Genomic DNA, 426,987 nt, shown 5'->3' with positions numbered 1-426,987 from the left:
TACCGCATCGGCGAGTTTGTGCAGGAGCGGGCGGCGGGGCATTCGCGTCGTTCGGTCAAGGCGCTTCTGGCGGCACGCCCGAGCACCGCCCATGAAATGCTTGATGACGGCACTACGCGGGACGTCCAGCCAGAAGATCTTGGCCCCGGCAGCCACATCCTTGTACGCCCCGGCGAAAAAATCCCGCTTGACGGTACCGTGCTTGAAGGCAACTCGCAAGTGGATACCTCGCCTCTCACGGGTGAATCCGTGCCGCTTCTTCTGAAGCCCGGCAGTCGCGCTCTTGCAGGCACTATCAATCTTAATGGTGCGATCCGCATGGAAGTGACTGCGCCTTTTGCCGAGTCATCCATCGCGCGAATTCTGGAAATGGTGGAAAACGCAGCTGCGCGTAAAGCTCCTACCGAACGCTTCATCACCCGCATGGCTCGCTGGTATACCCCTGCCGTAACCGGCCTTGCCCTGCTTGTAGCTGTGGTGCCGCCCATTATAGGGCTGGGTGATTTTTCACAGTGGCTTTACCGTGCTCTGGTGCTTCTGGTGATTTCCTGCCCCTGCGCCCTGCTCATATCCATCCCGCTCGGCTACTTTGGCGGCATAGGAGCAGCATCCCGCCGGGGGATACTCATCAAGGGCGGCGCTGTGCTGGACAAGCTGCGTGATATCCGCGTGGCAGCTCTGGACAAAACCGGCACTCTTACCGAAGGAGTATTTGAAGTCAACGCCGTACTGCCGGCCCTTGGAACGGACTCCACTGAGCTGTTGCAGGCTGCTGCCCTGGCCGAAAGCCGTTCGAACCACCCCATTGCCCGCTCTGTAATCAGAGCTGCGGAACATGCCAATATCGTTACCGATGATTCGACCATCACGGCGATGCGTGAAATTCCCGGTAAAGGTGTTGAGGCAACCACATACGACACTACCCTTCTGGCCGGAAATGCCGCCCTCATGGAAGCCAACGGCATTGCACCACAAGCAGTAGACATGCCCGGCAGTATTGTTCAGGTGGCTCGCAACGGCCGCCTGCTTGGCGCACTCGTGGTTGCTGACCGCCTCAAATCACAATCGCCTGAAGCCATTGAACAACTGCGGCATCTGGGAGTGAATACCATAGCCATGCTGACTGGCGACCGTGAAGAGCAGGCCCTTCCTGTGGCCCAGAGGCTCGGCCTGGATGTTCTCAAGGCAGGGTTGCTGCCCGAAGGAAAAGCCGAGGCCCTTGAATCTCTTGGCCCGGTAGAAAACACCATCTTTGTGGGAGACGGCATCAACGATGCTCCTGTTCTGGCCACAGCGGGGGTGGGGGTCGCCATGGGTGGACTTGGCTCGGAAGCGGCCATTGAAACTGCTGATGTTGTGATTCTTGACGACAATCCCGCACGCCTGCCCGAACTGCTGCGCATTGCCCGCCGCACACGCACCATTGTGTGGCAGAACATTATTATGGCTCTCGGCATCAAGAGCCTGTTCATGGGGCTTGGCATCGTGGGCCTTTCCGGCCTGTGGGAAGCCGTATTCGCAGACGTGGGCGTAGCTCTTATGGCCGTGCTCAACGCAGCGCGCGCCGGAAAGATTGAACAATAAAAGAAGCCGGAGGGCAGGAAACATATTGAAATGTCCTGCCCTCCGGCGTCCATTGCACATTGGCAAGAGCGGCCGCGCTTCGCGCGGTTTCAGGCTGAATTATTCTCAACGCCATACCCCGCCGTTTCAAGAACCATGAGGGCCGTGGCCAGCCGGTCCTGCTTTACCAGCACATAGTCGGTATCAAAAGTAGACACCGCAAAAATACTGACCCCGGCCTGGGCCAACACCGTCGACAGGCCAGCCAGTACCCCTGTAAGGCAGAAGTCCAGCTGTCCAGCCACACGAAACGCTCGCCAGCCGTCTTCGCGCGCCTCACACGGTCGGGGGACATCTTCCTGCAAGCAGACCACAGAAAGCTCGGCATCCGTTTTACTCACAAAAAGCCACTGGACTGTCAGGTCCACTGCCGACATGTCGGACACTTTGCAGATAGAAAACTCGCCCGGCAACACCTGAAGTATCATGTGCTCTCCAATTGTCACGAACCGCCGCCACACCGGCAAAGCAACTTTGAGCGGATGTGTACGGCAGGTGTTGTTTCATCCCGTCCCACCGTGCTTCTCCCTGTCCCGAATGTCCGGCCGCGTGAACACTGTGTGGGGGGGGCACCACAGCTTGCCGATGCTAAAAAGAAATGGGGACACGAAACGGTCTGACAGCCGCGAGGCAAGCCGCAAAACTCCGCCTGCTTGCAAGAAACTTCCGGTTGCGTATCAGGAAAGCAGCAATTTCAGGTGGGTATAAGCCCGTGCGGTGGCCATACGGCCACGCGGAGTACGTTTGAGAAAACCGCACTGGATAAGGTACGGTTCATAAATATCTTCAATTGTGCGCACTTCTTCAGAACAGGCGACCGCCAGCGTTTTTATGCCTACCGGGCCGCCATCATAGTGTTTAATAAGTACTTCCAAGAGTTTACGGTCCATCTGATCCAGACCGTGCTCATCCACGTCCATGCGCTTGAGCGCAACGGAGGCTTCATGTCCGTTCACCTGCCCGTTGCCGTGCACAAGAGCAAAATCTCGTACGCGACGTAGCAGTCGGTTGGCAATACGCGGCGTGCCACGTGAACGGCGCCCTATTTCCTCCGCACCATCAGGCGTGATGGTCACACCGAGAATGCGGGCGGTTCGCTGCACCACCCGGGCCAGATCAGCCGAACTGTAATACTCAAGCCGTGCCACAATACCGAAACGGTCGCGCAAAGGGGAAGAAATAAGCCCCATGCGCGTGGTGGCTCCCACCAGGGTAAAGGGTTCAAGGTCAATCTTCACGGTGCGGGCCGCTGGTCCCTGACCGATAACCAGATCAAGCTTGAAGTCCTCCATGGCCGGATACAGCACTTCTTCAACCGCGATGGGCATGCGATGAATTTCATCAACAAAAAGAATATCGTGGCTGCCAAGATTTGTGAGAATAGCGGCTAAATCGCCACTGCGTTCAAGCACCGGCCCTGAAGTACACACAAGGTTGACGCCAAGCTCCGTGGCCATGATCTGGGCAAGCGTAGTCTTGCCCAAGCCGGGGTTGCCGTAAAAAAGCGTATGATCAAGCGCTTTGCCACGTTCACGGGCAGCGTCTAAGTAGACGCGCAGGTTGGCCCGCAGGTCATCCTGACCGATAAAATCTTCCAGACTGCGCGGCCGTACGCTTTCATCAATATTGACGGCCCCCTGGGGCTGACAAGTTTCCGCCATCAGGCTCTCCCCCTGGCCAGGGCCTTCAAGGCAGCCCTGAGCGCGCCGGTCACATCCAGATCAGGTTCTTCATGCAGCAGCTTTTTGACCATCGGGGCACACTCATCTTCAGCGTAGCCCAGGTTGGCAAGGCCATCGAGCACATCCCTGAAGACGGATCCCGGCCTTTCCCCCGTGGAAGCCAGCACCGCAGCCTGCGGAACATCATCCACCTTGAGTTTGTATTTAAGTTCCAGAAAAACATGCTGCGCGGTTTTCTTGCCGATGCCCGAAACACGGGTGAGGGCCATCACGTCTTCTTCAAACACGATGCGTCGCAGATCTTCGGGCCTGTAAATGGAAAGAATGGACAAAGCGGTACGCGCTCCCACCTTGGATATGGATATGAGTACCTCAAACGTCTGCCGCTCTTCAAAAGTGGCAAATCCGAAAAGTTCAAGCGCGTCTTCGCGCACGGCGAGACTGGTATACAGGGCAAGGTGCTCTCCCCGGCCTGGCAGGACGGACAGGGTATGCGCAGGCAAGGCCACTGCATAGCCCACGCCGTTTTCGGTAATGAGCAGACAGGTGTTGCCCCATGTTTCGGCCAGGCGGCCCTCAAGATAGGCTATCATGGATTCCTTGCGGGTCAGATGGATAATACCGGCAGCACAGCCCCACAGGTGCGCATACCGCAGCCAGCATAACCGAATGCCCTGTTTTTTCAAATAGGCCCCACCGGGCTTCAGCCGCCGATGCCTACCATCTGCCTGGCGGCCACCTCGTCTCCGGAGCGGTTTGCCAGCAATTCCGCTCCCACAGGTTTTTCCGTGCAGGCCTTACGTATGGTCCGCTCAATATCGGCGTCTGTCATGGCAGGGTCGCGCAAAAAATGGCGCAAGGCATACTCCCTGTCATCAAAAAGACAGGTGCGCAGATTGCCATCGCTAGTGAGTCGCAGCCGATTGCAGGAGCCGCAAAAATGGCAGCTGACTGCGGTAATAAAACCGAGACGCCCCTTGCCGCCTTTCACCCGGAACATACGGGCGGGACCGGCCTCGGCCCTGTCTTCTTTTTCGGGGACAAGGCGTACCCGACGTTCCGCTTCGGCGCGGATATCCGCAGCCGGCCAGAATGTGCCGGCATTCCAGAGCGTTCCGCTGCCCATAGGCATGAATTCAATAAAACGCAGGTCAATGGGCATGGTTCGTACCGCGTGGACAAAGTCGTCCATCTGCCCGTCATTGACGCCCCGCATGGCCACGGCGTTCACCTTTACCCTGATGCCCGCAGACAGCAGCCTGTCCAGTGCCGACAACACGGCAGGCTGCATGTCGCGCCCCGTAACCTTGGCGAAAGTTTCCCGGTCAAAGCTGTCCAGAGACAAGTTGACGGCTTTGACCCCCACCTGACGCAACAGCGGAATATGTGGCTCAAGCAAGGTTCCGTTGGTAGTAAGGCGCAGGTCCATATCCGGAAAACGCGAGTGCAGCATATATAAAAAGCCGTCACAGCCTTTTCGCGCGAACGGCTCCCCCCCGGTCAGGCGCACCTTGGTCACCCCAAGGCGAGCCATAATGCCGACCATACGCGCCATTTCCTCATACCGCAGCACCTGCGTATGTGGAATACAGGTCTGTCTGGCATTGCTGCAGCAGTACATGCAGCGCAGATTACAACGATCCGTGACGGAAAGTCGCAAATAACGCACAACACGGCCATGGCCGTCCACCAGAGGCGCAGGAGCAGAAAAGTCTGCCCGCTCGCAAGCTGTCCCCACGCCTTCTTCAACATCATGCCTGTTGCCAAGAAGCGGAAATGGATTTACATCTGCCTGCATGAAATACCTGCTTATGGGAGCGGCCCTCGCGGGCAGCCTGAGTTTTTCCCTGTGTGTCCCCCCGGAAATCCGGGCTTGGGATGGTTTTGACGCTGCCTCCACCGACCTTGTAGAAGTAAACCCCGACCGTGTCCCTTCGCCGGGCGAAACGGTGGATGTGCGCAATTACGACACTGACACCACCGAAACCTGCCTGGTGGAAAGCGTTTCCCGTAATGCGCGCACGGTGGAACTGGTGGTACGAACCTCCGCGGGGGCAACCCGTACCCTTGTAATGGAAGGCCGGTAAAAAACAGGCGGGAAGCGGCCGTTCAGGCCGCCCCCCGAACCTTACTGGCTGATTCCGCCGTCCGAGCCGCGTTCATAGCCGGGCAACAGAATACTGGCACTTTCGGCCTGTCCCTGCCCTTTGGGACATTCGGACTGAAGGTGGCAGATTTCGCAGCCGCCGCGGAAAGGAAAATGCGTAACAACTGCATAGCGGCGCATAAGCACCGACGAACCGGGCCTGTATTCAAGGCCCATTTTTTCCAGAGCCGCGCGCAGTGCTTCCGTGGGCCGGGGCGATGGAGCACAGCCGGCATCTTCCACCTGAGGCAGCATAGCCTGCACAGCGCTCATGCACATAAACTGGGCGAGATTGTTGATCATAAACCCGTCAGATGCTGATTTTTCCCAAGCCTCGTCCACATCGACCTCGATGGATTCCGGCAGCCAGACCGCAAGATATGATATCTTGCCTGTAAAGATTTCACACACCTTCAACTGCGGCAGCCACTGGCCCCACAATTCGACCAGGCGCTCCAGCACCGCCCCCCCGAGCCGTTTTTCCTGGCTCATGACCATGAAGCCTTCCATGTCAAAATAGGGCTGGATGTCGTGTGTCTTTACACTGGCCTCGTTGCCCGCACTGTTAACCTCGCTCACATGCGCTCCTTGGAAGAAAAATACGCGGCAACACGCCGCCAAAGCAATACGCCCACATCCGTCAACCAGACGCGCGTACTCCCCGACTGATAGTTTAACCAAGGGACGGGCATCGTCAAGGGCCATGCGCGCAAATACCGTCGGCTTCATACAAACGCGCCATCATGTACCGGCGGCTGCGAAACGGCCGGTTCACGGTTTTACGCGCTCCTGACCGTCATGCCCGGCTTTACTTGGCAGGACAGCTTTTTTATCATATGCCTTTGCCCCATACGTCATGAACGAAGAAAAGGAATCCGTATGAACAAAGCCAACGCACACCCCGCCAAAATCCGCTACAGGTACAAAATGGACGAAGACGCCCGCCTGCAAACGGCCCACGGCGTATGGGGGGGCATCAACCCCCAGGGCGAAATAGAAATGAATTTTTATCATGAAAGCGACTCACTGCCCGCTTTTTCCGAGCAGCTTGTGGCTCCTGACGGCTCCATCGGGCACGAAATGATCCCGGGCGAAGAAGATGCGCGTGAAGTTACCCGCTGCATCCACAGCCGCATACTGCTCAATTACCATACCGCCCGCGCCGTGCTGGACTGGCTGGAAGACCGCGTGGCCGCTCTGGAAGAAGAAGAGGCCTCCGGCATGTACGAGGCAGACCTGGACATTGAACAATAGTAATCATGATCGAAAAATCTTATCATATCATTACGTTCGGCTGCCAGATGAACGTGCACGACTCCCAGTGGCTGGGCCGTGCCCTCACAGCTCGCGGGTTTGTTGAAGCTGCACTTGAAGATGCGCAGGTGGTGGTTGTCAATACCTGTTCCGTGCGTGAAAAACCGGAACAAAAGGTCATGAGCGCCCTTGGCCGCATCCGCCACGTTACTGGCGGCAATCCCGATGTGCTGGTAGGGGTCGCAGGCTGCGTGGCGCAGCAATTGGGTGAAGGGTTTTTCAGCAAGGAAAGCCAGGTGCGCCTGGTGGCGGGCAGCGACGGCATAAGCGGTGCGCCCGCAGCAATCGAACGCCTGCTGGAAGAGCCGACCCTGCACTTGTCATTGCTGGATTTCACCAGCCACTATATCGAACGCGAGGCCGGTCCGGGAACATCCGGATCCTCCTCAGGCCCGGTGGCCTTTGTCAACATCATGCAAGGCTGCGACAACTTTTGCGCGTATTGCATTGTTCCCTTTACCCGGGGACGCCAGAAATCGCGCTCGGCAGCCGCTATCCTTGATGAATGCCGCGCCGTGCTCGAGCGGGGCGCGCGCGAGATCACACTGCTGGGGCAGAATGTCAATGCCTTCGGCCAGGATAAAAGCGGCGATGGAACAAGCTTTGCACAGCTTTTACGCCAGGTGGCCGGTCTGCCCGGGCTTGAGCGCCTGCGCTATGTCACCCCTCACCCCAAGGATATGGGACCGGAAGACGTAGCCGCTTTTGCGGAATTGCCCCAGCTATGCCCCCGTCTGCACCTTCCCCTGCAGGCCGGATCAGATGTGGTACTCAGGAGCATGCGCCGCCGGTACGACAGCGCGGCATTCTTGCGCCTTGTGGACGATCTGCGCGCCGCAAGGCCGGACCTCGCCCTGTCCACTGACCTGATTGTGGCTTTTCCCGGTGAAACGGAAGAAGACTTTCAGGACACACTTGCCATGATGCGTGCCTGCAACTTCATGTCCAGCTTTTCTTTCATATATTCCGACAGGCCTGGAGCCAGGGCCGCGCTTTTTCCAGGTAAAATCGCTCCGGACGTGGCCCAGGACAGGCTGCGGCGGCTTCAGGCCCTCCAGGACGACCTGGGAGCACGCTGGCTGGCGGCCCGGGTTGAAAACAGGGACAAGACAACCCTGCTCATGGAAGGCCCAAGCCCCAAACCGGGCGAAAGTGCCGAACCAAGCTGGCAGGGGCGTGACCCGTACGGAGTACCGGTGCATGTACCGTTGCCCGCCGGGGCTGATCACACAGGTTTTCTGGTGCAAACCGTCATTACAGAGGCCAAGAAGCACAGCCTGCTGGCCGTGCGCACGGGGGAGCCATGGTAGAGATGCGTGTTTTCGGCCTGACCATTGACCCGCAGACCAAAACCCCCATCGTGATACTGCGCGAAATGGAAGGAGAGACCGTACTGCCCGTCTGGGTGGGGGCAATGGAAGCCATGGCCGTTTCGCTTGTACTCAATAAAGAAAACCTGCCCCGGCCCCTTACGCACGATCTTTTGCTTATGGCACTGAGGGCGCTCAAGGCCGGGCTTGTCAAAGTGGAAATCACCGATCTCAAGGATGGGGTATTTTTTGCCCTGCTGGTGCTGCAAGGCCCCGGCGGGCGCGTACGTGTGGACTGCCGCCCTTCGGATGCCATAGCTCTGGCCATGCGGGCCGAAGCACCGATCATGGTCAACGAGGACGTGCTGCGCCGTGCCGCCGAAGCTCAGGAAAAAGCCGAACAGCGCCTGCATGAGGAAGTCCTTTCCCCTGTGCCTGACGCCGCTACCGACATGGTGCGCAAGGCCGGGGCGCGCAAAGAGGCAGACATGCTGCACAGCCGGCTGCTGCACGGCACGGTTCTTTCTGATGATATTGATCCGGAAGAAGAACGCCGCTTTCGTGAAATGCTGCGTTCGCTTGAACCCATCTCACGGCGAAAAATGTAGGAAAACGGCTTTTCCATAAGCTTTCTAGAAAACTTTCAATGCCACCTAACATAAAGTTTTTATTTAATTAACAAGCAAAAACACTTCCCGGCCCGGCCTAAAGCTTTTTAGCTCCGCTCCGATAGGCTGCCTAGTGGGGAAGAAAAGTATGCTGGACTATCGCCTGTTCAAAGAAATTAATGATCTCTTCGCCGCAGGGCGCCACGACAAGGCGCGACGGCTGCTCATGGAAGTGCAGTCACGCGGCATTGCCCTGCACGATGAGATAAGCATGCTTAAGGTACGCCTGAAAAATCTGGAAGATGCCATCTGTCTTGCCGAAACACTGACCCTTGAAAAAGGGTTTTACTGGCTGTCTGCCGGTGGATTGCGCCAAGGTCCCTTCTGCCCTCGCTGCTATGAATACGAAGGCGGACTCATTCGCCTGGAGCGCGCCCGTGGCTCCCTGTGTTGCCCCTATTGTCATGCGACCTATCAGGGAATTCAGAATGAGGCGGAATACAGCAGTAATGCCGCAGGCAGACAGGCCCGCATTATCCCTTTTGCCCGCTGAGGCCCTTGCCTATACGCCATCATCCCTGTAGCATTCAGTACAGGAGCACGGCGGCAACAGCCCCTTCGCCTCCAGGAACTCTCCCTGTCCGCCAAGGAATGACATGACCCGCCCCGCCGGCCTGAACATACTCCTTCTCTGCGAAAATGAATCGCTGTCAAGCCTTGACCGTCGTGCCCTGCGAGAGGCCGGAGCCAGCCGGGTTGAATGCATGACCTCAGGCATAGAGGCTGCCCGAATGCTGGCAGGCCTCGATGCTTCCGGCCCTGGTTTCACGCCTGACATCGTAGTTTGCTCCCAAAAACTGGCTGATATGGATGGCGAACAGTTTTGTGCCATCCTGCGGCTGCACCCCCTGCTTCTCGGACTGCCCATTCTTCTTCTGCTGCCCAATGACAGTGAGGCCGAGCAACTCAGAACCCTGGGATGTGGAGCCAGCGCCCTTCTTGCGCGCCCCTACTCCATCAATGTGCTGAAAACGCACCTGGATTCACTTGCCGCCACGGCATCAGGCACGCAGCAGTTGCAGGCTGCCCGGCAATACACGGATACCAGTGCTTTTGATCAGGCCCTTGATACCTATGGCATGCTGCTCAAGCCAGTGCGCCAGCCCGAGGATTATTTTCGCGTAGGCATGCAGTGCCTGCAACAGCGGCAGTGGAATACGGCCATCAACGCTTTTCAGCGTGCTTTGGGCGGCGCCCTTATCCAGGGACAGGCTCAGCTCGGCATGGCCGTGGCGTGGAAGGGCAAGGGCGATATGGCCCGCTATCGTCACTACCTTGGCCTTGCCGCAACGACCTTTGTGCGGGCTAAAAACTGGCATCGCGCGCGGGCAGTCTATGCGGGTCTGCTCAGGGAAGACCCCGAAGCAAAAAACCCTTTTCTGTCCGAATCTTTTCAGCTCATACGGCAGGAAAGATACGATGAGGCCGCAGAAGTACTATCCCACGGGCATGAGCTTATCCCCCGCCGTCAGATGACTGAACGTCTGGCCCAGACCTGCCTGAGCGCCGACCAGCCACAGCACATGCTGGAAAAGCTGGAAGACAGCCTTGGCCGCATCATGGGAGCCGCCGCCGGAACACTGGCTGACGACATACGGGCCAATCTGGAAGGTCTGGCCCGCCAGCAGGAAGAAAAACGCCGACAGGAAGCGGCGGAAACGCAGTGGCGCGCCACACGTCAGGCGGCCCGGCAACGTGAAAATGCCGAACAGGCTGAAGCCGCCAGGGCAATGGAAAACTCGCAACCAGCTGGAACCGTTACAGGCCGGTCCGGCAGCGCGGCATCAGACGCCGTTTCCCGGTCAAATTCCGCGGACGCAGTGCCGCGCGAAACGAGTTCCCATCCGTTACCTGTCCCGCCGTGGGGGCACGATCAGGATCAGGTTGGAGCGGCGCGTTTCATGCAAACACCTTCAGACGCCCGGCAGCATGCACAGGGCAGGAACACGCTTGAAGAAATCAGTGAGGAGCCGGTTCTGGAACCACTGAGTGAAGCCGAGGGAACAAGCGGCCTGTTCAACAGCAAACCAGGACTCAACGAACTGTTGTCCGTCATGAAATATACTTGGAAAATGGCCCGCCTCCGCAAACAGTGACCTTTCCATGCCAGCCCGACGCGCCTGTCGAAGGATTGTCGCGCAGGCGGCCTGCCTCATCGCCTTATGCGGCTGAACACCACCTGCGGTGCAAGACTGTGCAGAAAGCGCACTCGCGACAGGTAGCACAGAGCGCCGAAGCCCAAAGCTACAATATAGGCAATCCAGAAACCCTCAGCTCCCAGATACGGCACAATAATATTGGTGCGTGCCAGCGTGAAGCCCAGGGGCAGGCCAATGACCCAGTAGGCAATAAAACAGATGACGGAAATAACACGTGTATCGTTATAGCCCCGCAAAATTCCTATACCTGTGACCTGAAGGCCATCCACCACCTGATAGGCCGCCTGAAAAAGCAACAGGTGCATGGCCAAAGCAGTTACTTCCGGATTGTCCGTATAAATGCGCACGATATTCTGCCGGAACGATATGGTGATGGCAGCAATTATCAGGGCAAAAACAACGCTGAGTACAAGGGCCGTACGCGCGGCCATTCTGGCTCGTTCCAGGTCCTGTGCGCCCAGGCAGCGGCCCACGCGGATCGTCACGGTCATGCAAAGAGAAAGCGGAACCATAAAGGCCAGTGAACCGAAGTTGAGGGCGATCTGGTGTCCAGCCACCATAATGGTCCCCAAGGGGGCCAGCAGGATGGCGCTGAGAGCGAAAAGTGAAACCTCAAAGAACAAGGCCAGAGCGCCAGGCATGCCGATGCGTAAAATCCGCCAGATCAGGGGTGCATCAAAACGCGGCAGGCAGTTTTCCTGTGCTTCCCGGGCAGGTTTTTCACCCGTTTTTCTGCAGTTACGCCAAAGTGGCATAAATAACGGGCGCACCTGGGCACATTGCGGGTCCCGGTGCAAATAAAAAAACATACCCAGTGCCATAGACCAAAAACTTATGGCCGTAGCTACCCCACAACCAACGCCGCCCAGTTCGGGCATGCCGAATTTGCCGTAAATAAAGATAAAATTACAAGGTATGTTTACGGTCAGGCCAAGCATACCGATGATCATGGCTGGCCGGGTGCGGGCAAAGCCCTCAAGAAAACTGCGCAAGTTCACAAACAGCATGAAGCCCGGCAGCCCCCACATGATGGCCCGCAAAAAGCCTCCGGAAATGTGCGCCATTTCCGGATTCAGGCCAAATGATTCCATATTCCAAGAAATTGTATAAAAAAGGCTCATCAGAACGATGCTCAGCCCCAAGGTCAGCCACAAGCCCTGCCGCAATAAATGGGCCGCCTTTTCAGGCCTGCCCGCCCCGACAACCTGTGCGCTCAGGGGCGGCAAGGCCAGCAGGCAACCGATACCCAACAGGGATATGGGAACCCATACGCTGCTGCCAACGGCCACAGCGGCCATGTGCTCGGCGCTATACTGCCCGGCCATGGCGGTATCAACAAATGTCATGCCGGTCTGTGAAAGCTGCGCAATAAAAATCGGCAGGCCGATACTGTAAAAACGGCGGGCTTCTGCAAAAGAAAAATATTTCTGAAACATGTGAGGTATGGGGGTTGTGGGTAGTTCGCGAAGTGCAGCGGCAAGCCGCTGCAAGTCCGGCAGACAAAAAAGACCGACCTGGAAACGGTACTGCCGCAATCGCCAGCACTGCGAACGATAAAGGAAGTATTTTTCCCGTGCGCCGCTTAGAAAACTATAGCGTAAAAAATGATGACATATCCAAGGAACAGTTCAGCCTTCCCGGCGGCTCTCCTTAAAATACGGCCATGCAGCACGGCTGTTTCGCCCGTTCAGGCAGGCATACGACTGTGTTGCAAACCCTGAACGCGCCACAAGGCCGCATCACACGCCCCGCTGAAAACAAGAACGCTTGCGCTGGACTCCGGCTGGCAGGTGGTGAAGTCTTCATCACTTTTGCAATGCCATATTCTGCTGCCAGCGGCCTGTCAGCAGCGTGACGCAAAAGCAATATTCAGACTTCTACCGAAAAAGTAAACCGCTTCGATTTTCTCACGTTGTGCTGCGCCTAACGCGCCTCCCGGCCGCATCCGCCTTGTTGTAAAAATACGGTACTTTTCAGTATATCTTAGCGTAAAAACAGCCCTTCCGCCGGCAGTTTTTTTCCTGAAAGCTCCGCAGCCCGACCTACAAGATGCTCGATGGCCCTACGCCCTTCACCACCAAGGTCAAGGCTGAAATTCGTCACAAATGTTTTGATATGTGCCTGTGTAACGCTGTCTGTCATTTCCTGCGCATGTGCGCACACGTACTGCCTTGAGGCTTCGGGGTGCGCGTTGGCGTGTGCCAGGCTGCCGGTAATGGCTCCCTGTACGCGCCGCGCGAGCGGCAACGGCACATCACGCCGCACAGCAATGGCTCCCAGCGGCAGGGGCAAATGAAATTCGCTTTCCCACCATTGGCCCAGATCAAGCACCTTGGTCAAACCCAGTTTTTCGTAAGTAAAGCGCCCCTCATGAATAACAAGCCCCATGTCCGCTTCACCCCGCGCCACGGCGGGCATCACATCGCTGAAAAGCATTTCGCGCCGTGCCCCTTGAAAACCGCCATGCAAGGTAAGCAGAAGGTTGGCAGTGGTCAACACCCCCGGCACTGCCACAGTGGCGTTTCTCCATTCCTGGGGCGAAAGTTTTTTTCGCGCAACAACCAGTGGTCCGCATCCCCAGCCAAGTGCAGCGCCGGAAGACAGCAGGGCGTAGCTATCCATAATTTCAGCTACCACACCAAGGGATATCTTGGTCACCTCAAGCTGTCCCCGACGGGCAAGGGTATTCAGTTCTTCCACATCAGCCATATGGGGTTTCAGAGCTGCCGGGGCCGGTACAAGGCCGTGCAGAAGAGCGTGAAAAATATAGGTGTCATTGGGACAGGGCGAAAGCCCCAACCCTAAAGACTGGAAACCGTTTTGTGGAAAAGCTGAAGACATATATTCCTCACATTGACAGCTTGCGGCGGGCGGCCTACTCTGCTTGCGGCCCTTCCGGCCCAATCAACCCCACAGGATTTCATCATGTTAGACGCTGCATACTACGCCGCACTGGGCCTTTCGTCCATCCATGAAAAAGTGCTTTCAGGGCAGCGGCTGAGCTTTGAAGACGGCCTTGCCCTGTTCCATTGTCCCGACGTTACCGCCGTGGGAGCGCTGGCTCTGCATGTGCGCTGCCGTTTGCACGGACACAAGGCTTTTTACGTGGTAAACCGGCAGATCAACTATACCAATGTTTGTGTCAACGGCTGTACGTTTTGCGCTTTCCGGCGAGATGAGGAAAACGAAGCAGGCGCGTTTGCCCTGAGCCTTGATGACGTGCTGGACCGCCTGCGCGACGCGGACTCTACCCCACTGCACCTTGACGAACTGCACATAGTGGGCGGCTGCCACCCCACGCGGCCTCTTGCGTGGTTTGAAGACATGATACGCGCCGTGCGGCATTTTAATCCAAACTTGCCTGTAAAAGCTTTTACGGCTGTGGAGATTGAACATTTCTCACGGCTTGAAGGCATCAGCACCCTTGAGGTTCTTCGACGGCTTCAGGCAGCCGGGCTGGTCATGATGCCAGGCGGTGGCGCGGAAATATTTGATGAAGAACTGCGCCCGCAGATTTGTCCTCACAAGGCCGATGCAACCGCATGGCTGCGCATTTCCGGCGAAGCACACAGCCTGGGCATCAAGACCAACTGCACCATGCTCTACGGCCACCTGGAAACCTACGAACACCGGATCGACCACCTTTGTCGCCTGCGTGAGCAGCAGGATAAAAGCGGCGGCTTCACCTGCTTTATTCCGCTGCCCTTCCTCACAGAAAACAGCCGGCTCAAGCTGCCGGAAGACAAAGTTGGCCCGCAGCGCGGCCTTGACCAGTTGCGCACGGTGGCAGTCTCCCGCCTTATGCTGGACAATATTCCCCACCTTAAAGCCTACTGGATAATGATGGGCCACAAACTGGCCCCCCTGGCCCTGTGGTACGGCGCCGATGATTTGGATGGAACCATCATCGAAGAACGCATCGGCCATATGGCTGGCGCCCAGTCGGCGCAAGGCATGACCATTGCCGAACTGGAGCATGTCATCCGCGCCTCGGGCTTTACGCCTGTTCGCCGTAACGCCACGTTTAACACCCTCAATGATACCGACAGTCCGGAGGCGCGCCAGTGAGCACCTTTTCCCCCGCACACAGCCCCTTTGTCATGCATGGCGAACAAGATAAGGATTTTGCCGATGTGCGCGAAGCCGCAGCCCTGGCCGCAGCCGGTCAACGGCTTGACCGCAGCGCCGCAGAAATTCTGTATTACAAGGCCGACCTTCACACACTCGCGCAGCTTGCTCATGCCATGCGCTTGCGCCTGCATCCTGACCCCGTGGTTACATATGTAGGCGACCGCAACATCAATTATTCGAACGTATGCGTGTGCGCCTGCCGATTCTGCGCTTTTTTCCGCGCCCCGGATCACGAAGACTGTTACGTCATAAGCCGGGATGAAATGAGCCGCAAAGTGGAAGAAACGTTGGCTCTCGGCGGTACGCAGATATTGCTCCAGGGCGGTCACCACCCCGACCTGCCGCTGGAATGGTATGAAGATCTTTTACGCTGGCTGAGGCAGACGTGGCCGCAGCTGCATATTCATGCCTTTTCACCACCGGAAATATTCTTCTGGGCTGAAAAATTCGATATTTCTGTTGCCGAAGTGCTGCGCCGCCTGAAAGAGGCCGGTCTGCATTCCCTGCCGGGCGGCGGGGCTGAAATCCTGCATACTGGCATACGCGCCCAGGTTTCACCCAATAAATGCACTGCTGAGCAATGGCTCGATGTTATGGAAGAAGCGCACAAGCTGGGGCTGCGCACCACCGCCACAATGATGTTCGGCCATGAGGAAAAAGCCTCGCACAGATTGGACCATCTTTTTGCAGTGCGTGAGGTACAGGATCGCACCCACGGTTTTACCGCATTCATTCCCTGGACCTTCCAGCCTGCCCACACACGTATCGAGGTCCCCCCCCTGCCTGCCCCGGCCTACTTGCGCCTGCTGGCAGTTTCGCGTCTTGTGCTGGACAACGTGCCCAACATCCAGTCCTCCTGGGTGACCATGGGGCCACAGGTGGCCCAGTTGGCTCTTTTTTACGGGGCCAACGACTTCGGATCCCTGATGATCGAAGAAAACGTGGTGGCTGCGGCAGGCGTATCCTATCATATGAGCCGGGCCGATATTCACAAGGTCATCCACGCTGCGGGCTTCACCCCCATACAGCGCACCATGGACTACAGGGCTGTAGACCCGCAACCGGATGTGAAACTGTAACAGGACGGACCATAGCGGGAAAAGGTGTGCCCGGGCGTTTTGCCCATTGCAGGCAAACCTTTCCGCGCCGGATTTTGCGGCGTTTGCTCGCCAGGCAGACGCCGCTCACTTCAGCAAGGGTATCACCATGACCAGTGTCACGCCGCAGCCTGTGCTGCGCATGGGCCGCATAGGCTATCTCAATGTGCTGCCCATCTATCATCCCCTGGAAGCGGGCCTGTTGCCCCACGATTTTGAACTGGTATCCGGGCCGCCAGCCCTGCTCAACAACATGATGGCTCGCGGCGAACTGCATGTTTCGTCCACATCCTGCTTTGAATACGCCTGCCGCCCCGAACGCTACTATCTGGTGGAAGACCTTTCCATTGGCTCACGCGGGCCAGTCATGAGCGTGCTGCTGCTCTCCCGCGTGCCTTTAGACCAGCTGAACGGTGCAGAAATCCTCATCAGCGGAGAAACGCATACTTCTGTGGCCCTGCTGCGGCTGCTCATGCGCGACCGCTACAAGCTTGATGTGAGCTATACCACAGGACAGGTCACCCCTGCCGTGCGCAGCAGTGATCCGCCCACTGCTTTTCTGGCCATTGGGGACGAGGCCTTGCGGTTGCGCAACCATCCGGACTATCCCTATCGCCTTGACCTGGCCGAAGCATGGCGTGACTGGACAGGTCTGCCTTTTATTTTCGGCCTGTGGGTGGTAAGCCGCGCAGCGGCAGATGCAGGGCTGTTTACCAGCGATCCGGGCGAACTGCTGCGGCAGGGACGAAGCTGGAGCTTTGCCAATATGGATGTGATTCTTGACCTGACAGCCCACGGCTGCCCGCTGAACCGGGACGAACTGGCCTTTTACTACAGCAAGGGACTTGTCTACAGCCTGGGCGAAGAAGAACAACGCGGCCTTATGCTCTTTTATGAAAAACTGGCTGCCGCCGGGATAATTCCCTCTGCACCGCCGCTGGAGTTTTTCAGGCTATAGCTTGGCAGAACATCTACTGCCCCGGCGGAGGAACCACAGTCAGATCCGATAACTGCCCGACCTTTCAAGACTTACGTTTTTTGCCCGCACAGACGCGGATGACACTGCTTACCTGAAAACATGACAAAGAGGCTCCCCGCTGTGGCAGGGAGCCTCTTTCATGAAAAAGCCCCAGCATAAACGCAGACGAACGCCTGCCTACGACAGTTTTTTTGCCAGTAACTCGTTCACCAGGGCCGGATTGGCCTTGCCCTTGGTGGTGCGCATGATCTGACCCACAAAAAAACTGATGAGTTTGGTTTTGCCGCCTCTGTATGCTTCCACCTCGGCGGGATTGGCCGCAATAACCGCGTCCACGGCTTCTTCCAACGCCGAAGAGTCGGATATCTGCACAAGCCCTTTTTCTTTCACATACCTTTCGGGCATGACGCCTGTTTCAAACAGGTCGCCAAAAATATCATTGGCAATTTTGGAGCTGATCAGCCCCTGGTCCACAATGCGCACCAGTTCTGCCAGCGCTTCGGGCTTCATGTTCCATGCGGCCGGATCCGCCGCGTTGACGCCCCGGCTGTTACATTCGCGCAGCAATGGGCCAAGCATGAAGTTTGCCGCTTTGCGGGCATCAGAAAGACCGGCGGCGGATTCAAAAAAATCCGCCAGACCACGGCTTTGCACCAGCACTTCAACTTCCGCAGCGGGCAAGCCTGTCATCTCCACAAACCGCGCGGCCCTGGCCTTGGGCAGTTCGGGCAGTTCTGCTTTCCAGCGTTCCATGTCCGAATCAGAAATCTCTATGGGCAGGATGTCCGGGTCAGGGAAGTAACGGTAGTCATGTGCCTCTTCCTTGCTGCGCATGGAGGCAGTAATATTTTTTACCGCATCGTAAAGGCGTGTTTCCTGTACGACTTTTTCGCCGTCATCCAGAAGGTCTTGCTGGCGCGCCATTTCGCATTCAATAGCGCGCTGCACGTTACGGAACGAATTAAGATTTTTCAGTTCCGTACGGGTGCCGAATTCCTTCGCCCCCACGGGCCGCAAAGAGACGTTGGCATCACAGCGAAAGCTGCCTTCTTCCATGTTGCCGTCGCACACGCCAAGATAGGTAACAATGGCATACAGGTCCTTGAGGTAGGCGACAGCTTCAGCCGCAGAGCGCATATCAGGGTCGGAGACTATTTCCACCAGCGGCGTACCGGCCCTGTTCAGGTCCACGTAGCTGATGTTCTCTCCCTGAGCGTGTATGTTTTTGCCCGCGTCGTTTTCCATATGAATGCGGGTAATGCCCACTCTTTTGCAGACGCCATCCACTTCAATGTCCAGGTGCCCGTGCTTGCAGATGGGCAGTTCAAACTGCGATATCTGATACCCTGCGGGCAGGTCCGGATAAAAATAGTTTTTACGCGCGAAAATGGAGCGCGGATTGATGGTGCAGCCTGTAGCAAGGCCCACCAGCGTGGCGAAATGTATGGCCTGTCCGTTAGGCACGGGCAACGATCCGGGCATGCCGGAGCATACTTCGCACACATTGGAGTTCGGAGGCTGGCCGAAGGTTGTCGGGCAGGAACAGAACAGTTTGGAGGCCGTGGCCAGTTGCACATGCACTTCCAGGCCGATAACGGCTTCATAAACGGCCATAAGTCAACTCACTCCCTGTAAAGTAATCAGCTCTGATGAGGAATGCTCGCGTCAAAATACTTGCCCACCCCGTATTCTCCCCGGCGGAAGAAAAGTCTGGGTTCAGGCCCAATGAGCTGCATTTCACGGTTTTTGCTCTGTACATCAAGTGCGATGCGCATTTCTTTAGTGCAGCCCGTCGAATAGGTAGAATCTTTTCCAGACCATTGCGGAGGCACCTTTCGCCCCAACAGGGCAAAGCTTTCCTCAATATCTTCAACTGTCTGAAAACGCCACACATCTATGAGGCCGCTGCGTTGCACGCGTTCCCACATATACATGAGGTCATCCCCGTCCATACCTTCGATAAAATGCTCGGCGGGGTTGATAATCAGAATATTATCCATTTTTTTACGCAGATTGTCTACAAAAGCATGCACAAGGCTGATGGCCGTTGACGTTTCACCGGGTATGCTACCGATAACGCAACTGTAGAACATGATGGTTCGCCCGTGGCTCTTGGCTTCGCGCATGCCCGCGATGATGGTTTCTGCCTGGGCCGCAATGGCGTCTTCGCTGAATTTGCGCGCCCCCCGGGCGTGCTTGCGCAATTTGATATGAAAGCCGTTGCTGTCACGCCAGTAACAGACAATATCGCGTGTAAACTCCTGACTGGTGCCCAGCAGCACATCCGCCGCGCGCCAGCCCTTGCCGAGGACCAGATCCGCCTCTTTCCAGGCTCGTGAAAACGTGACCGACACACGATACAGGTTAAGCCTTTCGCGTGTACCATCGCCGATTACCACAAGCCGATGCTCACGCAGATGCCGCAGCAGCTCGTTTTTGCTCAGCTTGTTTTGCCGCAACACTATGCCGCCACGCAGCCAGGGCCTGAGCGAAGGATCTGTTTCCACATCATCAAGCGTAGGCGCAAAAAAATAAAACCCGGACTTCACCGCGAAAATGACCCTGTGCCCCATGCGGATAAGGCTTTGTGCCATAACAAGGTCGAACAGCACGCCGCCGTCAGCATCGCATAAAAACAGCACTGTACCCGAACGTCCGGCATTGGCCTCAAAATACAGGCGCAGGCTTTCACAGTCTGTCTGGGCTTCTTCCATAGCCCTGCGCACTTCCCCGCCAGAAGGTTTTTTTTCAAGCCAGTCACGGGACATGGCCGAAAGGCAGAGCAGCCGCGCCATCTCCACATAATCCATACTGCGGCGGGCGATGGATATTCCTTTGGGCATCGATCCGCCCGGCATGGCTTCAAGATTCTCGTGAATTTCGGGCAATGCCAGCATTTCCTGCTGGCTGCCGGTTGATTCGCGACGGCGCTCTTCCCACGGGTCGTCTGTCATATGCCCCTGGGCAAGCACAAGGCTGGTCATCCGCTTGACCAGGCGTGACGGAATCAGGGTATGTTGCGCGATATACTGTGAAAAACGGTAACGGCAAAACTGCAAAATGCGCCGCTGCTGCGCCTTGTCGGGAACAAACGAGCGTACCAGCCGCGCGATAATGCGCCACGAGCGGTTATACTGATTGCGCAGTTCGGCTGAAGGGGTTCCGGCGCAGAGCATTGAAAAAGTGGCGTCCGAACAGGGCAAGTACACCTGATCCTGATCCATGTGCACCATAAAAGCCATCTGCTCCGGGCTTGCGATAATATCGGGATTCATGCGGTACGCAAGATTGTTATCCATGAGCATGCTGTACAGCCATGCATCAAAACGAACATTTTGTCCCAGACGGATATCGCACACCTTTGCAGGCGCAAGAGCCTTGTTCACAGCATTTCCCCCGTACAGTTCCCCACAGATCCCTGCAAGACAAAACCTCGGCTGCGCAGGCGCTCAAAAAAGCATGTGCCTTCTCCCATAAAACGCACTGCCGCAGGCAGGCCGGAAATACGCACAAGGTCGTCTTTTTTCAGTTTATGCCCTTCCTGCCCGTCCACCGTAAGATAGCAGTCCGTAGAGCCGCGCAAGATCTGAAGTTCTATGTCTGTCGATCCGGGAAATACCATGGGGGAAATAGTATTCAAAAAAGGACACACAGGCGTGAAGCCGATGGCATCCATAGCAGGATAAAGAAGCGGGCCGCCAGCGGATACGCTGTAGCCCGAACTGCCCACAGGCGTACACAATATGATGCCGTCGCTGCGCAACGACCCCATGCGTTGCCCGTCAACCCATATATCAAGGCAGACCAGCCTGGACAGGGAACCCCGGCTGACAACCACGTCATTAACCGCCGCCCCGCCCTGAATTTCTTCGCCGTCGCGTACAAGCGACCAGCTAAGTGCCATACAGGAGCGAACCGGCTCGTGTCCATCCAGACATTCGGCAAGCTTTTCGCGCCAGTTTTCCGGCTGGGCATCTGTAAGAAAACCGACACGCCCGAAGTTGATACCCAGCACCGGCACATCACTGCCCACAAGGCGCCGGGCGACCCCGAGCATGGTGCCGTCACCGCCAAGCACCACAACAAAGTCAAGGGCATCCGTGTAAAGGGAAGAGTCCAGCCCGGCCTCTACAAGATGTGCTTTGTGACCACGCTCTTCAAGCCACGCGCGAATTTCTTCACCCAGTTGGGCGGCGCGTTCGTGGCGGGCCTTGCAGACCAGTAGAATGTGGCGCTTGAGTTGATTTTGCATAAGGTGACAATTTACGTTATCAAGGCTCTTACCGCAAGCCCGCCGGCCTTACTTGTCAGGGCCGGCGCTTTGACATATGAACAGAAACTTCCTAGCCAAAATCACATAACAAGGCCGCAACAGCCATGAACGACAGCGCTCTTGACATCATAACCGCCCATGCGCGTGACGGCGCCCGGCTGAGGGAAACTTTTTTTGCGGAACAAGCGCCAATGTTGCGGGAAACAGCCCTGCGCATTGCAGCCTGTCTTGCTCGGGGCGGAAAAATCCTGCTCTGCGGCAATGGCGGCAGCGCAGCAGATGCACAGCACCTTGCGGCGGAGTTTGTGAACCGCTTTCTTGTGGACAGGCCTGCCCTGCCGGCTCTGGCCCTTACCACCGACACCTCGGCCCTTACCGCCATTGCCAATGATATGGACTTCAGCCAGGTATTTTCACGCCAGGTGGAGGCACTGGGCCGCAAGGGAGACATTCTTGTAGGCATATCCACCTCCGGCAACAGCCCCAATGTGCTGGCCGCCCTTGAGGCTGCCCGCCGGATAGGCATGCTTACGCTGGGCTTTACGGGCAGGGGCGGAGGCCGTATGGCCGCGCTCTGCCACATGCTCGTGGACGTGGCAAATCCGAGCACTCCCCTTATACAGGAAATTCACATTACTGCCGGACATTTACTGTGCCAGCTGACTGATTATTACCTTTTTGAAAATGTGGCGGCACTTGCGCCCTATTTGCACGCAGACACCGTAAACGAGGATTGATCATGCCCATCTATGAGTACAGTTGCGAAAAATGCAGCCGGGATTTCGAAGAACTGGTTTTTGACGATACTTCTCCGGCCTGCCCGCATTGCGGCTCTCACGCAACCCATAAGCTCATGTCCTGCTGCGCCCGCCACGGCGGCTCTCACCCTGGCGACTACGCGCCCACGTCCGGCGGCGGAGGCGGCTGCGCCGGGTGCTCCGGCGGCAACTGCGCGAGCTGCGGTCATTAGGCGGTACCATCATGCGTAATACCCTTACCATTGCTACACGCGGCAGCCGTCTGGCCCTTTGGCAGGCCGAACACGTCAAAAGCTGCCTCCAGGCCATCAGGCCCGGTCTCGAGATCCGCCTTAATGTCATAAAAACAAAGGGGGACATCATTCTTGATGTTCCACTGGCAAAGGTCGGCGGCAAGGGACTCTTTGTTAAGGAAATTGAAGAAGCCCTGCTCAACGGCGAGGCGGACCTGGCCGTTCACAGCATGAAAGACGTACCCATGGAACTGCCTGAAGGGCTGATTCTCGGCTGCGTACCTCCGCGTGAAGATCCTACAGACTGTCTGCTTTCGCACAAATATGATTCTGTAGCGGCCCTGCCCCCCAACGCCTGCGTGGGGACGAGCAGCCTGCGCCGTCAGTCCCAGTTGCTGGCCCAGCGGCCGGACCTTCGCATTGAAAGCCTGCGCGGCAATGTGGATACGCGCCTGCGCAAACTGCAGGAAGGCATGTATGACGCCATCATCCTTGCCTCTGCGGGCCTGAACCGGCTGGGGCTTTCCGCGCCGCACATGCACGCTCTTGACCCACATACTTTTTTGCCCGCAGTGGGCCAGGGAGCGCTGGGCATTGAGTGCCGCGAAAACGATTATGAACTTTTCACCCTGCTGGCCGAGATGGAAGACAGCGCTACCCGTGTATGCGTTGAGGCCGAACGCGGATTTCTGGCCGGGCTTGAAGGCGGCTGCCAGGTTCCCATTGCCGGCCACGCCCGCCTGCTGGACGATGACACCCTCCGCCTCGAAGGTCTGGTGGCCGAAGTTGACGGCAGCCGCATTTTGCGTTGCAGCAAGGACGGGCACACCTCTCAGGCGCGCCGGTGGGGCCTTGAACTTGCCGGGGAAATTCTTGAGCAGGGCGGCAAAGGCATTCTCGAAAAACTTTATCGACAGTCATAGGTATACTACATAGATATGTCCAAAATCTCTCCCCTGCCCGAATCCAGACTGCATGCTGCCATGGACCCAGCCCGCATCCCCTGGGATGACAGCCATGCCATCCCTCCGCTGCGCAACGGGCGCAAAAATCCCTTCCAGCCCCGTGCCATGCAGGCGCTGGACCTTGCCCTGCAGATCAAGGCCCGCGGCTATCATATCTACCTTTCCGGCGAGGCTGATCTGGGCCGCACCCGTATGCTTCTTGACTATTTGCGCCCGCAGGCCCGTAAAGCTCCCACCCCGCCGGACCTTGTCTACGTGCATAACTTTCAGGATCCGGACCACCCCCTGCTTTTTTCCCTGCCTGCGGGCCTGGGGAAAAAATTCAGGCAACACATGGTGGAGATGGTGGATGCCGTCGTCAAGGAGCTGCCCCGCAGGTTTGAGGCCAGCACGTACCTGAAGCGCCGGGCCAAGCTCGTGGACAAATTCCAGACAGCCCGCATGGGCCTGCTGCGCAAAATGAACTCGGTAGCTGTGGACAAGGGCTTCAACCTGGATATGGATGAAAACGGGGGGCTTACGCTCTACCCCCTTGTCGAGGGTAAAAGGCTCAATGAAGAAGAGTTTGACAACCTGGACAGCACCATCCGCCTCAAGCTGAAAAGCCGCGGCGACAACCTGGTGCAGTCCATGGCCGGCCTTATGCGCCAGCTGAACAAGGCTGAAGAAAGCTTTCAGGATGACGAGCGCGGCCTTGAGCGCGAAGCCATGGGACAAGTGCTCGATGCCCTGTTTACCCCACTTGAACAGCGCCTGCTCAAGGCATGCCCTGGTAATGAGCTGGCCGCCTACTTTACGGCCATGCGCGAAGACATGCTGAAAAATACCGAGGCGTTTCTGCACAGGGACGGCGTACCGCCCTCCCTTACCGGAGATTCGCACGGCGGCCCCAGCGCAGACATGGTCCTGTATCGCTATGCCGTAAACGTGCTGGTGGATAACAGCAAGCAGGAAGGCGCTCCCATTGTGGTCGATGACCATCCCACGGCCGTGAACCTTCTGGGCTGTATTGAACGCGAATCAGAAATGGGCGCGCTTGTCACGGACTTCACCCTGATCCGTGCAGGGAGCCTGCACAAGGCCAATGGCGGCTTTCTGGTACTGCACGTCGAAGACCTTTTGCAGCATCCCACAGCCTGGGAAGGACTCTTACGTGCCCTGCGCTCTGATCAGGCGCGCATTGAAGATACCGGCGAAGCACCGGACACCGCCATCCGGACCAAGGGGCTCAGCCCCGACCCTCTGCCCCTTGACCTCAAGGTTGTGCTCGTGGGCGGCGAAGAACTGTATGAAGGGCTGCTCGTCAATGACGACCGCTTTCCAAAGCTTTTTCGCATCAAGGCGCACATGGCGGATGAAACAGAGCGTAATGCGGCAAACATCCGTCATTATCTCGGCCATATCGCGCACATCATACGGGGTTGCGAGCTTCCCCCCTTTGATCGCACGGCCCTGGCATGGCTCGTGGATCTGGGGTCACACCTTTGCGAAGATCAACGCCGCCTTTCGCTCAAGTTTCCCCTGTTGCGCGAATTGATGATAGAGGCCTCTGCTCTGGCGCGCATAAAGGGGGCCGCTGCTGTCAGCGCGCCCGTCATGGAAGAAACCCATGCCGCGCGCATTTATCGAGCCAATCTTGTGGAAGAAGTTTTCATGGAAGAATACGACCGCGAGCTCATCAAGGTGCGCACGTCCGGCACAGCCGTGGGCCAGGTCAACGGCCTTTCAGTAACCTGGCATGGAAACTTTGAGTTCGGCCTGCCTCACTGCATTTCATGTACTGTAGGCGTGGGACACGAAGGTATTATCGACCTTGAGCGTGAGGCGGAGCTTGGCGGGCCCATTCACACCAAGGCCATGATGATCATAAAAAGCTACCTCACCGACCTTTTTGCCCGCAAAAAACCTCTTGTTCTTTCCGGCTCTCTGTATTTTGAGCAGAGCTATGCGGGAATTGAAGGCGATTCCGCCTCGGGCGCGGAACTGGTGGCCCTGCTTTCGGCTCTGGCCGATGTTCCCGTACGGCTTGATCTGGCTTTTACGGGTGCAGTCAGCCATGCGGGCCAGATCATGGCTGTGGGCGGCGTCACACGCAAGGTGGAGGGCTTTTATAAAGTCTGTGCCAGACACGGTCTGACCGGCACCCAGGGAGTCATCATTCCCTACGATAATGTAGACCACCTCATGCTCTCACCCGATGTTCTCCGGGCAGTGGAAAACAAACAGTTCAGCATTTACGCAGTGCGTCGCATTGAAGAGGCCCTGCTGTTACTTACCGGCCTTGCCGCAGGTCGCAGACTGAAAAATGGTGGTTTTTCACGCGGCAGCCTGTATGACCTCGTAGACAAAAGACTTGAACAACTGGGCGATTACGCACAAAATGCGTTCAGGAGAAGCAAACGCAGCTGATTTTTCATACACATGGCGGATCACAAGGCACTGCAGTATTGACTTTACATGTTTTTACAGATAATACATTTAACTATAAGTAAGTAATCAAAGGACTATCCAACCTGTTCCTGCGAAGATCATGATGAATAAAAGCAAAAAAGAAGCGTTGCTCCAGGCGGCCAAGGATCTGTTTGGCGAGTGTGGCTATGTAGAAACCACTTTCAAAAAGATTTCCGACAGGGCAGGGGTCGCGCTAGGCCTGCTGACCCACCATTACGGCAACAAGGAAAAGCTTTTTCTGGCATCCGGCCTTGATGTGCTGGAGCATTTTCTGCAAAAGCTGCGTCAGGCCACTGCCGATGCCGATTCAGGCTTTGACGGCGTCATGCGTTTTTGCAAGGCATATCTTGATTTTTCCATTGACAAGGATTCCAACTGGCTGGTGCTTGTACGATGTTCGCCGTACAGCGACATGAAAACCAAGACAGACCGTGACACTATGGATTCCATGTTTTCACAGGTGCATCAGGAGCTGGAAAAAGTCATTTCCCGCGGCATCGAAGACGGCAGCCTGGTTACGGTGGACAGCAAGTCCACAGCTCAGGTGATTATTTCACTTATGGTAGGCGCCAACCGCACACGGGTTCTCACTCCGTATGCCGCGCCGACATTGTACAAAGATGTACTGGATTTTGTAGCCCGTTCCATAAAGGCCTGAGGCATTTTTGCGCAGCCCTGCGGCCTGCTCTGTTGACAGCAAAGTAAAGAACAGATAAGCAAAACGTATGAAGCTAACAACCGCCATCTGCTATTTTCGATATTATTTTACCGGAGTCAGCAACTGACCCCAGGATACGCGGATATTTGGCAAAATTGCTTACAAGGTACCACAGCCGCCGACCATAGGGGTCGGCGGCTTTTTTTATCTGCGCCTTTTATTGCCGGAGGGCCAATGGATCTTGTTTCGACCCTACTGTTGACGGACGCCGCCGTGCGTATTGCCATGACACTACTCGCCGGTTCCTTTGTTCTGGCGCTTGTTACCCTGGTACGCCAGGTCCAAAGAGGATAAGCCATGTTTGGCGACGCTCTCATATGGCTTGGTTACATAGCCGTCTTCATCTGGCTGGCGCGAAAAGGGCGCGGACACGACGCCATGGCAACAGGGCGCGTAGGTTTCGTCATTCAGGCACTTGCCTACGTGGCGACATATATTTCCGCCGTGGCCCTGGTGGGCTTCGGCGGACTTTCGTATATGTACGGCATGCAGATGCTCCTGGTGGCCGCAGGCAACGTATGGCTCGGCACATGGCTCGTGTACCGCTATCTGGCATGGCCGACCAGGGTTTGCCAGCGCAATCTTCAGGCCCGTACGCCGACACAGCTTATTGCCAAAGGACACAAAAGCCCGTTGCTGGGCAAGGCGCTTGCCCTGATTTTTGCCGTATTCCTTGGCGTGTATGCTTCTGCAGTCATCAAGGGCGCAGCCCTTATGCTGGCCCAGATATTGCCTGTGCCTGTCTGGGCGCTGATCTGGATAGCAGCCGTGGTCGTAGGGGTGGTGGTTTTTATAGGTGGACTGCGCGGCGTTCTCTACACTGAAGCCATGCAGGGCATTGTCATGCTGGTGGGGATTGTGCTGCTTATAGGAGCCGTACTCAGCAAGGTTGGCGGCCCCATTGAGGGCATGGCACAGCTGGCGCAGTTGCCGCCGACCCCCATGGCAAATGCAGGGTTTCTTGCCCTTTCTTCCGGCGAACAGGGCTGGTTCATCATATCACTGGTCATGGTTACTTCCGTGGCGGTATGGGCGCAACCGCAGATGATGCAACGGCACTTCGCGCTCAACTCGCCCCGCCAGATAAACCGCATCACCCCTCTGGCCATGCTGGTACTTACTGTTCTTGTGGGCGGAACGTATTTTGTAGCGGCATTGTCACGCCTTATCCTGCCAGATGTTGCCTCGGCAGATGACGTAGTGCCGCACCTTGTCAAAATGCTTATGCCCGATGTGGGGCTTCAGCTTTTCGTGCTGGCGATTGTTTCGGCCTCCCTGTCCACAGCAACAGCCCTTTTTCACATTGCCGTATCAGCCATTGCCGAAGACTTGCCCGGCCGTCCCGCCACACGTTTTTCATGGTTCATCGGCATTGTATTCTGCGTATTGATTTCCGGTGGCAGCGCCCAGATCAAGGGGCAGCTTATCGCCCTGCTGTGCACTACCAGTTGGAGCATCGTCGGCGCTACGGTTCTTACAAGCTATGTAGCCCTTGTCCGTTTCGGCAAACGCAGCCCCATAGCCGCATGGCTGAGCTGCGGCCTTGGTTTTGCTTCATGTCTGCTCTGGTATCTGCTGGCCAACAAAGGCGTATCCCCCACTCCTGTGCTGGGAATGCAGGCAGCCCTCATCCCCCCTTTCTTTGTGGGTATAGCCTTTTCGCTTATGGGCTGGTTTATTGGTTGGGCACTGGACCGGGAAGGACGCAAAGCTTCCACGTTCTGGCCGGCGCCCAATGCATGACCAGCATACCGCTTCTGATAGGCCGGGGAAACCCGGCTTTTTTATTAAAAAGTACGTTAGCTGGGCATTGAGGCTGGCGAGATCTACCGACTTCTGCTATCTCTGGCGGGCCGCCACCGAAACTGGCTGCGGCCAGTCCGGATTCATTTATGCTATTTCTGTTGCACAGCGGCGATATTTTTCAATAACGCACGATCCTGCGAGCATTTTTGATGAGATCTTCTTTGGTACGCGATTCTTTTATTGTTGGTGCAGCGTTATTTTCCATGCTGTTTGGCGCAGGAAACGTCGTTTTTCCACCCTACATCGGCCTTACTGCAGGTCCGGAATGGTTTTTAGGCTTTATCTGTTACTATATGGCTGATGTCGGCCTGGCCTTACTTGCCATCTACGCCATGCTTGCCTCTTCGTGCATTGATAATGAAGAAGGCATCATGCACAGGCTGGGGCGTACAGCAGCCATGCTTATGATGTGCGCCATAATTCTCTGCATAGGCCCCCTGCTTGCCATTCCCCGCACGGGAGCCACGGCATTTGCCATCTCCTTCGCGCCGCTGGGTTATTCCTCCAAGGGCGTCAGCGCGGCCAAGATACTTTATTCCATAGTTTTCTTCGGCATATCCACCCTGTTGGCCTTTCGGGAGTCCAACATGGTAGATGTAATTGCCCGCTACCTTTCGCCCATAAAAATCGGGGGCTTCCTGCTTATCGTGGCCGCGGCTTTTGTTATGCCCATCGGGCCGGTAAGCGACGTTGTTCGCGATGATAACGTGGCGTGGCACAGCATACTTTCAGGTTATCAGACGCTGGACGTTATGGCGGCTCTGGTTTTTGGACTTATTATCGTAAACGCCCTGAAGGCCAAAGGGTACGAAAGCGGCAGACAAAAGGCGCTGTCTGTGGGCATAGCAAGCCTCGTGGCAGGCGCTCTGCTCTTCGTCATCTATTGCGGGCTTTGCTATCTTGGGGCAACAGGATCCACCTACTATCCAGTAGAAACGGAAAAAGGCGCCCTGGTCACCCACCTGGTGGGCCGGCTTTTCGGCAGCGCAAGCACCATATTGCTGGCAATTATTGTAACAGTCGCCTGCATGGCCACCTCTGTGGCCCTCATCGGAACCACGGGAACCTTCATCTCACGCTTCAGCAAGGGGCGGCTCAGTTATAAAAGCATCGTGGTGGGAACCGGCCTTTTCAGCATGGTTGTTTCCAACTTCGGCCTCGACAACATCATTGCTTTTGCCGCGCCCATTCTGACTTTTTTATACCCGGGAACACTTGCAGTCATTATTCTTTCCCTTTTTGACCGTCATATAGACAATGACAATATATTCCGTTTTGCCACGGCCGGAGCGCTACTGGCCAGCGGGGTGACCGTGCTGGAAGAATGGGGTTTGCCCCTGGATATCACACGGCACCTTCCCTTTGATTCCTCAGGGCTGAGCTGGGTAGTGCCGGCCTGCGTTTTTGGCATCATCGGCTACTTTGTCCGCCGTCCCAAAAAATCTTCCACCCATTAAAAAATTTTACCGTGAGCCGTGTGCACAGGCTGTCGGTCTGCGTCCGAAAATCCTCCTGCACATATATAATTCTGGCGCACAGGTTTTCGTCCCATACAGGTGAATCCCTGTGGACCAATGAAAGTTTCAGTACGGCATGGGCAGGGCACGCGCTGCATGACTGGACCACCAAAAGGCCGCTCCAGGCAGATCCGCACAAAAGAGCGCCAGTTCCTTGAGGCGAATCTCGATACCCGGCGGAAAAGGCGCTTTGAAAACGCTTCTGGAGCTGTCACAAAATAAAAAATCTCGCAGCAGCCGCTAGGGGACAGCGTGGACACGCACGCGCTTTTTCCCGGCGCGACCCGCATCATCCACTACACGAAGCTCAATGTCACCGGGTACGGCTCGCCATAAAAAGACCTCGCCCGGCACTCCCTTGCCCAGATAACGGCCGTTGACAAACCAGTGCAGGGTTTTCACACCGGCATCGGCGTGAGCCATAAAAACCATGTTTTCATGGCCCGGACTGCTCAGGCTCAGTTTGTAGGTCAGACCATCCTTGGGCAGCACTATACGTGGCGCTTCGCCCGTAATCATGTTTTCACGCCCGCATTCGAGGGCAAAAGGCGGCGGTTCGGGCTTGGGCATTCCGGCTCTTGCAAACATCTGCGCCATATCCGTGGGCCAGAATTCCCATATACGCACCTCCGTACGGTCTGCCTGTGGCATGCAGGCCCGCAGCCCCGTTTGCCTGTCTATGAGTATGGGACGGAATACACCGGAAGAAGCCAGCGGCGATACTCCCGGTATAAACCACGTTTTAACCGTATCTTCGCACAGAGATGTGTCCAGGTCTCCGGTTGCCGCGCAAACCTCCACACGCTCCAGATTAAGCCCGTGCGCAGGCTCCGCCTGATAGTCCTGCAACGGTTCGGCCATTGCGATGTCACGGGCTATCTGCGTAAACAACGGCACGGCGCTGATGCCGCCCACAAGCAGCGGATTGGGCTTGTTATCAAAATTGCCGAGCCAAACCACAAGAACATACGGCCCGACAATACCTGCGGCCCACGCATCCCGAAAACCGTTCGAGGTGCCAGTTTTAAGGCGCAAGGGCAACACTGTCCCCCCCTGCGAACGGACAAGGCGATCCGGATTCCCGTCCTCCAGCATGGCGAGGGCAACATACGACGCTTCCGGCGACAGCAGGGGCAGAGCAATCGCCGTGCGCCTGTCGCCCTGCAGCATGTGCAATGGACGCCAAACCCCCTTATTGGCAAGCATGGCGTAAAGTCCGGCAAGCTCACGCATGCTTACCTCTGCCCCGCCAAGCACCAGACTCAAGCCATAATGCTCTTCGCCGGATGCGAAATTCACACCGGCCCTGCTCAAAAACTCATAAAAACCAGGCTGTCTCAAGCGGGCAGCCAGGGCAATGGCAGGCACATTGCGGCTGGCCCTCAACGCTTCACTCGCGCTGACAGGCCCTCGAAAACTGCCGTCGTAATTTTCAGGATCATAACCAGAAAAACTGCGTGGCGTATCGGCCAACAAGGTCAAGGGGTGGATAAGCCCCTGATCCAGAGCCAAGGCATAGATAAAAGGCTTGAGTGTAGAGCCGGGCGAACGCCGCGCCCTGGTTCCGTCTACCTGCCCCATAATGGCAGCATTGAAAAAATCTGCAGAACCGGCAAGGGCCCGCACTTCCATACTGGGCCAATGAAGCAGCATCGCCGCCCCGTTAACAAGGCCGTAATCATGCCGTCTTGCGGTAAACAAACGTAGCTGGCGCTCAAGACGGCGCTGACTTGCCGGGTCCAGCGTGGTGTGCAGAGTGTCACTGCCATCCTGCTGCAAAAGCTCGGTGCTCAAATGGGGGGCTGTAAAGGGCAAATTTTCGGGTCCGTATACGCGCAAGGGCGCATGTTCTTGACGGCCATGCCAGACAGCCTCAAGGCGGCTGAACGCGTCCATGAAATGTGTATTATCCCCGGCAGGCCGCCGCCGCACAGGATTCTGCGGCACCAGCATAAGGGCAGTGCTTTCTCCGGGGGTCAGCTGCTCCGGAATCTTGTGAAAATACACCATTGCCGCAGCCCCAAGACCTTCAACATTACCCCCGTAAGGCGCAAGATTGAAGTAGGCTTCAAGTATCTCTTCCTTGCTGAAATGCCATTCCAGTTGCAAGGCCAGAGCGATCTGCCACAGCTTTGCGCCAATTTTTCCCGTTTCCAGCCCATGTGTCAGCCGCGCTACCTGCATGGTGATGGTGGATCCGCCCATAATGCGTCGGCCTGCCAACAGACCAAATCCGGCGCGGGCAAGAGCCAGGACATTGACCCCCGGATGCTGCCAGTAATAACGGTCTTCATAACGCAAAACCGAATCCACGGCAGCGGGCGGAATATCTGACAAGCGCGTACGTATACGATATTTTTGATCTTTGGAAAGACTCAGGCGCATGAGGCCACCTTTACCATCATAGACCACGCGCGAAAAGCCGATGCCATCCAGGGGGTATTTGCACGGGGCATGGTGCAGCCAGAGCAAAGCCGCCCCCAGAACGGCAATCAGCGAGGCAAAATACCAGCGTGCCGGACGGAATAGCCGCCACAAACTGTGCCCGCCCCGACTCATGCCGGATGCTCCCGAACCTGTTGGCCTGGCGGATGTTCTCTGGTCCCCGAAGGAAGTTGAAACCATTGCGGCTCTGCTTTTAATTTCTTTTTTCTGCATGGTCCTGGCCGCGGTACACTTTTTATGAAGCAGGTTTTTATACGCCCGTGCTCTCCGGAAAATGATTCTCCGGGCGCATGGTCCTCCTCATTTCTGATCGGAGGGAGCACAGAGGGTACAGATTGGGGAGATGTCAAAAAAGGCCACCTGCATTTATGCCCCCTGCCCGGCGCGGTTCCAAAACATCCGCGCCGGGCAGGAAACAATTTTCAAACATGCAGCCGATTGAGGTTTATTCGATATTCACATGCCCACCGCCCAGGCGGGCATTGGTAGCAGGCTCGTACATGGCCTCAGCCGTGGCCGAGGGCAGCACAAAACGACCGCGGGTGGCGGCCCTGACCTTATAGGTAAAAGTACGTGCCTGCGGACCTGTATTTACAAAAAAGATTCCTCTGTCCTCACGCCGCTCGTGACGGATGAGTCCTTCCTGTGGCTCCGTGGATTCAGATTTTTCCAGTACAGGTTCAAATCCGCCCGGCAACAAGTCCACCACGACTACATTGGTGAACTCGGCAGGCGAGCGCAGACTCAACTCCACAGTGAGCACTTCGCCAAGTCTGGCACTGGTGACATTTTCTCCCCTGCTGTTGACGTAGCGCCGCTGCAACTCAAGGCCGCTGGAGGCGGGGGTGAGCGGCTTGCGTTCAAAGCCTTCGGCCGCCACATGCAGATTCCAGCCCTTGTCGCCCTTTGGCACGCTTGCCCGATAATTGAGGCAGCCCGGAGCATCAAGCGTGAGGACAGATGACCCCACGCTGTCTTGTGGTTCCAGTGCGGAAAATCCCTGGGCATAGCTTGTGCAAGCCAGGGAGATCCCTTCGGGAGCGGGCGCATCCTGTCCCGCCAGCATGACCAGCGCACGAGAAATAAGCCCCATGTCCACTGTGGTTGCAGCAGTGTTAAAAGCTTCATCCAACAGAGCATCCGTATTCACCTGCTGGCGCTTTTCAGGAAAATGCCGCAAGACTACAGCCGCATGCAAGGCCGCCGCTGCGCCCTGCCCCAGCATGGAGTCGCCTGTTGCCGCAATGAACGCCGAAGGCATCAGTTGCTCTGCGCGGCGCTTCAAACGCAGCATGTCGTAGCAATCGGCCAGCAGCACGGCCACCAGATCACTTTCCCAGCCATCGGTATTTTCCCTGAACCACTGCTCCAGCCGCTCCACTTCCTGCGTCATGATGCGCCCGTCACGTAACAGAACCCATGCCCCATAGACTTTGATGCGCCCGTCGTTTGCATCTACCGGAGAACGCCGTACCGTGTTCTCGAGCGAATCAAGAATATTTCTTGTCAATCCTTCAGGTACGACAACGCCGCTTTCCCGCAAGGTGAGCAGAAAATCCCCGGCATAGGCGGTAACAAAATCATTGGTCGGGGACCCGGGCCAGAGGCTTATCCCCTCATAATAGCTGAAGTTGCTGCGTATAGTATCCAGTGCGGCGCTGATAACGGCATTGCCGCGCTTGGCAAGTATTTCTGGAGAAGTACGCGGGCTGCTGAGCGCCTGTTTGCGCAATTCCGGCACGGCAAGCAGGGCCACATACGGCATGGCCCGGCTGATAAGCTGTTCGGTGCAACCGTAAGGATAGGTATCCAGACGCGCCAGCAATGCGCGCAAGCCAAGAACGGGCAGCGCCGATACAGTGGCCTGCCCCCGGGCCTCGTAAGGATAAAGATCACGGTTTACAGGTATGTCCATATCGCCATCAAGAGCAACGACCTTCTCCGTACGAATCCGTGGCGCGGGCGGACGCACAGACAGGCTCTGCCTGCGCATACTGCTGCCCGCTTTTTCTTTTCCTGCCAACGTAGCGGTAAAGCGAACATCGGCGGAACCCAGCACGTCCTGCGCCCGCATACGAAAGCGCAAGACTGCCTCGCCATTTTCATTGACAGCAACCGGCTGCGGCTTCTGCCCGCTCAAAAAAACCAGCTCCGGTCCGCAATCCATAGTTACGGACACCCTGGCATCCTTGCCGCTGCCTTCTACCGTATTGGCTATGACCAGCGCGGCGTCAAACTCATCGCCTGGCGCCACGGCCAGAGGCAGAAGCGGCTTCAGGATAAGCGTACCCCGTACCTCCATATCCGCACGGGCGCTTCCCGCAGTGGACCGTCCATCGTGGACCGGAGTACTGCCGACAGCCATAATCCGAATGCGGCCACTCACATACGCCGGTACATCAAAGCTGATCTCTGTTCCCTCAGCGCTGACCGCGCTTACCTCCTGCCAGAAAGCAAAAGGGGGTTCGCCACGCCTTTTGAACGGATTGAGAAAACGCCCCCCCGCACCGGCCATATCCCCGCCGAAACCGGGAATACGCCCCTGCAGTCTTGCATGATCAGGCATAAGAAGGTCAAGAGCCTGCATGGTGGAAACATCAAGAGCGCGGTCTCCGAGCAGTTCACGCAACGGATCCGGCGTGGCAAAGCCGGTGATCTGCAACACGCCCTCATCAACCGCAAAAAGCACAGCTTTGCCGGGCACGCGCGATGTCAGGCGCACTGTTGCCTTTTCGCCGGGCAACACCCGCTCGGGGGCAGTGATTTTCAAACCCATATCACGCCGATTCATGCCGACGGTAAACGGCGCCACCCCATACGTATGGGGATTCATATACACAGCCTCTGAATCCAGAGAGCGGACAAAGGACACGTTGACATAACCGCGCCCCTCAAACTGTTCGGGAATCTGTATCTCCTGTACGCTTTCTCCGGCTTGTGCCGTAAACCACGCATGAGCCAGTACATTTTCCCTTTCAATGGTAATGAGTCCGGTTCCTGAGTAGGGCGTGGAAAGGCTCATTTTTATGGTTTCGCCGGGCTGATAATGCTCTTTTTCAAGTTTGAGCCGCAGGTTGCCTTTTGCCAGCGACGCAGTGGAGAGTCCGGACGGATCCGCCAGCCTGTTGCCTGCCACAGAATACGGAATAAGCGCCAGTATGTTGCCGTTTGCCTGGCGCACGGTCACAAGAAAATCGCCGGCCTCGGACGTGGGCATGGGCCAGGACAAACCCTGCGGACTCAGGTTCACAGTCTGTTGTGTTATTTCCGTATCCACGGGGGTGGCGTCATAATGGTATTCGCCCCGGGCGTCAGTAACCAGGCTGTTGACGTAGCGCCGGGCCGAAAAAACAATCTCGGCATCACGCAGAGCAACCGGCGCAAGGTCATTGTTGACCGCCACAAGGCGCAACGAGGCGCGGGAATTTTGCGGCACATATTCCAGATTGTTGGCCTGCTCTTCTCCTTTATAGCCAAGAGCCACCTCCAGAGGCGAAAACAGGGCCGACAACTGGCGGGTCACCGCCCTGCCCCCTTCAGGTTCAAAACCGTCGATCATCAGGGTTCCGTAAAAAGTATTTCCCTGAAGCCTGTCGAGAGGAAGAGGCAAACGGGCAATGCCCTTGCTGCTGGTAAAGGCATCGGGCAGATCCATGTACTGATCCTGCGCGCCGGAAGGCGAAGCGTCATAAAAAGCATAATCTTCGTATCCCGGAAAACGCAGCATTCCCTTGCGGGCATGAAAGGCCGTTTGGATACGATGATCGGCCGCCGGTTCGCCATAAAGGTTGTCCAGCCTGGCGACGGCCACGGCAGGCGAAGCCCCCATGCCCGTGCGGATCCATCCCTTGGGAGCGACCGGCTCAAAAGAAGTGGACAGGGCCAGTGTGTCGGGCTGGAATTCTTCGACACGTGTGGATGTTCCGCCGAGCACAGGACCGCTTGCGCCGGAACCGGGCTTGCCCGAAGCCAGGCGGATGTCCAGGCGATACTGGCCCACGGCGGCGTCTTCGGTGCTCTTCCAGGTGAAGTGCTGCAAGCCTTCAGCCCCCAATGTGAACGGACGGCGCATGACTTCGGCACCGGTGGGGCTGACAAGCACCGCCTCCAGAGGCAGGTCCTGCGGCAGTGGCTGCCAGTCGAACCGGCGCACGATGCAGCCGAAATGCAATTTTTCTCCGGGTAGATACAGGCCGCGCTGGCTGAAGACAGAAGCACTCAGGCCATTACCCGCGGCGTGGCGTCCGGACACGGAAAAGTTGCTGTAGTCCACATTACGGGCGTTGTCGTCAAGAGAAAGCCAGGCCATATCCTGCCCACCGGGAACAGCAGCCAGCGCTACAACAGCCACAGGCCGTTTTTCACGCTCAAGCCCCACGACGGACGGCAGATCCGCCCTGCCCTGTGTGTTGGTAAACGCGCTGCATACAGGCAGTCCATTAGCCCCCAAAAGGCGTACTTCGATATTGGCCGCAGGTTTGCCGGTACCCAGGTTTTGCACAAATACCGCACGGGTGCCGTCAGAAGCAGTTTTTACACTCAGCCCCATATCAGTAACAAGCAACAGGCGCGAAACTTCGGCCACTTGTCTGTCTGCCTTGTGCCCCGTAACAGTCATACGCATAAGGCCGTGTTTCGGACCATTCTGGCCGCGCAAAAGAGGCGCCAGATCCAGAACGCCAAAAAAGGCTTCTCCCGGCATCTTCGTGCCGCCCAAACCGCGCATGTCCAGATGGCCCTGAACAGCATCGCTCATAACAGTAAAGTCCGATGCATTTTCTTCAAATCCGGAATCTTTTGCCAAAAGAGCCAGAAAAGGATCGCGCACCCGTTCAGCCCGCCACTCTATGCCGGTCAGGCCTACGGCATAAATATCAAGTTTTTTGTCGCCGCTGAGTGTGAGTATGTTGCCGGGTTGCAGAAACGCCAGTTCAGCGCCCAAAGGAGGCGCGGTGAGTATGAAGCGGCGCGCCTCCGTGAGCGACAGCCCCCCTGTGGACACAAGTCCACTTTTTATAGATGCCAGCAGCCCGCGTCCCGCACCTGCCGGTATGCGCAGCGTAATGGTATCCGAGGCTTCATCTGCTGGCTGGAGAAGCTGCAGTTGCAGTTTTTCGCCCCGCTTGATGTCGTTGGTGCTGATGGCGGGCATTTTTGTCCAGTCGGCTTCCTGCCCAGCCTCCGGGGTGATTTTTTCGGGTAACTGGACCACCTCAAGGTGACGCAGCAGTTCTGAAGGCAGGACACGCAGGCTGGTTTTCACAACCAGATGAAATTCTTTTTCCAGACTCTGACCGTACGCGGTTTTCACGGTCACATCCTGAATATTCATGATGCGGTCGCGACCGACCACTGCAAACAGCGCTTCCACATTTCCCGCACCGGCTTTTCCGGCGAGCCGGACAATACGCTTGCCGTCTTTTTCAATAAAGCCGGGCAGTCCCTGCACACGCAGCACAGCAGCGGCGTTGTCCCCCGGCAGGGACATGACCGGGGCGGAAACCACCACTTCAGTACGTCTTTCATTCCAGATGAACCGCGGCGCACCGAAAGACAAGCCACTTTTGGTATTACTGGCCCGAAGGCTGATGTCTTTTTCCGTATTTTGCGGATTGACCGGCCATATAAAATACACAGGCACGGAAATGGCGTGAGCCCCCTTTGCAGAAGGATCTGTCCAGAACGTTTCCTTGCCGATTCGCGCGGCCTGGGGTTGCGTAGTGTATGTTAGCTGACGGTTGACCGAAAAACGCGATGGCAGGGATACCTTTTCAAGGGAGATTGTGTAGGTGGTCTCCGGGCGCAGATGTTTTTCAGGTGTAAAGGTCATGCTCGACCCATGCTGCCAGCGCCATTCACCCGGCGTTTCCGGGGTCATGCGTACCCCTTCCACCAGTGTTCCGGGCTGCCCGGCGGGCGGGCCGGAGCACTGGCGCGACCAGTCCGCGCCGTACTGTTTTTTGCAGCGCTCCACATCCACGTCAAAGCTTATGGACAGCCCTTCTGCCTGCCGCCAGTTGTCTTCTTCAGGCAGGCTGGTTCGCGCAACCCGATAGGCAGGCCCGGCCAGAGCCACGGCGGCAGTACATAAAAGCAGGCCGAAAAGGGCAAGGCCGGATACAAAATATTTTTGAAACATAGTGTGTTATCTCCAAGGGTATGCGAAACCACAGGACACTGTCTATTTACTGCTGCCAGGCGGCTAATGTTTCTGTGATGATTCCATCAAGGGCAGCCAGACTGTGGCCATCGTCAGTCTCATGGATGCGGGCATGGTTTTTCCAGTACGCGCGTGCTTCTGCCGGATCCAGCAGGGTATCGGCACGACCAAGCACCACCAGACGCTCCACGAAAGCTTTGCGCGCATCGGAAAAAATAGCATAGCTGTCACACATCTCATCAGTGAATTCCCAGCGCTGCCCGCCATGAAAGCAGGTATTGGGTCCCACAAACTGCCGCAGGGCTTGAGCGGGCCGCACCACAGGGTTGAAGAGCGCGCAATTACAGGCAAGCAACGCCGAAAGCTGGGAAGCATAAAAACCGCCAAGCGAAGATCCTACGAGAACCAGCGGTCCTGCCTCTTCCGCGCGCAAGGCCGCTACCTGCCCCTGCAAGTGTGCAAGGTTTTCGGGAAAAAGCCCGCTGGACGGATACCTCAGCGCATGGGCATTGGGAAAAACGCGCCGCAGCAAACCAAAAGTATTGCTGGCAGGGCTGGAGTTGAAACCATGTACATAGGCGATCATACTGACCCTTTTATAAATTTTGATACAAAGACCGCTGCGGGACAGGTGGCTCGTTGCCATGAATCAAACTGCCGTAAGAACGTGGCTGGCCGGAAATTTTTTCTGGGCGTCGTCGGGCGAGATGCAGGCGTGCCCGATAACGCAACTCTTTGCATGACAGGCACCGTGGCAGGGGAAGAAGTTTTCTTCAACGGTAATCAGAATATCTCCTGATATTATTCATGTCAAACAAGGACACCGGATACACAGCATCATACCGATACGGCGTAAAGCGCGGTACGGTAAAAATATGGAAGTATCCCGCCAGCCGTCCGTTTTTTAACGATATGGATTTTATGCCGCAATAAGGTCGAGGGCTTCCAATACACGCCAAAACAACCCGTTTCGGAACCACTACCCCAATATAGGAGCTGCCTTTCCGAAACGGGTTGTCATAAAAGAAGCAAAAATGTCACAGTCCCACTGCAAGTGACAAGGGCATTTTGCATGTTACGGTCAGAGCAGTACTGTTTTGAGTTGCCTGGTGTCCTCGTGAACAGACATTTACGGGGTGCAATGCAGTTTGTCTATACTGTTGCTCCGAAGGGAATATCCTACTCAAATACCCTAGAAGAGTCCTGTTACCTTGCCGGTCTCCACGTCCACATCAATGTTGCGGAAAGCCGGTTTTGAACCGGTCCCCGGCATCAGGCTGATATCGCCGGACACCGGGGCAACAAGCCCCGCGCCGCCAAAGAAAAGCACATCGCGCACATGCAGCCTCCAGCCCTTGGGAACGCCCTTGAGCGCAGGCTTGTCAGACAGGGAATATTGGGTCTTCACCATGCAGACGCCCAGTTCATCAGCATCGGGTCTTTCCTGCAAATCTTTGAGGCGCTGGGCTGCAAGCGGCTCAAACTCCACTCCGTCAGCCCCGTAAACCTCCTGAGCAATGGTCGTGATGCGCTCGGTAAGAGGCGAATTCCAATTGTAGAGCGGCCGGAATTCGTTCTTTTCATTGCAGGCGTCCGTAACGGCGTCAGCAAGTTCCAGAGCGCCCTCTCCGCCTTTTTCCCAGTGCTCCGACAGGGCTACCCTTGCTCCGGCCTGCTCGCAAATGCGACGGATGGCGTCGACCTCTGCCTTAGTATCGGTATGGAACTTATTGATGCAGACCACTGCGGGTACGCCCGAACGCCGTACAATGCCCAGATGATGCAGCAGGTTGGCGCATCCGGCTTCCACAAGGCCCACGTCTTCACGGGTATAGGGCTCTGGCAGTGCCTGACCGGGTTTGGGCTGGGGAGCACCACCGTGATTTTTGAGCGCCCGCACTGTAGCCACAACAACAGCTGCGTCAGGCACAAGGCCGCTATAATGGCATTTGAGGTTCCAGAATTTTTCGTAGCCCATTTCTGCAGCAAAGCCGGATTCCGTCACATGATAGTCGCTGAGTTTGAGCGCCACCCTGTCGGCAATGACCGAACTTTGCCCAAGGGCAATATTGGCAAAAGGCCCGGTATGCACAAAAACGGGCTGCCCTTCAATGGTCTGGATAAGGTTGGGTTTGGCGGCCTCTACCAGCCAGGCAGTCATGGCCCCGGCAACGCCCAGGTCGCTGGTGGTCACAGGCTTGCCGTTGCGGTCATGTGCCAGCACCATCCGTCCCATCCGCTCGCGCAGGTCGCGCAGGTCGCGGGCAATGGAAAGGATGCACATAACTTCAGAGGCAACGGTAATGTCAAAGTGCGAACGCATCATGAAACCATCATTACGTCGCCCATCACCCTCGATGCCGATAATGATGTTGCGCAGGGCCTGAACACAAAAATCCATGACCCAGCCGGTATTGATTCTGGTGGGGTCGATATTCAGACGCGCCATACCCGAAAGTTTTTCCAGCGTGGCATCGTCATAATTGCGCTCATGCTGCATGCGCGATGTCAAAGCCGTCATGCCCAGGTTGTGGGCCGCGCCCACGGCATGGAGGTCGCCGGTAAAATTGAGAGAATAGGGGGTCAGCGGAATGCATTGCGAAAGCCCGCCGCCTGCGGCGGAGCCTTTCATACCCATGGTGGGTCCGCCGGAAGGTTGACGGATAGCCGCTGAAGAACGCCGCCCGCGTCGTGCAAGACCCTGCACAAGGCCGATGGTGGTTGTAGACTTGCCCTCCCCCAAAGGCGTGGGGGTGATAGCAGTAACATCAATATACTTTCCGTTGGGGCGGTCTTTTAGCCGCTGCATCACGGCCTGCTGCTCAACCTTGCCCATATAATGCCCATACGGCAGCAGTTCAGCCTTTTCAAGGCCCAGTTCTGCAGCAAGGGTTTCAACGGTTTTCATGCTGGATTCCGCATCAAGAGCGATTTTCCAGTCAGGGTGCTTGGTAGGATCCAAAGTCATGGCAGCTCCATATCGTTGTTGCATGTTCTATGGCACGTTCCGGCGGGTATGGCTGCCCGCCCGTAAGAGCAGTTTCGCTTTGGGACAGTCGCCTATGCCGATGTTTTCGGTCTTGCAGCGCCCGCGCCGCGAAGACAGAGCATTGTATCAAAACAGCCAACCTGAAAAACTGAATATATGTTCCGGATACAAAACATTTCAACCTTGAACGGGCATCGCCGCAATTCCCTAGAGCGCTCGCTTAGACGCTTGACAGCACCACGACACAATTTGCTGTTCTCACCTGCAGTCATTCCGCCAATCGACAGTCAGACGTACGCCTCTGTGGCGGGCATCTGCCCTTCCAGTCATCAGGACAAGGTAAAAAGGACGGCCCCAGCATCATGCCACTCCAGTAAAACCATCTTCAGACGCCATCCGCACTGTCCGCCCTATCCTTGCGGGACACGCCGCCGTGCGCTATGCTGTCCGCGCCTTCAACGGCACTTCATCGACAGGGGGATACATGAGACTTACTGCCAGACACGGCAGACTTGCCCTGACTTTACGCGTATTGCACCTGGGGCGTGACCTGCAGGTCATATGCAGCGGAGGCCAGGCCCACATCGGCGCTGTGGCTGTGGCAAGCCCCCAGTCCACACGGGAAACAGGAAATCATGTCCAAAACCTGATAAGCCTGCCCGGACACCGCGAAGATATCCTGGCAGCCCGGATGGCGCGCCACTTGGCCGATGCGCTGGACTGCACGGTGTGTGTGAGCGCCGGCATTCATTTTGAATGTATCACCAAAGAAGAAATAGAGCGAGTGCTCAACCTGGCCGCGACCCTGACAGGCCGCTGTATAACCAGGTTGAGACAACCCGCGAAGGACTGCCATGTTGACTGTTAACGATTTGGAAAAGCTTGAAAAATACATCAAATCCGGCCAACTGGAGCAAGATTTTAAAGACGGCTGCGAAAATGACCGTTTTTATCTTCTTGAACTGCTTGAAAAGCTCATGGACGTTTCAGAACTGGCAGATGCGGCGGCCACGAGGCTCATATTCCGTGGCCTGCCTGTACCTCCGCCTCCTTCTCTACAGACTGGGGAGAACGGCGCGCCGCCACAAGACTCATAAACAAAGAAAACGCCAAGCCCGCAAAACTCCAGTCACTATTGCCCGTGAGTGCAGCTGTCAACCCCATCAGGCCCCCGCCAAGAATGGCCACAGCCATGCCCCAGGGCCTGAACTGCACCTTACCATGCAGCAACATGCCTATAAAAACCGGCGGCACAACGCCACAAACATAAATATCGTTTGCCATAAGCAGCAAAGCAAGAATCCCTCTACCGGGCAGCGCCAGGGCAAGTCCCATCAAACCGAGAAAAATCAAGCAGATGCGGCATGTTTTCACACCGGGTTTACGCAAAATATCATTGCTGCACACAGAGGCGGCAGTGATCAGGCATGAATCCGCAGCAGAAAAAATGGCGCTGAAAATGCCCAGCAGAATGAGTGTGGCAGCCCACGCTGGCAGATGGGACAAAAGGGCCGTGGTCAATACCTGTTCCGGCGGTGTTCCCGCAGGAACCAGGTCTCGGCAGGATATGCCGAGAATAACTATAAGGGCTGCGGTAAACGTCAGCCCCACAGCAGCCATCAAGCCTCCTTTGCGGGCGGCGTGTTCATCGCGGGCGCTGAGCATTCTGCCGAAAAGCATGGGGCATACCACGTAGCTGCCGCCGAGAATGCAAAGAAAATAACGCAGTTTTGATGCGGGGAACTGCTCATTGAGAACTTCAACCTGCACGGCAGTAATGGCCTCGCCGCCGCCCAGATGCAGTGTAAGCAGCAAGGCCGTCAGCAAGGACAAGAGCAGAATGCCGAACTGCCAGATATCCGTCTTCATTACTGAAGCCTGCCCCCCGGCCAGAGTATGTCCCACAAGCACAGCCGCCCCCACAAGCATAGCTACATTTTTGTCAATCCCCGCCAACGGCGCAATAATTGTAGCCAGTGCGCTGAACTGGGCTGCCAGGATCGCCAGCCATGCCGTCACGATAATGACCGATGCCAGCGGACGGCTGGGCGCGCCAAGAAATGTGGTGAGCATTTCCGGCATGGTTATGGCCCCGCTGCGGCGTACCTTACGGGCCAGAAAAAGACTCAGCAAGACAAGGCCCGCTGCACCGGACAAAAGCCACCATATGGCCGGAGTTCCCACTTGCCAGGCCAGTCCGGCCATGCCCATAGTGGCCGATCCCCCCACGCACGAAGCAACAATGGACAGGGCAACCACGTTGGCGGAGCTGCGCCGGCCATTGACAAAGTACGTTTCCTTATCGGGGGCGCGCCGCGCCGTAATCCAGGCCAGAAGAAACAGTACCGCAATATAGATCAGAAGAAATATCACGACAAATGCGCCCCCTGGCGCAGGGCTTCCTCTACCGCAGCACACAGCCGGAGTGTATCCCCGGCGGGAGTCACATAAGGCGGCATAAGGTAGATAAGCCGGTTAAAGGGACGCAGCCACACCCCCTGATCCACAAAAAAAGCCTGTAGCGTGCGCGTGTTGACAGGCTCCTTCATCTCCACCACCCCTATTGCGCCCAACACACGAACATGGGCCACGCCGGGCATATCCCTGCACGGGGCAAGACCTGTGCGCAGGTCGCGCTCAATATCTCCCACCTGTTGCCGCCATCTGCCGGAAGAAAGCAGGTCCAGACTGGCCCCCGCCACAGCGCAGGCCAGAGCATTGGCCATGAAGGTAGGCCCGTGCATGAACACCCCGCCATCCCGGCAGATGCCCTCGGCAACACGCTTGTTGCACACTGTGGCGGCAAGGGTGAGTACCCCCCCCGTAAGAGCTTTGCCGCAGCAAAGGATATCCGGACTGATGCCGGCCCATTCAGCCGCGAACATTTTGCCCGTGCGTCCGAAGCCAGTGGCAATTTCATCAAAGATAAGCAGCGTATCGGCATCGCGGCACAACTGCGCCAACCCGCGCAGATACTCCGGATGATAAAACCACATGCCCCCTGCTCCCTGTACCACAGGCTCAAGAATAACGGCAGCGATCTTTTTGCCGTGCTGTTCAAGCATCTGACGAGCATTGTCCAGACTGGCCGGGTCAAAGGGCTGATCAAATCCGCAGGAAGGCTGCTCCATAAAAAGCTGACGAGGCAGCATGCCTGCAAACAGACCGTGCATACCGGTCACAGGATCACATACAGACATGGCCCCGATAGTATCACCGTGATAGCCGCCGCGCGGAGTCAGAAAACAGGTACGCCCGGTTTCCCCCCGGGCATACTGGTATTGCAGCGCCATTTTGAGAGCAACGTCAACGGCTACAGAGCCGGAATCGGAAAAAAAGACGCGCTCAAGACCTTCGGGCATAAGCCCGAGCAGCCTTTCGGCCAATGCCACGGCAGGCTCATGCGTAAGCCCCCCGAACATGACGTGAGGCATGCGCCCGGCCTGTACGCGCAGGGCGTCAAGCAGGTGCGGGTTGTTGTAACCGTGCACAGCCGCCCACCACGAAGACATGCCGTCCACAAGCTCTCTGCCGTCTGCCAGAACAATACGGTTTGCCCAGGTGCGTCGCACGGCATTAAGCGGAGGAAAATCCAGGGCTGAGGCATAAGGATGCCAGACTGCTGCCCTGTCCCTGCGTACCAGATTCTGCTCTTCCGAAGATGCCTGCCCGCCGGCGAGGGCAGGTTCGGACCATGCCTGAGCCATGCGCAAGGCCACAGGAGTCAACAAACGGGCCAGTTTGTCCCACCCACCTTCGTCCAGATTTTTCAGACGCGGCAATTCTACCACCGGCGCATCACTGCCGGTCCGACCAAGCCGGTGACGCAGAATACGGGCGTTGTCCGCCAGCATGGCTGCGATATCAACTCCGGGGCATCCGGCATCGGGGTCGACCGAAGGAACAAGCGCAAGCCCTGCCAGTTCAAGCCCGCTGTGACGCAGCGCATCAATGGAAAGAAGAATATGGTTCAGGCAGCCAAGGTAGTTGCCGCCCACAAGAAAAACAGGCAAGCCCAGAACTGCCATAAGATCCAGCATATCTTCATCTTCGTTGAGCGGCACACGCAGGCCGCCTGCTCCTTCCAGCAAAAGGGCCCGGGCCGGAACAGTCGCCCAGTGGGCAAGAATATCCCCACGCAGGCTCATGCAATCCAATTTTTTTCCTTCCCGCGCAGCGGCAAGGTGTGGTGAGGCGGGCAGTTCAAAACAATGCAGCATTGCCGCAGGCTGCAGTCTGCCTGTGGAGGCGACTCCCGCCACTGCGGCTGTATACACGGCCGCATCAGATTGTGCTGAAACGGCATGTGCGCTTGCAGGGATCCCTGTCTGCACCGGTTTGACAGCCTGAACGGGCATACGCATCTGCCGCAAGGCGCGCAACAAAGCGCCCGCGCACACTGTTTTACCCACGTCCGTACCTGATCCCGCCACAAAAACGCCGCGCAAAGGTTCGCACATGTGGTCAGGGCAACATTTTTCAACAGCTCTGGTCACAATCAACCTCCAGACCAAGAGAATCAATCATGGCAAGATCATCAACCAGGCCGCGGCCCTGAGTAGTCAGGTAATCGCCAGTCATCAGAGCATTCGCCCCGGCTGCAAAAATTTCTTTCTGCCGCGCCCCCAGCACCAGCGGTCGGCCTCCGCAGATGCGCAAGGTAGCCGTGGGCAGTATGTGCCTGAAAACAGCCACAATGCGCAAGGCTTCTCCGGCTGTAAGCGGCGGCTGGCCCGCGAGCGGCGTTTCCGGGTGAGGATGCAGAAAATTCATGGGCACATGCGTCACCCCCAGCGACTTGAGGGCAAAAGCAAAATCTATACGGTCACGCCAGCTTTCTCCAAGGCCGAACAGGCCACCTGTGCAGGCCGTCATACCTGCGCCGAACACACGTTCCACCGTTGCTTTGCGCTGGTCCCATGTTTGTGTGGTACAGATGCTGGGATAATACCGGCGGGAAGTTTCAAGATTATGGTGATATCGGTCAAGACCGATATCCATCAATTGTGCAAGCTGAACGGCAGAAAGCTTGCCCAGGGATGCACAAACACGTTTGAGTACATACTCCGGCAGGGAGCGCAGCACTCCCAGCAAACGGTCAAATTCCTCACCGCTAAGTGCCCCGCCACTGGTAACCACACCTATGCGCGCTACGGGTTGCGTGGCCAGCGCCAGGATTCGCCCTCGCAGCTCATCGTCGGGCAAAAGGGAAAAGGTTTCAATTGGGGTATGGTTATGTTTGCTCTGTGAACAAAAACGGCAATCCATGCCACAGTTGCCGCTACGTGCATTGATGATGGCACAAAGCGTTATCCTGTTGTCAAAAGTCGCTCTGCGCAATTGCGTAGCTCCGACAAAAAGCTCATCTTCCGGAAGCGATACAAGCTTCAGTGCCTCGGCGGGATTTGCCGCCGTATAAAGTTCTGTCATAACCCGATCCTGGGAATCTGAAGACGGCGAACAGCCTGCCTGCGCCGCGCCTCGCAGCAATTAGAGCAATTAACGCTTCAAATGATTGTTTAACGGTCGGCAAAAAGGCGCATCCGAAAAACTGCCAAGCCAGATTACGTTACCCTGCCCTGCGCGGTGTAGCGGATGCCCGCAGCCAGATATTTTACAGCTTCAACCGTTGCTCCAAGAAGTTACGGACAAAGTAGCATCTTCATTTATTTGCGCGGTTGAAGCCCGAGTGAGCATTGCAAAAAGCAGTATACATACATTTTCAACCTATTATGCTCCGGACCATAAACCCTTACGCCACGGGCCGTTGCGCCACAGCGACACTGCCCGGCCTGGCTGCAGGATACAAAAAGCCCGCCTGACGGCGGGCCGATAAGCAAACGCTATTGGGCTTTACGCCTCTTTTCCCACAATTTCATGTCTTTCATTTTTTTGCGGCGTTCACGCTGAAGAGCCTTGCAAACAAGGGGGGCATCCTTCTTGAAACCCCATTTTTCGCGGTATTCGGCAGTCGTCATATCATGACCGGCGAGATGACGCTTGGTCAGAATCTTGAAGCTCTTGCCACATTCAAGGCAGGTGACGGACTTTTCCTTGACGGACTTGCGGCCTTCCTGAGCCATTTCCGCACTGTCCATTTCGGAAGGAGCTTCACCTTCGGCAACAGCGCGGATGCCGAGAGCGACCTTTTGTATAAAGGTTGCGATCTCTTCTTCGCTCATCACGCGCACACCAGCTTGTGCCCTGGTAATTTCCAGGGCTTCTTTCAAATAATCGTCCATAATTACCCCTTATGGTCATCTTAATGATCCGCTGAATACGCACTGTAAAAGGCGCATTTGTTTTCAAAACAGATCAGTTTTTTTAAATCCAGAGTTCCAATTGGCAGAACATACACATGCCTTATTATTTCGTCAATGTAGCAATGCCCATAAAAAAAAACATTTTACAAACATTATTATAGGTATTTGAAGCAGTTTTTTACTTTTGCCGCGCCATAGACCAAAATTTTATGCGCCACTAGTATCTTTAACTTACAACGGCCGCCCAAAACACATGTTTTGGACGGCCGTTGCCATGCTGGTTGTATGCAATAAAAACTGATTATTAATAATAGATCAGTTCATCTTGAAAACATCATATCTTGATGCAGTGCCAAGAAAACGTTGATCCATAAACTGCCAGCGCACATTTTGCATATACGGGTCAGCAAGGCCTTTCAGGTTTTCAGGAACAGGCCCCACCACAAAGGCATTGCGGGCGCGCTGTTCAAAAGCTATCAGCTGGTCAGTCTGCCCGATGGTCAGCACTTCGAGAAATTCCATCTGCGGCGGCAGCGGTTCACGATACTCAAGAATAATCTTGTCGGCATTGAAGTTAAACCGTGAGGTAAAGCTGCGCACAAGCCAGCGCACCGGGGGCCCGTCCGGCTGTACACCGGCCAGCAGGGCAAAAGGATCACGCGAGCTGTCCGCGATGAAAGTGCAGGCGACAAATGTTGTATCGCCTATAACCTCATTGGCCTGATCCACACTGAAGGGCGGCGTGGAGTCGCTGTTCCAGTACCAGCCCTGCGACAGTTCAACCTGGGCTACGATAGCCAAGGACGAGCGCGGCTGCCCCTGACCATAAGCCGCCATCCAGACCGACACCGGCAGGCCGCCCATAACACCGGTCCAGTCCAGGTTGACCTGCCCCTGGCCTCCGGCAATAAGCGGCATATCCTTGACTCCCAGACTGATGGCCGGACGGGCGGTGGACACATAGGTCGGCCCGACCATTCCCCGCTGTAGAGCGGCAGTACAGCCGGTGGTAAACACCAGCAGCAGAGCCAGAAAACAGATTTGACGCATTCTTTTCATATGATCTCCCTTCGGGTCATGCTGCCACGCAACATACGGGGCTGATGCACTATACCGGTAAGCATGCTTTCTGAAAAGCCAACAAGAGGCGGTACGGCGCTTCTCGGACCGGTTGCCGGCACGTCAGGCAGATCGCCACGCGGCATCGACCTACTGTGCAGCCGCCGGGGCGGAGGCGGCCTTTCCTTCTTCCCGAGCCTGCCCCGGCGCAGGCTGCCCGGCCTCCGAAGAACCGCCGGGCAAAAAGTTTTGCAAGTCGCGTGAAACCTCAAATGTTCGCAGTTCTCCTGCCGCCGCCTGGGCAAAAGGAGAGTTTGGATAGTTGCGTACCACATCTTCCAGCAATGCCTGAGCGCGTGCCGCATCCCCGAGCTTGCGGTACAGGCGTGCCTCACGAAAGCGCAGGCCGGGATATTCTGGCGATTCGGGAGACGCGTAGGCATTATAGCGCCCCACCCACTCCAGTGCCTCCGGAACCCGGTTGGCAACTTCACTGATATCCATAAGTGCGGCCATGGCATCCTTGATGCGCTGCGGGTCAGCCTTGTCCGAACGCTCTTCCTGAAGTCGGGTAAAAAGATCTATGACCTTACGGTTCAGTTCGTAGGAATCTTTTATATCCTTGCGCTGCTCGGCATCGCGGGCCAAAAAATATGTTGCATAGGCCCGCTGGTAAAGCGGTATATCCTGCCGGTCGGCCAACTGCGCCCACATGGCGAGTGCAGGCCCGGTCAGATTGAGGTTTTGTGCGGACAGCGCCAAGGCATAATCAAGCTGGTTGCGCAACTGCCTGTTCATGGGCCAGGTAGAAACCAGCTTTCCCAGATCCAGCACTTTGTCCCACGCGCCAGCCTTGAGATAACGGTTGAAAAATTCTGTAAAAGCAGCTTCGCCGTAATTGGGGTCCATAGGACTTTTCAGAAATTCTGCCATCATCCCCAAGGCTGCGGCTTCATCCCCGCGTTCCAGCATGCCCTGGGCAAGCGCGTAACGCATACGTGGGTCAAGCGCTCCATAGCGTTCACGCACCAGGGGAAAGCCATTCCATAAAATCAGGATACGCCCGTAATTGCCCTCTGCCAATGAATTGTTCAATTCCTGCTGAAAAGACGCCCAGATAAGATCTTTGGCCTGGGGGACATTGGCGTTTTCAGGATAAGCGTCAATAAAATCAGCAGCTTTTCCCATGGCTTCTGTATATTTTTTATCCCAGTAGAGCCACATGGCCTCTTTCAGGCGGGCCAGAACAGCCGCAGGCGCGGTTCTGGAAGAAGCCGCGAGGTCAGTATATACTTTCCAGAGGGCACCGCCCTGATCCTTTGCAAAGACCGCGCTCATTTCAGTATAGCTGATGGGTGAATCGTAGATGCCTTTTTCCGCCAGGCGCAAACGGGCCACCGAGGCAGATGCCGTACCCGCAAACACCCGTTCCACATAGCGATACACAAATTCAGCGCTGATCCAGCCCCCCTGACGGGCATACATATCGCCGAGGCGCAGCAAAAGCTCGTCATTACCCTCATGTCCGGGAACAAGATTGTAGTACAGCCAGTATAGGCCAAGCGCAGGCCCGGTCTTGCCGAGAGCCTCATCATTGCCCGCTTGCAAAAGCAGAAAAGACGGTTCGTCAATATAATAGCGCGGCCAGCGCTTGCTTATAAAATCGAGAATAAGTTGGGCATGTTGAAATTTTTTCTGCCTGTTGAAGGCTTCCGCCAATCCGACGGAGGCTTCCTGCAGGTAGGAAGATTCTGGGTATTTATCCAGCACCATAGAAAAGGACTGTTCTGCCCTTTCATCAAGACCTCTTTTGAGCTGTGCCTTGCCAAGAGCGGTGAACCCCTGGGCAACACCGGGATAGTCCGGGTAGCGGCGCAAAAGGGCAACAATATAACCGCCGGCATCAACGAGGTTGCCCACATTGACATTGGCCAGCCCCAGACGCAGCAGCGCCTCGGGCACACGGGGCGAACGCAGGTTGGCGTTCATCGCTTCGCTGGTGGAGGATACAATCGCCTCATATCCTGCCAGAGGATTATCCACATACCGCGCCCATGTGCAGTCGCTGATGTAGTACAGGGCTTTTTCAAGCATTTCCGGATGCAGTCCCGGCAGACTTCTGAGTTTTTCCAGCTGGGGCAGAGCTTCAATATACTTGCGTTCACGAATAAGCCTTTCGGCTTCTTCCATAACGATTTCCGGATTAATGGGCCTGGGAACGGGATTTCCCTGCTCGTCCACATAGATTACCGGGCGTTCCTCCGGCTCCTTGGATACTTCTTCTTCGGGCTGCCGGGCAGCGGGAATCCCCACGGTCTGCTCGTTGACCTTGCCGGAGACAGTACCAGCCTCAGAACGCTTCCCCTGTCCGGACGTGGCCGGATCAGAAGCAGCCGTTCCTCCCGGCGTAGCTGCGATTCCTGCAGAGGACGCATTCCGCACGGAACCTGAGACAACAGCCCCCCCAGCCGCCGCAGGGCTTACAGACTGATGACCAGTATCAGGCGTACTTCCTGCGCCGAGGGAAGTTCGCCCCGCCTCCATCTGCCTTCCGGCAGCAGGATCAATGGCGGCGTCTTTACCGACAGGTGTATCACCAGTTTCGCGGGCCGCTCCCTGCTCTCGTTCTCCGGTCAGGGGGGCGGCGCCATCCGGCTTCACAGGCTGTGTTACGGTTGAAAGCGCCCTGCTTTCCGGCCAGTCTTCGGGACCGCCGGTATTTACCTTGCCAACCACCGCCTGCCGCCCCATCGGGCTGCTCGGGCCGCCTTGTACAGCAGATTCACGGGAGGCCGCATGAGCTTCAGAGAGCGGCCAGAAACTCCAGAAGCCGCCCACAGGTTTTTTTTTCGGAAACGCCTGCGCACCACGAGGCAGCCCGGCGGCAAAAAACTCTATATCCAGCCTGTCCGGAGCAGGTCGGCGCACAATGCTCGATGCCTGGGTGGAAAGCTCAACGTGCAACTGGCCACTGACAAGTTCTACAGCTTTGACAAGCGCCCCCATGGCGGGCGCATGCCCGGCCCGGACCAGCGGAGACAAAGGTGCGTCTGAAGAGTTAATGTAAAAAATTAACTTTCTGTCACCCGCAGAGACCATCTCTGTCTCCTGCACAGGAGCATCAAAGTGCAAACGCAGCTTCTCAACCCCTGTTCCCGGCGAAAACCAGCTCCAGGTGAGCGCCTGCGCAGAAGACGGAGCAAAAAAAACCATGCTCAGCAACAGGAAAAAAAAGACGGGTATACGACTCTGCCGAGAGAAGAAACGGCTGATGCTTAGGATTGCGCCGGTATGGGCGGAAGGTTGAATACGGCCTGTGCCGGTAAAAAAAATCATGTTCACGTGCGCTTCGCGAAGAGGGTTGAAAGTCAGGAACCGTTATGCGTAATGCAACATATATACCATCACGCATTGCGCTTTTTGAGTTTCTCAATAAGAGTCGTACGCTTGATGCCCAGTAGTTCTGCCGCCTGATTCTTGACGCCCAGAGCTTTATCCAGTGCTTCATCAATAAGGCGCCCTTCAATGGCATCAAGAAAATCTTTCAGAGTCAGACCACGCGCTTCCAGCACGCTCAAGTCAGGCCAGACAAAAGTACCCGCCTGCTGGCCCGCTCCATTGTCCGGCGCGGCAGCGGAGGCTGCCGCCATTTTTTCATTTTCAACCGCATCCATCCCCGTAGAGGGCGCAGCGGCAACAATATTTTCGACAGCACCTGCTTCATCAGCACCTGCGGCAATATCTTCCACTTCCGGCAGGGATGCAATATCTCCTACCTGGTCAAGTATCTTGCCGGGCAGGTCCTGCGGGTGTACCACATCCCCATCTACAAGAATGCTCAACCGTTCCATGAAATTTTCAAGCTCGCGCACATTGCCGGGCCAGGTGTAGGCAGAAAGCACACGGCGCGCATCATCGTCAAGGACAAGAACCGGGCGCTTTTTCTTGCCGCAAAAATGGGTCAGAAAGTGCCGCGCCAGCACGAGCACATCACCCCCTCTTTCACGCAGGGGCGGCAGGTGCAGCGGGATGACATTGAGGCGATAATAAAGGTCTTCGCGAAAGCGCCCGGCAGCCACCTCAGCTTCAAGGTCACGGTTGGTGGCCGCCACAATGCGTACGTCCACTTTTTTGCTGCCACTTCCCCCAACGCGTTCGATCTCCTTTTCCTGGAGCACCCGCAATATCTTGACCTGAAGGCTCAGGTCCATTTCGCCTATTTCGTCAAGAAATATCGTGCCGCCGTCGGCCAGCTCAAAACGCCCCGGACGGGAACGAATGGCGTGTGTAAATGCTCCCTTTTCATGTCCGAAAAGTTCACTTTCAAGCAATTCTTTAGGTATGGCTCCGCAGTTGATGGGAACAAAGGGCTTATCTTCGCGGCTGCTGTTGGAGTGCAGGGCGCGCACCAGCAATTCCTTGCCTGTTCCGGATTCCCCGGTTACAAGCACAGTGCTGTCGGTAGGCGCAACCTTGCCGAGAACTTTAAAAACCTCTGCCAGGCTTGTGCTCTGGCCAATAATGCCGTCTGTATTCAACGCCATGAATTTTTCTCCACCAGTAATCCTTTCTTGTGTCAATACACTGACGCGAACAGGATTACCAGTAAAAAAGCTGTTTTGACATTCCGTTTAACCAACCTGTGCATCAATGAACAAAAACTCTGCAATGCCTGCCCTGCCGCCTCTTCCCCCCTGTCCGCTGGATCAGGAGAGGCAACATCTGCTTGCTGCCCTTGAGCAAAACTGCGGGCTTGTACTCAGTGCCAGCCCTGGTGCGGGTAAAAGCAGCAGGGTTCCCCTGTGGTTGCTCGCCGCCCCGTGGCTCCGCGGGCGCAACGTACTGCTGCTTGAACCGCGCCGCGTGGCGGCCCGTGCCCTTGCCCGGTACATGGCCGCCCTGTTGGGCGAAAATGTGGGGCACACTGTGGGCTTGCGCATGCGCGACGAAAATCGCACCGGTCCGCACACACGCATTGAAGTCGTCACTGAGGGGGTGCTCACCCGCATGCTGCAAGAGCAGCCGGATCTGCCCGCCACTGCTTGCGTAATTTTTGACGAATTTCACGAGCGGTCGCTTGCTGCCGATATGGGACTGGCGCTTTGCCTGGAGAGCCGGGCGGTTCTCAGGCCGGACCTGCGCCTCGTGGTCATGTCTGCCACCCTGGACGTTCAGGCTGTGTCCGACCTGATGGGGCAATGCCCTGCAATTCATAGTCCCGGCCGCTGCCATCCGGTGGATCTGCACTACCTGCCCCACACACTTCAGACAGGCGGAAAAATTTCATCAGCAGGCGGGTCTTTTGCATTGTGGCAGCATATGGCCAGCGTCATTCTTACACTATTGCAAAAAGAGCCGGGCAGCCTGCTGGCTTTCTTGCCCGGCGCTGGTGAAATCCGCCAGACAGCCTCTTTTCTGGAGGAACGTCTACCCCCGGACGTGCTGCTCCATTCGCTTCACGGCAATCTGTCCGCAGCGCAACAGGATGCAGCCATTGCCCCGGCCCCGCCGGGCAAACGCAAGGTAGTGCTTGCTACTTCGATTGCCGAAACCTCTCTGACCATCGAAGGCGTGCGAATGGTCGTGGATGCAGGGCTTGCGCGCCTTTCACGCTTTGCCCCCGCCAGCGGCCTTTCCCGCCTGGTGACGGAGCGTGTTTCTCTGGCCGGGGCGGATCAGCGTACCGGCCGCGCCGGACGGACAGAACCAGGTATTTGTTGTCGCCTGTGGGCCAAGGAAGAAGAAAAAGGCATGCGCCCCCACATCCGCCCGGAGATACTCGATGCAGACCTCACCGGGCTTTTGCTGCAATTGGCGGCATGGGGTGCATCTGACCCTTCAGCCATGCCCTGGCTTGATGCTCCGCCGTTGCCGCACCTTGCCGTCGCCAGACAATGCCTTGAGCTTCTGGGGGCCTTTACCCCTGCCGGAAAACCTACAGATCTCGGGCTTCGCATGGCCGCTCTGCCGCTTGAACCAAGATCTGCGCGCATGCTCCTGTGGGGCGCGCAGCACGGGCATGGCCCACTGGCCTGCTGCCTGGCCGCGCTGCTTGAAGAAAGAGATCCTTTGGCCAACGCCCAGCGCCCCGAAAAACGCGGGCAACGGGACTGGCGCCAGACAGACAGCGATCTGGCGCTTCGTCTTGACTGGTTGTGCCGTTCCCCGCACCAGGGCGCAACTGCTCCGGCCCGGGAGCATGCCCGTCAGCGCGTGCGACGCCAAAGTCTGCGCCTGACCCGGCTTCTTGCGCAAATCATGAAAACGGATCACGACCCCAGTCCCATCCCGGACCATAAGCAAAACGCTGCATCGGGCCTGTTCGCCGATGCTCTTGCCGATGTCAGCGCTCTGGGCTTACTGACAGCCGTGGCGTGGCCTGAATACGTTGCCATGCTCCAGCCCGGAGGGCAAAAAGGGGATATTGGCGCACCAATGCGCACATATCTCATGCGCAGTGGAAGAGCGGCGCGCCTGCTCCAAACAGACTCCCTCGCACGTAGTGAATTTCTGGCAGTGGCCCAGGTAGACGGCACGCTGCCTCATGGCCGTATTCGCCTTGCCGCTGCACTGTCCGGCACGGATATGGAAGAGCTTTTCTCCTCACAAGCAGTTCAGACGGATATCACATGTGTCACTGAGGCCGGGCAGGTCACTGCCCGCCGCCAACGCAGACTCGGGGCTATTGTGCTGGAAGACATTCCTCTGCCACGGCCCGAACCGGAACACATCGTCGCTGCCCTGTGTGCTCACGTACGCGAGCGCGGCCTCACCTGTCTGCCCTGGAACGTCCAAAGCCTCCAGTGGCGGGCGCGTGTGGCCCTGCTGCATGAGCTGGAGCCGGATGCCTGGCCCGCTGTAAGCGACGCGGCCCTGCTGGGCAGCCTGGAAGCATGGCTCGGCCCATTTATGACAAATTGTACATCGCTGGCCGCCCTGTCAGCCGAAACATTTTCTGCTGCCCTGCACAGCCTTCTTTTGGGAAATGGCGGTCGTCTGCTGGACAGGCTTGCCCCCACGCACTGGCAAGCGCCCTCCGGCGCACAACGCCCCATAACATATGGTGAAGAAGGCGGTCCGGCGCTGGATGTAAAATTGCAGGAAATGTTCGGCTGTGTGGACACGCCGTGCATCGCCGGAGGGCGCGTTCCCCTGCTGTTGCGGCTCAATTCTCCTGCCGGCCGCCCCCTGCAGGTCACGCGCGACCTGGCGCATTTCTGGCGTAACGGCTACCCCGCAGTACGCGGAGAAATGCGGGGACGCTATCCCAGACATCCCTGGCCCGAAGATCCTCTGACAGCAACGGCCACGGCGCTGACCAAGAAAAAGCTGGCCGCATCGGGCAAAAAATAAAGCTCGCTGTGCCTCTACAGATCTGGCTCTGCACATGTGCATATGCATGCCGCCTTATGACTCGCCGGGACCGGCCGGGAAAAAGTCCAGCCAGGCCAAGCCGAAGCGTAACAGGCAGAACACATGTTCCGAAGCACGCAATCCGCATCCCGCCCGCCGGGCATGACAGTATCCGGCAACCTCTCCCGCTGCCCGTTCAGTCAAAGGCTCCCTGCTCCAGCAGCATACCGACAAAGCCACGGGCGCGCTGCTCACTGTAATAGAGACCGCCGGGCTGCACAAAGCCCACATGTCCGCCGTGGGCCGCGACTTCGAGATGCAGGTGTGGGCTGGCTTCCGCGGCATCCCACGGGTAGCACGATGGAGCACAGAAAGGATCGTCCGCCGCAAGCAGCAGATATGTGGGAACAGTGATGTTGGGCAGGTCAGGTAGCACTGTATTTTTTTCCCAGTAGTCGCTGGCTGACGAAAAGCCGAAGGCCGGCGCAGTAAAGCGGCTGTCAAATTCCGAAAAGGTGCGGATGCCCTCAATGCCCTCAACCGAAGGGTAGCCGGGAAAACGCCCGGCATTGTACTGCACTTTTTTGCGCAACGTTCTCAAAAAATACCACATGTACAGGCGGCAGGCCGGGCCGTCCATAACAGGGGCAGCAGCAGAAAGATCGCACGGCACAGACACGGCAACAGCCCCCTTTATCAGAGGCGATATCTGCCCCCGACCGAGATAACGGCATATCTGGTTTCCCCCCATGCTGAACCCTGTCAGCAGCAGCGGCCGGTCAAACATTTCTGCAAAGCGCACTACCGTGGAAAGGTCTTCTGTTTCCCCCATATGGTATAGACGCGAGGTGCGGCCAGGCTCGCCCGAGCAGGAGCGCATGTTCCAGGCAAGCACATCAAGGCCCAAAGACCGCAGGACAGCACCCATGCCAAGCACATACTTGCGGCGGCTGTTGCCTTCAAGCCCGTGGGATATTATGGCTATGCCGCGCCCTTGCCCGAAATTGCCGCCGCGTGCTTTCACGGCGGGCTGCATGTCTACATCCAGAAAATCCCCGTCAGGCGTTTCAATGCGCTGCCGCCGCGTATCCGGCGGAAGGTCGGGATACGGACGAAAAAGCACAGGCCACATGGTGTTGGCATGGGGATTTGTTACATACCAGGGGCAGGTATAGCGTGAATCAAGTATCGGCATGGTTTTCTCAACAGGTGTATTTTATTGCTGAACATCAATTGAACATCTTGGCAGACCGTCCGGCCTCGTATACCTTCAGTGTATGCAAAAAACCAGTTTACACAGCTCCTCTCCAAAAAACCTGCTAGATGCCATGACCACGTCCAGCAACCCTGTTCCTGCACCTGCGCGCGTTCCGTACGGCCTTGCCGGAACAAAAAAACATGTGGATGAAAGCCAGGCGGACGTGCTTGTTCTGGGCGCGGGAGCTTCCGGACTTATCTGCGCACGGGAAGCCGCAGGAAGGGGCTTGCGTGTAACCGTACTTGAGCGCGGTGCTGTTCCGGCGCGCAAGCTTGCCATCAGCGGCGGCGGAAAAGCCAACTTTACCAACCGCCGCGTGACTTCGCAGGACTACCGCTGTGATGGTCCCGAAGGCAGCGATTTTTGCGCCCCGGCCCTGCAGGCTTTCGCCCCGGCCGCCATACAGCGCATGGTCCGGCAGTGGCGTCTGCCTTTTGAAGAAAGAGAACACGGCCAGCTTTTTCTGACTGTACCCGCACAAAAACTGGTCCAGGCTCTTATGACAGACTGCCGTCAGCGCGGCTGTCGTATCGAATTCGATAGTCCTGTGGAAACGCTAAGTTTTTCAGACGGTATTTTTGTAGTGCATACTCCTGCCAGAGTGTGGCGCGCCCCTGCCGTAGTGCTGGCCATGGGCAGCCCCGCCTGGCCCCAGGCAGGGGGAAGCGGGCACGGCTACAGGCTTGCCCAGCAGTTGGGGCACAGCCTGGTACCGCCGTGCCCGGCCCTGACCCCCCTGTTGCTGCCTCAGGGACACATTCTCACCAGCCTGTCTGGCATCAGCCTGCCTGTTCGCATTTCTGCAGAAACGCATCACTGGCAGGACCACCTGCTATTCACGCACAGCGGCCTCAGCGGACCGGCCGCGCTCAAGGCTTCGCTGTTTTGGGAAAGCGGAATGCAGATTCGCGTAAATTTTCTTCCCGACAGTGGCTTCAAAGCCCTGCTGGATGCGCCAGAAGCCGGAAAGCAGACCCCACGGACCCTGTTGGGGCGTCTTTTGCCCCAACGCCTTGCGGATGCGCTGCTGCCACAGGAAAATGCGCGAAAAAAAATTGCGGAGCTTTCACGCGCGACACGCAACAGCCTAGTGGAGTCTGTACACGCTCATAGCCTTTTGCCGGTAGGGGCCGCAGGACTCAAAAAGGCGGAAGCCTGCCGCGGCGGTGTGCAGACCGGCGAAATAAACGCGCAAACCATGCAAAGCCGTCTTTGTCCGGGCCTGTTCATCACTGGCGAACTGCTGGATGTAACGGGCCTTCTGGGCGGCTACAATCTGCATTGGGCCTGGGCCAGCGGCATGGCTGCAGGAAAGGCTCTGCCCTTGCCCGCAGTACAGTGCGGCAGCTAGCGTGTCGAAGCTTTGCCCGCATGCATCCCCACGTTTTTACAAAGCTCGCTTCGGCACCAAACAGCCCGGGCACCTGGCCGGGCAGCCTGCCCCCGTAGCCCTTCGGGCCGGTGGCAGAGCCTTGCGCCTTCGTGGCGAATATCTGCTGGTACAGCCGTCAGAGTTATTTTAGCGCATTCAACTTTGAAAAAGTGTACATGCACTAACGCTGCCCGCGAGTGCAGTATGCCGCAACACAGCGTTGATTCTGCCGAAAGTACAATTTTGGGCAGAATGGTAACTTTAACATATGAAGCATTTCAACGTTAATCTGCTCTGGAATGAAATGTCTTTAAAAGTCTTTTGAAAATACTTGAAACCGCCCTTCAACTACTTCAAATACGGTTACAGTAAACATTTTCCAAAAAATTTTCCATGGCGTCATCAGCCTGCCTGATATAGTCCTGCAGGGGAAATTCTGCCCCACACCCGGGGCAACGCATAAAAACTTCATGACACGTGCGAACGATGTGCAATTTGTCCGGACAGTTGGGACAGGCGATGGTAGTTTTGGCATCGCGGGAAGCAAAAAAAGACATGATATCTCACGAGGTAAAATATTGCTGTAAGGTGAGCCTGCAAACACACGCACCACGCCTGACGTAAAAACGGGCGTGTGGCGTAGCGCGGTGCCGCTGCCGGGCTGTTTAACCATCCCCGACTGCATGTTGTCAAATCCGCCCCGGTCCAGTGTGCATACCGCGTCCCGGATCAGGCCGCCCTGCCAACCTGACCTGCCGGCTAGGGCCAGAGCACAAATAAGGTTCAAAATCTTATGCAGCTTCAAGGCGCTAGACAGCCATGACGCCAAAGCGTCGCGTCATGTTGCGTACTGGCCGTTAACGATAGCTACCGGCCAAGGCCGCAGCAGACCACGCGAAGGGTATTTTGCCCACCAGCATCCGAAACAAGCCGGAGGGGCATGTCCACGCTCCCGATGCGTGGTATGCCTGCGGCTGAACGGCCTGCCCACAGCTTTGCCGCAGCGGGACTTGCCGTATAGTACGACTTTGCAGTATCATTAGAGAAGTGACAACTTCCCTTAAACTTTTATCAGGAGGCCGTGACATGCAACGGCGCGCATACCTTCCTCTTGTTTGTATCCTTGTGGGCGGCCTGCTTTTTTCGGGTTGTACCAGCCGCTATGGCGAGCAAAGAACCAAGGTAAATTACTATCCCCAGTGCTATGAGCCTGTGGCACAACTGCGAAAAGATGAAAACAGCACCGGCAAGAGCACTGCTGCGGGCGCTGCGGGGGGAGCCCTGCTGGGGGCGCTTATTGGCGGCCTGGCGACCGGAAAGGTCGAAGGCGCTCTGGCGGGTGCCGTGGCTGGCGGCGCGGCAGGCGCGGTGGGCGGAAATATTTACGGCAAATCCCAGGAAAGACAGCGTGACGCCGCCTATCTTGCGGAATACAACCGGCAGATGGGCGCAGAAGCAGCCAGCATGAACCGGGCAACAGCCGCGGCCAAGCTTGCCACCAAGTGTTATGACCAGCAGTTCAAGCTGGCCGTCGACCAGTACCGGGCCGGACAGATCACCCGCCTCGAACTGCAGGACCGGTACAATGAAATCCGCAGCGGTCTTGAAGAAACAGCCTATATTCTTAAAGACACCTCTTCGGCCATGGCCCAGAGAAACAGCGAATACGAACGTGTTCTGGCTTCGGACTACACGGCAAGCCAGCCCGCTTCGCCTGCGGCTTCCACGCCCAAGAAAAAGCCTGCCGTCAGGCAGGCCAGCATTTCTCCTCAGGCGTTGGAATGGAAGTCTTCGCGCAAGGAGCTTGAAAGCACACGCAGCGATGTTGATGCCCGTATGAGCAGTTACGAAGAAACTGTAAATAACCTGCTTGGATAATTTCATGTTTGCGCTGCCTCTTGATTTGCTCCAGAGGCAGCGCAAACATTTCCCTGCGGTCTTTTCCGCGGAGTTGCCATGAGTCAAACGCCCAATCCAGCCCCACCGGGGCAGTCCGCGCCATCGGAAGCTCCGGAGGCCCCCCCGCAGCCCTGGTTCCGGCGTCCCTTTTTCTGGGGACTGCTGCTCTTTCTGGCTCTGCTGCTTCTCGCCGCATGGCTTTTTGGGAAGCAGTGGCAGGAAGCTGAAAGCCGCAAGGCAGAGGCGGCAGCGCAACTTGCCGAACGGCAACTGCAAAACCAGGCCCGACAGGATTTTATTGAAAAGCTGCGCCTGCTTCTCAAGGAAGAGCCGTGTGAGGTGCAGCGCCGCCTTCCTCTTTTGCCCCCCCCCGCCGGTGTGGCCTGGCCGCCTCTGCCCGATTCCGCCACAGGAGCCGGAGGCGTAGCCGCCCCCCCCAACGCTGCACCAGCACAGTCGCGGAGCACTCGTCCGGTGTCGCCGCCCCAAGACTTTGCCGCCCTTATGGAACAGGCCACGGTACTTGTTCTGGCCATGCAGCCCGAGGGGCTTTCTATGGGATCGGGCTTTTTTGTAACTTCGGGACATGTGGTAACCAACGCGCACGTGGTTGGCCCTGCGGGCAAGGCCGTCATTGTCAGCAAAGCCACAGGCGCGCCCCTTGCTGCCCGTGTTCTGCAGGCAACGCAAAGCGCGGGACGTGACTTTGCGGTGCTTGCCGTCGAAAATGGCCCGGGCATCACGCCACTCCCGCTAACCACTGAAGTCTGGCGCACGGAAAAAGTCAGCGCATGGGGCTTTCCCGGGGCCGTGACCAACGATGACCCCAAATTTCTGGCCCTGCTCAAGGGTAATGACGCGGCAGCGCCCGAGGTGGTTTATACCGAAGGTGTGGTCAGCGTCATACTTGAACGCAACCCGCCCCTCATTGTGCATACGGCTACCGTGTCACAGGGCAACAGCGGCGGACCGCTGGTCAACGACAAGGGCGAAGTGGTCGGCATCAATACGTTCATCAAGCTGGACGACGGATCTTACAGGCAGTCCAGCCTGGCTATTGTAAGCGCCAGCCTTGCGGATTTTCTGCGTGCTGCGGGAGTTCCCTTTACTCTTGCTGCGCCCACGGCATCAGGTCAGGAGAAATCCTCCGTGCCGGAACAGACGGCACAAAAAGGCGCCGCCCAGGCCGCCGGAAACGAGCAGGGAGGCAAGCCATGAGCATACGTATAGCTGTAAGCATGCGTGGCCCCATGCGGGCGCTTGCCAGTCAGGGCATACTCGCCACAGATTGCCACGCCCAACTCAAAGCCATACTGCTGCAAAAGCTGGGTCCGGAACATGCCGCCCTGCTGGCTGAGCCGCAACATGATGCCGAAGGCAGCAGCGTGGACTGGTATGCTGAAGGGCAAGGCCCCGCGATTGCCCTTAAAGATCTTCCGGAAGAAGATGCCAATACCCTGCGCGCCAGGGCGACCTCTCTGGCCAATGATATCGCCGCTCTCTCAGGTACGCTTACTTCTGATGCACAGGCCCGCCAAGCGCTCTCGGGCCAGTTGCTGCGTCTTGCCCTGCAACACCCATCGGATGGTGATATCTGGTCTGTGAACGGGCAGCCTGTACTTGTCAACTGGGGCTTTGCCCCAGGCAGTGCAGGAGCCTTGCCTCAGGACCTGACCCGACTGGGCGCTGCACTGCCCCCGCCGCCAGTGCCACCTGTTCCCGCCCCGGCAGCCGGAGCGGGCTGCCTGCCCTGGCTCTTGCCCCTGCTTCTGCTTTTGCTTTTACTCTGGCTTCTCGGTGCGGCACTGGGTCTTTTCCCCTCCCCCCTGCCTGCGGGCTGCCTGCCTGTGGACCGCAAAAATCTTGTGGCCGAAGAACAGCGAGCTGCGGCTCTGGATGACGAACTGGCGCTCTTGTGGAGCCAGCTTTTGGAGCGGGCAGCGCTGTGCAAACCCGTAAAACCTGCTCCCGTCCAGGAAGAAAAGGAAGAGCCGGTGGCCCCCCTGCCGGAACCTGAAATAGTAGAGCCATTCCTGGGTGAGACCCCACCGGCACCCAAGCCTGTGCCGCAGCCCAAACCGGAAAAACCCAAGGAACAGCCCAAACCTGTGGAGCCTCCCAGGCAACCGGAAAAACCCAAGAAAAAAAACGAGGACCTGACCATCCCGCAGGATGCCGCCAAAAAGAACGATCTGAGTTTTCTTGAAGGCTGCTGGACCAGCGAAACCGGCCTGTATTCGCACCCGTCCAACGAGCCTATTGTGGCGGAGTACTGCTTTGATAAAAAAGGCAAGGGCCGCCGCTTTGTGCGCGAGCGCAACGGGCAGGTCTGCAGCGGGTCCGCAAATGCCCGTTTTCAGGGCAACAGGCTGAATTTTGAATCCGACCAGGCCAGATGCCCCCGTGGCGGCACATATGTTCCCCAAAAGGTGGAATGCACCGGCAGTGAAAACACAACCCAGTGCAAGGGCAGAGAACTGGGCGCGGGCAATAATAAATGGGACGCCCGCTTCAGAAGGAAATAAGCATGAACGTCATACCCCGTTATCTTTCCCCTGTGAGCATCATTCCCGGTGGTTGCCCACAGTTTCTGGATTTTGCCCTGCAGGAGGAATCCATACGCAGAGTGCGCCGCTATTTCAGGGAAGAAAAAAAGAATCAGGGCGATGTGGACGGGCGGTATACCCACTATTTACGCTGCCTGGCAGAAGCGGAAAGCGGCTTCATCGACCAGTTGACAGGTCAGCCCTGCGATGAAGACTATAGTGTTGAAGCCCGACGTGCCGTGGAGATATGGGAAGGGCACTGGCTGCCCATCCCCTTTCTGCGCACGCTCGATCAGGCATGGCCTGATGGCGGCAAGCGTTTTGAATGCGGCCCCTCCAACTGGGCGCGGGCGCGCGTCATGCATTCCGACCGCCACCCGGGCCAGTTACGCATTGTGCTGGCATTCGATACCAATGTGGAGCAACGCCCGGCCGAAGGCGACGCCTACCACGCCCTGTCTCCGCAGGATGTGGCGGCCCACGGGCATTTCATGCTGGCGCACCTGGTCCGTGACAACTCGTGGTTTCTCAATGCGGCGTGGGTTGACGAATGGCTGAACGGCATTTTTGACAGCTGGCGTCAGGCCCAGCACCGGAGGCGCGGTTCGTGGAAAGACGATACCCCCTACGTGCTTGAGCATCTGGCCTGTTACCTCACCTGGCTCGACATCGTACGCATGGCCCTCAATGACTTGGCTGCGCAGGTCATCAATCCCGACCGCGATACCCCTGTGGACGTGGACCTTGTGCTGGATATCGGCAATTCGCGTACCACAGGCATTCTGGTTGAAACCCTGCCTCAGCGCGTTACAAACCTTAACGACAGCTATCTTCTGGAATTACGGGACCTGAGCCAGCCGGAGAACATCTACTCCGACCCCTTTGAAACCCGTGTGGAATTTGTGGATGCGGCCTTTGGCAACGATGCCCTTTCACGTCGTTCGGGCAGGCAGTCGCCCGCCTTTGCCTGGCCTTCGGCAGTGCGCATCGGTCCCGAAGCCGCGCGCCTTGCCACCCAGGCTGTGTGCGCCGAAGGCACAACCGGCATGTCCAGCCCCAAGCGCTACCTGTGGGACGAACGCCCCTGGCAGCAAAGTTGGCGCTACAATACGGGCGGCAAGGCCGAACCAATGGTGAGCCGCGGTCTATTCCCCCGCCAGCTCAATCCGCTGGGGACCCCCCTGGCCTGCTTTGACGACCCCTTGTTCAAAAAAAACCCGGCCCTGCAAAAGCAGCAGGCCGAACCCATTTTTGAATCTCTGTTCACGCGTTCGTCGCTCATGCTCTTCATGCTGGGCGAAATTCTCACGCAGGCCCTTGTCACCATAAACTCTCCGGCCACCCGCGCCCGCAGGGAGCTGCCCAACCTGCCCCGCCGTCTGCGCAGGCTCATCTTTACCGTCCCCACAGCCATGCCTGTGGCTGAAAAACGTATTTTTCGCCGATGGGTCGTGTGGGCCGTGCGGGTTGTATGGAACGCGCTGGGATGGGAACAGTGGTATGCGCCCAAAATGCTTGCGCGAGGCCAGGGCGGCGACTACCGCCAAAGCCCGCAGGTTCGTTGCGATTGGGACGAAGCCAGCTGCTCGCAGCTTGTCTTGCTGTACAACGAACTGGCCGTAAAGCAGCATGGCGACGCGCACCACCTTTTCCGCCTTTTGGGCAGACCGCGCCCATCCTGCCAGGGCAGACCCTGCATACGCATGGGCTCCATTGACATTGGCGGCGGCACCACAGACCTGTCCATAACAACCTATGAGCTTGCCAGCGGCGAAGGCGATACCGCCCGCATCGTGCCGCACACGGAGTTCAGGGACGGCTTCAATATCGCCGGAGACGAAGTTCTGCGCGAGGTTGTGGCCAATCATGTCATTCCGGCCATAGGGCAGGCGCTGGTGCAACAGGGCCTTGCAGAGCCACGTGCCCTTCTGGGCCAACTCTTCGGGCGTGATTCCATCGGCATGTCGCAGGAAGACCGCAACACCCGTGTGCGCCTTGTACGGCAAATTGCCGTTCCCGTTGCACTGGGGCTTCTGGCGGCCTGCGAAAACCCGGACATACGGCATGCCAGCTATACCTGCGCCCTGCGGGATTTCTTTGAGCCTGATCTGCTGCATGAGCCGAGTGCGGCCCTGCCCGCAGCGCAAACCGAAGGCGAAGGCGTAATTTACGAACCTGCCGCCCTTGCACCACGCCCGCAGGCCGCCATTTTACGGGCAGTAGAGGGCATGGTGCGCCGGGGGGCACCCTTCATCCAGAACTTCAACATTCTGGATGTTCCCATTGTGATCAGCCCCGCCGCTGTGGACGTGACCATACGCGCCACCCTTGGCCCGACCCTGTCTGCCCTGTGCGAAATGGTGCATATGTACGACTGCGATGTACTGCTGCTCACGGGACGGCCCAGCTCCTGGAACGGTGTGGTGGCCTCGGTTCTTGCCAAACTGCCTGTGCCGCCGGACAGGATCATCCCCATGCGCAGCTATCACGCCGGATCCTGGTATCCCTTTGCAGATGCGCAGGGCCGCATCACAGACCCCAAAACCACGGTGGTCGTAGGAGCGATCCTCTGTGCGCTGGCCGATGGACACCTTGAAGGCTTTTCTTTTGACTCCGGCGCGCTGCGGCTCACCTCCACAGCCCGTTACATCGGTGAGATGGACATCAACAGCCAGCTCAAAAAGCCCAAGGTCTGGTTTACTGTGAATGTGGACAGCAATGAAGGCACCGAACAGATACGCCGTGTGGCCTTCAGCGGGCCGCTTTCCATCGGCTACCGGCAACTGGACGCGGAGCGTTGGCCCACAACGCGCTACCATCTGCTTACCTTTGCCAACGAAGACGCGCGCGCCAGAGCTTCCGGCCGCCTGCCCTATGAAGTGGAAGTGCGCCTGACTGTAGAAGATGTGTGGGACGATGCCCCACGCACCGATGACGAAAAAGACCGCAGCGAAGGCGAATTCAGCATTATTTCCATTGTGGACAGCCAGGGACGTGGCGTAGACAGGCGCGATCTTGAAATACGCCTGCAAACACTGAAGCTGGACGAAGGCTACTGGCTGGACACCGGCATTGTGACCGATGCCGGCTAAGCGAGGCAACTAGTTATGGTTATGCAGCAGGATATGGACCTTGCGCGGCAGTGCCGCCAACTGGCGGATACAGCCGGACAGGCCGGAACATGGCTTCAGGACAATGCCGGACTTGTGGGTGGCGAAAAAAACGCCCTTCTCAGGGATATGCGCCACGCAATCCGCTTTTTCGGCAAGTGCGGGCAAGCGGCAGAACGCAAAATGTGCGTGGGCGTGTTCGGGCCAAGCCAGTCCGGCAAGTCATACCTTATCTCAGCGCTCGCCAGTGACGCCAATGGAACGCTGCTGGCCGACTTTTGCGGTGAAAGTCATGATTTTCTGAAAAAAATCAACCCCGAAGGCGGTAAAGAATCCACCGGGCTTGTCACGCGCTTCACCACAAGCCAGCCTGAAGGGCTTTCGCCGGAATTTCCCATCCGCCTGCGCCTGCTTTCTGAAACCGACGTGGCCCGCGTACTGGCCAACACCTACTATGCAGACTGCGACCATCAGGATGCTCCCGCAGCCGAGGCGCTTGTCAAGGCTCTGGACGCCATTGAGGCCGCCGCACCCGCGGCTCCTGTTGCGGACGGGCTGAGCGCTGATGATGTGGAAGATCTGCGTGACTATGTAAACAAGAATTTCAGTTCGCGCCCGCGGGTGCAGATGCTCCAGAACGGCTACTGGACCCGGGCAGCCGCCCTGGCCCCTCGGTTGGACACAGCGGGCCGCGCCCGTCTCTTTGGCCTCATCTGGGATGAAGTGGAAGAGTTTCAGTCCGTTTATCTGCAATTATGCGATGCGCTGCACAGTCTGGGCAATCCTGCCGAGGTCAACTGCCCTCTTGCGGCCCTTATACCGCGTGAGCGGAGCATCATTGATGTGGAGCGGTTGCGCGGCCTCAGGCAAAGTACGGATGACATGCTGCCCATTCTTGCGCCCAACGGCCGCACGGTCAGCCTGCCCAGGGCTGTGGTCACGGCGCTTACGGCCGAGATCACCATCTTCATGCGTGAAAAACCCGATGATTTTTTTGACCATACCGACTTGCTGGACTTTCCCGGTTATCGTTCGCGTTACAAATTCACCAATCTTCGCGAAGCTCTTGCCAGCAAGGAAGACATGCTCAAGGAGCTTTTTCTGCGCGGTAAGGTGGCATACCTTTTTGAGCGCTACCGTGAAGAAAAAGAGCTGACCAGCATGCTCCTGTGCATCGCACCCGGCCCGCAGGAGGTGCACGACCTGCCGCACGCCGTCTACGAGTGGATATGCTCCACTCACGGCGAAAAACCCTCAAGCCGTGCGGGCAAGGATCCGGCCCTTTTTTTCGTGCTTACCAAGATGGACATGGAGTTTGAAAAAAAGAAAGGTTCGCCCTCAGTAGAAACCCGCTGGACGACCCGACTGGAATCATCGTTGGTAAAATTCTTCGGTCAAGTGCATGACTGGCCGGAAAACTGGGACGGTATCCATCAGTTCAGCAATGTTTTTCTTCTGCGTAATCCCAATTTCACCTGCGAAGCCATATTTGACTATACAGGCGGGCGCGAAACAGGAATCCGCCAGGACCAGACCGCCTTTGTAGAAGAGGTGCGCCAGGCTTTTCTGCAGTCGCCTCTGGTGCAGCGCCATGTGGCCGGGGCGGAAAAGGTCTGGCAGGCGGCCATGACCCTCAACGACGGCGGCGTAAGCCTTCTGCGCGACAGCCTGCGCCCCCTGTGCAATCCCGAACTTAAACGGCAGCAGATCAGTGTAAGCCTTGATGAGAAAAAAGAGCAGCTTCTGGCACGCCTTGCCCCGTTTTACCGTACAGACGACCGTGAAGAACTGCGCCGCCAAAAAGAGCAGCTTTCACGCACCCTGGTCACCTTGCTGGCCAAGGTTGCAGAAAAACAGCTTTTTGGTGATTTTTTACGCCGCCTGCAGGTTCGCGATTACGACCTGTATGAACTATGCCTCAACGCCCGCCAGATGCCCGAACAGGGGCAGCCGCAGGCAAGCGTTCAGGTAGTGGGAACCCGTGTTTCGGCTGACGATATTCTTGGAGATATTTTCGGCGACAACACCGAAAGCACGCCTGCAGCAGCCAAGCCAAGCGAGCAGGAGCAGGCCAGGGATATGGCCGGAGTCTTCACTTCGCTTGTTATGGAACACTGGATAGGCCGCCTGCGTGACCTGTCCGCTTCCGCCGAGGCACGCAGCCAGCTTGGCCTCCCGGCACTGGAGCTTGATCAGCTGTGTCATGAGATCATCCTGGCGGCCGCACGCTGCCGCCTGCGCGAAAACCTTGAAGAGCAGTTGCGTCGGGGTACATCGTACAGCAATATCGCTCGCGAACGCCTGGTCTGGAAACAGGTAAGTCTGGCCGCAGACGCCATCAACGCCTTTGTTGACTGGCTGGGCTTTGACCCGCGCTTCAAGGATCAGAGCCAGCGCACCATCCTTTTTGGCGGCAAGAGCGTCAGCCTGTTTGATCCGCCACAGCCCATCATGGGCGAACCGCGTATAGGCGAGCAGGAAGCGCCCTATGACCGCCTCTGGTATACTGACTGGTTGCGAGCCCTGGCCTACAGCATCACGGCCAATGTGGACTTTGACGGCCAGCAGACTCTGGATCCGGAACAAAACAACCGCCTGCGCGACATCTTGCAGGTTTTCAAGGGATAATCTATGCGAGCCAGCATTGCAGCGGACCCGGAGCGCGGTCCCGGATACGGCATTATTGAAATCGAGGGGGCTGGCGACATCCTTTCCCCTTCTTTTACCCTGCAAAGAGCCTCGGACGGCAAATGCCTTTCGTCCGGCGGCTGGCAGGAAAGTGAAACAGCCATAAGCCCGCAGTCGTGGAATACAGACGACAGCAAGCTGCGCCTGCACGTAGGGCCTGAAGTCATAGACGAACTGGACAGCCTTGACGCCTACCGCATCAGTCTGCCCGGGCAGGGGGCTTGCGCTATGGCCGTGGGCAGACTCATATATTCCAGTATCAGCGGCGGCCAGGGCATGGGCGGGTTCAGCGCACCGGAAGCCCCGGCTGCGGTTTCTGATCCTGATCCCGATCCCATATCGGTTACTCCGCCGGAACTCGCTCCTGAACCGGAGCCGGAACCGGAAGCTCCTCTGGCGGAACAGCCCTTGCAAATGGCGCACGAAACAGGGGCCGGCCATAGTGGGCGGGGAAAAACAGCTATCGCTATGGGCGTGCTGGCACTACTGCTTTGCGCCGGACTTGCCGTGTGGTGGTTTGTACTGCGTGAGCCGGAAGGTCCCCCGCTGCCGCAACCTCCCGGTCAGTCTGCCTCAAACTCCGCTTCCGGCGCGCAGAGTGCAGAAAATGGTGCTGCGCCCAAATCACCTCTGGCAACTGCCCGTGAACAGTTGCGTGGAGAAGCCCTGCCCGATGTGAGTCTGGCCATGGCCAAACCCATGCGAAAGGCCGATGCAAGCCCCGAAGAGTGCGATGCCGCTTTTTTGCTGCTTGAAGACGCTGCCCAGAAAGGCAATGCCGAAGCAATGCTGCTGGTGGGAGAGTATTATGATCCTACAGCTTCCCTGCCCCGGGGCAGTATTCCTGTGGACATGACCCAGGCCAGACGCTGGTACGATGAAGCCCTGCACAAAGGGCACGACAAGGCGCTGCCTCAGGCTGCCCTGGACAGGCTCAAGGAATACGCCAAAGCTGAAGAAGCCAGGGGCAACGCCGAAGCACGCGCCCTGCTGCAAAGCTGGAACTGATTTTCGCTGTTCCGGCGCAGGCAGCCCTTTTACCGGCAGATCCGGTGATATTCAGGCTGCAACCGCGCCGATGCTGTCAATATAAAACGGAGTCCGGGAGGATACCCGCCATGCGCCCCACCACCATCATATCTTGCCGTCATTGTATGTTCGGTGCTCTGTCCGGCATAGCGGCCTGCTCTCTTGCACTGTTTTTTTTTATGGTTGCCGGAAATATCTTTGCTGCATCACATGTACAGGCTGCGCCCCTGTTACTGGAAGGTAAAAAAACGCTTTTCCAGCGGGTGGTCAGTCACCCAGGGGCACGCCTCATGGCCGGCCCTGCGGCAGACGCCGCAGTGGTAAAGGAAAACGTAACACCTTTTACCGTTTTTTACGTTTACGCCCGCAATGAGGGCTGGCTTCAGGTCGGGGCAGGCGCCGCCGCCCCCGAAGGCTGGCTGGAAACGACCAGGGCAACAGACTGGAACCAGTCCCTCACCCTGCTCTTCACGCCGCGCACAGGCCGCGACCCGGTGCTTTTCTTCAAAACAGAAAACGCGCTGAATGACGTCTGCGCCGCTCCGGATATGGACGCGCGTCTGGACAAACTCAATGCCGAATCTGCCAGCCTGCTGCAAGGCGGCAAAATTCCGCCAAACGATTTTCCCGTGCTGGCCAGCGAACCTGCGGACGCAACCGGGGCGGTTTCAGAAAAGCGGTTTTATCTCATGCCCATTCTGGACATGAAGGACCCCTTTGACGGGGTAAAGTTTCTGCGCGTGGCTTCCATCGACCCCGGCGGCATGCCGGGCAGCCAGAGTGGCAAAAGCGGCCCGCCCAAAACAGGCATAGCCCTTGTCATAGATACCACAATTTCCATGAAGCCGTACATAGATCAAAGCCTTAACGTGGTGCGCCAGATATACGACAAAATTGAACAGGACAAGCTGGAAGACAACGTGGGTTTTGCTGTGGTTGCTTTTCGCAACAGCACAAAAGCCACTCCAGGTCTAAGCTATGTTGCTGAAGTTGTAAGCGATTTCACTACGGCAAAAAACCGTAAAAGCCTTGAAGAAAAGCTCTCCAAGGTGCAGGAAGCCACCGTCTCCAGCCACGACTTCAATGAAGACTCCCTGGCAGGCGTGTACAAGGCCGTAGAGACCCTCAACTGGGGTGATTATTCCTCGCGGCTCATCCTGCTCATTACCGATGCCGGTCCTCTCAAAAGCACGGACAAATACGCCTCTGTCAGTATGGGTCCCAGTGAGCTCAATGATTTTGCGCGGCAAAAAGGCATCTGGATATCCATCCTGCACATCAAAAGCCCCGGCGGAGCCAAAAACCACGCCTACGCTGAACAGAATTACCGCGCCCTGAGCAAACTCTCGGGCAATCGCTCAAACTATCAGGTGGTTGCCGCGCCCACAGCCGCAGCCGGGGCCAAGCAGTTTGCTGAGGTCGCCAAAGTGCTGGCCACAGGCATGGTGGATATGGTCAAAAACACTGCCTTGGGCAAAGTCATGACCAAACCAAAAGACGAAAAACCGCAAAAACTTACTGCCGAGGAAGAAGCCGCCCGTCTTGCCGCCACCCTGGGCTATGCCATGCAACTGGAATATCTTGGCAAGGCGCGTGAAAATCAGGCGCCCAGCGTCGTCAGTTCGTGGATTGCCGATATGGATCTCAAACGTCTTGCCAGGAGCGAGCAAAGCCCCAGCGTTGAGGTGGCCGTACTGCTGACCAAAAACCAGCTCAATGACCTGAGCGCCCAGATCAAGGCTGTCATTGACAGTGCGGAGCGCACCAAAAAAACCGACTCGCGCGATTTCTTTCAGGGAGTGCTCTCTGCCTCCACGCGCATGGCCCGCGATCCCAATATGCCGACGCAGGGGAAAAATCTGGCGCAACTGGGTGTGCTGGCGGAATTTCTGGATGGGCTGCCCTACAAGAGCGACATCATGCTGTTGCGCGAAGAAGACTGGTATCGCATGAGCGTGGGCGAGCAGACGGCCTTTATCAACAGGCTCAAGTCACGCCTGGCCCGCTATGAAGAGTACGACCGCGACCGCGCCAACTGGGAAAGCTTCGGCCAGCCCAATCCCGGCGACTGGGTATACCGTGTACCTTTGAGCATGCTGCCCTAGACTGAGTCTGACAAGGCCTTCATATGGATAATCAGGTTTTTTCCCTGCGGCAGATAAGCAAAAGCCGCCCCGGCGCTGAAGGCTTCAGCCTGCATGTGGAACGTCTTGATATTCCCCGCAGTGGCCTGCTGGCGCTGGTGGGACCCAGCGGTTGCGGCAAGAGCACGGCTCTGGACTTACTGGCCTGCATACTCCGTCCCGATGTGCCTCCGGGTATGAGTACCGAAAAGGAGCAGCGCTTTCTGTTCAGCCCTGATCCGCATGACAACATTGATGTGTTGCAGGCCTGGCGCGCGGGCGGCCCCAACGCCCTTGCCCTGCTTCGCCAGCGCCACCTGGGCTATGTATTGCAGACCGGCGGACTGCTGCCCTTTCTTACAGCCGGCGATAATATTCTTCTGCGCTGCCGCAGCCTGGGCTGCTTGGAAGAACGCAGGCCGCAGGTGCAGGCAATTGTGGAAGGGCTTGGTATCGGACGTCTGCTTGACCAGTATCCGGGAACGCTGTCGGTCGGCGAACGCCAGCGGGCGGCCATTGCCGCCGCTCTGGCCCACGGTCCCGGCGTGGTGCTGGCCGATGAGCCTACGGCAGCCCTTGACCCCATGCATGCCCGCAACGCCCTACGCATTTTTACCGATCTGGCCCGTAAACTGCAAATTACCGTGATAATGGTAACGCATAACCTCGAAATGGCTGTAGAAGCGGGTTTCACCCCGGTGCAAGTCATCCCCGAAGAAAGCGGAAAAGGCATCGTATCACGCATTGACCACGCGGCAGACTCAGGCGCGCCCCGCAGCAGGCCCCGCGATCGGGAACCCCGGGAGGTCCAGGCATGAGCCGCCGCCTCAATGCTTCCGGTCGTTTTCCGGCTCTGACGCAGATGCTCCGCCTTTCCTGGCGGGACTACGCGCGGGAAAAGCTGCTCTCCGCCTGCGCTATTCTGGGACTTGCCGCAGTGCTCACACCGCTGCTGGTGCTTTATGGTGTCAAGTTCGGCGTTATGCAGACGCTGACGGACAGGTTAGTCAACGAACCGCGCAATCTTGAGATATCACCAGTGCTCAGCGGACGTTTTCCGCAGCAGTATCTTGATGATCTGGCCGCACACCAGGACGTGTCCTTTGTGCTCGCCCGTACGCGCTCCATTGCCGCCACTATGGACCTGACAGCCGGTGACGGACCCCGAAAGACGAATCTGCTGGTCTCGCTCGAGCCAACGGCCCCGGGTGATCCCCTTCTGCGACGCTATGATGCCGCGGTACCGGGCATGCCACAAAACGCGGCTACTGAGGCCATCGGCATATCCCTTTCAACCCCCGCAGCAGAAAAGCTGCATGTGACAACCGGAGACACGCTTTCCGGCAGGGTGGAACGCCGCCTGAACGGTCAGGCACAAAGCGTACGCGTTCCCCTGCGCGTTGTTTCCGTTCTGCCCCTTGCGGCCCAGCAGAAGGACGTGGCCTTTATTCCTTTTTCCCTGCTTGAAGCCACCGAAGATTACCGTGATGGCCGCGCAGTGCCTGAACTGGGAATACAAAACGGCTGGACCGGCGAGGAACGACCGCAAGAGGCGCGCCTCTATCCCGGCTTTCGGCTTTACGCCAAGGACCTGGACGCTGTCATGCGCCTGCGTCAGGCCTTTGCCCAACAAGGGCTGGAAGTTTACACCCATGCCGAAGAAATAGAGCAGGTCAACAGCCTGTCCCAGGCCCTCAATCTCGTCTTTGCTCTTATCTGTGCGGCTACGGCTGCCGGCTTTCTCGCATCTACTACCAGCAGCACGCTTGCCAGTGTAAAACGCAAAGAACGCACACTGGGCCTGCTGAGCCTGGCAGGCTTTACCACCGGTCAGCTCATGCTACTGCCTCTTGTGCAGGCACTGCTTACCGCCCTTCTCGGCACAGGCCTCGCATCAGGAATGTATACACTGGCGGCGCTGGTCATCAATCAGCTTTTCAGCGCCAGCCTCAGCGGCATGGAACAGGTCTGCCGCCTGCTGCCTCAACATTTTTTCATTGCCTTTGCCGCAGTGGCCGGACTTGCCGTGGCTGCGGCGCTGGGACCGGCACTGCGGGCCGCGCGCATCGAACCTTCGGAGGTCATCCGTGAAATATAAATACCGGCATTTTTCGGTACGCGTTGTCTTGGTCCGCCTTGCCCTGCTGGTCTGCCTGTTCGGCGCGAGCATGCCGATGGATCGCGCCGAAGCCGCCCTGGCCCGCAAAGGTGAGCTGACTGTTGCAGACGCCTGCAATCCCAAACCTGCGGCTGACGATATCCTGCTGCCCATGCCCTGTGGACTCAACATGGCTTTCAAGCTGGTGGCCGTGCCTGCCAAAGGACTTTTGTGGGATATGCCCATGCGCCCTGGTGTGGACGACAGCGCCAACACAAGCCGTGCGTTCTATGACCGCCGCTATAATACCGCACTTTCCGGCGCGTTTACCCTTGAAGATCTGCCGCCGGACTGGCGCAGGCTTGCCCCCAGGGGACAGAACTACTTTTATCTTGTGGCAAAGTATGAAGTCTCCAACCTGCAATGGCAGGCCGTCATGGATGCGTCCTGCCCCGCCGCCCATCCACCTGCAGCCAGCGCCGCAAAGCCGGTGACAGATATAAGCTGGTATGATGCCGTGGACTTCACCCGCAAGTATACCGCCTGGCTTTTGCAAAACTCGCCGCAGTCCCTCCCCCGCTTTTCCGGCGACAGCCGTAATGTGGGTTTTGTGCGCCTGCCTACGGAAACGGAATGGGAATACGCCGCCCGAGGTGGGCATATGGCAGGCAGCCAGCAACTCCTGCAAGAAGATTTCTTTGCTCTGCCGCCCGAGGCCAGCAAGGCCGACTACGCCGTTTATCGGCCGGAAGGCGCGGCCAGGGCAGAAGAAACCGCCAACATCGGCTCACGCAAACCCAATCCTCTGGGTATATACGACACCGCAGGCAATGCGGCTGAAATGGTTCTGGACGCCTTTCGCTTTTCACTGGCCGGAAGACTGCACGGCTCGGCGGGCGGTTTTGTGCGCAAGGGTGGTTCCTTTCTTTCCGGCGAAGCGGAAATTTTACCCGGCCGGCGTGAAGAAACTCCGTTCTTCATGGCCGACGGTCCGGCTCATGCCCGCGATATGGGCTTTCGCCCCGTCATTTCTGGCATTAATACTCCGGGAGGGCCACGCCCCCAGGAACTGCTGACAGAATGGGGCAAAGCCGGAGAATCAATGGAAGCTGCGGGCTACGATACGAAGGCCGCGCGCAATCCTCTTGAAGAGCTGGACCGGCTGCTGGCATCCGCCCCCAATGAGGCAGTGAAAAAAAACCTTCAGGAACTGCGCAATACTATTAAAGAAAACAATATCATGCTTGAGCGGCAGAAGCAGATGGAAGCGCAATCGCTCATACGCACCGGCGTGTACATGACAGAAACCATCCGCAACTACTCCATTCGCAGAAAATCTCTGCAATCCCAGTTAGATGGTATGCAAAGAGACAGTAAGGCAGCCAAGGGCGCCGAACTTGAAAAACTGCGTCAGATAATGGATACTGCCCGCAGAGGACTTGCCATGCTGGACACCAGCCTTGACAAGTCTCTGACCTTTTATCGCAGCAAGGTGGAAGACGGTGCGCAAATGGCACCGGAAACACTGTCAGCAGCTTATGATTCTCTGAACAAGGATTTCAGCGGCAGTGACCCCTTCAACGAAAATATGCGGCGCAATCTTGATCTGTACCGCAAACATGTTGACTTGTTTCACAAAAACAAAACATTGCCGCGAGAGGTCATGCAAAAAGAAATTCTAGAACGTCGCTTCCAGTAGCCAAAGGAGTGCTAACATGGCTGAAAAACTGCGCATAGGTTGGATTGGAACCGGGGTTATGGGTTTGTCCATGGCCGGTCACCTGCAGGATGCGGGGCATAACCTGACCGTGTACAACCGCACCCGTGCCAAGGCCGACCCGCTGCTTGCCAAGGGCGCTCAATGGGCCGATACGCCGCGTCAGGCGGCAGCCAATGCCGATGTGGTTTTCACTATTGTCGGCTATCCGCAGGATGTGGAAAGCGTCATCCTGGGCGAAGAAGGCGTATTGCAGGGCCTGCCCTCGGGCGGCATTGTCTGCGACATGAGCACTTCAAGCCCTTCTCTGGCCGAACGCATCGCCGAGGCAGCCCTGCTGCAGAGCTGCCTGTCACTGGACGCCCCTGTAACAGGCGGCGATGTGGGCGCACGCAACGCGACCCTCTCCATCTTTGTCGGCGGCGATAAGGATGGCTATGAAAGGCTTGAAAGCTGCTTTAAAAGCATGGGAAAAAACATTCTGCACTGCGGTGGCCCCGGTTTTGGTCAAAAAGCCAAGCTGGCCAATCAGGTTGCCATTGCCGGCGTGATGTTCAGCGTGTGCGAATCCTGCCTTTTTGCGCAGGAAGCCGGCCTGGATGTGGTCCAGTGGCTGGAACTGGTAGTTATGGGCGCGGCGGGCAGCAAAGCTATGGATACCCTGGGGCGGCGCATTCTCAAAAACGACTTTGCCCCGGGCTTTTTTATCAACCACTTCATCAAAGACCTTGGGCTCTGCCTTGAAGAATGCCGTCGCATGCAGATCGTACTGCCCGGCATAGGCCTGGCCGAAGAACTGTACCGCAGTATGCAGGCAAGAGGACAGGGCAACCTGGGAACCCAGGCACTTATTGACTGCCTTGCCTCCCTTTCAGGCAAGCACTGGCAGCAACACAGCTCATAAAAGGCTTTTTCCCGCCCGACGGCTCTCTCCGCCGGGCGGTTTCGTTTCTTCGTGACGTGCCTGCGCCCTCTGCTTTTTGGGCCAACCAGCCAATGGAGGCCGCCATGACATCATTTGCTCCCCAAACCCCCTTACAAGATACGGCATTGCAGCCTTACAGTTTTTTTCTGCAGCAAAGGGGCAAGATATTTTCGACAGAATTGGCCCGCATCACAAAACAGTACGGCTCATTGCGGGCCTACGCCAATCTGCACCACAAGCTTGGTGTACATAAAGTCAGGGATGCCGAAGGCCGCAGCTTCTGGCAGCTGCGCGAGTATATGCCCCATGCGGCGGCCTTGTGGCTGACGACCGATACGCTCAACTTTCAGCGCCACGTCCATTTTCAGTTTATCCCCCAGGCAAAAGGCTTTTTTGAACTGTTTGTGCCCGAAGAAGCGCTCCACCACGGAAGCTATATGGAGCTGCGTGTGCAGCCCGGCAATGCCGCCGATGGAGATCGCGCCCTGCGCCGGGTTCCGGCTTTTGCCAACTGGGTGGAACAAGATACGGTCATGCCCGGCCAGTGGTGCGCCCGGCTCTGGCTGCCGGAAAAAGCTTTTCGCTTTACACACCAACCCCCGGACAGGCAGCCTTTTCCACGTATTTACGAAGCACATGTGGGCATGGCCCAATCCTCTCTGCAGCGCAGTACGAACAGCGTGGGCAGCTATGCGGCCTTTGTCGCGCACGTTTTGCCGCGTATACGTGAATGCGGCTATACCGCAGTCCAGCTTATGGGCATTCTGGAACACCCGCTCTACCGTTCTTTTGGCTATCAGGTCAGCAGTTATTTTGCGCCATCCTCCCGCTATGGAACTCCCGACGAATTCAAGTCCCTTGTGGACGCGGCGCATGGTCTCGGCCTTGCCGTCATCCTTGATATTCCGCATGCCCATGCCTGCCCCAATACCGAGCAGGGGCTCGCCCGCTACGACGGAAGCGATTATTTTTTCAGCGGCACACTGAATCAGTGGGGTACGCCGTCGTTTGACTTCAGCCAGGAGATGACGCGCCGTTTTCTGCTCTCCAACTGCCGCTACTGGCTTGAAGAATACCGCATAGACGGTTTTCGTTCCGATGCTGTGGGCAACATCCTGTACCTTGATCACGGTATGGATGACGATTTTTCCCATGTAAGCCGCTGCTTCTACGACAAGGACGGCAAACCGCGCGGCAATACGTACGGCGAACTGTATCTGGCCCTGTCCAACACCCTGACGCACCAGATATGCCCCTCTGCCATAACCATTGCCGAAGAATTTTCCGGCATGCCCGGCCTCACCTGTTCCCCGGAACAGGGCGGGCTCGGCTTTGACTACCGCTTTGCCATGGGCATACCCGACTATTGGGCAAAATGTGTCATCAGCCCACACGATATGGGCAGCATGTGGCATGAAATGACCAATCACAGGCCGTATGACCGTACCATCAGCTATGTGGAATGCCACGACCAGTGCATAAACGGCAAAGATGCCATGATCTGGCGGCTGCTCGGCGAGCGTATGTACAGCCACATGGCTGTTGCAACAGACAGTTGGGACGTATCACGCGGACTCGCTTTTTACCGTCTCATGCGCCTTATTACGCTGGCTGCTGCTGACGCGGGCTATCTCAGCTTTATGGGCAACGAATTTGGACACCCCGAATGGCTTGATGCGGAAAACTATGCCCACAGGCAGTGGCACCTGGCTCAGGCTCCTGACCTTAAGTACAGCTTCCTGGCCGCCTGGGACAAAGCGCAGATGCTGGAACTGGTTCAACCGCACCTGAACAGTTTTAGGCAACCTCCTCTTTTCCGTTTTATTCATGAAGAGAAACGATTGCTGGCCTTTGAGCGGGGGCAGCTGCTTTTTGCCTTTAACTTTCATGAACTTGATGCCCAAAAAAATCTGACGTTTGCCGTTTCTCCCGGTAAGTATGTCGAACTGCTGTCCTCGGATGAAAAGCGTTTCGCCGGGCACGGTAATCTTGACATATCCGGCCAGCCTGTAGAACATTTTACCCAACCGCTGGCCGATCGCCATGAGGGAGACATCCACCTGTATCTGCCCCCTTTGGTTGGTTTGGTATTGCTGAGAAAAAATAATTTAAAAAAAGATTGACAGAACAAGTGGTTCAGCGTAGTTATCTTTCTCGCGTCGGGATGTAGCGCAGCCTGGGAGCGCACTTGAATGGGGTTCAAGGGGTCGAAGGTTCAAATCCTTTCATCCCGACCAGAAAGTTTAGGGCTTACGATGAAAATCGTAAGCCCTTTTCTGTTCTGCGCATTTTTTGGGGTGCCGCCACTCAACATCTTTGCCTTGCGGCGCATGACGGCACTGCTAGGTGCTGTTTCTAAATAACATCTCGACTTTTCGTCGGTGCTGCTTTTGTTTTTCCATGAGCAGACACGACATTTCCGATGAAAAGTGGGCCATAATCAGGCCTATGCTGGCGAAGACCGGTACTGAAACCAGAGGACGCAAACGTAAAGACGACCGCCTGATATTTAATGCTATCCTGTGGATTATGAAAACAGGCGCACCGTGGCGGGACTTGCATCCGGAGTTTGGGCCTTGGAACACAGTCAGCGCCGGCGCTGGCGGCCTTTCCATAACAGGAGGAAGCGCTTTTGCCGGAGTCCACGCGGAAAGCGGCGGCGCAAACGACATTATCAGCCATGGGGCCATAAATATCAAAGGACATCATGGCCTTCAGGCCGACGGAAGCAACAATCTTGTCACCGCTCACAACGGCGAGGTGACCATTGCCGGTTCGGGTGGGAGCTACGTCGAACCCGGTTCCGGCATACATGCCGTCAATGGTGGTACAAATACAATCACCGGAAACGCCCCGCTGACCGTTGCAATTACCGCCACCGGGGCCACTGCTGAAAAGGCCATTGCCATGTGGGCCGATGGTGGCGGCTCTGTAAACTACATCACCGGCCATTCCCGGGCAGGAGGCCCGGGCGACAGCGTCACCCTCACCGCCAATAACGGCCAGGGCATCGCCATGCAGGCTGAAAATGGCGGTAAAAAATATCATTACCACCGGCGCGGGCAACGACAGCGTGCTCATCAACGGCGCTGTCAAGGGCAACGGCAATGAAATCAATCTGGGCGGCGGCGACAACACCCTCACCATCAACGGCGCGGTGCAAACCGGCAGCCTGAACGTGATCGCTGCCGGTGGAACCTACACCCTGGTACTTCAGGCATCCAATGCCGAAAACTTTGCCGCCCGCTACGGAGACTGGCTCAACGCCATTGGCTCTGACCCGCTTATTGCAGGCGGCATGACGGGCATCAGCTTTGAAGGTCTTAGCTTCTCCCCCCTGCCCACGGATTTTCTGTCAATCTTCAATGACCTTCTGTGGGCTCTGCATGATGGCGGCACTTCCATTGAGCCGCCGGAGCTTGTCACCCAACTGCATGACCCCGCCGCACCCTTTGCCACGCCTTTGGCTGCAACGCTTGCGGAAACCGACGCAGAGCATCACACGCAGGACGCGCAGCATGCCGCGCAAGATTCGGCACAGGACACGACGTGGACCGCTCACGACGGTCCGACGCTTCTGGCGGATGACAGTCTGAATGCCGCCTTTAATGCGCAAACGGATAATGCCGGGACTCAGACGGATGTTTTTGAACCTGATGCTACAGCACAGACACGCTTTGCTATGGACGAAGAGGAAGAAGGACAGGTTCAGCCGCTTTTCGTCTTTCTGGACGACCATGCCACAGATACGTCCGCAAGCATGTTCCTTGAAGAGGGAGATGACGCCCTGCATAACGGCTATCTCGGCAACGAAGGGGAAAACAGCGGCGATTTTGCCGGGGTCCATACCTCCATCACCCTGACGTACGGCGATGAAAGCCTCGACAGCCTGTTTACAGCCGCGGGCGGACAAGACACAGAAAAAGGCGGAACCGGCCTTGAAGGCGACGCATTGCATGGCATGGGTCTGGCGGACATGAATACGGCTCTTGACCAGAATCCCCTCGCCGGGTCTGAGGCAACCGGTGGCTCTGCCGCCGTTGCCGGGGGCGTTGTCACAGGAACAAACGAAACCGGCAACGTCCCCAGCGTTATGGACTCCTGCCAGGAAGCCACGGACAGCGCCGCAAGAGAAATGACAAGCTGCTAGCCAGAAGGATATTACAGGCTGTTCACTCTTTTCATTCCCCGATCTGGGCCGCCGGAACGGCAGCGCTATGGATCAAGAAAAGAGTGAACAGCCATAAAAACACATCAGCTATGCACGTAACAAGCACCGCCTGCGATGACACTGCGAGACACCACTGACGCCCCTATCCTGGCGCTCATCCGTCCGCCAATCATCTGATGCCGTTCTTACAGCCTGTTGCGACAGCAAGTCTTCCGACAACCACACAACGGGCCGCCACGGTTTACAGCCGTGACTGTCCTGCCGCTGAAGCAGGCGTCTGCCGTCAGCCGGATAATATCAGGACTCTGGCCTGGAAGCGTCATGGCGCGGCTATCTGGAAAAGCTGCAAAGGTTAACTGGCGGGCTGCTGTCGGTCCAGATAACAGCTCTGAGTATCTGGAAATCAATGCATCTCAAGCACCTTTGCCTGGCGGCGCATCTGAAGTGCCGCAACGCAGGCTCGCAGGATGCAGCACGGCTTTCATTTGCGCTTGAACGGCAAAAGATCATGCTGCACAGGTAAATCCCAAGGCATTTTGTAATAAGAACCTAGGATGCGTCGTGCGAATTCCATAACCGTATGGCTGAAGAAGCGCTTATAGACCAGCGTAATGGACCATTTCCGCATTCACACACCACACGGTACAGGTCGCGTGTACGGCCAATTGGCCGTGATGTTTCAATTTTTGTTGATAATTTACCGCACTTGATACACGGACGAATCACAATTGGCGAATTTTCTTTATCCATGAGGCGAGAATAATAAATGCAAGAAATCCAGTCAAAGGTTGTTTCATTGAAATAGCAACATCTATATTTAAATTTTAACATGCTATGCAGTCACATCATATGTTGCAAGATCGTGTCACTTATTCTTGCTATTTTTGACTCGCAGAAACGCACAATCCGGCTGAAAAAGCTGTATACAGTAAAAAACTCAAAAAACGTTCATGGCACACGCACCGCCCTTTTCCCTTAGCGACCGCATGACAGATCAGCAAGCTGATAGCGCTTTCAGCACAAAATCTGCCCGTTCGATAACACTTGCCCAGGGCAACAGCGAAACCGTATAGCCCAGAAACGGATAGACGCGCCGGAGCCGCTCAAACTCGACCAGCGCCGCGCTCATATCGTGGCGACGCTCCGAGTCATGCACATAGATTTCGGGCCATGGCGGAGCGAGAAAAACGCGCGGATGATAACGATACCCCTGTTTAAGCCGATCAAGAATGTTATCGCCCGTCAGCTCATGCAGCGCTGCTGCCGCGTCGATCAGGCTGCGATCAAAGAATACCCATTGTGCTTTGCTTCGCGGTGCATGGGCGTAGTCAGCCAGGGCCGCATCAATAACTCGCCGCAAAAATGCCGCCATGTCGAGCCACGGCAGGGCTTGCCCGCCGGAATCTGCTTCTTCCTTGACGATACGCCGACCGGGTTCTTCGACAACACAATACTTTCGACGCTGCAACTCTGCCAGCAATGTTGACTTGCCACCGCCCGAGCAGCCGGAAATAATGACGAAACGATTCATATGCCATATCCACTATTGTAAAAGAGCATGTTGATTATTCAAACCGGCAGCATGAATCTGCCTTGCCGCATGTGACATCTGTTCTCAACAAACCGCTGGTACTTGACACTGCACGGTTTATTCATGAATGTGCGCCCAGTATCCGGCAAAAATAAACTTTTCCTGCTCACGCCCAAGAAGGTTCCACGGAGATTTTCATGCAGGTTTCAGACAGTCCCTTGCTTCAAGCCGACTGGCAGGCCATCCAGACCTTTGAACCGGGTGACCCCAATGAAAATCCGTGGGTTCAGGGCCGCCCCGGTCCCGAACTGTTAGAAATTTCAGCCTATGACACCGCCTGGCCACAAACTTACCTACAACTGTACAGGCAAATTACCAAAACCATGAAAAACAGAGCGCTGGCCGTGGAGCACATTGGCGCGACCGCTGTGCCGTATCTGCCAGCTAAACCTGTAATCGACATTGATCTCATCGTGGCCGCCCCCGAGGATGAAGCCAGCTATATTCCTGCGCTTCAAGCGCTTGGGTATGTGCTGACCGTCCGTGAGCGCTCATGGTATGGGCATCGAATGTTGAGACTGCAAAGCCCGCGAGTAAACCTGCATGTCTTTGGGCCAGCCTGCCCCGAGCATGCACGGCATTGCCTGTTTCGTGACTGGTTACGCGAACATGAAGATGATCGCCAGCGCTATGCGGAGGCCAAACTCACGGCGGGCCAAGGTGAACACTCTGTAATTGCTTACAATGAAAAAAAGCAGGCGGTCCTGCGTGATGTTTACAGTCGCCTGTTTACGGCTGGCCCCAGGCCCTGAAACCCTGCGGTTTGTCCCGCCACGGCAAATGAGCTGCAACTAATCAACATCCTGACTTTACCGAATAACAGAGTCTGACTTTCATTGTGCCTTGATCCTACTGCATTGCGACTGTGCTGTGAGAGTTGCGCCAACCCCAAGCCATTTTTACCCCGCCCCTTGCAACGCGAACTGGCACGAAAGGACGATGCAAAGCTTGCTGATGCAAATAACCTCTATGGAGTTTTTAATGAGTAAAGCAACCCTGCACCCGGCAATACCGGACGATGCGCGAGAGTGTCTGCGCATTCGTGCCCTGACCCGCGAAAATGCGTTTTCTGAACAGGAGCTTGCCGCCCTGGGCATTACAGAACAAAGCTGGCGCGCGGGCATCGAAGATGGCAGTTGCCCCGGCTATATAGCCCGCGTTGACGGGCAGATGGCCGGGTACTGCTTCGCCGACCGTGAGAGTGGAGAAATCATGGTGCTGGCGTTGCTGCCGCGTCATGAAAACCAGGGGTTGGGGCGCATGCTGTTGACGCAGATGGTCAAAGACATGCATCACCGTGGTTTTAAACGACTTTTTCTGGCTTGCAACAGTGACTCCAAAGTACGTTCCTATGGCTTCTACCGACATCTTGGCTGGAAAGAAACCGGCCAGCGCGATGACCACGGCGATGACATCCTGGAGTATCGCTTGGATCAGTAAACTGCCCGACGTTAGCGCAACAGGCACACGACAGGCGGTCACCGTGGACCATGCGGCAGAAAAGACCATCCTTTTCAAGCAATCGCTCTGAACAAAAAAATAATGACTGGCTCGACCGTCAATGAAGCGCACTCCGTGCCTGTTCAGACAACTGAAGGCACTGGCCTTGAGAAGGCTTAATACCTTGATATTTTCCGGGGCGGCAATGTGCTCGTTGTTGGTCCTCAATATGGACGGAAACTCTGGCATGGCCTGAATCAAGCGCACATCTCGGTAAACAAAAAGCCCCCATGGCGGATTTACCATAAGGGCTTTCCGGTGGGATATTTTTCTTTTGTGCGCGGCCGCTACATGGCGACTTTGCGCAGGATGCCCGAAGGAATCATCGTATCCTCCGTCTGGCGCTCAAAGACAAAGCCGTACGGCTCCGCCTCGCGCGCCACATCGTCAAGGCTTATGGTCTGCCAGGTGTATTCGGCGTGACGTTCAAGTATCACGACATTGTTTCTGACAATTTGATATGTGGAAACCCACTTTTCTCGCAGACCGTCAACCGGGATGCCCTCAGCCCAGGCATGGTAGGTATTCTGCCCCATGGCTACTTCAGCCACGTGTATTTTTTCAACGGGCTGCGGTTTGTCGATCATCATTACATCAAAAAGCACCAGTCCACCCGGCGACATATGTGCCGCCAATCGTGCCCAGAAGGCGCGCCGCGCCGCGTCATCCATGAGACCTATGCAGGCAAGAAAAAGTACAGCCCTGACTCGTTCCGGTAGTTCAGCAGCCTCAAAGGTGGAAGGGATCACTGTCACCCGCCGCTGTAAACCCTCTGTTTGCATGATGCGCGACACAAGCACGGCGCGCATGGTTGGCGAGGGTTCCACCGCAAAGATATCCACGCCGGGCAAAACTTCTGCTGCGGCCACAACACCGTGTCCTGTACCTGCGCCGATGTCCAAAACCGCTCCCTCCACATCCGCAACACGTGACAGGGCTTCCAAAAAATTCTTCCTGCGCTCCCACAGCCTTCCCGACATTACATCATAGAATTCGCCGGCATCAGCATACATCTCTTTCGTTGTTTCCATACTGTCTCCTCTCAAGTGAAATTAGTATTCCCCCTCGTCTAGCCAGGGACAGGGTTTTTGAAGCCGATGCTCGGAGCCAGTGCCTTCCCATGACATATATATCAAAATTTTACCTCCAGCAGTTGAATTTTTTCCATCTGAACCCAGGTGTTCATTGCCACGGCAATGGCGCTGCCGTCCGCAAGAAGGCCGTGACGCACAAACCACTGTTGTCCCAAAAGTTGTACGGATTTTACCGCATCATCCGACGTGCGCTTGATGCACAATTTTTTGAGTGCGTAACCAAGACCGATGCCGTTGGCCTTGGTCACGGCCTCTTTGACAGCCCACACCAGGGCCGCTGAGGCAGGGCTATCCGCCCGGATGCAGTCCAGAGGGTGCATGATCTCGCTCATTGGAAAATCCGCCAGCTCAATGGCAGCCTGCACATCGAACCCCAGTGCATTGGCCTTGGCAGCAGCAATGCCGCCCCACTCGCCACTGTGAGAGAGGTTGAAGGTAAAAAGTCCGGTAAACTCCTTAAGGTAGGGTTTATTGTTCCAACCCGTACCAAAGTTCATCCGTTCAGGCTGGATGCCTGTAAATGCCGCACAGACACGACGCTTAAGAAAATGCGTTGTTCTGAATCTCTGACGGTCCTCCTGCCTGATGAATTTTGCTTCTCGCGCCCTTTCTTCAGTGGAGAGGTGCTCGTCTTCAATCCGGACCGCCAAGCCTCTGTTCGCTATAACCACGACAGGAGCCTGCTCCGGATCAAGGGCTGCCATTGTGGCATCCATAACTGCTATAGAGTCATGATGCCCGCATTCGAAGTCGCCGCAGCTAGGCATTTTCATTTTGCGCCTTCCACGATTTTGCATAAAGACCGTCAGCCATAAGAAGCTCAACGTGCGCCCCGTGCTCCCTGATTTCTCCTTTGTCCAGAACGAAAATTTCATCGGCGTCGTGAACCGTCCAAAGTCGGTGCGCAATCACAATGGTTGTTTTTCCACGGCAAAGGTTGGCGAGCGCCTGTTGGACTGCGGCTTCATTTTCCAGATCAAGGCTGGACGTGGCCTCATCAAGAATCAGCACAGGAGCATCCTTCAAAATGGCACGAGCTATCGCTATTCGCTGGCGTTCACCGCCGGAAAGTGCCACATCGCCACCCTCCAGCAAAGTGTCATACCCCTGGGGCAACAGCATGATGCGCTCATGAATACAGGCAGCCTTCGCCGCCGCCATCACGCTCTCCATTGGCGCGTCCGCCCTGCCGAGGCGTATATTGTCCGCCACCGACATAGGAAAAAGAAAAACGTCCTGCAGCACCATGCTGACTGTCCTGTGCAGTGTTGGCTCATCAATATCCCTGACATCTACATTACCTATCCGCACAACGCCTTCTTTTACATCCCAAAGGCGTGCAATCAGGGCTGCAAGTGTGCTCTTGCCGGAACCGGATGGCCCCACAAGCGCAACCATGCTCCCCGGCCTGACATGCAGGGAAATACTGCGGATGACATCGGTATCACCATAACCAAAGGATACATTTCGCACTTCAATGGAACCGTCTTCAGGGCTTTGCCCCTGAGTTGCCTGCGGCATGACCGGCTCGTCCAAAACCTGGCGGATACGGTTGATGATGGTGCCCACAAAACGCATTTCCGCCAGATAGGGGCCGAATTCATTGATGGCCATTGCCAGGCGCAAGGTCAGAAGAACTACCACGAAATAACTGGCCGGGCTGCCGCCCCAGGTCGCGAACTGCATGCTTGCAACGCCGATGGCCAAGGCCGCACCAATAAAGATGACAAGGTTGAACAGCAACAGGGCCGGAGCCGGAGCCACTTCTGTTTTTATTGACTGGTCGCGATAGTGCTCAAGAGAACGCAATGTGGCGGCATACCGCTGGCAAAGCGGGTCAAAGAATCGTAAATCCCTTGCTCCGGTGGCAATTTCAAGCACATTTACTGCCGCTGTTTGCCGGGCTGCGGCGATTTTTTTTGCCGCACCGTCCAACAGCCGATAGGCCAGCGGCACGCTCAGCATGGCCACCGGCAATGCCAGCAAAAGTACAAGGGCGCTGGCCCAATTAAGCCAGAGCAACAAAAGCCAGAGCAGGACAGGAAAAGCTGTGCCTGCCACCACGCAACCCCATACGGTTGTGACAATATCCTGATACATGCTGAACTGCGCGGTCATGAGTTCAGCCCAGGCTCCATCACGCTGTAAAAGCACACGCCCAAGCGGCAGCCTGGCCAGGTGGTTGGCAAGAAAAAGTCTGGCGTGTGAAACCATTGCGTAGGTTGCATCAAAATTGGCGTTGAGCGCCCGCATCTTGAAAACAAGGCCCAGCAAAAAACCCGCAATGCCAAAGACAAGCACCACTGCCGCCGCCACAGCCCCATCCCCGCCCTCAAGAACATAGGGTAGCGCCAGCGCCGCCAGAAACCAGGGCAAAGCCTCAGCGCAGGCGCCCAGGGACGCATAGAGAACGCCCCTGACCATATTGCCGTCGCGGTATTCCGTAAGATCAAAACCGAGATATTCGCGTATCATACCTCTCCCCTCACGCGCTCTCTGCCGAGCCGCCACGAATTTGACCGCCTCTGCAGGGACCATAGATTTTGATAGATTGCAGAACGTGCCAGCAGTTCTTCATGCGTTCCCTTTTCTTCAAGGGAACCGCCAACAATAAGGAGAGTGGAATCGGCATTTTCAATTTCGTGCAGACGGTGCGAAATGGCAAAAACGGTTCTGCCCGCCATCAGCCGGTTCAAGCTGCGTGACACATCCTTGGCCGCAATGGGGTCGAGGTGGGCGGTGGCCTCATCAAGAATCAGAATGGGCGCATTTTTCAAAAAAGCACGTGCGATGGCTATACGCTGCTGCTCGCCGCCGGAAAGGCCAAAGCCCTTATCCCCCACAGGGGTATCCAGCCCCAGGGGTAAAACCGTCAACATTTCTGTGCAGCCTGCCGCTTCCACAGCCTGAAGCAGTTCGTCTTCCGTCGCATCCGGTCTGGCCAGAAGGATGTTTTCGCGGATAGTGCCGTGAAAAAGAAAAGCATCCTGAAAAACAATGCTGATGAGACGCTGGAACAGTTGTGGGGGAATGGAGCGGATATCCTGTCCACCAATAAGAACACGGCCAGCAGAAACGTCATCAAGACGTGCCAGAAGTCTTGCCAGGGTTGTCTTCCCTGAACCGGACGGACCGGTCACCGTAGTGATGCGGCCCTGCGGCAGCGTAAAACTTACATCCTGTAGTATAGTAACGTCGTCTCCCGAGCCGGATTTCACCCGGTAGGAGACGTTTTCAAAAATAATTTCAGCACCTGCGACGGACTGGGGCGAAGCCGGCTCGTCAAACACGGGCAGATTTTGCACAGCCTGAATCTGGGCTGCTCCGGCCTGAAATATCCGCAGGGCCGACAGGCTCATCATGACCTTGGTAAGGGGAAGAAGCATGACTCCACTGACTGCCGTGGCAAAAAGCAGATCCGAAGCTGTAAGCGAACCCGATGCGTAAAACAGGAGTGCGAAGGGCAACACCACCAGCAGCGGAGTCGTCATGGCCAGGCCGAAAAGGGAATAAGGCATGGCGCAGACACGGGTTACGTCTCCCGCCAGCCTGCCAATGGCAAAAATACTGTCTGTCACTTCTTCAAGAGAATCCGCCTGACGGTTGAAAGCCCGCAATGTGGCCAGTCCTCTGACGTAGGAAAGAAGCGCGGAAGAAGCCCTGCCATCCGCCTGTACCCAGCGCACGAAAAGTTCCGGCGATGACCTTGCAATCCGCCCCTGGGCCCACACCCCGAGCGCGAGCATGACAAGAGAGGCCAGTGCAAGCCGCCAGTCGATCCAGAACAGCAACGCCACGCACACCAGCGACAGAAACAATCCGGCTACCGCATCGGGAATGGTGTGGGCCAGGATGCCGTTGAGACGCCCCACCTCATCCATAACAGCCCGGCTCAAGTGGCTGTTTTTCCCTTCCACTGCCACAGGAACAACCGATTTTATCCGCTCCACAAGCTGGCTGCGCAGACGGCACTCTGACCGAAACCCGGCCAGATGGCCGAGTATGGTTACTCCCCCTTGCGCCAGAAAGCGCAAAACCACGGCCCCAAAGATTCCTCCTGTCAGCCAGAGAATGGTATTCACCTGGGGCGTATCGCTCATGGCTTCTCCGGCCATATGCCAGATCAGGATAAAAGGTACAATTTCAAGCAATGCAGCAAAGCAGGCAAGCAAAAGCGTCACCGAAAGTTTGCCCCACTCCGGCATGGCAGCCTGCCAGTAGACAGTAAGCGGGCTTTGCATTTTTTCTGGCGCAGTAGACATCATTTTCCCTTTTTGCGGAATATTCTGAACTGTTTTTCGCCAATGGCATTGCGAAATTCCATATCTTCAACCCCTTCATCAATCGTTTCGGCATTGCAAAGTATGGCTACCTTGCCCACATGATTATTTTTCAACTCTTCAACAGCGTCTTCAAACCTGTCCAACGAAAACGCACTACTGAGCTCCGGCATGATCAATCCCTTGCATATGAGATCATTAGCCCGCGCAGCTTCATTCCAGGAGGCGCAGTGGGAACCGATAATGCGCTTGCCGTACATCCAGAGATACCGGTTGTCGTAGAGGTGGTCATAACCAGTTGTGGACCCGCAGGTGACAATGCGCCCCCGGTTGGCAGCCACAAATACGCTGGCGTAAAACGTGCCGCGCCCCGGATGCTCAAAAACCACATCCGGCGCCTTGCCTCCGTTGGCCTGCAATACTTCACGCCGAAAGCGCACAAGACGCCGCATATCAGGTGTACCGTCGTCATTGACGAATTCGTTTTCTTCGTTGGGGCGAACAATCACCGCGCGGCAACCAAGCGCCCTCACCAGCTCGGCCTTTTCTTCGGAAGAAACGACAGCAACAGGAAAAGCCCCGGTTCTGAGCGCATACTGCACAGCCATGCTGCCGATGCCGCCGCTGGCTCCCCAGATAAGCACGCTCTCGCCAATTTTAATCTGCGCCCCGTTGGGCGAGATCAGCATTCTGTACACAGTGGAATTGGCCCCTGGCAGAGCCGCCGCTTCGGCCCAGGAAAGATGCCTGGGTTTAGGCAGAACCTGAGTTGCACGGATAAGGCAATAATCCGAGAAAGAACCGAAATTTGTTTCGTAACCCCATATGCGGCTGTGATCGTCAAACAGGTAGTCTTCCATTGCCTCTGGTGACTGATGATTGAACACCACGGGATAAACAACGATGTGATCGCCGGGGCGGCAGTTTGTAACGCCTTCGCCCACCTTGACCACTATGCCTGCGCCATCGCTGCCCATGATCTGGTAGTCGAGATTATGACGGACTGCGTCAGGATCAAGTTTGGCAAATCTCGCCAGACGGTCGAACGTGCTCACCGGTTTGCGTTTCAGCGCCCACAGGGTGTTGAAATTAAGAGCTCCGGCCATAACCTTTACAAGCACCTCGCCCGTACCGGGAACAGGAATGGGGATATCACGCTCAACGTGAATGGCGGCCCTGAGGCGCTCGTCTTCATCGGCAATTGCCATGAGCTTTTCATCTTCAGCTTTATAGAGCACCACAGCCCGCATGACTTTCTGTTTTTCAAGGGGCGTAATGGCATCTGAAACACTACTCAAACTGTTCATGGGCCGCTCCTTTATAAAATTTTCAGATGGTCAAAAACACTGCGCATAACAAGCTCGGAATGCGTCTGGATGAAAAAATGCCCTCCCGGCATCATGTGCATTTCCCACGAGGCCGCGGCAAAGCGTTCCCACTCCGCCACCACCTCCACGGGAACAACGTGGTCATCCAGACCGGCAAAGGCGACTATTGGCACGTGGATAGGACGCACCGGCTTTGGAGCCCAAGTTTCCAGCACGGTATAGTCCGCCCGGATGATGGGTTCAAAAAGTGCCATCAGCTCTTCATGCTCCAGAATTTCCTTGGGCACGCCACCGGTCTTAAAAATGAAAGACCTGAACGCATCTGAGGGAAGATCCCGGCAGGGAGGCCACCAGTTTTCGTGCGTGGGTTCCGATGCGCTGACAAAAAGGCACTCGGGCAAAGGCAAGCCTTCGCCCTGATGACGTATCGCCCACTCCGCAGCAACGGTTCCGCCCATTGAATGGCCGAAAAAGGCGTGACGATGCCCGATCCAGCATTGCGCGGCCTCCTGCAAACCGTCGATAAGCGAAGACATGTCCGTCAGGAGCTCTTCAGCCATGCGTGTGCCGTGACCGGGCATCTGCACCCGGCAGACAACCACGCCTGCCGGAGCATGTTGCTGCCATTGCCTGAAAAGGGCCGCATGCCCGCCTGCGAAATGCAGGCAGAACAGGATCAGGTCATCTGGGCCGGGTTTCTTGTCAAAGATAAGCCAGGGGCTGGTTTCAGGCATGCTGCTCTTCCCCGTCCGCTTCGTACCAGTCAATCAGCCGCCCTATCCACTCAAGCAGCTGCTTGCGCTTCAGGCAGTTGGCGTGATTACCCGGTGAAGATATCTTGTGAGCGAACCTTGCCCGTGAATTCCAGAATTCAAAGCCCATGCCCTGTCCGGTGATTTCCTGGCTTTCCACAAAGGTGAAGGGCACGTCAGTTTCGCGGTATTCCGCGTTTTCGAGGATGGCGCACAGCCTGCCAAGGTTCTCAAGCAGCTCTGGCGAGGAGTGTCCGGCCATACCCATCACTATGCCTTCCAGAGAGTCTGGCGCCTTATGGATGCCTGGGGGAAGCGGCATGCAGTCGATCAGGATCAACCTGTCGACCACACGGCCAAGTTTGCGCAGCCGGTCTGCAGCCAGCCAGACCAGCAACCCGCCTGCGCAGTAACCGGCCAACCTCAGAGGGCCTTGCGGTTGCGTAAGGGAAATGTGGCGGCTGATGCGCTCAATGACGGTTTCCAGAGTATCCTTGTCCTTGGGAAGGACAGACACGGTTTTGACGCGGCCCAAAGGCCAGTATCGGGCAAATTCGTGAAAGCTGCTTCCGTCGGTGACAGCGTCGCCAAGGCAGAACAGCACGTCTGAAGATCCGGAATCGCGCAAGGTAGCCACATCGGACTGAACGTGCGCGTCCAGCGACTTTGCCATTTCACGCACAACGGGCTGATCGAATACCGTCTGGATTGAGAGCTTGATGCCGTACCGGCGTTTCAACAGTGTTTCAGCCCGCACGGCGGCAAGAGAATCCGCCCCGAGAGCGAACACGTTGTCCGAAGCCGTCACGGCAACTCCCAGCACTTCGCCCCAGATATCGCAAAGCATGGTTTCGGAAGGCGAACCGCTGGAACGTGTTTCAGGCGAAGCCGTACGCCTGTCTCCAGCGCAGAGCTCAATCAGCTCCGACCGGTCGACCTTTCCATTGGGCGTAAGGGGCATGCGCTCGATCACGTCGACAGAAGCCGGAATCATATACCGGGGGAGCCTTGCCTCAAGAAACAGCCGCACTGCCGCTTCTGACGGGCGGCGGCCCCCGTCTGCAGGCACGATAAAGGCGGCAAGCTGACGAGATTTGGCCAACACCACGGCGCAATGACCCACTTCGGGCATGGCTGCAAGAGCAGCCTCAACATCACCAAGCTCAATGCGGAACCCGCCCACCTTCACCTGCGAATCCGCACGGCCAAGAAATTCGATTTCGCCATCAGCATGCCTGACGCCCAGGTCTCCCGTCCGGTACAGCCTTTTCTGCGTAACAGGATGCCGTATGAAGCTTTTTTCCGTTTTTTCCTTATTATGCAGATAGCCCAGCGCAAGGGCTGCGCCGCCTATATACAGCTCGCCTGCAACGCCTCGGGGGCAGAAGCGCAGGTCGTCGTGCAGCACATGAAAGCTTTGCCCGGCAAGCGCCTTGCCATACGGCACACTTTGCCAGCCCGGTTGCGGATCGTCCGGCAGCATTTCATGGCAGATAGACCAGATGCCCGCCTCTGTCGCGCCGCCCAGGCTTACCATCCAGGCATGGGGAAAAAGCTCCGCGCTTTTTCCGGGCAGGCTCAGGGGAATACGGTCACCGCTCAAAAGAACCAGCCGGGGCGACCTGTCAGGCAATTCCCCGGACTCCAGCAGCATCTGCCAGAACATGGGTACAGAGTTCCAAACCGTAACGTCGTGCTCTTCCATCAGGCGCCGCCAGACATCCGGGGTTCGAACCTCGCCTTCAGCCGGAATGACAACAGCGCCTCCGGCAGTCCAGATGCCGAAGAAATCGTACACCGACAGATCGAATGTAAGAGACGACAAAGCCAGCACCCTGTCAGCCCATGTCACGGTGAAGCGGCGATTGATTTCCGCAATGGTGACCATCGCTCCGGCGTGGCTCATCATAACGCCTTTCGGCGTTCCGGTTGTACCCGAAGTAAAGATGACGTAGGCAAGACTGTCGGGACTGGCCTGGAGGAACTTATCCGGCACAACAGCATGTGAAGCGGTTTCGCCGATGGTTAACAGCCGGATATCATTCCAGGACTCTGGTTTTTCCGTAGATAGCGCGACAATGCAAACCGGCCTTGCTTCTTCAAGCACGGCCCGGCGTCGCAAAAGCGGCCAGTTGGGATCAATGGGCACATAGGCAGCACCGGCAAACAGCACGCCGAGCACGGCTGCAGCCTGACGCCAGCCCTTGGGCAGCGCCACCGCCACAAGAGGCGTATCTTCTCCGGCGGCAGCAAGCACCTTGCCCAGCCGATCAGCCAGACCAGCGGCTACACTGAAAAGCTCCGCATAGGTAAGGCTGCGCTCGCCATCAACAACCGCCAGACGGTCAGGCTGTTCCCCGAAGTTTCGCAAAAATCCCGCATGCAGCAGCCCGGCAACAGCCCCAGCCTGTACGGATGCCTCTTCTTCCGGCACCTGCGCGGCGGGCGAAAAATCGCCCCAGGCTGTAGCGTCTTCGGCAAGACGTTCAAGCAGGCGACAATAAGCCCCGAACATGCTGCCGACCATACCTTCAGGAAACAGCTCTTCAACCGTATCCCAATAAATACTCAGTGTTCCGTCGCGGTCATGAACGTGGTTGTCTATCCAGACCTGCGGCGTCTGGCTGATATTGTAAATCTCGCGGCCCAGCGAGGAAAATCCGGCAATGGAAGAAGCAAACCCCGTATCGGCCATTTTTGCCAAGCCAAAGGTGCTGGTAAAGACCACCGGCATCCGCACGGATTCTGCTGACGCACCGTCACGGATTTTGCGCCGCATAACCTCAACACCGCTCATCTGGCAGAACTTCAGCCCGTCAAACGTCCTCTGCTGAACAGCCTTTACCTTGTCCGCAAAGGATTTGCTCCTGCCCGTTTCGCAACGCACCAGCACACTTGAGGTAAATTCGCCCACCACATTGTTGATATCCGGATGCACAGGAAGCCGGGTAAAAACAGGCGCGTTCACGGTCAAATCGGGCGAACGGCTCCACAGACCTAGAACTTCCGCATAGGCGGCCAAAAGCACGGAAGAAAATGTTACGCCATGCCGCCCTGCGGCTGCCTTCAGGGCTTCCCAGACAGCAGGATTCATACGGTAGTCGTGCCGCACGAACCGTGGCTTACTGATGGATGCCGGATCCTTTGCCAGAGGCAGCGCCGGTGCCGGTGGCAGATGCCTGGCCTCTTCCTTCCAGTAGGTTTCCGCCTCGTGAAAAGCCTCCGTCGCCCGGTAGCGGTCCACCGCCGAAACGTAATCCCGAAAGGAGACAGCCTCCACCGGCAATGAAAGTTCCGGATCGTGGTAGAGCGATGCCCATTGGGCAAGGAGTATGCTGATGCTCCGGCCATCCATTACGACATTGTCCATGAGCACATGAAGACGCCGCACATCGCCAGAAAGCAGAGAAACTTCAATATCGAAAAGTGGCCAGACCGCAGGGTCGTGCACTTTGTGCGAAAGGCGGTCGCGCACCGCCTGAAGGGCCTCCTGCTGCTCGGCCTCAGGCCGATTTTCCAGATCATGAACCGTTATTCTGAACGGGGGTGTTTTTTCGAGCACCCGTTGCAATCCTTCCTCTTCGATAATTGTTCTCAGCGTATCGTGCCGGTCAATCAGCCGCTGCCAGGCCTCTTCAAGACGCGGCACATCCAGAGTTTCGCAGTCAAACTCTATATATCCCTGGCAAGCGGTATTCCCCAAGGCCATCCCCTGACGGCGGCCAACCCAGTAGGCTCTCTGCACGTCTGTCAGACGAAAAGGCTCATATTTTTTTTCCGGCTCGGGAATGAGCAGATCAGCGAGAGCACTTGCCGTTGCAGTTTCCAGCTTCAAGTCAGGCAGCAGCTTTGCGGCCATTTTTTCAATACAAAAATCCTGCAACAAGCTGCTGGGAGAAATCTTGATGCCCAGAGCCTTTTCAAGACCATCGGACATTTCGATAAACATCAGCGAATCAACACCCAGATCGAAAAGGCTGACCGTATGGTCAACGGCCTCGGGCGCGATCTTCAAAAGCTCGGCAAACCTGCCCGTGAGCCATCGTTCCAGCAATGCGCGCCGTTCAGCTTCTTCGGCTGCGCCCCGAAGCGAAGCGAGAACATCCTGCCGGGCAGAAGCAGTATCCTGAGCCGGACTGATACTGGAAGACACACGGTTTTCCGCTTCTGCACGGGCACTGCCTGCAACATTTTTGAAATATGCCGGAGCGCGGTGCCCGAACTGGCGCATCAACCGTGCCCAGTCAACCTTCATGACAGCCAGATGCGAAACATCGCGCTCCTGTACGGCTGCCAGAAGTGCCAATGCTTCAGAGGGGGCAAGGCTATGAAGCCCGCCATTTCTGAGATGATCGGCCTGCGCCGGGTCCGAAACCGTGCCCACATCCTTCCAGGCCCCCCAACTGATGGAAAGCGCAGGCAAGCCCTGCCCTTTCCGCCAGACCGCCAGCGCGTCCAGATATGTGTTGGCGGCCACATAGTGCGGCAGGCTGTAGGCCGGCACCACACTTACAGAAGAAGAAAACAGCACCATCTGGTCCAGATGCATCCGCCGGGCAATGGACAACCGATGAAGATTCCACGCGCCCTGTACCTTGGGAGCCAAAATCTGGCGGAAAGCATCCCACGGCGCACGCTCATCAGCATCATGCACCCTTTTGACCACCGCGCAGTGGTAAATGCCCCGCACTGGAGCACTCTCCTCCAAAGAGCCAACAGCCCGGTCAAGGGCAGCATAATCTGTGACGTCCACCTGGACGGCAACGACTGTGCACTCCTGTTTTTCGAATCCGGAAAGTATGCCCGCTGTCACAGTGTCCGGAGCATGACGGCTGACAAGCGCTATATTGCGAAAGCCTTTTGCCGCAAGCTCTTCAGCCAGCGTAAGGCCAATGCCGCCAAGCCCCCCAACAATCACCTGCCAGCCCGTCTTGTCGGGAGAAGCATTGTTCAGGGGAAAATCGGAAACAGCGCAACGCTCCAGTCTCGGCACCAGCCACTGGTCGTCCGCGATGGCATTAAGTTCCTCGCTGGAGCCGCTTTGCAGAACATCAAAGACCGTTTCCACCGCACGCGCCGTTTTGTCCGCAAGATCAAACTGCTTGAGATGGAATTCGGGATGTCCCATTTCCACCACGCGGTTCATTCCCCAAAAGGCCGCCTGCTGGGGATGCAGCACCTTTGCTGCAGCTCCCCAGGTCAGGGAAATCCAGTTCCATTCCACACCTGGGCAATCTGCGGAGGTAAATTCTGCGAGCAGCTTCAGCAGCCCGCCGCAAAGACGCTCCTGCTCTACGCAATCGTGAGATGGTTCAGTTTCGCTCATGGCCCTGGCATCAAGAACTGTGCAGAGGGAATGGCCGCGCGTCCATTCCTGCAAATCAGCCGCCGTCAGAGATTCCGGCACATGCCGCACAAGCAGCCCACGCTGCTGCGCCGCCGTTTCAAAAAGCGGCACGTCGCCATTGCCGGCCAGAAGCAGAACCATACCCAGCGATACGCTGCCGCCCATAACTTTTTTAGGCTTCCAGACAGTCTGGTAAGTACAATTTCGGGGAAGCGCCACATCCATATCCATATGGTCGGCCTGAGTCCGCCGACGGGCCGAAATTACCCTGTCGGGCAACACGGCGGACCTCTGCCCTTCATGCGGCAGTATGCGTACATCCTCAAACCCGTTGGACGCCAGGATATCTTTCCACAGGTCATTGGAGGCCATAGGCTGAATGCCGCGCACGTCCCTGTCCGTGATATTCGGCAGAAGAAGCCCGGTAGTGATTTCACCCAAAAAATTGGCCCGCGTGATCTCATAAAGAAGAAGCAATCCGCCTGGCCGCAAAAGGGAAGACGCATGCCGAACCGCCTGAGTCAGATCCTCCGCAGCGTGCAGCACGTTGGCAGCAATGACGATGTCGTGAATACCGGTTTCAAAACCCTGCTTTTCAGGACTTTCTTCCATATTGAAAATGCCCGTTCGCAGAAAATCGTATTCGCCAAAGCGCTCTTGCGCCTGCCGCAAAAATACCGGGGAAACATCCGTGAACGTGTAAGAAGCCCTGTTTGGCGGCAGCAAGGGTAAAATACGCTCTGTTGTGGCGGCAGTTCCACCGCCGATTTCAAAAATGCGAACGGCTCCTCCAGATGCGGCGCAAGCCAGCCATTCGCGCACGTGTTCCCGCACAAGGCTGTTAAAGTATGTAGAATTGGGCAGTTCAGAGTACACCCGGCGAGCGCCGCTCAAATCCCCTTTGGGCATGAACGTTTCACGCAGGTCAAGCCGCCCTTGCAACAGATCCGGCAGATGGTCCACGGTTGAAACAACCATCTGCTTCATGGCGCCCCAGGCATCCCAGACAGACTGCGTGGCTCCTTTAAGTGCGTCGAACCGCGCGTCTGAAATCTCCTCAAGGTTCAGGTAGCAATCTCCTTCACTTTGCAGCATTCCCCTTTCGTGCAATGCCTCCACAAGTCTTTCAGCAAGCTGTGAAAACCGGGAAGGAATACGCATGGCTTCCAGCGCGCCAGCCAGCGTTGCCCTGGCGGGAAAGCCAAGACGGGCGAACGCGCGCGCCACCCCTGCCGCGCAAAGATTTTCAAGTAAAACTTCTCGTTGCGCCAACAACTCCGGCTCCAGAATATACTCGGCTGAAACGGCCATTCTGGCCGCCGCAGCCTGAGCGGAACTGACGGGGTCAGATGGCACCCACTCACGGCGATGGGCAAGGGCATGGCAATGCTCGGTCCGGCTGAAGGGCGTAAGCGGTATCTTCGCCATTCTTCCCGCAAGCAAAAATCCCCAACGCACGGATCCGCCCGCTTCATACGCTTCGGCTACTTTGCGCAAAAACAGGACGCTGTTTTCCTGTACGCTGTCCCCGGGCACAAACTGCAGCTCATGGGCGTCTATCCCGATTTCCCGGCAGATATCGGCCAGCACATCCGTGCAGAAATTTTGCTGCGCCAGAGCCGCCTCAACAGTCAAGGAGGCCGAAACTGCCTGTCGCTTTACAACTGTGCGGATTTTTTCAAACGAAACGCAGAGGCAATGCAAAAATTCCGCTGCCGGGAAATTCGGATTTTTCAGAGATGTTTTCCCGGCCGGATCTGCCCCATCTGCCCTGTCTTCTCGCGTTTTTTCCTTCAGAGCACGAAGAATATCTTCACGCGTCTGCCCAACCACTGCCGTGCGGCAGGCGAAGTGATTGCGCCGGCAGGCAGCTGTCCAGCAGGCATCAGCGACATTTTCACAATTTTCCAGGCAGGCCTGCCATGCTTGCATCAAGATGCGCAAGGCTTCTGGCGTGGGGGCGGAGAGCGGCAGGATAAAAGGTCCGGTTCCCGCATTCGCACCCCGGTTTTCCCTTTTTGGAGCTTCTTCCAGAATCACCGACACGTTGGTTCCGCCAAAGCCAAAAGCGTTTGCAACGGCAAAGCGCTTGTCCGCATTCCACGCGACAGCTTTTTTCCTGATGACAAAAGGAGTTTCATGCAGGCGCAGGCCGGGATTGGGCGTATTGAATCCGGCAACTGGCGGTAGTTCCTTGTATTCAAGGGCGAGCATGGCCTCCAGAAATCCGGCGACCCCGGCTGCCGCGTCAAGATGGCCGATGTTGGCCTTGACCGCTCCCAAGGTGCAGCTTTCTGTTTGCGCCGTTTCAAAAACCCGGGCCAGGGCCTCCACTTCTATGGGGTCCCCGATGGCTGTCGCAGTGCCATGCGTTGAAACGAATCCCACCTCTTCCGCCCCAACACCGCTTACCGCCAGAGCCTCGGATATGATGGAGGCCTCTCCCCGAACCGAAGGAGCCGTGTATCCGGCCTTATCCGATCCATCATTGTTAACGGCGGTTCCCCGGATAATGGCGCGAACAAGATCACCGTCCTTGAGCGCCACATCAAGGGGTTTGAGCAAAATAACGCCGACGCCATTGCCGTTGACAGTTCCGTCAGCCAACGCGTCAAAAGGGCGGCACACGCCGCTCCGCGAAAGAATAAGCCCTTCGCGGTAATGGTAGCCTTCCGTTTGCGGCAGAGTAATGGAAACCCCGCCCGCCAAGGCCATATCGCATTCACCGGCAAGCAGGCTCTGGCAGGCCAGATGAATGGCTGTAAGCGACGATGAGCATGCCGTCTGCACCGTAAGGCTGGGGCCTGTCAGGTTCAATAGGTTGGAAACCCGCGTGGCGAGGTAATCGCGGTCATTGCCGATGGCCATTTGCAGCGCTTCAGTCACACGTGCCGTGCCAGCTCCCAGAATGGCTGACGGCAAATAGGAGCTATGGCTGGCCGAAGCATACACGCCAATACGGCGGTCAGGCGAATCAAAGGCATACCCGGCTTCTTCAAGCGCTTCGTAGCTGCACTCGATAAATTTTCTCTGTTGGGGGTCAATCAAGGAGGCATCGTGGGCGCTCAGACCAAAAAAAACAGCATCAAATTCCATCACACCGTCAAGACGGCCCATTGCCGTAACATATCCCTCGGCATCAAGCTCGGCATCAGTAACGCCGCTGGATTTCAGAATTTCAAGACCAACAGTGTCCGTGCAGTTTTTTCCGTCCCGCAGCGCGGCCCAGAAATCTTCGAGCGTCCCAGCCTTGGGAAAACGCCCGGAAGCGCCAATAACCGCAATGGCGTCGACCCTGTCTTCATACGACTTCATCATTTCTCTCTCCCGGTTCTGTTCCGGCGCGAACTCCGTGCCGCCAACCTCTTCTCCGCATGCCCGCGCCCTTTGCCGGCCGCGTCATTTTCTTCTTTCGCGATCAGACGGGCCAAAGCCCGCACGCTTGGCGCTTCAAAGAGTTGTATGAGAGCGATCTGATCAGGCAGAACCTGATTGAGACCGCGGTGGATCTTCACCATCAAAAGGGATGTGGCTCCAAGATCAAAAAACTTGTCATCAAGTCCAAAGGACGAGACGCCGAGGTGCTGTGCCACAACAGCGCGGATGCACTCTTCAAGCTCCGAACCTGTTTCATCCGGCACAGCTTCTTCAAAGCGCGGCACAGGAAGCCGCTTACGATCCACTTTTCCATTGTCAGAGAGAGGTAAACTTTCAATAAATACATAGCGTTGCGGCACCATATAATGAGGCAGTTTCGCCAGAAGGGCTTCGCGCAGTTCCCCCGGCCGGGGCGGGACCTCTGCATTCTGCGGCACGATATAGGCTGCCAGACCGTCCATCCCCCCAGCCAGCGGCACCACAGATGCAACCGCCGCTGCAATGCCCGCAAGGGATGACAGCGCAGCCTCAACATCGCCAAGCTCGATGCGCAGGCCGTTGATCTTGACCTGCGTATCCCTGCGGCCCAGAAACTCAATCTGCCCGTTGCTTCGCCATCGGCCCATATCGCCTGTGCGGTAAAGCCTTTCGCCGGTAACAGGATGGGGGATGAACCGTTCACCCGACAGGGTTGCGTCGCCCAGGTAACCAAGGGACAGCCCCCGCCCACCGATAAAAAGCTCGCCAACCACGTCATCCGGGCAAGGGGTCAGATCTTCATGCAGGGCCTCGACACTCTGATGGGTCAGAGCGCGCCCATAGGGAATGGATCTCCAGCCTGCCGGGGGGTCTTCGACTGACATTTCATAGGCAATGGACCAAATGGCCGCCTCTGTGGCTCCGCCCAGGCTCACAAGTTTTGTTCCCGGCGAAAACCGGGCTGATTCCCGAGGCAGACGAACCGGCACCCAGTCGCCAGAAAGCAGGGCCAACCTTGGCATGCGCGGCGGTGTTTCGCCATGCTCCACAAGCATCTGCCAGAGCGTCGGCACGGAATTCCAGAGTGTCACTGGATGCACGGTAAGGCGGCGTACCCAGGCGGAAGGGTCGCGAAGCTCCGCATCGTGCGGCAGCACAAGATGCCCACCCACCGAAAGCAGACCAAAAATATCGTAAACGGAAAGGTCGAATGAAAGGGCCGACAACGCAAAGACGCTGTCTTCAGAGGAAAGGCTGAACCGTGCGTTGATATCGTGAATGGTGTTCTGCACTGCCTCGTGCGTCATCATGACGCCCTTGGGCGTTCCTGTGGTTCCGGAGGTAAAGATGACGTAGGCCAGCCTGTCAGGAGAAAAACGCTGCAATGAAATCAGGTCCGCACTGCTGGCTGGCTCAGGCTTGCCAACAGGTCCGACAGCTGCCAGCGGCAGACCGGCCCATTCCGCGGGCAAGGCCTGCGCATCCGCCACAACCGCACGGGCGCCCTGCTGCAGCACGGCCATGCGCCTGGCAAGAGGCCATGCCGGATCTACGGGCACATACGCCGCGCCGGTGAGCAGTACGCCCAGAACCGCCGCTATCTGCTCCCAGCTTTTGGGCAGGGCCACGGCCACAAGCATGTCTTTGGCGTCTTGCGGCAAAACTGTTTTCAAACGCCGGGCCACATCCTTTGCAGCCGTGAAAAGTTCGCCGTAAGTCAACGTGCGGTCCGGCGCGATGATGGCTACCCTGTCCGGCGAGGCCAGAACGTGATCCAGAAAACCGTGGTGCAGCAGCCTGTCGTCCCGGTGGAACGAGGGTGGTGGCGCGCTACGGCGCATCTGCTGTGCTTCCGGCAGGGGAATTTCAACGGGCCTTTGCCAGTCCGTATCCGGATGTGCAAGGATTTCAACAAATCTGGTGTAGCTTTCAAACATGTCGGTGAGCACGGCATCATCAAAAATGCCCTCAACGACGTCCCAGTTGAAAACCAGTGTTCCGTCTTCTTCAAGAACCTGATGGTCCAGCCATATCTGGGGAGTCTGCGTTATGGTATACGCGGGTTTGCCGAACACCCCATTGTTGATGTCAAGTATTTCACCCACATCGCCCGCGCCAATAGTGCTGGTAAACACGATGGGCATCAGGACGGAATGCTTGCGACGTTCGGATAGGGCCTGAAGAACTTTTATGCCGGAAAAGGCGCTGTGTTCGAAATCTTGCCAGAATACAGCGTCAAGCGCTTTGGCGTAATCAATAAAATTTTCTTCCTGGCGTATTTTTCTGGCGGTTGAAAGCATCGTGGAAGTAAAGTCACCCACTACATCCTTGATAGCCGGGTTTTCTGAATCCCTGTTGAAAACCGTCACATTGAGGCAAAATTCCGCCTTGGCCGCCCATTTTCCCATTATGGCCGCAAAGGCCGCATAAAGAACCACTGAAGGAGTCAGGGCATACCGGGCGCACTTGGCTTTGAACGCCACCCATTCTTCCAGCTGCAGCCCGGCCCTCAGGCGGCAAAAGCGCTGGGCCTGCGGAGGATTTTCCCGTACCGGCAGCTGTGGCGCTGCCGGAAAATCCGCCAGACGGCTATGCCAGTACGCCCGGCAATTTTCGTAAAACGCAGACTTTTCTTTCCGTTTCTGTTCCTCCATATACTGCCCGAAAGTCATACCGGGGGCAGGCAGCTCGCAGTGCGGGTCAGAGTAAAATGCTCCCAGCTCCCGCAGACAATTGCCAATACTGTATACGTCTGCCATGACGGCATCGCAGCTCAGGTGTATCCGCACGAAATCGTCAGCAACGATGCTGGCCCCAAGCAGGATCACCGGCCATACAGAAAGATCGGGAATACGGTGTGAAAAAGCCTGCCGTCTGGCTTCCAGACGATGCTTCTTTTCTTCCGCACCCAGCCCGCGCAGGTCTTCAACATCCCAGCGAAGAGGTGGCACCTCGGACTGCACACGAAACACGCCATCTCCAGTCACCGTGGCGCGCAGCATGTCGTGCCGGGCTATGACCTTGTCCCAGGAGGTCTGAAGCAGGTCGACATCAAGCGCGCCGCAGTCGAATTCCTGATACCCGTGGCTTGCCACTCCGCTCAGTTTGACGCCTGTCGTGCGGCCAATCCAATAGGCCCACTGCACATCGGTCATTGGAAATTCAAGCGGCGCTTCGCTGTCTGCCGGATTTTTTTCTTGAGACGGTCTGGCAAGGCCTTTTTTATTTGCCAGCCGGGCAAAGAGCTGCATCTGTTCAGCAGTCATACTCATGACAGAGCCTCCAGAGACTTTGAAACTTCACCCGGCGTCATCCCCTTGATATTTTCAAGTAGCTCGGCCAGCGCGAAAAGGCGTTCTTTTTCCTCGGGAGATTCCGTCAGAGCGTCTGCAATACTGGCGACATTTCTGCGGCGAAAAATCTGGGCAACGCTGAACGAAGAAAGGTCCAGCAGTTCCCGTATTTCTTTTGCCAGTGGCATGGCCATGAGGCTGTCACCCCCCAGTTCGACATAGTCGTCGTCGATGCCAATTCCTGTGAGGCCCAAACGCGACTCAAAAAGGTCAATCAATACTCTGTCCAGCACATGACGCGCGCCCTTCCATTGGACAGCCAGCGCCGGACGCTGCGATGCCGCGCCCTCGACCTTAAGGTCCGCCGACTCCAGCGCATCGGTAGCCAGCCCCCGCCGGGCGCGGGATTCATCCAGCATGGAAAACAGATTGCGGCCGCTCACAACAGGCGTTGCCACACCGGCAGCGAAGCAGGCTCTGAAGGCCCGCATAGCTTCGTCCGGCGTGATTCCTCCTTTCAGTTCTTCCCCGGAAAGGCGTTCGTGCAACGAGGCCATCCTGTTTATCATGCCGACCTGCCGCCACACATCCCACCGCAGGCTCAAGACGCGCGTGCCCGTTTGCGCCTGTTGCCGGGAGGACCAGGCGTCCAGAAGTGTGTTTGCCACTGTATTGTCCAACTGCCCCACCGAACCGCATAAAGCGCCGATGGAAGAGTTGAGAACCACAAAATCTACGTTCCTGTGCTGCAAAATCTTTTCAATTCCGAGCAGAGGAAAAACCTTGGTGTTCCAGTTTTCCGTATCCTGCACTCTGCTGGACTGCGCCTGCATCAAACCGCCACCGGCAACACCACTGGCATGAACGATGCCGCCTATTTTTTTGTATTGCTCCAGCACAATATCCACAGCCTTCATGAACGCCTCGTGGTCATTCAGATCCACAGAGCATGGCTGAACTGCAGCCCAATCATTTTCAACCTGCTCCCAGAAGTCGGCAGGGCACGGCTGGCGCTGCACAGGTACCAACGTGATGCGGCACTGCTGCGCATCGGCCTGCGCTGCAAGTTCATGCATAAATGTGCGGCCAATGCCGCCGCTGCCGCCCAATACAATATAGGCTGCCCCCTGCCGCAGCCGCATGGCTGATACGGCTTTGCCTGTCAGCGGGATATCCATCGGAGTTTCCTGCCAGAATGCGCCGGAGCGGGCCGCCACCAGAGAGGTCAATGCCGTGGACGCCAGACGGTGCGTGATGGCTGTTGCCAGAATGTAAGCCATTTCTTCGTGCGACAGACCTTTTTCCACATCAAGTACGCAGCCCAGCGTATTTTTTGCCTCAAAGGGCAAGACGCGAGCCGGAGCCAGCAAGGCACTTTTGTCGATATGCGGGATTTCAGTGCCGAAAGCCGCAGCTCCCGCCGTGGGCCAGTAGACGCTCAGGTCACGCCCTCCGGCGGATTCAGCCAGCCAGGAACAGAGTTCCACAGCCTGGCGGCAGACAGTGGCCGCGGCATCCAGGCAATCGGCCCCCTCACCGCCAAAGCGGCAGTCCACCAGCACGTCGGGGATCGTTACCCCACGCTTCAAGGCATCAAGCGTCTGAAACACTGCTGTGCTCCAGCCCCGTTTTTTAAGCGCTTCGGCCCAGCCAACGCCTTCATTGCCGATAAAGCCTACAAGCCCGTTAAATGCAGTCTGCCGGGGCAACAGCATCTGCTGCCAGCAAAGACTTGATATCTGCCCTTTACCAGGCGCACTTTTTCCGGCGGTGTCCTTATCCTGGCCTTCCAGCCAGAACCGCTTGCGCTCGAAGGGATAGCCGGGCAGGGCTACCGTGCGCCCATTGCCGCACAATGCATCCACCCTTTCCCAGTCTGCCAGGCCACCGCCCTGCCACAGCAGCCCCAGAGCTTCAAGCAGTGCAGCTGTTTCGCTGGTTTTGCCCTGTTCTGAAGGCATGATCGGAATCAGCGGCGGCCTGTCCCTGAAGGCAGGATGCCTACGCAACATGGCACTCAGCTTGCGTGAAGGACCAACCTCAAGCATGACGGCCTGTTCTGTATCGCAAAGCGTGAAAATCTCGTTTGAAAGAAGCACCGGCTCGCACATCTGGCGAACCCAGTAGTCGGGGTCAGTAGCTTCGCTGTCCGACAGCAGAGCGCCGGTGACGTTTGAGAGAATGCGGATCCGTGGCCTGTGGAGCACAACGCTTTCCAGCACCTTGCGCAGATGGGGCTTTGCGCCTTCCAGCAGGCTGGAGTGCCCGGCTCTGTCTGCTGCGATTCTTGATGCAGGCACATTTTCTGCGCTCAACGCAGCGTGCAGAGCTTCAATGCCCTGTATGGACCCCGAAGCAACGCAACCATCTGGGGTGATGACCGCGCCAATGGAAACGCCGCCGGGCAACCGCTCGCGCAGATCCTCATGCCCCATCTGCACAAAGAGCATTCCGCCTTCCGGCGAATTGCCGATCAGCCGTGAACGTTCCACAATCAGACGAACGGCATCATCCTCTGAAAATACTCCAGCAATTGTGGCGGCAACGTATTCTCCTGCAGAGTGCCCCATCACAATGGAAGGCATTATTCCCAGATCCATCAGCAGACGCGCCAAAGCGTATTCAACGGCAAACAGGGCAAAAGTTCCTGTTTCCGTGTCGGCAAGCGCCTCTGCGCTGGAGATGGCAGCAAGCACATCAATGCCCGTTTCTTTGTCAAAGGTTGCGCATATCCGGTCAAAGGGCTGTTTAAAAGCCGGCAGGGTATCGCGCAGATTTACGGCCATACCCTGATGCTGCGAACCGAAGCCGGGGAAGAGAAAGGCCACAGGGGTTGCTTTATCCGGATCGTCAAGACGTGCAGACTTGCGCAGCAGTCTCGGTGATTCCAGCATGGCGGAAAGCGCTGCGGCATCTTCACAAACAAGACTCAGGCGAAAAGCCTGCATGTCACGCCCACGAAGAAGCGTATGCGCCACATCGGCCAGGGGGGTCGGGTGTTTCCGTAACCATGCGCCCAGTTCCACCGCCCTTTTTTCCAGGGCGGTTTTCGTTTTGGCGGACAGGGTAATAAGAGCCGCTCCGGAATATGTCGTTACAGCAGGTTCCGGCCCCTCCTCCAGAATCAGGTGCACATTGTTTCCGCCAATTCCCAGAGAATTTACCGCCGCCTTCCGGGTTTTTCCTGCCGCCACTTCCCAGTCTGCGGTATGGCCGGCAATGCTGAAGGGGGTCGTTTCAAGACTCAGCCGGGGATTGGGTGCGTGAAAATCCAGAGAAGCCGGAATGATTTTGTGATGCAGCGCCAGCACGGTCTTGATCAGGCTTGCCACCCCGGCAGCCGCATTCAGATGGCCGAGGCCCGTTTTTACGGAACCCAGGCGGCAGTATTGCCTGGGCGCGGTATCGGGCAATTGCCATGCCTGCACCAACGCCGCCACTTCTATTGGATCGCCGATGGGCGTTCCGGTGCCGTGCCCCTCGACATACCCTATTTCCAGGGGGTCAACGCCGGACATTGCCAGTGCCTCGGCAATGACCGCGGCCTGTCCCGTCACCGATGGCGCATAGAAGCCGGTTTTGTCTGCCCCATCGTTACCGATGGCATAGCCAGAAATAACGGCATACACGACATTCCCATCACGCAGGGCATCATCAAGGCGCTTCAGAACAACCGCGCCAACACCTTCGCCTTCGTTTACGCCACTGGCGTCATCACTGTAGGCACGCACGTGGCCGTCAACGGAAAGCGGGCCTTCCGGCTCGTAGCTGTACCCCTCGCCTTCGCTGGTCTTGAGTCCTACGCCGCCAGCCAAAGCTACATCGCACTGGCCGGAAAGAAGTGCCTGGCAAGCCGTGACCACAGCAGCCAATGAAGAGGAGCAGGCGCACTGCACCGTCAAGGCCGGACCTTTCAGGTTCAGCTTGTAGGCAACGCGGGCGGCGAGATAGTCCTTGTCATTGGCAGCAAGCATGTCCACAAGATCAAGAGGATTCGCCTGCAAAATCCGGTTTGCGAACCGCAGGGCATATCCGTTGAAATTGCAACCGCCGAAAACGCCCGTGACCTGCCGTGGACTGCGCGGCGCAATGCCCGCATGCTCAAAGGCCGAATAGGCGCATTCCAGAAACAGGCGGTGCTGCGGGTCCAGCATTTTTGCTTCGCGCGCAGGCACATCAAAAAAGTCGGCATCAAACCGGTCGGCATCCGCAAGCGGAAAACCGTAGTGAACTCGCCCATCGTCAGATTGAGAAAGGACCTTGCCGCCGGATATGCCCAACTTCAGGTTGTGCCAGAATGTGCCAATGTCATCCGCGCCGGGAAAGCGCCCGGCCATACCTATTACAGCTATTTTCAGTGAGTCATCACTCATAATCTTCCCCTCTGGCGTGCCCGGGCGGCCAATGCCCCAAGCTTCTGGGCGCGAACATGGCCGCGGCCGGAGTTCATTGGCTGTAATCCTTCAGATTCGATGAAATGCTTCGCCTGGCTGGCAATGGTGGTGTACTGGAAGATGGAAACCACCGGAACGGGCTGCTCCAGCAAGGTTGCCAGCCTGGAAGCCAGTTGCATGGCAAGAAAGGAGGTTCCCCCTGCGTCGAAAAAGGAAACTGTCACTCCTGGGCGGGCGCCGTTCAACACAGAGGCCCACACATCAGCGATCTTCCGCTGCCCTTCTGTTTCCGGCTGTGCTGTTTTTTCAGTTTGCGCTGCATGCAGGGCGTGGCCTGCCCTGACGGCCAGAGCTTTTCGGTCAATTTTGCCATTGGCCGAAAGAGGCAGGGTTGATTCAAGGCACAAGACAGAAGGCAGCCATGAATAGGGCAGCTTCTTTTTCAGCGCCTCACGCAGGAGTTTTTCGTCAAGCGTCAGGGTGCCGTCCGGTACAGCAAACGCAGCTATTTGCCTGACGCCGCTATTTTCCGCAATGACGGCAACTGCCTGCCTGATCCCCGGCAATACGGTCATGGCCGCTTCAATTTCGCCAAGCTCGATGCGCATACCATTGACCTTGACCTGGGTGTCCTCACGACCCAGAAATTCTATATCGCCGTCAGGCAGCAGCCGCCCCCAATCACCCGTGCGGTACAATCGCTCTCCAGTCACGGGATGGAGCACAAAGGCTCTGGCTGTCAGTTCCGGCCTGTGCAGATAGCCTTCAGCCAGCCCCACGCCCGCAATATAGATTTCGCCCGGCGTCCATTGCGGGCAAGGCCGCATGGCGGCATCCAGCACATAGAGGATCTGCCCGGAAAGCGGCTTGCCATAGGGGATTGTGTTCTGATCGGGCGCAATGGTTTTCACTACTTTTTCAACCGACCATATGGCAGCCTCCGTCGCGCCGCCCATACTGACCAATCGGGGCTTTTGCCGCAGGGCAAGAATGGATCTGGCCAGATCAACCGGCAGCCAGTCTCCACTGAGCATAAACAGGCGCAGTGACTCTATTGATCCGCCCGAGGCAGGTACGGCTTCGATCAGCAGCTGCGCTAGCGCCGGAACAGAGTTCCACACGGTCACCCCCGCAGTCTCGATCTGCCGCACCCACTCGTGAGGGTCAGGAACTGCCGCATGAGGGGGAATGACGAGCGACGCCCCCACTGCCAGTGCTCCAAATATATCGTAGACTGAAAGGTCAAAATTGAGCTGCGATACGGCAAGCAGGCGGTCTTTCGAAGTGACGGCATTTCTGAAATTGACATCGAAAATCGTATTCAATGCAGCCTGATGAGAAACGGCAACGCCCTTTGGCTTGCCCGTTGAACCGGAGGTAAAGATTACATAGGCAACATCATCCGGATCGGCTGGCAGAAGCAGTGTTTCGGAATCAACTTCCGCCGCTGGCACATCATCGTCGACGACAAATTTTGCGAAGGCATCAGGTATAGTACGAGCACGCTCATCATCGCACACAACAGCGGCAACCTTGCCTTCTGCAAATATCAGCGCGATGCGGTCAGCGGGGTCGTTGACGCTCACAGGCAGATAGGCCGCCCCGGCGCGCAGAACGCCCAGAACTGCCACTATCTGACGCCAACCTCTGGGCAGCGCCACTCCCACCAGGCTGCCACGCTGCACCAGACCGGAGGCGGCAAGCCGCTGCGCCAGAGCGCGGCTGAGACGTTCCAGCTCGCCGTAGCTGACCGTTTTTTCCGCCGTTATCAGTGCCGTAGCGCCGGGATGCATGATGGCGTTTTCAAGAAACGGAGCCACGAGATTCCGGTCGGCCCCGGGAAGAGTCTCAAGAACTGCGGGTTCCATCCTGTCCACGCACAGCGATTGGGCTACAGAAGACCATGCTACACTGTCCGTCAATTCATGGCACAGCTGCAGGAACAGGCCGAACATTTCGTCAATGAGGCCATCGGGAAAAAGGCCGGCCACGTAATCCCAGATGACGGAAATGCCGCCCTGATAATCCACAACCTGCACATCTATCCAGGTCTGCGGCGCCTGATTGCGGGCGAAGACCAGTTTGCCAAACAGCGCAGCGGCGTCCAGATAACTCGCGCCATCGCCTGTTGCGCAGGTCAAAACAACAGGTAAAGGATTTTCATTGGACATTCCCTGAGCGCGCGCAATCTCTGCACTTACTTCCGCTCCACTGACTTCAGCATGGGAAAGCGCCTGAAATATTTCGGCATGAACAGCCTGGCAAAGCGACCTGAAGCTTTGCCCGTCACCCGTGTGCACCGCCACCGGCAGCATGGAGGTAAAATCTCCCAGTACGCCGTCATACGCTGCCCGCTCACCCGAACGGTCAAAAAGCGTCAGGTTGAGCGTCATATGCGGAGAGCGGCTGAAGCGTGAAAGTCCCAGAGCCAGAATGGCGGTAAACAACCCGGCGGCGGTTACTCCTGCCTTGGCGGCCTGCCCTCTGAGCAGGCTTGCGGCTTCTGGCTCAATAAATGATTCCTGCCGCAAGATTGCAGGGGGTGTAAGCTCCCGCGGCTGCCGTGCCAGCGGCAGTTGTGGAGCATGGGGCAGATCATCGACGCGCGCGCGCCACCAGCTCCGGTGCTCTTCTGCGGACCTGCTCGTCTTTTTATTTTCAGCTTCAATGATATACTGCGAAAAATGACGGCCCTGCGGTTCTATGTCCGCTCTTATCCCCGCATAAAACCCGTGCCATTGACGCAGCCATAGTGCAAGAGAGGCAATATCAAACAACAGGATGTCAAAACTGATGTGCAGGAATTTGTGCGGTGAATCATCGCTGCCAGTCATGCAAATCTTGAACAGGGGCCATGTGTGGGCGGGCAGAATTTCCGCCTGCATGGCGGCACGGTATTTTACTTTTTTTTCCGGTCCATGGCTGTATTCAATGGTGTAGTCGGGTATTTTTTCAAGCACAGCCTGACGACCGTCAGTGGTCAGGACCATTCGCAGCACAGGATGGGCCGCAATGGTTTTGTTCAAGGCTTTTTCCAGGCGCGGCAGGTCAAAGCCGTGACCGACGGCTTCTATTTCCAGATAGCCATGCGCGGCGATTCCCCCCAGCGGGAAAATGGTCTGACGCCCGAACAGGTACGCCCGCTGCATGTCCGTAAGGGCAAAGGGCTGCCCGTCCGCAACCGGCTGCAGGGCTTCTGCCTTCACACGGTCCTGCCCGCCCGCCATAAGCCGGACCCAGCTTGCCACTGTGGCGTCTTTCAGCATATCCGCAAGCTTTATGCTTATCCCCTGTTTTTTGAGCATGACGGGAAGGCGCATCATCATAAGGGAGCTCAGTCCCAGTTCGATAAGCGAATCATTCTCGTCGATTGCCTCCGGAGAGCAATTGAGCGCGGCTGCCACCCAGGCACGCAGGCCTTCGCGCGAGGTAATTGGCGCTTCAACTGGCATTTTCCACTCCTGCAGGAACACTGACGCTCCGGTAGTATTGCTGAAGAAGCTGCTCCCTCAGTTTGCGGCGGTTATTTTTGCCCACTGCCGTACTTGGAAAAGACGTAACAAAAATAAACTGATCAGGAATCTTGAACGTACTCAGCCCTTCACTCTGGAGGAAGCGCCGGAGGGCGCGGTCATTGACCTCTTCTTCATCCCTGTGTTCATGCACAAAGATGAAGGCGCAGATCTTTTCGCCAAGCAGCTTGTCGGGAATGCCCAGAAGAACCGCATCCCGGACTTCCCTGTGGGCGACAAGAACATTTTCCACTTCTTCGGGAATGATCTTTTCGCCTCCCCGCTGGATCTGATCTTTTTCACGCCCTTCAAGCACCAGGCAACCATCAGACCTGCGCCGAGCAAGGTCCCCGGTACAAAAGAATCCGTCCCCGGTGAATGATTCCGCATTGGCTTCGGGCCGTTTGAAGTAAGTATGTATGGTGTACGGTCCACGAATCTGCAGGCCACCCACGACTCCATCAGGCACTTCACGGCCAGCAGGATCAACGATGCGAAACTCGTCAGCCGGGCACACGGGCAATCCCTGCGTATTGCGGACTATTTCCTCATCCATATCCATACGGGTCATACTGATCAGACCTTCAGACATGCCAAAAACATTCTGAAAGCGGCAGCCAAAGATTTCTGTAGTGCGTTGGGCAAGGTCTTCGCCAACCCGTGAACCACCAACCTGGATGTTGCTCAAACTTGGAAAGGTATTCTGGCGCTCCAACAATTCGGCCATGTCGCACCAGAGTATAGCTGCGGGCGGCACAAGAGCGGTATGGGTAACCATGTTCCTGTCAATAAGGTCAAAGCACATATCCGGTTCAGGGGTTTCGGCGATGACCACGGTACCGCCGCATTGAAGCGTTCCCAGCACACCGGGAGCGCCGAGCGGAAAGTTGTGTGCCATTGGCAGTGCAGCCAGATATACCGTGGTTTCATCAAAACCGTTGGCGGCGGCACTGTAACGGGTGACGCACGAATATTCGCAATGAACGCGGGCAATCAGCTTGGGAACGCTGGTCGTGCCGCCAGAAAGAAGAAAACAGAGCAGTGAATCTGACGAAACAGGATCTTGAGGAAGATCGGTCGATGACGCCAACAGACCTTCAAGGGAAATGAATTCTTCCGGCTCGCCGCTTACGATTACGTGCTTCAGGCCCGGGTGCCTTTCCTGCAGTTCACGCGCCAGCTGCCGGTAATCAAAACCGGCCGACCTGGCAGCGCAAATATAGGCTTTTGCCTCAGTTACCCCTGTGAAGGAGGAAATTTCTGATAGCCTGTGCGCAGGCAGGGCCAGAACCGGAGCGACTCCCAGCCGTGACAGGCCGAAAAAAACAACAAGAAACTGCCAGCAGTTGGGAAGCTGCACCACAACGTGGTCGCCGGCCCCGAGGCCAAGAGCGGCAAAACCTCCCGCAATTCTGTCAACCATTTCCTTGAATTCTGCATAGGTGAGGCGAACATTGCCATCGACAACTGCCATGCAGTCTCCCTTGCGCCCGGCAACATCCTGCAGAAGGGTATTGAACGTTTCATCGCGCCAATAATCTTCCGCACGGTATTTGTTAATAATATCCTGTGGCCACCCCAAATCACGCGCATAAAGCATAACCGTACCTCTTTGCCAATCGACGCGCCGTGCAGTCGAATCACCCCATGGTTGAACAGGGCAGGCTGGTGAAAGCTCACCCCCTGACGGCGCGTGACTGGCCATTGCCTGGTTAAAAGCCAATAAGCGTTAATGCATTGAGATTGCTGCTACCGGCACCTAACTCGCTTTGATATATAAAATTTTGCAACAAAACCTGCCAAAACGGCACAGCCGATAGCTCCGAAAATTGCGCCGACATAGCCCAGACGTCCGGCCATGACCATGCCGAGGCCCCCCGTACCCATGGCAAAAAACTGATAAACGCTGAACTGCACAGTATAGTCAGTGGCAGGACTTTCTCTGGATGCGCGATCCATCATCAGCGTGCTCAGCATGGTGACGGAAGGTACGTAACCCAAAAAATGTATAACAACAGCAAAAACTACCGCCATGGTTGAAACGTGCCCCTGCACGACGAATAGCACGGCAACAACACTCAGAAATTGCATGACAATGCAGTAGTTCATAGTCTTGCTGCGCCCGAAACGTGAAATCAGCCACCCCGCAAACAGGCTGGAGGCAATACCCATCGCGGGGCCAAAAACATTCACAATGAGACCAATGCGCTCCAGCGGCCACAGGCTGTCCACAAGAAATGGCGTTAAAAGGCTGTAGGCAATTGTGATACCCACAGGAAAAAGCAAAAGCATGGCCAGCCAGCTAAGGCTACCCGGTTGCTGCCAGAAAGTGACAAGGCGCGTTGCCACTTGCCAACCTTTTCGACTTTGAATTTTAAATTCAGGTTCAACAAAAAATATCAGCTGTGCTAACGAGATGGCGGTTCCCGCTGCCAGTATCATCACTGCTTTCTGCCAGCCAAGGCTCGGGTAGGCCATAAGAACAAGCCCAGCCCCTACCATAAACCCGAACATGCCGCCCGCAGTCTGTATGCCATTGCCCATGCCCCGCTCCTCTTCCGTCAACAGGGAACAGACGAGAGCATCCGTTGCTATGTCCTGCGTAGCGCCACAAACAGCCATGACGATGCAGAGCAGGTAAATGGCGCCAAAATCTGTCGTTACATCCAGGTTGGCGAGAAAACATAATACAACAACCATCAGAGACTGCATCAGCAGCAACCAGCCACGAAAGTGACCGATCCTGGGCGTAAACCGGACCCTGTCCACCAGGGGAGCCCACAGGAATTTGCAGGCACCGATCATACCCAGAATATATACCGAACTGACCTGCTCAAGCGACGCTCCCTGCCCACGCAGAATGGCAACCAGGGCCACTGAAAAAAAGCTTAGCCCAAGAAATTGTGTCGTATACAGACTGGTAATCAGCAACCATACGGAAAGAGGCTTTCTGGAAAGGACATGAAGCATGAACGTACCTGCGAAGTTAATCCAACGTGCGCCGATAGCAGCGTATTGAGAGAGCACAAACAACACCAAGAATCAGAACGAGCGCCCAGAAGTCGCCCCAGACGTCTCCCAGCGTATTCCCCTTGAGAAGAATGCCGCGCACTATGCGCAAGAAATGCGTTACGGGCAGTATTTCGCCAAGCCATTGCGCCCATTCCGGCATGCCCCGGTACGGAAACATGAAACCGGACAGAATGATGGAGGGCAACAAAAAACCTGACGAAGCCTGGTTGGCCTGCATCTGATTCTTGGCAATGGATGAAAAGATGAACCCCAAGGCCAGGTTGGCACAAATGAACACCACGCACACCATAAACAGCAGCAGCATTGAGCCAAGCATGGGTACATGAAAGAGCACCCTGGCCGCCGTCATGATGACAAGAATCTGGCCGAAGCCTATCAACAGGTAGGGAGATATCTTGCCCAGCATCATTTCCAGCGGCCGGATAGGGGCCACAAGCAGGCTCTCCAGCGTGCCCCTCTCCCGTTCGCGGGTCATGGCTATGGAGGTCATCATGATCATAGTGGAGGAAAGAACCACACCAAGTATGCCCGGCACCACACTGAAGGCTGATTCATTTTCTTCATTGTACCGGCGATGAACCAACAATTCATAAGGTGCGCTGCCCTGCTTCAGTCCGGCCAGCGGCCCCCGCAGATCTTCGTCAATGGCCCTTGCCGCCAGACCTGACAGCGCCCCGATGGCTGCGGACGTTGCAGAAGGATCAGTGGCATCAGCTTCAATCAACACCTGCGGGCATTCGCCCCGTGCAACCCTTCGTGAAAAATCAACGGGAATATTCACCACAAACTGGGCAGCCCCGTTGGCCAAGGCGCTACGCGCCTCATCCTCCGTGGCATGACGGTTGGTGATGTCAAAATAGCCCGACACTTCCAGTGTGCTGACCAGCGACCTGCTCATGACTGACTGGTCAGCGTCTACCACAAGGGTCGGCAAATGCTTCGGGTCTGCATTGATGGCATAGCCGAATAGAAGGATTTCCATCAGGGGCACGCTGAGCAGCATGGAAAATGTCGCCTTGTCGCGCCTCATCTGGATCAGCTCCTTGGTGAGCAGCGCAAAGAACCGATGGAAGGAAAAACCCGCGAACATCAGGATGACTCCGTCATTGTTTGTTCTTTCAAGGCCCGGTTCATAAGCAGAATGAACAGGTCTTCCAGCGAAGCATGGGCATCAGACCAGGCAAGGGCGGGATCGTGCCGCCAGGGGGCAATGGCTTCAGCAAGCAGGGCAACGTCCGCACCACCCACGTGCAGGTCATTGCCAAATGGAATGACCACATCAATATTGCGTTGCGCCTCAAGCCGTTGCGCAATGCGGGTGAGTACCGACGGTGCAAAGCCCGACTTAAGCCTGGCGGAATACATCTTGAGCGGAAAACGGTCGATAAGTTCGCGGCTTGTTCCGCAGGCGAGCAGTTTGCCATAGGCAATGTAAGCGATGCTGTGGCAGCGCTCTGCTTCATCCATATAGTGGGTTGACACCAGCACGGTTATACCTTCGGCCGCCAGACCATGAATTTCTTCCCAAAACTCCCGGCGCGCAGTGGGATCCACTCCGGCCGTAGGTTCGTCAAGCAACAACACCTTGGGCTTGTGCATCACGCAGTTCGCCAGGGCCAATCGTTGTTTCCAGCCTCCTGAAAGCGATCCGGCCAGCTTGCTGCGCTGCTCCCACAGGCCAAACCTGCGCAGGACTGCCGCCGTTTCACGCCGCACGTTGTCCAAACCATAAATGCGGGCCGTGAACGCCAGGTTTTCTTCAAGGGTCATGTCTTCATAAAGCGAAAATTTTTGGGGCATATAGCCCACCTGCAGCTTGATCTGATCCGCCTGTGTCAGAATGTCATAACCAAGGCAGATGCCGCCTCCCGCATCCGGGGTCAGCAAGCCGCACATCATCCGGAGCGTTGTTGTCTTGCCGGATCCATTGGGACCGAGAAAGCCCATTATCTGCCCTTCAGGCACATCAAGCGTTAAAGACTTAACTACGGCAATCTTACCGAATTTTTTTGTAAGGCCACGTACTTCAATGGCATGTTTCATTTTTGAAACACGACCTTCAACGGTTGCCCGGGGCGAAGAAGTCCCACAGAATTCAGGGGAACGGCTTCTGCCAAAAACACAAGCCGCTCTGACTGATTACGGGAATAAAGAACAGGAGGCCGGTAGGAAGCTTCGGAAGCCACATAGCTGACCTTAGCGGAGATACCGTTGCCGCACCCTTCACACTGCAATGTAATTTCAGGATTTTCAGCTACCCAACCAATCTGCTCAGGCGAAAGAAAGAAGCGTGCCTTGACGTTTTGCGGCGGCAGCAGTTCAAGCACTGCCTGCCCACCCGCTACGGTTTCCCCCGGCCGGAAAATAATGTCATTGACCACCGCATCTGCGGGCGCCATGGCCTGACGCAGGGCCAAGTCCGCTTCGGCCCCTCGTACGGCGGCCAAACGATACTTCAATGTTTTCTGGGCTGCCTCAATTTCACCATCGCGGCCAATGCTTTGCTGCCCCAATCGTAACCGGCTTTCAGCGGCAAGAATTTTTGCCTTGATTACCTGTTCTTCCGAGCGCAGCCGTTCTACTTCGTCAAGCGAGGCAGCTCCGGCCCGGCTCAGACCGAACTTGCGGCGATAGGATTTTGATGTATAGGCAAGCTGGGCTTTCAGCTCCTTGATTTCAGCTTCAAGGGCGCTGATTTCGTCATTACGCACTGTAGCCTGCAAGTTGGAAAGCTGGGCTTCTGCCACGTCAAGTTCTGATCGGGCCTTGTCCAGCGCGGCCTTTTCCCTTTCGCTATCCAACGTAAAAAGAACTGTCCCCTTGACAACGTGATCGCCGCGCTTCACCAAAACATTTTCAACAATGCCGCTTGCAGGAAGTGAAATCCGAACAAAATCACCTTCCACATAACCTTGCACTTCCCGGTCCGAATGTCCGTTACAACCTGCCAGCAAAACCGCTATGGCCGCGGTTGCCAATACTGCACACTTCATCCCGTTCTCCCCACAGCAATAAAATGTGCCCTCCACGCACTGCACAGGCGCAAGCCGCGCAGAGAGCACATTTCGAGAGGTATCTAGCTAGAATTTTTTGGTGAAGTTGATACCGAACATCAGCGGGTCAATAAGACTGACCACAGTATTCTGGTCATGCGTGGCATGCATTCCGTTCATATATGTCTGCGATGCAGTGGCCGCCTGGTTCAGAAGGTTTCTGCCCCAGAGGTTCACCTCATAGGAGTCGTTGCCCACCCCGATGTTCATGTCAAAGGTGCCGTAACCTTCTTGCTCAAGCTTGTTTTCGATGTCATAGTAGTAGCTTGAACGGTAACGGAAAGTCAGGTCGACGCTCGCCACCAGATCGTCCCAAGGCAACTCAAATTCGTAGCCGGCGTTGGCCCGCCCCGTGAACTTTGAATGGTACTGTTGCTGATTGCCGCTGGCGTCTACAGATCCGCCATACGTTCCGGGAGCATTGCTGAAGTCGACGTAGGTGGCATCAGCATAGCCAGCGCCGATGCCCACATGAATTCCGTTGTCGAACTTGCCCATAATATCCATTTCAAAGCCGTAAGACTGGCTTTGAGGAGCATTGACAATACCGGTGATGCCGGTAGCAGAGTCATAGGACATTACCTGCTGGTCTCTCCAGTCGATGTAGAAAAGAGCGCTGTTCAGGGTTACACGACCATCAAGAAAGGTATTTTTCATACCAAGTTCATAGCTGACGGTAGTTTCCTCATCGTACTTGAAACCAGGCTTGTTGTAGAACAAGGAAGTGGAAAAACCGCCGGACTTGTAACCGCTGCTTACACTGAAGTATATATCATTGAATTCATTAAAACTATACTTAAGACCACCGCGTGGCGTCAGGTATATCTTATCCCATTCGCTGTCATAATCCTTGACCATGGTCAGGCCGGGTTGCTCCCAGAAATCCCTGATATAATCCTCACCAAGGTTGGAAGAAGCGTCAAATTCATACGATTTCTTGTCATACCCGATGCGAAGGCCGCCAAAAATCTGCCAGTATTCGTTAAAGTCGTAGGATGCGTTGCCAAATGCTGCTACAGACCAGGCATTTTGCTGTCCTCGCAGATCCAGAGTGGCATGGTCGCTTTTCGCAGACCAGGGGAAGAATGGTGAGCCTTGATCCCACGTATTTGTCAGGCCGTTTCTGCGATCCATCCTGTTATAATCAGCATAAACGCCTGCCACATACTTGAAGTCCTGATCTTCAGGAGAAGTCAACCGAAGCTCCTGAGATATCTGCCCAAAGCTTTCAACAAAGTTACCGTGGTCGCGGAACTGAAAATTCTCAAAACCAAAAGCATTGAAGCGGGCATTTGTAACATTGAAAAAGCCCACCGGCGCATAGCTTCCGTCATAGTCCATTGCCGTGCTGCGGTAACCGGTGAGAGAGGTCAGCTTGTAACCGCTGTCAAAGTCATGATTGATTTCAAGCCTGGCGCCGCCGGAGGTGATGCTCCCGCCAAGCGGGTCTGCAATATTGTACGAACGGTCGCCGTTTTCGTAGTCGGCCAAGGTCATGACCGCGCCGTCCTTGCGGTATTGCTTCTGCAGATCGGCGCTGAAATCGGCGGTAGTATTTTCGCCAAGCATCATGAACCAGCTCAGGCGTCCCTGATAATTGTTTTGCTTGCCTACATTACCGCCCCGATCGTTATCCCACACGTGACCGTACTGGTCGTAACCAAAGGCAGCGCGCACAGCGGCCTTGCCGTCCCAAAGAGGAGTGTTGGCCATAACCTCAGTACGAAAATGCTCCTTGTTGCCCGCGCCAACGGTTATGCGCCCTTCCTGTTTGCTGGGATCAGCTTTCTTGGAGGTGACATTAACAGCGCCGCCAAGAGTGTTGCGGCCATACAGGGTGCCCTGCGGACCACGCAACACTTCAACCCGTTCCACGTCCAGCAGATTGTTCAAATAGCCGTGGATAAGCGTAAGCGGAACACCGTCTACAAACACGCCCACGGAGGGATCTGTTTCAATTTCTGCAGAACCCACACCACGGATACTGAAATACGGCGACATGGCCCCCGCCACAGAACCCGATGAAAACATGGCATTGGGCGTTGCCGCCAGCACATCTTCAACCTTTGTAATATGCGAGGCCTTCAGATCATCAGCTGTTGTGACCTCAAGGCTCATTGGCACGGCATTCAGTGTTTCTGCCCTTTTCTGGGCAGTAACCCGCACGACATCAAGAGTGATTCCTTCTTCAGACTTTGGCTCCACGCCTTCAGCAGCGAATACCGGCATGGCCAATGCCGAAAGCAGCATTGAACACAGACCAACCACAGAAACAATCCTTGCTCTACCTACCATTACCCCATTCTCCTCTGATATTTCGCATTACAGGACACCAGTTGAGGCTAATGCCATGACGGCAAATTATTGTGCTTTCTGTGGAGCCGATGTGACAAATGAGACCTTTGTCAGGCCAGCCTGTTGCATCAACGCAAGTACACGGGCGATATTTGTGTATCGTGTAGTCTGATCTGCATGAAGATGAAGCCGGGTGTCGCTGCCTGCTCGCACCCCAAAACCCTGAAGTTCTACAAGCCGGGCTGTTTCAGTGAAGGGCTTACCATTAAGGCTGAACGCACCTGCACCGGAAATTTCTATGGTGACGTCATTTTCCTGCAATTGATGCTTCTGGGCATTTTTTTTCGGCAAATCCGGTTTGAAGGCCTGGTGAATGACCGGCGCGGTAATGATGAATATAATCAGAAGCACCAGCATGACATCCACCAACGGCGTAACGTTGATACCGTTCATGACCTCTTCGCCAATTCTGCTTGTCAGGCTTTTTCCCCCGCTGATCATAATACCTCTCCCTATGGGGATTACCGGACAAAAAGTAGACGTTGTCCGATCACAAGATAGGTTTGAATATCCTGGGCGAACATGCCCGGTTCGGGGGCTTGCGCAAGCGACGGTTCAACAGCATCAGCGGGCACCTCATCTTCAGGCACAACGGTAATCGACGGTGATGCGCAAGTTTTTTTGAGCCCCCTGTCGGTCGTGCCTCCGGTAAAAAATACATGCTGCCACAAGAACAAATGCATGGATCACAAAAACTATAATGAATGCAGACATAACTCTGTTGTTAAACATGCTCTGCATAATTAAATTAATAAACTATATTTTTTTTAAATTTTACTGTAAAATATAGTTATTTTTCATAGAAATTACAAAAATAATACTTCAAAATAGTATATAATAAATTAAATTAATTGCATTTATCTAATTTTTTTATAAAACACCATCAAAAAATAATTATTAAGACCTTGAATAACAGTCCACAGTCAAAATACGATATGGATACATACTACTATTGAATTTGAAATTCAAAGTCAATACCGGCAGAAAATTTTCCGCTGCTTCCATGTGAGGACAGTCCGTATTACGCCTTTGATCAAGTATCCGGCACACGCACCAAAACCTGCCACAGCAGAACAAACGGCGGGCAAGCAAATATATTTTTGACGAAAATGAGCATTCCCTTCGTCTGCTGAACTGAAAAGGGTTGTGCACCATGCCAATATGCCAGACATCGCCCGCAAAAGTTTGGGGAAAACTTTTGCGCACAGCCACATCCCTGGCGGCATTTTCGTTCTTTAGGGCATTTCACACTTGAAACGCTCTACAAGGATTTGCCTCCAAATCCTTGTAGCCAAATGATTGCAGGGCGGCTTTGCCGACCGTTAAGCAATCATTTGAAGCGGTAATTCCTCTAATATTCCTTCAAATGACGAATTCAGCACCTTGGGCCGGGCACAGGCCATTGAGCATGGTTGAAAACTTGATCCAGGTCTCCTGATATTCCTTTTCAGGATCGGAACCTGCCACAAGGCCACAACCGGCAAAAAGAACAGCCTCATTCCCCTGTATTACCCCAGAGCGGAGGGCAACCATAAACTCACCATTTCCCTCGGCATCAAGCCAGCCCACAGGCCCGGCGTACCATCCCCTGTCAAAACCTTCATGGTCGCGCAAAAATGCCAGCGCGGAACCGGCTGGAACTCCTCCCACCGCTGGTGTGGGATGCAAGCGTGCAATTACATCCAGGAGACTCTTGTGGGGCAAAATATCCCCTCTAAAAAATGTGACGAGGTGTTGCACCGTGGGCAGTTTGTGTAGGCTTGGCGAAGAGTCCGCTTCAATCCTGCTGCAGCAGGATTGAAGCGCCTGTAGCACTGCCTGCACCACGAAATCGTGCTCCAGGCGGTCCTTGGGAGAAGTCAGAAGCGCTTGCCCCAACCTGGCGTCTTGTTGGGGGGTCTCACTGCGGGCAGCACTTCCGGCAAGAGCCATGGTCCGAAATGTTCCACTATGGGCAGTGATGAGTATTTCTGGCGTTGCGCCGACAAAGTAGGTTCCCTTGCGACCAAATGCGAATATGGCTGCCTTGGGATTAGCAGAGCGCAACCTGTCGAGAATATCTGGCAGTGTGAAAGGATCTGTGGCCTTGGCCTTGAGTGTGCGAGCTACCACAATCTTTCTTGCATCACCCTGTGAGATGCTATGCAAGGCTGCATGGACCAGAGCGCACCATTGTTTTTTTGCATTTTTTGGAATGAGTACCTGGACATGTGCGTTCCTATGCGTGGGATGTATGGCATTGCCGCCAGCCAGACCTTCCCAAAGGGAAAGAGCAGCTTCTGCCCGAGCAACAGCATCTGAGCCAGGGAACATCTGCTCCGCAGCTATAACGCGACAACAATCCCGCCCGTATTGCACGACAGTCAGACGGGGAACAACCAGCGCTCCGTCTCCAAACCCTGGCCATACTGAAGACGCGGGCCGCGCGGCGTCAAACCGAAATCCCCCGAAAGCCACAGGAGGCGCATCCCCTTCAATCACGGCGTGCCTGACAGCATCGTGCCAACAAGCTGAAATAGTTGCGAATCTGTCCTTCCCCTCCCCTGTGCACTCAAGGGCAGCACCAAGGCCGAGCATGGAACTTCCTGCCAGACCAAGCCAAATATTTGCATCCATCTGTGAAGAATAACGTGCAAATACTGAAAACATATCTATGCGGGGGACGACTATGCTCGCTACGGCAAGGATGGCTCGCTCCAGCCTTGCGGCAGACTCACAAGCTTTGTGCATGGCGATGCGCAGAGGCTGGCGTAATGCATCAACCATCGCTCTTTTCCCCATCCAGAGCGTGCACTTTTCGCCAGTGCGCAACTTGGGTTGCGATATACCAGGCGGTGATCTGCTTAAATAAATTTTCAATAAAATCTTCCGATATTCCCAATTCCCTTGCCCAAGCACGCCTCTCCACAAGCATGCTTTTCACCCGGTCAGGCGCCGGGATGTCTTCCTCGTTTTTTTTGAAACGGGATGCCGCAAGAACATAGTCAAGGCGACGCCCCAGAAGGTTGACTATTTCTTTATCAAGGCTGTCGATTTCACGACGGACATCACTAAGTCCACAACATTCATCAGGCATTTTCATGCGCACTCCCATCTGATTCCGGCTCATAAAGAACTTTTAAACAAGCGTGACGGTCAAAGGTGCGTTTATAGTCGCGCGAGAGCTTTGCTCAACAAGACCTCTGCCTGGCCCTGAAGCTCTTTAGAAATTCACCCCTCCCTGTTCCCTCACCGAGTTCATTGCTGAGAGCATTCTGTCCACCCCTAAGGCGCTACTGTTCGACCCGCATTGCTTTGCAGCATGCGAGAAACAAGAGTCATCGAAAATAAAAATGAAATTCAAATTCATAAAAGATCTAAACGCCACTCAGTTTCATGTCAATAGCATTGAAAAATTTTCCTCCCTGAAGCTCTGTTTCAACATTTAAGCTATACAAAACAACAAATTAACAAATAATACAGGATTTATAGATAATAAAAGTTGAATACTGTAACATAGCAAATTTATTAATGAATGATGCAATCCATCTTAAAGCACATTCCGTAGCGGCAAGCCCGCTTAAAATGATACTCTTTCCCGTCATATAAACCGTTCAATAATTTGAAATAACTACTAATTTCACAATATTTGCAAGAATGGAAGCAAACCATTTTTCTTTTGTTGTCTTCTGGTCAGATGAGCAACGATAAGGAGTCGCGTAATTGCTGAACGCATTGCCATCAACAGGAAAGCCTTGTGCCCATGCCTGTGCTGCTGACCGGTTCAGCGGCATGTCGCCCCGAGGAGCAGCCTGCCACGCAAATACCGTGCGGATCAGTCGCAACGCGATGCAAGCCCTCGTGATGCTCAACCTGTGCTCTTCGTGGGCAAAGCCAAGGCCACAGCCCTAGTGAAAAGGCCGTGCCTTGGCGAGGCAGTGCGAATGTCGCACAAAGCCCTTGGGGTGATAGTACGTTCAGAGTAACGTATCGTAAGGAAGCGTTGCCCGGATGGATGGGGGGGGCGGGATCTATGACCCACGGTATACGGTGGTACACAGCGGTATACAGATTGGAGACGAAAAAAGGGCCTGCATTTCTGCAAACCCTTTAACTTTTCTGGTACCGAGAGCGAGACTTGAACTCGCAAGGGGTTGCCCCCGGCGGATTTTGAGTCCGCTGCGTCTACCAATTCCACCATCCCGGCACATTGGGGTTCCAGGGCGATACGCCTGTACCCGTGGTGCGAAAAGCTTTTTATCCCAATGAACAGGGATAAGTCAAGAACCTCTGCTGCCCTGAACAAAAACAGACAAAAGCCACAGGTTCATCATGCTGCTTGCAGCCGTCCTGCAAATTTTCTGTTCTGCCCTACTCCTCAAGCCAGTGCGCAGCTCTTTGCACCGCGCGATGCCACTGATACAGCAGCTCGTCTCTCCTGTCTCCGGGCATTGAGGGAGAAAAACAGCGATCAAGTTTCCACAAACTTGCCAGCTCTTCTTCATTTTCCCAAAAACCTGTGGCAAGTCCGGCAAGATAGGCAACCCCGAGGGCAGTCGTTTCTGTTACTGTGGGCCGCTCAACCAGAACCCCTGTGAGGTCCGCCTGAAACTGCATGAGCATGTTGTTGCGGCTGGCGCCGCCGTCCACCCGAAGCGCCGTAAGGGCAATACCCGTGTCTTTTTGCATGGCATCAATAATATCCAGTGTCTGCAACGCAATGGCTTCAGTTGCAGCTCGGGCGATATGTCCTCTGCCGGTTCCCCTGGTCAGGCCCACGATGGTCCCCCGGGCGTACTGATCCCAATAGGGTGCGCCAAGGCCCACAAAGGCAGGAACCATATAAACCCCGCCATTATCCGGCACAGTACCGGCCAGCCTTTCCATTTCTGAAGAATCTTTGATGATGCCCAACCCGTCACGCAACCACTGCACCACCGCACCGTCCACAAAAACACTGCCTTCGAGCGCGTAGGAATATCCCCCCGCAGTCTGCCACGCCACAGTGGTGAGCATATTGTTCAAGCTGGCGTGCGGACTATGCCCGGTGTTAAGCAACAGGAAACAGCCCGTGCCATAGGTATTTTTTGCCATCCCCAGGCTCATGCAGGCGTTGCCATAGGTGGCGGCCTGCTGATCACCGGCAATACCAGCGACAGGCACCGCCCGGCCAAAAAATTCAGGATGTACCTCGGCCAGATGACTGGATGAAGGGACGACCTCGGGCAGCATGGAGGGCGGCACCCCCACAATCTCAAGCAGTTCGCTGTCCCACTGCCCCGTGTGGATATTGAACATCATCGTCCGGCTGGCATTGGACGGGTCCGTGACGTGGGTTCCCCGCTTGCTCAGGTTCCACACAATCCAGGAATCCACCGTGCCGAACAGTAATTCTCCGGCATCGGCCTTTGCCCTGGCTCCCGGTACATTATCCAGTATCCAGCGCACCTTGCTGCCGGAAAAATATGCATCAAGTACAAGCCCTGTCTTTTCCTGAATAATGTGCGCTTTGCCGTCAACCCGCAACTGATCACAAAAGGCCGCTGTACGCCGGTCCTGCCAGACAATGGCGTTATAAACAGGCGCCCCGGTAGACTTCTCCCACACGATGGTAGTTTCCCGTTGATTAGCTATACCTACGGCCGCAATTTCATTGCCGCTCACTCGTGCGAGCCGCAGGCATTCATGCAGAACCTGCGCCTGCGAATCAAAAATTTCATTGGGCGAATGCTCGACCCACCCTGGCTCAGGATATATCTGGGTAAACTCTTTTTGCGCAACCTGCACTATGTTGGCATCACGATCAAAAAGGATCGCGCGTGAACTGGTTGTACCCTGGTCAAGGGCCAGTATGTAGCGTGGGGCCATAGTATTCCTCCGCTCTTGCCGTGAGGCTCTGCCGTTTCGCTCTTGAGCGATGGTACACATCTCCGTCCTGTTTGAACAGAAGCAGGTCACATGGACAACATAAAAACAGGCCGCCGGTTCGTCAGCGTTGCAACAGCAACCGGAACCGGACGGCCTGTGCTACCGGTTTTTCTTTCGCGGTAGCGCGAACCATTGTATTTCACCAGGCGCGATAGCGCCCTTCTGCCTTACATGCGAATGCTGTTACGTATATCTTCCAGACGAGCCTTGGCAAACAGCAAGTAGGACAGGACAAGTTCTCCGGAATTGAAAGACGACGTGATATACAGCGGGTCATACTCACAAATACGGTTCAGATAAGACATGGCTGATGCCATGTTTCCTTCATTATTCTTGGCTTTGATCTCAGGGTACAGGACATAAAGAGTATTAATAAAGTCACGCAGAACCAAAACGATTCCCTGAACTTCATAAATACGGTTATCAAGAGTATAGAAAGACATGTTTTGCGCGTTTTGCAAAAGGCCAAGAGCATATCCGAGCAGATTTTCTCCTGTCACCGTCACAAAAGAAGCATACAGATCATCAGAACGGCAATTATACACACCAGTGCCGTTGTCTAATGATTTTTTATAGTCTTCAAGAAGCTTGAGGCCCTTTTTGTATGATCCTTCAGCAGAAGGAAACATGAAGCTGCGCGGATCAATGGCAAAGCTGTTAATACGGGCCTTATACAAAAACTCGCTTTCCCTGTCGCTGGTTCCCAGCTTGGCTATCTGACTGGAGTAAAGATCCAGCAGGAATCTGGTGGCGTGGTACACCCCATACTGGCGATACGCACGGTTATCCAGGATAAAGCGGTTGAAGACAATATCATTGATGCTCCAGCCAAAGGTGGAATTAAGCTCGCGCCGCATCTGATGGGTGATGGCATCAAGCAGAATTTTACCTTTCTCGTTTTCCGGCAACGAGTCTGCAGCGGCAGGCAGAGCCATCGGCTCTGGAAAGGTCGTGGCGTCAATAAACGAATAAGCACGCTGCAACCCCCACACGGCGACCAGAATGCCCAGAAAAAGACATACTTGCACGGCCAGGGTTTTCAGCACAACTTGCAGCTTCAGAATGGGAGGAAGTGTCGGCAGTTTCATCTCTAGATCCTTGTATAAAATCAATCTTGATACGGCTTCGTACAGGAATAGATTCTATTCCCGCAAAGTGCAAACAGGGCGGAACAGTGCCGGGCTGAATTTGCCTGCTCGCCGGCCACCGCCGGAAAAGACGTTCGTGGCCGCCGGCACGTCGTCGTTATCCGTATCATAAATGGCTGTGCAAACGGCGGCAAGCCCGGCCTGTATCAGATCATCAGAGAAAATCCAGAAAGTTAACGCAAATAAAGCACCCAGCAAAAAAACATTGTCGCCAGCAGCGCCAACAGCAGCAAGGGCGCACCGACCTTGGCGTAGTCCTTCAGGCTGTACCCGCCCGGCTCACGAACAAGCATATGTACTGCCGAACCAAGCGGAGAAATAAATACCGCAGAACAGGCAATGGCTACAGACATGGCACAGGCCTGGGGACTGATGCCCATTTTCAGGCCCACATCTACCGCCATAGGGGCGATCAGCATGGCTACCGCCGTGCTGGAAAGGCAAAACCCCAGCAGGGCCGTAATCATAAACAACCCGGCCAGCACAGCAAAGGGGCCCGCCCCGGATAAAAGCTGAATGAAACCGTCGGAAACCAGAGAAATAATCCCCGACTTCTGGAGCGCAAGCACCAGCGGCAAAATTCCGGCGATCATGACAACGGTCTGCCAGTCTATCACCTCATAAATAGAGTTCAGCGGCACACAACGCATGAGCACCAGGGCGGCAGTGGCGGCGAGAATGGCCGTTACCGGCGGCAGCAGGCTGAAAGCCATGAGGACCACCATAGCAGCCATAATGATCAGTGTAATTTTTCCCTTCTGCCTCGCGGGAATCACTTCTTTATAGTCCTGGGGCAATGTAAGCAGAAGATACTGGCTTTTATTGCGCTCAAGCCGCAGGATATCTTCCCACGCGCCGCAGACCAGCAGAACATCGCCGAACTTGAGAGGAATATCGGCCACATCTTCCGTCAGCGTTTCTCCCTTGCGGCGTATACCGAGCACCATGCTCTGAAAAGTGCTTTGAAAAAGAGTTTCTTTCAGCGACTTTCCGATAAGCGTTGACTCCGGATTGAGCATCACTTCTGCAAGGCCTACCACCTGAAAAAAATTTCTCCGCTTGGAGGCAGTAGCAGAAACCTGCTCCAGCGAAAACGTTTCTATAAAGGTATGCAGCTGATTGGACGAACCTATAACCATGAGAAGGTCCCCGGCCTGGAGCACTTTTTCGGGTTTTGCCGGTGTAATGGTTCGCCTTCTGCCATTGCCGTCACCTTCCACTGCCAGCAGGGTGATTCCATACCGGGCGCTGAGCTGCATGCGCGCCACAGTGCGGTCCACAAGATCTGAACCTTCAGGAATACGCAACAAAAACTGCTGTTTGTCGATCTTGTGATGGCGCAGCAGATCATCGATGGAAAGGCTTTTTTTGCGTTCTATCCGCGAATCTTTGGGGGCCAGCATGTCTTGCCCGCAAAGCAGCATAAAAGCCATCGCCAGCAGCAATATGAGTATGCCAAAGGGCGTAAAACTGAAAAAACCCAAAGTTTCAAGGCCCCGTTCGCGCAAGATGCCATTGACAATAATGTTGGGCGTAGTCGCCACCAGAGTCATCATGCCGCTGATAAGCGCGGCGAGAGCCAGCGGCATGAGCAGCCGCCTGGGGTTGATACGGGTTTTTTCCGCCACAGAAAGAGTAATGGGAATAAATATGGCAGCCGTAGCAGTGGAACTCATGAACGCTCCTACAGAGGCGGCTGCCCCCATAATCATGAGCAGCAGCCTGCGCTCACTTCTGCCCCCGCGGCGAATGATCATCTCGCCCACCCGCTGGGCAATGCCCGTATGAATAATGGCCTTACCCACTATAAACATACAGCTGATAATAAGCACCGTGGTGCTGGCAAATCCGGATATGGCCTCCTGCACGGGCAATACGCCGCTGAGCGTCAGAGCCAGTATAATAAGAACGGCAACCACATCATTGCGCAGCGCGTTAGTTACAAGAAAAATAACAGCCACACCAAGCACTGCAAGGGTGACAGTCATATCATAAGTGAGCATAAAAAACGTCTCCACAGAAAAATAGTACGTCCGGTGATTAACACCGGATCAAATTGCACATAAAATCAAATTGCATGAAAATGCTGACAGACAACCATCTTCATCTTGTGAGGCGGCGAGATGAACCCCGTTCAGAGATAAAAAAGACGCTATCCGGAATTTCTGTCTAAAAAAGACATTCCAGCAGCGCCTGATAATGACGGCGAACAGCGGCAAGGTCAATACGTCCGGCGGCCGGTGTGCCGCTTGAGCAATACCTGTGAACTACTTGGGGGGTATTGTAGAGCATTTCACACTTGAAATGCTCTACAAGGATTTGTCTCCAAATCCTTGTAGCCAAATGATTGTAGGGCGGCTTTGCCGACCGTTAAGCAATCATTTGAAACGCTCATTGCTCTAGGTGTAGTGTTCCAATAGGTTGTTCACCCTCCCCCAAGTCGGTAAAGCTGGAGTTACCAGACAACAGCAAACCGAGTGAGGGAAAGGGTGAACAACGTGTTGACACTCTACACCTAGTGACAACGCAGCAGAAATGCGCCTTGCCCGGTCACAGGACTGCCGCATCTGCTCGGAATCTGTGGCCGTCAGGGCCTTGGCAAGCCCATTGCGGTGCGGCACGGCTTTTTGCCAGCCGGGTTGCACCCAAGGGAGTCGCCTTGCCCATCCTGAAAAAACAGAACCAAGTGTTGAAGAATTCTAAACAGCGGCAACCCGAACCGAAGCCTCAAGTTCTTCAAGGCTGGACTTGCCCATGAGGCGGGCCAGGCAGGCGTAACGCTCCAGGGCCGTATTGCGTCCTGTCTGCCGGGCATGCCGCAGATCCCGGGCATACAGGGCAAGTGTGCCTGGCGAAAGGGTTTCAAGTTCGCAGCGGAGGTATTTTTTAAAAGCCCCCCGGTTGTCAGGCACGATCACATTGGGATATTTTGCAGAAGCGTCGCGCATAAAAATTTCTTCCGCATCCGCAATTTCATCCAGCAAGGGGCTTACACTTAAAGGAGGCAGCCGGTCATCCATGCGGGCGTATTTTTCAATCATGAAGTTGCGCCCCGCCAGTTCGGCATTGCGCAGATCATCAAGATACGAGGCAAGCGTGTCGGTGTTCAGTGGTTCATGGGCCATACGCCTCATGCCCCTGAAACTGTCTGGCCGCTGCTGGCAGATGGCTGTTCCGCCTTCATTAGGTGTTGCCAGAAACATGACAAGCTCCCGCTCGATAATTTCCGCCAACAGCGCTTCGCGCGCATCCTGCCCAAGAGATTGCGACCCCGAAACCGGCTGCGTCCCCTGCTCTGCCGAGGCCTTGCGGCACAGCTCAAGATTTTTTTTATAGCTTTCCGCTTCAGCGCTGCGGCCTTTACCCAGTTTTTCATAACAGGCTACCGCCTCTTCAAGGGTACGGGCGGCCTCGATCCACTGCCCATCAGAAGCCAGCGCCACGCCCAGATTACCCAGTGAAAAGGCAGTGTCCTCGTGCTCACCGCAGACCTTCCGACGCAGGGCAACGGCCTGGCGATGCCAGTCTATGCCCGCAGCGAGCAGGCCGCGCTCTTCATACAGGCGCCCCAGATTGTTCAGGCAGGTTCCCAGTTGCTGGTCCGGCAGCGTCCCGGACGTGCGGGCATGCCCTTCCCATATGCCTCTGGCACGTTGCAGGCACTGTTCCGCCCGGTCCCACTCTTTTCGGCGGTAATACACTGCAGAAAGGTGAAGCAACGCGCTGGCCAAACGGGGAGAATGCGCGCCAAAGGCCGACTCACAAGCGGCAGCTGCTTCCAGTCCCAGCTCTTCGCTCTTGCTGTAGCTTCCCGTTTCCAGCCAGAGATGGGCCAGATTCTGCATCAGGTTCAAAGTTAAGGGAGAAGATGAACCATAGGCATTGCGCAAGAGAGCGAGACCTTCTTCCATAACAGACACAGCCTCGGCCCCCCGGCTCATAGCCAGCAGCACACGGGCCGTGGCCTCAAGGGTCGTGGCGCGGCACAACGGGGTATTGTCACATGTGCGTAACAGCGTACGCAGCCGCGCAAGGCTGTCTTCAGGGCACCCCTGAGCCAGAGGCTCCAGGGCAGCCTGCAAATCCCTGCTCCACTGTTCCTGACTCACCATACTCTCTCCTTCAGCCTTGCAGCATGTCCATATGACGCAACTGAGGTTCCCGCACATGGCGCATGATCTGCGGGCCATGCGCCCAAAGCCAGTTACCCGTATCTTGGCTCAGGCCCATATGACGCAAATGCCGTGCAACGGCTGCACAAAAATCTTCGGCCACGCGCGTAGCCTCCATATCTTCCGCCCCACGCAAGGGCATGGCCGCAAGCCTGTTCACGGTCTGCGTAACCTCGGCCCCCAGTATGGGCAGCGAGGACGCAAGGCGCGCGGCCCACTTGTAGAAAGGCATGTAGCGGGCATTGCACAGATATACCAGCGACAGTGCGGCCTCGGCAAAGCGAGTCACGCAGAACATGGCCGCAGGACCATCGCCCCGCTGCAGGCATCTGGGCAGATTGTACTGGCCCGCCTGCGCCATGATCATGCATCGCGCCGCCATCTTTTTCAGCCGCACATCATCCGGATAGCCAGCGAGCAATGCCCTGCGCCGCCGTGTGAATTCCCCTGCCCCGTCTTCAAAAACCTCGCCGTTGGTGCAGGCAGCCAACTGATATTCCGGAATAGCCAGCCATTCCTGCCAGGTAGCCGGAAGTTCCGACAAGCCGGTGAAAAAAGTGTAAAAATCCTCAACAGCCAACGGTCCCACCCGGCCAAGGCGTTTCGCAGGCGCAAGTCTGCTGTCAAAGCCGCCAAAGTGGGCGGGAAGGCGCCTCAGAGCCGCCTCAATACGTGGCGCATGGCGCTGTAGCTCGGCATGCGGCAGCCACAGGCAAAAGGCAGGACCGAAATCATGATCACGAGAGGCCGTGTCATCGCAGCCAAAACACTCAGAACCTTCGCCTACCAGCCCAATTGCGGCACGAGCCATGATATCAGGAATTTCTTCCCACAAAACAGGACGACAAGCGTGGTAAAATTCACGGGCCAGGGTCAATCCCTGCATGAGAACCTCCGGCTCTGCGACGGGCGCGTCATAATTCAGGCCGTTATGGAACTGTTGGCACTGCTGCGCCAGGCGTTCAGTCTGCCTTTGCCATAAGGCTGCGTACATTTCCGGGGCGGCTGACTTTCACAAGCACCTCGGTAACAAAAAGCTCTTCGTGATTGGTGGTCCAGAAGTCGGTCACGTAGCGCTCATACGAACCCTGATCGCAAATATAGTTGTTCGATGCGCACCAGCGCTGGATTTTCCTGTAGGTATCGCGGATAGCCCCGTGCTCCCCGATATGGTAGCAGCATGCCGCGAGAAAGCCCCCGTACGGCTGCGTTTCTTCCGGCTGACAGGGGAGGATGGTCTTCTGCAGGATCTGTACGTTCTGAGGCTCATCCTTGATGCGGTCTTCAATGGAAGAAAAACGGATCATGACCGGTCCGGTGATGCTGTTGCTCACCGACTCCACATAGTTGGTAAATTCAAGATTTATGATGGCAGATTTGATATCGGATGAAAAAGTCTGGTCATGAAAGAGCAGGTCGTCCGGCTGCACGTACTTTACCGATACACTGTGCAAACCATTCTCAAGCACCATCTCAGCCTCGTGCAGCAACTCAAGCCAGTCGCGCACCGAGGTGAGGCGAAGGTGCAGGGTTCTTTCTTCTTCCTGAAGTCCTTCGATCTTTTTCATAAAAATTTTGCGCAAGGCCGTAAGCGAGGTATTGCTGCCCAATTCGAAGGCTTCGCGGATTTCACCAAGGTGAAATCCCATCTGCTTGTAATATTTCAGCGGCGGCACTGCCAACAGGTCTTCCTGTGTATAATAGCGGTAATTGTTGGCTCCGTGCCGCTTGGATTCGATCAGGCCAAGATCATCGTAAAAGCGCAGGGCTTTCTTCGAGATATTGGAAATCTCGCTCATCTGGCTGATGGAATATCTTCGTTTTGTCATGACAGTACCCGAAATCCTGTACAGAGGGGCAATAGGGGCGATGCCCGGCAGGATGACAGCCCGTGACCGTAATGGGTCGCAGACGTATCGCCCTAAAAGCTGCAACACAGGCCCACTGTGCGGCGGCCGCCTTGCGTGGGGAAGCCTCTAACCTCTTCCCCGCGCAAGCGCCAGTGCGGTTTACCCGACTCTTCAATCAACGCTTGCATTTTTCAAAGAACCGTCAGGCAAACAGCTTACGTCAATAACCGATGAATACTCATCATCTTTTGTAAACCCGTCAAACCGCCGTCTCTTTGCCCAGAGATCAACACGGACTTTTTAACGGGTTTTATGAATCCAAGCCTTCTCGCTATCCACAAGCGGTTCCGCCGTCAATATCTGTAATGCCGGCAGAACCGCCCGTGAGGCATAAGGGCCGGACATCCGGCACCAACGCCAGGCGTTAGTCCGGAATATAGCGGTTAATGGTAGCTGCGCCGTCCGCATCAGCGCTGAAGTACATGCGCACTTCGCCCTGATCATTAAGCTCAAAACGCGATTCCACCAGCAGACCGTTGGCGACCGCGGTCATGAGCGCAGTCAGCACGTCTTTTTTGTTAAAAGCACGAAATGAAGCATAGGTTCCCTTCAGGGCACCCATAACATCTTCGGTGCAGGCCTCAGTCACGGTCGTCATATATTTAAGGATGGCATAGTTCAAAGGTTTCATGACGGACTACCCCTTCTTCCTGAAGAAATCCAACGGATTGACAGCGATAATAAAGATACCGGCCACCATGATGACAGCGGCGATCCACACCAGGGGTGCCAGCGCGTAGCCGTCAATGCCAAACCACAGGCCGAGCACAAGCCAGCAGAAGAAGGGACCCCAGAACGAGAAGGCGCCGTTGCACGACATGCCAAGTCCGGTGCCGCACATGGCGTTGCCCTTGTACCAGAGCATGAAGGCAAAATACGCGCCAAAGCCGGCCACAAGGAACCAGGGCATGGCGGCGGTGTCGGTAAAGGCGGTCTTGATCATAAAAAAGGCACTGTCGCCACCGATGAGGGCGAAAAGGGGCACCAGAATGCAAAGGTTGGTCACAGCGGAAGTGACCTGGCGGATGGTGATGCCGATTTCAGGATCAATCATGGAAGTGGCGTAACCGCCCACGCAGCCTTCAAGCCCCCAGCCGAAAGCGGCCAGAAAGCCAAAGGTCAGGCCAAGAAAAAGGTTCGGCGGCGCGTTCTCGGCAAGGCCGGTGCTGCCGATCATGGCGCTGGCAGAGAAGCAGATAAAAATACCCAGAGCCATGCGGGCAGAAATCGCCTGCTTGAAAAGGATGCGGCTCAGAATGGTACCGATGGCCGGGCAAAGGGCGCTGATAGGCACAATAATAGACCCGGCGCTCTGCAGGCCAAGCACATAGCAGGTGCTTGCCAGAGGCCCGCCAATAACAGCCACGCCGATAAGGATGGCACCGGGTTTGGTGCGCAGGCAGCGGAAAAAGTCACCCAGTTTGCCCTTGCCTATGGCAATAAGCACAGCCCAAAAAGCGCTGCAGGCGTCAGTAACGGCCGCGCCCAGCGCCCCCAGAAGAAACATGACGGAAAAATCCGAAAGCCCCGATCCCCCCCCATACCACACGCCCCACACGCCCATGGTCATGGCCAGGGTCATAAAGGCAGTATAGGTGCCGTAAGAAACCCCCGACATGGTTGCGGTGAATACGCCTCGCCGCCTGAAGCTGCTCGTCAGTTTTGTTTTGGCCTCAAGGGCCGCCTCGGATCCGCCCAGGCCGGAAACCCCAGAGGGTTGTACCGTGTGCTCCATGACCTACTCCTTCTCTCACTGAATGGTGTGATATGGCGGAAAACGTCCTTGCCCCGGCAAAGCCGCTACGCCCAATTACTTCCACCATAAGCTTACCCCAAGCAGGAAGGTCAATAGAGTTCATAAAATATGACGCATAAAATTCCACTTTTTCATTGATTGAGAAAAAATCTCAAAAACCATGCCGTGCAACGGTTGCGAACCACCTCGGAGTAAATGCATAACACAAGATATTTATTGAATATTATCCCAAACACAATCCGATTTCCCCCCACACGGGCAAAGACGACATCAAAAAGAGACAACTTGGACCACGCTGTTCAAAAATAGCGCTAACCCTTCTTTTTTCCTCTTATCCATCCCCTGCGCGGGAACTGAGCAAACATTTTGTTTATGTGCCTGCCCCAAGGTTCCCCAATGGAAATATTTTTCGTAACACACTGATAAGACATTGTTTACATGTAAAAATGTTAATCAGTACCACATAAAAATACACGTACAGCCAGACCATAAATGCGTTCCGTATCCTTGCAAAAACAATCACGCTTCCACAGAAACAACCTGAAAAACACCGCGCAATTAATCCCCGCAGCCACATGACAGGTTCCACACAGGTTTTCTTCGCCTGTAGCAAGGCGCCTTTGCCAAAAAAAATTCCCAATAATGCTATCTTCCTATAACTATATGGTTTATTTACTAAATATAAAAACAATCCCCAAAGAGCCTATGAAACTGAATTTTTTATACCAAAAAATTCGAAAAGGCCTTGACCTTGCCCCATAGGGGAAAGGTTACAAAGAAGATAAGAATCATTTTCACCGCCGCCAAGGTGGCTTGCGGCACAAATACGAAGCTCATGGAGCGTGTATGCTGTATGCAGGTGAGGAGGCCCTCGGCCTCATTGAAACGCTGGGGATGGTGCCTGCCATTTATGGGGCGGACAACATGCTCAAAGCCGCAGATGTAGAACTGATCGCTTACGAAAACGTAGGTTCTACTCTTGTAACCATTATGGTAAAGGGCGATGTGGCAGCCGTGCAGGCCTCTGTGGCCGCCGGGGCCGCAGCTGCAGCCACCATAGGCAAGATCACGGCGCAAAATGTCATGCCGCGCCCGGTTCGCGGGGTTGGCGGCATCGCCATGGCCCACGTTGTGGACTCCATACCCGAGGGTGACCCCGGCCTACGTTCGCTGGGCATGATTGAAACCTTCGGGATCGTCTATCTTATGGAAGCGGCTGACGCCATGATAAAGACGGCCGATGTGGAGCTTATCGGCTATGAAAACGTGGCTTCTGGCTACTGTTCCGCCCTTGTTCAGGGCGACGTGGCGGCCTGCAAATCCGCAGTGGAGGCGGGCGTCAAGGCCGTAAAAAATATGGGTACAGACGTCTACAGTTCTTGCGTCATCCCCACCCCTCACCGGCATCTTGTAAAACTTGTACGGCGGTACACTCTGGCCTAGCCGGGCACAGACCACGGAGCAGCATCATGATCGGCGACAAGGACCTCATTTCTATACAGCAGGCGCGCATTCTGGCCGAAAATGCCATTGAAGCCGGCAAAAAACTGGCCGCCCTGCCACAAGAGAATCTGGATAGCATTGTTGAAGCCATGGCAGACGCTGTGGAAACGCATGCGCAGTCCCTTGCCGTCATGTGTCATGAAGAAAGCGACTGTGGCCGCTGGCAGGACAAAATGGCCAAAAACCTTTTTGTCTGTCGCCGGGTCCGGCAGAGCCTGCGCGGCATGCGCTGCGTCGGCTATCTTGGCGGGCAGGAGCAGGAAGGCGTTTATGACGTTGGTGTGCCCCTGGGCGTCATTGTAGCCCTCTGCCCGGTGACCAGTCCTGTATCTACCGCCATCTATAACGTTCTGCTGGCCATCAAGTCCGGCAATGCCATAATTTTTTCCCTCCACCCCCGTGCTGTGGACAGCATGCGCCACGCCCTGGATATCATGATTGCCGCCGGTCAGGCCCACGGCCTGCCCGAAGGGGCCATATCCTATCTGGACATTGTGGCAAAAAGCGGCACGGAAGAACTCATGCGCCACCCCGGCGTGGCCCTGGTCATGGTTACGGGCGTGCTCGGCATGTTCGAGGCTGCCCGCGCCAGCGGCAAGCCCCTCATCTATGGCGGCACAGGTAACGGCCCGGTTTTCATCGAGCGCAGCGCCGACATTCCAGCCGCCGTGGAGCATATTATCGCCAGCAAAACCTTTGATAACGGGCTGGCGCCTTCAGCCGAGCAGTGCGTCATCGTGGATGGCTGTGTTGAGCGGCAGACCCGCCGGGCCTTTCAGGACAAAGGCGCATATTTCATGAGCGAGGCCGAGGCGCAGGCCCTGTCACGGGTGCTCTTTCATGAAGACGGACGCCGTCACCGCCACATGGTGGGCCAGTCTGCCGAGGCCCTTGCAACCAAGGCCGGCTTTTCCATTCCTGCCGATACAAAAGTGCTCATGGCTGAACGCAAGTACGTTACAGGCGAGGATCCCTATGTCAGGGAACTGCTCTCGCCCGTCCTCGGTTATTACGTGGAACCTGACTGGATGCACGCCTGCGAAAAGTGCGTGGAACTGCTGCTTCAGGAGCGGCATGCGCAAACTCTGGCTATCCATAGCCGGGATGAAGAAGTCATCCGCCAGTTTGCCCTCAAAAAACCCGTGGCGCGCCTGCTGGTCAACACCGGCGCTGCTTTTGGCGGCATGGGGCTGACAACCAACCTTACCCCCGCCATGACGCAGGGCAGTGGCATTGCGGGCTACGGCATCACATCAGACAATATTTCACCCATGAATCTCATTTATCGCAGAAAGATAGGCTATGGCGTGCGTGATCTCGCCCAGCTGGCGGATTTCACCGCACCGTCCGCCCCCGGCGGGGGCGCGACCGGCAACGAGCAGAACTTTGACCTGCTCAGACGCGTACTGCGCGAGGCTCTGGGCGCTCTGCCCCAGGCTCGCTGACCCCGGGGCACACACCAAGCCCGCAGGCCCTTCTGACCGCAGAATACGGAGGATAGAACGTGGATCTTCATGATTTTTCGAGCAAAATAGCGGAAGTTACCAAGAATCTTTCGCCTGAAGAGCGCGAGCAGTTGCGCAAGATTTTTGCCACTGTCACCCTGCCCGCCCAGTCGGCCCCTTCCGCAGCGGCACAGCCGTCTCCCGCTGCCCACTCTGGTCCCGGCGTACCTGAAGGGCCTACACAGCGCCATGTGCTGCTGAAAGAAAACTACCTCAAGCAGGTTCCGCGCATCACCATTCACCGCGCCCGCACAATCACCAAGATTGACAAAGAAAACCCCGGTATGCCGCGTATTCTGCTGCGCGCCACTGCTTTTCGCCATTGCTGCGAAAGCGCTCCGCTGATTATCCAGGACCATGAACTCATTGTCGGCGCCCCCAACGGCGCGCCCCGCGCCGGTGCTTTTTCTCCCGAAATTTCCTGGCGCTGGCTCAGGGATGAGCTGGATACCATTGACAGTCGCGCCCAGGACCCTTTCCACCTTGCCGAAGAAGACAAAAAGATCCTGTGTGAGGAAATCTTCCCCTACTGGGCGGGCAAGTCTGTAGATGAATACTGTGAAGCACAGTACCGCGAAGCCGGTCTGTGGGAACTTTCGGGTGAATCCTATGTATCCGACTGCTCCTACCACGCCCTCAACGGCGGCGGCGACTCCAACCCCGGCTACGACGTCATTCTCATGAAGAAGGGCATGCTGGACATTCAGCGCGAAGCACGTGAACACCTGGAACAGCTGAGCTATGACCGGCCCGAGGATATCGACAAGATCTACTTCTACAAGTCGGTTATCGAAACCACCGAAGGCGTCATGATCTACGCCCGGCGCATGTCCGAATACGCAGCACAGCTGGCCGCTCGCGAAAACGACCCCAGGCGCAAGGCCGAGCTGCTCAAGATCGCCGAGGTCAACGCCCGCGTTCCCGCCCATGCCCCCACCACCTTCTGGGAAGCCATTCAGGCCGTGTGGACCGTGGAATCACTGCTGGTTGTGGAAGAAAACCAGACAGGCATGTCCATCGGCCGTGTCGACCAGTACATGTACCCCTTCTACAAGGCCGATATCGAAGCGGGCCGCATGACGCCTTATGAAGCCTTTGACCTCGCAGGCTGCATGCTCATCAAGATGTCTGAAATGATGTGGCTCACCAGCGAAGGCAGCTCCAAATTCTTTGCCGGCTACCAGCCCTTCGTTAACATGTGCGTTGGCGGCGTCAGCCGTGAAGGGCGCGACGCCACCAACGACCTGACCTATCTGCTCATGGATGCGGTGCGTCATGTGCGCATCTACCAGCCCTCGCTGGCTACCCGCGTGCACAACACCTCGCCCCAGGAATACCTGAAAAAAATCGTGTCCGTCATCCGTTCGGGCATGGGTTTTCCGGCTGTGCACTTTGACGACACCCACATCAAGATGATGCTGGCCAAGGGCGTCGACATTGAAGACGCCCGCGACTACTGCCTCATGGGTTGCGTGGAACCGCAAAAATCCGGCCGCCTGTATCAGTGGACGTCCACGGCATACACCCAGTGGCCCATCTGCATCGAGCTTGTACTCAACCGCGGCGTGCCCCTCTGGTACGGCAAGCAGGTCTGCCCTGACCTCGGCGATCTGAGCCAGTTCGACACTTTTGAAAAGTTTGATGCCGCCGTCAAGGAACAGATCAGGTACATCACCAAATGGTCAAGCGTGGCTACGGTTATCTCCCAGCGTGTCCACCGCGACCTGGCGCCCAAGCCGCTGATGTCCATCATGTACGAAGGCTGCATGGAAAAAGGCCGCGATGTAGCCGCCGGCGGTGCCATGTACAACTTCGGTCCCGGCGTGATCTGGAGCGGCCTTGCAACCTACGCCGACTCGATGGCCGCTATCAAGAAGCTCGTGTATGACGACAGGAAGTACACCCTGCAGCAACTTAACGAGGCGCTCAAAGCCAACTTTGAAGGCTATGACGCCATTCTGGCCGACTGCCTGGCCGCGCCCAAATACGGCAACGATGATGACTATGCCGACGATATCGCCGCCGACCTCATCGCCTTTACCGAGCGTGAGCACCGCAAGTACCGGACGCTCTACTCCATCCTGAGCCACGGTACACTGTCCATTTCCAACAACACGCCCTTTGGTCAGCTCCTGGGCGCTTCGGCCGGCGGCCGCAAGGCATGGCAGCCGCTTTCCGACGGTATCAGCCCCACGCAGGGCGCGGACTACAAGGGTCCCACGGCCATCATCAAGAGCGTGTCCAAGATGTCCAACGACAACATGAACATCGGCATGGTGCATAACTTCAAGCTCATGCCCGGCCTGCTGGATACCCCCGAAGGCGAACAGGGCATTATCACCCTCATTCGCTCTGCCAGCATACTTGGCAACGGTGAAATGCAGTTCAACTATCTGGACAACAAGACCATGCTTGAAGCCCAGCAGAACCCCAAAGACTATCGCGACCTTGTGGTCCGTGTGGCAGGCTATAGCGCCTTCTTTGTGGAACTTTGCAAGGACGTGCAGGACGAAATCATCAGCAGAACTGTGCTGCGCCACTTCTAGACCGGATGCGGCACGTGCCGCGCCCCCTTTTTTCTCGTGGAGGGGGCGCGGCAAAATGAAAGATAACGACAGACAGCGCAGTGCTGCGCCTACAGCAGGGTTTTATCGTGATTGAAAGAAAAGCCAGAGTTTTCAACATACAAAAATACAATATGTATGACGGACCGGGCATACGTACCCTGGTGTTTTTCAAAGGCTGCCCCCTGCGCTGCCAATGGTGTTCCAACCCTGAAAGCCAGACCCGCCGCTTTGAGGTCCTGTTTAAAAAGGACATATGCGTTCACTGCGGCGCGTGCGTACCGGTCTGTCCCGTGGGCATCCACAGTATGACCAACGCGGGCAGCTGCCACGTGGTGGACAGGAGCAAAGACTGCATAAACTGCGGCAAGTGTGTGCACGCCTGTCCCGAAGCAGCCCTGGCTATTGCCGGAGAGCAGAAAGGCATTTCAGAACTGCTTGAAGTTATCGAGCAGGACTGGCTTTTTTACGAAAACTCCGGCGGGGGGCTGACCGTTGGCGGAGGTGAACCCATGGCGCAGCATGAGGCTGTAGCCAACCTGCTGCTGGCCAGCAGGCACAAGGGCATCCACACCGCCATGGAAACCTCGGGGTACGCAAAACCTGAAGTAGTACGCGCGCTGGCTGAAGTTTGCGACCTGTTTCTCTTTGACATCAAGCACATGGATGCCGACAAGCACTATGCGCTTACAGGCGTGCGCAACGAACTGATCCTGTCCAACCTGCAATGGCTGCTTGAAAACGGCTGTAATGTAAATATCCGTATGCCCCTGCTCAAGGGCTACAACGATGACGATGCCGAAATACATGCCGTGGGCCGCTTTTTGACAGGGCATGGCAAAAGAAAAAATTTCAAGGGCGTGGATTTGCTGCCCTACCACAAAATGGGGGTAAGCAAGTACGCCCAGCTCGACATGGAGTATCCCATCAAGGACAACCCCGTGCTCGACGATGCCGACTTGCAGCACATTGAGTCCATCCTCAGAACCTACGGGCTGGACGTGAAGGTCATCAGGCACTAGGGCATCTGCCAAAAACAGGAGAATACGCCATGCTGGCACTGGGACTTATAGAAACAAAAGGGCTTGTAGGAGCCATTGAAGCGGCGGACGCCATGCTCAAGGCGGCCAATGTGCGCCTGCTTGAAAAAACGCTGGCGACCGGCGGCCTTGTGACCATCACCGTGGCAGGCGAAGTTTCGGCCGTGCAGTCGGCTGTAGACGCGGCCCAGGCCTCGCTGTCCAGGCTGGAAGGCGCGGTCTGTGTTTCCTGCCACGTAATCCCCCGCCCTGACGGCGAACTTGACCGCATACTGCTTCTGCAGCCCGGGCAATACACTATAGACCCGGACCCTGCAGCCGCCGCGCCGAAAGCAGAAACAGCGGAAGTTGAAATAGTGGAACTTGTCGAGATTGTGGAAGAAATCTCGGCCCCCGCAGCCCCGAAAGGCGGCGCGAAGGCCGAGACCAGCGGGAAGGCCCCGGCCCCTGAGGCGCAGGAAGCCTATGATCCCGAAAAATGCAAAACCATGAGCATGAACAAACTTCGTCAGCTTGCCAAAGACATGAAGGTAGACCTCTCCCGTGAGCAGATCGCCTCGTCCAACAGGCAAACCCTGATGAACGCCATCGACCGGGCGGCACGGAAGGAAAAGGAGTAGGACATGGTTGATAAGGATTTGCTTTCCATTCAAGAGGCCCGCGCCCTGGTTCGCGCAGCGCGCAAGGCCCAGCCCGAATTCGCGCAGTTGAGCGAGGAACGCGTGAATGACGTGGTCAGGGCCGTGGCCGAAGCCACGGCAGCCCAGGCTGAAGTTCTGGCAAACATGGCCGTTGAAGAAACCGGCTTCGGCAGACCGCAGGACAAAAAAATCAAGAACCTGCTGGCCAGTGAAAAAGTTCATGCCTGCATCAAGGACATGAAAACCATTGGCGTGCTGTGTTCTGATCCGGTGACCAAGATCGTTGAAATTGCCGTGCCCGTTGGCGTGATTGCCGGTATCGTGCCGTCCACCAACCCCACGTCCACTGTTATTTACAAGGCGCTTATCTCGCTCAAGGCGGGTAACGCCATTGTGTTCACCCCGCATCCCAGTGCCCGCAGTTGCATCGCCAAAACCGTGGAAGTCATTCAGGGTGCCCTGCGCGCCTGCCACGTGTCGCCCGATCTGGTGAGCAGCATCAGTCTGCCCTCCATTGAAGGCACCAACGAGTTGATGAAGATGGCTGACCTTATCCTGGCGACAGGCGGCCCGGGCATGGTCAAGGCAGCCTACAGCTCCGGCACCCCTGCTCTGGGCGTCGGCGCGGGCAACGTGCCTGCCTACATTGAGCGCAGTGCCAATATTGAAGATGCCGTGACCAAGATCATGAGCAGCAAAACCTTTGATAACGGCACAATCTGCGCCTCGGAGCAATCCATCGTTACCGAGTCATGCATTGCCGACAAGGTTCGTGCCGTTATGGAAGCTCAGGGCTGCTATTTTCTTGCCGGAGAAAAGCTTGAAAAAGTCAAGCGCGTCATGGAACGCGGCAATGGCAGCATGAACCCCGCCATTGTGGGCCGTGATGCCCTGAGCATCGCCCGCGTTGCCGGCATTGAAGTGCCGCAGGGCACGCGCCTGCTGGTTTCCGACGAAAAAGGCGTGGGACCCAAGTACCCCTTCAGCAAAGAAAAACTCACCGCCCTGCTGGGCTTCTATGTGGTGGAAGACTGGCGCGAAGCCTGCGAACTGTGCACGGCCCTCCTGCACAACGGCGGTGTGGGCCATTCGCTGTCCATCCACTCGCAGAACGAAGAGGTCATTCGTGAGTTCGGCCTTAAAAAGCCTGTGTCGCGCATGCTGGTGAATACGCCCTCCACACAGGGAGCCGTGGGTCTTTCCACCGGCCTGTTCCCCTCCTTCACCCTGGGCTGCGGCGCAGTGGGCGGCAGTGCCACTTCCGACAACGTAACCCCCCTGAACCTGCTCAACGTGCGCCGCGTGGCCTACGATCTGCAGTCACAGGGCTGCTCCTGCGCTTCTTCCGCATCGTGCGGCGTTTCCACCATGGCGGGCGTTTCTGCTCCTGCGGCTTCCGCCGGGCACTACCCGCCCTCAGCCATGCTTTCGGGCTGCTGCCACCACGGGGCCAACCACGATGCCGTGGTCGCTCCCCAGGCGGCCGCAGCAGCCGCTGGCGGGCTGGATATCAATGCCGTTACGGAAATGATCGTGGCGGAACTGAAAAAAGTTTTGTAAACCGCGGCCCGGCCCTGCCGTTGTCGCATCAGATCAAAAACTATTTGAACACTATTGTTAAAAATCAAAGGAGATACCGCTATGACCACTTCTTCCAACGCCCTGGGCATGATCGAAACCCGTGGCCTTGTCGGCGCAGTTGAAGCCGCCGACGCCATGGTCAAGGCTGCCAACGTTACCCTTATCGGCCGCAGCCAGGTGGGTGGCGGCCTTGTGACCGTTATGGTGCGCGGTGACGTGGGCGCGGTGAAAGCCGCTACCGACGCTGGCGCAGCCGCCGCCAAAAAAGTGGGCGAGCTTGTAAGCGTGCACGTTATCCCCCGCCCGCACAGCGAAGTGGAGATGATCCTGCCCAAGCGCGAAGCCTAACCCATACCCACGACACGAGTCCGGCGGCGATGCGGCATCCCTACCCCGCCCGCCGCCGGACAGTGGAGCCGAGATGAATACTCAAGTGATGAACGAGCAAGCTCTTAAAGATCTTCTGGCTGGCGTGGTCCGCAAGGTGCTGACACAGGAATGCGGCGAATCTGCCGCTACCGCCATGAACGCCGGGCCTATTCCGGTGGAAATTTCAGCCCGTCACGCTCATTTGAGCGTGTCAGACGCGCTTACCCTCTTCGGCGAGGCTCTACGGCCCGACAGGCCGCTTTCCCAGCCGGGGCAGTTTCTGAGCACGGGGCGCGTGCGTCTTATCGGCCCCAAGGGCGTTATGGACAATGTGGCCGTACTCGGCCCCGCCCGCGATGTTTCCCAGGTAGAAATATCCCGGACGGACGCCCGCGCTCTGGGCATCAATCCGCCTGTTCGCCAAAGCGGCGACATTAAAGACACGCCGGGCATCATTCTGGCTTCGGCCACAGGGATTGTTGGTCTGGACTGCGGCGTCATCGTGGCTTCACGCCACATTCACATGCATACAGACGATGCCCGCCGCTTCGGACTCAAGGACAAGGACATGGTCGACGTGCGGCTTGATACCGAACGCCCCATGATTCTGGAAAACGTGCTGGTGCGCGTCAGCGACAACTTCAAGCTGGCTATGCACATCGATGCCGACGAAGGCAACAGCGCGGGCTGGAAGCCCGGCGCCACCGGCATGATCATCGGACTGAGCAGAGGTTAGCAATGGACTTTACCGCCGCTGACAAGCTTATGGACACCCTGGAAAAATGCCGCAAAAAGCCCCGCAAGGTCACTGCCACGGAGCCGCTCTATGTGGGCGTGGACCTGGGCACAGCCTATATTGTTGTTGTGGCGGTCAATGCAAAAAAGCAGCCTGTGGCCTGCGCCATGCGCTTTGCCCAGGTGGTCAAGGACGGCCTTATCGTCGACTACACGGGCGGGCTGCGCATTGTACGTGAGCTTACGCAGGAACTTGAAGAAAAGCTGGGCCGCAAGCTTGAAAAGGCGGCCATAGCCGTCCCCCCCGGGACCAGTGAACGCGACTGCGCCACCCACCGCCATGTGGCGGAGGGCGCGGGCTATCAGGTCACCTCTGTGCTGGATGAACCCACAGCGGCCAACAGCGTGCTTGGCGTGCGCGACGGGGCCATCGTGGATATCGGCGGCGGCACCACAGGCATCGCCGTACTGGAAGACGGCAAGGTCGTCTATGTTGCCGACGAACCCACAGGCGGCACTCACGTGAGCCTGGTGCTGGCCGGCAACTACGACATCAGTTTTGAAGAAGCCGAAGACCTGAAAAAAGACAAGGCCCGTCAGAAAGAAATCTTGCCTGTGGTGCGACCTGTCATTGAAAAAATGGGATCCATCATTCACCGGCATGTGCAGGGGCGTAATGTTTCGGCCCTGTATCTCGTGGGCGGCACCTGCTGCTTGCAGGATATGGAAAAGGTTATCCAGAAATATACCGGCGTGCCGACCTACAAGCCCGCCAATCCTTTTCTGGTAACCCCCCTGGGCATAGCCCTCAATTGCACTGACTAGAATATTGTGACGTTGAAGTGCCGCTGCCGGTAAAAAATCTACCTGCGGGCAGCCCGCAGTGCGGATGTAAACACCCTGTAAAGGCAGCCAAAGGTTTTCAACATCAAACAGCCTTGATCATAAATATGGAAATGCAGAAGAATGCGGCCATGAATGCGGATACGCAGGCCCTCATAAATACCGTGGTACAGCGCGTTCTGGCCAAACTCGGCGACATACTGCCGGAGCAGACCGGTCAGGCTTCCGGGCCACTGGTGGAGATTCTGGCTCCCGCCGATGACAGGCTTGCCGGTCAGGTAAAAGACCGTTTGCCGGAAGCCCGGATACGCTTTGAAGGTGCCGGACAACCCGACAGCGCACAAGTGTACGTTCTGCCGGAACTCGGCTGTTCCGACATGGCGGACCTGGCCCTGGGCAGGGCTTCAAGCCTCGCTCTTCGCAAGGTGCTTGACCTGCTGCTTGAAGGCAAGGAAGTGCGTACGCTGGGCTTCGCCTATCGCGCTCACGCCCAGACGGCTCCCTTTGCTCTTCTGAAACTGTATGAAGGCTACGAGGCTGCACTGGCCGGTTTTGGACTGACGGAGCTTGCAGCGCCTGCTCCGGATTCCGCCCGGCTGAGCCAGAGTCTCGTAACGGCGGACCATGTGACAGAGGCCGCCCGCACTGGTGCGCAGACCCTTCGCGTGCCACGCCGGGCTGTGGTGACGCCCCTGGCCCAGGAGGCCGCGGCGAACAACCATATGACCATTTTGAAAAATCTGTAGGTGTCACATGCTTATAGGCATTGTTGTCGGCAATGTTTGGGCCACCCGCAAAGAAGATTCCCTCAACGGGCTGAAGCTCATGGTGGTGCAGCGGCTTGACCTCGCCCACAACAAGCTGGCTGAAAGCTTTGTGGCCGTGGACTGTGTGGGAGCGGGCATTGGCGAGCGGGTGCTTATCACCACCGGCAGTTCCGCCCGCAAGGCTCTGTATAATCAGGAAGCGCCCGTTGATGCCGCCATTGTGGGCATTCTCGATCAGGAAGAAATGATGGGCAAAAAACCGGAGAGCACATAAGCCATGGATACTCTGGGCATTGTGGACAGCCGCAGCATAGCGGCCGGTGCTGAAATCACCGATGCCATGCTCAAGGCCGCGCCTGTTACTCTGGTGCGGGCGTCGGTCATATGCGCCGGACGCCTGCTCATCCTGGTCGAAGGCGACCGCGAAGCTGTGGAAACTGCTCTTCGCGCCGCTGAAGGTACTGGTTTTCATCTGGCCGGAAAATATGCCATCTCGCCCGTGTCGCAGCAGGTACAGGCAGCCCTGCGCCGCCAGCCCTCCCCTATGGGCGGCCGGGCCATGGCCGTTATTGAATGCCGCAATGCCGCCGACGGTATCATGGCGGCGGATACGGCCGTAAAAAAAGCCGATGTCAGCCTTATGCGGCTGGTTATGGGGCAGGGCATCGGCGGCAAATCCTACTTTGTGCTTACAGGCGATGTGGCCGCCGTGCGTGAAGCCGCACAGGCCGCAGCCGATGCGCTGGGCAAGAGCCTTCAGCAAATGGTGGTCATTCCCCAGCCCGATGCGGAACTTGTAAAGGCATTTACAGGAGCGGCCCTGTAAGGCGCCGCCCGGAAACCCGCCTCGCGCGGTCCCGAGAGGTAATTATGAGCAAGACATTGATCACCGTGGACAATCTGCAGGATTTCATCAGCGGCGGCCGCCTGCAGATGGATGGATCCAAAATCCTCACCGCAGGTGCGCGCGACGAACTGACCAGACGCGGCATTGAGGTAGCCTGGAGCGACGCTCCGGCGGCGTGCTGCGGCTGCGGCGGGCAGCATGCCGAAACCGCTGCGCCCTGCCATACCCCCGAACAGGAAGACCTGCTTATCGGTGTGGCGGCCATTATCAAGCAGCACTACAATATTACCGATCCCGAAGAGTTGAAAAAAATCACTCTGGAAACTGTGACGGCTATCGGCAAGGGGCTCGATAACTAGGCTTTTGGGCTGTATCGCTTGCCTGACGGGTTCCGGCCTGCACCGCAACATATACAGCACGGCGGATATATAAAAATCCGCACCGGGCATTTCGGCTGTTGCAGGCTGAATGCCCGCCAGCAGACAATTACGGCGTGACCGCCAACAAACTTTCGGGCCATGCCCGAAGAACAACCTGAGGTAAGGAGTAAACAATGGCGACGATGACTGACGCTTTGGGTATGATTGAAACCCGTGGGCTTGTGGGTGCTGTAGAGGCTGCTGACGCCATGGTGAAAGCTGCCAACGTAACCCTGATCGGCCGTGAGCAGGTGGGTTCAGGCCTTGTGACTGTGATGGTTCGTGGCGATGTGGGCGCTGTAAAGGCTGCCACCGATGCCGGTGCCGCCGCCGCTTCGCGCGTGGGCGACCTGGTGAGCGTACACGTGATTCCCCGTCCCCATGAAGAAGTGGAAATGATTCTGCCCAAATGCAAGTAAGGCCGGGCAAGGCTTTACTGACCAGACCACACGACGGTAACGCGGGGGCTTTCTTCCGCCCCCGCGTACGCCTCGGAGGATAACGTGACCCAGTTCTACGGAAAGACGAAAATCTGCTACGGCCCCTACGCGCTGGAAACCCTTGAAAGTTTCCCCGCCAGTCACGCCTTTGTGGTAACTGACCCCTTTATGGTCAAAAGCGGCTTTGCCGACCAGGCTGTAAGCCACTTGAAACGTAAAGGGATAGGCTTCAGCATTTTTTCAGGTGTGGAGCCGGACCCCACACTGCAGGCCGTGGTAGAAGCCACGGGACATTTTCTGCGCAGCAAGGCAGACATGATTCTTGCTCTCGGCGGCGGCTCGGCCATTGACATGGCCAAAGCCATCTCCTACTTCGGGCACAAAGCCGCCCGCGACCGCAAGGCCATGCTGGTGGCCATTCCCACTACCAGTGGCACCGGGTCAGAAGTAACCTCCATCGCCGTCATCACCGACAAGGTCAATGCGGTCAAGATTCCTCTTAATGACGAGTTGCTCATTCCGGACGCGGCCATCCTTGACGCCCGCTTCACACGCACCGTACCGCCGCATGTGACCGCCTCCACCGGAATGGACGTGCTCACTCACGCTGTGGAGGCCTACACCTCGCGCCACAGCAACGTTTTTACGGCCATATATGCCGAACGGGCCATACGCAACGTCTTTACCTACCTGCACCGCGCCTACGAGCAGGGTGACGACATGGTAGCCAGAGACAACATGCTCATAGGTTCCTGCATGGCCGGTCTGGCCTTCACCAACAGCGGGCTTGGCATTACGCACAGCATGGCCCACAGCCTTGGCGGCCAGTTCCACATTCCTCACGGCCTGGCTAACGCGGTGCTGCTGCCCATTGTCATTGACTTCAACAGCTTTGATGCGGGCGTGAAATATCGCGAAATCGCCGAAATGGCAGGCTTGCCCGCCGCCACCGTGGAAGAAGGAACCCGCAATCTGGTGGCAGCCGTGCGCGACCTCAACGCTTCGCTGGGCATTCCCGCTCGCGTGAGGGAACTCAAGGTTGATGAAGGCGAGTACCGCCGCAATCTTGACGCCATGGCCACCAATGCCCTTGAGGACATCTGCACGCAAAGCAATCCGCGCATGCCCTCGCACGATGATATTGTGAGCCTGTTCGAGCGCGTCTGGTAAATACAGGCCGAAAACCCACAGGATAAAAGCCATCGCCTGCGCGCGCCAGACGCATGCGCAGAAACGGCCCGGATTTCAGACCGGAGAAACCTGTTTCTCCGGTCGGGCAGAAAACTGCCGCACAGGATTGAACTGCAGAGTATTTTGCGATCAAGGTTGTCTTCAGCAGCGGTAAAGACTGCGCGGGCGGCCTTATCCCGCCTTGCTGCGCGGGGCTTCGCACCGTCAGGCACTGCGCCTTGCACGGAATTTTCAATGATGAAATGCTCTAAAATCACCCGAGAGGAAACCATGGGAAAAGCAATTGTAGACGCCATACGCCAGGCTGGCGTTGTAGGCGCTGGCGGGGCGGGACTGCCCACCCATGTAAAGGCTGACGCCACGGCGCAAACTGTGCTGGTCAACGGCGCCAGCTGCGAACCCCTGCTCATGAGCGACCCCTACCTTATGGAAGAGCAGGTAGACGTCATGCTGCGCGGCCTTGAGGCCATGATGGACTGTACCGGCGCGAACCGTGGTGTTGTCTGCCTTAAGGGCAAACACGCCGCCGCCATGAAGAGTGTACGCGAAGCCGTGGCCCGACGCGGGCAAGGCCGCCTTGAAGCGTTTGAAATGGGCGACTTCTACCCTGCCGGCGACGAACAGGTTATGGTTTACGAAGTGCTGGGCGGCATTGTACCCGAGCGCGGTATACCGCTGCAGATCGGCGCTGTGGTCAGCAACGTGGAAAGCCTTTTCAATATTGCTCACGCGCTGGACGGCAAGCCTGTCACCCACCGTTACCTTACGGTCGGTTGTGAAGTGGTCCGGCCCATGGTGGTGCGGGTACCTGTAGGAACCCGTGTGGCCGAAGTGCTCAATTTTGCCGGTGGAACCACCATCAGCGAATACCGCGTGGTGGACGGCGGTCCCATGATGGGCCGTGTGCTGCCCGATGCGGACCAGCCGGTTACAAAAACCACCAGCGGTCTGCTGGTACTGCCGCCGGACCATAATGTGGTGAACCGCAAGGTAATGGACCCGCATGTGGTCAAGCGCCTCACAAACACCGTATGCTGTCAATGCTCTCAATGCACGGACCTCTGCCCCCGCAACCTGCTCGGGCACAAGTTGCACCCGCACAAGCTCATGCGTGTTCTCGACGGGCAGACCATCAGCAATCCTGTGGCGAAAGAGGCCCTGCTCTGCTCCGAATGCGGCATTTGTGAAAAGTTCGCCTGCCCTATGGGTCTTTCACCTCGTGAAGTCAATGCCATGCTCAAGCAGGAGCTTATGAAGGCAGGCATCAAATGGGAATATGACGGACGTCCCCTTGCCACATCCCGCTTTCGCGAGGAACGCCGCATCCCCACAAGCCGCCTTGTGAGCCGTCTCGGCCTGGCGGATTACGAGGCCCATCCCCCATTTGCCGGGGACTTTGAGCCGACAGAGGTACGTATTCCGCTGAAGCAGCATATCGGCGCTCCCGCCCTGTCTGTGGTTTCTGTGGGCCAGAGCGTCAATGTGGGCGATCTTATCGGCGAAATCCCCGAAGGGGCTATGGGCGCACGCGTACATGCCAGTATCAAAGGTACGGTCAGCGCGGTTGAAAACGGCATCATCACCATCAAGGCCTGAGGGGGAAGGGCATGAAATTACGTACTATCGGCTGCGTTGAACTGAGCAGCATCGGCATGGGCATTCAAACGGCTGACGAAATGGTCAAGGCCGCCAATGTGGAACTGGTCATGGCCCGCCCCACCTGCCCCGGCAGGTATCTTGTGATCATCACCGGTGACACGGGCGCGGTGACAAGCTCTGTGCAGACCGGCCTCACACTGGGTGCGGACCTTGTTGTGGACAGCTTCATCATTCCCAATGTGCATGAAGATGTTATTCCCGCCATGAACGGTACAGCCATTCAGGGGCGTATCAACGCCCTTGGCGTGATTGAAACCTACACGGCGGCCTCCTGTGTTCTGGCAGCTGATGCCGCCGCAAAGGCTGGTGATATACGCCTGCTGGAACTGCGCCTCTCTGCCGGACTTGGCGGCAAGGCTTTTGTAATCATGACCGGAGAAGTCAGTGCCGTGCAGTCCTCGGTGGATGCTGGCGTTGCCAACGTGACCGAGGGCGGTCCCGTGGTCAGCAAGATTGTCATCCCCTCCCCCAGTGAGGATCTGAAAAAACAGTTGCTGTAGGCCCTACCAGGCCCTGCGGCAACAAGCACGCGACGATGAGGCAAAGATGGAAGAGACCAAACAGCGCATCATACAGGAGTATGTGCCGGGCAGACAGATTACCCTGGCGCATCTCATTGCCAGCCCGCAAAAAGGCATCTATCTCAAACTCGGGCTGGATGATGAATGCGCTACAGCCATCGGCATTCTGACCATCACTCCCTGCGAAGGCGTGATCATCGCCGCGGATATAGCCACCAAGGCCGCCAGTGTTGACATCGGCTTTCTTGACCGCTTCGGCGGCTCCCTGCTGATCACGGGCGATGTGGCCAGCGTGGAGGCAGCCCTGCGCGAAGTATTACAGTATTTCGGCAGTGTACTGCGTTACGACCTTACCGACATGACCAGATCCTGAGGCCCCGATGCGGCGAATCATGATTATGGGCGAACGGGGCGCGGGCAGGCGCAGTCTTGCCCGCGCCCTGGGTCAGGCCCCTGTGTTCATGCCGCAGCCGCTGGCTGTGGAATACGCGGGGCGCTTTATCATCCCGCCGCCGGAATTTCTTGAAAACAGACGCTTTTACCGTGCGCTCATCACGACTGCGGCAGATTGTGACAGCCTGCTTTTTATTCAGGACGCCGCACGCAGAACATCCGCGTTTCCTCCCGGGCTTGCCCGTATATTCAACCGGCATGTCATAGGCATCATTACTAAAACAGACTTGCCGGACGCTTCTCTGGACCGCGCCGCGCGCTTTCTGCATAATGCCGGTCTGCAAAAAACATATGCCCTCAGCGTTGTGAGCGGCGAAGGCATGGACACGCTGAGGCACAACGAACCGGCCCTGTTCGCCTGAACCGCAAAGCCGCTTCATCGAGTCAATACCCAGCGCTGCCGGCTGGCACTCGCGGATTCATTCGTGGCTGCGGTATCTGGTGTGCGTCATCCCACACAGCCTGAATCCGGATAAGTATCTGACGAGTCGCAACACGTGCGCTCAGAATGCAGCAGACTGAGACCGCCTATCGGTTGCAATTACTGCCGGTATTTTATATTCCTGTTCCACGCTGATAATTCCCGCCTCTCTCCTTCCAGCCAGCCTTTCAACCCGTCTCAATTTCCTTTTTGCTCAGGAGTCTGCAATGGATCAAGCTCTCTGGCAGTCAGTCCAGCTATACGGAAACATTGCCGTCAAACTTGCCGTGGGCCTTGCCACCTTTATATTTGTCTTTCGCACCACAAACCGCTGCCAGCTCACGCAAATGACGCCGGTTGACCTTATAGGCAACTTTGTTATGGGCGGGATTTTGGGCGGCGTAATTTACAATCCGGATATCGGCATTACAAAGTTCATTCTTGTTCTTGCCATCTGGCAAGTGCTGATCGTGTCGGTAAATTTCTTACGCATGCGTACAGAATCCGGCCGGAAAATGATCGTCGGCTCACCAAGACCTGTTGTTATCAAAGGGAAATTTCTTCAGGAAAAATTTGTTGAAGCAGGCCTTGATATAGGCGATTTTGCAACACTCATACGAATGCAGGGCATTCACTCCATGAAAGAAATATGGAATGCCCAGATAGAACCCAACGGCCAGCTTACAGTACAAAAAAAAGAAGACCCGCATATCTCCAATGTTGTGCTCAACAATGGCGCCATGGTTGAAGCCGCTCTTGAGGTGATCGACAAGGATGAGGACTGGCTGAAAGCCGAGCTGCAAAAACAGGGTTACGATTCATACGAAAACATCTTTTTTGCGGAATGGAATGAACACCGTGACGATGTCGGCAAACTTGCCGGAAACCTGTATGTTGTTGAGCTGGATAACAAAAAAGAAAGTAAAAACAACAATGCGCCCATTCCGCCCCAGCAAAGCGGGCAACCAGCCTGACACGCGCGGCCCCTGATATTGACGTAAGGACCATCCGTTCATATGGCTCTTCAGGCCAGCCCAACAACCAGGTCGCCCCGCGGCGGGCTGTAACAAAAACAACATAAAATAGAGGGCGGTATGGGTATAATCTCGTGGATAATTTTCGGAGTAGTGGCAGGTGCCATAGCCAAGTTCATCATGCCCGGGCGAATGGAAAACGGATTTGTCATGACATCCCTGCTTGGCATTGTTGGAGCCTGTGTCGGCGGTTTTATAGGTACATCATTGGGCTTTGGAAAAGTTACCGGCTTCAACCTGCCCAGTTTTTTTATTGCCGTGCTCGGGGCCATGATTGTTTTGATTATTTACGGCAAACTTAAAAGCAAATAACCGTTGCAGCATACGAACCATTTATAGCGCGGCTGCCGTGCAGAGCTTGCCACCTCAAGGCCCGTGCGATACCAAAGAGCACCCGGGCTTGCCTTGGCGCATACGCATGCTCCCCGCTGACGGCGGTATATTGAGGTCAGCCCTCGCCCGCCCACATGTTAAACGGCTCTGCTGCATGGCGCCCGGCCGGATAAAAACAGGGGGAAACTGTGGCTGAAAATGCAAACCGTCCGGTAACCGGAACTGAATCTGAAAACCGCCTCCTGCGCGGCCCTGCCCCCTCAAGGTACGGCCATCCACACGAAAAAGAGATCTTTTCCGACCGGGTAACGTGGTCGCTATTCCTGAGGGCCGCTCTTCTGGTACTGGGTATCTGGTCTGCTTCAGCTTTTGGACTGTATGCTTTTACGGAAGATTACAGCAAATCCGGCACATTCGGCGACTCGTTCGGCGTGTTGAACACACTTTTTTCCGGCCTTGCCTTTGCAGGAATTATCGTTTCCATAAAAATGCAGAACGATGAAATGCGCGAACAGCGCAAAGAATTGCAAAAACAGAAAAAAATCGCCCTGCTTTACCACAGGGAAAGAATGTTCCTGCTGCTTATGGATGAATTTAAAAAATCCCGCGAACGCCGGTTTACCAGCGCTGATGTGCGGGTGATCATCCATGAATGTCTGGACTGCCAGATGCCAGATAAGGTCGCTGCCGTCACTGTGGCCGCTCTGGTGGCCGAAGTGGAGGGCCTGCTCACGGGAACACCGAAAGAAACTCCACTGCTGCAAACCTTGAACCGTAGAATCTTCCGCCATGAACTGTGCGAAGTTTTTATAAAAACTTTCCGACAGGCTGCCGACAGCGTCAAAAAATTCGATCCTGCCAGCCGGGGAGAGTATTATGACATCCTGTGCAACAGCATGTCTGATGCGGAAGAGGCACTGCTGTTTTTGTGCTATGTCGCCCGTTACGGTGCTCAAACGACAGACAATCCGCAGGCCATGAAGCTGCGCGAAAGTTTTGATGAAATCAAAGCCAGGCTTTAGAGCACTTCACACTTGAAATGCTCTACAAGGATTTGTCTCCAAATCCTTGTAGCCCAATGATTGTAGAGCGGCTTTGCCGACCGTTAAGCAATCATTTGAAACGGCAACAGGCCCTAAGGGACGAACCAGGACGGCTTTTGAGGGGGATCCCCTGAACGCAAAAACATGGCCGCTCTTACAGGCGTAATCCCCATGTGGTGGAGAAAAAACCTGTTGCTCCCGTAAAAAAGGGAAAGCCCCGGTGGCGCCGGGGCAATCAGGGATGTGTAAGCAGTTGCCAAGAGACTATGCCCCAACACGGCATCGCTGTCAACATAGTACACCAGTTGTTGTTTTATTTTAAAATCATTATACTAATTTGCCCGATGCGCGGTAAGGTATACGCAAAGTATTCACGACGCTTGCGACCGTCCTGAACAGGGCGCCACCAACATGCTCATTCGGGTTGAACCGGCAATACGCAAGATGATTTTAACACCCTGTATCCAGACAAAAAAAGGAGCTACAGGGTTTACCTGTAACTCCTTGATTTTTTTGGTCGGGATGGCGCGATTTGAACGCGCGGCCTCAGCGTCCCGAACGCTGCGCTCTAGCCAAGCTGAGCCACATCCCGTCGAGAAAGGCAAGATATGCGAGACACGTAATTTTTGCAAGCCATTTTTTATTTGTAAAAAAATAAGGCCTGACGTAGCATGACGTTGGCCCTTGGAGGCATAAAATCTTTGCGGAGCGAGCAGCCTGTATGATCCGTGTTCTTGTAGTCGACGATTCCACTTTTATGCGAAATGCCATTACCGCCCTGCTGGAACAGGATCCAGAAATCAAGGTTGCCGGTACTGCCAAAGATGGATTGGAAGCCCTGAAAAAAGCCGAAGAACTAGATGCGGACGTCATGACCCTGGATGTGGAAATGCCGCGTCTTGACGGCCTGGGGACCCTCCAGCGGCTTATGAAGGCCACCCCCATGCCGGTACTCATGATCAGCTCTCTGACCGAAAGTGGCGCAGAAAGCACCTTAAAAGCTATGGAGTACGGCGCACTGGACTTTATTCCCAAAAATATGAGCAATGATCGTGATGCCTTCGGCGCGGAACTGCGGCGCAAGGTCACGGCTCTGGCACGCCGCAAAACGATTATCCGTCTCAAGTACCGCCGTATCAACAATATCCCCATGCCGGCCGCCACGCCGCGCACACAGCCGCAGCAGCCCGCCGATTATGTGCAGACTCCCTGCCCCGGGCCGCGCGATCTGGTAGTTATCGGCGTGTCCACCGGGGGGCCGCCGGTGGTGCAAAAAATACTTTCTGCCCTGCCTCCGGACATTCCGGCCTGCTTCCTGATTGCACAGCATATGCCCGCAGCCTTTACCGGCCCTTTTGCCAAAAGGCTCGACAGCGTATGCCGCATAGACGTCACTGAAGCGCAGGACGGCGATCGTTTGAAGAACGGACACGCCTACGTCTGTCCCGGCGGCAGGCACATAAGCGTCCGCATGCGCGGTCCCCTGCCCGAAGTGGCTGTGACCGAAGAGCCGCGCGACGCCCTTTACAAGCCCACGGTCAACCTGCTTATGGAAAGTGCGGGCAAGCTTATGGGGCGCCGCACCCTGGGCGTCATACTCACGGGCATGGGTTCGGACGGATGTGAGGGCGCAAGGGTTTTGAGAGAAAAAGGCGGCTGCCTCATTGCCCAGAATGAAGCCTCTTGTGTAGTGTACGGCATGCCCAAGGCAGTAGTGGACGCCAAGCTTGCAAACCAGATTCTCGACGCCGACGACATAGCCCAGGCCATCATGACGATAATCAGAGGCTGACCAGCAGCGCAGCAGGAAACGACACTATGGAACATACGCTCAATACGTCTTCGCCCATTCTGGAAGCATTGCAGTCCAACGACAGCACGACTATCCGCAATGCCGCCTTCAGTGCTGGCGACATGGTTTTGCAAGATGCCGTCCCCCTGCTTTGCGAGCATATCAAAAGCAGCAATATCGGCGTGCAGGAAGCGGCGGAATACGCCCTGCGCAAAATCCGCGGCCCGCACGTTGTCGCAGCCCTGCTGCCCCTGCTGCGCAGTGACGAAGCCCCGGTACGCAACGTAGCCATGGATATCTTGCGCGAAATCGGCAGCGACAGTATCGAGAGCATGCAGCCCTATCTGCAGGACGACGATCCCGACCTGCGCATCTTCATAGCCGACATTCTCGGGTACTGTCTCACGCATCAGGCGGCCATCCTGCTCGGCAAGGCGCTGCTGAAAGACCCGGAGGTCAACGTACGCTACCAGGCCGCTGTCAGCCTGGGCAATCAGGCTTTTCCCGAAGCTGTGGCTCCCCTGTGCCAAGCCATGCACGATGAGGAATGGGTGCAGTTTGCCGTGGTGGAAGCCCTTGCGAAAATCAAGGACCCCTCCGCCGCCAACGGCCTTGTAAAGCTGTTGCCCCAGGCCTCTCCCCTTGTAAGCTCGGCGATCGTTGACGCCTTGGGCGGCATGGGTGATGTAAAGGCCATTCCCCTGCTTTTCAGCTCTCTTGAAAATGTCAGTGTGCCCCTGCGCCACAAGATCGTCAAAGCCATCGTGCAGATTTTGAGCGGCCGGTCCCTGTCGCTTTTGTCCGCCAAATCGCAGGAACGTCTGCGTACATACCTGCTTGAAGCCCTCACGGACAATGATGACGACATCCTGCTGGCGGCCTTGCAAGGCCTGAGCGCCATAGGCCGCGAAGATGCCACCTCGGCCATTATCGACATGGCCCTGACACTGGATGTGGAGCGGCAGCCCGAGCTTTACGAAACTGCAATCCAGTCGCTTGCCTCCGTTGGCTACAACAATGTGCTGCGCGATGCCCTGCGCAGCCACGATGAACGCCGCGTTGCCATCGCGATGGAAGCCTGCCGCCTGCTTGACGACCACAGTCCTGTAGAAGAGCTGAAAAATATCTACTGGCGGGTCAGTCCGGACCTGCGCCGTGCCGCAGCGGCCGAAGCGGCCCTGTTGGGCGACTGTACCGATGCTCCGTTTTTCTTCTCTGTGGTTGAAGAGTCCGACGATGCAGAGGTTCTTAAAAGTGCCCTGGTTTTCTTTGGCAATCAGCACACCTGCCCTGAAGTGGAAGATGTGGTTTTTGCCCAGATTGACCACCGCTATGTGGACGTAAAGGAAATGGCGCTTGAAGCGTGCATCAACCTTCACAGCCCCAAGCTCAACGCCCGCTTCAAGGAAAGAGTGCTCAGCGACGACCCCATGCAGCGCATGATGGCCGTCTACGCTCTTGGGCGGTACAGTGTGACCGAGAATCTGGAAGAAATAACCAGAGCACTTGAAGATCCGTCGCCACGCGTCAGGCAGGTGGCGGTTGAGGCTTTTCAAAACATCGGCCCGCAGGCCGAAGCCTACCTGCCAAGCCTGATGACCCGCCTGATTGACGAAGATAAAGACGTGCGGGTGGCCCTGGTGGACCTGCTCGGGCAGATCGGCACTCCGGCTGTTATGCCGCATATCATCTCTGCACTGGCTGACGACAATGACTGGGTAAGAATCCGGGCTATCGAGGCTTTGGGCGTACACAAATTTGCCGAAGCAGTCCCCACCCTGGCCCAGATGCTGGAAAACGCCAGCCCCATGGTGACATTCAAGATTATAGAAGCCCTGGGCATGATCGGCGGCAATGTGGCTTTCACTGTGCTTCTGGGCATGATGGATAATGAAGATCAAGAAATTCAGCATGCTGCGGCAGAAGCGGTGGCAGCCATACAGGCCGAACAGGAGTAGCCATGTCACAGCCTCCTAACATGTTTCCCTATAGCGCGCCGAACAAAAGCACCGATGAAACAGAGAAAAAAGGGGCCACCGGTTCCGCCGCACCAGCGGCAGGCATCAGGGATACCACCCAGCCTTCTCCTTTTTCACGCCCGGCCGTTCCTCAGGAACAGCGCCCGGCTTCCGCCACGACACCATCACAGCCCGCGTCACCGGTCAGGTCCGAACCTTTCAGCCAGCGCCCCTTCACGCCTGCTGCGCCTGCGTCATTCGGCCAGACCGCCCCGGGCATGCGCCCGCTGCAAACAGCACCCGCCTCCAGCCCTCTTGCCGCACAAACGGCCAACACCGGGACCGGATACGGCGCAGCGAACCAGAGCGCACTGGGGCAGACAGGTGCGGGGCGTCCCTACCTCGGTCAAACCGGCCAGGGGCAACCCAATCTGGGGCAGTCCAACTGGAATTCGCCGTTGCGCCAAAGCACACCGGCAACAGCCGGCACTTCCGGCCTGCCCTCCACCACGCCTCCGGCTTCCGGCCTGTTCACCAACAGGACCGTACGCCCCGGCAGTGGCACACTGCCCGGCGCAACATCCCCCTCAGGCGGCGCAGGGGCGCTGCGCTCGGGCGGCCTGACCCCAGGCGCAAACACAGGCTCGGGCGCATTTCAGTCCGGAGCGGGAGCGGCCGCGCAAGGAAGCCTGCCGCCCCGGCCGTCTCTTTTTCGCAGCACACAGCCGGGTGAGGCCCTGCGCCAGCCCCTGTCGCCCACCGCGGCATTTCGCGCACCTGCAACAGCCCCTGCAAGCGCCAGGGCGACCTCGCCTTTTCGCAAGGACCTGCAGATAACAGATGAAGAATTTTTGCAACTGCGTGACTTCATCTATCAGCAATGCGGCATTTTTATTGCTGAAAACCGCAAATACCTCGTGGAGAACCGTCTCTCCAACCGCATCAAGGACCTGAACCTCAAAAGCTACAGCGAATATTACAATTATCTTCGCTTCGATGCCAGCCGCAGAACGGAACTGAACAAGCTTTTTGAGGTGATGACCACCAACGAAACCAGCTTTTTCCGCAATCCTCCCCAGCTGGAAGTGTTTCAAAAGCAGGTGCTCCCGGGAATACTTGATCTGTGCCGCCAGAAGGGATCAAAAAAACTGCGCATCTGGTCGGCCGGCTGTTCCACGGGCGAAGAACCGTACACTCTTGCCATCATTCTGCATGAAGTGCTCAAAAGCGAAATACATAGCTGGGATATCAAAATAACGGCCAATGATCTTTCAGAGGCGGTACTCTCAGCCGCGAGGCAGGGAATCTACAGTGAATACGCCCTGCGCACCACCCCAAAGGAAATAGTTGATGCCTACTTCATCAAAGACGGCAGTCTTTACAGGATCAAGCCGGAACTGAAGAACATTGTTTCCTTCGGACAGATAAACCTCAGCGACAGGGAGCAGTTAAAGCGGGTCGAAAGATCGCAGATTGTATTCTGCCGCAATGTCATCATCTATTTTGACGACGAAATGAAGCGCAAGGTAATAAACGCCTTCTATGACAACCTTGAAATCAACGGTGCGCTGCTCATTGGCCATTCAGAATCGCTGCATAATATCAGCCGCGCATTCCAGCTTGAGCATTTCAAGGGGACCATAGTCTACCGCAAGCTGGCGTAGGGCGGCATGCGCGCCAAGGTTCTTGCCATAGCCAATCAAAAAGGCGGCGTGGGAAAAACCACCACTGCGGTAACCCTGGGCAGTGCGTTGGCGCGCGCGGGCAAAAAGGTTCTGCTGCTGGACCTTGATCCGCACGCCTGTGCAACCCTGCATGCCAGGATTTATCCGGAGGATGTACAGTACAGCCTGCATGATCTTTTTCTGGCCGATGAAGCCCGGTGGCCCGCCCTGTGGCCGCACATGGTGCGTGTGCAGGCCTTGCACGGCATGGACGTGGTTCCGGGCAGCATACGCCTTTCAGAGCTTGAAGTGGACTTCAAGGAGCGCAGCGCCAAGGGCAGCGTACTGACCAAAAGCCTTGTTCACGTGCGGGACGGCTATGATTTTGTGGTACTGGACTGTCCGCCGCATGTGGGCATTTTACTGGTCAACGCCCTGGTTGCGGCAGACCTGCTCATAATTCCCATTCAAACAGACTTTCTGGCTCTGCACGGGCTGAAGCTGCTGTTTGATACACTGCACACGCTGAACAAGGCCCTTGGCAGGCCGGTGCTCTACAGGGCGCTGCCCACCATGTATGACAGGCGGGCCAAAGCCTGCACCAGGGTGCTTGAACTTTTGCAGCATAAAATGGGGCACGCCATGTTTTCTTCCGTAGTCGGGGTGGATACGCGCTTCAGGGAAGCAAGTGCACAGGGCTGCACAATCTACGATATTGACAAAAACTCCAGGGGCGCGCGCTGTTATGAATCTCTGGCACAGGAAGTGTTGCACCTATGGTAAAAACGCCTGAAGAGTATTTCACGGACCTGTGCTTTGCGCCGCCCGAGCAGGGAGCGGCCGCATCCCTCAGTGATGCGGAGCGGGCCTTTGTGCAGAAATATCTTGGCGGCGAAACGGTTGCCGCCCTGCCTGTGCAATCCCCTCCGGCGGCCATGCCCTGCACGGGTACGGAGCCGTTTCGTGCACCCGCAGAAATGCCTTCTGCCGCCGCAGCCGCCACAGCCGGGCAATACCGGGATCACGCAACCGAAGTCCCCAAAGCAGCCGTACCGCTAAAACTGCGGTTGGCAGCACAAGACAAAGTGCAGATGGTGTCATTTTATGTGCGCGAGCAGATTTTTCTTTTGCCGGTTTGCGTTATTGTTGAGGTCTTGCGGCATATGCCTCTTACACGTCTGCCCATGGCTCCGCCTTTTGTGGCCGGAGTTGTCAACCTGAGGGGAAGGGTCACCCCGCTGCTGCACCTTGACGCCCTGCTCACGCTGGAACAGCAATACCGCTATGCGCCGGGAAACTTCATTGTGGTATGCAACGGAAAAGACATGCAGCTTGGCTTTATTGTCGACAAAATCCATACCATGTACATGGTTGATCAGCAGAAAATAAACTGGAATGCTGAAAACCAGCTTGGGGCCAGCGCTGATTTTCTTTGTGGGCTGGCAGAAGTCGGTGAGCACCTGCACGGCATCATCGACCCGGAAATAATTGTAGAAAAACTGCTGGGCATCTAGACATCCACGACCACTGGCAAGCGCTTGCCCTTGCAAATAATGTAAATAACATCTACGATATTTTGAAATTTTTTCTAAATTGCACTTTTGTGCCGATGCGGATCAATGCCTCAGATGCCAGCCACATGGGCCGCACGAACAGCCGCACCGCACTCTGGTTTTCAGGTGGCTGTCTGCAGCAACGCTGAAAACCGGCAGAAAAATCCATGCTGCACTGCCCCGCAAGGCGGCAGTCAACATTTGACGGACAGGGACAGATATTATGAAAAAACATATCATGGTCGTCGATGACTCCAAAACCATCCGCAACCTGGTGGCCTTTGTGCTGAAAGGGGAAGGCTTCAAGGTCAGCACCGCCGAAGATGGCCTTGACGCCATTGAAAAGCTGTACAGCCTCGACCCGGTGGACTTGATCGTCTCTGATGTCAACATGCCGCGCATGGACGGTTTCACTTTTATCAAGACCATCCGCGCCCAGGATGCTTACAAAGACATCCCGATCATCGTGCTTTCCACCGAAGGGCAGGAAAAAGACATACAAACCGGTATGAGCCTTGGGGCCAACCTTTATATGGTCAAACCAGCGCAGCCGGAAAAAATGGTTCGCAATATAAAGATGCTCCTGGGCTAGCCGATAAGAAAGACAGTATTACCCAAAAGGGTACAGCGCTTTCAGCCAAGCAAGGGTATGGGGTATGAGCCAGGATTTTTTTGACCCGGAATTATTTGCTGACTTCATTGCAGAAGCCAAAGAGCACCTCGAAACTATCGAGCCCAATCTTCTTGAGCTTGAAAAAGCTCCGGGGAATTTGGCGCTGCTCAATGACATCTTCCGCCCCATGCACTCGCTCAAGGGCGCTTCGGGTTTTCTTGGCCTGAACCGCATCAATCAGCTCGCCCACAAGTCTGAAAACATTCTGGATGAGCTGCGCAAAGGCAGTATGGTCGTCACGCCGGAAATTATGGACGTTATTCTGGCTTCCACAGACGCCCTGCGCCAGATGATTGATAACCTTGAGAGCAGCAATAGCGAAGGCGAAGTGGAAACCGGGCATATCATGGCCCAGATTGACGCCATCATGGCCGGCGAAAGCCCTGTGCCGGCACAGCCCGGGCAAGCTGCTCCGGCGTCCCCGGCTTTTCCGGCAGAAGAGGTCACACCTGCTGCCGCCGCAGGCCTGTCCGAAGCAGAGAGCCTTTCGGCGTGGGAGACATGCCTGATGTCCCGTTCTGGTCCGTCATCCGCGACGCAATCTCAGGATAGCGCGACCGTCAATGCAGATGGTATGAGCGGCAAGGAATGGGTCGCAACCCTGCCTGCGCTGCCGTCCTATGCCCTTACAGCCTTCGGTGAAAGTCATCTCAAAGATTTCATCGATGAATCAATTGAAATAATTGAAAATCTTACAAACGGCCTGCTTGAGCTTGAAGAAAATCCCACAGGCCAGGGCGAACTCGTCAACGATCTCTTCCGCTTTTTCCACAATATGAAGGGCAATAGCGGCATTATCGGCTATAGCGACCTTAATGCCCTCACCCACGAAGCAGAAACACTGCTCAATAACGTGCGTCAGGGCAAAATCACCCCCACGCACGAGCTTATTGACCTGTTGCTGCTTGTTGTGGACGTGATGGAAGCGCTCGTACATAATATTGACGTTGCCTCCGGTCAGGCATCGCCATTTGAAACAGATTCCGTTGTCAAGCAGTTGCAAAACGCTCTTGCCGGCGGTCCCATTGCCCTGCCGGCGGAACTGCTGACCGCCCAGGGCCGCGAACAGGCAGACTCCGGCAATCCGGAGCATGCACATGATGCTGCCGATGTTGCGGATGCGCCCGTGGAAGTGGTGACTCCTACCATTATTCCCGTAGGTTCTGAAGGAGATGATGCCGAAGCTTTTCGCGTCACCGTGCAACAGCAGATCGAAATTATCCATGCGGCCCTGGAAACCCTGAAAAAAGACGGCAGCCACAAGGATTCCATTGATGCCCTGTACCGCTGCCTGCTGGCCATAAAAAATGCCTGCGGCTTTATGGGGCTGGCGGATATCAAGACCTACGCCGAACGCACGGCCGGTATTGTGGATCAGGGGCGCAGCAGCGGTATAGACTTCGACCTTATGGTGGACCTTCTGGATCAGGAAGTAAGCATCATTCAGGACATGGTGCGCCAGGCCCTGAACGATGGCAAGGTTCCTACTGACGCCAGTTCCGCCACCACGAAACCCGCTTCTGATGAAGATGTAGGCAGTGCCGCGATCATCGCAGATAAACCTGAAGCTACGCCGACCACAACCAGCGCTCCCATCGCGCCGGCTCCGGCACAGGCTGAAGTTCAGGGCGCCGCGCCAGCAGATGCAAAAACGACAGTTCCCACGGCTACGGCAGTTCCGGCATCCGGCGAACAAAGCACCGAAGCAGCCTCGCGCCCCGCTCAGCCCAAGCCTGCGCCTCCGATGACGCAAGCTGCCCCCGCACGCGCCGCGGCCCCGCAGGCGAAAGGCGCGGCTTCCGCCGCTGAGGGACACAAAAGCTCTTCTACCATCCGGGTTGACCACGAACGCCTTGATCACCTCATGAACCTCATCGGCGAACTGATCATCAACCGTAACCGTTACACGCTTATTGCCCGTTCGCTTGAAGACAGCGGCGACAACGTGGATATTTCGCATGTGGCGCAAAGCCTTTCTGAAACGACCTATGCCATGGCGCGCATTTCTGACGACCTGCAAGACACCATCATGAAGGTGCGCATGGTTCCTGTTTCATCAGTATTCTCCCGCTTTCCCCGTCTGGTGCGCGACCTTTCGCGCAAAAGCGGCAAAGAGGTAGACCTGGTCATGGAAGGAGAAGAAACGGAACTGGACAAGAGTGTGGTAGAGGTCATCGGCGACCCCCTTGTTCACCTTATCCGCAACTCCGTTGACCACGGCATAGAATCGGAAGACGTGCGCCTTGCCGCAGGCAAACCCGCCAAGGGAAAAGTGACGCTGCGGGCTTTTCACAAGGGCAACTCCGTCGCTATTGAAATTGAAGACGACGGCAAGGGCATTGACCCGGCCAAGATGCGCGAAACAGCCATCCGTAAAGGCGTTATCACCCCCGAAGAGGCCGCGCAACTGGATGACCGCGAAGCCGTAGAGCTGATCTTTGCCCCCGGTTTTTCCTCTGCCGACCAGATTACCGACATTTCCGGACGTGGTGTGGGCATGGACGTGGTCCGTACCAACATCAAGAATCTCAAAGGCAGCGTCAGCACCTACTCTGAAGTGGGCAAAGGCACACGGTTTACTCTGAGCCTGCCCCTGACGCTGGCTATCATTGATGCACTTATGGTGAATGTTTCCGGCCAGATGTACGCCATCCCCCTGGATGCCGTGTCGGAAACCACCAAGATTGAGGCTCACCGCCTCACCGATGTGAAGGGCCGCAAGGCTGTCACCCTGCGCGGCGAAGTACTTGGCGTAGTGGAAATGGCCGAAATGCTCGGCCTGCCCCGCACAGATCCCCTGCCGGACGTGCTTTCGGTGGTGGTCATACACGATAATGACCGCCGATTGGGCCTTGTGGTGGACCGCCTGCTTGAACGCCAGGAAATAGTCATCAAACCCCTGGGTGCCTATCTTGGCGATCTCAAAGGCATCTCTGGCGCCACAATTATGGGCGACGGCTCTGTAATTCTTATTCTTGATCCGCATGAAATCTACCTGATGGCCACTTCAAAGGCCGTATCCGTGGTTCCTGCGGGAGAAGGCAAACCGGTGGCCACGCCTGCGGGCAGAATCTGATTTTTTACAGGCGTCAGCCCGCCTGGCCTGATGCGGGTTGACGTCTGTTTTGTTTTGAGAAAAAATCTTGCCTTTTGATGCTGCATCAGCTATAGGACTTCTTCGCGCGGTTACGCCCTCATCATACGCTGTACATCTTCCGGCGCTGGGCTTTATTTTTGCCGCATGTGAAGTGAACTGTTTTTTTGCATATACGGAGGATAGTATGAGCAAGGAATGCATTTTCTGCGGCAAAAAGCCCCAGGTTGGTAACCTCGTCAGCCATTCCAATATCAAGACCAAGCGTCGCTTCAACCCCAACCTCCAGCGTGTGCGCCACCAGTTTGCCGACGGCAGTGTGCGGACTCTTACTGTGTGCACCCGCTGCCTGCGCTCTGGTGTTGTGACCAAACCCCTGGTGCGTAAGCAGGGTTAATCAGCAGCCGCTTTGAGCTCAAGGCCCCGCAGTCTCTGTTGGGGCCTTTTTTACTATATGCGCTCTCCCTACAGCAGCAATCCGCCCGTCACCAACGGGCGCTGGCTTATCCGCAGAAGGCCCAACAGCCTGTCACGGTACTGGCGAAATATCAGCCGGGCCGGCGGGGCGGACAGCTATACGCGTTTTCGCGACAGCCTCCTGGTATTTAATGCCAGAAATATCCCACACAAAACCATTTCCCTGTCCGGCAGGGAGCATATTTACGTGCCTCCGCTGCTGGAAGGCATAGCCCTGGCAGAGCTGGCAGAGTTTTCTGCCGAGAGCCATAAGGCTGTTCCTGCCCCTACCCCGCTGCGCGTGTATCGTCACAGCGCCCTGGCCGCCCTTTTCCTACTGCCCCTGCTCGTCTGGCATGGCTGGCGTGCTGGCTGGTGGCCGGCCCCGCTCTTTCTGCCCCCACCGGACACCTGGGCCCCCGCAGGCATGCTGGACAATGTGCTGGTGCGCATTTATGACCAATATTACAGGCTGGCCACAGCGCTTACCCTGCATGTAAGCCTGGCGCATGTGTGGGGCAACGTGGCCTTTGGCGCACTCTTTCTTTCCCTGCTTGCCAGGCTCACCGGTATAGGCAGAGCACTATGGCTCACTGTGGCAGGAGGAATCGCAGGCAATGCCCTTACCGTAGTGTTGCGCCCCCGGGCTGTCACCAGTATGGGATTTTCCACAGCTCTCTTCGCCGCAGTGGGCGCGCTGGCAGGCTTTATGGCCATGCATTCCGGCCAGCGCCGTAAGGCGGCCTTGCCTGTGGCCGCGGCAGTCGCCATCTTGGCAATGCTTGGCACTGAAGGCGAAAATACTGACTATGCCGCTCATATAGCCGGGCTGTGCGGTGGCCTTGTACTAGGGGCCTGGGAAGCGTGGCGGACGCAAAAACGCTGGCCGGCTCTGCCCCAGCTACCGGCAGGCGCTCTGGCCGCTGCTCTGCTTGTTGGTGCATGGTACTGGGCTTTTGTGGTATTGCCTGTATGACAAGTCCCATGACACGTGATGCGCTTTTTTATGCGGCGCGCCCCCAGGATACATCCGCCTTGAAAACTTGCGAGCAGCAAAGTATCTCCGTTGCCTTCACCCGTTACCTCCTTCATCGCAACGGCTGAAGCTGGTTTGCCGTACGTATTTTGTGCGCTGTTTTTACAAAACTATGCAGTGCGATAAACATTTTCAATAAATATCTGCTCTACCCGCAGTCTTTAGAGCATTTCACACTTGAAATGCTCTACAATGAGTTGGAGACAAATCCTTGCCGTCAAATGATTGTAAGGAGGCTTTGCCAACCGTTAAGCAATCATTTGAAGCGGTAATTACTCTAGCGGCAAACGGAGCGCACCCCGTAAAGGATATTTCATACGCGCCCTGTAACAACGAAAGTAAATAACAAAGCCCCGGCCTTTTGGCCGGGGCTTTGTTATTTACTTATTGTCTTCGCCCGGTACGCATGAAGCTGCTTATGCTTCATCGCTCAGGCGGCGAAAACTTTTTTTACCCGCGCCACAGACCGGACAACGCCAGTCTTCGGGCAGATCTTCGAACTTGGTTCCCGCAGGAACCTTGCGGCGCTTGTCGCCACGGTCGGGATCATACACATAGCCACAGTTTACCATCTGGCAACGCCACATGTCTTGCGGTTCAGCCATGATGCCTCCCTATTGTTTTCCGGTAGCTATTCAGCAGCCGGAGTAGCGGTAACAAAGCCCTTGCTGGCAGTTCCTGTGGACGATGGCGTACCGGCAATCTTTGCCAGATACGTGTCGCCCAGATTTTTGATATGGCTGCCGATATTTTCGTAATATGTCAGATGGGCCTGTTCTTCTTCAATAATGCGCTCGAAAAGACGGGCAGTGACGATATCGCCCTGTTCCTTACAGACCTTGAGAAATTGACTGTACGCCTCGATAGTGGCGTCTTCCTGGTCCGCATCGCTTTCGTAGATAACGGGCACAGCCTGTCCGGTAACAACCTTGCCTTCTTTCTGGGTGGTAGGTTCGCCGCCCAGTTCTTTGATGCGCTCGGCGAAGTTTTCCGCATGGCGCATCTCGTCGATGGCAATAAGCTTCATGTTGGCGGCAAGCTCACCATAGTCCATGTCATCCAGGCTATAGTGCTGGTTCATGTATTGGTGGATGGCGTGCAGCTCCATGGCGCGAGCCTTGTTGAGAACCTCGATGACCTTGGCCTTGCGGTCTTCTCTATTTCCAGCCATTCTGAAACTCCTTGTGTTATAGAGTACCAGAGATTTATAAACGTATTTGCGCAAACACTCAAGCTTGGGCATGTCGGCAATATCCGGACAAAGGCGCTCAAAAAGCGCGTTGCGTGGTCTGCCGCAAAAACTCCCGGCAGAATACGCCCGTGATTCCCTCGCGCGCAAGGCAGCCTGTCCTTGCGGCAAATGGACACAACAGCTCCAGAGTTTCCCAGGGGCCCCCAGTGCTGCTAGCGCGGAAAAGGCCGATCTACTGAATGTCGCCTCGCACACGTCCGGCACAGGCACTGCAAATGCCGTCGTACTCGATACGTGAGCTCAGCACAGAAGAAAAACCTTCCACGTTCATGCCTTCCACGGAAGGAGCCTCATGCATGTCCATCACATCGCCAATGCGGCCGCACTGGATGCAGCGCACATGCTGGTGACGCGAGATATCGCCGTCAAACCGCTTGGTCGATCCGGCAGCCTCAAGACGGCGAATTTCGCCGCTATCGGCCAGAAAGTCCAGATTACGATAAACGGTGCCAAGGCTGATGCGGGGCAGGCGTTCGCGCACAATGCTGTAAAGCTCATCCGCAGTGGGATGGGTCTTGGTCTTGCGCAACTCTTCCAAAATTACCGCGCGTTGGCGGGTCATTCTTGTTTGAACTTGGGCCATATCAGTCTCCATATGATAGTAAAAATTACTGTTACCGAAGGATGCTGTCAAGCCCAAATCCAACCAGGAGGCTAAAATATATGCTGCCTGGGGCTTATGCCAGCAGGACGGCCGGATCCGGGGTTCACCGGGTAGTGCCGATGTTTACTCCTGATCATCAAACGGCATTGCTGCTATTCCAAACCGGGAAACATGAAGCTTTGGCTGGCGTTCAGACACACAGTCAGAAGGTCTTGCCTCCACAATGCAGCAGCCCAGTCCGAGTTTTCGTATCGGATAAGGGCTGCTGTCGGAATATCTCCAAATTCAGCACTGCTGCCGCAAGGGCCGCTTTCGATTGCGGGCGTCCTTCATTTACCGCAAATGATCACTATTTTCCTTCGGTCCAAAAACCGGCAGTTTTTGGACAGGGCGCAGTGTTGCCGCACGCGCCCTGCTTCCGTCACCAGATCTGCACCTTGAGCCTGGCCTCACCCGACAACCGGATCCATCGCACGGCCGGCTTTCACCGGCTTGCGCGGCGGCGTGGGCTGCGGCTTCAAGGGCCTGCCGACTGGTGGCTATCAGAAATTTTTTACACGTCATCAAAACAGTCGAGCATATGCCCGGCGCCCCTGACCTTTCATGCGGCGGAAAGCGCGCAGGGCGCTCCAGACAAAATACTCAAACTGCCTGCACAAACAGTGCACAACCGTTCACAGGGCTACCCCCCACGGCAACGGCAACTCCGTTACGCGCAGCCGGATGGACTGCATGCCATAGAGGAAAAAACTTCAGCCCGGCAAATCGCGCACAGACCAGCTAGCACATTTCACCCAAGCAAACCTGCAAAGCCGCCACGCCTTATGCCGCACCACGGTCACGCCATGAACGGATAACCAAAGCACGGCATCAAGCATAAGCCGCAAAACCTGGCCTTGCCGCTTCACTTGCATCTGCACTACTGCCTACGTATCGAAGGAATTTACTAAGTTATAAAACTTACTAAAAGAGGTCAAGCCGTAAACCTCCAACAAACACTAGTATTCATAGGGTTACAAGCAATGACCCGCTTTTCTTGAAAAATTTTCTTCGACCTCTTCTGAACATCAAAAACAGACGCTGGAACATATATACGTACCTGCAACAGGCGCACAGCAGTCTACATGCATTCACTGTCCTGCAGTAATGCCGCCCCGGCATACGCACCTCCCCAAAGGCCGCTGTCGGTATCTGTTACAAGCCGCACAGGCACACACTGCAGCAGGGACATGACATCCCCCGAATCAGCATACAGGGCTTCTGAAAAAGACTGACAACTTACGCAAAGAGGATTGGCGGCCGCCACCCCCCCGGCAATCCACAATCCTTCACGACAAAGGGTAGACAATATCCATCCCCGACAAAACCGCCCCAGAAAACGCGCATACCAATGCAAAGTGGGCGTATCACGCGAAAGCGCACTATCGCCCACCTGAGAAGGATGCAGCATCCGGCCTGTCAGATAGTAATGCAGCGTGGAAAGCCCCTGTCCGCAAAGCACGTTTTCAGCACTGGCAAAAGGCCGCTCCAGCCCTTTGCACAAAGCCCGTCCGTAATCCTGCTCTTCTTTGCCAAGAAAGGCGAAAGCAGCGTGTCCGGCTTCACTGGGAACAGCCACCGGTCTTCCCTGCTCGGAAAGCAGCAGACTGGCGGCTCCAAGACCTGTCCCGGCACCGATGACAGCGTGGATATTTCCGGAGTGTACGCCCTTTATCAAGCCGCCCTCTTCTTCACCAGAAGAAACGGCATCGGTGCTTCCATCATTTTTTTGTGCAGGCCCAGCCACATGTAGAGCCTGAACGCCAGGAGGGGTCAGGGTGGCGTACGCCTGAAGGATAAAGTCATTCAGCAGCAGGCAGCGCCCGGCAGCCGGCAGCGGAGAGATATCTGCAAGGTCAACGCGCAGCCGCCCATTGGTCAGGCTTCCCTTCTGCCCGTCCACAGGCCCGGCCAGCCCGATGACCACGGCTCCGGCCTGTTCCGGCGACAGGCGCAGGCCTTCGGCCAGAGCGAAAAACAGGTCCTGCCCGTTTTCCAGCCCCGAAGAACTGATCCGCGCAGAGCATTCAAGCGTAAGCGAGGTTCCCTCCAGCCTGAAGCTGCCCATCCGGCAGTTGGTTCCCCCCACATCGGCCACAAGAATTCGCTGCATGGCAAGTCACTCAACGTGAGGAGCTGTTCCCGCCGGAAGCGTCAATTTTGCGCACAATCCCGGTGGTACTGCACCCCTGCACAAGATCGGCCAGATAGACGCGGCCGCCCGAAGCCAGCACCACATCCGCCCCCACTACGGTTTCCACCGTATAATCACTGCCTTTGACGAGTACATCAGGACGCAGGGCGGTGACAAGATTCAGCGGTGTGTCTTCGTCAAAAAACACGACTGCGTCCACTCCGTGCAGAGCGGACAAAAGCAACGCGCGGCTTTGCTCGTTTTGTACCGGGCGGCTTGGCCCCTTGAGACGGCGTACCGAGGCATCGGAATTAAGCCCCACCACAAGGTGGGTTCCCTGAGCGGCACTTTGGCGTAAAAGAGAAATATGACCCGGATGCAGCAAGTCAAAACATCCGTTGGTGAAGACTATGCTTTCATTTTTTCGCCGCCAGTCTTCCACCTTTTCAAGAAGCTCTGGCAAGGCATAAAGCTTGGGATTATCCGCGCCCTGACGCAGCGCCTGACGCAATTCGGTAATACTTACAGGAGCCGTACCCATTTTTCCCACAGCAACGCCGGCCGCGGCATTGGCCGCATCCATGCTTTCTTCCCAGGACAAGCCGCTGCCGATGCAGGCCCCCAGAGTGGCAATCACAGTATCGCCCGCTCCGGAAACATCCGCAACTTCGCGCATGGCGGCTCGTATATAACGTGGAGGTGCATCCGGGCCGAACAGGGCCATTCCCTTGGCCCCACGGGTCAGCAGCACTCTTTCAATGGCATGGCGTTTCCGCAGCCGGTCTGCCAGTTCTGCCCTCAGCGCCCTGTCCAGCGGCACATGTTCGTCCCTGCCACAGGCCAGAGCAAATTCCTGCCTGTTGGGCGTTACGCAATGCGCACCCGCATAGCGGCCCCACTGCGTTCCCTTGGGATCCACAAGCACGGCAATACCCAGGCGGCGGGCTTCGTCGATAATAGCGCGGCACAGGCTTTCACCCTGCTCGTTTTCCAGCAAAACACCCTTGCCGTAATCAGAAAGGATCACTGCACGGCAATCAGACAGCGTATCAAACACCGCCTGGCGCAAGGCATCAAGCTCATCCGCGTCCGGGTGCATGCAGCGCTCTTCATCCAGCCGCAGCAACTGCTGCCCCTGGGCGAGCACTCTGGTCTTGCATGTGGTGCTGCGCGCTCCGGAAGATATCAGGCGGTGCTCAATGCCGGCCTGCTCCAGGCTCCGACACAGATCGTCGCCGGCTTCATCAATGCCGGAAAGGCCCACAAGGGTGGCCTGCGCTCCAAGATTCACCAGATTGCGGGCCACATTGGCCGCGCCGCCCGGCGCGAACCATCGTTTGTTCACGCCAAGTACAGGCACCGGGGCTTCAGGCGATATGCGCCCCACACTCCCGGCAATGTAGCGGTCAAGCATTACGTCGCCCACTACCAGCACATGCACCGTATCAAAATTCATGACATTTCCGTTTCAGGATGCGGACTCACAAGATGTTGTTGCTCACAGCTTGCGGCACGCCTTTTTAAAAAACGTGCTCATATGGGCCTCAACGCCCTCTTCGTCCAGAAATGCAGGCAGATCCCGGCGTGCTGCATCGCCCAGCCGCCGCCGCTCTGCAGGATTTGAGGCCAGCTCTTCAAGCACCCCGGCCAGAACATCCACATTGTTCTGCGCTACAACGCGTCCATTGCAGCCGTCAGTCACGGCCTCAGTCTGCCCTGGCAAGTCACTGACAACTACGGCCAGTCCAAAAGCCAGGGCCTCCACGAGCGCCGAGGGCAGCCCGTCCATATCTCCTTGCCGCGTTTTGCGGCCTGGCGCTACGAATACATGGGCCTTACTGTAAAAATCCGGCATGTTTTCATGGGGGACCCGCCCCGGAAAAAGCACGTTGCCCCGCAAACCAAGCCGCCAGGCCAGCCAGCGCAGACGCAGACGCTCCGGTCCATGTCCCACGATTCTGAGCGTGAAGTCGATACCCTTGCTTTTCAGTACCGCGCAGGCGCGCAAAAGAGTGTCATAGCCCTTGCGGCAGCTGATCGTGCCCACAGCCAGAATATTCAGTTCGACGGCAGCGTCGTTGCCCGCAGGAGCCTGTTCGGCATCCTCATCCGGGGGGGTCAACGTAAGCGGGTCACGCAGCACCACAAACTTGTGTTCCGGCACGTCAGGCATAAGCTCACGCATGGCCTGACGGGAAGCTTCTGTATCGCAGCGTACAAAAACCGCATCGTTGACTTTTGCTGCCCAGTTAAGGCCGGGGTTGGCAAGGTCGTGCGAGCGTACGGCAAAAGCATACGGCACATCAAGCAGACGCGAGGCCACCCATGAAGCTGTGGCCGGGCCGTGCGCTCCGGCGGCATAAAAAATCTCAATATTTTCTTCCAGGCCCCAGCGGGCCAGCAGAGCGCCGGAACCAAAAGAACGCAGATGGTCCCACAACCAGTGTCCCCAGCGGCCTCGCCCGGGCAATGTGCGCCAGAGACTCCAGAGATTGGCTGAAGCGCCGCGCATATGACGGAACATGGCAAGGTAGGCGCCAAACGTGCGCCAGGCACCGATACGGCGCACAGCCAAGGGCAGGGCGTAGCCCTCGGGACTACCCAGAAGACCGTTGTCACGAATGGCGTAAATGCGTGAAAGCAGCCCGGAAGCGTGCATGTGGTGTGCTTCGGTCATAAGACATTGCCCGGAAGCCTCGGGAAAACGCTCTGCCACCAACGCGCCGCGCACCACCGGCTTGGCACCGGACAGCAGGTTATATGTTTCCTGAACGGAAATACGCGGCACCTCACGCTTGCGGCAATGCAGAATGCCGTCTTCAAGCGTATACACACTGTCGCAAAACTCCGCCATCTTGGGGTCGTGGGTCACCATAACCATGGCTACGCCGCCCGTATGGCAAAGATTGCGGAAGTTATCCATGATAAGACGGCTGGTCTTGGCGTCCAGGGCGCCCGTAGGCTCGTCGGCAAGCAGTATGCGGGGGCTGTTCACCATGGCGCGCGCAATGGCCACACGCTGCTGCTCACCGCCGGAAAGGCGATTACTGCGGTAGTGCACCCTGGCCGAAAGCCGTACCAGTTCCAGAGCACGGATGACCCTTTCCCACCGTTCTTGCGGAGGAACGCGCTCATAAATAAGTGGAAATTCAACATTTTCAAACACTGTGGAGTGGTCGAAAAGGTTGCTCGACTGCATGACAAAGCCCATGGTTCCACGCCTGAAGGCTGCGGTCTGCTCTCTGTCCAGATGCAACACGTCTTTCCCGAGAATTTCCAGAAAACCGGAATCAGGCGCATGCAGCATGCCGAGCACATGCAGCATTGTGGATTTGCCACACCCTGAAGGTCCCATAATGGCAACCATCTCGCCCGGCTCCACTTCAATATTCACGCCACGCAATACCGGCGAGAAGCCAGCGTAGCACTTGTACAAATCTTTGGCGACAATAACAGGAGCCATGAATCACCCTGTCCATAAACGGCCCGGGCCGCCGCAGCAGCGGTCAGGGCTGGGCCGCCATCTGTTTTTACTCAAAGCGCAGAGCCGTGACCACGTCCATGCGGCTGGCCTGGATGGCCGGATACAGGCCCCCCGCCACGCCGATGACTGCGGAAAAAACAATGCTGCCCAGGCTGCTGGCTAAAAGCAGGGAATAAGAGATACCCGTACCCAACGACCAGGAGCCCCCTTCCACCAGCGCAATGCCTACGGCAATACCCAAAACACCGCCAGCCACAGACTTGCACAAGGCCTCAGCAAGAAACTGGGCCAGAATGTCCGTATCGGAACCGCCCATGGCCTTCTTCAGCCCCACCTCGCGGGTGCGGGCGCGTACTGCGGCAAACGTACCGTACCATATGCCGAAGCCGCCAAGCATGAGCGACGCGGCAATACCGAGCCAAAGCAGCACTTCAACCCATAAAAAAGTATCCTGGATACGCGCCAGCTGATCATCCTGCGTATGCACTACAAGGTAGGGCGCAGTCTGATATTCCTGAACAACTTCAGGAATTTCCTTGACCAGGGGCGGCACATCCTGCCAGCCGATGGCGCGTACAAAAAGCCGCGTAACCTTGTCACCGGCCCAGTTCCTGTCAATCATTGTGGTATAGGGCAAAAAGCCCCCTTGCGACCAACTGCCAAGCATGACCCCGCTGACCACTCCCACCACTTCAAAAACATCCTGCTGTAAAAAAAGCAGCTTGCCCACAGCCGCATCTGCATCTCCGTACAGATCCTGGGCGGCTTCGCGGCCGAGCATGCAGACACGCTTGTGGCCGGTCACATCGTCGGCATCCATGAGCCGCCCGGCGACCAGAGCCAGAGAGAAAACGTCTGAAAAATACTGGTCAATGCCGATAAAGCCTACATTGAGAACACGCTCGCCGGCGCCGCGCAGAGAAAAGCCTTTTCCTTCGCGTATGTTCTGGCTCACCATATAGACCCCGGGCAGATGGCTCAGGGCGTCTACGGTTTCAGGATAAAAACCGCGCATGGGCTGGCCGGGGTACTGGGCATCATCCATATAGACGCGGATGACGTTAACCCCGCCCATAAGTACCATATCTTGTCCGACTTTATAGCGTATTTCACGCCCAAGCACGGCCAGAACAATAAAGGCCGTGATGCCCAGGGCGATGGACAATATCACCCCGAAGCCGCGCTGGCGTACAACCTGACGCAGGCTGACGCGGAAAAGGTCGGACATGGCAATCATGGCAAAACCACTGTAAGAATATCCCTGTACAATTGCACCGGACACGGCATGACAAACCGCGCCGACACCGCCTCATGCGAACTGTTGTGCGCTTTCGTCCCCTATGGGAATGCGCCAGCCCTCTTACCCAAAAACGGGCGAATTATTATATAGGGCGAAACCGGCGTATGTCAAAGACATATTCCCAATCACAAACCTGCAACACCCTGCGGTCCAAGCCATCAACGCCAGGCAAACGCCCGAGCTGCACAGGCCGGGACCAGCCTAAAAAAGCCGTTCCACCCGCCGCACAGTGCCGCCCCGCCCCACAACGTAGCGCAGGCCATGCCACACAATGCTTCGTGCAGGCAGACTGCGAAAGTAGACCAGAACAAACATGGCTACAGCATCAAAGAAGCTCAGGAACCAGCGGACAAATGAAATGGAATGCCGCAGCAGGCCTCGCCACAAGTGCAGGATCACAGACAGCATGACTATCCACAAAAGCGCCAGCATCACAGCCAGGCCGCTGCTCACATGTAACAGTCCTCCCAAAAGAATGAAGGCGGCGACCAGGGGCGGCACGGCCATGACAAAGCCCATAAAGCCCAGAAGCACCCACTGTATGGGCATGCAAAACTTGAGGAAGAGCACTTGCCGGTCCATCCAGGCCCGCCAGACATGGCGCTCATGCCTGCCGGCCTCGGTATGCAGGAGCGCGCCGGGGCAAAGCCGCACCGGAATTCCCAGTTTTTGCAGACGGGCCGAAAGCGAACAGTCGTCCACCACGTTGCGCGCCCACAAGTCTTCCACTGCGTATCTGCCGAATGCCTCGCGGGTCATGGCCATGGCCCCGCCCCAAAGCTGGGTGAAAGACGAAACAGCCTGCAAAAGGCGCATAAGCAGAACACACAGGGCATACGCCAGGGTCACGGGGCGGTGGTCGGTGGGATTCACCACATGATAGCCTGTAGAAAATTCGGCCTCGCCAGTGGCAAGCGGCCCCACCAGGTGCCGCATGAAATCCGGCCGGGCCATATGGGTGCTGTCGCAGAAAACAAAGACATCGGCTTTGTTTTTGACTGCAGCTACCCCGCAAAGGCTGTTGTGGTTTTTCTGTCCGCAGTTACGGGCCGGGCCGGCCACCACATGCCGCGCGTGAGGATAGTCCCGCTGGATCTGCCGCACAAGGTCCGCAGCCGGTTCATCAGCAGTGGCAGTGACCAGCACGGGGAAATAGCGGGGATAGTTCTGAAGGAGCAGGCTGCGCACAGCGGCGGACATACGCTTGTCAGCACCGGCCATGGGCACGATCATGCCGACCACGGGCCAGCGGTCGTCGGGCAAGGCACGGTTGGCCGCCTCATCCAGCCGCGCCCGGCGCGGCAGGGCCTGACCTGTCCGGGCCAGAACATAGAGTAACAAGCATTTTAAAGCTGCCAGCGCAAACCAGAGCCAGAACATAGTTTCTCCTTCACGTTAAACAGGCGGCCCGGAGCCTCACAGGCCGCGTGCGCTCTTGCCGCGCCGATGCCTATTGCGGCAGGGGCGCGCAGTTCTCGGGGGCAAGGGGAACATCGTGGGTGCGGGTGCCTTCAAGGCGTACTTTCATGCCGTTTTTCAGCTTGATGACGCCTTCCACCTTGCTGGCCGAAACCAGCCGCCCTTTAAAAGTATGACCTGAAGAATGGCGCGCCTGTATTTCGTTATTCTGGACGCTGCCCACAATGTGGTACACGTCTACCTTGCCGTTGTACAGACGCAAATGTACCACGCCGCGCACTTTGCCGTCGGCGGAAAAGCACAGGCCCACCTTATAGGTGGATGAATAGAGTGAACCTGTCCACAGTTCCCTCACTTCCACAGGGCCTTCAGCAAGCTCCGGCGGCAGGGCTTCGGGCGGCTCCTGAACGGAAGATTTACGGCTGGCTTCTACACCTGGGGCTGCGCCGGCGGCCACAGGCTGCTGCACTTCCTGACCATGAGCCGCTGCCGGGATTCCGGGGCCGAGCAACACTGTGCAAACCAGCAGCGTACAAAGCCACAGGCCCGCCACAGGCCGTACCGCTGCGCCGGTTCCAGCAGGTGCACCCTCCACAACATTGCAGAGGGAAGACGTGTTGTCACCTGCCGCAATGGCGCGCCTGCGGCCCACAAGGCCCGCTTGAGGCAAGGGTACGCAGGGCGACCATATATTTCCACTATTCCACATAGGCAATTTCCTAGATTGGTGTGCTGCCGCGAGAATACGACCAGCTTCCCGGGCAGAACCCGGATTCCTTGCAACGAGTCGTTTTTCTGATGCTCGCCCACAAGGCAGGCAGGGGGCACGCCGGAAAGCACGAGTTTTCGCGCAGGTCCTGGCCGCCGATGCCTAAACCCTTAGATTCAGACGGCTGAAAACTTCCTCATGGGCGTCCACCATGGCCGTAAATGAAAAGTCCCGCTCAGCCCGCTGCCTTCCGGCCAGACCCATGCTATCGCACAAAGCACTGTCATCAAGCAAACGGCAGCAGTGTCGGGCCATGCTTTCCGCATCTGCCGCAGGCGAAAGCAGACCGCTGATTTCCTGCTCCACAAGGCGGGGGATACCCCCGACGGCAGTAGCAGCTACAGGCAGGCCACAGGCCATGGCCTCAAGGATGACATTGGGTTGCCCTTCCCGCACGGAAGACAAGGCAAAAATACGCGCCGCCGCATAATGCTCCCGCATATCAAGACCACCTGGAACGAAATCTACATTGCTGCCCGCCGCATGCGCCGCAGCCCACTGCTTCAGCACAGCCTCTTCCGGCCCGTCACCCACAAGCCGCAGACGGGCTGCGGGATAGGTTTTCAATACCAGTTCAAAGGCCCGCAGAAGCGTTACATGATCCTTGTCTCCAGCCAGACGGGCCACACAGAGAATAATCGGTTCCCGCTGCGACGGGGCGGGATTTGACGGCGAAAAAAAGTTCGTATCCACACCATTGGGAATATAGCTGAGCCGTGCCTTCGGCACACCAAAATCAAGTAAAATATTTTGCAATGCCTCAGAGTTGCAGACCATATGATCCGTAAGCCGCCAGAGCCATTTTTCGTGTTGCCGGGCCGGACCGCCGCCGCCGCGGCAGGTGCCGACCACCAGAGGGATTGCGCCCCTTCCGCTCCATAAACGTAAAAAACGGCCCCAGATGCGGCCCCAGATGTTTGGCAGGGCCGTGCAGGGTACAATAATGCCGGGCCTGAGCCTGTGCAGGGTTGTAGCCAGTTGCAGAAAAAAAACGGGCGACACGCGGCGTCCGCAGCCCAGATGATGCAATTCGATTCCAGCCTCGCGGGCAGCTGCGTCCAGGTCAGTGGGACCGGTCAGGGTAAGCATGACCGGAGTGAATTTTTGCCTGTCCAGACGGCGGGCCAGCTCCAGAGTCTGGCGCTGTGTGCCACCGTAGCAAAGATCCTCCATCAGAAAAAGAACACGCAAAGGTGTGGACATGATTCTCCTTATAGCGGCACTGTGTGGCGGGCAACCCCGCCTCGTCACCACATTGCGCCCGGCAGGGAAACGGGCTGTGCCGCCCCCATGTACGGCTGGACAATCTTATGCATTCCAACGCCATTTGCAAGAGCACACCTTTCGGGACGTCTCCGCAGAAAATTCCATCATGCGGACACGTCACTTCGCCGTACGCTCTCACGGCAGACCTGCTGCGCCGCATCTCGTGCCCCCTCCGGAACATCCCCTGCCCGGTAAAAAATACAATGCAGCCTTATTGCCGTCACAGCGGGAAAGCAGAGGCAAATTCTCCGCGCTCGCACAGTCCTGCCGATAAAAGCCGCACTGGGCTTGTCCCGCAATTCGCGACAATGCGCGGCAGGTCGCGCCGGGCAGATCGGCTTCGTCATACGTTGCCTTGCGCCGCGCTTGCGCTTACTATGGGGCGATGACCAATACGCCAGCCACACAGCCTGATACCGGGCGTGACCTTTATGTCATTGTTAGCCTTGATGTGGAAGAAGAGGGCCTGTTTTCAGGCAGTTATGCATCCAGCGGCTGCGGCGTGCGCAATGTCGCCCTGCTGCCGCGCCTGGCCCCTCTGACGCATGACCTGGGCTTCCCTCTCACCCTGTTTTGCGCGCATACCGTCTTTTCCAATCCGGAAGCAAGGCCGCACCTAGCCTGGATGCGCGATCACTGTCAGGCCGAAATAGCGGCACACCTGCACCACTGGAGCACCCCTCCGCTGACAGATAGTGAACACGGTGCAACTGCGCGAAAGCGCGGCACACCCGAACGCACAGACAAAATGCCCCAACAGCTGCTGCGCCGCCGTCTCCGTACCCTGCTGGACGCGGGGCGCGACTTTCAGGGTGCTCCCCTCACCAGTTTTCGCATGGGCCGCTGGGACCTCAAGAGCAGCGTGCGCCCCCTGCTGGCTGAAGAGGGCATCACGTTTGACAGTTCCGTCTGCCCGCTACGCGTTTTTCCAGGTGGCCCGGATCATTTTCTGGCACCCACGGATCCGTACTGGCCTGCAGACTGCCCGGGGCTGCTCGAATCCCCGGTGAGCCAGATCGCGCTATATCCGCCTCTGGCCCGGCTCTGGTACGGTCTTACCCGATATAAACCCCTTGTGGATTCCTTTCATTTCTGGGGGGTCCTGAGTCCCAATCCCGTGTGGCACAGTCCCGCCGTTATGCGGGCGGCCACCAGGCTTCTTGCACGGCGCGGCGGCAGGGTATTGAGCCTTTTCTGGCATTCTTCGGAAATGTTGCCCGGCGGTTCGCCCAACATCCCGGACCAGGCAGCGGCGGACGCCCTTTATCAAAAAACTTACAGCTACTTGCTCTGGCTGCGAGAGCACTACAACGTCATCGGGCTTACTGCCGCCCAATTGCGCCAGTTGGCCCCTTCCCTGAACTTCGGGCCGCGCCCCGCAGGGCAAGGAGACTGGTAATGAAGCGTGTGACATTTGTGCTTCTGGACGGCCTGACTGCCGCCACCGCCCGACGCTGCCTGTCTTATCCACAGGCGCTGGAAGAGGCGGGCCTGGCCCGCTATGCCGAGCTTGTGGCTCCGTTGCCGCCGCTTTCACGCCCTGCCTATGCCACACTGCTTTGCGGCATCCCGCCGGCGCAAAGCGGCATTCTGCACAACGATGACGCCCGCCTGTGCCCCGCACCCACCATATGCTCACGCTTACGGGACGCAGGGCGTATTACGGCGGCAGCGGCCTACCACTGGATGAGCGAACTGTGCAATATCGCGCCCTTTGATGCCGCACGCGACCGCCTGACCCAGGCACCGGGCATGCCCATTGCTCACGGTCTTTTCTACAGCAATGACGCCTATCCGGATGACGAGCTTTTTCGCGATGCCGCAAGCCTGTGCCGGCGCTTCAGCCCGGACCTTCTACTCGTTCATTCAATGGGCATTGACTACGCGGGACACTGCCACGGGGCCGACAGTCGCGCCTACCGGGACGCCGCCCGCCACGCGGACGGACTGCTGGCCCGCTGGCTGCCCATATGGGAAAAGCAGGGCTATTCCGCCCTGGTAACCAGCGATCACGGCATGGGCGATGACCACGGGCATAATGACAATACGGAGGCCACGCGTCGCGTCCCCCTCTGGCTTATGGGCCGCGCCTGGGATGGCCTGCCCATGCCGGACGCCCAGACACAACTGGCCGGCCTTGTTTTGCAAGCCCTTGGCCTGCCGCAGGAATCACATCCGGCATAACAACAAAACGTCCCGCACCGGCAGCAGGCGCGGCAGAACTTGAAAAATCAGGGCAAACAATCTTGCCGTCGCCACAGGGGCCAATACAGGCGCATGGCGCAAAACGCCACCAAGGAGCAGGCATGAAAGAAGGCAGCAAGGGCAGCCTGCTGTTGCAGAGCAGCAGCACCTCAAGCGGGTATATGTGGATTCTGTTTGCGGCTTTTTTCTGGTCTTTGCTTGGCGTGTCTTCCAAATACTGCATTGCCGGTGGCGTTCAGCCTCTGGAAACCGCCTTCTGGCGGGCCGCCATCGGCTGCATCTGCTTTCTGATACACGCAGCCCTGACCCGGTCACTGCGTGTCAACATCCGTGATGCCCTGATCTTCATGCTTTTCGGCCTCTGGGGAACAGGCGTTTTTTTTGCCGCCATGCAAATGTCCATCAAGCTCAGCGGCGGGGCCACGGCCGTGGTGCTTCTATACACCGCGCCCGTATGGGTAGCCTTTTTTTCGCGCCTGCTTTTCGGCGAGCACATCACCAGGCGCAAGGCCCTGGCCATAGGGATCGCACTATGCGGCACAGCCCTGGTATGTTTTACCGGTGGCAGCATCCCGGGTGAAACCTCGGTGCTCGGCATCGCCTGCGGCCTGCTGGCAGGGTTCAGCTACGCCACTCACTATCCCTTCTACCGCTGGTGGCAGGCGCGCTACTCCACCGCCGCCATTTACGGCTATATGCTTATTGGCGGCATCGTGTCCCTGGGGCTTTTTGAACCCATTCACCTGGATCACAGCCCGCAGATATGGGGTTGGCTTTTTATCCTCGGCTTTCTGACATGCTATCTTGCCTATTTCTGCTACGGCATGGGGCTTAAACGCATCAGCCTGGTACGGGCCGCAGTGACCTGCCATCTGGAACCTGTGCTCGGCACACTGTGGGTATGGCTGTTCTGGGATGAAAACTTTACTCCGCTGGGCTGGCTTGGTGGTGCGCTGGTGCTTGGGGCCGTCCTGCTGCTCACTACCGACAAAAGCAAGGAATAGCACACAAAGGAATCAGTCTGCCGAAAAAAGTACCGCACCTGCCGCATGCGCCGGGCCATCACCTGCGCCTCCCTGCCCGCGCCGGGCCTGAAGCATGCGCGCCTTGCAGATGATTTCCGGCCGATATTCAAAATGCATGATATCGTATTCATGCCACTTGCCGCCCCATATGAAACCCGCCTGCTCCATAGCATCCACGATGGCGAAAGGATATCCGCGCTGCATGGGGTGGGGGCGCAGCTTGTTCCAGCGCCAGTACGGGGCCAGCCGCGGGCTCAAATCTACAGCAATGCCGTAAGCATGCGGACTCAATCGAGTCTCGCCCGCTATACGCCGCCACACAAAACCGCCGTGCACCTTCAGGTAATCTTTTAAATGTGGCTCTGCACCTACGGCAACGGCAAGGCGCGCATCGGCCCGACCCAGCGCCCGGGCCGCCGAAGCGGAAAGACGCAAGGGCTGCCCGAGCAGTGTTGTCTGACGGACCTGCCTGCCCACCTCAGAAGCATTCTGCCCGTAAATCGCACCCAAAAGATCATAGGAACGCCGCCGCCCCGGCGAAACACCGTAGGGCGTGTCCGGCCGCTCCGGCTCAAGGGGATACGCGTCTGCCATACTGGAGCGCACATCCACGGCCCAGCCCTTTTCGCCATTGCCGGAACCCGCATGGCTCAATGCCGATCCGCTGTCGGCATGCCGCGCATAAAGCACCCGGCGGCCACCACCCACAAGCAGCCACAAACCGCTGTCGTCCGTAACCATTCCGGCAATTTCCGGATAGGAAGCCCGCAGACAGTACACATCCAGACGCGCGGCGTCATCCAGACCCTCCGGCAACGCATCAGACGGCCCACCCAACTGTTCCTCCGGCCACGCCTCCGGCGGCACAGCCGGACCGCTGGCGCATGGCACACGAAAGCCGGCGGGCAAGGGGCCGTCCTGCCTCATGATCCCAGTATCAGAAACAGGCAGATCGTGGTTCGTCGCGGCACAAAAGTCGGCGGCTGTCATCAGAAGCAGGGTACAACCCATCAGAAAGGTGGATAATTTCTTTATGTGACACTTCATGTACCAAGCCTACCCGCGCTCCGCTTGTCAAGGCAAGCGCTTTTGCGTACACCAGCGCCATGTCTGTCTGGAATTTCTTTTTGGTCACGTTCGGCTGCAAGGTCAATCAGTACGAAACACAGTCCCTGCGTGAAGCGTGGCAGGGCCTGGGCGGCGTGGAATGCTCCAGCCCCGCCGAGGCAGATGTCATCTGCGTCAACAGTTGCGCCATCACGGCCAAAGGCGAAAGAGACGCCCGCAACGCAGTTTTTCGCCTGCGGCGCGAAGCGCCGGACGCCCGCCTGATACTCACCGGCTGCGCGGCGCGTCTGTTCGCTGACTATCGCCCCCGGCCCGGGGCCGCCTGGGCTGCCCCCGACCTGCTGGTTCCGCAGGAACATAAAGACCTGCTGTTGCAAGGCCCGTGGAGCAGCGATTTCCCCGGGCCGGACTCCTGCGCCACCGCTTCGGCGACGCTGCCTGCACAGCACGAAAAAATGCCCTCTCCGTCCGGCAGTGCTCCATTGCTTACTCCCTTCCGCGAGGTGAACCGCCCCCAGAAAGCCGAGGAACATGCTTCAACCACAATGAATGCGGACACAAACGCCGATGCCGCCAACAGTTTTCCATCTTTCAACATTTCCACCTTCAAGCGCGCCCGGCCTGTGCTCAAAGTGCAGGACGGCTGCGCCCACCGCTGCACTTACTGCATCGTGCCGCTCACACGAGGCAAGCCCCGTAGCCGCCCGGTAGAACATGTGCTGGCCGAAACCCGCCGCCTGCTGGAATCGGGCCATGTGGAAATCATGATTTCCGGCATCAATCTGGGACAATACGGACGGGACGCACAGACGGGCGACTTCTGGAACCTGTTGCGCACCCTTGACACGGCGTTGGCTCCGGAATTTGCCGGGCTGGCCCGTTTTCGTATCAGCTCTCTGGAGCCGGGACAGCTGGACGAGCGCGCGTTGGATATTTTGCGCCATTGCCGCATGCTCTGCCCGCACCTGCACATATCCCTGCAGCATGGCAGCCGCAACGTGCTGAAAAGAATGGGGCGCGGACATTATAGCCCCGCCATGCTGGAGGAAGCAGTAAGGGAACTTTCAGCCCACTGGCCCGCCATGGGGCTTGGCGCGGACATTATCGCGGGCTTTCCGGGAGAGACCGAAAAAGATGTGCAGGAACTCCTAGAGCTTGTTGCCCGCCTGCCCCTTGGTTACGCACATGTTTTCCCGTACTCGCGCCGTCCCGGAACTGCGGCAGAACGCTTTGAAGGGCAGATCCCCCACGCGCTCAAGCTGGAGCGCGCGGCCAGGGTGCGGCAGGCTGTTGCCCTGAAGCAAAAAGAATTTCTCATGGCACAAATGGCCTTGCCGCGCATGCTGCTGGCTGCGGACATCTCCGGCAGCATACAAAAGGCCCCTCAAGCGGGCGGCAAAAAAATCAAGGGCGTCAACGAATATTATGCGGCCTGCTTCTTGCGTCCACGGGAGACGCCCTCCACAGAAGGCGGGGTTTCCGCTCCCTCGCTCGCCGGGCTTTTGCCCGTGCGGCCAGTGGAGCTGTCAGACAAGGGACTGATCGTGGAACCATTATAACCTTGACCACTCGAGAGCGGGCGTTTCCGGCCGCACCCGGCCCATGAAATAGCAGACGCCCCGCGAAGTTCGCGGGGCGTCTGCTATTATCCGAAGTTTTTGAGTCTTGAAATAAGCTCTGGCTTACACCCGAGGCTCTTATGCTACAACACGCTGATAACGAATTTTGCTGTCCATTACCCGCCTCGCCCGGTCGACCCTGTTGATGGCAATGTGCAACGCACGGGAGATCACCGGGCAAAGTGAGAAAATCCCGCAGCATGAGCCGCTCCGATGGTCCCCAATAAAAACAATGAGGGCATTTCAGCCGTTTATTGCTCTAAATGCTGATCTTTGCGCCGAGCAGTTTGACAAAGGCCGCAATCCACGCAGGATGCGCAGGCCAGGCCGGAGCAGTCACAAGGTTGCCCTCCACCACGGCGTTGGTGAAGGTCTCGTTAAATTCGGCCCAGGTGGCTCCGGCATCTACCACATCAGGCTTTACTGCGGGATAGGCAGTGCAGGTGCGGTTTTTCAGAACACCGGCAGAAACAAGAATCTGCGGGCCATGGCAGACCGCTGCAATGGGCTTTCCGGCCGCATTGAACTCGCGTACAATTTCAAGAATACGCGGATTCAGGCGCAGGTATTCCGGTGCACGCCCGCCGGGAACCACCAGCCCGACATAGTCGGCAGTGTTTACCTTGTCGAAGTCAAAATTGATGACAAAATTATGGCCGCGCTTTTCCGAGTAGGTCTGGTCGCCCTCAAAGTCATGAATGGCGGTGCGCACAACATCGCCAGATTTTTTGCCGGGGCATACGGCATGCACGTCATAGCCGAGCATGAGCAGCATCTGAAAAGGCACCATCACTTCATAATCTTCTACATAATCACCGGCCAGTATCAGAATTTTTTTCATGATTTTCTCCTGCGGTTCCGGGCCTGCATAAGCCAATGCCCGAAAAGCGGTTTGCGCCCGGCATCACGGCCTTATGGCCCCTTGCCTTGAGCGTATTTATGTTTATATATGCAGGGACTGCCCAGGGCAAGCCCCTGAGCGGCACGGTCTGCACGGCGCAACACGGCCTTGATGCAGCCCCTCAAGGTGTAATCAAAGAATGCTTCAGGAGTATCAGTATGCCCATGTTTGACTTTGTCTGCACTGCCTGCGGAAACAAGTTTGAAGATCTGGTTTTTGGCGATGAATCTCCGGCATGCCCCAAATGCGGCGCGGCCACTGAAAAGCAGATGTGCGTTCCAAGTCCTCTCAAAACCGGGGCCTTCCCTTACAAGCCCGGCCCGGTACGGCCCATGGGAAAAGGCATGCCCACCTGCGCTGCGGGGAGCTGCTCTTCAGGCAGTTGCGGCACCGGCGGCGCTGGCGGCCTGTCCTGAGGCACGTAGGGCCTGCAAACAACAGGCAGCGCCCGGGTAATCCGGTGGATTACCTAAAAAATATTCAGCCCTTGGCCCGGCGTGCCAAGGGCTTTCTTGCATTCGTCAAGGCCTTGCTCTACACTCGCCCCAATACTCTATACATGGGAAGGAACCTATGCTCCGCAGCATGACCGGCTTTGGCCGCTGCCTCGTTGAAAATACCCGCACGATCCAGCAATGGGAAGTCAAAAGCGTCAACAGCCGCCATCTTGATCTCAAATGGCGTCTCCCCCTGCCTGTGCGCAGCCTCGAACCCCGCCTTGAAAAGGTCGTTCGCCGCTTCGCCTCGCGTGGGCGGGTAGACATAAGCCTGACCTTGCAATACGCCCCGGGCGAAGTTCCTGTGGCGCGCTTTGATGCCGGGCAGGCCAATGCCATGCTCGACAGACTGCACGATCTGGCCCTGGCCCGTGGCGATGATTTTATGCCGGACTACAGCGCGCTCATGCAGATTTCCTCGCTCTGGAATGACACCAGCGAAGAAATGGATGAGGATGTGACAACCAGCCTTGAAGAAGGGCTTGCTCTCGCCCTTGAAGACTGGAACGAGGCCCGCGCCGCCGAAGGCCGTGCTCTGGCCACAGACATGCACTCACGCATTCTGCGCATGGAAGAATGGACCGGCCTTATCGCCGAACGTGCTCCGGCCATAAAAGAAGAGCGTGCCAATATCATGCGTGAACGCCTGGGCGAGGCCTTGGCGCAGAACGGGCAAGAACTGGAAGAAGGCCGTTTTTTACAAGAAATTGTAGTACTTGCCGACCGGCTGGATGTGAGCGAAGAGCTTACCCGCCTTTCGACCCATCTTGAACGGCTGCATGATCTTTTGCAGGCGGGACGCGATGCGGGCCGCCGCCTCGACTTCACCCTTCAGGAATGCTTTCGCGAAATCAACACATGCGGCAACAAACTGCCTGATGTGCAGTTATCGCGCCTTGTTGTAGACTTCAAGAATGAACTGGAAAAATGCCGCGAGCAGGTCCAGAATCTGGAATAGGTCATGTCTCGCGAACGACTCATCAATATCGGTTTCGGAAACTATGTGCTGGCGGGCCGGGTTGTAGGCATTGTCAGCCCCGCGTCTTCTCCCATGAAGCGCCTGCGGGAAGACGCGCGTGCGCAGGGGCGACTCATCGACGCCACCCAGGGGCGCAAAACGCGCTCCATTCTTGTGACGGATTCCAACCACGTCATTCTTTCATCCATACAACCTGAAACCATCAGCCAGCGCTTTGCGCAAGAGGAAGGAATCTGATGCCCCGACAAGGCATTGCCCTGGTCTTGAGCGCCCCCTCCGGGGCTGGAAAAACGACATTGGTTCAACGCCTGCTGCGGGCCTTCCCCCTGCTGGGCTACTCTGTTTCCTGCACCACGCGCCTGCCCCGGCAGGGCGAAGTGGACGGCAAGGACTATATATTCATCAGCCGTGAAGAATTTGAACAGCGCCGCGCCGAAGGCTATTTTGCCGAATGGGCCGAAGTGCACGGCAATCTTTACGGCACGCCGCTGGCCCCGGTGAAGGAAAAACTGCGCCTTGGGCAGGACCTGCTTTTTGACATTGACGTGCAGGGCGCCGCCCAGCTCAAGCTTTCCTTGACCGAGGCGGTCTTTGTTTTCATACTGCCGCCCGGCATGACCGAGCTTGAACGCCGCCTGCGCAACCGGGGCCTGGATGATGAAAAAACCATTGAGCGCCGCCTGGCCAACGCCCGGCAGGAAATACTCGAAGCCCGCTGGTATGATGCGCTTGTGGTCAATGACAACCTGGACGTGGCCTATGACGAGCTGCGCTCGGTTTTTGTGGCGGCAAGCCTTGCCCCCGACCGCAACCCCGACCTGTCGGAAACAGTGCTGCGCGGCTGAGCCGCTGCCGTACGGCAGCCATACCAGTACAGCAGGTACCTTTACTTTATTGACGCCACGAACCGGATTAAATCATGAAAAGCGCAAATATCGCTCCACAGCTTATGGTGGCGCTTGATGTGCCGAGCAGAGAGGAAACCCTCGCCCTTGCCCGCACACTGGCAGGAACCGCGCCCTGGTGCAAGGTGGGCATGGAGATGTTCACCCACGCCGGGCCGCCCCTGCTTGAAGAGCTGGCCGCTCTGGGCTACAGTATCTTTCTGGATCTCAAATTCTACGACATACCGCACACGGTGGCCCAGGCAGTCAAGGCGGCTTCGGGCGTAGGCGTAAACATGCTTACCCTGCACTGTCAGGGCGGCGAACGCATGTGCCGTGCCGCGCGCGAGGCTGTCTGCAGCTTGCCCGGCAAAGGCCCGCTACTTTTCGGCGTTACCGTGCTGACAAGCTTTGCCCGGGGCGAAATGCCCGGTATCAGCGCCGACCTGCCGGACTTTGCCCGCACCCTCGCCACAAATGCACAGAGCTGGGGGCTGGACGGCGTGGTCTGTTCCGGTCATGAGGCTGCGGATATCAAGGCTGCCTGCCCCTCCCTCATGTGCCTTTGCCCCGGCATCCGCCCCGCGGGTTCGGTGGCGGATGATCAGCGCCGTGTCATGACTCCTGCGCAGGCTGTAGCCGCAGGGGCAGACTATCTTGTAGTGGGCAGACCCATTATCGCCGCTCCTGATCCGCTTATGGCGGCAAAGCAGATTCTGGCGGAGATGGCTTCCGCCACATAACGAACGAGGATTTTCATGTCCGGCCAAAAGACCACGGAAAACACGCGCCCTGCGGCGCACGCGCAAACCGCTACGGCCCCCAAGGCCGAGGTGCGCGGTGTGTTTTCGACCCAGGAGGTCCGCCGGGTAGGTACAGGCACCACCACCCGAAAAACTGTGCAAAAAAACTTCTGGTTTATTGAGCAGCACGGCAATGTCATCGAATGCCAGCCCCTCAATACCAACTATGTGCCCAGCGGCCCCAAGCGTAAAATTACCATGGACGAGCTTATCGCCAAGTTCGCCCCGGAGCCGGAGTTTTATCTCAACTCTGTCTATCCAAAGATGCAGGAAATGCAGCGGGCTGTTGACAACGGCGATGAGCATCGTGAAAAAGGCGAAAATTTTACTGCGGAATTTGAATACTCTCGTGCTCTCGGCATTGATGAAGACAACGTACGCGCCAACTTCGGCATCGGCCTCACATACCTTGAGCGCGGCGACGCCAACAAGGCGCAGAACATTTTTGAACGCCTGGTCAAGCTTGATGGAGCCTTTGAGCCGGAACACAAGCACCTGTTCAATGATTTCGGCATCAGCCTGCGCAAAAACAAGATGCTGCAGCAGTCGCTGGAGTATTACCAGCGTGCCCTGGAGCTGAGCCGGAATGATGAAAACCTTTATATGAACCTTGCGCGGGTGCTGCTGGAAACCAAAGACCTCAGCGGTTGTGTGGACAACCTGCTCAAGGCCCTTGAACTGGCCCCCAGGCATGAGCCTTCACTCAAATTTCTGGCCTGGCTCATTCAAAACAAACTTGTACCCGCCGACAAGGTGGACGGAGTGCGCGCCGCCCTGCAGGCCGTAACCCAGAACGCCGGCAGCGCCTCCTGAGACAGGCAGGCCCCAGAGGTTTCGTGAAAAACTGGCTTTTTCGTACGCCGCCCGCAGGCGGTCCCGTCTGTCTGCCCGCTTCCTGGGCAGAAGAGCTTTCCATTTCCCCCCTTCTACTGGAGGTGCTCTGGAGGCGTGGCTTTTCGCATAAACAGGCCATCAATGCCTTTCTGGACGCCCGCCTTGACAGCCTGACCCCGCCGCACCGCTGGCCCCAGATGCCTGAAGCCGCCCAACTGCTGGCAGACGAACTGCTGGCCGGCAAAAAGCTGGCTGTGTGGGGCGACTACGATGTGGATGGAATAACAGCTTCCACCCTGGTGCTGGACGTACTGGAAAGCCACGGCATTGAGGCTCTCTGGCATATTCCTGACCGGAGGACGGAAGGATACGGGCTGAATGTGAAACAGATCGATGCGCTGGCCGCGCAGGGTTGCCGCATATTGCTCACCGTTGACTGCGGCATTGCCGATGTAGATGCCGTAAACCATGCACGGCGGATCGGCATGACCGTTGTAGTATCCGACCACCACCTGCCCCAGGACGACCTGCCCCCCGCCCACGCCCTTTGTAATCCCCGGATGTGCCCTGAAGAATCCCTGCCTTGCCCCCATCTGGCAGGCGTGGGTGTGGCCTTTTATCTTATGGGAGCCGTCAACGCGGCCCTGGCTCCGCATACGGGCAAGAAGCACAGAATGGATAAGTGCCTTGACCTTGTAGCTTTGGGAACGCTGGCCGATATCATGCCCCTGACCAGCGAAAACCGCATTCTGGTGCGTGGCGGCCTTGGTCATCTTGCCGACGCCTCCCGCCCGGGCATAGCCGCGCTCAAGGTTGCCAGCGGTATGGACGCCAAAACACGGCTCACCAGCGGGCAGGTAAGCTTTCAGCTTGTACCGCGCATCAATGCCGCAGGACGCATTGGCGATGGAGGGTTGGCCCTCCGCCTTTTGCGGCAGAAAGACTTTTCTTCCGCCCTGCCCCTGGCCCAGCAGCTCGACCAGCTCAATACCGAACGCAAACAGGCGGAAAACACCATCCATAGCGAGGCCCGCGCCCAGGTTCTGGACATGCTCTCCCGCGAACCAAGAGCCAGCCTTGTCCTGTATGGGCAGGACTGGCATCCGGGCATCGTGGGCATTGTGGCCTCGCGGATTGTGGAAGAATTCTACAGGCCCACCATCATTCTCTGCCAGGATCAGGGCAGCCTGAAAGGGTCCGGCCGTTCTGTGCGGGAATTTGACTTGCACGCGGGTTTATGCCAGACCGCCAACAGCCTTTCGGGGTTCGGCGGTCACAGGCTGGCCGCAGGCGTTCGCCTGCCCCTGGAAAACCTGGCCCGCTTTCGCACGGAATTTGAAAATTTCGTTGCCCAACAGCTTGGCACAAATCCCCTCAGCCCCAGCCTGACGCTGGAATGCCAACTGGATTTCGCCCAAGCCAGCAACCAGAGTTTTCTTAAAGAACTGGAGATGCTCCAGCCTTTTGGCCCGGGCAATGCCGAACCGGTCTTTGCCTCGCCGCCGCTTCTGGTCAAGGAGCGCTCGCCTCTGGGGCGCGGCGGCGAACACGTGCGTCTGCGCCTTCAGGACGAACAGAGCGGCCTCATCCTTACAGCCAAGGCCTGGCGCATGGCCCAAACGCTGACAGCTTCAATGATCGGCAAGCGCATCCGCGTAGCTTACACTCCCCGCCTTGATACCTACAACGGCATAACGTCCGTTGATGTGGGCATCAAGGATTGGCAACCCGCATCCTGACCACTGCCAGCAGATGGTCGTGACAGACAGTGGGCGGTAAAAAACTTTCTGTCTGTCGCAGGGTTTTCGCCTTTCCACATTTTCCCGCTGCACAGCCTGCCGGATTTTTCCGGCATGAGGCCTTTCATTTCGCGGCATACTCATTGCTAGGGACGGAAAAACATTGTCATTGCTAACAATTCATTTTAGCATTCTGATAGCATCGATATACTATGGGGTATAGTAATGCTTCAAAATCAACACAAAAACCGGACAAACAGCAAGCCTGTTTCCAAACCGCTGTTCGGAACAGAGCGGAAAATTTTGCTGTTGGTCATAACATCCATATTTTCCACAGCGTTATTCACTGTTTTTGTTTTCCATCACTATCTTTCCTCTGATCTCAATTACAGGATACTGAGCCGCTCGGACGCCATTTTTTCCTTGCTGCTAAGCCGTATCCCGGCCCAGAGCGTCACTGACATCAATACTCCTGACGACAGTCACGAAATTTTATACAAACGGGTACAAACCCTTCTTGATGGAGTGCGCAAAACCACGGCCGTACGCTACCTGTACACAGCAAAGCGTAACGCCGAAGGCCGGGCCATCTATGTCGTTGATGGTCTGCCGCCTGACTCTGAAGATTTTCGGCAAGCGGGAAATCTCATTGAGGACGAAGTGGCACCTGTGGCAAACATCTGTCTTGACGGCAAGTCCTTCCTTGGAACAAAGGTAATGGACACCTCCTGGGGCAAAATCATTCCCGCCTGTGAGCCCATCAAACTGAACGGCATTACAGTCGGCGCGCTGATTATCGAGTTTGACGTCAACTCCTTTGCTGAAAGCGCACGGCGCTCTTCATTGATCTGCCTGGCCTTTTCCATTGGCTTTGCCATGGCGGCGGCCACAGTCACCACATGGCTTTTGCGTAAACTTTCCGTCCCCCTTTACAGAAAACTAGCCTACACCGACCTGCTTACGGGAACACTCAACCGCAATGCCTTTGAAGAAAAAATCCGCAAGATCGATGAAGAATGCCAGCAAGATGGCCTGGTCATACTGACCTGTGACATCAACATGCTCAAAACAATCAACGATCAGGGCGGCCATGCGGCTGGAGATGCCCATATCTGCGCTCTGGCCCGTCTGCTGGAAAACCACCTCATGGCTTTTGGAAAAACATACCGCATCGGCGGCGATGAATTCGCTTCGCTGCTGTACAACCTTCCGCCAGAAAAACTGGAAGAGAAAATGAAAAACTTGTTTTCTCTGACACAAAAAATGCAGATCAGCGGTTTTCGCCTTGAATTCGCCTACGGAATGGCCCAGTTTGACTCCAGGCAGGACAAGGACGTGCAAAATACCCTGAAACGCGCGGATGCCAGAATGTACGCCCACAAAAGCCTGCTCAAACAAACGGGAAGTAATACTCTATAACTTCGGGATGCAGCACGCCATCCACAACGCCCCCCGCAGGCATGCCTGCGGGGGGCGTTGTGGATGGCGAATACCCAGCCGGGTTCAGGCCAAAGGTGGCATGGTATGCGCCTCTTCAAAAAAAACCGCTGGCTGCAGAATGACAATTTCATCGCTGTTTTTATCAAAGTCCCACAAACCCTGATCCTGGGCCTGCCGCATGACCTTGTAGAGTGAAATGCGGTGCATACCAAGCAAGTCGGCCATCTCCCGATACGAAAGATCCCGCCTGGCCCGCAAGGGAACAGAACCGGGAACCAGACGTGAAGCAAGATATTTACACACCCTGGTCAGTTGGGATTCCAGACTTAGAGACACCAGGTGCTGCGAAAGCAGCGTCACCTTGGTTGCATAGCTCTGACAAAGATTGAGCAACAGCTCAGGCCGCTCTTTGCCGAGCATTTTCACATCCTGCATGGTAAATGTGTGCAGATAGCAATTTTCCATGCACTCATGATAAAATCTTGCATCTCCCGTCCGGATAAGATTTTTCTCTTGATTGTCCTCAAAAAGCGGCGTTTCATTAAAGCAGCACCCATCGCCCAGATACCAGAGGGTTTTTTCGCCGCCATCGGCCGCCAGAGCCACCAGGCGGACTCTGCCGCTGACCAGAAAATACATCCGCGCAGTGTCGTCCGCGAATTTATAGCCCTTTTTCCACTGACGCGGCCTGCCTGCAACGACATCACGCCAGCATTCGTTATGCTTGACCAATTCTGTAAAAGACACGGCATTCCCCTTATATAAAGAGGTTATATTCCTGCCAGACTTTGACCGGATAAAAAAAACGGATGGCAAGCCGCCTGATCGATGAAAGCGCCCCCTCGGGCAGGCCTGGCTTGCGGACAGAAAAATTCGCCACAAAAAGAGCACGCGTTTTCCCGCGTGCATCACATTTTTCCGGCTTCAAGTTTCATGCTGCTGCAACATCTTTTCACGAACACCGTGGAACCACGCCGTTCTTGAGAAACTTATCTCATGGCCGCCCTGCCGTCCACCGCCCAACAGGGTAAAAAAGGTTTATTTTCGATGTGCCAAACTAGCGCTCTCTTTTTGTGAATATTGTTGCAATGACAACATTTTCCGCCGTCTCCAAGGGCTACCATGCATTTTACCGACTCTCTGTCCGCATCAGCCAAGGCAATGCGGCCAGATTGTGCAAAAAAACGCCCGACCAAAAGGAGGTTCTTATGGGCCACCCGACTATCTACCCTACCGGTGTCACGGTTTACAACCCTGAAAAAGCCTGGAGCGGCTTTACGATCATTCAGGCTCCCGACAACGGCGCGCTGCTGCTGGGCATGAACGGCCACGAAATCCGCATGTGGAAAGACGTGCACGGTTTCCCCAACAAAATGTTCCCCGGCGGCATGCTTATGGGCAGCACCGGCACCCGCCACCCCAAGCATGGCCTCCAGGACCAGCTTGACCTCGTGCAGATCGACTGGGACGGCAATATAGTATGGAAATTTGACCGCGCAGAATTCATCGAAGATCCGGGCATGGAAGGGCGATGGATGGCCCGCCAGCACCACGACTTCCAGCGCGAAGGCAGCTCCACCGGCTATTACGCGCCCGGGCAGGAACCCAAGATTGACTCCGGCAATACGCTGGTCCTTTGCCATAAAAACACCGTCAATCCCTACATCAGCGACAAAATGCTGGTTGATGACGTCATCTATGAAGTAACATGGGACGGCGACATTGTATGGGAATGGAACTGCGCCGACCACGTTGAAGAAATGGGCTTTACCGAAGCCGCCCGCAACGCCATGTGCCGTGACCCCAACTTCCGCGGCGGAACCATTATGGAAAACGCCCCCGGCGTGGGTGACTGGATGCATGTCAACTCCATGTCCACCCTTGGCCCAAACAAATGGTTTGATGCCGGTGATGCGCGCTTCCACCCCGACAATATCATCATTGACGGCCGTGAAACCAATATCATCCTGATTCTTGACAAAAAGACCGGTAAAATCGTCTGGCAGCTCGGCCCGGACTACGACCGCACCCCCGAAGAAAAAGCCATCGGCTGGATTATCGGCCAGCACCATGCCCACATGATCCCCCGGGGACTGCCGGGCGAGGGCAATATCCTTGTATATGACAATGGCGGATGGGGCGGTTACGGCAATCCCAACCCCGGTGCCCCCCGTGGCGTCAAGGCCGCCCAGCGCGACTATTCCCGCGTGCTCGAGATCGACCCCGTGGCCATGAAGATTGTGTGGCAGTACACGCCGCATGAAGCGGGCTTTCTTGTTCCCCTGGACGCCTACCGCTTTTACAGCCCCTTCATCAGTTCGGCCCAGCGCCTGCCCAACGGCAACACCCTCATCTGCGAAGGTTCCGATGGACGCGTATTTGAAGTGACGGCCGAACACGAAATAGTGTGGGAATACATCTGCCCCTACAAGGGGCACATCAGCCTGCCCATGAACTGGGTGTACCGCGCCTATCGGTTGCCCTATTCCTGGGTTCCCCAGGCTGAGGTGCCAGAAGAAAAAGCTATTGAACCTCTGGCGGTTAAAGACTTCCGCGTGCCTGGGGCTGCCCCCTTCGGTCCTATGTCTACCGTCAAGGTTGAAGGCACTGTCGGCTACTACAGCGGCGCTGGACACTGCGTGGCCGCCACCGAATAAACAGCATCGTTTCGCCACCCTCTCCATGACCATGAGGCCCCGGAATCTGCCGCCGGGGCCTCATGGCTTTTCTGCGGCATGCCGCAATACTCCCTGCATGTCGCTGCGTTCCAAACCATTGCGCCCATTGGGGACGAACAAAACGCGTGTGTCTGCACAAGCATAGCAACGGCCAGGCCTGAAATTATAGACTTTCGGACATCATCCGGCTATCCCCGAGGTAAGGTCTTGTTTTATAACACCGCTAGGCGCACATGCTCCGGTGATTATATGCAGCAGTGCCAATGGAGTTGTGTATGACTTGCATTCTTCAGTCTATTCATAACATTACTGCCGCACCGCACTGCCACATCTGCACATGAGAGACACAGGGCAAGACGCCATACAAAAAGGCGACGGAATACTCCGCCGCCCTTGAAGGCACAACGTGGAATCAATGGAACTAAAACGTATAGCGGAATGTAACGGAAACGCGCCAGTTGTCCTCGTACTGTGAATCCTCCACTCCATGCCAGGTGTCAGGGTCAAGATAAAGTTTTACGTAAGAGCCTTCCAGGTTCACATGAAAGTTTTCATAAATCTTGTAGGTATTGGAAAGGCTGGCCTCCCAGGCATGGTCCGTGGTGGTAAGATATGCCATAGGGCCGTCTGCTCTGGTGGGGTAGGAGGTCATATTGGCATTTTTGGGCATATCGGCACTGTTTGTTCCCCAGAAATAGGCAAACTTGAGCGTATGCTTGAGGTCGTCAATGAGGCTCACGTCCTTGAGGCTACCGACAATTCCCGCCATGCCGCCGGGATTATGCCCGAGCACCTTCCACGTATCCAGGTCAAAAAAGCCGCCGCCAAATCCCAGCGGTGTAACCGGCCAGGGAGAATTGAAAACCGGCAGACGCTCTGAGCCGTTGTAGGGATTATCGTCATCGCCGCTGCCATACCAGGCCAGAATGCCGGGCGTACCCCAGTCAAGCTTGTAGTCTACGCGCATGGCGGCATACCAGCCTTCGCGGCGCAACTGAAAGGTCTTACCTGCCCCTTTCGGGTCAAACAGATTGTAGTTTTGCAACTCGCCCATATCCACATAGCCATACGTGGCGTCAAACGCGATATCCCACGGTTCCCACTGGCTCAGGTTCACAGTGATGCCGCCCCACCAGCCGTTGCCCCAGGTATTGTTGGCGTTGCGATAATTCTTTTCAAAGGTCTGAAAATAGTTCATGCCGCTGCCCAGAATGGGCATAAGCCCGCCGCGAGGAGCGTAGATGGCCGGCTCGCGCTGCCCTGCGTAGTCATTGATGCCGCGCAGGCTGTTTTCGCCAATAAGGGCGTACATGCCCCAGGGAGAAACTTTAAGCCCTTCTGCCTTGACCGGCAGCACCAGCGCGAAGATGTCCAGATTGTCCAGATAATTCTTATCCAGCCTGCCAGCCTGTGTATTTTGAGAATTGTCATTATAGGGGCGGCCCCAGAACGCCGTTGCCCCCACTGAAAAATCGTCATTTTTGTATACAGGGGTGTTGACCGTAACCCCTGCGGAAAACTGCCCGTAGACCGCACTCCAGTCAGTAACAAAACCGGGCAGCAGCATGGGCTGTATGCCCATGCGCACCTTGGCTTCAGTTTTGGGCACAAGCCAGTCAATATATGCGGCCCGTATGCCTACCACATTGTTACCGTCAGCGCCAAGGGCCGCCCCGTCTTTGGCCGAACCCCAGTATTGACCATTGGTGCCCACAGTGATCAGCAGGCTGCCCGATACATTTTCACTCGCCACCGCGTCTATCTGCGTGCGTAAACGCTGCAGGGCCTGAAACGTATCATTTCCGTGCACGCCCAGCGGGATGACGTTGGATGTTTCAAAGCCGATTTCAAATGCCCCTTTGACCTTGAAATCAACAGCGTGACCGCGAGCCGGAACAAGTACGGCCATGCAGCAAAGCAGCAGACCGGACAATTTTTTGCCGATTGTCCTCATATTATCCTCCTGTGAAAATTGGTGCGGCCTCCTGCACCTCCCGTTACCCTCACAAGAGAAATGGCCTGTTATGCGGCTCAGCATTGTTGCCCATGCAACATTTTTTACAAATAACTCTTTTTTTCACAAAAATAGCAGAAAGTAAGTCTTCTAAATAATACTATCAAATATATAACTTTTTTAAAATTTGTGAAAAAAATCTTTCAAAAATGTTGCACCAACAACAATAAAAAACCACCAACAAACTATTAATAGCACAACCTCCTTCTCCCGTTGATGTTTTGCAAAAAGACTGAAAAATTCAGGCACAGACAAGAGCCAAAAGGGGAAATCCATGCCCGGCCAAGAAAAAATCAGCAACAACTACTTCGACGGACTAAAAGTCTGCGGTCGCCATAAAGCAGTGTTCTTCATCATAATGGTGGCCTACTTTTGTGAACAAATGGATAACTGGAACTTCGGCTTCATTGCCCCGGCCCTGATGCAGCACTGGGGGCTGACCATGAAGGATATCGGCACGGTTACCTTCTGGTATTTTGCGGCAATGACCTGCGGCGGATTTGCGGGGGGCTTTATTTCTGACATGATCGGCCGCCGCAAAACATTTCTGATCGCCATCACGCTGTTTTCCACAGCCTCCATTATCAATGGACTTACTGACGATTTTCACGTTTTTGTGGCCTCACGCGCACTCACGGGCTTTGGTGTCTTCTGCCTCATGGTGTGCTCACAAGCCTATATCGCCGAGATGGCTCCGGCAGAAAGCCGGGGCAAGTGGCAAAACCTTGTGGCAGGCGTGGGTTTTTGTGCGGTACCCGTTATCGGCCTGCTCTGCCGGGTTATTATTCCTCTGCATGAAGAGGCCTGGCGCTATATTTTCTACCTGGGCGGCATTGGCTACATTGCCCTGTTCATCGCCTGGAAATATCTGGACGAATCACCGCGCTGGCTTGTGAGCCGGGGCCGCATTAAAGAAGCCGAAGCGGTCATGCTTGACCTCACCCACATGAACATCGACCTTTCTGCGGCAGCCGCCAGGGTCAACACCAGCAAACCGCCTATCAAGGAAGTACTGCTGGGCATGATCAGCCAGAAGTACATAAAGCGCACCCTGGTCATTCTGGTGATTGTGCTCTGCACCAATCCGGCAACATTTGTTGTGACCAACTGGACAGCCACCCTGCTCAAGGCACACGGTTTTTCTCTTGAACAGTGCCTTATGGCCACTACGCTGATTTCCATCGGCGTTCCCCTTGGCCTCTTTGCTTCCAGCGCCTTTACAGACCTTGGCGGACGCAAGATCCCCCTGGTCATCATGCTTGTCTGCATGGCGATTCTTGCGCCCATATTCGGCAACGTCAGCCATTACTGGGTCGTCGTGTCCGTAGGTGCGCTGCTCACCGCTTTTGTCATGGGCCTGGGATTCACCGTTTTTTCGTACACTGCAGAATCCTATCCGACACATCTGCGAAATACCGCGACAGGCTTTCACTCTTCCATCGGACGCCTTGCGGTAGCTTTTTCACAACCTCTCATTCCTGTTGTGTATGCAGCATACAGCTTTGACGGCGTGTTCTATATCTTTAGCGCGCTTTGCGTTGTCCCCGCCATTGTACTGGCCATATGGGGAGCACGTACGGGCGGCAAGTCCCTTGAGGATATTGCCTAAAACAATTGCATAAACCTTCCTGAGGCCGCGGCGCGAGCAGATGCGTAAAGCCTGCCCGCGCCGCGCGGCCTTTAACGGTAAACCGCCAAGGAGTATTGCCATGAGCATAACCCTTTACACCGCACCCGACTGCATCCGCTGCAGGATCGTCAAAAGCTTTCTTGCGGAACGCGGGCTGGAGTATGCCACAGTAGACTTCAAAGCCGATGCGCAAACCTTCAACGCCTTCTACCGCGCCAACCGCAAGGCCATTTACCGCAATCCTGAAGGTGTGGAATTTCCTCTGTTTGACGACGGCAAAGTCATTAAACAAGGCTCCGGTGAAATTATTGCCTATCTGCTTTCCGGCCATGACATGGAATGCTGCGTGACCAGAAGCGATATGCTTCACGGTAAAATTGCGGGAATTTATCCCTCCCTTTGCCCTGACGGGCAGGAGGAAAACCTGCTCATACTCGTTGACCGCCTTGCCAAGGGCGGCCTGCAGGTCTGGCTGCAGGTGGATGGACGCAAGCCGGCTCTGCTGGAAAAGCTGCTGCACATCAAGGATGTTCATGTCATCCTTAATGTTGTGGGCGGAGCCGATGCCGCTGGCCGTATCTTCGGCGGCGCCCCCTCGAAAGAAGACCTGGCGAAAACCATAGCTCTCGTGCAGGCATCTCCGGACGGCATCATCCGTTTTCTGGCGGTTCCCCACCCTGCTGATGGCGGCCAGTGGGCATGGCCTCAACGGGCCGATGCAGCAGCAGCAGCGCAAATGGTGGCCGAAGCCTGCGGCCAGCCCACCCTGCCCTATGTCATCACCGCCATCACGCCCGATATGGCCTGGGACATGCGTGGTCTGGACGCCCTGCCCGAGCAGAACATGCTCGTCTACCGTTCCGCCTCACGGCAGTTTCTTTTCAAAGCTGATATCGCGAAATAGGGGGCAGACGTGCAGTCTTTTGACGTGATCATCATAGGTGGAGGCCCGGGCGGAACCACGGCAGCCCGCATTCTGGCACAGGGCGGGAAAAAAGTTGCGCTGATAGAAGACAAGCACTGGGGCGGCACATGCCTTAACTGCGGCTGCATCCCCACCAAGATGCTGCTTGGCGCAGTGGCCCCCGGCAGCCTGCTGCGCGCGCAGGAGCGTCTGCGGGTTGTCAAAGGCAGCGTGAAGGTAGACTTTACCGCCCTGCAAGGCCGGGTCAGCCGATTCACCAAAGGGACAAGCCAAACACTTGCCAAAGCCCTTGCAGGATCGGGCGTTACACTGTTTGAAGGACTCGGAACCTGCCTGGAACGCAAAGAAGGGCAGCCCCGTGTGCAGGTTGTCTGCGCCGAAAACCGGACAGACATGACCGCTCCCGATGTCATCCTGGCTTGCGGCACTGCATCAGCCGCTTTTCCCGGCCTTGCGCCCGACCACCAGTGCGTACTGGACAGCACAGACCTGTTGCAGTCTGCTGCCATTCCCGAAAGCCTGATCATTGTCGGGGCCGGAGCCATTGGCCTTGAAATGGCGGACTTTTTTTCAGCCATGGGCAGCAAGGTCACAGTAGTGGAGGCGGCTTCGCATGTTGCCCCCACTGAAGACCCGGATATTGCCAAAGAGATGCTCCGTGCCCTGACCAAGAACGGCATAACCTGCCATGAGGGAACCAGGGCTAAAGACCTGCGTACCGTTGACGGTAAAGCCCAGCTCAGCCTTGAGGACGGAACAGTCATCACGGCGGCCAAAGCCTTGGTAGCCGTTGGCCGCAGCCCAAATACCGAAGGGCTTGGCGTGGAAAATCTGGGCGGAACAAAAACCCCCAGAGGATACGCCCAGGTGGATGAAAACCTGCAATGCGCGTCCGGCCTGTATGCTGTGGGCGACATCAACGGCCTTACCCTGCTGGCCCACGCCGCCGAACATCAGGCAGCCTATGTGGCCCGCCGTATTCTCGGCCAGGCAGACGGTCCCTATGAATCCGGACCTGTACCTTCCTGTGTATATGGCGGCACGGAAATCATGCGTGTGGGGCATACTGCAACCGCCTTGCTGCAACAGGGCAAGTCCGTTGAAGTTTCACAGGCCCCTCTTTCGATGAATCCCATCGCGCAGGCAAGCGGCGGTACTGCCGGCTTTGTAAAGGTTGTCTGGCATGAGGGCCGCATGAAAGGCATCGCAGCCGTTGGGGCTGGCGTATCGCATCTGGTGACCGTGGCCCAGATGCTGCTCAAGGAAGGCTACAGCGGGCACAGATTACACGAAATCATGTTTGCCCATCCCACGCTGGATGAAATTGTGCCCATGGCCATCAATGCGCCCAGAAAGGCCGTTACGGCTGGATAATCGCCTGCGGGCAAGGAGATATCATGAATTTTCCCACTGACAGAATTTACCACGCCGACCACCTCTGGGCTCAGGAACAGGCGGACGGCTCCTGGCTGATCGGCATTACCGACTATGCTCAGGATCAGCTCGGCAGCGTCATCTTTGTGGACATGCCGGAACAGGGAACCCAATTTGAACAGGGCCAATCCTGCGCGTCCATTGAGTCAGTAAAAGTGACCAGCGAGGCGATCATGCCCATTTCCGGCACAGTGCGCGCCATCAACGATGCCCTTGCTGAGACGCCTGAGCTGCTTAATACCGCCCCCTACGGCGAAGGATGGCTCATACGCGTCACGGCCTTGCCCTACGATGCGGCAGCCTGCATGAACAGTGACGCTTATGCGGCCGTGATCGGCGCATAAGAACCCCCTGTTCCAGACGGTCCGAAGGTCCTGCCGCCAGGCTGCAAAATCCCCGACAGTTCATCTGCCGGGGATTTTTACATGTAAAAACAGTCTTTCCTTGGGGACGATTGCTTTTTCAGGATCCGGACCGGCAAATCGCATTGCTTTTTACACCAGCCGATAATCAGCTATGCTGAGAAGCACATGGTCACGACAACGTGGACTCTGCTCCCCCACTCGTACCCCGTTTGAGGCACCGCCTGGTGACAATCTGGAACACTCCGGGCAAACCAGTCCCCGACAATCTCACATCGCCAAAAACAAAGAAGTTCAAGGAGTTTTGAACAACCTTGAACTTCTTTGATGAAATATTGGTAGCAAGGGAGGGATTTGAACCCCCGACACTGCGGGTATGAACCGCATGCTCTAACCAACTGAGCTACCTTGCCGTACGTTCGCCCTCAAGCGGCGCGACGATCTAAATATAAGATTTGGTCAGGATTGGCAAGCAAAATTTGCCCAATTATCTGTGCCTATTCGTTTTTCCTGCATTTTTATCTTTACGCAACGCTTTTTGGCTTCAGACCTGCTGCTTTTCCAGAAGAGCACAAATGTATCGCGGCGAAGCATCCTGCAGGGTACTCCTCACCCACGGTACACAATTTTTACAAGATGCCCTGCCTCACACAGCATTTTTTCACCCGTCGGGCGCAAAACAGTATTTTTTTTGAGGGATACCTGCCGGTTAATTCACCATAAAATAATATACAAAAGGCGCTATCAGCAAACGATAGCAGGCAAAAGGAATCAGTGTCATCCGTCCCACCAGGGCCACAAAAACCTTTACCGCCAAAAGGGCAGACACAAAAGAACCAATCATGCCTACCAGAAAAAAGGGAATATCCGCAGCGGTGAACATACTCAGATTTTTCAGCAGGTCGTATCCAGTGGCGGCAACCATAATCGGCACGGCCGCAATAAAGGAATACTCCGCTGCCAAAGGCCTTTTGGCTCCCAGCAGCATGCCTCCCATAATGGTGGCCGCCGAACGTGAAAAGCCCGGCCAGAGGGCCAGGCACTGAAAGCAGCCAATGCCCAGAGCCAGACGTGGTGTCATGTCATCAAGGCTGATGCAGGTGGGCTTGAATTTGCGTTTTTCCACAAGAATCATGCAGATGGCCCCCACCACAAGGGCGATAAGCACTGTCGCCGGGCGAAACAGATATTCCTTGATGTAGGAGTGCAGCAGCAGGCCCAGAATGCATGCGGGCAGCGAAGTAAGCATGAGCAGAACGATGCCGCGTCTGCCGGCAAAGCGGGCATACGGCTGTGGCCGCACAAGGCCCCAGAAGCGCTTCCAGTAGAGAACCACCACAGCCATGATGGCGCCAAGCTGGATGACGACATCAAAGGTGGCGGCTTTTTCCCCCACAAAACCGAGCAGATCACCGGCAAGAATGAGGTGGCCGGATGACGAGACCGGCAAGAATTCTGTTAACCCTTCAACTATGCTCAATATCAACGCTGTGAGCAAATTGTCCATAACTGGCCTCGTATATGGGTGCCGTGTGGCGAGTTGCTGTTTGCCCGGCTGCTTCGCCAGCCGGAACACAAGCTCGCGAAGTTCAGCCGTTGCCAAAAGATGGCCCACAGGCTATGAGTGAAAAAAAGGACGTACGCCATGAGTACCGTAATGCCGCAGAGTGAACTGGTGCGGAAAGCCGCCGCTTACCTGGCTGAAGAACGTGCGCGGGATCCCCGCAAGGGCCTGGCCCTGCTGCTGGACGAGGCCGGTATGCGCTTTAACCTCACCCCGCTGGACGCCATGGCTCTGGAACGTCTTTTCAGAAACGGCGATACCGTCAAAACAGAGTAAGCCCGCCCTGCTCCGGCAAGCGCCTTCCCGCAAACCGGCGAAGCAGAGTCGCCAGAGCGCGGTGCAGTCAGCGGCACGCGGCCTTGGAAGGCCTGTGGCCGGGGCAGCAAACAAAAAGACCGCAGGGGACTTTACCTTTGAGGCTATGTTTCTCAAAGTTTTTACGGTGCTCATCGTAGTCCCTGATGGCGCAACAGGCCGTGCTGCAGCGGCCAAAGCCGGCAAGTCCCAAGCAAGGGGCTGAAGCTGCGCCCGACCATTGTGACAGGCGTCTGCTCGTAGCCGTCAGGCGGTTTTGCTGCAAAACAGCCTGACCTGATGTACTACGCTATTTCGCTGCCATCCGGCACGTTGCCGTCAAGGGCAAGCAGAGTCAGGGAATTTCCATCCCCTGCCGTGAGCACCATGCCGTGCGACATAAGGCCGCGAATTTTGCGCGGCTCAAGGTTGAGCACGGCGCAAACCCGCTTTCCCACCATAGCTTCAGGTGCGTAGTGTTCGGCAAGGCCTGAGAGTATCTGGCGGGGCTGCCCTTCTCCAAAGTCTATTTCCAGCCGCAGGATACGATCGGCATTGGGGTGCTTTTCAGCCACCAGCACTGTTCCCACGCGCATGTCCAGAGCTTTGAAATGGTCAAAATCAATATCGGGCCTGCCCGAAACCGCCGAGTCGTCGCCGGAGGCACACGGCTCCACCGGTTTGCCGCCGTCGCCTTTCTGCTGCCTGGCCGCGTTTTTCTCTGCCTTGGCCTGCGCTTTTGCGGCCTTGGCCTTTTCAGCAACGGCCGGATCTTTTTTTACCTCAATGCGCGGGAACAGGTTTGAGGCTTCCGCAACGCCAGTCCCCGGCACAAGGCCATCAAGACTCCCCATCTCTTCTTCAAGCACAGGTACGGGCGGCAGGGTTTCCTGCACAGGCTGACCAAGTTGCTCCAGCATCTTGCCGCAGGCCACGGGCATGACCGGCCACAGACACAGGGCTGTTTTGCGCATGGCGGCCAGCAGCACATACATGACCGTGGCAAGGCGTTCCATATTACCCTGCTTGTGCAAAGCCCACGGCGCCTGACTGTCCACATACTTATTGAGGGCGCGCACCAGTTCCCACAGGGATTCAAGCCCCTGAGCAAATTGCACATTGCCGAAAAGCTGGCTGAAATTGCGCATGGCCGTGGCGCACAGGTCTTCAATAGCCTTGTCCGCCTCGTCAAACTGCTTGGGAGCCGGAACGCGACTGCCGAAATACTTGGCGGTCATAGAAAGAACCCGGCTGAAAAGATTGCCCAGGTCATTGGCAAGATCGGCGTTTATGCGGCCTACAAGCGCTTCGTCGCTAAAGCTGGCGTCAGACCCGAAATGCATTTCACGCAGCAGAAAATACCGAAAGGCGTCCGCTCCGAAGCGCTGCGCCATTTCTTCCGGCTCTACAACGTTGCCCAATGATTTTGACATTTTGGTGTCGCGCACCAGCCAATAGCCGTGTACGTTGAGATGCCTGTATTGGGGCAGGCCTGCCGATTTGAGCATGGTGGGCCAGAAGACGGCGTGCGGCTTGAGAATGTCCTTGGCAACCAGATGTTCACCAGGCCAGTAACGCTCAAAGTCCGCGCCATCCGGCCAGCCAAGCGCACTAATATAGTTGATAAGCGCATCAAACCAGACGTAGCACACATAGTCCTTGTCAAAAGGAAGCTCAATGCCCCAGGTCAGGCGTGACTTGGGCCGCGAAATACACAGATCTTCCAGTGCGCCGGATTCCAGCATGGACAGGACTTCGGTACGATAGCGTTCCGGCCGGATAAACGTGGGGTTCTGCTCAATATGCTCCTTGAGCCAGGGCAGGTATTTGGACATGCGGAAAAAATAGTTTTTTTCACTTATGAATTCCGGCTTGCTCAGGTGCTGCGGGCAAAGGCCGTTTTCCAGCTCTTTTTCTGTGTAGAAGCGTTCACAACCGTAGCAGTAATGGCCGCCAAACTCACCAAAATAGATGTCCCCGGCATCATAAACCTTTTGCAGGAAACTCTGCACAGAAGCCACATGTGTGGGGTCAGTGGTGCGTACAAAACGGTCGTTGGCCACATCAAGCCGGGGCCACAATGCCTGAAAGCGGGCGCTGATGCCGTCCACAAATTCCTTGGGCGATTTGCCTTCCTTTTCGGCTGCCTGCACAATCTTGTCGCCGTGCTCGTCCGTACCCGTCAGAAAAAGCGTGTCCTGCCCGGCCAGCTTGTGGTACCGGGCCATGGCATCGGCAACCACTGTAGTATAGGCATGCCCCAGGTGCGGTCTGGCATTAACGTAGTAGATGGGCGTAGTGATAAAGAAGGTATTCACTCAAGGCTCCGTAAGCTCGTAATGGCGTATAGCTTATTGATTTTCGTTTTTCTGTGTTTTACGGCGGCGCTTGCGGCGCGGCTTTGCCGCATCGCCATGCCCATCGGTTCCCGGTTCGTCATGACCGCTGCCGGCAGCATGCTCCGGCCGGTGGGCATCCTGCTGTCCGGCGGCGTCCTGAGAAAACAGGTCGTCCATAAAGTCAAGATGCTCCAGCGTGTCTGGCGTGGCCGAAACCACCAGCAAGCCGTCTCCGGCGGGCTGCTTGGGCGGCTGCTTGTTCTGGCCTTGCGGCGACGGCGGCGCTTCGGGCCGGTGCGGTGAAAGCGCCTGCCATTCTTCGAGCGTCAGTTCCAGTTCCTCATTGGCTTCGGTGAGCACAGCCAGGGAATTACGAAACATGTTGGCCCGCAGGACCTTCATGCCGCCCTTGTCGGTCTGATACTTCTTGCCAAGGCGGGGGCAGTTCCGGTGAAAATGGTCGTAATTTTCCTGCTCATAAGAAAGGCAGCACAAAAGCCGTCCGCAAATGCCGGAAATTTTGGCAGGATTAAGAAACAGGTTCTGCTCCTTGGCCATCCGTATGGTCACAGGAGCAAACTTGCGCAGATAACGGCGGCAGCAGCACACCATGCCACAGTTGCCCACAGCGCCGACCATCTGCGTTTCATGACGCACGCCGATCTGGCGCAGTTCGATACGGGCGCGGTATTCGCGCACGAGATCTTTGACAAGATCGCGAAAATCAATGCGCGAAGGGGCGGTAAAATAAAAAATCAGCTTGCTGCGGTCAAAAAAAACTTCCACATCCACAAGCTTCATGTCCAGGTTGCGCTGACGTATGCACTGGCGGCAGAATGCCTGTGCTTCGCGGCTCAGCTGCTCGTTGGCCTCGCCACGCCGCACATCTTCCGGGCTTGCCAGCCGCAGGATATGGGGCAAAGGTTCACTTTCCTGCTTGGGCAAATGCTGCGCAGGGCCGGAAACCACCTGTGCCAGAGCGTAGCCCTGTTCGGCTTCGATAAGCACGTGCACACCCGGGCTGAGTCCCGGAGGGCCGCTGTAATAGCTTGTCTGGCCCAACGCGCGAAAACGCAGGCCGTATATGGGCATAAAGGTCACGATACAAAACCTTGTGAGACGATTTCCGAAAAGATTCTTTTCGGCCATAAAACGCCCGCTGTCAACACTGATGCCTTTCCGCAGCGGCAAACCCGCTATGGAGGCAGCGACGCTTCTGCCATCGCAGTGTACGGCATTGCCCCGGCAGCGGGCCATACCGTACCCGTATACTGCGTACAGGGCGCTTTGCCGGGCGCTGCTCGCCGGGGCTGGCGCAAACGCCCGGCTGATCGGCTTGCCTTCGCCACTGCCCTGTTCTACATTGAAAAGGATACGGGAGACAACGCCATGATACAACGAAACGAGGCCCTGAAACTTCTGGCCGACCATAACACGCCGCCTTCTCTCATGCAGCATGCCCTGGCTACCGAGGCAATCATGAGCGCCCTGGCGAGCCATCTGGGCGAAGATGCTACCCTGTGGGGCATCACGGGCCTTCTGCACGATCTGGATTACCCCGCCACGTCCGAAAATCCCTCACGCCACGGGCTGGACACAGCGGACATGCTGGCCGGGCATCTGCCCGAGGCCGCCCTTGCGGCCATACGCGCCCATGCAGCTGAAATGAATGGCGCGCAGCCCGCCACCCGCTTTGACTACGCCCTGCGCTGTGGCGAAAGTGTTACCGGCCTTATCAGCGCGGCAGCCCTTATGCGCCCCACGGGCATGGAGGGCATGGAAGTCAAAAGCATCAAGAAAAAAATGAAAGACAAGGCCTTTGCGGCCAGTGTCAACCGGGACAACATCCGGCAGTGTGCCGAAGCCGGACTTGAGCTGGACGAATTTTTGGCCCTGTCCATCGAGGCCATGCGCGCCAGCGCCCAAGAACTTGGACTGAGCAAATAACATGCGCGAGGCCGGTATGAATAAAGAATGTACTCTGCAAACGGATATACGCACCCTTGGTCCCTGCAAGCTCGATTCCCACCTGCCCTATCGCACCTGGGCCGATGACAGGACCGTACAGATTTTTGTAGATGAAGATCTGACAGACGACGCCGGCAAGGCCTTTAGCGTATGCCTCGAGGCCGCCGGGCCACGCAAAAAGCTCTATTTTGACTCCACGCGGGCCAAATGCGCCATCGTGACCTGCGGCGGCCTTTGCCCCGGCATCAACGATGTCATACGGGCCATCGTAATGGAGGCCTTTCATGCGTACAACGTGCCGTCCATCCTGGGTATTCCTTACGGTCTTGAAGGCTTTATCCCCAAGTACGGTCACACCCTCCAGGAACTGACGCCCAAAGGCGTGGCTGACATCCATCGCTTTGGCGGAACAATGCTCGGGTCTTCACGCGGGCCGCAGTCCGCCGAGGAAATCGTGGACGCCCTTGAACGCAGCAATGTCAATATTCTTTTTGTGATCGGCGGCGACGGGACTATGAAGGCCGCGCGGGCCATCAGTACAGAAATTCAGGCCCGCAACCTGAAACTTGCCGTTATCGGCATTCCCAAAACCATTGATAATGACATCAACTTCATTCCCCAGTCCTTCGGCTTTGAAACCGCTGTCTACAAGGCCACAGAAGCCATTGAATGCGCCCACACCGAAGCGTGCGGCGTTCCCAACGGCATTGGGCTGGTGAAGCTTATGGGGCGCGAATCGGGTTTTATCGCCGCCCGGGCCGCGCTGGCGCTCAAGGAAGTAAACTTTGTGCTCATTCCCGAAGCGCCATTCAGCCTTGAAGGTGAAGGGGGGCTTCTGCCTGCTCTGGAAGAACGCCTGAAAGCGCGGGGACATGCCGTCATCGTTGCCGCCGAAGGGGCCGGGCAACATTTGCTTGCGGAACAGAACGGCACCGATGCCTCCGGCAATCCCGTGCTCGGCGACATCTCCGAACTCCTGCGCACGTCCATCAACACCTATCTGGACACACGTGGCGTGGCTCACTCCATAAAATATATCGACCCGAGCTATATCATCCGCTCCATTCCCGCCAGCGCCAACGACAAGGTTTACTGCGGCTTTCTGGGCCAGTACGCGGTACACGCCGCCATGGCGGGTCGCACACATATGGTGGTGGGAAAAATTCAGGACCGCTACGTGCACCTGCCGCTGGAACTGGTCACGCGCAAGCGCCGCAAACTCAATATCTATTCCGACCTGTGGCGGGCCGTACTTGAATCCACGGGGCAAGGCATGCTCAAGGGCATGCTGCCACCGATATAGTACAGGCTTGCTTTAGCTGAGCGCCTGCTCCTACAGCCGTCAGAGCAGTTTAAAATTAAATTGCTCTGACGGCAGCCTTGTCTGCCAGATCGCTTTTTACGAAAACCCCTTCTCAAGCCGCTGCGCAAGCAACGGTCTGAGAAGGGGTTTCTTACATTGTATGCCCACTGGCTTTCAACCGGCGCGCTGGGGCAAAAGACCGGAATTGAAGGAATCAGAACATATCACGCATGCCGTAAAGCTTGCCCGGCTTCTGCCCGGCCAGCCATGCAGCCGCCCGCAGCGCGCCCTGGGCGAAGGTATCACGCGAATGGGCCTGATGTGTCACTTCGATGCGTTCGCCGGGTCCCATAAAGTACACTGTATGCACGCCCACCACATCGCCGCCGCGTATGGCCTGAATACCGATCTGGGCTTTGGGCCGTTCGCCGATAATACCATCACGGGCAGAGCAGCGCACGTCGTTAAGCTGCCAGCCGCGGGCTTCAGCCAGGCATTCGCCAAGGGTCAAGGCCGTGCCGCTGGGACTGTCTTTTTTGCGATTATGATGCAGCTCAACCATTTCTATATCGTATGCATCGCCCAGAGCGCGGGTCAGTTCCGGCAGTATCTTGCACAGCACATTGACGCCGATGCTCATGTTGGATGCCCAGAAAATAGGAGCTTTTTTTGCCAGCTCGTGCAGTTCGTCCTTTTCCGCATCAGTAAAGCCCGTAGTGCCGATAACCAGGGCATGCCCGCTCGCGGCCACGGCACGGGCCGACTGCAAACTTACGGAGGGGGCAGTAAAGTCAATAGCCACAGCGCCCGGCGCTTTGGGCAGCACTGCGGCAAGGCTGTCGCCCACGGGGCAGGATGCGCCTGCCAGGCTTTCCACATGCTCCCTGCTATCTACCAAGCCAGCCAGACTGAAGGCCGACTCCGTCGCCGCCAGATGGCTGATGGTTTTGCCCATGCGTCCGTTGGCCCCTACCACGATGATGGCTGTACTCATGCTTTGCTCGCTTTGTATTCAAATTATTCCGAAGCCGCTTTGGCTTCGCGCAACATGGTCATAAATTCTTCTTCGGTGAGTACCGTTACGCCCAGCGCCTGTGCTTTTTCAAGCTTGCTGCCCGCCTTTTCCCCCGCCACAAGGTAGTCAAGTTTTTTGCTCACCCCGCCAAGTGGCGTGGCACCGGCGGTTTCAGCCAGCTTTTCGGCTTCACTGCGCGGCATGCTCAGGGTTCCGGTAAAAAGAATATTTTTTCCCGCCAGCGGCCCGGACGCCAAACCGCCCTCGCCTGTGCTGCCGGAAGAACCGCCGCCAGACCGGCCGCCGCGCGGCCACAGGCCAAGCGCCCTGAAGCGCTCAAGCTGTTCCCGGTTGGCGGGGCTGTTGAAAAAGTTATGGATGGATGACGCCACCTCCGGTCCCACATCCGGCAGACTCAGCAGCGTTTCCGCGCCGGCGTTTTCCAGTTCATCCAGCGTTTCAAAATGCAAAGCCAGGGTGCGTGCGGTCTGTTCACCCACGTGCCTTATACCCAGAGCGCTGATGAGGCGCGGCAGGGTGGCAGAATGTACGGCGCGGGCAAGCGCGTCCACAAACTTGTGGGCCAGCACTTCTCCCATGCGCTCAAAGCCCAGCAGTTCCTGCACCGTAAGAGTAAAAAGATCAGCAGGAGACTGCACCCGGCCACTGGTGACCAGCTGTTCTATCCATTTCTGCCCCACGCCCGCGATATCCAGACCGGCCTTGGACACAAAATGCGTGATGGCCCGCAGGCGGATAGCGGAACAGGCCATGTTTTCGCACCGCCAGGCAGCTTCCCCCTCTTCCCGGTACGCAGGCTGGCCGCATGCCGGACAGGTGTGGGGAAAAACATATTCCCGGGCGTTTTCCGGGCGCTTTTCCAGCACCGGCCCTACCACCTCGGGAATGACATCGCCTGCGCGGCGCACCATGACCGTATCACCCACCCGCACATCGCGATTGCGTATTTCATCCTCATTATGCAGGGTGGCACGCGAGACCATCACGCCGCCCACAGAGACAGGCTCAAGCATGGCCACAGGGGTAAGCACCCCCGTGCGGCCCACCTGTATCTCAATGTCTTTCAGCAGGGTCTGTGCCAGTTCGGCCGGAAACTTGAAGGCCACGGCAAAACGCGGTGCCCGGGCGGTAAAACCAAGCGCCTGCTGGGCCTCAAGATTGTCCAGCTTGGCCACAGCCCCGTCAATTTCCATCGGGAATGCGGCGCGGTGCTCCCTGACCCACTGGGCATACTCCTCCACCTCGGCCACGCTGCTGCACAGCCTGCCGTCCGGCGGAGTAAGAAAACCGTATTCCCTGAGCCGACTCATGACTTCAGACTGCAGCAGACAGACGGGCGCGGGCGTCCAAAGCGCCTGGCCAAGACTGTAAGCCAGAAACCGCAACGGGCGTGAACCGATAATGGCAGTGTCCAGCTGGCGCAGTGTTCCTGCCGCAGCATTTCTGGGATTGGCAAAGGTTTTCAGACCAAGGGCTTCCTGTTTTTCATTAAGGACGGCAAAATCATTTTTATACATGACAACTTCGCCGCGCACCTCAAGCCTGGCGGGAAAAGGCCCCGGCCCCGCAAGCCGCAGGGGTACGGTGCGGATGGTACGCACAGCGTCGGTGACAACTTCACCCACCTCGCCGTCTCCCCGGGTAAGGGCTTCTTGCAACACGCCGTCTGCATAGATGATCTCCAGAGCCAGGCCATCCAGCTTGGGGTCACACCAGAAGCTTTCCGGCAGGGGACCGTTCACATCTCCCCCCCAGGCGCGAGCCATACGCTCCGCGAATTCCTGCCACTGCCCGGCTGAAAATACGTTGTCCAGACCATACATCTGAAGACTGTGGGCCTTTTTGGCAAGACCTTCCAGCAGCCCGCCCCCCACGCGCAAGGTTGGTGAATGGAGCGAGCGAAGTTCAGGCCAGCGGGTTTCCAGATCCTGCAATTCGCGAAACAGGGCGTCAAACTGGTCATCACTGATTTCGGGCCTGTCCAGCGTATGGTAGAGGTGATTATGACGCTCAAGCTCGGCTGTAAGCCACTGGACGCGCCGGCGTTCTTCGCCCGTGGGACCGGTGGCAAAAAGGCTGTGCTGCGACTGCCCGCCCTGATGTTCGTTCTTCTGTACCATGAAAGACCTTTATACTGGAGCGTGTCAAATTGGGGATGTATCGTTGCAAAAGCTGGCAAACCGACAGCATTGGGGATGTGGTAAACGCGCAGCCAAGTTGCACACCCGGCTCTTAATCCGGTAATGCAATAAGACGCGCCCGCAAGACGCGGATGCGGTCACGCAATTGTGCCGCCTGTTCAAACTCCAGATCACGGGCAGCCTGGCGCATTTCCTTTTCAAGCCTGGCCACCAGCAGGGCCGTGTCTTCGGCCGTAAGCGGGCTTGCGTCCGCATCCTGCCCTTTGCTCTTACCCCGCCCCTTGCCGCGCCCGCGTGAGGCGCCATCTTCCACATACAAACTATCCAGCGGGGATTCAAGGCTTTTTCTTGTACTTACAGGTGTTATGCCGTGTTCTTCATTATACTCTGTCTGCCGGGTACGGCGGCGCGCCGTTTCGCTCATGGCGGCCTTCATAGAGTCCGTTACCTTGTCGGCATACAGGATGACCCGCCCCTGAACGTTACGGGCTGCGCGGCCAAATGTCTGGATAAGCGAACCGGTGGAACGCAAGAAACCTTCCTTGTCCGCATCCAGAATGCAGACCAGGGAAACTTCGGGAATATCCAGTCCTTCACGCAGCAGGTTGATGCCCACCAGCACGTCGAACTCGCCCAGGCGCAGGGCACGGATGATCTGCATGCGCTCAAGGGTATCAATATCCGAGTGCAGGTAGCGGGCCCGCACCCCCATGTTGCAGCAGTACTCTGTAAGATCTTCGGCCATGCGTTTGGTCAGGGTAGTCACAAGCACCCTTTCGCCCCGGCTCACGCAGCCCCGGCATTCGCCGAGCAGGTCTTCCATCTGCCCCTTGGTGGGTCGTACTTCCACCACCGGGTCCACAAGCCCCGTGGGGCGGATGATCTGCTCGGCCACGATGCCCTGTGCCTGATCCATCTCGTATTTTCCGGGGGTGGCCGACACATAAACCACCTGATTGAGCCGCGCCGTAAATTCGTTGAACTGCAACGGCCTGTTATCCAGAGCGGAGGGAAGGCGAAAACCGTAGTCAACCAGCGTCTGCTTGCGTGAGCGGTCGCCTTTGTACATGCCCCCCACCTGGGGGATAGTGATATGCGATTCGTCCACAAAAAGAAGAAAATCCTCAGGAAAATAGTTGAGCAGGCAGGATGGCGGCTCCCCCGCCACACGGCCGTCCAGATGACGGGTGTAGTTTTCAATGCCGTTGCAGTAGCCAAGCTCTTCGATCATTTCAAGATCAAGCTGTGTGCGCTGCTCAAGGCGCTGGGCTTCCACCAGCTTGCCCTGCTGTCTGAACAGGGTCAGGCGCTCGGCCAGTTCATCGCGAATGTCGCCGGCGGCACGCTTGAGATTGTCCTGCGCGGAGACGAAGTGGCTGGCCGGGTAGATAACGGTTTTACTCACATCAGCCAGAACCTCGCCCGTGAGAGGATCTATTTCGCGCATGGAATCAATATCGTCGCCAAAAAATTCCAGCCGCAGGGCGCGTTCGTGATGATAGGCCGGAATAATTTCAAGGGCATCGCCGCGCACGCGGAACGTACCGCGATGAAAGTCATAGTCATTACGCTCATAATGCACTTCCACCAACCGCGTGATGAGCCTGTCCATGGAAAAATGCTGGCCCACTTCAACAGGAACGACCATCTTGGCGTAATATTCCGGCGAACCAAGACCGTAGATGCATGAAACAGAGGCCACAATGATCACGTCGCGTCTGGTCAGCAGGGCATGCGTGGCGGCATGGCGCAGCTTGTCTATGTTATCGTTGATGGAAGAATCTTTCTCAATATAGGTATCCGATGCAGGCACATAGGCTTCCGGCTGATAATAATCGTAATAGCTGACAAAATATTCTACGGCGTTGTGGGGAAAAAGCGCGCGGAACTCACCGTACAACTGGGCCGCCAGGGTTTTATTGGGCGCAAGCACCAGCGCCGGGCGATTGCAACGGGCAATGACATTGGCCATGGTAAACGTTTTGCCCGAGCCGGTAACGCCCAGCAGCACCTGAGCGGGTACTCCGGCCTGAAGGTTGGCCACCAGTTCATTGATGGCCCCGGGCTGGTCACCCGTAGGCGCATAGGCGGTTTCCAGGCTGAACGGGGTGGTTAACTTGTCTTCCATCATATTCCGTTTTGGGGTAAGAGGGTGTGAAATAATACACTAACAACGGGAAGTGCTATGGAAACAATCCTTGTACCCACGCAGTTCGACCTGCCGCTGGACAGAATCTACATTGTGGCCGCAACCCTCAAGACCTTCAAGGGGCGCCGCCACGTTGACGTGCAGATTTTCCGGCCCGGCGCCGGAGACGACGAACTGGAAGCCATACGGGGTCTCGGCCTGGTAGCCCCCGCCGACCCGTCCATTCCGCCGGAAGTTCTTCAGGGAGCTACAGAGGAAGCCGCCCTGCGCTGCATTCTTGAAGCCTTTACCACTGAAGAAAGCCGCGCCCTGCTGGCGTATCTTGAAGAACGTTACGCCGAACATATTGAAAAAGTTACTGTCTGTCCCATGGATATTCCTGTTCCCCTGGGCGTGGCCCCGCTGGCGGGCATTCCCGAAAACAAGACCACCGGCTTCATCCGCTTTGACGCCGTACGCGACTACAACCTGCCCTTCGCGGCCCACGGATACTATGATCTGAGCGCCCACGAACCGCTGGACAAAGAATAGTCGTAGCGTTCATGCCAGGGCTGCCAGATGGCACCGCAAACAGATGTCTGCTCCACATCGGTGGATGTGGAGCCGGAAAATGGATCCACGGCAGATCCGTGACGATACGAAGTTCCGGCAGGATGCTCCGGCGCAAGTGCCTGATCCAGTTTTTGCACAAAAAGCTCACGCGGCAGCAGAACCCCGCCCATCCTCATGATGTGCGGGGTTTCCTGCTGGCAGTCCAGCAAAGTGACGCCACGCAGGCGCAGCAGGGCCACAAGGCCCGCCAGAGCCGCGCGCGAGGCTTCGGGCAGCACATGAAACATCGACTCGCCAAAAAACGCCCGCCCAAGCCCCACTCCGTACAATCCGCCGACCAGTTCGCCCTCATGCCATGCCTCCACACTGTGGGCATAACCCATGTGATGCAGGCACTGGTAGGCTTCTGCCATTTCGGGCAGAATCCAGGTTCCCCCGCCCTCATGGCGCGGTGCGGCGCAGGCGTGGATAACTTCGCTGAAGGCAGCGTTGAGCGTCAGTTCAAAAGGTTTGTTGCGCAAATGACGGGCGCTGCGCCTGGGCAGGTGGAATGCATCCAGCGGCAGCACGCAGCGCGGGTCGGGCGACCACCAGAGTATGGGCAGGCCAGCTTCATACCAGGGGAAAATGCCCCTGCTGTAGGCCGCCAGAAGCCGTTCGGGGTGCAGGTCGCCGCCAAAGCAGAGCAGACCGTCCTTGCGCGCAGCCTCCAGCAGTGGAAACTGGGCGGCCATGGCTGTGTAAATCCTCAATGGGCGCCCCCTCGCAGCGGCTTTGCCCTGCTTTGTACAAACAGCGGGCACGCCGCCTTGTTGCGGTTGCGGACGGTGAAGTACACTCCGTTTTTTGCCGCCTTTGTCAATCCCGGGCAGGATGTTCTTGAGACGGCATTATACTGCCCTCGTCTCAGGTCAAAAAAATTCCTGCAACAGATTTGAACAAGAATAATGGGTTAGGCGCTAAAGGCGTGGCGCGGGACCCTTTTGCAAAAGGGTCCCGCGCCCACAAGGCATTTCAAAGTAAAAAAACTCTAGTCTGCCTTGCCGGATTTCTTCACAGGCTCGCCCTTGGCAACCGTAGCCCCGGAACCAGAACCACTTGCTGCAGTTCCCGGCGTTCTGCCCTTGCCAGAGGCTTTTTTCTTGCCGCCCGCACTGGCGGTCTTTGCATCTGCCGGGCCGGACGTCCTGGGCTTGCCCTTCACCATCTGTTTACCGGACGCAACAGCCCGCGAAGACCTGGCGGCAGCGGATTCCAGCACAAGGGCATCATCCACGAGGTCAAGCCGGGCGGTTCCGCCCTTGGCCAGCGAACCGAACAGCAATTCGTGCGCCAGCCTGTCTTCCAGCTCGGTACGCAGCAGACGCCGCAGGGGACGCGCCCCCATGGTGGGGTCAAAGCCCTTGCGGGCCAGCCATTGCCGGGCCTTCTGCCCAAGCTCAAGGCTCACCTGTCGCTGCTCGAGGCTTTCGATAATTTCAGCCATAAACTTGTCCACAATGCGCAGCATCATATCTTCAGTCAGGCTACCGAACGGCACAAGCGCATCAAGCCTGTTGCGGAACTCGGGGCTGAAGGTATTTTCCACAGCCTTGAGTCCCTTATGAGCCGCATCCTGCCGTGTAGCCCCGCCAAAGCCCATGGCCGGGCGGGACATGTCAAAGGCTCCGGCATTGGAGGTCATGATCAGGACAACATGCGAAAAGTCCGTCTTGCGGCCCGTATTATCCGTCAGCGTGGCATAATCCATTACCTGAAGGAGCACATTGAAAATGTCGGGGTAGGCTTTTTCCACCTCGTCCAGCAATACCACGGAATACGGGGCCTTGCGCACGGCCTCGGTCAGCAGGCCGCCCTGATCAAAGCCCACATAGCCGGGAGGCGCGCCGATAAGACGCGACACGGCGTGCTTTTCCATATATTCGCTCATGTCATAACGCAGAAACTCCACGCCCATGAGTTTTGCCAGGCTGCGGGCCACCTCTGTTTTACCAACACCCGTGGGGCCGTAGAATAAAAACGCTCCGGCCGGGCGCTGCTCCTGACCAAGCCCGGCGCGGGCGCGCAAGATGGCCCGTACAGTAAGCTCGATAGCCGCATCCTGCCCGAACACCAGCCCCTTGAGGTCTTTTTCAAGCGAGGCCAGCCGGTTGCGTTCCGTGCCAGAGACGGTACGCACGGGAATGCCCGCCATGCGGGCCACAATACGCTCCACATCCCCCACGCTTACCAGGGGCGGCAGCTTTTTCCCGCTTGCAACGGCTTTTTTGCCGGATGAAGCCCTGGTCCCCTGCACTCCACGGCCCAGGCGCACAGCCGCCCCGGATTCGTCCATAACGTCAATGGCCTTGTCGGGCAGCAGACGGTCACGCACGTGGCGGGCCGTCAGATCCACCATCGCCTTGACCGCAGCCGTGCTGTACCGGACCTTGTGGAAATCCGCATAGCGTTTTTCCAATCCTTGAAGGATGGCGAGACATTCCTCCGGGCTTGGCTCGGTCAGGTCGATACGCTGAAAACGCCGGGCCAGGGCGCGGTCTTTTTCAAAATGGTTGCGAAACTCTTCGTATGTGGTGGAACCGATGCAGCGCAGTTCGCCACTGGCAAGCACGGGTTTGAGCAGGTTGGAAGCATCCATGGAGCCGCCGGACGTGGAACCGGCACCTACGATGGTATGTATTTCATCAATGAACAGAATGGCTTCAGGCAGTTCCTTCAGACGCTGCACCACTGCCTTGAGGCGGCTTTCAAAATCTCCCCGATAGCGCGTACCTGCCAGCAGAAGGCCCATATCCAGGGCGAACAGTTTGGCATTGCTGAACATCTCCGGCACGTCGCCTTCAACTATGCGCAAAGCCAGACCTTCGGCCAGAGCGGTTTTTCCCACGCCGGGGTCGCCCACAAAAAGAGGGTTATTCTTGCGGCGGCGGCACAAAACCTCTACCGCGCGGTCAAGCTCATTTTCACGCCCTACCAGCGGGTCTATCTTGCCTTCGCGGGCGCGGGCCGTGAGGTCAACGGCATACTGGGCCAGGGGGTCGGCCTTGGCGTCTTTTTCTTCGCCTTCGCCGCCCTGGTCCACCCCGCGGGAGCCACCGCCCTCGTCCATGCCATGCGACACAAACGTGAGCACGTCCAGACGTTCCACCCCCTGCTTGCGCAGGTAATAGTGGGCATAGCTTTCCTCTTCATCCATAATGGAAATGAGCAGATCGCCCAGTTCCACGGTATCACGTCCGGCAGCACGGATATGCCCAAGGGCGCGCTCAAGCACGCGCTGCACACCTTCTGTCTGGGCCACTTCGTGCTTGCCCGCAAGAGGAACCACTTCCAGTTCACGATTAAAAAAATCCTCGAGCTGCTCGCGCAGCACGGCCACGCTGGCCCCGCTGCCCTCAAGCAGGATACGGCCGCGCATGCTGTTTGTGAGCGCATAAAGCACGTGCTCGACAGTCAACATATCATGGCGGCGCCGGTGCGCTTCCATAAGCGCATCACGAATGACGCTTTGAACACTCTTGCTCAGCATAGGCAATCTCAGTAAATTTTTTCCATGGTGCACTTGAGGGGAAATCCAGCGGCTCTGGCTGCCTGATGCACTCTTTTCACCTTGGTTTCAGCCACTTCATGGGTGTATACGCCACACTGGCCCACGCCCTGCTGGTGCACGTTCAGCATGATGGCGGTTGCTTCCTGCGTGGTTTTGTTAAAAATACTGCATAGAACAGCCACCACGAAGTCCATGCTGGTATAGTCGTCATTATGCAGGAGAACCCGGTAACGATCCGGCTCCTTCAGCTTTTTTTCCACAATAACCTGGCTTTCGCCGTCATTGCGGCCCTGTTTAAAAGAGGACATTCAATGGCTCCACAGTACAGTTTTCAGCGCGATACCGGGGGAACAGCGTTTTCCTCCCCCAGTCCCAGTTGCTGCCGCCAGGCTTTTCTTTGCGCTTCGCTGAACGCAAAGGAGCGGCGCGCAGGCAGGTTGTTACGCTGCAACCATTCCTGATGCAGCTGATGATAATTCTTGGTACTCATTGCCGTCTTGTCAAGCCCCAGGCGACGCTGCATTGCCTCGATAGCCCCGGGTTCGCCTTCCAGTTCAGCCCCTTCCATAAAAGGCAGCACGTCCAGCTCCACCTCCACGCCATCCAGTAGCCAGGGTTCTCGGATTTTTTCATACTGTGCCACGGCACGGTAACCAAGGCCTTCAAGAATATGCTTCATGGCAGACGCATCCGCCACACCCACTTCACGCTCTTCGCGCACCTTGTACTGTCCGGTTCCGGCGGGCACTTCAGCCGGAAGCTTGAGGGTAAGCACATGGCGAAGCCTTGTCTTCCATTCCTGACTGCGCAAGCGCAGCAGACGCCCCGTGGCGGCAAGGCTGCCGTCCTGTGCATCAAAAACCGTATTGCTCTCAAAGTGCGCGCCAAGACAAAAAGCACCCGCCTCGACAAGCTTGCGGCGCAGGCTGTCCAGCTTTATATCCGGAAATTTGCGTTCCACTTCCAGCGCCATCACTCACCATCCTCCGCTTTGTGACGGCGGTGAAAAAGCCGTTGCTGCAAGGCTGCGATGGTGGCAATGCCGCCCTTTTCATCCCCGGGGTGCACAATGGGGTCAAAGCCCAGACGCCGGGCCTGAGTAAGGCGCAGATCCTGCGCGGCCACAGGACGCACCTGCCCGTTAAGGTCCACTTCACCCCACAGCACGCTTTTTTCGGGCAACGGCACGTCATAATAGGATGAAAGCACCGCAGCTACCAGGGCGAGATCCAGTCCCGGCTCGTTGAGCTTCATGCCTCCGCCCACCTTGGCGTAAATATCCACCTGGGCAAAGTTGAGCTTGAGCCTTTTTTCAAGCACGGCCAAAAGCAGGTGCAGGCGGCCCACATCAAAACCCAGAGCAGCGCGGCGTGGAATGCTCAGAAAAGTGCGGGACACAAGAGCCTGCACCTCCACTGCAAGGGGCCGCTGGCCGTCTACAGCCATAACCACCGCCGTACCCGACAAGGACGCGTCGCGCTGACCGAGAAAAAATGTGGAAGGGTCATCCACCACTTCCATGCCCCGCTGGCCCATGCGAAATACCAGCAGTTCCTCATTGGGACCAAAACGGTTCTTGAACACGCGCAACAGGCGGAACATCTGCCGCCGGTCGCCTTCAAGAGAAATGACCGTGTCCACCATATGCTCCAGCAGCCTCGGCCCGGCCAGCACCCCATCCTTGGTTACATGCCCCACAAGTATGAGAGTGCAGCCCAGTCGGCGGCACAGTTCAAGCAAAGAAGTGGCAACGGCCCGCACCTGGCTGACATTGCCGGGCAAGCCTTCGGCCTCAAGACTTGTGAGGGTCTGCACCGAGTCCACTACGAGCAGGGCCGGATTTTGCGCATTAGCGGCCTCTACCACGTCTTCCACGCGGGACGTGGCAAGGGCCAGCAGATTGGGGTCAAGCATGCCCAGACGCTCGGCCCTGCCCTTGATCTGCGGCAGCGATTCCTCACCACTGGCGTACAGCACGGGACGACCGGCAGAAGCCATCTGAGCGGCCACAAGCCCGGCCACCTGCAAAAGAAGCGTGGATTTGCCTATGCCGGGCTCGCCGCCCACAAGAATGGCCGCCCCGGGTACAAGCCCCTTGCCCAGCACCCTGTCCAGGGCTTGCAGACCGCTACCGTAAGGTTCGTGACCTGCGTCCTCCACCTGGCACAGGGCAACGGGGCGTCCGGACGCGCTGCTGTCGCCCAGAGATGTGCGAGTCTTGCCCGAAGAACGGGCCTGTACCGAGGCTTCCAGCGTGTTCCACTCATGGCAGCCGGGACACTGCCCCCGCCATTGCATTGTCTGCGCACCACACGAAGAGCATATATATATTTCACGTAGTTTCGCCATGCTTCAAGCCTACGGAAAAAGCACGGAGGGCGCAAGGCAGGTTACCCGACGCCTGCGCAAGCAAACGCCAGAGGGACGAAAAAGGAAACTTTATATAGTTCGTGTTTCACAAGGATTTTTCACGCGAAAACAACAAACCCGCTCCCCTGTGGCGAACAGATGCGCCATATCCGCTGCCGGAGAAATGAGAAAAACCGAAAAGGCTGCTCTGACCAGAGAACCTTGTTGAAAGAACTGCTTCTGAAACAGATTAACTTTGAGAATGTATATGCTCAAAATTTGAGACACGCCCGTTATGCCCCATAGCTGCTCGCGCATTCGTCAGGGCAATGTCGAAGTGAGATTGCCTAACGCCGCACAGCAAGCACGGTAGCGCAGAAAATGCCGCCAAGAATGGCCGCCGCGCTTACGCCGAGGCGCAGTGTGACGGCCTCGCCCATAAAGGCCGCACCGCCAAGGGCGGTAATAAGCGGCACGCTCAGTTGCACCACGGCAGCGCTTGGTACGCTGAGGCATGGCAGGACGGAATACCACAGCACATAGCCAAGCGCCGAAGCAACGGCTCCGGCAGCCAGCGCGCAGGCAACGCCCGCCGGAGGCAGAGAGAGGCCGCCGCCCGCCCACATTCCGTCGGGATACAGCCAGGAAGGAAGCAGCAGCACAAGCGCCAGGGGCAGGCAACGCACAAAATTGCCTGCCGTGGCGGCCACAGGAGCACTGTTGTTGCGCCCGCACAGTGTATAGACCGCCCATGAAGCGCCCGAAAGAAAAATGATGGCCGAAGGCCACAGGGGCGGCGCGTCCAGACCGGGTAAAAGCAGATATACAAGACCCGCCAGGGCCAGGCTGATGCCCAGCGTCTGCGCCCGGCTGGGGCGTTGCCCCAGCATCACGCCCACGCCCACCATGGTTACCTGCACGGCCACGGCAATAATAAGCGCTCCCGCTGCGGCGGGCAGGTTTACATAGGCCCAGGAAAAGCAGGCCATATAAGCGAAGAGGGCCAGGGCGGCTCGCCGGTTTCCGTGCTGCAAAACGCGCTGCCCCCGCAGTGCCATGAACAGCCACAAAACAACGGCTGCCGAAACTGCCCGCAAAACGGTATAGCTGACAGCGTCCATGCCCGTACCGAAGAGCGCCATGCGACATAGCAGCGAGTTTGCCGCAAAAAATGTCATGCATACAGCCGTGAGCAAAACCGTGCGAAACATCCCGCCCGCACTGCCATGAAGGGTCATCGTGTCTGCCTTGTACCTTGCAGCTTCCTGAAGATGGTGCTGCGGTTAACCTGAAAAAGTTCCGCAACACGCTGCACCGAGCCATGCACCTCTATGGCCTTGAGCAAAAAGTCGCGCTCCATTTCCGCCATAATTTCCCGCAACGGGCGACGGGGCACAAGCACGTCTTCCGAATACCGGGAGGCATCATGTGTCACGCCGGTAACCTGTGCGGGCAGATCGCGCGGAGTGATGAGCGGGCCATTGAGCGTGATGACCAGACTGTGCACCATATTCTGCAGTTCACGCACGTTGCCGGGCCAGGCATACGCAGCCATCATATTGAGGGTGACATCCATAAAAGCCATGACCTTATGGTACTTGGCCGCATAGTGCGCCAAAAAATGCTCGGCCAGCAGAGGCACATCTTCCTTACGGTCCCGCAGGGACGGGATGCGCACTGTGGCCACATTGAGGCGATAATAGAGGTCGCGGCGAAAAGTTCCGGCTTCTACGCTTTCGGCAAGGTTGCGGTTGGTGGCCGCGATAATGCGCACATCCACCTTGCGCGGGCTGGATGCCCCTACGCGCATGATTTCGCCATCCTGCAACACACGCAGAAGCCGCGTCTGCATGGAAAGGGGCAGTTCGCCCACTTCATCCAGAAAAATGGTGCTGCCATCGGCAATTTCAAAATATCCGGCCTTGCCCTTACTGGAGGCCCCGGTAAAAGCACCGGGCATGTAACCGAACAGTTCCGATTCCGTGAGGGTTTCGGAAATGCCGCCACAGTCTACCTTGAGCAGGATTTTATCGCGTCGTTCAGATAGGCCATGAGTAAACCGGGCAAAAACATCTTTGCCCGCGCCCGTTTCGCCCAGGATCAGCACTGTGGCGTCTGTGGCGGCAAATCGTCGCAACAGCGAAACCACCTCCCCCATGGCAGGACTGGCATAAATGGGATCTCGCGCCTTGTTGCCCTCGCTGGTCATATACGCCAGCTGGTCGTTGATCTGATCGATAAGCCTGCACTGCCCGGCCACCTGATCCTGCAACTGGGCCAGCAGGGTGATGTCGCGCGCAAAGGTGACCACAAGGCAGAGGTCGCCACGCGTGTCAAAGACAGGAAAACCCGTCAGCACCAGCTTTTTGCCGTCCTTGAGCTGCTGCACATGGGTGGCAGGCCTGCCGGTGCGTACTATCTGCGGGTTGAGAATGTGGTCAAAGACCCCCTCCTCCACCAGGCAGCGCACGTTCTTGCCCTGCACCTGCTCCTGTGTGAGGCCGGTCAACTGCTCGTACATGCGGTTAACACGCAGGCTGGTTCCCGAAGCATCGCTGATGAAAACGCCTTCGGGCAGGGCGTCAAGTATGCGCTTCACATGCTTTGAAAGCAGTTCCTGAGAGTGATCGGCCATATTTCAATCCGGTAAAATGCTGCGTATTCAGCGGGGAATCTGCACCCGCTCCCCCAAAATGTCCAGAGCGGTCTTTTGCAGCCCGTCCGTAACGGCCTTGTTCAGGCTCACTTCGCCCATGGGGACCTCCCGGCCCAGAAAATGATACTTCTGGGTTCCCAGACGGTGATAGGGCAAAAGCTCATAATTAACATGCGGATAGGCCTTGATGAAGCGGGCTATGGCCGCAACGGCCTTTTCATTGTCATTGAAGCCCGGAATTACAGGCGTACGGGCCAGTATGGGCAAATGCGGAAATTCTTCTGCCAGAATGCGGAAATTTTCGAGAATACGCGCATTGGGCAAGCCGGTTTGGGTCTCATGAATTTCGCTGTTCATATGTTTGATGTCGTAAAGCACATAGCTCAGATGGGGCGCAGCCTCGCGCACGGTATCGGCAGGGACCATGCCGCAGGTTTCCACCGCAGTCCTGATGCGACGGGCGCGGGCCTCGCGCAGCAGGGCCACGGCAAAACTGCCCTGCAACAGCGGCTCACCGCCGGAAAGGGTCAGGCCGCCGCCAGAGCGGGCGTAAAAGGCCATATCCTGCTCCACCACACGCAGCACATCGCCCATAGCACGCTTTTTACCATATACCAGCAAGCCTTGTGCGGGGCAAACTTCGGCGCACGGGATGGAACAATCTGCACAATGGCTGCGGTCGATGCGCGGCTTGTCGTCATCGCCGCAAGTGATTGCGCCATGCGGGCAAGCTGTCAGGCAATGGCCGCACTTTGAAATATCAATACAGCGCCCGGGATTACACGCCAGCTCTGCACAGGATTTCTGCGATTCCGGATTACTGCACCAACGACACGAAAGGGAGCACCCCTTGAGAAATACTATGGTGCGTATGCCCGGGCCGTCATGAACAGAATATTTTTGAATGTTGAACACCATTCCCTGCTGCTTGTCATCCAGGCACATGTTTCCTTCCTTTTTTGCGCAATGCCGTTATATAGCAACCGGCGGTATCAAGAAAAAACTGTCGTAAAAATGCGGGGAGGAAATCTCCTCCCCGCTTCAGATGCCGTCCTTACATCACATCATGTTCTGTACGGGCGATGAGATCGTTCTGCAAATCGGGCGACAGGTCCACAAAGTAGGCGCTGTAGCCGGCGATACGCACAATGAGGTTGCGGTATTTCTGTGGATCTTTCTGCGCAGCCACAAGGGTGCCCTTGTTGACCACGTTGAACTGCACATGCCAGAGCTTGAGGTCGCAGAACGTGCGGATGAAGGACACCAATTTTTCTGTGCCCTGCTCGCCTTCCACGCATTTGGGCGTAAACTTGATGTTCAGCATGCGGGCGGCACGGTCGCGCAGGCCCATATTTTTGGTGGTGCAGTTTGAGAGAAGTACCGCGGTCGGGCCATTCACATCAGCTCCGTGCGAGGCAGATGAACCGTCAGACAGAGGGAAGCCGTCTGTACGGCCGTTGGGCGTGGCGGAGACCACCTTGCCAAAAGGCACATGTGAGGTGAAGGGGACGTAGCGCACATCATTGTGGATGCCCAGGTCGCTCATGGAATATTTGTTGCCGTATTCCACCGAAATTCTGTCAATGTCGCGGCCAATGGCATCGGCGTACTCATCATTGTTGCCGTAACAGGGGGCGGACCGCAGCAGGGCGCGCACGTCTTCATAGCCTTCAAAATCGGCATCAATGGCAGCAATCAGCTTGTCCATGCTCAGTTTCTTTTCTTCAAAGACCAGTTTTTTCACGGCCGCCAGGGAATCTACCACGGTTCCCAGCCCCATATACTCAAAGTAGCCGAGGTTGATGCCTTCGGGGATCTGTTCCTGATGCAGGTCAATGCAGTGCTTCATGCACAAGTCATGCATGGCGGAACCCATGGGCTGGGCGAAATGCTCGGCACGCAGCTTGTTGATGATGTACTGCTGGGTAAAAGCGGTCTTGAGGAAAAGCAGATGCTGTTCCACATAAGCATTCCAGAACTGATCCCAGCTTGTGAAGTTGCGGGGATCGCCCGTTTCAACGCCAAGCTGCTGATCGCCGTATTTTTTCATCCGCCCGTTGCGCAACACCATTTCCACGGCAGCGGCAAAGTTGATGTAGGCTCCGCCGGACGTATAGGTGTCGCGATTGGGCATGCGCGCCTCGGTGCAGCCGGAAACGGCATAGTCCAGCGCTTCTTCAAAGGTCGCACCCTTGGAAACGTAAAGCGGCACGATTTCTTCGTCATTGATCAGCTTGGGAAAACCCGAGCCGTATTTGATGGTCTCGGCCACGTCCCAGAGATAACGCTCGGGCGCACGGGAATGGATGCGGGCCGCAAGGTCCGGGTAATGCAGCGGAAACTCCCGCTTGGACTTGAGTATCAGATAGGTAAGGTCATTGCTGGCATCGCGCCCGTCCGGCGTCTGCCCGCCAACGGTGACTGCTTCCCAGTGGGCATAACCTTCGTTAAAAGCCCCGCCGGTGGGAGAAATGTACATGTCGATAAATTCGGCCATGCCCACCCACATGCATTCCAGCAGCTCCATGGCCTGGGCTTCGGTAATCTTCCCGGCCTCACGGTCCTGCTTGTAGTAGGGCTGAAAGTACTGGTCCATGCGGCCGTTGGAAATGGTGGTGCCGGTCTTCTGCTCGATGCGCGAGAACATCTGGGTAAACCACTGGCTCTGGCAGGCTTCCCAGAAGTCGCGGGCAGGCTCACCGGGAACGTGCTCGGCGTTTTCTGCCATGCGCAGCAATTCAGCCTTACGCACGGGATCGGATTCTTTTTCGGCCATTTCGCGGGCAAGCACTGCGTGACGTTTGGCCCAGAGCACAATGGCGTCACACACTATCATGACAGCTTCAAGGAAGGGACGCTTTTCGCGGTCATCCTTGGCGCTCAGCGGATCAAGAGCCGCCAGTTTTTCCTGGGCTTCTTTCTTGATGCTGTTAAAGCCCCGCCTGAGGATTTTTTCGTAGTCATGAACCCACTGGATGGAAGAGCGGAACGAAGAGGTTTCATTAACGATAAAACGCGAAATCAGGCCTTCGGGGTCATCATAGGTAAGCTTGTGCACTTCGGCAGGCAGGGCCGCATTAAGCGCTTCGTGGTAAGTCTTGCCCTTCCAGTACGGGGCGATTTCTTCCACGACGCGCTTGGCGTCTTCAGGCATGATGGTAGCCGGCGAAGTTTTGCGGGTGGGCAGATCGCGCACGGCGATATCAAGAAAATCACCGTCCAGCTCCGGATAAAGGATGCCGTAGCGCCCGTCGCAACCGGCGCGGCCAAGCAGCAACTGATCTTCCTGCACATAGACGGTCATGTTGCGGGCAATGTGCATGAGGGCCTTGGCCCAGCGCAGTACCAGCGGCTGCCCTTCGGTTTCCTGCATGGACTGGGTAAAGTACAGCGCGCGCTCGATATCAATGCGCGGCTTCTGCCCTTCAAACCGCTCCAGCAGCCTGAAAACCCGGGGATGGGTCTTACGGAACCTGTCTTCCCGACCTTCAATTTTGTCGTACAGGCGCTGCTCCTGGGGGGACCGGCATTCGCAAGTGGTCATGCTCATCACGCTACTCCTGAATAATATGGATTACAGAGCGCGGTACGGCCTGCATGCCGCCGCGCTGAGAACGCCTGGTAAAGCTGGCTATCCTCGTTATGGCGGCGTAGTTGCATGGGGCATGCCACATTTAATAACAATCTTATTTAATTGTATTTTTATTATTTATTGTCTTTTCTGCCAATAGATAAACGCACTCCTTTTCACAAATGATGCTTTTTTGCACCAAACTGTAAGCTTTTTCAATAAAACCATTCATTTTTGCGACGCATTTTTGCAACACCCTCTTTGGGCAACGCAAAGTAGCTCACGCAACCTCGCGCAAAACAACTATGTTTTAACTTTCACAAACAGCTCTTCCATGCACAAAAACAACCGTTCCTGTTAGCTGCAAACTTGCGACTCGACTTCTCACACAGGCAAAACATAGTAACAATATAAATTATAATACGCTGATAAAAGTAGATTTTTCGATGAAAAAGCTTATTTTCAACACCTCTTCTCTGGCACGCATCCTGCAAAAGTAAAAAATCACAATCCTGAGAGGCTGAGTCACTCATTTTTGCTTTTTGCAATTGTTCATCTCATGGGAGGAGACTATGAGAAAAGTGTCACAATCATACTGTCCCGTACATAACGTAAACGCTTCTTGCAGCCCGCACCTTCATAAACACCACAGGGCGTGCCGCAACGCCTTTACGGCAGATCAGGCACGCGGGGAGAGATGGAAATGAAGGTAATAGATTTTCGTTTCCGCCCCAATACTCCCGCAATTATCGACGGCATCAAAAACAGCAGCATGTTCAAGGCTGCATGCAAGGCCATCGGTTTTGACCAGCGCAAGCCTCAGCCTCTGGAAGACATTGTGGCCGGCCTGGAACGTCTTGACGTGGAGCTTGGGGTCATCACCGGACGCGATTGTGAAACAACTTATGGTTTTCCTGCCAACAACCAGAGCGTGCTTGAATTCTGCCGGGCCTACCCACAAAAGTTTGTGGGGTTCTGGGGCATTGACCCGCACAAAAAAATGGCCGCCCTGCGCGAAATCGAGCTTGTATCCTCCGAATACGGCATGAAGGGCATCGCCATCGATCCGTATCTTGCCCACATTCCTGCATCTGAAGCACGCTTTTACCCTCTCTACGCCAAGTGCTGCGAACTGGGCCTGCCCGTATTCATCACAATGGCTCCACCGCCTCAGGTTCCCGGAGCCATTCTGGAATACGCCGACCCGCGCGATGTGGATAAGGTGGCCCGGGATTTTCCCGAGCTTACACTCATCATGAGCCACGGCGGCTATCCATTTGTGAATGAAGCTGTTTATACCTGCCTTCGTAACGCCAACGTGTACATGGATATTTCAGAATATGAACGTGCACCTATGGTGGACGTGTATGTGCAGGCCATGAACGGGCTGATCACGGACAAGGTGCTTTTTGCCAGCGCCCACCCCTTTGTGGAACTGGCCGACGCCCTGGAAGCCTACCGCGAGTTTGACCTGACTGATGAGGCCCGCCGCAAAATCATGTATGAAAACGCCCGCCGCGTGCTGGGCCTGGCATAAAGGAGAACGGTATGAGTGTTGCCGCCAATGACAAGCAGGCGCAAAAAAACCTGCGCCGCGTGGTGATTTCCTCCCTTATGGGCGCGGTTATCGAATGGTATGACTTTTTCCTTTATGGTGTGGTGGCCGGGCTTGTGTTCAACAAGCTTTATTTTCCCGCATTCTCACCGGGCGTAGGCACTATTCTGGCATTCGCCACCTTTGCTGTGGGCTTTGTGGCCCGGCCTCTGGGCGGCATCATTTTTGGTCACTTCGGCGACAAGATCGGCCGTAAAAAAATGCTCATCCTCACCCTTGAGATTATGGGCGTGGCCACGGTGCTCATCGGCTGCATTCCCTCTTACGACAGCATCGGCATATGGGCTCCCATCCTGCTGGTTATCTGCCGTCTGGCCCAGGGGATCGGGCTTGGCGGCGAATGGGGAGGCGCCGTGCTTATGGCTTATGAATCCGCACCAGCCCACAAGCGCGCTTTTTATGGCAGCTTGCCCCAGGTTGGCCTTTCACTGGGCCTGATGCTCGCTTCAGGGGTTATCGGTCTGCTGTCATTCCTGCTGTCTGACGAGGCCTTTCTTGCCTGGGGCTGGCGTATTGCCTTTATCCTGAGCGCAGTTCTGGTACTGGTGGGCGCGTACATACGCACGTCCGTTCAGGAAACACAAGACTTTTCTTCCGCTAAAAAAGAAGTGGAAAAAATCCGCTATCCCATGCTTGAAGCGTTCAAGCGCTATCCCAAAACCCTGACCGCCTGCGTGGGAGCGCGCTTTGTAGAAGGTATCGCCTTTAACGTGTTTGGTGTGTTTTCATTGACGTACCTTACACAGACCTGCGGCGTTAACCGCACTGTGGCCCTTATGGCCGTTGTGGTGGCCTCGGGTGTTATGGCCTGCTTCATTCCCATGTGGGGAGCCATGGCAGACCGCGTGGGCAAAGGCCGCATTTTCGGCACTGCGGCACTGCTGCTGGGCATAACCGCTTATCCGGTGTTCTGGGTGCTGCACAACTATGCCACCACGAATCTCTTCTTTGTCTATCTGGCGATTATCATCCCCTTCGGTATTATCTATGCCGCGGCCTATGCCAGCATGGCCAGCCTGTTTTCTGAAAGTTTTGATGCCACGGTGCGGTATTCCAGCATTTCTTTCGTATATCAGTTTTCGGGCATTTTTGCTTCGGGGCTTACCCCCATGATCGCGACCATGCTCGTGCAGGCCAACAATTCCCAACCCTGGTATCTCTGCGGATATCTGCTTGTGGCAGGTGTTATCAGCACCGTGTCCACCATGTGGATAGGCAGACTCCGGATTTCAAAGGCTGAGCCGCGCGTATTGCCCGCTGAAGAAAGCAGCGTTCTTGCCGCCAATCCTGCAACCGGTCAGAACGCCTGACACATCCAGAGTCTGCCCTGAAAAAGACCGGGGATTGCCGACCCCGGCCCTGAAGAATCAGGCCGCAACCCTGCGGATGCAGACGCCAAGCCCCCTGTGAAAGCCCCCTTTGCCTTGCCGCTGTCGCCAGGGCAAAGGGGGCCGGGCGTTGCCGCAGAAGCGCGGCAGCACATCCCTGCTCTCTGCCTCAACACACAGCAACCATCTTTTTTATCGCCGCCATCATGACGGCAACGCTATACAGCACTACCGGGATCACATTGCCACGGTTGACGCCACAGACAGGCGGCGCACCGCCGTTACCACAGGTGTGCGGGCAGCGACTGAAGCGCCAGACAGCGCCCGGCAACACCTTGTTCACGCCCTCCTCAGCCCGATTTTGCAGCAAATCCAGACACAACAAAGCGCCCGCCGCGAATGCTTGCATCTGCGGCGGGCGAAAAACACCGGAACAGCCAGTGGCTCCCGGGGCTGAAGAATTTTCTTATCTGGCGCTCTTCTCGTCCTGCTTGTCATCCTGCACGGGCATATCCTTCACATCCACGATACGCACGCCGAATTCGGCCACGCCCTCGGGCGGCGCGTAGAACAGCACCATAAAGGGAACCTCGCCCCCCCGGGGGACATTGGTATTATTGGTGAGAATCTCTACCTTGTTGTTAAGAAAAGATTCCATTTCTTTTTCGCTCAGTACCTGAAGCTGAAAAAGGGAAAGCTGCACGCCGCCGAGCTGTTTTTTGGTGGCCAGCGTTTTTTTGTCCTTGTCGTAAATGGCGGCCTCAACGGTAACCAGTTCCTTGGGTTCTGGAAACTCGTTAACCACCTTGCCCTCGATAACAAAGACCTTGCCCACTTTTTCATTGTCCACATAGTACTGGCGTACATTGCGCATGGTGAGCATTTCCACCTTTTTGGCCAGTTCTTGTTCTGTGGGTGGACTACTTTCCCCGGTGGCGGAATGCTTGAAGTACCAGTACGCGCCGCCGGCACAAACCAGTATAAGCAGGAGGAGGCCAAGCAGCTTGCCAAGCCTGCTCCGTTTTTTGACGGGCATATCCGGCAGAGGCCCCTGGGCGGCAAGTTGTTCGGCCGGATCATAGGCAAAAACAGTTTTGCAGACCGAACAACGCAGCTTTACACCCGGCCTGGCAAGTTGATCCGGCAGGTTAAAGCGGCTTGAACAATTGGGACATCTTACTTCCATGCCGTTACTCTCCAAAACCGTATCCGGCAGCCGGAACAGCAGAACATTTATTCGGGAATGATCTCAAAAACAGCGGGCAGATTACGATAGTGTTCGGCGTAATCGAGACCATACCCCACAATAAAGCCCTGAGTCAGCTTGAAGCCGGCAAAGTCGACGTGAACGTCAATTTCGCGCCTTTCATTCTTGTCTACCAATGCGGCCAGGCGCAGGCTGCGGGCCTTGCGCGCGGCAAACTGCCCGAGCAGAAAACGCATGCTGTGGCCGCTGTCCACAATATCTTCAACAATCAGCACATGCTTGTCACAGATGTCAATCTCAACATCCTTGCTGAAAATAACATGCTTGGAGCTGCTTGCTCCCTTGCCGTAGCTGGACAGGCGCACGAAGTCCAGCTCCAGATTTTTATTTTGCAAAGCCCGTACCAGATCGCTGAAAAACACAAAGCCGCCCTTGAGCACACATATGGCTACCAAGGGTTCCTGGCCGTAACAGGCGTCAATTTCAGCCGCCAGTTCCTGCACCCGTTCGGCAATCTGTTCCTGGCTGAAAACAGTCTTCAGTTCTTTGACCTTGAGCTCATGCCCCACCTTAGACATCTGATCCTCCAGCACGGGCCGCGCGGGCGGCCCCATCTTCAGGGGCCGCAAGATTTTCCGGCTCCATGGCGAACATATCCGCATTGATCAATGCGGTAGGGACAGCGGGCACCCCACGCGCCTGCCGCCCATATTTTTATCGGCACATCCCTGCCATGCACGGGCCGCGCGACAGGCGCGCAGCCCGGCACATCAAGCCGTAGAATAGAACGTGCCCGTGTCGGGCTATTTCTGCTCAAGCAGTTTGTTGAACACCATTTCCATCATCTCGGCATCGGCAATACCCGGCTCAGATATGACCCGCTGTCCGTCCTTGGCATAAAAGACGTTGTGCGGAATGCTGGTTACCTGAAAAGCCCTGGCGATGTCACGATCGGCCATATACACGGGGTAATCCATACCCATTTTCTTTATAAACGGCGTCACGACCTTGGCGTCTTCATCCACAGAAAGGCTGATGATAAGAACATTCTTGCCGGCGTATTTCTTGTTCACCTGCACAAGCTCGGGAATTTCCACCTGGCAGGGAGGGCACCATGTGGCAAAAAAGTTCAGCATGATGACCTTGCCCTTGTTCTTGGCCAGAAGGTCTGTCAGCCCTGCCAGATTGAGCGAAGGAACACCGGAGGCGGAAGAAGAGCCGGCAAATGCCGCGCAGGGTAAAAGCAGGCACAACAGCAAGGGAAGAAGGATTTTTTTCATATCATACCTTACAGGCCATTAGGAAGGCCGGAATATGCGAAGGGTTACCATGCCGCCGGGCCTTGCGCGCGGGCGCCCGGCATGAGCGCACCCGCGTAATGCAGAACAATGCTACATAAAATTCTTGGCGGCCCGCACAGCGCCCACGGCATCCGCACAGTAGGCATCGGCCCCGATCGCATCGGCAAAAGCCTGGGTAACAGCCGCGCCCCCCACCATCACCTTGATAGCCAGCCCTTTTTCCTTCACCAGTTTTATGGTGTCTTCCATACGCACCATTGTCGTGGTCATCAGGGCCGACAGGCCGATAATACGCGCGTTATGCTCAAGGGCGCAAGCCACGATATCTTCGGCAGGCACATCCTTGCCCGCGTCAATCACATCAAAACCGTGGTTTCCCAAAAGCAGGGAAACAATATTTTTGCCAATATCATGAATATCCCCTTCCACCGTGGCCATAATCACCACAGGGCGCTCTTCGGCCCCCCGCCCGGCCTCGAGGCGAGGCTTCAGATGACCAAAAGCCGTCTGCATGGTTTCGGCCGCGCGGATAAGCTGGGGCAAAAAATATTCGCGCCGTTCGTAGCGTGCGCCCACCTCGGTAATAGCCGGAATAAGCACTTCCTGCACAAGGCTGAAAGGCTCGGCCCCTGCGGCCAGTTCGGCTTCAAGCAGGGACAGGACATTTTCCCTGTCGCCGTTGAGTACGGCCTCGCCAAGGCTTTTGGACGCCCCACCGCCCCCCTGGCGTTGCAGTACGCTGCCTTCGCCGGGCTTCCAGTTGGCGTAACTTGAAATGAATGAAGACGCATGGGGATCATGCTCGCCCAGCACCTTGAGTGCATCAGCCGCCTCGCGCAGGCGCTGGGCTGATGGGTTGGCAATGCACGATGAAAGTCCCGCTCCGGCGGCGTAGGCCAGAAATGTGGCATTAAGCAGGTCGCGCGCGGGCAGGCCGAAAGAAAGATTGGAAAGCCCCAGGGTTGTCGGCAGGCCCTGCTCTGCACACCAGCGCGTCATTTCAAGGCACTGGCGCGCGCCGTCCGGACTGGAGGAGACTGCCAGAGCCAGAATATCCACCATCATGAGCCGCCGTGGAATGCCGAGACGTTCCGCCCGCAGAAGAAGGCTCTCCACAGTGCGGATCCGTTCCACGGCCTTTTCGGGCAAGGTTGCGCCCTCGAGCGGCAGCAGGATGAAAGGCGCGCCGTAATCGCGGCACAGAGGCCCCAGCAGTTCCATCCGGCCTTCTTCGCCACTGATGGAATTCACCAGAAAAGAGCCGGGGCAGTACGGCAGGGCGGCGGCAATGGCCTGGGCATTGGATGAGTCCAGAGAAAGCGGCACCGTGAGCCGCCCCACCAGACGCTGCACCAGGTCGGGCAAAAGCGCGGTTTCATCCCCAAGCGGCGCGCCCACATTCACGTCCAGTACAGTGGCTCCGGCCTCAATCTGCGCATCAGCAAATTGCAGGGCCGTGTCAAAGCGCCCTTCCTGAAGTTCGAGAGTAAGCTGCTTTTTGCCTGTGGGATTGATACGTTCGCCGATAATGGCAAGAGGCCGTCCCGCGCCGATGCGCACCATCTGCGAACGGCTCGTCAGGCAGATGCCGCTGCGCTTCACACCCGTGGGGCGCACCTCGCCAAGGCCGCGCAGACTGTGCGCCAGAGCCGCAAGATGTTCGGGTGTGGTACCGCAACAGCCGCCGAGCACCTGCGCGCCCATATGGGCAAAAGAAGCTGTCTTGCGGGCGAAGTCCTCCGGCCCCAGCGGGAATACCGTCTGCGTTCCCCGCAGCTCGGGCAGGCCGGCATTCGGCTCGGCCATGACCGGGCAGGCGCACACGCCCAGAAGTTCGGCAACCACAGGCTCCATCTGTTCCGGCCCGAGGCTGCAGTTGGTTCCCACCACATCCACGCCCATGTTTTGCATGGTTTCGGCAAATATGGCGGGGGTAGATCCCGTAAGGCTTACGCCCTGCTCAAAAGTCATAGAAACCATTACCGGCAGGTCACAGACCTGTCTGGCGGCCACCACGGCGGCCCTGGCCTCGGCCAGGTCAAACTGGGTTTCGATGAAAACAAGATCAGCCCCGCCGGCCACAAGCCCTCGTATCTGCTGGGCGAAAACTTCAATAAGCTCGGCAGGTTCAACAGGCCCCAAAGGTTTGGCGAAATGTCCGGTGGGTCCCACGTTGCCCGCCACGAAAATCGGGCGGCCGTCAGGGCGTGACACATCGGCCGCAGCCGCGCGCGCCACCGAGGCCATACGCTTGTTAAAAGAAAAAACATCAAGATTTTTCGAAAGCTTGTAAGCATTGCCGCCGAAGGTGCAAGACGTAAGCAGATCAACGCCCGCCTTGAGGTAGGACGCATGGATACCCCGCAGAATATCGGGATTTTCCATGCAAAATTCTTCCGGGCTTGTACCCGCAGGAAGACCGGAAGCCTGAAGCATGGTGCCCATGGCGCCGTCAAGCAAAAGAGGACGTCCCGAACCGAGCGCTTGTCTGAAAGTCATGAATGCCGCCACCTTGGCCGTCATAGTTTATTGAAAAAACAGGCCCTTCCCCACTGCCGCGCAAAGCCCGTCTTTGCTTTCCAGCCATAATACCTGTATAGTATGCAAACGTTCCGGCAACTGCGGGTTTTCCACTGGAGAGGAAGCAGCGGGCATTTCATAAACGCATAAATACCTGCGCAGCCCGCAGAGCCATCCTGAAAATCCGGCCATAAACGCCGTGTGTGACAGGCCCGCCGTAGTGGCCGTACCTGCAAGCAATGGGCGGCTGTTCTTTGCCCCCGATGAATAATATTGAAAAGAACAAACCAAAACTATAGCATACAGACATTGCAGCGCTTTTGGAAGCGCTAATGCCTGAGTATGGATAAAATGAAAAAAAATAGCAAGATAGCCCCGAGCAAAACCAAGGGCGCCGCAGCAGCGGAAAAAAGCAGAAAAACCACGCTTCCGGTGGAGGTTGTCGGGCCTGAAGATGCCCCCAGGCAGCCCTCTGCGGCTGCCGGAAAAACACGAACCCGCGTTGCCGCAGACACTGCCGCCAAAACATCCGCCGGGAACGTCGGCAAAAGCCGAAAAAAAGAAACGTCTTCATCTCTTGAGCCCGACGATGGCAGCCGCAGCTCCGGCACGGTGCTGGATGTGGACGAACTTGAACATGAGCGCGATACGGACGAGCTTGATATCGAATCGCCCGACAGCGAAGAAGAACTGCTCGACTCCGACATGGACGAAGACGATGAGCCGCGCCTGACAGATGAAGATGAACAGGACCGCAGCGTTCCCGCGCCCTCTTCTTCACGGGTGCCTGCCGTGGGTACTCGCGACAGCCTGCACCTGTATCTTCGCGAAGTAAGCCGCTTCCCCATGCTTAAACCCGAAGAGGAGCATGAACTGGCTGTGCGCGTGCGCGATCATAATGATGCGGACGCCGCCTTTCGCCTGGTTTCATCCCACCTGCGGCTGGTCGTGCGCATCGCCATGGATTTTCAGCGCCGCTGGATGCAGAATGTGCTTGACCTTGTGCAGGAAGGAAATGTGGGCCTCATGCGCGCGGTCAACAAGTTTGACCCTGACAAGGGCATCAAGTTTTCCTATTATGCCTCGTTCTGGATCAAAGCCTATATTCTCAAGTTCATCATGGACAACTGGCGCATGGTCAAGATCGGCACGACCCAGGTGCAGCGCAAGCTGTTCTACAACCTGAACAGAGAACGCCAGAAGCTCATCATGCAGGGCTACGACCCGGATGCCGCCATGCTTTCGGAACGCCTGGGCGTAACCGAAGAGCAGATAAATGAAATGGACCAGCGCCTTGCCTCTACAGACATGTCGCTTAACGCCCAGGTGGGCGAAGATTCTGGCGGCGCCACCCGCATGGACTTTCTGCCAGCCCTGGGACCAGGGATCGAAGACAGTCTGGCATCTACGGAAATAGCGGGAATTGTGCGCTCAAAGCTGAAAACCATCATGCCGAAGCTCAATGAGAAAGAACAGTATATCCTGCACAACAGGCTGCTTTCTGACGAGCCGATCACCTTGCGTGAGATAGGCGAACGGTATAACATCACAAGAGAAAGAGTGCGCCAGCTTGAGGCGCGCCTGGTGGAAAAAATCGGCCAGCACATGAAAAATGACATCGAAGACTTCTCCGATCACTGGATTCAATCCTAGAGCATTTCACGTATGAAACGCTCTGCAAGGGTTTGCCTTCAAATCCTTGCCGCCAAATGATTGCAGGACGACTTTGCCGGCCGGTAAGCACTCATTTGAGGCGATAACTGCTTTAAGCGCACGGATACAGTCCGCAATGAAACGAAAAAATATCGCGCTGCTCTGCGCCCTGATCATGGCCGCCGCCACATCCTTCTCCCTTCTTGGCTGCGGCGGCTGTGCCGGAACCAAAGCCCCGGCCGACCAAAGCCAGGCCGAAGAAAGCTCTGCGGTGCTGCGCGATGTTGAAATCCGGCAGTCCGAAGAGCAGCTTTCGCCCGAGGCCCAGAGTACCTACGCCTTTCTTCTGTGCGCCCAGGCCCTGAATACAGAAGACGAGGCAGCCCTGCTGCGGGCCGCGCCCCTCATGACTGCAGCCGGGCTGCCGGCCAGTATCTGGCTGGAGGGCGGCGTCTGGCTTGTAAGCCGCAAATCTGCCGCGGCCGTACCCTATCTTGAGCAGGGGCTTTCAGTGGCGCCCAACGACATGTCGCTCAACCTGCTCTATGCCGAAGCGCTTATGGAACAGGGGACTCCCGAGCGCGGCGTGGAGCTTATGCGCACCTATCTGGCAAAGCACCCGGACTCGCTGGACGCCCGCCTGGAGCTGGCCCTTCTGCTGGTCAAAAGCAAGGAATACACTGAGGCTGAAAGCCTGCTCAACAGCGTAACCGCCAAGGAACGCACCCCGCTGGTGGACTACTATCATGCCCGTGCGCTCATCGGCATGGACAAACAGGCCGAGGCCATCCCCTACCTGCAGAAAGCCATCAAGGAAATGCCCGACTTTGTGGAGGCCATGGCTGAACTGGCGTTCATTCACGAGCAGCGCGCTGAGCTTAAATCTGCGCGCAACCTATACGAAAAGCTGCTTAAATTAAATTTTTCTCCTCAGGATGTGCTGCTGCGGCTCATCAACCTTTCCCTGCGCATGAATCAACCTGAAAAGGCACTGAAATACATGCGCCAGGGACCGGACACCATCCCCTTCAAGCTCACGGTAGCGGGGCTTTTCATCGATTCGCGCCACTACCTGCAAGCTGAAAGTCTGCTCAAGCAGATCGCCGCCAAAGACGATGCCCCAGTGGATGTCTACCTGCTGCTGGCCGACCTTACCTACGAACAGCGCCACGACCTGCCTTTGGCACTTTCGTGGCTGGACAGGATCCCGCCGCAAAGCAAGGCTGCGCCCAGGGGAGCCCTGCTGCGCGTACAGTTGCTCGGCGAATCCGGAAAAGAGCAGGAAGCTCTGGCCGCCACACGGCAGGCCCAGAAACAGTTCAGCGACATCCCCCAGTTCTGGGACCTGGAAATCCGCCTGCTGGCCCGTCAGAAAGAAATGCCGCAGGCCCTTGAGGCCGCGCGCAAGGCTGCAAAAAAATGGCCCGATAATGCGGATATGGCTTTTCTGCTCGGTTCTCTGCTGGACGAATCGGGTGACAAAAAAGAAGCTTTCAAGGTAATGGAGCATATCCTTACTCTGCATCCGGACAACCATCAGGCCCTCAACTACGTAGGCTACACCCTGGCGGATGAAAACCGTGAACTGGAGCGGGCTCTGGCCCTGCTTGTCAAAGCCGACGAACTGTCGCCCGACCAGTCCTATATCGTAGACTCACTGGCCTGGGCCTTATACCGGCTTGATAAAAATGAAGAAGCCCTGATCCAGATACGCCGGGCCGTCAAGCTTGACGAAAATGCCGATGCCTCCATCTGGGAACACTACGGCGACATTGCCTCGAAGGCCGGACTCACGGACGAGGCCCGTAATGCCTACCAGAAAGCGCTGGACCTCAAACCCGACAATGCGGACGCATTGCGGCAGAGACTTTCAAAACAATGAAAAAAATCTTCGTCCTTTGCTGCATCTGCAGTCTTGCCCTGCTGGCCGCCTGCGCCCGCCAGCCTTCTCTGGACATGACTCCCGAAAATCAGGCCAGGCTTGAAGAGCGCTGGCAGGCATTTTCTGCCCTTGGGCAACACAGCCCTCTTGCGCCTTACCGGCTGCAAATGAGCCTGCGCTTCGGCACCGAAGGCGATACCCGCCGTGTCACAGCCCTTTTCTGGGGCAACAGCCAACGCAGGCTGCGCCTGGATGTCATGGCCGGCGTGGGTGCCACCGTTGCCAAAATCCTTGAAGACGGGCAGCACTTCCTGGTTTACAGTCCCACGGACAACAAAGCCTACTTTTATCAGGGGGCCGCCAAGCCGCTGCTGCAGGTGGGCGTGCCCGTTCCCTTCAACCTGGAACACCTGGCCGACCTGCTCAATGGTCGCTACAGCGCCGTTTTCGGCAAAAACTTTACCACCGGCCACCTTATGCCCGGCGACCTCGCCCAGTACACGCTTGAAGGCACGCCCGGCGGTGTGCTGACCCTTGATCAGGCGGGCCTGCCCGTGGCCTGGAGCGAAAAAGGCGACAGCGGCAAGGGTTGGAAGATGGAGGTGGCCTACGACAACACAACGCCCCCTCTGCCCCAACGCCTGAACCTCGTCCACTCCAACGGCAAGCGCGCCATAGTTCTGATCAAGGACAGGGAAAAACCTGCGGCCCCCTTTACAGACGGGCAGATGACCTTATCCATACCAGAGGGCGTGCCGCTGTTGCCGCTGGCGAAATACCGCCAACCCTAGAGCAGACGAACACCGAAATGCTTCACATTTCAGTATTGCCATTCTGCCGAAAAATGCGACTCGGCAGGATTCATACCAGGTTACGGCGCGCTGCACTCGCGGGCAGCGTTAGCGCATATAAACTTTTTCAAAGGTAAAATGCGCTAGACCGCCCGGCGGACGCTATGCGGCGGGCAGCATATGGCCTGCCGCGCCTTTTGCTGATTGACCTTTGATGTGCTTTTCCCGGGCCGGCCGGTTATCCGGTCGGCCCGTTGTCACCTCTGCAGGAGTTGTTATGCAATCCATCCATCTGGCATCGGACCATGCTGGCATCGATCTTAAAACCACACTGGCCGAGCATTTGGGAAAAAAAGGCATCAACGTCGTAAACCACGGCACTGATTCCAGAGAAAGCTGCGACTATCCCGTCCTGGCGCACAAGCTTTGCGCCGCTGTGGAAGCGTCCGGCGAACTGGGCATTCTTATTTGCGGCACGGGCATCGGCGTGTCCATAGCCGCCAACCGCCACTCCGGCATCCGCGCCGCTCTTTGCACCACGGAACTGCACGCCCGCTTTTCGCGCCTTCACAACAATGCCAATGTGCTTTGCCTCGGCGCGCGCGTCACCGGTGTGGAGCTGGCGCAGGCCATAGTGGATGCTTTTCTGGAAGCCCCTTTTGAAGGCGGCCGCCACCAGCGTCGCCTGGATATGCTTAACCTCCCCGCATAAAGGAAGATCATGCTGCTCTACAATACCCTGGGCCGCCAGAAAGAAGAATTCACTCCTCTCCGCCCCGGCAAGGTAAACATGTACGTCTGCGGCATCACCGCTTACGACTATTGCCACATCGGCCATGCCCGGTCGGCCCTGGTTTTTGACGTACTTGTGCGCCAGTTGCGCCATATGGGCCTGGATGTGACCTTTGTACGCAATTTTACGGACGTGGACGACAAGATCATCAACCGGGCCAACAAAGAAGGGCTTGACTGGCGCGAAGTGGCCCAGACCTATATCAACGCCTTTTATGAAGATATGGACAGGCTCGGCGTGCAGCGCGCGGACGTGGAACCCCGGGCCACGGACCATATACAGGAAATTCAAGACCTCTGCGCCAAGCTGGTAGCTGAAGGCAAGGCCTATGCCACGACATCGGGCGACGTGTATTTCAGGGTGCGCTCCTACCCGCCCTACGGCAAGCTCTCGGGCCGCAGCCTGGACGAGATGCTTTCCGGCGCGCGCGTGGCCCCCGGCGAAGAAAAGGAAGATCCGCTGGACTTCGCCCTGTGGAAGGCCGCCAAGCCCGGCGAACCCTCCTGGGAAAGCCCCTGGGGTCCGGGCAGGCCCGGCTGGCACATTGAATGCTCGGCCATGAGCGAATCTTACCTGCCGCTGGACATCCACGGCGGCGGGCAGGACCTGGTGTTTCCCCACCACGAAAACGAAATCGCCCAGACAGAGGCCGTGTGCCATTGCCATCTGGCCCGGTATTGGGTGCACAACGGCTTTGTGCAGGTCAATGCCGAAAAAATGTCAAAATCACTTGGCAACTTCAAGACCATCCGCGATATTCTTGAAAGCTACCTGCCAGAAACATTGCGCTTTTTTCTTCTCGGCAAGCATTACCGCAGCCCCATTGACTTCACTGCGGAGGGTATGGACGAGGCGGAAAAAGCCTTGCACAGGGTGTATACCGCCCTGCTGGAAACGCAAAAAGCCCTCACGCGCGAAAAATGGAAAAAATCTCCCCTGCCCGCGCAACTGACAGAAGATTGGGCCGCACAGGCCGAGGCTCTGGACGAGGCAATGAATGACGACCTCAACACCGCGCAGGCTCTGGGCCATATCTTCACACAGGTACGCCTTGTAAACCGGTTGCTGGAAGACAAAACACTGCGTGCCGCCGAGGCAGGACGGGATCTTTTGCAGGACTTTCTGGCCCGGGCAGAACAGTGGAATACGCGACTGGGGCTTTTCGGCCAGCAGCCTGAAGCGTTTCTGGCCGACCTGCGCCGCATTCGCGCCGCCCGCAGAAACATTGACATCCCCCGCGTGGAGGCTCTGCTGCAAGAACGGCAGGAAGCCCGCGCAAACAAGGATTTCGCCCGTTCCGACGCTCTGCGTCAGGCGCTGCTTGATCTCGGGGTTAGCGTACAAGACACCCCCGAAGGGCAGAACTGGGACCTGGAGTAGGCTCGGCCCGGGTACCGACGGGAGAACCTATGCTGCATTATTGCGCCCCGCGCCGCTGGACGGCCCTGCTTGTGTTGCTGGCTTTTCTGCTGCCGCAGATCTGCCCCGCGCCCGCGCAGGCATTCTTCTTCGGCGGCGTGACCATCAAAGACGAAAAGGAGATGGGAAAAAAATTCGATGTAATGGTGCGGTCAAACCTGCCTATCATCGAAGACCCGGAGGTAAAGCAGTATGTGGACTATATGCTGGGCAGGCTGGTCAAAACCATTCCTCCGCAGCCGTTCACCTTTACTGCCAGCACCATACTGCACAACTCCCTTAACGCCTTTGCTGTACCCGGCGGCTATGTTTACGTGTTCACCGGTCTGATAATGAACCTGGACAAGGAAGAAGAACTGGCCGGCGTGCTGGCCCACGAACTGGCCCACGTCACCCAGCGCCATGTGGCCTCACGGCTGCAACGCGCCCAGTTCGTCACCCTCGGCTCCCTGCTGCTGGCCGTAGCGGGCGTGGCGGCGGGTGGCGCGGGCGGCGGAGCCATGGCCGTCGGGGCCATGGGGGCTGGGCAGTCCGCCATGCTGAATTACAGCCGCATGGATGAAAATGAGGCCGACCATATCGGCCTGCAATATCTTATCGCCGCAGGCTATCCACCGGGCGGCATGGTGGGCGGCTTCAAGGTACTACGGCAGAAAAGCTGGATGAGCGGCATAAGCGTGCCCACATACCTTTCCACCCACCCCGCTCTGGGCGACCGCATCAACGGCCTTCAGGCCCGCATCCAGAGCATGCCCAAGGCCGTGCAGAGCCGCAGCCAGGACAACAGACGCTTTACCCGTGTCAAAGCGCTGCTCTGGGCCAGATATGGCGATGACCAGGCGGCCCTGCAACGCTTTTCAGGCAATGACGGCCTGTCCAGGATGGGCCGGGGTATTGTGCTCGCCAGGCAGAACCGTATCAACGAGGCCAGCCAGGCCTTTGACCAGGCTCTCAAGGCAGCCCCCGAGGACCCGCTGGTACTGCGCGAAACCGGAGCCTTTCACTACCGCAAGGGTGACATGAGCCGGGCGGACGGCCTGCTTTCCAAAGCCATGCGGCTGGACCCCAATGACTACATGGCCTCCTTTTTTTATGCGCGCATGCTGGATGAAACGGGCAGGCAGGCGCAGGCCGCCAGCCACTACAAGGACGTGCTGCGCCACGTCCCCGAAGACTCTGAAGTGCATGAGGCCTATGCACGCTCGCTCGGCAAGGCGGGCAACACGCCCGATGCCTACATCCATATGGCCTACAGCGCCCTGTACTCCAACAACAAAAAACTTGCCGAACGGTATTTCAACCAGGCCAAGAGCATGGCCTCCCGCACGACGGACAAGCGCGCTTTTCAGCGCCTTGAGACCGCCTACAAAGAACGCAAGGAAATATGGGACAAGAACTGATGGAAACACATGCCACTACAATTCTCGCCGTTCGTAAGGACGGTATCGTGGCCCTGGCCGGTGACGGGCAGGTGACCATGGGGCAGACCATGATCATGAAGCATGCGGCCCAGAAAGTACGCCGCCTGCATGACGGCAAGATTCTGGCCGGTTTTGCCGGAGCCACCGCCGATGCGTTTACCCTTTTTGAACTTTTTGAATCCAAGCTCAAGGAAGTACGCGGCCATATGGTCCGGGCCGCCGTGGAAATGACCAAGGACTGGCGCAAGGACAAATACCTGCGCAAGCTGGAGGCCATGCTGCTGCTGGCCGACAGGGAACATATCCTGGTGCTTTCAGGCACAGGCGATGTTATCGAACCGGACGACAATGTGGCTGCCATCGGCAGCGGCGGCCCCTATGCCCTGGCGGCCGCGCGGGCGCTTTCCCGCCACAGCGGGCTTGACGCTGAAACCATCGCCAGGGAATCCATGCGCATTGCCGCCGAAATATGCGTTTACACCAATGATCACGTGACCCTTGAAACCCTGTAGGACGGCCTGACGCCACATGGCGCCGCTGCCCTGCCCGGCCGCATATTGTTGCAAAACACGGCAGGAACGTAAGCGGGCGGCAGCTGCCCTGCGCCGGGGAACTCGACGGGGATTCCAAGGCTATATTGCACTGAAAGCGCAACGTGACGCAATATCCGCGCGGGGCAATCGGAGGATCAGATTGCTTTGCGGTTAAGGGCGGCCGCGTCTGCACAATTGCCCGCAGCATCCACACGCTCCGCAAACGGCGTCACACATACGGCTTAGAGAACATACGAGATAAAAAACATCAGACCAGGGATATGGCAAGGATACGTTCATGAGCATTCTCACCGCCGGTTGCAAGGTAAATCTGGGCTTGCGCATCACCGGGGTTCGCCCCGACGGCTATCACGAAATCGACTCTCTGTTCTACCCCTTGCCACGCCCCTGTGATCAGATAAAGCTGCGCGTCACTGACGTCAGTGGTATTTCCGTGCTCTGCACAGGGCCGGGGGCCGGGCTGCTGGATGCGGAAAACAATACCCTTACCAGGGCCTACACAGCCTTTGCCCAGGCAGTGGATTTCCCTGTTCCCGGCCTTGAAGCGCGTTTGCGCAAGGGTATTCCTTCCGGGGCCGGTCTTGGCGGCGGCAGCAGCGATGCGGCAGCCCTGCTGCGCTGGCTTAACGGGCATGTTGCCACACCGCTCTCGTCACAGGCTCTGGCAGAGGTAGCCCTTGGTGTGGGGGCCGATGTGCCTTTTTTTTTGCACAATTGCCCCTGCCGTGTGCGCGGCATAGGGGAACTTATCGAATCTGTTGACCTGGATGTTTCAGGCATGCGTCTGGTGCTCGTATGCCCGGAAATCCATGTAAGCACGCCACAAACCTTTGCTGATTACGATGCTTTTGCGGCTGCCTCCCACGCTGCCGAAAAGCAAAACAGCTTGACAAGAGAGCAAAGCAGGGCTAATGGAACTTTTCTCTCCCAAGGGCGGTTTGACGCTGACTTGGGCAACGATCTAGAAAGCGTTGTCTTCAGACGTCATCCCGAGCTGGCCGACATCAAGGCCACCCTGCTGCGCTACGGGGCAACAGCGGCTTGCATGAGCGGCAGCGGCTCCAGCATACTGGGGCTTTTCAGGCGCGAAGCGCTTGTGGAAGCACAGGCTGCCGTTGCCATGCTGCAAGGAGAGAACAGGCGCGTTTACGCGCATGTGCTGTGATTATACTGGGATGTAGCCAAGTGGTAAGGCAACGGGTTTTGGCTCCGTCATTCGAAGGTTCGAACCCTTCCATCCCAGCCACACACCATGCACGACGCGCAGTGAATGCTGGAGCGGCTGCTATGCAAATACCCGACCGCTCCGGTTGCCGTGTGGGTAAATACCCGCATCCGGCCATGGCGGCGACAGGCCAGCCAACTTCGTGACCGGCGGCAGGCAAGGGTGTACAACCTAAATGCTCTTTGACGCGCAAGGCGGGGCGGTTCATGTTCAGCGATCTTAAGATCGTAACCGGTTCTTCCAATCCGGAATTGGCCAAGGCCATTTGCAACCATCTGGGCTGTCAGCTCACCCCAACGCTGTCCACCACGTTCAGCGACGGGGAGTTGCGTATTGAAATCGGCGATAATGTCCGCGGCGACGATGTTTTTGTGGTGCAACCCACTTGTCCGCCCACGGTCAACCGTAACCTTGTTCAGCTGTGCCTTATGCTTGACGCCCTTAAAAGGGCGAGCGCGGGCCGCATTACAGCCGTTATTCCCTATTACGGCTATGCGCGGCAAGACCGCAAGGTCAGCCCCCGTGCGCCCATAAGCGCCAAGATGGTGGCCGACTTCATCAGCGTGGCCGGAGCAGAACGCGTGGTGACCATTGATCTGCACGCAGGGCAGATCCAGGGCTACTTTGATTGCCCTGTAGACAACCTTTTTGCCGTACCTGTAATGCTCGATGCCCTGCGCAAGCTCGGCGAAGAAAAAATTGTCATCGTCTCGCCCGACGCCGGCGGCGTTGAACGGGCCAGGGCCTACGCCAAGCGCCTTGATGCGCCCCTGGCTATTGTGGACAAAAGACGCGACAAGCCCAACCAGGCGCAGGCCATGCACGTCATTGGCGACGTGCAGGACCGGGTAGCCATTGTGGTGGACGACATGATCGACACCGCGGGAACCTTGTGCGCCGGGGCCGAAGTTCTGATGAAAAACGGAGCGAAAAAGATCGTGGCCTGTGCCACGCATCCGGTGTTGTCCGGTCCGGCCATTGATCGCATCAATGCCACCGAAGCCCTTTCACAGGTCTTTGTCACCGACACCATCCCGCTGGGCGACAAGCTGGAACGATGCCCGAAACTCGAAGTCATCTCGGTGGCGGCGATTCTGGGCAAAACCATTCACAACATTCACACCGGTTCTTCGGTCAGCGTGTTGTTTGTTTAGCAAAAACCGTCGGCGCAAAGCCTTCGCGCACGGCCGTACGGCGCACATCCCGCAAGGGAATGGCAAGATACAATAAAGAAAGCGCTGATCCATGCGGATTTTTGCTTTCCGGCAAGGGCAAGCGAATTCCGGGCGCACGGCGTGCAGGGCATGCCGGGCCGACAACGGACGCAGTCTCAGGCGGTCAGAAAGCAAAAAGACCGGCGGGCGGCATTTCTCAAGAACTTTTCCGCACGTGTCAGGCGGCGGTAAGCCAAGGAGTGGACCATGAATATTGAAAAGACTTTGAGCGTGCAAAAACGCGAAGGTTACGGCAAAGGCCCCAGCGGCCGCCTGCGTGCCCAGAAATTGATCCCGGGCGTGTTCTACACCCCCAAGGGTGAAAACATTTCCGTGCAGGCCCCTGCCCTGCCCCTGCAAAAAATTTACGAAGAAATGGGCCACACCACGGTGTTCAACCTCGAAATCGAGGAAAACGGCCAAAAAACCGCCTATCCCGTGCTTATCTGGCAGGTGCAGTTCCACCCCTACAAGCGCGCTTTCACCCACATCGACTTTTACGGCGTGGACCTTGACAAGGAAGTCACCGTTGACGTACCCGTGGAATTTGTGGGTACCTCGCGCGGCGTGAAGCTTGGCGGCGTGCTCGAAACCTATCGCGAAATGGTACGCCTCACCAGCAAGCCGCTGAACATGCCCCAGAAGATCACCGTTGACGTGACCGATATGGGCATCAACGACACCATCAGCGTGGGCGACCTCAAGCTGCCCGAAAACGTGCGGGCCGAGTTTGACCAGAACTATGCCCTGGTGACGGTCATCTCCAAAAGCAAGGACGATGCCGAAGAAGAAGGCGACGAAGACTAGCTTTTGTCCGGGCCGGCAGACCGATGAGCCGGTCAGGCCATTTACGACCATTTATGGCCGGTTCCTTGCGGAACCGGCCTCCTTTTTAGAACAGATGCATGCTAAAGCAGCCCTGCCGCCTGCCCGACCAGCGTCCGCCGCTGGCCGAAGAGCTTACGGATAAAAGACAGGACCGTTATGCGTTGCGCAGTAAGGCGCCGTAACGAACGCCGTAAAAACTTTGCGGATCTATATTCGCAACGGTAGAATATTCTGGAATATGCCGCACCATGCTGTGACCTATCATTCCCTGCGCCCGCTGGGCAGCAGGGCAAGCCTGGAAATCTGGCCCAAGCACAGGGCCGGAGTCATGCTTTTTTATCCTGGAACTATGCTTTCGCCAGTGCAGTACAGGCCGCTTCTTTCTGCCCTGCATGAGGCAGGTTTTGGCGTTGCCGCCCTGCACTTCACCGGCCATGGCCGCAACAGCCACTGGACGGGCTTTACCTTTGACGACCTTGTGCAGGACGGTCTGGCTGCAGAGCAGTGGCTGCGCAAACGGGGACACCGCGCCGTTGCCGTTTGCGGGCACAGCCAGGGCGGCATCCTTGCCATGGCACACGCCGCAGCCTCCCAAAAACTCGTTGCGGCTTTTCCCATTACCGGCATTTTGCCGCAGAGTGACAGGCTTATGGACCTGACGATATTTCGGCGCTGGAGCAACAAAAAGCATGAATTTGCAGCAACATTACGCTTTTTGGCGCGTTGGCTACCGCGCCTGCCCATGCCCTTGCAGTCGTATCTTTCCGTGCGGCGCATTGTAGCTGGCGCGCGCCATATTGCCTATAACAGAAAGCAGTGCCGCATGAGCTATCCGCTGGGCTATCTGTCCAGCCTTCTTTCAGCCTCCATAAGTGAACAGATGCAATGCCCTCTTTATTTTTTCAGTGCGGTCAATGACGCCCTTTTTACCCCGGCCGGGGTTCAGAGCACTTTTGAGCAACTACACGCACCGCAAAAAAAGCTTGTCTGGCTGCCCGGCGGAGGCCACCTGGCTGCCATGAACCCTGCGCTGTGCCGCTACATGGCACGGCACGCAGCGGCAGCCTGCGTAGGACTGGGGCTTCCCTTGCACCTGGAAAAGACATGTCGCGCTCAGGGAGGCGCAGCGTATGGACTATAATGGCGTTCTGGTGGGTCTGGGCAATCCGGGCGCACGCTATGAAGGCACACGGCACAACTGCGGCTTCGCCCTGGTAGACGCTTTTGTGGACTTTGGCTACCGTCACGGCACTGTAGACGAAATGAACGGCGGCAAGTTTTCCTGCCAGTTGTGGCGTGTGCGACTGCCCCGCCTTGACGGCTGCTGGCTGGCCGCCAAGCCGCAGACATTCATGAACCTCAGCGGGCAATGCGTACAGCCGCTACTGTCCTGGCATAAGCTCAAAGCAGCAGACCTTGTGGTAGCCCACGATGAACTGGACATACCCCCCGGTGAACTGCGCTTCAAGTTCGGCGGAGGCAATGCCGGGCACAACGGCTTGAAATCCATTACCGAACTTCTCGGCACACCGGATTTTTACCGACTGCGCATGGGCATAGGCCGCCCCCCCCACAAAGGCGATGTGACCAACTGGGTTCTGGGCCGTCCCCAGGGTGAAGACGCCGAAAACCTGGATCACATCCTGCCACTGGCGCTTGATGTCCTGTTTGCTTTTGCCGACAAAGGCCTGGACAGCGCCGTGCGCCTGGCTGGAAAAACGACCCGGCCACGCAAACCCGTAAGGCAGACTGCAAACGCTGAAGCCAGCAACAACAGCCCGGAAGCTTCCGCAACCCCGCAAAACAAAGATAATACTTAACCCGGCGTGACGGCGCCAGTGTTTTGTGGTATGTATCCAGTAATACGAAGCGCAGAGGTCTGGTGAATGCCATGTGCACCCCCCCGTACCTTTGCTCTTGGGACAGGGGAATGACTCACTAGTGAGTCTGTAAAGAACTGCTTTACATCCTGCGGCACTGCCAATAAACGTGGTGCTGTTTTGCTGTAAACGGGTCTTGAAGGCGATCAACAGCCAAGCCCTGTGCTTTTTTTGCTTTTTCGGCTGGACTCTTCAACACATTTAGACTACTATCTTTGAAGAGTAAGTTTCCAACTCATCTTTTATTCAAACAAAATTCGTGACTTCCAGCTTTTTCCGCTCCAGGTCTCGTACAGTGGCGCTCCTTTGGGGCGTGTGGTGGCATAATGTTCACGCCGAACGATCTCGTTGTATATCCAGCCCAGGGGGTGGGCAAGATAGAAAGCATCGATAGCCAGACTATTGGCGGTATCGCATGTGATTTCTATATTGTTCGCATTCAGGCCAACAATGTAACGTTGATGGTTCCTGTTAACAATGCTGCACACGTGGGGCTGCGCACTCTTACCACGACGGAAGAGGCGGAACGCATTCTTGAAGAGCTACGCAGCAGCACCGGCAAGGTTGTTCATACCGGCCAGAACTGGAACCGGCGGTTCCGCGAGTATTCCGAACGCCTGAAAAGCCCCGAGCTTGCCGTGGTTACAGAAGTTCTACGCGAACTTCTGCTTATCGGCCGCACCAAGGAACTTTCTTTTGGTGAACGCCGCCTGCAGGAGCAGGCCATGGGACTCGTCACCGGTGAACTGGCCGAAGTGCTTAAGGTCGAGGAAGACAGCCTTCGGGATGAATTGCTTGAACTTTATGCGCCACCGCCACCGCCGGAAGAAAACCAGAACTGAACCGGCCCCTTTTGGGGCACCCCCAACCCGGTCTAAAAGACTGTATCTGCCCGCAATTAACGGCAAGCCGCTGTGTCGGGTATGGCGCACACGACCCAAAAGGTTGTGTATGCTGCCGGAGCATGACCGGGAGTGACGTATTTTTTAAGGTGTAGACGTCACTTTTCTCTTGCCATAATGCAAAAGATGGGCTAATCGCTTTCACGCACACCTATTTTGTCTCCTTACATCCAATCGCCAATAGTACAGTGTTGTAAAATACTGTATGGTTTTAGTTTGTCTTATTCAAAAGATCGGACAGTTATGCGCAAAAAGAAAGCTACCCCCACACTGTTGACAGACAGCGCCCTGAGCCTCACCGACCTGAAGACCCGCAGCATGCAGGAACTCATGGATCTGGCTGAACAGTACGAGATTGAGAATGCCAGTTCCATGCGAAAGCAAGAGCTTATCTTCGCACTGCTTTCCACCTGCGCCTCGCAGAACGGTGCCATCTACGGCGACGGCGTGCTGGAGATACTGCCGGATGGCTTTGGCTTTCTGCGCTCGCCCCTTTGCAGCTACATGCCGGGACCAGACGACATATATGTGTCGCCATCGCAAATCCGGCGCTTCTCCCTGCGTAAAGGTGACATTGTTTCCGGGCAGATCCGCCCGCCCAAGGAAGGGGAGCGCTACTTCGCCCTGCTGAAGGTTACCGAGATCGGCTTTGAACCGCCGGAACATGCCAAAAATCTCGTCCTGTTTGACAACCTTACCCCCATCTACCCCGACCATCAGCTCGTCATGGAAAATGGCGAGAAAAATCTTTCCAACCGCGTCATCGACATCATGGCCCCCATTGGTCGTGGTCAGCGCGGCCTTATTGTTGCCCCCCCCCGCACAGGCAAAACCATTCTGCTCCAATCGCTTGCCAATGCCATCAACGCCAATAATCCGGAAGTCTACCTTATCGTGCTGCTGATTGACGAGCGCCCCGAGGAAGTGACGGATATGGAACGTACGGTCAAAAAGGCCGAAGTAATCAGTTCCACGTTTGACGAGCCGCCGCAGCGCCATGTGCAGGTCTGTGAAATGGTGCTTGAAAAGGCCAAACGCCTTGTAGAACGCAAGCGCGATGTTGTTATCCTGCTTGACTCGATCACCCGCCTTGGCAGGGCCTACAACGCCGTAACCCCCTCGTCCGGGCGTGTACTTTCCGGTGGTCTGGACGCCAACGCCCTGCAGCGGCCCAAACGCTTTTTCGGTGCGGCTCGTAACATCGAAGAAGGCGGCAGCCTGACCATTATCGCTACCGCCCTGATTGATACCGGTTCACGCATGGACGAAGTAATCTTTGAAGAGTTCAAGGGTACAGGCAATATGGAAATCTACCTGGACCGCCATCTTTCGGAAAAGCGCGTGTTCCCTGCCATCGATATCAACCGCACCGGCACCCGCAAGGAAGACCTGCTGCTGCCCGAAGACGTGCTCAACCGCGTCTGGATACTGCGCAAGATTCTGGCCCCTATGTCTGCCATTGACAGTATGGAATTCCTGCTGGACAAGATGCGCGGCACCAAATCCAATAAAGACTTTATGAACGCCATGGGCAAATAGGCCTGTTCAAACAAAGCCTGCAAATGCCTTATTGAACCCCGGTTTTCCGGGGTTTTTTATTTATTGCTGTTAGCATTTAAAATCACTGCTTTTTCCCAAAACACCGGCAGTTTGCCTGCTGTATCACTATTTTTTATGTGCTATGGTATACGTGCAGGCGGCCTGCGCCCCTGCGCCGCCTGTGGCGGCCCGGCCCTTAACATAAGGAAAAAACATGAAAAAATACCTGCAGTATGGAGCATTCGCGCTGGCCGCAGCCCTGCTTTTGACCGGCATCCAGCCCGCAACAGCCCAGGATAAGGAACAAGATGGCGCAAAGCTCTACACGGCTCTTTGCGCTTCCTGTCATACCCCCACACCCGGGAAAATGATGGGCAAGCCCGTTGACGGCCTGGTGGCGGGGATGGAGAAGGTTAAAAATATGGAATCCCCCACCGGCCCCCTGATCAAAATGAAAGCAGTGCTTACGCCATTGACTGAAGCGCAGATAAAAAATATCGCCGAATACCTCAACCAGCTTAAATAACCAAATGCGTAACGCCCCTGGGGAGTTCTCCAGGGGCGTTATGCTGGGCCTGCCAAAAAACCTGGCCGGCTGCGCTTGCATGCTATCAGTCCCCAGCCCACAGTCCGGCCTCCAGACAGGCCTGTTTGACAAACCTGTTTTCGTTGCCCTGAAGCCTCTCGATACGCCCGGCCCGGGCGCACTCCCACGCATCCACCGGATACCGGCTGTTCCAGGTCCGCATAAGCTTTCGCTGCCTGTGGCTCATCCTGTAGGATGAAGAATAGGCCTCTGCCATATAAAAATAGGTACGTGCTATCTGACCACGCGCGCGCTCCGGCGGTTCTGCCCTGTTCCTTGCCACTTTCATGGCGCATTGCCCAAAGCTCGACACGGCTTCCGGCAGCATGGCATAGATAAAATTGGAACGCAGGGCATTAACCGCACCTATGGACGGGTACAGGTTATACATATCAGCCTGCATGAGGCGGTAATGGCTGTTGACTTTTTCCGCACAGCGTCGGCCCCTGTACTGCTTGGCACCTTTGACGCACGCAGGATGCCCTTGTCTCCATTCCTGAAAAAAGCGGCCCATATTTTCTGCAGACAGGACGTGCTCCCATTCCAGTCTTGCGGCCCGTGCAGCATGTGCAGCAACTGAAAACCCTTCCGGCAGGGTAATTTCACCGCCGGAATCATAGACCGCACCACAGTACAGTGTAACGGAATGGTCATGATACACTTGGCTTGCCAGCATTTTTTTGGCCGCGGAAAAACTTTCATTACTGAGGTTTCCGGCAGCCAGTACCAGGCAGGCGTTGAAAAAAAATACGCTGGAAAAAAGCAGTATTCGCATAACCTACCTCTTTTCCAGCTATATAAATTTATATATATTTAATCAACGATAAAAATACATTTGCCTGTAAAACTCCTTTTGTGTCTCGCCAATGCACTCCCCTTATTCAAATTGATGATGACAAGCACAAAAAAATAATATAGCTTGGTTTTCTTGAGCGAGTTCTATCGGGCAGTTAGCTCAGTTGGTTGAGCATCGCCCTTACAAGGCGGGGGCCGGGGGTTCGAGTCCCTCACTGCCCACCAATGATACCGAGGGGTTACGGCGCATTCCGTAGCCCCTCAATTTTTGTACAGGTTTTTTTGTACAGGTTTTGGTGGCGCAGGAAGTGCTTCCACAGCGGCCTTTTTTTGTGAATCGCGGACGTGTTGATAATGCTTCAGCACCATCACTGGGCTACTATGCCCCATCAACATCGCCACTGTACCCACATCGACATCAGCGGCAATCGCCTCTGTCGCAAACCCATGTCGTAGGTCATATGGCCGTATGTGCCGGGTGATGCCAGCGGCCTTTAAAGCGCCCTTCCAAGCCGTGTTTACCTTTTTGATCGGTTTACCCCGGTACGTCACCACATGATCTACGCCTTTTTCCGCATCCGCTGCCAGCCATTGCCGCAATATCGACAACAAATCATCTCGGATAGGGACATCCCGCCACATCTCGGCAGCGCCCTTCTTAGCATTGGGTACGCGAATCACGCCACTGATTAGGTCAACGTCTTGCCAGCACAGCTTTAGCAACTCGCTTTGCCCCACCCGCATGCCGAAGTGGTAGCCAAGGATGATTACTCTGCGCAAATGTTCAGGAGCCACCCGGTACAGCATATCCACCTCTTCTTGTGTCGGCGGGACATATCTGACATGTTGAGCCTGCGGAAGGACTGGAAACAACGGCAACAATTCAAGGCTCCCGTTTCGATGCGCCCAACGCAACACTGCCTTTACGATACCCATTTTCCTACGGATGGTTGCCCACTTATTGCCAGAAGTGGTCAGCCATTCTTTCATTTCTTTTAAGCACTGGAGGTCAATTTGCTCCAATTCGTAATGGCCGTACCTGGATAACACTCCTTTTACAGCAAATAACGTCCTTTCAAGGTTATGCACTTCCATCTGCTTGTCTTTGAGATACATGTACAGGACTGATTCGAGCGTATTGGCCTTGGTCTGCTGAGGCAATTCTGTTCTGCGGAAAGCATCACGCTCATATTTCAGTTGGTACTTGATAAAGGCATCGTGCTTTTCTGCATCCTCCGGTATGCTGAATGCCTTGCTTTCGCTTTTTCCCGTAAAGGGGTTCGTCCAATAAACAACAAAGGGGCTTTTACGCCCCTTCTGTATCCTGATCGCCATAATTACACACCTTTGGCAGCTATTGGACAGGCTGCCCCCTGCTGATCTCGGCAAAAATCTCTGCTGCTGTTCGTCCAAGAATGGGACGCTTCCTAGGCAGCCTGCCAGAGCTTTTTGCCTGCCGGTTTTGGGCTTCGGCGTGCAATGTGTCCGCTACCTGAATAACAGCGGACGTGCGCCATCGCAAGCCGTTGCCACGCCCCCTGCCCATGTCTACAGGCTTGACGTTATATTTTTCTAACAATGCGCGGGCCTTTGACTCGCTCATATTGAGCGCTGGCCCTATTTCTTTCCTCGTAAGGTATAAAGGCATTTTCATGTTCTATGCCACCTCCAAGTATACATCCGTCCCGGCCACATCGCAGCCGGGGGCAAGCTCCATCAGCAGGTAGCCCAACGACCATCCCGTGCGTTCAAGCCAGCCCCACGACTTACCCACCGTGAAGTCTGCGCAGCGCCTGCGGGCGTCCAAAAACATTGTGAATCCTGTCCAGTACTGCGCCGACCAACTTTGCAACAACTCCGGCCCGGTGCCTTCTGTCAGCATGTGCGCGGATAATTCTTCACACGCTGCGTCAAGGTCGCGTTGCGCACCAGACGACAATCGTTTGACTTTCAGGGCCGGGGAACATTCGTCAATCCAGCGCGATACTGTGGCACAACGTGTAGCCAATTTGCTACCGGGCTTGGCAATTTTGAGCAGGATGCCCAGTGCCGCTTCCATAACTGTGAGGGCCAGCAGGGTATCGCGGTGCTGGATGGCGTGGGGGAGTGGTGCGGTTGTCATGGCTGGTGCTCCTTGATTTCCATAAACGCTTCTATGAACGCTGCAGCTTGCGGCGCGACAATGGCGTTACCATAACCGCGCAGTCGTCCCACGCGGTTGGTAGCCCCATGAGCCAACGGGGAAGTGCCGGATTCAACTGCCCGCCACTTTCCATCCCTGCACAAGAGCCAGTCAGCATCTCTCCAGAAGCCGTTAGTCGGGCCGGGCCTACGGCTAGCTCTGCTGCCCCCGGAAGCTTCAGAAAGATGTTCCTCGTTCCATCTGGCTTCTTTTTCCCGTAGCAGTACCCGCTCCCCAACGCATCGTTCACTATCGGCGTGGGCCAACCCGAAAGCGCTTGGGCTGTCTGAGCCAAATTGCTGCATTTGTTCGCCCTCTGTAGGCGTTTTTCTGCATATTCCTGCGGGTTCGGCATGCGTGAGCAGTTGTCGTCCTGCGTTGTCGGTGTAGGCCAGCCCACCAACCACATAACTCTCCCAAGCAGTGCGTTTAGTGGTACATTGACACACTCTGCACCGTCCTTGTGGTCTCGTGTCGTTGGTGTCGGCCAACCGCAGGCATGCGCCATCATTGGAAGCGTCATACCGCCCACACCCTTCATTTTCCCTGCTTCCAAGTGCCGGGCATTGCGTGCCAGCTTCGTTTCCCACTTCTCCTCTGACACATCTCCACAGCGAGGTGTCGCCCAGTGTGTCAGTTCCAACCCAGTATAATCTTTGCCTGATGTGCGGCGCACCGAAGCCCGCAGCGCAGGTATCAATCGCCCCGAAGGCGTAACCCGCGTTTTCCATGTCAGCTTGTACAAGGTCGAGCCAAGCGAGGCCGTCTTTTGACGCAACCTGTTCTCCAAAGCAGACTGAAGGGCGGCACTGGTCGATGAGACGGAAGAAGTCAGGCCACAGGTGGCGTTCGTCTTTGAATCCTTTTCCCTTTCCTGCGCTGCTAAACGGCTGGCAGGGACAACTTCCTGTCCAGACGGATCTATCATCGGGCCATCCGGCTTGGCGCAGGGCATACGACCAGACACCGATGCCCGCAAAAAAATGGCACTGTGTAAACCCGGCAAGGTCGCTTGGCATAACATCGGCAATGCTCCTTTCATCAACTTCGCCTGGAGCGATATGCCCGGCTTTGATTAGCTCACGCAGCCATGCGGCAGCGAATGGGTCGATTTCGTTGTAGTACGAAGACACATCACTCACCCTCACCCGCAGCCACGGCGCGTATTTCCGCCCGCTCTTCCGGCGTGATCGTGGTTGTCGTATCACTCATAAAAAACTCCCCGCGTTGTCGGTATGCGCGGCCCACCTGAGGATGTATGGCTGAGAAATAAAAAGCCGCCTCAGTGGGCGGCGGTTGCACAAATATGGCCCGCGTATCGCCCCACGGGCAGGGGTTGGGGGTTGCTACCGTGATTCACCACACAGTTTCAGGCGACACCATCCAGATGCCGCCTGTCGTATGGGGTGAGGAGGAGAGTGTTAAGCTAGAATGGAACGTCAGAATCGTTGTGAGGCGGTGCGTCGTCATACGGCAACCGTCCGTTGCCACCTCTTGGGGCATCGGTTCCAGCGGCTTCACCTCGCGTGGGCCCGTCAGTGATAAACTCGACACCGCGCATCAAATCATTGTATTCTTTGTCGGTGCAGGCAACGATACGGGAAAGGCTGTTGTTCCAGTAGGTTTTGCCGTCCTTGCCAACATAGCCCTTTTTGTTGATTCCAAGGCGGGCCGGGAAGACCATGCCGTCAAAGTCTGTCCATTTGTTTACCTGACGCTGTGAATCAGCCCGCGCGCTGGTGTCGGCAGGGTCAATGCGGCGCACAGACTCAATTATAGCCTTGAGAATGGAGCCACCGCGCTTTGCTGCCGTTTCCTGCCCTTCTGTAAGCCTGATTTTCTGCATGCCGACTTGCAGCGTGATATTTTCAAACCACGAGCAGCCTGCATATGTCCCGTCTACAACTTCGATCTTGCATGGCAGTTGCAGAAGGCCGCTTTGAGCTTCGGCAATGTCGGGGTCTTCTCGGCTGGGATATTTGGTACGTTCAAGGTGCAGCTTTACCAACACCCGGCTACCAGCAGGCACAGGGCCATAATTACGTTCTTTCTGTGCTTCCTCGCGACTGAAATCAATTGCCATTGCTGTAAGCTCCTTCGCTTGCTGTGCTAAGTTCCTCGTGGAAAGCGCCCCATGTTGGGTCGTTGCCTATGTATATCTCGTCTGGCAGAGGCCAGCGCGTTTTTGCTTGATATGCAGGGCGTTCTTGCGTGTATATAACGCGCTCACCACTGCCCTTTGCCTTTGATTTTCCGTTGTCCTTGGCTTCAACAACGCGGCTCTTGTAGTTCATGAACAGCAGCATTTCAGCCCATTCAGTCCATAGTGCTGCGGCCCGCTTATGCAGCTTGAGAGTGTAGCGCTGGTATGAGTCTGAGTCCGGCGGGTCAAACATGACCGGGACAGCGTGCGCAATGCACACAACATGCATACCTGCGGCTTCCCGCAGATCGTCAAGCATCCGCTGTAAGCCACGCCATTTGTCGTCAACCTTGACATATCCCTTGCCAAAGCCGAAATCTTCAATGTTTTTCTTTTGCTCTTGTTCGCAAACCCTTCGCCACACAAGCGGCTCTGCCCAATCAAGGCTGTCCACAATCAACGTTTTAAACCCATGCCCAGGCTTTCGCAGGGCTGTAATGGCCTGCTGAATCTCTTCTGTGGTTTTGGCTACCTGTGGGAACGTAGGTATATCCAAGGCCCCTGCACCGTCTTCCGTACGCAGTATTATGGGCTTGGGCCATGTTGCGGCGAAGGTTGTCTTTCCAACGCCAGGGACGCCGTAAACAACCACTTTCTGCGGCGAGAAATTTTTGCTGCTCACAACGCTATCCAGGGAAAACGGGTTAGGGTTAAAGCCCCAAGTGTCCTCAAATTCTTTATTGTTCGCATACTTCGGCGCGGGTGGGCTGGCCTGCTCCGAAAGCTGCCCCGCTGTCTGTGTCATGATAAAAGTCCTCATTGTTTTGAAACAAAAACGGCCCTTCCGCGGGGCCGACAAACGCCCCTGAATCGGGGCAGACATCACAATTGCAGCACCGTGGCGCTGCGTGTGGGCAAATGTGTAGGTGGCGGCACATGACTATCCTCCGCGCTTTTCTGGGATGGCTTCGTAATACCGCTCCCAAAACTCCATACTGCCAGCACTTTCGTCACCAATATATTCTGCGGCTGCCGCAAGAGCTTCTTGCATCTTCGCCGCCCGTATCGCCGCCGGGTGTTTTGGGCATACTGCGTCATGGGCCATTGCTTCTTCGGCATTATGGAATGACGCACCACAGTTGACGCAAGTGCAGGCCATTGAAATCTTAGCAAGGCCATCATCACCCATCACGCTTGATGCGATATTGTCCATTGCCCTTGCGATCAGCTCTGCTTGAGACAACATATTAACATTCAATGCTGCTTCAAGTTGCTGCTTCAGACTGGCGTTCTCTGCTCTGAGTTCTGCTTCGTTCATCCTACCCCCTCGGCGCTTGCCGTGCGCCACTGCGGCGCTGGTTGTTGTACAGTTGGCACGACCAGCACAGGGCCATGCCGTGTTGCGTGGGCCGCTTACAGCGGACACATAGGCCGTGTTCGCGTAGTGTGGCGTAGCGCTGGCGGTGATACGCAGCCCTTTGTGTGCGGAGTGCTTCACGACGGTTCATGCCGCCCCCCCCCGCCGCCCTGAATGCGTCAATCATTTCTTCCGTTGTGTAGCAATATGCAACCACGCACGGGCGGTGATGAAATTTGAAGATGCACTTGATCGGACGCTTGCGGCGCTTCTGCCGATTGAACTGAATCACGGCCATGTCGCTACCTCCAGAGATTGAAAAACCGCCCACACCAGTGCGATGTAGACGGCTCGGATTGTCCAGATGATGTTGTGACTACGCAGCATTGCGCACGTCCTGCGGGTCATGTGACGGGCGCGGGGGCGGCGTGTAGGTTCCGCCTTCCACGTCTGCGTCAACGCCATCAAGACGCGACAGCATGCGCATAAGGACTGACCCGGTTCCTTCATCCTGCAAGGTACGCTGGAACAAATACGCCTCGTGCTGCCCGTCAAACCTGTTGTATTCGCCATCATCACTGAAAACGTAAAAGCCTGCCCCTTCCAGCGCCGCGTTTGTCAGGGCAGTGCGGGCCGCTTCAAGGTCAAATTCAAGGCTGCCTATCCGGCGGCGCAATGCCGCAATTTCGGCCTTCAAGCTGGTGATTTCGTCAGACATATGCGCCTCCTTTGTTATTTATGGGCGGGTGTTCCATGCCGTGCGCATTGCTTTGGCAGACGTCCATCCCAAGCTGTTCACCATATGTGACTTAATGCCCATCCACTCAAGTATATACGGCGGTGCGCCGATGAATTTGCCCATATACACGACCACGGGCATTACTCCGGTAAACGGGCAAGGCAGAAGATCAAGCCCACCCCAATAGGTGTCCTTTTCCTTTTCAGTCTCTTGTGGTGTGGCAAGACGCCACTCAAGAGACTGGTCTACAGATCGCCGATACCCGTTCCAGTCAGAAAAAATGGGCCAGTATTCCGAGTCAGCATAGCCCATGCCACACAGGTCCAGCTTCTGGCTCCATTCAGGGCGCAGCATCATTCCTAAAATTTTACGTTCTGAAACGCGCCAGCGGTACAATGCCTTATTGTCCGTGGGGCGTTCTTCGCTCCAAAGTTTCCATTCGGTCATATGCGCCTCCTTTGGGCTTTGTGATGAATGGCGGATAGGTGCCGAACCTCTATTTCATCCATCATGTGGCCAGCATGTAGGATGCCCGCTCCTCGCGCCGCCATTCATCACAACTCCCAAAAAGTTAAGGGCGACCGAAGCCGCCCTGTGTATATGAAAACCCGACGAGCGCCGGGAGTGGTGGGTTAATGAATTGGCTGTGCCGGGGCCAGGCGCTACGCTGGCTTCCGCGTTTACGGCCCAGATGAATTTCCGCGTCATGCGGCTCTTTACGTCAATCTGCCGGGTGCTTCTGCTCTCAGCACCGCCCGGCACAACCAAATTTAAAGGCCGCAGCCCAACGCCACGGCCCCCGCACCTTAGCCACTGCCAGCCGTGGTGCTTGATTTGAACCTCTTCAATTCCGCCGACAACCATTTTCCCATCGTTGGGAATATGGTAGCCAGCGGTCAAAAGAAATTCGTTTAGCCGTTGCCGTCGCCGAAGCCGGAGCCGTCGCCGAAGCCGTTATTCAGCCTGGACAATGTCAGCCTCCATAATCGAGGTTTCTGATTCGCCATCGATCGGCATGATTTCAATGGCCTCAAGCCAGACACTGTCAACAGGAGCGGCTATCTTACTCTTGCTGCGGTCAATGCCGTACCGCACCACACCTGACAGGCTAATGCTCTCTTTGCACCACCAGCGCCACATGCGGCGGGCGTTGGTCAGAATTACCTCGTTGCCGGATTTATGATCCAGCGTACCGCACCACACGCCAGCAGAATAGGTGCGGACAATGACGGTGCTTCCGATGCAGAAATTGTTGATGCCTTCCAAGGCCTTCTGGCTTCCGAACATGGCGGCAAGCTCTTTGGCCTGTCCGATGGTCAAGTTATTGATATCCATTGCTATTCCTTGGTTTGTTGTGGTTGTAAATTCTGCTCCAATCCCTGCCCCCGTCACCGAAGGCAGGTCAGAAACAAAATTTGCTGTAACCATTTAAAATGTTCCTCTCGCCCTTCACAGGCTCCGGCGCGTCACGCCGTGGTTTTTCGAGCACCCCTTCTTATGGCCGGGCTTGCCGTGTCTGTTGTCCTGCTCCAACCGCCTTGTGCTGTTCGGTCTAGGTGTCCGTACTTGTTCGGCATCGCTTACGGTCTGCCTCGCTTCCCGGCCCTCGCTACTCAGCAGCGGCTTGCTCCCGGTTCCTGGCTCCGTGGCTACTTCCACCCGTGGGTTTTGTTCGCCGCCATTCCCCGTTCGCAAAGTCAGTATGCACAAATGTGCGTGACGAGTCAATAGGCGTCTTGCACAAATGTCCGCATTTTGATATAAAAAAATCACGCCGGGGAAAACGGCGCGATAACGGGGCGGACACCAGCCCGTGAAAGCACGGTGGGAAATATCGTCTAGGGCGGAAACCGGACAGACGTTAAATGGAGCCGGGGACATGAAAGGGGCCGTGGGAACTCAGAGAGGAGTTACACACCCTGAAAAGCCGATTATCTCCTACTTATGGGTGGGGGATAAAGGGGGCTTTTCAGAAACCGGAGAATCTAGAGAGGAATTAAGAGATAAAGGCAAAAAATATTGAGATAGGATTACAAGCTGCAAGCGATTGAGCTTATCGAGGCATGAAGATAGAATAAAAAAAATGGAGAACAGCCATGATACAAAGAGATAAAAATGCCATTCTTGAGCAAAATGAGATAGATGCCATAAAAATAAATCAAGACATCATCAAGCGAATGGCAGACAATTCACAAAAAATCAAAAACTTCTTTCTTGCTATGTGCGCTATTGTCGCAGCGCTTATGGGAAAACAGCAGGCTCAGATAACTTGCTATTTCTTGCTGGCATTCATGGCTATTGCCATCGTTTTTTGGACAATGGACGCTAAATATCTTCAGCTTGAGCGTCAATTCAGGAAGCATCACATGGCGATTGTTTCAGGATCAATTGGCTTTTTGGAACAATGGAATTTCAATCCTAAGCAGTATAGCAAAGACTGCATACTGAAAGTTATGTTCTCGTTTTCTCTTATGATATACCCATCCGCAATTCTTATTGCTATTGTGGCTTATTTATTATTGCTATTTCCCTGCTCGTAAACAGGCATCATTAATCCATGAGCCGATGTTTTGTATCCCATTGTCGGAAATCCACCGATACTGTTTTATGACATATCCAGACGCCGTAGCACCATACATGCCGTGGTGAGCATATGGGTCTACACTCCCGCTGCAAAATGACCCAACTGGCGAAAACATTCCGTCAAGACGTACGATCAACCTTGCCATGCCATCACGATTTGCTTTCTCAAGCTCATATTTAACCCATTTACTCTGATGGGTTTTTTCACCACAGAATAAAACCAAACACGAACATCCATGCATATGGCGGTCTATCCACGCCTTTATAGCAGCATCACTCTTTTTAACTTCTTCGTTTGGGACATTCTTTACAAACCCAACACTTTCTCTTCCAAGGATGACAGGGAGATTTATAATTTGGTTGACGTACCACACATCATCCCAGTCATATGACGGAAAAACCTTCCTGTACGAAGGCGTCTTTTGATCCCAAAGATTAAAAAGTCCAACCATACCTCCCCCTTGTTCTCCAAATCCCATGCTCCCCTCACTTCCCCCGCACGTCCGTCCACGCCCAGATGACGCGGCCCACAACAGCCTTGGTTATATCGCCGTCAAAATCCTCATTCAGCCTGTAAATCATCGGCGGATTTTTGGCGGCGTTGTCGCTGTAAAACTGGATAACCCAATCATCGCCATCCTTATTCATGGCAACGCGCTTAATCATCCCAGACCCGTCAGGATCACGCACGAGCATAATGTGACCTGGCCGCTCTACGCTGTGGTCGTCTCTGTCTACCAGCACGATATCACCAGGGTTCAGCAGCGGTGACATTGATGTGGAGTGCCGCCCGATCTCGACGGCAATCAGGTCTCTGCGGTGCATGATTGCTGGAACGTGCTTGTACACCAGAAACCAGCTCTCTACATCGTCCTGTGCCACGTAGCCCGGCCCTGCTCCCACCTCGCCAACCAGAGGGGCAGCTATATAATCCTCGGCCTGGGGTGGGCGAATATGCTCACCGGCTGGCACGACCTTCGCGTTAACGAAACAGACATCGCGGTCTGCCTCACTAGACTTTTGATTTAGCGTTACGCCAATCTTTTCAAGGATTGGCGAAAGGCTTGACATGCTAGGGACTCGCGTGCCGTTAAGCCACTTCCCAAGCATTCCTGTTTTTGGATTCATCCCGAACGCCTCAGACATGGCAGTCTTGTTCCCGCCATATTCCTTTTCTAAGTGCTTCGCGAGGATGTCCAGCGCCTGTTCAATAAGGTTCTTTCCCATAATCTACCTTTTGCACAATTGTGCGCTCAAGACAATACTCTCTTTTGTGCGTTTTAGTTTGATTTTTATCACGCACTTTTGTACAATGCCCTCATGAACAAATTCAAACTTGCCCTTAAAGAGCGTGGGTTGTCCCCGGCAGATGTTGCCCAAAAGGGAGCATTGTTGACCACTGTTCAAAAGCACTTCTATGGCAGCAGAAACGTAGGGCCAGCATCTGCCATCCTTTACGAGCAGATTTTGGGCATCCCCCGCTCTGAGCTTCGTCCTGACCTCTGGCCGCCTACAGCAGCCCCTGCCACGTCACCCTCAAGCGAAGAGGGGGGCGGCGATGCTGCGTAAGCTGTGGCGCAACATTTTGCGGCGCAAGGCGCGGGCTGCGTTCCTGCTGACGATGGTTGGCGTCTACACATACTACAGCATCGTTAACACCACATGGGGTGATGGATTCTGTCTCGCAATGTGGCTGTTGATTTTTGCTCAAGACTTCATGAGAGGCGAGGGCTAGCACATGGATTTCTGGATTTGCGTCGCAGTCTTTTTGATCGCCCTTCTCTGCACTGCTGAGGCTTAACGCCCGCCCAACGGCACGCGCCACCGCATCCGCCTCGCTGGTTCCAGCAGGGTACGAGCGGAACACAGGGCGAGGCAGAGACGGCGATAGGACGGTAACGCGGTAAGCGCCGGACGGAAGGCGCTTCAGGTAGACGCGGACGGTTTGGATTGGAACAGAATCACAATCGGGCATGGGTACATAATACCAATGCGATGAACAGCAACAATGGACTATTATCAAGAGGTTTTGCCCAATGCAGTCTAAAAATAAGACAATGCTGCCCATAAATCTACGGCACATAACATTCAAGCAGGCGCTAGTTGCTGCAAAAATGCACTCCGGCAAAACAAATGCAGAGATATGCGAGGCGTCGGGACTCTCACCAGCGAACGTAGCAAAATATTTCAAGGAATACGAAGCATATTATCCAAGCCCGTGCAACATCCCTGCGCTATGCAGCGCTCTGGAAAACAGCATCCTCGTTGATTGGCAAGTGGCACAGCTTGAGGAAATGTTTCCTGAAATAGTCATTTTGAATGCAAAAGACCTTACGGATGCTGCGATGTCGATCACAGGCTGTGTCGGCACGTTTTGCGAAACAGTTCGAGAGCAGGTTGAGGATAACAGAATTGACAAGGATGAAGCTCGCGTCAGCCAAGCCATGATTGACGGCATGATGTGCCACCTAAAAAAACTGCGCGATGCATTGGAGTCGCTGGCTAGCGGGCAAATCACGGGCAGGGGAGACAGACATGAACAAGCGTAGACCATGGAGAGCACAGGACGTTGCCACGCTGCGCCACAACTACGCTGCAATGGGCGCTGCGTGGTGCGCGACAAAGCTGCGCCGCACCATCGACAGCGTTGAAAACAAGGCAAATCGCATCGGCATTTCAAAGCCTCGCAACTGTGCTGAACCACTCGGACCGGCCACAATCCACAACGCACGGCTCTGCCACGACTGTAGCCAGCCAACGACAGATTACCGCTGCCCTGAGTGTTGGGCGAAACGTCGCGCTACGTATCGGGATAGCTGCGACGGCCCCACGGCTGATGAAATGTACGGGGTGATGGCATGAATCGCCCCCGCTGCATCCACTGCATCTGCTGGCAACGCGCCAAGGACCATTCATGGTGGCGCGGGGTGTGTTCGGTCACCGGCGAACTGGTGGGGTTCAGGGCGAGGTGCCAGTTACCGGAATGGCAGCCGAAACAGAAAACCACAGTGGTGCTGTAACACCACCGTGGCAAAATAAAGGAGGGTCAATGTCCGCTTGCATGGAGTTCAACACAACCTTTATCGAGCGCCAATGTAAAAGGTGCAAATGGGCAGGTCAACCTGTCGCACAAGGTGAACCCAATGAAACTCATGGGCACAAGCTTGTTTGTCCAGAGTGCGGCATGTTTCTAGCCTGGGGTGGGAAGGTAAAACCCCTGAAAACAAAAGATGGCGAAAGAGCTATCAGCACACAATGGACGGCGAAACGTCTTGGCATTGACGAGTGCCAGCTTTGCCGCCGCTCACGAGATTTTATTGAGGGGTGCGGTGAGAGCTTAGAAGCCCACCACCTCAAACCTATCCGCGATGGTGGCGAAGATAAACCCTACAACCTCCTGGTTGTATGCACCCCATGCCACAAGCAAATTCATCACAACCAAACCTACCTCAACGGGCATATGTCGTCACTTTTCAGGGCGTGGGCCAGTTGGCGCAAGTTCCACCATGAGGAAGATATTGAGGCGGCAATCAATGAAAAATAGCAACGCACAAAATTTTGTCGTTTACGCTGAGTGGTGGGAAGCGATTTCTATGCTCTCGAATGAGCAAAAAGGTGTGCTGTTTCAGGCGATGTTTTCCGCGTCAACTGGACAATGCGCAATGCCTGAAATGGACACAAGTACCAAGATGGCCTTCCTTCTTATCCGCCCTCGTATCGTCGCAGCACAAGAAAAATATGCAGCTAAAGTGGCGGCAAATCGGGAGAATGGCAAAAAAGGTGGACGGCCAGCAAAGCCTGTAGAAGACGACAAAATAAACCCAGAAAAACCGAGCGAAAAACCCAAAAACCCAACGGTTTTTTTTGAAAACCCAACCGATAACCCAAAAACCCATAATATTAGTATTCGTAATAATATTATTAATACCCCCCTTACCCCCCTTGAGGGGGGCGAGTCCTCACTCCTTTCCGTAGCGAGTGCCGAACACGATTGTGTTCAGGGAACTTCGCAGTCAGACGCAACTGGAAAAGGGGCGCAGCGTTCTAAGCGCAGGGTCAAGGGTGCAGACCTTCCGCCTTACACCGCATGGTTTGAGGAGTGCTGGAAGGCATACCCCAGACGCAGCGGAAAGGCTAACGCATGGCGCGCATTCTACGAGTTGGAAGCGCTGGGCGAAATACCCCAGGACATGGTGCAACGCATTAAAAACCGCTGCTTTGAGCCTGATTGGCAGCGCGGGATAAAGAATCCAGACGACGAGCGCTATATCCCGCATATGTCCACATGGCTGCATCGCCGTGGATGGGAGGATGGCGGATGCGAGAGTTCAGATGAGCCGAGAAACACGCCAGAAGATGAAAGGCGTAATGAGATCATGGCAAAATACAACTTCGGCATGCCTCAACCTGGTGACACGCATGAAGATGCTTTGGCCAGGGACAAGGCTATGAACGCTGAACTTGATGCGGCGGGGTTGTAATATGCAAACATGCCAAGATATGGCCCTGTGGCTCATAAATCAGGGGTGCAGCGTGATACCGCTAGCACCAAGGGATAAGCGCCCACTGGCGAAAGTATTGCCAAAAGGTGCGTGGGGTGAATTTTCAAAACGGATCGCTACGGAGGAAGAGGTTCGTAGGTGGTTTGAGGTTGAACCTAGCGCAAACATTGGTCTGGTTTGTGGCGCAATTTCAGGAATTGTGGCCGTGGATGTGGACGGGAAAAACGGTCAGGCGTGGTTCAAAGAAAACATGCCGAAGCCCAACTGGTTTCAGTACACCAGCTCAAATCACAAGTTCCATGCGTTTTATAAGCACCCTAGGGGCAGTGTGGTTATTCCGCCTGCGGTAAGAATAACGGATGAAATTGATGTGCGTGGGGACGGCTCTTATGTCGTTTTTGCCCCATCAATCCACCCATCTGGCGCACAATACGCTTTGAAAAGTTTGGACGGATTTACCGGGGTGGCTTCCTTGATCCCTGTTCCGGACGTCAAGCTCAGAAGAACGCCAGACGGAAAGACTGAATACGACGACACTGCGACGACAGGACATAGCAACAGGCTTGAGGCCCACGCTGGCGAAAGGAATCAAGCTTTAACGAGCCATTGCGGGCGCATGTTCGCTCGTGGCTGTAGCTCAGATGAAGTTTTGGCCTTTGCCATTGGATGGAATTCTGCTTTCTGCAAGCCCCCGTTGGCTCAAAAGGAAATTGAGACAACTGTTCACAGTATGTCAAAGACGCACGCCCACAGGAACCCACAAGCCATAAACAGCGGTGGCGTTGAAAGGTGGGTGCAGTTGTCATGCGGAGAGTTCACAATTGCTGATATCTACCGCGATTTGGGCATTCAGAAGCCAGAAGACAAAAACGCATGCCAGCAGACCGTACAAGACCTGCTTTCTCGGAGGGTTATTGAGCGTTGCGGGAAGCGCACCGGGTGGTTCCGCAAGGTTGAAAAGACAATTGAACGCATAGACTTGAACGCTCCTGAATCCCCCCAAATAGACATGTGGCTGCCGTTCAATCTGCACCGTGACGTTATTATTCAGCCCAAAAATATCATTGTTGTGGCTGGCGAAACGAACAGTGGCAAGACAGGGCTTCTTTTTAACCTTGTGTTTATGAACCTAAAAACACATAAATTCCGCTATTTGTCGTCTGAAATGACGCCAAACGAAATCAAGAGTCGCATTGATGCATTCGGCGCGCCCCGCGAGGAATGGGAGAAAGGAGTCGAATTCATAGAGCGCAGCTCAAACTACGCTGACGCCATAGATCCAGACGGAATAAATGTAATCGACTTCCTTGAAGTTCATGACAATTTTTATGCGGTTGGTGGTGAAATTAAAAAGATTTTCGACGCCCTAAAAACAGGGGTTGCGTTCATCGCAATCCAGAAGCGCACCGGGGAGATTTTTGGCCGTGGTGGAGAGTTCACCCTGGAAAAAGCACGTCTTGGATTGTCCCTGTTTACGCATGGAAGAAAGCCTAACGGCATTGTAGGCAGCGTAAAGGTCACAAAGGCAAAGAACTTTATTGAGGGTAGGAACCCAGACGGCAAAGAGCAATTCTATACGCTTACAAACGGCTACTACTACGACAATAGCCCAATCGATGGGATCGGCTTCACACGTGGCTTTTCATTTTACCCTAAAAAGGATCGGGACAGAATTGTCAATGAGATCGAGTGCTATTGCAAACATCTCACAGACAAGGCCCGCACTGGTAAAGTTGAAAATTTCTACTGAGGACAACGGCCTGTAATGTGTAACCGCACCGACTGCGCGGGGTCATGGGCCGGCGAACTCGCGTGTGCAGTGTGCAGGGAGAGGGATATGAGCGAAATGAAACTGACCGACGCCGATCTGGCGAGGCTGGACAAGGCAGGGATATTTGCGGCTGGAGTAAACCATGCTCTGCAAGTTTTAGAATATCCACCTGAATTCATTGACTGCGTTGGCGAAGTATTAAGCGCCATCCCAGCGCTCGTAGCCGAGGTGCGCAGGTTGAGGGACAGGGGCGAGGCGTTGGAGTGGTTCGTGGAGTGTCGCGATTTCGCTATGTGGATGTCTGGCTCCAACAGGAATGTGGCGTTCCTTGAAGCGGTGCTCTCGGCTGAAGCCGCCCGCGAGGCCATCCGATGACCAGCCTGCCCTGCGTTATCTGCGGCGAGCCTGCTGACCATTTCACCCTGCACTACACCGACGATGGGTGGGACCCGCCGTTCCATTTCTGGCTGTGCCGTGGGCACCAGAGGGCGCTGATCGGCGGTGTGCAGGAGGCGATCAAGACGATGAAGGAGGAACGGAAATGTCAGCAGTAATCGGCATAGACCCCGGCACAAAGTGCGGCTGGTGCGTCAGGCACCCGGGTGGCGGTATTGACTCCGGCACTTGGAACTTGAAAGGCGGCAGGTTTGAGGGTGGCGGCATGCGGTTCCTTCGGATGCGTCAGCACATATCTGAACTGCTCGACACAGCCAAACCCGCACTGGTCGCGTTTGAAGAGGTTCGCCGCCACCAGGGCGTAGACGCGGCCCACATTTACGGCGGAATTATCGCGGTGGTCACAGAAGAGTGTGAGCGCCGAAATGTGCCGTACACTGGCATACCTGTGGGCACCATCAAAAAGCGGGCAACTGGCAAGGGTAATGCCGGGAAGCCCGACATGATGGACGCGGCACGGCGTGAGTGGCCCGGGTGGGACGGTGACGACAACGAGGCAGATGCGCGCTGGATTGCGGTGTGTGCCGACGAACAGGTGGCGGCATGAACGATCTCGACAAAGCAACATACCGCCGCATGCGTCGGGCTTTCGGCAACGGCAACGAAGCCAAGGGCCGCGCGATAATGCAGGCCATTGCGCTGCGGCTGGAACAGGCACGAGACAAGCACCCGCTGTACGCCGAAGGGCCATACCATGCCCTGGGAGTTATCGGCTCAGAGTTTCATGAACTTGAGAAGGCCGTGGAGCATGAGACGGAATCGCGCCAAATGGATGAAGCGCTGGACGTGATTGCAACTTTGGTGCGGTTCTTGGGCGAGGAATACAAGTAGCCCGTAGCGTACGGCTGCGGAAAGGACGGACGGAATGAGTACGGAACGCGGACAGGTTTTGCTTGATGCACACAAGATCATCAACGGCGACAGGCAGCAGAGCTACGGCAACCCCGAAGATACGCACGGGGTGATTGCTGAGCTGTGGAATGGGTACATGCGGGCGAAGGGCGTTACGCTTGGGTGTATAGAAGGGCAGCCGATGTATTTGTCGCAACTTGACCCCAAAGACGTTGCCCTCATGATGGTGCTGTTCAAGATCGGGCGGGAAATCAACGGCGCTGGGTGCAAGGACAACATGGTTGACGCGGCGGGCTATATCGCTCTGGCAGCAGACATGAATGAAGAGCAGGCCGAATGAAGCGCCTTGTAATCGTTTCCGACCTGCATTGCGGACACAGGGCCGGGCTGTGTTGCCCTGGCTATCAGTACGCCTTGCAGGACGCCAGCGAGTCGCGCAGGGCATGGGCGCAGTTACAGCGGGAATTGTGGCAGTGGTACGCCGCAACGCTTCGCGCCCTACAGCCCATTGATTGGCTGGTGTGCAACGGCGACGCCATTGACGGCAGGGGCAGCCGAAACAACGGCGTGGAGCTGATCACGCCAGACCTGAGCCAGCAGGCGGACATGGCAACTGCCGCTCTGGAAGAGGCCCGGGCCGGTAAATATCTGCTCATTGGTGGTACGCCATACCATTCAGACCCCGATGGCGAGGCGTGGGAGGCCATCATTGCAGAGCGTCTTGGCGCCCACTTCGGCGGGCATGAATGGCTCGACATCAACGGTTGCGTTTTCGATTTCAAGCACAAGGTGGGAAGCTCCAGCGTACCGCACGGGCGCCACACCGCCATCAGCCGGGAACGCATGTGGAATGTGCTGTGGCATGAGCGCGATTGGGCACCACTGTCTCGCGTTATCATTCGCAGTCATGTCCACTATCACGAATTCAGCGGCAATCCGACGCACCTCGCCATGACGACGCCAGCGCTACAGGGACCGGGAAGTTCGTATGGCATACGACAATGCTCTGGCGTGGTAGATTTCGGATTAATTCACTTTGACATAGACGAGGACGGGAGTTTTTCATGGAAAGCACATCTGCTCAACATAAATTCGATGCGCCCGGTTCCCGTGCAGGGGTAACCGTGGATTTTGTCGCCCTCCTTTCGCGCCTGGGTACGGCGTCGGCCGGAGAAGGCGCAACGACAACTGAAATAGCCGAGGCCATGGGGTGCGGCGTGGATAAGGTGCGCAAGCTCGTCAAGCAGGCCGTGAGAGAGGGAAAATGCAGGGCGACACGAAAAACTGTGGATACCATCTCCGGCACAAAAACCACAGCGCCTAGCTACGTGCTGGTGCAGGAGGCAGAGTAATGAGCCAGCAATACAGCCTGTATCGCATTTGGATAAGTGACGTTTGTTTTGGGCTGCGGCACATTGCACTCGGCACTTTGTCGTGCTTGAGGGGCTTGTGATCATTAAGCTTCGGCGCGTTGCACGCCGTATACACTGCCAGCCGTATGAACAAAGAGCACTTTGGGGATGAATACTTCTGGAACAGAGCCAAAATGGCGCATGCACCAGGGATCGTAGTCGAAAGGAAGGACAAGCAATGAGCCAGCGCGAAGGACGGAAGATCGGCGAAGGCATGCCATTTCAGCGGACAAGGCGAATCTGCGGGTATTTGGTTGGGACCATAGACCGCTGGAACAACGCAAAGCTCAAGGAGCTGAAAGACAGGGTTAAGCACGACGCGGGAGGTGCTAAATGCTGATCGAAGTACGGATCACTCTCTCCCACACCATCGGCGAGACAATCGACAGGGCCAGCGCCGCGATTCGCAAAGCAAAGCTCTGCATGCGTTCACCGCTGGAAAATATATGCGTGTTCGGGCCGCGAATTGATCTGGACGGTGATGGGCGGCCCGCAGCCCTACTCTATCGCGTGACGGATAACCACGAACGGGGCAGCAGTGTTGTTTGGGGAAAGGCAGTGGCTGAAATGCGGTATGGGAACGAACAGACGAGAAACAAAGCCAGGGCGGCGTAGTCTGCTAGCGGAGGGTACATGGTAATCGTATATGCACCGGATATAATGAAGTCATACAAAGACTTTCAGGAAAAAATGGGAGTTGGGCGCAGAACAATAGAGCTATGGGTCAAAATGGGCGCACCCATTGCCGTAGAGGGCACTGGAGAAAAGACGCGATACAGCGCAGACGTTGCGAAACTCCAGACGTGGCGTGAGAAAAACTTCTCCAAGGGGCAAGCGCGCGAATCCTGTCAAGCCCCCATTTAGCTGCTCCTAGCTGTACAGAGCTGTACTGTGCTGCGCACCACTAATCCGCCATGTTACGCTTTTCCAAAACATACAGGGAAACGACATGGCGGATATGCATTATATACAGGCGCTGTTGAACACACCGGGGGTTGAAGGGCCGCGAGTCACTATCGGATACATCCCGGCCCGCCCCGGCAATTTCTACGGTCGCCCGAACCAGCACCCCGAGGCTTATACGGCTATCGGGGCGTCTGGCGTTACTATCGCCACTGGATGCGACCTGGGGCAGACGGATGCGCCAACGCTGCAAGCCTACGGTGTGCCGCTGGCTATCATCAACCAACTGCGTCCCTATATCGGCCTCAAAAAAGCCGTCGCTATTTCTAAACTCTCTACCCTGCCCCTCACTATCTCCACTGACACCGCTGCAATGCTGGATGAGTGCGTGCATACTGGCTACCTGCACCGCTACGTGGCCCCGGCCTACCAAAAGGCTGCGAACGTCAGCTTTGACGCGCTGCCGAAGCAGGCACAGGCCGTCGTGTTCAGCGTGTGTTTTCAGAAAGGCTGTGGCGGCGTGCGGCGAGATTGGCCAAAACTGTGGGGCTATCTGACTACGCAGAACTGGTGCGCGGCATCGAAAGAACTACGCACGGGATTCACGCAATACAAGCTGCGCCGGAAGATCGAAGGCGACCTGTTGCAGGAGTTGTGCTGATGCGCGCCATTGCGGTGCTGGCTTTTCTCTGTATCGCCTCGCTGGCAGTAAATTGCTTTATGGCTTGGCGATTATCGAGCGCGGGTAAGGAAATAGACCAACTCCGCATTGAAAGCGCAGCACTGCTTGTAGCCAATGGGGCAGGAGACACCGCGTACAAGGTTTTTGAGAAAGGAAGATCGGAGGCACTGAACGATGCGCGCCAAAAACTTGAACAAATCAACGGCATCCCGGTTGGCCTCACTGGCCCTGATCTTCTCGATGAGCTTCGCAGGCGCATGGGGCTGTACACCCAAGACGATAGTGGTCACGCCGCCGGAAGCCCTGATGCAGGATTGCCCCCAAACTCCCCTGCCGAACGGCCTTATGACGACCAAGAGCGTTGAGGAATACGCCGTATTGGCATCCATAGCGATTGTCACTCTCCAGGCTGACATGGCGACATGCAATGCAAAACAGGCCGCGCTTCGTGCGTGGGACAAGTCCGTGAAAGAGGCAAAATGACATGGAAAGCATGCAGCAACCTCAGCGCCCACGCATCCGGTCAAGATGGGCGTCCCTCCCCCGCTGGTTTCGCAAGTTCCTGCTGGCTTGGGCTGCCCTCTTGCTCACGCTCATGCTGTGTGGTTACGCTTCATACATTTTGCGCGGGCAGTGGACTCCTGATCACATGGCAGATTGGCTGCGCCTTGGGCTGACGGGTGGTGTGTAGCATGGCGATTGATAACACTGGGCACGAGGGCCGCTTGGTCAGAATGGAAGCCAAAATGGACGCTTTGCACGCCCGTATCGATGAAGTTGTGGTGACTCAGCTTCGCGATCAGGGAAAGCGTATGCGCGAGCTTGAATCCGAAGTGCGCGAGATGCGTGAGTATCGCGCCAGAGAGGACGGTAAAAAAGCAGGAAGCAAGGCCGTCTTGGGCGTATTGCTTGCGATTGTTGCTGCACTTAGTAGCGCTATCAGCGCTATGGTCACAAAGTTTTTTTGAGGCAGCAGATGAATGGACACATACAGCCTGCAATGGGTCATATCGGCCTGCGACTCTTTGACCAGCACTCAAAAACTGGTCGGCCTCATGCTTGCGCTGCACATCGGCAAGAAGTCAGGTCGTATCCGTGTCAGTCAGGAGATCATTGCTCAAAAGTGTGCGCTATCAGAACGTGCCGTGCGAGATGCCATTAAGGCACTCATAAAGGCAGGAATTTTCGTTAAGCGGCGAACCGTCAGGGTAGACGAGCTAAGGCCAAGTGAGTTGGCTGGAATAATATGTGGAATAGATCAAGCGGCAACTGGTTCCGGTTCCAAGCGGAACGTGGTTCCGGGTGTGAACCGAAAAAAACGCCCAAGTCGCTATAACCCGGATACAGAATGCAGCACCAGAGCGGAAGAGATCGGCAAGTACGACGAGAAGCAGTTTCAGGCGGAAATGCGCCGTTCTGCCCAACGTCATGCCCAGCCCTCGGCCCCAACGGATGCACAATAGCCGTGGGTAACCCAAAGCTGGCATGCCCGGCAGAGGATGAATGCTTGCGGCTGGCAATGCTCATGAGTGATGGCGAACAGCCCGAAATTTCAAAGGATTAATAATGGCTGAGTTGACGGACAAGCAGCGCAAATTTGTGTCTGAATACCTGGTGGACTTGAACGCCACACAGGCTGCTATCCGTGCAGGGTACAGTGAAAAGACCGCCGGGAGCATGGCGCAAAAGCTGGTTGCAAAAAGTGCTGTTCAGGAGGCAATCCGGTCAGCGCAGGCCCAAAGAGAGAAAAGAACGCTCATTACCGTGGACTATGTTGTGTCGTCATTGCGCGAAGTGGCAGAGCGATGCTTGCAGAAATCGCCCGTCACCAACGCAAAGGGAAAGCAGGTACAGGACGAACAGGGGCGTGATGTGTGGAAGTTTGACAGCGCAGGGGCCAACCGTGCGCTTGAACTGCTCGGCAAGCACGTCAACGCCTTTGGTGAGCGTAAGGAAGAAGCGCCGGAAGATTTGCCGGTAGCCATTGAGGTGCGCGTGGTGAACGGGAGGCGTGGCCGTGAGTGAGCCGATAGTCATGTATCCTGAACTGAATATTCCGCAGGCGCAGTTTCTTGCATCACAAAAGAAATATTCTTTGTTTCTCGGTGGCTACGGGAGCGGAAAAACGTGGGTAGGCTGTGCTGGATTGGCGCAGCATTTCTGGCGGCATCCCGGCATCAATGCCGGATACTTTGCGCCGACCTATCCGCAGATCAGAGATATTTTTTACCCCACGGTGGAAGAGTGTTTCGCACAATGGGGTCTGATAGCCAAGGTTAGGGCGGGTAACAATGAGGTGCACGCCTACAGTGGCAGGCAGTTGCGTGGCATTATTATGTGCCGCTCAATGGATAGGCCGGAAACTATCATCGGCTTTAAAATCGGGCATGCGCTTGTTGACGAAATAGACGTTCTGCCAGCCGACAAAGCCTATACAGCATGGCGCAAGATTATTGCCCGTATGCGCTACAACATTCCCGGCTTGCGCAATGGCGTGGACGTTACGACAACGCCGGAAGGCTTCAAGTTCGCCTACAATCAGTTTGAGAAGAAGCCCCGCGAAAAGCCGGAGCTGGCGAAGCTGTACGGCATCGTGCGGGCCAGCACCTACGACAATGAGATCAACCTCCCTGACGACTATATTCCTTCGTTGCTGGAGTCGTATCCGGCGCAGTTGATTGAGGCATATATCAACGGCGAGTTCGTCAACCTTCAATCCGGCACGATATACGTGGCCTTCTCCCGCCAGTTTAATTCGTGCGACGACGAGATCAGGGAAGGCGAACCGTTGTTCATCGGCATGGACTTCAACGTTGGAAAGATGGCAGCCGTTGCGCATGTGCTGCGTGATGGGCAGCCTAGAGCCGTGGACGAGCTGACCAACGGCTACGACACGCCGGACATGATACGGCGCATCAAAGAGCGGTACTGGCGATATGAGGGCGGGCAGTATGTCAAGACGCGGGAGATCAGGATTTACCCTGACGCTAGCGGCGATTCCCGCAAATCTGTTAACGCCAGCCAGACGGACATTGCTCTGTTGCGCGAGGCTGGGTTTGTGGTCTGTGTGAACGCGGCTAACCCGCCCGTCAAAGACCGCATAAACGCCGCAAACGCCATGTTCTGCAATGCGACGGGTGAACGCCGCTACAAGGTCAACGTGGCTAAGTGCCCGACATACGCCGAGGCACTAGAGCAGCAGGCGTGGGCCGCAAATGGTGAGCCGGACAAATCCTCTGGACACGACCATATCAACGACGCGGCGACATATTACATAGTCAAAGAATTTCCTGTGGTTAAGAAACAAGTTCGCTTCGGATTTTAGGAGGCAACATGCCCGACTTTACACAAAAACACGTTTTGTACGCCACCGCCCGCGAAAAGCGCAATCTGGCGCTTGATCTCTACAATGGCGGTGAGTGTGTCGAAAAGCGCACGGCCCTGCTTATCCGGCATCCATTCGAGACAGACGCGCAGTATGCAATCAGGAAGGAGCGGGCTACGTACCGTAATTTTGCTGCGCCCATCGTTGACGTGTTCGGCTCGTTTGTGTGCGAAGGGCGTGAAGCGCGGACACTGCCGAAGGCGCTTGAGCCGATGCAGACCGACATTGACCGACTGCACAGCAACGCCAGTACGTTTTTTGACGAAATTGTACGCACCACGGCAGCCGGTGGTGTACGGTTCGTGCTCGTGGACATGGAAAGTCCCGCAGGTGCCACCATCAGCGAAGACAAGCGGGCCGGGCGTAGACTCGTTCCGTACTTCGTGGACATTGACGCCAATGACGTATGGGATTGGGGTTTTGACGCGCATGGCCTTGCCTGGGTGGTAATCCATTCCACAGAGGCCGTGGGAAGCGCAGCCTTTGAACAGCCCCAGGTTGTTGATGTACTGACGGTGTGGACTCGCACAACATGGCAGAAGTTTAAGGGATCAGCAAGGACACTGACGGTTTCAGATCAGGCCCTTGCCGACATTTTCAGTTCGGGAATGATGGCAGATGGCGAACCCCAGGCCCATCCATGCGAGGCCGTTCCGCTCGTTCCCTTCCAGTTTGAGCCGACTTCACCCATGACGGGTAACCCGGCAACGGATGATGTGCTTTCGTTGATCCTGGGCGTATACAGGCGCTACAGTGAGCTTGATAAGATGTTGTTCGACTGCGCTGTTCCGTTAATGGTGGTTAATGGTCTGGCAGAAGAGGCCGGGAAAAAGTTTATCAGAGCCAGCAGCAATATGCTGGTGTCGGAAGAAAAAAATGGCATCAGCGCCACCTACGTTGAGCCAACGGGAACGTCCTTCTCTGCGCAGACCGCATTCCTCATGTCCGACATCCAGCAGATACGCGAGATCGCCCTACGCATGGTGCGGCCCGACAGCGCGGTTGGGGAGAGCGCCGAGGCTAAGAAGCTGGATAACCGCCAGCTCGACACACAGCTTGCCAAGTTTGCCCGGCGTTGTGCATCTGCCGAGAAGCGTTGCTGGCAACTGGCGGCAAAATGGCTTGAGCTGAAGGTGGGCGACGACGAAATTATCACGCCGTACAACGAAGACTATGACGATAACGCCATAAACAAGCTGGACAAGACGTTTGTGCTGGAACTGGCTCGCCTGAACATGATTTCCAAGGCAACGGCTCTGGTGCAGCTGAAGAAGCTCGGCACGCTGCCAAAAGACTTTGAGCCGGACGAGGAACAAGCCAAAATCGCGCAGGAGCTTATGACCAACGCCGGGCCGAATGTCGGGAGCGGGCTGCTGCAAAACCTTGGCTTTGGCGTAGGGGGCATATAGCCCATGACGCCCAACGAGCGCATTGAAAAATACTTCCTTGCCCGGCTGCTCTACTGGCGCGATGCCTTGGACACGCTGGACGCACAAGCCGTAGCGCAGCTTATCAAGGTATTGGAGAGCACCAAGGCCGATGTGCTGGCAAAGCTTGCGGCGGATGCAGACGGGCTTGCCCGCATCACCGATTGGAACCGCGACAGACTGATACAGGTCAATGCGTGGCTGACGGAAGTGACCACAGCCGCACAGGTGACAACTCTTGCCGCTATCACCGAATCAAGCGTGACGGCAGCCGTGGCGTCACTGGCGACCTACAACGCTATGCTGTCGTTTGAGGGCCGGGCCGCTGCCGTGCAGACCGTGGGCATGACAGCCGAGCAGATACGGACGTGGTTTCAGCGCACACCACTGCAAGACGGCACCGTGCTTTCGGATTGGGTGAGCAGGGCGTTTGAGAATGGCGTCAATGATTCTGTGATTACGGCCATTCAACGCGGCGGGCTTGAAGGCAAAGGGACGGCTGCTATGGTCAAGGATGTGCTGCAAACGGCGCTGGACGATGGCTTTGCCATCACGCAACGCGAGGCGGTCATGCTCGCGCGCACCTACACGCAGACGGCAAATTCGCAAGCGATGGAGGCCGTAATTCAGGCTAACAGCGACATTATCAAGGGCTATAAGCGTGTTGAGACGTTGGACAACAAAACGTGCCGAATTTGCGCCCTGGCTGACGGTGCAACCTATAGCATGCACGAGCCGCGCCCTACTCTGCCTGCCCATCCGGGCTGCCGTGGTGTCTACACGCCCGTAACTAAAAGCTGGCGCGACTTCGGTATCGACATGGACGACCTGGAAGAAACAACACGCCCGTGGGTCATGCGCGAACCTGGGGCCATTGGCACGGGTGGCCGTAAGATTCTGGAGTACGGACAGGCCACCGGGGACTATAGCGGATGGTGGGAATCGCTCAGCCCCGCACAGAAGGCAAAGACCAGCATAGGCCCGGTGCGCGGTAAGCTGCTGGAGTCCGGTGCGGTAAAATGGGACGAACTGTGGGACAAGGCAAGCGGGCAGCCCTACACGCTGAAAGAATTGGGGTTCAGTGATGCGGGGGAACCGTTAAAATGATATTGCCAGAAAATGGTAACACGAGGCGCGGCTAGTCCGCGTCTTTTTTATTGATAATATGCGGAAACTCAGTTTAAAATAGTACACTCTTTATTTGGAGGGTAAAAATGTCAGATGGATATAATTTCAAAGTGCTACAAAGAGAAATATTTAAACTCAGCAGTTCGTCTGATTGGGAGATCGCCAAGAATGAATGGTTTCTCGTCGACGTAGAAAAATCGGGAACTTTTCAGACTTGTTTGTGTGGACACTTCCCTATCATTGAAATATGCACAATAAAAAATAGAATAACAGGGAATGTCACCACTGTAGGCAACAGCTGCGTAAAGAGATTTTTGGGATATAGGTCAGACTTAATTTTTGCTGCTATAAAAAGAATTAAAGACAACATTGAAAAGAGCCTTAACCCCGCGGCAATTGCGTTTTTCCACTCCATAGACATAATAAATTCTAAGGATTTAAGTTTCTTGGAAAACACCGCCCGAAAAAAGCAGCTAAGCATAGCGCAGATGGCATGGCGAACAGATATTAATAAAAAAATACTTTTGTTTGTTGAGAATAAAGGGTTAAAAAGCACAGACGCCAAATAAGAAGGCGTGCTGGTCGTCCATAGCTATCTAATCTTTAGCATATGATTAGGACCCTCCTGCACATGGATATGGTTAACGAATTCATCAGCAAAGTCCTCACCGTAGTTGTCTTTCAATACCTCATGAACAATTCTTCGAGACATGTTTTTAAAAACGCTGTCTATAACTTTATCCATGCGAATAATTGGCGCGACACTGCACGACTGACCGAGCCAGTCGCGCTGTATTTTGTTATTTTTTTGAGCCGCTTGAAGCCTCGCACATAAAGCTTCGAACTTGTCATGGAAGTCAGGGGCGCAACCCTCTGATGTCGTCATATATATAATTGGTACACCACCGCTACTGTCAGCGTGCATTATCATCCTCCATCGTTATGTTGCTAAAATCCGTCAAACCATCATCGCCAAACTTGAAGCCGCCAATGTCTGTGGGCACTGTCTCTACGTGGATTATGGAGAGATTGGCAACTACCTTTCCCGTCTGGTCGCAAAGTTGGTGCTCATAATCGGCTGGTTCTTTCATCAATGCGACCTACCATAGTTGTAACCAAGACGTTCAATGGCTTCAAATGTCGGTGGCCCCCAAAATCTGTAGATTTTTGTTCCACAGCGCACAGTAAAGAGTGTCAAATCAAATGGCTCAAGTTCACACAGCGGGCCACTGTCAATATCGATACAGATTTCTTCTTGTTCCATGCCCCATTATACCGCCACAAAGGCCGAGGAACAAGCTAGAATGCGGCTAATCGTTAAGCGCCCTTCTCACAGCCCCAACCATCCACGCATGAACGCTCTTGCCCTCGGCTTTGGCCTTCTCTTCGATCGCGGCAACGTCTTCTGGCGTTAGCTCGATGACCTTGCGCCGGATATTGGCGTTCCTTCGCGCCACCGTCTCGCGCCGAGCCGCAATACGTTCTGCTTCACTCAATGCAGGGCGGCCCGCCCCAGGTCGTGCGCCGCCGTGCTGTTTTTTATCTTCTTCACTCTGCGCCATCTTTTTCACCTATCCCAACCACAGTGGGGGGAAGCCATTTATAACCAAACCTGCGCTCCGGTTGCGTCTCAAACTCTGGGCGCGGCTTAATCGGCCCTGACCAGAATCCATGCCAGTGCGCGCGACGGATGTGCGGGCGTGGTCCTTTGCGCTCTTCACCAGAAGCCGACACGCGCCCACGCTCGATTGCAGAGCCAATTTCCTCACCGATACGCCATACTCGCGGCCTATCTGGCGGAAAAAGCTGCAACCCACGCTTTGTTTTTTTGTACGCGGGGTAATGTGGCCGGCTGCCGGGAGTGTGCCCCTCAATTTCCGGTTCATCCGAGCAGAGATAGAGCACCAGCGAGACAGCCGCATGCGCGACACCTGTAGCCTGTACAATAAATTCTGCGTCCAAATCAGAGGCAGCCTCGGGGTGTTCAGCCACAATCGCCGCCCTGGTGCGTTCAATGCCCTCAGCAATAGACCACGGCCCTACAGCCATGTTGATGGGCTGGCCTAATCTGTCGCCAAAATCGAGCACCACACGAAAATCACAGGCATCCGTATCATCGCCATGATCCAGGTGGATAAACATGCCGCAGATGCCGTCAAACGCGCCGGGTATCCCCCCAGGTGTTTCTATATAAACGCACCACTCTGGCAGGCGGATCAGGACATTTGACGGCATGTCACCAGACTGAGATGTGTCCAGCAGCGCCCGATAAATTTCGGAATTAAATCTGTATATGCCCTGGGTGTAGCGCCATCCTGCTAGCGCCGCCAGCGCTGTAGCATCAGTAATGAGCGCAGGGGCTGTTTCAGGCGTCATTTCTCCATGCCGGGCTGAAACAACGGCCATCCATGCAGACACCGGCAGATAGCACCATGGGGCAATGTTCACCCCAATTTCCGCCTGATTGGCCCTCAGATTCTCAGCCATTGCCCATACATCAGAATAGGCCCGGCCATACAGGGCTAAATAGCCGAGCAGCCGGGCCGGGGTGGTCGGTGTTTGCATCGTATTAAGCATACGCTTCATTGCCGTATTTTTCTTCCCACTCTCTGCGTAGGCGTTTACGGGCAGTGCTCTGCGAGTTCGGCATGCTATATTGTGCTGTACCCATGATTTGCATGTACTCTGTGCCTGTCCAGCGGAACAACCCCTCGCCAGCCTGATTTGTGGTTATCTCTGCGGTTCTGCCATCCTGAGACGTGCAACTAATCGTGAGCATTCGCCCTTCATTCATGTGATTCATGTCGTCGAGATTATACGTGAGGCGTTCCATACGTGTACCTCCATGAGTGTTTAGCGAGACAGTCCCGCTCTTGTTGATTCAAATATACCAAAGTTGATAAAAATGTCAATAGTATTTTTATCAAAAAATAGTAAAAATTATCCTGCGACATCCAGCCGATTGCCACCTAATCGCTGCCCAACCATAAAACTCCATCCCCTGTGAAATCCTGTCAAGCCCCCTCTGAGCTGTACCTAGCTGCTCTGAGCTGCACATAGCTGATCGCCTCAAATATCCCATGCTATGCTTTCCCAAAATAGTGCGGGAGTCTGCCCGCGCAGAATGTTCGCCAGCACTGGCAAAAGGAGACGGCAGTATGCCTTTCAAAAAAAACGAAGACGGTTCCCTGGCACAGGCTGATAGCGGCCTGCCTATTTTTGTCGGCCCTGATGGCAGCGAGAAGCCTTACGACCCTGACCAGAAAGCGACGCAGATTGCCGAACTGACGGAAAAGGCCGCGAAGCGGAAAGACGCGCTTGAAAAGGCGCAGGCCAGCCTTGCCCTTTTGGGTGACGTTGAGGACATCGGCGCTTTTGTCGCGCAGGCCAAGGCTAACGCCGAAACTGTTGCGTCCCTGGCCGACAAGGAGCGCGACACCGAGGCCGCAGTGCAGAAGCGCATCAGTGAAGCCGTCAAGGCCGCTGTGACCCCCGTGGTTACCGAGCGCGACACGCTCAAAGCGGAACTGTCGAAAACCACCGAAGGACTGCACCGGGCTGTGATTGGCAATGCTTTTCTTAACTCGCAGTACGCAGCGGAAAAGCTCAAGAATCCAGCCCTCGCTGAACGCCTTTTCGCTGGCAGTTTTGCAGTGAAAGACGGGAAGCCCATTGGTCGCGATGCCGAAGGCAACGAGCTGTACGGCGCTGACGGCGTGGCCTCTTTTGACGAGGCGCTGCACAAGCTCGTGTCCGCCTCTCCGTTCAAGGATGATCTTTTGAAGCCCCCCGCTGGCGGCGCTGACACGCGACCCGGCAGCAGTAACAACTTCCACGGGTCAGGGAAGCTTTCGCCGGAAACAGCTTCCAAGCTCTCCCCGGCTGATTACGCCAAGGCCCGCCAAGAAGGCAAAATTTAAGGAAAGACGACATGTCCAATACCTTTCTGACCCCTGACATCATCGCCCGCGAAGCCCTCATGATTCTTCAGTCCAATACCGTGATGGCCGGGCTGGTTTACCGTGACTACGAGGGCGAATTTGGCCCCGCCAAGGTTGGCGACACCATTACTATTCGCAAACCTGCGTCCTTTGAAGCCAAGGAATTTGAAGGCGAAATTACACTTCAGGACGCGAATGAAAAGGGTGTGACTCTGACGCTGGAAAAGCACCTGGACGTTTCTGTTCCCGTCAGTTCCAAGGAGTGGACGCTGGAACTGGACGACTTTTCTACTCGCATCGTGGCCCCCGCGATGGTCGCCATCAACGAAAAGGTCGACAATTACCTGTGCGGCCTCTATTCGCAATTCAATCAAGTGTCCGGCACTGCTGGAACCATGCCTTCCACGTTGGCGGCGCTGGCCGATCTCGATAAGGCCATGAACGAAGCTCGCGTACCGATTTCTGGTCGGCGTGTCGTGGTAAACCCGTCCACCAAGGCTGCAATGTTCAGCATTGATGCCGTGGCCCGCGCTGATGCCCGTGGTGACGAGGGGACCGCCCTCCGTGAAGCCAGCATGGGCCGCATCATGGGCATGGACTGGTTTATGGATCAGAATATCAAGTCGCACACCGCTGGTACGGCTTCGGCTGCCACCACTCTCGCCGTTAATGGGGCGGTGGCTGCTGGAGCTACGACCCTCGCGGCTGACGGTGGCACTGCTGCCCAGACGCTCAAGGTTGGTGACGTGTTCAGCGTAGCGGGCGCTGTGGGGACCTATACTGTCACCGAAGACGCCACGGCATCCAGCGGTGCGTTCTCGGCTGTGAAATTCTCGCCTGCTGCCCCTGTCGGCGGATTCGCAGACGACGCCGTTATCACCGTGCGTGGCTCCCATGTGGCGAACCTTGCATTCGTCAAGGAAGCCATCGCTCTTGCCGCTGTCCCGCTTGAAATGCCCCGTGGCGCTGGTGGCAACGCCGCCTATGTGTCCATGAACGGCCTCGGTATCCGCGTTGTCTACGGGTACGACATTAAGAGCAAGAAAGACACCATCAGCTTTGACCTCCTTGTGGGGGCCAAGGTTATTGACCCGCGCCTTGGCGTGCGGTGGATGGCGTAGGAGTCCCTATGAACGTCTCTGAACTGTTTAAGGACGGTGTCCGTGTCCTGGTGAATGCCGACAGCGAACAAGAAGCTGCGTTGCTTTCTGAAGGCTGGAAAGCCGCCGATGCGGCTGACGGCGTACCGGGCGCTACCCCCGAAACCAAGGCTGACAAGCCCGACAAGGGCGACAAGTCCAAGGGCAAAACGAAAGCCGCCGATGCGGCTGACGGCGACACCTCCACGCCGTAGTTCCGAGCTTGCCCACGGGTGGGGGTTACGGCCCCTGCCCGAAATCAAGAGCGGAATAACTCAAAGGGGAATCAATGAAATATACGCCAGTGCATATCAAGGGGGCAGCCCTTGCAGAAAACAAGTTTAAAGACGGCAACAAGGTTTTTCTTGTGACGTCCCTCATTGAGCAGGCAAAAGGGTTGCCAGTCGTTGAACTCCCACTTGCTGGTATTTTTATTGGCAGTAACGTTTTTACCCCTCCCATTGCGAATGCATATGAACTCGCCAAACACATGAAGCGAGTACAGGAAACCAACCTCGAATATCCAGTCATTATGGATGAGGAGGGTTTTATCATGGACGGTTGGCATCGGGTAGCAAAGGCCCTGCTTGAAGGCCGTGAAACCATTAAAGCAGTTCGCTTTGACCAGACGCCAGCGCCAGACTACTACGAGCAGGACTAGCCCATGCCCACCCTAATCGTTGAAGACGGCTCCTGCCCTGAAGGCAGCAACAGCTACATCAGCCTTGCCGATGCGGACGCCTACCTTGTGCCGCGCGGGCTGTGGCCTGTGACGCCTGATGTGCCGGGTGAGAACGAAGGCGATCCTGCCGTTCCCGACCCGGTGATGACTGCCGCCAAAGAATCCGCCCTGCTCCGTGCCGCCGACTATCTCAATACGTTGCAGTGGTACGGGCAGCCTGTGGATTGGCAGCGCACGATGGCATGGCCGCGCATCGGCGTGCCGCAGCCGGGTGGCAGCAATGGCGCTGTACTGCCGGACAACATTGTTCCCAGGGCCGTTGCTCAAGCCCAGGCAGAACTTGCCGGGCTGATCTACGGCGGCACCAACCCGCTGGCCCCGGTGGAACGTGGGGGCAAGGTGATAGCTGAATCCCACAGCACCACCGAGGGCAGCATTGACGTGATCGGTGGCGACAGCAAGAGCGACAGCTACACCTATGCCGATGGCGCACCTATCGAAACGTATTTTCCGGCTGTGTCCGGCCTTCTGCGTGCCTTGCTGGCAATTATCCCCGGCAAGAGCGGTGCGCGAATAGTCGAAGTGGGCAGGGGATGAATTTTATCAAGTTTGCACTCGCGCCTTTCTGGCATCTCAGATGGCCGATCATCATCGTGAGCCTTGAATATCTAGCCCTGCACTGCTGGCAGACATGGAGAGGGTAGACCAGTGCTTAAGGTGCTTAAAGAAATCCCGCTGGCCATTTGGGATCAGCGCTATTTCCTTATTAGTTTTTTGGTGGCTCGGTACGTCTGTATCCTGATTTATCAAGCATGGAAGGGGAATTTATGAAACGTCCTGAATGGGCCACGGCTAAAGTGCGGTTCCACTTGGCAACGTGCTGGTATGGCGAAGACGGTGACGGGTGCGCCCTTGAGGGGGTGCACTGGTGGGACGATGCACTGATTATGTTCAGCACATGGTTTCATAATTGGTTTGTGGCACCATTCAGAGATGAGGGATTCCCCATCATCTTTTTGGAAGAATACCCCGTAGGCACGAAATAGCATGCCCACCTACCCCGCCATTGCCGCCAAGGCGAAAGCAAAGCTGATTGCCAATGGCATGCAGATGCAGTTTGTTCGCATCGTGCAGGACGAAGGCGGCGGCTTTGACCCTGAAACTGGCCTTCCCTACGCACCCACAGAAACGGTCACAGACTTTCACGGCGTGAAGACTCAGCCCACCAAGGAAGAAGTGCAGTCCGGCGCGTTCCAGGGCGTGAGCATGGTTGTGCTGGCCCCGGCTGACGCTGCGGGTGGCGAAGAGCCGACCATTGCCGACAAGCTGCGGTTCGGTGGGCATGAGTGGGACATTACCGAGATACGGCCTGTGGCCCCTGCTGAGACTGTGATGCTCTACAAGTTCGGCGTGAAAGACGCCGGGGCGGTGGCGTGATGGGGAAGAGCCTGAATCCGAAGGCTGGACACAGCGCCGAGTGGTGGAAGCAGCGCGAGGCAGAACTTAGCCGAAAAGTTTGCAGAACAGGCAAAGAGCTACAGGAAACCATAAGTCAGATCATTGAAGCAAAGGCCGGGTATGCCCGCGCCGCAATGATCGCAGCGGTTGTGCGTGAATTTGGCCTACTGGTGCAGAGAACCCCTGTGGACACGGGCCGCGCTCGTGCTGGCTGGCAGATCGGCACAGCCCCTACAGAATGGGTGCCGAGCAAGGCACAGTGGGACGAATACAAAGGCACAGGGGCCGTCACAAGGGCGCTAGCGTCTGTCCCGGTTGAACAGCTTTCACAGGCCGATGTGGTCTATATATCTAACAATGTTGAATACATCCTGGCGCTTGAGGCTGGCTGGTCGGCGCAGGCTCCACAAGGATTTATTGCACTCTTCATCCAACGCTTGAACACGCAGCTTACAGCGCTGGCGGCGAAGCTATGAGCACCCCTTGTCCCACACTTGCGGAGATACAGACCGCATTTTCTACGGAACTACAGACGGCCCTTGCCGCGCTGGTTACCGCTGGCACGGTTTCAGTTGTGCCGCCCATGCAAGACTTCGCGCCGGACATTAAAAAGATCATGGCGATCTCTGCCCTGAACCCTGACCGCAAAACAGGCGCGGAACTTGGCGGGCCTGGCGCTCTGGCTGTGCGTAACGGCGTGTTTCAAGTCACGCTGTCAGCACTCAAGGGAACCAGCCAAAAAACGCATTGGGGCGCCGCACAAACCGTTGAAACACATTTCGCGCAGTACAGCGCCGCCCCGCTCACTTTGGCGTCAGGCGGCGGAATTTACTGCGATCATCCATACACCATGAACGCCGGGACTACACCGGATAAACGCATTGCCCTGCTGGTCACGATCCCGTGGCAGACGTGGGCCAGTAATTAACGAGGTGATTTATGGCTAAAACCTGCTCCACGGTTGCTAGCAGCAAAGTTCAGAGAGTCTTTGCTGTGATCGAGGATGTTTCCGGCACGCTTCAGCGCCCCACGGCTGCCAACTATATTATGCCCGCTGGCCGTGCGACCATGAACCAAGTGCCAGACTATGCGAATTCGGAAGCCCTGACAGGGTCACTCGACGTGATTGCCCAATTTAAAAACAAGGTAAAACCCGGAGAAGGGACTATCCCCATGTACGTGCAGCTTCCGTCCGATGGCACAAAGGCACAAGGGGCGGATGTTTTTGAATGCATGATGGGCGACGAACAGCCGCCAAACACGGTTTCTGCGGTCATAGCTACCGGAGAGGATGTTGATTCGAGTCAAGATACTGTCTCTGTGTCAGGAGTTGTCGGCGGGATGTTCCCCCGGCGCGGGCGTGTCCTTATTGGCTCTGAACAAATCCTGTACAGGTCTGTCGTAGAAACAGGCGGGGTCGTAACCTCCCTTGCAGATTGCGTTCGCGGCTTTGCGGGGACAGCGGCGGCCCCCCATGCGGCGGGTGCAACTGTTACTTTGGTTAGCCGGGCGTATGCCCAAGACAACTGTCGAGCCACGTTTTCGGTATGGATTCAAGACGACCACACCGTCCGATTCGCTTCCGGCTGTGTTGTAACCTCCACATCTATTCCCAAGAGCCAAGAAGGTGGGCAGCGTTGCGACTTTGGCTTCCAGTTCCGCCAAGCTGGATGGTGCGGGCGGTCATTTTTGAAGGCCGTGCCATCCACGGGTGTACTGTCTGTCGCCACAGCAAAAAATAGCAATGGGGCCGGGGCATACACGGTTGGAGGGATCATAAAAAACGCCACGAAAAATGACGACAACTCCGGCGCAGGCTACACAGTGATCGCGGTAGACAACAATAACGGCACCATTACCGTTTCCCCTGTTCCATCCGGTTGGTCAAAGGATGATCAGATTGCCCCCTGGCTACCGGACGCCGCGCCTATAGGTGAGGCCTTGAATGCGTCTGACACACGAGTGTTTATTGGTGGCGTAGCTGGAAAATTACTGGAAGGAAGCATCACCCTGAATACGCCAACGGCATTCACAGACGACTTTGACGAGTTCCCCGGCGAAAACGCGGACAATACCCGCGAATTGAGCATGGACAACAGCCTGTATTTTCGCTCCGAGGATGCCGAAGAGTTCAAGCGTGGGTATGAAGGCTACGAGCTACCCGTGAACGTGGTGATGGGGGGGAAAGCGGGGCGGACCCTCACCCTTATCATGCCTCGCGTGAAGTTTACTATGCCAACAGTGGACGCCTCCGACCCGTTTGTGACCCTAAAACGCACCGGGGCCATCCTCGGCACCAAGGGTAACGACAGCCTCATGATCGTGCAGGAGTAACCAGCATGCCCAAGATTCTTACCGACGCTTACCGCGATGCACGCTTCTTCGTGCCCTACAACGACGCGAAAACAGAAGGCGTGTTCGTTAAGCCCCTGACCGAAACGACCATGTTCAAGCTGCGCGACGAAGCGAGCAAGGAAGGCGGCACGGACGAACAGCTGTCCTCGACCATCCTTGTGCGCAAGCTGCTTCAGGCCAGCATCACAGATTGGCAGGGCTTCTACGACGCCGCCGGGCAGCAGATGCCCTGCACGCCGGAAGTCATCAAAGAAATCTGCGAGTGCGACCCCGAGTTTACCTCTGGCCTGATGTTCCGCATCCGTAACGTGGCCCGCCTGGGCGAACTGGAAGAGCAAAAAAACTGACACGGTGGGTCGAGTGGTACGGCAACCCGGCCAACCCCTCATGTGAGGACTGCCGGGAACTGAACGAGATGAACGGCGACGCCCCGCCGTGTGCCACATGCCCTCGACCCACCGAACTTACAAAGCGCAATGCCGAAGCGTGGGCCATATTCTCTGATCTGGACACGTTTGGGCGCGACTTGGACACAATGGGCGGCTTGCCCCTGAACCTGCGCTTAGAATCGATTTGTGGGGCATGCGAACGCAGCACAGACCCAATGGGCATGGAATGGCGCGTTAAAGAGATTGACCGCGTGGTCACGAAATACCGCAGGGAAGAAGCCGCGCGCAAGCGAGAGGCAGAGAAGCAATAAGGCCGGGTTGGGTGGGATCATCCTGCCCGGCTTTTAAGATATTGAGGTGCGTATGCCCGTAGTGCAGATAGAATTGAGGTTTGACGATAAAGGCGCTGTGGTTGGCGCGAGATCGCTAAACGAATTGGCGACCGCCGCAGACCGTACCCAAAAATCCTTTAAGGGTTTTGAAGGAGCTGGACGCTCCCTTTCATCTCTGGGCAACAACGCCTCTGACGCTGCTTCTAAGATGAAAGGATTAGCTGTTCAAATCCTCGCGCTTGTTGGCGCGTATAAGGCGCTACAAGGAGCACAGTCCTTCCTTGGACGAAATTTTAGTTTTTCATCTAACATTGAAGATTCCAAAATTTCGATTGCGTCCGTCATTGGTGCAACAAACAAGATTGCTGATGCCCAAGGCAAAGTCCTAACTGGCTCTGAAAAATTCAGGGCTTCGCAAGAAATTTCTGCGGACTTGATGTCGCAGATTCAAGTCCTTGCATTGTCTACAACGGCCACATTTGACGATCTTGTTGATGGCGTAAGCGGCATCATCGCCCCTGCGACCAAGGCTGGGATCGCGATTGAAAAGCTTCCCAAATTTGCCATTACGGCTGCGCAGGCTATGGCAGCGATGAAGGTTCCTGTCCAGCAAATGCGGACAGAAATTGAAGCGTTGTTGTCTGGCAATATCAACAAAACTCAAGACATTCTCGCTACCAACCTTGGGATAACCGGGGACATGGTAAAAAACTGGCAGTCCCAGGGTGTTCTTGTAGAAGAGCTTGAAAAGCGCCTCCGCATCTTTGCCGAAGCAGGCGATGCCGTTGCGCAAACATGGTCTGGCTTGCGCGGAAACATGGCAGACGCATTGGACTATTTATCGGCCCAAACTGGCGAAGGCCTTTTTGAGCACGCCAAGCAGTCATATCGTGAATTGTTGGCGCTTATGGTTAACACTGACGATAGCAAGCTTGGGCTTAATGAAGACATAGGCAACATTGTCTCTGCTGTACGTGAGCTTCAAGACGAAATTGGCAACGAGCTATTATCCGTAACACGCGACTTCATTGATTACCTAAGGGAGTTAAACAAGCCTGAAAACATAGCAGAGCTAAAGCGCGAATTTAAAGACTTTGCCAATACCGTTGAGGGTCTTTGGGGACACATAAAGAACATTGGAACGGCCATCAGCGGCATTGTTAGCACATCCCTTGAAGGGTGGCGGCAAATGCCAGATGTAATAAAGGAACTCGGCATCGTTGGCGCTATCGCATTTGGAGCAAAGGGGCGCGCAGCCCTTGTGGCTCTGGGCGCATCGTACTCATGGCTCCAAAACCTGTTTGATTTGGCGGCTTCAGGCGATGGTGGTGCGGATGCGTATAAAAAACATTGGGCAGAAAAAAATGGCACTAGCGCGGTAACGCCGCTCCCTGTCCCCCTTGCAAGGTCTAGCGTCCCTATGGGCTTTGTTGGCCCTCCTGCACCTGCGAAAGAGGCCTATACCCTGACAGGCGACATTGGCGGCTTTGGTGGAGACAAAGACAAGGGTGCCTCTAAAATTGCCAGTGCCCGCGAACAGCTTCAAAAAATCCGTGAAGAGATCGCCGCGCTCAACGGCGAGGCAACTAAATCCAGTAATAGCCTGGAGCAGAAAGAACGCGAAATTGAAAAGCTCGGCAAGGCTGCGGGGCTGTCTGCAAACGATATTGACAAGCTCAAAACGCAGTACGGCGATGCTTTCAAGACAAATGCTCTACAAGGCTTCAACAAGCAGATCGCACAGCTTGAAGGCAATACCAAAGCGCTGCGGGATATTCAACTGGACGAAGAGGTCAAGAAGTGGTCGGCGTCCTTCAATGAGCTTGTAAGCAAGGGCAAAATGACCACGGGCGAGGCGGCTGAGAATATTGAACGCCTTAAGACTGCCATTTCTAAAAGCGTTGAAACCAAAGATACGCAGACCAGCCTTTCATTTATCAAGGAGTACAGTGAACTTTCAGGCGACTTTAGCAACAACCAAAAGATATTGCTTGAGATGTTGGAACGTGAAGCCGAGGTCTACCGCGCGACGCTGCCCGCCTCGCTCCAGCCATACATTGACAAGTGGCAGGAACTAAAAAAACTGCAAGAAGCCCGCGACCCGCTGTCCGGCTCTATTCGCGGACTGCGCTCCTACTCTAATGAGGCGATGAACCTTGCAAAGGGTATCGAGGGTGCTTGGACAAGCGGCTTTCAGGGCATGGAAGACGCGCTGGTCAAGTTCACCATGACCGGAAAGCTTTCGTTTCAGGACATGGCGAACAGCATCATATCTGACCTGATGCGCATTGCCATTCGATCTTCAATCACCGGCCCGTTGGCGAGTGGCCTTGGAAGCATGTTCAGTGGATGGGGTGGCGGCAGCGGCCCGATTACAACCCCTGGCTTCACCAATGCGAATCTTTCCGGCTCAATATGGGGCAGCGGGTTTCACTCTGGCGGTGTTGTGGGCGTGGATTCACCCACGTTCACCCGGGCCGTGTCCGCCTATGACTACCTTCACGCTCCCCGCTTCCATTCCGGTGGCGGATTTTTCAAGCGCGATGAATACCCTGCCATCCTCCAATATGGTGAGCGTGTTCTTAACCGTCAGGAAACAGCCGCGTATAACGCACGGGAATGGGCCGGGCGCGACGTTATGGGTCGTAGCGGCGCTGCAGCACAGGCAACCCCACAGGTGTTCGTCAGTATTCAGAACAACACAGGGGCAGAGGTCAGCCAGGAAACCCGCACGGATAACATGGGCCGTAAAAACATCCGCGTCATCATTGGGGACGCGGCCGCAAGCCAAATGGTCACGGCGGGTTCATCTCTAGACAAGGCTACCCGCGCCCGGTTTGGCATTCAGCCCCAGGCAACGAGGAGGTAAATCATGGCAACCGCGATATGGCCCCTTGTGCTGCCCCAGGCACCGCAGCGCTCTAGCTGGAAGAATAAAATACCGAACAACCAGCTTCGATCTGATATGGACGCGGGCACGGAGAAGGTGCGCCGCAAAGGTGGGGACAATCAATTTGTGGTGGATGTAACCTATGTGCTTAAAAAAGAGCAGATGTTGCAGCTACGCGCGTTTGTAAAAGACACCTTGCGGGATAGCGTTCTGTGCTTTGATTGGCCGGAACCGATTGAAGGCAAAATGGTACGGGCTGAAATTAAGGGCGGTACTGAATCGCTCTACAACGAAAGTTTATGGGGCAACACCAATGCTTTCCAAATTACGCTCATTATCGGCTACTGGCCCGACGCGCCGCTGACATAAGACACGGAGGCAACAATGGCACTTTCACCCCGCACCACTGCCGCCATGATGGAACCGCGCACAGCGGATATGGATATTACGCTCATCACGCTGTCTCACCCGTCATGGGGTCGTGATTACCGCTTCTGCACGGCGCAAACTGAATGGCTGCGCAACAATCCCGACTCAGGACGGCCAGAGTACGGCGTGATGAGCAACGGCCTCGCGTATGAGTTTGTCCCGGTATATGTCACGCTGCCGAGCAGCTCCGACGAGCAGGCCCCCGAAGGTAAGATCGTCATGAGCAATGTAGGCCGTGAAATATCGCCATACCTCAAGGCCGTTGGCAGCAGCTACCCGCGCCTGACACTGGAGACGGTAAACAGCGCTACGCCTGACATTGTTGAGGCTGCATGGCCGGAACTCGACCTTGCAAGCGCTCAATGGAACAAAATGACGGTGGAAGTCACGGTAAAGAACAACATCGCCAGCACGGAACCCCTGCCCCACTCACGTTTCAACCGCGCTGAATGGCCGAATCTGGCGACATAAAATGGAACTACAGCAATACATTGGCATACCATTTCTCGACCACGGCCGTGACCGGGAGGGCTGCGACTGTTGGGGGTTGGTGCGGCTGGTTTACATGGAACAGTTGGGCGCTGAGTTGCCGGATATGGGCGACAGTTACAGCGAAGCCTACGCGCGGGGTGAGGTTAGCGCCGCGATGGCCGAAGAAGGCGGAAAGGGCTGGTGCGTGGATGTGACCGCAGGCCCGTGGCAGCCACTGGACATCATGGTTTTTACCCGCGCCGGGGTTGAATGCCATGTAGGGCTATATGTACGCCCCGGTGAAATGCTGCACGTCATTGAAGGCACGGCAGCGGCTTACGAGAGATATGATACAGTGAAGTGGAAAAGAAGGCTGTCCAGGGTGGTGAGGTGGCGTGATGTCGAGAACTGAAAAAGGGCGGGGATGGCCCCGCCCTGCAAGCTACTGCGTGGTGATCGTAAAGTTAATCTGAATTGGTACATTTTTATAATGATGTTTCACCTTGTCACGCAGATCGGACATTGTTGAGCATGTTTTTGCAATGCCTATAATTTCAAAGCATCTGCTTACAAGCTGCCCTATTCCGTATTCCTCAGTTAGGCCCTGATGCCATCGAATATTTGAAGGTGGCCTGTTTTTCTTAAGATATTCAGCCACATCAGGGTCTAGTGTATCATATATAAGCTCAATCACGAGTTTGCCCCACCATTTTGGGCGCAGATGTAGCGGTCCGCTCCATTTTGTTAACCTCCCAAATTGTTCCCATAATTCGTCTGGGAAGGTTTTTTCCCACGCGCGTAATTCTTCTGCAATATAAAGACGCAATTTAAGTTGAAGTGCATCTTCAGCCCTAATGTATTGATACCCTGTCGCTTCGTCTATCAAGGCATCTAGGCCAACTTTTGTTAAAGATGTGCTTAGAACCGCACATTGAATTGCAATCTCACGCTGTCTATCTGTGGTAAGAGCATTTTTATAAAGGGCTTCAACATAGCCACGTAAAATTTCCTCAAAATGTCCTGACTTAATACCAAGCCCCTTAAACTGTGTTCCTGGGATGTTAAATTCAATAAGTTCGGCCAGGATTAACTCTTTGTTAATAAATGGTTTTAGCGCGCTAACACCAATGAATTTGGCCAGGTCTCCACTGTCTGCATCAGCAATTGCCCGCACAGTGGCCCGCAGACTTATCACCCTGTCCCCGGTATCAAGGACATAACAATCAACAACCTTCTCCCCTAATGAAAGTTCGCCTCGATATTTAGCAAATGGCGATTCCGGGATATTACAAGTATCATCGCCGCCTTGTGTCATGGCAAATCTCCTTTAAGGTGTTTCAGGCATTAATAATATCGTATCGTAGGCATTTGAAACATACAAAAAATCGCCCATCGCTGAGCGGCCTGATTGCTATCCCTTCTTCCCCTTCGGTAAGTGTATCCCTATGCAGATGCCCCCGCTCAAGGTGCGGTTTACCCCGGTTTGCGGCTGGAACCTCTCCGTCAGCAGTGGGCCATTGAAGCACACAGGGTTGTACAGGGGGCAGAATAAATAGCCTGTCGCCTCGGCGTGACCAGCCACGTCCTCAGAAAAGAATGTGCGCCCGTGTGCGAAGCTCAGCCCCTTGTGTACCCGAAAGCACGGCAGCATGAATCGCAGGGGGCCGAATGAGGCTGACGGCACATCCATGATGCGCGGGCAGAGCAGCCCTGGACGGTCTTGAAACTGCATACGCATCAGGCAGGACATGGGCCGCAATATCTGGTCGCGCTCTATGGGATGTCCAGCGCAGAAATATTGTATATCCTCGTCGTCCTTCCACGTCCGCGTCAGCTTCAGAATGGTGTGGAGAAATTGAAAATCCGACCAGTTGGGCCAGAACGAGAACAGGTAGCGCCCGTTATCTTCCTGCACATGAACGTGATCGCGCATGGCGCTGATCGTGTCCCAATGCTTGCCATTGGGGTGCAGAAAAAGAACCGTGAAGTGCGGCGCTCCCGTGGGGTCGTGTGGGGCTATTTTGTCGCTGCGGGCTGGTGTGTTGAGCATGCGAAACCATATCAATTAAAAATCAAAGTGAAAACAGATAAACATACTATTAAAGTGTATATGACTTGTCTCTTGCCCCTATATAGCCTCGCTGGTACGGTACGGAGAATGGAGGTATTCATATGGAGCTTTCGCATATTCTCGCGCTGTCAGCCCGTGTCAAGTCTGCTATTCCTGAATGCCTGAACGAGGCCAACACCAAGACATCGTTAATTTTGCCTTTTTTACAAGCTATGGGCTATGACGTATTTGACCACAACGAGGTTGCCCAGGAATATACGGCGGAATGGGGTATCAAGAAAGGCGAAAAAGTAGATATCGCCATTCTTTCTGACGGTGCGCCGGTTATTCTGATTGAATGCAAGCCGATGGGCGACCCTTTGAATACAGGAAAGTGCTCTCAACTTTACCGCTACTTTTCTACACTTCCCGCCCGCATAGGCATTCTTACCAACGGCCAGCGCTATTTGTTCTTTAGCGACCTTGAAAAAGAAAACGTGATGGATAGCAAGCCATTCATGGAAATTGACCTGCTTAATTTCAATGAACGAGTCTTGCCAGAACTTCAAAAACTGACCAAAAGCGCATGGGACCTTGACTCCGCTCTCTCTGCAGCCGAGGCCATGAAGTATATCCGCGCGGTAAAACTTCTTGTTGCGCAAGACGTTTCCGAGCCGTCAGATGAAATTGTTCGCCACTATGCCTCACAGTGCTATGAAGGCAAGCTGATGTCCCGCGTTATCGAAATGTTCCGGCCCATTGTAAAGCGGGCATTTGCTGAGCATGTTTCCGATCTGATAACCAAGCGCCTTGAATCTGTGCGGATTGCCGCTGAAACCCCTGCGCAACCTGCACAACGAGATGGGCAGCCAGAAAGTCACGACTGCGACTCCGAAGACGAAAATGGAATAGTCACTCACAATACCGAAGAATGGGCGTTGATCATCGTGCGCACCCTGCTCCGTGGAGTTGTTGACCCGGCCCGAGTCGTGATGCGTGACCAAAAGTCCTATTGTGGCATTTTGCTTGACGATAACAACCGCAAGCCGATCTGCCGTTTGTTCAACTTTGACCACTTCGAGCCTGGGATGGAAAATATCGGGCGCAATGCGCACATTGTCATTATGACAAAGAGCAATAGTGAGGGGGAGCGCTTTGACCTGCAATTTGTGGACGACATTCACCCGCTAGGCGAAAAACTGGTGGAGGCCGTCAGGAGGCATGAGAGGGGCGGTGATGAATAGGGTTCTAGTTCTGTTTTTTTCAACAGCGTTTTTGCTTATGGTAGGATGCGCGACACCAGCTCCTTCATCCTACACAACTTCAGGCGTCCAATCTATGCCTGCGATTAATGCCTCTGAAGGTGCAGTAGTCGTATTCTACCCATCGGATGGATCGGTTCAGTCGCCGTGCTACATAAATGTGAACGGAAAGCATGCCGGAGTTGTTAAGCAGGGCACCTACGCAATGATACCATTGAGTGCAGGCAATTATATAATTAGCCTTGAGAATGACGCTAAATCTCAACCGCAAGTGATGGTGGAGATAACACCAGGAGTAAGGGAATACTTAAAAGCCGGGCAATTTTCTGATTTCCTTATGGCTAAAGCAACTCTTGAGGCTTCAACTAGAGAAGAAGCAAAATACCACCTCCCCTTGCTCAAATCCATTCAATGGAAGCATTAGAAGAGGTGCCCATTCAAAGAATGGGCACCTCTCATAATAAACCATTCTTGCTATTTTCTAGAAGAAAATGTGCTGAATGGTTGCGATTTCCCCTTATACTCTAGACTCTTCCACGCCTCATCCCCCACGACAAGGTATCCGTCATTGGACATAATAGACCAACAATCATCACACATGTTTTTAGCATTGCTAACAATAAATGGGTAGACCGGAGCAGAGGTCGGGATGTTTATATAGGGCTCAGGATCACTTTTTGCTTTTGCAACAAAATTACGCATATACAAGCAAACGCTTTCTTTTTTACCTTGGGGCAGGCGCTCCCATGCTTCAATATCAGTAAAAATTAAACTGATTATTGGATTTTTTGCCATCCCTCCATATAGGAGAATTACGGCTTTTTTTTCAGTTACGGCCTTGTCGATATTTTTTTTGCCATCTTCAACAGATGCCGCAAGGGCTGTGGCTGACAAAAAGATAAAAAGAAAAAGCAGCGATATTTTTTTCATAACGACCTCCGGCATCAGCCTACCAGCCAATTTCTATGGTCGCAATTTGTGAAAAATTTTTATTGACATTATGTAATCATTTATATATCGAATGACCAGGAGCGAAGTTATGGAAAAAAAAGAAATCACCCTTACTATCAGGTTCACACCTGAAATCCATAGGCAGCTCAAGATGCTTGCCGCAAGGGAGGCAAAAACGGCAAAGGAATGTATTTTGGAGGGGCTTGATAAAGCCTTCCCAGGTTGGAGACAGGAAGATAAAAAATAAAAGCGGCTCGAAGCGGTGCGCCAACACCACAACGAGCCTAACCACAACCGACCTTCACAGGAGGTACGACCATGGCTAACGAGATTGTATCCGTAAACGCCCCTGAACTCAATGTTGTTGACGGCTTGCCCGTAGTTTCCAGTCTCGCCATTGCTGAAAACTTCGAAAAAAAGCACTGCGATGTTTTGCGAGACATTCATTCCATTTTCAATGATTTGCCGGACGAAATGCGAGGACGCAATTTTGCGTTATCGCAATACGAAGGCAAAACGCCCACTGGCGGCACCCGCACTTACCCTATGTACCTGCTCACCCGTGACGGGTTTACGCTCGTCGCAATGGGTTTCACAGGCAAGAAAGCGCTCGCTTGGAAGGTGAAGTACATTCAGGCATTCAATGAGATGGAGCGTGCGTTGTTGGAAGGAAAGCACGGAGAACCTGTTGTCCTTAATTGCGGCGACACTCTCACGCCTTCCGAGCAGGCCCAACTTCACGCCATAGTATCGGCCAAGGCCGGGATGCTTCCCGCTGACATGCAGCGCAAGGTGAGGTCTGAAATCTGGACGCGTTTTAACCGTCATTTCCGCATTGCCCGATACGCCCAACTGCCCCCGGCCAAAATGGGAGAGGCTGTTGAATATCTTGTGAGCATGGAGGTAAGGGCGGCGCAAAAGGCGCTGCCTCAGTCCAACTCCGAGCTGGCCGCAGCTTCGTCGCTGGCAAATTACAATCAGCAGATTGCTAACACCAAGCCCGTTCACATCTTCCAGCGCATGGGCCTGACGCCGCTCGAAGAATTGCAAATGGGGTCGCCCATCAAGCGCATGTTCGACGGGCTGGACATGGACAAGATCGGCCCGCGCACGATGGAGGCTCTTGTTCTCAAGGCGAAGTATGTCAATGCCATTTCCGAGGTGTACAGGCTCAACCGTCATCTTTTGAAAGACATGGACAGGCTTATGCACGACATCAACGGCCCGGCCATGAAAGCTCTGAATAAAAGCGGCTGCTTTGCCGACCCTGTTGCCGACACGCTGCACGAACCACGCGAACGCCTCGACCGCATCAACGAAGAATATCGGGCGGCGGCACGGGCTGCCCTGAATGGTAGCATATGCCTGGCTATGATGGTTGGCGTGTAAACAAGCAACCATAATAGTTCCTACGCCGCTCCTTCGAGGGCGGCTTTTTTGTTGATGTATAGTCTCGGTCTTCGTTTTGGATACATAGTGACCCCATGATTTTTGAAAACCGAAGGGTAGCAGGGGGACGTTTTAAAATTGCTTTTAGTCCATAGATGCCTTATTTTCACTGTACGGGTAATGCCACTGAGGCTTGCATAAGCCCTGAAACATGTGAGGTGGGATATGCCTACAGCGAAAGACGTAGCCAACTATTTTCTCTCGAAAACTCGTGAAGAAATTGGCGATAATATTACACATTTGAAGCTTCAAAAGCTTGTTTACTATGCTCAGGGATTCCACCTCGCGGTGTATAAGACCCCTCTGTTTGATGAGCCAATTGAGGCGTGGGATCATGGCCCCGTAGTTCCTGCGCTCTACAAGGAATACAGGGTGTATGGATCAAGCCCTATCCCCGGCACAGTTGAGGCAGAAGCCGTTTTGCCTTTTACAGAAGAGCAACTTGCCCTTTTGGATGATGTGTATGAGGTGTACGGGCAATTCTCGGCTTGGAAGCTACGCGCCCTGACACACAGTGAACCGACGTGGGAAAAGGCTTATCCTAATGGCATCATTACGCATCAAGCAATGGAAAAGTTTTTTAAAACACAGATTGACGACTAGCGATGAAGATCAAAAAAACTCGCTACACAAAGAAGTCTGGCAAGATAAGTCCGTCTAACGTATCCAACACTCAATCCATAATGGACAAACGCCCCAAGTTTTCATTGAAATATCTTGGAGGACAGCACTGCTTGTCACGCTGCACCAAAGATGAGAAGGCGGCCTTTGCTGACCGCATACATCGGCTTTCTCAACAGACTTGGAGCCAAATATTCCAAGGTGACAGGCATGGCGGCGGCTTTGAAAAAATAAACGAACCCCTGCCGTGGATGCCGGACAAATTCTCTGAAAAGCAAATTATCGCTTTCCGTTTTGCTGGCATGAAGGCTATGCTTGGTTTCTCCGACAAAGAGATATTTTACGTCTTGGGTTTGGACAGGGATTTTACCAGCTACGGACATTAGTGCCACTTAACATGTTGCCCACCGGGCCGGGGATTTTCACCCCGGCCTTTTCTTTTCCTTTCCATCCCTATGCAATTGTCAAAGACCTGTGGGCTATTTCCCCAAGGCAATCTTTACGCCCCTCTCCGGAGGGGCTTTTTTTGTTGTCAAGCCCCATTAATACCGTCTCAGCCCACCCAAGACCGCACTATCCCCCTGCCCCCTCAAAAGCCGTGCTGCTTTCCAGCAAAATCGCGGAGTAGCTGAAGTGCTGTCAAGCCCCCCATGATCAGGCATCCCCACCCATGACGCGCTTTCCGATTGCGTTTCCAAAACCCATGCTACGCTTTCCGCAATGTGGGCATAGCATGTCAACCCCATGTTTAGCTGTTCTGAGCTGTACCTAGCTGCTCTGAGCTGCACACGGGGAAAAGGCCATGCTACGCTTTCCACAAAACTTTGTGGCGGTGGAGCATGTTGCAGCAGAGCGGAATTTCAGTCATGGCCCGGCGGTGGGATTCTACCCGCTCCCGGTTCTCCATTGCCGTACCAGGTGCGACGCTGGAAAGCATTGTACTCGACGCTATTCAGGGCATGCGCCGCGAAGGCCAGTACACCCGCGCTCAAGCCCGCCTACTCGCCCGCTACGCCCGTTGCCGTGTCGATGGCATAGAGATCAAGCGCAGCCAATGGGCCGACACGCGCCCGCACGAAGGCGCACGTCTTGAAATATTGCAGGGCGTCAAAGGTGGCGGAGGTGGTGGCGGGGGGAAGAATCCCGTTGCCACGGTGTTGAGCGTGGTCGTTATTGCGGCTGCAACAGTAGCGTCTTTTGGCATAGCTGGAATGCCAGCAGGAGCCACGATTCTTGGACTTACGGCAGCGCAAGCAAGTATAGCCGTAGGAGTCGCCGCCGCTGGCGCTCTAATGGCAATCAACGCCCTCTTCCCCTCTGCCGCCCCCTCTCTCGGCTCCATCGGCGGCTATGATGCAGCCAAGGACAGCCCCACCTACTCCATCAGTGGGGCGCGTAACGCCGCCAACGTCAATGGCTATATACCGCTTGTCTGCGGTAAGCATCGCCACACGCCGCCGTTGGGCGCGAAAAGCTGGACGAAATGGGAGGGTGACAAGCAGTTCTTTCACATGCTGGTGGTGTGGGGGCATCCTGACGTTGAGGTGACAGATTTTCGTATCGGCAAAACGCCTCTCTCCGACTTCAAGCATGTCAGGCATGTATTCCACCAGGCCAGCTATGGCAATGACCTGGAACTGTTTGCCAAAAGCTACGATGAAAAAAATGTAGGCAGCTCGCTGAAGGCCTCTGACGGATGGGTAACGCGCCGCATCGGTGAATGTGAAGATATCTCTGTCGATATTGCCGCCAACGCCATGTGTGTGCTTGACAAGGAAACGGGTTCGCCACGCACGCGCACTGTGCAGTTTCAGTTGCAGTATGCAACGGTAGGGACAGAGAACTGGACAAATTTTAGCGGTGTGCGGGTAGATATTCGTCCATTTTCTACCATTGGGAGCGTATGGACGTTCCTTGGTACGCAGATCAGAGCCAATTATAACGGAGATGTAGCCTTCGGATATGCAGGATCACACCCTATTGATGAAAACGCATATCCAATCGAGATTTTGCCAAACAAGAGTCCTTACGTTACAGGGTGCGATGTCAGTATAAAGGACGGCCTAATAAAGACCTCCGCTGGTGTTTACGGCAACAACGACTTCGTTTACCTTTCTGCGGCTAAGCGCTCTTCAGTTGTGCGCAACTACCGCGTTGAAGGCTTGCCACGGGCTGATCGCAAGGTGCGTGTGCGTCGGCTTACTCCTGATACCAGCAGCCAGTACATTCTGGATGAATGCACATGGAGCACGAGCCGTGCAATCCTGAATCAGCCTGCGTTTAATACACGGCTACCCTACTGCGTGTCTGAGTTGCGTATTCAGGCCAGCGAACAACTGAGCAGCTTTGTTGATGACTTTAACGCCTTGTGTCACAGCAAAATACCGGATTGGGATGCAGCTACGCAGTCGTGGATCACCCGCACCACGAGCAATCCGGCCTCGATTTTCCGCTATCTGCTGACCTCACCTCATGGATTGGTACGCCCGTATACCACGGCAAAAATGGATGATGCGTCAATCATCGCCTTTCATGCGTTCTGTAAGGCAAACGGATACGAATTCAACTTTATTCTTGACGCTGAACAAACGACCTGGGCGCGGCTGGTGCAAGTGCTGGCTGCGGGGCGCGCGGCACCAACCACAGACGTAGACGGGCTGTGGGGCGTGGTTGTTGACCGTAGCGGCAAACAGGTGAAGCAGCTTTTCACCCCACGTAACTCTTGGGGCATGAGCGTGCAGCGCGGCTTTGTTGATCTACCGCATGCCCTGCGCGTTTCATTTGTTGACGAAACTGACGACTACACCACGCAAGAGAATTACGTCTTTGCCGATGGCTACAGTAATGACGGCGCAAATGGCACAGATCAGGCCACAGACGTTGTCGAGTGGGACTACCCCGGCGTTACCAAGTGGGAAAAGGTATGGCGCATGGGCCGCTATCACCTTGCCAAGCTGCTGCACCGCCCGATGTCTGTAACAATCAATACAGATTGGGAATGGCTGGTTTGCCACCGTGGCGATCTGGTGGGCATCGCGTCTGATGTGCTGATGAACACGTTCGGCACGGCCAGAATCCAGCGCCTCGTATATGACGTGGACGGCGTTGAAACGCTGGTGGGCCGCGAACAGGACATTCCCACTGACGAATACGGGCAGCCGCTTATCCCCATTGGCGTACAGCTTGACGACACAGTGATGTTTCAGGAACCAGCCCCGGCCCGGTACGGCATTGCCATCCGTGACCGCAAGGGCGGCGTCACGACATATGAACTTGTGCCGGAATATGGCGATGAAGAACACAGCGTTTTGTACTTTATGCACCCTGTTCCGGCGCAGGCTGTGCCGCCGCTCTATGGCCTATGTTCCGTGTCGCTGCTTGGGCAGGAGTACGAAGAATATCTGTTGGCCGCAGTGCAGCCGGGTGATAACGCCAGCGCAGAACTGACGCTTATCCCCTACGCGGCTGAAGAGATTGAGGCCGCAGCGGAAGGCGAAATCCCGCCCTACGCACCACCCATAATTCTCGACGTGACCAAGGGTTCCTCGCTCCCCACGCCCATCATCATCGATGTGCGTAGTGACGAATCTGTGCTTATCCGCGCATCGTCCGGCGGCACAACCCCGCGTATCGCCGCGTGGTGGGCGCTTAGTGTGTCCACGGAAGCCGCGACCAACTTGAATTTCCAATTGATGGCCACGGATGTTCTGACCGCAGTAAATTTCTTTGGCAGCGCCACCAGCCTTGAGGACTTTGTTGCGGCCACGGGCGTTGAGGAAGGGCGCTTGTACGACGTGCGCGTTAGGGCGCTCGACCCTGCCACAGGTAAAACAAGTGCATGGTCTACGCCCATACGCCATGCGGTAATTGGACGCACCACTCCGCCGCCAGCGCCTGACGCCGTTAACCTGGACGGCTACACGCTGCGCATCACGCAGAGCAACAGACCGCTGGACGTTGTTGGGCATGTCGTAACGATGGTGTTTGATGAGACGGATAGCATCAATATGGGCCGCGTACTCACTGATCCGTATACAACGACAGGTACGTTTGACCTCACCCCGTGGGCAGGCCGGGCGCGGCGCGTATTTGTGCAGACGGTTGATGAATTGGGGCTGCTGTCGGATGCGGTGAGCGTAGTTATCGATCTGGGCGATGTTATTCCGGACAACGTGCTGTTCGAATATTCGGAGAGGGACAAAGCATGGAGCGGGTCAATCGTTGGCGGCTATGTTTCCAGTGAACATCTGTTTGCAGACAGCAACACGCTGGCGTGGTCAGATGAAGAAACCGATGCCGCATGGAACGCAGATAGTGCCTACCCGGCCTGGGTCAACGGCGACGGTGTGCAGATGTCATACACATGGCAGCAAACATTCCCGCGCGAATACGCTGGCGGGCGCGTGCTGATTGAGCCTGTGGCGCTGGCTGGCAAGCTGTTGGCTATAGACCACAGGATCTACAATGACCAGCCAGCATGGAGCAATACCACTACAGATCGGGCGTGGAGCAGTGAGCCGACAGACCCTGCATGGCTTAATCCTACCCCAACACCGTGGAGCGCACTGCCTGACAACTATACAACGCAAGGACGGGAGACGCTCGATTTTCGTGTGACATACGCCTCTGGCGAAGTCGCTGATTTGGCAGACATTATCACGTCCATTGACGTGCCAGACAAAGAAATGCCCCCGATTGAGGACATCAATATCTCTGCCGATGGCTCTACGCGCATTCCCATCCCTGCAAACTATTTTAGAGCCATCACGAACGTGCAAATCACATTGCAATACAGAGATGGACAAGACGCCACCACGGCAATGTGTGTCCCAGGCTCGGAAGAAATAGGCGATAACGGATATTTGGAACTTGGCCCATACATCGTGGCCTTGGACAGCAACAGGCAAGGCACGTTCGGCAACGGCGACGTGCGCGTGAAGGGATATTAGGAGGAATTATGGGATTTACTGACCCGAATTATTGGAAACAGTCTCCCCCGCCGCAAACCGGGGATATGAACAATGAGCGTTATCTGAATCAAAAGGCCATTCTTGAACTGCCCGGCGCGCAGGCACCACAAGAGTTGACCGTCGCAGATGGCAGAATCAGCCCAACGCGGTCCGCTATCGTTGTGGATACTGAGGGCGGCGGCGCGGCAGACGACCTTGAAGTTATCAATACCGCTGTAGGTAGCGGCACTGAAACCCTCCACAATGGCATGCTCATAACCTTGCGCGCCAAAGACCCCGCGCGGGTCGTGACGGTAAAAAACAGCGCAGCCGCAAACGGCATCAACACCGCAGACGGTAACGACATCGTGTTGAGCACGGCATGGGAACTGACGCTGCGGCTTGTCAGCGGGCGGTGGTACGAGGTGCCGGGCCGGGCCAGTGCGCAGGCTGCGGAGGCCCAAGCAGACGCCATAACAGCCCTTGCCCGCACAGCCCCCGCCACCACCACTTCGCGCGGCATTAGCCGGGTTGCCACGCTGGCCGACATGGAGCCGGGCGCTACAGTTGATAATGGCCCTGCGGTTATCGACGCAAAGGGCGGCGTGATTACCACCACCCCCACGGCGCACGCTGTGCCGCAGGCGGATGCGAGCGGAAAGCTGGATGCGTGGGTTTCGTTGGATGGCAAGGCCGATATCAGCTTGGGCAATGTCACCGGGAATGCTGTTGGCATCTATGCTTACTTTAGAGATGAAAAAGCGGCCGGGACTGATGGAGGGTCTACATCTACAGCAACATGGCAAACACGTGATTTAAACACCATAGTAAAAAACTACATCGCAGGGGCTTCTTTATCCGGTAATGCTGTTACTCTGCCTGCTGGTAAATACTATATCAGGGCGTCTGTCCCTGTATATATTGGCGTGTATAGCCGGGCTGCATTGTATGACCGTACACACTCAAAATACTTGATGTACAGTCCGTCATGTTTTTCCAGTAGCGCTGGATATGGTTTTTGTTTGCAGCCCATAGAGGGGGAAATAACTCTGAGCACAACATCAACTCTAGAACTTCGGATGTGGGTGTCGGTTGGAAATGCGTCTGGTATGGGACACAATACGTCACCAAGCCCCGTGGCAGAAATTTATTCGGAGCTTCGTATATGGAAAATGTAATTGATATCCGCATCGCCCTCGACCAAATGGGGACAGGTTGGAAATTTGGCGGGAGTGTTACAGATAACACTGAATCCGCTTGGAACGCTGTTGTATGGGAAGATGAACGCACCAAGCCATCTTGGGGGGATATATGCGTCGCCTATGCTGCGTTTAAAACGAAAGCTAATTTCGACGCCCTCCGCTCAGTGCGCGACAACCGCATTCAGTCTGTGGGATGGATGCGGGAACGACACACAGATGAAATAGCGCTGGGCAAGGAAACATCGCTCACACCGGAGCAATACACCGCGCTACTGACCTACATTCAAGCCCTGCGCGACCTGCCAGCGCAACCCGGCGCACCTTGGGACGGCGGCGGCGAACTGACGCCCTGGCCCGAACTGCCGAGTGTGGGGTAAGGCGAAAGACTGAGGGCCGCTCAGGAATGGGCGGCTTTTTCGTGGGTGAGGGAAGAGATGCCCGGACGGGCGGAGGTGGGGGTTGAAGACGGTGATACCTGTACAGGTTCTTTGTACAGGCTGCCAGTCGCATATTGCAGGTATTTTGTACAGGTTTTGGACACATTGCACACCAAATACAACAATAAAAACATCTAGTTATGCTTAAAATGCCCGCCCTTACAAGGCGGGGGCCGGGGGTTCGAGTCCCTCACTGCCCACCAATGATACAGGGGGTCATGGCATAGCCGTGACCCCCTTTTTTGCTCATAGCCTTGCTCACTGCCAATGCGCTCTGAAGGGCGTTGTGCGGCCGCTCTCTGCCCACCCACTCGGCAACAAGCCCTACCCCATTTGTGTTCTGCTGCTCCCGTTCATATCAGACAGAGTGGTCTCGGCACGCCCCTCAGCCAGCATTCTGTGCGCAGGGCAAGCATAGAAAAGTATGTAAAATTGGTGTGTTCCTCATTTTTATTGTTTCCAGCACACCTTTTCAGGTAGCCAGTCTTACCCCGAACTGATGCTCCTCGCTTCGCAAGGTGTTTCCGCCCATCCACTGACGGACAGGCAAAACTCTGCTATTCGCTGCAAGGCTTGCCGGCAGGGCCATCCCCCGGCCCCGGCATAGCTCTACCTGAGGATAGCCCGGTTTTTCTGGACAATTCTGGTTACAACACTTTCCTGCTGCAACCAGGATCAAAGCGAACGTCATCCACACATATCATGCTGTTTTTCATAACCTATATCTTATATTGACATGATGCTGCGGACTGACTATGTATATACAGCACTTTGAATTTCAATTTCATATTCATATGGAGAGAGGCCGGATGAATTCCATGATTGAGGCTGTGCTGCAGGCTACGCTCATTTCCAAATGTGTGCTGGTACTGCTGTTGTTTATGTCTGTGTCCAGTTGGGCGTACATGTGCGGAAAGTGGTTGACCTTGCGCTCTGCCCAGCGCCGTACCCAAAGAGGGCTTGTGGCCTTTGACGATGCCGGAGAGTTGTGCCAGGCCCTGCCTGTAATGGAGGCTGACCGCCAGTCGCCCCTGTACGGCATCACCCGCCGCGCTGTGCGCGAGTACAACCGCCTCACCCGCACGGGAGATACCGAGCGCCTGCTTAATGACAACGTGCGCCGTGCCCTGCATTTCGCCATTGCCGAAGAAGTCGCACGGCTCAAGTCCTCTCTGGCCCTGCTCGCCACCGCCGCCAATACGGCCCCGTTCATCGGCCTGTTCGGCACAGTGTGGGGAATCATGCATTCCTTTACTGCCATTGCCCAGATGAAGAGCGTGTCGCTGGCAACAGTGGCCCCCGGCATAGCTGAAGCGCTTATTGCCACGGCAGTGGGCCTGTTTGTGGCTATTCCCGCCGTGTGCGGCTACAACGTGTTCAGGGCAAAGCTGGTATATATTGAAGGCGTGTGCATCAACTACGCCGGTCAGCTGCTCAACCGCCTGCAACATGAAGCGCCGGAATACAGCAAAGGCATCAACTTTGCCGGGGAGCGCTGAGTATGGCCTCATCCGCTGATGACGATTTTGTTGCCGACATCAACGTAACCCCATTTGTGGACGTCATGCTGGTATTGCTGATCATTTTTATGGTCACGGCCCCCATGATGACAGAAGGAATTGATGTGGCCCTGCCCAAGGTGGAAACTTCAGAAGTTCTGCCCACAGAGGACGACCATATCATCCTGACCATCAAGTCCAATGGAGCGCTATTTCTTGACGATTATGAAACAGGTATGGCCGACCTGCCCGACGTGCTCGGTGTGCGCGTAAAAAACGCCGGGCGGCAGCTTTTTGTGCGTGCCGACAAGGACGTGCCCTACGGCATGGTCATGCATGTTATGGACCGTGTACGTGGAGCGGGCATCAGCGATGTGGGGCTTGTGACCACATCCGTCCCCGATTTCGACGACAGCACAGGCGGCAATACGGCGGATGTACCCGCAGCTTCGCAAAAGAAAGAGGGCAATCTGCCATGAAGGTAGCCGCTCGTGGCACAACCCTGTTTTTTTCCCTGGGTATGCACTCTTTGCTGCTGGGCGGTTTGTTGTTTCTGGCTAGGGAAACGCCCAATACCACGGAAAGAGTGTACCGTGTAGCGCTTGCCGAATTTGCCCCGACCCCCAGCCTGCCACCACCACAGGCGGCAGCTGAACCGCCCGCGCCGCCTCCGCCTCCAGCACCAAAAAAGCAGGAAGTTCAGCCTCAAAAGCCTGTGGAGCCAAAACCGGATGTTAAAAAAATCAGCCCCAAAAAGAACAATGTCCCCCTGCCCAAAGAGCAGGCGGCCCCTCCACGGCCGGAGGCACTGACACCTCCTGCGCCCGCCGGGCCGCAACCCCGCACCGTGGGTGGTTTCAGTGCGTATGAGAGCGACTCGCTGGACCAACGCCCGAGTATTACCCGGCGTGTTGTTCCCGAATACCCCATCAAAGCCCGACGCATGAATGTCCAGGGTTCCGTCAAGGTGCGTCTTGTGGTGGATTCCTCCGGCCAGCCCCGTAACTGCGAAATTATCAGCGCAACACCGGATGGCTATTTTGAAGAGGCTGCGCTCAAGGCAGCCCAAAGGATGCGCTTTGCGCCCGGCAAACTCAAAGGGCAACCGGTAAACACTCTGGTAGTGATTCCCTTTGCGTTCAGCCTGCGGTAGGGACCTTCGCTCATGAACAGTTACACAAAATCCGCATGATCCCCACAAAAAACATCTGTCCGCGAAAGCCCGCAATCGCGGGCTTTCCTTTTTACACGACTGCCAGCAAGGCCGGACGAGCTGGAGGCCCGTAAACAGGCCGCCCCAAGCGTTTGGTGCATCCGCAATTTTTTTGTGTCGCTTTTTCATGCTGTTTCGACAGCTATATCAAAGGGTAAAATTCTCCGCCCTTCTTCTGACCACTTCGCTATGTTGTCCTTTGCCGAAAAATATATTTTTGATAAAAACAAATTAATTTGACAAAATAAATCTCTGTACATAAATTAATCAAGAAAGCGGTATTTATTCTGCGGTATCCGCAGAATTGACCTCTTAGCGGGAAGCGCATCCGGCTTCCCCCATTCAGCTTATTTGCCGACATGCTGTCTTTTATCGTTGATCATTCGCGTAGTTGCATATCGGCATGATGTATGTCCGACACGCTTTATCCTGTCCGGCCGTCATCGCCTGGCCTACTCCGTCAGGCTTCCATATTGCCCCATCCTAAAAGCGTATCCGCTTCAACGCCTCAACAGGCTTGCGTGATCTGCCAAAAGCATTGACTGCCCGGCAAACAGCAAGTCTTGCCCCTCCCGTTGCCACAAAAATGCAGCAGCGCATTGCCGGAAGCCGCAGATAATCTTACTGCATACCTCCCGGCGGAGATCTTTTCGGATTTCCTCACACAGCCCATTGTTGTCAGGCCCTGCCCGGCAACGGCGTGAACCTGCCAGTTACTGGCCCCTTTCGCGTCAGCTTTTCATAGCTCCACCCTACTTTTATTTCTGTTCCCTTGAGCTTGCTGCCATATACTGCACGCTTTTAAAAGCGTCTGATCCGCAGCCAGAAAGGAGATCCCCAATGGCAAATACTGTTTTAAGCCGCCCGGCCACCGGCGGCCACATTTCCATACCTGCAGAAACCGGCGCCACCATCGTTCTGGATTTCATCGCAACCCAGAGCACCCTTGAGCGCAGCAATGACAATCTTGTTTTCCGTTTTGATGACGGCGCAGATGTTGTCATTGAAAACTTTTATACCACGTTCGGGCAGCAGGATATTCCCCAGTTTGAGGTCGATGGGCAACTTGTGTCGGGAGCGGACTTTTTCAACGCTTTTGGCCCGGATCTGATCCCTGCCGCCGGCCCTGACGCCGCATCGCAACGCAGCGCCCGCTATAACGAAAATGCCGACAGCGACCTGGCTTCCGGAGTCGATCATCTGGACGGTCTGGATATGAGCGTTTCCGGCACTGAAGCACCCACAGCTTTCGTGGCGTTTGATTCTGCCCCCCTTGCGGGCGGCGGTGATGGCGACATCGCACCGCCGCCACCGCCACCACCGCCGTACGCCCCCTTTGTTCGTGCGGTACTCTACACCCCCGGCAACACCGGAGCCGCTGTAGGCGCCAATATCTTTTTTTCTGAAAACGGAAATTCTCCTTTCGCCATCCCGCCAGGCAGCATGGATTTTTCAGGTTCAGCCCCCTGGGCGCAGTATGGAATCAGCGCCACCTTACCCGAAGGTTGGTCGCAAAACTGGGTTAACATCTCTCTGGACAGCTACACAGGAAGGCTGGAGTTTCGTCTTACCCCTGAAGGCGTGGCAGAAATGCAACGTCTTGGCCTGAACGGCGAAGACCTTGTCAATATCATCCGCATTTCCGTAACGGATCGGCATTCCGGCAATACATTTGATTATAATGTGGAATTTGTGGCTACGGTCGACCCGGAGTTCGACTCCGCCGCCCACACTGCCAAGCACGGCAACGAAGCCGGTTTGGACAGCATTGGCGAATTTCACTACGGCAGGGGCACAAACGGGCAATACTCCATCATCTCCTCAGATAAAAATGATGAAATCATCCTGGCCGACACGCTTCAGGGCGGCAGTTCCATACATGCCAGCGGCTCTGCCGACCCGGCCCATATGGCTAATGATTACAATACAATCAAGCTGTACAACGGAGCGCAGGCAAATGAGGCCGGAAAGATCACGCACATCACGTCCACAGACGGGGTGCTCACAAGCAACGGTGGCATTCTTGCCACTGCCCAGGGCAGCGGCAACGATATTGATATGGGGACCGGCAAGGTGGACATTTCCTCTTACGGTCTCAAAGCCAGCAACGGTGGAGAAAACCGTATCACTGGAGCAGACATAACTGTCAGGGGCACCAGTGGAATAGACTCCAGCAGCGGCGGAAAAAACATCCTGGATGCCGGAGACAATGGCAATGTGACCATTAATAACGCCTCAACGGCCCTGAAAGCTGAAGGGAAAGAATCCCTTATTGACGTTCACGGCGGCAAGGTAGACATCGCCGGTTACTATGACGGCGTATCGGTCGATTCCAAGGGAACAGCCAATATCAGCGGCGGCACAGTGAATATCACCGCTACCAATGGCAGAACAGTGAAAAACTGGACTGACGGTACAATCAACATCAATGCCGATGATGAGGTAAACCTACGGCTTACCAATGCCAGCCAGTCCAGCGCAGCCATCATGACCCTGAGCGGCACCACCACCGTCAAAAGCGGTGGAGACATCAACATCAATGTTGACAAGGGAACCTATCAGACGTCGGGCATCAATACATGGTCACGCGGCACAGCCAACGTGGAAGCGGAAAAGGATATCAACATCAAGGTGCATTCCGAAAAAGGCAGTGGTGTAACGTACGGCGCTACAGGTATTGAAATCGGCTTCACCCACGGCGGGCGTAACAACATCACGTCCAACCACGGCGATATCAAGCTTGATATCGATGCTTCCGCAAGTGGCGTTTACGGCATTACCACATCGGGTTACGACAACAAGAGCGACGGTATCACCACCATATCCGCCAAAGAAGGTACGCTGGATATCAAGGCAAGCGCCACCAATGACTCCTACTACGCCCACGGAATCGCCTCCAGCGGTTACGGTAAAAACGTCATTGATGCAGGCGGGCTGAATGTGGATGTGAGCCTGGTCAAAGGCTCCAACTCCGATGGCTATGCCAGCACCACGGGCATTGCCGCGACATATGATGGGCGCAGGGGCGGCATCAATAATATTGATGTTTCCGGACATACTGACGTGCATGTACAGGGAGGCGGCAATACCAGTGGCATCTATACGCGCGGCAACGGGCAGAACACCATCAATACCGACACACTGCGTGTAGACGTCACCAGTACCGGTGTTTTGGCCAACAGCCGGGCTACAGGCATAGAAAGCTCCGGCGGCAGCAACGTCATCAACGTGACTGACAATGCCGACATTCTTGTTACCAGCAAGGACCTCGCGGCCGGTCTGTACAGCACCTCGGGAACGCTCAACCTGACGGCAGGCGATCACGTGGACGTCAGCGTGACCTCCACTGCGGGTGCGGCGTACGGCATTTATGGTCCGGCCAGCCTTACCGCCCAGAGCGTCAGCATGACCATCAAGGGCGACCTCTCCGCCATTGTTATGGAAAATGGAACGCTGGCCGCTTCTGAAGTGCGCCTCAATGCCGAAAGTTCCAGTGGGAACTCTTACGGCATGCACAGCACCTCGTACTATGGAAACACCATACAGTCCGGCAGCGGCCAGGCGCTTGACCTTGAGATCAATGCGGACTACGCCATGCACGCAACCTATGGCAAAAACAGTATTATCGGGCACAGCACCGCCGGAGGCGAAGGCGACACCATCCGCCTCAACGGCGATATATTCAAAAGCGGCAACGGACAGAACCAGATTACCACCGGCGCCGGCGATGACACCATCATTATCAACGGCGCCATCAGCGGCGCCGGAGCCTTGCAGGTGGACGGCGGCGCGGGGGCAGATACCCTCATTCTCGAAGCGTCCAGTCTCAGCGAATTTCTTGACCGCTACGCTGACTGGCTCAACGGCCTGAATCCGTCCATACTCAAAGGTGTGGAAAGCATCCTTTTCACCGGCATTGACGACCTGAGCGAACTCAGGCCAGGCCTTGATTCCTTTTTCTCCTATGTGAACAGCGTACAACCCCCCATTGAAGTGGGCCTGCAACAACCCGATGGTGCCGACATCAGCCCGTTGGCTTTTGCCCTGCAGGATGACTGGCAGTCCGATACGCAGCAGGATGAAGACCAGAACGATGACCATGCCAGAACCACAGACACGCTCTTTGCCCCTGACCAGGGGGAGCATGTAGCAGGTATTGATACAGAACATGCTCCGGACGCATTTCATGCGGGCAAGTCCGCGGCCGAAAGCGATGATGCCGCGCTGGACCTGACCAATATGGCAAGCCTGCAAAAAAATGGCGGCATGCCTGATATGGGGCCATCAGGCTCATCCAGTGTATGGAACAGCGTTATGGACGGCTCGTGGCAGGATTCTTCCCTGGAAGACACGCCTCCCGGCCCATCTGTCGGCGCCGGCACCGAGCACGAATCTGAAATGGCTATCATTGAAACTGCGGCACGGACCATAGAAAACGGTTAAGCAACTACGTCAGCCGGACCCGGGACAACCCGGGTTCGGCTTTTTTCGGTAGCCTTTAGCGTCTTGCGGGGTATTCCCGACAACCAACGTCCTGCCTGGCGATGCATGTTCACAAAGTATACGCCACTGCCGCAAAGCCTGTTCACCCAACCGGCCGGCCTTTGGGGTAATCACCGGTGTGTTTTCCGGCTGGCACGGAGGTGCCGAAAGATGTTTGCCCTATGGCTTTTCTGACGTTATGCTGTACTTCAGTTTTGACCACGGCCTGTGTGCATGCTACCGTTAACAGTTGCCCTGACTTGGCCTGCGCCCCCTATTGCCGGCTCTTCTGGCGTACTGCGCCACCGACAGCTTCGCGCAAGGCCAGGGCCGCAACTGATCTGATTTATATTGGCCTTCCACCCAAGGAGCTCAGGTAGTGCCCATACCCCGATTTCTTGTTTTACTCGCTGCTTGCTTTTTTTTGATTTTTGGCTTTCCCGCTCATGGCTTTTGCGCGGATACGCTTTTGGACGGAACACAGCTTTCCCTCATATGGGCTTTGCCCTTCGCCGGACTTTTACTTTCCATTGCCTTGTGGCCCCTCGTCAATCCCCATTTCTGGGAAGCCCATTACGGTAAGGTAACCGCCTTCTGGAGCGCGCTTTTTCTGGTGGCGCTGCTGATTCATTTTGGGCCTCGGGCTACACTTCAGGAACTGCTCGGAACCGTATTCAACACCTATCTGCCCTTTGTCATTCTTTTGATCGCACTGTTTACGGTTACCGGCGGTATCCATCTTCGGGGCAACCTTGCGGGCACACCGCTCGTCAATACAGGTATTATTTTTGTGGCTACAGCGCTTGCCAGCTGGGTGGGCACCACCGGGGCGTCAATGCTTTTCATCCGCCCTCTGCTTCGCGCCAACATGTACCGCCGTTACCGTGTGCATTCGGTCATTTTTTTCATAGTACTTGCGGCCAACGTGGGCGGCTCCCTCACTCCTCTGGGTGACCCCCCCATCTTTCTCGGCTTTCTGGCGGGCGTGGATTTTTTCTGGACCACGACACACCTGTTCGGCCCCATGGTTTTTCTGACCATTTCGCTGCTGCTGGTCCACTATTTTCTCGATGCATACCTTTATAAAAAAGAAGATCACCAACTTCTGGACGAGCACAGAGGTGCAGACGTAAAGCTCAGCCTTGAAGGCTGGCAGGTCAACCTGCCGTTGCTTGCCTGCATCGCCGGAGCCGTGCTTTTGAGCGGCAACTGGAAGCCGGGCATCCATATTCCCCTTTTCGGTGAGGTGTATATGGAACTGCAAAATGTCGCACGCGATCTGCTTTTGCTGATGATCATCATTCTTTCCGGCCGCCTGACAAACTTCGCCATTCGGGAACGTAATGCCTTTACGTGGGACCCCATGCGCGAGGTGGTCAAACTTTTTCTCGGCATCTTTATCTGCCTTATCCCCATCATTGCCATTCTCAAAGCGGGCAAAGACGGCGATATGGGCTTTATTATCGATATCCTCAACACAGACGGCAAACCGGACAACATGGTGTACTTCTGGCTTACAGGGGTGCTTTCCACTTTTTTGGACAATGCGCCAACCTTTCTTGTCTTCTTTAATATTGCCGGAGGCGATCCCCAGGTTCTCATGAATGAACTGGCCCAGACCCTGCTTGCCATCACCTGCGGCACAGTCTTCATGGGGGCAAACACCTATATCTCCAACGCGCCCAACCTTATGGTGCGCTCACTGGCGGAAAATCTTGGCGTGCGCATGCCCAGCTTCTTTGCCTATACAGGCATTATTCTTGTCATGCTGCTTCCTCTGCTTGCCATTTTCAGCCTTATCTGGCTCAGATAGGGCGATCCGGCACACAGTCCGCCAATCAGTACTTCAAGTTTGCAAAATAAGGACGGGATCATGATAAAAGACGGCTACGAACTGGTTGTAACCATTGTGAACAAAGGCTGGAGCAGCACCATCATTGAAGCTTCGCAAGAAGCCGGGGCGCGGGGCGCCACCGTGCTCAAGGGGCGCGGCGCGGGACTCAAGGTCGCCGCGCTGTTCGGCATACCTGTGGAGCCGGAAAAAGATATTATTCTGAACGCCGTTCCTGCTGATATCAGCCGTCAGGTGCTGCTTGCCATTTCGCACTCCGCAGCCCTTGTCAAACCCGGCAACGGCATTGCCTTTATTTTGCCAATCACAAACATTGTGGGCGTGTTCGAGCAGCAGGACGGATAAACTCCGTCTGTGCCTTTCGCAACCGTGCGTTGCAAACCTGTGCCTAAGGATGCGCAGGAGAAAAACGCACGGTTGCGAAATAAAAAACAAACAGCCCTGCACCCGCCTCAAGGTGCGGCGACCTGCAGCCCCGCTTTTATTTTCCGCTGCCATTCAGGCCGCCGAAAAACTCAGTCCTGCGGCAGCCCGTCCGCCCATCCGGCCTCCACAGGCAGACCCGCCATATGCCTTCGCAGCATGTCCAGCGCATGACTGGAAGCCAGCCGCCGGGTCCACTCCCGCCCAAGGTAACGCCCCTGGGGCCGCAGCACACGCAGCCATACCGCATTACTGCAACTCAACGCCACATACACAAGCCCTACGGGCTTTTCTTCCGTGCCACCGCCGGGACCTGCCACTCCGGTAATGCCCAGACCATAATCCGCCCCGTAACGCTCACGCACGCCCACAGCCATACTGCGGGCGACCTGCGGACTCACGGCCCCATAGCAGGCAAGCTGCTCTTCCGGCACACCCAGAAGGCGTGTCTTTGCTTCATTGGCATAGGTGATCAGGCCATAGCCAAAGACTTCCGAAGCGCCCGGCTGATCCGTTATGCGCTTCGCCAGCAGGCCGCCCGTGCAGGATTCCGCGATAGCGAGACTTCGCCGGTGTTGACGCAGTTGCTCAACCACCACGGCTTCGAGGCCGGACACATTAACGCCATAAACCACGTCGCCCAGACGGCCGCGCACAGCATCCACAACCGGCTTTGCCAGGGCCTCGGCAGCTTCAGCATTTTCGGCCTTTGCCGTTACCCGCACGAACATTTCCGCATCACTGGCGTAAGGGGCTACCGTAGGGTTGGCCCCTTCCGTCAGATCGGCTATGCGCAAAGCCGCAGAACCTTCGCCAATGCCAAACGTGCGCACCATAAATGAGGCGATGACCGCGCCCCCCATGCGCTGCAAAAAAGGCATCACACTATCTTCGAGCATGGGCAGCAACTCGGAGGGCGGTCCGGGCAGTAAAATCACCCACTGCCCCGGCTTTCCCGGCACAGCGCAGCCGGGGGCAGTCCCCGCCCTGTTGGGAAAAGCCGTTGAACCGCGCGGCAACCACGCCTGCTTGAGCTGATTTGCCGCAATGGGGCGAGAACCAAAATATTCGCGCAAGCGCCGCAGACTGTCCTTGTGTTCTTCCAGGGGCGCGCCCAGAACCCTGGCGACAGTTTCCTTGGTCATATCGTCATCAGTGGGTCCCAGCCCGCCTGTGGTGATGACCACATCCGCACAGTTCAGGGCCTCGCGCAGAGCCGCCTCAAGCCGTCCGGCGTTATCCCCCACAGTATGAACCTGCAAAAGATCCATACCCAGAGCCGAAAGCGCCCTGCCCACATGAGCCGCATCCGTATTGATAGTGTGCCCCAGCAGAAGTTCCGTACCTACTGAAATAATTTCCGCCCTCATGCGGCCTCCTTATAAACTCACGACGTATCCGCCCCTCAAGGCAGGTGAAGATCGTAGCTCGCGCCTGTCCACCCTGCAAGACTGTACGTATGCGCCGGCTCGCATGCCGGCTGTGCGGGGCGTTCTCCGTCCGGCATCTGCTTTGCCTCAGCCATCGGCAAGGTCGTATCGTTGCCGCATTGCACAGGAGCCGCAGTCAGTGGCACAACTGTCGCCCCCCGTAGCTGTGAGCGCAGCGGTATTGACAAAAGCCACTGTTTCCGCCAACCTATTTCATACCATATTGATAAGAAATAGCTGGGACCTGTTGAATACCGAAAAAAACAATGCCGGCCGCCAAGGGGACAGATCATGACTGACAATAAAAACAGCCTGCGTTTTGAAACGCTGCAGGTACATGCAGGCCAGGAAAAACCGGATTCGGCCAGCGGCGCACGGGCAGTACCCATCTATCAGACCACATCATATGTGTTCAACGACTGTGCCCATGCCGAGGCGCGCTTCAACCTGACCGACCCCGGCAACATATACAGCCGGCTGACCAATCCCACGCAAGACGCCCTGGAGCAGCGCGTGGCGGCCCTTGAAGGCGGTGTGGCCGCCCTGGCAACGGCCAGCGGCGCGGCGGCTGTGAGCTATGCCCTGCAAAACCTGGCCCGGGCCGGAGACCATATTGTGGCGGCAAAAACCCTCTATGGCGGAACCTACAACCTGCTTGCCCATACCTTCAAGGACTCGGGCATTGAAACCACCTTTGTGGACCCGGGGCAGACAGACTTTTTCGAGCCAGCCATAACCCCCCGCACACGTGCGATCTTTGTGGAGAGCATGGGCAACCCCCACAGCAATATCGTGGATATGAAGGCTCTGGCAAACCTTGCCCATCACCACTCCATCCCGCTGGTAGTGGACAATACCTTTGCCACGCCATGGCTCATGCGTCCCATTGAGCACGGCGCGGATATCGTTGTTCACTCGGCGACCAAGTTTATGGGCGGTCATGGCGCAGCTCTGGGCGGAATTATTGTGGATGGCGGCCACTTTGACTGGGCCTCTGCCGGAAAGTTTTCCCACCTGAGTGAGCCGGACCCGAGCTATCACGGGCTGAGCTTCACAAAGGCCGTCGGGGCGGCGGCCTATATAGTGCGGGCGCGGGCCATTCTGCTGCGCGATCTGGGCGCAGCTATGGCCCCCCTGCACGCCTTTCTCATCCTTCAGGGGCTTGAAACCCTGTCTCTGCGTGTGGAACGCCACGTGCAAAACGCTCTGGCCGTGGTGCGCCATCTGCATAAGCATCCCAAGGTCGAAGCCGTCAATCATCCGAGCCTGCCCCAAAGCCCAAGTCATGCTCTGTACAAACGCTACTTTCCGCACGGCGGAGGCAGCATCTTTACCATAGAAATCAAAGGCGGCGCAGCAGAAGCCAGGGCCTTTATCGACAGGCTGCGCATATTCTCGCTGCTGGCCAACGTGGCGGACGCAAAGTCGCTGGTCATACATCCCGCGTCCACCACGCATTCACAAATGACGGAACAGGAACTGGCAAGCACAGGCATACGGCCCAATACCGTGCGCCTGTCCATCGGCATCGAGCATATTGACGATATTCTTGCCGATCTGGACCAGGCCCTGGCTGCCCTGTAATCCCCATCGTCCGGCGGTGAAGGACGCAGTGCAGAAGACCTTTGTCTGCCCCGCGTGACGCCGCCGGGCATGGCGTTTCTGCCCTGCCATATGTACACTGCGCTGTTTGCGTTCTCACCCCTGAAACACATTGTCTTTTTAGAGGCTATTGCATAAACTTGTACGGGTCGGCGTCAGCCATGTCCGCGCAGGGCAAAAACGGTTTGCCCACAAGCGCTCAGGAACCGCCAGCCGTACTGCCGCACCCTCTGAGGAGAACGTTCATGTTGAAAAAGCTTGTGGCCTTTGTGTTCGTCATGCTTCTGGCCATGCCTGCCCTGGCGGAAGAGCTGAATACCAAATACTTTACCGTTAATATTCCCGAAGGCTGGAAGGTGATCATGCCTCCCACGGAAAATCAGGGAACCACCAGTGCCATCTTTGCCAATTCTGCGGGCAATGCCTCGGTGACGTTTGTCGTTGGCCCCAACAGCGGTGCCGACACCAAGACCATCGCGGATATGTTTGCCAAACAGTTCAAGGCACCCAAACCGCCAGTAGAAAAAAACGGCCAGTACACCTTTACCTTTGCCCAGCAGGACATTACCAGCCAGGCCTGGGTGGCCTCGCATGGAGACGTGTTCATGATCACGGTCATGGCCGGAGACCGCAAAGCTGCCGCCGCCTTTGTGAAAAAGCATGTTAAAAGTCCGGAATTTCCGGCGCTGCTGCCCAAGTAGCAATCAGCCCTGTTTGACATACAACGGCCGCGCTCACATGAGCGCGGCCGTTGTATGTTTTTCTGAAAAAATATTTTCTGCAATACCAGCAGATTAACAACAGCAGTTTATGCTCTTTCCTTCCCTCCTCACGGCACCGGCAAACCCTGTGGACTGAAAAGCGGCAACTGGAGCTGTTTTTTTGCAAGTACTCTCTATCCGCGGGATATCTGCTCACCAGATCAACATTATTGCTACATTTTTTATTTTTGTGTAACTGCTTGTCAGGCGGCATATCGCCGACACCCCGGCACCGCCGGAAATCTCAACGCCAGGAGAGCGTTATGTGGAGAATCTGCTGTACTTGCGTGGCTCTTGTTCTTTTTTGGGGAACTCAGGCTCAGGCCCACTTCGGCATGGTCATTCCGTCCACACCAACGGTAACCGACAAAAAAGAAGCCACGGTCAAGCTGGACATTGCCTTTGCCCACCCCATGGAACTTCAGGGAATGCCCATGGAAGAGCCCAGGGCTTTCACTGTTACACATAACGGCAATACTGAAGACATAAAGGGGCTGCTCAAGCCCGCAACCTTTATGGGCACCAAGGCATGGACAGCCGCCTTTGCCATCAAAAAACCCGGCGTCTACCAGTTTGCCCTGGAGCCGCAGCCCTATTTTGAACCCGCTGAAGACTGTTATATAATTCACTATACCAAAACTGTGGTTGCTGCCTTTGGCGAAGAAGAAGGCTGGACGGAACCGCTGGGCCTCAAGACTGAAATTGTTCCGCTTACCCGCCCCTTTGCCAACTATACGGGCAATGTCTTTCAGGGGCAGGTACTGCTTGATGGAAAGCCCGTTCCCGGCGCCGAAGTAGAGATTGAAAGCTATAACAAGGGCAAGGGGCATGTGGCGCCCAACGAATTCTATGTAACCCAGGTAGTCAAGGCAGACCAGAACGGCGTGTTTGCCTATGGTGTACCCTGGGCCGGTTGGTGGGGATTTGCCGCCCTGAATACGGCTGACGAAAAAATGGATTACAAGGGTGAAGGCAAATCCGTGGAACTTGGCGCAGTGTTGTGGGTCAACTTTGCCGCCCCTCGCACCAAATAAAATATTCCCGCGTCAGCATGCCTGACATTCACGCGGGACGATTACACAGCGTTATGCTGTGCAGCCCGGTTCCGCCTTCTTTTTTTCTTGCCCCTTGCGGCCGGAAAAAGGACAAGGTATGAGCAGATGCGGAATCATTCATGCCGGTTCCCGCGTTGGCCTGTGAGGCTGCACGGGAGCCGGCAGCGTATACTCCGTTGTTTCAGCCGGTCCGCCGGAAAGGATGGCCCATGCACATAGCTGAAGGAGTTCTGTCTCCCCCTGTTCTGGTTACAGGCTACGCGCTTGCCGCTGCCGGCACGGCCATGGGCCTTCGCAGGCTGGATTACGACAGGCTGATGACTGTAGCCATTCTGGCTGCGGTCTTTTTTGTCGGCTCTCTTATCCATGTGCCCATCGGTCCTTCCAGCGCCCACCTTATCCTGAACGGCCTTCTGGGAGTACTGCTGGGGTGGGCGGTCTTTCCCGCCATTCTGTCAGCTCTGGCCCTGCAGGCCCTGCTTTTTCAATACGGGGGGCTGGTGGTCCTTGGGGTCAACAGCTTTACCATGGCCTTTTCCGGCCTTGTGGCCTGGTATATCTTTCGCGGGCTTACGCACCTCTGGCCCGGCACACGGGGGTTGCGGGCCGCGGCTTTTTGCGGCGGAGCCGTGGGAGTGCTGGGGGCCGGCCTCTTGACGGCTCTGGCTCTCGCCTTCAGCGATGAAGGTTTTCTTACGGCCGCCAGGCTCATTTTTTTGGCCCACTTGCCCATCATGCTGATTGAAGGGCTTATCACCATGTTCACTGTGGGCTTTATAGCCAGGGTGCGCCCGGAAATGCTGCAACTCACAACGCAAAAAAGCGCAACCTGAGCATCAGTTTTTTCAAGGCGAAATTCTCTTGCAGCCTGTCAGCCCGCTGAATCGCGCCTGAAGCATGACGTGCCTGCGTGGCATACTTTTGCCCGTGCAACAGCCGGAACAGCCGTACAAAAAAGTTTTTCAGATCGGAAAGGAGTCGGCCATGCCTTATTGCAACAGCATCTCATACCCCCATGCCCCGGCAAGAGACAGCGCCCGCCCCCTCTGTTTTTTCTTGCACATGCGCGGCTACACGTCACCGATCCCCGTCTCTCTGCTTGCCTGCCTTCTGGCTGCCGCCCTGTATTTTCTTTCCTGCACTCCCGCTCAGGCCCACAGGGTCAATATTTTTGCCTGGACTGAAGGCCGACAGGTGATGGTACAATGCGGCTTCAGCGGCGGAAACAACGTAAAGAACGGCCAGATAACGGTGTATGACGCCGCCAATGGCACAATATTGCTTGAAGGGCGCACCGACACCAATGGTATGTTTCATTTTGACATACCACCACAAGGCAGAAAAAACGGCTTGCGTATACGTATCAATGCAGGTGAAGGGCATCAGAACGAATGGCAGCTTGATGCGGAAGAGCTGGACCAGGCTCCTGAACCTTCAGGCGCAAGTCCCGCGCAGACAGGAAATACCGGCAGTGTACCCGCAGCGCAACCTACGGATAGGCCCGTTACCGCGCGGGGGTCCACCGCACAGGTTGAGCCTGCAGCCGTTACCTCGGGCAACGGGGTTTCCATCGCAATAGAAGAAATACGCGCCAGTGTGGACGCCGCCCTTGAGGCGCAGGATGCCCGCTTCAACGCCCTGCTGGAGTCCCGCCTGGCCCCGCTGCGCCGCCAACTGGCGGAGATGCGGCAAGACGACCCGGGATTACGGGAAATAGTGGGCGGCATGGGCTGGCTTGTGGGCCTGGCCGGAATTGCCCTGTATTTGCGCTCGCGGCATCGTTAACGTTCATTTGCCGCCACATGTTTGATCAACCCTTTGTCCGCCCTTCAGCCATACAGCGCCTGGATCCGCGTGTACGCATGGGCAGCGCCGCTCTGGCGGCGTTGAGCATTTCAACATTGCAAACTGCTTCGGCATGCAGCCTGGGGCTTGCATTGGGGCTGTTGCTGCTGATTTTTGCCAAACCGCCTCTGTTGCCGCTGCTGCAACGCTTGGCTGTGGTCAATGTTTTTGTGGTTTTTCTGTGGTGCGTCACGCCCATAACCATGCCGGGACGTGAAGTTCTCAGTTGGGGGCCTGTAAGCGTCAGCGCTGAAGGCCTGCATCTGTCCCTGCTGGTGAGCATCAAGTCCAATGCCATTGTGTGCACCTATCTGGCGCTTGTTGCCACCATGAATGCCTCCACGGCCGGACGTGCCCTCGAATGCCTGCACTGTCCACGCAAGCTGGTTTTTCTTTTTCTGTTCACAGCGCGCTACGTTCACGTTATCGCACAACAGTGGCAAAACCTGAGCGTGGCTGCCCGGTTGCGGGGGTTTCGCCCAAAAAGCAATATGCATACCTACCGCACACTGGCGTCCCTGCTGGGCCTCTTGCTGGTGCGCAGTTATGAACGCTCCCTGCGAGTTCGTGAGGCCATGCTGCTTCGTGGATTTTCAGGCCAGTTTCATTCAGTGTCCATGTTCAGAGTCCGCCCACCGGACATCCTGTTTGCTGTTTTTGTGCTGCTCTGCCTTGTGGGCATTGTGGCCGTAGAATACAAGGATACGCTTTATGGTTGATACCACGGATCCGCCATGCGCCATTTTTGCCCTTGAAAACATCCACTTCAGCTATGAGCGTGACGGACAGCAGCATCCGGTGCTCCGGGGCGTTGATATGGCCCTCATGCCGGGACAGCATGTGGGATTTTACGGTCCCAACGGCAGTGGAAAAACCACGCTTTTCCGCTGCATAACCGGCCTGACGCGCCCGCAGCAGGGAGTTGTGCGCTTTCATGGCCGCGAACTGCATGCCGAAAAAGATTTTTACCACCTTCGCTGCGGCGTGGGCTTTGTGCTGCAACACGCCGAAGACCAGCTTTTCTTTCCGTCCGTGCTTGAAGATGTGGCCTTTGGCCCGCTGAACCTGGGTTTTTCGCCTGATGAAGCCCGGCAGCGCGCTGTTGAAACATTGCAGCATATCGGGCTGGACGGCTTTGAAAACCGCCTTACACACAGACTTTCCGGCGGAGAAAAAAAACTGGTTTCCCTGGCCGCCGTGCTGGCCATGCGCCCGGAGGCCCTGCTGCTGGACGAGCCGACCAACGGACTGGATAACGAGGCACGCCGGCATATTACCGATATTTTGCGCGGTCTTGATACTGCCCGTATAACCATTTCCCATGACTGGGATTTTCTGGCACAAGTCTCTTCCACCTATCTCACGCTCGACAAGGGCCACCTGAACGCCGATGCGCCGGACTTTACCCACGCGCATACCCATGCCCACCCTCTGGGCAACGAGCCGCACGCCCATGCGCATTAAAGCAATCCGCCGGGCAGACGGTATCCGCATGTTTTCCGGCCATGGCAGCAACGGGGCATACTCTGCGGCGCACCCACAACAATCATTATAATACACTAAATAAAACACTTGATATAGGATATCCAGCTATCCTGAAACGCCGGACAGCGCCTTTTGCCAAGCCGTCACATAAAGGGGACTGGATTTATATTTCTATAAGCATTATACTGAACACGTTGCTGTTTTTCCTGCAGGACACATCGAAGGCGGCCAGCCTTCACAAATCAATCCAGAACGTCATCATTCCCACCGATCCTTTGTAATAATGGACGGTTGAGATTTTTATGCTGAACAAATCAAGCATCATACCAGAACATATACAGCTCGAATCACACGACCCTGTCTGGGAGTGGCACACGACATCCGACAGGCTTTTCATGAGCGTAGGCGCCCTTGCCCAGCTACGCATGGACGGCAAACCGCCGCGCAGCATGAAAGATTATCTGGAGCACTGCCCCCTCGAAAGCCTGGCTCCCCTTCTTGAATCTATGGAAAAAGCGCTCAACGGCTCCCACGGGCCGCACCTTGAAGTGTTTTATCCTTTTGACAGTTTTCTGGTACGGTCTCAGATACTGGTCTTGCGGCGCGATGTTTTCGGTCGCGGAACCCTGGTAACAGGCTGCAACGTGGCTATGGACAGACAAAGGCTTGCACCCACTGCTGCCGCCGCCCCCGTGCCGGCACCCCAGCCCCCGCCCCGAAGCCTGGCCGAAGCCGCCGTTCCTTCCACGGCCCGCAGCGACGCCAGCCGCCTCATGCTGGCCCTCAACGCCGCCAGCGATGGCCTGTGGGACTGGGACCCCAGCACCAATGCCATTTATTTCAGTCCCCGCTACCTCGACATGCTTGGCTACACCAGCGAAGAATTCCCCCCCCTGTCCACATCATGGACCAGCAAGGTACACCCCGACGATTACGACAACATCGTTCCCATGCAGATTGAATTCATCAACAACCCCAAAATGGGCGACAGCTTTGAATGCACCTACCGGATGCAGCGCGGCGACGGCACTTGGGCATGGATTCTCAGCCGGGGCTATGTGACTCACCGCGACGCAAGCGGCAAGGCCATCCGCGTTGTGGGCCTGCACACAGACGTCAGCGCGAGCCAGGGCGACAGGGCACGGCTTGAAGAGCTGGTGCGTAACGACGCCCTTACCGGACTGCGCAGCCGCACCTATTATGGAATGACTGTCGACAAGCTGGAACAGCAGCAGATGCGGCCCGTCAGCATCATCATCGCCGACATGGACGGACTCAAAATGGTCAACGACCATGTAGGCCATACCGAAGGCAGCGAAATGCTCTGCCAGGCAGCCATCATACTGCGCGGCAGTCTCAATGCCACCGACTGTATCGCCCGCATGGGCGGCGATGAATTTGCCGCCATTGTGCCGGGTTGCGCCAAGGAAGACCTTGAGGCGCTCATCCAGCAGGTCAGAGACGCTTTTGATGCCTATAATGCCGACCCGGCCCATGTGCCGACACACATGTCTGTGGGCGGAGCATGCGCTGACGACATGAATACCACCCTGGCCCAGGCCCTGTCGGAGGCGGATCGCAACATGCTGGCCGTCAAGCACGAAAGCAGCCCAAAGTGGCGCCTGCGCATAAAGAACTGGATAGAAAACCGGACCGGCAAAACAATTCAGCTTGAAGACAGCCGCTACAGGATGCCCCCCACGCACGACGACTCTTGACGTGGAGCGCACTTTGAGCCAAAGTATGCCCATGTCCGAAGATAACCCTCCCCCTACGCAGGCCCTCGGCGCGTCCGTGACGGAAATTCCCGTTGTTCAGGAACCCGAGAGCGGCCAGAAGCTACTTCAGTTCCTGCAACGTCGCTTGAACCTGCCCCAGGCCATGCTGCACCGTTGGGTGCGCACAGGACAGGTCAGGATCAACGGCAGTCGCTGCAAACCATTTTCCCGTGTACAGACCGGCGACACCGTCCGCCTGCCGCCTTTCGCCATGAAGATGGCTGCGCAGTGCGATTCGGCCTCACCCACTCCGGCCAGCAAGGGACAAAACAAGGACGATGCCCCCGAAGACGGCCCCCCTCTGCCGCCGCTGGTTGGCAAGTCCGGCTATCTGTGGGCGTTTGACAAGCCTGCCGGGCTGCCCGTCCATCCGGGAACCGGGCATGAAGACAGTCTGACCACTCGTCTGTCCTGTCATTTTGCCGGGGCCAGCTTTATGCCCACGCCTGTGCACCGGCTGGACCGGGGGACCTCGGGAATCATCCTGGTGGCCGCCTCGTACGCGGCCCTTGATGAGACGCAGCGGGCGTTGCGCGCCAACGCCATGCACAAGGAATATGTAGCCTGGGTAGCCGGGCGCTGGCCCCATACACAAACCTGCCTTGTGCGGCATTTTTTACGCAAGGAAGCCGTGGACGGCTTTGAACGGGTGCGCCCGGTAAAAGCCGACGCCCCGGATGCCAAAGAAGCCCTCTGCCTTGTCCGCGCTCTGAGCATCGCCGACAGGGCAAGCCTTGTGCAGGTACGCCTGCTCACGGGGCGGACCCATCAGATACGGGTGCAGCTTTCCAGCCTGGGGCATCCTGTGCTTGGCGACACCAAGTACGGGCAGACCCGCGCAGGAGTAGCGCTGTACCTGCACTCCTTGCGCGTAATATTGCCCGAAGGCCCGTCTTTTACCTGTCTTCCGTCCTGGAGCGGCCCGCGCGCCCTGACGGCCCTGCCCGAGAGCATTCCGTACAGCCTGCCCGCCTCCCCGCCGCCTTCCTGCCCTGATGGGGCCTTCCCATTGGGTGAAGATGCTGCTACAATTTCTCTTTTACATTAGGGTCCGCACAGGCGGGCCTTTCAAAAAGCGCCCCGCGAGAGCCCGCCGCCTTGCGTCAGGGACGCAACAAGGTTACCGCCATGGCTGAAACTCTACCCCGCATCATTCTCGTGGGTCGCCCCAATGTGGGCAAGTCCACCCTGTTCAACCGCCTCATCCGCAGCAACCGCGCCATCACCCACGACCGCCCCGGCGTCACCCGCGACCGCATGGAAGGGGTGGTGCGCCGCAAGGGACTGCCGGCCTTCGGTATTGTAGACACAGGCGGCATCACCCTTGACGCCCATGCCATGGTCGTTGAAGGTCCCGAAGGCATCCGCGGCTTTGAGCAGGATATCCTCGACCAGACCGAGGCCGCCATGAAAGACGCTGCGGCTGTGGCCTTTGTGGTAGACGGCCGCGACGGCCTGCTGCCGCTGGACGAGCACCTTGCCGCCCACGTGCGCCGCAAGGGCCTGCCCACCATTTGCGTTGTCAACAAGGTGGACGGAGCCGAACGCGAAGACGAACAGCTGGCAGAATTTCACATACTGGGCTTTCCCCTGTTGGCTGTCTCTGCCGAGCACGGGCACAATATCCGCGCCCTTGTGGAGGATCTGGCCGACCTGCTGCCCGAAGAGTCTTCCGAAGAGCCTCCGGCCCCCCCGGCGCTGCGCCTGGCCATGCTCGGCCGCCCCAATGCGGGCAAGTCTTCGCTCATCAACGCCCTTTCCGGCGAAGAGCGCATGATCGTTTCCGATGTGGCCGGCACCACCCGCGACAGCGTTGACGTACGCTTCTGCCGTAATGGCAAGGACTATGTCTTTGTTGACACGGCCGGTGTCCGGCGGCGCACCAAAATCACAGACAGCGTAGAGAAATACTCTGTAAATTCGGCCATCAAATCCAGCACAAAGGCAGATGTGACCCTGCTGACCCTGGATGCGGCCGAAGGCGTGAGCCAGCAGGACAAACGCCTGATGGACATGCTTAATACCCGTAAAACGCCGTTTATGGTCCTTATCAACAAGTGTGACCTCGCCCCCCGGAACGCTCTGGACCAACTGAAAAAAAATATCAGCCAGATGCTGGCATTCTGCCCCCATGTGCCGGTCATGCCCGTTTCCGCTCTTACCGGCAAAGATCTGGAAAAAATACTGCCTCTGGCGCAACGCATTCACGAAGAATGCAGCATCCGCATCCCCACAGGACGACTCAACAGGGCTATGGAAGAAGTGCTTACCCGCCACCAGCCTCCTGTGGTCAAAAGGGCGCGGGCCAAATTTTTCTATCTCACCCAGGCCGAATCCGAGCCGCCGACGTTTGTCTTCTTTGTGAGCGACGCCACGCGCGTACCCGAGAGCTATAGCCGCTACCTTGAGCGCGCGCTGCGAAAGATTTTCGGCATCGTCCATGCGCCCATGCGCCTGCACCTGCGGTCCAGCCACAAGAAAAAAGAGAAATAGACCGGCCATTGCGCGTAAAAAACTGCCCGAAAGCGAAAAAACATCCTGTTTTTCACGAGGCGGCCCAGATGCATTTGCAGCATCCGGGCCGCCTCTGCCGTACTGCGAAAAAACGCCGCATCTTTCACCGCCCGATACTTGACAGGCGCGGCACCCCGCATTGACAGGCCGCCCGCAATAAGGCAATAGAGAAGCCTTCATCCATTTTGAAGCGCAAAATACGCGCGACAATTTTCTCGTAGGAGGGGCTGATGAAAAAAGGTATAACCTTGCTTGCGGCAATGGCACTCTGCGCGGTTCTGGCCGCCCCCGCTCAGGCGGAAGACACCATCAAAATCGGTGTCGCCGGTGCTCACTCCGGCGATCTGGCCTCCTACGGCGTACCCAGCCTAAACGCTGCCAAGGTGGTCATTGCCGATGTCAACGCCAAGGGCGGCATACTCGGCAAGCAGGTCGAACTGGTAGCCCAGGATGACCAGTGCAAACCCGAACTGGCTACCAACGCGGCCACCAAGCTCATCTCCGACAAGGTGGCTGTGGTGATGGGGCATATCTGCTCCGGCGCCACCAAAGCCACACTGCCCCTGTATACCGATGCCAAAATCGTGAGCATGTCGCCCTCTGCCACCACTCCCGGTCTCACCGAAGACGGCAACAACCCGTACTTCTTCCGCACCATCGCCAACGACAAGGCCCAGGCCAGGTTGACCAGCGACTTCATGCTCAACAACCTCAAGGTCAAAAAGGTTGCCTATCTGCATGATAACGGCGACTACGGCAAAGGCTTTGTGGACAATAACCGCGAGCACCTCGAAAAGGCTGGCGTCAAAACAGTTCTGTTTGAAGCCATTACCCCCGATGCCGTGGACTTTTCCGCTGTTGTGCGCAAACTGAGACGCGAACAGCCCGACATCGTGGTTTTCGGCGGGTATCAGCCCACGGCCTCCAAGCTGTTGCAGCAGATGCGTCGCGACCGCGTGACCACCGCCCTGCTCGGCCCTGACGGGCTTATGGACGAGGCCTTCATCAAGATGGCCGGCAAGGCCAGCGAAGGCGTGTACTCTTCCTACCCCAAAGACACCAGCAATCTGCCCGCTTACAGGGCCGCCCGTGAAGGCCACGTAAAGATGTTCGGCAAGGATCCCGGCTCGTTCTACTACAACGGCTATGCCGCCACCCAGGCTCTGGTCAATGCCATTGAAAAGGCCGGCAGCACCGACACAGCCAAGGTTGTGGATGCCCTGCGCTCCGCACCTGTGGATACCCCGCTGGGCACCCTGACTTTCAGCAAAACCGGCGATGCCGCCGGCATGGCTCTTTCCATCTATCAGGTCAAAGACGGAAAATTTGTGGAACTCGACCACAGCATCGTCCTTGAGTAGTTGATCAAGGGGGCGCGGCCATGGTCGCGCCCCCGTTTTCGCACACACTTTCGGCTTCGGCCGACGGCAATAACGGAACTGACGCCGGGAGCATGGCATTGCCAGGCCCCGACGCGCGCGGGACGGCATGGACATCCAATTTTTTATAGAGCTTTTCTTTGGTGGGCTCACCAGAGGCAGTATCTATGCGCTCATAGCCTTGGGCTACACCCTGGTTTACGGCATTATCGAGCTTATCAACTTCGCCCATGGCGAAGTTTATATGCTGGGTGCATTTACGGCCCTGCTGGTTGCCGGGGTACTGGGCGTATACGGTTTTCCCGCTGGCGGCATACTTGTCGTCGCGGCGCTGGCGGCCATTGTCTGGTGCGCCGCCTATGGCTACACACTGGAAAAAGTGGCGTACAAGCCCCTACGAGGCGCGCCGCGGCTGTCGCCGCTGATCTCGGCCATCGGCATGTCCATATTTTTGCAGAACTACGTGCTGCTGGCCCAGACGTCGGACTTCGTGCCTTTTCCCAGCCTGCTGCCGGAAATGGATTTTCTTGAGCACATCGGCTATGTCATGGGTCCCAGCGACTTTCTGATCCTCGCTGTAAGCACCATTGCCATGGTCTCGCTCTCGCTTTTCATACGCTACACCCGCATGGGCAAAGCCATGCGTGCCACAGCCCAGAACAGAAAAATGGCTCTGCTGCTGGGCATCAACGCCGACCGCATCATCTCCCTGACCTTTATCATCGGTTCGGGGCTGGCTGCCCTTGGCGGCGTGCTTATTGCCTCCCATATGGGGCAGGTGAACTTCGGCATCGGCTTTCTGGCCGGACTTAAAGCCTTTACGGCGGCGGTGCTTGGCGGCATTGGCTCCATACCCGGCGCCATGGTGGGCGGCCTTGTGCTCGGCCTCGCCGAAAGCTTCACCACCGGCTATTTTTCGGGCAACTATGAAGACATGCTGGCCTTTGCCATCCTGATCCTCATTCTGATCTTCCGCCCCGACGGCATCCTGGGCAAAGCCAAAGTGCAGAAGGTGTAGCCATGCAGAGAGTTATCAAGGCCGCCATAGCGGCACTCTGGTTCATGGTGCTGACCCTGCCCGTACTGGGCATCAAGCTGAACACCATCGAGAGCACTGTTACCTGGCGTCTGGACCGTATCGTTCTGCTGGGCGTGGGCATATTTGCGCTGGCCCTTATCTGGGACTGGTGCTTCAGCCGAAAGGCCAGAGGCCTGTCCATCATCAGGCTGCCGCACAACTTCAGCCTCGGCTCGGGCATGGCCGCCCTTTCCGAACGGCCCGCCCTCATGGCCGGAAGCCTGACTATTCTCGCAGTCATCATGATTGCCATGCCGCTGGTGGTTTCATTTTACCAGACCAATATCATGATTTCGGCGCTGCTTTACATCATGCTGGCGCTGGGCCTGAACATCGTGGTGGGTCTGGCCGGCCAGCTTGTGCTCGGCTATGTGGCTTTTTATGCCGTGGGCGCTTACGCCTACGGGCTGCTGCACCAGTTTTTCGGCTGGGGTTTCTGGGTGTGCCTGCCGGTAGGCGGCTTTGTGGCCGTCATCTTCGGCCTGGCCCTGGGATTTCCCGTGCTGCGGCTGCGTGGTGACTATCTGGCTATTGTTACCCTGGGTTTTGGCGAAATCGTGCGCCTGGCCCTGCAAAACTGGACCAGCCTTACCGGTGGCCCGCGCGGCGTGGGAGACATTCCCCGTCCCGGCTTCTTCGGCATGGACATGGATATCAGCACCAGCACAACCTACGTGTATTACCTTGTGCTGGCAGCAGTGGCTATCACCATCATCGTCATCAGCCGCCTGAAAAACTCCAGGGTGGGCCTTGCGCTACAGGCCTTGAGGGAAGATGAAATCGCCTGTGAAGCCATGGGAATAGATATCACACGGGTCAAACTTTCCGCATTTGCCCTTGGCTCGTGCTGGGCTGGTTTTGCCGGGGTTATCTTTGCGGCCAAAACGACCTACATCAATCCATCGAGCTTCACCTTTATGGAATCAGCCATGATTCTGTCCATGGTAGTGCTGGGCGGCATGGGTTCCATCACCGGCGTGGTCATAGCCGCTCTTATTCTCATACTTGCGCCGGAATATCTGCGTGCCTTCTCTGAATACCGCATGCTCATCTTTGGAGCCATCATGGTAATCATGATGATTTTCCGGCCTCAGGGCCTTATCAGTGGCGAACGGCGCCGCTACCGCATCAGCGGCCTTCATGAGTCCAAAGGAGGCCGCCAGTGAACCCCGTTCTTGAAGTACAAGACCTTTCCCAGGACTTTGGCGGTCTGCGCGCTCTTAACGAGCTGTCGCTTACAGTCAACAGCGGCGAGATTGTGGCTCTTATCGGTCCCAACGGCGCGGGCAAAACCACATTTTTCAACTGTGTGACCGGCATCTATACCCCCACCGAGGGCAAGATGTATCTTTATGACCGTGAAGGCGCCCCAAAACTGCTTAACGGCAAAAAGCCACACGTTATCACGGCCATGGGCATGGCCCGCACGTTTCAGAACATCCGCCTTTTCAGTGACATGACCGTACTGGAAAACGTCATGATAGGCCGCCACTGTCGTACCCGGGCAGGTATTCTGGGAGCCATCATGCGTGATGGCCGCACCCGCCGCGAAGAACAGGAAAGCATCGACGCGAGTTATGCCCTGCTGGAACTGGTGCGCCTGCAAGACGTATGGAACGAAACCGCACGCAACCTGCCCTACGGCGCACAGCGGCGGCTTGAAATCGCCCGCGCTCTGGCTACAGAGCCGCGCATGCTGCTGCTGGACGAACCGGCAGCGGGCATGAACCCGCAGGAAACCAATGAGCTCAAGGACCTGGTCTGCTCCATTCGCGATGACCAGCAGCTTTCCATCCTGCTTATTGAGCACGACATGGGCATGGTCATGTCTCTTTCAGACCGCATTTACGTTATGGAATACGGCTCATGCATTGCTACGGGCAAACCTGAAGAAATACGCGTCAACCCGCGGGTCATCAAGGCATACCTGGGAGAAAGCGATGCTTGAGCTGCGTAATGTAGATACTTTTTACGGCAATATTCAGGCCCTGCGGAACATTTCCCTCAAGGTGGATGAAGGCGATATCGTTACCCTGATCGGAGCCAACGGCGCGGGCAAGTCCACCACGCTCATGACCGTTTGCGGCATCAACCGCCCGCGTCAGGGGGAAATTCTCTGGTATGGCAAACCGATACATCAGTTGCCCCCCCATGAAATCGTTTCGCTCGGCATTTCTCAGGTTCCTGAAGGCCGCCTGATCTTTCCGGATCTGAGTGTGCGTGAAAATCTGGACCTGGGAGCTTTTTTGCGACAGGACAAAGAAGCCGTCAAGGAAGACCTGGACTATGTGTTCAGCCTCTTTCCCATCCTGGCCGAACGCCGCAAGCAGGCAGGGGGAACCCTCTCCGGCGGGGAACAGCAGATGCTCGCCATCAGCCGCGCCCTCATGGGCCGCCCCAAGCTGCTTTTGCTGGATGAGCCGTCCCTGGGGCTTGCTCCCATTATCATTCAGCAGATCTTCTCCATCATTCAGAAGGTCAATGCCGCAGGAACCACGGTCTTTCTGGTGGAGCAAAATGCCAACCAGGCCCTGCGCATCGCCAACCGCGGCTACGTCATGGAAAACGGCCGTATTGTCATGAGCGACAGCGCCGCCAATCTGCTGCAAAGCGAAGAGGTGCGTACCGCATACCTTGGCATGTAGTGCGGCACTGCTCCGGCAGTTTGCAATCGTTCAGGCGGATCACCCGCCATGTGATGCGAAAGATTCAAAAGCGGTTCTGCGTGGGCGGAGCCGCTTTTCTGATTCTGATTATGGATCATTGCCCGACAGGGTCGGCAGGATGGATTCTCCGGCAACCGCATGCGCCCGGAAATTTCTGCGCGCCACGGCTGCCGAAGTGTTGGCGTAGCAATAAATACAACCATGCGGACAGGTATTATACTGCCCAATATCTTTACACGGTACGCACCGGCAGTCAGGCCGCTGGCCCGGGTCACGCGGGTAAGAACGCCCGGCTCCCCTTGGAGCACCTGGCAGCAACAGTTGTTCGTTGCCGTTGAGCTTCAGTAGATCGAGAACGTCCGGATGCCGGCCAGCGATCTGCAGCACAAGCTCCGGGTCAGTGCAGCGGTTATGTACCACCCCCTGGGCGGAAAGGTCCGCCTTTTCGCCGCATGTGGCGGCCCGCATGCCGTAGCTTGCACAAATATCCGCTATGGCCAGGCCTGTCTGCCGCATTTCTTCCTGTGTAAAGTCACGCCAGGCAATGCTGCTGCGCCGTAAATTGCCTTCCACCTTGCGGTACGGTGCGATGTCGGCAAAACTGAAAACGAGCCTGGTCGTATACCCGGCCAGCGCCTTTGCCAAGGCGGCGATTCTGTCCAGCAAAACAGCCGGGGCGGGCATGGCGTGTCCGTGTGCCGCGGCCAGCAGCAGCGGATCAAAGCGCCAGACCATACGCTCCGGCCCGAGCCTGCCCGCCAGGCGGCGAAACGTTTCCACCCGTTCGGTCAGTGGCGGCAAGCCGGGTTCCCATCCTTCGTCTTCGTAATTATTAAGTGTATACTGCAGATAGCCCGTCAGACCGTGCGCCTTGATATGGGGCAGGTACTTGAGCAGTGGCGCAGGGTTTTTGCTCCAGAAAACAGCCAGTCGCGCCCGCGCGAAAGACACATATTGCGGCTGCCCGTTAAAGGGATTGACCCAACGCGCGTAGCCCGCCCGCAATCGCTCCATAAACCAGGGCATATAAAAAGCCGGTATATCCGTGGCGCGGCTTACCGCCAGCAAAACCGGGGCTACGGCCGAAACCGGGCCGTTCGCCGTATGGATTGTCATTCTGGGCCACTTCATGCCGCCAGTGTGGCAAGACGGCGCAGGACCGTCAACACATCTTGCCACACCGCAGGCTTGCTTTGACAAATTCCACGCAATTGCTATTCTCGGCAGAACAAGTTTACAGATATAACACCCAAACATACTGGTATTACATGTCTTTTTTTTCCTGGCTGCAACGCATCTTCACGCCACCCTCCACTGGCGACCCGGATCTTGATGAAGAAAGCGTCAACTTTCAGTGGAACCAGAACGCCCGCATCGTGCTGGCGATTATCATCGTCATTTTATCGGCCTTCGTGGTCTATTGGATATTATCCTGATGTCTGAAAAACTCTGGCGCCTTACTGTGCGCGACGATTTTTCCGCCGGACATGCCCTGCGGCACTACGAAGGCAAATGTGAACGCATGCACGGTCACAACTTTGCCGTAGAACTGACAGTTGAGGGTAACCGTCTTGCCCCGCAGACAGAAATGCTGCTGGACTTCAAGATATTGAAAAAAGCCCTCAAAGCGGTACTAGATGCGCTGGATCACCGCCTGCTCAATGAAACCCCGCCTTTTGACCGCATCAACCCTTCGTCAGAAAATCTTGCGCGTCATATCTGGCAGGGCATGGAAGCGCTGCTGGCGGAACACGAAGATCCGCAGGCCCGGCTGGTGCGTTTGCACAGCGTTACCGTGTCGGAAAAAGGCGCGCAAAGCGCCACCTACCTGGAAACGCGCTAACCCGGCAGCATAAAATACAGCTATGGCACAGGCCCTCTGTCTTTTGCATGCCAACTGCCAGGGCGAGGCGCTGCGGGTTCTGCTGGAGAATTCTCCGGCCTTTGCGCGGCGCTTTGTTGTCCGACACTATGTCAACTACACACGGGAGCATATTGACGGGCGCGATCTGGAAAAATGCTCCCTTTTTCTGTATCAGGCCCTGGCCCCCAAATGGGGCCATATCTCCACCGAACAAATATTGCCCCGCCTGCCCCGGTCTTGCCAGTCAATTGAAATTCCCAATCTGTTTTTCAAGGGATATTGGCCCTTCTGGAGCAACGCCCCGTCCATCAATTTCGGCGACAGCCTGCTTGAAACCTTGCTGGCAAAAGGCCTGAGTCCGCAGGACGCGCTCAATGTCTACCTGCGGGCAGGCCCTGCTCTTATGGGAGATGTGGCAGCCGTAGCTGAAGAAAGCCTGCTGCGGGAAGAAAAAAAACAGGCCGCAGGTCCCATAAACTGCGCATCGCTGCTACGCGAGCGCTGGCGTGATGAGCAGCTTTTCATTACTGTGAACCATCCCGGACGCACCCTGCTCTTTCATGTGGCAGACAGCCTGCTGCGTCTGCTTGGCCTGGGGAACCTGCCACCGGATGTGCGCCGTGCCTATGTGCACCCGCTTGAAGATTTCTGGCTGCCCATCCACCCTGCCGTGGGATCTGTTTTGAGGCTGCCCTTTGCCACGGCTCACAGGCGTTATCCTGTCTACCGCACCAGCCTCACCCACGCGCAGTACACCGGCTGTTACCTTGCGTGCAGAAGCCATGATATTTCGGACCTTGTAACATTTCTGGAAAACCTGCCGCCCGGGCAGCATGCGTATGCCTGAGCGCAAGAAAGGAGTTCTTATGAACGTATTGCTCATCAACGGCAGCCCCCACCCCAAAGGCTGTACCTTCACGGCACTGTCCACCGTGGCGGCGCAACTGGAACAGAACGGCATTGAAAGCCGGATCATCCAGATTGGCTCCAAGGCCATACGCGGCTGTATAGCCTGTGGAAAATGCAAAGAAACCGGTTACTGCGTCTTCAAGGACGATCCGGTCAACGAAACCATTGACCTGCTGCGCGCCGCCGATGGCGTCGTGGTAGGTTCACCCGTGTACTATGCCGGTCCCAATGCCACCCTGTGCGCGCTGCTGGATCGCGTATTTTATATGAAGTCCGCCCCGTATGCCTTCAAGCCTGCCGCCGCCGTCGTAAGCTGCCGCAGGGGCGGGGCCAGTGCCTCTTTTGACAGGCTGAACAAATACTTTACCATTGCCCGCATGCCGCTCGTATCCTCCCAGTACTGGAATTCCGTGCACGGCAACAATGCGGAAGAAGTCGTGCAGGATAAAGAGGGCCTGCAAATAATGCGCACCCTCGGCAACAACATGGCATGGCTCATAAAGTGTATTGCCGCAGGCAAGGCCGCCGGAATCCACCCGCCCACACCCGAAGCCTGGGAACCCACAAACTTCATCCGTTAGATCATTTACCGCCTGAAAGGGCTGCTTAACGGTGAATCATCACTGCTGTCGCCGTCCGTAACTTCCTTTATTGCAGCGGTCGAAGCAAGTTCGCCTTGCAGCCATTTCGCGGTGTGGATTTTCTAAAAATCCACACAGGGCATTCCAACTTTTTCAGCATTGAATTATTGAACTGTTGAACTGCTCTACAAGGATTTGTCTCCAAATGATTGCTGGGCGGTTTTGCCGACCGTTAAGCAATCATTTGAATCATTAATTGCTCTAAAGTATCCGGCAGAACACCCAGAGCAAAACAGCTTTACAGTGTCCGAACAAAAAAAGCCCGGGATACACAAGGTATTCCCGGGCTTTTACATTTGTACATGCCTTACGGCAGCCGTGGCTTCAACGGCATAAGCGTCTTGTACGGCCCCCGCATCTTGTACACGAAGTCGGCCATGGCAAGATCACCACTGACCACAAGCATAAGAAGCACTCCGGAAGAGGCGTCTTCGCGTACAATACTGTAGCCCTTCAGCCCCTGCTGCTCAAAAGTGAACTCCCATTGGCCCTGACGCAACACAGGCTTGCCGCCGCCCAACCTTTGCGCATTGGCCCCGGCAGCCGCCTCGGCTTCGCCAGCTTTGGCAGGTCCCACAATGATCAGGGCCGAAGCTTTATGGTCCTTCTGCCCCAGCAGCACCTGGACAGCGTCCTTCACTTTGGCGGGGCCGTTAACCACTACCCAGTCTGCGGGCAGGTCAACACTGTAATATCTGGTAGTCACGGGAACGGCCTGGGCTTTGCCCGTCAAAGGCGGCAAAAGCAGCAGGGCCAGCAAAAAAAACAGTGCTCCAGTGACTGCAGGGCGGTAAAAACGGGACATGACATTCTCCATTATTTTCCGTAAAGCCTGACAACTGGCACTACTCTACGGTTCATGCGCCGGCATGTCCACATAAAGCCCTTCAGCCCCTTGCCCGCCTCGAGCAATATTTGTAGTATCTGCCTCCAGTGAGGGGTACCATGCTGCAAAAACTGAATTCTCTACGCTCCAGGCTTTATGTTCACCGTTTTGAACTGCTGATGGCTTCGCTGCTCTGCGTTTTTGTGTGCAATATTTTCTTTCCCAACAATATCTATGGCGGAGTGGCCCAATCCATCTACCTGCCGTTCCAGTTGCTGGCAGGACTGGTGCTTTTTGAGTTCAAGCGGCGTGTCATATGGCTTGTGGTGCTTTTTGGCATACTGTTGCTCATCTGCAGGGCGCTGAACATCTTTTTTGTCAGCAACTTTCTAACTGAAATGCTGCTGCTCTATATCTGTTTTTTCGGCAGCATCATGCTTGAGGTTTTCAGACAGATATACAGGGCACACATGGTCACAACCCGCATTGTATATGCAGCCGTCTGCGGCCTCATGCTCATCGGTTACTGCGGATTTTACCTTTTTCTTGCCATTGAATTTGCCCATCCAGGTTCTTTCAACGGTCTGGGCGATGGCGAAAACGCCATCAACAATCTTTTTTACTTCAGCTACGTTACCATATTGACCATCGGCTACGGCGACATTACCCCCAATACCTGGATCGCCAAAAACGCCGCGGTGCTCGTTGGTTTTATCGCCTATGTCTACTCTATAGTGGTGATCGCCACCATCGTGGGCAGGGTACAGCGCGCGCCCCACTCCGCGCCTGACGGCAGCCAGGGCGGCATTGCCCCGCACGGCGTCCCCGCTGCCCAGAACAGGCCGCTGGCAGAGCCGCAATCCGGAGGAGAGCACCCCCAGACTGCCGACAGGCCCCCACAGGCTTAAGGGCAATCCCCAAGATTCCGGAGCGGCCCAAGTACGCCGCCACAAAAGTACGCAGCCTCAGCCGTCCCTTTCAAAAGGGTTTACGGCTGAGGCTGCATCAATTGCAGTCTACTGCCAAACGGCCGGTGCAAGCCCTTGCTGGATGTTGATAGCGTGTGGACAAAAGGCCTCCCATAAAGCCCTATGCCTTGCGCCTGAACATCCATACCGCCACGGCCACGGTAACAATGCTGATACAGGTGATTTTGCCCAGACTTACCGCAGCGGCCGCCACCGTAATGTCTTTCAGAAAAACACCCTGTGTGATGGTTGTAAAATGCCGCAACGGATTCAGCTGGCTGGCGTATTGCAAAAAAACCGGCATATTCATGACCGGAGTGACCGCTCCGGAAATAAGAATGCAGGGAACACCCACAGTAAATGCGCCAAGAAACGCCTGCTGTTGCGTAGCCGAAAGAGAAGACACCATAAGCCCGACCCCGCCCGAGGCTGCCGCAAATACAAGCATTGCCGCATAGAGCAGCAACACGGAACCTGTGAACGGCACACCGAAGCCCAGTACGGAAATAAGCAGGAATATGGTTCCGTGTACCATGCCCACAAGACAGCCCGGCACCAGCTTTGCCAAAGCAATTTCCGTAGGTATGGCGGGAGAAACCAGCAACTGGTCGAAAGTCCCCACCTCACGCTCCCGCGCTACGGAAAGCCCCGTCACGACCAGCCCCAGCATGAAACTCAACATGCCTATAAGATTGGGCAGAAAAAACCACTGAAACTCAAGATTGGGATTGAACCAGCAGCGCATGCGTATGTCCAGTTGCGGGACTTCAGCCGCCACATTTTGCGCCGCCTGCGCACGGGGGGTGGCCGCCGCCACCTGTGCTGTCATGCGCTCCAGGTAATAGGCCGCGATCTGCGCCGCATTGGACCGCCGCCCGTCCAGAATGACCTGTGCTTCCGCTGGTTCGCCCTTATCGATGCGGCGCGAAAACTCTTCGTCAAAAACCAGTACAAAAAGAGCTTTCTGCTGCTCCAGTGTGGGACGGATCTGCCCCTGCCCTTCTATATGCGCAATACGGCGAAACGTGGGCGAGCCTTCTATGGAATGGATGATGTCTCGGCTCCAGCGGCCACTGTCATAATTGAGCACGGCCACATCCACATTGCGCACCTCCATTGTGGCGGCCCAGCCAAAAATGACGATTTGCATGAGCGGCGGCACGATAATAAGAATGCGCGAAATGCGGTTGCACAAAAGCACCAGCAATTCCTTGCGCACGATGGTCGCCATACGCCGCCAGTCAAGACGCGGGAAAAAAGAGCTCAGCCGGGTCATGCCCCCTGCCGCCATTTTCCTGGCTGCATGAAAGCCTGTGAAGCGCCGCGCCATGTTATACATCCAGCCTTTTTACAAGATTCTTGTAAACCAGGCCCAGCAGCACCGCAGCCAGCAGCCCCATAAAGGCCAGGCTCGGGCCGAAGATTCCCCACACATCGCCTGTCAGAAAAATCGTCCGCAAACAGGTGTTGAAGTAGCTGGCGGGCAACAGCCGGGTGAGGGCCTGAAGGACAGGGGGCATGCTGTTGATGTCAAAAACAAATCCCGACAGCAGCAGGGCCGGCAGAAAGCCTGAAAACAGCCCGGCCTCGGCGGCCACAAGCTGCCCGCGCAGGGTGACGGAAATAAGCAGGCCCTGCCCAAGAGCACTGAGCATAAAAACAGAAGAAATAACCAGCAAAACCCACCACGAGCCGCGAAACGGCACGGAAAAAAGCAGTACCGCAGCCCCGGCGCAGAGAGCCATGCTGAACATGCCCATGCAGAAATAGGGAATAAGCTTGCCGAGCAGAAGCTGCATGCGGCTTACCGGTGTGGCAAACATGGCCTCCATGGTCCCGCGCTCCCACTCACGGGCAAAAACCAGTGAAGTCAGAAGCGTGCCGATAAGCGTCATGATGACGGTAATGGCCCCCGGCACAAGAAACTGCACACTTTTGGCTGCCGGATTGTACCAGTAGCGCGGTTGCAGGTTTATGGGGGCCTCCAGCGCCGCCCCGCCCGGCAAGGCCGTGGCCTGCCACCTGCTTATCAGCCCCTGGCTGTAGCTCTGGATATACTGGGCAGTATTGGGTTCGGCCCCATCGACCAGTACCTGAATTTCTCCTGCTGCCCCGCGAGCCAGTGCCGCATCGAAATCCTGCCGGAAAACCAGCACGCCCTGTACCTTTGAATCCCGCATAAAGCGGGCCGCCTCATCCATGCTGCCGGCTTCAACGGTTGAAAACCACGGCGAATGGGCAAAATTCGCCGCCAGGTCCAGCGAATGCCTGCCACCGCTCTCATTAAGCACTGCAAGGCGCAGCACCCCCGCATCCAGGGTGATGCCGTAGCCAAAGAGCAGCAGAAAAATCAGCGGCAATACCCCGGCCACCAGATAGGAGGAAGGATCGCGCACGATCTGCTGAAATTCCTTACGGATAAGAGCCAGCAGTTGCTGAAGCCAGAGTTTTGTTTTCATACTATGTCACAGGCGTGTAGCGTGCGGGCAGGCCCCGTATGCATTATCACGTTGCTTTTGTACCATACATACAATATTATTGGGGATTATGCCTGTCGTATTCCTCAATACTATCAATAAAGGCTTCCTCCAGGGTAGGATCTTCCACAGACGTACAGGCCGCCTTGAGTTCGTCAGGCGTACCCATGCGTATCATGGCTCCCCGGTAAATAAGGGCTATGCGGTCACAGTATTCGGCCTCCTCCATAAAGTGCGTCGTCACAAGTACAGCGGCCCCGGCGGCAGTCATGGCTGAAATATGCTTCCAGAAATCGCGTCGGGTACGCGCGTCCACACCGGATGTCGGCTCGTCCAGAAACAGTACGGGGGGTTCATGCAGTGTGGCACATAACAGGGCCAGGCGCTGCTTTTGGCCCAGAGGCAGGTCGCCCGTGCGGCTGTGCAAAAAATCCTGCAACTCCAGCGCACCGGACAGCACGGGCAAAAGCTTATCGCGCCGCTGGCGGCTCAAGCCGTACAGTTCGGCAAAAATCTTGATATTTTCCACAACCGGAATGTCCGGATACAGTGAAAACTTTTGCGCCATGTAGCCCAGCCGCGCGCGGGCTTCACTGCCCGCAGTGAGCAGATCCATACCGGCAACGGAACATTGACCGGAAGTGGGGCGCGAAAGGCCGCAAAGCATGCGGAATGTTGTTGATTTACCCGCACCATTGGGACCGAGCAGGCCGAATATCTCACCGGGCAGCACACTGAAACTGATGTTGTCGGCAGCGGTAAAATCACCAAATTTTTTGGTGAGGTGATCGGCCTCAATGCTCGGCATGCCGCGCTCTTTTGCGGACGCTAACGTGTCGTCCGCCTCCGGCGTGCCTGTAGCCCGGGCTTGTGTGCCCTTTTCACAGCCGTCGTTTTCTGCACTGCGGCCGCTTACCTCACCCGCAAGATGGCGCTGCGCATACAGCCCGGCATACGGCGAAGGGGCCTGACTGATACCGCCCACAGCACTCATATACGCGTCCTCCAGACGTGGCGGCACGGCTTCACCACCCTGCGCAAGAATGCCGCTTCGCAGATCTTCCGGGGCATCGGCCGCCAGCACCAGGCGAATGCGGCTGCCCTGCACAAGGGCGTCTTCAATACCTGGCCGCATGGTCCAGCGGGCCAGTTCACGCTTGTGTGTTCCGGCAGGAGCCTTGAGCAGAAAAACACGTCCGGCGGCCCTGCCGGTAAATACATCCGGTGTACCGGAATAAAGAACCCGCCCCTTGTCCAGCACCACAACCCGCGCGCACCGTTCGGCCTCATCCAGATACGCCGTTGCCCATATGACGCTCATGCCGTCACGGCTCAATTCCTGTACCATGCGCCACAATTCACGCCGGGACTGCGGGTCTACCCCCACTCCCGGCTCATCCAGAAGCAGCAGGCGGGGCGACCCCAGCAGGGCGCAGGCAATGCCGAGCTTTTGTTTCATGCCGCCGGAAAGACGCCCCGCCAGCCTTTCCGTAAAAGGCGCAAGTGAGGTAAAATGCAAAAGCCTATCAAAAAGCTCCTCACGGGCCTTGCCTTCAAGCCCGCGCAAGCTGGCATGCAAACGCAGATTGCCCATCACACTGATATCTTCATACAGTCCAAAGCGCTGTGGCATATACCCGATACTGTTGGCGCTCTCGCTGACAAGCTCTTGCGGCGACCGGCCGAAAATCAGCACTTCTCCTCGAGAAGGGGGCATCAGCCCCGCAAGAATGCGCATAAGCGTGGTCTTTCCGGCAGCATCCGGTCCCACAAGCCCTGTGATACATCCGGCAGGAACCGTGGTGGAAATGCCGTCCAGCGCCGTAACAGCCCTGCGCCCCTTGCCGAAGGTCATGCCCAGCCCGTTCAGTTGCACGGCTGTTCCGCCGGAATTAGCGCCTGTTGCGCTCATGGCGCGTCAGCACCGTCCACAAGAATGGTTACAGGCATGCCCTGGCGCATGACATTTTCCGGGTCCTCAACCTGCACCCGCAAGCGGTAGACCAGAGCTGTGCGCACCTGCCTGGTTTCAACTGTTTTCGGGGTAAATTCCGCTGTTGGCGAGATAAAGCCAACGGTTCCCGGAAAACTCTTTCCCGGGGCCGCGTCCACAAGAACGCGCACAGGCATGCCAGGCTTGATGCGGCCAAGCTCCGGTTCATCCACATAGGCCCGCAGCCAGACCGGATCCGTAAGAGTAAGGGTGTAAACCGTCTGCCCGGACTGGACAATGGCCCCGGCCTCACGGGCGCGGGTGAGCACCACACCCTTCTGCGGGGCGGTCAGTACGGCATCGTTCAACTGTATTTCTGCCCGCTTGAGCGCTGCAGCCGCCGCATCAACAGAAGCGCGCTGCGCAAGCACATCTTCTTCCCGGTAGCCGGAGAGGAGCATATCAAGCTGGTCCTGGGCAGAACGCAGCTTTGCGGATGCCTCGCGGGACTGCGCCCGGGCATTGTCCAGCTCTTTTTGTGAAATGGCGTTGGAAGAACGCATGGCGACAACGCGGCGCAGGTTGATGGCCGCATTTTCCGCCAGGGCCGTGGCCGCACTCACCGACGCCCGGGCCTGAGCGATTTCTTCCACACGGTAACCACGCTCAAGACGCATAAGAGCGGCCCGTTGGCCCTCCAGATATGCGGCGGCCTCGTCCCGTTGCTGCGTAAGCATATCGGCATCCAGACACGCAAGGGCCTGCCCGCGAACCACAGAGGCTCCCTCATCCACCAGCACGTCTGCAATGCGCCCGCCGACCCGGAAAGACAGGTCGACCTGGCGGATATCTACATTGCCGTAGAGTGTGAGTGCGGCGCTATTTCGCCCGCTCAGCCAGAACAAGATAAAAAAAGTTGCCAGCAATACGGCCGCCACGGCAGCCGCACCCGCAACCTTACGAGAGATTTGCATGGGTCCCCCTGATGCATCAAGCGCCTGACCTGAACCACCCGCCAGTGGACTGCGGACAAGAGGCGGCACAAAGTTTGCCGTCTGTCGGACGTTACGTTTGCGCCGCAACAGTTTGATGGCGGCTGCGCATAAAGCATAGCCAGAGCTGTATCCCTTGTCCACAAGGCTGCCGCCACCGGACATGATACATGTCGCAGGCATGGCGCACGCGACCATCCACAGCCGGACTACCCGGTACCTGTTCAGCAACAGCCAGACCTAAAAAATGATAAAACTATAGTATATTTCTATTTTAATGGATAATAAGCGAAAAATAACCAGCACAACACTGTGTCAGCATTCTGAAAAACAGTGCTCCTGCTCCAAGCGCACAGCAAACAATGCTGCAGGGCTGCCGTGTCCTGCCTTGCGACCTGTAAAAAAGGAACCCCCCGGAAATTCCGGGGGGGGCCTATGGGGCACATGCCGACAGGAAGGCTGCCGGACGGGAAGTGTCAGAAGAAAGCCAGGGTCAGACTGCCGGGCTGCAGATCAGTAAGACCTGACAGCCCGGGACTCTATATTTCTGCGGGGTCAATGCCGCAGGCCCTGGCCACTCCCGCGCCGTAGGCCGCATCGGCCTTGGCGCAGTTGCGGATGTGCCGCAGCTTTATTTCCCTGGGGGCATCACCAAGGTTGCGGGCCGTATTGCCAAACAGCGCCTCCTGCTGTTCCGGCGTCATCAGGCGGAACAGTTTGCCCGGCTGCTCGAAGTAGTCCGCGTCATCGCAAGGGTAGGACCAGTGGTCGGCGTCGCCATTGATTTTCAGGGGCGGTTCCGCAGTTTCAGGCTGTTCCTGCCAGGCGCCGTAACTGTTGGGCTCATAGTTGGTATGGCCGCCATAGTTGCCGTCCACGCGCATCTGACCATCGCGATGATAGCTGTGGAAGGGGCAGCGCGCCGTATTCACGGGGATAAGGTGGTGATTCACGCCCAGGCGGTAGCGCTGTGCATCGCCGTAGGAGAACAGGCGGCCCTGAAGCATCTTGTCCGGCGAAAAACCGATACCGGGCACGATATTGGCGGGGTTGAACGCAGCCTGCTCCACCTCTGCAAAATAGTTTTCAGGATTGCGGTTCAGTTCCAGCACACCCACTTCGTACATGGGTACGTCTTTATGGTACCAGACCTTGGTGAGGTCAAAGGGATGGTAAGGCAGTTTTTCAGCGTCAGTTTCGGGCATGACCTGCACAAAAAGCTTCCAGCGAGGAAAGTCGCCTTTTTCAATATGCTCAAACAGATCGCGCTGATGACTGTCGCGGTCGCGGCCCACAAGATCCTGGGCCTCGGCATCGGTAAGATTTTTGATTCCCTGCTGGGTTTTAAAGTGAAACTTGACCCAGAAGCGCTCATTGTTCGCATTGATAAAACTGAAAGTATGGCTGCCGAAGCCGTGCATGTGGCGATACGAGGCCGGAATACCGCGATCGCTCATGACCACGGTGACCTGATGCAGGGCTTCGGGCAAGAGAGACCAGAAATCCCAGTTGTCCTGGGCGCTGTGCATGTTGGTGCGCGGATTGCGTTTGACCACATGGTTGAGGTCGGGAAATTTTAAAGGATCCCGCAGGAAAAAAACGGGAGTGTTATTACCCACAAGGTCAAAATTGCCTTCATCTGTATAGAACTTGATAGCAAATCCGCGGATGTCACGCTCGGCATCGGCCGCGCCGCGTTCACCCGCCACTGTGGAAAAGCGCACAAAAAGATCTGTTTTTTTGCCTATCTGAGAAAAGAGGGAAGCTTTAGTAAAACGGGTGATATCGTGCGTGACAGTAAAAGTGCCGTAAGCGCCCGACCCTTTGGCGTGCATGCGCCGTTCCGGGATAACTTCACGGTCGAAATGGGCCAGCTTTTCAAGAAACCATACGTCCTGCAACAACATGGGGCCACGCGGCCCTGCAGTAAGCACCCTGTTGTTGTCAGCCACTGGCGCACCGGCATTATTGGTAAGTTTGTTCTGGTCGTTCGACATAGTGGTCGTCTCCTTGGTTTGTCTGTGCAGTCCAGGAAAATTGCGGCCCCGGACTCAGTGACCGCCTCTTGCAGGAAGATGACATGGATAGGCCCATATGTAAATAGTAATTATTACCATTTATGAACAACCGAAAATCTCCTTCTTTATGCTCTCTGTTTCATCTTAATATCAGTGTGTTACAGCAGTTTTACTGCGCAGGATGGGTTTACCGAGGCTCAAGCTTTCGCAGGTTTGCACTACTTCTTCAGCTCTGGCATCGTTCCCCCGCAGCATCACAAAAACAACAAGCAGCTTGCCCGACCTTTGCATGCGCGTTCTCAGGCCGCGGCCCTCAAGGCGTTGACGCAGACTATCCACACTTTCTTCATCCTTGAACGCTCCAACCTGAAATACATAATCGAATGTGTTACTTATAGGTTGCAGACTGTTCAGCACCACGGGCTGGTCGGCCTGTGCCGCCTGTACAGCCTGCCCTGTGGGTGGCGGGGTCGCAGGCACGACATTCTGAACGGTTTTTGGGCCGGCCTGCTGCCCATGCGCCGGAGCCGCCGCCACTTCGCCGGGCTTAAGGCCTTCGGCCATACCCGGAGGCAGGCTTTCGCCCCGCAGCACTCTCGCAAACTTCAGTTCTTCAGGAGCCAGGATGTGTTGTTGCGGCACGTCTTCCGCCTGCGGTTCGCTTTCAGCAGGCCCGCCCTGCGTTCTGTTCATGGCCGTCTGCTGTGTCCCGTGGCTTCGCCAGTAGGCCCGCCCGCTCATGACGCCTCCCACATAGGCAAGCGCGATGGCCGCCACCACAAGAAAACACGCCGCCAGCAAAGAAGATGGCCGCAGACACAGGCATTTTGAAGGTTCTTCCTGGCCTGACGGTGACTTGCTACGAAACACTGAAGGCATGTTTTTTCCTTTCTGGATTAAGAGTTGCGCGCGAACTTTTCAGGCAGAAGCCGGGCAGAAGCGCACATGCCGCAACATAGCAGGCGCGCCCCTGTGCGTAAAGGGCGTCCGCAATAGCCGTTGAACCGAAGCTGCCGGCTGACGCGCTTCATATCGCACACGGGCAACAATCCGCCTGCAGTCTTCCCGCGGATACCCCAAAATACGTTTTGCATGCCCTCTGAAAGGCGACTTGCGGGCCGCCCCCGCGCTCTGCTATAATGCGCCTGTCTCTAAGACGCCGGGTACAGACATTGGGAGTGTATGCATGACCTTCAGTAATTATCCGCAGCGAAGCCTGCCCTGTTTTTTCATCTGCTTTATTTTTCTTTTGTGGGCGGGGCACAGCCTGGCAGCAGGGCCTCAACTTCTTGCCATTGCTAATAAAACAGAAGAAGATCTTCTCAACATCAGCCTGCAGCGCAAAGGCGTTACGCAATTTGCCCGACTGGACATGGCTCCCGGCGGAAGCGATGAAATTGAAAATCCCGGTGGAACGGCAGATCTGCGGCTGGATACGGGGCTGGCCCTCTGGACCTTCAGCGCCGTACCCGTGGGACAGGCCGCCAGCCTCGCCTTCGGCCCCCGGCCCGACCAGATGACCCTGACGACGTCCAAAGGCGGGAGCCGTCAGTTCAGCGCCCGGATGCAGAGCCTTTTACCCGATGAAAACAGTGGCCCAGTTTGCATGCTTGACCAGTTTCGCCCCGGCATGAGCATGAAGGATGTGTGCGCCCTGCTGGACAAAAGCCCGCCTCATGACGACAACGACGCCGTGCTCACCAGTCTTGGCTTTGCCGGTATGGTCTGGGCTGCGCGCCTTTTGCCCGGTCAGGCGGAAAACGGCACGGCCAGTACGGCGCGGCCCGGCAATCCCGACCGCCTTGAACATATGGAACTGCGCCGCAAGCTTGACGCTGCCACTCTGAACAAGCTGCTTGAAACGCTTTATGCACAGGGCTACGCCCCCTGGCAGGCCGAATTGCCGGGGCTTGACATGGACTTTGTAGAACTGCCCAGAACAGACGCCGCACAGCACCGGCAAATGCTCCGGCAGGTGCTGGACTATTTTCTGGCGGCAGGTCAGGGCGAGGCCACCATCATGCTTGCTCCGGCAGCCATGCTGCCGAACCTGGCCGATGCCGACACCCCCAGGCAGGACGTACAGCTTTTTACCCTGACCCTGCGCCCCACATCAAAAAATCTTGTTGTGGATGTGGCCGCCTATCAGGCTGGCGAAGGCGGCCGTTGAGCATGTCCTTGACCTGACGCGCCTGTTTCTGCCCCGCTTTTTGCGGGCCATAAAAATCCCGGTTCTTGCCGGGATTTTTAGTATCCGGGCGCTATGTCTGTCACAATCCCCGTGGCAGCCTTGCCGCCTTTGCCGGGTAAACACGATGCCCAGGCATGATAACAGCATCCAGCGCCATACTTTTTAACCACAAAATCATGGCCGTTGACTGGCGCAGCTGAGTTGTAAATGTTTTCTGTGTGCCGCAAAAAACCGTCCCGGAAAAATGCAGCACAGAGCCGTGCGGCACTTTCCCGGGACGGGCATGCAAGTTCTGTCAACGCTGTACAGAGGCCTTTAAAGCGGACGGCCTTCTTTTTTGGCAGCCCGCATGGCGCGCAACCAGTCGTACCACTCCTGAAGACCCTGCCCATGGCGGCAGGAAACTTCAAAAATATCCAGCTCCTTGTTGAGCTTGGTGGCAAAATTACAGGCCCGCCCCATATCAAAGTCCACATAGGGCAGCAGGTCTACCTTGTTCAGCACGAGCGCCTGGGCCAGATTGAAAAGAAGCGGGTACTTCTCGGGCTTGTCGTCGCCTTCGGCAACGCTCAGCAGGGCAACCTTGGCATCTTCACCACAGTCAAATTCCACAGGGCAGACAAGATTGCCCACATTTTCGATAAAAAGAATATCCACGCCTTCAAGATCAAGACTATCCAGCGCTGTCAGAATCATATTGCTGTCAAGGTGGCAGCCGCCATCGGTATTGATCTGCACGGCCTGTGCCCCGGTAGCGGCCACGCGGCGCGCATCATTGTCTGTCTGCAGGTCGCCTTCCACCACGGCCATGCGAAACTCTCCCGCCAGATCGGTAAGCGTGCGCTCCAGCAGCGTGGTCTTGCCCGCGCCGGGCGAACTGATGAGATTCAGGGTCAGAATCCCGCTGTCAGACAGCCGCTTGCGCACATGAGCCGCCATTTTTTCATTGGCTTCCAGCACATTGCGAACCACGGGAATTTGCATGCCAGTCTCCTTGCAGGCCCCGGCAATGGGGTCTTTTATGTGAAGTATCGGTACGTTGAGAAGGCGATGATGAATGATATAGATCGTTAAAAAAGTGCCATCGACAAGAAAGCCGCCGCATTTGTGCAGCGCCCTGTACTGCCCGGGGCTGATGCCCGATCCGGTTCCGGTCAGCTGGCCTCAAGGCGGTTCAGGTACAGCTCCCTGCCCTGCTTGACCACATGGCCGAACTGCTCACCGCAGCCGGGGCAGGGTTGTACAAGAGCATCCTGCCCTTCACCGCCAAAGTCTGCGCCGCAAAAAGGGCAGTGCAGTTGCAACGGCAATTCTTCCATTTCAAGGCGCGCACCCTCGTGGGGCGTACCCTGAATCATGGTTTCAAAGCAGAATTGAAGAGATTCCGGCACCAGTCCGGCGAGAGCGCCATATTTGACGTTCACCACCTCAAGACGGGTACAGCCCTGACGGGTAATTTCCTCTTCCGCCATTTTCAGCAAGCTCTGTGCGATGGCCATTTCGTGCATGGCGGCATACTAGCTCAAAGGCCCTGCCACGTAAAGGCCGTAAGCCATTCTTGCCATTCGGCGTAAATAATGTACATTTCGGGCATGCGTCGCTCAAAATTCTCAGGCGTGTACTCCTTTTCCACCGACTGGACGGAAAGCCGCCGCAAAACCCACTACTTTGTCTGGGAGCTGCCGGACGGGGCATTTGCGGTACAAGAACTCAACAACGCCTTCCAGCCGTTGGCTGATCCCGAAAGAATCAGCGCCAGATCCTTCAAAAAAAACTTCAAGGCAGAGCCGGAAATCCTGGCGATGCCTGTCACTACGCCTGACCTCACGCAACTTGAAAGCAAAAACGCGGCGGGCAATACACAACAAACTGTAACTACAGGACAAAAAACAAAAACCGCTCAGGAGACCAGGCAGGAGGAACAGCCCCGGAGCACGGCACAACCCCAGGCCCCCGAGCAGGATGAAACACAAGGCGGCCCAAAGGAACAGGCTGGCCCCCGGAACAGATCTGCAGGCGGACACGAGGCTGACCCGGCCGCCGGGCGGGAATCCGTCCCGCCAGACTCTTCGCCTGTTGCTGCGCCACAAAAATTTTCCACTGCAAGCCAGAAATCTTCCGCAACCTTCCCCGCCGCGCCTGCAGCGCAGGCCGCTGCTACGCAACGGTCTGCGGTATCGCCGGAAGCACCACGCCCCGGAACTGCCGAAAAACAGATCCCTCTTTTACAGAAACAGAAAAGCACAGCCTTTCCCGAGGCTGCCCTGGATGCGCTTGCGCGCTCCGAGGCTGAAAAAGCGCGGTCCAGGGCAACGGGCAGCAATCTTTCCGTTTCAGAAGATTCCTCACTCTCCCCTCCGACGCTGCGGAGTGCAGGCGCGGCGACAGTAAGCCGAGTTTACGACCCCGAAGCCGCACGCAAAGCCAAGATGACAGAATCGAAGCTGCGCGAAACCTTCCGTCAGGCGCTGCTCCGTCTGAAGCGCCCGCGCGAGCGCCAGGGGGCTTTAAAAGCGCTTGAACAGCTTGCCGAAACAACAGAAGATATCTGCACAGCTCACAAGCACATGTTCAGAGACTTCGGCGTGAGGCTGCGGCAAAGTGCCCATCCGGATCTGGCCCTTCTGTTCAGCCGCAAGGTTGTGCAACTGGCTCCGGATGATGACCATGCCCACTTTAATCTGGCCCGCATTCTCTGTATGCTTGGGCAATACGATGATGCGGCCGCCCATATTCGCACGGCCATGGGTATGAATAGCGATAAGGGTCTGTATTTTCGGATGCTTGTATATATTCGCAAAGAAAAGCTGCAAAACCGGGGGCGAAGCGCTTCGCCCGGCCGGTAAAACGGCAGTTGGTCAACACTTGTTTTGGCAGGAGCCTTTTGGCATGAACAAAGTAATATTAAGTCTTCTTCTGGCTGTCTGTGTACTGGGCATGGCCCTTATTATGCTTAACGAAAAGCTGCGTAAACCGGAGCAGACCCCCATCACGCAGACAACCATAAGCTCGCAGGCTGCTGATGCCGCTGCGGGACTCCCCGAAGCGCAGGACGCAGCCCCCGGCACTCTGCTGCCCGGCAGTGACAGTCGGCCGCTGGCTTCCGACGGCACAGCAGCCCCCTACCTGCCGCCCCTGCCTGTGGAATCCAGCCACAGCCTCACACCGCCCGACCGCGCGTCCCGCCCGGATGCAGAAATGCCCAGCGCCCCAGTGCGTGCGCCCCTGCCCGAGCCGGTAAAGCACACCTCCGTGCCTTCCAGCACCGCAGGCGAAACACCCGCCGCCCGGCAGGCCGGAACCGTAACAAAGAGCACCGCGCCCGCGCAGACGCCTCTGGCGGCCACAGAAAAAACGCAGCCCGCCGAGAAAAAAACACAGGAGCGCACCACGGCGGAAAAACCCGCCCCCAAAAAGCTTGAGATCACCCGCTTTGTAGTTTTTTCCCGCGACAAAGGAGCCACTGTCCGCCTGGTAGGCACCGCGCCCATCGACTATAAGAGCATGACGCTTAACAATCCGGAAAGGCTCGTCATCGACCTTGAAGGCAAGTGGCAGATCAAAGCTCCCGGGGTTCCAAAAAATCCTCTGGTCACCAATGTGCGCCTGGGGAAATTTACGGACAAGACAAGAGTGGTTATTGACCTTTCCGGCAAGCCTGCGCACACACGCTACATCCTTTCAAAGGACAGGCTGTCTCTGGATATCAGGGTAGACCAGTAATCACCCTGTATTCCCGATCTTTCACCGTCAAGGCCCCGGGCGTATATGCCGGGGCCTTGACGTTTCGGGACACGCATGCGTCCGACACCTAGTAACCGCACGCATACCGGTCACAGGCAGCACGCGTCTTCATACGCCCGCAGCGCCTCGGGAAAAGGCGCAAGTACACGCGGCAGCACCCCTTGGGCGAGAGAAATAGCCACTCCGTAATTGGTGATGGGCAGCCCCGCCCGGGTTGCAGCGTGCAGGCGCGCCATCATCTGCCCGCGCGTAATAACGCAGCCGCCGCAATGCACGACGGCCTTGCAATCCCCGCTGTACCCGGAAAACTCCTTGCCTGCGGCAATGGAAATACGCAAGCCGCCACCCGCCATTTTTTGCAGCAGGCGCGGCAGTTTGACCCTGCCGATATCATCCTTCTGTGCATGATGGGAGCACGCCTCCTGAATCAGCACACTGTCACCGGACCTGAGTTTTCTCAGCGTGGCCGCACCTTGGACCAGACAGGTCAGATCACCTTTGAACCGGGCCATGAGAATGGAGAAGGTCGTCATGGGAATATACTCCGGTGTATGACGATCGACCGCATGCACCACCTGCGAATCACACACGACCAGATCGGGCGCTTTTTTCAGACAGCGCAGCGCTGCGGGCAATTCCGCCTCTGTGACAACAAGGCATATCTTTCGCCCGTCCAGGCTGTCACGAATGGTCTGAACCTGCGGCAGAATCAGCCTGCCGCGGGGGGCGCCGGAGTCAATGGGCGTCACGAGGACAAGCACCCCCTTGTCAGGCAGCAGATCGCTTGCCAGCGGCGGCTGCCGCAGAGCACCCTCAGGGGCTGCCGCCATCAGGGCCGCGCGTACAGCATCCAGTCCCTGGCCGCTGTACGCCGAAACGCAGACAAAAGGCACTTCATCGGACAGGCCTTGTGGGCGCGCCATGCTCCCCGGCTGGTCCGCCTTGTTGCGCACGGCCACAAAGGGTATTTCCTGCTCTTTCAGGCGAGCGGCAAGGTCACGTTCATACGGCCCCCAGGACGGAGAATCCGTTACCAGCAAAGCCAGGTCAGCTCTGGTCATGGCCGCAAGGCTCCGCCCGGCGCGCAATCCTCCAAGCTCGCCCGTATCGTCAGTACCGGCGGTATCAAGAAAAACAACCGGCCCCAGCGGCGCCATTTCAAGCGTTTTTTCCACCGGGTCGGCTGTCGTGCCCGGAGTGGCGGACACAATGGCAACGTCCTGCCCACACAATGCGTTGAGCAGCGAAGACTTGCCCACATTGCAGCGACCGAGAACGGCGATATGCAGACGAAGCCCCTTGGGCGCATCTTTCATGACAAACTCCCATACAGGTGTTTCCGCCGGAACGTGGCGGCCGGCACAGCGGGGTAAACCGTGCCGGCCTGTTCGGGCGGGGGACCCGGGTGCAGGTCCCCCGTGGGGCCAATCATGCGGCCCCGGCTACAAAGCATTATTCGTAAGGATAGGCGCTCTGCGCAAATTCCGCATGTCGGGGATTGGGATACAGCCCGGCGTCCACCAGTGCTTTAAGCCCCTTGGACTTGTCAAACCAGCTGGTATGCAGCAGCTCTTCAGACTTGTGTCCCAGGGGCTTGCCCAGCCAGTTGTCATACAGGGCCTTGACCTGCGCGTTATCCTGCGAGGCCCTTTTGGGAAAGGCCGCATCCGCGCCGTAGACGGCCTTGGTGCGGTCTGCCATATAATCCTTGATGTCCTTGACCGCGGCATGGGCCTTGTTCACCATGCGCACGCCAAGCAGCAGACCGCCGGACAGGATACATGCGCCTTTCAGAAATCCCCGTCTCGTTGTGCTGATGATCGACATACCGCCTCCTATGCGTTGGTTGAAACGTTGGCGAGCCGTTTTCTGAGGCCCGCGAACAGGCTTGTGGCCTTGCGTTCAGCGTACTCAAGCAGGTTTGGCATGATGGGCTGGCCGCCGCCGCAGACGCAACCTCCTGGGCAGGCCATGAATTCGATGAAATGATAAGGCGAGTTTCCGGCGCGTACCTGATCGCACACGGCGGCAAAATGCTTGGCCCCATGCACCACGGCAAGGCGCAGTTCCGTACCGTTGATGGTAACGGCATACTCCTTTACGCCCTTGAGACCGCGCACCTCTTTAAAGTCCCACGAATCGGGACGCTGGCCGGTCACCGCTTCATACGCGTAGCGCAGCGCCGCTTCCATAACACCGCCGGAAACGCCAAAAATGGTCGCCCCGCCTGTGGACTCGCCCATGAGGCTGTCGCGCTGGCCTTCAGGCAGTCTGGCAAAGTCTATCCCGGCCTGGCGGATAAGGTACGCCAGTTCGCGGGTTGTGAGGGTGGCGTCTATGTCGCGCTGGCCGCCTGCGGCCATTTCCGGGCGCAGGCCTTCATATTTTTTGGCAATGCACGGCATGATGGACACAGTGTACACCTGAGCCGGGTCATAGCCCTGCTTTTCCGCCCCATAGGTTTTTGACAGACGGCCGTTCATGCCGACGGGCGACTTGCAGGAAGAAAAATACGGCAGAAGATCAGGATAAAAGGTTTCAGCATACTTCTGCCAACCGGGACAGCAGGACGTAAACTGGGGAAGATGCTTTTTTTCGCCCAGCCGCTGTACAAACTCCGACGCCTCTTCCCATATGGTCACGTCAGCGGCGAATTCCGTATCCCAGCAATGGTCAAAGCCCAGGGCTTTAAGGGCCGCCAGCATCTTGCCCGTGGTGACCGTGCCCGGAGGAAGGCCAAAGGCCTCGCCAAGGGCATAGCGCACCGCCGGAGCAGGCATGGCGATGCACTTGACGTTTTTGTCCTTCAACTTCTCCTGAAGCTCGGGAACCCAGGTCTGCGTTTCATAGATAGCCATTTCCGGGCAGTGGGTCAGGCACTGGCCGCAGTTAATGCACGGTTCGGGGTAGGCTACCGTGTGGGCAAGGCCGGTTTCTCCATACACGGCCCCGGTGGGGCAATATTCCTGACAAAGATCGCAACCTATGCATTTTTTGTCGTCAATCTGGACAAAAAGCATCTTGTCGCCGTCAGCGCCTCTGGGCGGCACATGTGGCTCATACTGGATATGTTCCATAATAATGCGCGGCATTCCAACCTCCTGGCGGTAACAGGTGAAACAGTTTTCCGGCGCGCTTCTGCGCGCACGCTCCCTACAGTGCAGCCGGAACCCGGCACAGAACTTGACCCTTGCCTATGGCCGCGCTGCCGCCTCCGGGGCAGGGGCGTTTGCCATATGCGGCATGTCAAGCGCATGCCGTCGGCCAGCACCTTCAATGGCCTGGCGGGCGGCGGCAAGATCCACACGATTCTTGTTGTCGTAGATACAGTAATCTTCCCGGACATCGGACGGGGTGAAGCCCGGCATGAGCACATTGGCCCCGGCCAGCAGGCCATCGCGCTGGCCGCTGGCGGCATCAACGGTAGCCAGTGCCGTAGTTGCAGGAATGTTGGCCCAGGGCAGGGCAATCCGCAGGACGGCCATGACCCGCAGCGTCAAGGCCGCGCTGCCGCCGACAGATTTTCCCAAAGGCGTATGAGCCTGCGGAATGAACGGTCCCACGCCGCACATGGCTACACGCAGACGGCGCGCCAGCAGAATATCGTCAGCGAGGCTTTCGGGGCGCTGCCCCGGCAGCCCCACCATAAAACCAGAACCGCACTCATAACCGAGAGAAGCCAACGTGTGCAGGCAAGCGATGCGTTGCCGCAAATCATGGCCGGGATGCAGGACAGCATAGAGCTTTGCATCGGCTGTTTCGTGCTTGAGCAGATAACGCACGGCCCCGGCCTCTTTCCAGAGGGCGTAGGCCGCCGCCGGCTGCTCGCCCACACTCAGCGTCACCGGAAGGTCAGACCTGCTGCGGATATCGGCGATGACGCGGGCCAGCCACTCGGGCTTGACCGCATATTCACCCGACTGCAGCACAATGGTGTCGGCTCCGGCGGCGGCCGCCGCCGCGGCCGCTTCAAGTATGCGTTCCCGGGAAAGCGTATAGCGCTGCAGCCTGTGGTTGTCCGCCCGCAAGCCGCAGTAAAGGCAGTTGCGGCGGCAGTTGCTGGAAAACTCAACAAGACCGCGCACATGCACATGAAAACCTTTTTCACTCTCCAGAACATGAGCGGCACGCAGGCGCAGTTCATGCCAGGGAGTGTTGAAAAGCAGGTCAAGAATGTCTTCGCGGCGCATGAATCCTCCCGGAGGCGGCGACGTATCAGCAGTACACATCCCTCTGGCCGGAACGGACCTTGTCCAGCAGCTTTTCCGATACACGCCGTGTACGCTCCTCCATGCCGCTCAGGGTGGCGGCAATGGCCCCCTCCCCTGCCAGACGCGCTTCGTCAGTGGCATAGTCAAGCAGGTACTCTTCAAAGGTGGAAAGCGCATTGGGAGCGCACTTGGCCTTGATAAGGCCCGGCTTTGCCAGATCCATAAAATCTTTGCCCGTGCGCCCGAGGCGGTAGCAACCTGTGCAGAAAGAGGGGATGAAGCCGTGTGCGCCAAGGTCCTGCACCACTTCTGCAAGGCTTCTGTGGTCGCCGAGCTGAAACTGTGCGGCCTCAAACTGGCTTTCTTCGCTATATCCGCCGGGATTGGTGCGGCTGCCCGCCGAAATCTGCGAAACGCCCAGTTCCAGTGTCAGGCTGCGTATGGCGGCGCTTTCGCGGGTGGACATGATAATACCCGTATACGGTACAGCCAGACGCAGAATGGCCACCAGCTTGAGAAAATCCCTGTCGCTGACGGCGTGGGGCGGGCTGGAAGCAAGGTCAGAACCAACGGCAGGCTCTATACGGGGAACGCTTATGGTGTGGCAGCCAACGCCAAAGCGCTCTTCAAGATGGGCAATGTGCTGCATGAGAGCCAAAGTTTCATAACGCCAGTCATAAAGACCGTAGAGCAGCCCCATGCCGACATCATCAATGCCCGCCAGCATGGCGCGGTCAAAGGACGATGCGCGCCAGTCCAGATCACTCTTGGGACCGGAGAGATGCATCTGCCTGTAGGTTGGCCGATGATAGGTTTCCTGAAACAGCTGGAACGTGCCGATATTGTGCTCTTTAAGACTGCGAAAATCGTCCACGGAAAGCGGCGCAAGGTTCACGTTGACCCGCCGGATGCAGCTCTCGCCCTCACGCACGTCGTAAATGGCATCAATGGCGTCCAGAACATAATCAATGCCGCTGCCGGGGTAGGATTCTCCGGCCACCATCAGCACCCGCTTATGCCCCTGACGCAGTATCACCCTGGTTTCTTCTGCAATTTCAGCCATGTTCAAGGCACGACGTGACACAGCCCTGTTTGACTTGCGAAACGCGCAATACAGACATTCATTGGAACAAAGATTGGAAATATACAATGGCGCGAAAAGCACGATGCGGTTGCCGTAAATCTCCTCTTTAACAGCCTTGGCCGCCAGATACAGCTCTGAGGTAAGCTCGGGAGAAGAAATGCCCATCAGTACAGCCACATCCTGCAAGGAAAGGCCTTTCAGCTCTTTGCCCCTGGCGAGAACGTCACGCACCTTGGCGGCGTTCTCCTGACTACAGGACGCAAGAATTTTTTCTATCTTCTCTCCGTCCAGCCAGGTGGCCTTGGTGTCAGCGGCATTTTCCACGTCTTCCCCCTTGCGCGCCCAGGCTGCCCGTTCACGCACACATTTTCGTAGTGAAGCAGTGACGGACAGGCATCGGCTTCAGTTTAGTGTTATCTTTTATAAAAATGTAACACCAATGATTGTAAAAAAACCTACCCTACGGCAGGAAAAACGGCAGCATGTCTGCGACAAATAACCGCTGCACTACAAGCGGTCTTTTGAACAATATGGGACGACGGGAAAAACCTACGCCTCTGTGTTACTTTTGTCAATTACGTGCTACAAAAAATTACACTCTGCATACCGTTCAAACCCCGATTTATTTGTGAACCGTGATTTTCGCACATCGTAAGCTTGGCCGCGGCAAATTTTCCGATCCGCAACGGTTGCGCCAGTTACTGTTCCACTTCATATCAACCACAAAGTATGCTCCGTCATACAATCTGCACATGGATCGGGTGCAAAACTGCACGCAAGTTGATCCAGATCAAAATATAATAAAAACAGTTAGATATATAAATATTTATTCATATGCAGCACACATGACATCTCGGCATAATCAATCACAGAGCATACTTTTATGTATATGGGAATATACTGATTGTACAACCAGCTAATAGCACCGCAACAATTATATAAAAACAGGCATATCAATAATATTTGCAGGCATAAAAACTAAAATAACATGTAAATTATTAAAATTTTTATTTATCGATATATCATAAAGATGCAATCTATTTTTTCTTAGCAAGACATACCGGTGAAAAAAAGAATTTAGTTGCACAAAAACGTAAACGTATGCTCTTATCGTATAACGTACAAAAAATATTCAATCTGTCAGCTCAACATTATAAAAGATAAAAGGCGCATTAAAAAATCATTGAAAGGGTGCACAATGCTTAAAAAAATTACCTTTCTTTTGATTATTTTTATGGCAGCCCTTCATATGGAGTGGGGGAAGGATCTGGGCATCGGCCATGCCCATGCCTTTGGCGTGCTCCACGAACACAACCGCCATTCCGCCGACCGTTTCCTGCCGGTACAAAGTCTTCAAACCCCGCTCCAGAACGAACACGGCCTGCCTGCTGAGGCGGGACCTGCTCCGTGTGGATATCCCCGCCTTGGCGCCATACTGCCTGAGCGGATCAAGCATGACGCCAACCACCCCTCACAACCTGACCAGCTTATTTCCTATTTTCTTCAAACCATTCCCTACACCAACCCCGGAAGTCCTGCCCCGGCAAACAGCCTCCACTTGCCGGACAAGCGTAAATTCCAGGAAAGCCCCCCACCTGTCCGCGCTCCTACCGCCTGAGCAAACCCACCAACGCACTTGTGGCAGACAGCTTCCGGTTTTGCCGCCCTTAGCGGCGGCCATCTGTAGCGACATCCTTCGCACAGGAACCGCAAGACCTGTCCTGAACCCATTGCAGCTTTCAGCCGGTTGCGCTTGCGCACGCTCAAGCCAAAGGTGGACTTATGCTCAAGTATCTGAAAATTCTTTATGTTCATGTTTTAATTGCGATCTGTATCGGCATTCTGCTTGGACACTTTTACCCGCAGTTGGCAGTAAAAATGCAGCCGCTGGGGGCCGGCTTCATCAAGCTCATCAAGATGGTCATTGCCCCGCTGATCTTCTGTACTGTTGTTACCGGTATTGCGGGCATGCAGGACCTTAAAGCGGTCGGCAAAATCGGCGGGCTCTCTCTTGTCTATTTCATGACCATGACTACGCTGGCCCTTATAATAGGCATGGTCGTCGTTAATATCGCGCAGCCGGGCGTGGGCATGAATATTGACGTCAACACGTTTGACGCCAGCGCCAAGGGACTCGCCGACCAGTATGCCAGCAAGGCCAAAGATCAGACGCTCGCGGCCTTTTTGATGAATATCATCCCCAGCACCTTTGTTTCTGCCTTTACCAGCGGCGAAATACTCCAGGTTCTGATGATAGCCATCCTTTTCGCCTTTGCCCTGAATTTCAGTGGGGAAAAGGGGCAGTTGGTGCTTGATTTCGTCAAAAGTTTTTCCGAAGCGCTTTTCAAGCTGATCAACATCATCATGCGCGTCGCTCCCGTGGGCGCATTCGGCGCAATGGCCTTCACCATCGGGAAAGAGGGACTCGGCTCTGTCGTCTCCCTGGGTGAGCTGATCCTCTGTTTCTATCTCACCAGCCTTCTTTTCGTCATTCTCGTCCTCGGCGCTGTGGCCACCTATTCCGGCTTCAATATTTTCAAATTCATCCGCTATATCAAAGAGGAACTGCTCATTGTGCTCGGCACGTCTTCCTCAGAATCCGTTTTGCCCAACATGCTCTACAAAATGGAAAAAGCGGGCTGTCAAAAGAGCGTGGTCGATCTTGTCATCCCCACCGGCTATTCCTTCAACCTTGACGGAACGGCCATATACCTGACCATGGCGGCCATATTTCTGGCGCAGGCCACCAACACCGCTCTGACCACAGCCGACCAGCTCACACTGCTCATCATCCTCATCATCTCCTCCAAGGGTGCTGCGGCGGTTACTGGCGGCGGCTTTATCGTACTTGCCGGATCCATAAGCTCCGTAAGCAGCATTCCCCCGGAAAGCCTTGCCATCATCTTCGGCATCGACCGCTTCATGTCCGAGGCGCGCGCGCTGACCAATCTGGTCGGCAACGGCGTGGCCTCCATCACCATTGCCAAAATAACCGGCAAACTTGATCAGGAGCAGCTGCGCCGGGAACTGGACAAAGTCCCCGGACAGACACAGACGATTGTAGACGAAGATATGGGCGAAAGCCCGGCAGCTGTGCGCGAAACAAGCATGACTTCGTAATGCGGCATAACTGTCCTCCGGCAGCAGCCCGGATCTGGCGCAAACACTGCCGCTTTTCGCCAGATCCGGGCGCGCAGGGCTGAAACCGCTTTGCCCGGTAAGCATACGCCGCCAAGCCGGACACGCCGCAACGAAAAAACATACCTGCTTTCCCAGGCTCCCCCCCAAAAAGGCCTCTTCCGCCAGACGGAAGAGGCCTTTTTGGGAAAAGCAGGATTTTCCGGCGCGGGCTGACAGCCTTGCCTGCTGCCGCACCCTTGCCAGAAGCCTGATACCTGCCCTGCGAGCACAGGGCGGCAGCAAGATGCCACTGCCGAGAACACTATAGTATCGATTAATGTAAAAACGTGACTATTGAAATCCAAAAAAATATTACATTAACAATAATCGCATAGCAGCACAGACAATGCATTGCATATTGCAACAGTACATTGACACAATCCATAACAGCGGATACATTTTCAAAAAACACCATACATAACCACTATAGTAAGACCATGACAAACATCACACCATTTCTTGAAAAGGCTGAAAAGTATCACGGTCATATTTGCAGCGGGCAGGTTTTGGGCATCCGTATGGCCCTTATGGCCCTGCAGCTGCTTGGCCTGAAGCCCGAACATGACCTGCGGGATCTTGTTATTTTTCTGGAAACAGACAGGTGCGTGGCTGATGCCGCCTATGTGGTCACAGGCGTGACCCTGGGGCGCAGACGGGTCAAAGTTTATGGTTACGGCAAAACCGCCATGTCTTTTCTGGACCTTAAAAGCGGCAGAGCTGTCAGGGTTTGTGTAACCACCTCCGACCGCCCGCCCCACCATGCCCCCAAACAGGAGCAGATTGCCTTTTGGGAAAAATACACTGACGATGATATTTTTTCATGGCAAGAGGTACATATAGACCTGCCGGAGGGCGAACAGCCCGGCCCGCCTGTTCGCGTATGCTCCTGTGCTGCCTGTGGCGAAGACGTACTGGACTGTAAGGAAATTGTGCAGAACGGCAGGGCTTACTGCCGCGCCTGTGCTCACGGCGCCTACTATCGCCCCCTTGAGGTCCGCCATGACTGACCGCTGGTTTCTGTATGACGCATTGCTTGACTCCGTGCCCGACACTGCTCTGGTCAAGGCATTTACCTACGGCAAACATTGGCTCATGCTGGAGTCAGATAGCGGCGGCATAGGCCTGGCGCAACATTTTCCCCTTGCTCAGGGCATGGCCGATTCCTGCCAGTCGCGCTATGATATCGTGGGCCAGCCTTTGCGCCGGGTGGCAGAGCAGGTAAAGTCGTGGGACTTCAACGCCGCCTCCATCGGCCTTGCCGCCCTGAACGCAGCCAACAACACGCTGGCCCTTGTACAGCAAAGCCCGCTGCGCGCGGCGCTGGACCGCTGCCACGGGAATGCGTTTGATTTTTTCCTTTCGGAGGCAAACGGTAAAAAAGTGGCCGTGATCGGGCATTTTCCCGGCCTTGCGCAGCTGCAGCAGCGCTGTGAGCTTTCGATCCTTGAGCGCCAGCCCCGCCCGGGAGACTTTCCGGATACGGCAGCGGAATATATTTTGCCGCACCAAGACCTTGTTTTTATTACCGGCACCACCTTTATCAACAAAACCATCACCAGGCTGCTGGAATTGACCCCGAAAGCCAGGGTTTGCCTGGTCGGCCCGAGTACTCCAATGAATCCCCTGCTCTTCTCCCACGGGCTAAGCTCCCTTTCGGGCCTGGTTGTGGTTGATGCTGCCGGAGTAGCCGCCGCCCTCAAAGATGACGATTGCGAAGCCATCTTTTCCCGGGGCGGCCAAAAGGTAAATATGGTGGCCGAATCATGCCTGTAACGATGCGTACCTTTGAAAACCTTTGGGTTGACTACCAGCCGGAACGAACCGGCATGGCAGATTTTTGGAACAAACGCGCGCCCTCGTTCAACGATCACGTCCGGCGCGAAGCTTCACGCGAACACCGGCGCCTCCTTGTGGGGCATATCGCCCGCAAGGCGCAGCTTGATCCGTCGGGGGCCGTACTTGATATCGGCTGCGGTCCCGGCAGCCACGCTCTGGAACTGGCCTCGCTGGCGGGAAGCGTGGAGGGCTTCGACATAGCCCCTAAAATGGTAGAACTCGCCAAAGAAAACGCTGCGCGGGACGGTTGCGCCAACGCGCATTTTCAGGTGCTGGACTGGAGCCATGCGGATCTGGACGACCAGGGCTGGAGAAAAAAATTTCAGCTGGTTCTTGCCTCCAGAACCCCGGCAGTCAACGACCGGGCAGCTCTGGAAAAAATGATCGCCGCCTCCTGCGGCTATTGCTGCATGATAAGCCAGGTTGATACCCGCCACTCGGTTCGTGACCACCTGAAGACGCTCGTTGACTGGGATGCGCATAAAGAACGTATAAGCCGCAGTTTTTATTGTGCCTTCAACCTTCTTTGGCTTATGGGCCATTACCCCGAAGTGGAATATATGGACCGGGCATGGGAAAGCGACAGCAGCCTTGAAGAGGCGGAACTGATGTATCTGCGTTACTTTGAAAGTATGGGGCCACTTAGCCCGCAACAAAAAGAAAACCTGACCCGCACACTGGTGAAAATCAGCCGTGACGGCCGCGTGCATGAAAGTGTGCAGACAAAAGTAGCCATCATGTTCTGGGCCGTTTAAAATAAGTTACCGTTGAAATATCTTGTGGGGGATGGACCCTTTTTTAAAACGATCCCGCCCCGGGCCTGAAAACCTTTATTTTTGTTTCAGCCTGTTAGGGCCATTCCTGACCTGAGGCGGGCAGCCCGGCGGCAGCCCCTGACAGGGCGTCTGCCATCCGTCACCAGACGGACCAGATATAAGACGTTGTAAATATTAAGTTGTTCTCCCCCGTGCCTGAAGACCGTCGTCAGCGGATTCCGGCCTGCCAGGCCGCCTCCGCCGCAGCTCTGTCAGCAAAAACATACAGATTCTGGCCTGACCGCAAGGCTTCGGCGTCAACACCTTTTTTTAGCTGTTTTTCCAAAACATCCACCAACGTTCCGTGGTCTTTTTTCGTGGGCAGATCCATATTTCTGGCCATAAAACCGTTAAGAGCCACACGGTACGTCCTGTCCGGCTGCAATGGCTCTCCGTCTGCGAGACGAAAGCCGGCCACATGCAGAGTGCCCTCTCCATCCCGCCAGGCCCTGGCAGTGAGCCCGTAAAACTGCGGCAAGCCACGCCCGCCATGCCCTGCGCCGCGCATGAGTATTCCGGCAATTTGCCTGCCTGTCATATCGGCTGTAACCAGGGTGTCGCCAAAAGGCAAAACATCGTGCAGGTCGCGCAGGCGTACAGGTCCGCCGGGCAATCCCGCGCGTATGCCGCCGGGATTATGCAGGGCAACGGCAGAACCGGTGGCCTTTGCCATGCCCTCGCAAATAAGGCGACCCAAAGGTGTGCTGTCCTTCCTCAATCGCCGGTCACTGAAAACACTGTCATCGGGAGAAGTAAAAAGCACTTCTGCAAAGCCCCAGGCCGCATCAAGCTGGCGTATACGCTCCGCCATGCCCCTGTCCGGCACGACGTCCGCCACATCATCATATGACTTCAGCGCCATGTCACCCCCCTTGCCGTCAAGGGTGATCTCCATGACGTGCTCCAGATAACGCCCGCCGTTGGCATATATTGCCCCGTATTGGCGGCTCGGGGCCACGGCCTGATGACTGTGCCCGTCTGCCACAAAATCCACGTGCGGTACAGCGGCCACATCAGGCCCTGTAATGCGGCCGTCCCTATCGCCCTGTGGTCCCGCATGCCCAAGGTGGCTCAGCACGATGACAATATCTTCCGCCCGGTCATAGGGCGCAAGCGAATGCTTCAGCCGCTCCAGAATGGCTTTTTTGGTGTCTTCTGCCGTAGGTTTAAGGTCAAAATCATAATCTTCAAGCACATGACGCATGCCGGGTTTCACCGCATATGGCGTGATGACGCCAGTGACAATAACGCGCAATCCGTGTTCATTTTCTGATGTTTCGTCATGGATGACCACAGGCTCTGTGAGCATGCCCGGCGTATTCGCCCCCTTGTATGTGAGGTTTTCGGCCACGGCATCAACCTTGCCCGGGCTGTTTTCGCGCACGAGGCGCAGCAGTTCATTGCTGTAGTGCAGGGGGCCTTCGGATGCGGCATAGTCAAAGGCGTGATTTCCCGGCGTAAGTACGCGGTAGCCCACCTGTCCCATAAGCTTTGCCACTGAGCGGCCCTTGTCTTTCTGCGCATAGGCGCTGCCGCTGAAGGCATCTCCTGCATCCAGAATAAAGACGGTATGCCCTTCGGCCCGCGCATCATCGGCCAATGCCTTGAGCCGCGCGTAGCCGATGCGCTTTTTTTCCGGATTGTCAGCTACGTGGCCATGAACATCATTGGTGATAAATATTTTTATGTCCGCCAGGGCCGGAACCGCAGTACAAAACAGCAGAAAAAGAAAAAACAGGGGTCTTGCAAAAAACATGATCACCTCACTACCTCAGGCTGAACTGCACGGGCATGATCACTCGCGCCGGTTCCGGTGGCGCTGCAAAAGGCGCTGCGCTGCGCACCGCCTCAAGGGCGGATTCGTCCAGCAGGGAATGGCCGCTGCTTTTACTGACCGCAACATCCCTGACCCTGCCGTCCTGCTGAATGGTAAATGCTACAGTCACCATACCCTGAATGCCCATACGCTTGGCCTGCGGGTTGTACACCAGATACTGCCTGACGCGTTTTTTGATATATTCGTAATTTCCCTTCAGATATCCGGCGGAGCTTCCAGCCGCGGCAGCGCTGCTTTTTCCGCCTGCGCCGCCTTTTTCTCCGCCCTGACCGCCGCGTCCCCCAGCCGTACCTGCTTGTTCACGGCCCGCGGCCGAGGCTCTTCCGCTCTTTTGCCTCCTGTCATCAAGGGTGCGCCGTGCATGTTCGGGAGCGGCCTTTTCCACGACAGTTCTCTCGGCCTTTCGGTTTTTGGCTTTGGCTTTCTGTTCGTCTTTTATCTTGCGCACGGGAATGGCAGCAGGAACAGGGGGCACCGGCTCTGCCGGGGCGGCAGCAGGCCTTTTCGGATCAATATCCGCGGCATGGACGGTATCCGTGGCGGGAGGAGCAGCGGAAGGTTCAACGGCCCTGTCGGCTGTAGCCGGTGCAGATGCGGATGCGCCGTCAGCAGCATCCGGCGATGAGGCAGAAGATTCCCCACTGCCGGAATCGCCTGGTGGTCCGGGCAGCAGGCTGACCGTAATATATCCCCCCGCACCCTCGCCTTGCCCTATGCCCGCTGCAGGAACGGCCAGAAACCACAAGGCAGCGAGCGCAGCAGTATGCAGAGCCAAAGAAATCAGAAAAAATACCACGTTGCCGGGAAATACCGTTTTCACGCAGACCTGTTCAGTCCTGGCCATACTGAGGGATTTTTCTGCAACGCCGCAACTCTTCATGCTGTGCTCGTCCCGGTCAGGCGCATCCATACTTCAGCCTTGGGCGGCAGTTCATAAAGTTTCCGCACCTGCTCCTCGGTAATGACCGAAGCCACAGGACCATCCGCCACCAGTATGCCGTTTTTCAGAAGTACTGCCCGCCCGCCAAGATAAACGGCCTGCTCCGGATGGTGCGTGGTAAGCAGTATGGCCGGCCCGGAACAGGCCAGTTCACCGATAAGATCAAGTAAATGAAACTGATTGCCATAGTCCAGCCCCGTAACAGGCTCATCCATCACAAGCGCCGCGCAGTCTTGCGCCAGCGCGCGCGCAATCAGTACCATCTGGCGCTGCCCGCCGGAAAGCTCCAGATATGACCTGTCCGCCAGATGGGCCAGGCGCACCTTTTCCAGCGCATCCATAGCCCATTCTCGATCCCTTGCAGAAAAGCGCAGCCAGGGGCTGCGCACCGTGCGGCCCATAAGCACCACATCCAGCACCTGAAAACCGAAAACTCCGGTATGCTGCTGCGGTACATAGGCAAGACTGCGGGCCAGATTACGTCGCCTGATTTTTTCCAGAGGGCAGCCGTCCAGCACAATGCTGCCGGGCGGTGCAGGCAAAAGCCCAAGAAGTGCCCGGAGCAGCGTTGTTTTGCCGCAACCGTTGGGACCAAGCACATTGACCACCTCCCCTCTGCCTACACGCAAGGAAATATTTTTCAGCACCGGCGGGGCACGGTGATAACTGACGGTAAGATTGCGTACTTCTATCATCGCCGTTTCCAGTCGTACCACAGGCTGAAGGCAAAAAGCGGCATGCTGATGAGTGATGTGGCAATGCCCAATGGAAGTTCCACTGTCCAGACAGAACGTATGAGCGTGTCTGTAAGCAGCACAAAAAGCGCGCCGCCCATGGCTGATGCTGTAAGCCCCACCCTGTTGTCCGGCCCGACTATGAAACGCATGACATGCGGAATGACCAGCCCGACCCAGTTGATGACCCCTGCAAGCACCACCGTAAGCGAGCAGACAAGTGTTGCGGCCCCGATAAGGCGCAATTTCATGCCCGTGCTCTGTACTCCCAGTGTACGGGCCTCATCGTCCCCCATAGCAAGAGCGTTTACCGCTTTGCCGTTGAGGCAGATATAGACCAGGCCGGCCAGCATGAGAGGTGCGCTCCAGGCCAGTTGATGCGGCTCCGTGCGGGACAGCGTCCCCATAAGCCAGTACACAAGCTCCGGCAGCTGGCGGTTGGGGTCGGCCACATACTGCACAAGAGAAGTCAGAGCCACAAAAAATGAACTGCTTACAAGGCCGCCCACCACAAGCGCCAAAAAACGCGCCCTGGGGTAGAGCCATGCAAAAAAGAGAGACAGCCCCACGCCCAGCGTGCCGCCCGCGAAGGAAAAAGCCTGTGTCAGCGGCCAGGAAGAAAAAAACACAATACCTATGGCCGCGCCAAATGCAGCTCCGTGCTGCACACCCAGTATGCCCGGCGACACAAGAGGATTCTGAAACATGTTCTGGTATACCGTACCCGAAGCGGACAGGCAGGCCCCCACCAGCAGGGCTGAACCGATACGCGGCAGACGCAGGTCAAAAAACAGAAAAAGGTGCCTGCGCTGCTCGTCATCCAGAGGCCGCCCCGCCCAGGCATCCAGCAGACTGCGGCAAAGATCACCCAGGGGCAGCGGATAGCGGCCCATGGGCAGGGCAAACACAATTGCCGCCAGCAAAAGCAGGGCAAGCACGAGCAGGGTTTTTCTAGAATGTGCCATACGGCTCAAAAAGATCGTTCACCTGGGCGTTATCAAGGTCCAGGTTGAAAAAAAGTTTCATAAAGTGCCTGCTCTCTGCCTTGATGTCCACCGGATAACGATCTGGATGCAGCCTGTTTGCAAGCCACTGCACGCCCAGCAGACGCATATAGGTGGCGGGACGCTCCAGCCAGCTGAACGGGCCGCGCGGAATAAAATACACCCTGCCATCGCGCACAGCAGACAGGGCCGCCCACTTGGCGTCTGTGGGAATACGCCGCATGAGTGCCGGATGAAAAACCAGTATGGCTTCCGGATCATAAGCCATCAACTGCTCAAAGGTTACGCGCAAAAAAGCTTCTTCCGCTCCAGGCGGGCAGTCATGCACGCTTACGGCCCCGGCGGCGGCAAACACCTCTGCCCGCCTGGACTGACGACAGATGGAGGCCAGGCCGTCAGCCTCAAGGGCTACGTAAATCCTTGTCCATTTTTCCCGGGGCAAATCCTTCATGGCGCGAGATACTTTTTCAAGTGCCTCCAATGCATAGGCGGCCAAAGCCGCTCCACGCTCTTCAAGGCCATACGCCCGGCCCATAGCCAGAAAACAGGGGGCCATGTCCGCCAGTCTTGCGCCGGGTACGCTCGTCACCTGCATGCCCAGGCTGGTCAGGGTCTGCTCGATAGGCAGGTGGTCGTGAGCGCCCATAGAAAGGTAAAAGGCTTTTTTGATGCCGCTGGCCAACAGCATTTCCCTGTCGGGGATAAACCCCTGCCCGTACCAGCCGCCCAGAACCGGCAGATTATGGTAGCGGGCAGGGATAAATTTTTTCTCATAATCCCGGAGAGGCGTATTCCAGCCCGCCAGCAGCTCCGGCGCGAAGGCGTACAGAGTGAATGTGGAAGGCGGGGTGGCGCAATAGATGCTGCGTGCGCCCTCTGCGTGTCTTCCGTTTCCGGAAGGTGCGGCCAGATCGGTCGCCGCGTCAGCGCAACACGGCATGGCAAGCAGCACAAGCAGCCCTATGGCAATACATCTCATATGCATATGCACCATCCTTTCGGCGTGCCGCCCGGAAAATGGCCGGGCCAGCGGCAGTGCCCGGCCGGAGTATCCCGCCGTGCAGTATGGGCGGATATATTGCGAATCCCCTTCAACGGCTGCGCCAGACAGTCATTCCGTTTCTGCCTGCGTGGCAAAGCCAGCCAGGAAGCAGGATGCCGACAAGCAGTAATGGAGAGAGGCTTCAGCCGTCACACTCGGAGGCAACGGCTGAAGCAACAGAGGCTCTCCGTCGGTCAGGCCTACAGAAGACAACACCCGAAGAGACGTTCGCCGTGTAGGCGTAAGCGCAGTTTATCTGCGCTTACGCGCCATAACGGGCGTGTCGTAACCTTTGAAAGATACCTGCCCAAAGGTCACCTGCTCTAAAAATTGGCGCTCACGCCCACAAAGAAGTTTCGCCCCTGTTCAGGATAATACGCACTGTATGCATATTCCTGGTCAAAAAGGTTTCTCACGCCCGCTTCCACCGAAAAGTTTTTGGTGATGTCATACACGGCCTTGATGTCCACGGTGGCGAAATTGGGAGACTTTCTGTACGGCCCGTCATCCGCTGAGGTGCTCCAGTAAAAGCCGCTGCTTATATTGACCTGGGGGATAACGGAAAGCCCTTCCACAGGAGAAACAACCGCATAAAGAGTGCTCGTCATTTCAGGAAGTTGGGTGAGCTTTTCGTCATTTGTGCAGTTATCCCAACGCATATAGTTGAACACGCCGCCCGCACTCAGATACTGGTTAATAACGGCCTCTGCTCCGGCTTCAAAACCGTAAAATGTGGCCCTGTTGAGGTTTTCAAAATACATGGCCCCTTTTGGCCCCTTGGACGTAATCATATCATTGACGTCACTGTAGTATACGCTGGTGTTAAGCTTGAGCCAGTCGCCGATAAGGCCCTTGTAGCCAAGCTCATAATGGTAGGCGTGCTCGGGGTTCAGGTCCGGGTTGGCGGGAGTATCGCCGTTTCTGTAATACCTTTCGCGCATGGTGGCGAAACGGGATTTTTTCGCAAAAGTGGCAAAAATTTCATGCCGTTCTGTAAGGTCATAAAACGCGCCTACCTGGTAGTTGAACAGGGTTTTGGTGTCGTCCAGACCATTTTTGTAGGAATGCATGCCCCCGGTGGTATGGTCCCGGCTTTCAAGCGTCATGGGAGTCATAGTGCTAAGGCTTGTGCCAAAAACAAGAGTCAGGCGCTCAACGGGTTTGAGCGTATATTCCGCGCCAAAGTCCCAGTAGCCCTCTGTGATATGCTCATCAAGCTCATCGCCGATGTCGGCCTTTTTCTTTTTTTTGTTCTTGGGCAGGCCGCTATCATCAAACACTGCATAATCATTGTATTCTTTATGGGAAAGAATGCGGTAGCCGACAGAAAGCGCCAGCTTGTTGGCCGTATTGAAAGTATAGTCAAAGGTTAATTGTCCGCCCACTGTATACTGGTCGTATTTTTTATCAGGGTAATCCCTTTTGGTCATGTTGATGTCGGTATAGCTCTCGGATTTGTCCTGATGCCAGTCGTAATACACCACGGCCTTGAGGTGGGCCTGTTTGCTCAGGTTAAAGTTGGCGTTGGTATAAAGGCGACTGGTTTCATACTCCGGCCAGTACCACGAGCGCTGAAAGGGGTGTGTCTGCTTGCCGCTTGCGTCGGCGCGGTACTGGGCTGCATCGAAGGGCTGGCCCTTTTTAAAGCTTTGCCGCATGTAGCCTACCATAATGTCCACATCATCGGTGGGGGTCCAACCGCCGATGATGTTGGCACTCATGTTCTTGTGGTCGGAATTTTTCCGGCGTCCCGTACCCTGCTGCGGCGCGGCGTCAAATCCTTCCGGCAGAGTGAAAAAATCCTGCTTGTCATAAACAAAGGTGCCTTTAAGATAATAGAGGTCTTGTCTCGTGCCTATGCTGGCGGCAACCATCCTGCCCTGATCATGCATCCTGCGATCAAAAAAGTTCATATATTTTGCGGAAAATTCAAATTCTTTTCTGGGCTTGGCGGTACGCAGGTTCACCACACCGGCCAGGTTGTTATTACTTGCAAGCAAAGGCGAACTGTAGCCCTTGGATACATCTACCGACTCAAGACCATAGGTAAGGGTGTTATTGTAGTCCCACTCATTACGATACGCAGTGGCGACAGGTATATCGTCAACATACATACCCACCTGATAACGATTTGAACCGCGAATGCTTATGGTTCCTTCATTACGGCCGGCAGAAGTCTGCAAGTATACGCCCTGTACTCCTCTGAGCGCTTCCCACAGATTGAGGGCCGTTTTTCTTTCCATATCTGTCTGGGTGATGTGGTCGATAGTATTCTTTGGCTCTGTCATCTCAAGCGGCGTCAACAAAACTTCCGTGGCCCCCTCTTCCTGCGCCCATGCGCCACCTGCCTGCAACAGCAGTATCGCGAGCAGGAATAACACGCGCCTACAACTCATATGCCCTCCAGTTATTGAAATAACAGAAAGAAAAACCTGTCCGTATCCAGGCAAAGGACAGTCGCTCCACACGGGACATTCGCGGTCAAATGGAATTTTAATTTCATTTGAGTACATATGATGATTTTAAGGTGCAACTCGGTAGCGGTATTTTTTAAATCGTGAATGAAAAATAATTTTTTCGAACAAACTATATCTAGTTAATATATATCTAATGACTTAGAAATTTTGCACACTATTATTTTCACATGACATATAAAAAAAATATGTCACTACTATCTGTAATACGCATTCAGAACGTACGCATTCGATCTGATGGATCAATGGGTAGAGCCGATTCCAGACAGTTTGCCGCAAACAAGCAATAGGCCACGGTTTACCCGTCTGCACACATGCTGCCCGGGGTGGTTGCTTGGCGGTCACTGGCGGCATCTGTGTCCCTGCGGCCATCCTGTTTTTGCTGGAATACAGGCCCAACGGCGAGGCTTCAAGGAGCATCATGAGCCTGAAACACGAAAAGCAACTTTTACTATCAGAGGATATGCGGCCAGAACACATAGAATTTCAAAACAATCCTGCCTTCCACAACGCACGGGAATAATGTCACTAAAAAAAAATGATTTGTTGACAATTCCTTGCCTCAAGTACGTTGTTTGATATAACACAACGAAATGCCCAACGCGGCTCATGAGAGTAGCATGACAATAACCGCGCCGTGTTTTTCAGGCGGCCTGCCCCGGGGCTTCCCGTTGCCGCAAAAAAAAGCGCGCCCGCTGTTTTTGCCTGTATGGGCCGCAGGCTGTTCCGGCTGTAAACGCCGCGTTACAGCAATCTTTAAGAAAGAACGCAGGCAAGCGCTGCCTGGCGGCAAACGGCAGCCTCAATCCGGCACTGGTCCGAAAACAGCAACATCATAATGGAGAGAATATGAACTATTCTGATATACTTATTCCGGTTGACGGCTCTGAAGATGCAAAGGCCGCCTGCCGTGTTGCTGCCCAGTTGACGGCAGCCATTCCCGGCAGGGAAACACTCCATCTTCTGCACTGCATTGCGCCGATTCCCAGTCTGATCGGGGGAGAACAGCGCGAAAAGCTCAAGCAGGAACACGAGAAAGATGCCGAAGCCCTTTTTGAAAGCATCCGCGCCGAACTGGGTGAAGTGGATTGCGACATAAAGACCTACATCCGGTATGGCGAAACTGCAGAAGCCATTGTGGATGCAGCCAAGGAACTTGACTGCACCATGATAATCATGGGTACACGCGGGGTCAGCGAAATAAAGAGCATCGTCCTGGGCAGTGTGAGCCACCATGTGCTGCGCCATGCTTCCATTCCGGTACTGCTCGTTAACAAAAATCATTCTGCACGGTAACGCGGCTGGCCGGGGCAGCCCGCCGGAAACCCGGCTTTCGGCACATACCTGCTGCCAGGGCAGCCCCGCGTTCCGGCAGGGTAGTGAAAGGGATAAACTGTTTTTGACTGTTGCTTACGGATATTTGCATATCCGGCAGGCTGAAGCCCATACGTTTTGGGCAACCAGGCTGTATGGCAGCATAAGGCATGACGCATTCTTAGACTTCTGGAGTAATTATGCTGAGACACTTAACCTCCTTTGCCGCGCTTTCCGTACTGCTTCTTCTTCCCGCGACAGTTTTTGCCGCTCAGGGGCACCCCACGGTTCCCGGCGCAGAACTATCCGTCTACTGGGCAGCGCCTTTTGCGTGCATGCTGCTTTCCATCGCTGTGATGCCCCTTTTCGCGCCACATTTCTGGGAACATAATTTCGGCAAGATATCCATATTCTGGGCTTTGGCCTTTCTTGTTCCCTGTGCGCTCACATTTGGCTTTTCCGTAGCCCTGTATGAACTTTTGCATATCATACTGCTGGACTATGTACCCTTTATCATTTTACTTTTTGCTCTCTTTACCGTGGCAGGAGGTGTGCGCCTGAAAGGTTCGCTCACCGGCACCCCACTGGTAAACACAGGTCTGCTGGCTGTGGGAACCGTGCTTGCCAGCTGGATGGGAACCACCGGCGCTGCCATGCTGCTCATCCGTCCGCTTTTGCGGGCCAATGCCCATCGCCGGCATAAAACCCACAGCGTGGTCTTTTTCATCTTTCTTGTAGCCAACATTGGCGGCTCCCTTACCCCGCTGGGCGATCCCCCGTTGTTTCTGGGTTTTCTGAAGGGTGTGAGCTTCTTCTGGACCACAACCAACCTGTTCTTTAAAACCCTGCTGCTCTCGGTTATCCTGCTGCTTATCTATGTGGCTCTTGATTCCTGGCTTTACGCCAAGGAAGGCAAGCCGGTTCCGCCTTCTGACGACAAAAATTCCACGGAAAAACTGGGCCTTGACGGTAAAATCAACCTGCTCTTCCTGTTGGGCGTGGTGCTGGCGGTGCTGGCTTCTGGTCTTTGGCCCATGGGAGTTCTGGTGGAGCTGTACGGAGTACCCATTGAGGGACAGAACCTGCTGCGCGACGTGCTGCTGCTGTGCATTGCCGGGCTTTCCCTGCGCTTCACCGACCAGACCTGCCGCAAGCTTAACGATTTTTCCTGGGCACCCATTGCAGAGGTGGCCAAGATTTTCCTTGGCATCTTTATCAGCATGATTCCGGCCATCGCCATTCTGAAGGCCGGAACAGACGGTGCACTTTCAGGACTTATCCAGCTTGTGTCCAGCGACGGACAGCCGAACAACGCCATGTACTTCTGGCTTACGGGTCTGCTGTCGAGCTTTCTGGACAATGCGCCCACCTACGTGGTGTTCTTTAATACCGCCGGCGGCGATGCCGCGCACCTTATGTATGACATTCCGGCGACGCTGGCTGCCATTTCAGCAGGCGCAGTCTTTATGGGGGCCAACACCTACATCGGCAACGCGCCCAACTTTATGGTCCGGGCTATCGCCGAAAACCAAGGTGTGCGCATGCCCAGCTTTTTCGGCTACATGGCGTGGTCGGCGGGTATACTGATTCCCCTGTTCTTCTTGCTGACCTGGCTGTTTTTCTAAAAAACACCGTGCACCTGCACCCGGTCGCGCTTGCCTCTGGCAAGCCGCAACCGGAACATAAAGAATGACAAATCAGGGCGGGGAACGATGCGTTCCCCGCCCTGATTTTTTACTCTGTTCCTTTCCGACCGGACCCTACCCGGCACTTTCCGGTTTCTGCCCGCAGCCAGGCGGCAGACAAAAAATCCAAGCGCCCCAAATTTTTTTCCGCCCGACATGGTTCTGCCTGCCTGAATATTTCGGCGGCTGTATTCTCCCCGCCAGGCCAGACTACTCGCACTGGCGGAGTGTATAGCCTGGACGCCCCGAGAGCAGTCTCCCTGAAACCGCCCTGCGTTTATTCCGGCACGACTGTACTATGCAGACACCATCCGTTTGCAGTTGCGGCAAGCAATGGTCTTTTAGGATCTCTTTTATAGTAGAGGCTTATTCACAAGAAAGGGCGGAAACCCGCCCTCTTGTTTTATTCTTTTTTGCTTTTGCCCCCGGCTTCCAGCCTGCTCCGCAGGATGCTCACAGGGTGCAGGCAGTCTTTACCGCTGCCATGCCTGATCTGCACACGGCAGGTTCCGCATTCTGAAGCGGAAATATCCGCGCCGCTTTCCCTGACCGCAGCAAAAAGCTCGGCCCCCACCTCTTGAGCAATGTCATATTTTTCAGTTTTAAAGCCATAGCTGCCGGAAATGCCGCAGCAGCCGGCATGCGCATCACTGACGCTGACTCCGGGCAACCGCCGCAAAAGCTCAAGGCTGGGCAGGCCGTTGCCCTGAGCCCGTAAATGACAGGGGGCATGATAGATGATTCTCATATCCGGCTGGTCTTGCAGGGATTTGCCCGGAGACGTGTCCAGATCTCCGGAATCGGCGCAAGCCAGCAAAAAATCCTGCGCATCGTCCAGGCGGCATGCGCCATACTTTGCATCCAGATCAGGAAAGTATTCGGGCAGGTCCACACGGAACATGAGGGCGCAACTGGGGCAGCCCGTAACCACCGGCAGGCCCTGATCACGCCACTGCGCCAGAGCACGCAGGTTGTGCTCGGCATTGCTTCTGGCGTGCTGCCAAAAGCCGTTGGCAACCATAGGCAGGCCGCAGCATACGATATCTTGCGGCACTATAACCTTGTAGCCTGCCCGGTTCATGGCCCAGATCATGTCCAGCCCGGTTTGCGGATCATACACATCCACATAACAGCCGGGATAAAAAACCACATTACGCCCGGTTTCCGGCTGTTTCACCCGGCGCGCCAATGTGCGGAAATTACGGCCTGCAAAAGCGGGCAAGGGAGCGCGCTTGTGAATGCCGAGCCTGTGCAGCACCTGTCGCGTCACCGGATTGAGCATGCCAAAGTTTTTAAGCACCGCCGGGATAAGGTGCAGCCACTTCGCCATCAGTTCGCCATGCCCCAGAATCCAGTCACGCAGGCCGGGAGGCATTTTTTTGCACTGGTCGGCCCGCGCCATCATGTTCAGGCTGGAGACAGGTACGCCGTGCGGGCAGGTGATATCGCAATTTTTGCAGTTGGAACAATAGTGCAGAGACGGGTCTTCATTCAGCCCCAGCAGACGGAAGCGCTCATAGGCTGGCCCGATCATGCGGGGACCAAGAAACTTTGAAGTAGCGTCAGCCACGGGACAATGCACAACGCAGGTGGTGCAGGCGATGCAGTGATCGGGATTTATGCGCGTGCTCATATACTTTCCTCCGAGGCTGCCGCCGCGGCCATACGTCCGGCCTGCCAGCCGGTGGCGACGGCAACGCCGTGACCGCTCTTTTCCGTTGCGTAATCGTAGCCGCCCAGGCTGCGCCCCGCAAAAAAAACGTTATTCCAGCAAACCGCGGCCTGGGAACTTACCGGGCGCATGGTGCTGTCCACACGCACCCCCATGCGGGCAAACAGATGCTTGCCGAAAAGCTCGGCTTCCGACCACAGCTCCACATCATCCGGCACGGCAATATCCAGCCCCATGATGCTTTCACGCGCGGAACCGGGAGCCAGGTCAAGTCCGCCCCCCAGAATACCGCCCGTAGCAAGCACAAACGTGCGGGCCTCGTGGCGGCGCTCCTGGCCGGAGGCCTCAGCCACAAGCGCCATGCATTTTTTACCGGCAGTTTCAGCGTGAAGCACCCTGGCATTTTCAAAAAGTTCAAAATCATATTCCCGTAAGGCCCGCAAAAGCGCATCGCGCAGCCTCAGCCCCCCCACTCCCGGAGGAATGGACAGCATTTCCACAACAGGACATTCCGCAGCGGCTTCAACGGCCTGCCAGGTATCCGGCCGGGCCTTGCTCCCGCAGACGGGCGGCAAAAGAACAAGGTCACAGGAACCTGCGTGGGATTTCAGGGCCTCAAGCAGCCATTGACGGCTTTGCGGCTTATCCATCAGGCGCGCAAGATCAAGAGCCGTGGCACTACGATGCGTTTCGCCCAGAGGTGAAGACACGGTCAACTGGGCGAATTCCCTGTCGGCCCAGGCCCTGTAACGCTGCAACTGGCTTATGACAAGCGCCGGGCGGCAGTCGCGCAGTCCTTCCACGCTGACCACGAGGATACGCCGCGCCTCGTTGAGGGCCTTGATGTTCACCCCTGCCGGCAAAAGGTGGGTCGGCTTGAGCGTTCCCATAATAGTGGGCATCTGCACATTGCAGGCCTGCCCCGACGGTGTGGATGCGGCCTGCATGGGCCACTGGCGGGCTTCCATCTGGCGCAGGAAAAACGCTATGGCTTCGCGTACACATTCCGCGCCCATAAGCCGGTACGGATGTTCGGCAGGCAAAAGCGCCATCCCCGCCCAGGGGTCGGACACATACCTGCCGTCAGCATAAGCCAGAACATCAACATTGCCGCCGCTTATGGCGAGAGATCCCATGCCCGTGGTGAGCATGCGGACCTTTTTACCCTGGCTCGCGGCAGTAAGGGCGGCCACAAGCCCGGCCATGCCGGAACCGGCCACAAGTACGTCAACGATCCTGCTCATGAGCGGCTCCATCCAGGTTGAGGGTAGTAGCGTAAATGGCACGGCTCAGTTCCATTTCACGGGCCTGCATGCCCCATAGGGCAAAGCGCAGCCCGCCCCACCGCTCCTGAAGAAAACGCCGGACATTGTCCGTGGGCGTCAGCTCAAGCTGCACGCCGTGCTCGGCAAGCGCACCGACCGTGCGCAGGGAACAAAACGCTCCCTGGCAGGTTCCCATGCCAAGGCGCGTACGCAAGCGTATGTCAGTAAGAGAAAATGTGGCAGGCTGGCGCGCCACATATTCAATTTCAGCCAGGCTCACCATTTCGCATTCGCAGATCAGCGGATTGCCCGCCTGCTGCTCGGCCAGTTCCAGCACTGACGGAAGGTCATCACCAAGCCGGTCGGCCATGAGATTCAGGCCCTGCATGGGAAAAAAGCGGGCCGCCCGTTTGAGCGTAGCTTCGTCCGCGTCCGGCACAAGGGCTTCTGTAGCCGTGCGGCAGACAGCACTATGCCCCAGCTTGGCGCAAACCCTGTCAACAACCCGCTCAGCCATAAGACGGTAGGTGGTAAGTTTGCCACCGAAAATACTGACCATGCCCTCAAGGCCCTCATCCGCATGATCCACAATATGAAAATTACGGCTGGCCTTGCGCCCTGCCGCTCCGCCCGGGGTATACAACGGGCGTGTGCCGGCAAAGGCACGCAGAATGCGGTACTGGCGCACCTGGGGAAAAAGCGGTTCGCCGATATCAAGCAGACGCAGCACCTCTTCAGTTGTAGGCGTGGTGTCGTCCGGTCTGTCGGTGGACGCGGATGTGGTGCCGAGAATGGTAATGGAACCATGCGGCACAAAAATATCCCCGTCGCCACTGGGATGCAGACGGTTGATGACTCTGGAGGTAAAACGGTGGTTGAAAACCACCAGCGTTCCCCTGTCGGGCGAAAGCGCCACATCAAGGCCCGCCATGCCCGCGATGCGCCCGGCCCACGAGCCGGCCGCATTGATGACGCACTGACAGGCGATTTCAACTGTTGCCCCGGTATGGCGATCAACGGCTGTGACACCGCATACACGGCCATTGCGCAGCGTTATGGCGGTGGCCTCATGATAGGTGAGCATGCGCCCGCCATGGCGCCGGGCCGACATGGCGTTATGCAGCACCAGGCGAAAACCGTCTACACAGGAATCGGGCACACGAAAAACCCGGCGGACCTCAGGCGAAAGATTCGGCTCCAGCCGCAAGGCCTCGGCAACTTCAATTTCTTGCGCGTCAATGCCTGCCTCGCGACAGCCAGCCACAAATTTTTCAACATATGCGGGGTCGTCCTGCGGCGTAAGCGCGAAGAACCCTTCGGTTTCCTCAACGCATTGTCTGCCGATACGACGCACGATCATATTTTCCTCAATACATTCCCGAGCGGATTCATTGTCATTGACGACATAGCGCGCTCCGCTGTGCAGCAGACCATGAAAGCGTGAGCTGGTGCCGTGGGCGATGCCCCCCTGCTCAAGCAGAATGGCGGGAATTCCCCGCATGCACAGGTCTCGCAGCGCACCAATACCGGTCGCGCCGCCTCCAATGACTACAACGGTTGTTTCCAGCATGCAGTCTCCTGATATATATGTAGCTTATGCAACCATGTCCGGATAGGATAGGCGGGCCGCTCCTGTTCGGGCCGGCCTTGCAGGGCAGGATGACATCTGTTCTTTCTGCCTGTCATGTTGAGCTTTTTGCTGTCTTGCGTCAAGCTTGCGAATCTTATTAAAAAGTTGAATCCATCCTGCCTGCTCTTCATTTTTTCAAGAAAGAACGGAATGAAAAACGTGACACGCGATACACAAAAAAGGAATGTCATGAACTGGTCAAAGAAACGCTGTGTGATTCTGGATATGGACGGAACCGTATACCTTGGGCATATCCCCATTGAGGGGGCCGTAAATTTTATACAGCGGCACTGGCATAGCCTGGATTTTTATTTTCTCAGCAATAATACGTCCAAGTCTCCGGCAAGCTATGTGGAAAAACTCCAGGGCATGGGCATACCCGCCAGTATTGAACGCATGCTCTCGCCGGTAAGTCCGCTGGTAGATTTTCTGCGGGTCAACGGTATCCACCGGGCCTACCCTGTGGGAAACAGCGATTTTCAACGCGACCTGCAAAGCCGTATGCCCGAACTGCAACTGACGGAAGATGGCGCGCAGGCGGTCATCCTGGCCTACGATACCGAACTGACCTACGAAAAACTGGCCCGGTCGGCCCTCTTGCTTCAGGATGACAGGGTACTCTTTCTGGCAACGCATCCCGACCTTGTATGCCCCTCCCCCGAAGGCCCTCTGCCTGATGTGGGCAGTTTCATCAGCCTGTACCAGACCGCCACCAGGCGCAGCCCGCAGCACATTTTCGGCAAGCCGGACCCCACTGTGCTGGCTCCGCTTCTGGGGCATTACACGAAAGATGAAATGGTCATGGTGGGCGACCGCCTCAGCACAGATAAAAAACTGGCCGAAAATGCCGGTATTGACTTCATTCTGGTGCTGAGCGGCGAGGCTGTGCAGGCTGACCTTGAAAAAGAAATCATTCAGCCCACCCTGGTGGTGGAAGACCTGGGGTACGCGGAGTCTTTCTGGCGCTGACTGTCGCCACCTTCTTTTGCCCTGTCGGTCTCACCCGGTCTTTTCCCCATAAGCGGCAGCAATTTTTACTCTGCTTTCGGCTGTAAAACACTTTTCCGGCCATGGCCGGGATTGGATGCGCCATGAAAAAGCCGCTCCTTACGGAGCGGCTTTTCTGTAGTGACCAGAACTTTTCAGTCCGAAATGCCCTAGTTGCCGCCCATGAGCCAGTTGAGGGGCGTAAGCGACAGGGAGGGGAAGAAAAGCAGCAGGAGCAGCATAACGACTTCTATCAAAATGAAGGGAACCAGTTTGACAACCAGTTGCGTGATTTTGATATTGCCGATGCCGCAAACAACGTAAAGCACAGTGCCCACCGGCGGAGTAATGACGCCGATACCGAGGTTGAGCACAAAAAGCAGCCCGAAGTAATACGGGTCAATGCCCGCCTGCTGGATCAACGGGTAAAACACCGGCGCAAAGATCAGGATATTGGGCGTCAGGTCCATGACCATGCCGATAAGGAAGAGGAAAAGGTTGATCGCCAGCAGCAGCATAATGGGATTGTCAATCAGGGGCGTAAACAACGCTGTCATCTGATTGGGTATCTGCGCAATGGTGATAAACCAGCCCACCGCAGTGGCTGCGGCAACAACCAGCATGACCACAGAAGTCGTGTGCGCGGCGCGGGCGCTCACACGCAAAAGATCACGAAATGAAAGCTCGCGGTAATAGAGCATGCACACCGCGATGGCGTAGATGGCCGCAAAGGCGCCGCCCTCAGTGGGGGTGAAGATCCCGAAACGGATACCGCCCAGCAGCAGCACCGGCATCATGAAGGCCGGGGTTGCATCAAAGAGAATCTTTATGGCTTCGGCCCTGGTAAAGGTGATGGTTTCGTTGTAGCCGTCGATGCGTACCACAAAGAACCACACGACCATGAGTGCCAGACCGATCATGATGCCGGGCACAAGGCCGATCATGAACAGCTTGGTAATGGAAAGGCCGCTGATGGTGGCGCCAAGCAGAATGAAGTTGGTGCTCGGCGGAATGATGGGACCAAGAATGGCGCCCGAGGCAATAACAGCCCCGGCGCGGCCCGGATGGTAACCCACCTGTTTCATCATGGGCAGCAGCAGCCCGCCCAAAGCCGCGGCTTCGCCAACAGAGCTGCCCATAAGACCTGCAAAAAGAATACTCGCGATAATGGCCGCATAGCCAAGCCCGCCGCGAACCCGGCCGATCATGAGCTGGGCCAGCTGCACCACCCTTTTTGAAAGGCCGCCCGCGGACATGATTTCGCCGGCGAACACAAAAAAGGGAATGGCCATGAGGGGATAGTTGTTGGCCCCGTCCAGCATGCTGCCTGGGATGATCATGGCGTCCCACATGCCGGAGTGCCACATGAGCACTATGGCGCAGAGCACCAGAACCAGAGCGATAGGAATGCCAAGAGCAAGAAAGAAAAAGAGAGTTCCCAGAAAAATAAACAGCTCCATTTTTCTCTCCTATCCCTTATGGAAGGTATCTGCCGGACGGCGTATGAGCACCGCCAGGGAGCGCAGCTGGAAGATCAGGGCGCAAAAGGCCATGATGGGCAAGGTGCCGTTGATAAAGGCCATATTGACATCCGTGGCCACGGAATAGGTATCCATGGTCTGCAACACGTTGACGATGCCGCCGTACAGCAGCAGCCCCAGGGCAAAAATGCTGCAAAGTGATGCTGTAATATCAACATACTTGCGCGATGCGCCCTTGAGCAGCACCACAAACATGTCCACAGCAATGTGTTTGTTGCGGTAAAAAGCTTCGATGGCGCCGAAAAACGTGATGTAAATGAAAAGAAAGCGCGCCCATTCCTCACTGGGAGGATAGCTGGACGAAAAAACGTAACGCAGAAAAGCGTTATAAAAAACCAGGCCGATCATACCCAAAAAAATCGCTGCACAAAAAATTTCAAAAAGCAGCTGAGCTTTTGTCTCTTTGGGCGGATTCAGGTCCGGTTCATGTAAGGTGTATACTCCGGGAGCGTGGTCCGGGGGATATTCTTTTGAATTTTCGTTTTGCATCTGCAACCTCTGCGAAAACGGCACGAGCCGCCTGTCATGCGGCACGGCCTGTCTGGCTTGCTTGCTACAAAGGACCGGAAAATGCTTTCCGGCCCTTTGTAGCAACATACTGTGTCTTATTTGGATTCACGATAGCTGTCGGCGCTATCAAGAATAGCCTGGGCATTGGGTACAGTGTCGTAAAAAAGCTTCCAGCTGCGCTTGCCGGCATTCACCAGATGCTCATGAAGTTCCTTGCTCGGCTCATGAATATTGCCCTTGTTGGCAAGAATGGTGGCCTTGGCCTTTTCATCGCCGTCCGCAACCATAGCCCACACGTCATCGGCGGAACGTTTGGCGGCCTCTTCAATCCACTTCTGGTCCTGTTCAGGCAGGGACTTGAAGAATTTGTCGTTGATGTAGAGGGAATGGATGACCAGGATATGGCCGGAAAGGCTGATCTCGGGAGTGATTTCGTACATCTTGAGGCTGACGATGTCCGCAAGGGGGCTGTCGCCGCCGTCAATCACACCCTGGTCAAGGGCGCCGGGGACTTCGGCGAAGGGCATGGGCTGCCCGCTGATGCCGCATTCCTTGGCAAAGTTGGTGTACAGGGGAATATTGGGTACACGCATGCGCATGCCTTCAAGATCCTTCACGTCCTTGATGGGCTTTTTGGAATAGAAGTGGCGGAAGCCCAAAGGAAAGGCGTTAAGGGTACGCAGGCCGGACTTTTCGGTAAAACCCTCATTGATCAGATCAAACGTCTTGCCTTCCATGGCGCGGCGGGCATGGTCAAGATTGTCGAACAGCATGGGGGTTTCAAGCATGGCCATGGCCGGATGCAGAGCCGAGGTCTGGGTGCCGGTGGCGCACATCTGAATAATGCCCTTGCGGGTCGCGGCAATGTAGGCGTCTTCCTTGCCAAGCTGGCTGTTGGGGAAAACCTGCACTTCATATTTGCCGTTGGAAAGTTCTTTCAGATACTTGCCAAACAGGTGCATGCCTATGGTTTCCGGTTCGCCTTCCGGCTTCATACCGGCCATTTTGATGACAGTAGCCGCCCCCGCAGTGGGAGCCGTGCTGAGAGCAAGCCCACAGATCAGACCCACGGCGACAAAAAGCGCAACAAGACGTTTCATTACAAATCCTCCAAATTTTTTATGTTCAGCGTGAACGGCAGAACCGCCCACCAGTGAACGCACGGGCGACAACCCCGCCCCCCGCAGCGCACACATATACCCGGGTAAATGCGGCAGATTCAATCCCTACTTGCCAAATTTTTTTTATGCAAGCCCTTTGGCAGAATCACGGCTCCAGACATCTTGCCGGAAATTACCAGAATGGGTGTTCACAGTTGCCATAGTCTGAAAACGGCACATTGAAACAGCAAAAACAGCGGGTTGACGCACCAGACAACGGGAAAAGCTTCACGAAACGAAACATGCTTTTCCATCTTGCGCGTATTATCCCCGGCCTGCCTGGAGTTCAGACAGATTGCCGCCCCTTTGTACCCCAAAAGCACAAAACACACCACATTGAAGCCCTCTGCCGGAAGAGCGAAAAAACACGCCTGCATTTAGCCTGTCCGCCGTTATCGGCAAGGTGTTTCTCCGTTGCCAACGGGCTTTCTTATGGTCAGGCAACCCGCCTGGGTGGTATCATAATATAAAACATATAACATTTGAATATATAACTATCAGACAAAAATATTCTCCTGACGGCCCCGCATTGCCAGATTACATTTCCCATACAGCGGCACTGCAAATAACAAAACATCAATGGAAAATAACACAAGAACAATACATGTGCATATTCTTAAATAGATAGTTTATTAATAATGATTAACCAACAACTCTATTCAATCACACTATATTGTGATTTTTTTTACATTCAATGCATTATAGTTATTTTTTTTCCTTCTTTACTGTTTTTCTTGAAAATATGTATCATTGATCACTCATTCAATAAAAATCTATTGTAATGAATAAATAATCGTGTAAGTATATTGATTAAATTTATAGCGCTATACATAAACGTCTCTAATGCTTCATAATTTGTCTTTATGGCATGAAAGAGACACCATCAACTCTATCTTGCTTGGAGGTTGACGGATGAAGCGATCTTTTTTTCTTGCAATGGTTGTGGCAATGCTTGCAATTATTGCTGCCCAGGATGTGTTCGCCGCAAACCAACTGGGTATAAAGCTGCCTGAAGATCCGACAAAAGCGTACATCACCCTGGGCATTCTTGTTATTGCGGCAATCATGTTTTTTACTGAAGTTGTACCGCTGCCCATAACGGCACTGCTTGTGCCGGTGGCCCTGTCATTGACAAACGTCATATCTTCAAAAGTCGCCTTCAGTTACTTTGGCGATCCCACAGTGGTACTGTTCATGGCCATGTTTATCGTGGGTGAGGCCACATTCATTACCGGCTTTGCAGACAAGGTTGGTGCTCTGGCTGTCAGGCTTTCCAAAGGCAACCCCATCAAGCTTCTTGTTTATGCCATGGCCGCAGTGGGACTGCTTTCCTCTGTGCTTTCCAATACAGGAACCACAGTGGTTGCCGTGCCGATGATTCTCGGCATGTGCATGAAAGCCAAGCTGGCTCCCGGCAAAGTGCTTATGCCCGTAGCCTTTGCGGCATCGCTTGGCGGCACGGTAACCTTGGTGGGCACCCCGCCCAACGGCATTATCAACTCCATGCTCTCCCAGACCGGGCAGACCCCTTTCGGCTTTTTCGAATTCGGCCTGATCGGCATTCCGCTTCTGGTCGCGGGCCTTCTTTATTACGGACTGATAGGACACCGCTTTTTGCCCGAAGGACGACAGATCGACGATGCTGTTCTGTCGGAAGAAGCCCAGCCGCGCCGCGAAAATAAAATGTGGCATGCCATGGCCGTCTTTGCCTTCGTAGTCTTCATGATGGCCAGTGAACTTGTTCCCCTGACGACGGCGGCCATGTTTGGCGCCTGCATGATGGTCATTACCGGCTGTATGACCATGCGTGAAGCATTCCGCAGCGTTGACTGGACAACCATTTTTCTGTTTGCGGGCATGCTGTCCATGTCGGCAGCAATGGACAAGTCCGGCGCGGCGGCTATTGTAGCCAACGCGGTGGTCAGCACTGTCAGCGATCCCTGGCTGCTCATGCTCGTCTGCTGTGCGCTCACGGCGATCATTACCAACTTCATGTCCAATACCGCCACGGCAGCCCTTATGGCTCCTCTGGCCTTGCCCATTGCTCTGGGCAGCGGTATTTCTCCCCTGCCCATCATCATGGGTATAGCTATGTCAGCCTCGGCCTGCTTTCTTACGCCTATTGCCACGCCGCCCAACACCATCGTACTTGGCCCCGGCAGGTACACGTTCCTTGATTACGTCAAGGCCGGCTGGCCCTTGCAGCTCATTACCCTTATCATGTGCTGGCTGCTTATCCCCCTGATCTGGCCTTTCCATTAGGCTGCCGTCAGGTGCGCTGTGGCATGGGCGCCACAGCAGTTAATGCTGATAAAGAACGGGACGGTGTGGACATGAAAGAAATCCATTTTGACGACATAGTGCGCACTGTGGCGGAACTGGCCATAGAAGCCTGCTACCGCCTGCCGGACGACATGGTTGCGGCCATGCGCGCGGCACGAACGCGCGAACCATCGCCCGTGGGGCGTAACATCCTGGATCAACTGCTGGAAAATGCTGAAATCGCCGCCAGGGGCGATCTGCCCCTGTGCCAGGATACCGGCCTCGCCGTAGTTTTTGCCGAAGTGGGCCAGGATGTGCGCATTGTGGGCGGCTCTTTTGAAGATGCCATCAATGAAGGCATTCGCAAGGGGTATACAGAGGGCTACCTGCGCAAATCCTGTGTAGACGAGCCGCTGTTTGAGCGCAAAAACACCAAAGACAACACTCCTGCCGTCATCCATACCCGCCTTGTCCCCGGCAGCGGGCTGCGCCTGCGGCTGGCCCCCAAGGGGGCAGGGTCGGAAAACAAGAGTGTGCTCAAGATGCTCGTACCGGCAGACGGCATCGAGGGTGTGCGCCAGGTGGTTCTGGACGCAGTCCTAGCCGCCGGACCCAACTCCTGTCCGCCCCTCGTCATCGGCGTCGGCATCGGCGGCACGATGGAAATGGCCGCCATATGCGCCAAACGCGCAGCCGCCCGCGACCTTGAAAGCCGCAACCACGATCCGCGCTATGCGGCCTTTGAAGATGAACTGCTGGAAATGGTCAACAAAACCGGCGTAGGCCCCCAAGGACTGGGCGGCATTACTACCGCCCTCAAGGTACATGTGGAATGGGCGCCGACCCATATCGCCTCTTTGCCGGTCGCCGTAAATATCAACTGCCACGCGGCGCGCCACGCCGAAGCCGTGCTGTAAGGGGGAGCCATGTCTGACGAAATCAAAAAAATCCGCGCTCCCTTTGATGAAGCCACTGCCCGCTCACTGCGCGCTGGAGACCGTGTTCTTATTTCCGGCACCATACTGGCAGCGCGTGACGCGGCCCACAAGCGCCTTGTGGAAACCCTGGACAGGGGCGAAGCCCTGCCTGTGAGTCTTGAAGGCGCGGTGGTCTATTATGTGGGGCCAAGCCCGGCACGCCCCGGACAGCCCATAGGGGCCGCCGGTCCCACTACCTCGGGCCGCATGGACGCCTATACCCCGCGCCTGCTGGATCAGGGACTTAAAGGCATGATCGGCAAGGGGTACCGCAAGCCGGAAGTGGTGGAAGCCATGAAAAAACATGGCGTACCCTATCTTGCGGCCGTGGGAGGGGCTGGAGCGCTCATTGCCCGCGCCGTCAAGAAGTATACGGTACTGGCCTATGAAGATCTGGGGCCGGAAGCTGTTGCCGCGATGGAAGTGGAAGATTTTCCGGCCATTGTGGTGATAGACAGTACCGGTGGCAATTTTTACGAAACGGGGCAGGCTCCGTACAAACGCATATGAAGGAATCACAGTTTTTTCATAATGGCATAGGTACAGAATACTTGTATAAGGAGTTGTCATGGCTTTAAGCAGAACCCCTGGGGAGGCAAAAACCCGTCTGGACTTCTGGCAGGCAGCCTCCGGCGCGGTGTTGGCCCTGTTCGTATGTGTACATCTGACACTGGAAGGCACCGTTGTGCTCAGCCCGGCGCTGACAAACGGCATTGCCTGGTTTCTGGAAGCCACATGGCTGGCCCAGCTTGCCGCACCGCTTATCATCCTGTTGATTGTATTCCACTTCTACATCGCGGCAAGAAAGATGCCCTTCCGCGCCAATGAGCTTGGCATCTTTGTACGCCACAGCAAAAGCCTGAAAGATTTTGATACATGGCTATGGCTTGTTCAGGTATTTACAGCCATTGTCATTCTTCTGGGCGCTTTTTACCACGTGTATACCGTCATGACAGACCTGCCCATCAATGTGGCGGGCAGCGCCAAGCGCCTGCACAACGGCTGGCTGGCCTTCTACGTGTTCTTCCTGCCCTGTGTCATCCTTCATACAGGCATTGGCGTATATCGCCTGGCCGTGAAATACGGCATCTGTACCAAGAGTACAAAGCCTGCGTGGCGCAAGTGGATATGGATTGTTATGGGCTGTTATCTTTTGCTTGGAACGCTGGCTCTGACCCGCGTCTGGTTCCTGGGATAGGGGGTGCCGTATGCGTATTTTTGAATGTGACGTCTTGTGCATCGGCGCTGGTCTGGCCGGGGAACGTGTGGCGGTTGAAGCGGCTCAGGCCGGCTTCAGGGTTATCTGTCTTTCCGTTGTGCCTCCCAAGCGTTCGCACTCTTCAGCGGCAATGGGCGGCATGCAGGCGGCCCTGGGCAACTCCATAATGGGCGAAGGCGACTGCCCCGAAATCCATTTCAATGACACCGTTAAAGGCTCTGACTGGGGCTGTGACCAGGAAGTGGCGCGGCTTTTTGCCGAGACCGGCCCCATAGCCATGCGTGAAATGGCCTGGATGGGGGTACCCTGGAGCCGCGTTGTTCCGGGTGAGCATACCTATTACAAGGGCGGCAAGCCCTTTCAGGCCACAGAAAAAAAGGAAAATGAAGGGCTGATCCATTCCCGCGCCTTTGGCGGCACAGCCAAATGGCGCACCTGCTACACCTCAGACGGCACAGGTCATGCTGTACTGTTTACTCTGGACAACCGCCTGTTGCAGCTTGGCGTGGACGTACACGACCGCACCCAGGCCGAAGGGCTTGTACACGACGGCCAGCGCTGCATGGGCTGCGTGGCGCGCGACCTGCGCACCGGAGAACTTGTAGGCTACTTCGCCAAGGCAACCCTTATTGCTACCGGCGGTTACGGCCGCATTTACCGGGCCACCACCAACGCCATCATCTGCGATGGCGGCGGCCAGATAGCCGCCCTGGAAACAGGCGTGGTCCCTCTGGGCAATATGGAGGCAGTGCAGTTTCATCCCACGGGAACGGTGCCCACAGACATTCTGGTTACCGAAGGCTGCCGAGGCGATGGCGGAACCCTGCTGGACGTAAATGAATACCGCTTCATGCCCGACTATGAGCCGGAAAAGGCTGAACTGGCCTCGCGCGACGTGGTTGCACGCCGCATGACCGAACATATGCGCAAGGGTCTTGGCGTCAAAAGCCCGTACGGCGATCACCTCTGGCTGGACATCCGCCACCTGGGCGAAAAGCACATTACCACGAACCTGCGTGAGGTATACGACATCTCCACGCACTTCCTTGGCGTGAACCCCATACATCAGCTCATTCCGGTACGTCCCACCCACCATTACAGCATGGGCGGTGTGCGTATCAATAAAGATGGGCACGCTTACGGCCTTGAGGGCCTGTTCTCCGCCGGAGAAGCCGCCTGCTGGGATATGCACGGCTTCAACCGCCTGGGCGGCAACTCCCTGGCCGAAACCATTGTTTCCGGGCGCATCGTGGGTCAGAAGCTGGTGGAATTCCTCAAGGGTTATGAAACCGTCTTTTCCACGGCCGAGATGACTGCGGCCGCCACAAAGGTAAAAGACCGCATCGCCGCCCTTCTGCGCGGCACAGGTGATGACTGTTACACCCTGCGTAATGAAATGCAGGATGTCATGATGGAACACGTGGGTATTTTCCGTAACGGCAAAGATCTGGAAGCCGGCGTGACCAAGCTGCAAGACCTGCTGGAGCGTTGCGGTAACATGCGCCTGGCAAGCGGCAACATACCCGGCCCCAATGCCGAACTTTCCATGGCGTTGCGGGTTCCCGGCATGCTCAAACTGGCCCTGTGCACGGCATACGGCGCGCTTATGCGCACAGAAAGCCGCGGTGCTCACGCCCGTGAAGACTACCCTGAACGCAATGACAAGGACTGGCTCAACCGCACCCTGGCCTACTGGAAGGAAGGCGACAGCCTGCCCACGCTCAAATATGAACCGGCTACGCCGTACTATATTCTGCCCCCCGGCGACCGGGGTTACGGCGGCGGCAAGATCATTCCCGGCGACATCAAGGAAGACCAGATCGTTCCTTACGATCAGAAAGGCTAAGGGAGGGTACCATGGGACGTAATCTTACATTTGAAATCTTCCGTTACAATCCGCTGGACCCTCGCTCATTCCCGCATATGCAGACATTCCAGCTTGAAGAGCACCCCAGCATGACGCTCTTTATCGCGCTGAACCTCATACGCGAAAAGTTTGATGCTTCCCTGCAGTTTGACTTCTGCTGCCGGGCGGGCATCTGCGGTTCCTGCGGCATGGTCATCAACGGGCGCCCGGGGCTGGCCTGCCACACGCAAACCAGCGATCTGCCGGACCATATCACCCTGCACCCCCTGCCGGTTTTCAAGCTGCTCGGCGACCTCTCGGTAGACACGGGCACGTGGTTTCGTCAGGTGGGCAAAAAAATCGAATCGTGGATACACACCAATAAAGAGTTTGATCCGGATGCCCAGGAAGAGCGCATGAGCAACAGCCAGGCTACGGAAATATTTGAACTGGACAGATGTATTGAGTGCGGTTGCTGCGTAGCCGCCTGCGGTACAGCCCGCATGCGGGAAGACTTTATAGGGGCCACAGCCATCAACCGCATGGCGCGCTTCTATATCGACCCGCGTGACAACCGTACTCCTGCGGATTATTATGAACTTATAGGCGATGATAACGGCGTGTTCGGCTGCATGGGCCTGCTGGCCTGCGACAGCGTCTGCCCCAAGCAACTGCCCCTGCAAGACCAGCTCGGCATCATGCGGCGTATGGTCAGCATGGAGTCGGTGAGGGGCATCCTGCCCGAAGCTCTGCGCAAAAAAATGCAGGGCTGCGGTTGCGGTTGCGCCAAAGGCTGAACCACCGGCATATAGGGTTCAGGCCCGGAACCTGCTGTTCCGGGCCTGAACCGCATACGTCCTGAATGATCTGCCCGGCGGAGAAAAGCCTCATCCGCCAAAAGGAAGGATGCCATGCTTATATTAGACTGGATGAAGCCCCATGTAATCACTGTCGTGCCTGACACCTCCCTGCTGCAATGCAGAAAACTCCTTAAGGACAACCGGATCAACTACCTGCCCGTGGTGGACCGGGATAACATAGTAGTTGGGCTTATAGCCTCTGCTGACCTCAAGGCTTTTGCCCCACAACACACTACCGGCTTTGAGATTCTTGAAGCCCTGGACATTCTGGCCGAAACAAAGGTCAAGGATGTCATGGTGGTCGCCCCTGTTACCATCCATTACAACAATACCGTGGAACAGGCGGCAAAAACCATGTTTGACAGGCACGTAGCCTGCCTGCCTGTCATTGACGATGAGGACAAGCTGGTCGGCATCATCACGGGCTGGGATATTTTCCACGCTCTGCTCAACATGAGCGGAGCGGAACAGGGCGGCGAAGAAGCGGGCTTTGTTCTGCCCAACCAGCCCGGCACCATCCGCGAAATTCTGGATACCCTCAAAACGCACGGCATGAGCGTCATTTCCGTGCTCTCGGCCGCCGCTGACAACGGCATGCGCCAGGTGAAAATCCGCTTTCGTGCCCAGGATGCCGCCGCCCTGGATGACACCTTTGAAATACTCAAACAACATAGCGGCTTGCGCTATTGGGCAAGAGACGGCAAAGTTCGTATGAAAGACTGAACCTCCGGCGCATCCATGTGGCACCCCACATGGATGCGCCGGAACCACAACCCAGCCTCTGTGCCGGAACCGGCATATGCTGCGGAAAATACAATTTACCCAACAGCCCGACAGGCTGTTCGCTTCCGCCTGCCCATGCCTGTCATGGGTGCAGCCCCCCGCGCCGTGCGGAACGCGCCGCCCGGAAGCGCACCACATCAGTCAAGGAGTGTACAATGTCTCGTATCAAGAATCTGCGGGATGAAGCCCTGGCCATGCATAAGGAGTATCAGGGCAAAATCGAGGTGCGCGTGAAAGCGCCCGTGCGCGATACCGACGACCTCACCCTGGCCTACTCGCCCGGCGTGGCCGAGCCTTGCATGGAAATTTACCGCCAGCCCGAAACACTCGATGTCTATACCAACCACTCCAACTTTGTCTGTGTGGTATCCAACGGCACAGCCGTTCTGGGGCTGGGCAACATCGGCCCCGCAGCCGCAATGCCGGTTATGGAAGGCAAATCCCTGCTGTTCAAGACTTTCGGCGATGTGGATGCCTTTCCCATCTGCGTCGATACCAAAGACACGACCAAAATCGTTGAACTGGTGGAACTTATGGCCCCCACCTTCGGCGGCGTCAACCTTGAGGACATCAAGGCTCCGGAATGCTTCGTCATTGAAGACAGCCTGAAGAAAAACGGCATTTTCAAGGGCCCCATCTTTCATGACGACCAGCACGGAACCGCCGTGGTTACCCTATCCGGGCTTATCAACGCGCTCAAGCTGGTAAACAAAAAACTTGATGACATCACTGTGGTTACCAGCGGCGCAGGGGCTGCCGGTATTGCCATCATCAAGCTGCTCATGGCTCTTGGCCTGAAAAATGTTATCATGTGCGACTCGCGCGGGGCCATATGGGATGGCCGCAGCGAAGGAATGAATGCCTATAAGGAAGAAATCGCCCGCCGCACCAATCCGCAGAAAATCAAGGGCGGTCTGGCCGAAGCCATCAAGGGGGCAGATGTCTTTATCGGTGTTTCCGCTCCGGATACACTTAATGAAGATATGATCCGCAGCATGGCCAAAGATCCCATAATTTTTGCTCAGGCCAATCCCATCCCCGAAATATGGCCCATCCAGCGCGCCCTGGACGCCGGAGCCAAAGTTGTGGCCACGGGGCGCTCCGACTGCCCCAACCAGATCAACAACGTTCTGGCCTTCCCCGGTATTTTCCGTGGCGCTCTTGATGTTGCGGCCACAGATATCAACGATGCCATGAAAATTGCGGCGGCCTACGCCATCGCCGAGTTGGTCAAACCCGAAGAACTCAGCCCGGGCTACATTATTCCTTCCACGCTTAACAGCGAGGTGGCTCCCCGGGTGGCGGCGGCCACGGCCAAAGCTGCCATGGAAAGCGGCATTGCCCGCAAACCGATGGATCCGGAAATCGTGGCGGCAAACCTGAAAAAAAGGCTGGCCGACCGCCAGATTGCGTGCACGAAAAAATAATGTAACGGCCAAAACCTCTTTCTGAACCGGCAGCAAAACAGCTGAATCCGGACGAACAAGATTCTCTCCCGAAGGCAGGCAGTCCTGCTTTCGGGAGAGAACCTTTTTTCACCCTCTGCAATCTGCAAAATTGAACACCCACCTTCTGCGTTTTTCGTCACACACCTGGCGGCACAAGAATCCTTGCATCCGGGGCATTACTCCTGCATTGCACCGCACACTCCCGCGATGCCTGGATTATGCTTCTGACGCTGCGCCCATGCCGGTGGCATCTGCCCCTTGATTCATGCCCGAGGCCCTTGCGAAACAGCGGGCTGTCAGTAGTTTTTGCTGTCCGTAATTCCGTTTTCCAGCCAAACCTGCCGATGCATTGCCGACACTTTAAAATACTAATGGGATGTCCGGAGATGGCCCCGGGGAATACAAAGAAGGCTTCGAAGAGTACAGCCCTGCCCCTTACCTGCACCATTGCGCATATGGCTCAAATACGGGACAGGATGACGGCAATGAAAACATTGCAAAAGGCCGCTGTCTGCGCAGGTTTTCTGGAAAAGCCGCACCACAAATATTTGCAGGTGAACGTACCTCGTCGCGCGACATGATGCCCACAACAACAGCGCCCACCTGCCGTCCGTTTTCTGCATATACCGGCCGAAACGCCCGTTGTGAAAACCCGAAGGTACCACGGGCCGAAGAAATATATGTTTTACCTTTCAGGGCCTCGTCTTCATCGCCCCCAACCACATGAGCGCCGATTTTCTGTGCCTCGGGATGGTATATCCGGTTGCCGTTCATATCTATCAGCACAATAAATTTGACCCCGGAAACACTGGTCAACATGCCGAGAAAATCCGCCATCTGCTTCCAGGCCTCCCCACGCGGCTCCTCCATGCCCTCAATAACCGCCGAGGATTCCGCCGTGAGCTGGGCCACATTGGCCACTGTCTGCTCGGCCTGCTCAAAACCATACTTGCTGATAAAATACGATCCGGCCAGATGACTCAACAGGATGGGTGGGCAGAGGGTCAGACTGACCATAATCACCAGCTTGATGAACAGGCTGTTATTTTTAATGAAATCCATCAGAATATCTGCCGTTGCTTGGGTGCTGGTTCTGAAATGGCTGCTGACGGCGCTTCATGCCGCAGATGCACACGGACTGGCCGAGCCTGCTCGAAGGCCACAGCAGGTTCGGCCCGTTGGAATCAAATGGCGTGGGCAGGATATAAAAACTGCAATGCAAACATGTTGCGTCTGCACAAAACCTCGTATTCTCGAAAAACGCTACTGGGCGTCTTCTGTATCGCGCACCACCTCAAGAATGGGCGGCAGAGAACGGATGGACTCGATGAGCTGATAGAGCTGCGTGGCGTCGCGCACTTCCACGGTAAAGCGCAGCTTGGCACGGCCGTCCACAAGGTTGTCCATATTCAGCCCGGTGATGTTCACGTTGTTTTTGGCAAGCACCTGGGCCACCAGGGCCAGCACACCGTGCTCGTTTCTGGCAATGATAAAAATACCGGCTTCGTAAGGTTTTTCTTCCGCACCGTCCCAATGCACGGATATAAGCCGCTCCGGCTCCATATTCGCCACATTGGGGCAGTCTGCACGATGCACGCTGACACCAAGGCCACGGCTGATGTACCCGATAATAGGATCTCCGGGTACCGGGTTGCAGCACTTGGCAAAACGCATGAGCACACCGTCCACCCCGGAAATGCCCACACCTTCCGTTTTACGGCCGGCGGCCTCTTTGCTTTCTTTGACTGTGGGCGTTTCAGGCGCGGAGGAAACCGCATCCGGATGCAGCACGGCGTACAGCCGGTTGAGCACCTTGCGCGGCGTTGTGTGGGCATAGCCCACTGATGCCACAAGGTCGTCCACGCTCTCAAAATTCATTTCCTGGGCCACCAGGGCCATATGCCCGTCCTTGATGGCCTTGTTGACGTTGAGGCTGACCTTTCGCCCTTCTTTTTCCAGCATATCGCGTCCAAGGCTCACCGCGTGGGCGCGCTCCTCGGTGCGCAGGTAGCGCTGAATACGGCTGCGCGCCCTGGCTGTCTTGACGATTTTGAGCCAGTCCCTGTTGGGCTTTCTGCTTGGATCAGTAAGAATTTCAACAATATCACCGTTTTTAAGCTCTGTACTCAAAGGCATGAGCCGACCGTTGATCTTGGCTCCGGTGCAGTGCTGCCCCACCTTGGTATGGATGATAAACGCAAAATCCAGAGGGGTGGCCCCTTCGGGCAGTTCCTTGACATCGCCCGCCGGGGTGTAGACGTAGACTTCGTCCTTGAAGAGGTCCAGCTTGAGCGAATGCATGAATTCGCGCGAGTCCGTTTCTTCGCTCTGGCGCTCAAAAATCTCGCGCAGCCAGCCAAACTGCTCCAGGTCTTTGCTGTTAACCCGGCCTTTTTCCTTGTAAAGCCAGTGGGCGGCCACGCCGTGCTCAGCCTGCCGGTGCATGTCTTCGGTGCGTATCTGGATTTCTATGCGTTCGCCTTCAGGCCCGATGACCGTGGTGTGCAGGCTCTGGTAGCCATTGGTCTTGGGCATGGAGATATAGTCTTTAAAGCGCCCGTGTACGGGCCTCCATTGCGAGTGCACAAGGCCAAGCGCTGCGTAACAGTCTCTGATATCCTTGACCAGAACACGAAACGCCATGATGTCGTGCATTTCATCCAGTGTCAGGGACTGGGACTGCATCTTTTTATAGATACTGTATTTGTGCTTGATGCGGCCGTAAACCTGCCCTTCGATGCCATTGGAGGCAAGAAGGTCTTTTATCAGGTCCACCACCTTGGCGATAATCTGTTTTTCCACTACCTGATGCTTGTCCAGCCAGTGGTCTATCTGATTGAAAATGTCGGGGCGCAGATACTTGAAGCTCAGGTCTTCCAGGTTGCGCTTCATGATATACAGGCCCAGGCGGTTTGCCAGAGGCGCATATATATCCATTGTTTCCTGGGCAATGCCTTTCTGCTTGTGGGCTTTCTGAAAATCCAGGGTGCGCATGTTGTGCAGGCGGTCGGCAAGTTTGACCATAAGCACCCGCATGTCGTGGCTCATGGCCAAGATCATCTTGCGGATGTTCTCTGCCTGGGCTTCCTCTTTGTTTTCAAAGGGGATCATGCTGATCTTGGTCACACCGTCAACAATATCGGCCACATCCTCGCCGAAATTCTCGTCCAGCTCTTCAAGCGTGGCCTTGGTATCTTCTACGGTGTCGTGCAAAAGCCCGGCGACCACCGTTGATTCGTCAAAACCCATTTCAGCCAGGGTGTCGGCCACGGCCAGCGGATGGGAAAGATACGGCTCGCCCGACAGGCGGGTTTGCCCCGCATGGGCAGTGGCGGCGTAAACATAAGCTTTCTGGATAAGCTCCAGGTCTGCGTCGGGATTGTGCGCCGACACCTTGTCGAGAATTTCCTGTATACGAATCATGCGTAAATCCCGTCCGGGCGTAAAATCTTTGTGATGTCCTGACTATGTTATCAGTTGCGCGACCTTGTCAATGTTATTGACTCCGCAGCAAGCCCTGCCGCAGCCCGCAAAAAACCGGCAAGGGCTGCAGATGCTCCGGGCACTGCGCACCCGCCAGACATCCGCGCCTTCCCCTGCGACAAGGCGTGTTTTTTCATGAAAATGAAGAAAGGTCGTTGTCGGGTCTTATCTGAACGCGCCGGGGACGTTCCCCGGGGTGAAGTACTGCGCCCTTACCGCCTGCACACAGCGCGGAACTTCGCCGCCCGGGCATGCCGCAGCCCGTGGCGACAAGGCGCGTCATGAGCGATACTGGAGGATGGGCATGCTCCCCAGGCACACACCCTCCATTGGCGCAAGGCAGTTAACCCGCCAAGGCCGCCAGACGGCCACACCTGGACGCCTGGGCAAAAGGCCGCAATCCCCTGCATGCTTCGCACATCTGCCGCGGCTGGCCGTGATGCTTCAGAGCCGGTGTCAAAGCCGGACAAAAGTGAGCAGCACACCACAGTCAGCATATTTATCTTTAAACAAAGGGCTTGATGCGCTAACGCTACACAAAAATGCAGCACAACGTAACACGGCGGAGATTCTGCCCCAAAACTGTATTTTTAGACAGAATGACACCTTTGAACTGTGAAGCACTTCAAAGATAATCTCCTCTAGTCCGCCGAGAGGCTGTGCCGTTGTAATTCTTTCGGAACCCACCACTTTTCAAAATTGTACATCAGGCCCGCCAGAGCCGGCTTGACGCCCTGAAAACGCTTCTGCACCACAGGCAGCGCGTAGGGAACATACAAAAAACAGTAGGGCTGTTCCGCATCCAGTATTTCCTGAATGCGACAGTACAGGCGGGCGCGCGTGCTCTGATCGGGGATGGAGCGCGCTTCTTCCAGCAGCCTGTCCACTTCGGGATTTTTATAGTAGGTAAAGTTAAGGCCGCCTTCAACAGCCTGCGATGAGTGCCATACCTGATAGATATCCGGGTCCTGTGGAATGGTCCAGCCAAGAATAATGGCGTCAAAACGGCCCTTGTTGACAAATTCGCGGATAAAGGCCGCCCACTCCACCGTGCGGATATACACGTCAATGCCGATGGCTCTGAGCTGCGCCTGTATGACCGTGGCCGTGAGGATACGCTGCTCGTTGCCCTGATTGGTCAGTATGGTAAAAGAAAAGGGCTTGCCGTCTCTGTCCAGCAGGCCGTCGCCATCGCTGTCGGTAAAACCGGCCTCGGCCAGCAGGGCGCGTGCGGCGGCCACATTTTGCGGTATGGGCTTCAGGGTCGGATGATAGGCCCAGACCCCGGGCTTGAAAGGCCCGAAGGCCGGTATGCCCTGCCCGAGCAGCACCCCCTGGATGATGCTGTCCCGGTCGATGGCCTGGGAAATGGCCCTGCGCACCCGCACATCCCCAAAAAACGGATGTTGCAGGTTAAAGCCCAGAAACACGTAGGCCGAGGCAAGATAGCGAAACTTGTTGAACTCGCGCTCCCACATGGGGCCGGAGGTCTGCCGCAGATACTGCAGGGGAGAAAGATCCATAATGTCCAGCCGCCCGGCGCGCGCCTCCATAAACATGGTCGCGCCATCGGGAATGATGCGGTACACGGCTTCGGTTATGTAGGGCTTGCCATCAAAATAGGTGGGCGAAGCCTCAAGAATAATACGGCTGCCCGGCTCCCAGGCCTTGAGCCTGTACGGTCCCGCCCCCACCGGCTTGCGTGTGAGCGGGCTGTTGCGGATATCCTGCCCATCAAGCAGATGCCGGGGCAATATGGGCTGCATCCACGAAGAAACGGCGCGCGCAAAAAAATGCTCGTAACGGACTTCAAACGTATAGCGGTCAATAACCCGGAGTTCCTTGATGCGCGAAAAATCTTCGGCATAGGGGCTTCCCGTGGCCGGATCCGCCACTACCTTGCAGGTATAGGCCACGTCCTCGGCAGTCAGCTCGACACCGTCTTCCCACAGGATCCCCTTGCGCAGGGTAAAGCGCATAAGCCGCCCTTCGTCTTCCATACTCCAGCTTTCTGCGGCCCAGGGTTCTACCTGAAGGTCCTTGTCATAACGCAGGGGCGCCACATAAATAAGCCCCGCGACCTCGTGTGAAGCGGAGTCAGCCGAAAGGTAGGGGATAAGGTTGGAGGCTTCACCAATGCTGCCGAAAAGGATACGGCCTCCGTCCACGGGCGTTTCAAAATTTTCTTTTTTTGCTGCGTCAGCCCCGGTTACGGAGGCCACGGCGGCAAGGGGCGAAAAAAATCCCATAAAAACAGTCAGTAAGAGCAGGATACGAATTGGAAGAAATACATCCAACATACTGTTTACCCACTCAAAATTTATTTTTTTCATAATTTTGATGCTTCATATTGCTTTCGCCCCCCAACCTGTGCTATTTATCGCAAACATCATAACATCGCCCTGTCATTGAAATTTTCGATACACCTGACAGGGGCTTTTTGAGGAACGCATGAGTCGATCAGAACAGAGCGTCGTACGCGAAATGTGCCAGACCTTTCTGCATGACAGCGTACCGGAGTACATACGTGACGCCGCGTACTATATCCTGTCCGAAGGTGAGGTGCAAAAAATAAATATCCAGGAAGGCGAAACCTGGGACGTGCAGGGAGTCATACAGGGTGACGACCTGCAAGTCTACACGCCCAGCCTGAGCATGACCATTACTGACCACAGCACGCGGCACCAGTGCAACTGCTCTGACGCCTTCACCGGCATCTGCCGCCACGTGGCGGCTCTTGCCCTGCGTCTTGTTGAAGAACTGCGAAAAGAACAGGGCGACGCAGAAGAAAGCCCGCCGCCCAGCACCGACTGGAAGCAGAGTTTCCGCAACTTCTTCTCCACAGATATGGAGCCGGAACCGGGCCGCCACTACCTCATATTTCGTTTTGAACCCGAACAGGGGCGGCTTCTGGTGTCCTTTTTCCGGGCGCGGCAGAACAAGTCCGGCCTGTCCACCGTGCACAATGAGGTGACGCTGGAACAGATCATCAATAATCCGGACTGGTGCGAGTTCTCACCGCAGCTGCCGTATGTGGCGCGCCAGATAGGCCAGCACCTGGACTATTACGGACACAGGGTAGAAATTCCGCAGGGCCTTACCTCATGGTTCTTCTGGTCTGTGCGCAAGGAATACTACCTGCTCTGGAAAGACACGGACATGCCCTGCCGGGTCGAAAGCACGCCTTTTGCCCTCAAGCTCAAGCCCATTCTGGATGATTCCGGCTTCAGCTTTGAGGTGCTGCTCAAACGCGAAGGGCGCCCGCCCTTGCCCATACGCGCCGGAGCCGCCAGCCGGGCCGCAGCTGAAAGCCGCAACCCCCAGAATGAAAGCACCGCGCCGGAAGACGCGCCCATCACCTTTCACGGGCAAATGCCGCTCTGGGTCTGCTACCAGCATAATTTCTATCCGGTACAGACGGGCCTTTACCCTTCGCTTGTACGTAACCTTATTTATGAGCGCCCCGTGGTTCCCCACGAGGAAATATCCGAATTTCTCGATCGTGTGTGGACTCGCCTGCCCGCCTCTGAACTTTACGAGCCGCAGCAGTTCCTCAAGCAGATGGAACCCGTGTTCCAGCCCGCCACCTACAATCCCAAGCTTTTTCTGGATGAAGAAGGCAGCCTGCTCACGCTTGAGATCGACAATATCTATGAAACCCGCCACGGAGAGTTCACACTCAACGGTCCCAACCCCGACTTTCAGACCGGCAGCTATACTTATGACGGCCAGACCTTCCTTGTGCGCCGCCATCAGGACGAAGAAGCCCAGCTCATGACCGACCTCGCCGGCATGGATTTTCAGTCCCGTTCAAGCAAACTGTGGTTCCTTGAACCTGAAGAAGCCATTGCCTTTTTGCTGGACTATTACCCCAAGCTTGTCGAAAACTACCGTGTATATGGCGAAAAGGCCCTTTCGCGCTACAAGGTGCGTACGGCCACGTCCAATATCACGGCCGAAGTGGTCAGTAACGAAAAAGAAAAATGGTTCTCGCTGGATATCACCGTTGACTACGAAGGCCAGTCCCTGCCGCTGGAAAAGATCTGGAAGGCCTGGACACGCGGCAAACGCTATGTACAGTTGAAAGACGGCTCCTACACAAGCCTGCCCGAGGCCTGGCTTGAAAAGCTCGCCCACAAGCTCACAGCCCTTGGCCTTGACCCCTCAAAGCCGCCGCAGCAGAAATTCAAGCAGTTTGAGGCCCCTGTGCTGGACAGCCTGCTGGAAGACCTGCCCGGAGCAGCCACCGACTCTTTCTGGAACAACCTGCGCGAAAAGATACGTTCTTTCCGCGAGGTTCGCCCCATTGACCCGCCCAAGGGGCTTAACGCCAACCTGCGCGCCTATCAGGCACAGGGCCTTTCGTACCTTAACTTTTTGTCGGAATACGGCTTCGGCGGCATTCTGGCGGATGAAATGGGCCTGGGCAAAACGGTACAGACCCTGGCCTTCATCCAGTATATGGTGCAAAGCAATTACGTGGGACCCAACCTGATTGTGGTTCCCACCTCAGTGCTGCCCAACTGGGAGCGCGAAGCGGAAAAATTTGTTCCCGGCCTCAAGCGGCTGACCATCTACGGCACACGCCGCGAAGGCATGTTCAAGCATATTGCCAATTCGGATCTTATTATCACCACCTACGCCCTGTTACGGCGCGACCTGGAGGAGATGGAAAAATACGAATTCAATACCGTAATTCTGGACGAAGCCCAGAACATCAAAAACCCCAATACCATAACGGCCAGAGCCGTGCGGCGCATCAATGCCCGCATGCGCCTGTGCCTGTCGGGTACGCCCATCGAGAACAACCTCTTTGAGCTTTGGTCGCTCTTCGAGTTTCTCATGCCCGGCTTTCTCGGTTCACAACACGCCTTCCAGCGTGGCATCGTCAAGCCCATCAAGGACGGCGATGCCGAAACCCTGGACTACCTGCGCACCCGCGTGCGGCCGTTCATACTGCGGCGCACCAAGGCCGAAGTGGCAAAAGACCTGCCGCCCAAGGTGGAAAGCGTCACCTGCTGCGCCCTCGAAGAGGCCCAGGCAGAGCTGTACGCCGCTCTGGCCCGCAAGCTGCGCGCCCAGGTGCTGGCCGACGTGGATCAGAAAGGACTTGCCAAAAGCCAGATGTCCATTCTGGACGCCCTGCTCAAGCTGCGCCAGATCTGCTGCCACCCGCGTCTGCTCAAGATAGACATACCCGGCTTTACCACCAACCTGCCCTCCGGCAAGTTCGACGCTTTCAAGGACATGATCATGGAAATTGTGGAAGGCGGGCACAAGGTGCTGGTGTTTTCACAGTTTGTGCAGATGCTGCAAATCATCAAGCAGTGGCTTGAGTTTTCGCAGGTTCCCTTCTGCTACCTTGACGGCGCAAGCAAAGACCGCTTTGACCAGGTGGACCGCTTTAACAACAGCCCGGACATTCCCATCTTTCTCATTTCGCTCAAGGCGGGCGGTACGGGCCTCAACCTCACTTCGGCGGACTACGTCATCCACTACGATCCGTGGTGGAACCCCGCCGTGGAAAGCCAGGCCACAGACCGCACCCACCGCATCGGGCAGACAAGGCAGGTGTTTTCCTACAAGCTTATCTGCCAGAACACGGTGGAAGAAAAAATACTCAAGCTGCAGGAAGCCAAACGCGGCGTGGCCGAGGCCATTATCCCCGGTCAGGACACCTGGAAGTCCCTTACTCGCGAAGATCTTGAAATGCTGTTTGACGTTTAGGCATTTTCACATGGCGAAAAAATCCGGCGGGCGTGTGCAGACACGCCCGCCGTGTTGTAACCGGCCATTTCAAGCGATAACTGCCCCATAGTGTTTTACTTTTGTGAAGGTGTCTTCTCAAAGGCAATGTCCCCCGCTCCGGTGCTCAACAGTATAAATGGATTGCGCCGGCGCTCCACGGCGGACGCCTGCTCGCGCAGCCGCCAGAATCTTTTCAAAAGGGAAATGCTTTACCAAGCCGCCTTCAATACGTACGGCCCCATACGGCTGCGGCCTGATCACATCCAACGCTTCGTGCCTTTCAGCCGGAGCGTTCTTTACTTTTTGCGGCAAATAACGCATCCTTCCCGGATTATATTAACAGACTCAGGTACCAAGCGCATGATTCAGGTAAACCAGCTTCGCAAGAGTTTCGGCAGCCATGTTGTTTTGCAGGACATCAACATGCATGTGCGCCGTGGCGAAATTTTCGGTATTGTCGGGCATTCCGGGGCAGGAAAGTCCACGCTTCTGCGTTGTCTCAACGGCCTTGAGCCTTACGATAGCGGCAATGTCAGGGTTATGGATGTTGAGGTCGCCTCGCTCGACTCCCACCACCTGCGCCAACTGCAAAGCAAGATGGGCATGATTTTTCAGAATTTCAACCTGATGGCCCGCAAAAACGTTTTTGATAACGTGGCCTTTCCCTTGCATCTCTGGCACAGACCTGAGCGCGAAAAGCGCGTTATGGAGTTGCTCGAGCTTGTGGGCCTTACGGACAAGGCCCGCCAGAGGGTACAGAGCCTGAGCGGCGGCCAGAAACAGCGTGTGGGCATTGCCCGCGCCCTGGCCCTGAATCCCAGCATTCTGCTTTGCGACGAGGCCACGTCCGCCCTTGATCCCAAAACCACATCTTCCATCCTTGACCTGCTGGAAGACATCAACAAGCGGCTGAACCTGACCATTATTATGGTCACGCATCAGATGGAAGTGGTCAAACGCCTCTGCCACAGCCTGCTTTTGCTTGATGGCGGCAAAACCGTGGCATTGGGCAAGACAGAAGACCTGTTTCTTGCGCCCACCAAGGATATGCAGGCCATTGTGGAAAACGAGTATACGCTTATCCCCGGTGGAACCAATATACGCCTCATGTTCCCGCGCGAAATTTCGCAGCAGAGCGTCATCACGCAGATGGCCAGAGCGCTGGGCATAGATTTTTCCATTGTGGGCGGCAAGCTGGAACGCTATCTGGACGATGTTTTCGGCTTTCTTATTATCAACGTGCAGGACCAGAATATTGACGCCGTGCTGCGCTACCTGAAGGAGCAGCGCCTGTACTGGGAGATACTGGAATATCCTTTGCAACAAGCTACGGATGCCGCCAATGAGTGATCAACTGAGCACCCTCGCCCAACTGGCCCAGGACATGCACCCCTTGTGGGAACGCTTGCAGGACAAAATGCCGGAAATTCTCATGGCCACCTGGGAAACCGTGCAGATGGTGCTGATTTCGACCTTTTTTTCTCTGGTTATCGGCTTCATGCTGGCAATCCTGATGATCGTGACCAATCCCATCGGCCTGAAACCCTGCCGTTCGGTCTACAGAATAGTGGACTTTGTGGTGAACCTTCTACGTTCGTTCCCGTTCATCATTCTGCTGATCGCCATCATACCCTTTACGCGCATGGTGGTAGGCACCTCTATCGGCAGCGGGGCGGCCATTGTGCCTCTTACCATTGCGGCGGCCCCCTTTGTGGCACGGCTTATCGAAACCTGCTTTCTTGAGGTGGACAGGGGCGTTATCGAGGCGGCCCGGTCGTTTGGGGCCAGCAATGCCCAGATCATTTTCCGGGTGCTTTTTCCCGAAGCCCTGCCTTCCATCGTGCTCAACATCGCAGTCATCGCCATTACCCTGCTCGGTTACTCTGCCATGGCGGGAACCGTAGGCGGTGGCGGCCTGGGCGACCTGGCCGTCAAATACGGCTACAACCGCTTTCAGGTTGATATCATGGTCTATTCCGTTATCATCCTGTGTGTGCTGGTGCTGCTTATCCAGGGCATCTGCAACTTTTTGTACAAAATTCTGCGATAAAGCCCGCTGCGCGCGCAACGGGCTTTTGTCCCTCTTCAACGGCACAGTCTTACCCGCACAAGGAGCCATCATGAAACGCCTGCTTCTGTCCCTGGTCATGATTCTGACTATGGCCGCTCCCTCTTTTGCCGCCGAGGACATCGTCGTCGGCGTCACGCCCTTCCCGCACAAGGACATCATGCTTGTGGCCAAGCCCCTGCTCGCCAAGGACGGTTACAATCTGGTCATCAAGGAATTTACCGACTACGTGCAGCCCAACATGGCCCTGTCCAACGGGCAGCTCTATGCCAACTTTTTCCAGCATGCACCCTACCTTGACAATATGAACAAGGAAAAAAAGCTGGGCCTCGCTTCCGTCGGCAAAGTTCATATCGAGCCGCTGGGCGTGTATTCCAAAAAGATTAAAAAACTGTCGGATATCAAAAAGGGCAGTGCCATTGCCGTGCCCAATGACCCCACCAACGAAGCCCGCGCCCTGCGCCTGCTCGAAGCTAACGGCATCATCAAGGTCAAGCCCGGCGCGCTCATCACTGTGGCTGATGTCACCGAAAATCCGCTGAATCTCAAGATTCATGAACTGGACGCCGCCCAGTTGCCCCGCACGCTGGACGATGTGGCCGCCGCTGTCATCAACACCAACTTTGCCGGCGAGGCCGGCCTTGTGCCCGCCCGCGATGCCCTTGTGCTGGAAGACAGCGAATCCCCGTATGCCAATATTGTTGTGGTTCGCGAAGCCGACAAGGACAGCCCCAAGACCAAGGCCCTCATGAAGGCCGTTCAGTCGCCCGAGGTCAAGGCCTACATCGAAAAAGAACTGGTAGGCAAAGGCATCATGCCTTCGTTCTAGAGCGGTTACGCTTGAAATGGCTGCGTACCGATCGAAACATCGCTGCTGCCCTCGTCCGTAACTTCTTTTGTCGTAACGGTCGAAGCAAGTTCGCCTTGCAGCCATTTCGGGTACGGATTTTTTAAAATCCACGCAGAGTATTCCAGTTTTTCAAAGTTGAACTGCTTTAAAAGCTGCTGAAAGCGCCTGTTGTACGCGCAACAGCGTTGAAGGCCCGTTCCGATTCAGGTCCGCATCAAAAGTGCCTGCCTGTTCCGGAACGGGCCTTTTCTGCACACAAGACCAGATGACGGTTGCGGAAACAACGCCCGTCCCCAGGCACAGACGGTATAAACGCTGTCGGTCTGCGCTGTTACGCGCCGGAATATGCAGAATGACTCTGAGAATGTACATTTCTACAGTAACATGCTCTAAGACATCCCGGCACACATTTTGGGGGAAACCACCAGCCTTTGCATATGCCTGCCAATACGCTACCATACGGCAGGCATAGAATGAGCGGAAAAACGCGGGAGGCATGCCATGCCTGCAATGGATACGTGGAGAGGACAAAAAAACAGCGAAGGCCTGCGGGCTTTTATGGGCTGGGGCGGCCTTGTCGTCAGCGATGAGACTGTCGATGTGCTCGACATGCTGCGCGCCTATTATGAGGGCGCGGCAGCCGAGTCCTGTGGGCAATGCTTTCCTTGCCGCAGCGGCCTGAAGCGCATTGCCGAGCGCCTTGATTCGCTTTGCCGCGGCAAAGCCCGGCCAGACGACCGCGAATACCTGCAGGAACTGGCAGCCCTGGTATACGACAGCGCCCGCTGCGACATCGGACAGACCTCGCCGCAGCCTCTGCTGGATGTACTGGCCCATGCCCCGCATCTGCTGGAAGCCAGAACAACGGTACGCGGCACCTATACCAGTCTTGTCACGGCGCCCTGCATCAATGCCTGCCCCGGGCATGTAAAAGTGCCCGACTATATTGAAGAAATCCGCTTTCGCCGCTTTCGCAAGGGGCTTGACCAGGTTATGCGCAACTGCCCCATGCCCGGCACCATCGGCCGGGTGTGCGAACGCCCCTGCGAAACCGCCTGCAAACGCGGTCTCAAGGGCGCGCCGGTGGCCATACGCAATCTCAAGCGCTTTCTGCATGACCACAACGCAAAACGTAATCCGCTGCCCGAGCCGCAATGCCCGCCGGAAAATGCCAGAAAGGTCGCCATCATCGGCGGCGGCCCAGCCGGTTTGTCCTGCGCTTACTACCTTGCGCAGCTTGGCCTTGCACCCACCATTTTTGACCGGCATGAAGTTTGCGGCGGCATGGCGAAGTTCGGCATCCCCGATTTTCGCCTGCCGCCCTCCGTACTGGCGCGCGAAGTCAGCGTGGCCGTCTCCGGCGGCGGAGAAATCCGCAACGGCATTGAGATCGGCCGGGATATCACCCTGGACGAACTGCACGATGAAGGCTTCGAGGCCGTCTTTATCGCCACGGGCGCTCCTCACGCACCGGGCATGCGCTGCGAAGGCGAAGAAAACTGCCCCCTGGGTTACCTCAGCGGTATTCATTACCTGCATGAAGCCACGCTGGGCAGGCGGCCCGTAAGCGGTACCCGCCTCGTGGTTGTGGGCGGCGGCAACGTGGCAATGGACTGCGCGCGCACAGCCCTGCGGCACGGCTTCAAGGAAGTGTACGTGGTCTACCGCCGCACCGAAGAAGAAATGCCCGCCGATCCGGTAGAAGTGGCAGAAGCCAGAGAAGAAGGCGCACTCTTTACCTTCCTGGCTGCGCCCATCCGCATCGAAAGCAGGGACGGACGCGTCAGCGGCCTTGTCTGCCAGAAAATGGAACTGGGCGCTGCAGATGCCTCCGGCAGACGCCGCCCCGTGCCGGTGAAAGGGGCTGTTTTTGAAATGCCGTGCGATGCGATTGTTTACGCCATCGGGCAAAAGGTTGCCCTTGAGGTTGTTCTCAAAGGCAAAGACGGCGCCCTGAACAAATACAATACGCTGGATGCCCACGAAATTACCGGCGAGGTCAGTGCCCTGCCCCGTATTTTCGGCGGTGGAGACTGCGTAACCGGGCCAAGCTCGCTTATTGCCGCTCTGGCGGCGGGCAAGCGTGCCGCTGCCCACATAGCCGCCCACCTTAACGGCACGGCGCAGGGGCCTTCGCCCAAAGAAAAGCTGGAACACATGCTCATGCAGATGAACATGCTGGATACGAAAGAAACGCCCCTGGAAGATCCCACACCGCTCATGCCCATTCATGCCATCCCGGTGCAGGAGCGGCTGCAAGGTTTTACAGAGGTGGAAACAGATCCGCTGGAATGGGAGGCAGTGCGCGAATCGTCCCGCTGCCTGCGCTGCCTGCGGCTCGTTATGGCGGCCACCTGATCGGCCCTGGTTGCATATCAGGAGCCTGACCGGCAGTATGCGCGGCCATCATTGCCCGCACATGTCATGACCGGGCATGATCTTGTTGCCGTAGCTGTTGCGGCCGGCACGACAGACGTAACGGCCACAGCAGACAGCAAAAGCAGGGCCGCCGCCCTTTGACTCAAAGCCCCGTATGGGGTCAAGCCGCACGACAATCCGCTGCGGAGCGGAACGGGAGACTTTATGCCGTTTGTCACCATCAACGGAAAACAGGCTGCTTTTCAACCCGGGCAGACCATTCTTGACGTTGCCGAAACGCTCGGCATCTTCATCCCCACGCTGTGCTGGCTACCCAAAACGGGACACAGCAAGGTCTGCCGCATCTGCTCGGTAGAAGTGCATGGGCATGACCGGCTTCTCACGGCCTGCTCTTCTCCCGCTGAAGACGGCATGGTCATTGAAACCGAATCACCCCGCGTACTGGCCGCGCGTAAAAACATCCTTTCGATGCTGGTGGCCGAAGGTCGTCATGACTGCTTCCTGCGCAAGTTGCCCACAGACCTCTGGCCGCCCTATCAAAAGGCCGCGGCCGCCATGCCCCATCGCGAGCATCCCTGCCCCGCCGACGGCACATGCCGCCTTCAGGCTCTGGTCATGAAGTGCAACGTCCCTGTCAAAGACCTGCTTCCCGAGCCGGACAGCTTTCCCCTGGATAACGATCACCCGATGATTACACGCGACTTCAGCCGCTGTGTGCAGTGCGGACGCTGCGCCTCGGTCTGCTCCGCCGTGCAGGTAAACGACGCCATCCCCCCCCAGTTCGGCCGCCGTGCCGAAAAAGAAGCATGGTGGCCGGTGGTGGATTACCAGCGCTGTACCCACTGCGGCGAATGTGTGCAGGTATGCCCTACCGGCGCGCTGACAGCCAAAAAATCCTATGGGCTCGCCGCCCGTGAAGACAGGGTGGACAGCGTGCGCACAACCTGCCCCTACTGCGGCGTGGGATGTCAGTTGAACCTGTCTGTCAGGGACGGCCGCATCATTGAGGTCAACGGCGTTGAAGACGCGCAGCCCAACAAGGGCAGCCTGTGCGTCAAGGGGCGCTTCGGCTATGACTTCATCTACAGTGAAGACCGGCTCACCGAGCCGCTCATCCGCCAGCAGGACGGATCGTTCAAAGCCGCCTCCTGGGATGAAGCCCTGGATCTTATTGCGGCCAGATTTTCCGGCGCCATTGAAAAGCACGGGCCCGACTCCGTGGCCGGAGTGGCCTGTGCCCGCAGCATCAACGAAGACAATTACCAGATGCAAAAACTCTTTCGCGCGGTGTTCAAGACCAATAATATTGATCACTGCGCGCGCACCTGACACGCCCCCACCGTGGCCGGTCTGGCCACATCGTTTGGTTCGGGAGCTATGACCAACAGCTTTGCCCACATGGGCGAGGCAAAAATGATTTTTCTCATCGGTTCCAATATCACGGAGGCCCATCCCGTGGCCGGAACCCTTGTCAAACAGGCCGTGCGCAAGGGCTGCCGCCTTATTGTCGCCGACCCGCGCCGCACCGGCATCGCCAAGGAGGCAGAAAGCCACCTGCAATTGCGGGTGGGATCGGACATTGCGCTGCTCAACGCCATCATGCACGTGCTCATCAAGGAAGATCTGTATGACAGGCACTATGTGGCACGGCACACGCTGGGCTTTGAAGAGCTGCGTGACAATGTGGCAAACTGCACGCCCGAGAGCGCGGCCCCCATATGCGGCATAGATGCGGAAACCATCAGGCAGACCGCGCGCACCCTCGCCTCGGTCAAGCCCGCTATGCTGGCGTACACCCTTGGCATCACTGAACATACCAGCGGCGTCAACAACGTGCTGGCCTGTGCCGCGCTGCAGATGCTTCTGGGCAATGTGGGCAAAGCGCTGGGCGGGGTAAATCCCCTGCGCGGGCAAAATAACGTACAGGGTTCGTGCGACATGGGCGCTCTGCCGGATACCTACCCAGGCTACGGCAAAGTTGCGGATCCGGCAGCCAGAGAGCACCTTGAGCGCTTCTGGGGCGTCTCGCTGCCGACGGAACCGGGCATCATGATGCCCGACATGCTGGATGGGCTTAAATCAAAAAAAATCAAGGCAATGTATATTTTTGGCGAAAACCTCGCCAATACCGAACCCAATATCAGTCATGTGGAACGCTGCCTTGCCGCTGCGGATTTTCTGGTGGTTCAGGATATTTTTCCCAACGAAACGAGCAGATTTGCTCATGTGATTCTGCCCGCCGCCGCCTGGGGTGAAAAAGACGGCACGTTCACCAACAGCGAACGCCGCGTCAGCCGCGTACGCGCCGCCAGCCCGGCCCCCGGCAACGCCCGGGAAGACTGGCGTATCTTCAAAGACCTGGCAGCCCGTTTCGGGCACCACTGGCAGGCGGACTCCGCCAGGGAGCTGTGGGACGACGAAATAGCGCCCCTGGCTGAGCTGTTTCGTGGCATCCGGTACGACCGCATTGAAGGTGATGGCCTGCAATGGCCCTGCACACACGCGGAACATCCCGGCAGCCCCGTGCTGCACAAGGATGGAGCCTTCGCGCGCGGCAAGGGGCTTTTTGTGCCTGTACGCTGGACGCCTGCCGCCGAAGTGGCCGATGAGGAGTATCCCTTCGTGCTCAGTTCCGGCAGACGTCTCTACCACTACCACACGCGTACGCAAACAGGCCGCAGCAAAGGACTCAACAGCCTGATGGGGCATGACACGGCGGATATTTCCACCGCTGATGCAGCCCGGCTGGGCATAGCCAATGATGACAACATCCGCGTGTCTTCACGCCGTGGTTCGGTGACGGTGCAGGCCAAGGTTACCGACGACATGCCGCGCGGCATGGTATGGATGGCCTTTCATTTTCGCGAAAGCAACGCCAACTGGCTTACCAATACCGCTATGGACCCCATTACCAAAACAGCAGAATACAAAGCCTGCGCCGTGAAAATAGAAAAGATCTGAAGCCTTGATGCAAGCTCCGGCGCGGTGGTCCAGAGCCGCGCCGGACAGTCGGGCCTTTTGCAAAAAACTTTCTGCCCCGGTACTTTCATCCAAACAGATATCCGTTTACGCTGACTCACGGAACTGCCGGCACCACGGCAGGCTTCTGACGTCAGGCCGGAAAATACCCATAAACTTCAGGTCTTTTTAAACCTTTTTTTCACACGACATTTTCGCTGGTGATTTCTATTAACAATAGATAGCCTGTATGGCGAATCTCTGAAACTCATCGCAGGCATGTCCTGCCCTGGAGGATCCCTAATGCTGACAGCACCCTATAAAGAATTCTATGACGCCATTCAGGAATTCATTCCCAAAAATCGTATATACACCGACCCGCTGCGCCTTCTTGCCTACGGCACGGACGCGAGCGTTTACCGCCTTACGCCCCAGGTAGTGGTGGACGTTCTGGATGAAGCAGAGGTCATACAGCTTATGGGCGTTGCCGACCGCCTTAATGTGGCCGTGACATTTCGCGCTGCGGGAACCAGCCTTTCCGGCCAGGCCGTGACGGACTCCGTGCTCGTGCGCATCGGCCAGGGCTGGAAAAACTGGCGGGTAAGCGACGGGGCGGAAAAAATCACCCTTCAGCCCGGCATTATCGGCTCTGGAGCCAACAAGATTCTTGCGGAATTCGGCAAAAAAATCGGCCCGGACCCTGCCTCCATCGACAGCTGCCTTATCGGCGGCATCTTTGCCAACAACGCCAGCGGCATGTGCTGTGGCACTGCCGACAACTCGTACAAAACCGTGCTCTCCACCCGCATGGTCATGTCTGACGGCACCCTGCTGGACACCGCCGATGCCAAAAGCCGCGCGTCTTTCGCCAGAACCCACGGGCACATCCTTGAAGGCCTGAGCAAACTGCGCAACCGCATCATGGCCGACAAGACCCTGGCCGACCGCATACGCCGCAAATTCAAGATCAAAAACACTACGGGCTACAGCATCAACGCCCTGGTGGACTACCAAGACCCCTACGAAATCCTTCAGCATCTCATGGTCGGCTCCGAAGGTACGCTGGGCTTTATCGCTGAAGTGACCTACCGCACGGTGGAAGAAGCCCCCTTCAAGGCATCGGCCCTCATGCTGCTGCCCACAGTCAAGGACGCCTGCGACCTGGCTTCGGCCGTAGCCACACTGCCCGTATCTTCGGCCGAGCTTATGGACAGGGCATCCCTGCGTTCGGTGGAAGGCACGCCCGGCCTGCCTGAAGGTCTGGATACACTGGACGACAAGGTCTGTTCCCTGCTTGTGGAAACGCGCGCTTCCACTCAGGAAGAACTGGACAAAAATATCGCCACCATCAACAAGGCGTTCAAGGACGTCAACTTTGTGCGGCCCCACGAATTCACCGACAAGCCAGAGGAGTACGGCAAGCTCTGGCTGGTGCGCAAGGGCATTCTTGCTTCAGTGGGCGGCATGCGCCCCGTGGGTACGTCCATTGTTATCGAAGACGTGGCCTTTCCCCTTGAACGCCTGGGCGAAGCCGCTACAGACCTGCAGGCCCTCTTTATCCGGCATGGCTATACCGTGGCCCCTCTCTTCGGTCACGCCCGTGACGGCAACCTGCACTTCGTATTCTGGCAGGACTTTGGCGCTCCCGCCGAAGTGGCGCGCTATGCGGCCTTTATGGACGACTTCTGCAAGCTTATCACCGAAAAATACGATGGCTCCCTCAAGGCCGAGCACGGCACCGGCCGCAACGTGGCCCCCTTTGTTGAAATGGAATGGGGCGCGGCCGCATATTCCATCATGAAGTCCATCAAGGAACTGCTGGATCCCAAGGGCATTCTCAACCCCGGCGTGCTCATGAACGACGACCCGCAGGGGCATATCAAGCATCTCAAGCCCCTGCACCCGGCCGACGACCTTGTGGATAAATGCATGGAGTGCGGCTTCTGTGAATCCGTATGCCCGTCCCGCGACCTTACGCTCACGCCGCGCCAGCGCATCACGGCCTATCGTGAAATATGCCGCCTGCGTGAAACGGCCCCAGGCGGCAACGAGCTTAAAAAACTCGAAAAACAGTATGAATATATGGGCAAGGCCACCTGTGCCACCGACAGCCTGTGCCGCCCCCGCTGCCCCGCCGGCGTGGACACGGGCGTCTTCATCAAGAGCCTGCGCCAGAAAGATGCAGGGGCGTTGAGCCACAAGGTAGCGGGCAGCATTGCCGACCACTTTGCCGGAACCTGCCGGACCATGTCTCTGGCGCTCAATGGTGTTGACAGGCTGCATCGCGCCCTTGGCACAGCCTTTATGGAAAACGGCTCAAAGCTGCTGCGCTGCATTACCTTCAACAAGGCCCCCATGTGGAACAAGGATATGCCCAAGGGCGGCAGCAAGGTGCGCATCCCCGAAACCCACAGCGCCAATCCCAGGCGGGTAGTTTACTTCCCCAGCTGCATCGCGCGCAACATGGGTCCCGGCCAGGAACACACCGACCGCCGTACGGAACCTGAAGCCGTTATCAGCGTGCTGCTCAAGGGCGGCTATGATGTCATCCTGCCCAAGGACCTCGACAAGCTCTGCTGCGGCATGGCCTTTGCCAGCAAAGGACTCGCCGACGCTGCACATAAAAAGGAAAAAGAACTGGAAGCGGCCCTCAAAGAGGCCAGCAATAACGGGCAGTACCCCATCCTTTGCGAAACAAGTCCCTGCCTGCTGCACATGAAGCAGACTCTTGATCCGGCCCTTACGCTTATGGAGCCGATTGAATTCATCCTTGAAAAGATGGATGGCTGCCTTACGTTCACCAAACTGCCCAAAACCGTTGCCCTGCACGCCACCTGCTCGGTGCGCAAGATGGGTCTTGAGGGCAAACTCGAAAAGCTGGCAAAAATGTGCGCCGAACACGTCATTGTTCCCGAGGGCGTCAATTGCTGCGGCTGGGCGGGCGACAGGGGCTTTACGCATCCCGAGCTTAACGAATCCGCGCTCAAGAGTCTGCGTATGCAGGTAAGCACCTGCGATGTGGGTTATTCTTCCAGCCGCACCTGCCAGATCGGGCTTTCGCTGCATAGCGGAATTCCCTACTATTCAATAGTATTTCTGGTAGACGAGGCCAGCGCCTAAACTCTTGATCAAACGGAGTGGATAGCCCTCAGGGCGATCCACGTTGTTGCCGCCCTGCGTGCTCCTCATACGGAAGGCACGCAGGGCTGTTCAGCATGCTGCCAAAGTTTTCATACAGAAGCACCTGCATGCAGAAAGGCTTTTTTCCACACATTCCATCAAGTCTCCCCATATCTTTCAACCCTGACCTGCGCATCTTTTTCTGAAATACAAAAATCAGGGTTTATGTTTTCAGGGCGCCGCACCTTCAGACGGCCTTGGCCGGCAGTCTGAAAGCCATTACAGGATTGCCCGTTTTTCCTGCGGGTAAAACTGTTCGCCCATTGCAGCAGACAATGGATGGCAAGCTCCTGTGCGGCAGCGGCATGCCTTTGGGCAGGCTTTACTTTCACCGCCAATAACGTATCATATTAAATTCGTAACAGCTGTGAAAAGCTTGAGCCGCAAGGAGAGCCCGTGCTCCAGCGCAGGGATGATGAGGAAAGCGCCAAGGTACGGCCTTTTTCTAACCATTTAAAATAACAATTATTTTAAATGGTTAGAAAAAAAATTGAAAAAAATCCACATTACCCCCTTTTCAACCCGCCAGCATGTCTTATCTCTATGCCGGTGCGGGGCCGGCTGAACCGAGCGTTCGCTACGGCCTGTACGCGCAATATTTTCGGCGCAGACGCCGTACCGCGTCCGTTGCCGTGTCCCACGGGACAATAATAACATTTCCGGGAGGATCTGACGTCATGAAGCTGAAACCCCTTAACGACCGTGTCCTGGTCAAACGCCTTGAAACCGAAGAAAAGACCGCTGGCGGCCTGTATATCCCTGATACGGCTAAAGAAAAGCCTTCCAAGGGTCAGGTTGTGGCTGTGGGTCCCGGCAAGGTAGGGGATAATGGCGAGCGCACTGCCCTGGCTGTGAAAGCCGGCGACGAAGTGCTCTTCAACAAGTACGCCGGAACCGAGGTGAAGCTCGACGGCGTTGACCATCTGGTCATGCGCGAAGAAGATATCCTCGCCATCATCGACTAACTCCCACCTTTGCCGAATTACCACTAGGAGGAAATGTCCCAATGTCTGCTAAAGAAATCTTTTTTGACGTTAAAGCCCGCGAAAAACTTTCCCGCGGTGTTGACAAGCTTGCCAATGCCGTCAAGGTCACCCTTGGCCCCAAAGGCCGCAACGTGGCCATTGAAAAATCCTTTGGCGCGCCCGTCATTACCAAAGACGGCGTGACTGTCGCCAAGGAAATCGAACTGTCCGACAAGTTCGAAAACATGGGTGCCCAGCTCGTCAAAGAAGTGGCCTCCAAAACTTCCGACGCCGCCGGTGACGGTACCACCACCGCCACCATCCTGGCTCAGGCCATCTATCGCGAAGGCGTCAAGCTTGTGGCTGCCGGGCGCAATCCCATGGCCATCAAGCGCGGCATCGACAAGGCTGTTGAAGGCCTGATCACCGAACTTGCCAACCTTGCCAAACCCACCCGCGACCAGAAGGAAATTGCCCAGATCGGCACCATTTCCGCCAACTCCGATACCACCATCGGCAACATCATTGCTGAAGCCATGGCCAAGGTGGGCAAGGAAGGCGTCATCACGGTTGAAGAAGCCAAGGGCCTTGAAACCACTATGGACGTGGTGGAAGGCATGCGCTTTGACCGCGGCTACCTGTCGCCCTACTTCGTGACCAATCCCGAAAAGATGGTCTGCGAAATGGACAATCCTTACATCCTGTGCACGGAAAAGAAAATCTCCAGCATGAAAGACATGCTGCCCGTGCTTGAGCAGGTTGCCAAGGTGAACCGCCCGCTCATGATCATCGCTGAAGACGTGGAAGGCGAAGCCCTGGCCACCCTGGTGGTCAACAAGCTGCGTGGTGCCCTGCAGGTCGTGGCTGTCAAGGCCCCCGGCTTTGGCGACCGCCGCAAGGCCATGCTGCAGGATATCGCCGTGCTCACCGGCGGCCAGGTGGCTTCCGACGACACCGGCTCCAAGCTTGAAAACATGACCCTGGCCGAACTCGGTACCGCCAAGCGTATCGTGATCGACAAGGAAAACACCACGGTTGTGGACGGCGCCGGCAAGAGCGAAGACATCAAGGCCCGCGTGAAGCAGATCCGCGCCCAGATCGAAGACAGCACCTCTGACTACGACCGCGAAAAGCTGCAGGAACGCCTTGCCAAGCTGGTGGGCGGCGTGGCCGTGGTGCATGTGGGCGCTGCCACCGAAGTGGAAATGAAAGAAAAGAAAGACCGCGTTGAAGACGCCCTCAATGCCACCCGCGCTGCCGTGGAAGAAGGCATTGTGCCTGGCGGCGGTACCGCTCTTATCCGCGTTGCCAAGGTGCTTTGCGACATCAAGCCCGCTGACGACGACGAACTGGCCGGTGTGAATATCATTCGCCGCGCCATTGAAGAGCCTCTGCGCCAGATCGCCCTCAATGCCGGCTTTGAAGGCTCCATCGTGGTCGAAAAAGTGCGCGAAGGCAAAGACGGCTTCGGCTTCAACGCCGCCACCGGCGAATACGAAGACCTGATCAAGGCCGGCGTGATCGACCCCAAAAAGGTGACCCGCACTGCCCTGCAGAACGCCGCTTCCGTGGCTTCCCTGCTGCTGACCACCGAATGCGCCATTGCCGAAAAGCCCGAACCCAAGAAAGACGCCGCCATGCCTGACATGGGCGGTATGGGTGGCATGGGCGGCATGGGCGGCATGTACTAAGGCCGGTCCCTGCAGTTTAAACGTCTCTTATCAAAGCCCCCGCGCAAGCGGGGGCTTTTTTCGCAACAGGAGCATACCGTGATACGCTATGGCTTTGCATGCAAAACCGTTGGTCTGCCCGGAGCGGCACAAAGTAGTCTTACCCTGTCGCGTGCAAGCCGGGACAATCTCCTGTCCGTCAGCCGGAACAATCTTGGTGCGCTGGAAACCATGCTGCGCTACTGCCACAGACAGTCTCTTGCGCTCATGCGCGTCAGTTCCGATATTATTCCGCTGGCTTCGCACGAAGCGGTGCATTTTGACTGGCAGACCGAACTGCGGTCCGAGCTTGAAAGCCTGGCCGCCCTTGCCCACCAGAGCGGCGTGCGCCTTTCCATGCACCCAGGCCAGTACACTGTGCTCAACTCTCCCCGCCCGGATGTGGTGCGCAAGGCTGTGGCCGATCTGGCGTATCATGCGGCTTTTCTTGATGCCCTGCAGGCCGGGCCGGAGTGCCGCATAATCCTGCACCTTGGCGGCGGCTATGGCGACAGGGAGTCCGCACTGCAACGCCTGCGCAGCAACCTGGCTGCCTTGCCCGCTTCCATCCTGCAAAGGCTGGCCCTGGAAAACGATGAGCGCATCTATACTATTGAGGATGTTCTCGCAGTCTGCCGTGATTTTGATCTGCCTGCCGTTTTTGATATTTTCCATCACGAGCTGAACCCGCCCCCGCATGGCGACACACAGTACTGGCTTGACCGTGCAGGGGCGACCTGGAACTCACGCAGCGGACGCCAGAAAATCCATTATTCACAACAACTGGCGGGCGGCAAGCCGGGTATGCACTCTCTTGCCATTGCCATGCATCCCTTTATGCAACTGCACGGCCTGCTTGAAGAGCGCGCGCTTGATGTCATGCTGGAGGTCAAAGACAAGAATCTTTCGGCCATCAAATGTGCAAACCTGACCCGGGCGGGCCTGCCGCGCAAAAACCTCACGGAAGAGTGGGCGCGCTATAAATACCTTGTACTTGAACGTAGCCCCGGCGTGTACTCGGCCATACGCCAGCTGCTCAAAAGCGAAAATCCGACAGCAGAGGCGTTTTACGGCCTGCTCGAAGACGCGCTTGCCTGTCGTCTGGAACCAGGCAAGGCCAGAAATGCCGCAGAACACGTATGGGGATATGTAAGCAGAAATGCCCCGGCCAGAGAATCCGCCCGCATACTCAAAGACCTTGAACTTCTGGGCAATGATCTTACGCCGCTGCCCCGCATCAAGCGTAAACTACTGACCTTGGCGGCGGATAACAACGAAGACTATTTGCTGCACAGCCTCTATTTCTATATAAACTAGCTCTTGTGGCGCACAGATGCGGCACAGCCTCCATCAAAACCGCTGACTGCCTGCGGCTGCATGCAATGGCTCACCCAGGCGCGTCGCAACCACTCGTTGCCGAGCATGTCTAACGTTTTTTCTCATAACTTCGCACCATTACCTGCCGAAGAGAACAGCATTCTTCGTCACGCTTGGAGCAACAGCCGCAACGAGGCATGCAGACGTTCCGCCAGATGGTCCATCTCGCCAGCGCCACCGGCAATAATTTCGTCAACAACCCCGTGAATGGCTGAATAGATAATTGTAGCTGTAAACGCCGCGGACGAAAGCCGCCAGACCTCACTGTCCATCCCTTGCTGCAAAAGTTTTTCCAGGCTCATTGTGACAGCCAGCCGGTCAGCATCGGCCCGGCTGGCATGAACTGAGTGGTATACCAGATCATGCACCGCATGGCTTGAAAAATACGCATCCACATAAGCCGCAATCCAGGTCTGGAACCTTTCCTCCAATGCCGTGTCCGGCAGCGAAGCCACACGCCTTTCCACAGTTTCAATAAACTGCTGTGTATAGCGAACCCGTAGCGCGTTCAGCACGTCGTCCTTGGATTTGAAATGATGGTAAAATCCCCCTTTGGACAGGGCGGCCGCTGCAAGTATGTCGTTTATTGTCGTCGTTTCAAAACCCTTTTCAAGAAAAACCTCCTGCGCAATGTCAAGCAGGTCGGCCCGACGCTTTTCACCAGCGCTCATGCCGGCTTCATCCTCAGATAATATAGTGATTTTTTTCGGCATGCGCGACAACCTCGTAGTTCGTACTTCCCGTTCAATATGTTCCATTGCAGTACCGGAGCGCAATCTTTATTTACCCATTGACAGACCGACGGTCGGTCTTTATCTTCTTTATGTGCCGCCTGAGCTTCTCCCTTCAGGCCAAACCATAAGGACCTGTACATGAACAAAAAACTCGTAGCTCTGACAGCGGCAGCCTAGCTCGGAACATTTATTGCCGACATTGACATTACCATCGTCAACGTAGCCCTGCCAGCCATTCAGGCGGATGTTGACGCTTCTCTTGCCGAGCTGCAATGGATAGTCAATTCATACGCGGTCTGCCTTGCCGCGTTTATGCTGTCCGCCAGCGGCCTCAGCAACAAGTTCGGACTTAAAAGAATCTGGATGCTGGCCATGGCCCTGTTTACCGCATCTTCGCTTCTTTGCGCTTTTGCAGGCAATATCAGCCTGCTTCTTGTCGGCAGGAGCATTCAGGGTGCTGCCGGTGCCGTCATCATCCCCGGGGCCATGTCAATCATTTTTCACGCATTTGATGATGCCAAATTACGGGCAAAGGTTGTAGGCGGCTGGTCCACATTCAGCGCCATCGGCCTGATCGTCGGCCCGTTGCTGGGCGGTTTTCTGGTGGACCATACAGGCTGGCCGAGTATTTTTCTGATCAACATCCCCCTGGGCATCATGGCTCTTGCTCTTGGCGGTTGGGGGATGAAAGAAATAGCCGTTGAAAAAGACCTGCACCTTGATGTGTCCGGGCAGGTGCTGAGCATCCTCTGGCTGGGCGGCATGACGTACGCGCTTATTGCGGCAGGGCATGCGGGCCTGCTTGCGCCTGAGGTAACGGTACCGCTCGCAGGATCATGCATTCTGTTTGGCGTATTTCTGTTTCGGCAGTCCAGAACAGCCAACCCCTTGCTGCCCCTGCCTCTGTTCAGGCAAACCGGATTCGGCATACCCAACCTTGCCTCTTTTATACTGGGCTTTTCTACGTATAGCAGCCTGTTTTTCTTTTCTCTTTTTTTCCAGGAAGCACAGGGAGTCAGTGCCTCCGAGGCCGGGGTGCGCCTGATGCCGCAATTTTTGCTCACCGCGATAGTATCCCTCTTTTTTGGCAGGCTGCACAGCCGTGTCGGCACAAGATGGCTGATGGTTACAAGCTATGCTCTTATCGGCGTGGCCATGGTTTTGCTGTGCTTTGCGGAAGTGCAAACAGGCTATGTATATACGGGTTCACTGCTGGCCCTGATGGGTGTCGGCATGGGCGTGGCTGTGCCTGTTACAGGCGTGTGCGTTTTGGGCGCCGTGGAAAAAGCACGCTTTGCCACGGCCTCTGCCGTCATGAATGCCCTGCGCCAGGGCGGCATGGCATTTGGCATAGCCATACTGGGCGCTCTGCTCGGTGCGGAAGCGGTAAAGCATGCAACGCGGCAGCTCACGGCCGATGGCATTTCGCAGGCCGCTCTTCGAGCACAGACCCTTGTCTTCAGCAATGCCGCTGATGCAGAAGCTGCCCTATCCACTCACTATTACCGCGAGGCCATTGCCTACGGTTTTCAAAGTGCCATGCTGGCTGCTGGAGCAGCATGCCTTGTCATGGCAGTCATTCTGGCCGTCCAGGGCAAAAGCACCCCACCGGCTGTGCGCAGATAACATGCCTCGCCCTGCCGGTGGCGAAAAGGAGGGCGGTCAGATGCGCAGGCTGTTTGCACCACAGCAACGCAAAAACGCCAAGGCAGCCCGAAACCACAGTGGTTTCGGGCTGCCTTGCTGTCAGGCCGCTAAGCCTTGCGAGCTTGTTATCTGCTGGAGTAATTCACGCTTCAAATGACTGCGTAACGATCGGCAAAGCCGCCCTACAATCATTGGCGACAAGGATTTGTCTCCAACTCCTTGTCGAACATTTCAAGTGTGAAATGCTCTAGTCTTTTATCAGGCGGGCGGCTTCGAGCGCCTTGGCCTGTTCTTCGAAGTTCTGGAATCCGGCGTGGTGCAGGGCGTCGAGCACCGTGTCATCCCAGTTCCAGGTGGCATAGATCACAGGCTTGTGGAAGGCAGCCCGGAAGCTCTGCAGCTCGGAGCGGTAGAAGTCTTCCTTGGGGGTGTCCAGGTGTTCGCGGAACTGCTCATGGCGGCGCTGCAACTCACCTTCATACCACTCCTGAATATCCTGCGGATTTTTGTATTTCTTGAGGATATGCCCATAGCCGGTCTTTTCCATAAGCTCGGCCAGACGCTTGTGATGCTGCTGTCCAAGCCATTTGCCCAGACTGGATGTGGGAATGTTCTCGGCCTCCACAGCGGCGATGTCGAATACGGTCTGATAATAGGTGTCAGGCACCACCGAAGCGGACGTAATGCCCGCAATGGCAACCAGACCGCGCAGAATAAGGCTGTTGGACACGCCCTGCCCGCAGAAGCCCACCTTTTTTCCGTACTTCAGGCCGGTGAATATGCTCACCAGAATGGCCCAGACCACGGCAGGATCTTCTTCATCATAGATATGCGCAAGGCGCGAGTTATCACGGTCAGTGGCAAGCACCATCTGCGTCATATCGTTGGAACCGATGGAGAAACCATCGAATTCCGTAATGAACTGCTTGGCCAGGATGGCGTTTGAGGGCAGTTCTGACATGAGGATGATCTTCAGGCCGTCCTGGCCGCTCTTGAGCTTGTGCACCTGCTCAAGATAACTGCGCATGGAGCGGGCTTCTTCCAGGGTGCGCACAAAGGGCAGCATCATGCGCAGGTTAGAGCCACCGTATACGCCGCGGGCCAGCTTGAAAGCCTCAATTTCCCAGTCATGGATGTTGCGCGATACGCCGCGGTAACCAAGCATGGGGTTGTCTTCAAAATGCTCGAAGAGGTTGCCGCCAAGCAGGTTGCGGTATTCGTTGCTCTTGAAGTCCGTGGTGCGATAGGTGATGGGCTTGCCGTAGAAAGCCATGGCAAACAGGGCAAGGTTCTGGGCAAGGGTTTGCACATAGTGCTCCTTGCCGGTGCGGAAGCCGCGCGCCTTGATCATGCCGCGGATTTTTTCCGGCAGATTGCGCACTTCGTCCATTTCTTTCTTGAGCCCCGAGCGCAGCCCCACTTCTTCACGCAGATGGGCAATATTTTCCATCAGGCGGGTAACCGCGGGCAGATTTTCAATGCGTTGCACATGCGCCTCAACGCTGGCCTCAATTTCGGCAATACGCTTGCCGGACTCGGGGTCATTGCTGTTCTGCAGGGCAAGCTCGTCATCATAGCCCATAATGATACGCACGTGATCAGCCAGATCGGGCGAGGTCTTGAGCACCTCGATGCGGCGCGAGGCCATTTCCATGTGCTGGTCGATCTTGTGATCCAGTTCGCGCATCTTGCGGTGCTGCAAAAGCACATCTTCGGCGTTAAGGTTTTTGCCCGTGTCGGCCAGAGAGGCCAGTTCAGCGGAAAGCCCCGTGACCTCGCCCACATATTCTCGCAGGTTGATATTGAATACAATAAGGCCCGCAGCCATCTGCTCGCGCAGCACTTTGGAAAGGCGGTCTTCAAGCTCTTTCAGCTTGGTATGCACCACGCCCTCAAGCTCGCCCTTGTCAAAGGCTTCCAGCGCCTGCGGGTGAATGCTGATATTGCCCAGCATGAATTCGGCGCGCAAAAGGCCCACTTCAAACTGGTCAAAATCGCGCAGGCGGGAGAGAAAGAGCGCCTGGCCCACGTCGGCGAGCACAAGGCCCACCTTGGTTTTGGTGGCGGGCAGCTTGGCCACGTCCATTTCGCCGCCGACCTCATGCAGAGGCAGCAGGCCGCGGTATACGCGCCCGCGCGTGCCGTCAACCGTCACTTCCGCACCATCCAGCGCACGCAGCACATCCAGGCGCTGAATGCCGATCACTGCAGCAATGCCCAGCTCACGCGACGTAATGGCCGCATGGCTTGTATCACCGCCCACATCAGCCATAATGGCCGATGCCACACGCATGCCGGGCACCATGTCGGGGTCGGTGCGCTCGGCAGCGAGCACATCGCCCTTGGATATCTTGTTCAGCTCCAGAGCCGAACGCAAAAAGCGCACAGTGCCTTGTCCGGCCCCGCGCGAAGCGCCATTGCCTTCAACCAGCACCTCGGCCTCGTCAGCAGCCTTGGCGTCCACCTCACGGCGACGCATGAAGATGGTGGTGGGATGCTGCTCAAGGTCTTCGTTCCAGCGGGTTTCGGGACGGGCCTGCACGAACCAGAGCTTGTCGTTGGCGTCAATGCAGAATTCCGTATCCATAATCATGCCGCCGTAAGCCTTGCTTACGGCGCGCACCCCCTGGGCCACGCGCTCGGCCTGACTCAGAGAAAGTGCCCAGCGCAGGGCTTCAAGCTCGGGCACGTCCACTTCTCTGGTTCCGCCCCTTTCGTCATAGACGATCTTCATGTCCTTGCAGCCCATCTGGCGGATAACCACTTCACCGCCATCATCGCGCTGGAAGACATAAAGCTTGTCGGGCGTGACCTTGCCACCCACCACGGCCTCGCCGAGGCCATAACTGGCGTCGATGCTCACAAGCTCCCTGCGGTCGGTACCCCGGCAGCCAGTGGCCGTGTCCGCGGAAAAAGCCGTGCCGGAAATCACCGGATTGATCATCTGCATCATGCAAACGGAAAGGGAGGTGTGCTCAATGGCCCACTCTTCCTTGGCATTTTCGGCAATGGACTCGTCGCCCGTTTCTTCGGCCTTGGCCAGCGCATCCAGAATGGCTTCACGGCGGTAAGTCATGGAGCGCAGGTTATAGGCCGAGGCACAGTCCCAGTGATAGGCTTCCACGACCCTGTCTTCACCCACCATGTTGAGGTAGGTATCCTGAAGACCGGCAAAAGCCTTTTTGCGCGAGTCTTCACCGGCAGCGGAAGACCGCACGGCCACGGGGGTCATGTCATCGGCATTATCGCGGCAGATTTCACGGTAAGCTCTGCGCACGGCTTCGCAGACCTCGGCGGGAAGCTCCACCGAAAGTATGGCGGCCTGCACCATGACAGAGCGTTTGCGCAGCTGGTCAATGCCTTCGGGAGAGGTGGCGAAACCTTCCACGATATTATTGATAAAGGTACGCAGCTTGGTATGTGACTGTTCCCCTTCGGCCTTGGCGGCCTGATGGATCTGGCGGCCAAGCTGACGCACGAATTTTTGCAGAAAATCCGGATCCTGGTTGATTTCCGGGTCGTTCCAGTCGATGCGACCGTATTCGCGGTCTACAACGCTGCGCACAACACGCCCGTTGACCTTGGTTTCATCCAGAAGCTGGTGAAAAGCCAGAGAAGATATGGCACGAAAATACGGAGCCTGAATACCTTCGATCTGGCTGATTAAAGCCGTGTTATAGTTCTTACCACCAACAAGCAATTCCGCTTCGGGTCCAATCTGCACAATGTCAGCGCCGTTAAGCACCAGATTCTTCTGGACGGCTTCGGGCGCATGCCCCTTGGCTTTGTTTTGCGCAGGTTTGGCGGCGGTACTCTTACCCATGTCTTCCTCCGGTTTGGGAAACAGAAGCATTGCAACCTTGAAAATTGTATATCGGCATCAAAAAACTGTCCACAAATTCCCGCATCTCCCGGGGGAATCCGGTTTTGAGGACGCAAGCCGGACAATCCGGCCCGCTCCCCGTCCGCACCCGGCCCGCCAGCCCTGTTGCGGGGCCGGCGGGTTTTGTGGATGCGGGCAGCTTTCGCCTGGCCGCCCGTCACAGGGCTGGCGCAGACAAAGCCGCAAGATGCGGTATCTACACGGCTAACTCACCCGTGAGCCGCAATGGGGACAGAATGAGATGTTCTCCAGCGGAATGGGCTGGCCGCAGGCCTCGTTGGCGCATATACGCGGCACAGGCCCCAGTTCCACAATAAGCTCGCCTTCGCGCACAGAGACCATCTGCTTGCTTTCCTTGAAATCAGCAGTTTTCAGCACGCGCTTGACCATACCGTCCACAGGGGCGAGCACGGCCTTTTCCTGCTTCATGATGGACACGTTGAACAGTTCTTCACCGGCTTTCACCACATCACCGGGATGCACATACATGACCCACAGGTCGCCGTTGCTGGGCGCAGCCACATGATACTGGTTGGCGGGGTCGGCCATGAGCGTCCCCTTGGTTGCCGTGCCCACAGGCTGGCGCACCTGCACCTCGCAGCTCATGAATTCAGAGTCCAGCACATAACGGCAGATGGATATCCCCGCCTCATTGGGCGACGATATGCTCAGCAGAAGCAGGTGGTGGGGCTTGCCGCTACTGTCGTTGAAGTACAGGTCCTGCCCGGCCTTGAGGCCTTCAAACCATACATGCAGGGGCAGGTTGTTGGGGTCACCGAACTTTGCCTTGAACTGTATGGTCTTGAGGGCGTCAGCCGGATGGTTGAGGTAGAGCACGAATTCTTCTGCATTGGGTTCGCGCTTGAGAATGTCTGTGCAGGCCTTTTCTTCCGCAGCCAGGTTGAGGTCCGGCAGAGCTTCGAGAGGCGAAACCTCGGTACGGCTGGCTATGGCATTCTTCCATTCCGCCCCGAAGGCGCTCCTGTACACCCAGTCGGCGGGAAAGCCCAGAGGCAGCTTGCCAAACTTGCCCAGCAGAAGGTTGCGGAAGGCATCGTTGCAATCGCGGTAGATATGCAGACGGGCCTTGCGCATTTCCTCTGTAAGCTCTCCTTCGGGGGTGCGTGTCACTTCAGCAAGCACCTGAAGCAGATAACGCACTTCATCTTCGCCGCCGCGCTTCCACGCGCCGGTCACAGCCAGAAATGCCGTATTCCAGGTGATCTGCGAACCGGGTGTCACATCGTGATAGCGCACGATCTGGCGTGAACCTTCAAGGAATTTGAGCATATAGGGCAAAAGATGAATATAGCCCTGCTTCATGGCTCCTTCCTGCGAGGAAGAGGTAGCTCCGCCGGGCATGCCGTGTAGGGTCACATCATAGTCGATACCCTGGAAGTACGGCGCACAGTAGCGGTCGTAATAGGGCATGATCTGCTTGCACACAAAGTTCGCGGCCCGGATGGCGTTTTTGTCCAGATTGCACTGGAGGCCCAGCTCATCCTCAATATAGGCCATGGTCGCCAGCACATCGCCCTGGCCATAAGAACGCACGGCAGACCCCAGACCGGCATCAATGATATGCGTTCCGGCCTTGGCGGCCGCGCCGCAGGCGGGCACAAAAAGCCCGTCCGTGTAATGGCGGTGGTAGTGAAGCACGAGGTCGGGCCAGGCCTTACGGATGGCTGAGACAAGCTCGGTCATGAAGCGCGGCGGGCATACGCCGGCCATGTCCTTGAGGCCCAGAATGATGTGTCGCGATGCCGCCTTGGGGTCGACCCCCATAATGTCGGCCACCATACGCAGCATGGCTTCGGTCACGCCGAGGTAATGCGGCACGTCAAAACCCTTGGCCCAGGAAAGAGAAATGGCGGGCTGGAAGATGACGTCCTTGCGGTCCATGACCACTTCAGCGATGGGCCGCATGTTTTCCACATGGTTCAGAAAATCGAAGCAGCGGATGATCTGGTAATAATCACAAATCATCTCGCCTGTTTTACGCATCAGGTTACGCGGCTGCGGCGTATAGCCCAGCACGTTGGTAGAGCGCACCAGCAGCTGCTTCATGGTTTTGGGCGCAAAGCGGTTCCATTCCTTCGCCTCGGTGAAGGGATAAGTCATGTTGGCCAGCATCGCCACATGAAAATGCGCCCCACCGCCGTTTTCAATGGAAAAATAGCCCACATTGTCCAGATACGGGCCTATGAGCCGGTCTTCCGCCAGGCGGAAGCGGTTGCCCGAGTTGGATTGGGTAAAGTCGCGCGGCGTGGTGTCGGTAAAATGTACCAGCCCAGAATCACGGATATAATCCAGCGTGGCCAGACGGTCGCCCTGCGGATAGGGCGAAGGCTGCCGTCGCTGGGCAGATGTGATGGCAGGCAATACCGGCTCGAAGGGACCAAGACAGGGCGTGGTATCGGAACGGTATTCGCCAAGCTGGACGTACGGGTTGTAGCCCTTGGCGGATATTTCGGCCACCAGCTTGGAAAGGCGCTCGCCCTCCGGGGCCAGGTCTGTGTAGACCATAAGCTCCGGATGATCCGCGATAAAGTTGGTATTGATGTTGCCCTGGCGGAACAGGGGATTTTTTATGACCTGACGGTAGAACGGAATGGTCGTCTTGATACCGCCGATGACATACTCGCTGAGCGCGCGCTCCATAATGCCCAGGGTCTTTTCCCAGTCATGGGCGTAGGAGATGAGCAAAGCACCTGCCGAGTCGTAGTTGGCGGGAAACTCGTACCCGGCGCTGATGTTCGAGTCCAGCCGCACACCGGGGCCGCCGGGCGATACGTAGCGCGAAATCAGGCCCGAGTTGGGAGCAAAGCTGTTCTGCGGATTTTCACAGTTGATGCGCACTTGCATGGCGCAGTAGGAAGGCCGCAGGTTTTCCTCGCGATAGCGCAGTTCCGCGCCAAAAGCCACGGCGATCTGCTCTTCCACAAGGTCAATGCCGTAGCGGCATTCGGTGATGCCGTGCTCTACCTGGAGGCGGGTATTGACTTCAATAAGATACGGCGTGCCGTCGGGGGTAACCAGAAATTCCACCGTGGCAAGGCTGTGATAGCCCACAGCCCGCACCAGACGGCGGGAGTAGTCCTTGAGGCGCTCGCGCAGGTTGCGGGTCATGCCCGGCCAGGGCGAAGGCGTGATTTCAATAAGTTTCTGGTGGTTACGCTGCACTGTGCAGTCACGCTCGTCAAAAGCAAAGACATTGCCGTACATGTCGGCAATGACCTGAATTTCAATATGGCGCACATCGGCAAGAAATTTTTCCACGAAAAGGCGCGGGTTGCCGAAAGAAGCCTGAGCCATGGTGGAAGCCTTGAAAAAGGCGTCTTCAAGCTCGGCCTCATTATGAATGGCAAAAATGCCGCGTCCGCCGCCGCCGCCCTCGGCCTTGAGCATGATGGGCAGGCCTATTTCACTGATAAGCTGCCTGGCAGTGGGGATGTCCACCGCGCCGTCTGAACCAGGTACAACGGGAATGCCAAGCTTGCGCGCCACCTCACGCGCCTGCACCTTGTTGCCGAGCAGATTCATGGCCTCGGCCGTGGCCCCGATAAAGGTGATGCCCGCCTCCTTGCACCGCGCGGGAAAGCGCGTGTCTTCAGAAGCAAAACCCCAGCCGGGATGGATGCCCACCACGCCCCGCTGTTTGGCCTTGGCGATGATGTTGTCGATATCAAGGTAGGCGCGGGGGTCCGCACCAAGCAAAACCAGTTCCTGGGCGGTAGAGGCCGCAGGAGCGGTTTTGTCCACATCAGTCGCTGTCATGGCCGCTACGGCGTCAAATCGCTCGCGAATGGAACGGCAAATCCGCCGGGCCGGAATGCCCCGGTTGGCAACCAGTATTACCTTGCCCTTCAGAAAATCCTGCACTTCCGAGAATGTCTTGTTGGCCATGCCCTTTAACCCTTTACTGCTGCTCTGCCGGTAAGCAGAAGGCTCCCGCTGAAAAATTCCTCAAGCCGCCCGTTATGGTTAAGACAAAGGCCGCCTGCCGGACCAAGACCCGCCAGCCAGCCGCGCACACTACGCCCATCGTCGCGCAGCTCCACATTTTTTCCACGCCAGAGCAAAATACCATCAGCGTGGTTTTTCCACTGTCCGGAAAAAGAGTGGCAGTGAATATATGCCGAATACATGCGCTTTACAAGCTGTTGCCATATGGCTTCAGCTGTAGAAATATACCCCCCCCCTGCTCCCCCGGGGGGCCGGTCCAGACAGGTGGCCTCCATAGCGGCTCCGGCCCGCAGGGCCGCCGCGGGCGGCGCAAAAGTCACATTGATGCCCATGCCCGCCAGCAGCACTCCCCCGCGCTCTTCAAGCAGAATGCCCGCCAGCTTGCGGGG

General features: G+C 56.3%; 350 protein-coding genes and 6 tRNA genes (2 of these 356 cut by a window edge). 214 read left to right on the top strand and 142 right to left on the bottom strand.

The genetic code is table 11. From position 1 onward, the window contains the following. Positions 1-1,584, top strand: the 3' portion of a protein-coding gene (locus tag ACZ495_RS04450; protein ID WP_012624892.1) for a heavy metal translocating P-type ATPase. 507 nt of this gene lie to the left of the window's left edge; only the last 1,584 of its 2,091 coding nucleotides appear in the window; the start codon falls outside the window, past its left edge; it ends in the stop codon at positions 1,582-1,584. 89 nt (positions 1,585-1,673) lie between these two features. Here ACZ495_RS04450 and ACZ495_RS04445 read toward each other — a convergent pair whose 3' ends face one another. From ACZ495_RS04445 to moaA, 4 genes are all read right to left on the bottom strand, one after another. Beyond that, positions 1,674-2,051, bottom strand: a complete 378-nt coding sequence (locus tag ACZ495_RS04445) for an ACT domain-containing protein (protein ID WP_464262694.1) — start codon at positions 2,049-2,051, stop codon at positions 1,674-1,676. A 249-nt stretch (positions 2,052-2,300) separates the two neighbouring features. Next, positions 2,301-3,284, bottom strand: a complete 984-nt coding sequence (gene ruvB, locus ACZ495_RS04440) for a Holliday junction branch migration DNA helicase RuvB (protein ID WP_012624894.1) — start codon at positions 3,282-3,284, stop codon at positions 2,301-2,303. Further along, entirely contained in the window at positions 3,284-3,898 is a 615-nt protein-coding gene (gene ruvA, locus ACZ495_RS04435; RefSeq protein WP_012624895.1) for a Holliday junction branch migration protein RuvA, read from the bottom strand. Before ruvA ends, ruvB begins: the two co-directional genes overlap by 1 nt. 110 nt (positions 3,899-4,008) lie before the next feature. Further along, a complete protein-coding gene (gene moaA / locus ACZ495_RS04430; RefSeq protein WP_081428285.1) occupies positions 4,009-5,103 on the bottom strand; it encodes a GTP 3',8-cyclase MoaA in 1,095 nt (364 codons plus the stop codon). Here moaA and ACZ495_RS04425 point away from each other — a divergent pair. Continuing rightward, the gene (locus ACZ495_RS04425) at positions 5,102-5,392 is read left to right on the top strand and encodes a DUF5334 domain-containing protein (protein WP_041724071.1); all 291 of its coding nucleotides are present in this window, start codon (positions 5,102-5,104) and stop codon (positions 5,390-5,392) included. The two genes, moaA and ACZ495_RS04425, sit on opposite strands and share 2 nt — an antisense overlap. A 41-nt stretch (positions 5,393-5,433) precedes the next feature. On the opposite strand, the gene ACZ495_RS04420 is transcribed toward ACZ495_RS04425, so the two are convergent. Continuing rightward, entirely contained in the window at positions 5,434-6,030 is a 597-nt protein-coding gene (locus tag ACZ495_RS04420) for a hypothetical protein (RefSeq protein ID WP_464262693.1), read from the bottom strand. A 300-nt stretch (positions 6,031-6,330) separates the two neighbouring features. Between ACZ495_RS04420 and ACZ495_RS04415 the strand changes: the two genes are divergently transcribed. The 5 genes from ACZ495_RS04415 (at position 6,331) to ACZ495_RS04395 (ending at position 10,839) form a co-directional block, all read left to right on the top strand. Beyond that, on the top strand, positions 6,331-6,705 hold the full coding sequence (locus ACZ495_RS04415; RefSeq protein ID WP_072311976.1) for a hypothetical protein: 375 nt from the start codon (positions 6,331-6,333) through the stop codon (positions 6,703-6,705). Between the two features lie 5 nt (positions 6,706-6,710). Then, entirely contained in the window at positions 6,711-8,075 is a 1,365-nt protein-coding gene (gene miaB, locus ACZ495_RS04410; protein ID WP_464262692.1) for a tRNA (N6-isopentenyl adenosine(37)-C2)-methylthiotransferase MiaB, read from the top strand. After that, positions 8,069-8,683, top strand: coding sequence for a bifunctional nuclease family protein (locus ACZ495_RS04405; protein WP_012624901.1), 615 nt, complete (start codon positions 8,069-8,071; stop codon positions 8,681-8,683). Before miaB ends, ACZ495_RS04405 begins: the two co-directional genes overlap by 7 nt. A gap of 148 nt (positions 8,684-8,831) precedes the next feature. After that, positions 8,832-9,236 carry a hypothetical protein gene (locus ACZ495_RS04400; protein ID WP_464262691.1) on the top strand — a complete coding sequence of 135 codons (405 nt, stop codon included), beginning with the start codon at positions 8,832-8,834 and terminating at the stop codon, positions 9,234-9,236. Positions 9,237-9,339: 103 nt separating this feature from the next. Next, positions 9,340-10,839: a histidine kinase gene (locus tag ACZ495_RS04395; protein ID WP_464262690.1), complete on the top strand. Its 1,500-nt coding sequence runs from the start codon at positions 9,340-9,342 to the stop codon at positions 10,837-10,839. Between the two features lie 56 nt (positions 10,840-10,895). On the opposite strand, the gene ACZ495_RS04390 is transcribed toward ACZ495_RS04395, so the two are convergent. Continuing rightward, positions 10,896-12,248: an MATE family efflux transporter gene (locus ACZ495_RS04390; protein ID WP_464262689.1), complete on the bottom strand. Its 1,353-nt coding sequence runs from the start codon at positions 12,246-12,248 to the stop codon at positions 10,896-10,898. A 637-nt stretch (positions 12,249-12,885) separates the two neighbouring features. Beyond that, positions 12,886-13,743, bottom strand: a complete 858-nt coding sequence (locus ACZ495_RS04385) for a 1,4-dihydroxy-6-naphthoate synthase (protein ID WP_464262688.1) — start codon at positions 13,741-13,743, stop codon at positions 12,886-12,888. Between the two features lie 84 nt (positions 13,744-13,827). On the opposite strand from ACZ495_RS04385, the gene mqnE reads away from it, so the two are divergent. The 3 genes from mqnE to ACZ495_RS04370 all read left to right on the top strand — a co-directional run bounded on the left by mqnE (position 13,828) and on the right by ACZ495_RS04370 (position 17,088). Next, positions 13,828-14,970, top strand: coding sequence for an aminofutalosine synthase MqnE (gene mqnE / locus ACZ495_RS04380; RefSeq protein WP_394027443.1), 1,143 nt, complete (start codon positions 13,828-13,830; stop codon positions 14,968-14,970). A 32-nt stretch (positions 14,971-15,002) separates the two neighbouring features. Continuing rightward, complete coding sequence (mqnC, locus tag ACZ495_RS04375) at positions 15,003-16,112, top strand: cyclic dehypoxanthinyl futalosine synthase (protein ID WP_464262887.1); 1,110 nt, start codon at positions 15,003-15,005, stop codon at positions 16,110-16,112. Positions 16,113-16,239: 127 nt separating this feature from the next. Then, positions 16,240-17,088, top strand: a complete 849-nt coding sequence (locus ACZ495_RS04370; RefSeq protein WP_012624908.1) for a menaquinone biosynthetic enzyme MqnA/MqnD family protein — start codon at positions 16,240-16,242, stop codon at positions 17,086-17,088. A 198-nt stretch (positions 17,089-17,286) separates the two neighbouring features. Here the strand turns inward: ACZ495_RS04370 and gatB are convergent, their stop codons facing one another. Genes gatB through ACZ495_RS04355 form a run of 3 tightly spaced genes read right to left on the bottom strand, consistent with a single transcriptional unit; the run spans position 17,287 to position 21,361 of the window. Further along, a complete protein-coding gene (gene gatB / locus ACZ495_RS04365) occupies positions 17,287-18,723 on the bottom strand; it encodes an Asp-tRNA(Asn)/Glu-tRNA(Gln) amidotransferase subunit GatB (RefSeq protein ID WP_464262687.1) in 1,437 nt (478 codons plus the stop codon). 26 nt (positions 18,724-18,749) lie between these two features. Beyond that, positions 18,750-20,495 (bottom strand): ARMT1-like domain-containing protein, encoded by a 1,746-nt coding sequence (locus tag ACZ495_RS04360; RefSeq protein WP_012624910.1) that lies wholly within the window; start codon positions 20,493-20,495, stop codon positions 18,750-18,752. Beyond that, complete coding sequence (locus tag ACZ495_RS04355) at positions 20,492-21,361, bottom strand: NAD(+)/NADH kinase (RefSeq protein WP_012624911.1); 870 nt, start codon at positions 21,359-21,361, stop codon at positions 20,492-20,494. The genes ACZ495_RS04360 and ACZ495_RS04355 overlap by 4 nt, the downstream gene beginning before the upstream one ends. 125 nt (positions 21,362-21,486) lie before the next feature. Between ACZ495_RS04355 and ACZ495_RS04350 the strand changes: the two genes are divergently transcribed. The 7 genes from ACZ495_RS04350 (at position 21,487) to brnQ (ending at position 29,770) form a co-directional block, all read left to right on the top strand. Then, positions 21,487-22,119, top strand: coding sequence for a D-sedoheptulose 7-phosphate isomerase (locus ACZ495_RS04350; RefSeq protein ID WP_072311980.1), 633 nt, complete (start codon positions 21,487-21,489; stop codon positions 22,117-22,119). Between the two features lie 2 nt (positions 22,120-22,121). After that, positions 22,122-22,352: an FmdB family zinc ribbon protein gene (locus ACZ495_RS04345; protein ID WP_012624913.1), complete on the top strand. Its 231-nt coding sequence runs from the start codon at positions 22,122-22,124 to the stop codon at positions 22,350-22,352. Between the two features lie 11 nt (positions 22,353-22,363). Continuing rightward, positions 22,364-23,296 (top strand): hydroxymethylbilane synthase, encoded by a 933-nt coding sequence (gene hemC / locus ACZ495_RS04340; protein WP_296985388.1) that lies wholly within the window; start codon positions 22,364-22,366, stop codon positions 23,294-23,296. Positions 23,297-23,311: 15 nt separating this feature from the next. Next, entirely contained in the window at positions 23,312-25,747 is a 2,436-nt protein-coding gene (locus ACZ495_RS04335) for a Lon protease family protein (RefSeq protein WP_464262686.1), read from the top strand. Positions 25,748-25,871: 124 nt separating this feature from the next. Continuing rightward, positions 25,872-26,447 (top strand): TetR/AcrR family transcriptional regulator, encoded by a 576-nt coding sequence (locus tag ACZ495_RS04330; protein WP_041724083.1) that lies wholly within the window; start codon positions 25,872-25,874, stop codon positions 26,445-26,447. A 357-nt stretch (positions 26,448-26,804) separates the two neighbouring features. Further along, entirely contained in the window at positions 26,805-28,250 is a 1,446-nt protein-coding gene (locus ACZ495_RS04325) for a sodium:solute symporter family protein (protein WP_012624918.1), read from the top strand. Positions 28,251-28,462: 212 nt separating this feature from the next. After that, a complete protein-coding gene (gene brnQ / locus ACZ495_RS04320) occupies positions 28,463-29,770 on the top strand; it encodes a branched-chain amino acid transport system II carrier protein (protein ID WP_012624919.1) in 1,308 nt (435 codons plus the stop codon). 300 nt (positions 29,771-30,070) lie between these two features. Here brnQ and pbpC read toward each other — a convergent pair whose 3' ends face one another. The 4 genes from pbpC to ACZ495_RS04300 all read right to left on the bottom strand — a co-directional run bounded on the left by pbpC (position 30,071) and on the right by ACZ495_RS04300 (position 41,403). After that, a complete protein-coding gene (pbpC, locus tag ACZ495_RS04315) occupies positions 30,071-32,389 on the bottom strand; it encodes a penicillin-binding protein 1C (protein WP_464262685.1) in 2,319 nt (772 codons plus the stop codon). 331 nt (positions 32,390-32,720) lie between these two features. Next, the gene (locus tag ACZ495_RS04310) at positions 32,721-38,414 is read right to left on the bottom strand and encodes an alpha-2-macroglobulin family protein (protein WP_464262684.1); all 5,694 of its coding nucleotides are present in this window, start codon (positions 38,412-38,414) and stop codon (positions 32,721-32,723) included. 46 nt (positions 38,415-38,460) lie between these two features. Continuing rightward, the gene (locus ACZ495_RS04305; protein WP_012624922.1) at positions 38,461-39,021 is read right to left on the bottom strand and encodes a YqiA/YcfP family alpha/beta fold hydrolase; all 561 of its coding nucleotides are present in this window, start codon (positions 39,019-39,021) and stop codon (positions 38,461-38,463) included. 606 nt (positions 39,022-39,627) lie between these two features. Then, positions 39,628-41,403 (bottom strand): formate--tetrahydrofolate ligase, encoded by a 1,776-nt coding sequence (locus ACZ495_RS04300; RefSeq protein ID WP_464262683.1) that lies wholly within the window; start codon positions 41,401-41,403, stop codon positions 39,628-39,630. Between the two features lie 505 nt (positions 41,404-41,908). On the opposite strand from ACZ495_RS04300, the gene lpdD reads away from it, so the two are divergent. Further along, positions 41,909-42,292, top strand: coding sequence for a prenylated flavin chaperone LpdD (gene lpdD, locus ACZ495_RS04295; RefSeq protein ID WP_464262682.1), 384 nt, complete (start codon positions 41,909-41,911; stop codon positions 42,290-42,292). Between the two features lie 149 nt (positions 42,293-42,441). Here lpdD and ACZ495_RS04290 read toward each other — a convergent pair whose 3' ends face one another. From ACZ495_RS04290 to ACZ495_RS04260, 7 genes are all read right to left on the bottom strand, one after another. Further along, the gene (locus ACZ495_RS04290; RefSeq protein WP_464262681.1) at positions 42,442-43,797 is read right to left on the bottom strand and encodes a sodium:solute symporter family protein; all 1,356 of its coding nucleotides are present in this window, start codon (positions 43,795-43,797) and stop codon (positions 42,442-42,444) included. After that, complete coding sequence (bioA, locus tag ACZ495_RS04285) at positions 43,794-45,920, bottom strand: adenosylmethionine--8-amino-7-oxononanoate transaminase (protein ID WP_012624926.1); 2,127 nt, start codon at positions 45,918-45,920, stop codon at positions 43,794-43,796. The genes ACZ495_RS04290 and bioA overlap by 4 nt, the downstream gene beginning before the upstream one ends. After that, positions 45,904-46,854 (bottom strand): biotin synthase BioB, encoded by a 951-nt coding sequence (bioB, locus tag ACZ495_RS04280; RefSeq protein WP_394027436.1) that lies wholly within the window; start codon positions 46,852-46,854, stop codon positions 45,904-45,906. Before bioB ends, bioA begins: the two co-directional genes overlap by 17 nt. Positions 46,855-47,267: 413 nt before the next feature. Next, positions 47,268-47,666 (bottom strand): Ros/MucR family transcriptional regulator, encoded by a 399-nt coding sequence (locus tag ACZ495_RS04275; protein ID WP_012624928.1) that lies wholly within the window; start codon positions 47,664-47,666, stop codon positions 47,268-47,270. Positions 47,667-48,002: 336 nt separating this feature from the next. Further along, a complete protein-coding gene (locus tag ACZ495_RS04270; RefSeq protein ID WP_012624929.1) occupies positions 48,003-48,746 on the bottom strand; it encodes a DUF4851 domain-containing protein in 744 nt (247 codons plus the stop codon). A gap of 150 nt (positions 48,747-48,896) precedes the next feature. Continuing rightward, a complete protein-coding gene (locus ACZ495_RS04265) occupies positions 48,897-51,788 on the bottom strand; it encodes a tetratricopeptide repeat protein (RefSeq protein WP_464262680.1) in 2,892 nt (963 codons plus the stop codon). 362 nt (positions 51,789-52,150) lie between these two features. Beyond that, on the bottom strand, positions 52,151-53,290 hold the full coding sequence (locus tag ACZ495_RS04260) for a sigma-54 interaction domain-containing protein (protein ID WP_296985234.1): 1,140 nt from the start codon (positions 53,288-53,290) through the stop codon (positions 52,151-52,153). 106 nt (positions 53,291-53,396) lie between these two features. Between ACZ495_RS04260 and hrpB the strand changes: the two genes are divergently transcribed. Further along, positions 53,397-56,099, top strand: coding sequence for an ATP-dependent helicase HrpB (gene hrpB / locus ACZ495_RS04255; protein WP_464262679.1), 2,703 nt, complete (start codon positions 53,397-53,399; stop codon positions 56,097-56,099). 196 nt (positions 56,100-56,295) lie between these two features. On the opposite strand, the gene ACZ495_RS04250 is transcribed toward hrpB, so the two are convergent. Beyond that, positions 56,296-57,294, bottom strand: coding sequence for a YheT family hydrolase (locus ACZ495_RS04250; RefSeq protein ID WP_464262678.1), 999 nt, complete (start codon positions 57,292-57,294; stop codon positions 56,296-56,298). A gap of 133 nt (positions 57,295-57,427) precedes the next feature. Here ACZ495_RS04250 and ACZ495_RS04245 point away from each other — a divergent pair, with 133 nt between their 5' ends. Continuing rightward, positions 57,428-58,708: a BaiN/RdsA family NAD(P)/FAD-dependent oxidoreductase gene (locus tag ACZ495_RS04245; RefSeq protein WP_394027431.1), complete on the top strand. Its 1,281-nt coding sequence runs from the start codon at positions 57,428-57,430 to the stop codon at positions 58,706-58,708. 374 nt (positions 58,709-59,082) lie between these two features. Here ACZ495_RS04245 and ACZ495_RS04240 read toward each other — a convergent pair whose 3' ends face one another. After that, positions 59,083-59,286, bottom strand: coding sequence for a dual CXXC motif small (seleno)protein (locus ACZ495_RS04240; RefSeq protein ID WP_012624935.1), 204 nt, complete (start codon positions 59,284-59,286; stop codon positions 59,083-59,085). A gap of 529 nt (positions 59,287-59,815) precedes the next feature. Between ACZ495_RS04240 and ACZ495_RS04235 the strand changes: the two genes are divergently transcribed. The 15 genes from ACZ495_RS04235 (at position 59,816) to ACZ495_RS04165 (ending at position 81,014) form a co-directional block, all read left to right on the top strand. Further along, the gene (locus tag ACZ495_RS04235) at positions 59,816-60,607 is read left to right on the top strand and encodes a YMGG-like glycine zipper-containing protein (protein WP_464262677.1); all 792 of its coding nucleotides are present in this window, start codon (positions 59,816-59,818) and stop codon (positions 60,605-60,607) included. 78 nt (positions 60,608-60,685) lie between these two features. After that, on the top strand, positions 60,686-61,846 hold the full coding sequence (locus tag ACZ495_RS04230) for a S1C family serine protease (protein WP_464262676.1): 1,161 nt from the start codon (positions 60,686-60,688) through the stop codon (positions 61,844-61,846). Further along, a complete protein-coding gene (locus ACZ495_RS04225) occupies positions 61,843-63,153 on the top strand; it encodes an SrfA family protein (RefSeq protein ID WP_012624938.1) in 1,311 nt (436 codons plus the stop codon). Before ACZ495_RS04230 ends, ACZ495_RS04225 begins: the two co-directional genes overlap by 4 nt. 2 nt (positions 63,154-63,155) lie before the next feature. Further along, the gene (locus ACZ495_RS04220) at positions 63,156-66,266 is read left to right on the top strand and encodes a virulence factor SrfB (RefSeq protein WP_464262675.1); all 3,111 of its coding nucleotides are present in this window, start codon (positions 63,156-63,158) and stop codon (positions 66,264-66,266) included. A 15-nt stretch (positions 66,267-66,281) separates the two neighbouring features. After that, complete coding sequence (locus tag ACZ495_RS04215) at positions 66,282-68,912, top strand: putative virulence factor (protein ID WP_464262674.1); 2,631 nt, start codon at positions 66,282-66,284, stop codon at positions 68,910-68,912. Positions 68,913-68,915: 3 nt separating this feature from the next. Next, a complete protein-coding gene (locus tag ACZ495_RS04210) occupies positions 68,916-69,980 on the top strand; it encodes an SEL1-like repeat protein (RefSeq protein ID WP_464262673.1) in 1,065 nt (354 codons plus the stop codon). A gap of 110 nt (positions 69,981-70,090) precedes the next feature. After that, positions 70,091-72,106 (top strand): vWA domain-containing protein, encoded by a 2,016-nt coding sequence (locus ACZ495_RS04205; protein ID WP_012624942.1) that lies wholly within the window; start codon positions 70,091-70,093, stop codon positions 72,104-72,106. 23 nt (positions 72,107-72,129) lie between these two features. Next, positions 72,130-72,942 (top strand): ABC transporter ATP-binding protein, encoded by an 813-nt coding sequence (locus ACZ495_RS04200; protein WP_394027427.1) that lies wholly within the window; start codon positions 72,130-72,132, stop codon positions 72,940-72,942. Continuing rightward, complete coding sequence (locus ACZ495_RS04195; RefSeq protein ID WP_464262672.1) at positions 72,939-74,222, top strand: FtsX-like permease family protein; 1,284 nt, start codon at positions 72,939-72,941, stop codon at positions 74,220-74,222. Before ACZ495_RS04200 ends, ACZ495_RS04195 begins: the two co-directional genes overlap by 4 nt. Next, entirely contained in the window at positions 74,212-75,921 is a 1,710-nt protein-coding gene (locus ACZ495_RS04190) for a formylglycine-generating enzyme family protein (RefSeq protein ID WP_464262671.1), read from the top strand. Before ACZ495_RS04195 ends, ACZ495_RS04190 begins: the two co-directional genes overlap by 11 nt. A 16-nt stretch (positions 75,922-75,937) precedes the next feature. Beyond that, positions 75,938-76,843, top strand: coding sequence for an NAD(P)-dependent oxidoreductase (locus ACZ495_RS04185; protein WP_464262670.1), 906 nt, complete (start codon positions 75,938-75,940; stop codon positions 76,841-76,843). Positions 76,844-76,947: 104 nt separating this feature from the next. Next, the gene (locus ACZ495_RS04180) at positions 76,948-78,987 is read left to right on the top strand and encodes an alpha amylase C-terminal domain-containing protein (RefSeq protein ID WP_464262669.1); all 2,040 of its coding nucleotides are present in this window, start codon (positions 76,948-76,950) and stop codon (positions 78,985-78,987) included. Between the two features lie 37 nt (positions 78,988-79,024). Continuing rightward, positions 79,025-79,101: transfer RNA gene (locus ACZ495_RS04175), tRNA-Pro, on the top strand. Positions 79,102-79,264: 163 nt separating this feature from the next. Continuing rightward, positions 79,265-79,975 (top strand): transposase, encoded by a 711-nt coding sequence (locus ACZ495_RS04170; protein WP_464262668.1) that lies wholly within the window; start codon positions 79,265-79,267, stop codon positions 79,973-79,975. Then, positions 79,893-81,014, top strand: a complete 1,122-nt coding sequence (locus tag ACZ495_RS04165) for a hypothetical protein (protein ID WP_464262667.1) — start codon at positions 79,893-79,895, stop codon at positions 81,012-81,014. The genes ACZ495_RS04170 and ACZ495_RS04165 overlap by 83 nt, the downstream gene beginning before the upstream one ends. Positions 81,015-82,029: 1,015 nt before the next feature. On the opposite strand, the gene ACZ495_RS04160 is transcribed toward ACZ495_RS04165, so the two are convergent. Continuing rightward, complete coding sequence (locus ACZ495_RS04160; RefSeq protein WP_394027403.1) at positions 82,030-82,566, bottom strand: AAA family ATPase; 537 nt, start codon at positions 82,564-82,566, stop codon at positions 82,030-82,032. 197 nt (positions 82,567-82,763) lie between these two features. On the opposite strand from ACZ495_RS04160, the gene ACZ495_RS04155 reads away from it, so the two are divergent. Continuing rightward, positions 82,764-83,378: a GrpB family protein gene (locus tag ACZ495_RS04155; RefSeq protein ID WP_394027402.1), complete on the top strand. Its 615-nt coding sequence runs from the start codon at positions 82,764-82,766 to the stop codon at positions 83,376-83,378. Between the two features lie 229 nt (positions 83,379-83,607). After that, positions 83,608-84,066: a GNAT family N-acetyltransferase gene (locus ACZ495_RS04150; RefSeq protein WP_296985105.1), complete on the top strand. Its 459-nt coding sequence runs from the start codon at positions 83,608-83,610 to the stop codon at positions 84,064-84,066. A gap of 347 nt (positions 84,067-84,413) precedes the next feature. Here the strand turns inward: ACZ495_RS04150 and ACZ495_RS04145 are convergent, their stop codons facing one another. The 29 genes from ACZ495_RS04145 to ACZ495_RS04005 all read right to left on the bottom strand — a co-directional run bounded on the left by ACZ495_RS04145 (position 84,414) and on the right by ACZ495_RS04005 (position 134,796). Then, positions 84,414-85,157 carry a class I SAM-dependent methyltransferase gene (locus tag ACZ495_RS04145; protein WP_394027401.1) on the bottom strand — a complete coding sequence of 248 codons (744 nt, stop codon included), beginning with the start codon at positions 85,155-85,157 and terminating at the stop codon, positions 84,414-84,416. 101 nt (positions 85,158-85,258) lie between these two features. Continuing rightward, complete coding sequence (locus ACZ495_RS04140; RefSeq protein WP_394027400.1) at positions 85,259-85,993, bottom strand: 4'-phosphopantetheinyl transferase family protein; 735 nt, start codon at positions 85,991-85,993, stop codon at positions 85,259-85,261. Then, a complete protein-coding gene (locus tag ACZ495_RS04135; protein WP_394027399.1) occupies positions 85,980-87,695 on the bottom strand; it encodes an ABC transporter ATP-binding protein in 1,716 nt (571 codons plus the stop codon). Before ACZ495_RS04135 ends, ACZ495_RS04140 begins: the two co-directional genes overlap by 14 nt. Beyond that, on the bottom strand, positions 87,692-89,482 hold the full coding sequence (locus ACZ495_RS04130; protein WP_012624957.1) for an ABC transporter ATP-binding protein: 1,791 nt from the start codon (positions 89,480-89,482) through the stop codon (positions 87,692-87,694). The genes ACZ495_RS04135 and ACZ495_RS04130 overlap by 4 nt, the downstream gene beginning before the upstream one ends. Further along, positions 89,482-90,807: a crotonyl-CoA carboxylase/reductase gene (gene ccrA / locus ACZ495_RS04125; RefSeq protein WP_012624958.1), complete on the bottom strand. Its 1,326-nt coding sequence runs from the start codon at positions 90,805-90,807 to the stop codon at positions 89,482-89,484. Before ccrA ends, ACZ495_RS04130 begins: the two co-directional genes overlap by 1 nt. A gap of 11 nt (positions 90,808-90,818) precedes the next feature. Beyond that, complete coding sequence (locus ACZ495_RS04120) at positions 90,819-91,562, bottom strand: thioesterase II family protein (RefSeq protein ID WP_012624959.1); 744 nt, start codon at positions 91,560-91,562, stop codon at positions 90,819-90,821. Then, positions 91,555-100,245, bottom strand: a complete 8,691-nt coding sequence (locus ACZ495_RS04115; protein ID WP_464262666.1) for an amino acid adenylation domain-containing protein — start codon at positions 100,243-100,245, stop codon at positions 91,555-91,557. Before ACZ495_RS04115 ends, ACZ495_RS04120 begins: the two co-directional genes overlap by 8 nt. Then, positions 100,242-103,556 (bottom strand): non-ribosomal peptide synthetase, encoded by a 3,315-nt coding sequence (locus ACZ495_RS04110; RefSeq protein ID WP_464262665.1) that lies wholly within the window; start codon positions 103,554-103,556, stop codon positions 100,242-100,244. The genes ACZ495_RS04115 and ACZ495_RS04110 overlap by 4 nt, the downstream gene beginning before the upstream one ends. Then, positions 103,553-107,950, bottom strand: coding sequence for a type I polyketide synthase (locus tag ACZ495_RS04105; protein ID WP_464262664.1), 4,398 nt, complete (start codon positions 107,948-107,950; stop codon positions 103,553-103,555). The genes ACZ495_RS04110 and ACZ495_RS04105 overlap by 4 nt, the downstream gene beginning before the upstream one ends. Then, positions 107,947-111,423: a non-ribosomal peptide synthetase gene (locus tag ACZ495_RS04100; RefSeq protein WP_464262663.1), complete on the bottom strand. Its 3,477-nt coding sequence runs from the start codon at positions 111,421-111,423 to the stop codon at positions 107,947-107,949. The genes ACZ495_RS04105 and ACZ495_RS04100 overlap by 4 nt, the downstream gene beginning before the upstream one ends. Beyond that, positions 111,413-112,957, bottom strand: a complete 1,545-nt coding sequence (locus ACZ495_RS04095) for a (2,3-dihydroxybenzoyl)adenylate synthase (protein WP_464262662.1) — start codon at positions 112,955-112,957, stop codon at positions 111,413-111,415. Before ACZ495_RS04095 ends, ACZ495_RS04100 begins: the two co-directional genes overlap by 11 nt. A 275-nt stretch (positions 112,958-113,232) precedes the next feature. Beyond that, positions 113,233-114,453 (bottom strand): MFS transporter, encoded by a 1,221-nt coding sequence (locus ACZ495_RS04090; protein ID WP_464262661.1) that lies wholly within the window; start codon positions 114,451-114,453, stop codon positions 113,233-113,235. A gap of 16 nt (positions 114,454-114,469) precedes the next feature. After that, the gene (locus ACZ495_RS04085; protein ID WP_464262660.1) at positions 114,470-115,606 is read right to left on the bottom strand and encodes an ABC transporter permease; all 1,137 of its coding nucleotides are present in this window, start codon (positions 115,604-115,606) and stop codon (positions 114,470-114,472) included. Then, the gene (locus ACZ495_RS04080; protein WP_012624967.1) at positions 115,606-116,559 is read right to left on the bottom strand and encodes an ABC transporter ATP-binding protein; all 954 of its coding nucleotides are present in this window, start codon (positions 116,557-116,559) and stop codon (positions 115,606-115,608) included. The genes ACZ495_RS04085 and ACZ495_RS04080 overlap by 1 nt, the downstream gene beginning before the upstream one ends. After that, complete coding sequence (locus ACZ495_RS04075) at positions 116,556-117,509, bottom strand: HlyD family secretion protein (RefSeq protein ID WP_394027391.1); 954 nt, start codon at positions 117,507-117,509, stop codon at positions 116,556-116,558. The genes ACZ495_RS04080 and ACZ495_RS04075 overlap by 4 nt, the downstream gene beginning before the upstream one ends. Positions 117,510-117,596: 87 nt before the next feature. Further along, the gene (locus tag ACZ495_RS04070; protein WP_464262659.1) at positions 117,597-119,864 is read right to left on the bottom strand and encodes a TonB-dependent receptor; all 2,268 of its coding nucleotides are present in this window, start codon (positions 119,862-119,864) and stop codon (positions 117,597-117,599) included. A 66-nt stretch (positions 119,865-119,930) separates the two neighbouring features. Further along, positions 119,931-120,365 (bottom strand): ExbD/TolR family protein, encoded by a 435-nt coding sequence (locus ACZ495_RS04065; protein WP_296986429.1) that lies wholly within the window; start codon positions 120,363-120,365, stop codon positions 119,931-119,933. A 921-nt stretch (positions 120,366-121,286) separates the two neighbouring features. Continuing rightward, entirely contained in the window at positions 121,287-122,501 is a 1,215-nt protein-coding gene (locus ACZ495_RS04060) for an isochorismate synthase (RefSeq protein ID WP_464262886.1), read from the bottom strand. A 181-nt stretch (positions 122,502-122,682) separates the two neighbouring features. Continuing rightward, complete coding sequence (locus ACZ495_RS04055; RefSeq protein WP_012624972.1) at positions 122,683-123,006, bottom strand: isochorismate lyase; 324 nt, start codon at positions 123,004-123,006, stop codon at positions 122,683-122,685. A gap of 511 nt (positions 123,007-123,517) precedes the next feature. Beyond that, entirely contained in the window at positions 123,518-123,775 is a 258-nt protein-coding gene (locus tag ACZ495_RS04050; RefSeq protein WP_464262658.1) for a hypothetical protein, read from the bottom strand. 248 nt (positions 123,776-124,023) lie between these two features. Continuing rightward, positions 124,024-124,110 (bottom strand) — tRNA-Leu (locus tag ACZ495_RS04045). 164 nt (positions 124,111-124,274) lie between these two features. Beyond that, a complete protein-coding gene (gene glpK / locus ACZ495_RS04040; RefSeq protein ID WP_464262657.1) occupies positions 124,275-125,771 on the bottom strand; it encodes a glycerol kinase GlpK in 1,497 nt (498 codons plus the stop codon). Positions 125,772-125,998: 227 nt separating this feature from the next. Beyond that, on the bottom strand, positions 125,999-126,919 hold the full coding sequence (locus ACZ495_RS04035; protein ID WP_072312127.1) for a DUF2333 family protein: 921 nt from the start codon (positions 126,917-126,919) through the stop codon (positions 125,999-126,001). A gap of 233 nt (positions 126,920-127,152) precedes the next feature. Continuing rightward, a complete protein-coding gene (locus ACZ495_RS04030; RefSeq protein ID WP_012624975.1) occupies positions 127,153-128,982 on the bottom strand; it encodes an SLC13 family permease in 1,830 nt (609 codons plus the stop codon). Between the two features lie 696 nt (positions 128,983-129,678). Next, the gene (locus tag ACZ495_RS04025) at positions 129,679-131,091 is read right to left on the bottom strand and encodes a DUF4125 family protein (RefSeq protein ID WP_464262656.1); all 1,413 of its coding nucleotides are present in this window, start codon (positions 131,089-131,091) and stop codon (positions 129,679-129,681) included. Positions 131,092-131,101: 10 nt separating this feature from the next. Beyond that, positions 131,102-132,037: a DUF4037 domain-containing protein gene (locus tag ACZ495_RS04020; protein ID WP_012624977.1), complete on the bottom strand. Its 936-nt coding sequence runs from the start codon at positions 132,035-132,037 to the stop codon at positions 131,102-131,104. Positions 132,038-132,113: 76 nt separating this feature from the next. After that, positions 132,114-132,980 carry a MerR family transcriptional regulator gene (locus ACZ495_RS04015; RefSeq protein ID WP_012624978.1) on the bottom strand — a complete coding sequence of 289 codons (867 nt, stop codon included), beginning with the start codon at positions 132,978-132,980 and terminating at the stop codon, positions 132,114-132,116. Between the two features lie 445 nt (positions 132,981-133,425). Then, the gene (locus tag ACZ495_RS04010; RefSeq protein ID WP_464262655.1) at positions 133,426-133,692 is read right to left on the bottom strand and encodes a hypothetical protein; all 267 of its coding nucleotides are present in this window, start codon (positions 133,690-133,692) and stop codon (positions 133,426-133,428) included. Between the two features lie 6 nt (positions 133,693-133,698). Next, the gene (locus ACZ495_RS04005; protein WP_012624980.1) at positions 133,699-134,796 is read right to left on the bottom strand and encodes a membrane protein; all 1,098 of its coding nucleotides are present in this window, start codon (positions 134,794-134,796) and stop codon (positions 133,699-133,701) included. Between the two features lie 867 nt (positions 134,797-135,663). Here ACZ495_RS04005 and ACZ495_RS04000 point away from each other — a divergent pair. The 22 genes from ACZ495_RS04000 (at position 135,664) to ACZ495_RS03895 (ending at position 154,705) form a co-directional block, all read left to right on the top strand. Further along, positions 135,664-136,260 carry a BMC domain-containing protein gene (locus ACZ495_RS04000; RefSeq protein ID WP_464262654.1) on the top strand — a complete coding sequence of 199 codons (597 nt, stop codon included), beginning with the start codon at positions 135,664-135,666 and terminating at the stop codon, positions 136,258-136,260. A gap of 26 nt (positions 136,261-136,286) precedes the next feature. After that, complete coding sequence (locus ACZ495_RS03995) at positions 136,287-137,765, top strand: aldehyde dehydrogenase family protein (protein WP_072312129.1); 1,479 nt, start codon at positions 136,287-136,289, stop codon at positions 137,763-137,765. 59 nt (positions 137,766-137,824) lie between these two features. Next, positions 137,825-140,371 carry a choline trimethylamine-lyase gene (cutC, locus tag ACZ495_RS03990; protein ID WP_012624983.1) on the top strand — a complete coding sequence of 849 codons (2,547 nt, stop codon included), beginning with the start codon at positions 137,825-137,827 and terminating at the stop codon, positions 140,369-140,371. Between the two features lie 107 nt (positions 140,372-140,478). Next, on the top strand, positions 140,479-141,411 hold the full coding sequence (gene cutD, locus ACZ495_RS03985; protein WP_083577935.1) for a choline TMA-lyase-activating enzyme: 933 nt from the start codon (positions 140,479-140,481) through the stop codon (positions 141,409-141,411). A 29-nt stretch (positions 141,412-141,440) separates the two neighbouring features. After that, entirely contained in the window at positions 141,441-142,049 is a 609-nt protein-coding gene (locus ACZ495_RS03980; RefSeq protein ID WP_464262653.1) for a BMC domain-containing protein, read from the top strand. Positions 142,050-142,052: 3 nt separating this feature from the next. Continuing rightward, positions 142,053-143,630, top strand: coding sequence for an acetaldehyde dehydrogenase (acetylating) (locus ACZ495_RS03975; protein WP_464262652.1), 1,578 nt, complete (start codon positions 142,053-142,055; stop codon positions 143,628-143,630). 81 nt (positions 143,631-143,711) lie between these two features. Then, on the top strand, positions 143,712-143,999 hold the full coding sequence (gene eutM, locus ACZ495_RS03970; RefSeq protein ID WP_072312132.1) for an ethanolamine utilization microcompartment protein EutM: 288 nt from the start codon (positions 143,712-143,714) through the stop codon (positions 143,997-143,999). A 73-nt stretch (positions 144,000-144,072) separates the two neighbouring features. After that, complete coding sequence (locus tag ACZ495_RS03965) at positions 144,073-144,756, top strand: phosphate propanoyltransferase (RefSeq protein WP_012624988.1); 684 nt, start codon at positions 144,073-144,075, stop codon at positions 144,754-144,756. Positions 144,757-144,758: 2 nt separating this feature from the next. After that, positions 144,759-145,580, top strand: coding sequence for an ethanolamine utilization protein EutJ (gene eutJ, locus ACZ495_RS03960; RefSeq protein WP_464262651.1), 822 nt, complete (start codon positions 144,759-144,761; stop codon positions 145,578-145,580). A gap of 125 nt (positions 145,581-145,705) precedes the next feature. After that, entirely contained in the window at positions 145,706-146,344 is a 639-nt protein-coding gene (locus ACZ495_RS03955; protein WP_464262650.1) for a hypothetical protein, read from the top strand. A 7-nt stretch (positions 146,345-146,351) separates the two neighbouring features. Beyond that, positions 146,352-146,639, top strand: coding sequence for a EutN/CcmL family microcompartment protein (locus ACZ495_RS03950; RefSeq protein ID WP_012624991.1), 288 nt, complete (start codon positions 146,352-146,354; stop codon positions 146,637-146,639). A 3-nt stretch (positions 146,640-146,642) separates the two neighbouring features. Continuing rightward, positions 146,643-147,191, top strand: a complete 549-nt coding sequence (locus ACZ495_RS03945; RefSeq protein WP_012624992.1) for a BMC domain-containing protein — start codon at positions 146,643-146,645, stop codon at positions 147,189-147,191. Positions 147,192-147,235: 44 nt separating this feature from the next. Continuing rightward, positions 147,236-147,571: a hypothetical protein gene (locus tag ACZ495_RS03940; RefSeq protein WP_072312134.1), complete on the top strand. Its 336-nt coding sequence runs from the start codon at positions 147,236-147,238 to the stop codon at positions 147,569-147,571. Positions 147,572-147,765: 194 nt separating this feature from the next. After that, on the top strand, positions 147,766-148,050 hold the full coding sequence (locus ACZ495_RS03935; RefSeq protein ID WP_012624994.1) for a BMC domain-containing protein: 285 nt from the start codon (positions 147,766-147,768) through the stop codon (positions 148,048-148,050). A gap of 84 nt (positions 148,051-148,134) precedes the next feature. Beyond that, on the top strand, positions 148,135-149,241 hold the full coding sequence (locus ACZ495_RS03930) for a 1-propanol dehydrogenase PduQ (RefSeq protein ID WP_012624995.1): 1,107 nt from the start codon (positions 148,135-148,137) through the stop codon (positions 149,239-149,241). Between the two features lie 291 nt (positions 149,242-149,532). Beyond that, the gene (locus ACZ495_RS03925; protein WP_072312139.1) at positions 149,533-150,858 is read left to right on the top strand and encodes a 4Fe-4S dicluster domain-containing protein; all 1,326 of its coding nucleotides are present in this window, start codon (positions 149,533-149,535) and stop codon (positions 150,856-150,858) included. A gap of 11 nt (positions 150,859-150,869) precedes the next feature. Further along, the gene (locus ACZ495_RS03920) at positions 150,870-151,421 is read left to right on the top strand and encodes a BMC domain-containing protein (protein WP_012624997.1); all 552 of its coding nucleotides are present in this window, start codon (positions 150,870-150,872) and stop codon (positions 151,419-151,421) included. Positions 151,422-151,467: 46 nt separating this feature from the next. Further along, positions 151,468-151,815 carry a BMC domain-containing protein gene (locus ACZ495_RS03915; RefSeq protein WP_012624998.1) on the top strand — a complete coding sequence of 116 codons (348 nt, stop codon included), beginning with the start codon at positions 151,468-151,470 and terminating at the stop codon, positions 151,813-151,815. A 7-nt stretch (positions 151,816-151,822) separates the two neighbouring features. Next, positions 151,823-152,257, top strand: coding sequence for a EutP/PduV family microcompartment system protein (locus ACZ495_RS03910; protein WP_072312136.1), 435 nt, complete (start codon positions 151,823-151,825; stop codon positions 152,255-152,257). Between the two features lie 286 nt (positions 152,258-152,543). Beyond that, complete coding sequence (locus ACZ495_RS03905; RefSeq protein WP_012625000.1) at positions 152,544-153,290, top strand: DUF421 domain-containing protein; 747 nt, start codon at positions 152,544-152,546, stop codon at positions 153,288-153,290. A 120-nt stretch (positions 153,291-153,410) separates the two neighbouring features. Beyond that, positions 153,411-153,662 (top strand): GlsB/YeaQ/YmgE family stress response membrane protein, encoded by a 252-nt coding sequence (locus ACZ495_RS03900; protein WP_012625001.1) that lies wholly within the window; start codon positions 153,411-153,413, stop codon positions 153,660-153,662. A gap of 209 nt (positions 153,663-153,871) precedes the next feature. Then, the gene (locus ACZ495_RS03895) at positions 153,872-154,705 is read left to right on the top strand and encodes a hypothetical protein (protein WP_296985294.1); all 834 of its coding nucleotides are present in this window, start codon (positions 153,872-153,874) and stop codon (positions 154,703-154,705) included. Positions 154,706-155,240: 535 nt separating this feature from the next. On the opposite strand, the gene ACZ495_RS03890 is transcribed toward ACZ495_RS03895, so the two are convergent. Then, positions 155,241-155,318, bottom strand: a tRNA-Pro gene (locus ACZ495_RS03890). Between the two features lie 129 nt (positions 155,319-155,447). Here ACZ495_RS03890 and ACZ495_RS03885 point away from each other — a divergent pair. From ACZ495_RS03885 to ACZ495_RS03845, 9 genes are all read left to right on the top strand, one after another. Then, on the top strand, positions 155,448-156,518 hold the full coding sequence (locus ACZ495_RS03885; RefSeq protein ID WP_464262649.1) for a protein-glutamate methylesterase/protein-glutamine glutaminase: 1,071 nt from the start codon (positions 155,448-155,450) through the stop codon (positions 156,516-156,518). 26 nt (positions 156,519-156,544) lie between these two features. Beyond that, positions 156,545-158,476, top strand: coding sequence for a HEAT repeat domain-containing protein (locus ACZ495_RS03880; protein ID WP_464262648.1), 1,932 nt, complete (start codon positions 156,545-156,547; stop codon positions 158,474-158,476). Positions 158,477-159,303: 827 nt separating this feature from the next. Beyond that, positions 159,304-160,140: a CheR family methyltransferase gene (locus tag ACZ495_RS03875; RefSeq protein ID WP_072311922.1), complete on the top strand. Its 837-nt coding sequence runs from the start codon at positions 159,304-159,306 to the stop codon at positions 160,138-160,140. Positions 160,141-160,146: 6 nt separating this feature from the next. Then, positions 160,147-160,923 carry a ParA family protein gene (locus ACZ495_RS03870; RefSeq protein WP_407844300.1) on the top strand — a complete coding sequence of 259 codons (777 nt, stop codon included), beginning with the start codon at positions 160,147-160,149 and terminating at the stop codon, positions 160,921-160,923. Then, entirely contained in the window at positions 160,917-161,654 is a 738-nt protein-coding gene (locus ACZ495_RS03865; RefSeq protein ID WP_012625007.1) for a chemotaxis protein CheW, read from the top strand. The genes ACZ495_RS03870 and ACZ495_RS03865 overlap by 7 nt, the downstream gene beginning before the upstream one ends. A 262-nt stretch (positions 161,655-161,916) precedes the next feature. Then, positions 161,917-162,285, top strand: coding sequence for a response regulator (locus ACZ495_RS03860; RefSeq protein WP_012625008.1), 369 nt, complete (start codon positions 161,917-161,919; stop codon positions 162,283-162,285). Between the two features lie 64 nt (positions 162,286-162,349). After that, complete coding sequence (locus tag ACZ495_RS03855) at positions 162,350-165,442, top strand: Hpt domain-containing protein (protein ID WP_464262647.1); 3,093 nt, start codon at positions 162,350-162,352, stop codon at positions 165,440-165,442. Positions 165,443-165,647: 205 nt separating this feature from the next. Then, positions 165,648-165,857, top strand: a complete 210-nt coding sequence (gene rpmB / locus ACZ495_RS03850; RefSeq protein ID WP_012625010.1) for a 50S ribosomal protein L28 — start codon at positions 165,648-165,650, stop codon at positions 165,855-165,857. A gap of 57 nt (positions 165,858-165,914) precedes the next feature. Further along, positions 165,915-166,892 (top strand): rhomboid family intramembrane serine protease, encoded by a 978-nt coding sequence (locus ACZ495_RS03845; protein WP_464262646.1) that lies wholly within the window; start codon positions 165,915-165,917, stop codon positions 166,890-166,892. A 476-nt stretch (positions 166,893-167,368) separates the two neighbouring features. Here the strand turns inward: ACZ495_RS03845 and ACZ495_RS03840 are convergent, their stop codons facing one another. From ACZ495_RS03840 to ACZ495_RS03795, 10 genes are all read right to left on the bottom strand, one after another. After that, the gene (locus ACZ495_RS03840) at positions 167,369-167,557 is read right to left on the bottom strand and encodes a rubredoxin (RefSeq protein ID WP_012625012.1); all 189 of its coding nucleotides are present in this window, start codon (positions 167,555-167,557) and stop codon (positions 167,369-167,371) included. A 26-nt stretch (positions 167,558-167,583) separates the two neighbouring features. Beyond that, a complete protein-coding gene (locus ACZ495_RS03835; RefSeq protein WP_012625013.1) occupies positions 167,584-168,123 on the bottom strand; it encodes a bacterioferritin in 540 nt (179 codons plus the stop codon). A gap of 253 nt (positions 168,124-168,376) precedes the next feature. Then, a complete protein-coding gene (locus ACZ495_RS03830) occupies positions 168,377-168,787 on the bottom strand; it encodes a Fur family transcriptional regulator (RefSeq protein ID WP_012625014.1) in 411 nt (136 codons plus the stop codon). Between the two features lie 1,141 nt (positions 168,788-169,928). Beyond that, complete coding sequence (locus tag ACZ495_RS03825) at positions 169,929-170,960, bottom strand: glucokinase (RefSeq protein ID WP_464262645.1); 1,032 nt, start codon at positions 170,958-170,960, stop codon at positions 169,929-169,931. A 10-nt stretch (positions 170,961-170,970) separates the two neighbouring features. After that, positions 170,971-172,437, bottom strand: coding sequence for a D-glycero-beta-D-manno-heptose 1-phosphate adenylyltransferase (gene rfaE2, locus ACZ495_RS03820; RefSeq protein ID WP_464262644.1), 1,467 nt, complete (start codon positions 172,435-172,437; stop codon positions 170,971-170,973). Between the two features lie 42 nt (positions 172,438-172,479). Next, a complete protein-coding gene (locus ACZ495_RS03815; RefSeq protein ID WP_464262643.1) occupies positions 172,480-174,444 on the bottom strand; it encodes a glycosyltransferase in 1,965 nt (654 codons plus the stop codon). A gap of 67 nt (positions 174,445-174,511) precedes the next feature. Further along, positions 174,512-175,693 carry an ABC transporter permease gene (locus ACZ495_RS03810; protein WP_464262642.1) on the bottom strand — a complete coding sequence of 394 codons (1,182 nt, stop codon included), beginning with the start codon at positions 175,691-175,693 and terminating at the stop codon, positions 174,512-174,514. A 273-nt stretch (positions 175,694-175,966) separates the two neighbouring features. Further along, the gene (locus ACZ495_RS03805; protein ID WP_296986354.1) at positions 175,967-177,145 is read right to left on the bottom strand and encodes a glycosyltransferase; all 1,179 of its coding nucleotides are present in this window, start codon (positions 177,143-177,145) and stop codon (positions 175,967-175,969) included. A 70-nt stretch (positions 177,146-177,215) separates the two neighbouring features. Further along, the gene (locus ACZ495_RS03800) at positions 177,216-177,893 is read right to left on the bottom strand and encodes a hypothetical protein (RefSeq protein ID WP_296986356.1); all 678 of its coding nucleotides are present in this window, start codon (positions 177,891-177,893) and stop codon (positions 177,216-177,218) included. A 162-nt stretch (positions 177,894-178,055) separates the two neighbouring features. After that, on the bottom strand, positions 178,056-179,156 hold the full coding sequence (locus ACZ495_RS03795; RefSeq protein WP_296986358.1) for a glycosyltransferase: 1,101 nt from the start codon (positions 179,154-179,156) through the stop codon (positions 178,056-178,058). Positions 179,157-179,604: 448 nt separating this feature from the next. On the opposite strand from ACZ495_RS03795, the gene ACZ495_RS03790 reads away from it, so the two are divergent. The 3 genes from ACZ495_RS03790 to ACZ495_RS03780 all read left to right on the top strand — a co-directional run bounded on the left by ACZ495_RS03790 (position 179,605) and on the right by ACZ495_RS03780 (position 182,428). Beyond that, positions 179,605-180,618, top strand: coding sequence for a polysaccharide deacetylase family protein (locus ACZ495_RS03790; protein WP_464262641.1), 1,014 nt, complete (start codon positions 179,605-179,607; stop codon positions 180,616-180,618). Continuing rightward, positions 180,618-181,403 carry an alkaline phosphatase family protein gene (locus tag ACZ495_RS03785; RefSeq protein ID WP_464262640.1) on the top strand — a complete coding sequence of 262 codons (786 nt, stop codon included), beginning with the start codon at positions 180,618-180,620 and terminating at the stop codon, positions 181,401-181,403. The genes ACZ495_RS03790 and ACZ495_RS03785 overlap by 1 nt, the downstream gene beginning before the upstream one ends. A 122-nt stretch (positions 181,404-181,525) precedes the next feature. After that, entirely contained in the window at positions 181,526-182,428 is a 903-nt protein-coding gene (locus tag ACZ495_RS03780) for a DMT family transporter (protein WP_072311913.1), read from the top strand. 12 nt (positions 182,429-182,440) lie between these two features. Here the strand turns inward: ACZ495_RS03780 and ACZ495_RS03775 are convergent, their stop codons facing one another. Continuing rightward, positions 182,441-183,496: a M15 family metallopeptidase gene (locus ACZ495_RS03775; protein WP_464262639.1), complete on the bottom strand. Its 1,056-nt coding sequence runs from the start codon at positions 183,494-183,496 to the stop codon at positions 182,441-182,443. 59 nt (positions 183,497-183,555) lie between these two features. Between ACZ495_RS03775 and ACZ495_RS03770 the strand changes: the two genes are divergently transcribed. Beyond that, on the top strand, positions 183,556-185,076 hold the full coding sequence (locus ACZ495_RS03770) for a MiaB/RimO family radical SAM methylthiotransferase (protein WP_464262638.1): 1,521 nt from the start codon (positions 183,556-183,558) through the stop codon (positions 185,074-185,076). A 319-nt stretch (positions 185,077-185,395) separates the two neighbouring features. On the opposite strand, the gene ACZ495_RS03765 is transcribed toward ACZ495_RS03770, so the two are convergent. Further along, a complete protein-coding gene (locus ACZ495_RS03765) occupies positions 185,396-185,977 on the bottom strand; it encodes a DJ-1/PfpI family protein (RefSeq protein WP_072311916.1) in 582 nt (193 codons plus the stop codon). Between the two features lie 218 nt (positions 185,978-186,195). Between ACZ495_RS03765 and ACZ495_RS03760 the strand changes: the two genes are divergently transcribed. The 8 genes from ACZ495_RS03760 to ACZ495_RS03725 all read left to right on the top strand — a co-directional run bounded on the left by ACZ495_RS03760 (position 186,196) and on the right by ACZ495_RS03725 (position 193,192). After that, positions 186,196-186,453, top strand: coding sequence for an FmdB family zinc ribbon protein (locus ACZ495_RS03760; protein ID WP_012625029.1), 258 nt, complete (start codon positions 186,196-186,198; stop codon positions 186,451-186,453). A 157-nt stretch (positions 186,454-186,610) separates the two neighbouring features. Beyond that, the gene (locus ACZ495_RS03755) at positions 186,611-187,492 is read left to right on the top strand and encodes a YicC/YloC family endoribonuclease (RefSeq protein ID WP_464262637.1); all 882 of its coding nucleotides are present in this window, start codon (positions 186,611-186,613) and stop codon (positions 187,490-187,492) included. Positions 187,493-187,495: 3 nt separating this feature from the next. Then, complete coding sequence (locus ACZ495_RS03750; protein WP_012625031.1) at positions 187,496-187,750, top strand: DUF370 domain-containing protein; 255 nt, start codon at positions 187,496-187,498, stop codon at positions 187,748-187,750. Then, entirely contained in the window at positions 187,750-188,358 is a 609-nt protein-coding gene (gmk, locus tag ACZ495_RS03745) for a guanylate kinase (protein WP_012625032.1), read from the top strand. Before ACZ495_RS03750 ends, gmk begins: the two co-directional genes overlap by 1 nt. Positions 188,359-188,432: 74 nt before the next feature. After that, entirely contained in the window at positions 188,433-189,140 is a 708-nt protein-coding gene (gene pyrF, locus ACZ495_RS03740) for an orotidine-5'-phosphate decarboxylase (RefSeq protein WP_012625033.1), read from the top strand. Positions 189,141-189,155: 15 nt separating this feature from the next. Then, entirely contained in the window at positions 189,156-190,013 is an 858-nt protein-coding gene (locus ACZ495_RS03735; RefSeq protein ID WP_012625034.1) for a tetratricopeptide repeat protein, read from the top strand. 23 nt (positions 190,014-190,036) lie between these two features. Beyond that, on the top strand, positions 190,037-191,773 hold the full coding sequence (recJ, locus tag ACZ495_RS03730) for a single-stranded-DNA-specific exonuclease RecJ (RefSeq protein WP_464262636.1): 1,737 nt from the start codon (positions 190,037-190,039) through the stop codon (positions 191,771-191,773). Between the two features lie 225 nt (positions 191,774-191,998). Further along, entirely contained in the window at positions 191,999-193,192 is a 1,194-nt protein-coding gene (locus ACZ495_RS03725) for a GGDEF domain-containing protein (RefSeq protein WP_012625036.1), read from the top strand. 84 nt (positions 193,193-193,276) lie between these two features. Here the strand turns inward: ACZ495_RS03725 and ACZ495_RS03720 are convergent, their stop codons facing one another. Next, positions 193,277-193,960 (bottom strand): Crp/Fnr family transcriptional regulator, encoded by a 684-nt coding sequence (locus ACZ495_RS03720; RefSeq protein ID WP_394027369.1) that lies wholly within the window; start codon positions 193,958-193,960, stop codon positions 193,277-193,279. A gap of 461 nt (positions 193,961-194,421) precedes the next feature. Between ACZ495_RS03720 and ACZ495_RS03715 the strand changes: the two genes are divergently transcribed. Then, the gene (locus ACZ495_RS03715) at positions 194,422-195,870 is read left to right on the top strand and encodes an aryl-sulfate sulfotransferase (RefSeq protein ID WP_012625038.1); all 1,449 of its coding nucleotides are present in this window, start codon (positions 194,422-194,424) and stop codon (positions 195,868-195,870) included. 442 nt (positions 195,871-196,312) lie between these two features. On the opposite strand, the gene ACZ495_RS03710 is transcribed toward ACZ495_RS03715, so the two are convergent. Beyond that, positions 196,313-197,845, bottom strand: coding sequence for an outer membrane homotrimeric porin (locus ACZ495_RS03710; RefSeq protein ID WP_012625039.1), 1,533 nt, complete (start codon positions 197,843-197,845; stop codon positions 196,313-196,315). A 334-nt stretch (positions 197,846-198,179) separates the two neighbouring features. Here ACZ495_RS03710 and ACZ495_RS03705 point away from each other — a divergent pair, with 334 nt between their 5' ends. From ACZ495_RS03705 to gcvH, 4 genes are all read left to right on the top strand, one after another. Then, positions 198,180-199,514, top strand: a complete 1,335-nt coding sequence (locus ACZ495_RS03705) for an MFS transporter (RefSeq protein ID WP_012625040.1) — start codon at positions 198,180-198,182, stop codon at positions 199,512-199,514. 100 nt (positions 199,515-199,614) lie between these two features. Then, positions 199,615-200,439, top strand: a complete 825-nt coding sequence (locus tag ACZ495_RS03700) for a hypothetical protein (protein ID WP_012625041.1) — start codon at positions 199,615-199,617, stop codon at positions 200,437-200,439. 9 nt (positions 200,440-200,448) lie between these two features. Continuing rightward, positions 200,449-201,834 carry a dihydrolipoyl dehydrogenase family protein gene (locus ACZ495_RS03695; RefSeq protein WP_407844290.1) on the top strand — a complete coding sequence of 462 codons (1,386 nt, stop codon included), beginning with the start codon at positions 200,449-200,451 and terminating at the stop codon, positions 201,832-201,834. Between the two features lie 23 nt (positions 201,835-201,857). After that, a complete protein-coding gene (gcvH, locus tag ACZ495_RS03690; protein WP_012625043.1) occupies positions 201,858-202,238 on the top strand; it encodes a glycine cleavage system protein GcvH in 381 nt (126 codons plus the stop codon). A gap of 354 nt (positions 202,239-202,592) precedes the next feature. Here gcvH and ACZ495_RS03685 read toward each other — a convergent pair. Continuing rightward, positions 202,593-202,669 (bottom strand) — tRNA-Met (locus ACZ495_RS03685). 296 nt (positions 202,670-202,965) lie between these two features. Further along, a complete protein-coding gene (locus ACZ495_RS03680) occupies positions 202,966-203,763 on the bottom strand; it encodes an undecaprenyl-diphosphate phosphatase (protein ID WP_072312286.1) in 798 nt (265 codons plus the stop codon). Positions 203,764-203,901: 138 nt separating this feature from the next. On the opposite strand from ACZ495_RS03680, the gene ACZ495_RS03675 reads away from it, so the two are divergent. Next, positions 203,902-204,096 (top strand): hypothetical protein, encoded by a 195-nt coding sequence (locus tag ACZ495_RS03675; protein ID WP_012625045.1) that lies wholly within the window; start codon positions 203,902-203,904, stop codon positions 204,094-204,096. 323 nt (positions 204,097-204,419) lie between these two features. On the opposite strand, the gene metG is transcribed toward ACZ495_RS03675, so the two are convergent. Beyond that, entirely contained in the window at positions 204,420-206,432 is a 2,013-nt protein-coding gene (gene metG, locus ACZ495_RS03670) for a methionine--tRNA ligase (protein ID WP_464262635.1), read from the bottom strand. Positions 206,433-206,465: 33 nt separating this feature from the next. After that, on the bottom strand, positions 206,466-207,545 hold the full coding sequence (locus ACZ495_RS03665) for a PSP1 domain-containing protein (protein WP_072312290.1): 1,080 nt from the start codon (positions 207,543-207,545) through the stop codon (positions 206,466-206,468). Between the two features lie 297 nt (positions 207,546-207,842). Here ACZ495_RS03665 and ACZ495_RS03660 point away from each other — a divergent pair, with 297 nt between their 5' ends. Together ACZ495_RS03660 and ACZ495_RS03655 are read left to right on the top strand one after the other, a co-directional pair. Continuing rightward, on the top strand, positions 207,843-208,400 hold the full coding sequence (locus tag ACZ495_RS03660; RefSeq protein WP_464262634.1) for an HDIG domain-containing metalloprotein: 558 nt from the start codon (positions 207,843-207,845) through the stop codon (positions 208,398-208,400). A gap of 16 nt (positions 208,401-208,416) precedes the next feature. Beyond that, positions 208,417-209,724 carry an ATP-dependent 6-phosphofructokinase gene (locus ACZ495_RS03655; RefSeq protein ID WP_012625049.1) on the top strand — a complete coding sequence of 436 codons (1,308 nt, stop codon included), beginning with the start codon at positions 208,417-208,419 and terminating at the stop codon, positions 209,722-209,724. A 214-nt stretch (positions 209,725-209,938) separates the two neighbouring features. Here ACZ495_RS03655 and dapB read toward each other — a convergent pair whose 3' ends face one another. The 3 genes from dapB to uvrB all read right to left on the bottom strand — a co-directional run bounded on the left by dapB (position 209,939) and on the right by uvrB (position 215,029). Next, positions 209,939-210,718 carry a 4-hydroxy-tetrahydrodipicolinate reductase gene (gene dapB, locus ACZ495_RS03650; protein WP_072312283.1) on the bottom strand — a complete coding sequence of 260 codons (780 nt, stop codon included), beginning with the start codon at positions 210,716-210,718 and terminating at the stop codon, positions 209,939-209,941. A gap of 23 nt (positions 210,719-210,741) precedes the next feature. Beyond that, entirely contained in the window at positions 210,742-212,880 is a 2,139-nt protein-coding gene (ligA, locus tag ACZ495_RS03645) for an NAD-dependent DNA ligase LigA (RefSeq protein WP_072312282.1), read from the bottom strand. Between the two features lie 112 nt (positions 212,881-212,992). Next, positions 212,993-215,029 carry an excinuclease ABC subunit UvrB gene (gene uvrB / locus ACZ495_RS03640; protein ID WP_394027752.1) on the bottom strand — a complete coding sequence of 679 codons (2,037 nt, stop codon included), beginning with the start codon at positions 215,027-215,029 and terminating at the stop codon, positions 212,993-212,995. A gap of 57 nt (positions 215,030-215,086) precedes the next feature. Here uvrB and ACZ495_RS03635 point away from each other — a divergent pair, with 57 nt between their 5' ends. After that, on the top strand, positions 215,087-215,581 hold the full coding sequence (locus tag ACZ495_RS03635; protein WP_072312280.1) for a hypothetical protein: 495 nt from the start codon (positions 215,087-215,089) through the stop codon (positions 215,579-215,581). Here the strand turns inward: ACZ495_RS03635 and aat are convergent. From aat to hpsG, 9 genes are all read right to left on the bottom strand, one after another. Further along, positions 215,542-216,354 (bottom strand): leucyl/phenylalanyl-tRNA--protein transferase, encoded by an 813-nt coding sequence (gene aat, locus ACZ495_RS03630; RefSeq protein WP_464262633.1) that lies wholly within the window; start codon positions 216,352-216,354, stop codon positions 215,542-215,544. The genes ACZ495_RS03635 and aat overlap by 40 nt on opposite strands. Before the next feature lie 278 nt (positions 216,355-216,632). Beyond that, positions 216,633-219,131, bottom strand: a complete 2,499-nt coding sequence (clpA, locus tag ACZ495_RS03625; protein WP_464262632.1) for an ATP-dependent Clp protease ATP-binding subunit ClpA — start codon at positions 219,129-219,131, stop codon at positions 216,633-216,635. Positions 219,132-219,139: 8 nt separating this feature from the next. Beyond that, the gene (clpS, locus tag ACZ495_RS03620; protein ID WP_012625056.1) at positions 219,140-219,460 is read right to left on the bottom strand and encodes an ATP-dependent Clp protease adapter ClpS; all 321 of its coding nucleotides are present in this window, start codon (positions 219,458-219,460) and stop codon (positions 219,140-219,142) included. Positions 219,461-219,483: 23 nt separating this feature from the next. Then, entirely contained in the window at positions 219,484-220,125 is a 642-nt protein-coding gene (locus ACZ495_RS03615; RefSeq protein ID WP_394027751.1) for a class IV adenylate cyclase, read from the bottom strand. Beyond that, the gene (radA, locus tag ACZ495_RS03610; RefSeq protein WP_012625058.1) at positions 220,125-221,501 is read right to left on the bottom strand and encodes a DNA repair protein RadA; all 1,377 of its coding nucleotides are present in this window, start codon (positions 221,499-221,501) and stop codon (positions 220,125-220,127) included. Before radA ends, ACZ495_RS03615 begins: the two co-directional genes overlap by 1 nt. Positions 221,502-221,848: 347 nt before the next feature. Next, positions 221,849-222,679, bottom strand: a complete 831-nt coding sequence (locus ACZ495_RS03605; RefSeq protein ID WP_366663931.1) for a DMT family transporter — start codon at positions 222,677-222,679, stop codon at positions 221,849-221,851. 56 nt (positions 222,680-222,735) lie between these two features. Continuing rightward, positions 222,736-224,136: a sigma-54 interaction domain-containing protein gene (locus tag ACZ495_RS03600; RefSeq protein WP_012625060.1), complete on the bottom strand. Its 1,401-nt coding sequence runs from the start codon at positions 224,134-224,136 to the stop codon at positions 222,736-222,738. A 27-nt stretch (positions 224,137-224,163) separates the two neighbouring features. Next, positions 224,164-225,102, bottom strand: a complete 939-nt coding sequence (gene hpsH / locus ACZ495_RS03595; protein WP_464262631.1) for a (2S)-3-sulfopropanediol dehydratase activating enzyme — start codon at positions 225,100-225,102, stop codon at positions 224,164-224,166. A gap of 109 nt (positions 225,103-225,211) precedes the next feature. Beyond that, entirely contained in the window at positions 225,212-227,707 is a 2,496-nt protein-coding gene (gene hpsG, locus ACZ495_RS03590) for a (2S)-3-sulfopropanediol dehydratase (RefSeq protein WP_464262630.1), read from the bottom strand. Between the two features lie 724 nt (positions 227,708-228,431). Here hpsG and ACZ495_RS03585 point away from each other — a divergent pair. Together ACZ495_RS03585 and ACZ495_RS03580 are read left to right on the top strand one after the other, a co-directional pair. Continuing rightward, positions 228,432-229,265, top strand: coding sequence for an amidohydrolase family protein (locus tag ACZ495_RS03585; protein ID WP_394027359.1), 834 nt, complete (start codon positions 228,432-228,434; stop codon positions 229,263-229,265). 11 nt (positions 229,266-229,276) lie between these two features. Continuing rightward, a complete protein-coding gene (locus tag ACZ495_RS03580) occupies positions 229,277-230,653 on the top strand; it encodes an MFS transporter (RefSeq protein ID WP_072312610.1) in 1,377 nt (458 codons plus the stop codon). 484 nt (positions 230,654-231,137) lie between these two features. Here ACZ495_RS03580 and ACZ495_RS03575 read toward each other — a convergent pair whose 3' ends face one another. The 4 genes from ACZ495_RS03575 to ACZ495_RS03560 all read right to left on the bottom strand — a co-directional run bounded on the left by ACZ495_RS03575 (position 231,138) and on the right by ACZ495_RS03560 (position 235,678). Then, the gene (locus tag ACZ495_RS03575) at positions 231,138-231,857 is read right to left on the bottom strand and encodes a DUF3426 domain-containing protein (RefSeq protein ID WP_012625065.1); all 720 of its coding nucleotides are present in this window, start codon (positions 231,855-231,857) and stop codon (positions 231,138-231,140) included. A gap of 47 nt (positions 231,858-231,904) precedes the next feature. Then, the gene (gene hpt / locus ACZ495_RS03570) at positions 231,905-232,456 is read right to left on the bottom strand and encodes a hypoxanthine phosphoribosyltransferase (protein WP_012625066.1); all 552 of its coding nucleotides are present in this window, start codon (positions 232,454-232,456) and stop codon (positions 231,905-231,907) included. Positions 232,457-232,681: 225 nt separating this feature from the next. Beyond that, positions 232,682-233,158, bottom strand: coding sequence for a TlpA family protein disulfide reductase (locus ACZ495_RS03565; protein WP_012625067.1), 477 nt, complete (start codon positions 233,156-233,158; stop codon positions 232,682-232,684). Between the two features lie 111 nt (positions 233,159-233,269). After that, positions 233,270-235,678 (bottom strand): homocysteine S-methyltransferase family protein, encoded by a 2,409-nt coding sequence (locus ACZ495_RS03560; RefSeq protein ID WP_464262629.1) that lies wholly within the window; start codon positions 235,676-235,678, stop codon positions 233,270-233,272. Positions 235,679-236,050: 372 nt separating this feature from the next. Here ACZ495_RS03560 and ACZ495_RS03555 point away from each other — a divergent pair, with 372 nt between their 5' ends. From ACZ495_RS03555 to ACZ495_RS03480, 16 genes are all read left to right on the top strand, one after another. Continuing rightward, a complete protein-coding gene (locus ACZ495_RS03555; protein WP_464262628.1) occupies positions 236,051-237,352 on the top strand; it encodes a sigma-70 family RNA polymerase sigma factor in 1,302 nt (433 codons plus the stop codon). Positions 237,353-237,488: 136 nt separating this feature from the next. Continuing rightward, on the top strand, positions 237,489-239,234 hold the full coding sequence (locus ACZ495_RS03550; protein ID WP_464262627.1) for a tetratricopeptide repeat protein: 1,746 nt from the start codon (positions 237,489-237,491) through the stop codon (positions 239,232-239,234). Continuing rightward, positions 239,231-240,025, top strand: coding sequence for a LolA-like protein (locus tag ACZ495_RS03545; RefSeq protein WP_012625071.1), 795 nt, complete (start codon positions 239,231-239,233; stop codon positions 240,023-240,025). Before ACZ495_RS03550 ends, ACZ495_RS03545 begins: the two co-directional genes overlap by 4 nt. A gap of 277 nt (positions 240,026-240,302) precedes the next feature. After that, complete coding sequence (rpiB, locus tag ACZ495_RS03540) at positions 240,303-240,737, top strand: ribose 5-phosphate isomerase B (protein ID WP_012625072.1); 435 nt, start codon at positions 240,303-240,305, stop codon at positions 240,735-240,737. Positions 240,738-240,746: 9 nt separating this feature from the next. Further along, positions 240,747-242,198 (top strand): cysteine--tRNA ligase, encoded by a 1,452-nt coding sequence (cysS, locus tag ACZ495_RS03535; protein WP_464262626.1) that lies wholly within the window; start codon positions 240,747-240,749, stop codon positions 242,196-242,198. A 29-nt stretch (positions 242,199-242,227) separates the two neighbouring features. After that, on the top strand, positions 242,228-243,637 hold the full coding sequence (locus ACZ495_RS03530) for a M48 family metalloprotease (protein WP_464262625.1): 1,410 nt from the start codon (positions 242,228-242,230) through the stop codon (positions 243,635-243,637). Next, on the top strand, positions 243,637-244,170 hold the full coding sequence (hslV, locus tag ACZ495_RS03525; protein WP_012625075.1) for an ATP-dependent protease subunit HslV: 534 nt from the start codon (positions 243,637-243,639) through the stop codon (positions 244,168-244,170). Before ACZ495_RS03530 ends, hslV begins: the two co-directional genes overlap by 1 nt. Before the next feature lie 319 nt (positions 244,171-244,489). Beyond that, entirely contained in the window at positions 244,490-245,377 is an 888-nt protein-coding gene (ispE, locus tag ACZ495_RS03520; protein WP_464262624.1) for a 4-(cytidine 5'-diphospho)-2-C-methyl-D-erythritol kinase, read from the top strand. 6 nt (positions 245,378-245,383) lie between these two features. Continuing rightward, positions 245,384-245,458: transfer RNA gene (locus tag ACZ495_RS03515), tRNA-Gln, on the top strand. A 185-nt stretch (positions 245,459-245,643) separates the two neighbouring features. Continuing rightward, on the top strand, positions 245,644-246,591 hold the full coding sequence (locus ACZ495_RS03510) for a ribose-phosphate diphosphokinase (protein ID WP_012625077.1): 948 nt from the start codon (positions 245,644-245,646) through the stop codon (positions 246,589-246,591). A gap of 267 nt (positions 246,592-246,858) precedes the next feature. Further along, complete coding sequence (locus tag ACZ495_RS03505; protein ID WP_012625078.1) at positions 246,859-247,458, top strand: 50S ribosomal protein L25/general stress protein Ctc; 600 nt, start codon at positions 246,859-246,861, stop codon at positions 247,456-247,458. Positions 247,459-247,717: 259 nt separating this feature from the next. Next, a complete protein-coding gene (locus ACZ495_RS03500; protein WP_464262623.1) occupies positions 247,718-248,620 on the top strand; it encodes an alpha/beta hydrolase in 903 nt (300 codons plus the stop codon). Further along, positions 248,610-249,299 carry an aminoacyl-tRNA hydrolase gene (pth, locus tag ACZ495_RS03495; RefSeq protein WP_296984349.1) on the top strand — a complete coding sequence of 230 codons (690 nt, stop codon included), beginning with the start codon at positions 248,610-248,612 and terminating at the stop codon, positions 249,297-249,299. Before ACZ495_RS03500 ends, pth begins: the two co-directional genes overlap by 11 nt. 386 nt (positions 249,300-249,685) lie before the next feature. Next, positions 249,686-250,201: a CarD family transcriptional regulator gene (locus tag ACZ495_RS03490; protein WP_012625081.1), complete on the top strand. Its 516-nt coding sequence runs from the start codon at positions 249,686-249,688 to the stop codon at positions 250,199-250,201. A 303-nt stretch (positions 250,202-250,504) separates the two neighbouring features. Further along, a complete protein-coding gene (gene rho, locus ACZ495_RS03485; RefSeq protein ID WP_012625082.1) occupies positions 250,505-251,800 on the top strand; it encodes a transcription termination factor Rho in 1,296 nt (431 codons plus the stop codon). Between the two features lie 214 nt (positions 251,801-252,014). Continuing rightward, on the top strand, positions 252,015-252,326 hold the full coding sequence (locus tag ACZ495_RS03480; protein ID WP_296984354.1) for a c-type cytochrome: 312 nt from the start codon (positions 252,015-252,017) through the stop codon (positions 252,324-252,326). Between the two features lie 85 nt (positions 252,327-252,411). Here ACZ495_RS03480 and ACZ495_RS03475 read toward each other — a convergent pair whose 3' ends face one another. Continuing rightward, entirely contained in the window at positions 252,412-253,161 is a 750-nt protein-coding gene (locus ACZ495_RS03475) for an endonuclease (protein WP_464262622.1), read from the bottom strand. A gap of 169 nt (positions 253,162-253,330) precedes the next feature. Here ACZ495_RS03475 and ACZ495_RS03470 point away from each other — a divergent pair. Further along, positions 253,331-253,406 (top strand) — tRNA-Val (locus tag ACZ495_RS03470). Between the two features lie 36 nt (positions 253,407-253,442). Here ACZ495_RS03470 and ACZ495_RS03465 read toward each other — a convergent pair. The 9 genes from ACZ495_RS03465 to ACZ495_RS03425 all read right to left on the bottom strand — a co-directional run bounded on the left by ACZ495_RS03465 (position 253,443) and on the right by ACZ495_RS03425 (position 260,937). Continuing rightward, positions 253,443-254,516: a tyrosine-type recombinase/integrase gene (locus ACZ495_RS03465; protein ID WP_464262621.1), complete on the bottom strand. Its 1,074-nt coding sequence runs from the start codon at positions 254,514-254,516 to the stop codon at positions 253,443-253,445. A gap of 322 nt (positions 254,517-254,838) precedes the next feature. Further along, positions 254,839-255,303 carry a hypothetical protein gene (locus ACZ495_RS03460; protein WP_464262098.1) on the bottom strand — a complete coding sequence of 155 codons (465 nt, stop codon included), beginning with the start codon at positions 255,301-255,303 and terminating at the stop codon, positions 254,839-254,841. Continuing rightward, entirely contained in the window at positions 255,300-256,496 is a 1,197-nt protein-coding gene (locus ACZ495_RS03455; RefSeq protein ID WP_464262097.1) for a DNA cytosine methyltransferase, read from the bottom strand. Before ACZ495_RS03455 ends, ACZ495_RS03460 begins: the two co-directional genes overlap by 4 nt. Positions 256,497-256,789: 293 nt before the next feature. Then, positions 256,790-257,446, bottom strand: a complete 657-nt coding sequence (locus ACZ495_RS03450) for a hypothetical protein (RefSeq protein ID WP_464262096.1) — start codon at positions 257,444-257,446, stop codon at positions 256,790-256,792. Then, a complete protein-coding gene (locus ACZ495_RS03445; RefSeq protein ID WP_464262620.1) occupies positions 257,436-258,311 on the bottom strand; it encodes an ATP-binding protein in 876 nt (291 codons plus the stop codon). The genes ACZ495_RS03450 and ACZ495_RS03445 overlap by 11 nt, the downstream gene beginning before the upstream one ends. Before the next feature lie 135 nt (positions 258,312-258,446). Next, positions 258,447-258,824 (bottom strand): hypothetical protein, encoded by a 378-nt coding sequence (locus ACZ495_RS03440; protein WP_464262619.1) that lies wholly within the window; start codon positions 258,822-258,824, stop codon positions 258,447-258,449. Positions 258,825-259,239: 415 nt separating this feature from the next. Further along, positions 259,240-259,581 (bottom strand): hypothetical protein, encoded by a 342-nt coding sequence (locus tag ACZ495_RS03435; RefSeq protein WP_464262093.1) that lies wholly within the window; start codon positions 259,579-259,581, stop codon positions 259,240-259,242. An 18-nt stretch (positions 259,582-259,599) separates the two neighbouring features. Beyond that, positions 259,600-260,049 carry a hypothetical protein gene (locus ACZ495_RS03430; protein ID WP_464262092.1) on the bottom strand — a complete coding sequence of 150 codons (450 nt, stop codon included), beginning with the start codon at positions 260,047-260,049 and terminating at the stop codon, positions 259,600-259,602. A gap of 507 nt (positions 260,050-260,556) precedes the next feature. Further along, positions 260,557-260,937: a DUF6948 domain-containing protein gene (locus tag ACZ495_RS03425; RefSeq protein ID WP_464262183.1), complete on the bottom strand. Its 381-nt coding sequence runs from the start codon at positions 260,935-260,937 to the stop codon at positions 260,557-260,559. A 761-nt stretch (positions 260,938-261,698) separates the two neighbouring features. On the opposite strand from ACZ495_RS03425, the gene ACZ495_RS03420 reads away from it, so the two are divergent. Further along, positions 261,699-262,142, top strand: a complete 444-nt coding sequence (locus ACZ495_RS03420; protein ID WP_464262184.1) for a hypothetical protein — start codon at positions 261,699-261,701, stop codon at positions 262,140-262,142. Here the strand turns inward: ACZ495_RS03420 and ACZ495_RS03415 are convergent. Beyond that, on the bottom strand, positions 262,125-262,664 hold the full coding sequence (locus ACZ495_RS03415; RefSeq protein ID WP_464262185.1) for a TIR domain-containing protein: 540 nt from the start codon (positions 262,662-262,664) through the stop codon (positions 262,125-262,127). The two genes, ACZ495_RS03420 and ACZ495_RS03415, sit on opposite strands and share 18 nt — an antisense overlap. Before the next feature lie 7 nt (positions 262,665-262,671). Continuing rightward, positions 262,672-263,412 carry a S24 family peptidase gene (locus ACZ495_RS03410; RefSeq protein WP_464262186.1) on the bottom strand — a complete coding sequence of 247 codons (741 nt, stop codon included), beginning with the start codon at positions 263,410-263,412 and terminating at the stop codon, positions 262,672-262,674. Between the two features lie 331 nt (positions 263,413-263,743). On the opposite strand from ACZ495_RS03410, the gene ACZ495_RS03405 reads away from it, so the two are divergent. The 25 genes from ACZ495_RS03405 (at position 263,744) to ACZ495_RS03285 (ending at position 279,272) form a co-directional block, all read left to right on the top strand. Beyond that, on the top strand, positions 263,744-263,920 hold the full coding sequence (locus tag ACZ495_RS03405) for a hypothetical protein (protein WP_464262187.1): 177 nt from the start codon (positions 263,744-263,746) through the stop codon (positions 263,918-263,920). A 301-nt stretch (positions 263,921-264,221) separates the two neighbouring features. Beyond that, a complete protein-coding gene (locus ACZ495_RS03400; RefSeq protein WP_464262618.1) occupies positions 264,222-264,734 on the top strand; it encodes a hypothetical protein in 513 nt (170 codons plus the stop codon). A 309-nt stretch (positions 264,735-265,043) separates the two neighbouring features. Further along, positions 265,044-265,205, top strand: a complete 162-nt coding sequence (locus ACZ495_RS03395; RefSeq protein WP_464262189.1) for a hypothetical protein — start codon at positions 265,044-265,046, stop codon at positions 265,203-265,205. Positions 265,206-265,234: 29 nt separating this feature from the next. Continuing rightward, positions 265,235-265,729, top strand: coding sequence for an HNH endonuclease (locus tag ACZ495_RS03390; protein WP_464262190.1), 495 nt, complete (start codon positions 265,235-265,237; stop codon positions 265,727-265,729). Then, positions 265,719-266,666, top strand: a complete 948-nt coding sequence (locus tag ACZ495_RS03385; protein WP_464262191.1) for a DUF6291 domain-containing protein — start codon at positions 265,719-265,721, stop codon at positions 266,664-266,666. Before ACZ495_RS03390 ends, ACZ495_RS03385 begins: the two co-directional genes overlap by 11 nt. 1 nt (position 266,667) lies before the next feature. After that, positions 266,668-268,437, top strand: a complete 1,770-nt coding sequence (locus ACZ495_RS03380) for a bifunctional DNA primase/polymerase (RefSeq protein ID WP_464262192.1) — start codon at positions 266,668-266,670, stop codon at positions 268,435-268,437. An 87-nt stretch (positions 268,438-268,524) separates the two neighbouring features. Further along, positions 268,525-268,833, top strand: coding sequence for a hypothetical protein (locus ACZ495_RS03375; protein ID WP_464262193.1), 309 nt, complete (start codon positions 268,525-268,527; stop codon positions 268,831-268,833). Then, on the top strand, positions 268,830-269,012 hold the full coding sequence (locus tag ACZ495_RS03370) for a hypothetical protein (RefSeq protein ID WP_464262194.1): 183 nt from the start codon (positions 268,830-268,832) through the stop codon (positions 269,010-269,012). Before ACZ495_RS03375 ends, ACZ495_RS03370 begins: the two co-directional genes overlap by 4 nt. Beyond that, positions 269,000-269,461 carry a crossover junction endodeoxyribonuclease RuvC gene (locus ACZ495_RS03365; RefSeq protein WP_464262195.1) on the top strand — a complete coding sequence of 154 codons (462 nt, stop codon included), beginning with the start codon at positions 269,000-269,002 and terminating at the stop codon, positions 269,459-269,461. The genes ACZ495_RS03370 and ACZ495_RS03365 overlap by 13 nt, the downstream gene beginning before the upstream one ends. Next, positions 269,458-269,745 carry a hypothetical protein gene (locus ACZ495_RS03360; protein WP_464262196.1) on the top strand — a complete coding sequence of 96 codons (288 nt, stop codon included), beginning with the start codon at positions 269,458-269,460 and terminating at the stop codon, positions 269,743-269,745. Before ACZ495_RS03365 ends, ACZ495_RS03360 begins: the two co-directional genes overlap by 4 nt. 34 nt (positions 269,746-269,779) lie before the next feature. Continuing rightward, on the top strand, positions 269,780-270,106 hold the full coding sequence (locus ACZ495_RS03355) for a DUF6378 domain-containing protein (RefSeq protein ID WP_464262197.1): 327 nt from the start codon (positions 269,780-269,782) through the stop codon (positions 270,104-270,106). After that, positions 270,103-270,888: a hypothetical protein gene (locus ACZ495_RS03350; protein WP_464262198.1), complete on the top strand. Its 786-nt coding sequence runs from the start codon at positions 270,103-270,105 to the stop codon at positions 270,886-270,888. The genes ACZ495_RS03355 and ACZ495_RS03350 overlap by 4 nt, the downstream gene beginning before the upstream one ends. A 2-nt stretch (positions 270,889-270,890) precedes the next feature. Next, complete coding sequence (locus ACZ495_RS03345; RefSeq protein WP_464262617.1) at positions 270,891-271,118, top strand: hypothetical protein; 228 nt, start codon at positions 270,891-270,893, stop codon at positions 271,116-271,118. 238 nt (positions 271,119-271,356) lie between these two features. Beyond that, positions 271,357-271,518 carry an anaerobic ribonucleoside-triphosphate reductase gene (nrdD, locus tag ACZ495_RS03340; RefSeq protein ID WP_464262616.1) on the top strand — a complete coding sequence of 54 codons (162 nt, stop codon included), beginning with the start codon at positions 271,357-271,359 and terminating at the stop codon, positions 271,516-271,518. Then, positions 271,512-271,793, top strand: coding sequence for a hypothetical protein (locus tag ACZ495_RS03335; RefSeq protein ID WP_464262615.1), 282 nt, complete (start codon positions 271,512-271,514; stop codon positions 271,791-271,793). Before nrdD ends, ACZ495_RS03335 begins: the two co-directional genes overlap by 7 nt. Positions 271,794-272,127: 334 nt before the next feature. Next, positions 272,128-272,742 (top strand): pesticin C-terminus-like muramidase, encoded by a 615-nt coding sequence (locus ACZ495_RS03330; RefSeq protein ID WP_464262614.1) that lies wholly within the window; start codon positions 272,128-272,130, stop codon positions 272,740-272,742. Beyond that, entirely contained in the window at positions 272,742-273,128 is a 387-nt protein-coding gene (locus ACZ495_RS03325; protein ID WP_464262910.1) for a hypothetical protein, read from the top strand. Before ACZ495_RS03330 ends, ACZ495_RS03325 begins: the two co-directional genes overlap by 1 nt. Then, entirely contained in the window at positions 273,070-273,246 is a 177-nt protein-coding gene (locus ACZ495_RS03320; RefSeq protein WP_459349019.1) for a hypothetical protein, read from the top strand. Before ACZ495_RS03325 ends, ACZ495_RS03320 begins: the two co-directional genes overlap by 59 nt. Before the next feature lie 209 nt (positions 273,247-273,455). After that, positions 273,456-273,731, top strand: a complete 276-nt coding sequence (locus tag ACZ495_RS03315; RefSeq protein WP_407844800.1) for a hypothetical protein — start codon at positions 273,456-273,458, stop codon at positions 273,729-273,731. Positions 273,732-273,743: 12 nt separating this feature from the next. Next, positions 273,744-274,226: a helix-turn-helix domain-containing protein gene (locus tag ACZ495_RS03310; RefSeq protein ID WP_464262613.1), complete on the top strand. Its 483-nt coding sequence runs from the start codon at positions 273,744-273,746 to the stop codon at positions 274,224-274,226. Positions 274,227-274,329: 103 nt separating this feature from the next. Further along, entirely contained in the window at positions 274,330-274,788 is a 459-nt protein-coding gene (locus ACZ495_RS03305; protein ID WP_464262612.1) for a terminase small subunit, read from the top strand. Further along, the gene (locus tag ACZ495_RS03300) at positions 274,781-276,088 is read left to right on the top strand and encodes a terminase large subunit domain-containing protein (RefSeq protein ID WP_464262611.1); all 1,308 of its coding nucleotides are present in this window, start codon (positions 274,781-274,783) and stop codon (positions 276,086-276,088) included. The genes ACZ495_RS03305 and ACZ495_RS03300 overlap by 8 nt, the downstream gene beginning before the upstream one ends. Before the next feature lie 8 nt (positions 276,089-276,096). Beyond that, positions 276,097-277,557 carry a DUF4055 domain-containing protein gene (locus ACZ495_RS03295; protein WP_464262610.1) on the top strand — a complete coding sequence of 487 codons (1,461 nt, stop codon included), beginning with the start codon at positions 276,097-276,099 and terminating at the stop codon, positions 277,555-277,557. A 3-nt stretch (positions 277,558-277,560) separates the two neighbouring features. Continuing rightward, positions 277,561-278,682 (top strand): minor capsid protein, encoded by a 1,122-nt coding sequence (locus ACZ495_RS03290; RefSeq protein WP_464262609.1) that lies wholly within the window; start codon positions 277,561-277,563, stop codon positions 278,680-278,682. A gap of 107 nt (positions 278,683-278,789) precedes the next feature. Next, the gene (locus ACZ495_RS03285; protein WP_464262608.1) at positions 278,790-279,272 is read left to right on the top strand and encodes a hypothetical protein; all 483 of its coding nucleotides are present in this window, start codon (positions 278,790-278,792) and stop codon (positions 279,270-279,272) included. Between the two features lie 23 nt (positions 279,273-279,295). Here ACZ495_RS03285 and ACZ495_RS03280 read toward each other — a convergent pair whose 3' ends face one another. From ACZ495_RS03280 to ACZ495_RS03265, 4 genes are all read right to left on the bottom strand, one after another. Then, on the bottom strand, positions 279,296-279,628 hold the full coding sequence (locus tag ACZ495_RS03280) for a hypothetical protein (protein ID WP_464262607.1): 333 nt from the start codon (positions 279,626-279,628) through the stop codon (positions 279,296-279,298). Between the two features lie 385 nt (positions 279,629-280,013). Then, on the bottom strand, positions 280,014-280,265 hold the full coding sequence (locus ACZ495_RS03275) for a hypothetical protein (protein WP_464262606.1): 252 nt from the start codon (positions 280,263-280,265) through the stop codon (positions 280,014-280,016). After that, positions 280,252-281,289, bottom strand: coding sequence for an AcrVA2 family anti-CRISPR protein (locus ACZ495_RS03270; RefSeq protein ID WP_464262605.1), 1,038 nt, complete (start codon positions 281,287-281,289; stop codon positions 280,252-280,254). The genes ACZ495_RS03275 and ACZ495_RS03270 overlap by 14 nt, the downstream gene beginning before the upstream one ends. Next, positions 281,273-281,536 carry a hypothetical protein gene (locus tag ACZ495_RS03265; protein WP_464262604.1) on the bottom strand — a complete coding sequence of 88 codons (264 nt, stop codon included), beginning with the start codon at positions 281,534-281,536 and terminating at the stop codon, positions 281,273-281,275. Before ACZ495_RS03265 ends, ACZ495_RS03270 begins: the two co-directional genes overlap by 17 nt. Before the next feature lie 325 nt (positions 281,537-281,861). Here ACZ495_RS03265 and ACZ495_RS03260 point away from each other — a divergent pair, with 325 nt between their 5' ends. The 15 genes from ACZ495_RS03260 (at position 281,862) to ACZ495_RS03190 (ending at position 293,201) form a co-directional block, all read left to right on the top strand. Further along, the gene (locus ACZ495_RS03260; protein ID WP_464262603.1) at positions 281,862-282,623 is read left to right on the top strand and encodes a DUF6651 domain-containing protein; all 762 of its coding nucleotides are present in this window, start codon (positions 281,862-281,864) and stop codon (positions 282,621-282,623) included. A gap of 11 nt (positions 282,624-282,634) precedes the next feature. Then, positions 282,635-283,765, top strand: a complete 1,131-nt coding sequence (locus ACZ495_RS03255; protein ID WP_464262602.1) for a major capsid protein — start codon at positions 282,635-282,637, stop codon at positions 283,763-283,765. A gap of 8 nt (positions 283,766-283,773) precedes the next feature. Then, on the top strand, positions 283,774-283,998 hold the full coding sequence (locus ACZ495_RS03250) for a hypothetical protein (RefSeq protein ID WP_464262601.1): 225 nt from the start codon (positions 283,774-283,776) through the stop codon (positions 283,996-283,998). 74 nt (positions 283,999-284,072) lie between these two features. Then, positions 284,073-284,444 (top strand): ParB N-terminal domain-containing protein, encoded by a 372-nt coding sequence (locus tag ACZ495_RS03245; protein WP_464262600.1) that lies wholly within the window; start codon positions 284,073-284,075, stop codon positions 284,442-284,444. Positions 284,445-284,447: 3 nt separating this feature from the next. Next, the gene (locus ACZ495_RS03240; RefSeq protein WP_464262599.1) at positions 284,448-285,062 is read left to right on the top strand and encodes a DnaT-like ssDNA-binding protein; all 615 of its coding nucleotides are present in this window, start codon (positions 284,448-284,450) and stop codon (positions 285,060-285,062) included. 450 nt (positions 285,063-285,512) lie between these two features. Continuing rightward, on the top strand, positions 285,513-285,902 hold the full coding sequence (locus ACZ495_RS03235) for a hypothetical protein (protein ID WP_464262598.1): 390 nt from the start codon (positions 285,513-285,515) through the stop codon (positions 285,900-285,902). Next, positions 285,902-286,399, top strand: coding sequence for a hypothetical protein (locus ACZ495_RS03230; protein ID WP_464262597.1), 498 nt, complete (start codon positions 285,902-285,904; stop codon positions 286,397-286,399). Before ACZ495_RS03235 ends, ACZ495_RS03230 begins: the two co-directional genes overlap by 1 nt. After that, positions 286,396-286,851, top strand: coding sequence for a hypothetical protein (locus ACZ495_RS03225; RefSeq protein ID WP_464262596.1), 456 nt, complete (start codon positions 286,396-286,398; stop codon positions 286,849-286,851). The genes ACZ495_RS03230 and ACZ495_RS03225 overlap by 4 nt, the downstream gene beginning before the upstream one ends. 11 nt (positions 286,852-286,862) lie before the next feature. Beyond that, positions 286,863-288,257: a hypothetical protein gene (locus ACZ495_RS03220; RefSeq protein WP_464262595.1), complete on the top strand. Its 1,395-nt coding sequence runs from the start codon at positions 286,863-286,865 to the stop codon at positions 288,255-288,257. Between the two features lie 5 nt (positions 288,258-288,262). Then, entirely contained in the window at positions 288,263-288,625 is a 363-nt protein-coding gene (locus ACZ495_RS03215) for a hypothetical protein (protein ID WP_464262594.1), read from the top strand. Between the two features lie 68 nt (positions 288,626-288,693). Further along, positions 288,694-288,978: a hypothetical protein gene (locus ACZ495_RS03210; protein ID WP_464262593.1), complete on the top strand. Its 285-nt coding sequence runs from the start codon at positions 288,694-288,696 to the stop codon at positions 288,976-288,978. A 52-nt stretch (positions 288,979-289,030) separates the two neighbouring features. Then, positions 289,031-291,868 (top strand): phage tail tape measure C-terminal domain-containing protein, encoded by a 2,838-nt coding sequence (locus tag ACZ495_RS03205; protein WP_464262592.1) that lies wholly within the window; start codon positions 289,031-289,033, stop codon positions 291,866-291,868. Positions 291,869-291,871: 3 nt separating this feature from the next. Then, positions 291,872-292,258 carry a hypothetical protein gene (locus tag ACZ495_RS03200; protein WP_464262591.1) on the top strand — a complete coding sequence of 129 codons (387 nt, stop codon included), beginning with the start codon at positions 291,872-291,874 and terminating at the stop codon, positions 292,256-292,258. A gap of 15 nt (positions 292,259-292,273) precedes the next feature. Continuing rightward, positions 292,274-292,789 (top strand): hypothetical protein, encoded by a 516-nt coding sequence (locus tag ACZ495_RS03195; RefSeq protein WP_464262590.1) that lies wholly within the window; start codon positions 292,274-292,276, stop codon positions 292,787-292,789. Between the two features lies 1 nt (position 292,790). Beyond that, entirely contained in the window at positions 292,791-293,201 is a 411-nt protein-coding gene (locus ACZ495_RS03190; RefSeq protein ID WP_464262589.1) for a C40 family peptidase, read from the top strand. A gap of 30 nt (positions 293,202-293,231) precedes the next feature. Here ACZ495_RS03190 and ACZ495_RS03185 read toward each other — a convergent pair whose 3' ends face one another. Beyond that, positions 293,232-294,104, bottom strand: a complete 873-nt coding sequence (locus ACZ495_RS03185) for a P63C domain-containing protein (protein ID WP_464262588.1) — start codon at positions 294,102-294,104, stop codon at positions 293,232-293,234. Positions 294,105-294,200: 96 nt separating this feature from the next. Continuing rightward, on the bottom strand, positions 294,201-294,839 hold the full coding sequence (locus tag ACZ495_RS03180; RefSeq protein WP_464262587.1) for a hypothetical protein: 639 nt from the start codon (positions 294,837-294,839) through the stop codon (positions 294,201-294,203). A 122-nt stretch (positions 294,840-294,961) separates the two neighbouring features. Between ACZ495_RS03180 and ACZ495_RS03175 the strand changes: the two genes are divergently transcribed. After that, positions 294,962-296,083 carry a type I restriction endonuclease gene (locus ACZ495_RS03175; protein WP_464262586.1) on the top strand — a complete coding sequence of 374 codons (1,122 nt, stop codon included), beginning with the start codon at positions 294,962-294,964 and terminating at the stop codon, positions 296,081-296,083. Between the two features lie 94 nt (positions 296,084-296,177). Next, positions 296,178-296,525, top strand: a complete 348-nt coding sequence (locus ACZ495_RS03170) for a hypothetical protein (protein WP_464262585.1) — start codon at positions 296,178-296,180, stop codon at positions 296,523-296,525. Positions 296,526-296,575: 50 nt separating this feature from the next. Here the strand turns inward: ACZ495_RS03170 and ACZ495_RS03165 are convergent, their stop codons facing one another. Continuing rightward, positions 296,576-297,031, bottom strand: a complete 456-nt coding sequence (locus tag ACZ495_RS03165) for a hypothetical protein (RefSeq protein ID WP_464262584.1) — start codon at positions 297,029-297,031, stop codon at positions 296,576-296,578. Between the two features lie 109 nt (positions 297,032-297,140). Between ACZ495_RS03165 and ACZ495_RS03160 the strand changes: the two genes are divergently transcribed. The 13 genes from ACZ495_RS03160 to ACZ495_RS03100 all read left to right on the top strand — a co-directional run bounded on the left by ACZ495_RS03160 (position 297,141) and on the right by ACZ495_RS03100 (position 315,101). Next, the gene (locus ACZ495_RS03160; RefSeq protein ID WP_464262583.1) at positions 297,141-297,299 is read left to right on the top strand and encodes a ribbon-helix-helix domain-containing protein; all 159 of its coding nucleotides are present in this window, start codon (positions 297,141-297,143) and stop codon (positions 297,297-297,299) included. 71 nt (positions 297,300-297,370) lie between these two features. Next, the gene (locus ACZ495_RS03155) at positions 297,371-298,441 is read left to right on the top strand and encodes a Rha family transcriptional regulator (RefSeq protein ID WP_464262582.1); all 1,071 of its coding nucleotides are present in this window, start codon (positions 297,371-297,373) and stop codon (positions 298,439-298,441) included. 225 nt (positions 298,442-298,666) lie between these two features. Continuing rightward, on the top strand, positions 298,667-299,104 hold the full coding sequence (locus tag ACZ495_RS03150; protein ID WP_464262220.1) for a Panacea domain-containing protein: 438 nt from the start codon (positions 298,667-298,669) through the stop codon (positions 299,102-299,104). Positions 299,105-299,106: 2 nt separating this feature from the next. Further along, the gene (locus ACZ495_RS03145; protein ID WP_464262219.1) at positions 299,107-299,508 is read left to right on the top strand and encodes a hypothetical protein; all 402 of its coding nucleotides are present in this window, start codon (positions 299,107-299,109) and stop codon (positions 299,506-299,508) included. Positions 299,509-299,961: 453 nt separating this feature from the next. Next, positions 299,962-304,071 carry a TipJ family phage tail tip protein gene (gene gpJ / locus ACZ495_RS03140; RefSeq protein WP_464262581.1) on the top strand — a complete coding sequence of 1,370 codons (4,110 nt, stop codon included), beginning with the start codon at positions 299,962-299,964 and terminating at the stop codon, positions 304,069-304,071. Positions 304,072-304,079: 8 nt separating this feature from the next. Beyond that, on the top strand, positions 304,080-305,249 hold the full coding sequence (locus ACZ495_RS03135) for a hypothetical protein (protein WP_464262580.1): 1,170 nt from the start codon (positions 304,080-304,082) through the stop codon (positions 305,247-305,249). After that, complete coding sequence (locus ACZ495_RS03130) at positions 305,237-305,650, top strand: phage tail assembly chaperone (protein WP_464262579.1); 414 nt, start codon at positions 305,237-305,239, stop codon at positions 305,648-305,650. Before ACZ495_RS03135 ends, ACZ495_RS03130 begins: the two co-directional genes overlap by 13 nt. Before the next feature lie 869 nt (positions 305,651-306,519). Next, entirely contained in the window at positions 306,520-307,209 is a 690-nt protein-coding gene (locus tag ACZ495_RS03125; RefSeq protein ID WP_012625085.1) for a MotA/TolQ/ExbB proton channel family protein, read from the top strand. Between the two features lie 2 nt (positions 307,210-307,211). After that, complete coding sequence (locus ACZ495_RS03120) at positions 307,212-307,688, top strand: ExbD/TolR family protein (RefSeq protein ID WP_012625086.1); 477 nt, start codon at positions 307,212-307,214, stop codon at positions 307,686-307,688. After that, on the top strand, positions 307,685-308,362 hold the full coding sequence (locus ACZ495_RS03115; RefSeq protein ID WP_012625087.1) for an energy transducer TonB: 678 nt from the start codon (positions 307,685-307,687) through the stop codon (positions 308,360-308,362). Before ACZ495_RS03120 ends, ACZ495_RS03115 begins: the two co-directional genes overlap by 4 nt. Before the next feature lie 900 nt (positions 308,363-309,262). Next, positions 309,263-312,865 carry a beta strand repeat-containing protein gene (locus ACZ495_RS03110; RefSeq protein ID WP_464262578.1) on the top strand — a complete coding sequence of 1,201 codons (3,603 nt, stop codon included), beginning with the start codon at positions 309,263-309,265 and terminating at the stop codon, positions 312,863-312,865. Positions 312,866-313,373: 508 nt separating this feature from the next. After that, positions 313,374-314,717 carry a sodium:proton antiporter gene (locus ACZ495_RS03105; RefSeq protein WP_464262577.1) on the top strand — a complete coding sequence of 448 codons (1,344 nt, stop codon included), beginning with the start codon at positions 313,374-313,376 and terminating at the stop codon, positions 314,715-314,717. Positions 314,718-314,777: 60 nt separating this feature from the next. Next, positions 314,778-315,101, top strand: a complete 324-nt coding sequence (locus ACZ495_RS03100) for a P-II family nitrogen regulator (RefSeq protein ID WP_012625091.1) — start codon at positions 314,778-314,780, stop codon at positions 315,099-315,101. Between the two features lie 170 nt (positions 315,102-315,271). Here ACZ495_RS03100 and ACZ495_RS03095 read toward each other — a convergent pair whose 3' ends face one another. Then, positions 315,272-316,549 (bottom strand): competence/damage-inducible protein A, encoded by a 1,278-nt coding sequence (locus ACZ495_RS03095; protein WP_012625092.1) that lies wholly within the window; start codon positions 316,547-316,549, stop codon positions 315,272-315,274. A 351-nt stretch (positions 316,550-316,900) separates the two neighbouring features. On the opposite strand from ACZ495_RS03095, the gene ACZ495_RS03090 reads away from it, so the two are divergent. The 15 genes from ACZ495_RS03090 (at position 316,901) to ACZ495_RS03020 (ending at position 332,751) form a co-directional block, all read left to right on the top strand. Next, the gene (locus ACZ495_RS03090; protein ID WP_012625094.1) at positions 316,901-318,193 is read left to right on the top strand and encodes an O-acetylhomoserine aminocarboxypropyltransferase/cysteine synthase family protein; all 1,293 of its coding nucleotides are present in this window, start codon (positions 316,901-316,903) and stop codon (positions 318,191-318,193) included. Between the two features lie 263 nt (positions 318,194-318,456). Further along, on the top strand, positions 318,457-318,912 hold the full coding sequence (locus ACZ495_RS03085; protein ID WP_012625095.1) for a hypothetical protein: 456 nt from the start codon (positions 318,457-318,459) through the stop codon (positions 318,910-318,912). 323 nt (positions 318,913-319,235) lie between these two features. After that, entirely contained in the window at positions 319,236-320,006 is a 771-nt protein-coding gene (locus ACZ495_RS03080; RefSeq protein WP_012625096.1) for a DUF4198 domain-containing protein, read from the top strand. A 230-nt stretch (positions 320,007-320,236) separates the two neighbouring features. Beyond that, positions 320,237-320,860, top strand: a complete 624-nt coding sequence (gene cbiM, locus ACZ495_RS03075) for a cobalt transporter CbiM (RefSeq protein WP_012625097.1) — start codon at positions 320,237-320,239, stop codon at positions 320,858-320,860. Positions 320,861-321,011: 151 nt separating this feature from the next. After that, positions 321,012-321,812: a hypothetical protein gene (locus tag ACZ495_RS03070; RefSeq protein ID WP_012625098.1), complete on the top strand. Its 801-nt coding sequence runs from the start codon at positions 321,012-321,014 to the stop codon at positions 321,810-321,812. 17 nt (positions 321,813-321,829) lie between these two features. Next, positions 321,830-322,591 (top strand): cobalt ECF transporter T component CbiQ, encoded by a 762-nt coding sequence (cbiQ, locus tag ACZ495_RS03065; protein WP_464262576.1) that lies wholly within the window; start codon positions 321,830-321,832, stop codon positions 322,589-322,591. Then, positions 322,584-323,336, top strand: a complete 753-nt coding sequence (locus ACZ495_RS03060; RefSeq protein WP_072311798.1) for an energy-coupling factor ABC transporter ATP-binding protein — start codon at positions 322,584-322,586, stop codon at positions 323,334-323,336. The genes cbiQ and ACZ495_RS03060 overlap by 8 nt, the downstream gene beginning before the upstream one ends. 323 nt (positions 323,337-323,659) lie before the next feature. Further along, positions 323,660-325,075, top strand: coding sequence for a sensor domain-containing diguanylate cyclase (locus ACZ495_RS03055; RefSeq protein WP_464262575.1), 1,416 nt, complete (start codon positions 323,660-323,662; stop codon positions 325,073-325,075). A 13-nt stretch (positions 325,076-325,088) separates the two neighbouring features. After that, positions 325,089-326,183 carry a pseudouridine synthase family protein gene (locus tag ACZ495_RS03050; RefSeq protein ID WP_464262574.1) on the top strand — a complete coding sequence of 365 codons (1,095 nt, stop codon included), beginning with the start codon at positions 325,089-325,091 and terminating at the stop codon, positions 326,181-326,183. Between the two features lie 80 nt (positions 326,184-326,263). Next, a complete protein-coding gene (gene der, locus ACZ495_RS03045; RefSeq protein WP_012625103.1) occupies positions 326,264-327,628 on the top strand; it encodes a ribosome biogenesis GTPase Der in 1,365 nt (454 codons plus the stop codon). Positions 327,629-327,879: 251 nt separating this feature from the next. After that, positions 327,880-329,010 carry a branched-chain amino acid ABC transporter substrate-binding protein gene (locus tag ACZ495_RS03040; RefSeq protein WP_012625104.1) on the top strand — a complete coding sequence of 377 codons (1,131 nt, stop codon included), beginning with the start codon at positions 327,880-327,882 and terminating at the stop codon, positions 329,008-329,010. 127 nt (positions 329,011-329,137) lie between these two features. Continuing rightward, the gene (locus tag ACZ495_RS03035) at positions 329,138-330,046 is read left to right on the top strand and encodes a branched-chain amino acid ABC transporter permease (protein WP_012625105.1); all 909 of its coding nucleotides are present in this window, start codon (positions 329,138-329,140) and stop codon (positions 330,044-330,046) included. A 2-nt stretch (positions 330,047-330,048) separates the two neighbouring features. Further along, a complete protein-coding gene (livM, locus tag ACZ495_RS03030) occupies positions 330,049-331,272 on the top strand; it encodes a high-affinity branched-chain amino acid ABC transporter permease LivM (protein WP_012625106.1) in 1,224 nt (407 codons plus the stop codon). Then, a complete protein-coding gene (locus ACZ495_RS03025; RefSeq protein WP_012625107.1) occupies positions 331,269-332,054 on the top strand; it encodes an ABC transporter ATP-binding protein in 786 nt (261 codons plus the stop codon). The genes livM and ACZ495_RS03025 overlap by 4 nt, the downstream gene beginning before the upstream one ends. Beyond that, a complete protein-coding gene (locus ACZ495_RS03020; RefSeq protein WP_012625108.1) occupies positions 332,047-332,751 on the top strand; it encodes an ABC transporter ATP-binding protein in 705 nt (234 codons plus the stop codon). Before ACZ495_RS03025 ends, ACZ495_RS03020 begins: the two co-directional genes overlap by 8 nt. A 108-nt stretch (positions 332,752-332,859) precedes the next feature. Here the strand turns inward: ACZ495_RS03020 and ACZ495_RS03015 are convergent, their stop codons facing one another. Further along, complete coding sequence (locus tag ACZ495_RS03015) at positions 332,860-333,888, bottom strand: DUF1848 domain-containing protein (RefSeq protein ID WP_012625109.1); 1,029 nt, start codon at positions 333,886-333,888, stop codon at positions 332,860-332,862. A 152-nt stretch (positions 333,889-334,040) separates the two neighbouring features. Between ACZ495_RS03015 and ACZ495_RS03010 the strand changes: the two genes are divergently transcribed. The 4 genes from ACZ495_RS03010 to ACZ495_RS02995 are packed head-to-tail and all read left to right on the top strand — an operon-like array spanning position 334,041 to position 336,126. Further along, a complete protein-coding gene (locus ACZ495_RS03010; RefSeq protein ID WP_012625110.1) occupies positions 334,041-334,208 on the top strand; it encodes a hypothetical protein in 168 nt (55 codons plus the stop codon). After that, on the top strand, positions 334,208-334,615 hold the full coding sequence (queD, locus tag ACZ495_RS03005) for a 6-carboxytetrahydropterin synthase QueD (RefSeq protein WP_012625111.1): 408 nt from the start codon (positions 334,208-334,210) through the stop codon (positions 334,613-334,615). The genes ACZ495_RS03010 and queD overlap by 1 nt, the downstream gene beginning before the upstream one ends. 22 nt (positions 334,616-334,637) lie before the next feature. Next, a complete protein-coding gene (locus ACZ495_RS03000) occupies positions 334,638-335,483 on the top strand; it encodes a WcbI family polysaccharide biosynthesis putative acetyltransferase (protein ID WP_012625112.1) in 846 nt (281 codons plus the stop codon). Positions 335,484-335,502: 19 nt separating this feature from the next. Next, entirely contained in the window at positions 335,503-336,126 is a 624-nt protein-coding gene (locus tag ACZ495_RS02995; protein ID WP_012625113.1) for a flavodoxin family protein, read from the top strand. A gap of 367 nt (positions 336,127-336,493) precedes the next feature. On the opposite strand, the gene ACZ495_RS02990 is transcribed toward ACZ495_RS02995, so the two are convergent. Further along, a complete protein-coding gene (locus ACZ495_RS02990; RefSeq protein ID WP_464262573.1) occupies positions 336,494-336,991 on the bottom strand; it encodes a hypothetical protein in 498 nt (165 codons plus the stop codon). A 140-nt stretch (positions 336,992-337,131) separates the two neighbouring features. On the opposite strand from ACZ495_RS02990, the gene ACZ495_RS02985 reads away from it, so the two are divergent. Then, complete coding sequence (locus ACZ495_RS02985) at positions 337,132-337,920, top strand: ion channel (RefSeq protein WP_012625115.1); 789 nt, start codon at positions 337,132-337,134, stop codon at positions 337,918-337,920. Positions 337,921-338,101: 181 nt separating this feature from the next. Here ACZ495_RS02985 and ACZ495_RS02980 read toward each other — a convergent pair whose 3' ends face one another. From ACZ495_RS02980 to ACZ495_RS02955, 6 genes are all read right to left on the bottom strand, one after another. After that, a complete protein-coding gene (locus ACZ495_RS02980) occupies positions 338,102-339,256 on the bottom strand; it encodes an ABC transporter permease (RefSeq protein ID WP_012625116.1) in 1,155 nt (384 codons plus the stop codon). Positions 339,257-339,311: 55 nt separating this feature from the next. Next, positions 339,312-340,439 carry an ABC transporter permease gene (locus tag ACZ495_RS02975; RefSeq protein WP_072311806.1) on the bottom strand — a complete coding sequence of 376 codons (1,128 nt, stop codon included), beginning with the start codon at positions 340,437-340,439 and terminating at the stop codon, positions 339,312-339,314. A 76-nt stretch (positions 340,440-340,515) separates the two neighbouring features. Continuing rightward, positions 340,516-342,369: an ATP-binding cassette domain-containing protein gene (locus ACZ495_RS02970; protein WP_296986483.1), complete on the bottom strand. Its 1,854-nt coding sequence runs from the start codon at positions 342,367-342,369 to the stop codon at positions 340,516-340,518. Beyond that, a complete protein-coding gene (locus tag ACZ495_RS02965) occupies positions 342,366-343,364 on the bottom strand; it encodes an efflux RND transporter periplasmic adaptor subunit (RefSeq protein WP_012625119.1) in 999 nt (332 codons plus the stop codon). Before ACZ495_RS02965 ends, ACZ495_RS02970 begins: the two co-directional genes overlap by 4 nt. A 557-nt stretch (positions 343,365-343,921) precedes the next feature. Further along, complete coding sequence (locus tag ACZ495_RS02960) at positions 343,922-345,379, bottom strand: catalase (protein WP_296986485.1); 1,458 nt, start codon at positions 345,377-345,379, stop codon at positions 343,922-343,924. A gap of 171 nt (positions 345,380-345,550) precedes the next feature. Further along, on the bottom strand, positions 345,551-346,279 hold the full coding sequence (locus tag ACZ495_RS02955; RefSeq protein ID WP_296986486.1) for an SPOR domain-containing protein: 729 nt from the start codon (positions 346,277-346,279) through the stop codon (positions 345,551-345,553). Positions 346,280-346,586: 307 nt separating this feature from the next. Between ACZ495_RS02955 and ACZ495_RS02950 the strand changes: the two genes are divergently transcribed. Then, on the top strand, positions 346,587-347,570 hold the full coding sequence (locus tag ACZ495_RS02950) for a peptidoglycan glycosyltransferase (RefSeq protein ID WP_296986488.1): 984 nt from the start codon (positions 346,587-346,589) through the stop codon (positions 347,568-347,570). Between the two features lie 336 nt (positions 347,571-347,906). Here the strand turns inward: ACZ495_RS02950 and hypB are convergent, their stop codons facing one another. Next, the gene (gene hypB, locus ACZ495_RS02945) at positions 347,907-348,575 is read right to left on the bottom strand and encodes a hydrogenase nickel incorporation protein HypB (RefSeq protein ID WP_464262572.1); all 669 of its coding nucleotides are present in this window, start codon (positions 348,573-348,575) and stop codon (positions 347,907-347,909) included. Between the two features lie 170 nt (positions 348,576-348,745). Next, positions 348,746-349,099: a hydrogenase maturation nickel metallochaperone HypA/HybF gene (locus tag ACZ495_RS02940; RefSeq protein ID WP_012625124.1), complete on the bottom strand. Its 354-nt coding sequence runs from the start codon at positions 349,097-349,099 to the stop codon at positions 348,746-348,748. A 69-nt stretch (positions 349,100-349,168) separates the two neighbouring features. On the opposite strand from ACZ495_RS02940, the gene ACZ495_RS02935 reads away from it, so the two are divergent. Further along, positions 349,169-350,437: a tetratricopeptide repeat protein gene (locus tag ACZ495_RS02935; protein ID WP_012625125.1), complete on the top strand. Its 1,269-nt coding sequence runs from the start codon at positions 349,169-349,171 to the stop codon at positions 350,435-350,437. A 43-nt stretch (positions 350,438-350,480) separates the two neighbouring features. After that, a complete protein-coding gene (locus ACZ495_RS02930; protein ID WP_464262571.1) occupies positions 350,481-351,314 on the top strand; it encodes an AMIN domain-containing protein in 834 nt (277 codons plus the stop codon). Positions 351,315-351,424: 110 nt separating this feature from the next. Here the strand turns inward: ACZ495_RS02930 and hydF are convergent, their stop codons facing one another. From hydF to hydG, 5 genes are all read right to left on the bottom strand, one after another. Further along, positions 351,425-352,651, bottom strand: coding sequence for a [FeFe] hydrogenase H-cluster maturation GTPase HydF (gene hydF, locus ACZ495_RS02925; RefSeq protein WP_012625127.1), 1,227 nt, complete (start codon positions 352,649-352,651; stop codon positions 351,425-351,427). 136 nt (positions 352,652-352,787) lie between these two features. Continuing rightward, positions 352,788-353,162 (bottom strand): iron hydrogenase small subunit, encoded by a 375-nt coding sequence (locus tag ACZ495_RS02920; protein WP_012625128.1) that lies wholly within the window; start codon positions 353,160-353,162, stop codon positions 352,788-352,790. 8 nt (positions 353,163-353,170) lie between these two features. Further along, the gene (locus ACZ495_RS02915; protein WP_012625129.1) at positions 353,171-354,427 is read right to left on the bottom strand and encodes a [FeFe] hydrogenase, group A; all 1,257 of its coding nucleotides are present in this window, start codon (positions 354,425-354,427) and stop codon (positions 353,171-353,173) included. A gap of 102 nt (positions 354,428-354,529) precedes the next feature. Then, complete coding sequence (hydE, locus tag ACZ495_RS02910) at positions 354,530-355,525, bottom strand: [FeFe] hydrogenase H-cluster radical SAM maturase HydE (RefSeq protein ID WP_012625130.1); 996 nt, start codon at positions 355,523-355,525, stop codon at positions 354,530-354,532. A gap of 25 nt (positions 355,526-355,550) precedes the next feature. After that, positions 355,551-356,954 carry a [FeFe] hydrogenase H-cluster radical SAM maturase HydG gene (gene hydG / locus ACZ495_RS02905; RefSeq protein WP_012625131.1) on the bottom strand — a complete coding sequence of 468 codons (1,404 nt, stop codon included), beginning with the start codon at positions 356,952-356,954 and terminating at the stop codon, positions 355,551-355,553. An 874-nt stretch (positions 356,955-357,828) separates the two neighbouring features. Here hydG and ACZ495_RS02900 point away from each other — a divergent pair. The 5 genes from ACZ495_RS02900 to ACZ495_RS02880 all read left to right on the top strand — a co-directional run bounded on the left by ACZ495_RS02900 (position 357,829) and on the right by ACZ495_RS02880 (position 362,401). Then, positions 357,829-358,248, top strand: a complete 420-nt coding sequence (locus tag ACZ495_RS02900) for a hypothetical protein (protein WP_012625132.1) — start codon at positions 357,829-357,831, stop codon at positions 358,246-358,248. Positions 358,249-358,412: 164 nt separating this feature from the next. Beyond that, positions 358,413-359,750 carry a dicarboxylate/amino acid:cation symporter gene (locus ACZ495_RS02895; protein WP_464262570.1) on the top strand — a complete coding sequence of 446 codons (1,338 nt, stop codon included), beginning with the start codon at positions 358,413-358,415 and terminating at the stop codon, positions 359,748-359,750. 497 nt (positions 359,751-360,247) lie between these two features. Continuing rightward, positions 360,248-360,817 (top strand): FmdE family protein, encoded by a 570-nt coding sequence (locus ACZ495_RS02890; RefSeq protein ID WP_012625134.1) that lies wholly within the window; start codon positions 360,248-360,250, stop codon positions 360,815-360,817. Further along, entirely contained in the window at positions 360,810-361,583 is a 774-nt protein-coding gene (locus ACZ495_RS02885; RefSeq protein ID WP_072312546.1) for a DUF364 domain-containing protein, read from the top strand. Before ACZ495_RS02890 ends, ACZ495_RS02885 begins: the two co-directional genes overlap by 8 nt. Next, positions 361,574-362,401 carry a class I SAM-dependent DNA methyltransferase gene (locus tag ACZ495_RS02880; protein WP_083577997.1) on the top strand — a complete coding sequence of 276 codons (828 nt, stop codon included), beginning with the start codon at positions 361,574-361,576 and terminating at the stop codon, positions 362,399-362,401. The genes ACZ495_RS02885 and ACZ495_RS02880 overlap by 10 nt, the downstream gene beginning before the upstream one ends. A gap of 229 nt (positions 362,402-362,630) precedes the next feature. On the opposite strand, the gene ACZ495_RS02875 is transcribed toward ACZ495_RS02880, so the two are convergent. From ACZ495_RS02875 to ACZ495_RS02850, 6 genes are all read right to left on the bottom strand, one after another. Further along, a complete protein-coding gene (locus ACZ495_RS02875) occupies positions 362,631-364,217 on the bottom strand; it encodes a bifunctional metallophosphatase/5'-nucleotidase (RefSeq protein WP_464262569.1) in 1,587 nt (528 codons plus the stop codon). 10 nt (positions 364,218-364,227) lie between these two features. Further along, positions 364,228-365,208 (bottom strand): energy transducer TonB, encoded by a 981-nt coding sequence (locus tag ACZ495_RS02870; protein WP_464262568.1) that lies wholly within the window; start codon positions 365,206-365,208, stop codon positions 364,228-364,230. Beyond that, positions 365,175-365,933, bottom strand: a complete 759-nt coding sequence (locus ACZ495_RS02865; RefSeq protein WP_394027338.1) for an ABC transporter ATP-binding protein — start codon at positions 365,931-365,933, stop codon at positions 365,175-365,177. The genes ACZ495_RS02870 and ACZ495_RS02865 overlap by 34 nt, the downstream gene beginning before the upstream one ends. Then, complete coding sequence (locus tag ACZ495_RS02860) at positions 365,930-366,937, bottom strand: FecCD family ABC transporter permease (RefSeq protein ID WP_012625140.1); 1,008 nt, start codon at positions 366,935-366,937, stop codon at positions 365,930-365,932. The genes ACZ495_RS02865 and ACZ495_RS02860 overlap by 4 nt, the downstream gene beginning before the upstream one ends. Further along, a complete protein-coding gene (locus ACZ495_RS02855) occupies positions 366,924-367,961 on the bottom strand; it encodes a TroA family protein (RefSeq protein ID WP_012625141.1) in 1,038 nt (345 codons plus the stop codon). The genes ACZ495_RS02860 and ACZ495_RS02855 overlap by 14 nt, the downstream gene beginning before the upstream one ends. Positions 367,962-368,341: 380 nt before the next feature. After that, entirely contained in the window at positions 368,342-370,414 is a 2,073-nt protein-coding gene (locus ACZ495_RS02850; protein WP_464262567.1) for a TonB-dependent receptor, read from the bottom strand. Between the two features lie 927 nt (positions 370,415-371,341). Between ACZ495_RS02850 and ACZ495_RS02845 the strand changes: the two genes are divergently transcribed. Then, positions 371,342-371,788, top strand: coding sequence for a universal stress protein (locus ACZ495_RS02845; RefSeq protein ID WP_407844253.1), 447 nt, complete (start codon positions 371,342-371,344; stop codon positions 371,786-371,788). Positions 371,789-372,006: 218 nt separating this feature from the next. After that, positions 372,007-373,431: a sodium:proton antiporter gene (locus ACZ495_RS02840; protein ID WP_012625144.1), complete on the top strand. Its 1,425-nt coding sequence runs from the start codon at positions 372,007-372,009 to the stop codon at positions 373,429-373,431. 463 nt (positions 373,432-373,894) lie between these two features. Here ACZ495_RS02840 and ACZ495_RS02835 read toward each other — a convergent pair whose 3' ends face one another. The 3 genes from ACZ495_RS02835 to glpA are packed head-to-tail and all read right to left on the bottom strand — an operon-like array spanning position 373,895 to position 377,998. Then, on the bottom strand, positions 373,895-375,124 hold the full coding sequence (locus tag ACZ495_RS02835) for an anaerobic glycerol-3-phosphate dehydrogenase subunit C (protein WP_012625145.1): 1,230 nt from the start codon (positions 375,122-375,124) through the stop codon (positions 373,895-373,897). Continuing rightward, positions 375,121-376,407, bottom strand: a complete 1,287-nt coding sequence (gene glpB / locus ACZ495_RS02830; protein WP_072311776.1) for an anaerobic glycerol-3-phosphate dehydrogenase subunit GlpB — start codon at positions 376,405-376,407, stop codon at positions 375,121-375,123. Before glpB ends, ACZ495_RS02835 begins: the two co-directional genes overlap by 4 nt. After that, a complete protein-coding gene (gene glpA, locus ACZ495_RS02825; RefSeq protein ID WP_072311777.1) occupies positions 376,391-377,998 on the bottom strand; it encodes an anaerobic glycerol-3-phosphate dehydrogenase subunit GlpA in 1,608 nt (535 codons plus the stop codon). Before glpA ends, glpB begins: the two co-directional genes overlap by 17 nt. 249 nt (positions 377,999-378,247) lie before the next feature. Between glpA and ACZ495_RS02820 the strand changes: the two genes are divergently transcribed. Beyond that, complete coding sequence (locus ACZ495_RS02820) at positions 378,248-379,027, top strand: HAD-IIA family hydrolase (protein WP_464262566.1); 780 nt, start codon at positions 378,248-378,250, stop codon at positions 379,025-379,027. A gap of 188 nt (positions 379,028-379,215) precedes the next feature. Here ACZ495_RS02820 and ACZ495_RS02815 read toward each other — a convergent pair whose 3' ends face one another. The 3 genes from ACZ495_RS02815 to ACZ495_RS02805 form a co-directional block, all read right to left on the bottom strand. After that, on the bottom strand, positions 379,216-380,505 hold the full coding sequence (locus ACZ495_RS02815; RefSeq protein WP_012625149.1) for a TRAP transporter large permease: 1,290 nt from the start codon (positions 380,503-380,505) through the stop codon (positions 379,216-379,218). Between the two features lie 9 nt (positions 380,506-380,514). Then, entirely contained in the window at positions 380,515-380,934 is a 420-nt protein-coding gene (locus ACZ495_RS02810) for a TRAP transporter small permease (protein WP_296985518.1), read from the bottom strand. Between the two features lie 257 nt (positions 380,935-381,191). After that, positions 381,192-382,196: a TRAP transporter substrate-binding protein gene (locus ACZ495_RS02805; protein ID WP_012625151.1), complete on the bottom strand. Its 1,005-nt coding sequence runs from the start codon at positions 382,194-382,196 to the stop codon at positions 381,192-381,194. Between the two features lie 972 nt (positions 382,197-383,168). Between ACZ495_RS02805 and ACZ495_RS02800 the strand changes: the two genes are divergently transcribed. From ACZ495_RS02800 to ACZ495_RS02765, 8 genes are all read left to right on the top strand, one after another. Beyond that, positions 383,169-384,518: an SLC13 family permease gene (locus ACZ495_RS02800; RefSeq protein ID WP_072311780.1), complete on the top strand. Its 1,350-nt coding sequence runs from the start codon at positions 383,169-383,171 to the stop codon at positions 384,516-384,518. 71 nt (positions 384,519-384,589) lie between these two features. After that, positions 384,590-385,435, top strand: coding sequence for a fumarate hydratase (locus ACZ495_RS02795; RefSeq protein WP_464262885.1), 846 nt, complete (start codon positions 384,590-384,592; stop codon positions 385,433-385,435). Between the two features lie 9 nt (positions 385,436-385,444). Beyond that, positions 385,445-386,005, top strand: coding sequence for a Fe-S-containing hydro-lyase (locus ACZ495_RS02790; protein ID WP_012625155.1), 561 nt, complete (start codon positions 385,445-385,447; stop codon positions 386,003-386,005). A 58-nt stretch (positions 386,006-386,063) separates the two neighbouring features. After that, complete coding sequence (locus ACZ495_RS02785) at positions 386,064-386,693, top strand: succinate dehydrogenase/fumarate reductase transmembrane subunit (protein ID WP_012625156.1); 630 nt, start codon at positions 386,064-386,066, stop codon at positions 386,691-386,693. 10 nt (positions 386,694-386,703) lie between these two features. Further along, positions 386,704-388,560, top strand: a complete 1,857-nt coding sequence (locus ACZ495_RS02780) for a fumarate reductase flavoprotein subunit (RefSeq protein WP_012625157.1) — start codon at positions 386,704-386,706, stop codon at positions 388,558-388,560. Positions 388,561-388,571: 11 nt separating this feature from the next. Further along, the gene (locus ACZ495_RS02775) at positions 388,572-389,357 is read left to right on the top strand and encodes a fumarate reductase iron-sulfur subunit (protein WP_012625158.1); all 786 of its coding nucleotides are present in this window, start codon (positions 388,572-388,574) and stop codon (positions 389,355-389,357) included. A gap of 114 nt (positions 389,358-389,471) precedes the next feature. Further along, positions 389,472-390,143 (top strand): CBS and ACT domain-containing protein, encoded by a 672-nt coding sequence (locus ACZ495_RS02770; protein ID WP_464262565.1) that lies wholly within the window; start codon positions 389,472-389,474, stop codon positions 390,141-390,143. 215 nt (positions 390,144-390,358) lie between these two features. Next, positions 390,359-391,630 carry an NAD(P)-dependent malic enzyme gene (locus ACZ495_RS02765; protein ID WP_012625160.1) on the top strand — a complete coding sequence of 424 codons (1,272 nt, stop codon included), beginning with the start codon at positions 390,359-390,361 and terminating at the stop codon, positions 391,628-391,630. Positions 391,631-392,086: 456 nt separating this feature from the next. Here ACZ495_RS02765 and ACZ495_RS02760 read toward each other — a convergent pair whose 3' ends face one another. From ACZ495_RS02760 to ACZ495_RS02750, 3 genes are all read right to left on the bottom strand, one after another. After that, a complete protein-coding gene (locus ACZ495_RS02760; RefSeq protein WP_464262564.1) occupies positions 392,087-392,713 on the bottom strand; it encodes a hypothetical protein in 627 nt (208 codons plus the stop codon). 201 nt (positions 392,714-392,914) lie between these two features. Beyond that, entirely contained in the window at positions 392,915-395,074 is a 2,160-nt protein-coding gene (locus ACZ495_RS02755; RefSeq protein WP_012625162.1) for a RelA/SpoT family protein, read from the bottom strand. Positions 395,075-395,775: 701 nt separating this feature from the next. Beyond that, positions 395,776-397,434 carry a peptide-binding protein gene (locus tag ACZ495_RS02750; protein WP_464262563.1) on the bottom strand — a complete coding sequence of 553 codons (1,659 nt, stop codon included), beginning with the start codon at positions 397,432-397,434 and terminating at the stop codon, positions 395,776-395,778. Between the two features lie 151 nt (positions 397,435-397,585). Between ACZ495_RS02750 and ACZ495_RS02745 the strand changes: the two genes are divergently transcribed. The 10 genes from ACZ495_RS02745 (at position 397,586) to uvsE (ending at position 416,308) form a co-directional block, all read left to right on the top strand. After that, the gene (locus ACZ495_RS02745; RefSeq protein ID WP_012625165.1) at positions 397,586-400,861 is read left to right on the top strand and encodes a DEAD/DEAH box helicase; all 3,276 of its coding nucleotides are present in this window, start codon (positions 397,586-397,588) and stop codon (positions 400,859-400,861) included. 381 nt (positions 400,862-401,242) lie between these two features. Continuing rightward, on the top strand, positions 401,243-402,232 hold the full coding sequence (locus ACZ495_RS02740) for a methionine ABC transporter ATP-binding protein (protein WP_049757416.1): 990 nt from the start codon (positions 401,243-401,245) through the stop codon (positions 402,230-402,232). Continuing rightward, complete coding sequence (locus ACZ495_RS02735) at positions 402,225-402,932, top strand: methionine ABC transporter permease (protein WP_096152643.1); 708 nt, start codon at positions 402,225-402,227, stop codon at positions 402,930-402,932. The genes ACZ495_RS02740 and ACZ495_RS02735 overlap by 8 nt, the downstream gene beginning before the upstream one ends. A 70-nt stretch (positions 402,933-403,002) precedes the next feature. Then, positions 403,003-403,779, top strand: a complete 777-nt coding sequence (locus ACZ495_RS02730) for a MetQ/NlpA family ABC transporter substrate-binding protein (RefSeq protein ID WP_012625168.1) — start codon at positions 403,003-403,005, stop codon at positions 403,777-403,779. A 522-nt stretch (positions 403,780-404,301) separates the two neighbouring features. Beyond that, entirely contained in the window at positions 404,302-406,158 is a 1,857-nt protein-coding gene (locus ACZ495_RS02725) for an FAD-dependent oxidoreductase (protein WP_012625169.1), read from the top strand. 225 nt (positions 406,159-406,383) lie between these two features. Next, positions 406,384-409,140 carry a formate dehydrogenase subunit alpha gene (gene fdhF / locus ACZ495_RS02720; RefSeq protein WP_464262562.1) on the top strand — a complete coding sequence of 919 codons (2,757 nt, stop codon included), beginning with the start codon at positions 406,384-406,386 and terminating at the stop codon, positions 409,138-409,140. A gap of 300 nt (positions 409,141-409,440) precedes the next feature. Then, complete coding sequence (locus ACZ495_RS02715; protein ID WP_072311788.1) at positions 409,441-412,257, top strand: FAD-binding and (Fe-S)-binding domain-containing protein; 2,817 nt, start codon at positions 409,441-409,443, stop codon at positions 412,255-412,257. A 737-nt stretch (positions 412,258-412,994) separates the two neighbouring features. Then, complete coding sequence (gene groES / locus ACZ495_RS02710; protein WP_012625173.1) at positions 412,995-413,282, top strand: co-chaperone GroES; 288 nt, start codon at positions 412,995-412,997, stop codon at positions 413,280-413,282. Positions 413,283-413,323: 41 nt separating this feature from the next. Then, the gene (gene groL / locus ACZ495_RS02705; protein ID WP_012625174.1) at positions 413,324-414,973 is read left to right on the top strand and encodes a chaperonin GroEL; all 1,650 of its coding nucleotides are present in this window, start codon (positions 413,324-413,326) and stop codon (positions 414,971-414,973) included. Between the two features lie 78 nt (positions 414,974-415,051). Beyond that, positions 415,052-416,308 carry a UV DNA damage repair endonuclease UvsE gene (uvsE, locus tag ACZ495_RS02700; protein ID WP_464262561.1) on the top strand — a complete coding sequence of 419 codons (1,257 nt, stop codon included), beginning with the start codon at positions 415,052-415,054 and terminating at the stop codon, positions 416,306-416,308. 167 nt (positions 416,309-416,475) lie between these two features. Here uvsE and ACZ495_RS02695 read toward each other — a convergent pair whose 3' ends face one another. Next, complete coding sequence (locus ACZ495_RS02695; RefSeq protein ID WP_072311789.1) at positions 416,476-417,039, bottom strand: TetR/AcrR family transcriptional regulator; 564 nt, start codon at positions 417,037-417,039, stop codon at positions 416,476-416,478. A 252-nt stretch (positions 417,040-417,291) separates the two neighbouring features. Between ACZ495_RS02695 and ACZ495_RS02690 the strand changes: the two genes are divergently transcribed. Further along, positions 417,292-418,728 (top strand): DHA2 family efflux MFS transporter permease subunit, encoded by a 1,437-nt coding sequence (locus ACZ495_RS02690; protein ID WP_464262884.1) that lies wholly within the window; start codon positions 417,292-417,294, stop codon positions 418,726-418,728. Between the two features lie 268 nt (positions 418,729-418,996). Here ACZ495_RS02690 and ACZ495_RS02685 read toward each other — a convergent pair whose 3' ends face one another. The 3 genes from ACZ495_RS02685 to ACZ495_RS02675 all read right to left on the bottom strand — a co-directional run. Further along, on the bottom strand, positions 418,997-422,572 hold the full coding sequence (locus tag ACZ495_RS02685) for a PEP/pyruvate-binding domain-containing protein (protein ID WP_012625177.1): 3,576 nt from the start codon (positions 422,570-422,572) through the stop codon (positions 418,997-418,999). Between the two features lie 264 nt (positions 422,573-422,836). Then, entirely contained in the window at positions 422,837-426,538 is a 3,702-nt protein-coding gene (locus tag ACZ495_RS02680; protein WP_012625178.1) for a pyruvate carboxylase, read from the bottom strand. A 5-nt stretch (positions 426,539-426,543) separates the two neighbouring features. After that, positions 426,544-426,987 carry the 3' portion of a biotin--[acetyl-CoA-carboxylase] ligase gene (locus ACZ495_RS02675; protein WP_012625179.1) on the bottom strand. It continues 390 nt past the right edge of the window, so 444 of the gene's 834 nt are visible here — the last part of the coding sequence; its start codon lies off the right edge, out of view — the gene reads right to left on this strand; the stop codon is at positions 426,544-426,546.

The sequence above is a fragment of the Desulfovibrio sp. GTC20076 genome, assembly GCF_055385905.1.
Note: the sequence above shows the minus strand (reverse complement) of the source record. Positions and strands in the feature narration are given on the sequence as shown.

Coding starts and splice junctions, on each gene's coding strand:
- ACZ495_RS03865 (WP_012625007.1), top strand. CDS start 160,917: ATGGTAAAAACGCCTGAAGAGTATTTCACGGACCTGTGCTTTGCGCCG.
- ACZ495_RS04080 (WP_012624967.1), bottom strand. CDS start 116,559: ATGAAACATGCCATTGAAGTACGTGGCCTTACAAAAAAATTCGGTAAG.
- ACZ495_RS03800 (WP_296986356.1), bottom strand. CDS start 177,893: ATGTGGAATAGTGGAAATATATGGTCGCCCTGCGTACCCTTGCCTCAA.
- ACZ495_RS04070 (WP_464262659.1), bottom strand. CDS start 119,864: ATGGTAGGTAGAGCAAGGATTGTTTCTGTGGTTGGTCTGTGTTCAATG.
- ACZ495_RS02890 (WP_012625134.1), top strand. CDS start 360,248: ATGACAAACATCACACCATTTCTTGAAAAGGCTGAAAAGTATCACGGT.
- ACZ495_RS03810 (WP_464262642.1), bottom strand. CDS start 175,693: ATGTCCGACCTTTTCCGCGTCAGCCTGCGTCAGGTTGTACGCCAGCGC.
- ACZ495_RS04185 (WP_464262670.1), top strand. CDS start 75,938: ATGGCTGAAAAACTGCGCATAGGTTGGATTGGAACCGGGGTTATGGGT.
- ACZ495_RS03710 (WP_012625039.1), bottom strand. CDS start 197,845: ATGAGGACAATCGGCAAAAAATTGTCCGGTCTGCTGCTTTGCTGCATG.
- ACZ495_RS03125 (WP_012625085.1), top strand. CDS start 306,520: ATGAATTCCATGATTGAGGCTGTGCTGCAGGCTACGCTCATTTCCAAA.
- ACZ495_RS03135 (WP_464262580.1), top strand. CDS start 304,080: ATGGGATTTACTGACCCGAATTATTGGAAACAGTCTCCCCCGCCGCAA.
- ACZ495_RS04310 (WP_464262684.1), bottom strand. CDS start 38,414: ATGTTTCAAAAATATTTTGTATCCGGCCTTGCCCTTTTCGGCCTGCTT.
- ACZ495_RS04085 (WP_464262660.1), bottom strand. CDS start 115,606: ATGTTCGCGGGTTTTTCCTTCCATCGGTTCTTTGCGCTGCTCACCAAG.
- ACZ495_RS03320 (WP_459349019.1), top strand. CDS start 273,070: ATGCAGGATTGCCCCCAAACTCCCCTGCCGAACGGCCTTATGACGACC.
- ACZ495_RS03680 (WP_072312286.1), bottom strand. CDS start 203,763: ATGGACAATTTGCTCACAGCGTTGATATTGAGCATAGTTGAAGGGTTA.
- ACZ495_RS03110 (WP_464262578.1), top strand. CDS start 309,263: ATGGCAAATACTGTTTTAAGCCGCCCGGCCACCGGCGGCCACATTTCC.
- ACZ495_RS04385 (WP_464262688.1), bottom strand. CDS start 13,743: ATGTCTTCAGCTTTTCCACAAAACGGTTTCCAGTCTTTAGGGTTGGGG.
- ACZ495_RS03310 (WP_464262613.1), top strand. CDS start 273,744: ATGGACACATACAGCCTGCAATGGGTCATATCGGCCTGCGACTCTTTG.
- ACZ495_RS03330 (WP_464262614.1), top strand. CDS start 272,128: ATGGCGGATATGCATTATATACAGGCGCTGTTGAACACACCGGGGGTT.
- ACZ495_RS03285 (WP_464262608.1), top strand. CDS start 278,790: ATGTCAGATGGATATAATTTCAAAGTGCTACAAAGAGAAATATTTAAA.
- ACZ495_RS04195 (WP_464262672.1), top strand. CDS start 72,939: ATGAGCCGCCGCCTCAATGCTTCCGGTCGTTTTCCGGCTCTGACGCAG.
- ACZ495_RS03755 (WP_464262637.1), top strand. CDS start 186,611: ATGCTCCGCAGCATGACCGGCTTTGGCCGCTGCCTCGTTGAAAATACC.
- ACZ495_RS04030 (WP_012624975.1), bottom strand. CDS start 128,982: ATGCTCACTTATGATATGACTGTCACCCTTGCAGTGCTTGGTGTGGCT.
- ACZ495_RS03975 (WP_464262652.1), top strand. CDS start 142,053: ATGGTTGATAAGGATTTGCTTTCCATTCAAGAGGCCCGCGCCCTGGTT.
- ACZ495_RS03185 (WP_464262588.1), bottom strand. CDS start 294,104: ATGACACAAGGCGGCGATGATACTTGTAATATCCCGGAATCGCCATTT.
- ACZ495_RS03390 (WP_464262190.1), top strand. CDS start 265,235: ATGTCCGCTTGCATGGAGTTCAACACAACCTTTATCGAGCGCCAATGT.
- ACZ495_RS04300 (WP_464262683.1), bottom strand. CDS start 41,403: ATGACTTTGGATCCTACCAAGCACCCTGACTGGAAAATCGCTCTTGAT.
- ACZ495_RS03120 (WP_012625086.1), top strand. CDS start 307,212: ATGGCCTCATCCGCTGATGACGATTTTGTTGCCGACATCAACGTAACC.
- ACZ495_RS02745 (WP_012625165.1), top strand. CDS start 397,586: ATGAGTCGATCAGAACAGAGCGTCGTACGCGAAATGTGCCAGACCTTT.
- ACZ495_RS02880 (WP_083577997.1), top strand. CDS start 361,574: ATGCCTGTAACGATGCGTACCTTTGAAAACCTTTGGGTTGACTACCAG.
- ACZ495_RS03165 (WP_464262584.1), bottom strand. CDS start 297,031: ATGAAAAAAATATCGCTGCTTTTTCTTTTTATCTTTTTGTCAGCCACA.
- hypB (WP_464262572.1), bottom strand. CDS start 348,575: ATGCAAATTCCCGTGGTTCGCAATGTGCTGGAAGCCAATGAAAAAATG.
- ACZ495_RS03830 (WP_012625014.1), bottom strand. CDS start 168,787: ATGGCCCAAGTTCAAACAAGAATGACCCGCCAACGCGCGGTAATTTTG.
- ACZ495_RS03100 (WP_012625091.1), top strand. CDS start 314,778: ATGATAAAAGACGGCTACGAACTGGTTGTAACCATTGTGAACAAAGGC.
- ACZ495_RS02860 (WP_012625140.1), bottom strand. CDS start 366,937: ATGGCACATTCTAGAAAAACCCTGCTCGTGCTTGCCCTGCTTTTGCTG.
- ACZ495_RS03085 (WP_012625095.1), top strand. CDS start 318,457: ATGTTGAAAAAGCTTGTGGCCTTTGTGTTCGTCATGCTTCTGGCCATG.
- ACZ495_RS02975 (WP_072311806.1), bottom strand. CDS start 340,439: ATGAAAACAAAACTCTGGCTTCAGCAACTGCTGGCTCTTATCCGTAAG.
- ACZ495_RS03655 (WP_012625049.1), top strand. CDS start 208,417: ATGAATAAAGAATGTACTCTGCAAACGGATATACGCACCCTTGGTCCC.
- ACZ495_RS03315 (WP_407844800.1), top strand. CDS start 273,456: ATGGCGATTGATAACACTGGGCACGAGGGCCGCTTGGTCAGAATGGAA.
- ACZ495_RS04275 (WP_012624928.1), bottom strand. CDS start 47,666: ATGGACGATTATTTGAAAGAAGCCCTGGAAATTACCAGGGCACAAGCT.
- ACZ495_RS04405 (WP_012624901.1), top strand. CDS start 8,069: ATGGTAGAGATGCGTGTTTTCGGCCTGACCATTGACCCGCAGACCAAA.
- ACZ495_RS02870 (WP_464262568.1), bottom strand. CDS start 365,208: ATGGATGCGCCTGACCGGGACGAGCACAGCATGAAGAGTTGCGGCGTT.
- ACZ495_RS03905 (WP_012625000.1), top strand. CDS start 152,544: ATGGATCAAGCTCTCTGGCAGTCAGTCCAGCTATACGGAAACATTGCC.
- rho (WP_012625082.1), top strand. CDS start 250,505: ATGCGCAAAAAGAAAGCTACCCCCACACTGTTGACAGACAGCGCCCTG.
- ACZ495_RS03420 (WP_464262184.1), top strand. CDS start 261,699: ATGATACAAAGAGATAAAAATGCCATTCTTGAGCAAAATGAGATAGAT.
- ACZ495_RS04105 (WP_464262664.1), bottom strand. CDS start 107,950: ATGAGTGATGACTCACTGAAAATAGCTGTAATAGGTATGGCCGGGCGC.
- ACZ495_RS04140 (WP_394027400.1), bottom strand. CDS start 85,993: ATGAAAATGCCTAGCTGCGGCGACTTCGAATGCGGGCATCATGACTCT.
- ACZ495_RS03355 (WP_464262197.1), top strand. CDS start 269,780: ATGAGTACGGAACGCGGACAGGTTTTGCTTGATGCACACAAGATCATC.
- ACZ495_RS03280 (WP_464262607.1), bottom strand. CDS start 279,628: ATGCACGCTGACAGTAGCGGTGGTGTACCAATTATATATATGACGACA.
- ACZ495_RS03290 (WP_464262609.1), top strand. CDS start 277,561: ATGACGCCCAACGAGCGCATTGAAAAATACTTCCTTGCCCGGCTGCTC.
- ACZ495_RS03265 (WP_464262604.1), bottom strand. CDS start 281,536: ATGGAACGCCTCACGTATAATCTCGACGACATGAATCACATGAATGAA.
- der (WP_012625103.1), top strand. CDS start 326,264: ATGGCTGAAACTCTACCCCGCATCATTCTCGTGGGTCGCCCCAATGTG.
- ACZ495_RS03505 (WP_012625078.1), top strand. CDS start 246,859: ATGAATATTGAAAAGACTTTGAGCGTGCAAAAACGCGAAGGTTACGGC.
- ACZ495_RS03560 (WP_464262629.1), bottom strand. CDS start 235,678: ATGACTTTCAGACAAGCGCTCGGTTCGGGACGTCCTCTTTTGCTTGAC.
- ACZ495_RS03460 (WP_464262098.1), bottom strand. CDS start 255,303: ATGACAACCGCACCACTCCCCCACGCCATCCAGCACCGCGATACCCTG.
- ACZ495_RS04165 (WP_464262667.1), top strand. CDS start 79,893: ATGGCGGTAAAAAATATCATTACCACCGGCGCGGGCAACGACAGCGTG.
- ACZ495_RS03405 (WP_464262187.1), top strand. CDS start 263,744: ATGCTGCGTAAGCTGTGGCGCAACATTTTGCGGCGCAAGGCGCGGGCT.
- ACZ495_RS03365 (WP_464262195.1), top strand. CDS start 269,000: ATGTCAGCAGTAATCGGCATAGACCCCGGCACAAAGTGCGGCTGGTGC.
- ACZ495_RS04010 (WP_464262655.1), bottom strand. CDS start 133,692: ATGAAACCTTTGAACTATGCCATCCTTAAATATATGACGACCGTGACT.
- ACZ495_RS03780 (WP_072311913.1), top strand. CDS start 181,526: ATGAAAGAAGGCAGCAAGGGCAGCCTGCTGTTGCAGAGCAGCAGCACC.
- eutJ (WP_464262651.1), top strand. CDS start 144,759: ATGGACTTTACCGCCGCTGACAAGCTTATGGACACCCTGGAAAAATGC.
- ACZ495_RS04370 (WP_012624908.1), top strand. CDS start 16,240: ATGACCAGTGTCACGCCGCAGCCTGTGCTGCGCATGGGCCGCATAGGC.
- ACZ495_RS03445 (WP_464262620.1), bottom strand. CDS start 258,311: ATGACACAGACAGCGGGGCAGCTTTCGGAGCAGGCCAGCCCACCCGCG.
- ACZ495_RS03735 (WP_012625034.1), top strand. CDS start 189,156: ATGTCCGGCCAAAAGACCACGGAAAACACGCGCCCTGCGGCGCACGCG.
- ACZ495_RS03225 (WP_464262596.1), top strand. CDS start 286,396: ATGAGCACCCCTTGTCCCACACTTGCGGAGATACAGACCGCATTTTCT.
- ACZ495_RS02950 (WP_296986488.1), top strand. CDS start 346,587: ATGACCTTCAGTAATTATCCGCAGCGAAGCCTGCCCTGTTTTTTCATC.
- ACZ495_RS03160 (WP_464262583.1), top strand. CDS start 297,141: ATGGAAAAAAAAGAAATCACCCTTACTATCAGGTTCACACCTGAAATC.
- ACZ495_RS03605 (WP_366663931.1), bottom strand. CDS start 222,679: ATGACATTTTTTGCGGCAAACTCGCTGCTATGTCGCATGGCGCTCTTC.
- glpB (WP_072311776.1), bottom strand. CDS start 376,407: ATGAGCAGGATCGTTGACGTACTTGTGGCCGGTTCCGGCATGGCCGGG.
- ACZ495_RS03665 (WP_072312290.1), bottom strand. CDS start 207,545: ATGCCCATATACGGCCTGCGTTTTCGCGCGTTGGGCCAGACAAGCTAT.
- ACZ495_RS02940 (WP_012625124.1), bottom strand. CDS start 349,099: ATGCACGAAATGGCCATCGCACAGAGCTTGCTGAAAATGGCGGAAGAG.
- ACZ495_RS03775 (WP_464262639.1), bottom strand. CDS start 183,496: ATGAAGTGTCACATAAAGAAATTATCCACCTTTCTGATGGGTTGTACC.
- ACZ495_RS04395 (WP_464262690.1), top strand. CDS start 9,340: ATGACCCGCCCCGCCGGCCTGAACATACTCCTTCTCTGCGAAAATGAA.
- ACZ495_RS02765 (WP_012625160.1), top strand. CDS start 390,359: ATGTCTCGTATCAAGAATCTGCGGGATGAAGCCCTGGCCATGCATAAG.
- ACZ495_RS02990 (WP_464262573.1), bottom strand. CDS start 336,991: ATGTCCCGTTTTTACCGCCCTGCAGTCACTGGAGCACTGTTTTTTTTG.
- ACZ495_RS03015 (WP_012625109.1), bottom strand. CDS start 333,888: ATGACAATCCATACGGCGAACGGCCCGGTTTCGGCCGTAGCCCCGGTT.
- ACZ495_RS02795 (WP_464262885.1), top strand. CDS start 384,590: ATGAAAGAAATCCATTTTGACGACATAGTGCGCACTGTGGCGGAACTG.
- ACZ495_RS04075 (WP_394027391.1), bottom strand. CDS start 117,509: ATGAAGTGTGCAGTATTGGCAACCGCGGCCATAGCGGTTTTGCTGGCA.
- ACZ495_RS03935 (WP_012624994.1), top strand. CDS start 147,766: ATGGCGACGATGACTGACGCTTTGGGTATGATTGAAACCCGTGGGCTT.
- ACZ495_RS02695 (WP_072311789.1), bottom strand. CDS start 417,039: ATGAGCGCTGGTGAAAAGCGTCGGGCCGACCTGCTTGACATTGCGCAG.
- ACZ495_RS04155 (WP_394027402.1), top strand. CDS start 82,764: ATGCAGGTTTCAGACAGTCCCTTGCTTCAAGCCGACTGGCAGGCCATC.
- ACZ495_RS04330 (WP_041724083.1), top strand. CDS start 25,872: ATGAATAAAAGCAAAAAAGAAGCGTTGCTCCAGGCGGCCAAGGATCTG.
- ACZ495_RS04350 (WP_072311980.1), top strand. CDS start 21,487: ATGAACGACAGCGCTCTTGACATCATAACCGCCCATGCGCGTGACGGC.
- ACZ495_RS03870 (WP_407844300.1), top strand. CDS start 160,147: ATGCGCGCCAAGGTTCTTGCCATAGCCAATCAAAAAGGCGGCGTGGGA.
- ACZ495_RS03660 (WP_464262634.1), top strand. CDS start 207,843: ATGATACAACGAAACGAGGCCCTGAAACTTCTGGCCGACCATAACACG.
- ACZ495_RS04355 (WP_012624911.1), bottom strand. CDS start 21,361: ATGCAAAATCAACTCAAGCGCCACATTCTACTGGTCTGCAAGGCCCGC.
- hrpB (WP_464262679.1), top strand. CDS start 53,397: ATGAACAAAAACTCTGCAATGCCTGCCCTGCCGCCTCTTCCCCCCTGT.
- ACZ495_RS04245 (WP_394027431.1), top strand. CDS start 57,428: ATGACCACGTCCAGCAACCCTGTTCCTGCACCTGCGCGCGTTCCGTAC.
- ACZ495_RS04015 (WP_012624978.1), bottom strand. CDS start 132,980: ATGACAAAACGAAGATATTCCATCAGCCAGATGAGCGAGATTTCCAAT.
- ACZ495_RS03555 (WP_464262628.1), top strand. CDS start 236,051: ATGAAAAAAAATAGCAAGATAGCCCCGAGCAAAACCAAGGGCGCCGCA.
- ACZ495_RS02980 (WP_012625116.1), bottom strand. CDS start 339,256: ATGACCCGGCTGAGCTCTTTTTTCCCGCGTCTTGACTGGCGGCGTATG.
- ACZ495_RS02915 (WP_012625129.1), bottom strand. CDS start 354,427: ATGCCGCGCATTATTATGGAACATATCCAGTATGAGCCACATGTGCCG.
- ACZ495_RS03785 (WP_464262640.1), top strand. CDS start 180,618: ATGAAGCGTGTGACATTTGTGCTTCTGGACGGCCTGACTGCCGCCACC.
- ACZ495_RS02865 (WP_394027338.1), bottom strand. CDS start 365,933: ATGATAGAAGTACGCAATCTTACCGTCAGTTATCACCGTGCCCCGCCG.
- ACZ495_RS03215 (WP_464262594.1), top strand. CDS start 288,263: ATGCCCAAGATTCTTACCGACGCTTACCGCGATGCACGCTTCTTCGTG.
- ACZ495_RS03020 (WP_012625108.1), top strand. CDS start 332,047: ATGCTTGAGCTGCGTAATGTAGATACTTTTTACGGCAATATTCAGGCC.
- hpsG (WP_464262630.1), bottom strand. CDS start 227,707: ATGAGCATGACCACTTGCGAATGCCGGTCCCCCCAGGAGCAGCGCCTG.
- ACZ495_RS02855 (WP_012625141.1), bottom strand. CDS start 367,961: ATGCATATGAGATGTATTGCCATAGGGCTGCTTGTGCTGCTTGCCATG.
- hydE (WP_012625130.1), bottom strand. CDS start 355,525: ATGCGCCGCGAAGACATTCTTGACCTGCTTTTCAACACTCCCTGGCAT.
- ACZ495_RS03360 (WP_464262196.1), top strand. CDS start 269,458: ATGAACGATCTCGACAAAGCAACATACCGCCGCATGCGTCGGGCTTTC.
- ispE (WP_464262624.1), top strand. CDS start 244,490: ATGAGCATTCTCACCGCCGGTTGCAAGGTAAATCTGGGCTTGCGCATC.
- ACZ495_RS02815 (WP_012625149.1), bottom strand. CDS start 380,505: ATGGAGCTGTTTATTTTTCTGGGAACTCTCTTTTTCTTTCTTGCTCTT.
- ACZ495_RS04240 (WP_012624935.1), bottom strand. CDS start 59,286: ATGTCTTTTTTTGCTTCCCGCGATGCCAAAACTACCATCGCCTGTCCC.
- ACZ495_RS03190 (WP_464262589.1), top strand. CDS start 292,791: ATGGAACTACAGCAATACATTGGCATACCATTTCTCGACCACGGCCGT.
- ACZ495_RS02820 (WP_464262566.1), top strand. CDS start 378,248: ATGAACTGGTCAAAGAAACGCTGTGTGATTCTGGATATGGACGGAACC.
- ACZ495_RS03575 (WP_012625065.1), bottom strand. CDS start 231,857: ATGGAAGTAAGATGTCCCAATTGTTCAAGCCGCTTTAACCTGCCGGAT.
- ACZ495_RS02845 (WP_407844253.1), top strand. CDS start 371,342: ATGAACTATTCTGATATACTTATTCCGGTTGACGGCTCTGAAGATGCA.
- ACZ495_RS04445 (WP_464262694.1), bottom strand. CDS start 2,051: ATGATACTTCAGGTGTTGCCGGGCGAGTTTTCTATCTGCAAAGTGTCC.
- eutM (WP_072312132.1), top strand. CDS start 143,712: ATGACCACTTCTTCCAACGCCCTGGGCATGATCGAAACCCGTGGCCTT.
- ACZ495_RS03845 (WP_464262646.1), top strand. CDS start 165,915: ATGCGCTCTCCCTACAGCAGCAATCCGCCCGTCACCAACGGGCGCTGG.
- gatB (WP_464262687.1), bottom strand. CDS start 18,723: ATGGCCGTTTATGAAGCCGTTATCGGCCTGGAAGTGCATGTGCAACTG.
- ACZ495_RS03350 (WP_464262198.1), top strand. CDS start 270,103: ATGAAGCGCCTTGTAATCGTTTCCGACCTGCATTGCGGACACAGGGCC.
- ACZ495_RS03175 (WP_464262586.1), top strand. CDS start 294,962: ATGGAGCTTTCGCATATTCTCGCGCTGTCAGCCCGTGTCAAGTCTGCT.
- ACZ495_RS02750 (WP_464262563.1), bottom strand. CDS start 397,434: ATGTTGGATGTATTTCTTCCAATTCGTATCCTGCTCTTACTGACTGTT.
- ACZ495_RS03955 (WP_464262650.1), top strand. CDS start 145,706: ATGGAAATGCAGAAGAATGCGGCCATGAATGCGGATACGCAGGCCCTC.
- ACZ495_RS02685 (WP_012625177.1), bottom strand. CDS start 422,572: ATGGGTAAGAGTACCGCCGCCAAACCTGCGCAAAACAAAGCCAAGGGG.
- ACZ495_RS03155 (WP_464262582.1), top strand. CDS start 297,371: ATGGCTAACGAGATTGTATCCGTAAACGCCCCTGAACTCAATGTTGTT.
- ACZ495_RS03585 (WP_394027359.1), top strand. CDS start 228,432: ATGAAGGTAATAGATTTTCGTTTCCGCCCCAATACTCCCGCAATTATC.
- rfaE2 (WP_464262644.1), bottom strand. CDS start 172,437: ATGAATTTTGATACGGTGCATGTGCTGGTAGTGGGCGACGTAATGCTT.
- ACZ495_RS04220 (WP_464262675.1), top strand. CDS start 63,156: ATGAACGTCATACCCCGTTATCTTTCCCCTGTGAGCATCATTCCCGGT.
- ACZ495_RS03715 (WP_012625038.1), top strand. CDS start 194,422: ATGGGCCACCCGACTATCTACCCTACCGGTGTCACGGTTTACAACCCT.
- pyrF (WP_012625033.1), top strand. CDS start 188,433: ATGAAAAGCGCAAATATCGCTCCACAGCTTATGGTGGCGCTTGATGTG.
- ACZ495_RS03275 (WP_464262606.1), bottom strand. CDS start 280,265: ATGGCGCAGAGTGAAGAAGATAAAAAACAGCACGGCGGCGCACGACCT.
- hpt (WP_012625066.1), bottom strand. CDS start 232,456: ATGTCTAAGGTGGGGCATGAGCTCAAGGTCAAAGAACTGAAGACTGTT.
- ACZ495_RS02935 (WP_012625125.1), top strand. CDS start 349,169: ATGTACATTTCGGGCATGCGTCGCTCAAAATTCTCAGGCGTGTACTCC.
- ACZ495_RS03855 (WP_464262647.1), top strand. CDS start 162,350: ATGAGCCAGGATTTTTTTGACCCGGAATTATTTGCTGACTTCATTGCA.
- ACZ495_RS04230 (WP_464262676.1), top strand. CDS start 60,686: ATGAGTCAAACGCCCAATCCAGCCCCACCGGGGCAGTCCGCGCCATCG.
- ACZ495_RS02840 (WP_012625144.1), top strand. CDS start 372,007: ATGCTGAGACACTTAACCTCCTTTGCCGCGCTTTCCGTACTGCTTCTT.
- gcvH (WP_012625043.1), top strand. CDS start 201,858: ATGAATTTTCCCACTGACAGAATTTACCACGCCGACCACCTCTGGGCT.
- ACZ495_RS02735 (WP_096152643.1), top strand. CDS start 402,225: ATGAGTGATCAACTGAGCACCCTCGCCCAACTGGCCCAGGACATGCAC.
- ruvB (WP_012624894.1), bottom strand. CDS start 3,284: ATGGCGGAAACTTGTCAGCCCCAGGGGGCCGTCAATATTGATGAAAGC.
- ACZ495_RS02755 (WP_012625162.1), bottom strand. CDS start 395,074: ATGATTCGTATACAGGAAATTCTCGACAAGGTGTCGGCGCACAATCCC.
- ACZ495_RS04400 (WP_464262691.1), top strand. CDS start 8,832: ATGCTGGACTATCGCCTGTTCAAAGAAATTAATGATCTCTTCGCCGCA.
- hpsH (WP_464262631.1), bottom strand. CDS start 225,102: ATGTGCCTGGATGACAAGCAGCAGGGAATGGTGTTCAACATTCAAAAA.
- ACZ495_RS04170 (WP_464262668.1), top strand. CDS start 79,265: ATGAGCAGACACGACATTTCCGATGAAAAGTGGGCCATAATCAGGCCT.
- ACZ495_RS02780 (WP_012625157.1), top strand. CDS start 386,704: ATGCGTATTTTTGAATGTGACGTCTTGTGCATCGGCGCTGGTCTGGCC.
- livM (WP_012625106.1), top strand. CDS start 330,049: ATGCAGAGAGTTATCAAGGCCGCCATAGCGGCACTCTGGTTCATGGTG.
- ACZ495_RS03440 (WP_464262619.1), bottom strand. CDS start 258,824: ATGAACGAAGCAGAACTCAGAGCAGAGAACGCCAGTCTGAAGCAGCAA.
- ACZ495_RS04390 (WP_464262689.1), bottom strand. CDS start 12,248: ATGACATTTGTTGATACCGCCATGGCCGGGCAGTATAGCGCCGAGCAC.
- mqnC (WP_464262887.1), top strand. CDS start 15,003: ATGCATGGCGAACAAGATAAGGATTTTGCCGATGTGCGCGAAGCCGCA.
- ACZ495_RS03965 (WP_012624988.1), top strand. CDS start 144,073: ATGAATACTCAAGTGATGAACGAGCAAGCTCTTAAAGATCTTCTGGCT.
- bioB (WP_394027436.1), bottom strand. CDS start 46,854: ATGACAGAACTTTATACGGCGGCAAATCCCGCCGAGGCACTGAAGCTT.
- ACZ495_RS04035 (WP_072312127.1), bottom strand. CDS start 126,919: ATGAAACTGCCGACACTTCCTCCCATTCTGAAGCTGCAAGTTGTGCTG.
- ACZ495_RS04020 (WP_012624977.1), bottom strand. CDS start 132,037: ATGCAGGGATTGACCCTGGCCCGTGAATTTTACCACGCTTGTCGTCCT.
- ACZ495_RS04055 (WP_012624972.1), bottom strand. CDS start 123,006: ATGAAAATGCCTGATGAATGTTGTGGACTTAGTGATGTCCGTCGTGAA.
- ACZ495_RS03465 (WP_464262621.1), bottom strand. CDS start 254,516: ATGGCGATCAGGATACAGAAGGGGCGTAAAAGCCCCTTTGTTGTTTAT.
- ACZ495_RS02680 (WP_012625178.1), bottom strand. CDS start 426,538: ATGGCCAACAAGACATTCTCGGAAGTGCAGGATTTTCTGAAGGGCAAG.
- ACZ495_RS02835 (WP_012625145.1), bottom strand. CDS start 375,124: ATGAGCACGCGCATAAATCCCGATCACTGCATCGCCTGCACCACCTGC.
- ACZ495_RS03305 (WP_464262612.1), top strand. CDS start 274,330: ATGGCTGAGTTGACGGACAAGCAGCGCAAATTTGTGTCTGAATACCTG.
- ACZ495_RS03940 (WP_072312134.1), top strand. CDS start 147,236: ATGAGCAAGACATTGATCACCGTGGACAATCTGCAGGATTTCATCAGC.
- ACZ495_RS03335 (WP_464262615.1), top strand. CDS start 271,512: ATGCTGATCGAAGTACGGATCACTCTCTCCCACACCATCGGCGAGACA.
- ACZ495_RS03580 (WP_072312610.1), top strand. CDS start 229,277: ATGAGTGTTGCCGCCAATGACAAGCAGGCGCAAAAAAACCTGCGCCGC.
- hydF (WP_012625127.1), bottom strand. CDS start 352,651: ATGAAAGATGCGCCCAAGGGGCTTCGTCTGCATATCGCCGTTCTCGGT.
- gmk (WP_012625032.1), top strand. CDS start 187,750: ATGCCCCGACAAGGCATTGCCCTGGTCTTGAGCGCCCCCTCCGGGGCT.
- ACZ495_RS04120 (WP_012624959.1), bottom strand. CDS start 91,562: ATGCCTGAAACCAGCCCCTGGCTTATCTTTGACAAGAAACCCGGCCCA.
- ACZ495_RS04200 (WP_394027427.1), top strand. CDS start 72,130: ATGGATAATCAGGTTTTTTCCCTGCGGCAGATAAGCAAAAGCCGCCCC.
- ACZ495_RS03400 (WP_464262618.1), top strand. CDS start 264,222: ATGCAGTCTAAAAATAAGACAATGCTGCCCATAAATCTACGGCACATA.
- hslV (WP_012625075.1), top strand. CDS start 243,637: ATGGAAACACATGCCACTACAATTCTCGCCGTTCGTAAGGACGGTATC.
- cbiM (WP_012625097.1), top strand. CDS start 320,237: ATGCACATAGCTGAAGGAGTTCTGTCTCCCCCTGTTCTGGTTACAGGC.
- ACZ495_RS04345 (WP_012624913.1), top strand. CDS start 22,122: ATGCCCATCTATGAGTACAGTTGCGAAAAATGCAGCCGGGATTTCGAA.
- ACZ495_RS03055 (WP_464262575.1), top strand. CDS start 323,660: ATGCTGAACAAATCAAGCATCATACCAGAACATATACAGCTCGAATCA.
- ACZ495_RS03370 (WP_464262194.1), top strand. CDS start 268,830: ATGACCAGCCTGCCCTGCGTTATCTGCGGCGAGCCTGCTGACCATTTC.
- ACZ495_RS03180 (WP_464262587.1), bottom strand. CDS start 294,839: ATGCTCAACACACCAGCCCGCAGCGACAAAATAGCCCCACACGACCCC.
- ACZ495_RS03380 (WP_464262192.1), top strand. CDS start 266,668: ATGCAAACATGCCAAGATATGGCCCTGTGGCTCATAAATCAGGGGTGC.
- ACZ495_RS03490 (WP_012625081.1), top strand. CDS start 249,686: ATGTTCACGCCGAACGATCTCGTTGTATATCCAGCCCAGGGGGTGGGC.
- miaB (WP_464262692.1), top strand. CDS start 6,711: ATGATCGAAAAATCTTATCATATCATTACGTTCGGCTGCCAGATGAAC.
- ACZ495_RS03260 (WP_464262603.1), top strand. CDS start 281,862: ATGCCTTTCAAAAAAAACGAAGACGGTTCCCTGGCACAGGCTGATAGC.
- ACZ495_RS04215 (WP_464262674.1), top strand. CDS start 66,282: ATGGTTATGCAGCAGGATATGGACCTTGCGCGGCAGTGCCGCCAACTG.
- rpmB (WP_012625010.1), top strand. CDS start 165,648: ATGAGCAAGGAATGCATTTTCTGCGGCAAAAAGCCCCAGGTTGGTAAC.
- ACZ495_RS03750 (WP_012625031.1), top strand. CDS start 187,496: ATGTCTCGCGAACGACTCATCAATATCGGTTTCGGAAACTATGTGCTG.
- ACZ495_RS03920 (WP_012624997.1), top strand. CDS start 150,870: ATGAAATTACGTACTATCGGCTGCGTTGAACTGAGCAGCATCGGCATG.
- ACZ495_RS02875 (WP_464262569.1), bottom strand. CDS start 364,217: ATGTTTTTTGCAAGACCCCTGTTTTTTCTTTTTCTGCTGTTTTGTACT.
- ACZ495_RS03385 (WP_464262191.1), top strand. CDS start 265,719: ATGAAAAATAGCAACGCACAAAATTTTGTCGTTTACGCTGAGTGGTGG.
- ACZ495_RS03230 (WP_464262597.1), top strand. CDS start 285,902: ATGGGGAAGAGCCTGAATCCGAAGGCTGGACACAGCGCCGAGTGGTGG.
- ACZ495_RS04115 (WP_464262666.1), bottom strand. CDS start 100,245: ATGATGAAGTCGTATGAAGACAGGGTCGACGCCATTGCGGTTATTGGC.
- ACZ495_RS03435 (WP_464262093.1), bottom strand. CDS start 259,581: ATGTCTGACGAAATCACCAGCTTGAAGGCCGAAATTGCGGCATTGCGC.
- clpA (WP_464262632.1), bottom strand. CDS start 219,131: ATGCTGAGCAAGAGTGTTCAAAGCGTCATTCGTGATGCGCTTATGGAA.
- ccrA (WP_012624958.1), bottom strand. CDS start 90,807: ATGAACAGTTTGAGTAGTGTTTCAGATGCCATTACGCCCCTTGAAAAA.
- ACZ495_RS03860 (WP_012625008.1), top strand. CDS start 161,917: ATGAAAAAACATATCATGGTCGTCGATGACTCCAAAACCATCCGCAAC.
- moaA (WP_081428285.1), bottom strand. CDS start 5,103: ATGCAGGCAGATGTAAATCCATTTCCGCTTCTTGGCAACAGGCATGAT.
- ACZ495_RS04100 (WP_464262663.1), bottom strand. CDS start 111,423: ATGCCAGTTGAAGCGCCAATTACCTCGCGCGAAGGCCTGCGTGCCTGG.
- ACZ495_RS04160 (WP_394027403.1), bottom strand. CDS start 82,566: ATGAATCGTTTCGTCATTATTTCCGGCTGCTCGGGCGGTGGCAAGTCA.
- ACZ495_RS03295 (WP_464262610.1), top strand. CDS start 276,097: ATGCCCGACTTTACACAAAAACACGTTTTGTACGCCACCGCCCGCGAA.
- ACZ495_RS03415 (WP_464262185.1), bottom strand. CDS start 262,664: ATGGGATTTGGAGAACAAGGGGGAGGTATGGTTGGACTTTTTAATCTT.
- ACZ495_RS02760 (WP_464262564.1), bottom strand. CDS start 392,713: ATGGATTTCATTAAAAATAACAGCCTGTTCATCAAGCTGGTGATTATG.
- ACZ495_RS02985 (WP_012625115.1), top strand. CDS start 337,132: ATGCTGCAAAAACTGAATTCTCTACGCTCCAGGCTTTATGTTCACCGT.
- ACZ495_RS03900 (WP_012625001.1), top strand. CDS start 153,411: ATGGGTATAATCTCGTGGATAATTTTCGGAGTAGTGGCAGGTGCCATA.
- ACZ495_RS03080 (WP_012625096.1), top strand. CDS start 319,236: ATGTGGAGAATCTGCTGTACTTGCGTGGCTCTTGTTCTTTTTTGGGGA.
- ACZ495_RS04000 (WP_464262654.1), top strand. CDS start 135,664: ATGCTGTATGCAGGTGAGGAGGCCCTCGGCCTCATTGAAACGCTGGGG.
- ACZ495_RS03530 (WP_464262625.1), top strand. CDS start 242,228: ATGCTGCATTATTGCGCCCCGCGCCGCTGGACGGCCCTGCTTGTGTTG.
- ACZ495_RS03790 (WP_464262641.1), top strand. CDS start 179,605: ATGACCAATACGCCAGCCACACAGCCTGATACCGGGCGTGACCTTTAT.
- ACZ495_RS03220 (WP_464262595.1), top strand. CDS start 286,863: ATGGCTAAAACCTGCTCCACGGTTGCTAGCAGCAAAGTTCAGAGAGTC.
- clpS (WP_012625056.1), bottom strand. CDS start 219,460: ATGTCCTCTTTTAAACAGGGCCGCAATGACGGCGAAAGCCAGGTTATT.
- nrdD (WP_464262616.1), top strand. CDS start 271,357: ATGAGCCAGCGCGAAGGACGGAAGATCGGCGAAGGCATGCCATTTCAG.
- ACZ495_RS03145 (WP_464262219.1), top strand. CDS start 299,107: ATGAAGATCAAAAAAACTCGCTACACAAAGAAGTCTGGCAAGATAAGT.
- ACZ495_RS03840 (WP_012625012.1), bottom strand. CDS start 167,557: ATGGCTGAACCGCAAGACATGTGGCGTTGCCAGATGGTAAACTGTGGC.
- ACZ495_RS03000 (WP_012625112.1), top strand. CDS start 334,638: ATGGCACAGGCCCTCTGTCTTTTGCATGCCAACTGCCAGGGCGAGGCG.
- ACZ495_RS04270 (WP_012624929.1), bottom strand. CDS start 48,746: ATGAAAAGAATGCGTCAAATCTGTTTTCTGGCTCTGCTGCTGGTGTTT.
- ACZ495_RS03765 (WP_072311916.1), bottom strand. CDS start 185,977: ATGAAAAAAATTCTGATACTGGCCGGTGATTATGTAGAAGATTATGAA.
- ACZ495_RS03035 (WP_012625105.1), top strand. CDS start 329,138: ATGGACATCCAATTTTTTATAGAGCTTTTCTTTGGTGGGCTCACCAGA.
- ACZ495_RS02930 (WP_464262571.1), top strand. CDS start 350,481: ATGAACAAAGTAATATTAAGTCTTCTTCTGGCTGTCTGTGTACTGGGC.
- ACZ495_RS03795 (WP_296986358.1), bottom strand. CDS start 179,156: ATGTCCACACCTTTGCGTGTTCTTTTTCTGATGGAGGATCTTTGCTAC.
- ACZ495_RS04225 (WP_012624938.1), top strand. CDS start 61,843: ATGAGCATACGTATAGCTGTAAGCATGCGTGGCCCCATGCGGGCGCTT.
- ACZ495_RS04180 (WP_464262669.1), top strand. CDS start 76,948: ATGACATCATTTGCTCCCCAAACCCCCTTACAAGATACGGCATTGCAG.
- ACZ495_RS02715 (WP_072311788.1), top strand. CDS start 409,441: ATGCTGACAGCACCCTATAAAGAATTCTATGACGCCATTCAGGAATTC.
- ACZ495_RS03250 (WP_464262601.1), top strand. CDS start 283,774: ATGAACGTCTCTGAACTGTTTAAGGACGGTGTCCGTGTCCTGGTGAAT.
- ACZ495_RS03995 (WP_072312129.1), top strand. CDS start 136,287: ATGATCGGCGACAAGGACCTCATTTCTATACAGCAGGCGCGCATTCTG.
- ACZ495_RS03675 (WP_012625045.1), top strand. CDS start 203,902: ATGAGTACCGTAATGCCGCAGAGTGAACTGGTGCGGAAAGCCGCCGCT.
- ACZ495_RS03395 (WP_464262189.1), top strand. CDS start 265,044: ATGAATCGCCCCCGCTGCATCCACTGCATCTGCTGGCAACGCGCCAAG.
- ACZ495_RS04205 (WP_012624942.1), top strand. CDS start 70,091: ATGCGCCCCACCACCATCATATCTTGCCGTCATTGTATGTTCGGTGCT.
- ACZ495_RS03170 (WP_464262585.1), top strand. CDS start 296,178: ATGCCTGCGATTAATGCCTCTGAAGGTGCAGTAGTCGTATTCTACCCA.
- cbiQ (WP_464262576.1), top strand. CDS start 321,830: ATGTTTGATCAACCCTTTGTCCGCCCTTCAGCCATACAGCGCCTGGAT.
- ACZ495_RS03325 (WP_464262910.1), top strand. CDS start 272,742: ATGCGCGCCATTGCGGTGCTGGCTTTTCTCTGTATCGCCTCGCTGGCA.
- ACZ495_RS04335 (WP_464262686.1), top strand. CDS start 23,312: ATGTCCAAAATCTCTCCCCTGCCCGAATCCAGACTGCATGCTGCCATG.
- gpJ (WP_464262581.1), top strand. CDS start 299,962: ATGTTGCAGCAGAGCGGAATTTCAGTCATGGCCCGGCGGTGGGATTCT.
- ACZ495_RS04250 (WP_464262678.1), bottom strand. CDS start 57,294: ATGCCGATACTTGATTCACGCTATACCTGCCCCTGGTATGTAACAAAT.
- ACZ495_RS03950 (WP_012624991.1), top strand. CDS start 146,352: ATGCTTATAGGCATTGTTGTCGGCAATGTTTGGGCCACCCGCAAAGAA.
- ACZ495_RS04210 (WP_464262673.1), top strand. CDS start 68,916: ATGCGAGCCAGCATTGCAGCGGACCCGGAGCGCGGTCCCGGATACGGC.
- ACZ495_RS02725 (WP_012625169.1), top strand. CDS start 404,302: ATGCCTGCAATGGATACGTGGAGAGGACAAAAAAACAGCGAAGGCCTG.
- ACZ495_RS04325 (WP_012624918.1), top strand. CDS start 26,805: ATGTTTGGCGACGCTCTCATATGGCTTGGTTACATAGCCGTCTTCATC.
- ACZ495_RS03700 (WP_012625041.1), top strand. CDS start 199,615: ATGAGCATAACCCTTTACACCGCACCCGACTGCATCCGCTGCAGGATC.
- ACZ495_RS04235 (WP_464262677.1), top strand. CDS start 59,816: ATGCAACGGCGCGCATACCTTCCTCTTGTTTGTATCCTTGTGGGCGGC.
- cysS (WP_464262626.1), top strand. CDS start 240,747: ATGCTGCTCTACAATACCCTGGGCCGCCAGAAAGAAGAATTCACTCCT.
- ACZ495_RS03725 (WP_012625036.1), top strand. CDS start 191,999: ATGCTTCAAAATCAACACAAAAACCGGACAAACAGCAAGCCTGTTTCC.
- ACZ495_RS02965 (WP_012625119.1), bottom strand. CDS start 343,364: ATGCAAATCTCTCGTAAGGTTGCGGGTGCGGCTGCCGTGGCGGCCGTA.
- ACZ495_RS02810 (WP_296985518.1), bottom strand. CDS start 380,934: ATGATCGGCCTGGTTTTTTATAACGCTTTTCTGCGTTACGTTTTTTCG.
- ACZ495_RS02995 (WP_012625113.1), top strand. CDS start 335,503: ATGAACGTATTGCTCATCAACGGCAGCCCCCACCCCAAAGGCTGTACC.
- ACZ495_RS03480 (WP_296984354.1), top strand. CDS start 252,015: ATGAAAAAATACCTGCAGTATGGAGCATTCGCGCTGGCCGCAGCCCTG.
- groES (WP_012625173.1), top strand. CDS start 412,995: ATGAAGCTGAAACCCCTTAACGACCGTGTCCTGGTCAAACGCCTTGAA.
- ACZ495_RS02800 (WP_072311780.1), top strand. CDS start 383,169: ATGAAGCGATCTTTTTTTCTTGCAATGGTTGTGGCAATGCTTGCAATT.
- ACZ495_RS04090 (WP_464262661.1), bottom strand. CDS start 114,453: ATGCTTCATGTCCTTTCCAGAAAGCCTCTTTCCGTATGGTTGCTGATT.
- ACZ495_RS04025 (WP_464262656.1), bottom strand. CDS start 131,091: ATGGTGAGTCAGGAACAGTGGAGCAGGGATTTGCAGGCTGCCCTGGAG.
- ACZ495_RS03980 (WP_464262653.1), top strand. CDS start 141,441: ATGCTGGCACTGGGACTTATAGAAACAAAAGGGCTTGTAGGAGCCATT.
- ACZ495_RS02960 (WP_296986485.1), bottom strand. CDS start 345,379: ATGTCGAACGACCAGAACAAACTTACCAATAATGCCGGTGCGCCAGTG.
- ACZ495_RS03925 (WP_072312139.1), top strand. CDS start 149,533: ATGGGAAAAGCAATTGTAGACGCCATACGCCAGGCTGGCGTTGTAGGC.
- ACZ495_RS03805 (WP_296986354.1), bottom strand. CDS start 177,145: ATGTTCTGGCTCTGGTTTGCGCTGGCAGCTTTAAAATGCTTGTTACTC.
- hemC (WP_296985388.1), top strand. CDS start 22,364: ATGCGTAATACCCTTACCATTGCTACACGCGGCAGCCGTCTGGCCCTT.
- ACZ495_RS02955 (WP_296986486.1), bottom strand. CDS start 346,279: ATGCCTTCAGTGTTTCGTAGCAAGTCACCGTCAGGCCAGGAAGAACCT.
- ACZ495_RS03760 (WP_012625029.1), top strand. CDS start 186,196: ATGCCCATGTTTGACTTTGTCTGCACTGCCTGCGGAAACAAGTTTGAA.
- ACZ495_RS03010 (WP_012625110.1), top strand. CDS start 334,041: ATGTCTTTTTTTTCCTGGCTGCAACGCATCTTCACGCCACCCTCCACT.
- ACZ495_RS04130 (WP_012624957.1), bottom strand. CDS start 89,482: ATGTCTACTGCGCCAGAAAAAATGCAAAGCCCGCTTACTGTCTACTGG.
- ACZ495_RS03130 (WP_464262579.1), top strand. CDS start 305,237: ATGGAAAATGTAATTGATATCCGCATCGCCCTCGACCAAATGGGGACA.
- queD (WP_012625111.1), top strand. CDS start 334,208: ATGTCTGAAAAACTCTGGCGCCTTACTGTGCGCGACGATTTTTCCGCC.
- ACZ495_RS03255 (WP_464262602.1), top strand. CDS start 282,635: ATGTCCAATACCTTTCTGACCCCTGACATCATCGCCCGCGAAGCCCTC.
- ACZ495_RS04135 (WP_394027399.1), bottom strand. CDS start 87,695: ATGATACGCGAATATCTCGGTTTTGATCTTACGGAATACCGCGACGGC.
- ACZ495_RS04305 (WP_012624922.1), bottom strand. CDS start 39,021: ATGATCGCCTATGTACATGGTTTCAACTCCAGCCCTGCCAGCAATACT.
- ACZ495_RS03205 (WP_464262592.1), top strand. CDS start 289,031: ATGCCCGTAGTGCAGATAGAATTGAGGTTTGACGATAAAGGCGCTGTG.
- lpdD (WP_464262682.1), top strand. CDS start 41,909: ATGAGACTTACTGCCAGACACGGCAGACTTGCCCTGACTTTACGCGTA.
- ACZ495_RS03545 (WP_012625071.1), top strand. CDS start 239,231: ATGAAAAAAATCTTCGTCCTTTGCTGCATCTGCAGTCTTGCCCTGCTG.
- ACZ495_RS03200 (WP_464262591.1), top strand. CDS start 291,872: ATGGCAACCGCGATATGGCCCCTTGTGCTGCCCCAGGCACCGCAGCGC.
- ACZ495_RS03885 (WP_464262649.1), top strand. CDS start 155,448: ATGATCCGTGTTCTTGTAGTCGACGATTCCACTTTTATGCGAAATGCC.
- ACZ495_RS04425 (WP_041724071.1), top strand. CDS start 5,102: ATGAAATACCTGCTTATGGGAGCGGCCCTCGCGGGCAGCCTGAGTTTT.
- ACZ495_RS02770 (WP_464262565.1), top strand. CDS start 389,472: ATGCTTATATTAGACTGGATGAAGCCCCATGTAATCACTGTCGTGCCT.
- ACZ495_RS03880 (WP_464262648.1), top strand. CDS start 156,545: ATGGAACATACGCTCAATACGTCTTCGCCCATTCTGGAAGCATTGCAG.
- ACZ495_RS02920 (WP_012625128.1), bottom strand. CDS start 353,162: ATGTCGATCATCAGCACAACGAGACGGGGATTTCTGAAAGGCGCATGT.
- glpA (WP_072311777.1), bottom strand. CDS start 377,998: ATGCTGGAAACAACCGTTGTAGTCATTGGAGGCGGCGCGACCGGTATT.
- ACZ495_RS02775 (WP_012625158.1), top strand. CDS start 388,572: ATGGGACGTAATCTTACATTTGAAATCTTCCGTTACAATCCGCTGGAC.
- ACZ495_RS02970 (WP_296986483.1), bottom strand. CDS start 342,369: ATGAGCGCAACAGGCGCTAATTCCGGCGGAACAGCCGTGCAACTGAAC.
- ACZ495_RS04065 (WP_296986429.1), bottom strand. CDS start 120,365: ATGATCAGCGGGGGAAAAAGCCTGACAAGCAGAATTGGCGAAGAGGTC.
- ACZ495_RS03835 (WP_012625013.1), bottom strand. CDS start 168,123: ATGGCTGGAAATAGAGAAGACCGCAAGGCCAAGGTCATCGAGGTTCTC.
- ACZ495_RS04005 (WP_012624980.1), bottom strand. CDS start 134,796: ATGGAGCACACGGTACAACCCTCTGGGGTTTCCGGCCTGGGCGGATCC.
- ACZ495_RS03115 (WP_012625087.1), top strand. CDS start 307,685: ATGAAGGTAGCCGCTCGTGGCACAACCCTGTTTTTTTCCCTGGGTATG.
- ACZ495_RS03095 (WP_012625092.1), bottom strand. CDS start 316,549: ATGAGGGCGGAAATTATTTCAGTAGGTACGGAACTTCTGCTGGGGCAC.
- ACZ495_RS03430 (WP_464262092.1), bottom strand. CDS start 260,049: ATGACCGAATGGAAACTTTGGAGCGAAGAACGCCCCACGGACAATAAG.
- ACZ495_RS04145 (WP_394027401.1), bottom strand. CDS start 85,157: ATGGAAACAACGAAAGAGATGTATGCTGATGCCGGCGAATTCTATGAT.
- ACZ495_RS03475 (WP_464262622.1), bottom strand. CDS start 253,161: ATGCGAATACTGCTTTTTTCCAGCGTATTTTTTTTCAACGCCTGCCTG.
- ACZ495_RS02900 (WP_012625132.1), top strand. CDS start 357,829: ATGCTTAAAAAAATTACCTTTCTTTTGATTATTTTTATGGCAGCCCTT.
- ACZ495_RS03425 (WP_464262183.1), bottom strand. CDS start 260,937: ATGGATATCAATAACTTGACCATCGGACAGGCCAAAGAGCTTGCCGCC.
- ACZ495_RS03510 (WP_012625077.1), top strand. CDS start 245,644: ATGTTCAGCGATCTTAAGATCGTAACCGGTTCTTCCAATCCGGAATTG.
- ACZ495_RS02850 (WP_464262567.1), bottom strand. CDS start 370,414: ATGAGTTGTAGGCGCGTGTTATTCCTGCTCGCGATACTGCTGTTGCAG.
- ACZ495_RS03210 (WP_464262593.1), top strand. CDS start 288,694: ATGAACGGCGACGCCCCGCCGTGTGCCACATGCCCTCGACCCACCGAA.
- ACZ495_RS03615 (WP_394027751.1), bottom strand. CDS start 220,125: ATGGCGCTGGAAGTGGAACGCAAATTTCCGGATATAAAGCTGGACAGC.
- rpiB (WP_012625072.1), top strand. CDS start 240,303: ATGCAATCCATCCATCTGGCATCGGACCATGCTGGCATCGATCTTAAA.
- ACZ495_RS03915 (WP_012624998.1), top strand. CDS start 151,468: ATGGAAGAGACCAAACAGCGCATCATACAGGAGTATGTGCCGGGCAGA.
- ACZ495_RS03635 (WP_072312280.1), top strand. CDS start 215,087: ATGGAAACAATCCTTGTACCCACGCAGTTCGACCTGCCGCTGGACAGA.
- ACZ495_RS02790 (WP_012625155.1), top strand. CDS start 385,445: ATGTCTGACGAAATCAAAAAAATCCGCGCTCCCTTTGATGAAGCCACT.
- groL (WP_012625174.1), top strand. CDS start 413,324: ATGTCTGCTAAAGAAATCTTTTTTGACGTTAAAGCCCGCGAAAAACTT.
- ACZ495_RS03565 (WP_012625067.1), bottom strand. CDS start 233,158: ATGAAAAAAATCCTTCTTCCCTTGCTGTTGTGCCTGCTTTTACCCTGC.
- ACZ495_RS02805 (WP_012625151.1), bottom strand. CDS start 382,196: ATGAAACGTCTTGTTGCGCTTTTTGTCGCCGTGGGTCTGATCTGTGGG.
- ACZ495_RS03550 (WP_464262627.1), top strand. CDS start 237,489: ATGAAACGAAAAAATATCGCGCTGCTCTGCGCCCTGATCATGGCCGCC.
- ACZ495_RS02740 (WP_049757416.1), top strand. CDS start 401,243: ATGATTCAGGTAAACCAGCTTCGCAAGAGTTTCGGCAGCCATGTTGTT.
- ACZ495_RS02730 (WP_012625168.1), top strand. CDS start 403,003: ATGAAACGCCTGCTTCTGTCCCTGGTCATGATTCTGACTATGGCCGCT.
- radA (WP_012625058.1), bottom strand. CDS start 221,501: ATGGCGAAACTACGTGAAATATATATATGCTCTTCGTGTGGTGCGCAG.
- ACZ495_RS02785 (WP_012625156.1), top strand. CDS start 386,064: ATGGCTTTAAGCAGAACCCCTGGGGAGGCAAAAACCCGTCTGGACTTC.
- ACZ495_RS04110 (WP_464262665.1), bottom strand. CDS start 103,556: ATGAGTATGACTGCTGAACAGATGCAGCTCTTTGCCCGGCTGGCAAAT.
- ACZ495_RS03070 (WP_012625098.1), top strand. CDS start 321,012: ATGCCTTATTGCAACAGCATCTCATACCCCCATGCCCCGGCAAGAGAC.
- ACZ495_RS03825 (WP_464262645.1), bottom strand. CDS start 170,960: ATGCAGCGAATTCTTGTGGCCGATGTGGGGGGAACCAACTGCCGGATG.
- ACZ495_RS04060 (WP_464262886.1), bottom strand. CDS start 122,501: ATGCTCGGCCTTGGTGCTGCCCTTGAGTGCACAGGGGAGGGGAAGGAC.
- brnQ (WP_012624919.1), top strand. CDS start 28,463: ATGAGATCTTCTTTGGTACGCGATTCTTTTATTGTTGGTGCAGCGTTA.
- dapB (WP_072312283.1), bottom strand. CDS start 210,718: ATGAGTACAGCCATCATCGTGGTAGGGGCCAACGGACGCATGGGCAAA.
- ACZ495_RS04260 (WP_296985234.1), bottom strand. CDS start 53,290: ATGGCGTTGAATACAGACGGCATTATTGGCCAGAGCACAAGCCTGGCA.
- ruvA (WP_012624895.1), bottom strand. CDS start 3,898: ATGATAGCCTATCTTGAGGGCCGCCTGGCCGAAACATGGGGCAACACC.
- ACZ495_RS03270 (WP_464262605.1), bottom strand. CDS start 281,289: ATGAAGCGTATGCTTAATACGATGCAAACACCGACCACCCCGGCCCGG.
- ACZ495_RS03090 (WP_012625094.1), top strand. CDS start 316,901: ATGACTGACAATAAAAACAGCCTGCGTTTTGAAACGCTGCAGGTACAT.
- ACZ495_RS04095 (WP_464262662.1), bottom strand. CDS start 112,957: ATGGCAGTTGTCGATGGCAATGTTCGCCTCACCTATGCAGAATTCAAG.
- ACZ495_RS04150 (WP_296985105.1), top strand. CDS start 83,608: ATGAGTAAAGCAACCCTGCACCCGGCAATACCGGACGATGCGCGAGAG.
- uvrB (WP_394027752.1), bottom strand. CDS start 215,029: ATGGAAGACAAGTTAACCACCCCGTTCAGCCTGGAAACCGCCTATGCG.
- pbpC (WP_464262685.1), bottom strand. CDS start 32,389: ATGAGTCGGGGCGGGCACAGTTTGTGGCGGCTATTCCGTCCGGCACGC.
- ACZ495_RS03195 (WP_464262590.1), top strand. CDS start 292,274: ATGGCACTTTCACCCCGCACCACTGCCGCCATGATGGAACCGCGCACA.
- ligA (WP_072312282.1), bottom strand. CDS start 212,880: ATGGTACAGAAGAACGAACATCAGGGCGGGCAGTCGCAGCACAGCCTT.
- ACZ495_RS03600 (WP_012625060.1), bottom strand. CDS start 224,136: ATGGCCGATCACTCTCAGGAACTGCTTTCAAAGCATGTGAAGCGCATA.
- ACZ495_RS03375 (WP_464262193.1), top strand. CDS start 268,525: ATGAGCGAAATGAAACTGACCGACGCCGATCTGGCGAGGCTGGACAAG.
- ACZ495_RS03150 (WP_464262220.1), top strand. CDS start 298,667: ATGCCTACAGCGAAAGACGTAGCCAACTATTTTCTCTCGAAAACTCGT.
- ACZ495_RS03815 (WP_464262643.1), bottom strand. CDS start 174,444: ATGGCTCCTGTTATTGTCGCCAAAGATTTGTACAAGTGCTACGCTGGC.
- ACZ495_RS03410 (WP_464262186.1), bottom strand. CDS start 263,412: ATGGGAAAGAACCTTATTGAACAGGCGCTGGACATCCTCGCGAAGCAC.
- ACZ495_RS03060 (WP_072311798.1), top strand. CDS start 322,584: ATGGTTGATACCACGGATCCGCCATGCGCCATTTTTGCCCTTGAAAAC.
- ACZ495_RS03770 (WP_464262638.1), top strand. CDS start 183,556: ATGTCTGTCTGGAATTTCTTTTTGGTCACGTTCGGCTGCAAGGTCAAT.
- pth (WP_296984349.1), top strand. CDS start 248,610: ATGGACTATAATGGCGTTCTGGTGGGTCTGGGCAATCCGGGCGCACGC.
- ACZ495_RS04415 (WP_072311976.1), top strand. CDS start 6,331: ATGAACAAAGCCAACGCACACCCCGCCAAAATCCGCTACAGGTACAAA.
- ACZ495_RS03910 (WP_072312136.1), top strand. CDS start 151,823: ATGCGGCGAATCATGATTATGGGCGAACGGGGCGCGGGCAGGCGCAGT.
- ACZ495_RS03450 (WP_464262096.1), bottom strand. CDS start 257,446: ATGGCAATTGATTTCAGTCGCGAGGAAGCACAGAAAGAACGTAATTAT.
- ACZ495_RS02895 (WP_464262570.1), top strand. CDS start 358,413: ATGCTCAAGTATCTGAAAATTCTTTATGTTCATGTTTTAATTGCGATC.
- ACZ495_RS03945 (WP_012624992.1), top strand. CDS start 146,643: ATGGATACTCTGGGCATTGTGGACAGCCGCAGCATAGCGGCCGGTGCT.
- ACZ495_RS03240 (WP_464262599.1), top strand. CDS start 284,448: ATGCCCACCCTAATCGTTGAAGACGGCTCCTGCCCTGAAGGCAGCAAC.
- glpK (WP_464262657.1), bottom strand. CDS start 125,771: ATGGCCCCACGCTACATACTGGCCCTTGACCAGGGTACAACCAGTTCA.
- ACZ495_RS02885 (WP_072312546.1), top strand. CDS start 360,810: ATGACTGACCGCTGGTTTCTGTATGACGCATTGCTTGACTCCGTGCCC.
- ACZ495_RS03705 (WP_012625040.1), top strand. CDS start 198,180: ATGCCCGGCCAAGAAAAAATCAGCAACAACTACTTCGACGGACTAAAA.
- ACZ495_RS03235 (WP_464262598.1), top strand. CDS start 285,513: ATGCCCACCTACCCCGCCATTGCCGCCAAGGCGAAAGCAAAGCTGATT.
- ACZ495_RS03245 (WP_464262600.1), top strand. CDS start 284,073: ATGAAATATACGCCAGTGCATATCAAGGGGGCAGCCCTTGCAGAAAAC.
- ACZ495_RS03500 (WP_464262623.1), top strand. CDS start 247,718: ATGCCGCACCATGCTGTGACCTATCATTCCCTGCGCCCGCTGGGCAGC.
- ACZ495_RS03040 (WP_012625104.1), top strand. CDS start 327,880: ATGAAAAAAGGTATAACCTTGCTTGCGGCAATGGCACTCTGCGCGGTT.
- mqnE (WP_394027443.1), top strand. CDS start 13,828: ATGTTAGACGCTGCATACTACGCCGCACTGGGCCTTTCGTCCATCCAT.